Source organism: Vibrio sp. SCSIO 43137, from assembly GCF_028201475.1.
Lineage (GTDB): Bacteria > Pseudomonadota > Gammaproteobacteria > Enterobacterales > Vibrionaceae > Vibrio.
Genome location: NZ_CP116383.1, coordinates 2,652,887 through 3,114,259, shown reverse-complemented (window position 1 = coordinate 3,114,259; position 461,373 = coordinate 2,652,887). Strand labels below are relative to the sequence as shown.

Genomic DNA, 461,373 nt, shown 5'->3' with positions numbered 1-461,373 from the left:
GGTGAGTTAATAGCCGTTAAAAAATATCAGCAGGAAAGAAAAAGGGCTCAGATTTAAATCTGAGCCCTTTCTGTATATAGCTGTTTAGCTAGTTAGGATTAATGGTCGTGAGCTGCGCCCGCACCCTTAGGGTAACGGATAGATTCAACCATCTCCTGTACATCTTTTGGTACTTCAGCAGTAAACTTGTTGACTACGATAGAGACAATGAAGTTCACACACATACCCAGAGTACCGATACCCTCAGGGCTGATACCGAACCACCAGTTATCAGGTGTATTAGCTGCCGGGTTTACAAACTTGAAGTAGATGATGTAAGCCGCAGTAAACGCGATACCTGAAAGCATACCTGCAATTGCACCTTCTTTATTCATCTTCTTATAGAAGATACCCAGAATAATGGCAGGGAAGAAGGATGACGCTGCCAGACCGAAGGCGAATGCCACCACCTGTGCCACGAATCCTGGCGGGTTAATACCCAGATAGCCCGCACAAACTATGGCAAAGAAGGCTGCGAAACGGGCGGCGAGCAGCTCCTGTTTATCCGTCATATCCGGTTTAAAGCCTTTCTTCAGCAAGTCGTGGGATATGGAGGTAGAGATTACCAGTAGCAGACCTGCTGCTGTGGATAACGCTGCCGCCAGACCACCGGCTGCCAGTAGGGCTACAACCCAGTTAGGTAGTTTAGCAAGCTCAGGTGAAGCCAGTACGATGATATCGCGGTTGATCTTCATCTCGTTACGCTCATCGCCGGAGTAGAACATCTTGCCGTCGCCGTTCTTATCTTCCCAGGCTACCAGACCAGTGCTTTCCCAGTTCTTATACCAGCTAGGTGCTTCAGTTGCCGCAACACCTTTCATGTCCGGACCATTGATAGTATCGATCATGTTTACACGAGCGAACGCTGCTACTGCAGGAGCAGTTGTGTACAGGAATGCGATAAATACCAAAGCCCAACCAGCAGAGATACGTGCATCAGATACTTTAGGTACAGTGAAGAAACGGATGATTACGTGAGGCAGACCCGCAGTACCAACCATCAGTGCGGCACAGATAAAGAATACGTCAACCATACTCTTAGAGCCGTCTGTATAGGCGGTAAAGCCGAGCTCCTGTGTCAGGCCATCCAGTTTATCCAGCAGGTAAACATCACTACCGGCCATGGTTGAACCGAAGCCGATTTGTGGAACTGGCGTGCCAGTCATCATCAGTGAGGTAAAGATTGCAGGAACCATAAAGGCAAAAATCAGAACACAGTACTGTGCAACCTGCGTATAGGTGATACCTTTCATGCCGCCAAGTACGGCGTAGAAGAACACAACACCCATACCGATAACGATACCCATGTTAATGTCTACTTCCAGGAAGCGGGCAAATACCACACCTACACCACGCATCTGACCCGCTACATAAGTAAACGAGACGAAGATGGCACAGAATACCGCAACCATACGTGCTGTTTTGGAGTAGTAACGGTCACCGATAAAGTCTGGCACAGTAAACTTACCAAACTTACGCAGGTAAGGTGCAAGACAAAGTGCCAGAAGTACATAACCGCCGGTCCAGCCCATCAGGTAAACACCACCATCGTAACCGATGAAAGAGATGATACCCGCCATTGAGATAAACGATGCTGCAGACATCCAGTCCGCTGCGGTCGCCATACCATTTGCCACAGGGTGAACACCACCACCGGCAACATAGAATTCACTTGTCGAGCCTGCGCGAGCCCAAATTGCGATGCCGATATATAGCGCAAATGTAATACCGACTAAAATAAAGGTCCAAGTTTGAATATCCATTTCCAAAGCCTCTTAGTCTTCCTGTACGTTGTATTTTTTATCGAGCGAGTTCATTCGCGCAACATAAACAAAAATCAGCGCCACAAAGGTATATATTGAACCTTGTTGAGCAAACCAGAAACCTAGTTTAAAGCCGCCAAATTGAATTGCGTTCAGGGCATCCACAAACAAGATTCCTGCTCCGTAAGAGACTAAGAACCAGATTGCAAGTAGCGACCCCATGATGGTCAAGTTTTCCTTCCAGTAGGCTTGAGCGTGATCCGATGATTCGAATGCCATGGCCTTCTCCTTCCATTTCGTTATTGGGTGTTAACAAACTGTTACGGAATTTAGATTAGCAGCCTTATATAAAGATCTCAGTGCAACTTTAGTCGGGGGAAAAAATAGCAAAACGCCCGTGAAACGGGCGTTTTTGATATCTGGGTTGAAAAATGGAGATGTTAATTAATTGTTAACTTAGCCTAAAGTCTAACTTTCTGGCTCAAGTTGCTGAAGAAGAATCACAGCCTGAGTACGGTTTTGTACGCCCAGTTTGCGGAATATGGCGGTCATATGTGCTTTGATGGTGGCTTCTGACACATTCAGTTCGTAAGCAATCTGCTTATTTAGCAGGCCGTCAGACAACATTCCGAGAACCCGGTATTGTTGCGGGGTAAGAGAGGCGATTTTATCTGCCAGATCAGTATTTACCTGACTATTTTTCAGTAAGGCTTCAGGGAAGAAGGGGTCGCCGTTCAGTACTTGGTTAAGTGCACTAACCAGTGCCCGCATATCACTGGATTTAGGAATAAAGCCGAACGCGCCGTGAGTTTTAACCTGTGCGACAACACTTGGTTCTTCACTTGCTGATATGACGACAATAGGTAGATCCGGATACTCAGCCCTTAGCTGAATCAGGCCTGACATACCATTGGCGCCCGGCATTTTCAGATCTAACAGCAATAAATCCGGTTCTGCTTCTTTCTGCAATAACTGCAGCAGGGCATCAAGGGAATCAGCTTCCAGTAAATTTGCACCACTAATCGCCATATGGACGGACTGAAACAGAGCATTTCTGAACAGAGGGTGATCATCAGCGATAATAATTGTGTAGGTCGAATCCATGACGTTATACACTCTTTGCAATTTAGTTAATATTTTACCGACTCAAGTATTGTACGCTTTGCGTCATTGAACAATGTTCATACGCTAAATTTCTGAACAGTATCGACTTTTAAGTGAATTTAGTTGCGCATTCAGTATGAATTACAGTTGAAATGTAATTCATACTGGAAATAAAAACGCACTAATTGTTGATGATACCCTGAGCCTGAAGGTGAGAGATAAAGGGCTCAGATTCCAGAAAGCCGGTTAAGCGGGCATTGGATTGATAGTTGCCTTGTGCATCCCAGAAGTCGATGGTCGGTAACCCCATTATTTTCAGTCGTTTAAATAGTTCAATATCCTGAGGGCTGTTTTTGGTGACATCAGCCTGAAGTAACACAAAATCTTTTAGCTTCTGTTCAACTTCTGGTGTGTGGAAAGTAAATTTCTCAAACTCTTTACAGGCAACACACCAGTCAGCATAGAAGTCCAGCATCACAGGCTTATTGGCCTGATTGGCCAGTACCAGTTGTTGCTCCAGTTCATCAACGGAGCTGATGCGGGTAAAGCTTAGTTTTGGCTGATAGGCTGAAGTTCCGGTTTCTCCCATCCAGTGGTTATAGACAGGTAACGCAGAACCGAGAATCCCCAACATAGCAAGGATGCCGATCAGGCTCTGCTTCCATCCGCCAAATTCTAACTGGTTTTTCAGGTGATAGAGCCAGCTAAAGGCAGACACACCCAGAACACCCCATAAGGTGACTGCCCACGTTTCAGGGATAATTCTTTCAATCAGGTAAACCGGTGCGGCAAGCAGAATAAAGCCAAACAGAATTTTGACTCTGTCCATCCATGCTCCGGCTTTAGGCAGTAGCTTGTTACCAAATACGGCTACAATCATCAGCGGAATACCCATACCCAGCCCCAGAGCGTAAAGGGCGACACCACCGGTTAGCAGATCACCACTCTGAGCCACATAGAGCAGGGCACCGGAAAGTGGTGCAGTAGTGCAAGGGGAGCAGACCAGACCTGAAATTGCCCCCATCAGGAACACGCCCCAGACTTTACCGCCCTGCTGTTTGTTACTTTGGTCGTTCAGCCATGTCTGCACAGAAGAAGGCAACTGAATGGTATACAGGCCAAACATAGAGAGCGCCAGCAATACAAACATAATGCTGAGGCCGATCAATACGTACGGGTGTTGCAGGGCAGCCTGAAACTGCAGGCCGGCAGAAGCGACAACCAGACCCAGCAGAGTATAAGTGAGTGCCATTCCCTGAACATAGATAAATGACAAGCCCAGCGCGCGCGAATGAGAAAGCTTGCCGCTACCCAGCACAATGCCTGTCAGTATCGGGTACATAGGGAATACACAAGGAGTAAAGGCCAGACCTACCCCCAGAGCCAGAAACAGAAACGGTGTCCACCAATTATCACTAAGGTTGCCGGCCAATTGAGATTCACGGCTGGCAGGAGCAGAAGGTTCAGCCGGTGACGGTGCAGAGGCGGCCGGGATTGCAGTTGAGTTATTAGCGGAAGATATCGGTGTCAGGTTAATAACAAGGGTTTCCGGCGGATAGCAGAAGCCCGCTTCGGCACAGCCCTGATACTTCACGATAAGTCTGGCGTTGTCGGCGACAGAGAACAGCGGCACTTTGATGGTCAGGGGTTGCTTGTAGATCTGAACCGCGCCAAAGAACTGATCTTTATAAGGCTTACCATCTCTCTGTTCAACTGGGCCTATTTCACCGTTTTCTATACTGACGGAAAACTGATGCTGATAAAGGTAATAGCCGGGAGTGACATCCCATTCAAGGTAGACAGTATTGTTAATCTGGTTTCCGCTGAAAGGGAAAGCCTTATCGACAGTGACGAAACGGGAGTTGCTGTTATCAAATGATGAAGTTGAGCTCTGTTGCTCGTTATTACCGAACAGAGCAGAGGCGGAAAATGAGACCGACAGCAGCCCGATCATCAGGCTATATAAAAAAGCGCGCATAGAATGTTGTAAACCCTAGATACATGTAGGAGATAAGACCCACCATTCAAACAATTAGTTTCATCTTATCCTTATTTAGCTAGATGCAAAACCGATTAAGCCGGAAAAGAAGGCTTTCACAAGTGTTTTACTTCAGGGGAATGTGTATCAGCTACAGGCTCACTTCTTATAAGTCAGTTAATAATGAGTGGCAAAACCTCTGTTATCTCCTGCTGATGCTAGATAATTAACCTGCACATTGGTAGGGTATAGCAACGCTTAGGCAATACTCTGGTATTTGCTACAAATTATAAATGTTTCCCGTACCGGGAAACCTGAACTGACGGGTGCGAGTGTGTTTCCGATACTACTGTTGCTGTTTATTTGTGTTCCTATTATCGAGATAGGTCTGTTTATTCAGGTTGGAGGTTTTCTTGGCCTCTGGCCTACTATTGCTCTGGTGCTGGTGACCGCTTTTGTTGGTGCTTCACTGGTAAGAAGTCAGGGTTTACAGACACTGATGTCTGTACAAGGTCGCCTTCAGCAGGGGGAAATTCCTGCCCAGCAGATTCTGGAAGGGGTAATGCTGGCTGTGGCTGGTGTGCTTCTGTTAACACCCGGGTTTATGACCGATGCTTTAGGCATGTTGGTGTTACTTCCTGCCCCGAGAGCCCGGATTGCAAAAGAGCTGATGAAAAGAGTAAAGGTTAACTCTATGTCTGCCGGAGGCTTTCATGCTCATGGTGGCTTTGGTCAGTCGCCGTTTGGACAAGATCCTTTCCAGCAGCGTGGCGATGAGAATAATACTTTTGAAGGTGAGTTTGAGCGTAAGGATGAGAATAAACCAAACGATGATAATAACCGCTTAAACTAGGTTAACCTGAATAGAAGAAAGGGAGCTATGAAGTAGCTCCCTTTCGTTTTTCTTAACCGGTATTATTCTCAAGTGTGGTTTAGATAGCACCGTTAAAATCAAACTGACGCCAGGCTTCAAAAGCGATAATAGCAACAGCGTTGGACAAGTTCAGGCTACGGCTGTCCGGCATCATAGGAATGCGGATGCGTTGCTCCATCGGCAGGCTTTCAATCAGCTCAGCCGGTAGTCCACGGGTTTCCGGACCAAACAGCAAAACGTCACCCTGACGGAATTTTGCATCAACATGATGGCCTGTTGTTTTGGTGGTACAGGCAAACAGGCGATAGCTTCCTTCTCTTTCCTTTTCCAGATATTGAACAAAAGCATCCAGATTTTTATGCCGCTTTACCCTTGCCAGATCATGATAGTCCAGTCCGGCTCTGCGAACCTTTTTCTCATCAAGATCAAATCCCAGCGGTTCAATAAGGTGAAGATTAGCGCCGCAGTTTGCGCAGAGACGAATAATATTACCTGTATTTGGTGCGATCTCAGGTTCGTATAGAGCGATATCCAGCATAGTTCTGTTGTGATTGTGAAAGTGATGGGCGAGAGTATAACCAAAGTCGTGATACAAACCAGTATCACGACCTGTTTTTTAAGCTTGTACCGGTAGGGTTATGGTGACCTTCAGGCCTCCTTTATCACTCTTTTCAGCAACAATGGTTCCGTTGTGCTGCCTTACGGCACTCTCAGTAATCGCCAGTCCGAGGCCAGCTCCGCCGGAGTTTCTGTCTCTTGCTGTGGAAACGCGGTAGAAGGGACGGAAGATATCTTTCAGCTCTGATTCCGGAACACCGTTACCATCGTCTGAAACCGTAATACTCAGTTTCTGATTATTGAGTGTAAAGCTGACACTGATTTCGCTTTCTGAGTAGTGAATAGCGTTACGGACAATATTCTCAACAGCACTCATCAGCAGGCTTGGGTTACCTGTGACGGTACACTGCGGTATCTTGCTGTAGGTGAGTGATTTACTTACCTGCTCTGCTTCAAACTGTGCATCGTCCACTAAATCTGACCATAGTGTCTCAGCGCTATGCTGTTCCCGCTGCTGGTGGCTGTTCATCTGCATACGCGAGAGTTCCAGCAGCTCACCGATCATTTTTTCCAGCCGTTCTGCTTCTGTATCTATACGTTTTAGCTCGTCACTCTCTCCCTGTTTTCTGGTTGCAAGGGCGTTCGCCATACGAAGGCGGGTTAACGGGGAGCGGAGCTCATGGGAAATATCAGACAGCAGCCTTTGGTGGCCGGACATCATCTGATTAATGGCTTCAACCATCTGGTTAAACGCAGCACCGGCTTCCCTGAATTCAGAGCTGCCTTTTTCAAGATCAGGGTCTGCAACAAACTCGCCGTTGGCAACACGAAGGGCGGCTTGTTGTAACCTTCTGGCTGGTTTACTCAGGGCATAGGCCAGCCACATCAGCAGGGGCGTACTGATCAGCATAACAACAATAAGTAGCTGAAACGGCTTATCAAACAGTTGTAAAAGGAATGGCGGCGTTCTGTCCCAGCGCTCTCCCAGATAGAGGTACATAGGTGTACGGGCAATGACAACCGGAACCGGCCCTACCACCATAAAGCTGCCATACAGCCTTTGTTGAGGACGTTCAAAACTGTCCAGGCCGGTAATAAAGTTCTGAATCGCTTTACGCTGCATAGGCGGGTGTTGACTGATTAAGGCACCGTTGGTATCCGTCAGGTAGATTGTGGGCTTTCTGTCATCCCGGTCTCTTTTTCTATGCTGACTGTGGCGTTCCAGCTCCCTTAACGAACCGACCAATGAAAAAGCATCGCCGTACTCGTCTGTAATATATTCGGCAATACGTTCAAGTTTATTAATATTGGCTTTAGGTGCCATATGAGTCTGTCTCGGGTCATATTGCTGGGCAATCAAAACACCGATAAGAACCAGAAACATTGTGAACCAGAATATGGCGAAAATCCTGCCATACAGGTTGGAAATTTTGGGAATCCGCATCAGCCCTCCTCAACCAGAAGATAACCTCTGCCTCTGAGGGTTTTTATACGTGGCTTACCGTCGCTGCGTTCAGGCAGTTTTTTGCGCAGATTAGAAACATGCATATCTATGGCTCTGTCAAAAGGCGCCAGACGTTTTCCCAGTACATCCAGACTTAGTGACTCCTTGGTGATGCCTTCTCCCGGATGCTGAACAAAGTAACTTAACAGGGCAAACTCAGTCGTGGTCAGATCCAGAGGTTCTGAGTTGCAAAAGGCTTCCTGTTTGCCGGGATAGACCTTGATGCCCTGATACTGGATACAATCGCCGGCCTTTGCCGGTGATGAAGAGTGGGTGCGGCGCAATATGGCCTTAATACGGGCAAGTAGCTCTCTGTCACTGAAGGGTTTCGGAAGGTAGTCATCAGCCCCTAGTTCCAGCCCGATGACCCTGTCTATCTCCTCACCTTTGGCGGTAAGCATTAATACCGGAACTTCCCAGTGCTCGCGGAGTTTTTTTAACATATCCATACCATTCATCTTTGGCATCATAACGTCGAGCAGAATCAGATCCGTTGTTTCGTTAACAGCAGCCAGCCCGGCTTCTCCGTCGTTTGCCTCGGTAACATTGAATCCCTCATAGGTCAGAACTTCTTTTAATAGCGATGTCAGTTCAGTGTCGTCATCGACTAATAGTATGTTGGCCATCTCTGTTACCTCTGCGTTCGGCTATCTATTGTTTCTATTGTTGATCTTACAAAGAAAAATAACCACTGCTTCTCTATTTACGATTCTTTACGTTGCCTATACGTTGCTTTACTTTGGCCGGATTATTCTATACTCAACCGCTGTGAAGACAGCAGATAAACGAAAGTTAAGTAAGGAATAAGATTATGAACAAAACTAAAAAACTAGTCATCGCCGCTGCTGTTCTTCCTATGATGTTTGCTACTGCAAGTGCTTATGCATTTGGTGGTAAAGGTGGCCATGGCGGTCACGGTATGGACAGAGGCGACTTTGGCGGCAAGTGTGGCGGAATGGATCGCGGAATGTTTCGTGACCTTGACTTGACCGATGAGCAGAAAGATCAGTTCCGCGATCTGAAAGACGCTAAGCGTGACCAGATGCGCTCAAAGTTTTCTGAAAATGCAGCAGACTGGCAGGCAGAAATGCAGGCCTATCAGACTCAGGTTCAGGATCTGGTTCTGGCAGCAGATTTTGATCAGCAAAAAGCAGAGCTGCTTGCTAAAACTATGGTAGAGAAGCAGACCGAGCGTAAAGTTCAGATGCTTCAGGCTCGTCACGAAATGCTGAGCATTCTGACCGATGAGCAGAAAGCAAAACTGAAAACGCTTCAGCAAGAGAGAATGGGTGAATGTTCAGAAAGAATGCAGCGTAAAATGGATAAGTTTAGTGGAGCAAACTCTAACTAATCCGCACCGACTTCCCTTTTCTGAATGAAGCAGCCTTAAGGCTGCTTCTTTTTTATCCTGTTGAAAATGCCAGAGAGTTATATTCAAGTAGGATTATGCTGGCTATAATCAAGGCCAAATGCGTTTGATCTGACTGAGTATGAAAAAGGATTATAACCGACTGGTTACTATGGCGGCCTGGGCCGCTACGATAATCGCAACACTGCTTTTGATTGTTAAGATCATTGTCTGGTGGGTCACTGGTTCTGTCAGCCTGCTGGCATCTCTTATCGATTCTGTTCTCGATATTGCTGCATCCGGCATCAATCTGGTGGTTATCCGTTATGCCCTGCAACCGGCAGATAAAGAACACACCTTTGGTCATGGTAAGGCCGAATCCCTTGCTGCCCTTGCGCAATCCATGTTTATTTCCGGCTCCGCTTGCTTTCTTATCCTGAACGGGGTTGATCGCTTCTTCCGTCCTGAGGCATTGGAGTCACCACAACTTGGTGTCTATGTCAGCCTGTTTGCCTTCGTACTGACTCTGGGTCTGGTCACTTTTCAGAAGTACGTGGTGAGAAAAACCGGCAGTCAGGCCATTGCAGCTGACTCTCTGCACTATCAAACTGACTTGTATATGAACTTAGCCATCGCTCTGGCGCTCGGACTGAGTTATTTCGGATTCGGTCAGGCTGATGCTGTATTTGCCATTGGTATCGGCCTGTTTATTCTGTTCAGTGCTTTCAAAATGGTTAGCCAGGCAGTTCAGTCCCTGCTAGATCGTCAGTTGCCGGAAGAGGAGCTGAATGAGATTCGTAAAATAGCCATTGACGTTGATGGTGTACTTGGCGTACACCAGCTCAGAACGCGCATGTCCGGGCCGGTTCGCTTTATTCAGTTACATCTGGAACTAAATGACGAAATAACCCTGATTGAAGCCCACCGGATTTCAGATCAGGTGGAAGCGGATCTGATGGAACGTTTCCCCGAATCGGATGTTCTTATTCATCAGGACCCATATTCTGTGGTTTATGGTAGCGAAAAAGGACAGAAAGAGCTGGGTTGGTAATGTTTGCAGTTACAGAATTCAGCGACAAAACAGCGACTATTGACTATCTTTTGAACAAAAGAATGAAAGTCCGTTCGATTCTGATATGAATCAACTCAATTTTTTAGCAAAATTGTAATACTCTTTCATAAGTAAAAAAATTTCAGTGTTGTACTATAGAAGAGATACTTGAAAAAAATATAACAAGTACAGCACTTTTCTGTTTTTGGCCTTAAATGGCGTTTAGATTTTTATTATTTTTGATTTGATATCGAGGGTGAGCATGATTAAAAAAATCGGTGTTTTGACAAGCGGGGGTGATGCACCCGGAATGAACGCTGCAGTGCGTGGCGTTGTCCGTACAGCGTTGTCGTCGGGCGTTGAAGTGTATGGTGTCTATGATGGTTATCTGGGCCTGTACGAAGACCGCATTGAAAAACTTGACCGTTCCAGTGTTTCGGACGTAATCAACCGTGGTGGTACTTTCCTTGGTTCTGCGCGTTTTCCTGAATTTAAAGATGAAAAAATTCGTGAAAAAGCCATTGAGAACCTGAATAAACACGGCATTGAAGCTCTGGTTGTTATCGGCGGGGACGGCTCTTATATGGGGGCTAAGAAGCTGACTGAGATGGGTTATCCGTGTATCGGTCTTCCGGGTACTATCGATAACGATATTGCCGGTACTGACTACACAATCGGTTATCTGACAGCGTTAAACACGGTTATTGATGCTATTGACCGTCTGCGTGATACTTCTTCTTCTCACCAGCGTATCTCTATTGTTGAGATTATGGGCCGTCACTGTGGCGATCTGACTCTTATGTCTTCCATTGCCGGCGGTTGTGAGTACATCATTACTCCAGAGCGTCCGTGGAGCAAAGAGGAGCTGATTGAAAGCCTGCAGAACGGTATCGCCAAAGGTAAAAAGCACGCCATTATTACCCTTACTGAGCTGATGATGGATGCCAATGAACTGGCGAAAGACATTGAAAAAGCAACGGGTCGTGAAACTCGTGCAACGGTTCTTGGTCATATTCAGCGTGGTGGTCGTCCGACAGCGTTTGACCGCGTACTGGCTTCCCGCATGGGTAACTATGCGGTTCACCTTCTGCTGGAAGGTCACGGTGGCCGTTGTGTTGGTATCCAGAAAGAGACTCTGGTTCACCACGACATTATTGATGCGATTGAGAACATGAAGCGTCCTGTTCGTACTGATCTTTATCAGGTTGCAGACGAACTGTTCTAAGCTTTAATACAAAGCGAAATTGTGAAAAGACCACCCGAGCGGTGGTCTTTTTTTGTTGCTTTAAAACAAAAAAGCCAGCCGCAGCTGACTTTTTATTCTGAATAATCAGTAGTTAAGCTTTTGCTTCAGCGGCTGCTTTAGCAATGGCTGCAAAACCTTCTGCATCAAGAGCTGCACCACCAACTAGCGCACCGTCAATATCAGGCATAGCAAATAGCTCTGCTGCGTTACCCGCTTTAACAGAACCGCCGTACTGGATAACAACGTTCTTAGCTACTTCTTCACTAGACTCAGCAATGTGAGCACGGATAGCAGCGTGGATTTCTTGTGCTTGTTCAGCAGTAGCAGCTTTACCAGTACCGATAGCCCAGATTGGTTCGTAAGCGATGATAGCGCCGTTTAGTGCTTCAACACCCTGAGTTTTGATTACAGCATCAAGCTGACGTGCACAAACTGCAACAGTTTCACCAGCTTCGTTTTGTGCTTCTGATTCACCAATACATAGTACAGGAGTCAGGCCGTTCTCTTTAAGGAAAGCAAACTTCTGAGCAACAAACTCATCAGACTCAGCGTGGTATTCACGACGCTCAGAGTGACCGATGATGATGTGTGAAGCATCAAAATCTTTCAGCATTTCAGGAGAAAGGTCACCTGTGAATGCACCGCTGTTGTTTACGTCAGTGTTTTGTGCACCAAGAATGATTTTGCTGCCGCCTTTCTTGATTAGGTGCTCTGCCAGATCGATGTAAAGTGCCGGTGGAGCAACAGCAACGTCAACACCAGTTACGCCTTCAAGTGCAGTGTTAAGTCCGTTTAGCAGCTCAGTAACCATTGTTTTGCTGCCGTTTAGTTTCCAGTTACCCATAACTACAGGATGACGCATAGGATATCTCCAAAATAATTAATGTAAAAAATAAACAAGATTGCGAAAGAATATAACAGATCTCTGTTGCCAGATCATGACGGGAATCATGTCTTTTGCCCTTCTTTCGCGATTAGTTAAACGTTTGGTGTCAGGCAGAAGTGATCCGGTATGCAAAATAATAGCTAATTTTCCTGATACTGCATGGATTAATGTATGTTAAATGTTGCTGAAATATGAATTAATTGAAAACTGCCGATGGCAGAGACAGATCGCGGGTCTGAAAAAGGAGATTTATGCCTAACTTGGTATTGGAGTATACAAACTCAGTTGATGAAAGGGTGAATATTCAGGGGTTGCTGGAGGATCTGCATCAGGTGACTCTGGAGTGTAGACTGTTTCAGGTCAATGATGTCAAATCGCGGGCATTGCGCTGTCATCACTGGCTCATTGGCGAGCTGGAAGATAGTGAGGACTTTATTCATATCACCTTTGAGCTGCTGGAAGGAAGAAGTACAGAACAGAAGCAGCAGTTGAGTGATGCGCTTATGGCGGTGTTACAGCAGCAGGCTTCTGAAGTAAAGAGCCTGACGGTGAACGTGCGGGATATGGATCGCGACAGCTTTCGTAAGGTAATTAACTAAGCGTGTTTTATATAGCCAGCCCTGACTGGCTAATGATTGGTTCTGGGGGAGAAAGGGATAATCTCTGCACTGTTTTCCGCTTCAATGTCACCCTCCAGAACATCTTTAAATTTCCAGACCTGAGCACTGAGCTCCTGAGCCAGAACAACATTTGTCTGATAGGGGTTTTTGCATCTTTTAATCACTCTGTCTATGTGGCTCTGCTGGGCTCTCAGCCTCGGCTGCATTTCAACGGATGCGAAAGTGATTACCTTTTCACACATCTCCTGTTTAAATTCGTCGAATGCAGCAGGATTGCTTTCTGCCAGTTCAACCAACTCATCAAAAGAGGGAAGTTCAGGGTCATAAATGGCCTCGTTTTCCATGGATTTTTCCTCATTTGTAACCGGGGAAACTACTATTAGTTTAGTCAATAATGAGGAATTGCCTTAGTTTTTGCTCAAGGTTGGCTATTTGATACCTTTCCGGCCTTTTTAAAATTGACGGCAGATAGTCAGATTTGACGGAAAAGGTAGACGCAACGGCGTTCGTCGTTGACGATATGTTCTGTGCGGGTGATTTCAATGTTCTCTTCAAATAAGGCTCTGAAAACATTGAGTTCTGACTGGCAGAGAGCCGGACAACTGTTTGCGGCTTTGCAGATAGGGCAATGGTTTTCAATCAGCAGGTAGCCTTGTTCTGTCTGACCGGTTTCCGCCATATATCCGTCTTGCTCCCTGAGCTGAGCCAGTTTGGAAAGTTTGGATTCAAAAGTGCGGCTTGTCGCAAGAGCCTTTTTGTAGCGTTGTAGTGTCGCTTTTTCCCGCTCAAGGGTTACCTGCTGAACGCCTTCTTCTCCGTAAATGGCGTGTACAGCTTCAATAACCTGAACAGAGAGATCACTGTGGCGATCTGAAAACTGTTGGTGCCCCTCGGTGGTCAGTTTCCAGTTTCTGGTGGGGCGGCCCACCTTGACCTTTACATCAAAAAACTCAACCAGCCCGGAATCCTGAAGTGCCTGAAGGTGTTGACGGGCGCCCATACTGGTCATGCTGAGATCTTCAGACAGCTTTTTCGCTGTAATAGCCCCTTCACGTTTAAGTTTTTCCAGAATGATGTCAGCCGTTTTCACTTGGTTACCCTGAGAGTTTTATTCGTTTTCTTTATATCGAAAACAGACATTATGACCAATGTAATTAATAAAGTAAATTCTTGATTTATCGGGTCGAGAGAGAAGCTGAAGGCAAGCTTAGATTTAAGTTAGCAGTTTTGCGTTGAAGAGGGGAAAAATGCACGGCCGGAGCCGTGCACACTGTTTACAGGATAAGCTCTCGCACTTCTTTATCTTTGCGTTGCAGATAGTGGATAGACTTAATGCGGCGGATGGTACGACAGCGACCGCGAATCAACAGCGTTTCTGTGGTGGCAATATCGCCTTTGCGGCTGATGCCTTCCAGCAAATCACCTTTGGTGATACCAGTTGCGGAGAAGACCACATTGTCGCTGCAGGCCATATCATTCATTTCCAGCACTTTCCCTGCTTCTACGCCCATTTCTGCGCAGCGTTCCAGTTCAAGCTGGCCATGTTTGCGGTTCTCTTCTGTATCGCCTTTTACCTCATGGCGTGCCAGCAGGCGGCCGTTCATATCACCATCCAGAGCACGAATGACCGCGGCAGAAACAACACCTTCAGGAGCGCCGCCAATGCAGTACATTACGTCTACTTCGCTGTCCGGCATACAGGTAAGGATAGAGGCTGCCACATCACCGTCAGGCACAGCAAATACACGAACACCCATTTCTTGCATCTTAATGATGGTTTCATCATGACGCGGTTTCGCCAGAGTGATCACCACCAGCGTATCCAGTGTTTTACCTAATGCCCTAGCGATGTTTTTCAGGTTTTCAGTAAGAGGCTTGTTCAGATCAATACAGCCTTTTGCCTGTGGGCCTACAACGAGTTTCTCCATATACATGTCAGGAGCTTTCAGGAAGCTGCCCTTTTCACCGGCTGCAAGCACAGCAAGGGCATTGGCTTGTCCCATGGCGGTCATTCTTGTGCCTTCAATGGGATCAACTGCGATATCAACCATATCGCCGCCTAGTCCGACTTCCTCACCAATATAAAGCATAGGAGCGTCGTCAATCTCACCTTCACCGATCACTATCTCGCCACTGATGTCTGTTTTGTTTAACAGGCTGCGCATTACTTCCACAGCTGCTCCGTCAGCAGCGTTTTTATCGCCTCGTCCAAGCCATTTGTAGCCGGCAAGTGCAGCACCTTCAGTTACCCGGGAAAAAGCCATCGCCAGATCGCGTTTCATATCAACTCCAATTGATTAAGAATAGGTTAGGAAAAATTTGCCGCGATTCTATCATATAAAATTGTAATCGTTTGCATTTTTGAACTTTGAAACCATGGCTAAGCAGCGAAAGGGATTGGTGGCAGAGAAATGTCATTTGCCTGTCAGAAAGCGTACTAAATTTGAGCATACGATAAGTTTTTTACCAGATAGCCCGTGCCCATCTTGTGCTGGGTAAGTAAAATACGTCATTATTGTTTTTGTCGAACAGAACCCATGAAGGTAGGTAAAATGTCATTGGACGTATTAGAACAACTAGAAAGTAAAATTCAGACCGCAGTAGATACTATTACGTTACTGCAAATGGAAGTTGAAGAGCTTAAACAGAGCAACCAGCAACTGAGTGAGCAGGCTGAGTTGGCGAAAGAGGAAAAAGAGGCTTTAGTTCAGCAGAATCAGCAAATGCAGGAAGAGCAGGCAGCGTGGCAGCAGCGCATCAGAACTCTGCTTGGCAAAATGGAAGATGTAGAATAAAGACCCACAGAGCGTTTTATTGCTCAATGGGTCTCAACAGATTAACTGATTAATCTTCTTGTTCCGGAATAGGCTCGTATTCGTCTTCATCCTGCGAGTCTATTTCTGTATCCAGAGGTTCCTGAGAAAGAATGATGCCGGTATTGTCGGCATATAAGTAATCTTCAGGGAGGAAGGTTACACCGCCAAAATTAACCGGAACATCGATCTCACCAATCTCTTGTTTCGCCGCACCAACCGGAATGGATGCCAGAGCCTGAATACCGATACTCATATCTTCCAGTTCATCAACTTCGCGGATACAGCCGTAGACGACGATACCTTCCCATTCATTCTCTTCAGCAAGTACAGCTAGCTCAGCATCAATAAGGGCTTTTCTTAATGAGCCGCCGCCATCAATAAGAAGTACCCGGCCGTTACCATCCTCTTCAAGAACAGAGCGGATCAGCCCGTTATCTTCAAAACATTTAACGGTAGTGATTTGACCTGCGAAAGATGCACAACCCCCGAAATTACTGAACATGGGCTCAACGACATCAACCTGATCAAGGTAAATATCACAAAGGGCAGAAGTGTTATATTCCATACGCATCATCTTCTATCGGCAAATTAATATTTTAAAAGTATATCTTCTGATAGTGCCATTGCAATGATACGGCTCAATTATCTGGTCAGAGTTTGAGCCACAACTACCAGTGAAAACAAAATGTTAGTAATAGATGCACACTTCACAATGGTTGGCATCATAGGCGCAATCAGAACCGGAGAGCTTGATTCCAGCACTTCACGGCCGTGTTTGAACAGGGTGATTGCCGACAAGAAAAACGGCACCATAATCCAGACGGTTGTGGAATGCGTGTAGAGATAAAACACGAAAGAACAAAATGCCAGACCGATAAGTAGTATGTGGTAATACTTGGCTGATTGCTGTCCGAGACGCACGGCAACAGTCCGCTTGCCACAGGCTTCATCATTCTCTATATCGCGCATATTGTTGATGTTTAGCACGGCAACGGCCAGTAGACCGCAACCAACGGCCGGAACCAGTATATCGGTATCAAGTAAGCCGGTATGGAGGAAGTAGGTTCCGCCAACGCCGAGCAGGCCAAAAAAGATAAATACCGAAAGATCACCTAGCCCGACATAGCCATAGGGTTTGCTGCCCATGGTATAGGCGATTGAGCTGAGAATAGCCAGCAGCCCCAAACCGATAAAGGCTAAAATGTTCGACAAACTGTCCAGCGAATAGAAAATAAGTGCCAGGCCGGAAAACATGGTCAGCACAATATTGATGATTATGGCTTTCTTCATCTCTGAAGCTGAAACGGCGCCCGATTGCAGTGCACGGGTTGGCCCCAGACGATCGTCATTATCTGTGCCTTTTTCCGCATCGCCATAGTCATTGGCAAGATTGGATAATATTTGCAGGAAGATGGCAGTCACTAAAGCCAGAATGGTAATGGCAAAGGAAAAGCGGCCGCTTGCGTACGCCAGACTGCTGCCTGTGGTGATTGAGACAAGCGCCAGTGGCAGAGTTTTCGGTCTTACGGCATCTAGCCAGATTGCTATGGACTGCTTCATGAAATTGTTTACCTCGGTTTGACCAAGGAAGTATATCAATTGTGCAGATAATAAAAAGCCCACCTACTTTGTGTGGGTGGACTTTATGATTTGTCTATACGAAAAATGCCACTGTTAAATGACAATTCTCTCTTTTTACAGAATAAAGCGGCTTAGATCTTCATCTTCTACGAAGTCACCCAGACGCTCTTTCACGTAGGCCTGGTCGATTACCAGCTTACTACCCGGTTTATCAGTAGCTTCGAAAGAGATCTCATCCATCAGACGTTCCATCACTGTATGCAGACGACGTGCACCAATATTTTCAGTGGTTTCGTTTACCTGCCACGCAGCGTCGGCAATCTGGTTAATGCCATCTTCTGAAAACTCAATGTCTACTTCTTCTGTCTTCATCAGGGCGATGTATTGCTCTGTCAGAGAGGCTTTCGGCTCAGTCAGGATACGTTTGAAGTCGTCACTGGTCAGTGCTTCTAGCTCTACACGAATAGGCAGACGACCCTGAAGTTCCGGGATCAGATCAGAAGGTTTAGCAACCTGAAACGCACCAGAGGTGATAAACAAGATATGGTCTGTTTTTACCATACCGTGTTTGGTTGAAATTGTGCTGCCTTCGATCAGTGGCAGAAGGTCTCTCTGTACCCCTTCACGTGATACATCCGGGCCAGAGCTTTCGCCGCGCTTACAGATTTTGTCTATCTCATCGATAAACACAATGCCGTTGTTCTCTACATTGTAGATAGCCTGCTCTTTCAGCTCTTCCTGATTAACCAGTTTGGCCGCTTCTTCTTCCGTCAATGCTTTGAAAGCATCTTTGATTTTCATCTTACGGTTCTTTTTGGTGTTTCCGGCAAGGTTCTGGAACATACCCTGAAGCTGATTGGTCATCTCTTCCATGCCCGGAGGCGCCATAATTTCAACACCCATTTGCGGAGCTGCGACATCGACTTCGATCTCTTTGTCGTCCAGCTTTCCTTCACGCAGTTTTTTACGGAAGATCTGACGGGTATTAGAGTTGTCTTCAGCAGGTTGTTCATTCTGACCCCATGCATCACGTGCCGGAGGTAGAAGGGCATCAAGAACACGTTCTTCAGCTTGTTCTTCCGCGCGGAACTTCACTTTCTCCATCGCCTGCTGATGAGTCATTTTGACTGCCACATCGGTCAGGTCACGGATAATGGTTTCAACTTCTTTACCTACATAACCCACTTCGGTGAACTTAGTCGCTTCTACCTTGATAAAAGGCGCATTTGCCAGTTTAGCCAGTCTGCGGGCGATTTCTGTTTTACCCACACCAGTCGGGCCGATCATAAGGATGTTTTTAGGTGATACTTCAACCCGCAGGCTCTCTTCAAGCTGCATACGACGCCAGCGGTTTCTCAGGGCGATAGCAACAGAACGCTTTGCCTGATCCTGGCCAATAATATGTCGGTTAAGTTCGTGAACGATTTCACGTGGAGTCATTTCAGACATGGTTATTCCTTAATTCTTATTCTGCTGCGATGTCGAGTTCTTCAATCGTGTGATGGTGATTGGTAAACACACAGATGTCACCGGCGATTTTCAGAGACTTTTCTGCAATTTCGCGCGCGTCTAATTCAGTATTTTCAAGCAGGGCGGTTGCTGCTGCCTGGGCAAAATTACCGCCGGAGCCGATTGCGATAAGGTCATGTTCCGGCTGCACTACATCACCGTTACCGGTAATGATAAGAGAGGCTGTTTCATCGGCTACGGCCAGCAGAGCTTCTAGTTTGCGAAGTGCCCGGTCGCTACGCCAGTCTTTTGCCAGCTCTACAGCCGCTTTGGTCAGATGGCCCTGATGCATTTGCAGCTTACTTTCAAAGCGTTCAAAGAGGGTAAAGGCATCGGCAGTACCACCGGCAAAGCCTGCCAGTACTTTATTGTTGTACAGGCGGCGCACTTTTTTTGCATTGCCTTTCATTACGGTATTGCCCAGAGAGACTTGCCCGTCACCAGCGATAACCACTTTATTATCACGGCGTACAGATACTATGGTAGTCACGAATCAGACCTCTTCATTTTATTCATATGATTTGAGGAATATATAAGGCTGGAACAGGAAGAATTCAAGGACAAGATAGGATCTTTATTGGAACTTATCTTGTCCTTAAAGGGCTTACAGACTAGTGCTGTGGAAAAATCAGTGCTTAATTTGCTACTCAGCAGAGGAGGAGAGGGTTTATTGCTGTTCTTTCCAGATAGCACAAGGTTCGATTTTAGCTTTTTGTAGCTTATGTCGATCCCGCTCAGCCTCACGTTTAAGAGCATAAGGACCAAGAACGACTCGGTACCAGTTGCTGCCTTCTTTTTTACGGATCTTACTGCTGATGCCCTGAAAAGCGATATTGACCTTACGCTCTTCCGCTTGCTGCAGGTTTTTAAAGGCTCCGCACTGCATAATATACGGAATGTCTGAAACTACCTGTTGCTTGGCTTCGACCTTTACTTCCTTGTTTGGAAGGGTCTTTACATATTCCCACTTCTCTTCAGGCGGAGGCGGCAAGGCCTTTTTCTCAGCAGGCTTAGTTGGTTTTGTGTTTTTCTTTACCGTTGTCTTCGGCGGCTCAGGGTCTTGATTAAGTATATAGAGCCCATAGCCAAATCCGCTTACAAGAAGTAAAGCAAGTACACCCGCTTTCCATGGGAAACCGGAGGATCTTTTGCGGGCAGGTTTTTTACGCGACCCTTGCCCTCTTTTTACATAATCTCTATTTGCCACACTTACAATTCACTGAAACGGAAACTGGCAACATGGTAATGCAGAAAGCGCCTTTAACACAATCCATCACGACCTTATGTGCCAGTTTAGTTTAAAGCAAAGAACCTAAATTCTCGGCGGAGCTGCACTGTTACGAACTACCAGCTTAGTTTCAAGCAGGCGTGAACCCGCTCTGACATCGCGCCCTTTTAGTAACTCAAGCATCATCAACATCGCCTGACGACCAATTTCATACCTTGGCTGAGATATAGTCGTTAACGGCGGATCACAATACTGAGAGAACTGAATATCATCAAAGCCGACAATAGAGAGATCTTGCGGAATACGCAGGCCAAGCTTTTTTGCCTGCTGAATGGCGCCAATGGCCATCATGTCGTTGTGACAGAAGATGGCAGTAGGAGGCTCCGGCAGAGAAAGTAGTTTTTTCAGCGCTTTAGCACCGCCTTCAAAAGAGAAGTCACTATTGATGCAGTAGGCGGCATTCATTGTCTGCCCTGCCCGACGAAGAGCCTGTTGATAGCCCTGAAAACGGAACTGACAGAGCGCAGCCTCTTCCGGGCCGGAGATCTGGGCGATTCGTTTGTGGCCCATCTGGGTCAGATAGTTAACCGCTTCAAAAGCAGAAGTCAGGTTATCAATATGCACAGTCGGAAGCTCAAGTTCAGGCGCGTATTCACAGGCCATCACCAACGGAGGCAGGTTTTTCTGCTCTGGTTTACTGACATCAAAAGGAAGGTCAGTACCCAGCAGTAGCATGCCGTCGGCTTGCTTAGTAAATACCAGGTTGATAAATGAGCTTTCACGTTTGCGCTGTTGGCCACTGTCGCCAAGCAGAACCAGATAGCCATTTTCCAATGCTGCGTCTTCAATTCCGCGGATGATCTCTGTGAAGTAGGGGTCACAGATATCGGGAACAATCGTAACAATGGTCTTAGATTCATTTCTTCGCAGATTTCTTGCGAGGGAGTTAGGGGAATAACCAGCTTCCAAAACAGCGTCTTCAACTCGTTTACGGGTAGACGCAGATACTTTCTCAGGGTTCATTAACGCTCTGGATACAGTGGCGGTCGACACCCCTGCAAGCTGGGCAACATCCTTCATTGTCGCCATAAATTTAACCTCTTCCAGACAATTGGATTTAATTTAATAGTAATTATTCTTGTAGTGTATTCATTAAAGCCGGAATAAATTACGGGTAATGTAACAAAACTTGCATAGTATATGTGATTTCGGTCACAGTGATGAATATATTTGTGTTAAGGACAACGTTTTCGTCTGCAACTAACTGAGATCTTGTGGCTCAACATCTAGAGACCAGCGTACTTTTTTAGCCAGTGGCAGTAGTTGTATAGCTGCCCGTGCGCTGTGCAGAAGTTTCTGCATTGTGCTTCTGTTTGAGGTTTGCAGCAGCAGTTGCCAACGGGATTTACCGGCTCTTTTTGCCATAGGGGCAGGGGTTGGCCCAAGAACCATGGTATGAGGGTCAAACAGTGGATTGGCCTCAATGGTCTGACGAACCTGACGAAGAAAATCTTCCACCAGTTTTGAGTTACTCGCCTCTGCCCGGAACAGGGTCAGGTAAGTATAAGGCGGCAGATAGGCCTGCTTTCGTTCCGTTAGTGCCGTCAGGGCAAAATGGTGATAATCCTTATTGAGCAGAGCTTGCAGCAGGGGATGCTCAGGGTGATGGGTTTGTAATATCACTTCCCCGGGCTTACTTGCCCTTCCTGCCCGGCCGGCAACCTGTATAAAGAGCTGAGCTAGCCGCTCTGAAGCGCGGAAATCACTGCTGTAGAGAGAGCCGTCGACATCCAGTAACCCAACCAAAGTAACATCGGGAAAATGGTGCCCTTTAGCCAGCATCTGGGTACCAATCAGAATTTGGTACTCTTTGTTCTTAATGGCGTTAAGAGCGTTCTCCAGACTTCCTTTTCTTCGCGTACTGTCTCTGTCTATACGTATGGTTTTGTATTCGGGGAACAGGTGCTCCAGTTGGGTTTCCAACTGCTCGGTACCAACGCCCATAGTGACCAGATGGTTTGAGTTACAGTTGTGACAGTGGTGAATTACCGGCTTTTGCGAACCACAATGATGACAGCGAATCTCCTGACTATTGTGGTGATAGGTATAGTAGGCATCGCATCGCTGACAATCGGCAATCCAGCCGCAGTCGTGACACATAAGTGCCGGAGAGTATCCTCTGCGGTTAAGAAAAAGCATCACCTGATTACCCGCATCTAAATGCTGACGCATTTCAGCAATCAGAGGGGCTGATAGGCCACTTTCCAGATAGAGGCCTTTAACGTCCAGCACTTTATAAGTGGCCGGTACGGCATTACCTGCTCTTTGTGTCAGGGTCAGGTGATGATATTTACCGCTAAGGGCATTTTGCAGAGATTCTAATGCCGGAGTGGCAGAGCCGAGAACAATAGGGATATTCTCTTTATGAGCGCGCATAATGGCGACATCTCTGGCGTGATAGCGCAGAGAGTCCTGCTGCTTGTATGAGGAGTCGTGCTCTTCATCAACAATAATAATCCCCAGAGATTTAAAAGGGGTAAACAGGGCGGATCGGGTACCTATAATGATGCCGGCTTCTGCTTCTCTGGCTGAGAGCCATGCATTAAGTTTTTCCGTTTCATTCAGGCCGGAGTGAATCACTTCTACTGGAACATCAAAGCGCCGTTTAAAACGGTTTATCGTCTGAGGGGTTAAACCGATTTCAGGAACCAGCACCAGTGCCTGCTGCCCTTTTTCCAGTACAGGCTTAATCAGGTTCAGATAAACCTCGGTTTTGCCCGAACCCGTCACACCTTCCAGCAGGTTACAGCTAAACTCGCTCTGGCTATTAATAGTGGCGATTGCAACGGCCTGCTCTTCGTTGAGCCTGGGGGTATCCATTTCGCTCTGTACGGCTGCCGGCCAGCTTTTTCTGCTGAATTTTTTCTCAGAAGAGATTACCCAGCCTTTCTCTTCCAGTTTTTTCAAAAGAGTGCCGTCTATATCTTCATCCAGCAGTTGTTGGTGAGATCTTGTCCCATCAGCAAGAGCTCGTATCGCTTTTTCCTGTTTTACAGCCCTGCCAAAGCCGAGCATTAACTGGTTTTTTCCTGCTTCCGTTAGCTGCCACTCCACAACAGAGGCAAAACTGGCCTGTTTGCCTTTCCTTAATGCACCGGGAAGGGCATTAGAGAACACTTCCCCTAACGGATGTTGATAGAACTGACTGCACCACACCAGCAACTGGTGCAGTTTGTCCGGCCATACCGGCTCAAAATCAAGAACAGATTTAATGGGTTTAAGTTTATCGAGGGGAAAGTCAGAGCTGTTAACCATGGCTGTGACAATACCCACCAGAGTCTGTCGTCCGAAAGGAACAGAAACCCTGCCTCCGATAACCGGAAACTGGTTCGCCTGAATTTTATAATCAAACGTTTTATCCAGTGGTACGGGCAGTGATACCTGTGCAATAGTCGGGCGCATAAACTTTAATCGGGAGCATGAGATAAAGAGGCGGTTAGTTTAGTTGAAGCGGGCTGAAAATACGAGATATGCTGATGTATCTGCCAAATAACGGTGTGCGGAGTACCATGCATGGCTTTATGCGTGTTTCTGTCCGCTGTCTGCCAAAGTGGCGTATATGGCACATGTGTTATTTAGTTGGTGAAAAAAAACTCAAATAGGTTGATCCCGACGCCGGTATTCTTTAATATACGCCGCCTTAATGGTGTGGTAAAAACCGCACTGATTTTTGAACACACGTGTGGTGTCCGGCTTAGAATCGGATAGCGACACGGCCTATATATGAGGTTTTCCCATGAAAGCAGGTATCCATCCTGAGTACAAAGCAGTTAAAGCAACTTGTTCTTGCGGCAACTCTTTCGAATTTAACTCTACTCTAGGTAAAGATTCTATCCACCTGGACGTATGTGACAAGTGCCACCCATTCTACACTGGTAAGCAGCGTATCGTTGATACTGGTGGTCGTGTTGATCGCTTCAACAAGCGTTTCGGTGCACTTTCAAGCAAAAAATAATAGCAATATTATTACCGAATGCAGAAAAGGACGCTCAGGCGTCCTTTTTTCGTTTCTGCCGTAAGAAAATTTTTCATCTATTTACTTTATTTCTATGAAGATTTAACAACTTCTACTAGAATTTGATCTCCCTACAATCTGTTTACACTCTCTGGAAATACACATTATGCCCGAAGACAATCCTCAAGAAGCATTTCGTCAAAAAGCACTTCAATATCACGCTCATCCGGTAGCGGGAAAGATCTCTGTAGAACTTACTAAGCCAGCTGATTCAGTCGAGGACTTAGCATTGGCCTATAGCCCGGGAGTGGCAGAGCCGGTGCGCGAAATTGCTCAGGATGTAAATAACGTTTATAAGTACACAGCTAAGGGAAATATGGTGGCTGTTATCTCTAACGGTACCGCTATTCTGGGATTGGGTAACCTGGGACCGATGGCATCCAAGCCGGTAATGGAAGGTAAGGCGCTGCTGTTCAAACGTTTTGCCGGGCTGGATTCAATTGATATTCAGGTAAAACACAGAACCATCGACGAGTTTGTTGATACGGTAGCAAATATTGCCGATACCTTTGGCGGTATTAATCTGGAAGATATTAAAGCGCCGGATTGCTTTGAGATTGAACGTCGTCTGATCGAGCGTTGTGATGTACCTGTGTTCCATGATGACCAACACGGTACTGCCATTGTGACTGCGGCGGGTATGCTCAATGCCATTGAACTACAAGGAAAGACACTTTGCGAGTCAACCATCGTCTGTCTGGGTGCCGGTGCAGCGGCAACTGCGTGTATGGAACTGCTGATTAAGTGTGGTGCACAGCGTGAAAAAATCTATATGCTGGATCGCAAAGGGGTGATTCATACCCGTCGTGAAGATCTGACTGAGCACAAGAAGCACTTTGCCAACAATACCGATAAGAGAACCCTTGAAGAGGTGATTTCCGGAGCTGACCTTTTCTTGGGTGTATCGGGACCAGACCTGCTGCCGGAAGAGGCGCTGGCACTGATGGCGGATAAGCCAGTTGTATTTGCCTGTTCAAACCCGGATCCAGAGATTAAACCTGAATTGGCGCATAAGGTGCGTGATGATCTTATTATGGGCACCGGTCGTTCAGACTATCCGAATCAGGTGAACAATGTTATCTGCTTCCCGTTCCTGTTCCGTGGTGCACTGGATGTCAGGGCGAGTGAAATTAATATTGAAATGAAACTGGCAGCCGTTGAAGCGATTCGCCAACTGGCCAAAGAGCCGGTGCCACAAGAAGTTAAACAAGCTGCCGGTGTAAAAGAGCTGGAGTTTGGTAAAGAGTATATTATTCCTAAGCCAATGGATCCGCGTCTGTTGCCTCGCGTGGCTAAAGCCGTTGCCATTGCCGCGGTTGAGTCCGGAGTCGCGCGGATTGATCTGCCGGAAAACTACATGGAATAAAGCCGTTCTGCTTTACAAAAAAAGGTCAGCCTGTGAGCTGACCTTTTTGCATTTTGTGGCTTAGACTTTACTCTTCGTCAAAGGCTTCGAACTCGATGCCCATCTCTGTCATCATAGTCTTAGCTTCAGTCGGTATATCGTCCGGGCGATCTTTTCTTAGATCTTCGTCAGTCGGAAGCGGCTGACCTGTATAGGCGTGCAGAAAGGCCTCGCACAGCAGTTCACTGTTTGTGGCATGGCGAAGGTTATTGATCTGGCGACGGGTACGTTCATCGGTTAATACCTTAAGAACCTTTAAAGGGATAGAGACAGTGATTTTTTTCACCTGCTCACTCTTTTTTCCATGTTCAGCATAAGGACTAATATAGTCGCCGTTCCAGTCTGCCATTGCGCACCTTTCATCAAAGAAATTAGTAATAAATAGTTATAGGTGGGGATTCTAGCGGGATTTACCGCCATAAGCAAAGATATATGGACGTCTAGAAGTATTGACGTCTGCTTTTCTTGTTAGTAAAGTGCTGTCTGTCAAATAAACTATAGTTATCTGGTAGCAGTAGCAAAGAGAAAGGAAGTTCATCTTATGACAAAACGGAAACCAGCGACGATTGCTGTTCGCACAGGCATTGAATCAGACACCCAGCACCACGCTGTCGTTCCGCCCATTTATCTGTCAACCAATTATAGTTTCCCCAGTTTCGGTGATGTTCCTAAATATGATTATACCCGTTCAGGAAATCCTAACCGCGGTTTGCTGGAACAAGCCCTTTATGAACTGGAATCCGGTAAGGGTGCGGTGGTCACCAACTGCGGTACCTCTGCATTGAACCTTTTGGTCTCTGCCTTTTTAGGGCCGGATGATCTGATAGTTGCTCCTCACGACTGCTATGGCGGTACTTATCGCCTGTTTAATACCAGAGCTCAGAAAGGTGATTTTCAGGTCGCCTTTGTCGACCAGTCTGATTCTGCCGCTTTATCTGAAGCACTAAGCAGAAAGCCGAAGCTGGTATTACTGGAAACCCCTTCTAATCCTCTTGTACGGGTAGTGGATATTGAAGCCATTTGTCAGCAAGCCCATCAGCTTGGTGCTCTTGTTGCGGTCGACAATACCTTTTTGACACCCATATACCAAAAGCCTCTTGAACTGGGCGCAGACTTTGTTATTCACTCTACCACTAAGTACATTAACGGTCATTCCGACGTTATCGGTGGTGTGGTGATAACGAAATCAGAGCAGCATGCCGAAGAGCTGGCGTGGTGGGGCAACTGCATTGGTGCAACGGGAACACCATTCGACAGCTATATGACTTTAAGGGGAGTCAGGACACTTGGCGCAAGAATGCGCATACATGAAGAGAGTTCACTGGCGATTCTTAGTTACCTTCATCAGCAGAAGCATGTAGCAACAATTTATCACCCCAGCCTGCCTGATCATCCGGGACACGCTATTGCCAAAAAGCAGCAAACGGGATTTGGTTCCATGCTCAGCTTTGAGTTCAATGGCTCATTTGAACAACTGAAAACCTTTGTCGGTGCCCTGAAACTTTTCTCTCTGGCGGAGTCTCTTGGTGGGGTTGAAAGCCTGATTTGCCACCCGGCATCAATGACCCATAGAGCGATGGGAGAGGCTGCACTGGAAGAAGCCGGTATTTCTCAGAATCTGCTTAGATTGTCCGTTGGTCTGGAAGACAGTGACGACTTAATTGATGACCTGAAACAGGCATTTGCTTCATTAGAGGGAGGTGAGTAATGAGCCACCTTCGTCAGTTACACAAGTTTGGTGGTAGCAGTCTGGCAGACCCGGAATGCTACCGCAGGGTAGTTACCATTCTGTCTGAGTATTCTGAACAAGACGACCTTATCGTAGTTTCAGCCGCAGGCGATACCACCAACCGGCTATATGAGTGGCTGGATGCCCTGAAAAAAGATGGCCGGATAGCCCATGAACTACTTACAGAACTGCGTCAGTTCCAGAGCGGGCTGATTGAGGCGCTGGTTACAGAGCCGCAAGCCTTGTTGCAACAGCTTAACAGTGAGATGGCAGCACTCGGTGAACTGATGGCGCCATTAACGGAGGCTCAGTCTGCCGATGTTCTTGGTCATGGTGAAGTGTGGTCGGCACGTCTTTTAACGGCTCTGTTAAATCAGAGTAGTCTCGATGCCGCCATGCTTGATTCAAGAAACTTACTGCGTGCAGAGCGGTGTACACAGCCGGAAGTCGATTTTTCCCGTTCACGTTCTCTTATCAGGCAGGAGTTGGTTCAGCACCAGCACAGAAGGCTGGTCATCACCGGTTTTATGGCGCGAAACTCACAAGAGGAGACCGTGCTACTGGGAAGAAACGGCTCAGATTACTCAGCTACGGTTATCGGAGCCTTGTCGGATGCGGCAAGAGTGACAATCTGGAGTGATGTTGACGGAGTTTATAGTGCTGACCCGCGTAAGGTGAACGACGCCTGTCTGTTGCCGCTGTTGCGTCTTGATGAAGCCAGTGAACTGGCAAGACTGGCAGCACCTGTACTGCATAGCAGAACACTTCAGCCCGTTGCCCAGAGTTCAATGAACCTTGACCTGAGATGCAGTTATCAGCCTGAGTCTGGTTCAACCCGCATTGAACGGGTTCTGGCATCAGGGAGAGGGGCGAAGATCATCACTTCTCTGGATGAAGTACTTATTATCGAGCTGGATCTTGGTCATGCTCATGATTTTGCAAGGGCGCAGGAGCATATATTGAATAGCCTTGCCCGGGCACAGCTTCAGCCTCTTGCCTTTAATACTCAGCCGGATCAGGGGGAAATTCAGCTTGCCTATACTGCAGAAGTGGCTGGCGGGGCGTTGGAATTTTTGCAGGATGCCGCTATTGACGGTGATATTCGCCTTAAAGAGGGCTACTCCCTTGTTGCAGCAGTGGGAGCCGGTGTCAGTAATAACCCGATCCATACCCACGGTTTCTATCAGCAACTGAAGAATGCACCTGTAGAGTTTATCTGTGAGGCGGAGTCCGGACTGAGCCTTGCCGCTGTATTAAGAAAAACCGATACCTGTCAACTGGTTCAGGGAATTCATACACAGCTGTTTCAGGCGCAAAAACGTGTGGGGCTGGTATTGTGCGGTAAAGGCAATATCGGTGCCAGCTGGCTGGAACTGTTTGCAGAGCAGAAAGCCGGACTGGAAAAACGTCGCGGAATGAGTTTTGACCTGATAGGGGTTGTTACCAGCCGCTCTTACTGCCTCAACTACGACGGTTTAGATCTCGCTACAATTACAGACCGGTATCATGATGAGGCGATTGAACACGGTGGCCATGAGTGGATAGAGAAGCTCTCCCATCAGCAGGAATACGATGAAATTATTGTATTGGATGTCACGGCCAGTAAAGAGATTTCACTGAAATATCCCGAGATAGCAGAAAAAGGTTTTCACCTTATCTCTGCCAATAAGGTTGCCGGCTCAGCCTCCGGTGAGTTTTATGACAGAGTTCAGAACGCCTTTAGCAAAACCGGCAGGCACTGGTTCTACAACGCAACTGTAGGAGCAGGGTTACCGGTAAACCATACCGTAAGAGATCTACATGAGAGTGGTGATGAGGTTCTGGCTTTATCGGGTATATTCTCCGGCACTCTTTCATGGCTGTTCCAGCAGTTTGACGGCAGTGTGCCTTTCAGTGAACTAATGGAACTGGCTTGGCAGCAGGGGCTGACAGAGCCGGATCCCCGCTCTGATCTTGATGGCTCTGATGTGATGAGAAAGCTGGTAATTCTGGCGCGTGAGTCAGGCCTTAAGATTGAGCCGGAGAACGTAAAAGTTGAATCACTGGTGCCTGAGGAGCTCAAAGAGCTCTCTCTGGATGAGTTCTTTGATCAGGGAGCTTTACTGAGCTCGATTCTGGCTGAACGTCTGGCGAAAGCACAGAAAGAGGAGAAGGTACTGCGTTACGTTGCCCGGCTGGAGAAGAATGGAGAGGCGACGGTAGGAATTGAAGCGCTGAACAGTGACCATGCATTGGCGAATCTGCTGCCGTGTGACAACATTTTCGCTATTGAAAGTGTCTGGTATAAGGACAATCCTCTGGTTATTCGCGGACCGGGCGCCGGAAGGGCAGTGACTGCCGGAGCGATTCAGTCAGACATCAACAGGCTTTCTGCCCTGTTCTGATGGTGTCACCTGCCGGCTTAAGCCGTTTTGAGCCGGCATTTCTATCGATAAGTTAACGCTTTTATCCTCTAATCTCTTCTACACTCTATTGTTGAACTAACCTTATATTCAACATGAACAAATCTCATGATCAATAGGTTGACAATGATCACAATTCAATTCATTCTACAGACATATGGACGTCTAAACGTCAATTGTCAGCCACTTAGAGTTTTAACTATCCGGTAAGGGAGTACGCCATGAGTTACACACATGCCAGCTATCTGGATGCACTGAATCAGAACATTGCAGAGCTAGGAAACATCAACGTCTCTTTTGAGTTTTTCCCTCCGAGCAGTGAGAAGATGGAAGAGACTCTGTGGAACTCAGTTCACCGCCTTAAAACCCTTCAGCCTAAGTTTGTCTCGGTAACCTATGGTGCTAACTCTGGCGAACGTGACCGGACCCATTCCATTATCAAAGAGATAAAAGATCAAACCGGGCTGGTGGCTGCCCCACATCTGACTTGCATTGATGCCAGCAGAGAAGAGCTTATCGATATTGCCGATGACTACTGGCAGAACGGAATTAAGAATATTGTTGCCCTGAGAGGGGATATTCCTCCGGGCGGTGGTAAACCTGAAATGTACGCTTCGGATCTGGTGATGCTGCTTAAAAAACAACATGACTTTGATATCTCTGTAGCGGCTTTTCCTGAAGTACATCCTGAAGCGAAAAGCGCACAGGCAGATCTGCTTAACCTGAAACGAAAAGTGGATGCCGGAGCTAACCGGGCAATCACCCAGTTCTTCTTTGATGTAGAAAGCTATCTGAGATTCAGGGATCGCTGTGTGTCTGCCGGAATTGATGTAGAGATTGTTCCGGGAATACTGCCAGTATCTAACTTTAAACAGGCGTCCCGCTTTGCCCAGACTAATCAGGTAAAAATTCCCGGCTGGATGGCACAGCAGTTTGAGGGTTTAGATGATGATCCTATGACGCGTCAGCTTCTGGGTGCCAGTCAGGCCATTGATATGGTGAGAATACTGAGTAGGGAAGGCGTAAAGGATTTTCACTTCTATACATTGAATCGTGCTGAGATGACTTACGCACTTTGCCATACACTAGGTGTAAGGCCTAGCTAATATACCCAAGTCACTTCAAGATGCTTTTTCAGCGAGAGTTTATTGGCTTCTGATCAAGGCACTGATTTGAAGCCATAGTCATTCTACAGAGAGAAATAACTGTTACGGAATAAAGCCTTTATACAACAGGCTCTATTCCGTAACCTTTAGAGGCTGGCGATTAGCCCATACTTACCAGTTCAGACTGAACTTCTTCTGCCCAGCTAACCCACGCTTCGCGTAAAACCATGTTACGACGAAGTGTTAGTCGCTCAAGACGGGCAGACTTATCCAACTGAGCCGGATTAGCATATTGGTTCGCCTCGATCTCTTTGTAGTGTTTGATGAGTTGCTTAGACTCTTCGATCAGTGCCGCAACCTGCTCTTTAAAAGAAGCCGTTGGTTCAATAGCACAAGCCATCAGCTTGGCACTGAACTCATCGCGGACTGTAGGTTGGGTTGTTGGCTGTTCAAACCACTCACCAAGCGCTTTTCTGCCACTTTCAGTAATGGAATAAACCTTACGATCCGGTTTACCTTCCTGAGGCTGCAGTACGCATGTGACCAGCTCATTTTGAGCCATTTTGTTTAGCTCTCTGTATACTTGCTGGTGGCTCGCCTTCCAGAAGTATCCGATGCTGTAAGAAAACTCTTTAGTTATGTCGTATCCGGTAGCATCACGAGTGCTAAGAACGGTTAGGATTACGTGTGGTAATGACATGTCTTAAATCCAATAAAAGTAAATTGTAAAACTTATTGTTTATCTGCATGTGTGCTTCTATGTCACTGATACGTTTGCAGTATAAACAGAACCAATCCAAATCTTTTCAGATGGTCATATCACCTTCACGTTAGCCGTTTATCACCTAGGGAGTGAAAGAGGTTTCCTCTTTCTGTTTCCGTGCTTTTATAAGTGTAGTCGAAATTATCAGCACGAAGGGGCATAAGCATATCATTAAATATGAGCATGAAAATGGCAGCTCGTGGCATTTTGTCTCAAAAAAGATAATAGCCTCACATAAGTGAGGCTATTTTGGTGTTTTATTCCTAATATAATGGATATATGTCCATTATGCAGAATAATTATCTAGCCGGTGTTGCGCATACCAGCTGCAATTCCGGCAATAGTTACCATAAGTGCTTCTTCCAGTTCCGCAGAAGCGGTCTCTGACTGACGGGTTCTGTACAACAGTTCAGCCTGAAGAATATTCATTGGCAGAACATAGACATTTCGCAGCTTGATGGACTCAAGTCCCCACGGGTTACTCTGCATCAGGTTCTCGTTGTTCTCCACATTCAGAACGGTCTTGATATCGCTCTGTAGCTGTTCTCTCAGCTTGTCGCCAAGGCGCCACAGAGATTTATCAGTCAGTCGCTGATCATAGTAACGGGAGATCTCAATGTTGGCTTTTGAGTAAACCATTTCAAGCATACCAAGACGGGTTGAGAAGAAAGGCCATTCACGGCACATCTCTTCCAGCAGGCTTTGGTGGCCTTTATCAATCGAGTACTGAATGGATTCACCCGCACCCAGCCAGGCAGGAAGTACCAGTCTGTTCTGGCTCCATGAGAAAATCCACGGGATTGCTCTCAGGCTCTCAACGCCACCCTTAGGGTTTCGTTTTGACGGACGGGAACCAAGAGGAAGTTTACCCAGCTCTTGTTCCGGCGTTGCTGCCCTGAAGTAAGGCACAAAATCCGGCTCTCCGCGTACCACATTCCTGTATGACTCACAGGAAACCTCAGAAAGCACTTCCATCAGATCACGCCACTCTTGTTTTGGCTCCGGTGGCGGCAGCAGGTTAGCTTCCAGAATAGCACTGGCGTAAAGGTTAAAGCTGTTTACCGCCACGTCTGGAAGGCCAAGCTTAAAGCGGATCATTTCACCCTGTTCAGTTACACGCAGGCCGCCTTTCAGGCTCTTCGGTGGCTGAGACAGTAGTGCGGCGTGAGCAGGAGCACCACCACGGCCAACAGTACCTCCACGGCCGTGGAACAGAGTCAGTTCGATACCGGCCTGTTCACACACTTCAACCAGAGATTCCATGGCACTGTACTGAGCCCAGCCTGCCGACATAACACCGGCATCTTTTGCTGAATCAGAGTAGCCAATCATCACCATCTGATGCCCCTGAATAAAGCCGCGGTACCAGTCTATAGCCAGTAGCTGCTTAATAACCGCTTCAGAGTTATTCAAATCATCAAGGGTTTCAAACAGCGGACATACATCCATACGGAAACGACATCCGGACTCTTGCAGTATCAGGTGTACTGCCAGAACATCGGACGCTGTCTTAGCCATAGAGATAACATAAGAACCAAAGGCCTCACGGGATTGACCGGCAATTGTCCTACAGGTGTCTAAAACCTCCTGAACCTGTTCAGAAGGTTGCCAGTCACGCGGAAGAAGCGGACGTTTTGAACCTAGTTCTTTCACTAAGAAGGCAATTTTGTCCTGTTCGCTCCAGTGGTTGTAGTCACCGATACCCAGATAGCGGGTAAGCTCTGAGAGTACGTCAGCATGACGGGGACTCTCCTGACGGATATCCAGACGCACTAAGTGAACACCGAAGGCTTTAACGCGACGAAGAGTATCCAGCAATGAGCCGTCAGCGATGACACCCATACCACATTCATGCAGAGACTTATAACAAGCGTGCAGAGGAAGCCACAACTGATCGATATCGGTCAGGATTGCTTTGTTTGGTACTTCCCTGCCATTGATCTTGGCATCCAGTACGTCCAGCGTATCGATAAGCAGGGTACGGATCTCTTTCAGGATGGCACGGTAAGGTTCGTGCGCCTCTCCGGCCAGTTCGCGTAGCTCAGGGGTACAGTTGATCATTGAGAGTTCGCTGACCAACTCCTGAATATCCTGAAGATAGAGGTCGGCAGCCTTCCAGCGGGAAAGGTGCAGAACTTCATGAGTAATCTCGTGGGTTACAAACGGGTTGCCGTCTCTGTCGCCACCCATCCACGAGGAGAAGTGAACCGGGCGGGCATCAATTGGCAGGCCTTCACCCAGATAGTCTGTTACTCTGTCATTAAACTCCCTGAGAAAATCAGGTACTGCTTTCCATAAAGAGTTTTCTACAACGGCAAAACCCCACTTAGCTTCGTCCAGCGGAGAAGGGCGCTCTTTACGCATATCATCTGAGTGCCATGACTGAGCAATAAGCTGCTCCAGACGGCGCTCGTTTTTCGCTCTCTCTTTGGCGGACAGATCCGTCAGTTCCAGCTGTGATAAGCAGCGGTTAATTTTAACCAGTTTATTGATCATGGTCCGGCGGGCAATTTCTGTCGGGTGCGCCGTCAGAACCAGTTCGATATTAAGATCCCTTACCGCTTGTGCTGTGTCCAGCTTGCTTATTTCATTGCCGGTAAGTTTTGAGAATAGTGTATTGATGGCGTCTGGTTCACAGACATGTGCATCGCAATGGCGTGAGATGGTGTGGTATTGCTCAGCGATATTAGTCAGATTAAGAAACTGGTTAAATGCCCGCGCAACCGGGTTCAGCTCTTCATCAGATAAGGTTGAGATCTCTTTAATTAAAGCTTCTCTGGCCTGAGTATCGTTCTCTCTTTCCGCTGATTTGGAAAGCTGACGTATTACCTCAACCTTTTGCAGAATTTCTTCACCATGTGCGTGTTTAATGGTGTTGCCAAGCAGTTGGCCCAGCATGCGCACATTTCCCTTTAAAGCAGAGTATTGCTCATTCATTCTTGTCCTGCCTCGTAATTAAATTACATTGTCATTTCCTTGATAAGAGGACAATCTAGCGAATTTTTCTATGCTGAGTCAAATAAAGACAAGGAGAGACGACAATTTATCCACTTTATTTGACTTTGCTCATTTGCTAATCGTTTTCCTCTCGATTTTTGAAATTAAATTTCAAAATGCACTGTTTTTTGACCAGTCTGTTTAAATGAAATGGCAAAAATCAGGCTCTGCCAGAGCCTGAAATCTGTTGCAACACCAGTTAGAAACAGTAGTTGTTAATTGCCTTTTTGACTATCTCTGTGGTGGGTTTTATATAGTCGAATGAGAGGTACTCATCTGGCTGATGAGCCTGTTCAATAGAGCCGGGGCCTAACACCAGTGTCGGGCAAAGCTGCTGTAGAAACGGCGCTTCAGTACAGTAATTCACGGTTTCTGATTTGCTTTCACATAGGGTTTCCATTCCGGTAATAAACGGATGTTCCTTCTGGCATTCATAACCAGGAATAGGTTCATGCAGAGGCGTGATGGATATTCTGTCCGGCCATTTGGCTTCCAGCTCTTTTAAGGCATTTCTCAGCATGTTGTTCAGGCTGTCGAGGCTGATCCCCGGCAGCGGCCTGACATCATAATGAAGCTCGCAGCAACCACAAATACGGTTGGCGCTGTCACCGCCATGAATATGGCCAAGGTTGAGTGTTGGTGAAGGTATGGCAAACCCGGGATGATGGTACTCTTTAATCAACTTGTCCCTTAACTGCATAAGGGCAAACAGCACTTCGTGCATAATTTCAATGGCATTGACACCAAGTGAGGGATCAGAAGAGTGGCCAGATTTCCCTGTAACACGGACAGCGTTCGCTACATGCCCTTTATGGCCACGGACGGGAACAAGGCTGGTGGGTTCGCCGATAATACAGTAGTCAGGCTTTATCTCAGTATTGTCGGTAAAGTGTCTGGCACCCAGCATGGTTGTCTCTTCATCACAGGTGGCCAGTATATAGAGAGGTTTTGACTGATTATTCCAATCTATCTGTTTCACAGCCTCAATAATAAAAGCAAAAAAGCCTTTCATATCGGCTGTGCCTAAACCGTAAAAACGGTTATTTGCTTCTGTGAGCGAGTGAGGATTGAAATTCCAGCGTCCTTCATCAAAGGGAACCGTATCCGTATGACCCGCCAGTAGCAGGCCTCCTTCGCCGCTGCCCTTCTTTGCCAGCAGATTGCATTTTCCCTGAGCCACCTGTTCAACATCGACGCTAAAACCTAAGTCCTTAAGCCAGTTAGCTAAAAGGTGAATGACTTCGCTATTTCCTTCGTCCCAGCTTGCATCTGTTGAGCTGATGGAAGAGGTGGAAATCAGCTCTTTATACACATCGACAAAATTAGGTATTTTCATATTATCTTCACTTCCCCTATTGACAGATAAACCATAAGACGATAAAAAGCATATTAAATCATTATTTGTGAATAAAAAACCGAATAATGACGATTTTAAGGTATTAATAGTCACTTTAGTTTTTGCTTAATTTGTCTTTTGACTGGATGTAATGAGATGTTGAAAACCACGATTATCGGCGCTAGCGGTTATACAGGAGCAGAACTGGCTCTTTTAGTAACAAAACACCCTGATCTCAAGCTAGCAGGTTTGTACGTTTCTGCCAACAGCGCAGATGCAGGCAAACCAATGGCTGAGCTTCACGGCCAGCTGTCTGGTGTCGTGAACATGTCCGTAGAGCCTTTAACTGACCCGCAAGCCGTTGCAAAGAACACTGATATTGTATTTCTGGCTACCGCTCATGAAGTAAGCCATGACTTAGCAGCCACCTTTATTGATCAAGGCTGTCAGGTGTTCGATTTATCTGGTGCGTTCCGGGTACAAAAAGCAGGTTTTTATCCGCAATATTATGGTTTCGAGCATAAGTATTCAAAACTGCTGGATAAGGCGGTTTATGGATTAGCTGAGTGGAATGACCAGCAAATCGCTCAATCGGATCTGATTGCTGTGGCAGGTTGTTATCCGACAGCTTCACAACTGGCTATCAAGCCATTGTTAGAGATGAACTTTATCAACACACAGCAATGGCCTGTGATTAATGCGGTAAGCGGCGTGTCCGGAGCAGGGCGTAAAGCGAGCATGGTAAACAGTTTCTGCGAAGTGAGCCATCAGCCATACGGTCTGTTTAATCACCGTCATCAACCTGAGATCGCGACTCATCTTGGTTGCGATGTGATTTTTACTCCTCATCTGGGCAATTTTAAGCGTGGCATTCTGGCCACCATTACTATGAAGCTGGAAGACGGCATCACTCTCAGTGATGTGAATAGTGCTTTTGAAAAGGCTTATCAAAATCAGCCGGCTGTACGGCTTAAGTATCAGCAAATACCAAAAATTCAGGATGTGGAGCGTAGCCCCTTCTGTGATATCGGCTGGAAGGTAGAAAACCAGCATATCATAGTTGTGTCTGCTATCGACAACCTACTAAAAGGTGCATCGAGTCACGCGATGCAGTGTTTAAACATTCGTAACGGCTTTGAGCCGCTTACATCACTATTGTGAGAATGAATAATGACCGAGCAACTAAAACCATTAGTGATTAAGTTAGGCGGCGCAGCACTCTCCAGTACCGACACGCTGTGCAAACTTTTTCACGCAATTAAAGAGTATCAGCGACGAGCCAAGCGAGATTTGGTGATCGTACACGGTGGCGGCTATCTGGTGGATGATCTGATGAAGAAGCTGCAACTGGAAACCGTAAAGAAAAACGGCCTGAGGGTAACGCCTTATGAGCAAATTCCTGAAATCGCAGGTGCTCTGGCGGGAACGGCGAATAAGTTGCTTCAGGGAGAGGCAATTAAGAGTGGTATCAACGCTGTCGGCCTTTGCCTTGGTGATGGTGCTATGTGTTCAGTAACTGAGCTGGATGCTGAACTGGGTGCAGTAGGTAAAGCAGCTCCCGGTGACGCTAAAGTACTTCAGGCGATTCTGAATACCGGTGCTCTGCCAATTATCAGTTCAATCGGTCTGACCCATGAAGGCCAGCTTATGAACGTAAACGCCGATCAGGCGGCTGTAGCGGTAGCCGGAACTCTGGATGCTGAGTTGGTACTGCTATCTGACGTCAGCGGTGTTCTGGACGGAAAAGGCCATCTTCTGGTAAACCTGAATCAGCAACAAGCTGATGCCTTAATAGAGGGGAAAGTGATAACCGACGGGATGATCGTTAAGGTGCAGGCTGCTTTAGAAGCTGCCAATGACCTTGGCCGTCCTATCGAAGTCGCAACATGGCGATACCCTGAAAAATTAGCCGAACTCTTTTCAGGTAAAAGCATAGGTACACAGTTTTTACCTCAGTAAACGAATTTTAAACAGTAAATTGGATAACCAATAAACGGATTTTTACCCCGAGTAACTGACCGCCAGTGCAGTCCGGGATAGTAGGAGAAACACAATGAGTAAAGTACAAGTTAAAAAAGTAGTCGTAGCATATTCCGGCGGTCTGGATACATCAGTGATCATTCCATGGCTTAAAGAGAACTATGACTGTGAAGTGGTCGCTTTTGTTGCTGATGTCGGTCAGGGTGCAGAAGAGCTGGACGGTGTTGAAGAGAAGGCAATTGCTTCTGGTGCATCAGAAGTTTATGTTGCCGACCTGAAAGAGGAGATGGTTGCTGAGTATATTTATCCGTCACTGAAAACAGGTGCCGTTTATGAAGGTAAATATCTGCTGGGTACCTCAATGGCTCGTCCGATTATCGCCAAGGCTCAGGTAGAGTGCGCACGTAAAGTAGGCGCTGATGCCCTTGCTCACGGTTGTACCGGTAAAGGTAACGATCAGGTTCGTTTTGAGAGTGCTTTCGCAGCTCTTGCACCGGATCTACACGTAATTGCTCCTTGGCGTGAGTGGGATTTGGTCAGCCGTGAAGAGTGTCTGGATTACCTTGCAGAACGTAACATTCCTTGCTCAGCTTCGCTTACTAAGATTTACTCTCGTGATGCTAATGCATGGCATATCTCCACAGAAGGTGGCGTTCTGGAAGAGACATGGAACGCACCAAACGACGATTGCTGGGCATGGACAAACAGCCCGGAGCAGGCTCCAAATGAAGCGGAATATGTATCACTGAAAGTGGAAAAAGGTGAAATCACCGAAGTCGATGGTGAGAAAATGACACCATACAATGCGCTTATGTATCTGAACGATAAGGGTGCCAAGCACGGTATCGGCCGTATCGATATCGTAGAAAACCGTCTGGTAGGTATGAAGTCACGTGGCTGTTATGAAACTCCGGGTGGCACCATCATGATGGAAGCTCTACGTTCTGTTGAGCAACTGGTGCTGGATAAGAGCTCATATGAGTTCCGTGAAGAGTTAGGCATTAAAGCTGCGCACCTGATTTATGACGGTCGTTGGTTTACCCCTCTGTGTAAGTCAATTCTTGCAGCCACTGAAGAACTGGCGCAAGATGTCAACGGTGAAGTCGTTATCAAACTGTATAAAGGCCATGCGACAGCAACTCAGAAGCGTTCTGAAAACAGCCTTTACTGTGAACGTTTTGCTACCTTCGGTGAAGATGATGTTTATGACCAGAGCCATGCGGCCGGCTTTATTCGTCTTTACTCACTGGCCAGCAGAATTCGTACACTAAACTCACAAAAATAATATCAAGCTGCGTGGCACAGGCTGCGCAGCTCAATAAAAATTACCAGAAGCATCAGCAATACTAAGCGAGCAGGAGAGACATAATGGCATTATGGGGCGGAAGATTTACCCAGGCAGCAGACACTCGGTTTAAAGAATTCAACGATTCACTTCGATTCGATTACCGACTGGCTGAGCAGGACATTGTCGGCTCAATCGCTTGGTCGAAAGCTCTGCTTTCTGTTGGTGTACTGACTGAACAGGAGCAACAGAAACTGGAGTTGGCGCTGAATGAGCTTAAGCTGGAAGTGATGGAAGATCCTAAGCAGATCTTAGCGTCTGACGCAGAAGACATTCATAGCTGGGTTGAGCAACACCTTATCAGCAAGGTTGGTGATCTTGGCAAGAAGCTGCATACCGGTCGTTCCCGTAATGATCAGGTCGCAACTGACCTTAAGCTCTGGTGTCGTCAGCAGGGACAGCAACTGCTGATTGCCCTTGATCGTCTGCAAAACCATATGGTTGAAGTCGCTGCCATGCATCAGGATACGGTTCTGCCGGGTTATACCCACCTGCAAAGGGCACAACCGGTCACTTTTGCTCACTGGTGTCTTGCCTATGTAGAGATGTTTGAGCGTGACTATTCGCGCCTGAGTGATGCTATCCACCGGTTAGATACCTGCCCGTTAGGCTCTGGTGCCCTTGCAGGTACAGCTTATCCAATGGATCGTGAAGAGCTGGCTCATAACCTTGGCTTCCATTCTGCCACCCGTAACAGCCTTGATTCTGTTTCAGACAGAGACCATGTTATGGAACTGATGTCCGTTGCGTCTATCTCTATGCTGCACCTTTCCCGTATGGCAGAAGATATGATCTTCTATAACTCTGGTGAGTCTAACTTTATTGAGTTGGCTGATACGGTGACTTCAGGCTCTTCACTGATGCCACAGAAGAAGAACCCTGATGCGCTGGAGCTTATCCGTGGTAAGTGCGGAAGAGTTTACGGAGCCATGGCAGGCATGATGATGACGGTTAAAGCTCTGCCTCTTGCCTACAATAAGGATATGCAGGAAGACAAAGAAGGCCTGTTCGATGCACTGGATACATGGAATGAGTGCATGGAGATGGCGACACTCTGCTTTGAAGGCCTGAATGTAAATAAAGAGCGTACACTGGAAGCGGCAAAACAGGGCTATGCTAACGCCACTGAACTGGCAGACTATCTGGTTGCCAAAGGTATTCCGTTCCGTGAAGCTCACCATATTGTTGGTGTAGCAGTAGTGGGAGCCATTGAGAAAGGCTGTGCACTGGAAGAGCTTTCATTAGAAGAACTGCAGGCTTTCTCTTCAACCATTGAAGCGGATGTATACGATATTCTTACCATTGAATCTTGTCTTGAGAAGCGTTCAGCTCTGGGAGGTGTATCGCCTAAACAGGTTGAGTATGCGGTGAAACAAGCACAGCAACGTTTGAGCAAACGCGATACCTCCGGTGTGAAAGTACGTGGTGCCAGACTGACGGATATTGATACCCTTGAAAGCATGGTGACTTACGGAGCCAGTATTGGTGAGGTTCTGCCTATCTCCCGTAGTGAGATTAACCGTAGCATAGGTTCTTTTGCTGTAGTTGAGCATCAGGGAACAGTAACTGGTTGTGCTTCACTTTATGTTTATGACTCTGGTCTTGCTGAAATACGCTCACTAAGTGTTGAAGCTGGCTGGCATGATCAAAGTAGCGCCATCGTGCAGCACTTGATTGAGAAAGCCAAACAGATGGCGATTCAGAAAGTGTTTGTGCTGACCCGTACACCTGAGTTCTTTATGCGACAGGGCTTTATTCCGACCTCTAAGAGTCTGCTGCCGGAGAAAGTACTGAAAGACTGCGAACAGTGTCCGAGGATCCACGCTTGTGACGAAGTTGCTCTGGAGATCGAGCTTGGGGATCTTGCTATTGTTCGTGCGGGTGCGGCGTAAAGCTATGATATTTAGGAAATAAATAGTTAACCTTAAATATATTTAAAAAATTAAAGATCCTTTGGGAACATTATCGGGAAAAGGCGGTCTTATTAAGTACCACTGCTTTTTCTTAGATGAATCTAAGAAAGCCCCTGACCAAGATTGGTTTAGGGGCTTTTTTCTTTTTGCTCTGTTTTCACTTCCTTTACAAGCGGTTATCTCCTGAATCAAATTAAGTTTGTTTAACTATATTTATAGTTCATCTACTTTTTGTTTCTCTTTCGCATTGGAAAAACCACAAAGCGAAACCAGAGATGAAGGAATAGCAGAGTATTAAAGGCGAAACCGGCAAAGATCAAAGCAATGGATTCTACGCTCTTAGGATCTTCCCTGAACACAAACCACCATACCACCCAGCACAGCACAGAAAGTGTGGTCAGTTGATCCATACACCGCTTACAACGACCTATCTTTTGCCAGAACCAGTGATTGCCGTTACAGAACTTACAAGCCATTCTAAATCCGAAAAATTTGTTATCTGCCGATATTCTGAACCAGAGTGAAATTAAGCGCAATTCGCACAAGTCACTCAGCTCTGTGTCTGCAAAGTAAAAAAAGAGATTTCATTCACAAAAAAAACCTTACTCCCCCCTTGGGATCTTCTATTGCGCCCCCACATCACTCTCACAAGCTGATAAATCAGCACAATCTATTAATTAAATCTAAATCAGGAGAGACGACCGATGAATATTCGTCCTTTACATGACCGTGTTATCGTTGAACGCCAGGAAGTTGAATCTAAATCTGCAGGCGGCATCGTTCTGACTGGTTCTGCTGCTGAGAAATCTACTCGCGGTACTGTGTTAGCTGTTGGCAAAGGCCGTATTCTGGAAAACGGTACTGTTATGCCACTTGACGTAAAAGTAGGCGACACAGTGATCTTTGCTGAAGGCTACGGTACTAAGACTGAGAAGATCGACGGTAAAGAAGTACTGGTAATGTCTGAAAATGACATCATGGCAATTGTTGAATAATAGTAAGCGTTAAGACATTCACTCTTAAACGACAAACTAAAGTAGAAAAATAGATTTTAGGAAAGGAAATCAAAATGGCTGCTAAAGACGTAAAATTTGGTAACGACGCACGAGTAAAAATGCTGGAAGGTGTAAACGTTCTGGCTGATGCAGTAAAAGTAACGCTGGGTCCAAAAGGACGTAACGTTGTTCTTGATAAATCATTCGGCGCACCGACTATCACTAAAGATGGTGTTTCTGTTGCACGTGAAATTGAGCTGGAAGACAAGTTCCAGAACATGGGTGCTCAGATGGTTAAAGAAGTTGCTTCACAAGCTAACGATGCGGCAGGTGACGGTACAACAACTGCAACAGTTCTGGCTCAGTCAATCATTGCTGAAGGCCTGAAAGCGGTTGCTGCTGGTATGAACCCAATGGATCTTAAGCGTGGCATCGACAAAGCGGTTGCTGCTGCTGTTGAAGAGCTGAAATCACTTTCTGTTCCTTGTGCTGATACAAAAGCGATTGCTCAGGTTGGTACTATCTCTGCAAACTCTGATGAAACTGTTGGTAACATCATTGCTGAAGCGATGGAAAAAGTAGGCCGTGACGGTGTTATCACTGTTGAAGAAGGTCAGGCTCTGCATGATGAGCTGGACGTAGTAGAAGGTATGCAGTTTGACCGCGGTTACCTTTCTCCTTACTTCATCACTAATCAGGAAGCGGGCGCTGTAGAGCTGGAAAACCCATTTATCCTGCTTATCGATAAGAAAGTATCTAATATCCGTGAACTGCTGCCTACACTGGAAGCGGTTGCTAAAGCGTCTCGTCCTCTGCTGATTGTTGCTGAAGATGTTGAAGGTGAAGCACTGGCTACTCTTGTTGTAAACAACATGCGTGGCATCGTTAAAGCGGCTGCTGTTAAAGCACCTGGTTTCGGTGACCGTCGTAAGGCAATGCTTCAGGATATCGCTATTCTGACTGCTGGTACTGTTATCTCTGAAGAGGTTGGTCTTGAGCTTGAGAAAGTGACTCTGGAAGATCTTGGTCAGGCTAAGCGCGTAACCATCACTAAAGAGAACACAACTATCATCGATGGTCTAGGTGAAGAAGCGATGATCAACGGCCGTGTTGCTCAGATTCGTCAGCAGATTGAAGAAGCAACTTCAGACTACGACAAAGAGAAGCTACAAGAGCGTGTTGCTAAGCTGGCTGGTGGTGTTGCAGTAATTAAAGTTGGTGCAGCGACTGAAGTTGAGATGAAAGAGAAGAAAGACCGTGTTGAAGATGCACTTCACGCAACTCGCGCAGCAGTTGAAGAAGGTGTGGTTGCCGGTGGTGGTGTTGCCCTGATTCGTGCGGCTTCTAAAGTTGCTGGTCTTGAAGGTGCTAACGAAGAGCAGAACGTTGGTGTTCGCGTTGCTCTGCGTGCAATGGAAGCGCCTCTTCGTCAAATCGTTGCTAACGCAGGTGATGAAGAGTCTGTTGTGGCTAACAATGTTAAAGCAGCAGAAGGTAGCGAAGGCTACAACGCAGCGACTGGCGAGTACGGCGATATGATCGCAATGGGTATCCTTGACCCGACTAAAGTAACTCGTAGCGCACTTCAGTTTGCAGCCTCTGTTGCCGGTCTGATGATCACAACAGAAGCTATGGTTTCTGATATGCCTGCGAAAGACGCTCCTGCAATGCCTGATATGGGCGGAATGGGTGGCATGGGCGGTATGCCTGGCATGATGTAATATCATCCTGAACTGAGAAAACCGAAGCGTTATGCTTCGGTTTTTTTATGCCTGAAATAAGCCGTTTATCAGCCCGTTATTTACCATCAGTTTCTCGGTTTAATTGGGTGAATTTTGTATTGGTTTGGTTAATCAAATAGTTACTGTAGTCAAAATATTTGATAATCTAATTAGGCGAAAAAATTTAGTATTTTCAGTTAGTAATAATTTCATATCAGAAAGCTAAGGGGTATTTTTACTAAATCGCCTATAATTATGAGTATTGTTTTCAGTTGAGAAGTAGATGGAGTTTTGATGGGACTGAACACTGCATTTTTAGCTGTGCGTGGCAGGCGGTTGTTGGTTGCTTTGGCGACTCTTATTAGCTCGGCGGTACTGTATGCCGGAGCATCAGAACAAACTAATCTGGCTCATTTACCTGACAAGCTCAGCGAGACCGAGCGCTATCAACTGCTTTACCGGACAACTTTCGGGCCGACTAAATCCAGCTATAACCAGTTACAAAAACTGGGTTATAAAGAGTGGCTGCAAAGGCAGTTCTCACTGCCAGCCTCTTCCCATGAAAAACTATTTCTTACCTTTGATGAGCCTGAATCGCATAAAGCAAGAGGCAATGTCTGGTGGCAGATTGCGATTTACAGCGAAGATCAACTAAGGCAGAGAATGGCCTTTGCCCTGAGTGAGCTTTTCGTGGTCTCCCGCCTTGGAGGAGGGTTAGGTAAGAAAGCTCACGCCCTGTCGAATTATTACGATCTGTTAGCTGAAAATGCTTTTTCAAACTACCGGCAATTACTGGAGAAAGTGACCTTTCATCCGGCAATGGGGCGATACCTCTCTATGATGGGCAGTCGCAAAGCCGACGCAGATAAAGGAACCTTTCCTGACGAAAACTACGCACGGGAAGTGATGCAGCTATTTACCATTGGCCTCTATCAACTAAACAATGATGGTAGCTATAAAACCAGCGCCAATGGAAATCTTATTCCCAGTTACACTCAGCAGGATGTTGAAGAAATCGCTCGGGCGTTTAGTGGCTGGGTGAGGGAGAAGAGTGATAAAGCACTACTAAAACCTATGCGTGCTGTCTCCTCCCGCCATGACTTCACTGAAAAGACGGTATTGGGGCATACCCTTAAATCGGGGCTGACCCCTTATCAGGATGTAAGCCAGGTACTGGATATACTGTTCTATCACCCTAATACGGCTGCGTTTGTTTCAAAGCAGTTGATTAAGAGGTTTGTTACATCCAACCCCTCAGATGAATATGTGCAAAGAGTGTCGTCGGTGTTCGCTGATAACGGTAAAGGTGAACGAGGGGATTTAAAGTCTGTACTGCTGGCGATTCTGCTAGATCAGGAAGCACTCGGTTATTCGCAACTTAAGCCGGTAAAAGTGAAAGAGCCCCTGCTGGCATTAACCAATATCTACCGGGCATTTTCTGTCGGAGGAGCTGAAAGTGGTGCTAAAGCGACGCTTTTCTATCGAGCAGCGCAACAAGGGCCTCTTTCATCGCCGTCGGTGTTTAATTTCTTTGAGCCTGACTATCAACCTGCCAGCTTTATGCAACAGGGGGAGATGGTAGCTCCTGAGCTGGAGTTAATGAACTGGACCAGTTACACCGCCTACAGCAATGCTGCCCGAGCTATTTTGTACTCTGTAAAGAAAGTTGATTCCCCCCTTTCTGTGGATGAATTTACCGCTCTGAAGGAGCAACCTGAACAATTGACGGAGCTGATAAACAAGCGCTTATTTGCCAATAAAATGAGTGCAGAGCTTAAAAGTATTATCAAAGATAACTTGTCAGAAGAGAGCAAGAGAAAACAAAACCGGGTGTTACAGAGTTTGTATCTGGCGCTGATTAGCGATGAATTTCTGATTCAGGAGTAGGGCAATAACAATCAAGCGAAGAGAATTTCTGTCACTATCGGCGGGCTGCGGGTTTATGTCGTTGGGCTTGCTTCCCGGCAGGCTGAACGCAAAACAGAAAGATTATAGAGCCTTAGTTTGTATTGACCTGAAGGGGGGCAACGACGCCTATAATATGTTGGTTCCGGCAGACTCGCTGCACTATCAAGAGTACAACAAGAGCCGAGCTCTGCTTGCGATAGAACAGAGTGACTTGCTGAAGATTCCACAGAGCAGCTTTGACGGCAATAACAAAACCGTGCAGTTTGGCTTGCATCCCACTATGCAGGCATTACAGGCGCTTTATAAGGCAGGGAAAGCGAATGTGATACTAAATAGCGGTGTGTTGCAGCAACCTCTGACCAAGCATGAGATAGAGTCAGGAGCGAAACCCAAGCCGCCTCAGCTTTTCTCTCATAATTCTCAGCGTTCAGAGTGGCACCGTGGCGCGGTAAACCACAGGATAAAGCTGGGTTGGGCCGGCCGGATGATGGATGTGATATCAGAGCAACAGGGCTTCTCTGCTCTTTATAGTCTGTCCGGTAATGCCTTGATACTCAGGGCGATGAACAGTGAGCAAAATATCCTCAGGGGAGATAAGGTGGCTAAAGTGGCCGGTATTCAAAACCGGGCCATACTGCGTAGCTACAAAAAGCTGCTGGCAAAAGATCCAAGTTCACCGTTTCATGCCGAGATCAACAAAGCGATGCAGGCTTCCCTGAGCAGTAGCAGTCTGCTGTCTGAAACCTTAAACAGAGAGAGCAGCTTTAAAGGCTTTTCCGGTTCATCACTGGATAAGCAGTTGGCGGTGGTGTTTAAACTGATCAGCCAGCAACAGCAACTGGGTCAGGAGAGGCAGGTGTTTTACGTTACTCTGTCCGGTTTTGATACCCATGATGACCAGCTAGAAAGACATCCGTTGCTGCTTAAAGAGTTAAGTGACAGTCTGGCTACCTTTAACCGTGCGCTGGAGTCGATAGGCTATCAGGATAAGGTGGTTACCTTTACCCAGTCAGAGTTCGGACGCAGAATCGCTCCTAATGATACAGGAACGGATCACGGCTGGGGTGGCCACCAGTTGATTATGGGGGGCGGACTGCGGGCAGAAAAGGCGATTGGAGTCTGGCCAAGTTTAAAAATTTCTGGTGAGGATGATATCTCTAAGGGAAGGATGATTCCGTCTATCGGTTCTGATCAGGTTGCTGCCGCACTGGCTGAGTGGATGGGCGTAAAATCGGCCAAAGCGATGAGAGTGGTATTGCCGAATATTGATAACTTTCAACGGCTCGAGTTAGGGCTAAAATAAAAAACGCAGCTTTCGCTGCGTTTTAAAAGGGATAAGCCAGAGGTTTTATCGTGTTCCGTAAACCACAATGGTTTTACCGTGAGCAGAGATAAGGTTCTGCTCTTCCAGCATCTTAAGGATACGGCCTACGGTTTCACGTGAACAACCTACGATTTGACCAATTTCCTGACGGGTAATCTTAATCTGCATACCGTCCGGGTGTGTCATTGCATCAGGTTGTTTGGCTAGGTTAAGTAGCGTCTGAGCGATGCGACCAGTTACATCTAGGAATGCCAGGTCACCTACTTTCTGGCTGGTAACCTGTAGACGGTTAGCCATCTGTGCAGAAAGGCGCATCAGGATATCAGGGTTAACCTGAATCAGCTGACGGAATTTCTTAAATGAAATTTCGGCTACTTCACATGGGGATTTAGCACGTACCCAAGCAGTACGGTCTTGTTCTTCTGCAAATAGACTGAGTTCACCGATGAAGTCACCTTGATTCAGGTAGGAAAGAATCATCTCTTTTCCTTCTTCATCCTTGATAAGCACAGCTACAGAGCCTTTCACAATGTAATACAAAGTTTCCGCTTTCTCACCAGCGTGAATCAGCGTGCTCTTTGAAGGGTATTTATGGATATGACAGTGTGAAAGAAACCATTCTAATGTTGGATCGGTTTGAGGTTTACCTAGAACCATAATTATCTCACTATTTTATGCAGGGTCTATTCAGCAGCGTCCTTTGCTGCCTCGCCAAATTGGTGAAGTTAGCATAGGTTTTCTTATGCAAAGCTGCAAGCTACTTCTATATCGGTTAAGAATAGTATCCTTTTTTGCAGACGATTTCTTGATTTTGATCGCCCTCAAATTGCGATTTGTTAAGCAAAACCGTGCACATGATCACGGTATTAGAAGGAAAATGCATTATCGGCTGTTTTTTAGCCGATTTTGCCCGTTTCGATTAACTGTTGCAGTACCGGCCGGATTATCAGTTCCATGGCAAAGCTCATTTTACCGCCCGGTACCACCAGCGTATTATGCCGTGACATAAATGAGCCATCGATCATTGCCAGAAGGTAAGGAAAGTCGACATTTTTCATTCCCCGCAGCCTGATCACCACAAAGCTTTCATCTAAACTAGGAATACCTTTGGCATTGAGCGGGTTAGAAGTATCTACAGTCGGAACCCGCTGAAAATTAATATGAGTGCGCGAAAACTGAGGGGTAATATAGTTCAGGTAATCATCCATTGAACGCACGATAGAGTCAGTTACGGCTTCGCGGGAGTGGCCTCTGTCGCGGGTATCGCGGACAAATTTTTGTATCCACTCAAGGTTTACAATAGGAACCATGCCGATAAGCAGGTCGACATGCTGAGAGACATTCACATCACCGTCTTTTACCCCGCCGTGCAGCCCTTCATAAAACAGTACATCGCTCTCTTCCGGCAACTCTTGCCAAGGGGTGAAGGTTCCCGGCATCTGATTATAGGGAACTGCTTCATCAAATGAGTGCAGATAGCGCCGGACTTGTCCTGTTCCCTCGTCGCCAAACTTACGGAAGAATTTTTCCAGTGCAGGAAAATCATTCGCCTCAGGGCCAAAGTAACTAATGTGCTTTCCCTGTTCCTTGGCTTTACGGATCTCGATATCCATTTCCGGGCGGGTAAAACGGTGGAAGCTATCTCCCTCAACCCAGGCAGGCTTAATGTCCATCATGCTGAACATTTTTCTGAATGCTTCTGAGGTGGTGGTTGTGCCTGCACCGGAAGAACCGGTTACCGCGATGATTGGATGTTTTGCTGACATGACATTCCTTGTCGGTTTACTAACTCACTGACGTTAGTGTATGAAAATAGGGCTAATTAATAAACAATCAAAGTTCACGCTTTAACTTAATGTCTACAGTTTCGTGCAGTTCTGAAAAGAGAATAACCGCTTCTCCTGACTGCAGAAGTGTTTTTACTTGTTCAATTTTGTCTTCCAGCATGGCCTCTTCAGCACCATAGTCGGTGCCTTCACGCAGCACATACTCTTTAATTAAGTTTGTCAGGGTTTCCGGGTCAATTTGTTGCCATGGAACAATCATACATCCTCACTGATTGATGAGATAAAGTGTTGGTAGTAATCCGGCAGATGTTCCTCTAACCAGAATCTGGGACGGGACAGGGTACCGGAAATAAAACCGACATGACCGCCCTGTTTTAACAGCCTGTAGTGAATATTGTCGTTTAAACGGAACTGCGGGATAACGGCCGCCGTCATAAACGGATCGTCACCGGAGTGAATTACCTGCAGCGGAACAGTAACCTGGTTCAGTACCTTTATCCCTGAGCAGCGCTGGTAATAGTCGTCAGCGTTATCAAAGCCGTGTAGCGGTGCGGTAATCAAATCATCAAAACCGTATAGGGTCTGAATGGACTTAATATGTGGCGCCTCGATTCCAATGGCAGATTTCAGCTTGTGCTCTTTAAGCAGCGCATTCTTCTTCAGGGAAGTTAAAAGATAGTTACGGTAAACCTTTGAAAAGCCCTGTTCAATGCGACTGGAACAGGCGGCTAAATCCAAAGGAGCTGAGACAACGGTTGCTGCACCCAGCAGTGGTTCATCCTTATATGTGGCCAGATAGTTCACCAGCATATTGCCACCAAGAGAGATACCTACCGCTACTTTGGGTTGATCTGGAAACAGGGTGTTCAGATGCTTCAGAAAGTGGCGGGCGTCTTTCACTTCACCTGAATGGTAAGCACGCGCATGACGGTTTGGCCTTCCGCTGCAAACACGAAAGTGCATCATTACTGACAGCCAGCCTCTCTTGGAGAAAGCGTGCATCAGGCCATTTGCGTAGGGGCTGTCAAAGCTGCCTTCCAGCCCATGAAATAGCACAAAAATAGGTTTTTTAGCGGCTTGTTCAGTCTGCCAATCTTCGCTCCATGCAAGATCAACAAAATCGCCGTCTTCCAGCTCAAGTGTCTGCCAGCAAGGTTTAAAAAGAGGTTTCCTGCGAATTAATCGAGGCAGTATGGTTTGAAAGTGCGGATTAGTCAGTCCGGCAACGGGGGAGAAATTTGTCATGGTTTTTTCACTTACAGGGCTGCTGTCAGGCAGCGATTTTTATCCGTCTTGTCCCTATTAAGCTCCAGCTTGATTTAATGATGAAGCTAATGCAAGCACTCACTTAAGTCTGAACAAGATAAATCAAAAGGCTACTGGCTGTCTCTGGCGGTAAACTCTTCAGCGAGACTATCGGCACCTAACTGCTGACAATAGAGCTGAGTCATTGGTAGCCCTTTATTCTCAGTTAAGGCTATGGAATTGATACAGTCGACCAGATCGGATTGCTGCTGCTTTTCCAGCATTAGCTCAAACTCAAGAGATTTTCTGTAAAGGGTGTCAGGCAGGTGAGTTTTATACTGTTTTCTTAATTCACGATAGTGCAGCAGTAGGGATTCACTTCTGCTAAGGGCGTGTTGTATTTTATGCCAGCTCTCTCCTGCAAAACTGAGCTGCTGTTCATCCAGCCACTTGAGTAACAGCAGCAGGTTTACATTGCCGTGATATTTGTTCTGTAGGGATAAACACGCTTCTTTAATCCCGCGCACACTATAATACTGCAGGCTAAACTGCCAGAGACGTTCCAGTGTCAGAGATATAGAAGCGTTTTTTGTCATTCACTCTCCAGATCGAGTTGCATCTGTTCCAGTTGTTCCTGAATGTCCATCCATTCCATTTCGACCTCTTCAAGTTCTGATTTAGAAGAAGCCTGAAGTGCCAGTACCTGATTAAGTTTAGCCTTATTTTCGTCCTGGTACAGACTGGTGTCAGATAATTGCTGCTCTGCTTCAGCTAATGTTTCAGAGAGCTTATCGATCTGATTTTCCAGTTTTTGCAGTGACTTACGCAGCGGGGCAGTCTGTTTACGGAATTCGGCTTCTTTCCTTTTCTGCTCTTTTTTCGCTGCTGCGCTGTTTATGCCGGATTTAGCCGAAGTATCTGGTTGTGCCTCTTTCTTTTCTGCTTTGCTTAGATCTGTCAGCCATTTGTAGTAGTCATTAAGATCACCATCAAACGGGGCAACTTGCCTGTCATGCACCAGGTAGAGATCATCAGTGGTGGCACGAAGCAGATAGCGGTCGTGGCTGACAATCACCATGGCGCCTTCAAAGGTTTGTAGTGCCAGCGTAAGGGCTTGTCGCATATCCAGATCAAGGTGGTTGGTCGGTTCATCGAGCAGCAACAGGTTAGGTTTTTGCCACACAATCAGGGCCAGTACCAGTCGCGCTTTTTCACCACCGGAAAAAGGGGCGACTTTATCCAGTGCTTTATCACCGTTAAAACCGAAACTGCCTAAGTAGTTTCTTAGCTCCTGCTCGGTTTTATCCGGCGCTATCTGCATCATATGCTGCAGAGGCGTCTCTTCCGGATGAAGAGTCTCAAGCTGATGCTGGGCGAAATAGCCGATCTTAACGCCCTGAGAATAGGTGAGATCGCCCCCCTGAGCTTTTAGCTCTGATGAGAGTAGCTTAATCAGGGTAGATTTACCGGCACCGTTTCGTCCCAGCAGGCCGATGCGGCTGCCCGGTACGAGGTTAAGGCGGATTTTTTCCAGAATCAGTGTGTCGTCGTAACCGGCCGATACATCGTCCATCATGATAATCGGATTTGGCAGGGCTGATGGTTCACGGAACTCAAAACTGAACGGATTATCGAATTGGGCAGGCAGTACTTTTTCCATCTTCTCCAGAGCTTTAATACGACTCTGTGCCTGACGGGCTTTAGAGGCTTTATATCTGAAGCGATCGATATAGCTCTGCATATGTGCCATCTGCTTCTGCTGCTTCTGATACATGGCTTGTTGCAGGATCAGTTTTTGCGCCCGCTGATTTTCAAATGATGAGTAGTTACCTGTGTATTCATTCAGCAACTGATTTTCTATATGGATAATACGGCCGACAATAGGATCGAGAAAATCCCTGTCGTGGGAGATCAATACCAGAGTGCCGGGGTAATTCTGTAGCCAACGCTCCAGCCACATAACCGCATCCAGATCCAAGTGGTTGGTTGGTTCATCGAGCAGCAGCAGATCTGAACGACATAACAGGGCTTGCGCGAGGTTAAGGCGCATACGCCAGCCACCAGAGAATTGAGTCAGGTTCCAGCTCATCTGATCCTGACTAAAACCAAGCCCGTCCAGCAATTCTGCGGCACGGGCACGGATACTGTATCCGCCGATGGTCTCTATCTTCCCATGAATCTCAGCGACTTTTGTACCGTTATCTTCTGCTTCGGCCTTAGCCAGTTCTGACTCGAGATTACGGAACTCTCTATCACCATCAATAACATATTCGAGGGCGGAACGTTCCAGTGCCGGTGTTTCCTGTGCTACCCATGCCAGTTCCCAGTAGGCCGGCTGCTTAAAGGTTCCCGCATCGATAGACAGTTCATCTTTCATCAGTGCGAACAGGGTAGATTTTCCGCAGCCGTTTTTACCCACCAGACCGACTTTATCGCCCGGATGAATGGTTGCTGATGCCTGGTCTAAAAGCGGTTTACCGCCTCGGAGTAACTGAATGTCGCTGAACGTAATCATAGAAGTCTTATAGATTGGGAATGTTTAACGCGAGGAATAGTAGGCGTTATACGATTAAAAGTCGATCATTATAGAAAATAGGATATGATGAGGGTTACATAATTCTGTCAGGCGTTAGCAAATGGAGCTTTTGCCGATGCTTTATCAGTAAGAGTTAAAGGAATAGTTCAGGGAATGAGTCAGAAACAAAACCCCTCACCGAAAATTCTATTAATCTTTGTTCATCCGGAGCCGGAAACCTCTGTGGCTAACAGCATAATGCTGAAAAAAGTTGAGGATCTTGAGCATGTTACTGTTCATGATCTTTATGCCCGCTATCCGGACTTTTTTATTGATGTCCAGTATGAGCATCAGCTTCTGCTTGAGCACGATATTATTGTCTTCCAGCATCCTCTATTTATGTACTCTTGTCCGGCGCTGCTGAAAGAGTGGATGGACAGGGTACTGGGTAAAGGTTTTGCTTTTGGTGATAATAGCGCACTGGAAGGTAAGTACTGGCGTAGTGTGATTACCACTGGCGGTGCTGAAAAAGCATTTGCCGCCTCGGGTTATAACAAGTATCCGATGCAGGAGATACTTCAGCCATTTGAACTAACGGCTTCTCTGTGTCGTATGCACTGGATTGAGCCTTTAGTCTTGCACTGGGCAAGGCATGTTTCCGATGTTGACCGTTATCAACATGCAGAGCAGTTCCGCAGCTGGCTACAACATCCGCTAAATAATGAGCAAGAGGTGCTGAATGGCGTTAACGGATAGTTTTTTGCAAAGCAGCGTTGTCTTTCTCTCTGTTGCGGTAGTTGCAGTACCACTGGCGCAGCGAATGGGGTTAGGCTCAGTATTGGGCTATCTGCTGGGTGGTGTTGCCATTGGTCCATGGGGCTTTGGTTTAATCAGTGATGTAGATGCGATATTACACTTTGCCGAGTTTGGTGTGGTGCTACTGCTGTTCCTTATCGGACTGGAACTGAATCCGAAAAAGCTCTGGCAGATGCGAAGTCCTATATTAGGACTTGGCGGAGGGCAGGTTGCGGTGACCACCTTGATTATTACCGCTATTGGTATGATGTTTTCCCTCTCGTGGCAAAGTAGTCTGGTGGTCGGTATGGGGCTGGCGCTCTCGTCCACTGCCATAGCATTGAGAGTTATCGAAGAGCAGGGGCTGGCAGGTTCAGAAACCGGTCAATCGGGCTTTGCTGTTCTGCTGTTTCAGGATATCGCCGTGATTCCTATGCTGGCAATTTTGCCGGTTCTGGCTGGTGCCGGCGGAGACGGAAACTGGTTCGACTCCCTGAGAACATTCGGTTCAATTGCCGTTCTGCTAATAGGTGGTCATTTTCTGCTAAGGCCGCTATTCCGCTATGTGGTGATGAGCGGTGTGCGTGAGCTATTTACCGTTGCTGCACTTTTACTGGTTATCGGTACCGCGGTATTTATGCAGCAGCTTGGTCTCTCTATGGCGTTAGGTACTTTTCTGGCTGGTGTTTTACTGGCTGAAAGTGAGTACCGCCATGAGCTAGAGATCTCCATAGAACCATTTAAAGGGCTACTGCTTGGTCTATTCTTTATTGCGGTAGGCATGTCGGTCAATCTCGGCTTGCTGGCTCTGCATCCCATTGAGGTTTTAACGGCAGTTGTTGCTTTAATCTCAGTAAAAGCCATTGTGCTTTATCTTCTGGCGCGGTTATTTGGTACCAGAGCTAAGGCGCGTAGCCGGATGGCCGCTATTTTAAGTCAGGGTGGCGAGTTTGCTTTTGTTATCTTTACCGCTGCGCAGGCAGAAAACCTTATTGATGCCGAGTTAAGCGCTTTCTTGCTGGTGGTAGTTAGTTTATCTATGGTGACAACACCAATTCTGCTGATTTTGCAGGATAGATGGTTTGCAGCATCTATCAACAGCCAGCAGAGTGGTGAAGATAGTAGTGATGTAATAAACCGTAACCCAAGGGTTATTATTGCGGGCTTCGGCCGTTTTGGTCAGGTGGTAGGCCGTCTGATGTATGCTAACAAAGTGCGCATCACCGTTCTGGAAAGCGACCCTAGTCAGATCCAGTTACTGAGAAAATATGGCTATAAAGTGTTCTACGGAGACGCCACTAAACTGGATTTGCTTCGTGCAGCCGGCGCTGATAAAGCAGAAGCGATTGTTGCCTGTACCGATAACCCGGATGAAATTCTGGAGATGATCCATCTTTGCCAGCAACATTTTCCAAAGCTTAAGATACTGGCAAGGGCTCGTAGCCGGACAGAGGCGTATCAGTTTTCCAATCACGGAGTAAAAAACTACTCAAGGGAGACGTTTTTAGGCGCACTGGATTTAGGCGGACAATTGCTGGTTGAACTGGGAATGCACCCCTATCAGGCTAAAAGGGCAGAAGCGCATTTCAGAAAACTGGATACCACCATGCTGGAAGAGTTACTGCCTATGCATATGGATGATAAAGAGCTGGCTCAGCGCTCCAAAGAAGCAAGAAAAGAGCTGGAAGAAGTATTTGCCCGCGACATGGAAAGTGACAATCAGTCCAATAATCACTGGAAATAAAAATAAAGCGGTATAGTGAAGGAAGTCGTAAGTGAAAATAAAAAAAAGATTTATTGCCGGGGCAGCGTGCCCTAAATGCTCCGCTGCTGATGCCCTGCGCTGGTGGGTTGAGAACAATATTGAGATGGTCGAGTGCGTTGAATGCGGTCATACAGATCAGAGAACACCTAGCACGGTTCAAAATTCTGAACATTCTGAACAGGATTTGATCGGTATTTTTAAGCCGGAATAATTGAGTTTCGTTAAATCATCCCCATAATAGTGGCAACTCGGTTTTCGGGAGAGTACCAATGCGGATAGCGAATGGCTGACGGCATTGGACTTATTGTACTTCTTGGTTGACGCAAACTCAGGCCAAGCTCAGATTGCTTTGGAGCAGACATGAATATTGAAAAGAACGTAGTAGTAAGCCTTGCATATCAGGTAAAGCTTGAAGATGGTGTAGTCGTTGATCAGGCAACCAATGAAGCTCCGCTGGATTATCTTCACGGTCATAACAACCTGATTACAGGTCTGGAAAATGAGCTGGAAGGCAAAACAGTAGGTGATAAGTTCTCTGCGACAATTGCACCTGAAGATGCTTATGGCGAACACAGTGACGCACTGGTACAGCGTGTTCCTGCTGATGTGTTTCAGGGTGTAGACCGAATTGAAGTTGGTATGCGCTTTTTAGCGGATACTGATCAGGGTCCAATCCCTGTAGAAGTTACTGAAGTAGACGGTGATGAAGTGGTTGTTGATGGTAACCATATGCTTGCCGGTCAGACTCTGACATTTGATGTTGAAGTAATGGCAACCCGTGCTGCGACAGAAGAAGAAATTGAACACGGCCATATTCATAAAGAAGGTGGTTGTGGTGGTCACGGCCATGATCACGAAGGTGGCTGCTGTGGTGGCGAAGGCCATGAGCACGGTAAAGGAAAAGAAGACGGCTGCTGTGGCGGTGGTGGTAACGGTGGTTGCGGCTGCTCTCACTAATTAAGTAAAAAAGCCTTCCAGCCGGAAGGCTTTTTTATACTAAAACATTTCTGCGGCTCAGCCCGCTCAGCAAAGGAGCCTTCTAAGCTTTATGAACAGTAATCCTTTTTCTATCGCTATTCATGGCGGTGCCGGCACCATTCTGAAACAGAAATTGACCGCAGAACTCAACCATGAAATCCGTTCCACTCTGCAAGCGTCAGTTACAGCTGGTCACAAACTGCTGAGTGAAGGAAAGGATGCTGCGGAGGCTGTTGTCGCTGCCGTTAAAGTTCTGGAGGACTCACCCCTGTTTAATGCAGGAAGAGGTTCTGTCTTAACTCATAACGAGATGGTTGAGATGGACGCTTCTGTTATGCACGGCAGAGAAATGAATGCCGGAGCGGTAACGGCTATCCGTCATATAAAAAATCCCGTAGCCCTTGCTCTGGATGTGATGAATAAAAGTGAACATGTTTTTCTTAACGGAGAGGGCGCGGAGCAGTTCGCTTTCGAGCTGGGTTATGAGTATACGGAGCAAGATTACTTTTTTACCGATCGCCGCTATGAGCAGCTTCAGTCTATGAAAGAGAAAGGTATGTATGCCCTTTCTGAAGCCAGTTATCAGCAAGCTTCCGATTCGCAGTACCCTGATGACAGAAAATTCGGCACGGTAGGTGCAGTTGCTCTTGATCAACAAGGGAATCTGGCGGCAGCAACCAGTACCGGCGGTATTACTAATAAGAAGTATGGCCGGATAGGTGATTCACCACTAATAGGTTGCGGTACTTTTGCGGAGAACAACAATGTTGCCGTGTCGACAACGGGGATGGGCGAGTATTTTATCCGTAAAGCGGTGGCCGGAGATGTTGCAGCCAGAATGCGTTACCTGAAAGAAGATGTTTATACTGCCAGTGAAGTCGTGATTCAGGGAGACCTGAAAGCCATGGGCGGAGAGGGTGGACTGATTGCCATCGATAGCCGGGGAAATATTCATAATGCCATGAACAGCCTTGGCATGTATCGCGCCAGTATCGATGTTAACGGTGAACTGGAAGTGAAAATATTTGTTGATGAGTAATCCGGGCAAAGCTGCCCGGAACTGACTAATATGCCAAGCTGATCATTAATAGTGAGGGGGAGGTGTCTCTTCTGATGGATCAGCCATATTTGAGGTGTCCATATTTTTCACCTTGTTGGCGACATATTTCATCTGATCCTGCATCTTAGAGATCAATATTTGCTGCTGGCTCAGAGCGTCATTTAACTCTTCAATGCTCTGTTCCTGAAAAGCCAGTTTGCACTCTAAATCTTCTATTTTATTCAGCAGCTGTTGTTCTGTTGCTTCGCTCATCAATCTACTTCCCACGCTTGTGCGATTCCTGCTGAAGTCGCAGAAATAACTCTGTTTTGATCGTCAAAGGCTGCATCATACACGACTGCACGGGGAGGGCGAGTCTCTTTTAACGGCTCCACTTCCCAGCCTTCGATACTTTCACCGCTTGAGGTATCCCACAACATAACCCGGCCAGCAGGAGAGCCGGTAACCAGGTATTTCCCGTCATCGGAAAAGCGAGCCGTGGAGAAAACAAGTTGCCGCGAGAAGGATTTGAGTTCTGTGATTTTCTGTCCGGTTTTTAAATCCCAGATAAAACTATCGTTTGCTCCGTCAGAAGTAAACGCTAACTTACCATCCCGGTGAAGGGCAACCCGGTTAATACGGGCGTCGTGTTCAAATACATACAGTGCCTGACCGGTTTTCGTATTCCAGAAATAAGCTTTGTAGTCATTGCCGCCGGTAAGGGCGAAGCGGCCGTTGGAAGAAACGGCTACTGTGTTAACTTTTTCACGGTGGGCAAGGAACTCTAAACGGCGGCCGGTGACTAAGTTCACGTAGATAGCCTTGCCGTTTGACAGACCAAGTAACACTTGTTCGCCGTTACTGGTGATGTCAATGTCTCTGATAAGTCCGTCAGAAATTGACCAGAGACCATTGGCTTGCGTCCATGAGAGATCCCATACGGCAAAGTTAAGCTGTGTGGCCGTTACGGCATAGCGGTTATTATCCGATATGCGGATATGAGAAACGGTATTTCCGTCCGGATCTTGCTTGCCAAGGGCTGCCAGCTCTTTATCTTGTTTCAGGTCCCATAGCAGTAGCTGCTTAGAATTGGAATAGAGCAGAGCAAACCGGGCATCTCTGCTGAGTGCAAAGCTGGTTGCCCCTTTAGGTGCAATATCCCAGCGTTGATCATCCTGACTGGAATAAAAACAGCCAGTTAACAGAGAAATGACAAAGCTGATTATCGCAATGTGAGAGAATCGTCTCATTAGAAAATAACATTCCGGTTTGTGTCGAAAGACATATACCTTAGTATACAACAACGTATTTGCACATAGAGCAGTAATAATTACGGCTTATCCGTGCAGGAAAAAATAGATGGCAAAGCCATTCAACTGGAGAACTTAATGAAATCTTTGTTTAAAGTGTCCCTATTAGCAGCAACTGTTGCATTGGCTGTAGGCTGTGGAAAAGAAGAAGCCCCGAAAGAAGAAGTAGCGAAAGCTGAACAGGTTCAGCCAGAAACGAGTGCAGCAATCACCTTTAAGTCTGATGACGAGAAGGCGGCTTATGCCATTGGTGTCTCTTTTGCTAACTATTTTGAGACCAGTCTGGAGAAGCCATCTGAGTTGGGTGTCAATCTGGATAAAGAGCTAGTACTGAAAGGTATTGAAGACTCGTTTGCAGGAAAACCAGGCCTGACTGAGGAAGAAATTCAGGCAACACTTGCCTCTCTTGATCAGCGTGTTGCCGCTAAAGTAGAAGAGATGGCGAAAGAAAAAGCCGCCGCTACTGTGAAAGCTGGTGAAGAGTTCCGCGCTGAGTTTGAAAAGCAAGAAGGCGTGAAGAAAACTGAATCGGGTCTTCTTTATCAGGTACTGACCCCGGCAGAAGGTGAAAAGCCGGCTGCTTCCGATACCGTTGAAGTACACTATGTTGGTACCCTGACAGACGGAACTAAATTTGATAGCTCTTATGACAGAAACCAGACTGCCAGCTTCCCGCTGGATCGCGTTATTCCGGGCTGGACAGAAGGTGTTCAGTTAATGCCGGTTGGCTCTAAGTTTAAATTTGTTATCCCGCCACAGCTGGCTTATGGCGAGCAAGATACGCCGACCATTCCGGCTAACTCTACATTGGTGTTTGAGGTAGAGCTGGTAAGCGTAAATAAAGAGCAGGCAGCAGAGCAGTAATAAATTATATCAGAGACAGGCCCGGTTGCTACCGGGCCTTTTTGATCGCGCTTAATTGATCTAATTTCGTACTATTACGGTGCTTGTGTCAAAATATCTGATAAACTTGCACGAATTAATTGATTTTTAATCTGAGGTTAGTAGTTGTGACAACATCAGAAGTGATGCACGCAGATGCGTTGATGGAGATAGAATCCGTTGTTGTGGAGCCCTTCAGTGAACATGATTTAATTATCTTACGTTCCTATGAGGCGGTAGTGGATGGTATTGCCGGGTTGATTGGTCCTTTCTGTGAGATTGTACTTCATTCGCTTGAGAACTTAGATACGTCTGCAATCAAAATTGCCAATGGTGAGAATACCGGCCGTAAGGTTGGTTCGCCAATTACCGATCTGGCATTGAAGATGCTGAAGGATATTGAAGGCTCTGAACGAAACTTTTCCCGCGCCTATTTTACCAGAGCTAAAGGTGGAGTATTGATGAAGTCGATTACCATCGCTATTCGCAATGGCAGTAATCGCGTTATCGGTCTTCTCTGTATCAACATCAATCTGGATGCGCCTTTCTCTCAGGTTCTGCAATCTTTTATGCCAACCGAAGAAGCAAAAGAAGCGGCATCATCAGTGAACTTTGCCAGTGATGTAGTTGAACTGGTTGATCAGACGGTTGAGCATACCATTGAAGATATCAATGCTGACAAGTCTGTTTCTAACAATACTAAGAACCGTCAGATTGTTATGGAGCTGTACGATAAAGGTATTTTTGACATTAAAGATGCCATTAACCGTGTTGCTGAACGTTTGAATATCTCCAAGCATACGGTTTACCTGTATATCCGTCAGCGTAAAACCGAGGACGGCGAGAAGTGAGTCTGAGCTACACCCTTCTTGTTAACGGCAGTGTATATGGTGATCAGTCAGCAAGAAGTGCTTATGGCTTTGCCTGTGCCTTGCTGGAAAAAGGTCACCGTCTTACTTCGGTATTCTTTTATCAGGATGGGGTGAGCAACGGCTCCTCTTTAGTTGTGCCAGCCAATGATGAGTTTGATATCACGTCAGCGTGGCAGCAACTGGCCATCAAACACGATGTCCGGCTGGAAACTTGTGTTGCAGCTGCTCTCAGAAGAGGGGTTATCGGCCATGATGAAGCGGTACAGCATAGAAAAGATCAGCATAATCTGGCTAACGGTTTTGAGCAGACCGGTTTAGGTAGTCTGGCGGAAGCTCTGTTAACTCAGGACAGGGTGGTTCAGTTTTGAGTCAGATTGGTTTTGTATTCCGTAGTCATCCCCATAGCAGTTCCAAGGGAAGAGAAGGACTGGACGCACTGCTGGCAGCCTCGGCTTACAGTGAAGAGATCGCAGTATTCTTTATCGGCGAAGGGGTAACTCAGCTTATTGCCGGTCAGCAGGCTGAACAGATTTATAGCCGCAATTACTCACCAGCGTTTAAGCTGATGGAATTGTACGACATCGAGCAGGTTTATATTTGCCGTTCTTCCCTTGAGAAGCAAGGCGTCGCTAAGCTGCCACTGTTACTTGATACCGAGCCGTTATCTCAGCAGCAACTGGCCGAAAAACTGCGTAGCTGCCAGAAAGTTCTTATGTTTTAGAGTTAGCCGAAAATGTTGCATATCGTTAATCATGCCCGTCATCTGCACGATCTACTTAGTCTGGTTGCTGAAGGAGATGCCGTTCTTCTTGTTCAGGATGCTGTTTATGCCGTTATGCAACAGCACCCGGAACATCATCTGCTAAATAGTGAATGCTTTACCTGTTATGCCCTGACAGAAGATATAAAAGCCAGAGGTCTGAATGTAGAAAACCCTGAATATATTCAGTTGGTCGGCTTCGATGGTTTTGTTGATCTTACCGCCGCACATCAACTGTCTCTGAGCTGGGGTTAAAGCCCGTTACTGAATGCTTTTGCACTTTTAATAACTAACTGTGAATAATTGCCCGATTTCACTGATCTCACCTGTACATTTTTGATCCGAAATACCTTGACACACCTCTCATCCGTGAATAGAATTTTGCGTCCCTCATAGTAGGGATAGATTTTTCACAAAGCTTAATTTCAGCAAAATCAGGAGCTAGTTAATGGCAACTATTAACCAGTTGGTACGTAAGCCACGTGCAAAGCAAGTTGTTAAAAGCAACGTGCCTGCACTAGAAGCGTGCCCACAAAAACGTGGTGTATGTACTCGTGTATATACTACTACACCTAAAAAACCTAACTCAGCACTTCGTAAAGTTTGTCGTGTACGTCTGACAAATGGTTTCGAAGTAACTTCGTACATCGGCGGTGAAGGTCACAACCTTCAGGAGCACTCAGTTGTTCTAATCCGTGGTGGTCGTGTTAAAGACCTTCCGGGTGTACGTTACCACACTGTTCGTGGTGCACTTGACTGTGCAGGCGTTAATGACCGTAAACAAGGTCGTTCTAAGTACGGTGTGAAGCGTCCTAAGTCTTAATTCTCTGTTTAGTACAGCGTTAAGTAAGGCCAAACATCAATTATTTGTATTTTTTGAAGAAACTGAAAAGTTTTGGATAACCTGAAGAAGACAACGGAGAAATTCCTATGCCACGTCGTCGCGTAATTGGTCAGCGTAAGATCCTTCCAGATCCTAAGTTCAAATCTGAGCTGCTGGCAAAATTTGTAAACATCGTTATGGTTGACGGTAAAAAATCAACTGCCGAAAAAATCGTATACGGTGCCCTAGATACTATGGCTGAGAAATCTGGTAAAGATCACTTAGCAGTATTTGAAGAAGCTCTTGAAAATGTTCGTCCAGCGGTAGAAGTTAAATCTCGCCGTGTGGGTGGTTCAACTTACCAAGTACCTGTAGAAGTTCGTCCGGTTCGCCGTAACGCTCTTGCTATGCGTTGGTTGGTTGAAGCTGCGCGTAAGCGTGGTGAAAAATCTATGGCTCAACGCCTAGCTGCTGAAATGCTAGACGCGTCTGAGAACAAAGGTACTGCGGTTAAGAAACGTGAAGACGTTCACCGCATGGCTGACGCTAACAAAGCGTTCGCACATTACCGCTGGTAATACCTTTATAGTGCTGCGGGGTTCCCCGCAGCATTTCTTTAGTTCCTATGCATATGCTAGGAACTATTGCTATATCTAGGGAATTGATTTTTTAATCATAACTTAGAGATAGCAATAGTCCCTAAGTCTCTAAGTAAAGAGGATTCAATCGTGGCTCGTAAAACTCCTATTGAGCGCTACCGTAATATCGGTATCGTTGCTCACGTAGATGCAGGTAAGACAACTACAAGTGAGCGTATTCTGTTCTACACTGGTCTGTCTCATAAGATCGGCGAAGTACACGATGGCGCTGCTACCATGGACTGGATGGAGCAGGAGCAAGAGCGTGGTATTACAATCACATCTGCTGCTACTACAACTTTCTGGCGTGGTATGGAAGCGCAGTTCGATGAACATCGCATAAACATTATCGACACCCCGGGACACGTTGACTTTACTATCGAAGTAGAGCGTTCATTGCGTGTGCTTGATGGTGCGGTTGTTGTTTTCTGTGGTTCATCAGGTGTTGAGCCTCAATCTGAAACGGTTTGGCGTCAGGCTGATAAATACAGCGTTCCACGCATGGTATTTGTTAACAAGATGGACCGTGCAGGTGCAGATTTCTTACGTGTTGTTGAACAAATTAAAGATCGTCTTGGTGCGAACCCGGTTCCTATCCAGCTAAACATTGGTGCGGAAGATGAGTTCAAAGGTGTTGTTGACCTTATCAAGATGAAAGCTATCAACTGGAATGAAGCCGACCAGGGCATGACCTTCACTTATGAAGACATTCCGGCAGATATGCAAGAATTAGCCGAAAAGTGGCGTAACAACTTAGTTGAAACCGCAGCTGAAGCAACCGAAGAGCTGATGGAAAAATACCTTGAGGAAGGCGACCTGACCGAAGCTGAACTTAAGGAAGCATTGAGAATTCGTACCCTGAACAATGAAATTGTTCTTGCTACCTGTGGTAGTGCATTTAAGAACAAAGGCGTACAAGCGGTACTTGATGCGGTTATTGAATTCCTTCCGGCTCCGGTAGATGTACCGGCAATTAAAGGTGTTGATGAAGATGAGAAGGAAGTTGAGCGTCATGCAGACGACAACGAACCATTCTCAGCTCTGGCATTTAAGATTGCTACAGACCCGTTTGTAGGTACTCTGACCTTTATGCGCGTTTACTCTGGTGTTGTTAACTCCGGTGATACGGTATTTAACTCGGTAAAAGGCAAGCGTGAACGTTTCGGACGTATTGTTCAGATGCACTCGAACAAGCGTGAAGAGATCAAAGAAGTTCGCGCAGGTGATATTGCAGCAGCAATTGGCCTTAAAGAAGTCACTACAGGTGATACTCTTTGTGACCAGAACTCTAAAGTTGTTCTGGAGCGAATGGAGTTCCCTGAGCCGGTAATTCAGATCGCTGTAGAGCCTCGCTCTAAAGCAGATCAGGAAAAGATGGGTATTGCGCTAGGCAAACTGGCAGCAGAAGATCCGTCATTCCGTGTTGAAACAGATGATGAAACCGGACAAACATTGATTTCAGGTATGGGTGAACTGCACCTTGATATCATTGTTGATCGTATGAAGCGCGAATTCAGCGTTGACTGTAACGTGGGTAAACCTCAGGTGGCTTACCGTGAAACTATCCGTGGTAAAACGGAAGTGGAAGGCAAGTTTGTTCGTCAGTCTGGCGGACGCGGTCAATATGGTCATGTCTGGCTTAAACTGGAACCTTCTGAGCAAGGTGAAGGTTTTGTATTTGTAGACGAGATCGTGGGTGGTGCTGTTCCTAAGGAATACATCAGTTCGGTAGCGAAAGGTATCGAAGAACAGATGAACAACGGTGTGTTAGCTGGTTATCCTGTACTGGATGTTAAGGCAACACTATTCGATGGTTCATACCACGATGTTGACTCAAGTGAGATGGCGTTTAAAATCGCCGGCTCAATGGCGTTCAGGAAGGGTGCGCTGGATGCACAGCCTGTTCTTCTTGAACCAATGATGAAGGTTGAAGTAACAACACCTGAAGATTGGATGGGTGATGTGGTTGGTGATCTAAACCGTCGCCGCGGCATTATCGAGGGTATGGATGAAGGCCATGGCGGTCTGAAAATCATTCGTGCGCAAGTGCCACTTTCAGTGATGTTTGGCTACGCAACTGATCTGCGCTCCGCAACTCAGGGACGTGCATCGTATTCCATGGAGTTCTATGAATACGCTGAAGTACCTAAGAATGTGGCTGAAGCCATCATTGCAGAACGTGGTTAATAACTCGTTATTTTATAATGACTAGTTGTTTAATAATGAATCTATTGCGTTAACTGCTGTTGGCGCATAAAATAGCAAATTCTGGCGCGCCTCAACACTAATGCTTGGGGTGAATCATAACTAGGTAAGGAACACGATCGTGTCTAAAGAAAAATTTGAACGTACGAAACCGCACGTAAACGTTGGTACTATCGGCCACGTTGACCACGGTAAAACAACTCTAACTGCTGCAATCTGTACAACTCTTGCTAAAGTGTACGGCGGTGAAGCGAAAGACTTCGCATCAATCGATAACGCTCCAGAAGAGCGTGAGCGCGGTATCACAATCGCAACTTCTCACGTTGAGTACGACACTCCAACTCGTCACTACGCACACGTAGACTGCCCAGGACACGCTGACTATGTTAAAAACATGATCACCGGTGCTGCTCAGATGGACGGTGGTATCCTTGTAGTAGCTGCGACTGACGGCCCAATGCCTCAGACTCGTGAGCACATCCTACTAGGCCGTCAGGTTGGTATCCCTTACATCATCGTATTCATGAACAAATGTGACATGGTTGATGATGAAGAACTACTAGAACTAGTAGAAATGGAAGTTCGTGAACTTCTTTCTGAGTACGAATTCCCAGGTGATGACCTGCCAGTAATTCAAGGTTCAGCTCTTGGTGCCCTAAACGGCGAGAAAGAGTGGGAAGACAAGATTGTAGAACTAGCAGAGGCGCTAGATTCTTACATCCCAGAGCCAGAGCGTGCAGTAGACCAGCCGTTCCTACTACCAATCGAAGACGTATTCTCAATCCAGGGTCGTGGTACAGTAGTAACTGGCCGTATCGAGCGTGGTATCCTACGTGTAGGTGACGAAGTAGAAATCGTTGGTATTAAAGAAACAACTTCAACAACTTGTACAGGTGTTGAGATGTTCCGTAAGCTTCTAGACGAAGGTCGTGCGGGTGAGAACGTTGGTGCACTTCTACGTGGTACTAAGCGTGAAGAAGTAGAGCGTGGTCAAGTACTTGCAGCTCCTGGTTCAATCACTCCACACACTAAGTTCGAGTCAGAAGTATACGTTCTGTCTAAAGATGAAGGTGGTCGTCACACTCCATTCTTCAAAGGCTACCGTCCACAGTTCTACTTCCGTACAACTGACGTAACTGGTGACATCACTCTACCTGAAGGCGTAGAAATGGTAATGCCAGGTGACAACGTTCAGATGACTGTTGAACTGATCGCTCCAATCGCGATGGACGAAGGTCTACGCTTCGCTATCCGTGAAGGTGGCCGTACAGTTGGTGCTGGTGTTGTTGCTAAAATCTTCGCTTAATAGCTAAAGATTTTGCGATAAATCGCATTGATAAAAAAGGAAGCTTCGGCTTCCTTTTTTATTGCCATAATCACTCAATTTAACGTTTCTGTTCTGCCGGTTTTGCCTGAAAACCTTTAAATACCTTCCTCTGTGATTATTTTATATCCATCCCTTGCATCCTGTTTTGTGATCTGTATAATACCGCGCACTGGCTTAGCCAGTTGTGAACCAATGAGCACTGAGGAGTGGACGTTTTCTTGTTCAAGTTAATGCCCAGTAACGTATACTCAGCTTATGTTCGCGGTTAATAAAATACTAGCCTAAGAGCTAGTTCAAATTTAGCTGACAACGCTTCCTAATTTTGGAGGCTACGGTTTCACATGAATCAATCGGCATTCCCCTATCTTTTTAGGAGTGAGTGGCGATATTGTTTGTGTAATTTATTTATTATTGGAGCTCTGTCTCATGCAGAACCAACGTATTCGTATCCGCCTAAAAGCATTCGATTATAAACTAATCGATCAGTCTACAGCGGAAATCGTAGAAACAGCAAAGCGTACCGGCGCGCAGGTTCGTGGTCCTATCCCACTACCTACTCGTAAAGAGCGTTTCACTGTTCTTATCTCTCCACACGTTAACAAAGATGCGCGTGACCAGTACGAAATCCGTACTCACAAGCGTCTGATCGACATCGTAGAACCAACTGACAAGACTGTAGATGCTCTTATGCGTCTAGACCTTGCTGCTGGTGTTGATGTTCAAATCAGCCTAGGTTAAGGGAGATTAGAATAATGATTGGTCTAGTCGGACGTAAAGTGGGTATGACCCGCGTATTTACCGAAGAAGGCGTTTCTATCCCAGTAACAGTTGTTGAAGTAGAAGCTAACCGCGTTGCTCAAGTTAAAACTCTTGAAAACGACGGCTACGCAGCTATCCAGGTAACTGCTGGTGCTAAGAAAGCTAACCGTGTAACTAAGTCAGAAGCTGGTCACTTTGCGAAAGCAGGTGTAGAAGCTGGCCGCGGTCTTTGGGAATTCCGTTTAGAAAACGGTGAAGAGTTTGAAATTGGCGCTGAGCTAAACGTAGAACTTTTCAATGAAATTAAAAAAGTAGACGTTACTGGTACTTCTAAAGGTAAAGGCTTCCAAGGCGCTGTTAAGCGTTGGAACTTCTCTACTCAAGATATGACTCACGGTAACTCCTTGTCTCACCGTGCACCGGGTTCAATTGGTCAATGCCAAACTCCAGGTCGCGTATTTAAAGGCAAGAAAATGGCAGGTCACATGGGTTCTGAGCGTGTAACGACTCAAAACCTAGAGATCGTACGTGTTGACGCTGAACGCAATCTGCTTCTTATTAAAGGTGCAGTACCGGGTTCAACAGGCGGCAACGTGATCGTAAAACCAGCTGTTAAAGCATAACGTCTAGGAGTAAGTAATGGAATTGATGGTTAAAGGTGCTGATGCACTAACTGTTTCCGAAACTACCTTCGGACGTGAGTTTAACGAAGCTCTTGTACATCAAGTAGTTGTTGCTTTTGCAGCAGGTGCTCGTCAAGGTACTCGTGCTCAAAAGACTCGTTCTGAAGTATCTGGCGGCGGTGCTAAGCCTTGGCGTCAAAAAGGTACTGGCCGTGCACGTGCTGGTACAATTCGTAGCCCAATCTGGCGTACAGGTGGTGTTACTTTTGCTGCGAAACCACAGGATCACAGCCAAAAAGTAAACAAGAAAATGTACCGTGGTGCTATGAAGAGCATTCTTTCTGAGCTAGTTCGTCAAGAGCGTCTAATCGTTGTTGATAACTTCTCTGTAGAAGCACCAAAAACTAAAGAGCTAGTAGCTAAGCTTAAAGAACTTGAGCTTAATGATGTTCTAATCGTGACTGGCGAAGTAGATGAAAATCTATTCTTAGCTGCTCGTAACCTTTACAAAGTTGATGCTCGTGACGTTGCTGCGATTGATCCAGTAAGTCTGATTGCATTCGACAAGGTTCTAATGACTGCAGAAGCAGTTAAGCAAGTTGAGGAGATGCTGGCATGATCACTGAAGAGCGTCTACTAAAAGTTCTACGTGCTCCACATATCTCTGAGAAAGCAACTATGGCTGCAGAGAAAGCGAACACTATCGTTTTCAAAGTAGCAAAAGATGCAACTAAGAAAGAGATCAAAGCAGCTGTAGAAAAGCTATTTGAAGTTGAAGTTAAGTCTGTAAATACTCTTGTTCTTAAGGGTAAGACCAAACGTCAAGGTATGCGTGAAGGCCGTCGTTCAGACGTGAAAAAAGCTTACGTTACTTTGAAAGAAGGTCAGGATCTTGACTTCGTTGGCGGTGCGGAATAACAGGAGTAGTTCATAATGGCTATTGTTAAATGTAAGCCGACTTCCCCTGGTCGTCGTCACGTAGTTAAAGTTGTTAACGCTGACCTTCATAAGGGTAAGCCATACGCGCCACTTCTAGAGAAAAACTCTAAGAATGGTGGTCGTAACAACAACGGTCGTATCACAGTACGTCACATCGGCGGTGGTCACAAACACCACTACCGTGTAATTGACTTTAAGCGTACTAAAGACGGTATCCCAGCGAAAGTTGAGCGTATCGAATACGATCCAAACCGTAGCGCAAACATTGCTCTAGTTCTGTACGCAGACGGTGAGCGTCGCTACATCATTGCACCAAAGGGTATCCAAGCGGGTGCTCAGATCCAATCTGGTGTTGATGCGCCTATTAAAGCAGGTAACACTCTGCCAATGCGCAACATCCCAGTAGGTTCTACTGTTCACTGTGTTGAACTAAAACCTGGTAAAGGTGCACAAATTGCTCGTTCTGCAGGTGCATACGCACAGATCGTCGCTCGCGACGGTGCTTATGTAACTCTACGCCTACGTTCTGGCGAAATGCGCAAAGTACTATCTGAAGGCCGTGCAACAATCGGTGAAGTAGGTAATGCTGAGCACATGCTTCGCGAACTAGGTAAAGCTGGTGCTAACCGCTGGCGCGGTGTTCGTCCAACCGTTCGTGGTGTTGTGATGAACCCAGTAGACCACCCACACGGTGGTGGTGAAGGCCGTACATCTGGTGGTCGTCACCCAGTATCTCCTTGGGGTCAGCCAACTAAAGGCTTTAAGACTCGTAAGAACAAGCGCACTGACAAGTACATTGTACGTCGTCGTAACAAATAATCTATAAAGAGGAATCGCCATGCCACGTTCTCTCAAGAAAGGTCCTTTTATTGACCTACACTTGCTGAAGAAGGTAGAGAAAGCGGTGGAAAGCGGAGACAAAAAGCCTATTAAGACTTGGTCCCGTCGTTCAATGATCATTCCAACAATGATCGGTTTGACCATCGCTGTCCATAATGGTCGTCAGCACGTACCAGTATTCGTAACCGACGAAATGATCGGTCACAAACTGGGTGAATTTGCACCAACTCGTACTTATCGCGGCCACGCTGCTGATAAGAAAGCGAAGAAGAAATAAGGAGTAGATAATGGAAGCTATCGCTAAACATAACTTTGCTCGTATTTCGCCTCAGAAGGCTCGCTTAGTTGCAGACCAAATTCGCGGCAAATCTGTTGACCAAGCTCTAGAAATTCTTACTTTCAGCAACAAAAAAGCTGCTGTACTGATTAAGAAAGTTCTTGAGTCAGCAATCGCGAACGCAGAGCACAACGAAGGTGCAGATATCGACGATCTAAGTGTCGCTAAAATCTTCGTAGATGAAGGCCCTATCATGAAGCGTATTATGCCTCGTGCTAAAGGTCGTGCGGATCGTATCTTGAAGCGTTCATGTCACATCAACATCGTTGTAGCTGACGCTTAAGACTAGGAGAGTAAGCAATGGGTCAGAAAGTACATCCTAATGGTATTCGTCTTGGCATCGTTAAGCCTTGGAATGCTACATGGTTTGCTAACACCAAAGATTTCGCTGACAACCTAGACGGCGACTTCAAGGTACGTCAGTTCCTAACTAAGGAACTTTCAAAAGCGTCTCTTTCACGTATCGTTATCGAGCGTCCTGCTAAGAGCATCCGTGTGACTATTCACACAGCTCGTCCAGGCGTTGTTATCGGTAAGAAAGGTGAAGACGTTGAGAAGCTACGCGCAGCTGTAGCTAAAATTGCAGGTGTACCAGCGCAAATTAACATCGCTGAAGTACGTAAGCCTGAGCTAGACGGTCAATTAGTGGCTGATAGCATCGCGTCTCAGCTAGAGCGTCGTGTTATGTTCCGTCGTGCTATGAAGCGCGCAGTACAAAACGCAATGCGCCTAGGTGCGAAGGGTATCAAGGTTGAAGTAAGCGGTCGTCTAGGCGGCGCTGAAATCGCGCGTACTGAATGGTACCGTGAAGGCCGTGTGCCACTACACACACTACGTGCTGATATCGATTACGCAACTTCTTCGGCTCACACTCAATACGGTGTGATCGGCATTAAAGTTTGGATCTTCAAAGGTGAGATTCTAGGCGGAATGCCAGCTGCTAACGCAGTTGAGCCAAAGGCTGACAAGCCTAAGAAGCAGCGTAAAGGCCGTAAATAAGGAGACGACTGATGTTACAACCTAAACGTACTAAGTTCCGTAAGGTTCAGACTGGTCGCAACCGTGGTCTGGCTAAAGGTACTGATGTAAGCTTCGGTACTTTTGGTCTTAAAGCAGTTGGCCGTGGCCGTATTACTGCTCGTCAGATCGAAGCGGCTCGTCGTGCAATGACGCGTCACGTTAAGCGTCAAGGTCAAATCTGGATTCGTATTTTCCCAGATAAGCCTATCACTGAGAAACCACTAGAAGTTCGTCAGGGTAAGGGTAAAGGTAACGTTGAGTACTGGGTAGCCCAAATCCAACCTGGTAAGGTTATGTACGAAATGGACGGTGTACCTGAAGAGTTGGCACGTGAAGCGTTCCGCCTAGCGGCTCGTAAACTGCCAATCAAAACAACATTTGTAACTAAGCAGGTGATGTGATGAAAGCACAAGATCTACGCGACAAAAACGTTGAAGAGCTTAATGCCGAGCTATTGGAATTGCTTCGCGAACAGTTCAACTTGCGCATGCAAGCTGCAACTGGTCAGCTACAGCAAACTCATACTCTGAAAGCTGTACGCCGTGATATCGCACGTGTGAAAACTGTTTTGACTGAGAAGGCAGGCGCATAATGAGCGACAAAATCCGTACTATGCAAGGCCGTGTAGTTAGCGACAAGATGGACAAGTCTATCGTTGTAGCTATCGAGCGTATGGTTAAACACCCAATTTACGGCAAGTTCGTAAAACGCACGACTAAACTACACGCACATGACGAAACTAACGAGTGTGGCCTAGGCGATACTGTTGAGATTCGTGAATGTCGTCCACTGTCTAAGACTAAGTCTTGGACACTGGTGAAAGTTATAGAAAAAGCGAAAATCTAAGTTAGATTTTAACTTGATTCTATAGCGAAAATGGCGGCTCCAAATTTTTTTTGGGGCCGCCTGTTTTTTGTCTACCCAATCACAAAAAAGGGTGGTACAATTCGCAGCCCTTATTAAAAGGCAGCCCGACCCGAGAGGGTCTAGTTTTAAATAATTAGCGGAGCACTAACATGATCCAAATGCAAAGTACACTTGACGCCGCGGATAACTCTGGCGCGCGCAAGGTAATGTGTATTAAGGTTCTGGGTGGCTCTCACCGCCGTTATGCACATATTGGCGACATCATCAAAGTTACTGTGAAAGAAGCAATTCCTCGCGGTAAAGTTAAGAAAGGTGATGTTCTCAAAGCGGTAGTGGTGCGCACCCGTAAAGGCGTACGTCGCCCTGACGGTTCTGTCATTCGCTTCGACCGTAATGCTTGTGTATTGTTAAACGACACTACTGAGCAACCAGTCGGTACACGTATCTTTGGTCCAGTGACTCGTGAACTTCGTAATGCGAAATTCATGAAGATTGTTTCACTGGCACCAGAAGTTCTGTAAGGAGCGTCACAATGGCAGCTAAAATCCGTCGTAATGACGAAGTAATCGTTCTTGCCGGTAAAGACAAAGGCAAGAAAGGTAAAGTAACTAAGGTTCTGACTACTGGTAAAGTAATCGTTGAAGGAATCAACCTTGTTAAGAAACACCAAAAGCCGGTTCCGGCTCTAGGTCAACAAGGTGGCATCGTTGAACAAGAAGCAGCTATTGATGCTTCTAACGTTGCAATCTTTAACGCAGCAACTGGTAAAGCAGACCGCATCGGTTTCCGCATCGAAGATGGTAAGAAAGTTCGTTTCTTTAAGTCTAACGGCGAAACCGTTTCTAACTAATAGAAGTAATTTGGAGTTCTACTATGGCGAAACTGCATGATTACTACAAGTCGTCTGTAGTCGCTGAATTGACCAAACAATTCAGCTACACAAGCGTCATGCAAGTCCCTAGGATTGAAAAAATCACCCTAAACATGGGCGTTGGTGAAGCAATCAACGATAAGAAACTGCTAGAGAACGCAGCCTCTGATATGGCGATCATTTCTGGTCAAAAGCCACTTATCACTAAAGCGCGTAAATCTGTTGCTGGTTTCAAAATTCGTGAAGGCTACCCAATTGGTTGTAAAGTAACCTTGCGTGGCGAACGTATGTGGGATTTTCTTGAGCGTTTGATTTCTATCGCTCTTCCACGTGTACGTGATTTCCGTGGTGTTAGCGCTAAGTCTTTTGACGGACGCGGTAACTTTAGCATGGGCGTTCGCGAGCAAATCATCTTTCCGGAAATCGACTACGATAAAGTCGATCGTGTGCGCGGTCTTGATATTACTATCACGACGTCTGCTGCAAACGATGAGGAAGGCCGAGCTCTGCTGGCTGCCTTTAACTTCCCATTCCGCAAATAAGGTGAAGGGTTACTGTTATGGCTAAACAATCAATGAAAGCACGTGAAGTAAAACGTGCAAAGCTAGTTGCTAAGTTCGCTGAAAAGCGCTCAGCACTAAAAGCTATCATCAGCGATGTAAACGCATCTGAAGAAGATCGTTGGAATGCAGTTCTTAAATTGCAGTCTCTTCCACGTGACTCAAGTGCATCTCGTCAGCGCAACCGTTGCAACCAAACTGGTCGCCCACACGGTTACCTGCGTAAGTTCGGTCTAAGTCGTATTAAGGTTCGTGAAGCTTGCATGAAAGGCGAGATTCCGGGTCTTCGTAAGGCTAGCTGGTAATTGCCACTTAATCATTTGGAGTAAATATTATGAGCATGCAAGATCCGATTTCGGATATGCTGACCCGCATTCGTAACGGTCAATCAGCAAACAAAGTTGCTGTGAAAATGCCTTCTTCAAAGCTTAAAGTTGCAATTGCTACTTTGCTAAAAGCTGAAGGTTATATCGCTGACTTCGCTGTTGAAGGCGAAGCAAAACCAGAGCTAGAAGTTACTCTTAAGTACTTCCAAGCTAAACCAGTAATCGAGCAAATCCAACGTGTTTCACGTCCAGGTCTGCGCGTCTATAAAAACAAAGACTCGCTACCTTCTGTGATGGGCGGTCTGGGTATTGCTGTAGTGTCCACTTCCAAGGGTCTTATGACAGACCGTGCTGCTCGTAAAGCAGGTCTTGGTGGTGAGATCATCTGCTACGTAGCTTAAGGAGTAGAATATGTCTCGTGTTGCTAAAGCACCTGTCGCTATTCCAGCTGGCGTAGAGGTGAAGCTTAACGGCCAAGAAATCACTGTTAAAGGTGGTAAAGGTGAACTATCTCGCGTAATCAACGACGCAGTAGTAGTTGCCCAGGAAGAAAACAACCTGACTTTCACTCCTCTTGAAGGTGTTGCAAAGGCAAATGCTCAAGCAGGTACTGCTCGTGCACTTGTTAACAACATGGTTGTTGGTGTTACACAAGGCTTTACGAAGAAGCTTATGCTTAAAGGTGTTGGTTACCGTGCTGCTGTTAAAGGCAAATCTGTAAGTCTAACACTGGGCTTCTCTCACCCGGTAGACCATGAGCTACCTGAAGGTGTTAAAGCAGAGTGTCCTAGCCAAACTGAAATCGTACTAACTGGTTGCGACAAGCAGCTTGTTGGTCAGGTTGCGGCTGACATTCGTTCTTACCGTGAGCCTGAGCCTTATAAAGGTAAAGGTGTTCGTTACGCAGATGAATATGTGCGTACTAAAGAAGCTAAGAAGAAGTAAGGTAACACTATGGATAAGAAAGCATCTCGCATCCGTCGTGCTACACGTGCACGTCGTAAGATTGCAGAACTTCGCGTCAATCGCCTAGTTGTACACCGTACTCCACGTCACGTGTATGCACAGGTTATTGCACCGAATGGCTCTGAGGTTATCGCAGCAGCTTCTACTGTAGAAAAAGCGATCCGTGAGCAAGTGAAGAATACTGGTAACGTTGACGCAGCTAAAGCAGTAGGTAAAGCTATTGCTGAGCGCGCTATCGAAAAAGGCATTTCAAATGTTGCTTTCGATCGTTCTGGTTTCCAATACCACGGCCGAGTAGCGGCGCTGGCAGATTCTGCTCGCGAAGCTGGTCTTAAATTCTAAGGTAGGGTTTGGAAGATGGCTAAAGAACAACAAGCTCAAGCTACAGATTTACACGAAAAGCTAATTGCTGTTAACCGTGTTTCTAAGACGGTTAAAGGTGGTCGAATCTTTAGCTTTACTGCACTAACTGTAGTTGGTGACGGTAATGGTCGCGTTGGTTTCGGTTACGGCAAAGCTCGTGAAGTACCAGCAGCGATTCAAAAAGCAATGGAAAAAGCGCGTCGTAACATGGTTACTGTTGCGCTTAACGACGGTACTCTTCACCACGCGGTGAAAGGTCGTCACACTGGCTCTAAAGTTTACATGCAGCCAGCAGCAGAAGGTACAGGTATCATCGCCGGTGGTGCGATGCGTGCAGTACTTGAAGTTGTAGGTGTTCATAACGTACTTGCGAAAGCGTACGGTTCTACGAACCCAATCAATATCGTTCGTGCGACGATTGATGGTTTGAGCGGCATGAAGTCACCAGAAATGGTTGCTGCTAAACGTGGTCTAACTGTTGAATCTATTTCGGAGTAAGGGATCATGGCAACTATTAAAGTAACTCAAACTAAAAGCTCAATCGGTCGTTTACCTAAGCACAAACTGTGCTTGAAAGGTTTAGGCCTTCGTCGCATCAACCACACAGTTGAACTTGAAGACACTCCGTGCGTGCGCGGAATGATCAACAAAGTTTACTACATGGTTAAAGTTGAGGAGTAATCAGAATGCGTTTGAATACTCTATCACCGGCTGCGGGTTCTAAGCCTTCTAAGAAGCGCGTAGGTCGCGGTATCGGTTCAGGCCTTGGTAAAACAGGTGGCCGTGGTCACAAAGGTCAAAAGTCACGTTCTGGCGGCAGTGTTCGTCCAGGTTTCGAAGGCGGTCAGATGCCTCTGAAACAACGTCTACCTAAGTTCGGTTTCACTTCTCGTAAGAGCCTAGTGTCTGCTGAAGTTCGTCTAGCTGAGCTAGCGAAAGTTACAGGTGACGTAGTTGACTTAAACAGCCTTAAAGCTGCTAACGTTATCACTAAGAACATCGAGTTTGTTAAAGTTGTTCTTTCTGGTGAACTAAGCAAAGCTGTGACTGTTAAAGGTCTTCGCGTAACTAAGGGCGCTAAAGCTGCAATCGAAGCTGCAGGCGGTAAAATCGAGGAATAATCTCGAGAAACGAGGTACAGATGGCTAAGAAACCAGGACAAGATTTTCGTAGTACACAAAGCGGCTTGGCTGAACTAAAGTCGCGTTTACTCTACGTAGTAATAGCACTATTAGTATTCAGAGCAGGTTCTTTTGTACCGCTACCTGGTATTGACGCAGCTGTACTTGCCAATATGTTCGAACAGCAAAAAGGTACCATCATTGAAATGTTTAACATGTTCTCTGGTGGTGCTCTAGAGCGTGCATCTATATTAGCGCTGGGTATCATGCCGTATATTTCGGCTTCGATTGTTATCCAGCTGCTAACTGTAGTTCATCCAGCGTTAGCTGAACTCAAGAAAGAGGGTGAAGCTGGGCGTCGTAAGATTAGCCAATATACACGCTACGGCACGCTTGTATTAGCTACATTCCAAGCGATTGGTATTTCAACAGGCTTACCAAACATGGTCGACAATCTGGTCGTTATCGACCAAACCATGTTTACCCTGATTGCTACCGTTAGTTTAGTAACCGGCACCATGTTCCTGATGTGGTTAGGTGAACAAATTACAGAGCGCGGAATTGGTAACGGTATCTCGATTATTATCTTCTCGGGTATCGTAGCTGGATTGCCTTCGGCAATCGGACAAACAATTGAGCAAGCGCGTCAAGGTGAATTGCACGTACTTCTTCTTCTGTTAATTGCAGTACTTTCTTTTGCTGTAATTTACTTCGTTGTTTTCATGGAGCGTGGTCAGCGTCGAATCGTCGTTAACTATGCGAAGCGTCAACAAGGTCGTAAAGTGTTTGCAGCACAAAGTACTCACCTGCCGTTGAAAATCAACATGGCTGGTGTAATTCCTGCAATTTTCGCATCGAGCATTATTTTGTTCCCTGGAACAATCGCTCAGTGGTTCGGCCAGAACGGTGAGAGCAGCACATTTGGTTGGTTAACTGATGTGTCTTTGGCTCTTAGCCCGGGTCAGCCGCTGTACGTTATGCTTTATGCAGCAGCGATTATCTTCTTCTGTTTCTTCTACACGGCGTTAGTATTTAACCCGCGTGAAACGGCTGATAATCTGAAGAAATCTGGTGCATTCGTACCCGGCATCCGCCCAGGTGAGCAGACAGCGAAATATATCGATAAAGTAATGACTAGACTAACCCTTGCAGGTGCTCTATATATTACCTTTATCTGTCTGATCCCCGAGTTCATGATGATCGCCTGGAACGTAAGGTTCTATTTCGGCGGCACATCACTACTTATCGTAGTGGTTGTAATCATGGATTTCATGGCACAGGTACAGACTCATCTGATGTCACAACAGTATGATTCTGTGTTGAAAAAAGCGAATCTTAAAGGCTATGGTCGCTAATAGCGACTATAGTTAGATTCTCATTTACGGAGTTTAGCAATGAAAGTTCGTGCTTCCGTTAAAAAAATCTGCCGTAACTGTAAAGTTATCAAGCGCAACGGTGTTGTTCGCGTGATTTGCAGTGAGCCAAAGCATAAGCAACGCCAAGGCTAATTTAGCAGAAATTTTTACTTGAAATGTAAGGGTTGGTCGAGTATATTGCTCGGCCTACCTTTTGCGTGCAAAAGAAGTAGTAAACCGCAGCGTATCCTCTACGGGCTTTGCTGCGGATAATTCTTTATATAAGTACTAGGAGTGAATAGTGGCCCGTATAGCAGGCATTAACATTCCTGATCATAAGCATTCTGTAATCGCACTTACTGCGATTTACGGCATCGGTAAAACTCGCGCTCAAGCTATTCTAGCTGAAGTGGGTATTGCTGAAAGTGCTAAGATCAGTGAACTAACTGAAGAGCAGATTGATCAACTGCGTGATGGTGTTGCCAAGTACACCGTGGAAGGCGATCTACGTCGTGAAGTGTCAATGAACATCAAGCGTCTTATGGACCTTGGTTGTTACCGTGGCCTTCGTCACCGTCGCAGTCTACCACTACGTGGACAGCGTACTAAAACCAACGCTCGCACCCGTAAGGGTCCGCGCAAGCCGATCAAGAAATAATCGGATAAGGTAGAGAGTACAATGGCAAAACAACCAACTCGCGCTCGTAAGCGCGTACGCAAGCAAGTTGCAGATGGCGTAGCGCACATCCATGCTTCTTTCAATAATACAATCGTTACGATTACAGACCGTCAAGGTAACGCACTAGCTTGGGCTACTGCAGGCGGTTCAGGTTTCCGTGGTTCTCGTAAGTCTACTCCGTTCGCTGCACAGGTTGCTGCAGAACGCGCAGGCGAAATGGCTAAAGAATATGGCCTAAAGAACTTGGAAGTTATGGTTAAGGGCCCAGGTCCTGGTCGTGAGTCAACTATCCGTGCACTTAATGCTGCTGGATACCGCATCACAAACATTGTTGATGCAACTCCGATCCCTCATAACGGTTGTCGTCCACCTAAGAAACGTCGCGTGTAACGTTTCGTTTCTAGGAATATTGGAGAAGAATCATGGCAAGATATTTGGGTCCTAAGCTGAAGCTTAGTCGCCGCGAAGGTACTGACTTATTCCTTAAGTCTGGTGTTCGCGCGATCGATACCAAGTGTAAAATCGATAACGCACCAGGTGTGCACGGCGCTCGTAAAGGCCGTCTATCTGAATATGGCGTTCAGCTTCGTGAGAAGCAAAAAGTCCGTCGTACTTACGGCGTTCTAGAAAAACAATTCCGTAACTACTACAAAGAAGCTGCACGCCTTAAAGGCAACACAGGTGAAAACCTGCTTCAGCTTCTTGAAGGTCGTCTTGATAACGTAGTTTACCGCATGGGCTTTGGCGCAACTCGCGCAGAAGCACGTCAGCTAGTTAGCCACAAAGCTATCCTAGTTAACGGTAAAGTTGTAAACGTTCCTTCATTCAAAGTTGCGGTAAACGATGTTGTTTCTATTCGTGAGAAAGCGAAAGCTCAATCTCGCATTAAAGCAGCTCTAGAAGTTGCTGAACAACGCGAAAAACCAACTTGGATTGAAGTAGATGGTGGCAAGATGGAAGGTACATTCAAGCGTATGCCTGAACGTTCAGATCTATCAGCTGACATCAACGAACACCTGATCGTCGAACTTTACTCTAAGTAAGGTTTAAACTAAAGAGAGGACACAATGCAGGGTTCTGTAACAGAATTTCTTAAGCCACGTCTTGTTGACATCGAACAGATCAACACGACACATGCGAAAGTAACTCTTGAGCCATTAGAGCGTGGCTTTGGTCATACTCTAGGTAACGCGCTTCGTCGTATTTTACTTTCTTCAATGCCAGGTTGCGCAGTGACGGAAGTAGAAATTGAAGGCGTATTGCACGAATACAGCACTAAAGAAGGTGTTCAGGAAGATATTCTTGAAATTCTTCTTAACCTGAAAGGGTTGGCTGTTCGTGTAGCTGAAGGCAAAGATGAAGTGTTTATTACACTGAATAAATCAGGCTCAGGCCCTGTTGTTGCAGGTGACATCACCCATGATGGTGATGTAGAGATCGCTAACCCTGAACACGTTATCTGTCACCTAACGGATGACAGCGCTGAGATCGCTATGCGTATCAAAGTAGAGCGTGGTCGTGGTTATGTTCCGTCTTCTGCTCGTATCCATACTGAAGAAGATGAGCGTCCAATCGGTCGTTTGCTTGTCGATGCAACTTACAGCCCAGTAGACAAAATTGCCTACTCTGTTGAAGCTGCACGTGTTGAGCAACGTACTGACCTGGACAAGCTTGTTATCGATATGGAAACGAATGGTACTCTGGAACCTGAGGAAGCTATCCGTCGCGCAGCTACTATCCTAGCTGAGCAACTGGATGCGTTCGTAGATCTTCGTGATGTACGTGTACCTGAGGAGAAGGAAGAGAAGCCAGAATTCGATCCGATCCTACTGCGTCCTGTAGACGATCTTGAACTAACAGTTCGCTCTGCAAACTGTTTGAAAGCAGAAGCGATTCACTACATCGGTGATCTTGTACAGCGTACTGAGGTTGAGCTACTTAAAACGCCAAACCTTGGTAAAAAATCTCTTACTGAGATTAAAGACGTACTTGCTTCACGTGGTCTTTCCCTTGGCATGCGCCTAGAGAACTGGCCACCAGCGTCTATCGCTGAAGATTAATCGATACTAGTTAGAAGGATTAGGTCATGCGCCATCGTAAGAGTGGTCGTCAACTCAACCGCAACAGCAGTCATCGTAAAGCGATGTTCAGCAACATGGCTAGCTCTCTTGTTCGTCACGAAGTTATTAAAACTACCGTGCCAAAAGCAAAAGAACTACGTCGCGTAATTGAGCCTTTGATTACACTAGCTAAGACAGACAGTGTTGCTAACCGTCGTCTAGCATTTGCCCGCACTCGTGATAACGAAGTTGTGGCAAAACTATTTAACGAACTAGGTCCACGTTTTGCGAGCCGTCAAGGCGGTTATACTCGCATTCTTAAGTGTGGTTTCCGTGCAGGTGACAAAGCTCCAATGGCTTACATTGAGCTTGTAGATCGCCCAGAAGTTGCTGAAGAAGCAGCTGCTGAATAAGCATAAGTTCTACTAAAATAAAAGCCGGGCATTGCCCGGCTTTTTTGTCTCTGAAATTTATATCAGGAGCTATTTTAGCCCCCGATAATTCACTAATCAGGCGTTTAGAGCTTGATCCAGGTCTTGTAAGATATCATCAATATGTTCAATACCTACTGACAGACGGATCATTTCTGGTGAAACTCCGGCTTGTTTCTGCTCATCAATGTCCAGCTGTCTGTGAGTTGTGGAGGCTGGGTGGCAGGCAAGAGACTTGGCGTCACCGATATTTACCAGACGTTTAAATATCTGCAGAGCATCGTAAAAACGAACACCCGCCTCATAGCCGTCTTTCAGACCAAATGAAAGGATACCTGATGGTTTGCCTTTCATATATTTTTCAGCCAACGGGAAGTACTCAGAATCAGCAAGGCCGGCATAACTTACCCAGCTTACTTTCTTGTGAGACTGTAAGAATTGGGCAACCTTGAGTGCATTGTCGCAATGGCGCTCCATTCTAAGGGAGAGGGTTTCCAGTCCCTGTAGCAGCATAAATGCGTTCATTGGCGAGAGGGCAGAGCCCGTATTACGCAGAGGCACGGTTCTGGCTCTTCCGATAAAGGCTGCCGGGCCGAAAGCATCAGAGTAAACGACACCGTGGTAGGAAGCTTCTGGCTGACTGAACTCAGGAAAACGCTCTTTATGCTCTTCCCAAGGGAATTTACCTGAATCGATAATCATACCACCCAGAGTAGTACCATGACCGCCTACGTACTTGGTCAGAGAGTGAACGACGATATCAGCACCGAACTCTATCGGTTTGCAAACCGCCGGAGTTGCAACGGTATTATCGACAATGACAGGAACGCCCTGCTGATGGGAAAGTTCAGCGACTCTTTCCAGATCGATAATATTCCCAGCCGGGTTACCGATAGATTCGCAGTAAACCGCCTTGGTTTTATCGTCAATTAGCTCTGCAAGGCTCTCTGGTTTGTCATCCTTGGCAAAACGGACTTCGATGCCTAATCCCGGCAACATATGAGCAAACAGGGTATAGGTTCCGCCATAAAGCTGAGGTGTCGATATAATATTGTCTCCGGCTTTTGCCAGAGTAAGAATAGCGTAATGAATCGCTGAGCTACCGGCACTGACCGCTAAGCCGGCGATACCACCCTCAAGGGCAGCCATTCGTTTTTCCAGCACATCATTCGTCGGGTTCATTATCCGGGTGTAAATATTTCCCGGAACCTCTAAATTAAATAGATCGGCGCCATGCTGAGCATTATCAAACTCATAAGCTACTGTCTGGTAGATAGGGGTTGCAACGGATTTTGTGGTTGGGTCTGTTTCGTAGCCGAAATGTATCGAAAGGGTCTCGTCCTTCATTGTCTCTCTCTCATCCATGTAGAAAACACCAGAATGTCATATTTTATACAATTGAGACAAGCCCTTATTTAATAGCCATTAGTCATGGTTTATACGATTTACAGGTTTAGCTTCCCCATAAGCTGCCTAGTGAGCTGAGTAGACCGGAAGAGGCTCCCTGAGAAGTCAGGTATTGAAGAATCAGTGGAGCAAACTGTGAGACCATAGCAGGATCAAGCCCCAGACTAGAAAAGACGTTATTTACTGCGCTTAAATTGGTTGCCATTCCCATCAGGCCAGGTGCGGAGTTTTGTAAAGCACTCATACCGGGAATCAGACTGGAGAGCTCAGAACTGTCGCTCTCTGACAGTGAGTTTGAGGCAAGGGCAAGAAGAGCGCCTGCGCCGCCTGTGGCTTGCTGAGTAGATACACCTAACTGACCTGAGAGCATATCGACTATGGGGGAACTATTTTGCGTATCAGCCTCTCCTGTTAGTGTTCCCGCCAGAGAGGTGAGTGCGGAACTATCCAGTTTCTTATCTGAATTAGAGTCTGAACCTAGGCCAAACAGAGCATAGCTTGGGTAAGACAGACATAGTGTAGTGATGGCAAGTAGTGCACTGACATTTTTCATACGAATCTCCTTATTCTCCTGATATCAGTTTACGACAGGTAAAAAAAAGCGGTGACTATCACCGCTTAATTTTTGAGATTGAGTTAAAGATAATCTTAAAGAATATCCAGTAGCTCAACTTCAAATACTAGTGCTGCGTATGGAGGGATAGCGGCACCTGCACCACGCTCACCATAGGCAAGATCTTGTGGGATATATAGCTTCCACTTAGAGCCAACAGGCATTAGCTGAAGTGCTTCAACCCAGCCTTTGATTACGCCGGTTACAGGGAATTCAGCAGGCTGACCGCGGGATACTGAGCTGTCGAATACAGTACCGTCAGTTAGTTCACCGTGGTAGTGAACACGTACTTGCTTGTCAGAAGTCGGGATCTCACCAGTACCTTCTGTAAGAACTTCATACTGAAGGCCAGACTCAAGAACCGTTACTTCAGGACGAAGTGCGTTGTCTTTAAGGAATGCTTCACCGTCTGCAGATGCCGCTTTAGCCGCTTCCTGACGAGCTTCTTCAGCGCGAGTGTGGATTTCTTGCAGAGCTTTGTTAATTTCGTCTACTTCGATTTCAGGCATGTCACCAGTCAGGGCAGTAGCAATACCTTTTGCAATCGCATCTACGCTTAGGCCTTCAAGGCCGCTTCCAGCCAGTTGCTGGCCCATTTGCAGACCAATACCATAGCTAGCTTTCTGCTCTACGGTTTCTAATTTGATATCAGACATTATGTCACTCTTTACTTTAGTTAAAGAAAGGCCAAAGCATAGCAGTTATAGGACGATGAAGAAACCGCCATTAGCAAGAATGCGATAAGTGAGAATAAAGGTAAACTTTAGCTCAATGAAATTAATTGCTATATACCTGTAGTAAGAATTTATATACCCTAATATCTATTGCTGAGTTATCGGGAAATATGCGTATCTTCAGATAGCTACCGGCAAACAGTGGTTTATGGAGTTAAGAAAAGGGTCGCGGATATGAGTCGTCGGAACAGAAATAAAAAACAGAGCAATTTTTTAACTGATCTGGTTTCTTCTGTTAAGCAGGGAAGATCCTATAGCACGCCTGAGGTGTGGAGTCAGCTGCCCAAATTTCATCGTAGAGCCTTGTTAGTACTGGTGCCGCTATTTCTGATTTTGCTGGTTCTCCCTACCAGTAAAGAGCAGGCTGAAGTTCCGCAGGGAGAAACTCCGCAACCAGAAAGGAAAGAAGTTTCTGTCGATACCACGGACCTCAGTCAGGTAGCCAGCAATAAACCCGTCACTGTTACCGAACAGTGGAAGGAGTATCAGGTGAAGTCGGGGGATACCCTCTCCAAAGTATTCAGAAACAATAACCTGCCTATTACTGACCTGAATGCCCTGATAAAAGTTGAAGGTCTGGATAAGCCATTAAGTAAGATTAAGCAGGGGCAGTTGGTTCGCTTTAAAACCACTCCTGAAGGGAATGTAGATATCCTTCAGTTAGAAAAGTCAGGTGCAGCTGTTATGTTCTTCCGTTTGTCGGACGGAAGTTACGGAAGAAGTAAGTAATCACCTCCAGGCCTGAGGTGATATTCGTCTGCCCAGCTTTTTGTAATGCTCTGCGGGGATAAGGGGAGCAATAATTAGTATGATACCCGCGAGAGTAATCAGATCAGGAATTTCGTCAAACCACATTACTCCGAACAGGGTGACAAAAACTAATCCGGTATATTCAGACAGTGCGATCTGGCTAGCCGGCGCTTTCTTATAAGCGAATACTGACAAACCGTTATAGGCCAGAACGCAGACTGAGCTCAGCACTGTCCAGCCTAGCTGTGCAGTGCTCATCTCCTGCCACTCCATCAATGCCAACAAACCAGAAACAGGAAGTGAGAACAGGCTGGTCCAGAACAAAGTATGTACGACCCCGTGTTGTGAAGGAAGCTTTCTTACCAGAACACTAAATAGTGCCAAAGTTACCGCAGTACCAAGGGCAAAGCATGCCGCCCAGTGAAACTGTGAGGGTCGGAGAACGATCAGTACACCGATAAAGCCAATTGCAGAGGCGACAACTTTACTGGCTGCAGGACGCTCTGCCAGCAACATAAATGAGACTGGCAGCATTAGTAGCGGTGCGGCGTAGAAAACAGCATTTGCCGTTGCCAGCGGCAGATAGGTGACGGCCACTACCATACAGGCAGCACCTATAACAATCAGGTTGGCGCGTAACAGTGTGATTTTCCAGCTGAGAGACTGGCCTTTAAAACTGCCATAGTGGCGGAAATAGATTGGAGCCAGTATCAGGGTCGCCATAAGTTGCCGGACAAAAACATACTCAAAGGTAAAAACTTCACCTTCAAGAAGCTTAACGGCTACATCTGAAAGGGAGGCCAGAAAATTGCCGGCCACCAGACTGATAATGGCAATAGTTACAGCAGAAGGCTTTTGCACTACTTCTCTATTCTCATATCGATATGTGGAATACCATCTTCAAGATACTGTTCTGAAATAGCGCTAAAGCCGTGGCCACGATAGAAATCGCAAAGGTACTCCTGTGCACCAATATCAATAGTTTGATCTGGCCAGAGTATCTGGCACTGCTTTAAGGCTTGCTTTACTAACTGATGACCTAGCCCCTGTCCTCTGGCCGACGATTTCGTAGCTACTCTGCCAATACTGACATTGGCGTAGTTTACCCCCGGCGCCATTAGCCTTGCGCAGGCGACCACTTCACCACCTATTTCTCCTATCAGATGATAAACATCGTCACGCAGATCTTTTTCATCCAGATCCGGATAAGGGCAGGTTTGCTCAACAACGAATACATCCACCCTGAGTTTTAGCATGTTGAATAGTTGCCGGGGTGAAAAATTGTCTAATTGGTACAGGTGCCAGGTAAGCATGTCAGGTTCCATTGATTATTGATAAGACAAGTACTGTATCAGCATTTAAAAATCAAATCGTTAACTGATGTTAACTTCTTCTTTTGACTCTATTGCTTAGGCTTTAAATCTTGTTTCCCTATAGCTTAAAGGGATTTATAAAACCGTATACCATGAAATTTTTTCTTTTCCCTGTGGTTCTCTTATTTTAATACCCTGAGTGAAGGAGATAGATATGAAAGGGAAGATAAACAGTACCAGCCTGTTGATAGCGGGCGTGCTGGCGGGAGGCGTGTCGGCATCATTCTCTGCTGCTGCCGAGGTTGATTATCAAGATTACGGTTTCGTTGGCGGCGGTGTGTCGTTTGGAAAGTCAGTGTTTTCTGATGAAAGCAGTGCAAAGGCGTCCGCTGAACCCAATTTTTTCTACAACGGAAAATATGGTTTTGTCGATGGTGCTCTGGTGAATGTCTCTCTGACCCCTTGGGTGGGCATTAGTGGTCAGTGGCGTTTTGCCGAAGTTTCTGATGATGTGACATCACTTCCTTCTGGAATCGAAGAACGGGATGGTAATGGTGAGCTGGGCATAACATTTGGTACTGTAGGCGCAAGGCTGACTTATCTGCAGGATGTAACCGACGAACATAAGGGTTATGAAGTACAGTTGCATCTGGCCCGTAGCTTTGAAACGCCGATAGACTCATTTGCATTGACTCCTTATGTCGAGGTGGATTACCGGGATAAGAAGCTGTCACAACACCTTTATAATGTCTCAGCCAAGGAAGCTGCTGCTTCCTCTCTGAAAGCATACAGTGCTGACAGCACTTTGCTGTATCAGGCTGGCTTGATCGGTATTTACGATTTTACCGATAAGTGGATTGGTCTGGTTAAACTAGAACTTCAGCACCATGACAGTAACAGCCCTCTTGTTCAGCATGATCTTGGCTGGGCAGTAAGCCTTGGTGTGGCATATAATTTTTCAGACTGGTTGTAGAAGTAAATACCCTATTTCGTTACTTTGATTTTAACCGCGACTTAATTCGGCTCAGGCTGACATGACTGATGCCCAGATAGGCAGCTATCTGATAGTCATTCAGCCGTGTTTCGAGATCTGGATAGTTCTGGCAGAAGAGGTCATATTTCTCTTCTGCTGAGTACAACAGCATAAAGCGCTCTTTGGCCTCTTTGTAAACCAGCTGGGTCTCCAGCAGTTTTATATAAAGCGGATTAGCACGCTCGCGCCACTCAACAACCGTTTCCAGCGGAATGCTGATCATTCTTACCGGTGTCAGGGATTCAAGAAGGTAAGGAGAAGGCTGATCATTTATCAGGCTTTCAAAGCCGATGATCCAGTCATGCTCCCAGTAAAATTCTTTACTAAACTGCTTGCCGTCTTCTGTCAGGTAGCAGGCATGGCACAAGCCTTCCAGAAGAAAGTAGACAGCATCCGGTTTCGCACCCTGATTAACCAGAATATGCCGGGTGGGCAGCTCGATTGGTGTGACCGACTGACTTAACTCGCTAATCTGGCTGTCAGTAAATCCGTAGTTTTTAAGTTCAGTCAGAAATTGCTTATCCATTAATATGCTCCGGCAGTAAAAGTGTCTCTGGAAAGAGGGGAGATTTTGTGTTGCTAAGGTTAGACTAAACCGAAGTAATAAAAAAGCCGCTCATAAAGAGCGGCTTAGCTTTAACAGATACTAATTACTTTTGCAGACCGATTTGATAAACAGCGAAACCAACTTCGTCAGTCGCTACTTTCTTCATCGGATACTGACCTTTGTCTTTAATAAACTGTACCGCTTTGTCACTTGGTGATGTTTCAAAACGGATATCCAGTTTCTTATCGCTGTTCAGCGGTGCGAAAGACCAGTTGTTATCAGCACTTGGCTTCACTTCACCCTTCTCTTTACTTACTTCAGTAATGTAAGCGGCAAGGATGCTGCGGTTTTCATCTGGTGAGTCAAACGCAACAAACTCAGAGCCTGTACCTGCGAACTTAGCGCCATATGCACGGTAGTTGTTTGAAGCAATAATAAAGTCCTGCTTCATATCAACTGGTTTGCCCTGATAAGTCAGGTTAACAATACGCTGTGAGTCTGGGTTGATTACTTTACAGTTGCCGTCGTACTTCGCTGGCTGAGTGATATCGATCTGGTAGTTAACACCATCAATAACATCGAAGTTATAGGTACGGAAGTTCTCCCAGTCAATTAGTGTCTGAGGTGCTTCACTGTTCGTATCAATCTGCTTAAACTGACCTGCAGAACACTCAAGCCACTCCTGAACCTCTTTACCTGTTACCTTAAGAGCAACAAGTGTGTTCGGGTACAGGTACAAGTCAGCCGCGTTACGGAAGGTCAACTGACCTGACTCTACTTCTGTATAGCCAGATGGATCGTTTTTACGGCCGCCCGCTTTAAACGGAGCTGCAGCAGATAGTACCGGAATACCGTCTAGTTCAGGGTCACCCTGAATAAACTTCTCAACATAATCTTTCTGCGCTGCGTTTACGATCTGAACCGTTGGATCATCCTGAACCAGAGCCAGATAGCTGTACATTACATCATCAGCTTTACCGATAGGCTGGTTTACAAAGTCACGGGTCTCTTTGTGTGCTTCTGCCAGAGCTTTTTCGATGCCGGCATCAACATCAGCATAAGATGTCTTGGTCTTTCTGTCATAGATAGGACGAGCTTCTGATTTGCCGCTTTCTACTTCCCAGCGGCCAGCTTTACTGTCAAAGTCCAGCTCAAGATCGATAACACCAACGTGGCTACCCCAGCGACCCGGCATAACGGATGCTACGCCGTTGATAGTGCCTTTTTCGTTATCGACACCCTGAATGTTTTTAAATCTCTTACCCGGGAATACCGCGTGAGAGTGACCAAAGGCAATAGCGTCGATGCCATCAACTTCTGACAGATAGATAACGGAATCTGCAGCACCTTTTGTGTATGGTTCTGTTGAAATACCTGAGTGAGGGATGGCAACAATAACGTCAGCACCTTCAGCTTTCATCTGAGGAACAAACTTTTCAGCGGTCGCTTTGATATCTTCCGCATACACTTTGCCTTCAAGGTTTTTCTTATCCCAAACCATGATTTGCGGCGGAGTGAAGCCGATATACCCTACACGTACTGTGTGAGGGAAGCCTTCAGTATCTTTAAATACATGTTGCTTGATCACATAAGGAGTGAAGTAGTTTTCACCGGTCTTCTGGTCATAAACGTTAGCGTTGATATAAGGGAACTCTGCGTCATTGATAGATTCGCGCAGGAACTCAATGCCGTAGTTAAATTCGTGGTTACCCAGGTTACCCACTTCATAGTTCAACGTGTTCATTGCTTTGAAAATAGGGTGAACTTCACCAGACTTAATGCCTTTTGAAGCCATATAGTCGCCCATTGGACTACCCTGGATAAGGTCACCATTGTCTACCAGAACGGAGTTGGTAACTTCTGCTTCCGCTGCTTTAACCAGTGATGCCGCACGGGACAAACCAATCTTCTTAGAAGGCTTATCTTTGTAGTAGTCGTAAGACATAACGTTAGCGTGAAGGTCAGTTGTTTCGATGATTCTCAGCTTTATGGTCTCTGCCATAGCTGAACCAGACATAGCTAACATGCCTGATAGCACTGCGATAGAAAGTGGCTTAATGGTCATCTGTTTTCTCCGAGTCCATTATTTTTTGAGGGGGGAAATTACGCGACGTCTAATGTAGCAACTTACAATGAAAAAAATGTTTACCCGCTAGAAAAAATGAGACATTTGTAAGGTTAATTTCGATTTTTTCTACCTGTGTCTAAACTTTTCCATCCGGCAACTGCATACAAATCAACCCGTCATTACTCGCTTATCAGCTTTTAGAATAAAAAATGAAATTTTAGAATTTCCAGTAATAAAAAGTGCTGTACATAATGCATTCAGACCTGAGTAATAACAACGGAAGCAATTCAGACATGGACAGACTAGCCACATATCCGACAGATAAGCCGAGACTGGCCAATATCAATACGACGCCTCTGCTTAATCGAAGCTCACTGAAGAGTGGTGAAGTGGCGCTGGTTGGCGCTGGCCCCGGTGACCCTGAGTTGCTGACAATTAAAGCTCTGAACTTATTGCAGCAGTCTAATGTTGTGCTGTACGACTATCTGGTGTCAGAGGAAATTATGGCGCTGGTTCCGGAAAAAACAGAGAGAGTCTGTGTCGGTAAAAGAGCAGGGCACCACTCAGTCCCTCAGGGCGAAACTAATCAGCTATTGGTTGAATTTGCTCTGCAGGGTAAGCGGGTAGTCAGAATTAAAGGCGGCGATCCCTTTGTGTTCGGCAGAGGTGGTGAAGAGCTGGAAGTGCTGGCTGATGCCGGTATCTCTTTTCAGGTTGTCCCCGGTATTACCGCGGCAGCAGGCGCAACAGCTTATGCCGGTATTCCGCTGACTCACCGGGATTATGCCCAGTCGGCGCTGTTTATTACCGGACACCTGAAAGCGGAAAGTGATCAACAGGACTGGTCGACTCTGGCTAAGGGAAGCCAGACTCTGGTGATCTATATGGGGCTGATGAAGTCTCAGTATATTCAGGAGCAGCTTATCTATCATGGCCGCAGCACTGAAACACCTATAGCCATTATTGAGCGTGGTACACAGGCTACTCAAAAGGTGCTGCATGGAAAGTTGTCTCAGCTTTCTCAACTGGCTGCGCAGGCAGAGTCTCCGGCTCTGATCGTGATTGGTGAAGTAGTACGGCTGTCAGAAAAATTGAACTGGTTTCAGAAAGTTGAGCAACCAGAGCGTTTTGTCAGTAACGCCTGAGTGAATTAAAGAATGCCTGAGAGCATAAAGTTTAAGTAAAAGTCAGGCTCAGATGAGCCAAAAGGAAGTTTACCCATGGATAAAGAAAGATTTACTCACCTGAAACAGCTGGAAGCTGAGAGTATTCATATCATTCGTGAAGTAGCGGCAGAGTTTGATAACCCGGTAATGATGTACTCCATCGGTAAAGACTCAGCAGTGATGCTTCATCTGGCCAGAAAAGCCTTCTATCCGGGCAAGATCCCTTTCCCGTTACTTCATGTCGATACCGACTGGAAGTTTAAGGAGATGATCGAGTTCCGTGACAGAACCGCGGAGAAGTATGGTTTTGATCTTCTGGTGCATAAGAATCAGCAAGGGCTAGATATGGGAATCAACCCATTTGTTCATGGTTCCTCAAAGCATACGGATATTATGAAAACTCAGGCCCTTAAGCAGGCTCTGGATAAGTATGGCTTTGATGCTGCGTTTGGTGGTGCCCGCCGGGATGAAGAGAAGTCCCGTGCCAAAGAGCGGGTTTACTCGTTCCGCGACAAAAACCATACATGGGATCCGAAAAATCAGCGCCCTGAGTTGTGGCGCACCTATAACGGTCAGGTAAATAAAGGGGAAAGCATTCGTGTATTCCCTTTATCAAACTGGACTGAGCTAGATATCTGGCAATACATCTATCTGGAGAACATCGAGATTGTACCTCTTTATCTGGCAGAAAAACGCCCTGTTGTAGAGCGGGACGGAATGCTGATTATGGTAGACGATGATCGTATGCCTATCGCTGACGACGAAACCGTTGAATATAAACATGTCCGCTTCAGAACATTGGGTTGTTATCCCCTTACCGGTGCCATTGAATCAGAGGCAAATACTCTGCCTGAGATTATTGAAGAGATGCTGGTGGCAACATCCAGTGAGCGTCAGGGGCGGGCTATTGACCATGACCAGTCAGGTTCTATGGAACTTAAGAAACGCCAGGGATACTTTTAGTTCAAGGAAGGTTAAGGAAAGATTATGAATAGTGCAGTAGAAGCCCAGCTACAGGAATTGGGAATAGAGGGCTACCTCAATCAGCATCAGCACAAATCGCTGCTACGTTTTTTAACCTGCGGTTCTGTGGATGACGGAAAAAGTACCCTGATTGGTCGTCTGTTACATGACTCTAAGCAGATTTATGAAGATCAACTTGCCGCCGTTCATTCCGACAGTCAACGTGTCGGAACCACTGGTGAAAAGCCGGATTTGGCTTTGCTGGTGGACGGGCTTCAGGCAGAGAGGGAGCAGGGGATCACCATTGATGTGGCATACCGTTATTTCTCGACGCAAAAGCGCAAGTTTATTATTGCCGATACACCGGGACATGAGCAGTACACCCGCAATATGGCGACGGGCGCATCAACCTGTGATGTAGCCGTTATCCTGATTGATGCCCGTAAGGGAGTTCTGGATCAAACCAGACGTCACTCCTTTATTGCCAGCCTGTTGGGTATTCGTCACTTTATTGTGGCGGTAAATAAAATGGATCTGGTTGAGTACTCCCAGCAGAGATATGAAGAGATTAAGCAGGAGTATCTGGCCTTCTCTGAGAAGCTGAAAGGCGAAATCGATATTCAGTTGATCCCGATTTCTGCCCTTGAAGGCGATAACGTAGTTGATAGCAGCAAAGCAATGGACTGGTATCAGGGAGAGCCAATGTTGTCCTTGCTGGAAAATGTTGATGTACAGAGTGGGGCACAAGGCAATGATTTCCGCTTCCCTGTTCAGTATGTAAACCGGCCAAATCTTGATTTCAGGGGCTTTGCCGGAACACTGGCATCAGGTTCTGTTTCTGTCGGTGATGAGATTAAAGCGTTGCCTTCCGGTAAGACATCTAAGGTTTCCCGTATTGTTACCTTTGATGGCGATCTGGATACCGCGTATGCGGGGCAGGCGGTAACACTGACACTGGAAGATGAAATTGATATCAGCCGTGGTGATCTGCTGGTGTCAGAAGGTGCGGCCATTGAGGCAAGTAATCATGTTCTGGCGGATGTGGTCTGGATGACGGAAGAGCCGTTACAGTTGAATCGTCAATACGATATCAAAATTGCCGGAAAGAAAACCCTTGGTCAGGTGGATGTTATCCGTCACCAGTATGATATCAATAATCTCTCCAGATTTGATACCGATAGCCTGCCATTGAATGGTATTGGCCAGTGTGAGTGGTCACTTACTGAATCTATTGCCATAGATAAATACAGCGATTCAGTTGATACCGGCGGCTTTATCATCATTGACAGGTTAACCAATGTAACCGTTGGTGCAGGTTTGGTGAGAGAGCGTCTGGATCATAAGCAGAACGACTCCCATCTCGGTGATATCACTGCTTTTGAGCAAGAGCTGAAAGCCTTGATACATAAATACTTCCCATCATGGGATGCAAAGATTTAATTAGGCGAAATAGCCATTGAGGGCAGGATATGTGGGAACAAGGATTAGTTTTAGCACTACTGATTAGTGTTATTGCATGCCTGCTTTTAACGAAAATCAAGCCTAGCTTTATCTTTGCCGGCGCTGCTTTTATCGCTTTTATGAGTGGCGCTATTGAGTTGCAAAGCGTAGCGAAAAACTTTACCAACTCTTCATTGTTAACTCTGGTGCTGTTGATCCTTAGTTCAGCGGCGCTTGAGAAGACCCGTCTTGTTAGTTGGGTTAGTCATTATATATCAGAAGGAAAGCTGGCCACTGTGGTTGCCAAGCTGGGGTTGTCTACAGCGGTACTTTCTTCTTTTACTAATAATACTGCCGTAGTGGTCTCCCTGATTGGCGCCATTAAGAGAAATCAGCAGCATTCGCCTTCCCGTTTGCTGCTGCCTCTCTCTTATGCCGCCATATTGGGGGGTACCTTAACCCTGATTGGTACCTCAACCAACTTGATCATTAATAGCTTTGTTGAAGATGTCGGCCTGCCGGGACTGAGCTTTTTCGCCCCGACCTCTATTGGTCTTGCGGTACTGGCCGGAGGCTTGATTGTTCTTATTCCCTTAAGTTATTTACTGCCGAAAAATGATGAGATAGCAGACGAAGAACTCTCCTACTTTCTGGAAGCTAAGGTTGAGCCCGGTTCTCCTCTGGTCGGCTATAGCATCAGTGAAAACGGGCTAAGATCACTGAGAAAGTTGTTTCTGGCTGAAGTCGTCAGAGACGGCGAGCGTATTGCTTCGGTAACACCGGATTTTGTATTACAGGCCAGAGATCGGCTGCTGTTTTGTGGCGATATTGAAAGTGTTGCCACACTACAGGAGATCAAAGGGCTGACACTGTTTGGACAGCATCACCTGAATGGTCAGAACTTCAGGGAAGTGATTATCAGCTCGTCAGCCTCTTTATGTAATAAAACCCTTATTTCCAGCCGCTTCCGGGATAAGTTTGATGCGGTGGTGGTTGCCATTCGCAGGGGGCATGAGCGTCTTGAAGGCGGGCTTGGCGATATTACTCTGGTAGCAGGAGACACCTTAGTTCTTGCGCCCGGAAAGCGCTTTGAAGCTGAACTGAACCGTCATAATCGCGAGTTTTTGCTGATGAATGATCTCGACTCTAGTGCCAAGCTGGACAGTTCACGTTCTAATCTAGTGTTGTTCGGCTTTGTCTCTGCCATTGCTTTGTCGTTGTTGGAGATTTTGCCGGTGATTAAGGGGCTGGCAGGCTATCTGCTTATTATGTTGCTGTGCGGAATCGTCAATATTACTGAGCTGAGAAGGCGCTTTCCGATAGATATTGTGATTATTGTCGGTTCAGCACTGACCGTCGCCCAGCTAATGCTCTCTTCGGGGCTGTCTGTACGCATTGGTGAATTCTTTATTCATACCCTTAACGGTTGGGGCGTCTTCGGGGCCTTGGTGGCAACTTATGTTCTGACCCTTGTGCTGACGGAGTTGATTACCAATAACGCTGCGGCAGCACTGGCATTCCCTCTCGGATACAGTATGGCGGTTGGTTATGGTGTCGATCCTATGCCGTTTATAATGGCGGTTTTGTTCGGGGCCAGCGCCAGTTTTATTTCCCCGTACGGTTATCAGACCAATCTGCTGGTCTACAGTGTTGGTAATTACCGCCTGTTTGACTATCTGAGAATAGGTATTCCACTTTCTTTGATCTATTCCGTACTGGTTTTAACTTTAATTCCCTATTTTTTCCCATTTTAGTGCAGGAGCCGATTTATCATGTCTCAACCAGGCCATAAGGCTGAAAATAATATTGTCTGGCATCAGCATGTCGTAGACAGATACAGCAGAGCGAAACAGAAACAGCAGAAACCCGTGGTGCTCTGGTTTACCGGTCTGTCCGGTTCAGGAAAATCGACCATAGCCGGAGCCCTTGAGCAGGCATTAGCGGAGCTGGGTTATCACACTTATCTGCTGGATGGCGACAATGTGCGTTACGGGCTATGTAGCGATCTTGGTTTTAGTGAGCAGGACAGAAAAGAGAATATCCGTCGTGTCGGTGAGCTATGTAATCTGATGGCGGATGCCGGCCTGATAGTGTTGTCGGCGTTTATCTCTCCCCACAAAGAGGAGCGACAATTTGTCCGTCGGTTACTGCCAGAGGGAGAGTTTATGGAAGTGTACGTAAATTCTCCGCTGGAAGTTTGTGAGCAGAGAGACCCTAAGGGCTTGTATAAAAAAGCCAGAGCCGGAGAGATAAAGAACTTTACCGGTATTGATTCTGACTATCAGGCACCGGAAAGCCCTGAGATAGAACTGATAAACCGTGATGTGGAAGTTGCCACGCTGGTAGATCAATGTCTGGATAAGCTACGACAAAACGGAATCATTCAGGCGTAGCTATAGTGACAGGCTAAATCAGACCATTTGATCCACGGAGCCCTTAACGTCTGACTGAACGGTAAACTTCTGGCTTAATAGATCCACCAACTGGTCCATATATTTTGTATTCGGTTTATTACCCAGCAGTTTACACAGCTCGTTACCTACCGGGCTAAAACGATAATAGAGCAGGCGGGAACCTTTACTCATAGGTTTTAGTGAGAAGGGTTCTCCCTGATAGTCGACCACCAGTGCAGGATCAAACTCTATTTCACCGGATTCCAGCTCGGTGCTGAGTACCAGCCCCAGCTCAAACAGAACCAGTAAGCTGGAGAAAGGAAGCTGGTGGTTGCCGAGGTTGACGGTACTTTCGTTATCTCGTCTGTTGAGGCTGAAAATGCCGGCTGGCGTTCTGAAGCCAATCAAGAGCTTTTTGCTATTGTCACTACCGAAACTACAGGCCAGCGAAGCGGCTTTTTGCAAGTACTGCGCCTCTTTCGGCGTCATATCTTTAAGTACCTGAAGTGCCTTCATCGAAGTCGAGCCTGGGTTAGTCACTTCCAGTTTCAGCACTTGTGCCCACAACCGCTGCATGGAGCTGTTATTAATGTCCTGTGCCATATCAAAGAAGCGGTAGAGCCAGTCTTGGTCAGGATCTCCGGCCGTTTCATCTTTGCAGAAGCCAAAAGCGTACTTCATCACCTGCTCAAGGTTTCGCTGGCGCTGCTCCCGTCGCTGTTTATCTCTGCTTAAGGCTCTTTCCAGAACGCTTTTTTTCGGCTTTTCCGACTGAAGCTTGGCGTCGATGCCATAGGTTTGAGCAATACTTTTTACTCTGCTGCCACTGTCTTTAATGTAATGGGATTTATTACTTTTATAGCTTGAGTGGTTGCCGGATGCGCCTTGCTCAATCGTTACCGGTGCTCTGTTTCCTGCCATTTAGTCGCCCTGCTTCAATGGGAAAGGTGTGAATGACTAGAATAGATCCAACTGATTTTGAGTTCAATCTTGCGATTGTTTCTATGAGTATTATGTATAAAAAGGTTAAAAGAATGATTCTGAATGTTAATAAAGGTAAACTTGTTATTAATCAATTACTCTACAAATAAAACGGTTAAAATCTGCGCTTCATATTCGTCTTGCTGCGAAAATCTGATATAGTTGATAAGGAAATGTTAAAAATGTTAAGGGATTTGAGGGGCGTCATGGCGCAGCCGGAAGAAAACAGATTGAAAAAGCAGCTGTCGATAACTCTATTATTAGTTGTCTATATTGGAGTGCTGGCTTACCTGTCAAACTTTCTGGTTTAACAGATAAGCCTGAGTCGATTTACTCTTCGTAAGGAGCCAGAGCCGTTCCTTCAATCACATAACCCACTTCAGCCAGTTCGTGGCTGACAGTTTCAGTTTTCAGTGTACCAATGATATTGACCACATCCCATAGTTCCTGAATCGGAGCGCCATCTTTAAAACGTACATAGACAATTTGATTTGGTGGCGGTGGCGGAACATGAATACATGCTCCCATATATGGTACTAACAGAAACTCAGTAACCATATTTTCATCTCCTTCCAGCGGAATAACGAAGCCCGGAATTTTAACCGTACTGCCGTTTAGTTCTTGTCTTACCCCGCCAAGTTTTGATTGCGGAGCGGCGGCTTGATCATGGCTGAGTGGCATGCCTACACTATCAACCAGATTTCTTTCATTTTTCGGGATCAGATCCAGCCATTCCAGTTGAAGAATATCCTGATCCTGTGTCTGTTCGTCTGCTGCAGCTCCGGTAAAGGAGGTCATAATGGCAAGACAACTAAATAGTATAAGTGATAGTTTTTTCATTGCTTATCCGTTTGTTAGATTCGAATCGTCATTCCGTCAGCCAGTGATTGCCGGTAGGCGCTTACTGCTGGAATAACACCGATAATAATTCCGGCCAGTTGTATCAGACCGAGTAGAGCCCATTCATAAGGGCTAATCATTGAAAGTTGTATACTGATCCCGTACCACTGCTGTATCAGAGGTTGCGCGATCGCTAATAGTGAGTAGAGCCCTGCTACCCCGAGCAAAATTCCGGCAAATGTCAGGCAGCCTGCTTCACTGACCAGAAGAACAAAAATATGTCTTGGCCTTGCCCCCATTGCTCTCAATATGGCCATTTCCCTCCGCCGCTCCTGCAAGCTGGTCAACAGACTGCTAAGCATACCGAGTAATCCTGCAATAACGACAAAAACTGATACTGCCATGAGTGCCTGTTCAGCAACAGACATCATGCCCCACAATTCATGTAGCGCGATACCCGGCAGAATGGCACTAAGAGGCTCTTGCTTATAGGTATTGATCTGCCTTTGTAGGGCAAAGGTGCGGATCTTAGATTTCAGTCCCAGCATAAATGCAGTGATCTGCTGAGGATGAAACTCTTGTTGCTCCAGTGCTGCTTTGTCTTGCTTCGAACCCAGATTAGCGCCTGATTCCCAGCCTACATGGATGGCTTCAATCGCCTGAAGGGAAACATGGACGGTTTTATCTACCGGAGTACCTGTGGGCTTAAAAATACCGACCACTTTAAATGGGAGGTTATCGTGGCGGCTAAAGCCGACATCACTGATGCCGTGGGCAATTATGATTTCGCTGCCTACTTTATAGTTGAGCTCTTTAGCGACGTCGGCGCCGATTGCTGTTTCAAATAGGGTATTAAAAGGCCGTCCCTGCTGAAGTTCAAGGGGTTGTTTTTTGCCATACTTGAAGTGCTCAAAGTAGCTTTGATTGGTTCCCATTACCCGGAAACCCTGATGGGAGTCGCCAAGGGAGATAGGAATCGCCCATTTAACGGACGGGTTCTGGCTAAACTCCTCATAGCTTTTCCAGTCGATATTTGCCGTAGCATTGCCGATTCTGAAAACAGAGTAAAGCAGCAGGTTTACTGAGCCTGATCGGGCCCCGACGATAAGATCAGTACCGGATATGGTATTGGCAAAGCTGGTTTTCGCCTGAGTACGGATTCTCTCAACACCAAGTAACAGAATGACTGAAATCGCCACAGTAAGAATGGTAAGAATCGCAGTTGCTTTACGGTTGAGAAGGCTTTTGCGGGCCAGAAGGGTTATTGCTGGCATTGTGTGGCCTCCGTACTATGTTGGGTAGCGCGTTGGTTTAACTCTTGCAACTGAATATTCCGGTCAAACATGGCTTCCAGCGTTGGATCATGGCTGACAAAAATAAGGGTTGAGCCTGCTTTTTCCGCCTCTTCCATTAGCAGTTCTATAAATGCTGTGCGGTTTTCAAAGTCTAAAGCTGAGGTCGGTTCATCCGCGATAATCAGCTCTGGCTGGCCGATTAATGCTCTGGCAGCAGCAACCCGCTGCTGCTGACCAATACTTAGCTCAATAACGGGTTTGTTGAGCAGAGATTGATCAAGACGAAGCCTTTGCAGCAGATGAATTGCATTTTCAGTGAGATCGCCTGTTACTTTGTCCCGGCGCCGTTTAGAAAAATTACATGGCAGGGTGACATTTTCGATGACAGACAGGTAAGGGAGAAGGTTAAATTGCTGAAAGATATAACCGATATGATCTGCCCTGAACCGATCCCGCCCGCTCTGGCTGAGATCGTTGAGCTGTTGATCCAGAATTTGTACACTTCCTGACTGGGGAGAAATAATACCCGTCAGCAGCCCGAGCAGAGTGGATTTTCCGCTGCCGCTTGGACCCTTTATAAAGATATGCTCACCCTTGCGGATATCCAGAGAATCGAACTCTAATGTAGCAGGCTGTTTTTCATTCCAGCAGAAGCGGATCTGAGAGAGTGAAACAACGCGATCTAAATCCTTCATAGCTACCTTATTAACCAAATTAAGCCACAAATCTGAGTGTCAGCCAGATAGTATATAACACTCAGCAAAACGTATAGGCTGATAGCGGTGATTATCCGCCATCAGCCTAATAAGATTAAAACTTAATAACCGTTTTATTTTTGTTTAGTTCAAAGGCATTTTGAGCAGTATCGGTTAATAGATTCACTTCCACTTCTTCTGAGTTCGGGAATAGCTTAAACCAATTGGTTTTGATACGGTTCAGCTTTGCAATATCGCTACACTCAAAGTGATATTCGATAGTAAATTCACCATGTCCTTCTCCCTCACCTTCGTGCTCATGACTCTCGTGATCGTGGTCTTTATGATCATCGTGTTTATCATGATTGTGCTCGTCATGTTTGTCATGATCATCGTGTTTTTCATGATCGTGTTCATCGTGATGCTCATCTTCTTCCAGCGTATTCTTAACAGAAACATGTTCAGTAGAGCAGCCAGCCGCAGAGGAGAGAAGCAGTACTTTGTCTGCTTGCATTAAGCTTTTTTCGGCTTTCTCGATGAGTTCGTGTTGAGCTTCGTTTTCCGGAGCGTGTTCAAAGCCGACAATATCAGCTCCCGGAGCAGCAATCTCAACCAGTAGCTCATTGCCATCCTGAGCGATATTGAACTCTACGTGTCCGTGCACATGGGCATCGTGCTGGCGAAACCCTTCTTCGGCCATAGCTGATGTAGAAAGGATAAGTCCCGCGATTAAAGAGAGTTTAAAAGTGTGTTGCATAGTAACCTCAAAAATTAAGTTGTCGTTGATAAAGATTTTTTAAGAGACAACCAGTTCAGGAGGTGAGCGGGCTTTCTGCTTAGGCGCAATAAACACCAGCAGCCGGCTATTAAAAGGCTGATAACGGACAGCCTGTTGCGGCACTTCCGGAAGCACGATAACAGCAGGGCTAAGGCCGTTTCCGGCAGCGGCATAAAGTTCACATTGGTGCTGCTGGTGATGGGAGTGGTCAAAATCTACCTGATGTTCGGCATAAGCAAAAGTGGCCCATAGTATGCTAACTATAGCCAGTATTGTTGCTGCCGTTACCCGTGAACGGGAGAAGTAGTGTTCGGTTCTCATCAGTTTATAGAGCTCGCAGTGACACACGGTTCTGCTGCTAATGCAGTCAGGTTTGAGACAATGTAATAATATAACATTTACCCTGCAAGCTTTATTTATTGAACCAAACGGTTTCGTACATAAAATTTACATTTAAGAAATGGTGCCGGAGCCGGCACCATTTTGATGAGAGGAGGAACTATTAGATATTGCTCTTTATTAGCGCCAGTACCTGATTGATTTCGTCGCCGCTAAGGGCTCCTTCTTTTACAAACAGGATTTTTCCTTCTTTATTCAGCACAATAATGGCTGAACTCTCTTCTGCCAGTTGCCAGCTTTTGGCCACTACGCCGTCTTCATCAAGAACCATTGAAGACCATGGAAACTCTTTTTTACTGTCCTGAGCTGAAGATTTCACAAATGAGCCGGTACCCCAGATGGCGTCATCCTGATTAATTATTGAGGTTGTCTGATAGCTGTCCTGAGAAAATTGAGAGGCGGTAATGGACTTCATCAGTTCGGCATTCATCTCTTTGGCGCTGCTGCGTCCGGCTATGGCCTGAATAACCCTGACTTTGCCAATTAATTGACTCTCATCCCATGCTTTATAAACAACTTCGTCATTTTCCAGATGCAGTTCACCGTAGCTGGATACGGTAACAGCCGGTAAAGATTCTCCGGTATTCAGGTTGTGAGCCTGCCCGATAACAGGGAGAGTGCCCAATAACAGGGAGAGAGTGAGAGACTTTATGTTCATTGTTTTTATTCCTTTTGATGGTCTTGTTGTAGAGCAGAAACAAGACTAGACGAAATTCCAACAAAATAGTAAGAATTTGAGTTTTCTGGCGCTGATTTTGCATTCTTGTTCACACGGATTTTACAATCAGAGATTGGGATTATTATGCTTAGAGAGTTTAAATCTTATCGCCCGCTACAAATCGCCCGTTTCGTAAAAGCGCTGTTTAAAGGAGAGTTTTCCATTGCAGGTATCGGAAAGTTCTATTTTGATCAAGGAAGGGTTCTGCTGCCGGATTTGAGTAATAAAAAGATGCTGGCAGTGATGAAAGAGATTAACAATATTATCTGTAAGCAGCTTCAACTTAACTGAAGGTGCAAGGAAAGAGCCCTGCCATGGTGGCAGAGCCCTTAAAGTAAGTTTCAATCAGGAAGGGAAGCAGACCCCTGTACCGCCGAGGCCGCAATAACCTTCAGGATTCTTAGCCAGATATTGCTGGTGGTACTCTTCAGCGAAGTAGTAAGGACCCGCAAACTCAACTTCAGTGGTGATTTCAGTGCGTTGATTGTCACTAAGGGCAGACTGATAGCTCTGCTTACTTTCTAATACCGTTTGCTTCTGCTGCTCAGAATAGACATAGATAGCTGAACGGTACTGCGTGCCTAAATCGTTGCCCTGACGCATTCCCTGAGTCGGGTCATGACGCTCCCAGAACTGGTTTAACAGTTCTGAAAGGGAGATAACAGACGGATCAAAAATAACCCTGACAACCTCAGTATGTCCGGTTTCTCCTGTGCACACGTCCTGATAAGTCGGGTTTTCGGTGAAGCCGCCACTATAACCAACGGAAGTGGAGACAACCCCTTTCAGGTTCCAGAACAGGCGTTCAGCGCCCCAGAAACAGCCCATTCCAAACAGGATTTGTTGTTGTCCTTCGGCAGGTTCAAGGGTTAAGTCAGTATTGTTTACAAAATGTGGTTGAGTGACAGGGATTGCTTGTTCCCGGCCTTTAATGGCGGTTTCCCTGGTAACCATAACTTGTTTGTTGAGCATAGATGTTTCCTTTTTTGGGAGTCATTATAAAATTGACCTGCCGAATTTCGTAATACTAAATTGCACTAACTATGATACTTTTCGTATATAGGCTGAAACTTAACCACTATTAAACTACTGTACATCGTTTGTTCCTGCTCAGTAGCCATCATTTTAAAGGAAACCAGTTTACCCTTATGGTGAAAAAATGCGCACTTATCTTTGTCACTTTACTTTTCTCTTCTAAGCTGTGGGCGGATGTTTCTGTTGAAATTAAAGGTCTGGACGGCGCACTTGAAGAGAATGTTGAAGCCTATCTGACGGCTATTCCCAAGGAAGATTACTCGGTTTCATTACGTTTTCAGTCTCAGCTGAGAAAGAGCTTTACTAAGGCTCTGCAGGCTCTGGGGCATTACCAGCCGGAATTCGTATTTGTTACTTCAGAAGATGATAAAACACTTACGGTTAACATAGCCGCGGGGGAACCTGTACGGATAAGCATTTCAGATATCCGCATTGATGGTGCTGCAGGCAGCGATAAGGATTTTCTCACTCTGGTTGAAAAATCCGGGCTGGAAAAAGGGGAGATCCTCAATCATGCAAAATACGATGCGCTTAAATCGGCCATCAGGAATCTCGCTTTATCCAAGGGATATTTTGACGGTACTTTTACCAAAACAGTATTGGAAGTTGCACCGGAACGAAATCAGGCTTTTATCTATCTTTATTATCAGAGCGGTATCCGCTACCAGTTTGGTGAGACTAAGTTTAGCGGCAATCAAATTCAGCAGAGCAAGCTCCGCTCTCTGATCCCATACCAAAAGGGTGACCCCTATCTTTCTTCAAAAATCGGTGTGTTTAACCAGAACTTGTCCAATACCGAGTGGTTTTCTTCGGTACTGGTTCAGCCGGATATAAGTGTTACCGGTAAGCAGGAACAACTACCCATGCTGGTGACGCTTTCCCCGCAGACAAAAAACCAGTTGGAGACCGGTATTGGTTATTCCACGGACTTAGGTGTGAAAGGTACGCTTAAATGGAAGAAACCGTGGGTAAACAGCTTAGGGCACAGTTTTGATTCTGCCCTGTCTCTGTCTGCACCGGAACAGGCTGTGACACTTGGTTACAATATTCCGCTGGAAGATGTGCAGAATGAATACTATCGCCTGCAGTACGGGATGAAGTACGAAGATAAGAATGATACAGAAAGTTTTGAAGCCTCTGCTCTGGTTGAACGGCACTGGCAGCTTGATAGTGGCTGGCACAGAGTCCTTTATGGCCGCTATCTGCATGAAGACTTTAAGCAAGGTACTCAGGATGATGAGTTTACCATGATACTGCCGGGTATCTCTTTTTCAAAGGTTCAGACCTCCGGGGGAGCGATGCCCCTTAGTGGTGATAAACAGTCCATCGCTTTTGAATATTCTGATAAGAGCCTGACAGCAAAAGCGAGAGTTTACCGCGTTCTGGCTAAGACAGCCTGGATTCGCAGTATAGGGCAGAACCACAGAGGAATTGCCCGTCTGGATGCCTCGGCTAACTTTGTTGATGAGATAAGTAATATTCCGCCTTCTATCCGCTTCTTTGCTGGCGGTGATAATAGTCTGCGTGGTTACGACTATGAATCTATTTCACCGAGAGACAGTAAAGGTGCGTTAACAGGTGCGAAGTATCTGGCGACCAGTAGCCTTGAATACCAGTATCGCCTGACGGGTAACTGGTGGCTGGCCGGATTTGTTGATTATGGTGACGCATGGAACAACACCATTAAGTTTAAAACCGGTACAGGATTTGGTGTCCGCTGGGCATCGCCCGTTGGTCCGGTTCGCATTGATTTTGCATGGGGGCTTGATGAGAAGCCGGGTGAAGAGTTTAAGTTACACTTTACGCTGGGGCCGGAACTATGAAAAAGCGGTTATTAAAGTGGAGTAAGCGCGCTGCACTGACACTCGTCAGTTTAGTTCTGACCATAGTGTTACTTATCTCCTTTGCCCTGTTTACTAACAGCGGGCTTAAAACGCTGATTTGGGCTGCAGAAAAAGCCATACCACAGCTGCAGATTGCTGACGCTGAAGGTGCGCTCTTTCCGGAATTTACCCTGAAAAACAGCTTATTTTCAGATGACACTCTTGGTATTGATACTAAAGTAAAGCAACTGACACTGGCGGTTAACTTTGAGTGTTTATTTGCCCCTTCAGTCTGTGTAGACAAGCTGGAGGTGAGTGGTGTCGTTCTTGATGTGGCTCCGGGGAGCAAGCCAGAGACAACAGAGCAGGAGCCCGCTACCTCCGGTCAAAATACCATCTCTTCTCCGCTACCGGTCACGGTGCAGCAACTTGCCCTGAATGATATTCAGCTTAATCTGCTTGGGCATAAAGTTAGCTGGCAAAGTTTCTCTTCTGCCATTCGCTTTAGTGGTTCTGAACTGGCTATTAAACCCACCTTTCTGAATAAGTTAAATCTGCAACTGGCGGAGACAAAAAACAGCAGTGACGAAGCTGCTGCTTCAGCAGAAACGCCTGCGTCAGATATCGCTTTACCAAAGGTATATATTCCGCTGGCAGTTGATGTTGAAGCGTTTGAGCTAAACCATTTTATGCTGCAAGGTACTAATCCCATTAACGTGGAGCAGTTGCAGCTATCAGTGCTGCTAAATGAGTATCTGGCTGAGGTAAGAAAGCTGAATGTTAAGGCCCCTCAGGGAGATATTGCCCTTAAGGGGCAGGCGACACTTAAAGATTCTTATCCGCTGAATCTGGAAGTTGAAGCCAACCTGAAACTACAGCCTGTAGATGGTCAGCGTGTTCTGCTGTCAGCATCGGGCGATCTTGCTGATCTGCAGTTAAGTTCAGTTTTATCCGGCCTTATTGAGGCAGAGATTGAGAGTAAAATAAAACCCGTTAAAGCGAATTTTCCTTTTGATATCACCATAAGCAAAGGCAAGTTACAGTGGCCGTTAAAAGGCGATGCTGACTACCATGTAGATATTTCAGAGTTCAAAACGGACGGTCAGCTTAACGGCTATAACCTGAGTGCTGCCGCTGCTGTCAGTGGTAAAGCGATACCGGCAACTGAGTTTACTTTGGCAGGTAAAGGTGATTTAAAACAGATTGAACTGTCGCGGATTGACCTTGCTACCCTTGGCGGCACGATTTCCGGTGAAGTGATGGCTAACTGGCAGCCACCGCTCAACTGGCAGAGCCGGCTTGAACTGGACAATATTCAGCCCGGTTTACAATGGCCTGAAGCGGAAGGCAGCGTCTCAGGCGTATTTGAAAACTCTGGTGAGCTGCTGGCTTCCGGCGGATGGAAAGTGTCTGTTCCGGCTCTGGATATTAACGGTTTGATCCGCGGCTATCCGCTTCAGCTACAGGGAGCTTTGCAGGCAGAAGATAAGTCGGGCAAAGGTGAGCTGTCTGTTGTTACACAGGGAGTATCGTTAAAACATGGACCGAATGAAGTGCGCCTATCAGGTAGCCTTGATAAAGAGTGGCGTTTAGATACGGAGATCGACTTTCCGCAACTGGGCAAAACCGTACCGGACGCGCAGGGAAATATTCAGGGTAAGCTGAAAGTCACCGGGCTGCTTGCTGAGCCTCAACTGGAGAGCAAACTGACAGCAAGCAAACTGGCCTATAGCAATCTGCTGAAAATTGAATCCGTTGGCTTAATTGCCAATGTTAACCCTCTGCCCGATATCAATGGCTCTGTTGAGCTGAGTGCCAGTGATATCCGTTATCAGGACAACACATTTGATTCGGTAAGCTTAAACTTTTCTGGTACGCAACAGCAGCATCAGCTTAGCTTTGCCGCCGTATCTGAACTGATTAACGCTGCATTAGATATAAAGGGCGGCTTACCGCAACAGCCGGATCTTCTCTGGAACGGAGAGTTAACTAAAGCGCAGTTTTCCACTAAGCAGGGGCTATGGAAGCTGGATAAACCCGCTTCAGTGGCTTATGACTTTGCTCAGCAGCAAGTTAAGCTTCAGTCACACTGCTGGATTCAGGATAGTTCTGAAGCCTGTCTGACAAAGGATCTACTGGCCGGTAAATCGGGCGAAGCGCATATCGCGGTTAAGCATTTCAACTTTAATCAGATTGCTATGTTTTTACCTGAGGATACCGATCTAACCGGAGAGATGAATCTCGATGCGGCTGCCCGCTGGAGTGAAGAGAGTAAGCCACAGGCTGATATCTCACTCAGGCTTCCGAAAGGGGAGGCGAGCCGGATTATGGGTAAGCCGGTTATTGTCGGCTGGGATAGCACCAGTCTGAACGCCAAACTGAAAGACAACAGGCTGATGGCGGATTGGTTAATCGATCTAACCAATAACGGAGAGGTTAATGGCCGGTTTGATATTGGTAGTGTGACGGCTGAGCCTCAGATTCTGGATGGTTTGCTGCAACTGAAACAGATACATCTGGATATGTTGAAACCAGTCGCCGGAGAATATGGCGATATTGGTGCTCTGATTGACTCCAGCCTGACCATTTCCGGCCCGGTGGTTCACCCTAAAATTATGGGTAATCTGCTGATTGATAAGATTATTGCTTTAGGTGATATCTCTCCCCTTGATGTAGAAAAAGGCCGGATAGATATCCAGTTCTCAGGATATCAGGCTGTTCTGGATGCGGATATCAACACCAGTGACGGTATTCTGAAAGTTGACGGTGATGCAGGCTGGGAAGAGCTGTCTGACTGGCACACTAACCTGAATATCGATTCTGACGAGCTTCAGGTGAAGGTGCCGTCTATGGTCAGGGTGCGGGTTGAACCGGATCTGCAGCTCTCAGTGACGCCACAACTGGCAAAAGTAAGTGGTAAGATTAACCTGCCATGGGGAAAGGTCGAGGTGGAAGAGTTGCCTGCCAGTGCGGTGACGGTATCATCGGATCAGGTGATTCTTAATAACAACCTTAAGCCTGAAGAGAAGGGACGTAAAATGCCGATGGCATTTGAAAGCGATGTCGTTATTAATATTGGTGATGAATTTGCGATATCTGCCTTTGGCCTGACAGGTAAGCTTAACGGCCAGTTAAATGTCACTCAGAAAGATAAAGGCCCTTATGTGGTAGGCGAGGTAGTGATTAAACAGGGGCAGTACCGCTCCTTTGGTCAGGACTTGATTATCAGTGAAGGGAAAATTCTGATGAATGGCCCGGTTGACCGCCCTTACCTGGCCATCAAGGCGATAAGAAATCCGGCCAATACACAAGATAATGTTGTTGCCGGTGTTCAGGTCTCCGGACCGGCCAATGAGCCGGTAACCACTATTTTTTCTCAGCCGGCTATGCCACAGGCCAATGCTTTGTCCTATCTTTTAAGAGGGCAGAATATTGACGGAAAATCTGACGGCAATGCCATGACAACAGCGTTAATAGGCCTGAGTCTGGCTAAGAGCGGTAAATTAGTCGGTAAGATTGGTGAAGCGTTTGGCGTTTCTGACCTTCATCTGGATACCGCAGGCTCTGGTGATTCCTCTCAGGTAACTGTAAGTGGATATATTACTCCTGAACTGCAGGTAAAGTATGGGGTAGGTATCTTTAACTCCCTTGGAGAGTTTACCGTCCGTTATCAGCTAATGACGGATCTCTATCTGGAAGCGGTTTCTGGTGTCAGTAGTGCCGTTGATCTGCTATACCAGTTTGAGTTTGATTAAAGAGGCTAGGATGCAACAACTAATTTTTGTTTACGGAACCCTGAAAAAAGGTGAATGCAATCACCATGTACTGGAACAGAGTGAGTGTTTAGGTCTGTTTGAAACAGAGCCCAATTATCAGCTCTATGATCATGATGACTATCCGGGGTTAGCCCATGGTAGCAATAGCATTAACGGAGAGATCTACCGTATTGACGACGAAACGCTTTCTCAGCTGGATGTCCTTGAAGATGTGTCTGTCGACTTTCACCGGGAACAGATTGAGACGCCGTACGGCAATGCGTGGGTTTATATGAAGATTAATGTGACCTGATCTGGTCTGTTTGTCTGAAAAGATAAGAAAAGCACCCCGGAAAGGGGAAATCCGGGGCGCTAAAAGAGTTATTCCGGATTCTCTGCCAGAAACTCTTCAACTTTACGAACCATCTCTTTTGAGCCGACAAAGAAAGGTACACGTTCGTGTAGCTCAGTCGGTTTCAGAGTCATAATTCTGTTTTTACCGTCAGAAGCCAGGCCGCCGGCCTGTTCGATAAGGAAGGCCATCGGGTTGCACTCATACAACAGGCGAAGCTTTCCTCTCGGGTGGCTTTCAGTGCTCGGGTAAAGGTAGATACCACCTTTCAGCAGGTTACGGTGAAAATCTGCAACCAGTGAGCCGATATAGCGGGAAGTATACGGACGGTTATCTTCCGGCATACTTTCCTGACAGTACTTAATGTACTTTTTCACGCCCATAGGGAAACGGATATAGTTTCCTTCGTTGATGGAGTAGATCTTACCCTTCTCAGGAATCATCATATTTTCATGAGAGAGGCAGAACGAGCCAATGGACGGGTCATAGGTAAATCCATGTACGCCGTTACCGGTTGTGTAGACCAGCATGGTAGACGAACCATAGATAACATAACCTGCGGCAACCTGCTTTTCGCCCGGCTGAAGAAAATCTTCTTCAATAGCCGGTGTTCCGACAGGCGATACTCTGCGATAGATGGAAAAGATGGTTCCTACAGAGACGTTTACATCAATGTTTGATGAGCCGTCCAACGGGTCCATTAGTACAACGTATTTAGCGTTCTGATTTAGCTCCTTGTTAAAGGCGACAGCTTCATCTTCTTCTTCACTGGCAACACCACAAACCTGATCCCGGGCTTCAAGTGCCGCTTTAAACTTATCATTGGCATAAACATCAAGCTTCTGTTGCTCTTCACCTTGAATGTTTTCAGCACCTACAGCACCGGTAATATCAACAAGACCTGCCTTGTTGATTTCACGGTTAACAATCTTGGCTGCTAACCGGATCGATGCTAGCAGAGATGATAGTTCACCGCTGGCATGGGGAAAGTCATGTTGCTTCTCTACAATATATTCGCCTAGAGTGCGAAATTCAGACATGTTATATCCTTAACGTTGCTGATTATTTGGGGGGAATTTGGTTACAATGCTTAAAATTGTTATCAGGTTGCAAGGTAACTACACAAATTGTATGCCAAGAAACTTATTACGAGTAATAAAGTAAATATCTGATATTCAATTTGTTTTGATGGCTTATCACAATTAGGTTGTAATGAGATTAGTGTGTTGCGCAATGATAGTGCGCAGATCACACTTTTCAAAAATCAGTTAGGAACAGATAGATGCACATTCATATTTTGGGTATTTGCGGAACCTTTATGGGCGGAGCCGCAGTACTTGCACGGCAACTGGGACACAAGGTTACCGGCTGTGATGCCAATGTATACCCGCCAATGAGTACTCTGCTTGAATCTGAAGGCATTGAGATTATTGAAGGATTTGATCCTCAGCAACTGGATCCGGCGCCGGATCTTGTGGTGATAGGCAATGCAATGAGCCGCGGCAACCCTTGTGTCGAGTATGTGTTGAATCATAACCTCAGGTATACCTCCGGGCCTCAGTGGCTGCAGGAGTTTTTGCTGCATGATAAATGGGTGCTGGCGGTTTCAGGAACTCATGGAAAAACAACCACATCCAGTATGCTGGCATGGATACTGGAAGATTGTGGTTACCAGCCTGGTTTTCTGGTGGGAGGCGTGCTGGGTAACTTTGGTCAGTCTGCCCGTCTGGGCGAGAGTCCCTTCTTTGTGGTAGAAGCCGATGAGTACGACAGTGCTTTTTTCGACAAGCGATCTAAGTTTGTCCATTACCACCCTAAGACACTGATATTGAATAATCTGGAATTTGATCATGCGGATATTTTTGACGATTTAGAAGCGATAAAGAAGCAGTTCCATCACCTTGTAAGAACCGTGCCGGGAATAGGCAGAATTATTTCACCACTGAAAGAGCCAGCCTTAGCCGATGTACTTGAAAGAGGTTGCTGGAGTGAGCAGGAGTTCATTGGCGACAGTGATAATAACAGCGGCGACTGGTGTACAGAAAAGCTTAAAATAGATGGCAGTCATTTTTCGGTGCTGTTTCAGGGAAGCAAAGTGGGTGAAGTCCGCTGGGATATTATCGGCGACCACAATGTTAATAATGCCCTGATGGCTATTGCTGCCGCCAGACACGTAGGGGTAACACCTGAGCTTGCCTGCCAGTCGTTGGCTAAGTTTGTTAACACCAAACGCAGACTTGAGCTAAAAGGTATTGTCGGAGATATCTCTGTTTACGATGACTTTGCCCACCACCCGACGGCTATAGAGCTGACCTTAGGCGGGTTAAGAAACAAAGTTGGTGAGAATAAGATCATTGCAGTACTGGAGCCAAGGTCTGCAACAATGAAAATGGGTGTTCATAAGCAGACTCTGGTGGCTTCCCTTGAGCAGGCGGACTCTGTTTATCTTTATCAGCCAGACAATATTTCATGGTCAGTAAGTGAAGTCACGGAGCATTGTCGTCAGCCGGCTTACACTCATAATGAAATTGAACAACTGGTTGCCGCTATTGTTGCTGAAGCTAAAACGGGCGACCAGATTCTGGTCATGAGTAATGGTGGCTTTGAAGGTATTCATGGCAAGCTGATAGCGGCACTGGAACAGAAACAGAAGGTAGTAAATTAATGGAGCAGAAAAAATCCATCACTCTGGCATTTACCGGTGCTTCTGGAGCGCCATACGGCTTGCGACTGTTAGAGTGCCTGCTGGCAGCCGATTACCGGGTCTATCTTCTGATCTCTTCTGCTGCCCGGGTTGTCCTCGCTACTGAAGAGGGGTTAAAGTTGCCTGCTAACCCTGAAGCGGCCAGAGATGTGCTGGTTAAGAAACTGAACTGCTGTGAAGAAAACCTGATTGTCTGTGGCAAAGAAGACTGGTTTTCACCGGTGGCATCCGGCAGTGCTGCACCTAAGCAGATGGTGATCTGCCCTTGTTCTGCCGGCAGTGTTGCCTCTGTTGCCCACGGAATATCAGATAACCTGATTGAACGAGCCGCAGATGTAGTATTGAAGGAGCGTGGACAACTGCTAATGGTGGTGCGTGAAACACCATTCTCGACTCTTCACCTGGAGAATATGCATAAACTGTCTCAGTTGGGCGCTACCATTATGCCGGCAGCCCCCGGTTTTTATCATCAACCTGAGTCCATAGAAGATTTGGTCGACTTTATGGTAGCGAGAATACTGGACCACCTTGGTATTGAGCAGGGACTGGTTCCGCGCTGGGGCTATGATCAGCGTTAACGGATTTCTGGCTGTTTTTCGTAGCCGAAACCACTAATTCAGATTACAATCATCCGGACTCATCGGGGTGCTGCATTTTTGCGGCTGAGATTAAGCAATTAGAACCCGTACACCTGAACCAGATAATACTGGCGTAGGAATTGAGCTGGGATATATCATCCTTCCTCATACCTGTGCCGCTCAAACCAAGGAGAGCGTCCAGTGAAATACACTATTTCTGCATTAACATTAGCCCTTTCATTTTCATCCTTCGCATCGGATAAGCTGACAGTTTACACCTATGATTCATTTGCTTCTGACTGGGGACCGGGTCCTGCGGTAGAGAAAGCCTTTGAAGCTCAGTGCGGCTGCGATCTGGAATTTGTTGCCCTTGACGATGGTGTTTCCATTCTTAACCGTCTTCGTCTGGAAGGCAGTAAAAGCAAAGCGGATATTGTGTTAGGTCTGGACACCAACCTGATGGCAGAAGCAAAAAAATCCGGATTATTGGCAGAGCACAAGGCAGATACGTCGGCAGTAAATCTGCCTAACGGCTGGAGTGATACTACTTTTATTCCTTATGATTACGGTTACTTCGCTTTTGTTTACGATAAAACTAAGCTGGCTAATCCGCCGAAAAGCCTGAAAGAGCTGGTAGAAAGTCGTCAGGATATTAAGGTGATCTATCAGGATCCCCGCACCTCAACACCGGGACAGGGCTTGATGCTGTGGATGAAGTCCGTTTATGGCGATGACACGGCCGCTGCATGGAGCCAATTGGCTAAGAAAACCGTTACGGTAACCAAAGGCTGGTCTGAAGCCTATTCTATGTTCCTGAAAGGAGAGTCAGATATGGTGCTCTCCTATACCACCTCTCCGGCTTATCATCTGATTGCTGAGAAGGATGACAACTACCGTGCAGCGGATTTCAGTGAAGGGCACTACATGCAGGTTGAAGTGGCTGCCAAGACAAAAAATGCCGCTAACCCGCAACTGGCTGACAAGTTTATGCAGTTTATTCTGTCTGGTGACTTCCAGAATGCTATGCCGACCGGAAACTGGATGTATCCTGTCACCGCTGTCGACTTGCCAGAGGGCTTTGAGTCTCTGACCAAACCAAAACAGTCCCTGAGCTTCACTCCCGAACAGGTTGCCGGAGAGAGAAAATCATGGATTCGTGAGTGGCAGAGTGCATTAACTAAATAATCTCTATAACCCTGTGCTGCAGATGCCTATTTGCAGCACATTAAATTATTCAGGGCAGGAAAGTCTCAAGTTCAGGTAGAGAAACAGATGCAGAGAATCCCTAAATCAGGTTTCGTCGTAGCAGCAGCGATTTTGCTGTTTGTTATCTCTGCCCTGAGTGCCTTACTGCTCTATACCCCTGAAGTCCGCTTTAGCCAGTACTGGAACGACGGCTACTACCGGCATGTTACCTATTTCAGCTTCTATCAGGCATCTTTGTCTATGCTGATAAGCGTCTCTCTGGCGATTCCCGTTGCCCATGCGTTAAGCCGCAGACAGTTTTTCGCCAAGGCTTTTTTGCTTAAGGTATTTTCTATAACGCTGGTTTTGCCGGTTCTGGTGGGGGTTTTCGGCTTGCTGGCGATATATGGCAACAGTGGTCTTGTGGCTGAACTGTTTCAATGGCTGGAGAGGGAACTGCCTTTTTCAATTTATGGCCTGAACGGCATTCTGCTGGCCCATGTGTTTTTTAATCTGCCCTATGCCAGCCGCCTGTTGTATCAATCTCTTGAAACGATTCCTGAGCAACAGCATAAGCTGTGTGCTCATCTGGGCATGAGTCACTGGGATAAGTTCCGGCTGGTGGAGTGGCCAAGGCTGCGTCAGCAACTACCTCATGTATGCGGGCTGGTTTTTATGCTCTGCTTTACCAGTTTTGCCACCGTAATGGCGCTGGGTGGAGGGCCTAAATCGACCACTATTGAACTGGCAATCTATCAGGCGATTAAGTTCGATTTTGATTTGCAGGCAGGGGCAGTATTGGCACTGTGGCAAATGTTACTTTGTGCCTTGTTATCATTTTCCATACAGAGAATGGCAAAACATACTCCGCTGATTTCGCAGCGGTGTGACAATCCCCTTGCTGTGACAAAAGACAGCAGAAGGGCAAGGTTATGGGACGGCTTCTGGATTGTTTCTGCGGTTATTCTGGTTATTCCCCCCCTTATTATGGTGGTGATAAGCGGACTAAACAGCAGTTTATTTGCTGTTCTGTCTGACCGTGAATTCTGGCTGTCGGTCAGGGCTTCATTCGCTATCGCCTTAATGGCAGCTGTACTGGCCCTGATGGCTGGAGTTGCTATCATCAATAGCAGCCGCAGTCTGAGAATGGCCGAAAAGGGCAGAATGGCGGACAGTATTGAGTTATCTGGTGCCATTATTCTTGTTACTCCCGGCTTGGTCATCAGTGTCGGACTGTTTCTGTTACTGCGGGATATGGGCGATGTATTTCAGCTAGCCGGGGTTATTGTCGTTTTGGTCAATGCTCTTATGGCTCTGCCCTATGTGATTAAAACCTTGTCCCAGCCAATGCTGCATATCGCTCAGCAGTACCAGTTATTGAGTGCCAGTCTGGGTATGAAAGGATTTTCACGTTTCCGCCTGATTGACTGGCGGGCACTGCATAAGCCGATGGCACACGCTTTTGCCATCAGCTTTATGTTATCCATTGGCGATATCAGCGCCATTGCCTTGTTTGGCAGTCAGGATTTTAAAACCCTGCCGCTGTATCTTTTTCAGCTTCTGGGCAGCTATCAGATGGATGCCGCTGCGGTAGTATCACTAACCTTGTTACTGCTCAGTCTGAGCTGTTTTGCCCTGATTGAACGATTTTTTAGGAGAAGTTAGTGCTGCAAGTCCGCCAGATCAACTATCGCTACCACAAAGAAAATTTCCTGTTCGATTTGCAGGTTAAACAGGGCAGCATTACTGCTTTAATGGGCCCCAGCGGTGCCGGTAAGTCAACCTTGCTGGCACTGATTGCCGGATTTATTCAGCCGGAATCGGGTGATATCAGCGTGAATAGCCGCTCTATTTTGGGTAAAGAGCCTCACCAGCGACCTTTTGCCATGTTATTTCAGGAGCACAATCTATTTATGCACCTGACGGTCAGGGAGAATATTGGCTTAGGTTTGCATCCCGGCCTTAAGCTGACGCCTCAGCAGAAGAGAGAGGTAGAAATAGCCGCAGAGCAGGTCGGTGTTGAAGCTTTTCTTGACCGTACTCCGGATCAACTGTCCGGTGGCCAGAAGCAGAGAGTTGCCCTTGCCCGCTGTTTTGTTCAGCAACATGATATCTGGTTGCTGGATGAACCATTCTCTGCCCTCGATCCTATTCTCAGGGAGGAGATGCTCAATCTGGTGAAACAGCTTGCCGCTCAGAGGGGGATAACCATTGTGATGGTAACGCATCATTTAACGGATGCCAGAGCAATCGCGACGGACTTTGCTTTTCTTGCAGAGGGAACCGTTCAGGTTACGGGCAAAATAGAAGCGCTGCAAACGGAGCAAAACTCACCCCTGTTAACCGCCTTTATCAACGCGGGCGAATAACAGGCTGTTGTGCTGCTGTTACTCCGGTGTTGTGCTGATTTGACCGGATAAAAAAACCTCAATTTGCCCGGTTTTCTCCGTGACCTGTGTCACTGCTTCAAGTACTATTAGCGCCCGCTGCCCGGTATGAAATTACTATGCCCGGCAAGCCGGTTTCAATAAATTAAAATCAACAAATTAATTTAATACTAGAATTGAATAGGCTGTTATCTGAATCCGGTATCTTTTCGTTCAGGAGAACCATCTGTCCGGAAAAAGATATTGTGATTCATTGACGGCTTTTATTAATTTCATCCCTGATAAAGAGGTAATCTATCTTATGGCATTTGCTTTGGGGCAACGCTGGATAAGCGACACAGAAAGCGATTTGGGTTTAGGTACTGTTGTAGAAATGAACGCACGGACAGTAACGGTTATGTTCGCGGCTAGTGAAGAAAACAGAGTCTATGCACAAAAAGATGCCCCGGTTACCCGGGTGGTATTTCACGCAGGTGACACAGTAGAGAGTCAGGAAGGCTGGTCTCTTAAGATAGATGAAGTAAAAGAACAAAACGGCCTGCTCACCTATATTGGTACCCGTCTGGACAGCGAAGAACAGGGTGTCGCACTAAGAGAGATTTTCCTTAGTAATCAGATTCGCTTTAATAAGCCTCAGGATAAACTGTTTGCCGGTCAGATTGACCGTATGGATAACTTTGTACTCAGATACAGAGCGCTGTCCAATCAGTATCAGCAACATAAAAGCCCGATGCGTGGCTTATGCGGTATGCGTGCAGGGCTGATTCCGCATCAGTTGTATATCGCCCATGAAGTAGGCCGTCGTTATGCGCCGCGTGTTTTACTGGCCGATGAAGTTGGTCTGGGTAAAACCATTGAGGCGGGCATGATCATTCATCAGCAGGTACTGTCTGGCGCTGCTGAACGGGTATTGATTGTGGTACCGGAAACACTGCAACATCAGTGGCTGGTTGAGATGATGCGCCGCTTTAACCTGCATTTTTCCATCTTTGATGAAGAGCGCTGTATTGAAGCACTGGCTGATGCAGCCAATCCGTTTGATACCGCTCAGTATGTACTCTGCTCCCTTGATTTTCTGACCAAAAACGAGCGTCGTTTTGAGCAGATGGTCGATGGTAACTGGGATCTTATGGTGGTTGATGAAGCGCATCACCTTGAGTGGAGTCCGGAGCAGCCGAGCAGAGAGTATAAGGTAGTAGAAAGCCTTGCTAATAACACACCTGCGGTACTGCTTTTGACAGCAACACCAGAGCAACTCGGCCATGAGAGCCACTTTGCCCGTCTGCGTCTGCTGGATCCGGATCGTTTTTATGACTATCAGGCCTTTGTTCAGGAAGAACAGCAGTACCAGCCGGTAGCTGATGCAGTTAGTACTTTGTTTAGCGGTAAGCTATTGGAAGATTCAGCAAAAAATCAGATCACTGAGTTGTTGTCTGAACAGGATGTTGAGCCCCTGTTCCGTATTATCGAAGGGGATGTGGCTGAAGATGAGAAAGCTAAAGCCCGTCAGGAACTGATTGATAACCTGATGGATCGTCACGGTACCGGCCGGGTGCTGTTCCGTAACACCCGTTCGGCAATCAAGGGCTTCCCGAAAAGAAATGTAAACCTGCTGCCGATGGAGATGCCTGAGCAATATGGCCGGGCACTGCGTGTCTCTGCCATGCTGGATGCTGAGCTACCGGTAGAAGCGCGGGCAATGAAACGCCTCTACCCTGAAGAGATCTTTCAGGAGCTGGAAGGTGGTTCATCAAGCTGGTGGCAGTTTGATTCACGTGTCGACTGGCTGATTGAAAAGGTTAAGGTTAAGCGTTCTGAAAAAATTCTGGTGATAGCTTCAAGAGCGGAAACCGCTTTGCAACTGGAGCAGGCACTGCGTGAACGTGAAGGTATACGTGCCACAGTTTTCCATGAAGGCATGTCTATCCTTGAGCGCGATAAAGCTGCCGCCTATTTCGCACAGGAAGAGGGTGGTGCACAACTGCTTATCTGCTCTGAGATCGGTTCTGAAGGGCGTAACTTCCAGTTTGCTAACCAACTGGTAATGTTTGATCTGCCGTTTAATCCGGATCTGCTGGAGCAGCGTATTGGTCGTCTGGATCGAATTGGTCAGCAGCGGGATATCGATATTTTTGTTCCTTATCTGCAAGGTTCATCTCAGGGTATTCTGGCCCGCTGGTTTGAAGAGGGGCTTCAGGCATTTTCTGAAACCTGTCCGACAGGCCGGGCCGTTTACGATCAGTTTTCTGATGCGCTAATTGAGATGCTGGCTAGCGGTGAATCTCCTCAGTTAGATGAGGTTATCGAGGAGTCTAATAAGCTAAACAAACAGTTGAAGTCTCAGCTTGAGCAGGGGCGTGATCGCTTGCTTGAAATGCACTCTAACGGTGGTGAAGCAGCAGAGAAGATTGTTGAGCAGATCTCGGCAACGGACGGTGATACTAATCTGGTTACCTTCGCCCTTAGCCTGTTTGATACCATTGGCCTGAATCAGGATGATAAAGGTGAAAATGCACTGGTGGTTACCCCATCTGAGCATATGATGGTGCCAAGCTATCCGGGCCTGCCTTATGACGGAGCAACCATCACTTTTGACCGTGATACCGCTCTTTCCCGTGAAGATATGAACTTTATCAGTTGGGAGCACCCTATGATTCAGGGCGGTATTGACCTTCTGCTAAGTGAAGGAGTGGGAACCTCAGCGGTATCTCTGCTAAAGAACAAGGCTTTGCCGGTAGGAACACTACTGCTGGAACTGATTTATAAGGTCGATGCACAGGCTCCGAAAAGAAGTGGAATTAACCGCTTCCTGCCTCAGACTCCGATTCGTCTGATGATTGATGGTCGCGGAAATGATCTTTCTGATCAGGTCGAGTTTGAGAGCTTTAACCGCCAGCTAAGCCCGGTAAACCGCCATATGGCCAGTAAGCTGGTCTCTTCTGTGCAGAACGAAGTTCATAAGCTTATTGAGGCTGGTGAGAAGCAGGTTGTGTCTAAGCTTGAGCAGGTTAGGGAACAGGCGAAGCAAGAGATGATGAGTGTACTGAATGGCGATCTTGAGCGTCTTCAGGCACTGAAAGCGGTAAACCCGAATATTCGTGATGAAGAGCTGCAGGCCATTGAGCGTCAGATAGACGAGTTAACTGGCTATATTGGTCAGGCTCAGATTCAGCTGGATTCCCTGAGAATGATTGTGGTGAGTCACAACTAATTTACTATGCCCTCTGCTAAAGAGGGCAACAGACAGAGCTGTAGAATTGTGGCGTTAATCGAGTATCGACCAAGTAAAGATCCTATTGAGATAACTTATCAGGATCAGCATATTTTAGTGGCAAACAAACCTGCCGGTCTACTGTCCGTCCCCGGGAGGCTGGAAGAGCATTACGATAGCTTATGGAGTCGTTTAGTGGTGGATTTTCCTGATATTCAGGTGGTTCATCGTCTGGATATGGCCACTTCAGGCCTGATGTTGCTTGCGTTGACAAAGGATGCCGAAAGGCACCTGAAAAAGCAATTCCAATACCGTCTGACACATAAGATCTATTACGCCAGAGTCTGGGGACAAGTTGCTGAAGACGAAGGCATTATCGATCTTCCTTTGATTTGTGACTGGCCTAACCGTCCCAGACAGAAAGTCTGTTATGAATATGGTAAACCTTCCCAGACTCGTTATCAGGTAGTGCAGAGAGAAGATAAAACCACGCTGGTCAGGCTGCTGCCGATAACCGGCCGCTCCCATCAGCTAAGGGTACATATGATGGAGCTTGGCCATGCTATTGTTGGTGATGAGTTCTATGCTGGCAGTGAGGCTCGTGCTTTATCGTCAAGACTTCAGCTACACTCTTCTGAATTGAGCTTTTATCATCCGCAAAACGATCAACTGGCTACTCAGTTTGTTGCTTGTGACTTTTTCCCTGAAGCAAAAGCAGAGATTCTCGAGCACTTTTCGGCTGAGCCTCAGCTACCGGATTACAAACTTTTACCTAAGATGTAGTCGCTCTGAAGCACAGCGACAGAAAAGAAAACAGCACCCAAGGGTGCTGTTTTTAGATACGGAAAGGGATTGATCAGTTTAACCCTGAGGCTTAACAACCAACACGTTGATTGGTGAGTTCTGTACTACTTTACTGGCAACGGAACCTAATACTACTTTATCGACCTTAGAGCGTTTATGGCTTGGCATAACAATCAGGTCAGCGCCCAGTTTCTCTGCTGACTCCAGAATAGCAGCGTAAGGCTTACCTTCAACCACGTGAGTCTTATAGATTACATCCTCTGTAATATGTTGCTCAGCAAACCTCTGAAGCTGGCTTTTCACATCATTTTTCATCTTTCTGGCCGCATCTTTTGGAAAATAAGTCGCGACCATAGACATATGAATACCGGGAAGAACATTCAGTAGATGCAGCTCTGCATTTGAGTGTTTGGCATGCCACACTGCAAGTTCAACTGCTTTATCTGAAAAGCCTTTATCATTTAGATCAACGGGAATCAGGATCTGTTTATACATTCTATTTATCTCGTAATGACGGGCGAAGCCCTTGATTATCCCTTAGAGTGTCGGGGCTGGCCTTATGGTTAACCCCGACCTGTATTACGCGCTTATTGCATCCTTAGCAGCACGACGTCTCTGATTAAAGCCTAGTCCAACAAGTATCAAAATTGCAGGTACAAATACCCACTCTTTCATCGGACGGTCCGCTTTGATAATTACCCACTTGATCTCCCAGTCGAAATCAATACCAGCCGATTCTGCCGGGCTACCAAATTCAACCATATCAACAATCATCTTTCCTTCGGACTCGTTGAGCATTAAGCCCATAGAAGAGATGCGTTCTTCAGCACCTTGTGCATCATCATCAAATGGTAGTAATACGGTTTTTTCCAGATACTTGCCTTCAAGGTTTTCACCAGCGACTCTTAATTCAAGTGATTGTCCCACATCAAGATTTTCAGTAATTTGAGCTATCTCAACTCCTGAATGAAGTTCTTTTGCAGGATAGATCATATCCCACCAGAAACCCGGTCTGAAGAAGGAGAATGTCAGTACCAGCAACAGTACGGTTTCCCACCATTTGTTCTTGGTAAACCACCAACCCTGAGTCGCGGCAGAGAAGATTAGCATGGCCAACGTTGCAGACAGAATAGTCAGCAGCAGGTGCCACCAGGTATCAATTCCCATCATCAGAAGCTGGGTATTAAATACAAACATAAACGGCAGTATGGCGGTACGGATATCGTAAGTGAAACCCTGAATACCGGTTCTGATTGGATCTGACTTGGCAATCGCCGCTGCCGCAAAGGCTGCCAGACCAACCGGTGGTGTATCATCGGCCAGAATACCGAAATAGAACACAAACAGGTGAACGGCAATAAGCGGAATGATCAATCCGTGAGCAGCACCAAGGGTGACAATAACCGGAGCCATCAGGGTAGATACAACAATATAGTTTGCCGTTGTCGGCAGACCCATGCCCAGTACCAGACTGATTACCGCGGTAAACAGCAGCATCAGGATAATGCTACCACCTGAGATAAACTCAACGAAGTCAGTCATCACCAGACCGATACCTGTCAGGGTTACAACCCCTACAACGGTACCGGCTGCAGCTGTGGCAACACCGATACCAATCATGTTACGGGCACCGGATACCAGACTTTCAGAAAGGTCTACCAAGCCAGCCAGAGCCTGCTCTTTGATATGACCTTCTTTGGCAAAAAATGCCAGAAGCGGACGCTGTGTGATCAGAATAAAGATCATAAACACGGTAGCCCAAAATGCGGAAAGACCCGGAGAGAAACGTTCAACCGTCAGACACCAGACCAGAACCACAATCGGAAGCAGGAAGTGCAGGCCGGATTTAATGGTTGGTCCTGCATCAGGCACTTCCATCAGATCCTCATCAATAGCCATATGAGCGTGTTCAGCATAGGCTGCAGAGACACGAACCAGAGCAACATAGGCTAGCAGCAGGGCAACAGTTACAATCGGAGTTGCTGCAGCGCCAAACACATCTTTGGTCCAGCCAACACCATAGTAGACCGCAGCACTCAACACGCACAGGCCTAAAATAGTACCGGTGAAAGAGAGCATGCTATGGATAAACTTAGGTGTATGACGGCGCGGAAGACCAGTCATACCAGCTTTACACGCTTCTAAGTGAACAATATACAGAAGCGCGATATAAGAGATCAGCGCAGGCAGAAGTGCAGCTTTAATTACTTCTACATAGGAGATACCTACGTACTCAACCATCAGGAATGCAGCGGCACCCATGATTGGCGGTGTTAACTGACCGTTAGTAGAAGCGGCAACCTCAACAGCACCCGCTTTAGTTCCCGGGAAACCAACCCGTTTCATTAACGGAATAGTGAAGGTACCTGTGGTTACTACGTTTGCGATAGAAGAACCTGAAACCAGACCTGAAAGGCCGGAAGCGACAACCGCCGCTTTTGCCGGACCACCACGCATATGGCCAAGTAGGGAGAAGGCTACTTTAATAAAGTAAGCACCCGCTCCGGCTCTCTCCAGCATGGCACCGAACAGAACGAACAGGAATACAAATGAGGTAGATACGCCAAGAGCAACACCGAATACGCCTTCTGTCGTCAGCCAGAGGTGTGACATCGCCTTGTTCAGACTGGCACCTTTATGGGCGATAACGTCCGGCATATAAGGGCCGGCGAAAGTGTAAGTCAGAAAGACAGCGGCAACCACCATTAGCGGCGGACCTAATGCTCTGCGTGTTGCTTCCAGCAGCAGAACCATACCAATAACCGCAGCAACAATATCAGGTGTTGTTGGTGCACCGGAGCGATCCGCCAGTTCAGCATAGAAAATGTAGATGTAGGCAGCAGAGAAACTACCTAATAGTGCTAATACCCAGTCAACAACCGGCACTCTGTCGCGTGGAGAGTGTGCCAGAGCCGGATAAGCAGTAAATGCTAAGAAGATGGCAAAGGTTAAGTGAATAGAACGGGCTTGTGTGTCATTAAGTACGCCGAAATCAAAAATGAATGGTAATGGAGATGCGTACCAAAGTTGGAATAATGACCAGCAAAGTGGAACAAACCATAGAATACGTCCAGGAATCCCCGATGGGTTTCTTGCGCCAGTGTCAGCTTGTGCCACCATTTCTTGCACATCTGGAGACGGTTTGGTTGTCTGCGTCATGTACTTTATCCTTATTCTTGATGGTCGTTTGTCGAAAAACCAAAATGATTGTAGATACAATTCTGTGTAATTTTAGGATAGACCTGTCAGTATCGCTTAAATTACCGCCGTGATTTTGGTTGTGGAATTAGTTTATTTTTATCGTTATTTGCTTGTTGTAAAACGTTGTCTGAGAGCGATGTAAATACGCTTTATAAAACTGATAAGGAGGCCAAAGCCTCCTTAAACTAAGTAATTTTGCTGTAAATCAATTACTTAAGAAGTCCTGCTTCTTTGTAGTATTTTTCTGCACCTGGATGTAGAGGGATAGAAAGACCAGCTTTAACCATGTCTTCTTTCTTCAGGTTTGCAAATGCAGGGTGAAGACGTTTGAATGTATCAAAGTTTTCAAATACTGCTTTAGCAACGTTGTAAGCAACTTCGTCAGAAACATCTGTTGTCGTTACCATTGTTGCTGCTACACCAAAGCTGTTCACATCAGCGTCTGTGCCACGGTATGTACCTGCTGGCAGAGAGGTGTATGCGTAGTATGGGTTTTCAGCTACGATCTTATCGATCTCAGCACCTGTTGCAGAAACTAGCTTAGCATCACAAGAGGTTGTTGCTTCTTTGATTGAGCCGTTTGGATGACCAACCATGTAGATAAACGCATCAATTTTGTTATCACATAGTGCTTGTGAACGCTCAGAACCTTTCAGCTCAGATGCAAGTTTAAAGCTGTCGTTAGTCCAGCCAAACGCATCCATTACCACGCCCATGGTTGCACGGTCACCAGAACCCGGGTTACCGATGTTTACACGCTTACCTTTAAGGTCAGCAACATTGTTGATGCCTGAGTCAGCGCGGGCAATGATGTTAAATGGTTCGGTATGAAGAGAGAACATTGCGCGTAGTTTCTTGTACGGGCCTTGTGCTTCAAATTTGCTGGAACCGTTATATCCGTGGAACTGCCAGTCAGACTGAACAACACCAAAATCCAGCTCACCGGCGCGGATTGTGTTGATGTTGTAGATAGAACCACCAGTAGATTCTACTGAGCAGCGGATATTGTGCTCTTTACGACCTTTGTTAACCAGCTTACAGATAGCACCGCCTGTTGGGTAATATACACCCGTTACAGAACCAGTACCGATAGTAATGAAATCTTGAGCTGAAGCAGCACCAGCACCCATTACTGCAGCGGCAATTGCGCCTACTTGGACAAATTTTTTAAATGCCATGAATTTTCCTTCCTTTATTCATTGTGAACCCCGCAGTTACTAAGCATAGTTAACGCAGGAGTTTCCTGTTTGGAAACGGCATCTTTTTCAATCCGTATCTTGAAAAAGTGGCAGCATGATAGCAAAAAAATGGCACAAAATTATAAGAATGCTCAATGAGATAGGGGGAAATGCTGGGCTACAAAGAGCAATTATGTAAACTGTAGTGTTAAAAATGTTAAAAAAATCAGTCACTTATTAAAATGACTGATTTATGTAAGTTGATTTTTGAAACTGTGAGTCAGTTCACGGAATAAAAACGAAAATCTGGGTGGGCAAAAAAACTGCTTTTTTCGCCTTATCCAGCATATTCGAATAGCGTGCAGACTGAGTCGTAAAGCTGCTTGGTAGTGACGTTTAGTGTAGGAGTAATAAAGATGGTGTCATCACCAGCTACTACTCCAAGAATCCCTTCCGATTTACCCAGAGAATCGAGCAAACGGGCAATAAGTTGTGCTGCACCAGGGCCGGTGTGAATGACAACAATTGCGTTGTTATGATCGATATCCAGAACCAGTTCACGCAGCGGACTTGATGTTGTCGGAACACCGAGCTCTGCGGGAAGACAGTAAACCATTTCCATTTTCGCATTGCGGGTACGTACAGCACCAAACTTAGTCAGCATACGGGAAACTTTCGACTGATTGATGTTCTCAAAACCTTCCTGTTTAAGAGCATCTACAATCTCACCCTGAGAACCAAAACGTTCTTCTTTCAGCAACGCTTTGAAGGCTCTAACCAAATTGTCTTGTTTATCTGTATTGCGCATGATCGATTTTTCAATGGTAGTAATGAGTTTTCATATATTCTCACACTCAATCTTGTTGCAGCAAATATTCACTATAAATTTGCTGTATCTGTCACTGATTCCACTGTTCTTAAGACCTGTTTTGTAACATAATGGTTACAGAATCATTTCAGCCTAAGATTCAGATTTCCATACTACTTTTGTAGCACGTTGGGCGCGAGGTGCGCGGAGTCGCAAAGCTGACGTTAATTAATTGTAATCAAACAATGATTCATTTAATTTCTTTTCTATACGCAGTAAACAAAAGAATTAAAACCCTACATAATTTTTAATCTTAAAATCTCAAGGAGAACTACTATGAAAGTAGCCGTTATCGGAGCCGCCGGAGGCATAGGCCAAGCCCTTGCACTACTACTGAAAAACCGCCTTCCAGCGGGTTCTGATTTAGCCCTTTATGATATTGCACCTGTTACTCCGGGTGTCGCTGCTGATTTAAGCCATATCCCTACACCTGTGTCTATCAAAGGTTATGCCGGAGAAGACCCAACGCCAGCACTGGAAGGTGCTGATGTGGTTCTGATCTCTGCCGGTGTTGCCCGTAAGCCGGGAATGGATCGTGCAGACCTGTTCAACGTGAATGCCGGAATTGTTAAGTCACTGGCAGAGAAGATTGCTGTAGTTTGTCCTAAAGCATTGGTGGGTATTATTACTAACCCTGTCAATACCACTGTGCCAATCGCAGCAGAAGTTCTAAAAAAAGCAGGAGTGTATGACAAGCGTCGTCTGTTTGGTGTAACAACACTGGATGTTATCCGCTCTGAGACTTTTGTTGCAGAACTAAAAGATAAAGATCCAGGTGACGTTCGTGTGCCGGTTATCGGTGGCCACTCTGGTGTAACTATTCTTCCTCTTCTTTCTCAGGTTAAAGACGTTGAGTTTACTGATGAAGAGATTGCAGCGCTGACTGTTCGTATTCAGAATGCTGGTACAGAAGTTGTTGAGGCGAAAGCTGGCGGCGGCTCTGCAACCCTTTCTATGGGGCAGGCAGCATGCCGTTTCGGTATCTCTCTGGTGAAAGCTCTTAACGGCGAAGAGAATGTTGTTGAGTGCGCTTATGTAGAAGGCCCGGGTGATCATACTCGTTTCTTTGCACAGCCGGTTAAGCTGGGTAAAGAGGGCGTAGAAGCAGTACTAAGCTATGGTGAGCTGAGCGCATTCGAAAAAGACGCTCTGGACGGTATGATGGATACTCTTAACGGCGATATCGTTAAAGGTGAAGAGTTCGCTAAATAATAGCCTCTATATATAAGAGAAAAGGTCAGACTATGTCTGACCTTTTTTGTGTTCGTCTTATATAGCAGCTTGTCTATATTATTTGTTTCGCTTTACAGCCAGATGGGCAAGGGCGATTAACGCCTCTTTATAGTCAGACTCAGGAACGACTGACAGTTCGGCAATGGCTTTGTCTGCTTCTTTATAGGCAAGTTCTGTGGTGTACTCAAGAGAGCCTGTCTGCTTCATGGCATCAAGGATCTGATCAAGCTTCTCCATACCATTGGCTTTTTCTATCGCCTCACGAATCATTGCCTTCTGTTCTGCATTGCCGTGCTGCATCGCATAGAGTAAAGGAAGGGTTGGTTTGCCTTCCGCCAGATCGTCTCCGACATTCTTACCCATCTCTTTGCCGTCAGCGGTGTAGTCAAGTACATCATCGATCAACTGAAAAGCGGTACCCAGATACTTACCATAGTTCTGCATAGCGACTTCTACTTCCTCGGGAGCATCAGACAAGATAGCTCCTATCTGAGTTGCTGCCTCAAACAGTCGGGCTGTTTTTGAGTAGATAACCTGCATATAGCTCTTTTCTGTGGTATCAGGATCGTTACAGTTAATAAGTTGCTGAACTTCTCCTTCAGCGATAACGTTCACTGCTTCACTCATAAGAGCGAGGATCTTTAATGATCCTAAGCTGGTCATCATCTGAAATGAGCGTGTGTATATATAGTCACCAACAAGGACGCTGGCAGCATTTCCGAACGCTTCATTGGCAGTGGCTTTACCACGGCGCATATCTGACTCATCAACCACATCATCGTGCAGCAGGGTAGCGGTATGAATAAATTCCACGAAGGCAGCTGCCATAATGTGGTCTTTTCCTTCATAACCCAGCGCCTTTGCTGAAAGAAGGGCTAGAAGAGGTCTGAGACGTTTTCCGCCGCCACTGACAATATAGAATCCTAATTGGTTAATTAAGGTAACTTCTGAGTTGAGTTGGGCTTGAATTGTCTCATTAACTTTTGCCATATCATCGGCAGTAAGCGCTTGGATAGCTTTAAAATCCATGTTAGTTCCGGCTGAGGTTAACCTGTGTAAGGCTTTTGTGATTTCTATTTTTGGCAGATTTTACACTAAAAAACATTGATAAATACACAATTCATAGGCATGATCCTTCCACTTTTCTTTGGCGATTAGCTTTTCGCCAATTATTTTAAAATTTGGCTTGTCATAGGACGTTCATTCACGTAGAATCTGCGCCCTATTGATGATTAGTTTAGCGCACACCCGAAATGCTTGATTTGATAGCAAAAGGCTGTGCGGAAAAAGCGGAGTAAAAAATGTACGCTGTTTTCCAATCTGGTGGTAAACAACACCGTGTAAGCGAAGGTCAAACCCTTCGTTTAGAAAAATTAGACGTTGAAACTGGCGCAACAGTTGAGTTCGATACTGTTCTTATGGTTGCTAATGGCGAAGAAATCGCTGTTGGTGCACCTCTTGTTGAGGGCGGTAAAGTAACTGCGGAAGTGGTTAAGCACGGTCGTGGCGATAAAGTTAAAATCGTTAAGTTCCGTCGTCGTAAGCACTCTCGTAAGCAACAAGGCCACCGTCAGTGGTTCACTGAAGTGAAAATCACTGGCATCAGCGCTTAATACGGTTAGGAGAGATATACAATGGCACACAAAAAAGCTGGCGGTTCTACTCGTAACGGTCGTGATTCAGAAAGTAAACGTCTTGGTGTTAAGCGTTTCGGTGGTGAATCAGTTCTAGCGGGTAACATCATCGTTCGTCAACGTGGTACTAAGTTCCACGCTGGCACTAACGTTGGTATCGGTAAAGACCATACTCTTTTCGCTCTATCTGAAGGTAAAGTGAAGTTTGAAGTTAAAGGTCCTAAGAACCGTAAATTCGTAAGCATCGAAACTGAATAATTTAGTTTCAAGCTGAATTCAAAAGCCCTGCCAATTCGGCGGGGTTTTTTATTTATAACAGAGAACAAAGAAAGTCATTCATATGTGTTCCCACGCAGAGCATGGGAACAAGTGTGGTTGCTAGTAACTCGTTTCCACGCAGAGTATGAGAGCGGGTACGGTTGCTAGTTACTCTCGTTCCCACGGTCCTCCGTGGGAATGCATATAGGAATTGGCTAAAAGTATGGTGACTTTCTTTGTGTTCTAATGAGCAGATAGCATTGGATCTTGGGTGATCGATCTGATTGAAACTTGGATCTGCTAAAATTGATATTGTCAGACAGATGATATTTGCACCCAGAGCGGAGTAAAAAATGAAATTCGTAGATGAAGCGGTAGTTAAAGTAGAAGCCGGTGATGGCGGTAATGGTGTTGTCAGCTTTTGGCGGGAAAAATTTGTCGCTAAAGGTGGCCCGGATGGTGGTGATGGCGGCGATGGCGGTGATGTATACCTGCAGGCCGATGAGAACCTGAACACCCTGATTGATTACCGTTTTCAACGCTTTTATGCCGCAGAGCGTGGTAAAAACGGCAGTGGTGGTAACTGTACCGGTAAACGTGGTCAGGATACTGTGCTTAAAGTACCTGTAGGAACTCGTGCTGTAGATATTCACACTAACGAAGTTGTTGGTGAAGTGGCTGAACATGGCAAGAAAATCATGGTTGCCAAAGGTGGCTGGCACGGGCTGGGTAATACCCGCTTTAAATCCTCGGTAAACAGAGCGCCACGCCAGAAAACCATGGGCACCAAGGGTGAAGTCCGCGAACTGCGTCTGGAGCTTCTGCTTCTGGCTGATGTTGGTATGCTGGGTCTTCCGAATGCCGGTAAATCAACCTTTATCCGATCGGTTTCTGCGGCTAAACCTAAAGTGGCTGACTATCCGTTTACTACCCTTATTCCTAGCCTTGGTGTGGTAAGTGTGGTTCCGGAAAAGAGCTTTGTTGTTGCTGATATTCCGGGGCTGATTGAAGGCGCTGCAGACGGTGCCGGTCTTGGTATCCGTTTCCTGAAACATCTGGAACGCTGCCGTGTTCTGCTACATATGATTGATATTCTGCCTATTGATGAGAGTGATCCGGTGCAGAATGCCCTGACCATCATTGATGAGCTGGAGCAGTACAGCGAAAAAGTGGCCCAGAAACCACGCTGGCTGGTATTCAATAAAACTGACCTGCTTCCTGAAGAAGAAGCGGATGAGAAGATCCAACAGATCCTTGATGCCCTAGGCTGGGAAGATAGATTCTTTAAGATCTCTGCTGTAAACAAGCAGGGTACTAAGGAGCTTTGCTACCAGTTGGCTGACTTTATGGAATCACTACCTAAAGAAGAAGCTGAGCAGTCAGAAGAAGAGAAAGTCGACTTTATGTGGGACGACTACCACAAAGAAGCCATGTCAGGTAAAGATGTGGTTACTGAAGATGACTGGGATGACTGGGATGATGAAGAAGATGACGGCCACGTTATCTATGTACGTGACTAGTTAAGTTATATTTGAAAACCGCAATGTGATGTTGCGGTTTTTTTGTATATAGAAAACCCCCAGTTAGGCTGGGGGTTCCGTTAAGCTTACAGCTATAAGTCAGTTATAAATCCCCTTTCAATTTGTTAAAAACACCTTGTGGTCTGGCAACTACAAGAGTTAAACAAAAATTGAAAGGGGGTCCCAATGGGGGACGAAAAGAGCTTAGCGCACACGCGCTGGAATTGTAAGTATCATGTAGTCTTCGCACCGAAGTATAGAAGACGAGTGTTCTATGGAGAAAAGCGAAGGGTTATAGGAGAGATATTAAGAAAGCTATGTGAATGGAAAAATGTGAACATTATTGAAGCAGAGTGTTGTGCAGATCATATCCATATGCTTTTAGAAATACCGCCCAAAATGAGTGTTTCATCGTTTATGGGATACTTAAAAGGAAAAAGCAGTTTGATGCTATATGAACGGTTTGGAAACATGAAGTTCCAGTACAGAAACCGAGAATTTTGGTGTCGAGGGTACTATATAGATACAGCTGGCAAAAACACCCGCAAGATACAAGATTACATAAAGCATCAACTAGAGCAGGATAAAATGGGATAACAATTGTCGATCCCGTATTCAGGTAGCCCGTTTACGGGTCGCAAGTAACAGTAATATGCAAATGTCAGATCATTATGCGCCTGTTAGGGCGCTGCCAGTAGGAGAGCCTTATAGGCGCATATGAAAAACCACCGGCTATGCCGGTGGATGTTTTTTGTTTTGTAAGTTTGAGTTTATGTCGTTAGAGGGAATTAAGGGAGGAGCAATGGAACCGCAGTTGACGGTAGAGAGCCAGCAGAGAGCACTTTCACGTCTGGTGGCGCAGGCTGGGCAGATGCTACTGGCTCATGGTGCTGAAAGCACGCTTGTAAATGATATTATGAGGCGCATGGGGCTGGCGGCGGGAGCCAACGAGGTGGAAGTCTCTTTGTCCGCCAGTTCGTTAGTCGTGACTACTTTTATTGATGACAGGTGCATGACGACAACCCGTCGCTGTGCTGATCGCGGCATTAATATGAGAGTTATTACCCAGATTCAGCGTATCTGCATCATGATGGAGAAAGGGGTTGTTAATGCTTCTCTGGCGCAGAAGCGCCTTGATGATATCAGCCCGGAACGTTATAACCGCTGGCTGGTAGTGTTTATGATCGGCTTGTCGTGTGCCTGTTTTAGCCATTTAGCCGGTGGAGATAGGCTTGTATTTATGATGACTTTTCTCTCATCGGCAGTAGGTATGATAGTGCGGCAGGAGATAGGTCACCGTCACTTTAATCCGCTACTCAACTTTGCAGTAACGGCCTTTGTTACTACTTTAGTTTCTGCTCAGGCAGTTATCTATGAGATCGGTAATATGCCTTTTATAGTAATGGCTTCTTCGGTACTTATGTTAGTTCCCGGTTTTCCCTTGATTAACTCTGTTTCTGATATGGTTAAAGGCTATATCAATATGGGCATCGCAAGGTTTGTGATGGCCAGCATGCTGACTCTGGCTACAGCGTTAGGGATTATTGGTGCCATGACACTGGCTGGCGTATGGGGGTGGGTAGGCTAATGGATCTGTTGTTCGCTTTACTAAATGATATGTTCTTTGCAGCCATACCCGCTGTAGGTTTTGCCATGGTATTTAATGTTCCCCAGAAGGCTTTGCTATATTGTGCTATTGGTGGTGCTGTCGGGCATGGTTCGCGCTTTTTAATGTTGCAGTTTGGTATTCCTATTGAGTGGGCCACCTTTTTTGCCGCTACCTTGGTTGGTATTATCGGCGTTCACTGGTCACATAAATTTCTGGCTCACCCTAAGGTATTTACCGTTGCCGCTTTAATCCCCATGGTTCCCGGTGTGTTTGCCTTTAAAGCTATGATTGCCTTAGTTGAGATAAACAGCCTTGGTTATACTACGGAACTGGTGGCTATTTTGCTGGAAAACTTCCTTAAATCTATGTTTATAATCATAGGATTAGCCGTCGGGCTGGCAATGCCGGGGCTGCTATTTTATCGCAGAAGGCCTGTGGTATAGGGACAGCAGTTTTTTTCAGGGAAACTTTATCAGGACAATAACACAAGATGAAAATTAGTATGATTGCCGCAATGGCAAACAACAGAGTTATCGGAAAAGATAACCAGATGCCGTGGCACCTTCCGGCCGATTTTGCCTGGTTTAAGCGCTGTACCATGGGTAAACCTGTGGTTATGGGGAGAAAAACCTATCAGTCTATAGGCCGTCCACTACCCGGACGCCACAATATAGTGATTAGCAGGGATCCTTCAGTCTCTTTTCAGGGCACAACCGTAGTGTCGTCGATTGATGAGGCTTTTAAGTTGGTTGCCGGTGAGGCTGAGGTGATGATCATTGGCGGTGGTTCTATATACGCCAGTTGCCTTGAAATAGCCGACAGACTCTATCTTACCCATATAGATCTTGAGGTTGATGGAGATACTCAGTTTCCGGATTGGGGAGAAGGCTGGCAGGAGTGCTTTTCAGAAAACTATTCTGCTGACGAGAAAAACCGTTTCGATATGAGATTTTCGATACTGGACAGAGCCTGATTAGCCCATCAGGGGACTTTAGACCGGGGCAGAACTCGCCCCGGAAAAGCTTATCCGGTTAAACTCTTTTGACGGAAAAACTTCTTATCTTCCCAGCGAAACATGGTTAGCTCGCCACCCCATACACAACCAGTGTCCAGCCCGATAACATCCTTTCTCTGACAGCCCATAAGAGCGGCCCAGTGACCAAACAGAATGGTTTTCTTGACCTTCTTTCTGCTTTTAAGCTTAAACCATGGCAGCAGATCATCCTGATTAAGCTCCTGAGGTGGTTGCTTGCAGAGCATATCCAGCCGGCCGTCAGGATAACAGAATCGCATTCTGGTAAAGGCGTTAATAATATAACGGTATCTCTCTATCCCTTTAAGTTTAGGGCTCCAGAGGTCGGGAGTGTTGGAATACATTTGCTCGATGAGTGATGCCCAGTTGTCACTGCAAAGAATCTCTTCTACTTCTCTGGCACAGGCTCTGGCGGTTTTCAGGTTCCATTGCGGGGAGATACCGGCATGACAGACGACAAAGTCATCGTGCTCTGCCAGAAGAGGCTGTCTTCTTAACCAGTCGAAAAGCTCCTGCTTATCATCGGCAGAAAAAATGGCCGCTGTTTTATCTTTTTTCTTTAAAGGGTGAACACCAAGAGAAACTGCCAGCAGATGCAGATCATGATTGCCGACAACGGGTCGGGCTGCATCACCGAGTGATTTGATAAAACGTAATGTTTCCAGAGACTTTGGTCCTCTGGCGACCAGATCACCTGCAACCCATAAAATATCTTCTGCAGGATTAAACTTTGCTTTATTTAGTAGTAATTCCAGTTCGTCGAAACAGCCCTGAATATCTCCGACTATATAGTTTGCCACGGCTTATCTCTAGTTAAGTATGTTGGGAATAGCTAACCGAAACGGGTCGATTATACAGTGAAACTCATCACCATGCTGATCATGCATAACGTACAAACCCTGCATAACACCTAGTGGTGTTTCCAGCGCTGTTGCACTGGTATAGGTGTACTCATCGTTAGCAGCGATAACGGGCTGCTGACCCACTACGCCTTCACCTTCAACAGAGATCTGTTTGCCATTGGAATCCGTGATTAACCAGCGACGTTCCATTAACTGAACTGGCTGGTTACTCAGGTTTTTGATGGTAATAATATAAGCAAATATATAGCGATTTTTATCCGGCTGAGATTGCTCAGCTATATATTTGCTTTGTACCTGACACTTAACACAAGGCTGGATTCCGTCCATATAAACCTCACTATAGTTATTCCTTTATATATACCCAAGTATCTTGGGTATATAGCACTATAGCATTAACCTTGCGGACTGATGATCAGTTTTTATGGTTCGCATCCAGCCAGTTTGCCATATCGACAAACTGAACCAGAGTCAGGTTCTCCGGGCGCATACTAGGGTTGATGCCCAGGCTTTCCAGAGTCTCAGCATCCATCAGGCTTTTATAACAGTTACGTACGGTTTTACGTCTCTGGTTAAACCCGTCGCGGCACACTCTGTCCAGCCATTTCAGGCTGGTTGTCGGATGTGGGATATCTTCATAAGGTGTTAAGCGCACTACAGCAGAATCTACTTTCGGCGGCGGAACAAATGCAGTCGGCGGAACTTCAAGAACCGGAGTCACTTTACAGTAGTACTGCGCCATAACGGTTAAGCGGCCATAGGCTTTACTTCCCGGCCCTGCTGCTAAGCGGTTAACCACCTCTTTCTGCAGCATAAAGTGCATATCCTGAACATCTTTATGAAATTCGAACAGATGGAACATCAACGGCGTTGAAATGTTGTATGGCAGGTTGCCGAAAATACGCAGCTTATTGTTCGGTCTCACAAGCTGGTTAAAATCGAACTGCATCGCATCACCTTCATGTATGGTGAGCTTAGATGCCAGATCAGGGTGGTTACGCAGTCTTTCTGCCAGATCTCTGTCTAGTTCAATAACAGTAAACTTATCGACTTCTTTTCCTACCGGCTCGGTGATAGCACCAAGTCCCGGACCGATCTCCACCAGATTTTGTCCCGGTCTTGGGTTAATGGCAGAGACGATACCGTCAATAATATAAGGATCATTCAGGAAGTTCTGACCAAAACGTTTCCGCGCTTTGTGTCCTAAGTGGACATCATTTCTCATCTTTGTTCTCAACTAATTCAATGGCGTATTTTAGAGCAGTCTGAAAACTTCCTGTGTCTGCCTGCCCGCTACCCGCTAGATCCAGTGCTGTACCATGATCTACCGAGGTTCTGATAAATGGCAGACCGAGAGTGATGTTTACGGAGCGGCCAAAGCCTTTATATTTTAATACCGGCAGTACTTGATCATGATACATGCCAAGTACTGCATCAGCTTGCTGAAGATACTTTTCATTAAAAATGGTATCAGCAGGCAGAGGGCCGATCAGATGGTAACCTAACTCTTCTCTCAGTCTTTCAAGGGTCGGAGTGATTGTGTTAATTTCTTCATCCCCCAGACACCCGTCTTCACCTGCGTGTGGGTTTAGTCCGCACACATAGATCTTAGGCTGCTTAATCGCAAATTTAGTGACCAGATCCTGATGAAGGATGCGGATTATACTCTCTAGCCGCTGCTTTGTAACGGCTTTTGAAACATCAGCCAGAGGCAGGTGGGTAGTTGTCAGAGCAACACGCAGCCCTTCCGTAGCCAGCATCATAACAACCAAAGGCGTATCTGATTGTTCTGCAAAGAATTCGGTGTGGCCACTGAAAGGAACACCAGCCCGGTTGATAATGCCCTTATGGACAGGGCCGGTAACCACGGCATCGAACTCACCACTGATACAGCCCTGAGCAGCCCGTTGTAATGTGTTCAATACATAGTGGCCATTGTCTTCATTTAGTACACCAGCCTGAACCGGAGCGGCTATAGGAATGTGATCAATAACCAGTGTTCCGGCAACTTGTGCCTGAGGATCTTGGTTTTGCTGATAATCCAGAAGAGTCACATCGATACCGAGCTGTTCCGCTCGCTGACTCAGCAGCTGTTTATCCGCTGATACAACAATCTGGTGAGACCAGTTGTGCTGTGACAGAGCCAGAACCAGATCCGGGCCTATACCGGAAGGTTCTCCGGCTGTAACAACAATTCTTCTGATGTTATCCGCCATTAGTTTTCTCCGTTTTCGTCCTGAATATATTCAATAAAGGCACCTGCTTTCATTTCCTGAATCCAGGCTGAGGCCTCTTCATTGAACTTGCGGTTAAACAGAATCCGGTAAGCTTTATTCTTTTGCGCTGTATCCGTCTTGTCTACCTCACGTTTATCCAGCACTTCTACGATATGCCAGCCGTGAACCGTCTTAAATGGTTCACTGATTTCGCCGACAGTCAGGGTTTCGATCTGGTGTTTAAACTCCGGTACATAGATATCAGCTGTCTGGTAACCCAATTCACCATTTTGGGCTGCTGAACCGGGATCCTGACTGTACTGAGTGGCTAACTGGGCAAAGCTTGCCTCACCGTTTTTAATACGTTCGGTGATCTCGATAAGCTGCTGCTTAGCGCCGTCATCACTAAGAATAACCGATGGCTTAATCAGGATATGTCTTGAGTTGATCTCTGTAACCGCTACCGTTTCAAGGCCTTTTACATTATCAATTTTCAGAATATGGAAGCCGACACCACTACGGAAAGGGCCGATCACTGCGCCTTTGGTCTGGGTCGTGATTTGATCGGCAAATATAGTTGGCATCTCTTCTTTACGCATCCAGCCCCAGTTACCACCTTCCAGAGCTTTAGGGCCTTTAGAGTAAGTAATGGCCATCTTGCTGAAATCTTCACCCTGGTTTAGCTTTTCGATAATCTGCTCTGCTTCCTTTTCAACGGCAGCACTGTTCTCGCTGTCATCTAGCTTAAGCTGGATATGCTGAATTTTGTACTCGACAGAGGTATTGGAGTTGTCCGAAAGCTGTTTGGTTAAGGTTTCAACTTCTGCCGGCAGAATGTTAATTCTGCGGCGGACAAGGGCGTTTCTTGCCTCAGAGATGGCTATTTCTTTGCGGATCTGCTCACGGAAGGTTGCGTAATCAATACCGTCAGGTGCAAGGGTAAGCTGAAGCTCATCCAGTGTTTTATTGTTATCCTTGGCGATTCCCTGAATAGCCTGATCCAGACGGTTATCATCAATACGTACACCAAGGCGCTCAGCTTCCTGCAACTGAATAGTATCCAGAATCAGCTTGTCTACTACCTGTTTTCTCAACACTTTTGCATCCGGTAAGGATTGCCCTTTGTTTTTCGCATTGCTGCGCAAGGTCTTTACTGCGCTGTTTATATCACTTTGCAAGATAACGCCGTCATTGACGATTACCGCTACACGATCCAGCTCAACCGGTGCTGCAATTGTGATAGCCGATGTCATACATGTCAGCCCGAGAAGGGCGTGTTTCAACAATTTCATTGATGTTTCCAAGTGTTAATTAAATATCGGGGCCTACTGCCCCGACACAGATGTTGTTTATTTGTTTAGTGAGAAAGGACGGCCGTAACCAAGGGAGGACCCTGCTCCGGATTGGCCTGCAAGGCCAGAGCCTGCGCCTACTGATGTACCAAAACCAATAATACCGAAGTTTATACTGTACTTCTGGTCATATTCTGGAGTGCCGACCCCCACAGTAGAGGTAGGCCAGCGATAGAGCTGATTACTGTATGAAAAGCCGATATACCAGCAGTCACTGGTATAGGTCATTCCTGCCAGCCACTCCAGATTGATATCTTCCGTCAGGTCATAAAAATATTGTCCGTTAAAGCGAACCTTTCTGTCGAAGGTATAACCGGTAATAAAGCCGAGTTGGTTGATGCCTTTTTTGGTAAAGGTATTCAGGTTGCTATTGTTGATAAAGTCTACATTGTTAGTAATGTAGTCTAATGAAACATAGCGATAGTTTAGCTGACTAAAGCCGTTGGTATACTTGTATTCAAGGGTACTGTCTGCCTGCTGTACATCAGAAGAGGCTGTATCATACTGAAAGCCTCCTCTATAGAAGAAGGTATCGTCATAGTTAAACTCAGCTTCCATAGCCCATGCTGAGTAGGAGGAACGGTTACTTCCCGATACGGCATCATTATAGGAACTATCCAGATAGAGGATTTGACCGAATGAAAGGTTAAGTCGTTCGCGGTAATCTTTGTCGTAGAAGCGGGTGGAAGCACCATAGCTAATCTGGTTTGCCGGAGCGATTCTGTCTACACCACTGTATCTCTGGCTGCGGAACAGGCCGTGATAATCCAGCTGCATTTTAGTTGTATCATAGCCGGCAAAGATATCTGATTGGTCAACATCCTGAATAAACAGGTACTGTACCTGCGGCTCAAGAGTTTGCGTATAACCGCTGATCAGGCTGTTATTTCTCTCCAGCACAATATCACTGTTGACCTTAAACTGAGGAACTGTACGGTGAACTGTCTTTTCCAGATTCGCATTGCTTCCCGTCAGGGCAACACCTTGCAAGTCCTGCTGATAATAGGTTTGGTAAAGTCTGGCCTCGGTAGTAAATGAGCCCCATGTAGTCGCCAGAGGTAAAGTTAGTGTTGGTTCCATATGTACCCGTGTAGCTGAAGGGCTATCCGGATCATCGGTATCAAACTGGCTTACGCTGTTTTTCATTGTAAAATCGAATTTGGAATAAAAGCGCGGCGCATAATAGTTAAAATCCAGCTGAGGCATCAGCCTGTATGCATAGGTATTCGGCGACAGTACTTGAAAGTCTCTTACCCTAAGGGTACTGTCCCAGCTATCAGAACGGTAAGAGACTTCACCTGACTGCAGAAGCTGACCATCTTCCCGTTTACCTATGCTGGAACTTAGGTCAGAGAAATAAGAGATATCGCTGACTTTTGAATAATCAATATTAAACTTCCATGCTTCCTGATAGATACCAGAGTGTCCCCAGTTAAAGCCCCAGCGCTTGCCTTTCTCTTTATTTGCCTTATCGTCAGGAAGATATTCTAAGTTTAAATCACCGCTACCAAATGTAGTTAGGTAACGGAATTTGGAGTTTAGCTGTGTACCACGTTTGGCCATATAGTTAATAGTGGTACGGAGATCGTATTCTGGTGCAAGGTTCCAGTAGATAGGGACCTGAACACTTGTACCGTCTCTTGTATCTAGCGAGAAACCCGGATAAAGGAAACCTGTTTTTCGGGTATCACCGATAGGTACCGTCAGATAGGGCAGATAGAAGACAGGAACAGGACCGATTTCAACCCGCGGGTTATAGAAGGTGGCTTCTTCCGCTTCCTGATCAATATCAATGGAGCTGGCTCTTAACTTCCATGAGTTATCACCTTCCGGACAAGAAGTCAGTGTGCCGTCTTCCAGTTCATAAAACTTCTTACCTGCCCGGTAGATAACTTCGGCTTCTCCCCGCCCTGCTTCACAGAGAAACTGATACTTGGCTGATTCCAGTGTGGCCTGATCTGTCTTTAGGTTAGTAGTGGCTTTGTCAGATGTCGTTTTTACCTGACCATCAGAGAAAAGCACATTTCCTTCAGCGACAACAATATCATCTTGCTGGTGGAGAGTAATGGTATCAGCTTCAATTCGTTTGTTGCCCTGTGTAATAACGACATCACCTTTGTATGTCGCTTTATCACCGTTTACACCTTCAAGGGTATTGGCTTCAACGTGAATAGGGGCATCATTACCGTTATTTGCAGATGAGTCAGGAATCAAGCATTGATCTGGAGAGGGCATTTCCTGCACACTATTAGATTGTTGGGATTCTGCTTGAGTAACTGGCACAAATAGAGCGGCACTGACGGACGCGGCTAAAAAAGTGCGAGGAAAACGTGGCATCGAGTTTGACTATCCTGTGTAACTTGATTCATTCAGAATTTGTAGACTGAATCTGGAAAAAAACGTTCCTTATCATAAAGGAATTTGTGGTAACAGACACTATCTGACACCCATAGACAATAAAAATTCATAGTTGAGAGCACAATAATGCACATTTTTGGCAAGATTTTAGGCTTCTTTTTTGGTTTTCTGTTTGGAGGACCATTCGGAGCACTGTTTGGCCTGTTTCTTGGGCATCAGTTTGATAAAGCACGTCGTTTAGCCCAGGCCGGTTTCCGGGCATCGAGCGCTTTTTCCGGCGGACCAAATCAGGCGGAACGTCAGGCGGAGTTTTTTAAAGCTGGCTTTGCAGTTATGGGCCATGTGGCCAAAGCGAAAGGTCAGGTAACCAAAGAAGAGATCCAGCTTGCTTCAACCATGATGGATCGAATGAACCTGCATGGTGAACAGCGCAAAGCGGCGCAAAACGCCTTCAGGGAAGGTAAATCTGCCGAGTTCCCGCTAAAAGAGACTCTGGAGCGTGTACGCATATCTGCGGCAGGGCGACATGATCTACTACAGTTCTTTCTGGAGCTACAGATTTCATCAGCATTTGCTGACGGAGAGCTGCACCCTACTGAAAGAAATGTGCTGCATGCCATCGCCAAAGGGCTTGGATTCTCGGCTCAGCAATTGGATCAACGTTTGCAGATGCAAGAGGCGGCTTTCCGTTTTCGTCGTGAAGGGGGAAGCTGGCAGGGGCAGCAGGGCGGAGCATGGCAGCAGGCGCCGTCGGCTAATCAGTTGGAAGACGCTTATAAAGTTCTCGGTATCAGTAGTAACGCTGAATCCAAAGAGGTGAAGCGGGCTTACCGTAAGCTAATGAATGAGCACCATCCGGATAAGCTGGTAGCAAAAGGTCTGCCGCCTGAGATGATGGAAGTTGCTAAGCAGAAAGCGCAAGAGATCCAGTCTGCTTATGATCTTATTAAGAAAGAGAAGAGCATCAAGTAGCTGATTGCCCCGACCTGCCTGAATAAACTGTTGGAGGAGAGTGATGGAACATTCGGTACTAAAGTTTTGGTTTGAAGAGCTAAGCGCAAAAGATTGGTTTAGTCGCAGTGATAAGTTGGATGAAGAAATTCGTCAGCGTTTTGCTGGTCTTCATCAGCAGGCTATTCAGGGAGAGCTCTATACGTGGCGTTCAAGTGCTAAGGGGCGCTTGGCTGAAGTCATCGTGTTGGATCAGTTCTCACGTAACCTGTTTCGTGATTCCCCTAAGGCATTCGCTGCCGATTCCATGGCCATTGCCCTCGCTCAGGAGGCAGTTCGTATCGGCAGTGATAAAGAACTGACTCAGCTAGAGAGAAGTTTTTTATATATGCCCTATATGCATAGTGAATCTGCGCTGATTCATAAGGTTGCTGTTGAACTGTTTGAAGCTAACGGGCAGGCAGGCAATACGGAATATGAGTACAAACATAAAGCAATTATTGACCGCTTTGGCCGTTACCCTCACCGTAATCAGGTACTAGACAGGCAATCAACGGCTGAAGAAATTGAGTTTCTTAAACAGCCGGGCTCCAGCTTTTAGTTTTCTAACCTTTCAGTTATCTAAGAAACACCACCGCCTTGGGCGGCTGTCTCTTGATCACAAGTCCTGCTCAAGAGACAGAGCGAGTTCGTAGCCTTCAAGGATGGCTTGTAGTTTGAGCCATCCTTCCCAGAGCGTCTTAACTGACGCTCTTCCATTTCTTTTGCTGTCTTTCCAACCGCCAAGTCTTGCGAGGTGTTCATAAGCCCATTTTGCTGTTGGAACCTCCTTTGGAAGTGGTGTCTTTACTCTTTTCAGCCAAAGCAACTTCCATGCTCTTGAGGACAAGATTTTCTCACAACTAACGTCTTCGATTTGCTCATTGGCAAATTTCAATTGGAAAATTCTTACTGCTAAAAACGCATAAATTGTTGCTAACCTATCTAAGTTATCTTTACTTTGTAACCGAAGCTCTTCAACTCCTGTCCCTTCAGTTTTCCAGACCTTGTGATACTCCTCAATCAACCAGCGTTTTTCGTAGTAACCAATAATTTTTAATGCATCTTCTGCACTATTAACTGGCTCATTAGTTAAAATATGCCAATTGAGCCTCTTTTCTCCATCACCGATTTCGGAGCAGCCAACATAGTTGAGAGAAATAGGAGCTCCTTTTTTGTTTGAGGGTGTTTTTAAAGTCACTGCTGCATATTTTACATCCAGAGTGACTTCACGAGCTTTCCGGCCACCCCTTTGAGCTATTTGGATTTGACGTTGCTTCACACTTTGAAGTTCTGATGCAAAGTGATAAAGCTTGTCTGAGCCTTCTTCTATATGACGGCTCATCATCGACCGCACAACAAAACGTTGCTGATTCGCCATTTTATAAATGAGGTAATCGTAGATATCGGCCTCGCGATCGCAAACTGATATTACGTTAACCATCGAGGTACCTAAACGGGCTGCCATATTGCGTGATGCTCTTTCCCATTTATAACCTTCTTTTTCTTCATAAGGTCGTTTCAACCCCTTACGACGGATACCTCGAGTCTTGATATCTCTCGTCCATCGTTGTTGTTCAACTAACCCAATAACGTCGAGAGTTTCAGGAGCAAACAGCAAAATACTATGGGCAAACAACCCCCTATAACGATTACCTTGGTTTACATGTCCTAAGTCCGCTCTAATAGAGCGATGTTTGTAGCTTAAGGTAGTTGTATCTTCTAACGCGAGAAGGAGAGGGTAACGATGAACTTGATCTGCAGTTGCTTTAAAGCCTGCTTCGGCAATATCGTCTGATGAGACATTGTCGTTCCGAATAAATCGGTAAGCGCCCTCCATACTTGCTGGAGAATGAGATGATTTCACTACCGATTTACCTGGATGCTGAGCTAAGTCTGATGCCATTTTTACAAGTCTAGCCGTTCTTCTTGGGTCTCCAAGTTTAGCATGACCAAATTGCTCTTCAGCCCAATCACTATTGCTTTTAATCATCTCAAAACCCTCAACTAAGTCCGTTAAAGATCTGATCGTAAACCAAGAATTAAGTTCAAAAAAAATCCCTCACATTATGCGAGGGACTTCTGTATAAAAGACAGCCGCCTTGGGCGGTGGTGTTGTATTACAACTACTTAGTTTCATTCAGTGACCAGTCGTAATCAAAAGATACTTTGCCAAGGGAAGCAGGCAGATCATCACGGTACTTTTTAAGGTGGTTGATTACCTCTGTTTCACCACCAAAGTCTACTGCAAACCAGTCATATATGGACGACAACTGAGTTTTACCACCATTTACCGATACGCCTTTTTGCGCATTGATAAACTCAGAAGCGGCCTTATCCAGCAGTTGATTATAGTTTTTAGCAGTAAAGGCCGATGACTGAAGGTTCGGGCAACCTAAACTGGCACAGTTAACGGCATAGTGTGTTCTCGGGTCATTCCAGATCGGGCGTAAAATTCTGTGTTCAATATCGTTCAGGGTAAGAGTTTTGCCTTCAATATCGATAATTTCCTGTCCCCATGGGCCAAAGCTGAAAAATCCACCTAGCTTAGTGATGGAAGAAACAGGGTAGTTATCCAGAATAAGATCGACAGTTAATGCGTTATACAGATTAACCCAGTAAGCATATTGCTCAGCCTTGTTAAGTGATTTTGGATTTAATGCTGCCAGATCAGAGATATAGCTTTCCAGGCTCTGCTTATCTTGAGTGGTTACTGACTTATAGTTCACCAGAGTATTTTCATTCTGCTGAACCAGATAAGTGTCGAGAAAGCTTTGCCATTTCTGATGAGATACGGTCTGGCTGTTTTGCTCATTACTCTTGTTCCAGAATGGCCAGAGGTCAGATTCCGGTGCTGAATAGGCCAATCCTGAAATCAGTGACAGAAGGAGTACAAATAGACGAGTCATAATCAATTCTCTATTGCTAAAAAGGGTATGCAATAAAGAGACAGGTTATCTATCCGATAACTTTCATTTGATCGAAAGAAAAATAGGCAGAAATAGAAAAGCCGGAAACGAAGGGGTATCGTTTCCGGCCTATTAGTTAAGTTAAAAAACTGTTCTTAATTGTGCTACAGATATTTGCCAAAGTGGCTCATATTTAGGAGCAGCAATTTAGTGGTGTGCTTACTTCATAAAGCTAGGAATGTTATCTTCGTAAGCGGCAATTTTATCTTCATGCTGAAGAGTCAGACCTATGTTATCCAGACCATTCAGCAGGCAGTGGCGGCGAAACTCATCAATCTCAAATGAGTAGGTTTTGTTGTTCGCCGTTACCGTCATACTCTCAAGATCAACGGTCACCTGTGCACCTTCATTCGCTTCAACAAAAGTAAAAATTTCATCCACTTCCTGCTCAGTTAAGCGAACAGGCACCATCTGGTTATTGATGGAGTTACCATAGAAAATATCAGCAAAGCTAGGGGCTATCATCACTTTAATGCCGTAATCAGCCAGTGCCCACGGAGCGTGTTCACGGGATGATCCGCAACCAAAATTTTCTCTGGCAAGCAGAATGGAAGCGCCCTGATAACGTGCTTCATTCATGACGAATTCCGGATTTGGTTTCTGCCCTTCATCATCCAGAAAACGCCAGTCATGGAAAAGGTGCTGACCAAAGCCAAGACGGGTAACCTTTTGCAGAAACTGCTTAGGAATAATGGCATCGGTATCTATATTGGCCAGATCCAGAGGAACCACCAGACCGGTATGATTTTTAAATCCTGACATCTTGTGCTCCTTATGCATCCAGTGAACGAATATCGACAAAGTGACCGGCAATGGCTGCCGCAGCGGCCATGGCTGGGCTAACCAGGTGCGTTCTGCCATCACGGCCTTGTCGCCCTTCGAAGTTACGGTTACTTGTTGAGGCGCAGCGTTCGTGAGGGCCCAGCCTGTCATTGTTCATGGCAAGACACATTGAACAGCCCGGCAAGCGCCATTCGAATCCGGCTGCCAGAAATATCTTATCCAGCCCCTCTTGTTCTGCTTGTGCTTTTACCTGCTCAGAGCCGGGAACAATCAGTGCCTGCACATGCTCGGCGACCTTACGTCCTTTAGCTACTGCAGCTGCTGCACGCATATCTTCAATACGTGAGTTAGTACAGGAGCCGACAAATACTTTATCGACTTTGTAATCAGACAAGGATTTACCTGCTTCCAGCCCCATATAAGCCAGCGCTTTTTCAGCAGAGGCTTTTTCAACCGGATCAGCAAAGCTATCCGGTGACGGGATTGGTGTATCGACGGCAATAACCTGACCCGGGTTGGTTCCCCATGTTACCTGAGGACGGATATCCGCAGCATCCAGAGTGACAACATGATCAAACTCCGCATCATCATCGGTTTTCAGTGATGACCAGTACTCAACAGCGGCATCCCACTCAGCCCCTTTAGGAGCAAAATGACGGTCTTTAATATAATCAAAGGTGGTTTGGTCCGGTGCGATCAGGCCTGCTTTAGCACCTAGTTCGATAGCCATATTACATACAGTCATACGGCCTTCCATAGAAAGGTCGGTAATGGCCTCTCCGCAGAACTCAACCACATAACCGGTACCGCCGGCTGCTGTGGTTTTACCAATAATGGCCAAAACAATATCTTTGGCGGTAATGCCTTCAGCTACCTTGCCTTTAACCTCTATTTTCATGGTTTTAGCACGGGCCTGTTTCAGGGTCTGAGTTGCCAGAACGTGTTCTACCTCAGAAGTACCGATACCGAACGCCAGTGAGCCGAAAGCACCATGGGTCGCAGTATGGGAATCACCACAAACAATGGTCATACCCGGAAGGGTGATACCCAGTTCAGGTCCCATTACATGTACAATACCCTGATATTTGTGGTTGATATCGTAAAGGGTGACACCGAACTCTTCGCAGTTTTTCGCCAGTGTTTCCATCTGAATTCGCGCCATCTCACCAGAGGCGTTAATGTCCTTGGTGGTGGTCGATACGTTGTGATCCATAGTGGCAAAGGTTTTGCCTAACTGGCGTACCGGACGGCCTTTCTCTCTCAGGCCATCAAAAGCCTGAGGTGACGTCACCTCATGTACAAGGTGCCGGTCAATATACAGAATGGGGTTTTCCCCTTCGGCTTCTACAGCAATATGAGCGTCATAGACTTTCTCATAAAGTGTGGTTGATTTTTTATTTGTCGACATTGTTTCTTCCGTGATGATAGAGATGCCGGACTGCTCCGGCATCTGATTATAATTAAGAGTTCAAAATGTATTCGGCGATCTTATCGCCCATTTCTGAGGTGGTTAATGCTGGTTTATTACCCGCCAGATCAGCAGTAAGTTCTCCGGCTGAAAGGGCTTGTGAAACGGCAGCTTCGATATCCTGAGCGGCCTGTTCTTCACCCAGACTGTAGCGCAACATCAGTGCAGCAGACAGAATTTGAGCGACCGGGTTTGCAATATTTTTGCCTGCAATATCCGGAGCGCTACCACCTGCCGGTTCATAAAGACCGAACTTACTTTCATTCAGGCTGGCAGAGGGCAACATTCCCATGGAACCGGTAATCATGGCGCATTCGTCAGAAATGATATCGCCGAAAATGTTTGAGCACAGCATGACATCAAACTGAGCCGGATCTTTGATCAACTGCATAGTGGCGTTATCGATATAGATGTGTGACAGTTCTACATCCGGGTAATCTTTAGCAATTTCTTCTACTACTTCACGCCACAAAATGGAGCTTTGCAGTACATTGGCTTTGTCCACAGAGCAGACCTTTTTATCGCGAAGACGGGCTGATTCAAAAGCGATTTTAGCAATACGCTCAATCTCATAACGATGATAGATCTCAGTGTCGTATGCTTTTTCTTCTGCGCCTTCACCTTCACGCCCTTTTGGCTGACCGAAGTAGATACCGCCGGTAAGTTCACGTACTACGACAATATCAAAACCTCGCTCTGAGATATCAGCTCGCAACGGAGAAAAATCATTTAAACCCTGATGAATCTGGGCAGGACGTAGGTTACAGAAAAGCTGAAAATGTTTGCGAAGTGGCAGAAGTGCACCGCGCTCAGGCTGATCGTTTGGCGGAAGGTGTTCCCACTTAGGGCCGCCGACAGAGCCAAACAGTACTGCGTCAGCTTCTTCACAGCCTGTTACAGTCGTTTCCGGTAGCGGACAACCATGGTTATCAATGGCGATTCCGCCCACATCAAACTCTGAACGGCTGAATTGAATAGCGTGTTTTTTTTCAATAGCATCAAGCACTTTATTTGCCTGCTGCATTACTTCCGGGCCAATCCCGTCTCCGGGTAAAACTGCAATATTATAGGTTTTTCCTGCCATGGTTTTTATCTTTCCTGTATGAGTTAAATTGTGTTTGAACCTATAGCAGACTTCCCCGAACGACAGGAGAAATCTGCTTTAATCTTATACTGCCTGAATCTGTTTTGATTGTTTAATTTCGGCTATCTTATCTGCGCGGTGAATACTGTTGATTACATGCAGCAGGGCTTGTCCCGATGCTTCAACAATATCTGTCGCCAGGCCGGTACCGTGATACTTGCAACCTTTGTAGTTAGCGATAATATCCGCTTGTCCCAGACCATCTTCACCCTCACCTTTGGCGGTCAGATCAAACTTATCCAGAACAATTTCATATCCGGTCAGGCGGTAGATACACTGATAAAGCGCATCAACCGGGCCGTTACCTACAGCAGCTTCGCATTTCTCTTCGTCACCACACTGTAGCTTGATACTGGTGGTAGCCATAACACTTCCGGACTGCACACTCAGATAGTTAAGCTTGTAGAAGTCATCTTCATCACGAAGGTTGGCAAAATGCATCAAGGCTTCCAGATCATAGTCGAAAACCTGTCCTTTACGGTCCGCCAGCTTCAGGAAGTCGGCATATAGGGTATCCAGATCGTATTCACCCTCTTTGTAGCCCATGGTATCCATATGGCTTTTCACTGCTGCCCTGCCGCTACGGCTGGTCAGATTTAGCGCCTGATTTTTCAGGCCGATGGACTCAGGAGTCATAATCTCGTAGGTATTTTTATTCTTTAACATACCGTCCTGATGAATACCTGATGAGTGGCTAAAGGCGTTAGCACCTACAATGGCTTTGTTGTCCTGAATAGGCATGTTACATAGCTGGCTGACCAATTTACTTGTACGGTGTATTTCCTGATGTTTCAGGTTGGTGTGTACGCCAAGTAGCTCGGAGCGGGTTTTAATAATCATGGCGATCTCTTCCAGTGAACAGTTACCTGCCCGCTCACCAATGCCATTGATTGTGCCTTCTATCTGTCTTGCGCCCGCCTGAACTGCGGCAATAGAGTTGGCCACAGACATTCCTAAGTCGTCATGGCAATGTACCGAGATAACCGCTTTATCGATATTAGGAACACGGTTAAACAGAGTTTCAATAATGCCGCCAAACTCGTTTGGAACCGTATAGCCGACTGTATCAGGAATATTTACTGTCGTTGCTCCGGCATCAATGGCGGCTTCAACCATGCGGCATAAGTTATCAATTGGTGTTCTGCCGGCATCTTCACAGGAAAATTCAACATCATCAGTGTAGTTTCTTGCTCGTTTTACCGCCTGAACACCCATTTCAACTACATCATCATAGCTACGGCGCAGTTTATCCTGCACATGAATGGTAGAAGTCGAGATAAAGGTATGAATACGGAAAGCTTCAGCGACTTTCAGAGACTCAGCCGCCACATCGATATCTTTGGCTACCGCACGGGAAAGGCCACAAATGCGGCTATCTTTAATATGTTTCGCAATGGTCTGAACCGACTCAAAATCACCGGGAGAGGAGACAGGAAAACCCGCTTCGATAACATCAACGCCCAGACGTTCAAGGGCATAAGCGATCTGCAGTTTCTCTTTTACTGTCAAGCTTGCTGAAAGTGCTTGTTCGCCATCACGTAGTGTGGTGTCGAATATAATGACCTGATCGTTCATAGTTGCTTCCTTTTCCTGTCTGAGAGGCTTTCACTGCCTGCGTATCAATATTTTATCTGATTAAATTTAGTTATAAAAAAACCCGCATGTTATGCGGGTTTTAAGAAATCTATGTGGTCTGTCTTTCTTCCACTAGCAACCCGCGCGATGATTCACGATAAGGAGGAGGCTGAGGAGAATTGAAACAGTTTTCATCATTGTATAGTTTGTCCACAAAATTCAGGCTTTAATTAGTACCGCACTTGGCTATACAGCGTCAAGCAGAATGTTGCTTTTTTACCCATTATTTATTTTCAAATCCTTAACAATCAGTTAGGGATTTAATTAATCAGTTGATTAGGTCTTGATTAATTAATTGTTTAGCAGTGAACTAGGCTATGGCGTATATAATTAATCAATTGATTAATTGAGGTTTGAGTCATGGTGCAAAAAGCAGGTCGTCCGAAAGAGAACAAAGAGGCCAGAAAAAAACTACTTTTGTATGCCAGTGAGTGTTTTACTACCATGCCCTATGAAAAGGTTTCTACCCGTCTTCTTGCTGAGAAAGCAGGGGTGAATGTCGCTATGATTCGCTACTACTTCGGCAGTAAAGAGGGGCTTTTTGAGGAGATGGTAAGAGAGACCATTGAGCCAGTACTTAAGAAAGCTTTACAACTGGTTAATCACAAAACTCAGCATGATAGTCAGGAAGGTCTGATAGATGTGATGAGAACCTACTATCATACTATGTTGAGTGCGCCGAATTTTCCCAAATTGTTGGTGCAGATAATGAATATGGGACCTAATGACAGCAGAAGAAAACGGGTTGAGGCTCTGTTCCTTCGTTCTGCTATGCCTGCTATGCCTGCTATGGATACTATCTTTAAACGAATGATGCAGGCAGATGTTATCAGGCCGGGGCTGGACGGTTCTCTCTGCCGGATGACATTTATGAGTCTGATGATTTTTCCGTTTATAGCTCCTCCGGCCATGCTTAACCTGCATGGTATAGAGTTAAATGAACAGTTTTTGCAACAACTGCTGTCACACAATGTTCAGATTTTAAAATATGGTCTGTTCCAGCCCGGGTTGGCTGCGAATATGGAGTAGAATAATGAGAATTAACCGAAAGCTGCTTTTCTTCCCTGCACTTGCTGTTGGCGTTCTAATCTTGTTTGCAGCGATTAAAATGAAACCGGAATTGCCGGTAAAGCCAGCCGAAGAAAGAGTAAGACTGGTTAAAACACTCCCCCTTGAACTAAAGGCAATGGCTCCTGTTGCTATAGGCTTTGGCAAAGTGTCACCTAAATTCGAATGGAAGGCCATTGCTGAGGTAAGCGGTAAGGTGGTTTATCGCAACCCCGCACTAGAAAAGGGACGCATACTTGCGGCAGGCACTGAACTGCTGAAAATCGATCCTCTTGATTATGAGCTAAAGCTGGCACAAACACAGGCAGACCTTAGCTCCAGCAGAACCCAATTGGCGAAAATTGATCAGGAAGAGAAAAACCTGCTGGAGACTCTGAGTATTGAGAAAAACCGCCTGACTATTAGCAAGAAAGAGCTGGAGCGTAAGCTGAATTTAAAGAAACGCGGCCTGACCTCACAATCCGATGTTGATCAGCAGAGACAATCCTACCTGTCACAGCAGAAACTGGTTCAGGATATGGAAAATCAGCTATTACTCTATCCTGATGAGCGCAAGGTTGCTCATGCACAGGTTAAGGTGAATGAATCTAAAGTTGCAGAAGCAGAGCGATCTCTGCAGAAAACCCGTATTGTTCTGCCACAAACCATGCGTATTGCTCAGGTAGATGTGGAGCAAAATCAGGTGGTTAATCAACAACAGGTGATGATTACTGCTCATGCAACGGAAGTGATGGAGGTGGAAGCTCAACTCTCAATCCATGATATGCAGATGCTTGCTTCAAGCCTTGCTGAGTTTGGCCGTGACAGTGCCGGAATACCTCTGCCGGAATTGAGCAACATCACTGCAAATATAGAGCTCTCCAGCGGAAACTTTATTGCCCGCTGGCCGGCAAAAGTAGCCCGCATCAGTGAGAGTGTCGATGCGGCACAGGCGACAGTGGGGGTGATTCTTGAAATTGAGCAGAGCTTTGTCGATCTTGAGCCGGACAATGCCCCGCCACTGGTGAAAGGTATGTTTGTCAGGGCTGAGATTGAAGGACAGGCCAACCCTAGCTGGGTTATTCCTGAAAAAGCGCTGCATGGCGATAAAGTTTATATAAAAGATCAAAACAGTAAGCTGGCTATCCGCACAGTCGAAGTACTCTATCGCCGCAATAATCAGGTAGTAATATCCGGCCAGTTTGAGCAGGGAGAGCGCCTGATCACTAACGATCTTCTTCCGGCTATTGAAGGCATGCTTCTGAGAGAGGAGAACGCGGTATGATCCGTTTTTTCTCTAAACACCCGACAGCATCCAATCTGATGATGCTGACCTTGCTTATTCTTGGTTTGACTTCTCTCTCTACTGTTAAGCGGGAGACCTTTCCTGAGTTTGATCCACCATACATCATGGCGGGTGTGGTTTACCCCGGTGCTTCTCCGCAGGAGGTGGAAGAGAGCATCTGTGTGCGGATGGAAGATGCCGTTGACGGTCTGGCCAATATTGAAGAGACGAAGTGTGAAGCAGTAGAGGGCTCTGCCCGCCTGATTCTGAAGCTGAATGAAAAAGCCGATATCGGCCGTATGCTGGTGGACGTTCAGACCCAGATCAACTCTATTAATGACTTCCCTTCCGAGATTGAATCTCCTGTTGTGCGTGAGCTTGACTGGAACGAACCGGTTGTTGATGTCGCTATTACTGCAGATACCAGCTGGCCGGAGCTGAAAGCCTATGCGGAGCAACTTAAACGAACCATAAAGCTGGACTATGGTGTTTCCCTGGTTGAGGTAAGTGGCTTTTCTGATCATATCTATCGGGTAGAGCTGAATACGCTGGCCATTCGCCAGCTAGGCCTGAGTGTCGGAGATATTGCCACTCAGATCGGCCGTCAGAATATCAAGCTGCCAAGCGGCAATATAGAAACGCCGGATAAGAACTTTCTGATCCGTTTTGATGAACGAAGGGTTACGCCGTCAGAGCTGGCGAACATTGTTGTCGGCTCAGGGCCGAATGGCTCTGTTGTCAGGTTAAGGGATATTGCTGTTATTACTGACAGGTTTGAGCTGGATGAACAGAAAGTGCTGTTTGACGGCAAACCGTCCGCTTTGCTTAAGATTAGTAAGAACAAACAAGATGATGCGTTAAGAATTAAAGATGATGTACTGCGTTTTGTGCAAGATCAGCAAAAAATTGCTCCCGAAGGCGTTGTATTGCAACTGACCAATGATCTCTCCTCAGTGCTGTGGGATCGTCTTACCATGATGGTGAGAAACGGCTGGCAGGGTATTGTGCTGGTATTTGCTACCATGTGGCTGTTCTTTAGCTTCCGTTACTCATTCTGGGTAGCGGCAGGCCTGCCCGTTGCCTTCTTAGGCGGACTGTTTCTGATGGCTAATCTCGGACTATCCATCAATATTATGTCGCTGGTTGGTTTGCTGATGGCGATAGGTATCATGATGGATGATGCCATAGTGATAGCAGAATCCATCGCCTCTCACCTCGACAGGGGACAGAAGATCGATGACGCCGTTGTTAATGGTGTGCAGAAAGTACTGCCGGGTGTCACTTCATCTTTTCTGACCACAGTCTGCATTTTTGGCAGTCTGCTGTTCCTTGAAGGGGAAATGGGCGCTGTTTTAAAAGCCGTTCCTCAGGTGTTGATTCTGGTTCTGTCTCTAAGCCTGATTGAGGCATTTTTAATCTTGCCAAACCACCTTTCTCACTCTCTGCACAAAGCTAAGAAAGAGCGCGAACCGATGAAGTTTAAGCGGGTTCTGCTGGAAAAATTTGAGCAGTTCCGCAATGAAAAACTAACGGTGGCAGTAGGGAAAGTGGTTGAGTATCGTTACGCTTTTCTCGGTGCAGTATTTACTTTGTTGTTGTCATCCTTTGCCTTGATTGCCGGTGGTGTTGTTAAGTTTGTTCCTTTCCCTGAACTGGATGGTGATATAGCAGAAGCGAGGATTATTTTACCTCCGGGGGCCTCCCTTAGTCAGACAGAAGAGATAGTTGATCATATTGTTGCTTCGGCTGAAAGGCTAAATAAAAAGTGGAGTGCTGAAGTTGAGAATGGCGCTACCCTTGTTGAGCATATTACCAGTCAGTTTAATGCTAACCGGGATGCCAGTGAGTCAGGCCCGCATCTGGCGACGGTACGGCTGGATCTGCTGGGAGCTGAAATCCGTAATACAGTGATCGATGATTTTATTGATGCATGGCGGGCAGATATCGGCGAACTGGCAGAGCCTGTTTCGTTGGTATTTAAGCAACCGACACTTGGGCCTGGTGGCAGGGATATAGAAATCAGAGCCAGCCATGACAGCTTGACTGAGTTAAAGGCCGCTTCCATCGATATCCAGAACTATCTGAATGAGTTTGATGGCGTTTATGGTGTTCTGGATGATATGCGTTTGGGTAAGGAAGAGATCCTGATTAAGCTTCGCCCCGGAGCAGAAACCTATGGCGTTAACGGCCAGATGATAGCTAATCAGCTTCGGTCGGCCTTTTTTGGCCAGACCGCTGATGAAATTCAGCTTGGGGTGGAAAATATCTCGGTAGAGGTTCGTCTGGATAAAGAGCAAGCTGGTGATATTCAGCAACTGGCTAACTTTCCTATCGTGCTGAGTAACGGCAATCAGATACCGTTAGGGACAGTAGCAACGCTGGACTTTCAGCGTAACTTTGTCCGCGTACAGCGTATTGACGGCCTGAGAACAATAAGTGTTTATGGTGATACGGACAACGCCAAAGTAAGCTCTACTGCTATTATCAGCCAGTTCCGGCAGGAAGAGGCAGCCAAACTTAAGCAAAAATACCCGGGATTGCGTTTTGACTTTGAAGGACAGGCAGAGGACTCGGCTAAAACCGCCTCTTCCATGAGCAAAGGCTTTATGCTGGGGCTATTCGGCGTTTTCGTTATTCTCAGTTATCAGTTCCGCAGTTATCTTGAGCCTTTTGTGGTTATGTTGGCCATTCCCCTCGCCTTTATTGGCGTTGTCTGGGGGCATCTGCTACTGGGACACTCCCTGAGTATGCCAAGTATGATGGGTTTTGTTTCACTGGCCGGTGTGGTGGTAAATGACTCCATTCTTCTGGTTCAGTATATCCGCCATCATGTGGACGACGGAGATAGTGTTTACGACTCAGTTGTTAAAGCAAGTCGGGAGCGCTTTAGGGCGGTCTTCCTTACTTCTATGACAACGGCCGCTGGTCTGTTGCCGCTGCTGACAGAGACCAGCTTACAAGCTCAGGTTATTCAGCCGCTGGTGATCTCCATTGTGTTTGGTATTTTCGCTTCTACTTTACTGGTGCTATTTATGATCCCTGCCGCATACTCAATTCTGGCTGACTGGGGATTGGTTCATAAACATAAACAACTTTAGTTTAGATATTAAGCCACATCGGCAAACACAGAACATAAACACATATAAACCCTCAGCATCATCTCTGGCGCGGAGGGTTTGTTTATCGGCATTTTCCTTATGGCAAAGTGACCTGAAAAATAAAGCTGTAGACCTTGATATAAACGCAAGGCTAGCTCCGTCTCCCTTCTATTGTTTCATTTATAAAACAGTCTTTCTCTAAATATGAAATTTTAAAAAGCCATTTCCATCGCTATTCTGAAAACAGAACAGGGAGGAAATCGCGTGCTAAAACAGTTAACCGCTGAACAGGCGGCAGAATGGATACAAGATGGTGATGCCGTTATGTTGGGCGGCTTTATTGGCTCGGTGGTACCGGAATCCATTGAGCGGGCAATAGGTGAGCGCTATAGAGAGAGCGCATCACCTAAAGATCTGACCTTAGTTTTTGCAGCCGGTCAGGGAGACGGCAACAGCAAAGCCATTAATCACCTTGCACAGAAAGGTTTGGTAAAAAGAGCCATAGGCGGACACTGGGGGTTAGTTCCTAAGTTACAGAAGCTGGCTGTTGCCGGAGAGATTGAAGGTTACAACCTGCCACAGGGCATTATTTCACATCTGTTAAGGGATACCGCTGCCGGAAAACCCGGAACCCTGAGTAAGGTAGGTTTAGGTACCTTTGTTGACCCCAGTATCGAAGGGGGAAAGATCAATCAAATCACCCGGGAAGATTGGGTAAAAAGAGTGGAGCTGGAAGGCGATACTTTTCTGTTCTATAAAAAATTGCCCATTGATGTCGCTATCCTGCGGGGCACAACGGCGGACGAATCAGGCAACATTACTATGGAAGATGAATGTCTGATTGTAGAGAGCCTTGCTGCAGCACAAGCGGCTAAAAACAGCGGCGGAAAAGTGATTGTTCAGGTGAAAAGGGTGATTAAGGATCAGCGGTTAGATCCCCATGCAGTCAAAATTCCCGGCCTGTTTGTTGATGCTGTGGTGGTGTGTGAGCGGCAAGAGGAACATATGCAGACCTTTGCCAGCCAAATGAACCCTGCCTTTGTAGGCAGAGGCTCTCAGGTACCCCAAGAAATAGACAACTTACCTGCCAAGTTAGATGCCAAAACTATCATTGCCCGTCGCGCAGCAGAGGAACTAAAAAAAGGTGCTGTTCTGAACCTAGGTATTGGTGCTCCTGAATATATTGCAAAAGTGGCTAAGCAGGCAGGAATTATTGACCAGTTTACCTTGACCGTAGAGCCGGGAGCTGTTGGTGGTTCGCCAGCCAGTGGTTTAGATTTCGGAGCCTCTTCTTTTCCCGATGCCATTATTAGTCAGGATCAGATGTTTGATTTTTACGATGGCGGGGGTATTGATCAGGCTTTCCTCGGGCTGGCTCAGTGTGATCAACTGGGAGACATCAATGTGTCTCGCTTTGGTAAGCGTATTGCCGGTTGTGGCGGTTTTATCAATATTTCGCAAAACGCCAAACAGGTCTATTTCTGCGGCACCTTCACCGCAAAAGGATTAACCGTCAGCGTTCAGGATCAAAAGCTGAAAATTGATCAGGAAGGGAAGCAAATTAAATTTATTAATAAGGTTGAGCAGATAACCTTTTCAGCCGCTCAGGCGGAGCTTTCACACACACCAGTACTCTATATTACTGAAAGAGCGGTATTTGCATTAAAGAATGGAAAGTTATGGCTGGAGGAAGTTGCCCCGGGAGTTGATCCTGAACGGGATATCTTTCCTTTTATGGAGTTTAAGCCCGAGATCAGCAGTCAGCTTATACAGATGAGTAGTGATATTTTTCAGACGGATTTTAATCTAAGGAGAGACGATGAGTAATAACAAGGTTGCACTGGTCACCGGCGCTGCACGAGGCATAGGTAAAGGGATTAGTCAGCAGTTATTGGCGGATGGATTTACCGTTGTCGCTGTCGATATAGCGACTGTTGAGTGGAGTAGCGACAAGCTTATCTCTTATCAGCTCGACCTTTGTGACAAAGCCGCCATCGAAGCTTTGGTTAATAAGCTGAACTCGGACAATCTCTCTGTCAGCGTATTGGTAAATAATGCCGGCATCACCAGAGATGCATTGCTAAATGATATGACGGAATCTGACTGGGACTGCGTACTGGATGTCAACTTAAAGGCGGTGTTCCTGCTCACCCAACAGCTCCTGCCTATGATGCTGCAGGCAGGTGAGGGTAGCATTATCAATATCTCTTCCATTGTCGGAACCGACGGCAATATAGGCCAGAGTAACTATGCCGCCAGTAAAGGAGGCGTGATTGCCATGAGCAAAGGCTGGGCAAAAGAGTTTCCACGCAAAGGAGCTAAAATCAGGGTGAACTGAATCGCTCCCGGTTTTATCGAGACAGAAATGACCAGAGAGTTGCCTGAAAAAGTGATTGAACTGATGAAGAATAAAACGCCACTGGCAAGAATGGGGCAGGCTCAGGACATTGCAGATGGTGTCTCCTTTCTTGCTTCAGAGAAAAGCCGTTTTATCACCGGACAGGTACTGAAAATTGATGGCGGACTGGTTATCTAAAACTGGTTAAGTTAAAACTCAGAAAAGAGTCAGGGCAGTGATTCTATTTGTGCGGGGACACTTTGCAGCAGGTTGTCTTCCATAACAATCCTGAACTTAGAACACTGCCCTGAGATTCAATAGTTAGCCATAAGCAACACTAGGGAACCAGAGAACTAACTGCGGCCATGCAACCAGACATACCAGTGCGATTAGCTGGATGATAATAAACGGCATCACACCCTTGTATATATCCCTGAGGGCAACACCTTCCGGACAAACCCCTTTCAGGTAGAAGAGTGCAAATCCTACCGGCGGCGTCAGGAAACTGGTTTGCAGTGCCATTGCAACCAACATAACGAACCAGACCAGACTCGGGTTATCAACAACACCATGGCCGTCCATTTCAATACCTAACCCTGCAATTACCGGCGCCAGTAGTGGTAAGGCAATCAGGGTAATCTCAATCCAGTCAAGGAAGAAACCCAGCAGGAACACGATAAGCAGAATAAAGGCAATAATTCCGTATGGTCCGAATGGCAGTCCGCTCAGGAATGACTCAATTAACTCGTCACCACCCAGTTCACGGAGAACCAGAGCAAAACAGGAGGCACCAAGGAAAATCATAAAGATATAAGCTGTTGTTCCGTACGACGACAGCAGAACCTCTTTGATCACCTTAAAGTTGAGTTTGCGGTTATAGGCTGCCAGAAGTGTGGCACCAAATGCACCAATACCTGAGGCTTCCGTCGGGGTAGCAATACCGGCAAAGATAGAGCCCAGTACCACCATAATCAGTAGCACGGTCGGGGTGATATCCTTAAACACCTGAAAGATGATGCTCCAGTCTACAGGTTCAACATCGTCAGGCACCGGCGCTTTATTAGGGTTTAGCTTACCGACAATCAGAATATAGAGAATATACAGTGAGCCAAGTAGCAGACCGGGGATAATGGCTCCCATAAACAGGTCACCAACAGAGAGACCTAATTGGTCGGCCATAATCACCAGCATAATAGAAGGTGGCAGAAGGATCCCCAGAGTACCGGCTGAAGCAACAGTACCAAGTGCTAGAGGCAGGTGGTAACCCTGACGCATCATAGTCGGAAGGGACATTACCGTCAGCAACACTACTGATGCCCCGATAATTCCCGTAGAAGCGGCCAGAATAATACCGATAGCCATAACCGTTATTGCTAAGCCGCCATGAACTTTACCAAACAGCTTCTGCATTGAGCCCATCAGCTTTTCGGCGATACCGGACTTATCCAGCATATTACCCATAAAGATAAACATGGGCAGGGCAACCAGAATCCAGTTATCCATGATCTTGTAAATACGGTTAACCACAAGGCCTAAGCTGGTGTAATCAAGGCCGGTAAAAGTATCCAGATAGATATCGGCAAAATAACCGACTGCAGCAAAAATAACACCAATACCACCCAGAACATAAGCAACAGGAATACCGGTAAACAGCAGCAGGATAAACGAGCCGAACATGGCGATGACGATCCACTCATTAGTTTCCATGTCGACCTCCTTTAACAAGTACATCAATAGAGCGCAGAACCCGCGCTATCAGTGAAACAAAAAGCAGGCTGAAACTGATAGGAATCACGCTCTTAATTATCCAGCGGAAAGGCAGCCCTGATGGTGAAGAAGAGCTTTCATTTACCCGCCAAGATTCATAGGCAAAATCGTAAGAGTGCAGAATAACGATAATGACAAAAGGCATAGCCAGAAACAGGATGCCGAGTAAGTCGATAAGGGCTTTTTTACGCTCGCTAAAGTTGTGATAAAAAAGGTCAACACGAACATGAAGATTGGTTACCTGAGCGTAGGCAGTACCAAACATTACTGCGGTTGCGTAGAGGTGCCATTGCAGTTCTTCAAGGCTGATCTGGCCGTTAGAGAACACTTTGCGCAACACGACCTGAATAATAATGACCGCAACCAGAGCCAGATTGGTCCAGGCAAGGTATCTGCTGATAGCAGTAATACCATTTTCAATATGGAGATATACCGGCAATGAGGGTGGGGATTGAACCTGACTCATATGGCCTCCTAAATAAAGCAGCCAGCCATAAAGGCTGGCTATATAGGGTTATTTTTGTGTCGGACGAGGAAGGAAGGCGTTAGCTTCCCAAAGGGCATAGCCTTTGCGGAACTCGCTCAGGTCTTTCCAGACTTTATCGAAGAATGGGTCAGATTTTTTCTTCTCATCAACCACTTCCAGCCAGGTGTTTTCGAACAGAGTCAGCATCTCTTCGTTCCAGTAGCGGATCTCAACACCATTCTCTTTCGCTTTCTGCATTGCTCCGAACTGCATTGCTTCACCTTCTGCGATTGAGTAAGTCATGGTCGCCATACAGGTGGTTTCAATAGCAGACTGCTGAGCGTCATCCATCTTCTTCCAGGTATCTTTATTGATCAGAAGTTCAAATACCGTTGACTGCTGGTGCCAGCCCGGGAAGTAGTTGTACTTAACAATCTTGTGGAAGCCCAGACGCTGGTCGATAGCCGGCTGGGAGAATTCAGAGGCGTCAATAGCGCCTTTTTCAAGGGCTCCGAAGATCTCACCGCCCGGTAGCTGAACAGTACCGACGCCGAGTTTTTCCATTACAGACGCGCCTAAACCAAAGAAGCGCATATTAAGACCTTTAAGATCTTCCGGCTTTTCGATTGGCTTTTTAAACCAGCCGGAAGTTTCAGGAGAGATGATGGCACAAGGAAGTACTTTTACGTTGTAACCGCCCTGATCGTACATCTCCTGATAGAGTTTCAGACCATTACCGAAGTAGAGCCAAGCCATGTACTCACCAGCTTCAGGACCAAAAGGAACCGCAGAGAAAAGAGCTGAAGCAGGAAGTTTACCTTGCCAGTAACCGGCAGTGGCATAACCAGAGTTAACTTTACCTGAAGATACTGCATCGAGGATCTCTGCAGGATTTACCAGTTTACCCGGTTCATAGATTTTCATCTTAATAGTACCACCGGAAGTGGCAGTAATGTGGTCGGCATACCATTTAATAGGCGTACCCAGTGCCGGCAGGTGAGTACCAAAGGCAACAGGTGTTTTCAGTAAAACTTTGCCGGCTGCGTTCGCACTTACGGTAAAACCAGATGTTGCAGCGGCAATCGCTGTTGCTAGAATAACTTTTTTGAAGCTCATTTCGATCTCCTTGTAGGGAAGAGGTCCTTGTCTCATTAGTAACAAATGTAAACGTGCGGTAGTAATAATTGTTAAGATTGTTAATGCGATGTTACATTTGGGCTAAGTTTAAAATGGAAATCGCGACATAACTATTGGGGGAATTGCGCAAATTTTATACGTATTTTTGCGTTTGCTATTGAAGTTCATTCAGTAAAACTACGTATATTTAATAAGCGGGATTGATTAAAAAAGTGGCATTTATTAATTATAGAAAGTTATCAATTAATATCATTTTACTCTCTATTGTTCCGCTGGTTTTGGTGGTGACGATTGTTGCTACGCTTCTGTTCAGTCAGGCTAAGAACCTGGTTGAAGATGAGGTTACCCTGACCCGGAATAATATAATGAGCTCAAAAAAACAAGAGCTAAAACAGTATGTTGAACTGGCAGTAAAAAGTATTGAACCTTATTACCTTAGCGATACTCTACCTGAGGAAGAAGCAAAGAAAATCGTTATGGAGAAGCTTAGCCAGTTAACATACGGCAGTGACGGCTACTTTTTTGCTTATACCTGGGAAGGCATCTCATTGGTACTTCCTTACCAAAAAGACCGCATTGGCAAAAATTGGTGGCAGGTGGAAGATGTTCAGGGCAAAAAACTTCTTCAGGAATTGATCTATGTTGCAAAACAAGGCGGAGGTTTTGTTGACTACCTATGGCATAAGCCATCAAAACAGGAACCATTACCTAAGTTAAGTTACGCTGTTTCACTGGATAAATGGCAGTGGATGGTAGGAACCGGTGTCTATCTGGATGATGTAGAGAGTCAGGTTGCCCATATGCAACATGGCTTTGATATGAATATAGGCAAGAGTACCGCAGTACTATTTGTGGTGGTGTTTATTGCCGTTACCCTGATAGCAGCCTTAGGGGCTTCCCTTAACCTGAATGTGCGTAAACTGGCCAATGAGCAGTTAAGCTTACTTAATCAGCAGATTATTGATTCTCAGGAAAATGAAAGAAAACGAGTATCCAGAGAACTGCATGACGGTGTTAACCAGTTACTGGTAGCGGCCAAGTATCGGTTAGATAACGTTAACCGGGAGAAAAATCCGGATAAAAAAGACAATGAACTTCAGGCCAGCCGTCAGGCGATGAAGCTGGCGATTGTTGAGTTGAGGCGGATCTCCCGCGATCTCCGTCCTCCTCAACTGGATGATCTCGGTCTAGTTGCCGGTATTGAAGCTTATGTAAATGAACTGAGAAACCGCACCGATCTTGAACTGATATTTGAACATGATATTGATGATCTAAAGATGCGTCCCGAAGTGGAAACAACATTATATCGTGTGGTTCAGGAGTCTCTGCATAATGTAGAGAAGCATGCGGATGCTCAGGGCGTGGATGTTATTCTTCAGAAAGAGGGTAAGCAGTTACTTCTTACGGTTAGTGATGACGGTAAAGGCTTCTCAGAAAGAAAGCTGACACAGACAATAAATAAAACCAGTACGTTGGAACATATGGGCGTGGAAAATATGCGGGAAAGAATTCAGGCATTAGGCGGAGAGTTTTTAGTGACAAGTGAAGCAGGGCAGGGCACTGAAGTGCGGGTCAGCTTAAGAATGGAGTTTTTATGATTAAGTTAGTGTTAGCTGACGACCACAGAATGATGCAGGATGGCCTGAAATCAAGGCTTGAGAGCGAGGAAAACCTGACCATTCTGGCTTGTGTCGGTAGCGGGAATGATGCATTAAAAGCCACAAGAGAGCTGAATCCGGATGTGTTGTTACTGGATATCAATATGCCGGATATGAACGGTATAGAGGTACTTGAAACACTACAGAAAGAGCGAACGGAAACGTCAGTGATTATGCTCTCTATGCATGACACTAAAGAGTATGTCGTCCGGTCGATAAAATCCGGTGCAAAAGGTTATGTGCTTAAAGATGTTGGTTCTGATGATCTGGTTGTCGCCATCAATCAGGTGGCTCAGGGGCACTCCTATTTAAGCCCGCAGGCATCAGACAAATTGCTGGAGCAGATCAATGAAAAGCCGGAAGCTAAAGATGACACCCTGACAAAAAGAGAGCTGGATGTGTTGCAGGCTATTGTCAGCGGAGCCGGCAATAAAGAGATAGCTGATAACTTGTGTATCAGTGTCAGAACCGTTGAAACTCATCGTCTCAGAATAAAAAAGAAGCTGGGAGCAAGCTCAACGGCTGCACTGGTGATGATAGCGCTGGAAAAAGGCTTGGTTAGCAGCCGATGAGTAAAGGCGGCCTGAACAGCAGACAACCAGTAGTGGATAAAATGGTTTTTTTCTGCGCTGTGGTTGATTGCGGTTCCTTCCGGCAGGCGGCAAGTCAGCAGGGAATATCTCCGGCGGCTGGCAGCCGCTGGGTAAAGGAGCTTGAAGAGCTGCTGAATGTCGAGTTAATCAAAAGAAGCACCCGGCAGTTTGCGGTAACTCAGGCCGGCCAGTTACTCTATCAGCGCTTCTCTTCCATGATCCCTCAGATCGATACCCTGATAGAAGATGTAAAAAACATGGCTGAGGAGCTGCAGGGTGAGATCCGTATCTCTTCAACTCCGCTGTTTGCCCGCCAATACCTGACCTCTATAATTTCTGCTTATATGGGCTCTCATCCGAAAGTAGATTTTAAGCTTTTTATAGAGGCCGGTGAGTTCGACCCCCTGAAGACAGATTTTGCCTTCCGGGCGCAGGCAAGTTATGTCGGGGAGAAAGCACAGGACTCATTGCTCATCCGTAAAAAACTCCTTAGCGAACCGCTGTTTCTCTGCGCTTCACCCAGTTATCTGAAAAGAGTTGCTTCGCCTGAATCACCTGAAGAATTGAAAAATCACCGCTGCCTGTATGCCAGAACCTTGCTGGGAGGGAATCGCTGGTATTTCCGGCAAGGCGAGCGCTCTGTCGTGGTGGATATAAAAGATGCCCTTGAATGTGATAACAGTGAAATGCTGAGAGACTTAGCGATTCAGGGAGCCGGAATTGCCTATCTGCCGCAGTCCGTTGTGGAAGAGAGCATTGAGTCTGGTGAACTAATCAATGTGATGACTGACTATCAGTGTGCCAGCTTTGATATCTATATTTATTACCGTCCCCGTAACCCTATGCCTGAAAGATGCATACAGTTTAAAAACTATCTGTTTGAAGAACTGGGTTGTTTACTCTAATAATCCTTCCGCATGTAAATATACGAATATCCTGATGTAATTAGTTCGGCTTAGAATTTATAAATATGATTAATAATATGAACTTTTTATAATTGATTTGTCGAATATAAAAATAATGCCTTTAGGCTTGGTGACATTGTTACTATATTTTTCTTTCTAATTATATTGTCAAAATATATTTACAATAGTTATAAATATGGTGTAAAGAAGCTCTTCTCTGGATTGAGTGTAAAGCTAATCTTTAGGTTAGAATGCAGTTAACTAGTTGAAAGGTGACACTTATGGTGTCATCTTTGGTTGGCTCTGATAATTATATCTAAAGCTTATTGATTTATGTTTGTCTAATGATAGATAGTCTTTATGTTCAATGGTGATCAGAGAGTTATGAAAAAGTGATATTACCGCAGTAGCTTATTGTTTTTCATACACCTGATTTGTGATAACAAATGTCATTATAACTAAACAGAATTAATTGAGACGATACGAGGCATATCGATGATTAATAAAAATGAAGTCAGTGCTATGGCTGGTAGCTATCGAATGGAGTCAACACTGCGTGGAGTAGATTTAAACCTGTTGACGGTTTTTGATGCTGTAATGCAGGAGCAGAATATTACCCGTGCAGCTCATAATCTTGGTATGTCACAGCCGGCGGTCAGTAATGCCGTTGCAAGACTCAAAGTGATGTTTAACGATGAACTATTTATCCGTCAGGGGCGGGGGATTCAACCTACTCAGCGCGCCAGACAACTGTTCAACCCGATACGTCAGGCTCTGCAACTGGTTCGTAATGAGCTTCCTTGTTCAGTCTTTTCCCCTGAGAGCTCAACCCGGACTTACCGACTGACAGTCTGTAGCCCATGTGATGTGCGTTTTGCACCTAAGATCTTGTCCGGTATCGCTGATATTGCACCAAGCGTTCAATTACATATGGATGCAGAATGTGATAGCCGTCTTTCAGATAAGCTACGTTATCAGGAAGTGGATTTCGTTATTGATTACGACCGGTTTGATGAACCCGGATTTTCAAGTACCGAACTTTTTAGTGATGAACTTGCGGTTGTGGCATCGAAATCTCATCCAAGAATTGGCAATACTATTTCAGAAGGTGAGTTGCTCAGTGAGAAACATGCCAAATTGTCCAAGAAAAACGGCTTAAGCCACTATGCTGAGCAAGCCTATAAAGACGTCGACTGTGTCGCTGCTTATAAAGGCACCAGCCTGAGTAATGTTCTTTATGTGGTCAGCCAGTCTGAGTTGATTACTATTGCTCCCCGCTGGCTGGTAGAAAGTATGGCTGATCGCAATCAGATTAAAGTACTTGAGTTACCGGTGAAACAGAAAGCGATAAAAGGGTATCTGAGCTGGCATGATTCAAGTGAAAAAGACAAAGGTCATGTCTGGATGAGGGACCAGCTTATGGTTATCTGTGGTGAAATTGTGGCAGCCTGCTAACCACTAAATTAACGCACTTAGAGTCAATGATTTAAACAGTTTAAGCACTGAACAACGCTGTTAGTTCAGTGCTTTTTTCTTTCAGGAGGTGACAGACAGAAGCCCAAAAAACGGACTTCTTTTTGCTGTTTTGCAAAGGTTCTTAAATCAGCTATTACTAATCAAAAAAACACTTCTATTTATCAAACTGTAAATTACGTGATCAAGCTGAGAACTTGAGCCATCTGAGTTGCCTTTTATTTCCTGAAATGTATATTGAGCGCACAAAAATAGCTTACATGTGTAAGCCTAGGAAAAAAGAATGGCCAAGTTAGATTTTCACATTGTAAAAAAAATTAGAGAACAGGTTGCCAGACGGGGTGAGAACACGGCTCTTCGTCATAAAGTCGCTGGTGTATGGAAGAACATCAGCTGGACGCAATTTGGTAAAAAGCTGGACGAATTGTCTCTGGCTTTATTGGCGCAAGGAATCGAAGCACAAGATAAAATCGGTATCTATTCGGACAATATGCCGCGGTGGTCTATTGCTGATATCGCTGCTCTGCAGATAAGAGCAATAACGGTGCCGATTTATGCGACAAATACAGCGGACCAATCAGCTTATATTTTGCAAAATGCTGACGTTAAGGTGCTGTTTGTCGGTGAGCAGACTCAATATGATGCCGCCGTCAGCATATTTGACCAATGTGATGATCTGCAAGTTATCGTTGCTATGTCTGATGATATCGATCTGAAAGGCTTTGAAGCTGGTATTTTATGGAAAGATTTTGTCGCGAAAGGGACTCAGGATCATCAGGCCAAGCTTGAACAGCGTCTTGAACAAGCCAACTATGAAGATCTGTTTACCCTGATCTATACATCGGGAACCACCGGGCAGCCTAAAGGGGTAATGCTGGATTACCGCAATATGGCAGCACAATTAGAAGGCCATGATGAAAGACTTGGTTTAAGTGAAGAAGATGTCTCTCTCTGCTTCCTGCCTCTGTCGCATGTGTTTGAGCGTGCCTGGTCATTTTACGTAATCTATAGAGGCGCAACTAACTGTTATCTGCAGGATACTATGCAGGTCAGAGAAGCACTGGCTGACATTAAGCCCACGGTTATGTGTGCCGTTCCCCGTTTTTACGAGAAGATCTTTGCCGCTATTCATGAAAAAGTGTCCCGTGCACCGTTCCACCGTAAGCTGGTGTTTACCTGGTCAGTTAACATGGGGGCGAAACTTGCTGCCTGTAAGCAAGAGGGGCGTAAGCCTTCTATGATGCTTCAAAAGAGCTATAAGCTGGCGGACAAACTGGTACTGGCTAAACTACGTGAGTTACTGGGTGGAAACATTAATTTTATGCCGTGTGGTGGTGCAAAGCTTGACCCGACCATAGGGCGCTTTTTCCATGCTATCGGTATTAATGTCAAACTTGGTTACGGTATGACGGAGACGACTGCTACGGTCTCTTGCTGGGATGACAGTGTCTTTGCCCCTGACTCTATCGGTATGACTATGCCGGGCGCACAAGTGAAAATTGGTAATAACAATGAGATCCTTGTTCGTGGTCCTATGGTTATGCGTGGCTATTACAAAATGCCGGAAGAGACAGCCAAGACCTTTGATGAGCATGGCTTCCTGAAAACTGGTGATGCCGGCGAGTTTGATAACGACGGTAATCTGTATATTACTGACCGTATCAAAGAGCTGATGAAAACTTCTGGTGGTAAATATATTGCACCTCAGCATATAGAAGGCACCATTGGTAAAGACCACTTTATAGAGCAGATTGCCGTTATTGCCGATACGCGCAAATTTGTGTCTGCCCTGATTGTTCCTAGTTTCGAATCTCTGGAAGAGTATGCTAAAGAGCTGAACATCAAGTATCACGACCGTCTCGAGCTGATTAAACATAGCCATATCGTTGAAATGCTAGAGAAAAGAGTTGCTGAGTTGCAGAAAGATCTGGCTAAGTTTGAGCAGGTGAAAAAGATCACCATTCTTCCTAAAGCCTTCTCTATGGATAAAGGCGAACTGACGCCGACTCAGAAACTACGCCGCAAGGTGATCCATGAACGCTATGTGGATGAGATTGAAGAGATGTACGCAGATAAGCCTGCTGGCAAAAAATAATTAGGTCTGAATCTTACAAAGCTCACCGCTATAAAAGGCTGGTGGGCTTTTTTAATGTCTGCAGTCCGGCGTTTGTATATAAAATGTTCTCTTAATGTTGCTAAATTCAGAGGATATGACTGCAACATATTGAACCTATAGCACATGGTCGTTTTTTTAATCACCCTCTTGATTTCAAATCCAATAAGTCTGACATTAGAGCTCATACGTAAAGGTATGCTTTGCGTTATTCATGGATATATTAAAAGTAATAATCGCCTGTCTCTGCTTCCTGCATGAACGATTTTACCTTTGGTATTTTTAGGCTACGAATAAGCCCTAACTATGTGATACGACAATTTGGAGAAACCAGAGTGCAGGTTATCGGGTTTCAGCCGTTCTTAATTTGTCGTATTAAGGAGAAAAAACGATGGAAATGTTATCCGGCGCGGATATGGTTGTTCGCTCTTTGATCGACGAAGGCGTTGAACACATCTTTGGCTACCCAGGTGGCTCAGTTCTTGATATTTACGATGCACTGCATCAGAAAAGCGATATTGAACATGTTTTGGTTCGCCATGAGCAGGCCGCTGTTCATATGGCTGACGGTTATGCCAGAGCGACAGGTAAAACGGGTGTTGTACTGGTAACGTCAGGTCCGGGTGCAACCAATGCAATTACCGGCATTGCTACCGCTTATATGGACTCGGCTCCGATGGTTGTCCTGTCGGGACAGGTACCGGGAACCCTTATCGGTAATGATGCATTTCAGGAATGCGATATGGTCGGTATCTCCCGTCCTGTGGTTAAACACAGCTTTCTTGTTACCGACCCTCAGACTATCCCGGAAATTCTGAAAAAAGCCTTCTATCTGGCATCGACCGGACGTCCCGGCCCGGTAGTAGTGGATCTTCCTAAAGATATGCTTAACCCACTGCTTAAGTTCCCATATCAGTATCCCGAGTCGATTAAGATGCGCTCTTACAATCCGACTACCACCGGACATAAGGGACAGATCAAAAAAGGCCTGAAGACCCTTCTGGAAGCAAAAAAACCGGTACTTTATATCGGTGGCGGTGCAGTAATATCAGAATCTCATGACAGAATTTTGCAATTGGCAGAAAAGCTGAACCTGCCGGTTGTCAGTACCCTGATGGGCTTAGGCGCATTTCCGGGTACACATAAAAACTCACTAGGTATGTTGGGTATGCATGGCTCTTATGAAGCCAATATGGCGATGCACAATGCCGATTTGATATTTGGCATCGGTGTTCGCTTTGATGACAGGACAACCAACAACGTAGAGAAATACTGTCCTAATGCCAAGATCATGCATATTGATATTGACCCATCGTCAATCTCGAAAACCATTCGTGCAGACCTGCCGATTGTAGGCTCTGCCGATGTTGTGCTTGATGCCATGCTGAAGATCCTTAACGAGCAGGAGAACAGCAACGATGGAGAGGCAGTGGATCGCTGGTGGAGTGAAATCTCTGAGTGGCGTGCACGCAAATGCCTGAGCTACGACACGTCCGGAGAGCGGATTAAACCACAACAAGTTATTGAAACTTTGTATAAGCTGACCAATGGTGATGCTTATGTGGCTTCTGATGTTGGTCAGCACCAGATGTTTGCTGCACTTTACTATCCGTTTGATAAACCGCGTCGCTGGATCAACTCCGGCGGACTGGGAACCATGGGCTTCGGCCTTCCTGCCGGTATGGGTATCAAATTTGCCATGCCAGATGAAGAAGTGGTAGTGGTAACCGGTGACGGCAGTATTCAGATGAACATTCAGGAGCTTTCTACGGCGCTTCAGTATGATATTCCGGTGAAGATTATCAACCTGAATAACCGTTTCCTCGGTATGGTAAAACAGTGGCAGGATATGATTTATCAGGGACGCCACTCCCACTCATATATGGACTCTGTTCCTGACTTTGCCGCCATCGCAGAGGCGTACGGCCATGTTGGTATCCGGATTTCATCTCCCGATGAACTTGAATCTGAGCTGAAACGGGCTCTGGATATGAAGGATAAACTGGTGTTTATCGATATCAGTGTGGATGAAACGGAACACGTCTATCCGATGCAGATAAAAGGCGAGGGTATGGACAAAATGTGGCTTAGCAAAACGGAGAGAACATAATGAGACGTCATATTATTTCGCTATTACTGGAAAACCAGCCGGGCTCTCTGTCGCGTGTAGTAGGGCTGTTTTCTCAGCGGGGCTATAACATTGAATCACTAACGGTATCCCCAACAGATGATGAAACTTTGTCACGTCTGAACATCACTACAGAAAGTGATGTAATGGTACTTGAACAGATCGAAAAACAGCTGCATAAGCTGGTGGATGTGCTCAAAGTTCAGGAAGTGACGGAGCACGATCATATTGAGCGTGAGCTTATGATGGTGAAGGTGAAAGCCAGTGGTTTCTCCCGTGCAGAAGTGAAGCGTACTTCGGATATCTTCCGCGGACAGATAGTGGATGTGACCGCTTCTCAGTACACCATACAGCTAGCCGGAACCAGTGATAAACTCGATGCCTTTATTACCGCTGTATCTGATGTAACAGAGGTTATTGAAGTGGCCCGCAGTGGTGTAGTTGGTATTGTTCGTGGCGAAAGAGCACTTAAAGCATAACCGCTGATTTAAACTTCGAAACAAAAATAGTGTTAAGCCCTCGTTTTTTAAGCGGGGGCTTTTGCGTATTTATTGATAGGTTTATGAATGTTCAGTTGACGCTGTCTCAAAAATAGCACTATTAGACTAAAGTCGAACAATAGAAAAAGCTTGAGCTAAACTGATAAATGAGTAAACTGTACGTTTTATGAACAATCCCAGTGGACTCATATAGGAAGAAACGCGGTATTCCGTGCTCTATTAAGGAAATCATACAGTCTGGGTTTATGAGGCAAAGTATGTTTACGCAATCTCTAGTGAGGCTTACCATAGGTAGCTTAGTGATACTTGGTATCAAGCTTAGCGCCATCTACTTTTTACCTATGGTGCTATTATTAAATACCCATCATAAAGAGTTTTTTGGATGGTAAAAAATCGGGGAATTCCCCGATTTTTTACTTATAAAACTGGTACTTTAAGACTAAGACCTTAGTCTAAATTTAGTTGGTTCAGATAAAAAAAGAGAGCTCATTGAGCTCTCTTTTCTGTCTGTATTAACTGTAAATTACAGTACGTGTACAGAAGCTGTGTTTGTAGTGCCAGAAGCAACAAGAGCACCAGAAACCATGATTACGATATCGCCTTTCTTACCAAGACCAGTTTCCAGAGCAAGTTTCTTACCGTTTACATAGAACTCGTCAGAGTTAGTGAACTCGTCAACAAGAACAGGGCGAACACCTTTAGTCAGAACAAGCTGAGCAGCAGTTTTCTTGTTAGTTGTCATAGCAAGGATGTTTGCAGTCGGGAAGTACTTACGTACAGAACGTGCAGACTTACCACCTTCAGTAGCAACAACGATAAGTGGAGCAGCCAGTTTCTCAGCTGTGTCTACAGCGCCTTTACATACTGCTTCAGTGATGCGAAGACGTGGGCTGTCCAGACGACCACCTAGCTCAGCTTTCAGAGCTTTATCTGTACGGTTACAGATTTGAGCCATGATAGTTACTGCTTCTACAGGGTATTTACCTTTTGCAGTTTCACCAGAAAGCATTACTGCATCAGTTCCGTCCATTACCGCGTTCGCAACGTCACCCGCTTCAGCACGAGTTGGACGTGGGTTCTTGATCATAGAGTCAAGCATCTGAGTTGCAGTGATAACCATCTTACGTGCACGGTTACACTTCTCGATCATCATTTTCTGAGCGAAGATTACTTCTTCAGCCGGGATTTCAACACCAAGGTCACCACGAGCAACCATGATACCGTCAGAAAGCTCAAGAATTTCGTCGAAGTTATCAACACCTTCCTGGTTTTCAATCTTAGAGATGATGTGGATGTTTTCGCCGCCGTTAGCGTTCAGAAGCTCACGGATCTCTTTAACGTCTTCTGCTTTACGGATGAAAGAAGCAGCAACGAAGTCAACGCCTTGCTCACAACCAAACTTAAGGTCAGCTTTGTCTTTCTCAGAAAGAGCTGGAAGCTGAACAGAAACGCCAGGAAGGTTAACACCTTTGTTTTCGCCTAGTGCGCCGTTGTTAAGAACTTTACATTTAACTTCAGTGTCAGTCAGAGCTGTCACTTCCATTTCAATCAGACCATCATCAACAAGGATAGTGTTACCAACAGTCAGGTCTTTAGCAAAGCCAGCGTAAGTTACAGCAACAACTTCTTTGTTGCCCACTACTGATGTATCAGTAGTGAAAGTGAATTCCTGACCAGCAACCAGATCAACGTCGTCGCCGTTTTCTAGTTTAATTGTACGGATTTCAGGACCCTTAGTATCAAGAAGAATAGCTAGTTGTTTGCCTTTCTCTTCCATTACTTTACGGAAGTTAGCAATACGAGTGCCATGCTCTTCAAAGTCACCGTGAGAGAAGTTAAGACGCATTACATTCATACCAGCGTCAACTAGTTCACTCAGCTTCTCTACAGATTCAGTTTTAGGGCCAATCGTACATACGATTTTGGTCTTTTTCATGGAAGATACTCTCCGGTAAGTATATTTACATTTTAAGTTCTGTTTGTTGTTCAGTCAGGGAACATAAGAAAGAAAATGACAACATTTCTGTAATCGGCATCATTTTCTTACAAACTGTTCCAGTAAAGCCTGAACAGACAAGAAATCGTTTACTTCGTTTCGCTACTTATGGCTTGTCAGCTCGGCGAATACTGTTATTTGTTTGCCTTTTCGGTCAATCTATCAGCAAAAAGTTGCAAAAAAATAACAGTAATTTATGTAATAAAATTTCTTTAGGGCGCGAATTCTAACAAATAATCTGATCAAGATCACTGTGCTTAATTGTTCTAGGACAAATTTTCATCTCATATTTTTTAATTTTTGCTTCGAATTAAATAGACAATTAAGTTTCAATTAAAATATAATTCTTTCGTTTTGAAATTTATAAGTTTCAGTTTATGTCAAAAAGAAATACTCAGTTAAGAAGACACACCATTAACAAGTTGGTTAATGAGCTAGGAGAAGTAAGCGTTGAAGAGCTCTCTCAGCAGTTTGATACTTCTGAAGTTACCATTCGAAAAGATCTTGCTTCTTTAGAGGCTAACGGCTTGTTATTAAGGCGTTATGGTGGCGCTATTGCCCTGCCGAAAGAGGTCGTAAGTGAAGAAACTTCTGAAAAAGTTTCACAACGAAAGATAAATATTGCGAATGCAGCAGCTATACTTATCCGGGATCACAACCGAATCGTGATTGATAGTGGTAGTACAACCGGTGCCCTGATTCCGAAACTGAATCAGAAACAGGGGCTGGTTGTAATGACTAATTCATTACATGTGGCTAACGCGTTAAGTGAACTTGAAAACGAACCAACCCTTTTGATGACAGGTGGAACATGGGATATCCGCTCTGAATCGTTTCAGGGACAGGTTGCAGAGTCTGTATTGAGAGCGTATGACTTTGACCAGCTATTTATCGGTGCTGATGGTGTTGATCTAAGCCGGGGAACCACTACCTTTAATGAGATGTTAGGTCTTAGCAAGGTAATGGCAGAAGTGTCACGTGAAGTGATCGTGATGATTGAGTCAGACAAGATTGGCCGAAAAATCCCTAATATGGAGTTGTCATGGCAGCAGATAGATATCGTCGTTACCGATGAACTGCTAAGCGACAGCCAGAAAGAGCAAATTGAATCTAAGGGTGTACGGGTGATTCGTGCAACCGCAAAAAATATGTAGAGCGTAACAAGCTTACGCTGGCAGCAAAATTATTAAACGGAGAAAAACTATGTGTGGAATTGTTGGTGCAGTGGCACAACGTGATGTAGCAGAAATTCTGGTAGAGGGGCTGCGTCGCCTTGAGTATCGCGGATATGATTCAGCTGGTGTCGCTGTTGTGGACAGTGAAAGTAATCTGACCAGAGTAAGACGCTTAGGTAAGGTGCAGGAGCTGGCAGATGCAGTAGATGCTCAGGATGTTATTGGTGGTACTGGTATTGCGCATACCCGCTGGGCAACACACGGTGAACCTTCAGAAACCAATGCTCACCCGCATATGTCGGGTGATATTGCAGTTGTTCATAACGGCATTATCGAAAACCACGAAGAGCTGAGAGCTGTGCTTCAGGAGCGTGGTTATCTGTTTGAATCTCAGACCGATACCGAAGTAATCGCCCACCTTGTAGAGTGGGAACGCCGCACTTCAGAGACTTTGGTTGAAGCTCTGCACAAAGCTGCAGCTCAACTGGATGGTGCTTACGGTACCGTGATTATGGACCGAAAAGATCCGCAACGAGTGGTTGTGGCCCGTTCAGGCAGCCCGATTGTTATTGGCTTTGGTGTTGGTGAAAACTTCCTTGCTTCTGACCAACTGGCGCTACTGAACGTTACCCGCCGCTTTATGTATCTGGAAGAAGGTGATGTAGCTGAAGTGACCCGCCGTTTGGTTACCGTACTGGATAGTGACGGTAATAAAGTTGAGCGTGAAATTATTGAATCGAACGCTGAGCATGATGCCGGTGATAAAGGTAAATACCGTCACTTTATGCAGAAAGAGATTTTTGAGCAGCCTACCGCCCTGATTAACACTATGGAAGGTCGTATTACGGCTGATTCTGTAGTTACAGAAGCAATTGGTGTAAACGCGACTGAAATTCTGAGTAAAGTAGAGCACGTTCAGATAGTAGCTTGTGGTACTTCTTACAATGCTGGTATGACTGCCCGCTATTGGTTTGAAGATATTGCAGGGGTTAGCTGTGACGTCGAGATCGCTTCTGAGTTCCGTTACCGTAAGTTTGTAACGCGCCCGAACAGCTTGCTGATCACTTTGTCTCAGTCTGGTGAAACGGCGGATACCCTTGCTGCTCTTCGTCTGGCTAAAGAGAAAGGCTATATGGCGGCAATGACTATTTGTAACGTGGCTGGTTCGTCACTGGTTCGTGAATCGGATTTTGCCTTTATGACTCGTGCCGGTGTTGAAATTGGTGTGGCATCTACCAAAGCTTTTACTACTCAGCTTTCTGCCCTGTTAATGCTGGTGACGGCATTGGGTAAACAACACGGCCGCGTTAGCAAAGAGAAAGAGAAAGAGATTGTAGAAGCTCTGCACTTACTTCCTAAACAGCTTGAAGCGGCATTCGCTATTGAAAAAGATATCGAGGAGCTGGCGACAGACTTTGCAGACAAGCATCACACCCTGTTCCTTGGGCGTGGTGAGTATTACCCAATTGCTATGGAAGCCTCTCTTAAACTAAAAGAGATCTCTTACATCCATGCAGAGGCTTATGCTGCTGGTGAACTTAAGCACGGCCCGCTGGCGCTTATTGATGCTGATATGCCTGTGGTTGTGGTTGCACCAAGTAACGATCTTCTGGAGAAGCTGAAGTCGAACGTAGAAGAAGTACGTGCCCGTGGTGGCCTGCTTTATGTATTCGCTGATGCTGAAGCTGGTTTTGAGGCTGATGAAACAATGAAGATCATCACAATGCCTCATGTAAGTGAAATAACCGCACCTATCTATTACACCATCCCGATGCAGTTACTCTCTTACTACGTTGCCCTAATCAAGGGTACCGATGTAGACCAGCCACGTAACCTGGCTAAAGCGGTAACGGTAGAGTAAGCCGATAACGGATTGATAGTTAAAAATTTAAAAAGGCGACAATGATTTGATATTGTCGCCTTTGTTTATTTTTCTAAGAATATCCGTTACGAAAAAATAGATTGAAAGAAGTTTTCCTTCTCACCTGATGGTTGCGGTATAGGTTGGCCGAAAGATATAAAGCATTGATTTTTAATGCTATCCTTAGTCTTGGCTTTACACTCTTCAAAGAACTCCAGAGCCAGTTTTTCTTTGCCCATTTTTTTATACAGGGCTATGTAACCCGGATAAAACGGCGATCTGGTTCCGATAGTTTGTTCGCCTTGCTTAAGTACAGACTCAGCAGATTTGTATTTCTCGTTTATACTGAATGCCTGTGCGGCTACTGAAAAAGACTGAATTGAGGCGTAGTCCCAGTTCTTTATCAGCTCTAGGTTTTTAATCGCTTTTGAAGTGTTGTTTTGTGCCATTCTGACTTTGTAGAAAGCCAGCCTTGTATAGGCATCCTTCGACGTCGCGCCACTGACAGACTTGCGGGCCAGTTTCTCTGCTTGTTTGATATCTCCAAACTCAAGCGCTTTCAATGCTTCAGTGGCAGCCCAGTAGTTTTCTATAACCTGACGCCCCTTGCCTTTTTTAAGCTCCTTTTCAAATTGTGTTGTTTGTAGTTTACGTCTGCGTTCCTTTCTGTACTCTCGTTTTACATAGTGCATTAGATCTTCACTACGCTCCTCAGGAGACTGATGTCTTTCAGAAAGGTGATTAATGAGCCGGGTAGCGGCTTCATTCGCTGCTAGGTAACCCAGAGAGCCTAAATCCATATCTTTCAGGTGTTCCTGACCGTCACTCATCAAAGTCACAAAGCCTTGCAGTTCTTTTTTCTTTTCAGCAAGCTGTTCTTTGGTAAAAGTTTCGCTGCTTTGCATTCTCTCCATGACAGTTTGGTATACTCTGGCACTGTATCCCGCTTTAACCAGCAAATCTAAACCCAGCAAATCAGCTTCGTCTTCCAGAGTTCTGTTCATGGTTGAGCTGATAACATCACGACTAAGCCGGTTAATTGTCGCACCAGTTTTATAAGCCTCAGCAATTTTATCGCGTGTTCCTGCGGTGCTCTCATATCTTACAATGACCTTGTTGCCTACTTTATTGCTTTGAAAGTCTCTAAGAGAAGCGCTAAACATTGCGATGTTTGCGGCCTTATCGACTAGAACACTTTGTTTGGCAAAGTATTCATTAGTCGAGTTATGTTCAAGTAAGATATGTGAGAGTTCGTGAGCTAATATAAACGCAATCTCATCTTCTGACTCTGCGTCAGTTAAGACTCCCTGAGAGAGAACGACGGTGTTGTTCGTTGCATGTGCGCCGTAGTTCCATTTCGAAGAGACAACAACATTAATCTCCTTATTGACTTCTTTTGGCCAGTGAACAATTAACTTATCTTTAAGTCTGTTTAAATACTTTTCCACATATGGGTTACGAACCAGCTCCTGATCCGCAGCAGCACGTAATGAGACAAGAGAGCTAAATTCCGGCTGAACTACCTCACCATTTGTTACCTGAGCATCATCTGATTTAGATTTATCCAGTTGGGAGTCAATAAATTTACCGTCGAAGGTTTTGTAGGTACTTTGAACCAATGAAGTGAGTGACTGGATTCCACATCCAGACAGGCTAAGGGCAATAAGCCCGACAACAACCTTTTTCATTATTTGCACTCCCCTAGTCCCATAGAGGCATAGACATCGCTGTCACTTTTTCTGGAGTGGTTTTGTGCTGTGCATGTTACAGAGGCAATTGCTTTTACATTGAGTTCAACTTCTGTCTGATGAACCCATTTTTGAATGCCGTTCTGAGTGAACATCAGAAAGCCGCTTTCAGCATTTACAGCTTCAACCAGAAGTGGCTCTGTTTTTGTGTCAGGCAAAGTTTTTCTGGCCACATCGTCACAGTTTTCTTCTTTGTCGCAGATCTCCACTTCATCAAGTTTGAACTTCAATATTTGTACCGGGTTATCTGCTGAGATGGCAGGGAATGAGAAAGTAGCAAGCATCAACCCTGTAATGAACATAGTATTGTTATTAAACATTATTACCTCGTTATTATTAGCCAACGTATCTAAATTTTTCTTTTGAGTCCCGATGTCAGTTTTCCTTTTGCATTGTCCAGAATGCGGTTTCTGGTGATGGCAAACTTTTGCTTTAGCCATTCGAGCAAGTAGTAAAGAAAAATCGGAATATCGAGAATCAGAATTAGTGGAAGGGCATACCAGTTTGCGATACCCATTTTAAATGAGAGTTGAGAAACCAGTATTGAAGCGAAAACAAAGAGTATGACCAACAGTAGTGGCTTTACTCCTGATAATATTTGACTGTTGTCCGGAGTCTTACTGCGTCCAGTAGAAGATTCAATATGGGTATAGCGATACCAGACAACAAAAAAGAGCACTATGGTCTGAACGGTTATTTCCAGAATATCAGCAATACTGAGGTTAAAAATGCCGGTTGCCGGTGGAACATGCCAGTAATCGTCGCCATAGCGAATGATATTATCCAGAGCGACTGCGTGCATAAAAACACCAGCAATTTTGCCGTGCACCGGAGAAGTAACTAAATCTGAACCACCAGTCAGATCATAGCCAACCAGAATAGTTCTGTTGCTGATAAGCTTTCTGAGCAAGTCGGAATCTACGGCACCGCTGTCAATAAGCGCTGTTGCCGAAACCGCGGTTACTGGTGGGCAGCGAACGCGTAGAAGCTTATCGATTTCATCTTGGTCACTAATTCCTTGTCCAGTCAGCCCGACAAAAATATTGATGACTTGTTGCAACGGGCTGTCATCTGATACTTCACATTTCTCATTCATATAGAGAAGGCTGGCTTGATCAGGATTAAACTGATTTCCCCATTGTACAATCATAGGATCGGAAAACTTCTCTGAAAATTCGCTGGAGTTATCAGGATTGTAAGCACATCGTTCAGGGTGATTTTCGCACCAGATCTTATACAGAGAAGAAGCTACGGTATCGTGAGATTTACCATGGGCCGTGACGGAGAAAGGGTAATAATGTTGATAGTCACTCCACATAACGGCTGAAAACTGAGAGACCTGAGATAATTTATGCCTTATGGAGTTTGGATCACTCAGGCGTTGAGGTGAGTCATAATTCGGAGCGCTGGCGAGTAAAACTGGAAAGTCTGATTTCTTTAATCTTTTTATCCACTTAGATAACTTATCAGAGTGTTCTTGGTGCTGAAGAATATCAAAGAAGACAGCGTCAGGCTTATAAATTCCGATTACCTTCAGCAATCTGGCCAGGTTACTATAGTTGACTGGGTACTGCTTGGTTCTTTCCAGAAAGGCGTCATCAATCAAAAAAACGGTGATCTCTTCTGATACCGAATCAGCGAAGTAAGGCGAAAGAATTCGAATGATATGATCTTCATTATGCTTTTCTGCTGATGTGCGAATACCCATAGGGTTTAGGGTAAAAACAAGAAACAGAAGAAATGTAGTTATTGATGCTTTGGTAACTACTGACGAGTGAAGCTTTATCATTATTATATAGAGTTAAAATACTAATTTTGTATGATAGTAACTCGTTGAATATGCGCTCTCAATATATGTGATGGCTAAATTATATGCACACCTCTCATATATAGAAAAAATACGTCATTACTATTCAATAGGTTAAGTGAATGTAAACATGAGTTTTTTATGTTGGTTGCAATAGTGACCTACTGATATAAATAGCTTGTACAGTTTCGTATTGTGTTGCCAACGATCTTACTTAAAGGTGGAAGAAAAGCAGTTAGTCTATCTGCTTTATAACTTTACCGGAGTATGTTTAATGCGTTTAAAATTGAGTAAAGGTAACTATGATCAGACATATTTTATTGATTAAGTTTAAAACAGATGCATCAGAAAATGAGATAAGTAATTTGTTTCATTTGTTCAAAGCCATGCCAGATAAAGTAGAAGGTGTAGAGAGTGTGGAATGGGGCATAAATGATAGTCCGGAAGGGAAGAACAAGGGTTACACTCACTCTGTTGTGATGACTTTTGCCGATGAAGCGGGACGGCAGAACTATCTTCCCCATAAAGAACATGCGGCGCTAAAAGAGGTGTTCCGCCCCTTGCTGGAAGATATTATTGTGTTGGATTACTCCCTGAGCTAATTCTGTTTATATAGAGTGTTTAATGTTGCCAACTGTTGAAAAACAAAGTTACCAACTCCATTTTGAAATAAATTTAGTGTTGAACCTGTCTGATTAATCACAGGTATGTTTTACCTGCGCCTGTCTGTTGTCATTATTAACCATCTCAGCAGAAAGCGGTTATGGCCGGGCTTTACTTGAAGGTTAGGAAATGAGTTCAACGTCAATTAAATGGAGGCATTTATGTGCTTCGACAGGGATAATCAAAACAGTGTGTTAACCATGGAAACTCAAGGTGCCACCGTGGCTTTAGATAAAACGACAACCGCTTCTGATGAGATAGCGTTACAGCAGTTAATAGAGCAGGGCGGGCTTCTCTCCTATTTTCAATCGATACAGGATATTCAGAATCAAGGTGTAGCCGGTTATGAGGCTTTAGTTAGAGGGCCGTTGGATACCAGTTTGCATCGTGCCGATCAGCTTTTTGCTACTGCGGATAAATATAAACTCACGCATAAGCTGGAAATCGCAAGCCTGAGTAGCCATCTTGATACCATTGCCGGTATAGATAGTCCGGCTTTCTTTACCGTTAATATCTCGCCGAAAATGCTGTTTGATACCAGAGTGTGGCAAGTTCTGAATGATTTCAGTTCTCCGTCCCGTGTAAAGCTTGAGTTAACGGAGCACTTGCCTGTTAATGATTGGCAGCCGGTAAAAGAGAAGATGAACCAGTTGAGGGTGCTTGGCTATCAGATTTGGCTGGATGATGTCGGTTGTGGTTTTTTTGATCTGGAGTTGATTGATACGGTTCAGCCGGAAGTGGTGAAACTCTGCATTAAAATCGTCAGCCGCCTTACGGTGGATTCCCGTCTGGTGCAGGATATTAAGAGTGTTATTCAGGCCGTTCACCAATATGGCGGAAAGGTACTGGCAGAAGGCATTGAAGAGCAGCAGCAACTGGATATGGCTAAACAACTGGGCGTGGATTATGCGCAGGGCTTTCTGTTTGATAAACCAGCCCCGCTTTGTTGATGATTGATAAACTGCTGTTTAGAGAGGCGGTTTTCGCTATCCTCTTAAGAATTCGCTACTTTTTTAGACATTTAGCGGGATAAAATCAGCGTCAGATCACGTTTCCTATGATTTCATATTTATCTGACAGGCAACAAAGAGGATTATAACCGCCTACGCAGATGTGGTGGAATTGGTAGACACGCTAGCTTCAGGTGCTAGTGGCTTAACGGCCGTGGGAGTTCAAGTCTCCCCATCTGCACCAAACACCTAAAGCCCGCTTTTTTAAGCGGGCTTTTTGCATTTCTGCCATAGCATATCTCCCCATACACTGGGCAGTGAATTACAAAATACTCAGTTGCATTTCTCTGTGATCTCTACTAACGGAAAAGAGATTTTTAGCCGATTTCTTGAACAAATTTCGATCTCTAACTAGCCTTTATTAACATTAATGCAACATCTTGCAGCAGTAGTAAGCCGGCATTGATGGTTACCTGCGGGAGTAATCAGTCCGGTTAAGGGATTACAGGCTAAAGCCAGGGAGAGATTGCGTGCATCGAATACCCTCTATCCGACTTATTGTTATCAGCATTATCTGTTTTCTTAATACACCTTATGTCAGTGCTGAGACAGCATTAAACCTGACCAAAGGGGTAACTGAGATTAGCGGCAAGGTTTATGAGCTGCACATGCTTATATTCTATATCTGCTGCGCCATTGCTCTGGTGGTGTTTGGTGTTATGTTTTATGCCATTTTTCAGCACCGTAAATCCAAAGGTGCAGTCGCTGCCGATTTCCATGAAAGCACCAAGGTCGAAATTATCTGGACCGTGATACCGGTATTAATTCTTATCGGTATGGCTATTCCGGCTACCAGTACGCTTCTGGCTATGGAAGACACCAGTGAATCCGATATCACGATCAAAGTGACCGGTTCTCAATGGAAGTGGCATTACAGTTACTTTGAGCAGGATATTGAATTTTTCAGCCTGATGTCGACCTCATCTAAACAGATCGACGGTCTGGAGGAAAAAGGCGCCCATTATTTGCTTGAGGTGGATAACCCTCTGGTGGTGCCAATCAATAAAAAGATCCGTTTTCTGCTTACCTCTGACGATGTTATTCACTCTTGGTGGGTTCCTGACTTCGCCGTCAAAAAAGACACCATTCCTGGTTTTATTAATGAAGCCTGGACAAAAATAGATAAACCGGGGGTCTACCGTGGTCAGTGTGCCGAGTTGTGTGGCCGTGCACACGGATTTATGCCGATAGTGGTTCACGCAATGGAAGAGAAGGATTACAGCAAGTGGCTGCAGGACAAGAAACAGCAACTGGAACTGGCAAAAGCCGAAGCGGCTAAAGCTCTGGAGAGCTCCCTTTCCCTTGAAGAGTTGATGGCTATTGGTGAGAGCATTTATCAGGAACGCTGTGCAGTTTGTCATCAGGCCAATGGTTTAGGAGTTCCGAGTGTTTTCCCGGCTATTAAGGGAAGCCCTGTTGCAACGGGTGAGCCTTCACAGCATATGGATATCGTGGTTAATGGTCGTTCAGGAACGGCTATGCAGGCATTCGCCAATCAATTAACGGACAAAGAGCTGGCTGCGGTAGTGACCTTCCAGCGTAATGCCTGGGGAAATGATACCGGTGATGCGATTCAGGCCTCAGATATCAATGCATTTAAGAACGCATCGAGTGAGAGCACAAAAAATGAGAGCAAAAGTGCGGAGGAAGTGAAATGAAGCCTTCCATAGAGAACCGAGAGAAACGATCCAGCGCTGATGCTGAATCCGTCGCGGCAGCCGGTGTTGCCCATGCAGGCCATGAACCGGCGAAAGGCTGGGCGCGCTGGGTATACTCTACCAACCACAAAGATATAGGTACTCTCTATCTGCTGTTCAGCCTTGCCATGTTCTTTACCGGCGGTGCCATGGCCTTGATCATCAGGGCTGAACTGTTTCAGCCGGGATTACAGCTGGTTGATCCTGAGTTCTTTAATCAGATGACGACAGTTCACGGGCTGGTGATGGTATTTGGTGCCGTGATGCCTGCCTTTACCGGTCTGGCAAACTGGATGATCCCTATGATGATTGGTGCGCCGGATATGGCGCTGCCGAGAATGAATAACCTTAGCTTCTGGATCCTGCCATTTGCCTTTCTTATTCTGCTGGCTTCACTTTTCACTGAAGGTGGCGGGCCAAACTTTGGCTGGACTTTCTATGCTCCGCTATCCACCACTTATGGCCCTGACAGTACGGCACTGTTTGTTTTCTCGGTGCATATTATGGGTATCAGCTCCATTATGGGCGCGATCAACGTTATTGTAACCATCTTTAATATGCGTGCTCCCGGCATGACACTGATGAAAATGCCTATGTTTGTCTGGACATGGCTAATCACGGCGTTCTTACTTATCGCGGTGATGCCTGTTCTGGCCGGAGCGGTAACCATGGTTCTGACGGATAAGTACTTCGGCACCAGCTTTTTTGATGCTGCCGGTGGCGGTGATCCTGTGCTGTTCCAGCATATTTTCTGGTTCTTTGGTCACCCGGAAGTGTACATCATGATTTTACCGTCCTTCGGTATTATTTCAGCGATTGTTCCTGCTTTTTCCGGTAAAAAACTGTTTGGTTACCACTCTATGGTTTATGCCACAGTAAGTATCGCTCTGTTGTCATTTCTGGTCTGGGCACACCATATGTTCACAACGGGCATGCCGGTGTTTGCCGAGCTGTTCTTTATGTACTGCACCATGTTGATCTCGGTGCCGACAGGCGTGAAGGTGTTTAACTGGGTAGCGACCATGTGGCGTGGTGCACTGACTTTTGAAACCCCGATGTTGTTTGCCATTGCCTTTATTGTGCTGTTCACTATCGGCGGCTTTTCCGGGCTGATGCTGGCGATTGTGCCGGCTGACTTCCAGTATCATGATACCTACTTTGTTGTGGCGCATTTCCATTATGTACTGGTCTCCGGTGCCGTGTTCTCCATTATGGCGGCGGCTTATTACTGGCTGCCGAAGTGGACCGGGCATATGTACGATCAGCGCTTAAGTCTGTGGCACTTCTGGACCTCGGTTATCTCGGTCAATATTCTATTCTTCCCCATGCACTTTTTAGGACTGGCAGGCATGCCAAGGCGAATCCCTGATTACGCCATTCAATTTGCTGATGTAAATCAGATCGTCTCTATAGGTGGTTTTGCCTTTGGTATTTCTCAACTGTTGTTCCTCTGGGTGGTGGTGAAGTGCATACGTGGTGGTGAAAAAGCACAGGCTAAGCCTTGGCCGCGAGCTGAAGGCCTTGAGTGGACGGTACCAAGTCCCGCACCTCATCATACTTTTGAGCAGCCACCTAAAGTTGAGTAATGGCTATGGATACTCAGCAGCAGGCCAACAGAAAACTGACCCTGAAATTACTGGCAGCTACCCTTGCCATGTTTGGCTTCGGTTTTGCCTTAGTTCCCCTTTATGACGTGATGTGTGATGTTCTGGGGATTAACGGCAAAACCAATACCGTTGCTGCGATTCAGCCTGCCACCATGATTCCTGACAGCTCCCGCAGCATAAAGGTGGAGCTGATGTCTCATATTCCGCCGGGAATGAGCTGGCAACTGGAACCCGAAAAAAGTGTTATGCAGGTTCACCCCGGTCAGGTGGTACAGACGTCCTATAAGGCGACTAACTTGTCACAAAGAGAGCTGGTGGGGCAGGCCGTACCCTCTGTGTCACCGGGGCTGGGGGCTGGCTACTTTAATAAGATGGAGTGTTTCTGTTTCAATCAGCAGACACTTAAAGCGGGAGAGAGTGCTGAGTTGGGGCTGGTTTTCTATATAGAGCCGGATATACCAGATTCCATCCACACCCTTACTTTGTCATACACCCTGTTTGATATTACTGAAACGGCCAAGACCAGCTCCGGAAATATGGCCGTGCTAATTACCGATGGTAAAACATCAAGGAGAGCAGAATGAGCAGCAAATCCTCACATTCAAAACATGCATCCTATTATGTTCCTGCCCAGAGTAGTTGGCCTATTGTCGGTGCTGTAGCGCTGTTTCTGATTGCCCTTGGCGCAGGTGTAACGGTGCAGAACCTTGAAGCAGGAGGTGCCGGCAGTGTACTGGGTAAATGGATTCTGGCCATCGGATTTCTGGTTCTTCTGTATATGTTTGCCGGCTGGTTTCGCAGCGTGGTGATGGAGTCTCTTTCCGGACTCTATTCTGATCAGATTGATCGTTCGTTTAAGCAGGGGATGAGCTGGTTTATTTTCTCTGAGGTGATGTTCTTCGGCGCCTTTTTCGGAGCTCTGTTTTATGCCCGTATGATCTCAGTGCCCTGGCTGGGTGGGGCAGATAATAACGCCATGACGCACCAAGTGCTCTGGCCTGCCTTTGAGGCCATCTGGCCGCTGACCACCACTCCGGCCGGTGAGTCGGTGACGGCGATGCCGTGGCAGGGTATTCCGCTGATAAACACCATTATTCTGCTGACTTCTTCTATTACCCTGCATTTTGCCCACACCAGTCTTGAGAAAGACAGGCGCATGGCGCTTATTGTCTGGCTAGAGATTACCATTGTTCTGGCGGCGCTGTTTCTGTTTTATCAGGCGGAAGAGTATATCCACGCTTATCAGGAGCTGAATCTCACCCTGCAATCAGGAATCTACGGCAACACCTTTTTTATGCTTACCGGCTTTCACGGAATGCATGTTTTGCTGGGAACCATCTTCCTGATTGTGTTGCTGGCCAGAATTGCCCATGACCATTTCACTCCGGCTAATCACTTCGCTTTTCAGGCGGGAAGTTGGTATTGGCACTTTGTTGATGTGGTCTGGCTCTGTCTGTTTGTGTTTGTCTATGTTCTTTAACGAATGTGCTTTAACAAATGTGTTTTAAGCCGGACTAAATAATGGTTGTTAATTGTGCTTCAGATTTTGCCAAAGTGACGCATATTCAGAAACAGTTATTTAGTAAGGCGTGGGGTTAGGTTCTATCCAGCCGGTGAGCAGAGCAATAATTAGCAGGATTATGACAAGTGCAGAGAACATCACCCGGCGGCCGAGAAAGTGACTCATTGAGGGGCGGTCTTTTGCATCAGAGGGTGGCTCTTTTACCATGAAAATTAAGGCCTTAATCAGGTTGAAAATGATAAAGACAATAAGCAGTATCAGTGCAAGTTTAAAGGCGAATACCATATCCTCTCCTCTGATTGCGATGTGGGGTATCACTTCTTATCGCGTTATTGCTCTGATAACTGTGGTTGTATTTACCCTGTTGGTCAACCTTGGCTTCTGGCAGCTTGGCAGAGGTGAAGAGAAACTGTTGATGGAAAAACAGTTACAGGGGCGGGAAAACCTTCCTTATCTCTCTATTGAGCGCATCCCGGAAAACAGGGCTGACATTACCGGACTAAAAGTGAAGGCTCGTCTGGCTGATACAGAGTTGCCGCTGCTTTATCTGGATAACCAGACCCTTTCAGGAGCTGTGGGTTATCTGGTTTATCAGCCGATGCAGATATCCGGCGGAAACCTTAGCGGGCCAACCCGTTATTTATTAGCCGAACTGGGTTTTGTTGCAGCCGGAACTTCAAGGGAAGAGTTGCCCGATGTAGCTGTCCGTCTGCCAGCCGGTTTAATTGAAGGGCGAGTCTATTCCCGCTCAGCTAATCCGTTAAGTTCTGATTTGATGGCGGAAGTGGTGAAAGAACCATCATCCGAAACACAAGGGAGTGTGCGGATACAAAATCTTAATTTCTCTCAACTTAACACCCTGCTTGATGTTCCGTTTGCCCCCTTCGCTATCCAGCCGGACAAGCTAGAAAACTGGCCTCTTCCTCAGCCGTGGAAGCCGTTGCCAATGCCTTCTTCCAAGCATTTCGGTTACGCCCTGCAGTGGTTTGTAATGGCAATGGTCTGGGCAATGATCATGCTCAAGGTTGCTATAAGTGGTTATCAGAAAATAAAAAAGGAGATGCTATGAGTCATGATATATCTTCACGTCAGCTATCCGATCAAAGCCGTGGCAGATTATTGCTTATTTCTCTGGTGCTGCTTTTTGCTATTCCGGCTATTGCAGCCAAGCTGATTCTGACTCAGAACTGGTATCAGCCGGGAGTCACTAACAGAGGAGAGCTTATTGAGCCTAAGCTGACCTACAGTATGTTAGGTATTGAGCCGCAAGGGGAGAAGAGCTGGCATTTGGGCTATCTGGTTCCGCAGCAGTGTGACTCCCTCTGTCGTGAACAACTGCATCTGCTGATGCAGAGCTATCTGGCTTTAGGTAAGTATCAACCAAGGGTTACGCCTGTATTGTATGTCGCAGAGGGCAGCCTTCCACAGAATATAACCAAAGGCTTTATCGCTATTGAGGTTAATCCGGACTTTGCCAACTATTTTAAGCTGGCGGATATTGTGCTGGTAGATCCTCTGGGACAAATGGTGATGCGCTTTCCGGCCGTTTCTCAACAAGAGTTGATAAAACAGAGTAAGGATATTCTGTTTGATTTTCGCAAACTGCTTAAGCTCTCAAGGGTAGGTTAAGGGGAAGAATATGGTAACGGACGCCATACTTGTCAGACTAACCAAAACCGCCATAGTGCTGACCTTATGTGTCATTGTATTGGGTGTTTACACCCGTTTGTCCGATGCAGGCCTTGGTTGCCCTGACTGGCCGGGTTGTTATGGACAGCTAACGGTACCTGATAGTCAGGAAGAGAAGTTAAAAGCGGGAGAGCTTTTTCCGGGACAGGTAATAGAGCAGGATAAAGCGTGGATAGAGATGATCCACCGTTACTTTGCCGGAACCCTTGGCCTGCTGGTGTTTGCCATTACATTCTTCGCCGTCAGATCCGGCTCTCAGCCGAAAGGCTTGCCGCTGGCGCTTTCTATTCTGGTTATCGGGCAGGCGTTGCTGGGTATGTGGACGGTGACCATGAAGTTGATGCCGCTGGTGGTTTTAGCGCACCTGTTTGGTGGTTTTGCCCTGCTTTCACTTTTAGTACTGATGTACAGCAGACTAGAGTCTGCTTCGTTACAGCAAATGGCAGAACCAGTCTCTTCCATGATCAGAAAGTTGACGGTTTTGGCATTCTTGGTACTTGTAGCGCAGATCTTTCTTGGCGGCTGGACCTCAACCAACTACGCCGCCCTTATGTGTACCAGCCTGCCAATCTGTCAGGGCAACTGGACAGAGTATCTGGATTTTAGAACCGCCTTTACCCTCTATCAGCCGGGGTTTGATAACTATGAGTATGGTGTGTTGGATTACGCCGGTCGTATGACCATACATGTCAGCCACAGGTTTGGTGCCATTGTTTCTGCCTGCGTTTTACTGCTGTTTAGCTGGCAGTTGTACCGGGAGGGCTTAGTTTCTCAGTCACGGCAGTTAGCTGTTTTATTGCTTGTGCAGTTTTGCCTTGGTTTGAGTAATGTGGTTTTCCATCTGCCGTTACCTGTCGCTGTACTACACAACCTTGGCGCAGCACTGTTACTGGCCTTGCTGGTCAGGATCAGTTACCAGCTCTATTTGTTGCCGGTAAAACGGCAGATACCTTTGAGGGCTGAAAAGGAAATGAAGCCTGAACATGAACTGAAAGGAGGTTCCCATGAGTAAAAGCCTGTCCGCGCTGCAAAGCCGAGAACTGGAACAGTCCAGATGGAGCCTTTATCTGACACTGACCAAACCTAAGGTAGTCGCTCTTATGCTTCTGACTGCTGTGGTGGGAATGTGTCTGGCGGTGCCGGGAAGTCTGCCTGTTCAACAGAGTTTGTTAGGGCTGATAGGAATAGGCGCAATGGCTGGTTCCGCAGCGGCTTATAATCACCTTATTGATCGCAGGATCGACGCCATTATGGTCAGAACCCATAAGCGTCCCCTGCCGTCGGGTGACTTAGGCTCCGGCGAAGTGTTTCTGTTCTCCACCCTGCTTGGTGCCTGCGGCTTTGTTGTTCTTTACTGGGGCGTTAATGCGCTCACTGCGTGGTTAACCCTTGTCAGTTTATTGGGTTATGCCGTCGTCTATACCCTTTATCTGAAGAGAGCCACACCGCAAAACATAGTTATTGCCGGGCTGGCTGGAGCCATGCCGCCATTGCTGGGCTGGACAGCGGTTACAGGTGAACTGCACGGCAATGCATGGCTGCTGGTGATGATTATCTTTATCTGGACACCTCCACACTTCTGGGCGCTGGCGATTCATCGCAGAGAGGATTATGCCAAAGCGGATATTCCTATGTTGCCTGTTACCCACGGAGTGGAGTTTACCAAGACCAGTATTCTGCTCTACACCATCTTATTGTCACTGGTTTGCCTGCTCCCTGTGCTGGTGGGGATGAGTGGGGTAATCTATCTGAGCCTCTCTTGTGTGTTGAGTGGCGGATTTATCTATCACGCGTGGAAGCTAAAGTATCGCAGTGAAGATAAGTCAGCAATAGAGACTTTTAAGTTCTCAATTTACCATCTGATGATGTTGTTTGTGGCTCTGCTGCTGGATCATTATCTGGCATAACTTAACGATAAGTTTAACGATGGCTTAACGGTGGTTTAGTATCGGCTGTACCGATTGCTAAGCCCTCAGAAAGTCAGGCCGAACTTGCACCTGCGGGGGATAAGGGGTTAGGATTAGATTAATTGTATAGTCAAATCCGGCAAAACTATGTCAAACAGCCCTCTTTATGTACAGATTAAACAGTACATTAACCAGAATATTGAGTCCGGTCTCTGGCCGGTTGGCCACAGAATCAATACCGAACTGGAGCTGACCAGCCAGTTTAATGTCAGCCGGATGACGGTAAACAAAGCAATCCGTGATCTGGTTTCAGAAGGGAAACTGGTTCGTAAACCCCGTAGCGGCACCTTTGTTTGTCAGCCTGAAAAGAAAGCAGAATCTCCTCTGCTGGATATCCGCAATATCGCTGATGAGGTCGAAGCCAGAGGCAAGAGTTACCAGAACAAGGTGATTAAACAGCAACAGGTAACCGCAGATGAGTCTATTGCTATGCGTTTGGGTGTGATGGTCAATACGCAGGTCTATTACAGTGAAATTATCCATTTTGCTGACTCTGTGCCTATGCAACTGGAAGTGCGTTGGGTTAACCCTAACTACGTACCAGACTATATAAATCAAGACTTCAGCTCCATTACTCCTAACCAATATTTGTCAGAGAACTGTCCGCTAAGTGCTATTGAGCATACGGTAGAGGCGATTGTGCCTGAAGCCGATATCAGAACTGCATTGCAAATGAGTGACAGCGAACCCTGTCTGTTGCTGAATCGCCGTACATGGAGCAGTGAAAAGCTTGTCAGCACGGCTTTACTCTATCACCCCGGCAGTAAATATCAGCTGAGTTCTAAGGTGCTTATCAGCTAAATAACTGTTCTTTAATATGCGTCACTTTGGCAAATATCGAACACAAACACGCGTCAACCCGTCCATGGGGCTCCGCCGCGCCATCCTTGGCGCGGAGGGTTTGTTTTTCGATATCTGCCTGATGCCAAAATCTTTAGCACAATATTTAGCTGATTGCGGTTTCTACTGTGTCAGCTTTGTCTGATTCTCTACTTTTGATCACATTTTCATAACACTATTCTTGCCTGTGAACTATACTTGCTTTAATTGTATATACAATAAAGTCGTTCACGGAAGAGTGTATGAATCTTGTACTGGAAAATGCCCGTCTGGTGACCATGCAGCCAGGTGCAAAAGGGTATCAGGTGACAGAGCCGATGCAGGTTCTGATTTCAGAAGGACGAATCGAAACCATAGATCCAGAGTCATCTGAAGATAAACCGGCACTGTATACCTTTTTCGCGGATCAGCCCTATGTACATCTGGATTGCAGCGACAAGCTGATTACTCCCGGTCTTATTGATTGTCATACCCACCTTATCTACGCCGGTAACCGTGCTGAAGAGTTTGAACAGCGTCTGAAGGGGCACTCTTATCAGGAAATTGCCCGTCGCGGTGGTGGCATTTTATCTACGGTTAATGCAACCCGGAATGCAACGATAGAACAGCTGGTGGATCTGACTCAGCCAAGGCTTGACGCTTTGATGGCCGGAGGAGTGACGACTGTTGAGATTAAATCCGGTTATGGCCTGAGTGTGCCGGAAGAGCTGAAGATGCTTAGGGCTGCTAAGCGGCTGGAAGCCAACAACGATATCAAGATAAGCACCACACTGCTTGGCGCCCATGCTTTGCCGCCTGAGTATCAGGGAAGGGCCGATGAATACATTGAGTATGTCTGTGACAAGATGATTCCACTTGCAGCTGGTGAAGGCTTGGTTGATAGCGTGGATGTGTTCTGCGAAGGCATCGGCTTTAATTTGCAACAGACAGAGCAGGTGTTTATTGCGGCAGAAAACCACGGTCTTGCCATCAAAGGTCATACTGAACAGCTCAGTGATCTGGGTGGCAGTGCACTGGCGGCTCAGTATGGAGCACTCTCCGTTGATCATATTGAATATCTCGATGAAGCAGGAGTTCAGGCTCTGGCTGAATCCGGTACCGTTGCAACCCTGTTACCGGGCGCCTTTTACTTTCTTAATGAAGTGCAAAAACCGCCTATTGAACTGCTAAGACAGTACAGCGTGCCTATGGCACTGGCGACGGATCATAACCCCGGAACTTCACCTTTTACGGATTTAGGCCTGATGATGAATATGGCCTGTACTCTGTTCAGGCTGACTCCGGAAGAGGCCTTGCGCGGAGTGACTGCTCATGCCGCTCAGGCGTTGGGAGTTCAGGAAACCAGAGGACAGATTAAACAAGGCTTCGAAGCTGATCTGGCGATCTGGAATATCGAACATCCTGCGGATCTCAGTTATCAGGTCGGTATGTCTAAGCTGGCATGCAGGGTGATTAACGGTGAGGTGTGTGATGCGTGATCGTAAGGCTCCGTTTGTATGGAGCGGACGTGACGATAAAGAGGATGGTGAGTTAGGTAAGCGGGTTCACCATATTGTCCGTCACTGTCATATTGACGAACTTAAACAGACTTCTGCTGATGTCTGCCTGCTGGGATTTGAATGCGATGCCGGAGTTAAAAGAAACAAAGGCAGAACAGGCGCACGTCAGGCACCGGATCTTATTCGTACCGCACTGGCTAATATGGCCTGGCACACTAATAGCCAGATAGTTGACCTTGGCAATAGTCTTTGTGATAACGAAGAACTGGAGCAGAGCCAGCAGGCTTGCGCCGGAATAATAACTAAGGCGCTAAAACAGGCTCCTGTAATCACTCTGGGAGGCGGCCATGAAGTGGCGTGGGCCTCTTTTCAGGGGCTAGCTGGCGCGATAGATAAAGAGCAACCACCAGTTATCGGCATTATTAATTTTGATGCCCATTTTGACTTGCGTAGCTTTAACAGCGATGAGCACCCTATTGCTCCAAGTTCCGGAACGCCTTTCTATCAGGTTGCTGAGTACTGCCGGAACAATAACTGGCCGTTTCATTACGCTTGTCTGGGAGTAAGCCGGCCTTCTAATACGGCCAGTCTGTTTAACCGGGCAGATAAGCTTAATGTCTGGTACGTGGAAGATAACGATCTCACCTTTCAAAAGACAGAACAACATAGCCTCAGTCTGAGCCGCTTTATGCAGCAGTGCGACCTGATTTATCTCACCATTGATCTGGATGTGTTCCCGGCAGCGACAGCTCCCGGAGTGAGTGCTCCGGCAGCCAGAGGAGTCAGCTATGAGGCGATAGCGCCTCTGCTGCAACAAATTCTTGAGCAAAACCAGAAGTTGGTTCTGGCGGATATAGCCGAATATAACCCCGAATTTGATATCGATAATCAGACTGCAAGGCTGGCAGCCCGTTTGTGCTGGGATATTGCCAATAGCCTGTCTGATTCAACGGCAATTAACAAGTTGTCAGGTGAATAGTCTGGCAAAAAACACGGGCCGGTCAGAACAGAGCCCGGAAATAACCAATAAAGGAACATAGAAATGACGGAAACAAACCCTCGTCTTGATGAGAATCGTACTGTACGGGCTGCCAAAGGCAGCGAGCTAACCGCGAAATCATGGCTGACTGAAGCGCCACTACGTATGCTGATGAACAACCTTGACCCTGATGTGGCTGAGCACCCTCATGCGCTGGTGGTATACGGTGGAATTGGTCGTGCAGCAAGAAACTGGCAGTGTTACGACAAAATTGTCGAGGTGCTGGAAAGGTTGGAAGAGGATGAGACACTGCTGGTTCAGTCCGGTAAACCTGTCGGGGTGTTTCCGACCCACAAAAATGCACCAAGAGTACTGATTGCTAACTCAAACCTTGTTCCTCACTGGGCAAACTGGGAGCACTTTAACGAGCTGGATAAGCAGGGACTGATGATGTATGGCCAGATGACGGCCGGTTCATGGATCTATATCGGCTCTCAGGGCATTGTTCAGGGCACTTACGAAACCTTTGTTTCTGTGGCTAAAAAGCACTTTAACGGAGAGAGTAAAGGGCGCTGGATCCTTACCGGCGGACTGGGCGGCATGGGTGGTGCGCAGCCACTGGCAGCGACCATGGCGGGTTTCTCAATGCTGGCGGTAGAGTGTGATGAATCCCGTATCGATTACCGCCTGAGAACAGGTTATGTCGATAAGAAAGCAACATCACTGGATGAAGCTCTAGCTATTATTGAGAACTCAGAGACTCCTGTTTCGGTTGGTTTGCTTGGCAATGCGGCTGATATTTTCCCTGAACTGGTTGAACGTGGCGTTACTCCGGACGTTGTTACCGATCAGACATCAGCACATGATCCACTAAACGGCTACCTGCCAAAAGGCTGGAGCATGGAAAAAGCGGCTGAGCTGCGTTTAACGGATGAAGCGGGTGTAGTGAAAGCGGCTAAACAGTCGATGGCCATACAGGTTAAGGCGATGCTGGCACTTCAGGAGAGTGGCGCAGCAACGCTGGATTACGGCAACAATATCCGTCAGATGGCGCTGGAAGAAGGCGTCGAAAATGCCTTTGATTTCCCGGGCTTTGTTCCCGCTTATATCCGTCCTCTGTTCTGTGAAGGTATTGGTCCTTTCCGCTGGGCAGCCTTGTCCGGTGATCCTGAGGATATTTATAAAACCGATCAGAAAGTAAAAGAGCTGATCCCTGATAATCCGCACCTGCATAACTGGTTGGATATGGCGCGTGAGCGTATTCAGTTTCAGGGCGTACCGGCGCGAATCTGCTGGGTGGGTCTGAAAGATCGTGCCCGTTTAGGTCTGGCGTTTAACGAGATGGTGAAGAATGGCGAACTGAAAGCGCCGGTGGTAATCGGGCGTGACCATCTGGATTCAGGTTCTGTTGCCAGCCCGAACCGTGAAACGGAAGGTATGATGGATGGTTCAGATGCCGTATCTGACTGGCCGCTGCTGAATGCCATGCTTAACACGGCTGGCGGGGCAACCTGGGTTTCTCTGCACCACGGTGGTGGTGTGGGAATGGGCTTCTCTCAACACTCTGGCATGGTTATTTGCTGTGATGGCAGCGATGATGCGGCAGAACGTATCGGACGCGTGCTGCATAACGATCCGGCAACAGGCGTAATGCGTCATGCTGATGCCGGTTACGATATCGCTAAACAGTGTGCCAAAGAGCAGGGGCTGGATTTGCCAATGCTTAATGATGAATTAAAAGCCTAAGTCAGTATCAGGAAATGAATAATATGATTAATCTACAACTTAACCCCGGCCAATTGTCTTTGTCTGAGCTACGCAGTATCAGCCGCGCTCCGGTCAATCTGTCACTTAACCCTGATGCTATTGCCGATATAGAAGCCAGTACTCAGGTGGTTGAACAGGTGATCGCTGAAGAACGTACCGTATATGGTATTAATACCGGCTTTGGCTTGCTGGCAAACACCAAGATAGCCCCCGACGATCTGGAAACGCTGCAGAAAAGTATTGTTCTTTCTCATGCGGCCGGCATCGGCAAATATATGGCCGATGAAACCGTTCGCCTGATGATGGTGCTAAAGATCAATAGCCTGTCCCGCGGCTTTTCCGGTATCCGTCTGGAGGTGATTCAGGCGTTGATGGATCTGGTTAACTCACAGGTCTACCCATGTGTTCCGCAAAAGGGATCCGTGGGTGCCTCCGGCGATCTGGCTCCTCTTGCTCATATGAGTACAGTGCTGCTGGGCGAAGGGCATGCACGCCACAACGGTAAGATTATTTCCGGTCTGGAAGCACTTAAAATTGCCGGTCTTGAGCCAATTACACTGGCACCGAAAGAAGGGCTTGCTCTGCTAAATGGAACGCAGGCGTCAACGGCATTTGCCCTTGAAGGTCTGTTTGAAGCGGAGGATCTGTTTGCTTCCGCAGTGGTTTGCGGTGCTATGTCAGTAGAGGCGGCACTGGGAAGCCGCAGACCATTTGACCCACGTATTCACCGCGTTCGTGGTCACCGCAGTCAGGTTGATGCTGCGACGGTCTACCGTCACCTACTTGATCATAGCAGTGAGATTTGCGAATCCCATGTTAACTGTGAAAAGGTACAAGATCCTTATTCACTGCGTTGTCAGCCACAGGTGATGGGTGCCTGTCTGCAACAGATCCGAAACGCTGCCGAAATCTTACGGGTTGAAGCGAACTCGGTGTCCGATAACCCGCTGGTATTTGCTGAAGATGGTGACATTATTTCTGGTGGTAACTTCCACGCAGAACCGGTTGCCATGGCAGCGGATAATCTGGCTCTTGCCATTGCAGAAATCGGCAGTTTGTCTGAAAGACGAATGGCCTTACTGATTGACAGTGCACTGAGTAAGTTACCGCCATTCCTTGTTGATAATGGCGGTGTGAACTCTGGTTATATGATTGCTCAGGTAACCTCGGCAGCATTGGCCAGTGAGAACAAAACGCTGGCTCACCCTGCGTCTGTTGATAGTTTGCCGACATCGGCCAATCAGGAAGACCATGTCTCTATGGCGACTTTCGCGGCACGCAGGCTGAGGGATATGTCGGAAAACACCCGTGGAATTCTGGCGGTGGAATACCTCTCAGCGGCACAAGGGCTGGATTTCCGTTCGCCAAACAAATCTTCAGAAAGAATTGAGAAAGCTAAGGCAATTCTGAGGGAAGAAGTACCTTTCTACGATAAAGACAGATATTTTGCACCGGATATTGAGAAAGCCAATCAGCTTCTTAAGCAGGCGGTTCACAATGTTCTGATGCCTGAGCATATTTTGTGTAGTTACTAACGTCTGCCATTGAGCAATCGGTTAAAAAAGAAGCCCCGTAATCATTTTGGTTCGGGGCTTAATCTTTTTGTATTTTGCCTCTGACATTAGGCTGATATCGATAAACAAACCCTCCGCGTCAGGGATGACGCGGCGGAGCCCCATGGACGGGTTTACGCGTGTTTGTGTTCGATGTCTGCCTAAGTGAGCTCCTATTCAGAACAAGAGCCTTAACTTTCTACTCCATGGCTTTGCAGGTATTCAGTTGCTTGTTCTGCACCCATATAGCGCCCCAGAGTTTTTCGCGGTACCTTTTTCAGGTTAACCACAATTAGCCCGTCCAGAGCATCGTTAAAAGCAGGGTCGACATTAAAACAGACCAGTTTCCCGTTTAGTCCCAGATACTGTCTGAGCAAAACCGGAACACCCTTACCTTTATCCAGTCTGGCAATAACACGGGAGAGTAACTGAAGATCACCGAGTGCTGTCAGCAGGCTGGTATTCCATGATGTATTTCTGCTTGGCAGTGGGTTGGAAGCCTTCACACAGTCAGCGGTTTCTGCGTCGTAGTGGTGAAGGGTCATGGTTTCTGCCAGAAGCTGTCTTGCTTCGTGGCTATAGTCATTACTGATACTGACCGGACCAAATAGGTGACTATAGTGCGGATTATGGTGAACATAGGTGGCAATACCTTTCCAGAGCAGTAGCAGGGCACTCATGCTGCGCTGATACTCTTCTGCAATAACAGAGCGTCCCATTTCAATAGCTTTGCCACCGTTCATCTTATCAATAAAGCGTTTGTCGTAGTGGAACAGGGTTGTGGAATAGAGACCGTTAAGGCCCTGAGTTTCGGTTATGTTATCTACCAAGCCAAGCCTGTACGCACCGACAAGACGCTGATTTTTACGATCCCAGATAAATAATTGCAGATAGGTTTTATCAAAGTCATCCAGATCAAGCGCTTCACCGGTGCCTTCTCCCACTTTTCTGAAGTTGCTTTCCCTCAGCCGGCCGATTTCATGCATAACCGCAGGGATCTTTTCAGAGCGGGTGCAGTAAACCTCAAATTCATTGCTCACCAGCAACTGATCTTCTGCAGCCAGTTGATCGATCTCATCCAGCACCTGCTGTAACGGCAGTGCGTCAGCAACGGCGGTTTCGCCTGAACCATCTGATATCTGACTAAGCTGCTCTTCTGCTGTTGAGTTAAGCAGATAAGTATTTAACCTGAGGTAGTTAACCAGCTTTTTGTCATCCAGCTTATTAACTTCTTTAAATTTAATCTGGTCACCAATAGCAATAGAAATTGGCTGATCATGCTTATTCAGAAGCTCCCGCCCAAGCATCAGGGTGCGCAACATAGGATGGATTTTTTCTGCCAGATAGAAACGTTTAGAGTTCTGACCATTAATAAACATAGGCACAGTAACGGCCTTGTTTTTTCTGATCAGGGAACTAACAGAACGGCTCCACTCTTTGTCTTCCAACTTACCCTGCTTTCTGTCAACCAGTTGCGAGACTTCACCGGCAGGAAACATCAGCAGCAGCCCGCCGTCAGCCAGATGTTTGTTTGCTGCCCTGAGTGCCTTCATATTGGCACGCACGGCTCCGGCTCCTTCAAAAACATCAACACCGATAAACAGCTCATCCAGTTCCGGCAGGGTTTTAAGGTAATGGTTGGCAAGTATCTGAACGTCACTGCGTACAGTCAGCAGCATTTCCGCCAGAATAACACCTTCTACTCCGCCAAGGGGGTGGTTAGCGACGATAACAGTAGGACCTTCCTGCGGAACCTGATTAAGCGATCCGCGCATTACTTGATAGTCAATGCCCAGCACTTCTAAAGTGAAGCGGAGAAATGCTTGGGTATCACATCCTGCCGGACGCTGGGCATAAAGCTTATCTAGCGTGCTTAATCCGGTTGCCCACTCTGCAATAGACTCCCCTAAGCCGAATGGTGTTTTTCTTGGTAGTCGAAAAGGGCTAACATTTTGCTGCATATTTACCTCGGAATATTGTCCATAAACCCCAAAAGTTGCTGTCAGCTTGGTCATTCAATATGAGATTGAGATGAACAAATGGTGATATTTATATGACACTGATTTAAAGGATTTGTTTTATTATACCCAAGTAACCTCAAGATACTTATTCAGCGAGAATATATTGGCTTCTGATCAAGGCACTGATTTGAAGCCATAGTCATTCTACGGTAAGAATCAGTAACACAAAGCAGGAGCCAATATAACTCGCCCTTCGGGAGCGCATCAAGATGCCCATTTCTGTGTCAGATAACTTTGAAAGGGAGTGGCCATTCCTACAGTTATCTTCCTTGAACTGAACATCTTGATGCAGCTCTGAATCCTGCATCTTGAAGTCACTTGGGTATATTTAGAAGTGACCTTAGAAAGGGGATTTATATTGCGCAGGTCAGAAGAAAAATTGTCTGGTCGGGACAGTTATTACAATTCAGTAGAAACAAAACAGCCTTCTGAATAGGTCAGAAGGCTGTGTATATGGAGTCAATCAGGATTCTTTAGCGAGCGCCATCTCTTTTTGCTTATTGAAAAAAACCGGGATATTTTTTTCGGATATAGAGCTGCTCTTTAGTCATGCGTTTCAGATCCGGGCCTTTAATCAGTTGGGCCACCAGTTCAGAATCATCCTCCAGACGAAGTACCTTACCTTTTATCTCGATCTCTTCACCATCGTGAAAACGAATGGTACCCGAAATAGTCACACCTCTGGAAACCGGATGTGAGTTGGTAAACAGGATCCGGGTACCTTGCTCTGATATTTCACAGACCCAGTAATCATGACCCAGAACCTTAGCTCTTGGTCGTTCATTTTTTGGATACCTCAGCCTGAAAAATTGCCTTCTCTGGATGGGATCGTCATGTTCCATAATCTGATTAATTATTTTCATAGAATTTACGCCGATGCTATCACATTTGTACTGTTAGTCGCCAAAGGATTCATACAAACTCGTCTAACACGCTAATCTTTTTGACTTAGTTATTTAAAGCAAAATCCAGACCAGAAATAACAAAGAGTGCGATTTGTTAAGCTATCTAGTTGCCGGAGTTAGCTTTCTGCCTAAGCAACATATTCAATATCAGGATTTTGTTTAGCTTTTCTTTTTTTGTCTCGGGCTTTGAATTGGCTGGCTTCTCAATTTTATTCTTATTTTGCGAACCGGGAGTAGCCTGTATTTTATCTGAGTTGTCCGTTTCAGCAGAGATTGAAACTCCACAAATTAACAGCAGTGAAAGTAATGGTATTAGCAGTTTCATATCTGTCCCGAATCAATAGCAGCGTGATTCTATGCTGACAGATAAGTAGTTAAGTTTTGGTTTCCGGGAGAAACTTGTGCCGGCGTATGACTGCCGGCACAGGGGAGAGTATGGTTAAGTTTTTAGCCCTTTCATAAGCTCTTCCAGAGCGGCCGTTTGCTTATTCAGTTGCTCAATTTCGCTGGCGGACTGAGTCACCATATCGGCAACCTGAACAGACTGAACACGAACCTGTTCAACATCACTGGCGATACAGTCAGAAACCACACCTTGCTCTTCGGCAGCCGCTGCGATTTCAGTACTGCGGTCAGAGATAAACTGGTTCTTATCAGAGATCATACCGATATCCTGACTGACGGAGTTCATCATCTGTTCACTTACCCGGGCATTTTCTACTGTCTGCTGAGTCATTTTAAGCAGGCACTGGCTGTTTGATTGTAGTGACTCAATCAACTGCTGGATCTCTACTGTTGCCTGTTGAGTTCTGCCCGCCAGAGTACGGACTTCATCAGCAACGACAGCAAAGCCACGCCCTTGCTCGCCAGCACGGGCTGCTTCAATAGCGGCATTCAGGGCGAGCAGGTTAGTTTGTTCAGAAATGGCATTAATGGTTGAAACCATTTCGTTGATCTGAATAGCGTTCTGATCCAACTCGCTTACCGCACTCGCTGCAGAGTTAATTTCGCTGCTTAGCTGGTTGATGGTTGTAAGGGTAGAGGTTACCTGCTCAAGACCAGTTGATGATATTTCAGTCGCTTCCTGAGTCTGGGAAGAGGTGTCATGGGCATGGGTTGCGACTTCGCGAATAGAGTGAACCATCTGTTGAGTCGCGCTGACCAGAGAGTCGATACGTTCTTGTTGCTGCCCTGCCAGTAGTTCATTTTCCTGACTGCGTTGCTGCAGTCCTGAACTGATCTGCTGAACCAGAGCAACCGCTTGCTGGGTTGCCTTCACCAGATTATGTTCACGTTCGCACACCCTGTCTATGGTCTGGGCAATCAGGTTAAAGTCGTTACGGGCTGGTGCATAGCCAATTCTTGCCGTTAAATCACCATCTTCCAGCCTTTTAAGAGCCATATACATCTCGTATAGCGCACCGCCCATAAAGGTCATGATGTAATAGAGACAAAGGCCGATAAACACCAGAGCTCCGGCAATCAGTGATAGTTGAGTAACAGATAAAGCGCTAAACAGACCGGGCTGAGGCTTAATGGTCAGGTTGTTAGTTACAGAACTCTCTGGTGCTAGTTCATAGTTACTTGTACTCAGGATCTGAGAAAGTCTGTTTTCTGGTAAATCAGCTGCCTTGATAAGAGCAGAAATGGTCTGTTGTTCCTGCTCAAGCAGTGTCATTTTCTGCTGATCAGCAGCACTGTTTAGTGCCATCGAGACAATAACCATCGCCAGTAGCGGGGCAAAAAACAGGATCATAAAATTTTCCTGAATTTTTACATTAACGAGATACTTATCTATCCAGCGAAAGGCAACTTTCTTCATTCTCACAGCCCTCTGAGTGAAATTTTTCAAACCAGTCATTTTAAGGGCAGAGAATAACGAGAGCTAATAATAAGAATATTTATCCGGTCAATGTGGGAAGGCCATCAATGCTTCAAACAAATAGGTTAACAAGATAAAGGCATAAAAAATAATTTTTCAAAATTACTGGCCAGATCAAAGTATTTAAATTATTTGCATAATAATACCTGTTTCTCATTCTGTGAGCTTATAGGAAAGGTGTTTATTGCGGTTATTTATCTGCCTCTAATGATTGTTTGAAGTGGATAAGCTATAAAATAAAAAATCCGCAAAATAAACTAAGTTATCTGCGGACTTTTCTGTCTGATATGGAGTGATTAAAAACTACTCCTCAGATTCACTCTTTTCTTGTTCCTGCTCTTTTTTCTTATCTTCTGGCTCACTTCCGCCACATTGGCCACAACAGCTCATAATAATCTCCGGTTTAATGGTTATGTAAAACAACTTAAGGTGTGTTTGTTACCTATATACCCAAGTCATCTCAATATGCAGCGCTAAATTGTGTATGTTGAGGTTACTTGAGTATGTCAGTCAATTCACTCTGGACTTGATTAGTATCGGCAAATAAATGACGACAAAGCAGCCGTAGGCTAGCGTCCAGAAAACGACCGCCAGTAGTAGCACTAAGCTGTAGTCATCCATAAAGTAAAGGTCGAAAACCCGCACAAGAAATGAAATCAGAATGGCAGCGAAGGCAGCCGTCATTACTTTGCCCACCACGATAACACGGCCTGTATGCCCCAGTGATACGCGGGAAATCATTGATAAAATCATGGTTGCCATGGCACCTACAGTCAGAGTATGAATAGCCTGACTATGGCTGACCAAAGTAGTGACTTCTGAGAGAGCGTACATTAGCAATCCAGCCACTATGCTCCAGTAACTCAGATGAAGAGACCAGACTAAAGGTGTCTTAAAGGTTACCCATATTTTCCAGCGAAATGCTCTGACAGCATGAACAATAGCGGCAAAGGCGAACAGAGAGGCGATAATAGGTTTTGCTAACGGAACGACTCCTGAGCCAGCAACAACCGCAGCTAAAATGGCGATAAATGACAATTTTTCCAGTAACGGGATGGAATCAACTCGTGTTGTTCTTGTTCCGTTGGCGGTAAACATAGGAAACACCCTGCCGCCCATAATACACATAACAAGAGTGACCAAAAGTACCATAAAGCTGCTGGCACTGTTCATTATCAGATAGTTATTTTCCACGACACTGTAATGAGTAGCGGTATTGCTGAGAGCCATAACCAGAAGAATGGGTATAAACAGCAGGTTGCGCCATAGCTTTGCTTTGATAATCGGGTAGGCCAGAGCCGTTGCTGCCAATGGCAAAAATGCCAGATCGATTGCTGCAATTAGCGGTGCTGGCAGAGTTTCCGGGAAGAAAAAAGCGATCCTTGCCGATAACCAGACAAGCACCAGCCCTAATAACCACCGGCCGTTAAGCCCACGAATACCACTCCAGTTTTGTACGGCAGTTAACAAGAACCCGACAATAATAGCGGCGGCAAATCCAAACAGCATTTCATGCATATGCCACCAGAGAATTCCGCCATACAAGTTTACAACGAGTTTACCTGATAGCGCGCCGTTCCAGACCCACAAACTTAAGATACTGAATATTGCGCCCAACAGAAAAAAAGGCCGGAAAGCAAACTGCAGAAATGGCAGTGAGTTATCAGTTGAAACTTTTTTCTTGGCATCCGAAATTTTAATCATATCGCTGTCCGGTTCTCATTGTGCCGCGTGGTAAGGGGTTATTGGCTAATTGCCAACAGGTCAGTCAGCGGCTGTTTATTTTGTCCGCCAGTTAAATCACTGAGGGTGTATTGATCCAGTGCCTGAAAAAAGCACTCTTGAGCTTGTGCGAATATCTGCTTGAGTTGGCAGTTTGGCGTGATGACACATTGATTGTCCTGACCAAAGCACTCAACAAGCTTGTTTTTATTTTCCAGCTGGCGGACTAGCTGGCCGATATTGATGTCACTTGCCGGACGTTCCAGCTTTAAGCCACCGTTCTTTCCTCTGATAGCGAGTAGATATCCTTGCTGATTTAGTTGCTGAACAATTTTCATCAGGTGGTTTTTAGATATTTCATAACTCTGAGCAATTTCATTAATGGTGCTCAGCCTGTTGTTATTGATTGCTAAAAAGATCAGCACCCGTAATGAGTAGTCTGTGTATCGGGTGATATGCATACGGAAGCCTCTGCCTTAAAGATGCATTTATTTTGCATCTTTAAGGTTTCTTGTAAACACTATTGTCAATAAAGAGAATTGTTCTTTTATTAAGCTATTGTTTAATTTGATCTTATTGTTTGGACAAAGTGGACTAATTATGAGATCTAAATCATATGAATAGCGTACGGTTTACGGGTTTACTCGTTAAAAATCTATCCGGAGAAGATATACTATGCGTATCTTTTAACGTAACAGGAGTCAGGGTTTGGCTGGTATTATTTTTAGTCTCTTACAGGCCTTCCTGAATGTGTTTTTCCGGACAGAGAATAAAGTGCGTCTGTTGTCCGGTTTCTGCCTTATGCTTTGTCTGTTTTTTGTTTCCGGTGGAGTGTCGAATAAGGCATATGCGCAAGAGCAGCAGCTTAATCAACTAAACTATTACGCCAATATCTATCCGCCATATAGCTTTATTGAAAATGGCGAATATAAGGGAGTATCGATAGATCTCTTGTTAAGGGCGGTAGCACTATCTGGAGAAAAAATAGCGGGCGAAAATATCCATTTTCAACCTTGGGCAAGGGCGCTATACACCGTGGAAAATCATAACAATAGTGTATTGATGACTATAGCCCGCACAGCTGAAAGAGAAGACCGGTTTCAGTGGGTTGGCCCTGTGGTAGATACCCGGTTTGTATTAATTGCTAAGAAGTCTTCAGGGATAAAGTTAACTAACGAAAGTGATCTGAAGAAATACACCATTGGTGCAATTATCAATGATATTAGTGAAAAGCTGTTAATGGAAAAAGGTGTTACCAGCGACAAGATTTATCACGGTAACTCAGGCGAAGCGCTGGCAAAAATGTTGCAGTTTGACCGGGTTCAGCTGTGGGCATTTGAAGAAAAAGTTGCCCTTTGGTCGATGCATAAATTGGCGATGCATATCAGTGATTATGAAGTTGTAATGGAGCTGGGCTCTCTTGCTTTTTACTACGCATTTAATAAAAACTCTGATGTTGAAAGCGTACAGAAGCTTCAATCTGCAATTGATCAACTAAAGCAGAAAAGTGACGGCGAAACCCTCAGCGAGTTTGATAAAATTTTATTAAATTATCCGCACTGGAAAGAAAAATGGCAGTAAGCGCCGGTATTAGCTGCTCACTCCTAGTCTGAAAGGTTTTTGTCCAGATTAAACCTGACAAAGGCTTCATCATCGTAAAGAGGCTGATAATTAAAGGTATTGAACTTATAGACCGCAGTAGCCAGTGAAGAACGTTCAAACAGAGAAACTTTTGCCAGAAAGGTAATGGGTTTGAGCATCTTACCCTGTGATGAAAAGTGACTGTTAAGGTCATGGCTTAACACGCAAATAAAGCTTTTGCCATCACGATAGTTCAGATCCACCTCTTCAGGGGTGGATATCATCACCGTGGTACCCAGGCTGGTCTCAATAGAACGGATCAGCAGAAGGTACTCTTCCAGATCAGTAGATTTAATTTCGTCATGATAGTTAATCAGTTCAAGCAACATACTTTCCAGATCAACGTTTGTTCCCTGTGTGTGTTGCAGTAAGGTTTTCAGTTTTTTCTTTAAAAGCTTGTACTGATTGGAACGGGACTGTTTTTTAATCCAGTCCTGAATTATCTGATTGCATTCGGAAAGGGAAAGAGCAGTTTTCTTATTCAGTTTTTGAAATTCAAGGTGCAGAAGTCCGCTCAGGGCAAGTTGCCTGAGAAGAATATGACGCTTTTCTTCCTGAGATAAGAGTGATTTCAAACTTTTAAGTAATGTTATGGTGCCGAGAGAGGGACTTGAACCCTCACACCCTAAGGCACTAGCACCTCATGCTAGCGTGTCTACCAATTTCACCATCTCGGCATACTTGTTGATTACAGAAGAGTTACCCTTTCAGCTTGCCTGAATCCGTTTGCAAATGGTAAGCCGCTGACTGTGAGCCAGCCTATGCCTGCAATAACTCTGTGTTGCTGCGCAGGGATGATAACGACATCCTGAAGCGTTGTACAGTATAACAACCGACAAGCGGCGCTTTTTGTTTCATTTATGTAAGCTTAAGATTTTATTACTGTTTGTATTTTGTTCTGATCGAACAAAGAGTGCACAGCTTTTGCAAATAGTTGTTTCAATCCCTCTTGTTATGAAATAACCTATGCGACTAATTTTATTGATAAAAAAGGCGTTAAAGCGAGTATGCTTGATATCTTGTTGGAAGTGGTAGGGGCAATCCTAACAACATTTATCTTTTATACCATTTTTTCAGGAACCCGGTACGCGTATATCCGTGAGCAACCGGGGGTAAATTACGTAGTGATAGGGTTTGGATTACTTCTGTTTAGTTCTATTCTGGACATAACAGACAATTTTCCTGCATTAAATGATTATCTGATTATTGGTGATACAGAGCTTCAGGCCTTTCTTGAAAAAGCGGTAGGCAGAACGTTAGGGCTGCTATTTTTGTTTCGTGGCGTCAGTTTATGGATTCCGAGTCTCCAGGAGTTGGTGAATGCCCGCCAGTCTCTTAATACTCTGGCGCTGGAGCTGGATGCCCGTGTACAGAGTCGTTCACTGGAGCTGGAGCACAGTAACCAGAACCTGAAGCATGAAATTATCGAGCGCAAACGTATTGAGCAGCAACTTAAGCATCAGTTGATGCATGACAACCTAACCGGAATACCTAACCGGTTTGCTTTAATTGAGTTTCTTGAACAAGAGCTAAAGGAGCTGGAGAAGCACAGACATGTCAGCGCAATTTTGTTTCTCGATTTAGATAATTTTAAGCAGATCAATGATCTGTACGGACACGGGGTAGGTGACTCTGTGCTGAAAATTGTTGCGAATCGCCTTAATCAACTGTGTCAGTCTGAACTGCAGTTTATCGGACGCCTTGCCGGTGATGAGTTTGTTATTGTCATGAGTCAGCTTGACCCTGACTCAGTAACAGCGACAAATGTAGCCAATCAGAAAGCCCATCAAATATTAACTGTGCTTAGTGAACCTATGTCGGTTTTAGATCAGCAGCTAAAAATATCAGCTTCTATTGGGATAAAACTGTTTTGCCATAGCAAAAAAGAGACGGTGTACGATCTGCTCAGGCAGGCTGATACGGCCATGTACCATATTAAGGAAAAAGAGAAGAAGAAGGGCGGTTTCAGTATCTTCCATGAAGAGATGCAGAATGTGGTCAGAGACCGCGCCATTATGGTCAGAGAACTTAATCAGGCTCTGGAGCATAAGCAGCTTTACTTACAATATCAGCCTCAGGTTACCAGCGACGGAGAAGTGTCCGGCGTTGAAGCGCTGTTGCGCTGGGAGCACCCCGGCGGCAAAGTTATTCGCCCTGATATTTTTATTCCTGTAGCGGAAGAGTCTGGTTTAATCGATAAAATCGGCCGCTATGTTTTGCATCTCGCCCTTGATGAATGTAGCCGTCTGATGGCAGATTCGAATAGAGAAAACCGCTTAAAAATAGCGGTAAACATCAGCCCGAGTCATTTTCTTCAATCAGATTTTGTTAATCAGGTAGAAGAGATCATGCAGATGTATGCTCTGGACAACTGCCAGTTGGTTCTGGAGATTACAGAAAGTGTGGTTATTCAGGATATAGATGATATTTCTGAAAAAATGGATCAGTTACATAAGTTAGGTGTGGCTATTTCTCTGGATGACTTCGGAACAGGCTACTCTTCTCTTAGTTATATCAATAAATTGCCGTTTGATACCTTAAAAATAGACCGCTCTTTTATTAAAGACGTCAATATTAATGCCAACGATGCGGCTATTGTAGAGGCTATTCTTGCTATGACATCATCACTGGGAGTGGGTGTCATTGCAGAAGGTGTTGAGACGGATGAACAGATACAGTTTCTGCAGCAGCGTGGCTGCAAACGGTATCAGGGATTTAAGTTTGCCCGCCCGTCGGCTCTTGATGAGATAAAGGCGTTTGTTTTAAACCATTCAGATGAAAGCATATTAACTGTCTGATTAAGCTTGCGCTTCCGCCCGGGGAAACGGTATCTGTAAAGTGAAACGTGTGCCTTCTCCGGGTGTACTATCTAAAGAGATGGACCCTTTCAGCTTTTGAGTAATAAGGTTATAGGTGATATGCATTCCCAGCCCGATACCTCCCTGACCCCGGCGAGTAGTGAAAAAGGGTTCAAATACCCTGGCTGCGGTCTCTTTGTCCATTCCTTTACCGTTATCAGCATAGGTTATGCGGATAATATTATTACTCTCCTCTTTAATAGAGATGATGATCAACCGCTGTTGCTCGCCTGAGAATGCGTGGTTAATTGAGTTCATTATCAGGTTATTCATTATCTGGGAAAGAATTCCGGGATAGCTGTCAACTAAGATATTTTTGGCAGAGGATATTTCCACATTAACGGCTGCCTGCTCTAAATTGAGTTTCAGTGAATGTGTTATCAGGCTCATATAGTCAGACAGGTTAAATACCCGGGGTTGCTCAACGGACTGATCGGCTGAGACTTGTTTAAAGCTTTCAATCAGTTCTTTGGTCCGGTTCAGATTAAATTCCATGATCTCCGCAACATCATCCACGCTTTGCAGAAAATCGTCCATGGCCTCTTTCGTCAGCGTACTGGCATCCAGCTGTTTCTTAATATTCAGATACTGCTCACTAAGCACAGACGTGGCAGTGACGCATACGCCAACCGGTGTATTGATCTCGTGCGCAATGCCGGTGACCAACTGCCCCAGAGCAGCGTTTTTTTCCATCTCGATTAATTGGTTCTGCGTCTCCTGCAACTCTTCCAGAACCTGAGTGATCTTGTTATTTTTTTGCTTTAACTCGTAGGTCCGTTCGCTGACTTTTTGTTCCAGGTAGTTGTTGAGTTCGTTGATCTCTTTTTGTTGTTCCAGCAGTACGCTGTTATTTTTCTCTATCTGAACCGTGTAGTCATTAATGTTGTCATAGACGCTGTTCAGCATTTTTATCACTGGAGATAACTCTCTGACGGTTTTTTCATTAATGCGTTTTACCCTGATGTGGTTTGAATCACCTTCGAACGAGACTGATGCGCTGATCTCATCAATTAACTCACTAAGCGGAGAGAACAACCTGTTGAGGGTATAGGCCAGACCAAAAAGAAAAACCACCAACAAGACACCGCTTAGCAACAGGTTTACTCTGGTGTATTCATTAATTGGTCCCATATAGTCGCTGTCAGGAAGGAACACGCCTAACACCAAATTTTGTTTGGTTAAGCGGAAATAGACCACACCAGACTGACCGTTAAACTCGATCTGCTCCAGCTTATCGACCTGATTGTCCGCGACGGCATTTAGTACTTTGCTGCCCCAGTGATTTTCTGTCACTGGCTGAAGGTGTAATTGCGGAGCGTCAGGAAAAGAGAGATAGAGTCTGCTTACGCTATTAATGAGAAATGAAGAGGCGTTTTCAGTGAACTCAATACTCTCCACCACATCGGCAAGGTGATGTATCGCCCAATCGACAGTAGCAACGCCAATCTTATCTCCGTCATTATCAAGCACCGGGCTGGTAACGGTCACCATTAGGGCTTCGGTACCGGCATCGTCGTAATATGGCTTGCTCCAGTAGACTGTTTTGTCATTCTTTTTATTGTTCTGAAACGCAATTTTGTACCAATTATGGTTGTGGTAATCGTACTCTGCATTACTGAGATCCCAGGTAAAAACAATATCGTCCCCTTGCTTATGGACATAAGGGCCAAACCAGCGTAAGTCAGGTTTAAAAAGGTAGGGTTCAAACCAGATGCCGCCGCCAATACTGTTTTCATTTCTCCGGAATACGCTGGTGAGATGACTTTTCATCATCTGTTCGGTGGCATCAATACTGTATTGATCCTGCTTGATTTGATACATCTCAGAAGCAAACAGAGCCAGATCGAGAGAGGCTTGTTCCATCTCATGAATTAATTGGTTTATTTTGTACTGTCCCAGTTCTACAGAAGTGCGGACCTGTTTTTCCTGAAGAGAGATCAGAGAGCTTTTCAGCATCAGTTGATTGAGTACTATCGCCACTGCTCCGGCGCCTATGCCAAATAAGGTTACAAACAGAAGAATTCGTTTTTTTATCCCCATACTCAGGCTGCCCGCAGTTTTGTTTCCTGATTAGACAAACTATCTACCAAATAAAAGTGTAGCAGGTATCTGGTACAGGGCTTTGAACAGGCGGGTATTTTTACATTCGGCTAAAGAGAGGTGTTAGTGTGGCAGGTACACTGGCAGAAGTGATTTTTATCCCTTAATGAAAACAGAATGCAGGCCTATTATCAGCCTGCACTCTGAGTGTCATTGGTCAGGCAAAAAAGACCAGTAACATTAATAACGGACAGACAAGGCGTACATAGTAAGGCCATATCTTCCAGAACAGGCTCTGCTCAATGTCAGGATAGCCCTGACGAAGTTCATTCAGCAGACTATTGCGGTTCCATACCCAGCCAACCAATAAAGCAAAACAGAGGCCCAGCAAAGGCTGAGCGTAAACCGTAGTTAGCTGGATAACTAAGCCAAACAGCTGTTCAAAGTTAACAATAATAACCGCTGAGCAGATAGTGATAATACCTGCAATCCAGAGTACCGCAGTACTTCGTTTCTGGTTCAGCTGCTCTATGGCGCAAGAGACAGGCACCTCAAGCATAGAAATGGATGAAGTAAGTGCCGCAATGATCATCAGTAAAAAGAAAATCAGGCTGGCAAAGGTACCAAGGGTTCCCATTGTCTCAAACATGCTTGGCAGAACGGTAAACACCAGAGTATCAGAGCTCAGCAGTTCACCGCTGGCAGAGAAGATCTCCACCCCATTATGTCGGGCGACATACATAGCCGGAAGTATCAGCAGTCCGGCACAAACTGCCACTCCTGTATCTATCAGGGCAACCTGAGCCGCTGTTTTAGGGATATTAACCTCTTTGCTCAGGTAAGAGCCATAAACCATAATGGCACATACGCCGAGAGAGAGGGAGAAGAACGACTGACCCAGAGCATTAACCAGTAGTTCCGGGGTCATAGCAGAGAAATCAGGGATCAGGTACATCTTCAGCCCTTCCATTGCGCCTTGCTGAGTAAAGATGTAGCAGATCAGCAGGCCAAACAGAACAAAAAGCATTGGCATCAAACGGGTAGACCACTTTTCTATACCGTTATGCACACCACTTCGTACAACATAAACCGTCATGGATATAAAGATAACCATAAGCAGAAGGTTACGGACTTCTCCAAAGCTGTTTACCCACTGAGCTGCATTATGCATACCAATAAGTTCAAAGCCACTTCCGGCAAATGCACCTACCAGCCAACCCGCTACAATGGCGTAGAAAGAGAGAATTAAAGAAACCACCGTCATACCCAATAGTCCCAGCAGAACCGAGATACTTTTAGGTCTCTTGAGTACAGACTGAACTGAACGAATTGGATTGGATTGACCGTAACGGCCAATGGTGAGTTCCGCCACCAGCATTGGATAAGCGAGCAGGCAGATCATTGCCAGATAAACGAACAGAAATACTGCACCACCATTACTTGCTGCCTGAGTGGGGAATCCCCAGATATTTCCGAGACCAACGGCTGAGCCTGCCGCTGCCATAATAAAACCAAATTTAGAAGAGAACTGAGCTCTTGAGCTACTCGCCATAAAAATACCGGATTGAATCTTTGTTGTCTGAACCCGCTTTAGATGGTGTGTAAATATTTAATTACACTTTGATCTTAGGTGGGTTGTTGTTTGAGGCTGCAAAGTAAATCATAACTTAAGTATAATTTGAAGAGGAATGATCTGTTTTAAATTTGCGATGTGGTGAAAGATTCTGCTGTTTGATGCTTGTGTGTTGATTAAATGCTAATTTGGTGTTTGGTTTTGGTTGTTAAATCTGCTGTCTTATCTGCGTTATTCCCCTCTCTTAACTTAGTACAGCCCAGACTAAATGCCTCTCTCCTTTTTTGATTTTATCCTTCTGATAATTAAAGAATTGTTATGTGTTGTCTCGTTGAAAGTTAATATTTTCCTATATCTCTTCGGTGGTTGTGATGGGCTAAGGGTGTGAATAAACTGTTATCAGGGTTGGGCGGGGAGCAGAAGCAATACCTTTAATGGATTAACAAAAAAAGTTGTGAAAAATTGAGTTGCAAGGGTTTCAAAGTTCCCTTTTGCCATGAATTAGCCATATACCAGCGTCAGACAGGGGAAAAAAACATCACAATTGCAGTTCTTTATGGAAAAGCATGGGCAAACTTCTAAGATTTAAGATAGGTCATTAGAAATGTCTGAGGGGAACGACTCCCTGTTTTTCCTACTTAACCTGTTTATCGCAAAATGGGGTTCAGCGGAGGAAGTATGAGTAAAGATGAACGAGATAGCGCTCGGTTAAGCGAGGAGAACCATCGCTTACGCTTTACTCTGGAGCACGTTGGTGCTTATGTATTTACTAAGGATACAAAGGGGCGCTATACCTATGCCAACGATATGGTTTGCGAGCTTTTCGGCCAGCGTCTTGAACGGGTAATCGGCTGTACTGATGAAAAGTTCTTTGATCTCACCTTATCTGATGAATTGCGACAAAACGATCTACGTGTTCTCAATCATGGAGAGAAAATAGAGAACGAAGAGAGAAATATTATTGCCGAAACCGGCGAAGAACGTTTTTACTGGTCAGTTAAGGTACCCATTAGGGATGAGCAGGGAAAGGTGACAGGATTGTGCGGTATCTCTACGGATATTACTGAGCGCCGTGCTCTTGAGCGTGAGCTTGAAGAGCAGAAAAACCTGTTCAGTCTGGTTCTGGAAAACATGGATGCCTTTGTTTATATGAAAGACAGACAGCGCCGTTATCTGTATGTCAATGAGAAGGTTGCAAATTTATACCAGTTACCCGTTGATGCCATTGTAGGTCAGTTAGAAGAGGAGTTGTTTCCCCGGGAGGCTGCGGAGTTTGCAGAGCTGGATCAGGCGGTCATCAATAAGGGGGAGAAGGTAGCTGGTGAAGAGGTCGTTTACGGGCCGGACGGAAAAGCCAGTTATTTCTGGTCCATTAAGATGCCCCTGATAAAACGGGGAAGAGTCGAAGGACTAATAGGCTTTTCTACTGATATCACTGAAGTTATCGAATTAAAAAATAAGTTCCATAAACTGGCACGCATAGACAACCTGACGGGCGTTCTTACCCGTGGTTTTATGATCGATTATGCCGAGCAGGAGTTAAAAAGGTCTCAGCGCAGGGATAGCCGTCTGGCGGTTATTTTGATCGATATTGATAACCTTAAACAGATTAACGACACATACGGGCATACGTTTGGTGATAAGTATATCGTGACCATTGTCGATGCCTGCAAGCAGACATTGCGTGAAAGTGACATTATGGGAAGGCTGGGCGGAGATGAGTTTACTGTGGTGGTAGGTGATGTTGACGGAGCCGGTATGGCCGCCGCCGCTGAGCGATTTCAGAGTGCCGTGAACGCCACTACTATACAGGCGCCGGATGGTAGTAAGTTGTCCCCTTCTATCAGTATCGGCGCGACAATTTCTGTGGAGTCGAGCACCATCGACAGTTTGATTGCAGAAGCAGATATTGCTCTTTATAAGGCAAAAGAAAAAGGGCGCGGCTGCTGGTGTACAACATCCGCGTCTAAAGAGAAGTAGACCCTAATGAGTTTAACTTTTAATTAAACCCAACGGAGCATCTGTGCGGGTTTGGTAATCGTAAAAGTTGGCCAGATTTGGCAATACCGATCCTAACTGACCTCTGGCTAGCCCGAACCACATCAGAAGCTCAGCATAAAGCTCGTCAGTTGAAGTTGTTGGTATCAGTACCCCGTTGCCAATATCCAGTGGATTGGCGTTACCTAGCTCAAGGGAAGGATATTGCCCAAAAATCCGTCCGCCATTGACTTCAGAGCCCATAACGATGGCGTGGCCACCCCAGCCGTGGTCTGAACCATTGCCGTTTGAGGTTAGGGTCCGGCCAAAGTCTGAACCTACAAGAGTGACAACTTCGTCAGCTACTCCCTGTTCTTCAAGGGCTTTTTGAAATGAACCCAGTGCATCGTCGAGTACCGTCAGCATGTTTGCGTGGGTCTTTAGTAGTTCGCTGTGGTGATCCCAGCCAATGTAACGAACAAAGAAGGTCTGCTGTTCTGTCCCCAGTCTGGATTTTGCTGAGATAGTTTTGGCGACCATCTCCAGCTGTTTACTGAGCGGAGTATTGTCGAACGCTGTTGTCAGGTTAGTTCCGGCCAGTGCAGAAGAGAATTTTTCATGCTGTTTCTGAGCGTACTTTACACTGCCGGTATAGGTATCGAGGAAGTCATTATTGTGTACCTTCTCCAACAGAGACTCAAAACCACGCAACAGTTCCTGATTGAGTGCCCGCGTAGCAGGATTATTGCTCTCTTTGGCTTTAAGACCGACACTACCTTTCTCCGTAATGGCGTATTGCGTGCTTTTCACCCCACTTTGCAAAATATTACTGCCAGCCAGAGAGATGTTCATTGAAATACCCTCAGCAGCTTTTTCAGGCTGAAGAATATCAGCCACTTTACCGAACAGGCCAGTATTGGTTCTGACTCCCGGATTGGCGGTCTGCCAGTGTTTAAACTGATCGGAATGAGACATAAGGCCAAGGGGAACCGGCTTGCTGCCCGCTCTGAACTCATTTCTGTCGATTGGGGTAACCATAGGCGCCACGTTGGCGACAAAAGCGAGATCTTTCTGGTTAAACAGACGCTGTACATTTGGCAGGCTTGGATGTAATCCGTACTCAAGGTTTGAGAGGGGAAGAAGGCTATTTTTCGCCAACGCCAGATTATTGCGGGAGTTGCTGTAGTGCTGATAAGCGGAAGATGCCGTGGGAATAAGAGTGTTAAAGGCATCGTTACCGCCATCCAGCATAATATAGACTAAGGCTTTACTTTTACTGCGGGAAACCGGGGAGGGCTTAGCAGAACTGCCGGCTCCTTTGCAGCCAGCCAGAAGAAAACTGCTTCCCAGCATCGCTATACCTGACGTTATTACAAACTCACGGCGGGTTAAGTGATGGTTTTTCATCTGATTAGCTCCATTTTCCGAGAACTGTAAACTGAGGTGAAGCGGCGATCATAAAGATGACCGTCTGAACGATCCAGTTGCGCTGAACCGGGCTGGTGACATCATAGTTTTGTGTTGCATCCAGAATGGCTTGTTCATTGCTGCTATTGATTTGACCGGTCAGGATAAGAGAAATGCGTTCAATCAATTTACTGTGATCGGCTCTGTTAGCAGCCAGCGCCAGTTCAGCCGTAAGATCCAGCTTTAACTTATCATCGGTATTTCTTAATAGTTCATCTGCATTGAGTTCCGGAACGGTCGAACTGCTACCAAGTTCTGTTGTCACCAGTGGCATGGCATTACCAAATAGCCAGTCATACAGCATATTGGCGTAGCTGATAGAGGTGTGAGCATCAACCAGTTCAAATTCAGGTGCCACTTTATTGCTCTGTTCAATATCGCCGTGTGGCGCAAAGTCAGGTTTATAGAAGTTAAATACCGTTGGTGACGAAAGAGGGTGATGGTGCAGAGCCTGTTTTAAATCACTTCCAATTAACCATAACCGACCGGAATCATTTCTGACTTTAAAGGCTTTTAACAACTGAGTTACCCTAAGTGTAGGTGACTTAAGTTTCTCAATATTGCCATTAATATGAGCACCGCTACTGACAGTGACTGGATTCGTCAGCGGATACTCCAATAAGGTGCGAATCGCCTCTTTCAGATTGCCCTGACTGCCAAATGCAGTGGCAACAGCCTGAACATAAGCGGGGGTAGGATTTGATGTCACCATTTGCTGTATCAGCTTGGTCGCGATAAAAGGGGCAGTACTTGAGTGGGCAACCAGTTTGGTGACTGCGTCCTCTATTTCAGCCGTAGCGCTCTGACCGGCGGCTAACGTTATCGCTAGATTTGGTAGCGTTTTGCTTCCTTGGTCGTGGAAGCTATCTTCGGTGATCATCTGGGAAACCATGTCTACATACGGCACCATCTTATAGATCCTAGGAACGCTATCATCCAGTGCAATAGCCCGGCCGTTTTCTACCGAGAAATCAAACCTGTCGGTACCACTCCCCAGCTCGACAGGCCATTCGTAAAGATAACTTCTGGCTTTAATACCGGTAAAGACCCGCGCCAGTTGCTGTATATCTTGGTTATTGTAAGTCGGGATATCTTTACCATTGCTGTCTTTCTTACGGCTGCCGTCCTGATTAAGCTGATAAAGACCAATAGTGAACAGTTGCAATATCTCACGCGCATAGTTCTCGTCTGGGTGAATATTCTGTGCGGTGACCTCTTTGCGGTTATTTATATGAGTCAGATAAACACCCATGCATGGATGCAGAGAAACCTCAGTCAGCAGATCTTTGTAACTGCCGAGAGCGTGTTTGTAGAGCAGATCGTAGTAGCTTGCCATCCCTTCGGCATTGTTTTCCAGAATGGAGTTGTCAGAGATAACCAGAATTTCACTAAGTGCCTGAGCAACCCGGTGACGAACCATGCTATCTGCATCTCTCTCAATCGCGGAGACCTTTTCGGTTTCAGTAATAGCATCGGTGCCGCTGACGGTAATTGATGAGTTATGACAAAGTGTCCGGTGCCACCAAGCCATGCGGAAGTAGTAGTTATACGGCAGCGCAGGATTGTTGCCTTTTCCGTTTATATTGGCTTCAGAAAATTTATCAATAAATAACTGGCGAAACCCCTTGTTCCCGCTGGCACCGCGCCAGATATCTCTGGTCTTTTTCAGAAAAGAGTCGTCACTGGCGACGGTATGATTGAGCTGAGCTGTCAGCCAGACAGAGATTCCGTCCGTGGATACTTTTTTTATGGTATCGAAGTCCGCCCCTAGGGTCGCCTGCATCAGAAAGCGGGCACTTTTCTCATCATCAGTAGTTAGCATAGTTACACCTTAAACCGGGCAGTAGTGACTTCTGTTGAGGGAACACTAGCTGCTTAAAATATCCATGCAGAGCTTACTGAGCAGTTGGTTATTTTTTCGTTAGCATTTTTGTGCAAGCCAAGACGATAAGATAAAGCTTTGAATTATTTCCCTTTCACATTGCTATCAGACAGAAAGCAGCGCATATTAATAAAACAAAACTGAAATGGATGTGGAGTAACAGATGTCGAAAACAAGCAAAATCCTTAATGAAGATAAGCTGTTGAAGAAAGCACTAGCCGTTGGTGGCCAGATGGCCAAGATGCAGGGGTTTGAACTGTTTGATAAAAATACAGCCATGCCAGTGAAAGCAAAAGCTCTCTACCTGTTTTTGGTGGAAGTCAATCAGATAACCCCTCTGCCAGCCGATAAGCTGGATGGTGCCAATATCAAGAAACGACTGGCATTATGGATTCATAACGCCCTGCCGGATGATGACCCGCTGAAGTAGATTCGTTACTGGCGTTGGATAAGGGGCGTCAATTTTTTGCTTAGCGCTGCTCACGTATCATGGTTTTTATCTGGTAGCCGGCATCCCGGTATTTTTCACATCGCTGTTGAAGAAATGCCGGGTATTCGCAACCAGCAATCTCTCTAAAGCCAATCTGTTTATAAAATTCTGCCGCTTCTGTCAAAGGCATACAGTAGGCGGTTTTTTCATTTAATACCGGCTCAATAAGTTTGAGCAGGCGGGAGCCGATTCCCTGACGCTGAAAGGAGCTGTCAACGTACATACCACGCAGAATGGTGACACTGTGGATCAACTCCACTTTGACCGAGCCTATGACTTTTCCCCTGTTCAGACAAACAAATGCACGTTCAGTCTCAGACCAGTTGCTGTGATATCCCTGTTGCTGGTAGAAATTATCAATTTCTGTCTTTAGTGAAAGCTCTGCTTCAGTGAGTTCAACGTCCACTTTTCCACCTTGTTATAAATGATTTTGTAAACGTTGGAACTCTGCTAATGCGACCTTATCGGCTTCAATCGCCAGCGGAGCATTCTGAATAGGGTACCAGTTTACCTCTTCGGCCTCCTGTGCCCGAATGTTTCCCTGCCATTCGCTAACCAGATAATAGTGGATTAGCTGTAACTCGCTGGTGGGATGATAAAGCGAGCAAAGGTATGTGTAGCTGACAGGTTTAATGGTCAGCTCCTCTTCCAGCTCACGGAAAAGCGTTTCCTGCTGAGACTCACCTTTCTCCATATGGCCACCGGGAATATTGATCGCACCGGGATCCGATACTTTATCAGCTGAACGGGTTTCCAGAAGAATGCGATCTTGATCGATAACCAGAAAAGAGACACAGGGATAAACATCCATTTTTGCTGCCTTGGTCTTAATTGGTGAAGTTCTATATTTGCTAAAACTACTATCAGAATCAGTCAAATACCAGCACTATTAAATGCCTACCTTGTTGGAATTACCCCTTTCACTGCTAATAACAAATTTTGTTGATTTATGGTTTGCGTCCCTAATATTCATTACAGAGTTAAAAACTTAACCACAAATCCTGCTCTTATGTGAAGCGGATCAGGTTTATAGGTTAGATCTAAGCCGCTAATTATTGTATCTTTCGAAATGTTATAACATAACATTTTAGTAATGAGGGTTCAGAACAAGTATCTTGATTGTTCTGTTATCCACTAAAACCAGGTTTGCAAAAACTAAACGAAGGTACAGATATGAAGTTAAAAGCGATAGCAGCACTATGTGCACTCTCTTTTGCAGGTAACGCACTTGCTGATGTAGTGGTAGAAGAAACCAATAAGTTTGCAGATGTTGCAAGTAAGGTCAGCGAACTGACTGCGAAAGGTGAAAAGCCTCTGATTGTTATCGATATCGACAACACGCTTCTGACTTCTACTTCAGACCTTGGTGGTGATATCTGGTATCAGTGGCAACGCGGCAAGCTGGATGTTAAGCCGTCTGCTGAAGATAAAGTGGACTGCCTGTTCCAGGACTCAATCGGCCTTCTATATGAACTGGTTCCTCAAAAGCTGATTGAAGAGAAAACCCCGGCAACGGTTAAATCATGGCAGGACAAAGGTCTGACGGTTTTCGCACTAACGTCCCGTTCGCCTAACTACCGTGCCGCTACTGAGCGTGAAATGGTGCGTAACGGTTTCGATATGACGACAACCGCGCTTAAAGAAAAAGGATCTGAAGAGCTTCCTGTTTATAAGGCTAAGCCAAAGAGAGATCTGACTTACATTAACGGCATTATGATGACTACCGGTATGAACAAAGGCACAATGCTTGATTTTGTGCTGGATAAAACGGGTCAGAAGTTCGACAGCATTGTATTTATCGATGACAGTAAGAAAAACGTAGTGAACATGGAAAAAGCATACAAAGACGACAAATCTGTTGATATGACTATCTTCCACTACACTAAAGTTGAGCATGACCGTATTGCTGCTAACGGCGCGGTACTGACTCAGGCTCAGGCTGACAAAATGGCAAGCGACTGGAAAGAACTGAACGTTACTCTGGACAAGATTGCTCCTGCACGTATCGGTGATACTTGCCTTGGTCAATAATTACCAGTGAATAAATTATAAAGTTTGTTGCGTGGTTCTGTTTCATCTTGATCCGACTATGGTGCTGAGGGGCTCCACTGCTTGAGAAAAAATTGCGCCAGAACCATGCAACTTCTACCTGAAGCGACACCAGAAATGGCGTCGCTTTTTTTCTGCCTGCAGAATCATGAATTGGCTTTGTTACATAATTTGGCCCTAAATTTTTCTATAGTGTAAATACCTATTAATTCTTTTGTTGCTGGATGTAGTTACTATTTATCGTTTGTATGGTGGTTAAAACAACTAAAAGTAAGTTTATTGATAGTTTGATGTTCTTCAGGTTTTTGCTGAAATGAATCTAGTAGAGTATTGCGGAATTTAATTTTGAGATACTTAATACTGGTGATTTATGTTGGAACTATTGATCGGGTTAGTGGTGACCGTTGCGGTTGGCTACTTTATTGTTAAAGGCTATCGCGCAGCGGGTGTGTTACTGACTGCAGGGCTTATATTGCTGATTGTAACGGGGCTCATCGGGCATACGGTTCTTCCGGGTAAAGTTGCTCCTACGGGAAGCATCCTTACTGATGCCCTTGAGTTTGTAAAATATATGCTTAAGTATCGCGGCGGCGGTCTGGGCATGCAAATTATGCTGTTGTGTGGCTTTGCGGCTTATATGACACATATCGGTGCTAATAACGTGGTGGTTAAGCAGTTTTCACGTCCACTCTCTTTTGTGAAATCACCTTATATTCTTCTGGTTGCTGCCTATATTGTTGCCTGTCTGATGTCACTGGCTGTGAGCTCTGCAACCGGGTTGGGTGTGCTTCTGATGGCAACACTGTTCCCGATGATGGTTGCTATGGGTATTTCCCGTCCTGCGGCTGTTGCTGTCTGTGCGTCACCGGCAGCGATCATTCTTTCTCCGACTTCCGGTGACGTGGTTATTGCCGCAGAGAAGTCTGGTATCGCACTGGATGTGTTTGCTATTCAGACCGTATTGCCTGTTTCTATCTGCGCCATTATCGTTATGGCGGCGGCGGCTTATTTCTGGAACAAGTATCTGGATCGTAAACACAACACGCCAATGGAAAAAGTGGATATCTCTGAAATCGAAGCCAATGCACCAGCTTTCTATGCTGTGCTGCCGTTTCTGCCGATCTTCGGTGTATTTCTGTTTAATGGCCGCACTATTCCCGGACTAAAACTGGATATCTACACCATTGTGGTTGGCTCTATCTTTATCGGTGCTTTGGTGAACTACGCTGTCCTTAAGTTCGATGGTAAGAAAGCGCTGGAAGATCTGGACTCATGCTATCAGGGGATGGCTGATGCCTTTAAAGGTGTAGTGATGCTGTTGGTGGCTGCGGGTGTGTTTGCACAGGGCCTGATGTCTATTGGTGCTATTGATAACCTGATTGGTCTTGCTGAAATAGCTGGCGCTGGTGGTATGGCATTGATGCTGCTTCTTACGCTGCTAACCGTAGCCGCGGCTATCGCAACGGGTTCAGGTAATGCGCCTTTCTATGCATTTGTAGAGCTGGCTCCTTCGCTGGCGGCTAAGATGGGTCTGAACCCAGCCTTCCTGATCATCCCTATGCTGCAGGCTTCTAACCTTGGCCGTACCGTATCGCCTGTATCCGGCGTGGTTGTGGCTACATCGGGCATGGGTAAAATCAGCCCGTTTGAAGTGGTAAAACGTACTTCTGTACCAGTATTGTGCGGACTTATCACTGTGATTATCGGAACGGTAGTACTGGTTCCTATGTACTCTTAACTTAAACTGAGTCAGGAGAAGTCCGCATGACGACAATTAACCAAGAAAGGCTGCTGGAACACTTTTTTCAACTGGTGCGTACAGACAGCGAGTCAGGCAATGAAAAACAAGTAGCTGAGTTGCTGGCTGAACAGTTGGGAACGTTGGGATTTAGTGTTACTAAGTTATCTGTTCCGGCAGAAGTTTCAGACGGCTTTAATATCTACGCCCGCTTAGAAGGGAAATCTGACGAAAGTGTCCTTCTTAGCTGCCATATGGATACAGTAAAACCAGGCATTGGCATCGAACCCTGGAATGATGATGGTGTGATTCGTTCTAAAGGAGAGACAGTGCTTGGTGGCGATGATAAGTCTGGCATTGCTATTATCTTTGAAGCGCTACGCCAGTTTCAGAGTGCCAATGCAGACCATAAGACCATAGAGATTGCTTTCACCGTTCATGAAGAGGGTGGTTTGTTTGGCTCAAAGCATTTTGATGCCAGCAAAATACAGTCTACGCAAGCTGTGGTTATGGATACCGGTGGTCCGGTGGGAACCATAGTGACGGGCGCTCCCGGTCAGCAGAAGATTACCGCTCATATTAAAGGGCGTGCTGCCCATGCCGGACTGGCACCGGAAGAGGGAGTAAGCGCTATTCAGGTAGCCGCGGATGCCATCTCTAAAATGAAGTTGCTGCGCATCGATCATGAAACCACAGCCAATATCGGTATGGTAAATGGTGGTATGGCAACTAATATTGTAATGCCTGAAGTTACTGTTGTGGCGGAGGCTCGTTCACTTAATAACGATAAGCTGAATGAGCAGGTTGAGCATATGTTGGAGACATTTAATCAGTCGGCTGCTCAGTTTGGAGCTGAAGTAGAATTAGTCTCAACACGTGCCTACGATGCCTTTGTATTGTCTGAACAACACCCTCATGTTGATGCGGTAAAACAGGCCTTTAATAAGGTGGGTATTACGCCGAAAACGAAACAGACGGGTGGTGGCAGCGATGCCAATAACTTTAATCAGATGGGCATTACTACGGTAAATATCTCTACCGGGATGGCGAAAGTGCACACCACAGAGGAGTTTATTGCGGTAAACGATATGGTCAGGGCTACTGAGTTTCTGGTGGAGTTTCTCTCTGCGTAAACATCTTCTATAGAGACAAGGAAAAAGGCTGACTCTGTTCAGCCTTTTCTATTTGTTACGCTTACTTAATAATGCCTGAAGAGCGTTGGTAAAACGGAATAGGTTGCTTCTTCCAGAGTACCATTTCGAATAGCTATTCTTCTGCTCTTTGGCAAATTTCTTGTAGGCCTGCTCGGCGCTATCTGCTTCTATATATCCGCTAATCCGTTCAAAGCCCTGAGCAAGTAACTGCTCTTTTTCCGCTTCGTAGGATGCGCTGTTTAGATCCAGATGAACGGTTGCCTCTTCTTTCTGGAAAAAGTGAAAGCTAGCCATAACCGATTTGTTCCGTTAATAAGAAAGTAATTTAATATAATACCGTTAACGGGAAAGAGTTTGCTATATAAATTTGGTGAACTCGTGCAGCTTAATTAGCATTTGGATCATGATGATCTAAATAGTGATTAAACTGCACAATAATCCCTAAAGTCGCTATTTTTTAATGGATTTGGCCGGATTTCCAGCTACACGATCATAAGGTTTAACATCTTTTGTGACGACTGAGCCAGCACCAACAATCGCCCCTTCAGCAACAGTAATGCCGGGCAGGATAATGGCTCCGCCGCCGATCCAGACTTTATCCTCAATTGTTACAGGCTTAGCAACTTCGTCACCGGCAATACGTTCACCGGCATCCAGTGAGTGGGCGGCAGTATAGATTTGCACTCTTGGGCCAATCATCACATGGTTGCCGATAGTCACTTTTCCGTTATCCAGTATTAGTGCACCGCTATTGATATAGCTGTTTTCACCCAGCGAAAGGTGGCATGCATAACTCATTTCAAGCGGAGGCGCTATATAGCTGCTGTCGGGAACCTGAGCGCCTGTTTGTTTTAGCAGTTCAGCTCTTTTTTTGCTGTCGGCTTCATGGTTAAACTTAAACAGTAGGGTAAAAGCTTGATCTCTGATTTCTGCTAACTCCTGATCAAGGCAGTTGTATGTCTGTCCGTTTCTCATTTTCTTAAGTTCTGACATGGTGGGTTCCCAGTAATTTTAGTGCCGCGATTATAGCGAAAACAGCAAGGCATCGCTTTGTTACGACGCGATATCTGTCGAGGGAGTTGCAGACTTTTCGGGGGTATTTAGCAGAGCCGCTATACTGAACTATAGGCTCCGGTTTCACAAAGCGAGAAAGCATGTTCCGGCATATAGTCTGCTTACTAGCGATATTTTCTTTTAGCTTACCGGCAGCACCAGAAAACTCAAAACAGCAAGCTATAGTGGTTGTTGAACATTGGCCGCCGTGGGAGACAGTGGTTGTTGAAGAGCAAGGTATCGTCACTGACGGTTTAGCCATCGAAATAATAGAAGAACTATTTAGCCGGCTGGGTATGAGGGTTCGCTATCTCGATGCGCCATTTGGACGGGCAATGTATATGATTAGGACCGGGCAGGCCGATCTAATTCCTATGGTGGTAAAAGATGCTGAAAGAGAAGTTCAGATGCTATTTACTGAACCTATTTATAAAGACCGGCTGATGTTTATTTATTCTACCGACAGATTTGACGCTTTTGAGTGGCAAAACTGGCAGGATCTCAAGCCTTTTAAAATAGGACTTACCAGAGGTTACTCCTATGGGGAGCTTGGTAAACGTATTGCAGCCTATGAGATTTCTACTGAAGTGGTTGCCACAGATAAGCAGAATCTTCGTAAGCTAGTCGCCGGACGAATTGATATCTCACCTATCTTCTACGTTAATGCAGTTTCAACCTTTAAAGAAATTGAAGGTTATGAAAAACTAAAGTTTTCCTCCACTCCCATTGAAACCAAAGTGTTTCATTTCGCTATTTCCAGAAAATCTCCTCTTGCCGGAATGTTGAATGAGATTAACCAGCATATTCTCGATATGAAAGCCGACGGTACGTTTAAAAGGATCTTAGGTGATTTGTATGTTGAGTGAGCTATTGAGCTACATCTGAAGGAGTAGGTGTGCAGCAATATAAGCTTTTGGATCGTGATGATCTAATACCTGATATCGCTGTACCTGAGTATTAAGTTTTGCAGTTTGACACGCCAACTACTCGAATTTTCTTTTCTTATCGTGTCGATATGATTTGTTACTGTAAGTTGAAGACATAACCTTTGATATCGATTGCTTGATTGATTCTTTCAGCCCGCTAAAAAGAGTGACTTCTTCAGAGCTATCAAGATAGTTACTGATATCTTCAGCCATCTTATCAATAATCTCGCCAGCATCTCTTATTCTGAAAGTTCTTGACTCTGCAAGCTTGATTAGGTGGTTTTTATCCGGAAATATTTTACTGTTTGCTAACTTCAGAGCCATTTTGTTATCTATGGTGTCGTAGATGATTGTATGGGTGACATCAAAGGGGGGGGAAACGAAAATATTTTGCATGTCAGAGGTATACTGAAGAGCAAAGTTTTTTAGGTGAGCATCTCCATTTCCAATTAAGCAATTGAACACTATGTATTGATACATTTTCCGGACTTCAGTCTGGCTGTTAGTATAAATATGTGTTGCTCTAAGCAGGCTCTCATAGCTGCCATTATATTTTGCATCGGGGTGGTTCGGTTTTTTTAGCAGCGTATTAAAATCTTCATAGCCTAACTTTGTGCTACTAGATTTTTCCTTCTCCACTTTATCAAAACGTTCTACGACAAAGGTTTCTAGGTTTTCAGACAGATAGGTTTTTGGCGGCTTCAGCCCGCAGTGCCTTGCTGCTTCCATGCACACATACTCGTTAACGGTTAGCAATGGAAACTCATCATCAAATGATTTAACGATCAGATCTTTTTGTTCCACTGTGCGTTCAGTTCTTGGAATACTGACCTTTGGCTGAACGCCGGCCAGAGCATTTCGTAGATAGTATTTTTCCAGTAGTTGAGGAAAGAGTGGCTCAGTGCTTTGGTAGGTGAGGATTTCTTCAAGAGAAACTGAGTCGGTTTCGGGCAGGTTCAGAGCACTTTGATATGAGAGCATGCCAATGCTGTGATCTCCCTGAAGTGCCAGAAGATACATATCATTTACCCGTGCATATCGAGCCAGCTTTTCAGAGATAAACCGGCGGTTAAAACCTTCAGGAAGGTTTTGCACAAATATGGGATGCAGCGAACCAGAAGAGTAACCATCAAGGTTATTCTTTGTCATTGTCAGGGATACATGGCGTTCAGTTTGAGTTGGCTGATAGTGGTGTACAGAACCGTGAGTTAAAACGCCCTGCTCCTGCTTATCCGAGTAAACGAAAATTTTATCTATTTTCGAAGGTAGCTGCTCTAATGCCATTACTCATCCTCTCTGAATAGCTCTTCAATTTCATCCCAGTCGGGAAGCTTATGTTTTTTGGTTGAGACCTCAAGTTGCAGGCCAACGGCATCCAAATAGCGTTCAAAGATATCCAAAGAACCAGTAAAGCGGCCATTCTCGATCTCAGAAAGTGTAGTTTTATTTATACCAGTTTGATCCGCCATTTGTTTTTGCGTAAACCCTTGCCCCTTCCGTTGCTTGGCGATCTCTTTTCCTATGGATTCCCGATTTGCCATAACATTCCCAAGTTAGTTATATGGCTAATATTGTAGCTTTATAAACGCAAGTTAGCTATATAGCGAACTAAATGCTCCGTAGCAAATTTGAGGTTTGTGAGGTTAAGCTAAATAAGTGAAGATGCAAACTGATTTAGTAAAGCCTGAAGAGATTGTTACCGGTAAAACTGTTTTATAATTTGCCCTTAGATAGTCGATAAATATGGATAAAGTATGGATCTGGCAACAAGGCTGGAAATGTTATTAGAGGTAGCAGAGCATGGATCGTTTGCTAAAGCAGCTGATGCAAGAGGTATAGATCGATCCGTCCTCTCTAAACAGATCAAGAAGCTTGAGGAGTCACTGGGGCTTAGGTTATTGAATCGTTCTACCCGTTCCCTCTCCCTTACCAATGCTGGCGGAGAGATTGTAAAGCAGGCAGAAAAAGTCCGGATGTTGTTAGATGAGACACGCCAATTGGCGGATACTTTTCACACTGAACCTAAAGGTCATATCCGTGTCTCTGCCTCTACTCAGTTTGGCCGAAATTACCTGCAGAAAGCAGCGGAAATATTTTTAGAAAAGTATCCGAAAGTGACTATTGAACTTTTTCTGGATGACAGAAAAGTGGATATCATTGGTGAGCGTTTTGATCTGGTATTTAGACTGGGACAGCCTGCAGATTCCAACCTGATTGCCAGAAAGTTAGCTGATCACGGCTTGGTACTGCTGGCTTCAGATACATTTATCGCCAAGTATGGATACCCTGCGACACCAGAGCAACTGGCAGAGCTGCCGGCGGTAGTTTATTCAAACGGGGTTTTTACAGCCAATAAAATACAGTTGATACCCAATAGCGATGATGGACGCCCTTATAACCTGACCAAAAAAGAGCGCTATATTTCAAACGAAGCAGAGATACTGCTAAAAGGTGTACGGGCAGGACTGGGGTATGCCGTTGTCAGTCAGTTAATGTTGGACCGAAGTATTGAAGAGTTGGGCTTGGTTAATCTGTTACCCGACTATCATATTGCGTATGAGGGCGGACTTTATGCGTTATACCCGCACCGCAACCAGCCTCCTCTTGTAAAAAACTTTATCGATACAGTGCAAGAAGTCATTGGTACTCCGCCAGTCTGGGAACAGTTCTGAGCAATGTAAATTAATTCTAACCTTTAAAGCCAAAAAATAGGTCGCCTTAGTCTGGCTGCTTACCTTTATTATCTCTTTTCTCCGGGGACGCTTTCCCTTGCCACATTTTCATGACCACCACTCTTTAATGCATTTTTCAATGTAACCGGCTAAGAAATTAAGTCTCTTTCAAACGTTCAGTAAAATTAATTTAGTTTTTTCTTACTTAACATTGGTGATTTTGTGGAATTAAGTGATGGTTGTCACTTTTTTGTATGTGGTTGATTATTGGTTATTTATTTGTTTTCTTCCCGGTACTCTGTGACTTTCACTAAGTTATTGGTGCTGTTTTGGCACTAATGAATGGGTAAAAACACTATTTATTATACGGATGTGCAATATAATAATACATTCCACAGAGCGACGGAGACTTCCGGAAAAACGCTCAAATAAGCCAATAAATTTATGAGAAGGTAAATGATTATGAAAAAACTAATGACTGTTGCTGCCGGCCTGCTACTGACTACTTCTGCTTTCGCGTCTGACGTGACATTACACCGCGATGCAAAAGTGTTCTCGGCTGAATATCAGACAAAAGCTGACGCATTGAATGCTGGTTTCGATATCTCTGATAACTTTGCTTCAATGAATCAGAGCGACCTTAGTAAGGCGCTGCCTCTATTCTCTAATGACTCAGTGAGCGACATTGTTGTTGATCAGACTGAAGTCAAAATTGAAGAGTTTGCCCGCGTACGTGGTGAAGTTAAATATCGTGCCGTTGTAGATGTTGATTACCACTTCAATACAGTTGAAAACGACTAATTATCCTCGGTCTTACAAATTATCTTAAATTAATCAAGAAGGTATATGATATGAAAACGCTAATGACTATTGCTGCTGGTTTACTTGTTTCTACATCTGTTTTTGCGTCTACAGTGGATATTGACAAAAATGAGAAAATTGTAGCGGGTACATACCAAACTAAAGCTATGGCTTATGATGCAGGCTTTGACTTAACGGAATCTTTGCTGGCTATGAATGAGCGTCAGCTAAGCAAGACACTTTCTACATGGTCTTACTCAATGGTAGATGACATTGAGATTAATGACTCAAAAGTTGTTGTAGAAGAATTTGCGGACTCACGTGGTGATATTCAGTATCGCGCCATTGTTGATGTTCACTACCATTTTAGTGCTCACGAAAGCAACTAATCAAAACTGAACAAGCTAAACAAATAAAAAAACTAAGCAAACAAAAACCAAGGGGAAATGGATCTTCCTATGGTTTTTGCTGCTCATTAATATTGGTTCTGCAAAATGCGTTGATACTGGGGTGTCTGAGCTATTTTTTCCAGAGCTTGCTTAAGGTGTTTCACAATGTCGGGTGAGGTGTTTTTATTGGCGACCAGATAAGCCTCGCTGAAAAAATTATCTATAACCTTAACCTGCTGTAAATCTTTGTAATCATAAGCTTTAAGGTCTGGCTCATTGTTGAGTTGGTAGTTCAGGATATGCTCATTAGCAGGAATAATATCGACTCTTTTTCTGAATATTTTATGGATAAGGTTAATAGGGCTATAGCTAGCTTCAAGATTTTCTTCCAACCTAAGCGAACGAAAATAATCCTGTTCTATGTTCTTATTAATAACACCAACTCGGTATTGCTTTAAATCGTCTAGATGGTTGATATTAATGTGGGTGTTTTCCTTTAATGCCCATAAGTGGATCTCAAAGGGAAATAAGGGGGCTACCCAGATATATTTTTTTTCCCGCTCTTTGGTGCGGACCATGGAAAACAGAAATGAATCCGGTGTCTGTTCAAGCTGGTTAACGGCTCTGGCCCAGGGTAAGAGTTTGATTTTTGCTGTATAGGGCGTTTCTTTCAATGCGAGCTTTAAGATTTCAACTGAAATACCACTAACGCAATGGCCGTTATCATTACGACTAAATACCTGAAAAGGGGGACTTTCTTCGGTAAAAAAAGTCAGCTCCTTGGCAAAAAGAAGGGAAGAACTTAGAGCCAGCAATGTCGCTAAAATAATCTTTTTCATAACCTTCATTTAAGGAAGTCTACCTGTGCTATCAATATCCGGCTTGTAGGTAACTAAGAAAAGTTGTATTCAATAAATGCGATATAAACTTGATAAACTAATTAATTTCAAATAGTTAATACAATTAATTTAGAAGCTATTGAGGCTGATGTCTATAAAAATGTGTTTTTAGTGACACACTTTACCTTCCGGCTTATACCGGTTGTTTTGTTATAAGATTAGCGAATGAATCAGTAAATGAATTAAAACGGTAAGCAGGTGATCGTGTTTTTGCCTTCTTCCTTTGATGTGTATAAGGCTTTGTCGGCCCGGACAAAAATATCGTCCGTTTTATCTTGTTCTTTAACTTCGGCAATGCCAATACTGATGGTGCACTTTTCAATAGCAGGAAATGTGTGTTCAGCATGTAGTGGTCAATAAAACCCGGACACTGTTTTAGCTAATTCTTCAGCTTTGGCAGGTGGTAGCCCGTTATTAAATTGATGCGGCCGCTCCCAGTTATAGTAATTCATTAGGAAGTAACCAACATCGCGTTTTGCCTCACTTGGTGAGCGATAACCTGTCGAAGGTATCTACTCTGATTTCAGGCTTCTGAACACTCTCTCCATTGGACTATTGACGCTCCTATGTCAAGCCAATCTCGCTAGATCTTTCAGAATTATAGGAAATAGCTCTCTCGCTATATAACGCTTTAAGTTACGAGTTATTTCTTTGGTTGATAATCCTTCAGCCGTTCTTCGTGAAACATAGTCTTTCGTTCTCGGATCACTTCGCATTCTTACCATGGCTACAGTCCAGAGTGCGTTATTAGCACTTCGACAGCCTCCGCGATTTAGTCTATGACGAGTAGTTTTACCTGATGAAGCAGGAATTGGATTTACACCACATAATGCAGCAAATGACGATTCCTTCTTTAGTCGGTTAGCATTATCTCCAGCAGCAACCAGAAGTGTGGCTGCCACATTTGCGCCGACACCAAATCTTGATACAAGACTCTGGGCCGTGTTCAAAGTTAACTTTTTTAATGCCTTATCAAGTGTTTTTACTTGGTCATTTAGAAAATTCCAGCGTTGGGCCAACAGTGCAAGTGAAATCATCAATGGTTCACTACTATTTGAACATCGGGCCAAGCACGCAATTACGCACGCTCCTGGCTTTGGTAGATAAAGGGACTGCTTTAGCTCGTCAGGGCCTGATACAAGAAGTGCTCGAATTTGATTCATTGCCTGAGTCCTTGCTTTAACAGCACTATTACGAGTCATCAATAGACTTCGCAGTGATTCAACGGGCCCTGAATGGCTTTTAGGAATCACTTTTGCTTCACCAGATAACACGCTTCTGGCGGCATTCTCTGAGTCTATACCATCTGTTTTCCCTTTCAGCCGCCTTTCCATTCGATTTGGCCGCATAACCTCATATACATCAATATCGTTCTTGAGTAGAAATTTTGTCAGTTCAGCGCCATAGCTTCCTGTACCTTCGATACCTGCTTTTTGGAGGAACCCATAAGATTTACACCATGCGAAGAGTTCGCGATAACCTGAAAGATTGGCACTGAATGCTTTACTCTTAACAACTTGCCCAAGCTCATTGATAAGTGTTGCGACATGAAGCTCTAGGTGGGTATCTACACCCAGATACAAACTATAGCGGGGATCATTACTGTTCATTTGAGCCACTCTCCTGTGTGAATCGCTCAGTAGGACTGGACACTGGAGGTGCAATACAAAGCTCCTATTAGGTCACAACTGAGTCGATAGAATTAAACAGACTCTTTGTACGACAGGTCAACACAAAGACATTTCAGTCAATCCCAGCACGGGTCAGTACAAACAGTCTGTATTTAAATTCTAATCCCAGTATCCCAACAGTTTCCGCGACGACTCATGCTCTGATTCATTTGATAACGCCAGAGGCGCTGTCTGAACTTTCGGGCCCCATATTGAGAACCTTGGTCGCTGTGGAACATGACACCCTTAGGTTCACCACGTACTTCGTATGCCATTGTTAAAGCTCTGACAGCCAGTTCTGCATCTGGCCTTGGTGACATAGCCCATCCAATTACTCGACGCTTGTACAAGTCAACCACAACAGCGGCATAGTGCCACGCTGAGCCTGTCCAGATGTAAGTAATATCGCCACACCAGACTTTATTTCGAGCCTTCACATCAAACTGACGGTCGAGAAGGTTCGGGATATCAGGACGCTCTACATTGGCAGTTTTATAAGAGTGCTTACCCGGTTGCCTGCTAATTAACCCTTGTTCTTTCATTAAGTTAGCTACTTTAAAGCGGCCAATCTTAATATCTTCATCCCGAAGCATGGAAACAATGATACGAGTACCAGCAGAACCTCGGCTTTTATCAAATAAGCGTTTTACTCTTGCCCGGAGAATGCGACGTTTAGTTGTTATGGCATGGCGTCGCCTTTTCCGTTCGTAAAAGCTGCTAACACCAACTCCTAACGCTGAACAAACCAATTCTGTAGACTCATGCTCCCTTAACCGGTCTATCAGCGAGTGGATTTCAGGTCGTCGGACATTAAGAGAGCTGTTGTAGCCTTTTTTAGAATCGCCTTTTCTCTTTCAAGACGATTCACTCTGGCTTCAAGCTCTTGGATTCGTTGTTGCTCTGGGGTCATTGCTTTCGAACTCGGAGTGTTTCCTCCTCGTTCAGATTCTAACTGCTGCACCCATTTACGAATGGTGTTTTCGTGCACATCAACAGCTCTTCCTGCTTCTGAACAGCTATACCCTTGGTCAACTACTAAGCTAGCAGCATCATGTTTGAATTCCCGGCTGAAAGACCGACGTTTCTTCGTTGTCATTAAACACCTCATTGTTAAGTGTAATGCTACCACTTAAAACGGTGTTCGGGTTTATTCTGCCACTACATTCAGTATCACTTGTAGTTTTTCGAGAGCGACCTTTTCTGCCTCTGATAGAGGAATAGACTCACATCGTGGATCAGTTTTTTGTAAAGCAACTATCATCTCATCATTAAGCCGGATTGGGTCACAACCATGATCTTTTTCGCAGATCATGTCAAATTGAGGTTTTGCTCTTACATGGCAAGCGAAGCAGTTCCCACCAAATCTGTTTACAACTTCGGCAAACCCGCGAGCTCTAATCTCCGAACCCTCTTTTGATACATCGAGTTCAATGAACTCCCAATCTTTTGTTGCGGGACTAAAACCTTTCTCCCTTTTTACCATGACTTCTGTAGGAACTAATTGAACAACAGAGCCTTCCGGATATACGCCCCCACTTTCTGATAATGCAACTTTACGTGTGGCTTCAATATCACCGTGTAAATTGTCTATAAAAAAGTGTTTCACAGGGGTCATTTCTTGAATACATCGAAAGGTATCACCAGAAATGTTTAGGTTCTCTGCCATAACCGATGTGCTCATCAAAATGCTAAACAAGATCAACAATGCTCTTTTTTTCATAATATTTCTCATTTGTAGTTAGCTTCGCTCTATGACATCACACTCTTTCAGACTAGGAATTAACCAAGATCAAATACACATGTTCGAAACTTGAATAAGTTTTATAAATGCGTGTTACCTATCATTATTTTCCAGTTGGATAATTTAAAGTTTTGTTAAGTAGGAAATTTAAGGAGAAATGATGAGATACAAATACTTTTTTGCAGCATTTTTAGCCTCCACAAGCTGTCTGGCTAGTGATTCAGTAGAAGAACCTAACTTGTTTTGGAATACACAAGATGTGGAGTTTGTTCAACACAATGGGCACGAACTCCTTGTATCTAGTGACAATAATCTCGCCCTTTATACATTCAAAATTGACGATTCCAGTCACAAGTCATCTCCACAATGTACCTCTAAAAAAGATGAATTACCTTTAGGATCATGCCTAGCTCGATGGCCTGCCGCTATTACCACAATCGAACAACTCTCAGAGCTTCATTCTAAAAATTCTCTTTTTGGTGGGGTATACAACTCAGACCTTAAAGCACTTCAACTTACTTACGATTCTTTGCCGCTGTATTATTGGTTTAAAGATAGCGAAAACAACAACTTTACAGGCAATGGAGTCGTCGGCCTTTGGTCTGTAGTAGATAAAAATAACGGGCCGCGACTATTTAATGGATATTAACACTTTACGATTAAGCCTAATTAAAAGGATAAAATAATGAAATTAACTAAATATGCTTTCTTGATGATAGGTGAAGGCTATAAACCGGCTCAACTTTCAACATTAGATTCAGGAGCGTTTTCAACAACGATAATCTGTGTAGAAAACATTGATATGGCATGCGAAGAAGCTAAAAAGCTGATAGAGCAAGGTATTGAACTTATTGAACTATGTGGAGCTTTTAAAGGCGAGATGATTGACGATGTGATAAATGCTGTTGAAGGAAAAATTCCAGTAGGCAATATGGGAATGAGAGAGGTAGAGCGTGATAAGTTTATGAAGTTCATCAGGAGCTAACCTAACGAACCCACCAACCCAACTTAAAATCCTAGATCGCTGGGTCAGTCGCACTAGATTGACCTAGCAATATCCCATCAAGTATCACCCTACCTAGCACTAGAGATACAATCATCACCGCAATTTCGCTGTCGGCGTCGTCGTTCCTGTCCTAGTCCGGTCTTTGGCTGTGATTTTAGGTCTATTGCCGTCGTCGTCGTCGAGGAGTACACGGAGAGATTCTAGCTAGCCAACTCAGTGCTACGGTTCATACTAGACTCGTCCTGAGAACGCCTGTCGCAGTGGTATCTACGATTCCAGTATGAATATCTTCCCCTGATGTTTCCGAAGGTTCTGACGGGTGATACGGCTACCACTAGAGAACCCTATTACTTTGCTTTTGATGGAAGCGACCAGTTACCGTCCTTGGCAACTGGTCTTAATCTAATGCTATCTGTTCCTATCCTGCTAGTTCGATTAGCTTTGGGATCATGGGTGGTCAATATCTCACTGAGCTAGGTATCCATATCTAATTAATATTAATAACTGGACCTAATGGAACGGAATGTTGGTTATATTTTTGTTGGTTCCTGCGGGAAGTTTTTCTGAGGTTTGGTACTGATGTTGAGTGGCATGTTCTGAGCACGATTACGGTTCTGTAGACCAGAGAAGGTTCTGATGGGGTATATCGATGCGTATTGGTGTTTCCTGTCCCGTGGTTACTATCTCAGGAACTTCGGCGGTGCTAATGGATTAGGGCTTACCGGACGTCACTACGGACCGGATATGGACAGGCCAATACGAAAAAAGCCTGACGAGTTTCCTCATCAGGCTTTCTAATTCTTTACCACAAGAAAGTGGTGGCCCCTCGCAGACTTGAACTGCGGACCAATCGATTATGAGTCGACTGCTCTAACCACTGAGCTAAGGGGCCAATGGGGGAGAATTATAGGGGATGTACTCTGTGCTGTCTAGGGACTTAGCAGGGTATTTGCGCTTAGTTTTTATTCACTTAAACCAATTGATACAAAAAAGGTGAGCATTTGCTCACCTTTTAATCATGTCGGCTTTTTTAAAGCTTTTGCTTACTCGTCAAGGAAGCTACGCAGGGTCTCTGAGCGGCTTGGGTGACGTAGTTTACGCAGTGCTTTTGCTTCGATCTGACGGATACGTTCACGGGTTACGTCGAACTGCTTACCAACCTCTTCCAGAGTGTGGTCAGTGTTCATATCGATACCGAAACGCATACGCAGTACTTTTGCTTCACGAGGTGTTAAGCCGGCAAGAACATCTTTAGTTGCTACTTTCAGGCTGCCTGAAGTGGCAGAGTCCAGTGGTAGTTCCAGCGTGGTATCCTCGATAAAGTCACCCAGATGCGAATCTTCGTCGTCACCAATTGGTGTCTCCATAGAGATTGGCTCTTTGGCGATCTTCAGTACTTTACGGATCTTATCTTCTGGCATCTGCATACGCTCTGCCAGCTCTTCCGGTAGTGGTTCACGACCCATCTCCTGAAGCATCTGACGTGAGATACGGTTCAGTTTGTTGATGGTTTCGATCATGTGTACCGGAATACGGATAGTACGTGCTTGGTCAGCAATTGAGCGAGTAATAGCCTGACGGATCCACCATGTCGCATAAGTTGAGAACTTATAACCACGGCGATATTCAAACTTATCTACCGCTTTCATCAGGCCGATATTACCTTCCTGAATCAGGTCAAGGAACTGCAGGCCACGGTTGGTGTATTTCTTAGCGATCGAAATAACCAGACGTAAGTTTGCTTCAACCATCTCTTTCTTGGCGCGGCGTGCTTTCGCTTCACCAATAGACATGCGACGGCTGATGTCTTTAATGCTCTGTACCGGAAGTGATGTCTCTTTCTCGATAGCAGCCAGTTTTTGAATGCTACGGCGGATATCATCTTCGTTACGTTTGATCTTCTCTGCATAAGGTTTGTCAGAGGCCAGTGCTTCATCAAGCCAGGCTTCAGACGATTCGTTACCGGTAAAGGTTTGAACGAAGGTCTTCTTAGGCATTTTGCCGTACTCAACACACTGGCGCATAATCAGACGCTCTTGTGTACGTACGCGATCCATAGAAGTACGCAGCTCATTTACCAGGTAATCAAACTGTTTAGGGATCAGACGGAACTCACGGAACACTTCCAGAAGAGTCTCTTTGGCTTCTGAGGTAGCGGCGCTTTCACGGCCGTGCTCATTGATTGCCAGTTGCATGTTCTGGTAAGAGTTACGAAGCTCGGTAAATTTCTCCAGAGCCAGCTCCGGATCAATACCTGCATCTTCCTCTTCTTCGTCCTCGTCGTCAGCATCTTCATCGTCTTCATCTTCCAGATCCTGCTCGGCAAGTTCTGAACCGATGTGTGTTGCTGTTGGCGCTGCTGAACCGTCGTCATTTGGGTCAACGAAACCGGAAATAAGGTCGGTCAGTCTGAGCTCTTCTGCCTGAACTTTGTCAAACTGCTCAAGAATATAAGAGATTGTGCCCGGGTATTCAGCAACAGAGCATTGAACCTGGTTAATACCGTCTTCAATGCGTTTAGCGATATCGATCTCGCCTTCACGAGTAAGTAGCTCTACGGTACCCATTTCGCGCATATACATACGCACCGGGTCGGTAGTACGACCTATCTCATTTTCTACACTTGATAGTGCAGCAGCGGCAGCTTCAGCTGCGTCTTCATCTGTGATGACATTGTCATCATTTAGTGACATCTCGTCTGCATCTGGTGCAGTTTCAACGACTTTGATGCCCATGTCGTTGATCATTTGAATGATGTCTTCTACCTGCTCGGAATCTACGATTTCTGCTGGCAGGTGGTCATTTACTTCGGCGTAGGTCAGATAGCCTTGTTCCTTGCCTTTTATTACAAGTAACTTTAGCTGTGACTGCGGATTTTGATCCATAGACGATACCCAACTTCAGGTCTGAGTGATGGTGTAAGTATGCGAAACGCAAACCGCCAATTATAACAAATTTTAAACTAACTGACTAATCAATATGGGTTACGCTTTCAAATCAAGCATTAACGCTTGCAGCTCCCGTTTCTCCTCGGTTGATAAACCGATACTTCTTGCTTTAGCCTGCAGGTTTTCTATTTGCTTTTCTACGCACTGGGCAAGAATATTGTCCAGTGAGTCTAAAAATATATCTTCTTGATTGTCATCTTCGAGCGGTATTTCCCAGCTCGCAAGGCGAGATAACAGCGCCTCATTTTGTGTGTCTCGCCAATGCTCGATTAATTGGCCTGTGTTGATATGGGGATAAGTTAGACATTTATCAAGCACATCATGTAATAAACTTAGACCCGGAATTTCAATTTCGCGAACATCTGTTAAATCAGGAACAAATTTACTGTATTCAGGGTTCTGCATTAGCAAGGCTATTACCACCCGCATCGGCGTTTTAGCGATTTTCTTTGGTGCTGATGCATTCTGTTTAACGGCTCTTTTTGCGCTGACTTTATGTTCCAGAAAATTACCCGTGCGCTGCCCCAGCATTTTAAACAGCTGAGCCTGCAAGTGTCCGTCAGGAATCTTTCTGATCAGAGGATCAGCAAGGGCTTCAAGGGCCGCTTTGCCCTCATTACTGCCAACCTGCACTTGTTCCGTCAGGTTACTGAACAGATATTCTGACAGTGGTTTGGCATCTCTGACTTGCTGTTCGAACGCTTCTTTGCCGTGTTTACGGATATAGCTGTCCGGATCTTCGCCGTCCGGAAGGAACAGGAATTTAAGTATGTTGCCGCTTTTCAGGTAACCCAGTGCATTTTCCAAAGCACGCCACGCCGCTTCGCGTCCTGCGCGGTCACCGTCGTAACAGCACACTACGGTACTGGTCTGGCGGAATAGCATCTGCAGATGGTCACCCGTGGTAGAGGTACCCAATGAAGCAACTGAGTAATCAACGCCGTATTGCGCCAGCGCTACCACATCCATATAGCCTTCAACCACCAGTACCTGTTCCGGCTCGCGGTGCGCCTGTAGAACCTCATATAAACCGTAAAGCTCTTTACCTTTATGGAAGATAGGGGTTTCTGGTGAGTTGAGGTATTTAGGGGTACCGTCGCCGATTATACGGCCGCCAAAGCCGATAACGCGTCCGCGACGGTCACGAATAGGGAACATTACCCGGCCGCGGAAACGGTCGTAGCGGTTGCCCTGATCGTTTTCAATCAGCATGCCGGCAGTCACCAGCATCTCCTGCGCCTGATTTTTCTGGCCGAAGTTTTTACGAATGGAGTCCCACTCGTCTGCCACGTAACCTATGCCGAATTTCTTTACTATCTCGCCGGAAAGGCCGCGCTGTTTCAGGTAATCAATCGCGGGTGTACTGGCAGAAACTTTTAACTGTGATGCGTAGAACTGAGAAATGCTGCCCATTAAATCGTACAGGCTGCGTTTTTCTTCGCTGTTGGCTCTCGGTGCGCTGCTGACTTCTCCGCTGCGCTGCTCTCTTGGTACATCCAGCCCTAAGCCGTTGGCCAGCTCTTCAATAGATTCAACAAAATCCAGATTGTCGAACTCCATAACAAAGTCGATGGCGTTACCATGCACACCACATCCAAAGCAGTGATAAAACTGTTTTTCCTGACTGACAGAAAAGGAGGGGGTTTTCTCGTTATGGAACGGGCAACAGGCACTGTAGTTTTTGCCTGCTTTTTTCAGTTTTACTCTGGCATCCACAATATCGACGATATCTACTCTGGCAAGTAGGTCGTCTATAAAATTTCGTGGAATAAGTCCTGCCATAAATCCTGAACTCTGTAATTAAAAAGCGAGTGGAGCGAATACAAACAAGCCGCGCATTCCAAAGGATAGCACGGCTTGCTGAAATTTTTTGAGCTAAGTTTATGCGAGTTTAGCGCGAACTAAACCGCTCACTTTACCCATATCTGCACGCCCTTGAATCTGTGGTTTAAGAACGCCCATTACCTTACCCATGTCTTGCATGCCCGCTGCACCTGAATCAGCAATAGCAGCTTCAATCAGTGCTGTTACTTCTCCGTCGGTCAGTGGTTGAGGCATAAAGTCCTCAAGTACGGCAATTTCAGCTTTCTCAACATCTGCCAGATCTTGGCGATCTGCTTTTTCAAATTGAGCGACAGAATCGCGACGTTGTTTAACCATTTTAGTCAGCACAGCAATAATGTCGTCATCGCTCAGAGTGATCTGCTCGTCAACTTCACGTTGCTTAATGGCTGAAAGGGCTAAACGAATAGTGCCAAGGCGCGGTTTGTCCTTGGCTTTCATCGCTACTTTTTGCTCTTCTTTGAGTTGGTCAATAAGAGCCATAACTAGCTTCCTTAACGGAGTTAGTTATTAGTACAGGCGAACGCGACGTGCGTTTTCGCGAGCAAGCTTCTTAGCGTGACGCTTTTGAGCTGCTGCTTTAGCGCGTTTGCGAACTGTAGTTGGTTTTTCATAGTGCTCGCGACGACGTACTTCAGATAGGATACCTGCTTTTTCGCAAGAGCGCTTGAAACGACGTAGTGCAACGTCGAACGGTTCGTTTTCACGTACTTTAACTACTGGCATATGCCTTTCACCTCAGGGGTTATTCGTTAACGCTGGTTCTGCTGTGTCTAAATCGTAATGACCGACAATTAACCAGCTTGATCAAAAATGGTGCGGAATTTTAATCCGAGATGTGCACCTTTGTAAAGCTTTATCGTGGTCAAATTTTGTTTGATTAGGTAATATTGCGGCAAATTTTATTTCCAACATAGAAGATGCCGGGAAAAGTATGCGCATTTTAGGTATAGAAACGTCCTGCGACGAGACAGGCGTAGCGATTTATGATGATGAAAAAGGCCTTCTTTCTCATCAACTTTACAGTCAGGTAAAACTGCATGCTGATTACGGCGGCGTTGTGCCTGAGCTGGCTTCACGGGATCACGTTAAGAAAACCATCCCTCTTATTAAAGAGGCTCTGAAAGATAGCGGGCTGACAGAAAAAGATATTGATGGTATCGCCTATACGGCCGGTCCCGGCCTTGTCGGTGCATTGTTAGTGGGGGCTACTATCGGCCGCAGCCTTGCTTATGCGTGGAACGTACCTGCGGTGCCTGTTCACCATATGGAAGGTCACCTGCTGGCACCTATGCTGGAAGATAACCCGCCGCCGTTTCCTTTTGTGGCGCTGCTGGTTTCCGGTGGCCACAGTATGATTGTTGAAGTAAAAGGCATTGGTGAATATCAGATCCTTGGTGAGTCTATCGATGATGCTGCCGGTGAGGCCTTTGATAAAACGGCGAAGCTGATGGGGCTGGATTATCCGGGCGGACCGCTACTTTCCCGTTTAGCGGAGAAAGGTACACCGGGTCGCTTTAAATTCCCGAGACCAATGACAGACAGACCGGGGCTGGATATGAGCTTTTCCGGCCTGAAGACTTTTGCTGCTAATACTATTGCTGCTAATGATAATAGTGACCAGACCCGCGCAGATATCGCTTATGCCTTTCAGGAAGCAGTTTGTGCCACACTGGCTATTAAATGTAAGCGTGCCCTTGAGCAGACAGGAATGAAGCGTATTGTGATTGCCGGTGGTGTCAGTGCTAATAAACAGCTAAGAGCGGATCTTGAAGCGCTGGCGAAGAAGGTCGGCGGTGAAGTTTATTATCCGAGAACGGAGTTCTGTACCGATAATGGCGCCATGATCGCCTATGCAGGTATGCAGCGCCTTAAGAATGGTGAAGTCTCGGATCTGTCGGTAAAAGCTCAGCCAAGATGGCCGATTGATCAGCTTTCTCCAATAGAGAGTGAGTAAAAGAGCTTAGCTGCTCTCTGGAACTATCCTTTAATATCTCTTGTTCCCATGATTCTCGTGGGAACACATATCGAGGCTAAACCTTTCACCGAAAATAATCAGTTTGATGCTTTTTGTTAAGGTCTGGTATGCATTACCACGCGGGAGCGTGGTAACGAGAAGAAACAGTTTTTATTGCCGACTTGTGCCGATTTTAGGTTCTGTTCCGTCCAGAAGGCGGCGGATGTTTTCATGATGGCGGAACAGAATCAGGCAGCAGAGCATAGCGACCGGCAAGGTATATAAGGGTTTAAATATCCAGGCATAAAACGGCGCAATCAGTGCCGTGATAATCGCGGCCAGTGAAGAGTAACGGGTAAAGATTGCGGCAACAATCCAGGTAACGGCCAGTAACCCGGTTAAACCCCAGCCGATGGGGGCAATAGCGCCGATGGCGGTTGCTACGCCTTTACCGCCCCTGAAGTGGAAAAAGATAGGGTATATATGGCCGAGACAGGCCGCGATACCGATAAAGCCAAGCATTAACAGTTCAATATTCAGGTAATAGCTTCCCCAGACAGGGATAGTGCCTTTTAACATATCGCAAAGAAGTACCGCTAAGGCTGACCATTTTCCGCCGATTCGGTGTACATTAGTGGCGCCGGGATTGTTGGAGCCGGACTCTCTTGGATCCGGAAGGCCTAGTAAGCGGCAGATCAAGATGGCACTGGAGATCGAACCCAGAAGGTAGGCAAAGATGATCATGCTCAGTGCTAAAGGTGTCATAAAAATTCCGGGTAAGTTTTTGCGTTATGTTCGTTTTGATTAAAAAGGATACGTCTTTTTTGTCGTTTTTGGTATCCGACCTGTTGACCTTTTGCATGTTACCCCAGAGTAGCGGCCGGTAAGGTGACTTTGCTCTACTATTTTGCTTCGTTCGAACATTTTATTTGTATATACTCGTGGCACTCCGAACATTGTGTGTCTTAACAATAAATTCTAACTATTCATTAGAATAAATCAGAGAAAAATCATGGCGTTAGATATTGTATTTATTGAACAACTGGAAGTGATCACCACTATCGGTGTTTACGACTGGGAACAGGAAATCAAGCAGAAGCTGGTATTAGATATCGAGATGGCACACGACAATGCTCCGGCCGGAAACAGTGACGATGTTGAACTTGCCTTAGACTACGCCAAGGTAAGTCAGGCGGTGCTGGATCATATCGAAAATGGCCGTTTTCTGTTGGTAGAAAGAGTCGCAGAAGAGATCGCCAGCCTGATTATGCAGCGTTTTTCTGTGCCATGGATTAAGGTTCGTTTAACTAAGCCGGGTGCGGTTCCTCAGGCACGTGGTGTTGGTGTTGTGATTGAAAGAGGCGAGCGATGACCGTCGCTTTTGTCGGAGTCGGCAGTAATGTTGAGCGGGAGTATCATGCCCGCAAGGCGGTAACTGAGCTTGCTAAGCTGGGAGAGGAGTTACGCGTCTCCGCAGTGTATGATTGCGCTTCAGTAGACTTTGACAGTGCTCCCTTCTTTAATTTTGTCGTGCAGTTGTCTACCTCAATGACTTTGCAACAGTTTTCATCTGCCCTTCGTCAGATTGAGTTTGCTTACGGCCGGGAAGAGGATGCAAAAAAATATCAGGATCGCACTCTGGATCTGGATATAATCCTGTTTGGTGAACAAGTTTCGGCTGCTTCACCTCAGGTACCTCGGGACGATATTTATAAGTACCCGTTTGTGATTCAGCCCCTGTATGAACTCTGTCCTGACCTGACTGTTCCCGCTGACGGGCGCACAGTAAAAGAGTTATGGCTGAAGATGGACTGTGATCACTCCCTGACTAAAGTAGATTTTCCGTTTGATGGATTTTAAATGACATATTTTGAAGCCTTTATGCTGGCCCTTATTCAGGGGCTGACAGAGTTTTTACCTATTTCCAGCTCTGCTCATCTTATTTTGCCTTCAGTGATCCTTGGCTGGGAAGATCAGGGGCTTGCCTTTGATGTTGCTGTGCATGTCGGTACCCTGACGGCGGTAATTATCTATTTCCGTAGCGAAGTGATTACCCTGCTCTCATCCTGGCTGGGCTCTATGTTTAAAGGTGAGCGCAGTAAAGAAGCCAAGCTGGCGTGGATGATCATTCTTGCTACCATTCCTGCCGGTTTGTGCGGGCTGTTTATGAAGGACTTTATTGAGCTCTATCTGAGAAGTGCATGGGTGATAGCCACTACCACTGTGGTGTTCGCCTTGTTGCTTTGGTGGGTGGATAAGCATGGCCGCTTTACCGATGATGAGTACAGTGCTGACTGGAAAAAGTCGCTGTTTATCGGTATCGCTCAGGCGCTGGCAATGATTCCGGGAACCTCCCGCTCAGGTGCCACCATTACTGCCGCCCTTTACCTCGGCTTTAGCCGTGAAGCAGCAGCGCGTTTCTCATTCCTGATGTCTATTCCAGTGATTACCCTCGCCGGTAGTTATCTGGGGTTAAAACTGGTAACCAGTGGTGAGCCGGTTCATGTGGGTATGCTGGCAACGGGTATAGTGACCTCCTTTATCAGTGCTTATATCTGTATCCACTTCTTCCTTAAGCTGATCTCAAGAATGGGTATGACCCCCTTTGTTATTTACCGGTTGATATTGGGTTTTGGCTTATTTGCTTTACTGGCACTGGGTTAACTCTGCGGTTTAGTTTTATTACGAAAGGGAGCGAAATGCTCCCTTTATTGTATTTTGTACTGTTCGACCGTTATATTTAATAAGTCCGAGATGGAGTAACAAGGTGGCCGGTTTATGATGCGAATATTGAGTTTAGCTCTTCTCTCTCTGTTGCTAATGGCTTGTAGTGAAACCCAGCAGCAGTGGCGGGGAGATTTAAATACCTTTTATAGCTATCAGCTTTATCAGGATGGCCAGCGTTTATCTGTTTATCACCTGAGTCAGAAGCTTTCTGACGCAGATGTCATTTTGGTTGGTGAGTGGCATAGCCATGCTGGCGTGCATAAGTTTCAGACCGATCTTTTACACCAACTCCATAGTCGGGGTTATCCGTTGATTCTGGCGATGGAGCAGTTCTCAAGAGATATCCAGCCGGTAATGGACGATTATCTTAACGACAAAATAGGCGAGCAAACTTTAGTTAAAAAAGGTAAAGCATGGTCGAGTTATGAGAGCGATTACCGCCCGCTGGTGGAGTATGCCAAGAGCGCCGGTATTGATGTGATTGCCGCTAATGCGCCTGCCGATATTGTCCGCTGTATCAGTAAAGAGGGAATTGGTTTTCTGGAGCGCCTTAAGCCTGAGCAGCGTAGCCATGTGGCCGCAAAAGTAGATACCGGAAAAAGCGCTTATAAAGATAAGTTTACCAAGGCCATGCAGCACGGTTCTGATGAAATGGTTGAAAGACTGTTTGCAGCTCAAATTTCGCGGGATGCCACTATGGCGGAAAGTATTGTTAAGGCGTTAAAACAATCACCAGACGCCAAAGTAATGTTTGTCGGCGGTAAGTTTCATACTGAAGGCGGTCTGGCGATGGGTGCTGAAATTCAAAGGCTCGATCCAAGTTTAAAGGTAGTAGTGATTGATCCGGTAAACTCCGCCAGTGACGAGAGCAGCGACCCGTACCAGCTAATGGTGATGCCTCTTCCCGCCCGTTATCTTGAGGGAGAGAAGCCGGAGTTTGCTCATAAGTCTGCTGGCAAAAAGGGAAGCTTGCTCTGTAGCCCGGAAAAGAAATAGAAAAAATAGCCTGCTTATCTGCATGTTTTTATACCTGTATAGTTGCAGGCTATTTTCTGGCAAAAGCCTTAATTTAACGCACTTTGAATAGCCGCTGTTTTACGGCGATCCAGCTCCTCTTTAATCGCTTTTCCCTGAAAACCATCGGCAATTACATCTTGTACCTGAACGGAAAGTGCCGCGTTATAGGCGGTCAGAAAGCGTTCTTTTTGCGGATAACTTTTCTCTTCATGACCTTTTCTGCCTCTGTGGTCAGCCTCACAGCAGAGCAATACATGCTTTAGCTTTTCCGGTTTGCGCCACACATCGAGTTGATTAAAGATCTTAAGGAATGTCCCCGGTCTGAGTTCGCCAGCTCGGTGGATATTGGAGTGCTGGGCACAAACGGCCAGAGCGAGCTCTTTGTAGTCATTAGGTATTCTGACTCTTTCACACAGGGCTTTAATCAGCCCTAAGCCGGTATGACCGTGCATTTTATGACTTGGCCACTCCTGCTGCGGTGTGACACCTTTGCCCAGATCGTGAACCTGAGAGGCAAACCGTACATGGGGAGAGGTACTAAGGCGGGCAGCCTGCTCTGCCACCATCAGGGTATGGATTCCGGTATCAATCTCAGGATGCCATTTTTCTGTCTGTGGCACTCCGAACAGGGAGTCCAGCTCAGGCAGAACGACTTTTAACGCGCCGCACTGCCGTAATACGGAGAGGAACACTTGTGGGCTGGCGGTTTGCAGCGACTTATGCCACTCCTGCCAGACTCTCTCCTGAGTCAGGTGACCCAGTTCGCCTGACTGGCTGATCTTTTTCATCAGTTCAATGGTTTCATCGGCCACGGTAAAACCGAGATGCGCCAGTTTAGCTGCAAATCTTGCTACCCTGAGAACCCTTAAAGGATCTTCCTCAAAAGCAGGAGAAACATGGCGAAGGATCTGTTTTTCAATATCCTGCCGGCCACCGTACGGGTCGATAATATTTCCTTTATCATCCATCGCCATGGCATTGATGGTCAGATCGCGCCTCAGCAGATCTTCTTCAAGTGTCACCGCTTCTGAGAAAAAGCACTCAAAGCCTTTGTAGCCTGTACCGGTTTTACGCTCAGTTCTGGCCAGCGCATGCTCTTCTTTGGTTTTCGGATGGAGGAATACGGGAAACTCTTTGCCTACCGGCAGATATCCTTCTGACAGCATTTTTTCAGCGTTGCTACCTACAACGACCCAGTCATTATCGTAAACGGGCAGGTGAAGCAGCCGGTCTCTGACTGCTCCGCCAACAAGATAAATCTGCAAAGGTGAACTCCGAATGTATTTTGGTGACCTAATACTTTATATTCTATCAGGCAATGATACTTTTCCTGAACTAATTCAGGTCTGCAGACCTAAGTAAGAGATAAAAAATGTATAAGGATTACTTTGGCTTTATCGAGCTGCCGTTTTCAATTGTTCCCAGCGCACGGTATCTCTACCTGAGTTCCCGTCACCGGGAGGCAATGGGGCATCTTCAGGCTGGCTTGGGGGATGGCGGCGGCTTCGCCATGCTGACAGGCGAGGTAGGGACAGGTAAAACTACCGTATCTAAAGCCATGCTTTCATCTCTTAATGACAATGTAAAAGCCGGCCTGATCCTGAATCCGACCTTTTCTGAATCTGATCTTCTGGAAGCCATTTGTGATGAGTTTGAAATAGAGTACCCGCAGCAGGCTTCCCTTAAGCAACTCACCAAAGCCATCTACCAGTATCTGATGGACAACCACAGTAAGGGCGTTCAGACACTGCTGCTGATTGATGAGGCGCAGCATCTGTCTGCTCAGGTTCTTGAGCAGCTCAGATTGCTGACTAATCTGGAAACGGACAGCCAGAAGCTGCTAAAGGTTCTGTTGGTCGGACAGCCAGAACTGCAGATAAAGCTTCAGACACCGGAACTGAGGCAGCTTGCTCAGCGGATGACCGGTCGTTATCACCTGCTGCCCCTGACAGAAAATGAAGTAAAGGAGTATATCGGTTTTCGTCTGCAAATAGCCGGCAGTCCGGCGGCTTACTTCTCCGCCAAAGCGGTAAAAGTGATTTCCCGCTATACCCAAGGGGTACCAAGGTTAATCAATCTGGTTTGTGATAAGGCACTGTTGTACGCCTATTACAGCGGAGAAAAAGAGGTAAGCAGCATTCAGGCAGAAAAAGCGTGTCAGGATGTAATGAGTTTTCAGGCTCCGGCAACACAAGCTGCGGTAAAACCAAACCGGTCAAAAGCAAAACCTTATGTCGTTACTTTGCTGGTATCACTCGCAGTGAGTGGAGTTATCTATCTGCGCAGTGAGACTATTTCTCAGTTTAGCCGCAGCTTTATGCCGCCGATGCCAAAAGCCGTTGCTGTCAGCGGGACACAGAACGTAGAAAACGATCTTGTGTTGACGGAGTTTTTGCAGCAGAGCAGTAGTCGTCTGGATGCTATGCAGGCTTTGTATAGCCTGTGGGGAGTAAAAGCATCAGTAGTGAATGCAGACTGTCTGAGCGACAGCCATCCATTTCAGTGTGAACAAGAGGTTAGCGACTACAATAGCGTTCTGAAAGAGGCAAGGCCCGTTGTGCTTGAACTGGCTGGTGAAGATAAACCGGCTTATGCGGTTCTCTATTCGGGTAATGAGAATCATGCGGAGCTTATCAACAAGCAGAGCAGGATTCGCGTTCCTGCTGAGTGGCTGAAAAAAGTCTGGAACGGACGCTATCAGACTCTCTGGTACAGTGAAATTAACTCGACGCTAAAGAGCAACAGTCGCGGGCATCAGGTCAAAGTGCTGGATGAACTTTTGGCAAAAGCCCTGAGTGAAGAACCCACTTTAACCACTCTGTTTGATGAAACGCTGGAAAAACGAGTAAAGGCGTTTCAGACATGGCAGGGGCTGGATGCTGACGGTGTGGTGGGAAGGAAAACCCTTCAGGTTCTGGACAGGTTAACTAATGATTCTGCTCCTAAGTTATTGATGGCTAAAACGGAAGAGGTGAAATAATGTCACAGATTATGAAGGCATTAGAGCAGTCTGAGCAGAGCCATCAGGCCAGTTTTAACCGGATAAGTTCAACTGGTACTGTTACCGGAGCAGAGTCACAACAGCGGAGTTGGCTGGTTTACCTGCTGGCAGGGGGCATTTTGCCGTTAATAGTTCTGCTGTATGTGATATTAGATACCAGCCGGCAATGGCAGACAGAAAAAGCATTGATTGTGGCTCAGCAGGAAGAAATGACGGCACAATCTGAAACAGAAGTTGCAAAGCTTGCGTATCCGGAACTTGCAGAGCTTCGGTCCCTGAGCGAAATACGCAAAGATCTAAGCTTAACTCAGCCGGTTGTTGAAATCGCAGTCAGCCAGACAAGCAATCCTGAACCGCAGCCGGTAAAAAATGAAAAGCCCGGTGAAATTACTGAACAACCGCTGGATCTTAACTCCCTTGATTTGAGTGGCTTATCACCTGAACTTGCTCAGCGGGTTCAAAGTGCATTCGGCGAGCAGGATGACGGCCGTGCTGTTGAGAAAGAGCCGACAATTGAAACGGTTAAGCTGACAGACGATACCTCCCGTTATCGTGGTGTATTACCGGCAATGAATCTTCAGACTCATATGTATGCCAGCAGTAAAGATCGGCGCTGGGTTAAAATTAATGGTGAAGAGCTGTATGAAGGTGACTGGCTTAATAACCAGATTCAGCTGATTGCCGTGGAGCCGAGAACCATTGTGATTGAATATAACCGTGAGAGGATAGAGATCCCGGCTCTGTATGAGTGGAACGGATAAGACAGAACATTCTTGTTATGGACACTAAAAAGGCTTCAGTTATTCACTGAAGCCTTTCTTTTTTAATCCGTTTTGGTCAGCCCCTTAAGGCTATATTAATCCATTTAATTAGTGAGTATCTGCAGGTGATTCTGCACCAAAGGAGATGTCTTTATAGACATCGGAAAAACGTCTTTTCTTAGTGGATTTGCTTTTGGATTTAGGGTTGCTGGTTTGAGATTCAGACTGAATAGCAAGCTCATGGGCTTTTGCTGACTCAATAAATTCAGCATCGGCCATAGCCTGCTTGCGAAGTTTATTCACTCTGTCGAGCTTTTCAGATAACGAAAACATATCTAACCTCCCATAAAGCTGTATTTATATACAGTAGTATAGTACTGGTGTTGTTTAAGTCAATAAAATACTGTTGGTATATACAGTATGTTTAAATCGTATCTATGTTTATCTGTTTCGCTATTAATAAGTATAGACGTTAATCGGGCAGGATAAAGAAATCTGCATTATCTATCTGTTTGATATGGCAGGAATTGATCGGTTTTGAGAGCTGGATAAAGGTATATAGGGCATCCTGGAAATGAGTTGGGATGCCCGTAAGGATTACAGAATGTCTACTGTAATGTCGTCAAACTTGTAGACTTCACCACCATAGTTTTTGCTAAAGGCTTTGGCATGTTTTTCTTCGCTGAAACTGGCCAGTGTTTTGCCCATCGCGCCTTTCTGGTTCGAGCCGATCACATACCAGGCGGTTCTGGCATCGATAAAGTACTCATCTTCCGGCTTCTGCCATGGCGTCTTACTCATATCGTGCACATACACTTCTTTTATCTGGCGTTTATTTTCCGGCTGAAGGATAAAACTAAACAGGTCACGGGTAGAGCAGAACTTATGAACCGTGTCGCCTTCTGACTGGAAAGCTTCCCCTTTCGGGCCGGGGAAGTTAGTAATGATCATACCGCATAGGTGGCACTCTTCGCCGCTTTCAATGGCAACAGCCTGACGTGCAACTTTCTCTTCGGGTGCTTCACCACAGCTAAGTAACAGGCCGGGTAACAGCAACAACATACACCACTTAACGAATTTCTTTATCTGCATAAAAGCCTCTATAAGGTTTTTTTCTAAATATAATCTGGGCTGCACCCAGAGGAACAATAATCCAGCCAAACATAGCGACAATAAGCGTGCTTGTCGGCAGGCTGCTGTTAATGGCGACGGCCAGCGCACCGTTAACATCGCTGCTGCTGAGTGAGGAGAGATTAATTAAACGGAACAAGTCGGCAGGGTTGAGCATCATCATCTGCACCAACCCTTGTTGGGTAACCATATCTTCCGTGCCTACCAGCAACGCCAGCAGCGCCAGATCAAAAGCCAGAACAAAGAACAGCCAGAGCATTAGGGCAATACCGGCCGCCTTGGATTTCTCTGAAACCAGCAGGCTGATCACGTAGGCGAGAGCAATAAAGCAGAGCCCAAGTAGTATTGAAGTGAGAATAAACAGGCTGAATGTACCGGCGACGCCTTCTGTATCTGTTGTAAAGCTAAGTAGCAGAGCAGCACTGCCAAAGCCGAGGATAGTGGCCAGTGCAATAACGCTCCCCTGCCCGATAAATTTACCCAGCAACAGCTGGCCGTGGCTGATAGGGTAGGTCATCAGCAATAACAGGGTTCCCGATTCCTGCTCTCCGACAAAGCTGTCATAACAAAGTAGCAAGGCGATCAACGGGATGATAAACACCGATAAGCTGGACAGGCTGGCTATGGTTGATGAGAGCGAAGGCGTACCTATATGACCGGACGCCACGCTACCATAGTAGCTAAGCCCGATGGAAAGCAGGGCAAAAATAACGGTAATAGAAACAAACCAGCGGTTTCTCAGACTATCCTGAAACTCCTTCAGTGAGACGGCTAATATCGGGTTCATTTTGCCTCCTTATCTGATGCAGAGTCTGGCTGGGCAGAGTCGAGAAAATGCTGATAAAGGAATTCGAGACTGGCGTGCTCAACCTGAATATCACTGAGTGAGTCATACTCAAGCAGCTGTTTAAGCACGTTGACTTTCATCTCCTCCGGCACATGCAACTGATCGGCTTTCACCATAAAGCGGCTAAGCATCTCATTACTGCTTAGTGCGCCATTCAGGCCGTTAGTTTTAATAACCACCGGCAGTTTTGCCTCTTCACGTAGCTGAGAAAGAGTGCCCATAGCGACGGCTTTACCGCTGGAAAGAATCATTGCCCGGTCGATATGCTGCTCAACACCGGAAAGGGCGTGAGAGCAGAGAATAATACTGGCACCATCCAGTTTTAACTGGTCGACACTGGCGTAAAACTCTTGGGTGGCGATAGGGTCAAGGCCGACGGTCGGTTCATCCAGCAGCAGTAGCTTTGGCTTGCCAAGAAAAGCCTGAGCCAGCCCGAGACGCTGACGCATACCTTTCGAATAGGTTTTAACCTGACGGTTCATAGCATGTACCAGCCCGACTTTTTCCATCAATTCTGATATTTGCGTTACGGGAGCAGACTTCAGGCGTGCAAAGTAAGTCAGTACTTCCAGTCCGGTAAGTTGATCGTAGAAACTGACATTCTCCGGCAGGTAGCCGATATTTCTACGACTGTGCCACGCCTGCTTACTTTTCGGGTTGGTGCCACAGACTTCAATCTCCCCTTCTGTCGGGGCGATAATGCCTAGTATCAACTTCATCATGGTGGTTTTTCCGGCGCCATTGTGGCCGAAAAGCCCAAGTACTTCACCGCTGTTGAGTGTCAGATCAATACTGTTTAGTGCTCGTAACTTTTTATACTGTTTGGTTATCTTTTCCAGCTTTACAACGGGATGAGTCATGAATGATTTCCTTTTCCATCAGCTGAGTGAGTACTGTTATTGTTATCCGGGGTTGATGGTGACATTAACGGGAAGGAGTCTTTTACTCCGGCTGGCTTCAGTACCGGAAACTGTTTCTGTATCCAGCGCAGCATCAAAACGGAAGGGCTATCCAGCAGAACTTTGGCTTCAGGATACTGCCAGACCATCTTGTCGATACCGTCATTGGGTTCGAACGGCGTATCGCCGACCTGATTATTATCCAGATCCCAGCCAAGGTAGTTACTCCAGAAATTGCCAGTACCTTCCTGACTCCACTCCTGTTCACGGCTTGAGACGTATTTCACCTGAACCGGATTGTTTATAAAGCTGTTGCCGAAAACCTTCACGTTTTCTGAGCCCGCAGTAAGGTGAATACCGATCTCTGCCGTATCGATGCGGTTATAGCTGATTGTGTTATAGGCTGAGTTGTAGATAAACAGCCCTTTACCGTCACGGCCGACTACCTTGTTTTCAGGTTTGGTCCAGACGTTTTTAATATCATTGTGGTTGATGGTGGAGTAGGTAATAAAGTTCATCAGCATGCCGTAATCTTCACTGTCACGGCTTCGGTTTCCTTCTACAACAAGCTGACGGGAGCTCATCAGGGCATAGCCTGCCCTTGTGTTGTAGGCAAGGTTACCAACCACTTTGTTGGTGTGTGAGTACATGTAGTGAACGCCATAACGTAGGTCGTGCATGGTGTTATTGCGCAGTTCACTTTGCTGGCTGGAGAGAATATAGAGGCCGTCACGGGTCTGGCTCACTTCATTGCCCACTACTATGGCATTCTTAACTGATGAGAGCTGAATACCGTTGCCTCTGTCGGCAGAGCGCAGCTTGTTATTACCTATTACCCGGTTGTTTTCTACCAGCAGGCCGGAGGTTTTTTGCAACCACATACCAAAGCCGTCGCCTTGCAGATAGTTATTTCGGATAACAAGGTTTTCTGCTTTTTTGTCTATATAGATACCGGCGTTTTGTTTGGTCAGGTTCCGCCCCCAGTTGACGATCCTGAGATTTTCTATTGTGGTGTCAGAGGAGAGAAGGGTCAGGGCGTTGCCGGAGCCGTTTGCATTAATGGTGGCCTGATCTTTTCCGGTTAAAGTTATACCTTTTGCGACAACAAAGTTGCCGTTATAGGTTCCTGAACTGATCAGTACGGTATCTCCGCTTTCTGCCGTATCCAGCTTGGCTTGCAGGTCATCACCGGAACTGACGGTAATCACAGCGGCAAACAGACTGCTATGGAGCAGCCAGAGAATAAGTGCGGTTAGGATGGGTATTTTTTTCAATCAGGCTTCCCTGTAGTGGTTAAAACTATGTGATTAAAGCAGACACCTTAATGGTGTCTGCTTAGTTTCACGCAGCGTTACGATGCTTCTACAAACATACGTCCACGCATCTCCATATGAAGGGCGTGACAGAACCAGTTACAGTAGTACCAGTGAACCCCAGGCTTATCTGCAGTAAAGGTAATAGAAGAGGTCGCCTGAGGGCTGATCTCCATCTGCACACCATAGTTAGTCATACAGAAACCGTGGCTCACATCCTCAACCATATCAAGGTTGGTAACCACAACAGTCACTTCATCGCCCTGCTTGACGTTAAACTCCGTCAGGCCGAAAATCGGCGCCACAGAAGTCATATAAACACGAACCTTGTTGCCGTCACGGATGACCTTGTTATCCGTCATCACGTTAACACCATCTTTCTTCGCTATGGCGACGGTTTCAGCAAAGATGGAGTCATCACGGCTCCATAGCTTGTTCGGTTTCACTTTACTGCGGTGAACAATGATACAGTCGTGCGGTTCGGCATAGGTCGGTCCGTCGTGAACCAGCTTCATTTCGTCACCGGAGATATCGATTAACTGATCATTCTCAGGGTGTAACGGTCCGACATTAAGGAAGCGGTCTTTACCAAACTTACACAGGGAGACCAGCCATTTACCATCGGCATCACGGGTTTCACCCATAGAGGTGTGGTTGTGACCCGGCTGATAATGTACATCCAGTTTCTGACGCACATAGTTCACTTTTTCACCGTTGTGTGCCTTGATAGCATCTTCTACATTCCATTTAGCAATCTGGCTGTCGAGGAACAGAGTCGTATAGGCGTTACCGCGGTTATCAAAGGCAGTATGCAGCGGACCTAAGCCTAGTTCAGGCTCGGCTACAATAGCGTCACGTGGCTGAATCTTACCGGCGAACAGGTCATCAAGCTTATCGATAGCGATAACAGATACAGTCGGGGATAGCTTACCGTTGGCAACAAAGTATTTACCGTCAGATGAAGTGTTCATACCGTGTGGGGATTTTGGTACCGGAATATAACGGGTAACCTCAGAACCACTGCGGCCGTCAATTACAGGCACATTGTTTCCGTTGTAGGTTTTAAACTTACCGGCAGCAACGGCAGCTTCACAGGCAGCCAGATCGAAGATAACAACATGATCGCGCTCGGCAGAGATCATATCACCCAGATTCATGCCCATTTCGGAGTTATAACAGGTTGAAGCAAAATATTTTCCGTCGAAATCAGCATCGGTATTATCAAGGTTACCGTCGACCATTACCTGAAATGCCACTTCCATTTTTTCTGCATCGATGACATTGAACAGAGAGCGGTAAGTACTGACATCTTCCATTGACGCTTTACCGTCGTTGTTCATCGGAATTTCAAATTCAGCATTACAGATAACGTACTTGGTATAAGGTACTTTCTGCACACGCAGACCGTGGATCGCCTGTACGTTCGGAATGGTGATCATCTTGTCACACTTCATCACGTCACAGCGGATACGGGCAACACGTGAGTTAGCCTTGTCGTTGATAAAGACATATTTACCGTTATAACGGCCGTCAGTCATACTCATATGCGGGTGGTGGGAGTCACCAACCAGAATGTCAGCACTGTCGCCTTTAATACGCTTACTTTCGTCAGTCAGACCCCAGCCGGTGGCACTGTCGGTATTGAAGACCGGAATTCGCATCAGCTCACGCATGGAAGGGATACCCAGAATACGAACTTCACCGGAGTGACCGCCACTCCAGAAGCCATAATATTCATCGAGCTCTCCAGGGTGAACAACCGTCTTGTTTGACACTTCCTCCGCCTGAGCTTTAGCCATTGAAGCAAACATAGCTGCACTCATAGGAGCCGCGGCAACGCCTAGTCCGATGGCGGCACTTTTACCGAAAAACTTCCGGCGTTCGCTGTTTACGGGGTTATTATCTTTTTCCAGATTGTTTTTATCATCACTCATTTTGAGTCTCCATATTATGGGTGTAGGGTGCTGACGTACTAAATTCAGTTACTTATAACTGGGTTACTGGAATATCAGCTTTTCTTGCTTTTTGTTCCTTGTATGCCGTTTTTTTCAATGGCGGGCACTTACCATGATTTGAATAGGTCATCTGGCAATCCAGACAGTAGTGGCACTCACGCATATTGATCACGCCGTCAGGTTGTATGGCCTGAATCTCACACTCTTTGGCACAAATCTTACAAGGGCTGCCACATTCAGGGCGGCGCTTGAGCCAGTCAAACAGGCGTATGTTATTAGAGACAGAGAGCGCTGCCCCTAACGGACAGAGATAACGGCAGAATGTCTTACGGTTAAACAGGCTGATAAAGATCAGGAACAGAGCCCAGATAATAAACGGCCACTCACGATCGAACTTCAATAAGAAGGTGGTCTTAAATGGCTCTATTTCAGCAAACTGTTCCGCCAGCGCCAGTGAATCCAGTGACAGGGCAAACAGGCCGAGAAGGATCAGATATTTAATCGCCCATAATCTTTCATGAACTGCCCACGGAAGTTCGAACTGAGGGATTTTCACATAGCGGGCGAACTGATTAACCAGCTCCTGAAGGGCTCCGAACGGGCATAGCCAGCCACAGTAGACAGCACGCCCCCACAGCAGCATGGTAACTGCTGCGGCACACCAGAGAATAAATATCACAGGATCCAGCAGGAACAGATCCCATGAGAAATCTTTCATCAGTGCGTGCAGGAAGGTGAATACGTTGACGACAGAAAGCTGTCCTCCCCACTCCCAGCCGATAAAGACAACGGTAACGGCGAGAAAACCGTGACGTAACCTATGCATAAAGGTCGGATGCTGTACCAGAATATCCTGAAAGAACAGGATAAGAATCAGGATGATAATCAGCACTGAAAGGGTAATTACCTTTAGCTGATGCTCCTGCCAGACCTGTTGAGTTAACGTCATCTCAGGCGGTATTTCTATGGCTGGTGGCGTATCTACGTATTTTTCCAGTACATCGTACTGGCCTTTAAAGCTGGTAAAGACGCTATCAATCGGCCCGGTCTGGCGGCGAACCAAGAGTTCAAGTTGCCAACTGGCACCGGGATCGAAATCGTGATGAGCCTGAACCTTGAATACAGACATCTCTTTAAAAGAGGGCACTCCGGCAATATAGAGGTCGAGTACCCGGTTATGGTCGAGATCGCGGAAGGCGATCTCATTTTCATTCTGGTGTAGCTGAACCCGGTCAAAGATGCCGCCCCGAACATAACCCGAGCCTTTAAATGAGTAGCCATTACCAAAAACGGCAATCAGGTGTTCACCCGGTTTTAGCTTCTCGGTCAGCCAGTTATATTCCGATTCGCCAAACAGGTTTTTGCCGATAGTCGGAATATCTGCCAGTGCGTAATAGAGCTCCGCAAACATTTCATCCTGCTGAGACTCGGGAACAGTATCAACATTTTCACCTTCAGTTCCGTCAAATGCCTTTTGTACGGCTTTATTGTCTAGATAGAGCTTGCGGATGGAGCCATCACCAGTAAGTTCAAACCTTCAAATAACTCTTTTTTAATGGTGGATTTAGGCTGAATGATATTGCTGGTTGGTTTAATGATCCCCAGTGATTCAGCAGCCTTGGTAGCCGCTTTAGTAATGGCAACATTCATTACCATCACGGTAACTGTGGCTCCGGATAAGCCGTCAATAGGGGTGTAATCCTGGTTCGGTTTTCCGCCAACCTTTATTCTGTCCCGCACTGACAGACCGACATACTGATCGCTGAACTCCCACAACTTACTTTCGGGAATACCGGCCAGAATTATGGGCTCGTGATGTTCAAGAACCTTGGAAGCCAGATACTCACCTTTTGTATCTATGATAACCAGCATATTGACAGGTTCGCCTGAGTAGGCGGGTATTTTGGCGATATCATTGGTCTCAAAGGCATACCCCAGAACCGTATCGTCCTGCTTTATGGTTCGTAACAGAGGAAGGCCCTGCTTTTCCGAAATAGAGGTATGGGAAGGAAATGTCTGTTCTATTAGCGGTATAGGGTCTTTTGGCGGACTGACAAATAGGGCAAGGGCTGAATGTGAAAACACAATACAGAGGAAAACAGAGATTAGAGAAATCAAGGATCGCAGTTTTATTAACATGTCCCCCATTTGCCAGCTCCAGAGATGAAAAGGACGTTCAGGATAATTAAAAATATAAACAGCATGTGTTGATTTGAGTCAATTTAATATTATGACTGTGTTGCGAATATGTAAAACATCAATATTGGTCACATTTAATAACTGCGAGAAATGATGCCCTCTAACCATATAGGGGTAGGTAATAAAAAGTTAAAATAATTCAACCACTTTTAGTAGGGTTATATGGTTAAATAACTACTTAAAAACCATGGTTTTTAAATGTAAAAAACCGGCAAATAATTTCGCCGGTTTTCGTTGTTTTTGTAACAATTTATTAATGGTTGATGTTATGCCCAGCCGTTACGGGATTTCTTTCTTCTCGGCATAATGCCCGGAAGGATTAAACCAAGCAGCAGACCAGCGCCGGCAACACCACCACCGTACATAAAGTACTTAAGCAGCAGATCTTCTTTTTGTGTATCCAGTTTGGCACGCAGCTCGCGGATTTCTGTCTGTGACGAAGTCAGCTTATGACTGATATCAGCATAGTTCTCTTCCAGCTCTTTAATTTGAGCATTGCGGTTATCCAGTGATTGCAGCAGGCCTGCCTGCTCTTCGTCTGAACTCTTACGTGCGTTAGAAAGCTGCTCTTTCACGTTTGCCAGCTCTTCTTCAAGCTTAGGTAAGCGTTCCGCCATACTTGCCTGACGGGTAACAAAGCGGCTTTCTACCCATCCTTTGCGGCCTTTACCATCAACTACCTGACTGTAGCCAGTATCCTTGTTGCTATCAACGAGGTTTACCTTATCACCGGCATTTACGCTGCCAATGATTCTGAACTGGTTGCTTGGACCTGCGTGCATATAGGTGAAGAGGTTGTCAGCAATGTAACGTTGGGCAGCGAAAGCGTTGGGAGCTGCCAGAGAAAGAAATAAAACAATTGAAAACAGTTTTTTCACAGTGTGTCCCTTTGTGAGTCCTATAGCATGACTATAGTTTATAGATCTTGAGGCTTTGAGTTATAGGGGGAATAGTAAGAACTTTCTTGAAGCCACGCAACAAAAGAGGGACGTAAAACGTCCCTTTATGTGCGTTTGAGTCAATAATGACATTGCTCTTACATTGTCTGACTGAATGCTTTAGCTGAATGCTGCTTTAATGACATAGTAGAAGATAACAGCAAGGATAGCGCCGGCAGGCAGAGTTACCACCCAGGAGACAACAATGTTTCTTACTACGCCAAGGTTAAGAGCGGCAATACCACGGGCAAAACCAACACCCAATACAGCACCAACAAGGGTCTGAGTGGTAGAGATAGGCAGACCTGTACCTGATGCGATAACTACAGTAGAGGCTGTTGCGAGCTGAGCTGCAAATCCGCGGCTAGGCGTCAGTTCAGTAATGCCGGTACCAACGGTAGCCATTACTTTATGCCCCATGGTCGCCAGACCAACAACGATACCAAAGCCGCCCAAAGGAAGAATCCACCACGCGATAGTACTCTTAGTTGCGATTTCACCCATATGTTCAACGGTTGAAACAATGGCTGATAGCGGACCAATGGCGTTCGCTACGTCGTTAGATCCGTGAGCAAAAGCCATAGCACAGGCGGTAATAACCATCAGAGTACTGAAGATTTTTTCTACGCCGGCAAAACTGTGGTCTTCGGCTCTCTGGGAGAACTTCTTACCGATATAGATATAGCCGCCAACCATAACTAAAGCAGAAACAACGATTGCCCAGCCCCATGCTTCAAAGCCGGTAAGGTGCAGACCTACGTGTTTCAGACCTTTCTTGATGGTTACCAGTGCAATTACCATGGTGGTAATAAACATATAGACAGGAACAAAACGTTTTGCGTTTTGTAGCGGAGATTCAGTATTAAAGATTAACCGCTGTGCACTGATAAAGATGTAGTAGGCGATAATACCGGATATCAGAGGTGTAACAATCCAACTACCCACGATGCCCTGAACTGAGCCCCAGTCAATGGCTTCAGAGCCGACAGAAACCAGTGCAAAACCGATGATGGCACCGATGATTGAGTGAGTGGTAGAAACCGGCCAGCCCATAAATGAAGCCAGTAACAGCCAGGTACCGGCTGCCAGCAGGGCTGACATCATACCAATAACCAGAACGTCGGGTTTGTCTGCAAAAAGAGAAGTTTCAATGACGCCTTTTCTTATGGTGTCAGTAACTTCACCGCCGGCAAGGTATGCACCGGCAAATTCGAAGATCATTGCAATAATAATTGCCTGCTTAACGGTAATGGCTTTTGAGCCTACTGAGGTGCCCATTGCGTTCGCAACGTCATTGGCACCAATACCTATGGCCATTAGAAAGCCAAACAGGGCTGCAATTAAAATCAGGACAGTGCCATAGTTAGCGAGGATATCCATGTTAATACCTAGTTGTTAAGTGATTCAGATTTTTCCGCAGGGGCAGAGCCCCTCTACGCTTTTTTTTCAGCGCATAATTCTCTGAAGTACAAAGTGACTTTAAATTTTAAGAATCAGAAAGCATTATTTCTAAGCGGGCACCAACGCGCTGCGCCTGGTCGGCAATTTCACCAACCCATTCTAAAATCTTGTATAAAAACATAACGTCAATCGGGTTGTATTCAGATTCGATTGCCATAAGGCTCTGGCGTAGCTGAATCTGCATTGAATCCGTATCGTCTTCAATGACATCCAATTGATGGATCATGTCGGCCACAAGTTCGACTTCACGGCCTTTGAATCCGGTTTCGATAAGTTCATCAAACTCATTCACGACTTTGTGCGCCAGTGCGGCAGCATCAAGACAACGCTTCAGATATTCGATAAAGCTTTCGTAGATAGGTGTAGGGACCTGCAGTTTGCGCCCGAGAGCACGGCCTGCGATATCTTTTGACAGGTTGGCTAGTTTGTCCTGTTGTCTGAGCAGATCTAACATATCTGTACGACTGACAGGCATAAACAAACCGTTAGGAAGTTTAAGGCGGATTTCTCGCTTCAGGATATCAGCCTCTTTCTCCAGTTCGGAGATGGTTGCATGCAGATTCTTTGCTTCTTCCCAGTCACCCTTATTACAGGCGTCGAAAAAATCGACCAGACGGAAACAGCAGCGATTTACCACAGCAACATGTTTTTGCAGAGGCTTAATAGGGGATTTAGCGAACAATCCCATAATCGTATTTACTGGCATAGTATCAGTACTCAAAAAAAATATAACCTTCTTTAAACATACACCATCTGTTGAAGATGAAGTATGGGGGGCTATAAAGTGGCGCATGTTAACCTAATAAATTGCTCATTAAAACTGATTTAGATCATCTGTTGGGTGAAATTTGCCGCTTGCCGAAGGGGAAATTAGGCAATATCCTGTCTGTATCATCTTTTTAAGGTAAATATATGGAAACCGAAATAGAGCTGAAGTTTTTTGTTTCTGCCGATTTTTCCGACACGTTAAAGCGAAAATTAGCGGATATGAAAATCCTTCAGAATAGTTGCAGGGAGCTGGGCAATACCTATTTTGATACTCAGGATAACTGGTTGCGTAAGCATGATATCGGCTTACGAATTCGTCGCTTTGATGATGTGTTTATTCAGACTGTCAAAACCTCCGGCCGGGTTGTTGCCGGGCTGCACCAAAGGCCTGAATATAACGCCGAACATACCTGTAACTCTCCTGTTCTTGAACTGCACCCTGAAGATATCTGGCCAGCCGGAAAGGCAGTAAGCCAACTTCAGTCAGAACTTATTGCTATTTTCTCTACTAACTTTACCCGCGAGCAGTGGCTGATCGGTATGGCCGATGGCAGCCAGATAGAAGTTGCTTTTGATCAGGGTGAAGTGGTTGCCGGAGAGGAGCAGGAGCCTATTTGTGAAGTTGAGTTAGAGCTGAAGTCCGGTCAGGCCGATGCACTGTTTACTCTGGCGAGAAGCCTGAGCGAAGAGGGCGGAATGAGGTTGGGCAACCTGAGTAAGGCTGCCCGTGGCCATCGCCTTGCTATGGGCTATCAGACTGATGAGGTAAAACCGCTGCCGCTGGTGGCGACCAGAAAAGATGACACTGTGGAAGAGTGCTTTGTCCGTTCCATTGAACACGCCTTGTCGCACTGGCACCGTCATGAGCAGATCTATTTTGAACAACCTTCCATCGCGGCACTGCATGAAATTGGTTACTCCATCTCCTTTATCCGTCAGATTCTGACTGTGTTTGGTGGTATTGTTCCGAGACGGGCAAGCGCCATATTACGTCAGGAACTGAAGTGGCTGGATGAAGAGCTTAGCTGGCTGAAAGCGGCCGACTATATCGATGACCTGTGTGATGATAAAGGCCATGTGCTGAGAAAGCTGGATGCCCGCAAGCAGTTACTTAAACGCCTGCAAGAGAAGCGGGAGCAGTTCCCTGACCCTCAGCAAACCAAAGAATTACTGCGGTCTGCTCGTTATACCGGCCTGTTACTTGATCTAAGCCGCTGGTTGATGGCAAGGGGATGGCAGCCTTTCCTTGATGATAAAGCCAGAGAGAAAATGAGCCGGAACATTGGGCGTTTTTCTCAGAGACAACTAGACAGAACATGGGCTGAACTGGTGGAAGCATTCCCGCCGGAGAGAAAGCTTTCCCGTCAGGAGTATATTGATCAGCGCTACCGGCTGATGCGCAACCTTTATACCGGCGTCTGTTTTGCCTCTATCTATGATATCGATCAGCGAAATACCTTCCGTATGCCGTGGGCCGATCTGTTTAGCGGTATCGATGACTTGCTGACCCTTGAACCTCTGCACTCTTTGGTGGAAGAGTTAGAGGGTGAAGAGAGAGAGCAACTGGAAAGATGGCTGGCGAGGCAGGAATCTTCACTGCTGCATGCTATGGAACAGACGCGGTTAATGAGCATTGAAGCAGAACCATACTGGAGTGCCTGATTCCTCGTGCAGGTAAATCATTTGAACTAGCCGGTATATTACCGGCTATTTTTTTAATTGTTCGATCTGTTTCTCTAGGCGATCGACCTTATCCAGTAGTAGTTTTTGCTGGTTAACCATCTCTTCTAACACTTTGCTTGTTTGCTGAGCCCGCTTCTTCTCCCTGCTTTGATCTGGTGTGGTGATAATGGAAGTCATCAGGCCGGAAATCATACCGAATATGCCGACACCACACATGATAACGACAATGGCAACCAGCTTTCCTGCGGTAGTAACCGGATAGTAGTCGCCATAGCCGACAGTACTGACGGTAACAAAGGCCCACCAAAGAGCATCGCCAGTTGTTTTAATATTGGCGTCAGGTGAGGTAGTTTCGGCGGCGATGATCAAGCCTGAACCCACAGTAAGCAACATCACCAATAAAAACAGTATTGAAGCAAAGGTGGCCTCTTTACGGTTTTTCATTAACTGACGCCAGATCTGTTTGCCCGAGCGGATCAGTCTTATCACTCTCAGTATCTGGATGACGCGCCCGTACCTTAAAGGCTCTATCAGTGGGATGCTCGCGACAAAATCGATCCAATGTGATTGCAAGTATTTTTTACGATTGTTAGAACGTATTAGGTCAATAGTGAGCTGAAAAATAAAGAGAGCGCAGATCACCGTGTCTAAAGTGAGCAGAATTTTGTAAGTGTCAGGTTGTGGCGCAAAGAATAGTAATCCTGAGATCACAAATAACGATAAAAACGACAGTAACAGTGATAATAAGTTCATCGGTTTTAATTCGTTTTTGTTATCATTGTGTTTCATTCGCAGCTCGAAATAAATGGGATGGATTTTCGGGTTTAGTGAATAAACAGGCGAGAGCCTGAAATTGAATTAGCGTCAGTACTAGTAGAATACGTGGAGAAATTGTAATGGCAAGTATAAAAATAAAATCATGGGAAAGGGTGATTACCGATATTCGGTTGGTACCGAAGTTGGTGATACTGATGCTTTTAAGTACCTTTCTTATCATTGCCAAACAGCTCTGGGATGCCAACACCTTTTATAACTCTGTTGTCTCCGTATTAGAAAGCCAGACTCAGCATATGGCGGTTTCTGAAGCCGGAACAATTGATAACTTATTGAAAAACAATGCAACAGATAAAGATATACAGAAAACCTATAACCTAATCGCAGATAAAACAAAACAAGAGGGACAGTTTACTTATCTGATCGATCTGAGTAGCGGAAAAGTTCTTGGTAATCCGGACTTTTCATCGGTTAACGCTTTAACTGAAACAACGGATCAGGGGCTTTCTCTGTCTCAAGTGCTTTCCGGAAAAACTCAGGGAGTTGCTTTCAGCCTGAACGAGGGCGAGTCATTACAGTATGCTGTCAAGACTAAAAATGCAGACTGGCTGGTGGTGGTTTCGCAAAGCTCAGAAGTGGCACAAGCCTATTATGACAGCTACATCTGGCAGGTAGTCTGGCAGACGCTTGGATTGATCGTCATTTTTATTAGTGTTCTGCTTGGCGCGGCACACGTTATGTTACGTCAGACAAATTACATCGCTGACAGTATAAAAATGATGGCAAGCAAGAATCTATCGGAACAGATTGAGCTTGATTGCAAAGACGAATATGGCGATTTGGCACGTGAGCTGGAGAAGACTCGTGTTCAGCTTCAGGACGTCATTAAGGCACAGGTGGATTCATCACAAGAGCTCTCTTCCATGACAGAGATGATGACTCTTAGCATGTCGGAAACCAAAGAGGCATCTCAGGAAGAGTTTAATGAGATTGACCAGCTTGCTACAGCTATGAACGAAATGAGCGGAACGGTTCAGACAGTAGCTGAGCATGCCAGAAATGCTTCAGCGGTAACAGAAAGTGCTGCTGAACAGGCCAAAACTGGTCAGGAGTTTGTTCTTGGTAGTGTAAACAAAATCCGTGAACTTTCCGCCGATATTACTAACTCCGCCAGTGCGGTAAATCAGGTTGAGGAGCGGGTTGAATCTATCAGCAGTGTGGTCGGAACCATTCAGGGGATCTCTGAGCAGACTAATCTGCTGGCACTGAATGCGGCCATTGAAGCAGCACGTGCCGGAGAAGCAGGACGAGGCTTTGCTGTGGTGGCCGATGAAGTCAGAAACCTTGCCCAGAGTACTCAGACGGCAACGATTGAGATTCAGGAGATGATCTCCCAGCTTCAGGCAAGTGCTAACAGTGCCGTAGAGCTGATGGAGAAGAGTGTGGTGGAAGCGGCTGACGGAGCAGAGCTGGTCACTAATGCCGGAGATGAATTAAGCGGTATTGTTGAGCAGGTAAATAATATTAACGATATGAATTTCCAGATAGCTACTGCAGCCGATCAGCAGAGCACCGTTGCGGAAGAGATGAGTCAGAACCTGAGTAATGTTCGTGAGTTAGTTGAAGCTTCAGTAGTCGTTGTTACTGAACTATTAGAAACATCAGAAGAGATGCAGAATAACGCAGAAGAGCTGGACGGAAAAATCCGTTCATTTCAGGTCTAAATAACTGTTCCTAAACACGCGTCACTTCGGCAAATATCGAACACAAACACGCGTAAACCCATCTATGGGGCTCCGCCGCGCCATCCTTGGCGCGGAGGGTTTGTTTTTCGATATCTGCCTGATGACAAAATCTGAAGCACAATTAAGAACAGTTATTTAGTACTGAGTAACTAACCCTGAGTTATCAGGGACTCTGAGTTATATCACTTTACGGCGCCCGCTTTATATAAGCGGGCGCTTTTTATTGATAAAGTAACTTTTCTCAGCAAAGTCGTTGTTGCCACATAGTCAAAACAGGGATGTCAGATGCAGCTACCGGAAAATCTCACTATTGAATACCAGAAAGCTTACGATCAATTGAATGATATCAGCCGCCAGATTATTGAGAGCTGGCCGGATGATTATCAGCAGCAACTTAAAAAAGTACTGGCGGTCAGTAAGTTCGTTGCTGATGCCATCGGACAAGATGAAGAGCTCTGCCGTTTGTTGCCTCAGATGCTGGCGTCCGGCAGCAGGGAAGAAGAGTACAGAAGCTCACTTCGCACCCTGCTAGCGGAGTGCAATGACGAAGCGTGTGGCTTGAGAATCCTGCGCCAGTTCCGCCGGCGTGAAATGGTGCTGATTGCCTGGCGCGATTTCTCGGCTAACTGGACACTGGATGAAAGCCTGAGCCATCTCTCTATGCTGGCGGAAGCGATGATTTTTGAAACGTACCAGTGGCAATACCGGGTTTGCTGCAATGAGTGGGGTACGCCCTGTAATGCCGACGGTGAACAGCAGCCTATGTTAATTATCGGTATGGGTAAGCTGGGTGGTGGTGAACTGAACTTCTCTTCCGATATCGACCTGATTTTTACCTATCCGGAAAACGGTGAGACAACGGGTGCCAGACGCAGCATTGCTAACGCACAATTTTTTACCCGCCTCGGGCAGAGGATTATTAAAGCGTTAGACCAACAGACCTTCGATGGTTTCTGCTACCGGGTGGATATGCGTTTGAGACCTTTTGGTGAGAGTGGTCCGCTGGTGATGAGCTATGCGGCTCTGGAAGATTATTATCAGGAGCAGGGACGAGACTGGGAACGTTATGCCATGATCAAAGGCCGGGTAATGGGCAGTGAAATGTATCCCCAGTATCAGGAGCTGAGAAAAATGCTGCGGCCGTTTGTATTCCGCAGATACATTGATTTTAGTGCCATACAGTCGCTGCGCCGGATGAAGTCGATGATCTCCAGTGAAGTAAGGCGCAGAAAACTGAGCAACAACATTAAGCTGGGTGCCGGTGGTATCCGGGAGATAGAGTTTATTGCTCAGGTATTTCAGTTAATCCGTGGCGGGCGGGAGCCTTCTCTCAGGGGACGGGGGCTGCTGGAAACACTGGCGGCGATTAAAGAACTGAAATTGCTGAAAGCAGAAGAAGTGGGGCAGTTGCAGCAGAGCTACCGTTTTCTGAGAAAGCTGGAGAACTTGCTACAGGCAATGGCGGATAAGCAGACACAGACCCTGCCTGATAATCCGGACGAGCAGTTTAAGCTGGCCTTCGCCATGGGATTTGCAGACTGGCAGGCAATGAGAGAAGCGACAGCAGAGTGTATGTCGGCTGTTCATACTATTTTTGAAGCTTTGATCGGAGATGAAGAAGAAGAGGTAAAGCCGGTCAATAAACATTTCTCCGAGCTGTGGGATATGGCCCACTCTCAGGAAGTGATTCAACACGTTTTGACAGAAGATATCCAAAGTGGCCAGCCGGAAGATGATGCGGCGACCATTATTCAGTTTAAGGCCGACTTGGCTAAGAAGACCCTTGGCCCGAGAGGGAGAGAAGTACTTAATCGTCTGATGCCTAAGGTATTTGAGGCGATATTTGCCAATAAAGATGCCAAATATGGCCTTCCGAGAGTATTGCAGCTACTACATAGGATCTCGACCCGTACAACTTATCTGGAATTGCTAGATGAACACACTGCCGCCCTGAGCCAGCTAGTCCGTCTCTGTACAGCCAGCCCTATGATATCTGAACAGCTCAGCCGTTATCCTATTCTTCTGGATGAGCTGCTGGATCCGCAGCAACTTTATAACCCTATCGCTTTAGATGCTTACCGTGTGGAGCTGAGAGATTTCTTAGCCAGAATTCCTGAAGATGATATGGAGCAGCAGATGGAAGCGCTGCGGCAGTTTAAGCAGATCTGTATCTTGAAAATCGCGGCGGCTGATATTGCCGGTGCCCTGCCTGTAATGAAAGTAAGTGATCACTTAACTTATCTGGCCGAAGCCATTGTTGAAGCGGTTATTAATCAGGCATGGTTGCAGGTAACAGAAAAATTCGGAGAGCCTGATCATCTTAAGGACAGGGAAGGAAAAGGCTTTGCCGTGGTCGGTTACGGTAAAGTGGGTGGCTGGGAGCTGGGTTATAATTCAGACCTTGATATTGTCTTTATGCACGACTGTCCGGTTCATAGCTATACCACGGGTAAGAAAGAGATTGATAGCCGGCAGTTTTACCTGCGTCTGGCGCAGCGCATTATCCATATTTTCTCGACCAGAACTGCCTCCGGTATTTTGTATGAAGTGGATACACGACTTCGTCCGTCAGGTGCTTCCGGCTTGCTGGTTAGTCCGGTGGAAGCCTTTGAAGAGTACCAGTTAAATGATGCGTGGACATGGGAGCATCAGGCATTGGTGCGTACCCGGATTATCTACGGTGATTCCTCATTCTTTGATGCGTTCAATGCCATTCGTGAAAAAGTGCTTTGCCTGCCAAGGGAAGACGAGAGCCTGAAAAAACAGGTGACAGAGATGCGTGAGAAGATGCGTGATCACCTTGGTGGAAAGAAAGCCGGGCGTTTTATGCTTAAGCAGGATCAGGGCGGTATTACCGATATCGAATTTTTGGCTCAGTATTTGGTTTTACGCTTTAGCCAGGGGAACCCTGCCTTAACACGCTGGTCGGATAATGTGCGTATTTTTGAGTCGCTTATGCAGCAGGCGATTGTGACAGAGCAAGAGAAAGAGCAACTCAACCACGCTTATACAAGGCTGCGTGATGAGATTCACCATCGGAATCTGCTTAATCAGGATGCAGATGTTGATGAGGCGCGTTTTAAGGAAGAGCGGGAATACGTGACGGAACAATGGAATAAATGGTTGGCTTAGTTTTCTCAGATAAAAACTAAGCAGGAAATCTTTAGCTGTCGATAGTGATTGCGAGAAGCAACTGTTAGAATTAGCACAGTTTTATTTTTGGAGATAGTTATGAAACCGATACTGCCGGATTACAGCCAGTCGGGTGTACTTATTGTTGGCGATGTGATGCTGGATCGTTACTGGTATGGTCCTACCGGGCGGATATCACCAGAAGCGCCGGTCCCTGTTGTTAAAGTAGAAGACAACGAAGAGCGTCCGGGTGGTGCGGCAAACGTAGCGATGAATATTGCTGCCCTGGGGGGCGGTGTGACGGTAGTTGGTTTGGTTGGTGAAGATGAACCTGCACAGGTGTTGACTGACACCCTGAGTTCACTGAAGGTGAACTGCGATTTTGTCGCCCTGAAAGATTATCCGACTATTACCAAACTCAGAGTAATGAGTCGCGGACAGCAGCTGATTCGTCTTGATTTTGAAGATAAGTTTGAAGGTACCAACCCAGAGTTGATCCTTAATAAGATGGAAGCCGCTCTGCCTCAGGTTAAATCTGTTGTTCTTTCTGACTATGCCAAAGGTGCCCTTGAGCATGTTCAGCAATTGATCCAAAAAGCCAGAAAAGCAGGTGTTCCGGTATTTATCGATCCTAAAGGAGCTGACTTCGAACGTTACCGTGGTGCAACACTACTTACACCGAATATGGCTGAATTTGAGTTGGTTGTCGGCAAAGTAAAAGATGAGCAGGAGTTGGTGGAGAAAGGTCTGGAGCTGATTGAACGCTATGACTTTGATGCCCTGCTGGTCACCCGCAGTGAACACGGTATGACCCTGCTGCGTAAGGGAGAAGAACCTTTCCATCTGCCGACTCTGGCAAAAGAGGTGTTTGATGTAACCGGTGCCGGTGATACGGTGATCTCGGTACTGGCTGCTTCTGTAGCGGCCGGTAAGCCTCTCGATGAAGCGTGTGCTCTGGCGAATGCCGCTGCTGGTGTCGTGGTCGGAAAACTGGGTACGTCGACCCTGTCAACTATCGAACTGGCAGAAGCGATTCATGGCAGTCAGGATACCGACTACGGCGTTATCTCCGAAAGTGCCCTGATCGAGGCGGTTAAGAAGGCCCGCTCTAAGGGAGAGAAGGTGGTGATGACCAATGGATGCTTTGATATCCTGCACGCCGGTCATGTCTCTTATCTTAACCACGCGGCAGAGCTGGGTGACCGACTGATTGTTGCAGTTAATACAGATGAGTCTGTAAAGCGTCTGAAAGGGCCGGGGCGTCCGGTGAACCCTACTGACAGACGTATGGCGGTACTGGCCGGATTAGGTGCTGTCGACTGGGTGGTTCCTTTTGGTGAAGATACACCACAGAGACTGATCTCTGAAGTGCTTCCAAGCTTGTTAGTAAAAGGTGGCGATTATAAACCGGAAGAGATTGCCGGCGGTAAAGAGGTGATTGCTGCAGGTGGAGAAGTTAAAGTGCTTAACTTTGAAGAAGGTGTCTCTACCACTGAAATCATTAAAGCAATTCAGGGCGGTAAAGGTTAATTAACTGTCGCTATAAAGGTTTTAATAGAAAAACGGGCAGTAGTGATACTGCCCGTTTTATTTAGAGTCTTGTACCAGCGCCGATGGCGCTGGTGACTGTTTTTCAGTTTGTCCCGGATTAGTTAACCGCTTTAAGTCCTGCGTTAATATCCAGAATATCCTGCTCACTCAGAGTACCAACAGCCTGACGCAGCTCTAATACGTTAGTAACGTAGTTGTAGCGCGCGTTAGACAGGTTACGGTTAGCGTCATACAGACGACGGGTAGAGTCCAGCACATCAACAATAGTACGCGTACCTACATCAAAACCAGCTTCTGTTGCTTCAAGGGCAGATTTTGCCGAAATAACAGACTGCTCATAAGCGCGGATAGTACCAATGGTGGCATTGATGTTATTGTTTGAGCTGCGAACCGTTGTCACCACTTTACGGTAGCTGGCTTCTAACGTCTCACTGGCAGCAACATAGTTGTATTCAGCCTGTTTGACCTGCGAGGTAATATTTCCGCCGGTATACAGAGGAACAGCCAGGTTCAAGCCGATGTTAAAATCATTAGCGTCATAATCCTGGGCGCTTTGAGTCTGATCAGTAAAGCCATAGCGACCATCAAGTGTCAGCGTAGGCAGGTGACCGGAATCCGCCTGAGAAATAGCGTCTTTAGCAATATCTTTGGCAATTCGTGCAGTCAGCAGAGACAGGTTTTCGTTCTGAGCCTGCTCCAGCAGTTGCTGAGGTGTCTCTTTAGTTTTAGAGGTAGAGAAACGTTCAGTATCCAGAATGCTCAGATCCGTGTGTTCCTGACCGGTGATCTCTCTTAGGGCTTCATAGCTGTTGGTCAGGTTGTTTTCACTACCCACTTCGCTGGCCAACACTGAGTCATACTGTGCCTGAGCATCATGTACGTCCGTGATAGCAGAAAGACCAACCTCAAAACGTTGCTTTGTCTGCTCTAACTGACGGGCAACCGCGGCTTTTTCTGCACGGACAAACTCAAGATTATCCTGAGCACGAAGCACTTCAAAATACGCTTTTGATACACGGAGAATCAGGCTTTGTTGCTCGGCGGCATAGTTTGCATCGGATTGACGCGCTTTTTTCTCTGCTGTTTCCAGTGAAATCCAGCTTGAGCGCTTATACAGCTCCTGAGTAAAGCTAACACCAGCAGCAAACTGGTTGCTCTCACGGCTATCTGTGTCACTACGATTGATATCATAGTTGGCCGTCAGATTGATTTGCGGCAGTAAAGTACTGCGGCTGGAATTCACAGCTTCAAAGGCGGCATCGCGTTCAGCAGCTGTGCGTAACAGTGTCGGATCGTTTTCTTTTGCTAAATTATAGATACTTGCAAGATCATCGGCATAAGAATATGTTGCCACACTGCTTAGTGACATGCTGATGATTAAAGGTAGCAGCTTTTTCATCTGATTTTTCCTGCCTTATTAGGAACATTAGTCGAGAGTTTAACCCAGATATTGATAGTTTTACTCTAATCTTTGCGCTTTTTTACACTTTATTGTCCGTCTGTGCAATATTTATTTTGTGTACCTAAAGAATTATTTAAACTTTATTGAAAAAGTTGAGCCTTATCATTGGTACAAAACATACTCTATGATTAAATAACTCAACAAGCCTACTCTAGGATCGCTAACAGAACATGAAAGCTCAATATACACCTAAAGATGTCGAAATTATCTCAAAGGAGAGGTTATTCCGAGGTTTCTTTCAGATGGTTAAATATACATTTAAGCACAGATTGTTCGCCGGCGGCTGGAGTGAGCCGATAGAAAGAGAATTATTTGAGCGAGGTCATGCTGCAGCGCTGCTTCCTTACGATCCGGTAAAGGATCAGGTTGTTTTAGTTGAACAAATTCGCGTCGGCGCTTTAGAACATCAGAACCCTTGGCAATTGGAAATTGTTGCCGGGATAATGGATGCCGATGAGTCTGTAGAACAGCTTGTAAAAAGGGAGGCGATGGAAGAAGCCGGAGTTGAGGTTAGTCATATTGTTCCCGTGACCAGCTACTACCCTTCTGCCGGAGGCTGTTCTGAGCGGCTGGATGTATTTGTCGGACAGGTCGATTCATCCGCTGCCGGTGGTGTTCACGGACTCGAATATGAAAATGAAGATATTCGCGTACATGTTTTCAGCCGCAAAGAAGCGTATCAGATGGTGAAAAACGGAAAAATTGAGAATGGTGCCTCAATTATTGCTTTACAATGGCTGGAGTTAAACCGAGAAGAATTACTATCCCAATGGCAAAAATAGCAACGAGTAAGCCGTATCATGTCGACCTGGCTGGTCTGATGCGTATATATGAAACTAACTATGCAAAACTAAATGCACTTCTGCCTAGTCAGCCTCAGGTGGGCGATGTACGTTCGTATCAGGTTGCAGCCATGGCGTATCAGCTGGAAGTAAGTGAGATCACCAAGTACACCACACTTATCGATGTTAGCCAGTGTGATGAAGTTCCTGTTTTTCCCCTGCCGAAGATGACGGTAAGGCTCTATCATGATGCCCGGGTTGCGGAAGTGTGTGCCAGCGAGCAGATCTCAAGGGTACAAGCTCGTTATGATTACCCAAATAAAAAAATGATGCAGAAAGATGAAAAATTTCAGTTGAATCAGTTCTTAAGTGACTGGTTATCTTTCTGTCTGAGACATGGGATTAGCCGAGCTCCCATTTTTTAACTAAAGAGATAGCACTTTAGGATTTTCGCGCTAAAGCTTATTAAAAATAAAAAACTAATTTAAATTTATTCAGGTCTACTATTTTGAAATTTTCAGCAGCCTCAGACAATAGCAGCATTCAGTTATTGCAGATCACAGACACTCATCTGTTTTCTGATACTGACGGGTGTCTGCTGAGTGTTAATACTTTAGAGAGCTTTCATGCTGTTGTTGACGAGATCATTCAGAGTGATATCTGTTTTGATGCCATTCTTGCAACTGGTGATATCTCACAAGATCATACTGCTGAGTCCTATCAGAGGTTTGAGCAGGTTATTGCTCCGTTGACAAAACCTTGCTTCTGGTTGCCGGGAAATCACGATTTTAAACCGAGTATGCAGAGCATACTCCCTTCTGCGCAGGTGCAGGCAGACACACATGTATTAGCCGGTGAACACTGGCAGATTATTCTGTTGGACAGTCAGGTAAAAGGCGTTCCTCACGGTAAGTTAAGTGAACAACAACTGGCTTTCTTAGATGAAAAATTGTCAGAAAACCCATCTTTGCACTCGCTGGTACTATTACACCATCACCCGGTATTAGTCGGCAGTGCATGGCTGGATCAACACACCCTTAGCGAAGCAGAAAACCTTTGGGCCGTTGTGGCGAAACATCAGAACGTTAAAGGGTTACTCTGCGGACATGTTCATCAGGATTATGATCAGGTTCATCACGGAGTCAGGGTTATCACCACTCCTTCTACCTGTGTTCAGTTTAAACCTGACTCTCAGGATTTTGCTCTGGACGGGCTTTCTCCCGGCTGGAGAACTCTTGAACTGTTTAATGACGGCAGTATAAAGACTAAGGTTTATCGTCTGCCCAATGGTCGTTTTCTTCCTGATTTTGCATCAAGTGGCTACTGATGAAAGGCTCTCTTCTTCTCTATATACATGGTTTCAATAGCTCACCGAAGTCATTAAAAGCCAATATAATGAAAGAGTTCTGTCAGCAAAATCGTGATGATATCAAGGTTATCATTCCGCAAATGCCCTGCTTTCCTGAAGATGCAAAAGCACTACTGGCTCAGATTGTTGAGCAGTATGGCGGCGATTACAATATCGGTCTTGTGGGCAGCTCGCTGGGGGGGTATTACAGTACATGGCTAAACCATGTTTACGGGCTGAAAGCCGTTGTAGTCAACCCGGCAGTAAGACCCTATGAGCTGCTGCTTGATTACCTTGGTGAGCAGACCAACCCTTACACCGGTGAGAAATATATCTTAACGGAACAGCATATTGATGATCTGAAGGGGATGGGTGTGCCAGTAATCGAGCAACCTGAAGATTTTTGGTTACTTCAGCAAAAAGGCGATGAGCTGCTGGATTACCGGCAGGCGGTAAGTAAGTACCAGGACGGCAGGCAGACCGTTGAAGAAGGGGGCGATCATAGCTTTATTGATTTTGAGCGCTTCCCGGCTGAAATAATCCGTTTTTTAGGGCTTTAATGCTCAAACCATTGGGATGGGTCATAAAAATATTCATCCCGTGAGCAACGCGCTTGACATCAGGTGCCTTGTTCCAGACTATGTTCTCCTTGTTTTCCGCGAATAGCGCCTTTTCTGAAAGATTCGTTATTGCTTTATATGACGCAAACAGGCTTCAGAATGCCCTGTTTTCGCGGCAAAGTAACCCTAATTGAAGAAGTATAATTCCGTATTATGACTGAACAATATAATGCTGGAGCCATTGAGGTTCTTAATGGCTTAGAGCCGGTACGTCGCCGCCCGGGGATGTATACGGATACCGCACGCCCTAACCACCTCGGACAGGAAGTCATCGATAATAGTGTCGATGAAGCACTGGCAGGCTATGCCTCAAAAGTACAAGTTATTCTCCATGCCGATCAATCACTGGAAGTGATCGATGACGGCCGTGGTATGCCTGTTGATATTCACCCGGAAGAGAAAGTCTCCGGTGTTGAGCTTATTCTGTGTAAGCTGCATGCCGGTGGTAAGTTCTCCAATAAAAACTATCAGTTTTCAGGTGGTCTGCACGGGGTAGGAATCTCTGTAGTAAACGCCCTGTCCAAACGTGTTGAAGTGAAAGTAAAACGGGATGGTCAGGTTTACGATATTGCCTTTGAACACGGTGAGAAAGTCTCTGATTTGCAAGTGGTTGGTACCTGCGGCCGTCGTAATAAAGGCACCAGTGTACACTTCTGGCCTGATGCCCAGTATTTTGATTCCGCTAACTTTTCTGTTTCCCGTTTAGTTAACAATCTGCGGGCAAAAGCGGTGCTGTGCCCGGGGCTGGAGATTACCTTTACCGATAAAGTAAACGGTAACGAACATAAATGGCACTATGAAGATGGCCTGAAAGATTATCTGGCGGAAGGTGTTAAGGGTTACACCGTTCTGCCTGAAGAACCCTTTACCGGTGAGTTTAAAGCAGAAACCGAAGCGGCAAGCTGGGCGATTATCTGGCAGCCTGAAGGCGGCGATCAGATAACCGAGAGTTACGTTAACCTTATTCCGACCGCGCTGGGCGGAACCCATGTGAACGGGTTACGACAAGGGCTTCTGGATGCCATGCGTGAGTTTTGTGAATTCCGTAATCTGTTGCCTCGCGGAGTTAAGCTGACGGGTGACGATGTGTTTGACCGTTGCTCTTATGTTCTCTCTATCAAAATGCAGGATCCTCAGTTTGCCGGTCAGACTAAAGAGCGCCTCTCTTCCCGTCAGTGTGCTGCCTTTGTATCTGGTGTGGTTAAAGATGCCTTTAGCCTGTGGCTGAATGAGAAGCCGCAGATAGCCGAGTTGATGGCGGAAATGTGTATCGCTAACGCGCATCGCAGAATGAGGGCCAGCAAGAAAGTAGTACGTAAGAAGATCGCTTCAGGTCCTGCATTACCGGGCAAGTTAACAGACTGTTCTGTACAAGACCTTAACCGTACAGAACTGTTTCTGGTGGAAGGGGACTCGGCGGGTGGTTCTGCCAAGCAGGCCCGTGATCGTGAGTTTCAGGCCATAATGCCGCTACGGGGTAAGATTCTGAATACCTGGGAAGTGTCTGCCGATCAGGTGCTTGCTTCTCAGGAAGTACATAATATTTCCGTCGCTCTTGGTATTGACCCCGATAGCGATAACCTTGAAAGCCTTCGTTACGGTAAGGTTTGTATCCTTGCCGATGCGGACTCCGATGGTCTGCATATCGCCACCCTTCTCTGCGCACTGTTTACCCGTCACTTCAGGGCTCTGGTTGAAGCCGGCCATGTGTATGTGGCTATGCCTCCCCTTTATCGTATTGACTGCGGAAAAGAGGTTTTCTACGCACTGGATGATGAGGAGAAAGAGGGGATTCTCGAGCGGCTGAGTAAGAAGAAAGCCAAGATTAATGTGCAGCGATTTAAAGGTCTGGGTGAGATGAACCCGCTACAGTTGCGCGAAACCACTATGGATCCTAATACCCGCCGTCTGGTTCAGCTAACCATTGATGATGATGAGCTGACCAATGAAGTGATGGATATGTTACTGGGTAAGAAGCGTGCTGATGACAGACGTACCTGGTTACAAACAAACGGTGATTTAGCAGAGGTTTAATTGATGTCTACAGAAATGTCATTCGACGGTGTTGAACAGCTTCCGCTGAGAAAATTTACCGAAGATGCTTATCTTAACTATTCCATGTACGTCATTATGGACAGGGCACTGCCTTATATTGGTGACGGACTAAAGCCGGTTCAGCGCCGGATTATTTATGCCATGTCCGAGCTGGGATTGTCGGCGGCTGCCAAGTATAAAAAGTCAGCCCGTACTGTGGGTGACGTACTGGGTAAGTACCATCCACACGGAGATTCAGCCTGTTACGAAGCCATGGTGTTAATGGCTCAGCCGTTCTCTTACCGTTATCCGCTGGTTGACGGACAAGGTAACTGGGGTGCTCCGGACGATCCTAAGTCTTTTGCCGCAATGCGTTATACAGAAGCTAAGCTGTCTAAGTTTGCTGAAGTATTGCTTGGTGAGCTGGGACAGGGAACCGTTGAGTGGCAGCCTAACTTTGACGGCACTATGAAAGAGCCGCAGATGCTGCCGGCCCGTCTGCCACATATTCTGTTAAACGGCGTAACTGGTATTGCTGTCGGTATGGCGACAGATATCCCGCCGCATAACGTGCGTGAAGTCGCCGATGCGACTATTCATCTGATCGACAACCCGAAATCAGAGTTGTCCGATATTATGCAGTATGTTCAGGGGCCGGATTATCCGACAGAAGCCGAGATAATTTCGCCTAAATCTGAGCTGGAAAAAATTTACCGTACCGGACGGGGAAGCATTAAAGCCAGGGCTGTCTGGCATAAAGAAGGTAATGATATCGTCATTACTGCACTGCCACATCAGGTTTCCGGCGCTAAATTGCTTGAGCAGATTGCCTCGCAGATGAGAGCCAAAAAACTGCCTATGGTGGATGATCTGCGTGATGAATCGGATCATGAAAATCCGACCCGTATCGTGATTGTTGCCCGCTCTAACCGTGTAGATTGTGACCAGTTGATGAATCACTTGTTCGCTTCTACGGATCTGGAAAAGAGCTTCCGCGTTAATATCAATATGATCGGTCTGGATAACCGCCCGCAGGTGAAAGGGCTGGTTAAGATTCTCTCTGAATGGATAGAGTTCAGAAGAGCGACCGTTCGTCGTCGTCTGCAGTTCAGACTGGATAAGATTCTGGCACGCTTGCATATTCTGGAAGGTTTGTTAGTTGCTTATCTGAATCTGGACGAGGTGATTGAGATCATCCGTACTGAGGACGACCCGAAAGCTGTATTGATGGAACGTTTCGGCATCACTGAGATTCAGGCGGATGCTATTCTGGATACTAAACTTCGTCACCTGGCCAAGCTGGAAGAGATGAAGATTCGTGGCGAGCAGTCAGAGCTGGAAAAAGAGCGCGATAAGCTGCAACTGCTACTTGGTTCTGAGCGCCGTATGAATACCTTGCTGAAGAAAGAGATCAAAGCCGATGCTGAGAAGTATGGCGATGATCGTCGTTCTCCTCTGGTAGAGCGTAGTGAAGCTAAGGCATTGACTGAGCGTGACCTGATCCCGAGTGAAGCCATTACGGTTGTCTTGTCTGAAAAAGGCTGGATTCGTCATGCTAAAGGCCATGATGTTGATGCTTCAGGACTAAGTTACAAGTCCGGTGACGGCTATCTTGCCCACGCCTGTGGTAAGAGTAATCAGCAGGCTGTCTTCTTAGGCTCAGACGGGCGCAGTTACTCACTGGAGTCTCATTCACTACCGTCAGCAAGAAGTCAGGGCGAGCCGATTACTGGCCGCTTGAATATTGCTGAAGGAACCTCTGTTTGTCAGGTGATTATGGGCGAAGAGAACCAGCTCTGGCTAGTAGGTTCTGATGCCGGTTATGGTTTTGTCTGTAAAGGTGCCGATCTGTTGTCGAAAAACAGAAGTGGCAAAGCTCTGGTAAACCTGCCTGAAAATTCACAGGTGATTTCGCCGAAGGCGATACAGGATATCGATCAGGATGAGATTCTGGCCATTACCAATCAGGGTCGAATGTTACTGTTCCCAATCAAAGATCTGCCTCAGCTAGGTAAAGGTAAAGGGAACAAGATCATCAATATTCCTGCGGCGAAATCGAAGAGCAGAGAAGAGATGGTTTCTCACCTGCTATCCCTGCCGAAAGGCGCTTCTGTTACTCTGTTTGCCGGTAAACGTAAGTTGGGTCTGAAAGCTAAGGATCTGGAAAACTTCCGTGGTGAGAGAGGAAGACGTGGAGCCCTGCTGCCGAGAGGTTTACAGCGTGTTACCCGTATCGAGATAGAAGAAGTAACTGAATCAGCGGTTGAAGATTCAGCGGAATAAGCAAGATTAGCGAAATAAAAAATGCCCCAGACAGAGGGGCATTTTTCTATCTGTTACAGCGCTTAGTTAACCTGAACTCAGGTTAATTCGGCAGTTCACCAACAATAACAGGCACTGCCATCTCTTTTCCGTCCCTGAGAATGCCGACATCAATCGTTGTACCGGGACGCAGGTCGGTGACAATATCCAGCACACTCTGTCTGCCGTTTATCTTCTGATCGCCTATGGTCAAAATCACATCATTTTTCATAAAGCCAGCCTGTCCGGCCGGGCCACTTGGGTCAACACCAAGAACGATAATGGCTCCGACATAATCTCCTCCTAGCAGACGTGATGTCATGGCATTAACATCCTGACCATCAATGCCGATATAACCACGGATTACCCGTCCGTCAGCAATGATTTTATTCATTATTTTATTCGCGAGAGGGTAAGGAATGGCAAAGGAAATTCCGTAGGTTTCAAGATCGGTTGCCTGCTGAAAAGAGGCGGTATTAATACCAACTAACTCTCCTTGAGTATTCACCAAAGCGCCACCGGAATTACCCTGATTGATGGCTGCATCGGTCTGAATAAAGGCTTGTCGCCCGTCAGCACTGATAGAGGAACGGCCGGTTGCGGAGATAATGCCGAAAGTAGTGGTTTGTCCTAAGTTATATGGATTGCCGATTGCCAGTACAACATCACCCACTTTAGCCTGATACTCGGAATCCAGCGGAATAGTGGGAAGGTTAGCCATTTCAATTTTAAGGATGGCGATATCGGTTCTCTGATCTTTACCTACCAATTGTGTATTGGTGGCGATACGGCCGTCCTGAAGAGCAACAACAATTTGATCTGCCTGAGCAACAACATGGAAGTTGGTAATAATGTAGCCTTTTTCACTAACAATCACTCCGGAGCCGAGCCCCTGAGTTTTCAGTGTTTTCTTACCATCTGCGGTATATTGCCGGCTGTATATATTGACCACTGCCGGTGCGGCGCGGCGTACTGCATCATTGAAGGAGACTTGCAGCTCACTGATATTGCTTTGAGTGTTATGAATATTGGCAGGAATAATATTGCTGCGAAGTGACGGGACAGCAAGAAGAACCACAACAGCAGTGGCTAAGCCTAGTGCAATGGAGCGTAATAAATAATTGAGCATGTATTCCTCAGTGCCGGGAATCTGATTAAAACTTCTGCATATTTGTCGACTAAACAACCGGATAAGAATAGCACTTTGCCGATCCCAATACTATTGGCAATAAAAAAGAGCACGCCGTAGCGTGCTCTTGTACCAATAAATGACAAATCAGTTAATTAGCGAACGACCAGATAGATGGTTCTGCCATCACGCTGAACATTCAGGGCGAGAACATTAGGTTTCTTCTCCAGAATGGTTCGCAGTGCACCAAGGTTTTTCACTCTCTGACGGTTAACGCCGAGAATAATATCCCCACTTTGCAGTTGATACGCTTCGGCATTCGAGCCCTTCTCAACGGAAGTCACTTTTACCCCCTGAACAGGGTCACCGGCCGTGGTGTTAGCAAGTTCTGCACCCTGAAGACCATCATGTAGCTTTTCGGCTTTTGTTTTGGTCTCACTGGCTTCGCCCAGTACTGCGCTAAAGCTCATCTTCTTACCATCGCGTATAACACCCAGATCGACCTTTTTACCGGCACCTAGTGTGGCTATTTTAGCTCTTAGCTCACCGAAAGTAGCGATCTCTTTACCGTTAACCGAGATAATAATATCGCCTGCTTCCAGACCCGCTTTGTCTGCGGCGCTGTCGGGAACAACCATACTGACAAAGGCACCTTTACTGGCTTCATAACCCAGTGCTTCTGCAAGTTCTGAGGTGACTTCACCACCTTGTACCCCAAGCATGCCGCGTTTAACTTCACCAAATTCTAGGATCTGCTCTGTCAGGTTTTTCATCATATTAGAAGGAATAGCAAAGCCGATACCGATGTTACCGCCATTTGGTCCCAGAATGGCCGTGTTGATACCGATTAGTTCACCTCTCAGGTTAACCAGTGCGCCGCCCGAGTTACCGCTGTTGATAGCAGCATCGGTCTGAATAAAGTTTTCAAAGTTCTCCAGGTTCAGGCCACTACGCCCTAGTGCTGAAACAATACCGGATGTTACTGTCTGACCAAGTCCGAATGGGTTGCCGATGGCGACACTGAAATCACCCACTCTGAGTTTGTCGGAGTCTGCCAGCTTAATCTCGGTGAGATTTTTGGCGACTTCCAGTTTTAGTAACGCGATATCTGACATCTGATCGCCACCGACCAGCTCGGCATCATATTCGCGTCCATCGTAAAGTTTTACTCTGATCTTATCGGCGCCGTTGATGACGTGATAGTTGGTGACAATATGGCCCTTGCCCGCATCAATTATGACACCAGAACCCAGACCTCTGAATGGTCTCTCCTGCATCTGTTCTGCTGGGAAATCCGGGCCAAAGAAGTAGCGGAAAGATTCAGGAAGGCGACGTGTAGATACTTGCTTGCCTTCTACGGCAATGCTGACAACCGCTGGTGTAACCTGCTCAAGCATAGGCGCAAGGCTTGGAAGCTGTTCATTATTGACACTTAATGGAAGGGCGGCCGTTGCCGTCACAGGTGTAATGACAGCGCTCAGGCTAAGTGCTAGTGCTGAGAAAGCTAGCATAGGTTTTTTCATCATGTACTCCTCGTTCTTGTTATGAAGGGTATGACTCAAAAACCTAGATCTAGTTCAAATTTATTTTCAGGAAGTGGTTTTCACCACATCAGGTGCTTCGATGATCTCTTTCTTTTCAGGAGTAAGAAGACCTGTTGCGCCTTTTGCATAATCTTTAGGCTGCAGGTTCAGCTCTTCTTTGTCTGCTTCATCCTGTTGAGTGATGACTTTGGAAAATGGCCTGTCCTGCTCCGGAAGATTCGGTAATAGTTCTGAGGAGGTTTTGGCCAGATGCTGGTAAAGTTTAGTGTAATCTTTACCCAACACATCGAGCATTTCAGCAGTTTGTGAAAAATGGTCGGTTAACTCTTGTCTCTGCTGCTCCAGTTCGAACTTGGCTGTGTCCAGCTCTTTTTTCATCTGTTGGTGCTTCTTGTACTGGGGTGTCTTTATACGGGCAATGATGATGCCAAGTATGGCTCCCACCAATAAACCTGATAACCCAAAAATCCAAGGCATAAAAGCTCCTTAATACTTTAAAATGCTAACATGTTGTTTACATAAGAATTACACATGTATGGGTCTCATGTTACTATGACTAGCCGAAGGGATAAAGAAGTTACGTAACAGATTCGACCAATGTTTGGCCTTGATAATTCAGGTATTCAGGAATGACCCCATTAAATAAGTATCAGAGAGATATTAAAGAGTTTAACTTTCAAGTTGACACTGCCCAGAGAAACGCCATAGAGCATCTTGATAAGCTTTATCATGCGTATGAAGAGTACCTGAATACTCCGGTTGTTAAATTGTCCCGTCTGCAGAAGCTGCTGGGTAAAAAAGAGCAGCAGCCGCAACTGCCGCGAGGTATCTATATGTGGGGTGGGGTAGGCAGGGGTAAAACCTATCTTATGGATACTTTCTGCGAATCTCTTCCTGCTGAGCGGGTGATGCGGGTTCACTTTCACCGTTTTATGCTAAGGGTTCATGATGAACTCAGCGGGCTGAATGAGATAAACGATCCTCTTGAGCTTGTTGCTGAGACTTTTAAACAAGAAGCGGATGTTATCTGTTTTGATGAGTTTTTTGTCTCGGACATTACTGATGCCATGATCTTGGGTACTCTGTTTCAGGCTCTGTTTAAACGCGGAATTGTTCTGGTCGCTACTTCTAATATCCCGCCACAAGACTTGTATCGTAACGGTTTACAGAGAGCAAGGTTCCTTCCGGCTATTGAACTGATTGAAACCCATTGTCAGGTAATCAATGTTGATAGTGGCGTAGATTACCGGTTACGCACACTGGAGCAGGCTGAGATTTACCACTATCCGCTGGATCAAGCAGCGGATGAGAATCTGCAGAGATACTACAAACAGCTGACCACGGAGTGCAAGGTGGTTGCTGACTCTATTGAGATAAACCATAGAGATATCGCTATTAAAAAAGCCTGTGATGGTGTGTTATTCGCTTCCTTTGAACAGTTGTGCCAAACCTCACGAAGCCAGAATGATTACATTGAACTCTCCCGCATCTATCATACTGTGCTGCTAAGTGACGTTATAAAAATGGACGCTTCTAACGATGATGCTGCCCGCCGCTTTATTGCTCTAGTAGATGAGTTTTATGAGAGAAACGTTAAGCTGATTATCTCCGCTGAAGTCGCTTCAGAGAGTTTATATCAGGGCGGTCAGCTGGAATTTGAATTTAAGCGTTGTCTTTCACGCCTGATTGAGATGCAGAGTCACGATTATCTGGCCAGAGAGCACCTTGCCTGACAGGCTGAAAAGCGATAATGGAGTATGGTTTTCCGGGCAAACGGTCGCGGAAAAGTTTCATCTGTTTTACAAGTAGAAACGAAGCCTTGTTTTTTCGCGTTATTAAGCAAAAAAGTAGATGCTTTTTTCTTCATACTTCTCTATAATCCTGCGACCCACCGTTACTGCAGGTTCTTTTTGAACCGAGAGTGCCAACACTCGAAGGGGTGATGATATGGGCTCTTAGACAGTGGGAGCGAAAGCTCCTTAGTGTAAAATTTAAATTTAACGGGTTATTGTTAGCATGAAAACTTTCGTTGCTAAACCAGAAACTGTAAAACGTGACTGGTACGTTGTAGACGCTGAAGGTAAAACTCTTGGTCGTCTTGCAAGTGAAATTGCATCTCGCCTACGTGGCAAACACAAAGCTGAATACACTCCTCACGTTGATACTGGTGATTACATCATCGTTGTTAACGCGGAGAAAGTTACTGTAACTGGTAACAAAGCTGCGGCTAAAACTTACTACCGTCACTCTGAGTTCCCAGGTGGCCTTAAGTCAATCACTTTTGACAAGCTGATTGATAAGAAGCCAGAGATGGTAATCGAGTTAGCTGTTAAAGGTATGCTACCACGTGGTCCTCTTGGCCGTGCTATGTACCGTAAGCTAAAAGTTTACGCTGGCGCTGAGCATAACCACACTGCTCAACAACCAAAAGTACTAGACATCTAATTGGGGATTATGGAAATGGCAGAGAATCAATACTACGGCACTGGCCGTCGCAAAAGCTCAGCTGCTCGTGTTTTCATCAAACCAGGCAGCGGTAACATCGTAATCAACAAGCGTAGCCTTGATGTTTACTTCGGTCGTGAAACTTCTCGCATGGTTGTTCGTCAGCCACTTGAGCTAGTTGAAATGACAGAGAAACTGGATCTATACATCACTGTTAAAGGTGGTGGTATTTCTGGTCAGGCAGGTGCTATCCGTCACGGTATCACTCGCGCTCTTATGGAGTACGATGAATCACTACGTCCTGCACTACGTGCAGCTGGATACGTTACTCGTGACGCTCGTCGCGTTGAACGTAAGAAAGTTGGTCTACGTAAAGCACGTCGTCGTCCACAGTTCTCTAAGCGTTAATCTTTTACCAAAGATTGCGTTTCGGCAGAAATGCCGGATTGTGGTTACAAAAGCTCGGTTTATACCGGGCTTTTTTGTATCTGGCTAATAGATAATTTTATAAATATACAACATTTCCTGTTTCCCTCCCTTGTTCTGCTCCACGTTGAAATTTAAAAGAATAACCGCTTTTTTCACTGCAATTTCCAATTGAATAAGTGTTTTTGTGAAGCGATGAGCGATTCTTTGTTATAAATGTTAACAAAAGGTATCTTTTTGCTTATCATTCGCTGTTAAAAGTAGAATAAAGTTTAGTTTTGTTAGCCGTGCTCTGTCGAATAGTAAAAATATAAGCGGAGCAAATGGGAGATATGTTGGATGAGCAATGCGCCTTTAAACAGTGGACGTAGGCGCTTCTTAACTGCCACAACTGCGGTTGTTGGGGGTTTAGGGGCTGCCGCTGTCGCTGTTCCTTTTATAAAATCTTGGAACCCAAGTGAGAAAGCAAAAGCAGCGGGTGCGCCCGTTGAAGTCGATATCAGCAAGTTGGAAGAAGGACAGATGGTTCGCGTCGAATGGCGTGGTAAACCTGTCTGGGTTGTCCGGCGTGCTGAATCAGTCGTTAGTGCCTTAAAGAATGTTGACGGAGAGCTGAGAGATCCCTCTTCAGCAGAAGAGCAACAGCCGGTATACGCTCAAAATGAGTACCGCTCAATTAAACCGGAGTATTTTGTTGCTGTCGGCATCTGTACCCACCTAGGTTGTTCGCCAACCTATTTACCAGACAGTTTCAGCGAACAAGTTCAGGGACAAAAGTCAGGATTCTTCTGCCCTTGTCACGGTTCTAAGTTTGATATGGCCGGCCGGGTATTTCAGGGGGTTCCTGCTCCACTAAACCTGGTGGTGCCAAAGCACATGTATCTGAGTGACACAAGGATTGTCATTGGTGTAGATGAAGAGGGAGAAGCCTAATGCAAGAGTTAGCTGAATGGTTTGAAAAACGTCTGCCCATGATGAATGCCTTTAAAAAGCATTTATCAGAATATCCGATGCCGAAGACGTTTAACTTTTGGTATTTCTTTGGCTCATTAGCCATGCTGGTGCTGGTTAACCAGCTGCTGACGGGTATCTGGCTGACAATGAGCTATGAGCCGTCTGGTGATGGCGCATTTGCATCAGTTGAATACATCATGCGTGATGTAGAGTATGGCTGGTTGCTTCGTTATATGCACTCAACCGGCGCCTCTGCCTTCTTCGTTGTTGTTTACCTGCATATGTTCCGTGGCCTTATCTACGGTTCTTATCAGAAGCCTCGTGAGCTGGTTTGGCTGTTTGGTATGCTGATCTTCCTTGTGTTGATGGCTGAAGCCTTTATGGGTTACCTGCTTCCTTGGGGACAGATGTCATACTGGGGCGCACAGGTAATTATATCCTTGTTTGGTGCCATTCCTGTTATTGGTGATGACCTGACACTCTGGATTCGTGGTGACTATGTAATTTCAGGAGCGACACTCAACCGTTTCTTCGCCTTGCATGTTATTGCTCTACCGATTGTTCTGCTGCTGCTGGTGGTTCTGCACATTCTGGCACTGCATGAAGTGGGCTCAAACAACCCAGACGGTATCGAAACCAAGCTGCCTAAAGGTAAGATGGGTGATGGTTATGAACCTCAGTTCAAGTTCCATGAGTACTACACTAAGAAGTATGACATCATCGACTCAATTCCTTTCCATCCGTACGGTACAGTAAAAGACTTGGTTGGTATTGCCGGCTTCCTGTTCCTGTTCTGTTACGTGTTGTTCTTTAACCCTGAAATGGGTGGTTACTTCCTTGAAGGACCAAACTTTGAAGCGGCTAACCCGCTGAAGACACCGGAGCATATCGCACCTGTCTGGTACTTTACGCCGTTCTATGCAATCTTGCGTGCGGTTCCTGACAAGCTGTTGGGTGTAGTAGCAATGGGCGGAGCGATTGTGGTTCTGTTCCTGCTGCCATGGCTGGATCGCTGTAAGGTTCGTTCATACCGTTACCGTAGCAAGTTTCATTTACTTAATATTGTTCAATTCACTGTGAGCTTTATTGCACTGGGTATTCTTGGTGCTCTGCCAGCGACTGATTTGTATACGCTGTTGGCTCGTATCTTTAGTTTGGGTTACTTCATGTTCTTCGTGCTGCTGTTCTTCTACAGTAAAAATGAAGCGACTAAGCCGTTACCAGAGAGGGTGAATTTCAAATGAAAAAATGGATTGTAATGTTATTTGCTACGTTGCCTTCGCTGGTTTTTGCAGCCGGAGGTAGCAGTGTACCACTAGATCAGCCAAACAATGATTTGACGGATAAAGCGTCGTTACAGAATGGCGCCAAGCTATTTATGAACTACTGCTTTGCCTGTCACTCAACTCAGTACCAGAGATATCAAAGGGTTGCTGAGGATATCGGTATTCCTCTGGACTTGATGAAGGAGAATCTGGTATTTGATCCAAATGCTAAGATCGGTGATCTGATGGAAAATGCCATTCCTGAAGAGTCAGCCAGTAAGTGGTTTGGTGCTCCGCCACCGGATCTGACTCTGGTGGCTCGTGTGAGAGGTACAGACTGGTTATACACTTATCTGAGAACCTTCTATGCCGATCCGTCGAAGACATTTGGCGTAAACAATATTGTGTTCCCGAGTGTTGGTATGCCACACGTTCTTGAAGAACTTCAGGGTATTCCTATGCCAGTGTATGAAACACATATGGTTGACGGTGTTGAAGTTAAGACTGTAGTTGGTGTTGAAGCGGACGGTACAGGTGAGTTAAGCCCGAAAGAGTACGATATGGCAGTTCGCGATTTAGTTAACTTCCTTGAGTACTCAGGTGACCCGGTTAAGCTGGAGCGTGAAGCTATGGGTTGGTGGGTAATGGCCTTCCTGGTAATCCTGACTATCGTATTTGTTCTGCTTAAGAAAGAGTATTGGCGTGATGTGCATTAAATATGCTATCATTCGGTGCTAATTTATCTGCAATGGAGGCAATTTAGCCTCCATTGTTTTTTTCTTTGTAAGTGTACTGGAGGGCTCAATGGCTGTAGCTGCCAATAAACGTTCTGTGATGACTCTTTTTTCAAGTGCCTCTGATTTATATAGTCATCAGGTTCGCATTGTTCTAGCGGAAAAAGGTGTAAGTGTTGAAGTTGAGTTAGTTGATGATGCTAATTTGCCAAATGAACTGATTGAGTTGAACCCATACAAATCAGTACCGACACTGATTGATCGCGAGCTGGCTCTGTATGACTCTAAGATCATTATGGAGTATCTGGACGAGCGTTTCCCTCACCCGCCGCTAATGCCTGTTTATCCTGTTGCCCGTGGTAACAGCCGTTTGATGATTTACCGCATTGAACGTAACTGGTATTCCCTGGCGAAGAAGATCGTTGAAGGAAATGCTGAAGAGTCTGAGTCTGCACGCCAGAAGCTGCGTAATGACCTTCTGACTCTTGCTCCGGTTTTTGCTGAGTATGAGTACTTTATGAGTGAAGAGTTTAGCCTGATCGACTGTTATCTGGCTCCGCTTCTATGGCGTCTTCCTGTATATGGTATTGATCTGGTAGGCCCGGGTTCGAAAGAACTTAAAGTTTATATGAACCGCGTATTTGAGCGTGATTCGTTCCTTGCTTCTCTGACAGAAGCTGAACGTGAGATGCGTCTGGTTAGATAAGCGATGGAAATGAGCGATATGACACCGCGTCGTCCATATATGTTGCGGGCATTTTATGAGTGGTTAGTGGATAATGAACTGACCCCTCATCTTGTTGTTGATGCCGACCTGCCGGGAGTTCGGGTGCCGGAACAGTTTGTTCAGGATGGACAGATTATTCTTAATGTGGCACCACGGGCGGTAGGTAACCTGGAAATGGGTAACGAGGCAGTGACATTCAGTGCTCGTTTTGGTGGTAAACCTCATTCGGTCATTGTTCCCCTTTATGCTGTTCAGGCCATCTATGCGCGTGAAAATGGCGCAGGAACCATGTTTGAGCCGGAAGAGGCGTATATGGTGGATTATGAAGAACAAGATCAAGAGAATGAAAGTCCGACTACCTTTGGTCTGACTGTGGCTGATGATTCTCATGAAGCACCGGATGACGTTCCGCCTAAACCAAAAGGGCGCCCAAGCCTGAAAGTGGTTAAATAAAAAAAGCAGCGTTAGCTGCTTTTTTAACATCTGTACACTCTTATAAGGCGTCAACTTCCACAGGTTCTATATAAGGAATCACTTCCGTTTCAGCTTCGTTGTTAGACTTGTTTGCCGGACGGCTTGCTGGCTGGTTGCTTATATCTTCAATTGGCGCCGGTTTTTGTGTCTGTGGTTTTGTTGTTTCTGCTTGCTTAGCTTTGCCATGATAAAAGGCCTTAATCACCTTCTTTACCCCGGAAACATTTCGCGCCACATCAACAGCTTTCTCTGCCTGCTGCTGTGAAATGGCCCCGACCAGAAATACTTCACCATCCTCTGTGTAGACACTTATTTTTATATCCCTGAGATCAGGTTCGGCAATAAAGGCTGACTTAATCTTAGTGGTAATCCAGGTATCGTGACTGACTTCGCCAAGTGTCAGTAATGGTTTAACCCGCATCTGATTATAGACAAGGTTTACCCCTTTCATCTTACGTACTTCTGCTTCCAGAGAGTCGCGATACGATGCGTTTACCGCCTGTCCCATCAGCAGTACATTTCCGCGGAAAGTACTGGCTGTCACCCTCACGTTGGATTTAAACGGGGCTTTATTGCCCAGAGCATTGATGTCGAGAGAGGTGTTTTGATCTTGCAGTATTTCACCACTGCTGCGCGGGTCAGTAACAACATAAACAGCAGTTGCTGCGCCGGCAACAAATACGCCGACACAACCTGTAGTGGTCAGGCTTAACAGAGCAACAAGTAATAATGTCAGATGTTTTTTCATTCAGTTACTCCTCATGGGAGGGGAAAAGAACTTGGTCGATCAGGTCGCACAGACAATGGAGTGTTACCATATGGACTTCATGAATCCGTGCCGTTCGCTGCGAAGGAATACGGATTTCCACATCATGCTCGCCTAAAAGTCCCGCCATTTCACCACCATCTTTACCCGTTAGGGCAATAATCGTCATATCCCGGGTTACGGCGGCTTCCATCGCCTTTACAATATTTTTGCTGTTACCACTGGTAGAGATAGCCAGAAGGACATCACCTTCTTGTCCCAGAGCCCGGACTTGCTTAGAGAATATCTGCTGATAGTCATAGTCATTGGCAACTGCCGTCAGAGTGGTGTTGTCAGCGGTTAATGCCATGGCCGGCAGGCTTGGCCTCTCAGTTTCGAAGTGGTTAAGCAAGCAAGAGACAAACTGCTGGGCATTGGCAGCAGAACCGCCGTTACCGCAACAAAGAATCTTGTTGCCATTGAGAAGAGTGGTAACCATAGCTTGTGCTGCATGAGTAATATTGTCCGGAAGCGCTTCTGCAGCGGCAATCTGAATCTGAATACTTTCAGTAAAGCTCGCTTTGATGATGTCTTGCATGATTATCCTTCAGTAATTGCATTTTGTATCCAGTTGATGTCAGAGCCCCTGTTTTCAATGGCAATGACATCGAACCGATATTCTGTTGAGTTAACTGACAGCTTATTTTTCTGTAACCAGATATAAGCTGTTTTTATCAATTTTTTTGCTTTGCTTGAGGTGACAAACTCTGCCGCGTGACCGTAATGAGAAGAGCTACGGTATTTAACTTCTATAAATACGTAGCTCTGGTTATGTTTCATTATCAGGTCTAACTCTCCGAATTTAGTGGAGAAGTTCGACTCAAGCAGTTTAAGCCCCTGACCAACTAAGTAATCTCTGGCCAGAAGCTCATATTGGTTACCGACGGCTCTCCGGTTAGGGAGCCTCATGTTCCGCCCAGCTTATTTCTCTCTGAACGATACATTGGTTGTTCAGGCTGAGTGTGCCGGTTTGCCCTTCAACTTTGTGCTCCGGCACCACTTTCATTTGTGGCAGTTCATTTTTCAGATGATAAGCGTCCATTCCAAGAGCCTGAAGACGTTTTTCTCCGTTGCCGTGATCAGGCCAGAGTGCCTTTATCTGAGAGTCCAAACGGCTGTTAGGCTGGTTTAGCAGAGGAATATCACTGAAAATAACGCTTGAGAGATCTTCGAACTGTCGTTTGGTACCTGTATTGCTTCTTGAGTTAGCAAACAGTTTAGGTGGCTTAGCTTCCGGGTTGATGGCAACTTCAATAAACGGCTTAATAAGCGTTAACTCGGAGCTTTTCGCTACTATATAAACCGCATCGATATCTCTGCGGCTTCTAGGCTGATTTTCCAGCTCCATACCGAGCAGCTGATCCATCTGGGCATTTCTGGTCTGGCTATCGTTGATACCAAATACCGTATTTACATTCTGCTGTAGCTGAGACTTGCTGCCGAAATAGCTAACAGCTGCCATATTACGGCTGTATTTCTTCCACTCGTTCTGGAAGGCGATGGCAACACGCTCACCAAGCACCCCTTTTGGCGCCATAATTAGCGGATACTGATAGCCTTCTGCAAACAGGTGTTTTGCTGCCTGTTCAACTTCCTGCTCCGGTGAAAGAGTCAGGTAGCAGGTGTTCATACTGGAGTCGATTTGATCCGGGAAGTTAAGAGCCAGCATAGGAATGTTCAGTTGCTGTTCTGTCTGAATTTCCTGTACCAGCTCAATCTTATCTTTAACCAAAGGACCAACGATAAAATCGATATTGCTGTTTTGCAGCTCAGCAATCAGCTGCTCTTTTCCGGCATCACTGGTATCAATGATAGTGAGAGTAGCGTCCTCTTCCCGGTTTGAGTCATCCATAAGCGCCAGCAGGAAGCCGTCGCGGATCAGCTTAGCTTGCTTTTCATATTTACCGGAAAGGGGCAGAAGCAGAGCGGTGCTTTTCGGTTCAACGATTTCCAGATCTAATATTTCCTGAATTTCTGAAGGAACATAGATGGCAGCCGGATGGTAAGGGTACTCCTGTAACCAGCCTTCCAGTGCGCTTTTTAACTGAGGTACATTGCCGTCCAGCGTTTTCATGTATACCGCCAACTGCAACCAGGCCGCTAGCTCATTTTCACCGTCTTCCGCTGCCAGTTCAGGAATTTCAAAACGTGAATATTTTGACAGTTTAGCCCAGATATCGGCCGTGATAGCTTCACGCTGCGACTCAGGAACATACTGAGAGAGCTGAATTAGTTCGCGGCTGGCATTGAAACTGTCAGCAAGGTTAGTGTAAAGCTCGGATTTCAACTGATGGTAATCTTTCCATTGCTCATCAGGAATTTGCCACCACTGAGGGAAGTAAAGCTCTTTTAACGCTTCATCAGGGCGCTCAATCATATTGAGGTATTCTGCTCTCTGCAGTTGCCATTCGGCCTGTTGAACTTCCGACAGGGGTAAGTTGCCGATTCTCTGAATAAGGAGCGAAGCCTGACTGGTATTGTTTTCGTCGATAGCCGCTTTTAGCGCCATGATTAACCAGTCGTTCTGAATATTGCCCTGAATAGAGTCCGCTTTCATCAAATAGGATTGCGCGGTTTGAGTCGGCTCAGAGGTGATATCAATACTTTCGGGGGCTTGTGGCTTTGAAGTACATGCCGCAAGAGTAATTGCTATTGCAATCGGAGTAAGAATGCGTGGTACACTGATTCGCTTGTGGTTTATTCTAGCCATAAACTTGTATTCAACTATGTGTAAAATTATCTCTATATTAATCGCTGAAGTGATGGTAAACAAATGACAGATAACAAAAGATCCCCGTCAGAGATCCCAACTCTCTATATTGTACCGACTCCAATTGGAAATCTGGCCGATATCACCCAGCGAGCGATAGACGTCTTGTCCGGCGTTGACTTGATTGCGGCTGAAGATACCCGCCATACGGGCAAGCTATTATCACACTTCAACATTCAAACAAGAACCTTTGCTCTGCATGATCACAATGAACAGCAAAAAGCGCAAGTACTTGTGGAAAGAATACTTGAAGGTAATTCTGTTGCACTAGTTTCTGACGCCGGAACGCCACTGATCAGCGATCCCGGTTACCATCTGGTGAACCGCTGTCGTCAGGCAGGAATTAAGGTTGTTCCGCTACCCGGTGCTTGTGCGGTTATTACTGCGTTAAGTGCATCGGGTTTACCTTCTGATCGTTTTAGTTTTGAAGGTTTTCTGCCGCCGAAAAGTAAGGGGCGACAAGATAAATTCCGTGAGATAGAGAAAGCAGAGAGAACCTGCATTTTTTATGAGTCTCCTCACCGGATAATGGACTCACTGCAAGATATGCTTGCTGTACTTGGGGCTGATAGAGAAGTCGTGCTGGCCAGAGAACTGACCAAAACCTTTGAAACCATTCAGGGTATGCCTTTAGGGGAGCTGATTCCGTGGATAGAAGAGGATGATAACCGTAAAAAAGGCGAAATGGTGCTGCTGATCCACGGTTACCGCGAAAACGCTGAAGAAGAGTTCCCGGCAGAGGCGATACGCCTGCTTTCGCTGCTGGTTAAGGAGCTTCCCCTTAAAAAAGCAGCGGCTGTTGTGGCAGAGCTTCACGGACTGAAGAAAAACGCCCTGTACAAATGGGGTCTGGAAAACTTTGAATAACAAGATTGGGTGTGGAAGTCAGATTACCGGTAGACATCCCATACCAGCTTAGTTACAATCCGCGCCGGAGTTGACTGGGTAGTCGCTGCTTCGTTGATGTCCTACGGTTTATCCTGTGGAGACTGACGGAGGGGAGGAAAGTCCGGGCTCCATAGAGCAGGGTGCCAGGTAACGCCTGGGGGGCGAAAGCCCACGACAAGTGCAGCAGAGAGAAAACCGCCGATGGCACTTTTAGTGCACAGGTAAGGGTGAAAGGGTGCGGTAAGAGCGCACCGTGCGGCTGGCAACAGTCCGTAGCAAGGTAAACTCCACCCGGAGCAAGACCAAATAGGCTTCCATATAGCGTTGCTCGCGTTAGGGAGCGGGTAGGTTGCTTGAGCCAGTGAGCGATTGCTGGCCTAGACGAATGGCTACCGCCGCGCAAGCGGAACAGAACCCGGCTTACATGTTAACTCCCCACATTAAGACCCACTGCGAAAGCGGTGGGTTTTTTACTTTTTGACCGGATTACGTATTGATTAAGTGACTTTTGTTTAGAAATCGCCACAATCACCCGATTGAGACTAGCGAGACGACGGCTTTTAGGTACACTAGTAATCCTTATTTAAATACCCTCAGGAAAATGAGCCCCAATCATGACTGAATCTTTCCAGCACATCTCTGTTTTACTTAACGAATCAATTGATGGATTGGCCATCAAACCAGATGGTATTTATATCGATGGCACTTTTGGTCGTGGCGGGCACAGCAGAACCATACTGTCCAAGCTGGGAGAAAACGGTCGCCTGTATAGTATCGACAGGGATCCAACTGCAATTGCAGAAGCGAATAAGATTGATGATCCACGTTTTACCATTATTCATGGCCCTTTCTCCGGTATGGCTGACTATGCAAAAGAGCATGGTATTGACGGCAAAGTTGACGGGGTACTGCTGGATCTTGGCGTGTCATCTCCGCAACTGGATGATGCTGAGCGTGGTTTTAGCTTTATGAAAGATGGCCCGCTGGATATGCGAATGGATCCAACATCGGGTATGCCTGTCTCTCAATGGCTATTGGAAGCGGATTTAGATGATATTACCTGGGTTATCCGGGAGTTTGGTGAAGACAAACATGCCCGCAGAATTGCTAAAGCGATAATCGCTCACCGGGATGATGAAGAGAAAGAGCCACTTACCCGTACAAGCCAGTTGGCTAAATTGATCTCTGACGCTGCGCCTAAAAGTTTTAAAGAGAAAAAACACCCTGCTACCCGGAGCTTCCAGGCCTTTCGCATTTATATTAACAGTGAGCTGGAAGAGATTGATGTGGCGCTAAAAGGTGCATTGAGCATATTAGCACCAGAAGGGCGTCTGTCTGTTATCAGCTTCCACTCTCTGGAAGATCGAATGGTAAAACGCTTTATGAGAAAAGAGAGTAAAGGCCCTCAGGTTCCTCATGGCATTCCTATGACAGAAGATCAGATAAAAGCACTGGGCAGTGCTGCGATGAAAACCGTTGGCAAGGCGATTAAACCTTCTGCTCAGGAGGTAGAGCTAAACAACCGTTCCCGCAGTTCTGTATTACGTATTGCCGAGAAGCTATGACGGATAAACAGCCCAATCTGACCAAGCTGATAGTTACCGACCTGTTTAAGGTCGGTTTCGTTCCTTTAATTCTGCTGATAGCCATTTTTATTGCTGCTATGGGTATTGTGTTTAGCACCCATAACACCCGTAGTGCCATCACAGAAAAAGATCAGACACTGGTTGAGAGAGAGAGGCTGGACAGTGAATGGCGCAACCTGATCCTTGAAGAGAAGGCATTAGCAGAACACAGCCGGGTGCAGAAGATGGCCATTGATGAGTTAAAGATGAAGCGCCCAGACGGAGATAAAGAGGTTGTGATCGCATCCCAATGACAGACAAGAAACCGCTACGCGCTTCAAAAGCGATTAAGAACAAAAAGACAGCCAATAAAAGGGTGGACAAATCTACTCCGTCACTGCTGATCCCGTGGCGTTTTTATGTACTCGTCTCTTTTGTTTTTGTGGTTATGGCGGTTTTGATTGGCAGAGTAGCTTACATTCAGGTTGTTGAGCCGGATAACCTTATTCGTCAAGGCGATCTGCGTTCTGTAAGGGTTAAGTCTATTCCCACTGCCAGAGGAATCATTTCAGACCGTAATGATGAGCAACTGGCTGTCAGTGTTCCTGTTCAGGCTATCTGGGCTGATCCCGTGGCTATTTTCAAAGCCGGCGGATTTTCTGAAATAGAGCGTTGGCATGCCCTTGCCGATGTTCTGGGAATTAAAAGAGAACAACTACTCAGCAAAATAGAAAACAACAAAAGTCGTCGTTTTATCTACTTGCAGCGTCAGGTTGGTCCGGCAATGGCCAACTATGTAAAAGAGCTCAAGTTGAAAGGGATTGGTCTCAATAATGAGTCTCGTCGTTATTACCCTTCAGGAGAGGTAAGTGCTCACTTGATTGGTGTGACTGGTATTGATGATCACGGGCTGGAAGGGGTTGAACGCAGTTACGATTCATGGCTGACGGGTGAAGCCGGTAAGAAAACCATTCGTAAGGACAGATACGGAAGAGTGGTTGAGAACATTGCGCTGGATGACAGTAAGCAGGGTAAACCTCTGCAACTGACCATTGACCAACGTCTTCAGGCCATCGCCTATCGTGCCATCAAACAGGCGGTAGCGGATTATCGTGCGACTTCTGGTTCAGTAGTGATTCTGGATGTAGACAGCGGTGAAGTGCTGGCGATGGTCAACGCTCCTTCTTACAACCCGAATAACCGTCAGCAACTGCAAAGCTATAAAATGCGAAACCGCACCATTACCGATGCAATGGAACCGGGCTCGACCATGAAACCTTTTGTGGTTTTGGCTGCTCTGGAAAACGGAACTGCTGACAACAATACTATTATCGATACTGGTAACGGTATAATGCAGGTTGGTGGAAGCCGGGTGCGGGATACCTCCAAGGTAGGCAAAGCAGACCTTGGCACAATTCTGAAAAAATCCAGCAATATCGGTGTTGCTAAGCTGGCTCTGGATATGCCGCTGGACGCTCTGCTGGGGATGTACAGCTCCGTAGGTTTCGGAGTAACCACTGGGGTTAATCTGGTCGGTGAAACGGAAGGAATCTTCCCCAACCGAAGGCGCTGGTCTAAATTTGAGATTGCGACATTGTCTTATGGTTACGGTATTTCCGTCACTCCGGTTCAGCTTGCTCATGCCTACGCAACATTAGGCAGCTACGGACTTTACCGGCCACTACATATTATAAAAGATAACCAGAATGAGCGTTCACGGCAGGTTGTTGATAAGAAAAACGCCAGAAATGTTTTGGAAATGCTGGAAAAAGTTACCCAGAAAGGCGGAACCGCAACCCGTGCAGCCGTGGCCGGATACCGGATTGCGGCGAAAACAGGTACATCAAGAAAAGCAACCGCTGGTGGTTATAGTGATGAATATGTTGCCATTGTTGCCGGAGTTGCGCCGGTAAGTAAACCAAAAGTCGCTATGGTTGTTGTGGTCAATGAACCTCAGGGTGATCAATATTATGGCGGCTCAGTCGCTGCCCCTATATTTTCAGATGTTATGAAGTCAACACTACAGATTTTAAATATTGCGCCAGACGCAAATTAATCAATTTTATTAGAAGGATAGAACTAAATGGTACCTCAAAGTTTAGTCTCACTACTATCTCCGTGGCTTGAGCTGAATGATGCACAAATAAGTGATATTCAGGTGCGGACCCTTGAGCTGGATAGCCGCAAGCTACAGCCGGGTGATACCTTTGTTGCCATTATTGGTCATGCCCTTGATGGCAGACAGTATATAGACAATGCCATTAAGGCAGGAGCGAATGCTGTGCTGGCGCAGGCGTGCATTAATCAGCCTCACGGTACCATTGAGGTGAAGCAAAACTGTCCTGTTATCTATCTGGAAGATCTGAATATTAATCTCTCTGAGCTGGCCGGAAGAATTTATCCTTCAACAACCAAGCTGATTGGTGTTACCGGCACCAATGGTAAGACAACCATAACTCAGCTTATTGCTCAGTGGGCCGATCTTCTGAACAACAAGACTGCGGTTATGGGAACCACAGGTAACGGTTTTCTTGATGATCTGAAAACGACGGAGAACACCACAGGTAGTGCCATTGATATTCAGAAAAACCTTAATCAGCTTTCTCAGCTAGGCGCCAAATATGCAGCTCTGGAAGTCTCTTCTCATGGTCTGGTGCAGGGAAGGGTTCGTGCATTAGATTTTCAGGCCGGTGTCTTTACCAACCTTAGCCGTGATCACCTTGATTACCATGGTTCAATGGAAGCTTATGAAGAAGCTAAGCTGACTCTGTTTACTCAGCATAAGTGCGCCAATGCGATAATTAATGCTGATGACCATGTCGGTGCAAGATGGTTAACTGAGTTGGAAGATGCTGTGGCAGTATCCATAGAGGGAGCTGTCAGCCACGATAAAGCGCTATGGGCAGAACACGTTCTCTATTCTGAAGATGGTATCACTATTTCTCTGAATGGTTATTGGGGAGAGGGAGTACTGAAAGCTCCCCTGATTGGTGCATTTAATGCTTCTAACCTGATGCTGGCATTTGCTACCTTACTTTCGTTAGGCTTTGATAAAAAGCAGCTGCTGGATAGCGCCTCTCGTCTGAAGCCAGTTATCGGTCGTATGGAGCTATTCCATACACAGGGTAAGGCTAAGGTGGTGGTTGATTACGCTCATACTCCTGATGCGCTGGAGAAAGTGCTAATGGCACTGCGGGTGCATTGCAAAGGCAAGCTATGGGCTATATTTGGCTGTGGCGGTGACAGAGATATGGGCAAGCGGCCTATGATGGCCTCCATTGCAGAAAAGCTGGCCGATAAAGTGATTCTGACTGATGATAATCCACGCAGTGAAGATGCACAGCAGATCTTTGCTGATATGCTGGAAGGGATGAAGCATCCTGAACTGGCTGATAAACAGCACGACAGATTTACCGCCCTTCAGCAGGCCGTCAATATGGCTGATGAGCATGATATCGTTTTACTGGCTGGTAAAGGTCATGAAGATTATCAGGTGCTGAAAGATAAGACTATTCATTACTCTGACCGTGAGTCAGCAGAAACCATTTTAGGGTTATCCGCATGATTTCAGTAACGCTACAGCAGATTACGGCTGTATTGAATGCCAGACTGGTTGGTGACGATTGTGTTATTGATGCCGTATCGACAGATACCCGCACTTTAAATAACGGCTCGCTATTTGTTGCCCTGATTGGTGACAGGTTTGATGCTCATGATTTTGTCCAGCAGGCCAAAGAGAGTGGTGCATCTGCGCTGTTGGTAAGCAGAGAGCTGGAAGTCGACCTGCCACAAGTGATTGTCGAAGATACGCGACTTGCTCTCGGGCAGCTTGCCGGATGGGTTCATCATCAATGCCAGAGCAAAACCATGGCGATTACCGGCAGCTGCGGTAAAACCACGGTTAAAGAGATGACTTCGGCTATTCTGAGCCAGAAAGGCGAGGTGCTGTTTACTGCCGGTAACTTTAACAATGATATTGGTGTGCCTCTTACCCTGCTTCGCAGCGAGAAGCAGCATGACTTTGCTGTTATTGAGCTGGGGGCAAACCACGTCGGCGAGATAGCCTACACCACAGAACTGGTCAAACCGAGCGTTGCTCTGGTAAACAACGTTGATGCAGCCCACCTTGAAGGTTTTGGCTCTCTTGACGGTGTGAAGCAGGCCAAAGGCGAGATCTATCAGGGATTGTCTGCCGGAGATACCGCTATAGTGAATATGGATAGTAATGGTGGTGAGCTATGGAGTGAGGTGTTGGCGGATAAGAAGCAACTGACGTTTTCTATGACTGACAGTTTAGCTGACTTCTATCCGACAAATATTGACCTTGATTCGCAAGGCAACGCTTCATTTATATTGCACACGCCGCAGGGTGAGCAGCCGGTTAGCCTTTCAGTGGCAGGAAAGCATAATGTTTCCAATGCATTGGCTGCCGCAGCACTGGCCAGCCAGTTCGGTTGTAGCCTTGCCGAAATAGCTAACGGGCTTTTAAATGTGGTGAACGTAAAAGGCCGGGTCGAAGTATTACAACTGTCGGATGACATACGTCTGATTGATGATAGTTATAACGCCAGCGTTCCGGCGATGAAAGCGGCGGTTGATCTGCTTTCAACATATAAAGGAATTCGCTGGCTAATTCTGGGTTATATGGCCGAATTAGGAGCTGAGTCTCTTGAACTTCACCGTCAACTCGGGGATTATGCTGCCCCATTTCAGTTTGACTATGTACTTACCTATGGTGAAGACACTAAAGTAATAAGCGATGTGTGTTCAGGCATGCACTTTGACAGCCATGCAGAGCTGATTTGTTATATGGAGCAAGAGCTATTAAAATCACCGGCTCAAAGTCAAACTTTGTTAGTAAAAGGGGCCAACAGTGCCCGAATGAGTCTCGTGGCTGAAGCTTTAAAGGAGCAGTTTAAATGATTATCTGGCTAGCCGAACTACTACAGCCCTATTTCTCATTTTTCAGATTATTTGAATATCTGTCTTTCAGAGCCATTGTCAGTGTTATTACTGCTCTCGGTTTTTCGTTATGGATTGGGCCAAAGGTAATTGAACGCCTGCAACGCCTTCAGATTGGTCAGGTGGTGCGTAATGACGGCCCCGAATCACATTTCAGCAAACGTGGTACCCCTACCATGGGCGGTGTGATGATCTTAGCTTCTATTGCTGTGACGGTTTTCCTCTGGGCAGATCTAACCAATATTTATGTCTGGGCGGTGCTGGCTGTGTTAGCTGGTTATGGTGCCGTCGGCTTTGTTGATGATTACCGTAAGGTGGTCAGAAAAGATCCGGCCGGTTTGATTGCCCGCTGGAAGTACTTTTGGCAGTCACTGATCGCTCTGGTTGTGGCTTTTGCCCTGTATGCACATGGTAAAGACACCGCTGCAACACAGTTAGTCGTACCTTTCTTTAAAGACATTATGCCTCAGCTTGGTCTTTTCTATATCGTACTGACCTACTTTGTGATTGTCGGCACCAGTAATGCTGTTAACCTTACTGACGGTCTGGATGGTCTGGCGATTCTGCCTACTGTTCTGGTTGCGGCCGGTTTTGCCGCCATTGCGTGGGCAACGGGTAACGTTAACTTTGCTCAGTACCTGCATATTCCTCATATCCCCCTGACCAGTGAGCTGGTTATTGTCTGTACCGCTATGGTTGGTGCAGGTCTTGGTTTCTTATGGTTTAACACCTACCCGGCTCAGGTATTTATGGGCGATGTAGGTTCACTTGCCCTTGGTGGTGCTTTAGGCACAATTGCCGTACTTGTCCGTCAGGAGTTTGTGTTGGTTATTATGGGCGGCGTGTTCGTAATGGAAACTCTGTCGGTTATTCTGCAGGTTGGATCTTATAAACTGCGTGGACAGCGGGTGTTCAGAATGGCACCTATTCATCATCACTATGAGTTAAAAGGCTGGCCTGAACCAAGAGTTATTGTCCGCTTCTGGATTATCTCCATCGTACTGGTACTGATTGGTCTCGCTACACTTAAGGTGCGTTAACAGATGGATCGCTGGCAAGGTGTTAACCATGTAGTGGTTGCAGGGCTCGGTGTTACCGGGCTCTCTGTCGTTAAGCACCTTATAAATTTAAGGCAGGAATTTGACATTAAAGTGATTGATACACGTGCGAATCCGCCGGGTAGCGATGCTTTACCAGAATCAATTTCACTGCATAAGGGATACTGGAACAGAGAGTGGCTGCAACAGGCTGATCTTATTGTCCTGAGCCCGGGTATTGCTCTTGCGACTCCTGAAATTCAGGCCGCTATACAGAATGGCGCACAAGTCGTTGGTGACATTGAGCTGTTTGCATGGGCCGTTAAGGCGCCTGTGTTGGCGATTACCGGCTCAAACGGTAAAAGTACTGTCACTGACCTGACGGGTGAGATGGCAAAAGCGGCCGGTATAAATGTCGGGGTAGGCGGAAATATCGGCGTTCCGGCGCTTGATTTGCTGGATGACTCAACCGAGCTTTATGTACTGGAGCTTTCAAGTTTTCAGCTAGAGACAACCCACTCACTGCAGCTGAAAGCGGCTGCGTTTCTTAACCTGTCTGAAGATCATATGGACAGGTACGATGGTATGCCATCCTACAGGGACGCTAAGCTGAGAATATTTGATCACGCTGAGTTTATTGTGGTTAACCGTCAGGACAGGGAGACCTATCCCGATAAGGAGCACCGGAACATGGTCTCCTTTGGTCTGGATTCTGAGCAGTTCGGCCTGACCACCTTAGACGGTGTAGATTATCTTTCACGGGATCAGCAACGGATTCTTGCTACTTCGGAGCTGAATCTGGTGGGTAAACACAATATTGCTAATGTGCTTACGGTACTGGCTCTGCTTGAGTGTGCTGGTGTCGACTACAAGCCAGCACTGGAAAGGCTGAAGCAATATAACGGCCTGACTCACCGGAGTCAGGTGGTTGCTGACAAACGAGGCGTTAAGTGGGTTAATGACTCCAAAGCAACCAATGTAGCCAGTACGATTGCTGCACTTAGCGGCCTTGAGATCGAAGGGAAACTTCACCTGCTGGTGGGTGGAGACGGCAAGGGAGCCGATTTTTCACTGTTAGAAAAAGTACTCTCTGATCTTAATCTTACTCTGCACTGCTACGGGCAGGATGGTGATGCCTTTATGTCTCTTCATCCGTCAGCGGTTCGCTGGCAGACTATGGAGCAGGCGATTCAGGCTATCGCAACTGAGCTAAAACCCGGTGACATGGTGATGCTGTCTCCGGCCTGTGCCAGCTTTGATCAATATAAAAACTTTATGGCGAGGGGTGATGCATTTACCGCTCTGGCGAACAAGTACGCTTAGGTAGCCCATTTTGAACAGACTCAGACGGTTAACAGATAGCATTGTAAACTGGGGAAGCAAACCTTCTTCTCCGGTGATGTTTGACCGCCAGTTAGTTTGGATCTCCCTCGGCTTGATGTTGATTGGTCTGGTCATGGTGACTTCAGCTTCATTTCCCATCAGTACCCGCTTAACGGGACAGCCGTTTCACTTTATGTTCCGCCACGCAATATTTATCGGCCTTGCCCTTACAACGGCTGCTGTTGTGTTGCAGATACCTCTGGAAAAGTGGCTACGTTACAGCAGTGTATTACTTGCCCTTTCCTTTGTGCTGCTGGTGGTGGTGCTGGTGGCCGGTAAATCCGTTAATGGTGCCTCGCGCTGGATCCCCCTTGGTTTATTTAACCTTCAGCCCGCTGAAGTGGCAAAGTTGTCCCTGTTTATCTTTATGGCGGGCTATCTGGTACGTAAAGCCGATGAAGTGAGAGAAACTTTCTTTGGCGGCTTTATGAAGCCAATCATTGTGTTTGCCATTTTAGCTATGTTGCTGCTTGGTCAGCCGGATTTGGGCACGGTTATCGTTATGCTGGTAACCATGTTTGCCATGCTATTTATCGCCGGAGCCAAGCTGTGGCAGTTTATCGCGTTAATGATGGTGGGTATTGCCGGTGTTGCGGTACTGATACTGATTGAGCCTTACCGGATGAGAAGGGTAACCTCGTTTTTAGACCCATGGGAAGATCCCTTTGGCAGTGGCTATCAGCTCACTCAGTCTCTGATGGCATTTGGCCGCGGAAACTGGATGGGACAGGGGCTGGGAAATTCGGTTCAGAAACTCGAATACCTGCCGGAAGCCCATACAGACTTTGTGTTCGCTGTAATTGCTGAAGAGCTGGGCTTTATCGGTGTTACCCTTATTTTGCTGCTGATTTTCTCTCTGGTTCTTAAGGCTGTTTATATTGGCAAAAAAGCCCTTGAATCCGGAGACCAGTTTGGCGGATATCTGGCGTTTGGTATCGGTATCTGGTTTGCCTTCCAGTCTCTGGTTAATGTGGGGGCTTCGGCGGGAATAGTACCGACAAAAGGGCTGACATTACCCCTTATCAGTTATGGTGGATCCAGCCTGATTATAATGACGACCGCCGTCTCAATCCTGTTACGGATCGACCATGAATGCAGGTTGCGGGCAGTCAGTCAGCCCGAGCGGCAAATAAGCGAACAAGAATTAGACAACCAACAGATTACAGAAAATGAATAACAAAAAACGACTATTAGTGATGGCTGGTGGTACCGGAGGACATGTCTTTCCGGGGCTTGCTGTGGCTAAGCAGTTACAGCAACAAGGCTGGGAAATACGCTGGCTTGGTACCGCAGACCGGATGGAAGCTGAACTGGTCCCTAAACACGGAATTGAGATCGATTTTATTAAGGTAAAAGGGCTTAGAGGTCAGGGGATTGTCCGGCTTCTTAAAGCGCCTTTACAGATTGCCAATGCGATTTTGCAGGCCAGAAAACATATCAAACAGTGGCAACCAGATGTTGTCCTTGGTATGGGCGGTTATGTTAGTGGCCCCGGTGGTATTGCTGCATGGTTTTCAGATATTCCTGTCGTACTACACGAGCAAAATGCCGTAGCCGGTATGACAAACCAGTGGTTGTCCCGTATTGCCAAAAAAGTGTTTCAGGCGTTTCCGGGCGCATTCCCTTCTGCTGAAGTGGTCGGTAATCCGGTACGCGAAGATGTTGTTGCCCTAGCTGAACCATCAGAACGTTTGGCTGAACGAAACGGCCCGGTGAGAATTCTGGTGATGGGTGGCAGTCAGGGAGCACGGATATTGAATGAAACTCTTCCTGAAGTGATGGCTAAGCTGGGAACTGGTTTTGAGATTCGTCATCAGGCAGGAAAAAACAATGCCACTGAAGTTGCAGAGCACTATAAGAGAGTCGCGGTTGAAAACGCACAGGTAACAGAATTTATAGATGATGTTGCAAGTGCATATGAGTGGGCTGACTTGCTGGTCTGCCGTTCAGGTGCTTTAACGGTCTCAGAGGTCTCTGCTGCTGGTGTTGGTGCGATCTTCGTTCCATTTATGCACAAAGATCGCCAGCAGGCGCTGAATGCTGATCATCTTGTAGAGTGTGGTGCAGCACGAATGATTGAGCAACCGCAATTAACGGCAGACAAACTAGCTGATATGATTGCTGGTTTGTCCCGAGAAGAATTATTGTACATGGCCGGACAAGCAAGGTCGGCGGCGAAACTGGACGCCGATAAAACCGTTGCTGACGCCATTGCTGCATTAGCTGAGAAGTGAGAAATACTGAATGACTATAGAGCATACGCAAAACCTGTCCCAAATCAGAGCCATTGTGCCGGAGATGCGCCGTGTTAAATGCATCCATTTCGTCGGGATAGGTGGTGCCGGAATGAGTGGCATTGCTGAGGTACTTCTTAACGAAGGTTATCAGATCTCAGGTTCTGACCTGTCTGAAAACCCGGTCACTCAGCGTTTAAGCAGCAAAGGTGCAGAGATCTATTTCGGCCATGATGCTTCAAACATAGACAAAGCCAGCGTGGTGGTCGTTTCAACGGCGATTCAGCAGGATAACCCTGAGCTGGTTGCCGCCAAACAGAAGAGAATTCCGGTAGTAAGAAGGGCTGAAATGCTGGCTGAGCTGATGCGCTTCAGGCATGGTATCGCCGTTGCCGGAACTCACGGTAAAACAACCACAACGGCTCTGGTTACTCAGATCTACTCAGAAGCAGGTCTGGATCCAACATTCGTTAACGGCGGGCTGGTGAAGAGCGCCGGAACTAACGCACGCCTTGGTTCAAGCCGGATTCTGATAGCAGAAGCGGACGAAAGTGATGCCTCCTTCCTGCACCTGCAGCCTATGGTTAGCATAGTGACCAACATCGAAGCGGATCATATGGATACCTATGGTGGTGACTTCGAAACCCTGAAGCAGACGTTTATTGATTTCCTGCATAACCTGCCATTTTACGGGCAGGCTATTATGTGTATTGATGATCCTGTTGTGCGTGAACTGATCCCAAGAGTAAGTCGTCAGGTTATTACTTATGGTTTCTCTGACGATGCGGATGTCAGAATCGAAAATTACCGTCAGGAAGGTCAGCAGGGCAAGTTTACCGTTATCAGGGAAGGAAGAGCTGCCCTTGATATCACGCTGAACATTCCGGGAAGACATAACGCCCTGAACGCTTCCGCAGCGATTGCGGTAGCGACGGAAGATGATATTGATGATGAGTCAATACTAAAAGCGATGGCAGGTACTCAGGGTACCGGACGTCGCTTTGAACATCTGGGTGAATTTGATATTGGTGAAGGTGATCAGGTTATGCTGGTTGATGACTATGGCCATCACCCAAGTGAAGTTGACGTTACCATTCAGGCGGCAAGAGCGGGCTGGGAAGATAAGCGTCTGGTCATGATCTTCCAGCCTCACCGTTACAGCCGTACCCGTGATCTGTTTGATGACTTTGCCAATGTGCTTGAAAAAGTTGATCTACTGATTATGCTGGATGTTTACTCTGCCGGTGAAAAACCGATTCAGGGTGCTGACGCGCGTGCTCTATGTCGTACCATAAGGGCCCGCGGGAAAATTGACCCAGTGTTTGTTCCTGACGCAAATGCCCTGCCTTCCGTTCTGGCTAATCTGATGAAGGATAATGATTTAGTTCTTACTCAGGGAGCCGGGGATATTGGTAAGGTTGCCCGCCAGTTAGCGGCGCTAAAATTGCGTAAAAATGATATGCAAAATAGTTGATAATTTAATCTTGAGTCGAAAAGCGTTATTTTTCGACTTTTCAGATCGAATATTCAACTAGTGGGACTAGATACTTTGTTCCGGCTAAGTATAATCCCTTAGTTAAACTGAATGCTTTATATAATCATAAAGCGATAGAACTGAGTATATGAATAATACGCTAAGTAAAAACAGACCTGATTTATTGCTGCGAATAACTAAGCAGTATATTTTGGGGGCGATTTTCTTATCGGTTGTTATTCTGCTAATCGGCTACCTATTATATTCGACCACAACCTGGATGCTGGATGAGCAGAGATTGCCTTTGTCTAAGGTTATTATTCAGGGGGAGCGGGAATATACTTCCGACAGCGATGTTCAGCAGGCGTTGAGCCAACTCAGTTATATCGGAACTTTTATGACTCAGGATGTCGATGAACTGCAACAATCAGTTATCGGGCTTCCCTGGGTAGCGCAGGCATCCGTCAGAAAACAGTGGCCGGATCTTATTAAGATCTATTTAGTTGAGCATAAGCCAACGGCTATCTGGAACGGAAATGAACTGCTTAATCAGTCTGGTGATGTATTTCAGGGTGATGTCGCAGAGCTTAATACAGAGAAAATAAAACTTTATGGACCTGCTGGTAGCAGCCGGACAGTACTATCGACCTGGCAACAGGCTGAACCTTATTTTTCTCCCCTTGGCTTGTCCATTGATTCGTTAGTGCTGAATGAGCGAAGAGCGTGGCAAATTATTCTGGATAACGGAATCCGGCTGGAGTTAGGTAAGGATTCACTGACTGAACGTATTGAACGTTTTGTTTCTCTCTATTATCGTCTGGGTAATCAGAGAGAAAAAGTTAGCTATATAGATTTAAGATATGATACCGGAGCCGCAGTGGGTTGGTTTCCGGAGCAAGAATTAGAACAAGAGAGCACAGATGACTAAAATAGCAGACGACAACATCATTGTCGGTCTTGATATCGGTACTGCAAGCGTGTCTGCTTTAGTCGGAGAAGTCCTACCCGATGGCCAGATTAATATTATCGGTGCGGGAAGTAGTCCTTCCCGCGGAATGGATAAAGGTGGTGTAAACGACCTTGAGTCAGTAGTGAAGTCGGTTCAGCGTGCCGTTGATCAAGCTGAACTAATGGCCGAATGTAAAATCAATAATGTCTATATCTCTCTGTCGGGCAGGCATATCGCCAGCCGGATTGAGAAAGGAATGGGGACCATTTCTGATGAAGAAGTGTCTCAGGACGATATGGACAGGGCGATCCATACCGCGAAATCGATAAAAATTGGTGACGAACAGCGGATTTTGCATGTTATCCCGCAGGAATTCACCATAGATTATCAGGAAGGGATAAAAAATCCGCTAGGATTATCAGGGGTGCGCATGGAAGTGAGTGTGCACCTTATCTCCTGTCACAGCGACATGGCGAGAAATATAATAAAGGCAGTTGAAAGATGTGGCCTGAAAGTTGAGCAACTGGTCTTTTCAGGTTTAGCATCAAGTAACGCCGTTATCACTGAAGATGAGCGCGAACTGGGTGTCTGTGTAGTGGATATTGGCGCCGGTACTATGGATGTCTCCATCTGGACCGGAGGAGCACTGCGCCACACTGAAGTTTTCTCTTATGCAGGGAATGCGGTCACCAGTGATATTGCTTTTGCTTTTGGTACTCCGGTAGGGGATGCTGAAGAGATAAAAGTGAAATATGGCTGTGCATTGAGTGAGTTGGTGAGTAAAGATGATACCGTTAATGTTCCGAGTGTCGGTGGACGACCTTCAAGAACGCTTAAGCGTCAGGAACTATCGGGAGTGATCGAAGCGCGTTATGCAGAACTTATGGGCTTTATCAACCAGTCAGTCAACTCTGTACAGACTAAATTACGTGATGATGGTATTAAACATCACCTGGCTGCCGGGGTGGTATTAACCGGCGGCGCAGCACAAATTGAAGGTTTAGTTGAATGCGCAGAGCGCGTATTTGGCGCGAATCGAGTTAGGGTCGGTAAACCTCTGGAGGTCAGCGGGCTTACCGATTATGTAAAAGAGCCGTATCATTCTACGGCAGTTGGATTACTTCATTACGCAAAAGAGAGTCAGATTAATGACGATGGTGAATATAATGAACCAAAACGTTCCTCTCTGGGCTCTGTTTTTAGTAGAATGCGTAATTGGATACAAAAAGAGTTTTAACCTGAGAGCAGGAAAAACGGAGAAAACACATGTTTGAACCGATGATGGAAATGTCTGACGATGCCGTAATTAAAGTCGTTGGAGTTGGTGGTGGTGGCGGTAACGCTGTAGAACATATGGTTCGTGAATCCATCGAAGGTGTGGAGTTCATTAGTGTAAACACTGATGCACAAGCACTGCGTAAAACCAGCGTAAGTAGTGTTATCCAGATTGGTGGTGATATTACTAAAGGGCTTGGTGCTGGTGCTAACCCTCAGGTTGGTCGTGATTCAGCTCTCGAAGACAGAGAAAAAATTAAAGAAAGCATTACTGGTGCCGATATGGTATTTATCGCGGCCGGTATGGGCGGCGGTACAGGCACAGGTGCTGCTCCTGTTATTGCAGAAGTGGCAAAGGAACTAAACATCCTGACTGTTGCCGTAGTAACTAAGCCATTTGGTTTTGAAGGTAAAAAGCGACTGGCATTTGCAGAGCAGGGTATTGAAGAACTGTCTAAGCATGTAGATTCTTTAATTACTATTCCGAACGAAAAACTGCTTAAAGTTTACGGCCGGAGTGTCACTCTTCTGGAAGCCTTTGGTTATGCCAACGACGTACTAAAGAATGCCGTTCAGGGTATTGCTGAACTGATTACTCGTCCGGGCATGATTAACGTCGACTTTGCAGACGTTAGAACCGTAATGTCAGAAATGGGTCATGCCATGATGGGCAGCGGCGTTGCAAAAGGCGAAGAGAGAGCAGAAGAAGCAGCAGAAGCGGCGATCTCCTCTCCGCTACTGGAAGATATCGATCTGGCAGGTGCACGAGGCGTGCTGGTGAATATTACCGCTGGTTTGGATATGCGCCTGGATGAGTTTGAAACTGTCGGTAATACGGTTAAGGCATTTGCATCTGATAATGCGACAGTGGTAATTGGTACTTCACTGGATCCGGATATGTCTGATGAGTTCCGCGTAACAGTAGTTGCAACGGGCATCGGAAGTGAGAAGAAACCAGAAATTACTTTAGTTGCCGGCTCTGCGGCTAAGCCAAAACCGGCAGCAGCGCCTCAGACTGTACAGCAGCCTGTAGCAGCTAAAACAGAACCTAAAGCGGCACAGCCTTTGCATAAAACTGAAGAGGCAAAACCGCAACCTGTAGCACCGTCAAATTCTGGTCACACAGCGGCAACATCTGGCCAAAGTGCGGCACCGAAGGCGGACAAGGAAAGTGGCTATTTAGATATACCGGCATTTCTACGACGTCAGGCTGACTGATAGAAAAGCCAATAAATTTGACAGACATCAAATTTATGATAGTATCCGCGGTCAGTTTTAATACTGGCCGTGATTTGTAGCAATAGACTTGAGGCAAGGTAGATGATCAGACAACGTACTCTGAAAGAAATCGTAAAAACGACGGGAGTTGGTTTACACTCCGGCCGTAAAGTTACGCTTACCTTGCGTCCGGCAGCTGCCAATACAGGTATTATCTACCGCAGAACTGATTTACAACCAGCCGTTGATTTTCCCGCTGATCCAGAGTCCGTTCGCGATACCATGTTATGTACCGCACTGGTTAATGATGAAGGTGTGCGAATCTCAACAGTTGAGCACCTGAATGCTGCATTAGCAGGAATGGGTATCGACAATGTTATTGTTGAAGTAGACGCTCCGGAAATTCCGATTATGGATGGCAGCGCTAGCCCGTTTGTCTATCTTCTTCAGTCTGCGGGCATTCAGACACTGAATGCACCTAAGCGCTTTATCCGCATTAAAAAGCCAGTTCGTTTTGAAGATGGTGATAAGTGGGCAGAACTTGTGCCTTATAACGGATTCCGTATGGATTTCGCTATCGAGTTTAACCACCCGGCCATTGAAGCAGACGAGCAACACCTTCTATTCGACTTTTCCTCGAATGCTTTTGTAAAAGATATCTCCCGTGCAAGAACCTTTGGTTTTATGCGTGATATCGAGTACCTTCAGTCTCAGAACCTTTGTCTGGGAGGGAGCTTTGATTGTGCTATCGTTCTGGATGAATACCGTATTCTGAACGAAGAAGGTCTGCGATTCGACAATGAGTTTGTCAGCCACAAAGTACTGGATGCCATTGGTGATTTGTACATGTGCGGCCATAGTATTGTTGGTGAACTGCGTGCCTATAAATCCGGCCATGCCCTGAATAACCAACTACTAAGAGCAGTATTGGCTGATCAGGAAGCGTGGGAATGGGCAACATTCGAAGAAGAAGTAGGTTCTCCGGTCGCCTTTGCTGAACCAAATATGGTTCTGGCTTAAAAACCAGGTAACAGAGAAAACCAGACATTACTGTCTGGTTTTTTTATGTCTGAAATTCGTCAGATTGTGCCACCATCCTATCGCCCGCCCTAAGCAGACGGCTCCATTGAATCACCTTATCAAGCCAACTAAGCCCTGCATTGGTGCTTTATTGCTCTGATAGTGTTCGATCTGGCAAAAAAATCCCATCCGGCTCAAACAAATTTTGATCTTAATGGAGCTCGGGGAAATTATCGCTTAATATACTGAGATCCTTTATAAACCAAGACTTGAATTTGTAGAAAGTAACCACAATATCTTTATCAGATCGTTTCGGGTTAGACAGAGACAAAGAATTCAAATACTAGCTAGGCAGAATGCCTGACAACATGAGATCCACAGAAAATGATAACTAAGCTACTGACAAAGGTTGTTGGCAGTCGCAATGATCGAACTTTGCGTCGGTTAAAAAAGATTGTAAAACAGATTAATAATTACGAGCCTGAATTTGAGGCTCTTTCGGATGACGAGCTTAAAGCGAAAACTGTTGAGTTTCGTGAGCGTCTGGAAAAAGGTGAAAACCTGGATCAACTGTTGCCTGAAGCATTTGCGACAGTGCGTGAAGCATCAAAACGTGTGTTTGGTATGCGTCATTTCGATGTGCAGCTTATTGGTGGTATGGTTCTGAACTCTGGCCAGATTGCGGAAATGCGTACTGGTGAAGGTAAAACCCTGACGGCAACGCTGTCGGCATACCTGAATGCCCTGCCGGGCAAAGGGGTTCACATTGTAACAGTGAACGACTATCTGGCACGACGCGATGCCGAAACTAACCGCCCTCTATTTGAATTCTTAGGTATGTCTGTTGGTGTAAACGTGCCAAATATGGCACCACCTGAGAAACAACAAGCTTACCAGTGTGACATCCTGTACGGAACAAACAACGAGTTTGGCTTCGATTATCTTCGTGACAATATGGCGTTTCGTAATGAAGACCGCGTACAGCGCGAGCGCTTCTTCGCCGTAGTGGATGAGGTGGACTCAATTCTTATCGATGAAGCACGTACTCCGTTAATCATCTCTGGTCCTGCTGAAGATAGTTCAGAGCTATACACCCGTATTAACACTCTTATCCCGAATCTGGAAAGACAGGAAGAGGAAGATACAGAAGAGTATCGCGGTGATGGTCACTACACTCTGGACGAAAAATCTAAGCAGGTGCACCTGACAGAAACTGGTCAGGAGTTTGTAGAAGAGCTTCTTACTAAGAATGGCTTGATGGAAGAGGGAGATACACTTTACTCTCCGGCTAATATCAGCCTGCTGCACCATGTTAATGCTGCTCTGCGTGCTCATGTACTATTTGAAAAAGACGTTGACTATATCGTGAAAGACGGTGAAGTGATTATCGTTGATGAGCATACCGGTCGTACTATGCCTGGGCGTCGCTGGTCAGAGGGTCTGCATCAGGCGGTTGAAGCGAAAGAAGGCGTTAAAATTCAGAATGAAAACCAGACACTGGCTTCCATTACCTTCCAGAACTACTTCCGTCTGTATGAAAAACTGTCAGGTATGACAGGTACAGCTGATACTGAAGCGTTCGAATTCCAGTCAATCTATGGACTTGAAACCGTTGTTATTCCGACCAATAAACCAATGGTTCGTGATGACATGGCTGACGTGGTTTACCGTACTGAGTCAGAGAAATTTGATGCGATTATTGAAGATATCAAAGAGCGCGTAGCTAAAGGTCAGCCAATTCTTGTTGGTACCGTCTCTATTGAAAAATCAGAGCTACTTTCAAACGCGCTTAAGAAAGCTAAAATCAAACACAACGTTCTGAATGCTAAGTTCCACGAACAGGAAGCGGACATTGTTGCTTACGCCGGTGCGCCTTCTGCAGTAACCATTGCCACTAACATGGCCGGCCGTGGTACCGATATTGTTCTTGGTGGTAGCTGGCAGGCCGATATTGCTAAGCTGGATAACCCAAGTGAAGAGCAGATCGAAAAGATCAAACAAGAGTGGCAGGTTCTGCACGATAAAGTGCTGGAGTCAGGCGGCTTACACATTATAGGTACAGAGCGTCACGAATCCCGTCGTATCGATAACCAGCTACGTGGTCGTTCAGGCCGTCAGGGTGATGCCGGTTCTTCCCGCTTCTATCTTTCTATGGAAGATTCCCTGTTACGTATCTTTACCTCAGATCGTATGGCTGGTCTGATCCAGAGCGGTATGGAAGAGGGTGAAGCGATTGAAAGCCGTATGCTGTCGCGTTCTATTGAGAAAGCTCAGCGCAAGGTAGAAGGCCGTAACTTCGATATCCGTAAACAGCTTCTTGACTACGATGACGTAGCGAATGATCAGCGTAAAGTGGTTTATGAACTGCGTGACGAGCTGATGAGCGTTGATGATATCAGCGAGATGATTGAGCATAACCGTCAGGATGTATTCAGTTCAGTGATTGACGAATATATTCCGCCACAATCTCTGGAAGATATGTGGGATATCGCCGGCTTGCAGGATCGTCTGAAGAATGACTTCGATCTTGAGCTTGATATTCAGGCGTGGCTGGATGCTGACGATAAGCTTTACGAAGAGACACTGCGTGAGCGCATCGTAGATTCTGCGGTAGAGGTTTATAAGTCTAAAGAAGCAACGGTTGGTGAGCAGGTTCTGCGTAACTTCGAAAAATCCGTTATGCTTCAGACCCTTGATAACTTATGGAAAGAGCATCTGGCGGCGATGGATCACCTTCGTCAGGGTATCCACCTGCGTGGTTATGCGCAGAAGAACCCTAAGCAGGAATATAAGCGTGAATCTTTCGAACTGTTCGAAAATCTGCTTGAAACCCTTAAGTTTGATGTTGTGATGATCCTGAGTAAGGTACGTGTTCAGCAGCAGGAAGAAGTTGAGCGTATGGAAGAGCAGCGCAGGGCACAAGCTGAAGAAGCAGCCCGTCGTCAGCAGTTCCAGCATCAGACGGCAGAAAATCAGTTAGCTGATGGTGAAGAACAGGGTGACTCGCAACAGCCAATGGTACGTGAGACCCGCAAAGTCGGACGTAATGAGCCGTGTCCTTGTGGTTCAGGTAAGAAGTATAAACAGTGTCACGGTAAGATTGCTTAAACTGACTTGCTGAGATAATTTTTGAAAAGAGCTGCTTTCGCAGCTCTTTTTTTAACTGAGGTAAACGATGAAGCGAATTCATATTGTTGCCGGAGTCATTTTTAATCCGGCAAAAGACAAAATCTATATAACAAAACGTCCGGATCATCTGCATAAGGGAGGTTTCTGGGAGTTTCCGGGAGGAAAAGTAGAGCAGGGTGAGACTACGGAGCAGGCAATATGCAGGGAGCTTTTTGAAGAGATAGATATCAGGGTTACTGAATTATCTCACTTTTCTCACCTTGATTATGATTATCCGGATAAATCTCTGACGTTTGATTTCTACCGGATCGATGATTTTGAAAATCAGCCATACGGAAAAGAGGGACAGCAAGGGGAGTGGGTGGCCATTGCTGATTTAGCTGATTATGAGTTTCCTGAGGCAAACCTGCCTGTTCTGCAGCAGATATTGAACCCTTAGCTATGTTCTGCTTCAGTTACTGAAAGTCGTTGAAGCACTAAACTGTTTCAGTTACATTAAATTTTCCCTCAATAAATGGAGTACACGCAATGATTCGAATTGCGATTGCAGGAGCAGCAGGTCGTATGGGCCGCAATCTGGTTAAGGCGACCCACCATAATTCTCAGGCTGCTGTCGGTGCCGCATCAGAAAGACCGGAATCTTCTTTAGTCGGCGTTGATGTCGGTGAACTTTGCGGAGAAGGTCAGTTTAAAGTTTTTCTGGTCGATAGTCTGGAAAAAAGTATTCAGGATTTTGACGTTATTATCGACTTTACTGCCCCGGTGAGCACGCTGGCAAATATTGAGCTGTGTAAAAACCACCATAAGAGCATAGTTATCGGCACAACCGGTTTTAGCGAAGAAGAGAAACTGATCATTGATAAAGCGGCACAGGTTATTCCTGTGGTTATGGCTCCCAACTACAGTGTCGGAGTAAATCTGGTATTTAAACTACTGGAAAAGGCTGCCAAAGTGATGGGTGATTACTGTGATGTAGAGATTGTTGAAGCTCATCATCGCCATAAAGTCGATGCTCCGTCCGGAACTGCAATTGGCATGGGTGAAGCTATAGCCGGTGCTATGGGTAATGAGCTTAAAGATGTTGCTGTCTACGCAAGGGAAGGGATTACCGGAGAACGAACCAAAGACGAAATTGGTTTTGCCACTATCCGTGCCGGTGATATTGTCGGTGAGCATACTGCTATGTTTGCTGATATTGGCGAGCGGGTTGAAATAACCCATAAGGCGACAGACCGTATGACCTTTGCCAATGGTGCCGTTAAAGCAGCTGTCTGGTTAGGTGATAAGCCTGCCGGTTTCTATACTATGACCGATGTATTGGGACTTAACGACATCTAAAATACATAGTTATGCACCAGTAGTTCTCTGGTGCATAACCTTTCATTTCCTTCCTCGACTACTTTTCCTAAGCTAATTTTGTTATTTTTCTTATCTTTTATGCGATAAATGCCGCTTTTGTTGTGGTATTTGTCTCTAGCTGCTTTTATTTTAGATAAAGTTACAAATATAAACGTTTGCGTAAATTTTTACTGTTTCTGCATTAAATTAATGCACCTGTTTTTGTCTGTTTAAGTTAAGTTGGTTAAAAGCATGGTTTTTTAATGAGTTAAGGTTGGTTTTTGTGTCTATTTTTAGGTTTTTTATCTTAGTTGTTAGAAATTAATGGTTAAATATTGGCGTTTATATTGACATGGCTCACACAGATCTCTAGAATGCCGCCAATTTGTCTAAATTCCATGAAGCTGTTGTAATTGGCGGAAAGGAAGGTAGAATTGCAAATTAATACATTAATAATGCATTTTTATTCTGGAGGTTGTCTTGAAAAAGTCAGCAATGCTTGTCCTCGAAGATGGGACAGTTTTCCAAGGAGTGTCTATTGGGTCGGATGGCTGCTCTGTCGGAGAAGTCGTTTTTAATACCTCAATGACGGGGTACCAAGAAATCCTCACTGATCCTTCCTATTCTCAACAAATCGTTACTCTCACCTATCCTCATATCGGAAACACTGGAACTAATTCAGAAGATGAAGAATCTGCTCAAATCCATGCTCAGGGTTTGATTATCCGCGATCTTCCGCTTCTGGCGTCTAACTTCCGCAGTGAACAATCGCTGTCTGATTACCTTAAAGGGCAGAATGTTGTCGGAATCGCTGATATAGATACCCGTAAGTTAACCAGGATTCTGCGGGAAAAAGGTGCACAGAACGGCTGCATTATTGCCGGCAGTAGTCTTGATGAAAAGCTGGCTCTTGAAAAAGCGAAAGAGTTTCCCGGCCTGAAAGGAATGGATCTGGCAAAAGAAGTGACCACGCAGGAAGCTTATAGCTGGAAGCAGGGATCATGGACTTTACAGGGTGGGCTGCCTGAGGCTAAAAGTGACAGCGAGTTGCCTTACCATGTAGTGGCTTACGATTTTGGTGCAAAGCGAAATATTCTTAGAATGCTGGTAGACAGGGGCTGTCGCTTAACGGTTGTTCCGGCTGAAACAAGTGCTGAAGAAGTATTGGCAATGCAGCCTAATGGTGTCTTCCTCTCGAACGGTCCCGGAGACCCGGAGCCATGTACTTACGCTATTGAAGCAACTAAAGTCTTTTTAGAGAAAGGGTTACCTATCTTTGGTATCTGTCTGGGACATCAGATTCTGGCTCTGGCTTCCGGTGCAAAAACAGTAAAAATGAAATTTGGTCACCATGGTGCTAACCACCCGGTAAAAGATCTGGACAGAGATGTGGTGATGATTACTTCACAGAACCACGGTTTTGCCGCTGATGAAGCGAGCCTGCCAGACAATCTTCGCGCAACGCATAAGTCACTGTTCGACGGCTCTCTTCAGGGTATTCATCGTACAGATAAACCGGCATTCAGTTTTCAGGGGCATCCGGAAGCAAGCCCGGGGCCACATGATGCCGCGCCACTTTTTGACCACTTTATCGATCTAATTAAGCAGCACACTGCATAGCGGGAGTAGAGAAGAATGCCAAAACGTAATGACATAAAAAGTGTTCTGATTCTTGGTGCCGGCCCGATTGTTATCGGTCAGGCGTGTGAGTTTGATTACTCCGGTGCTCAGGCTTGTAAAGCGCTACGTGAAGAGGGCTACAGGGTTATTCTGGTTAACTCCAACCCTGCTACCATAATGACAGATCCGGAAATGGCGGATGCGACCTATATTGAGCCTATCCACTGGGAAGTTGTAGCTAAAATCATCGAAAAAGAGCGTCCGGACGCAGTTCTTCCAACTATGGGCGGACAGACGGCGCTTAACTGTGCACTAGAGTTAGAAAAGTACGGTGTACTGGAAAAGTATAACGTAGAGATGATAGGTGCTACGGCAGATGCCATAGATAAAGCAGAAGATCGCTCACGTTTTGATGCAGCTATGAAGTCTATCGGGCTGGAATGTCCGCGCGCAGATACAGCGAAAAGCATGGAAGAGGCGTACAAAGTCCTCGATATGGTCGGCTTCCCTTGTATTATCCGCCCCTCTTTTACTATGGGTGGTACTGGTGGTGGCATCGCCTATAACAAGGAAGAGTTTGAAGAGATCTGCCATCGCGGATTGGATCTTTCCCCGACCAACGAGCTGTTGATTGATGAATCTCTTATCGGCTGGAAAGAGTACGAGATGGAGGTGGTCAGGGATAAGAATGACAACTGCATTATTGTCTGCTCTATTGAAAACTTCGACCCTATGGGCATCCATACCGGAGATTCCATCACAGTAGCACCGGCTCAGACTCTGACAGATAAAGAGTATCAGCTAATGAGAAACGCCTCTCTTGCAGTATTGCGAGAGATTGGGGTAGAAACGGGCGGTTCTAACGTTCAGTTCGGTATCAACCCTAAAGACGGCAGAATGGTGATTATTGAGATGAACCCGCGGGTATCCCGTTCATCTGCCCTTGCCTCGAAAGCAACCGGCTTCCCTATTGCAAAAGTCGCCGCCAAGCTGGCCATTGGGTATACCTTGGATGAGTTGATGAACGACATCACCGGCGGAGCAACGCCGGCATCCTTTGAACCAACCATAGATTATGTCGTTACCAAGATCCCACGCTTTAACTTTGAAAAATTTGCCGGCGCGAATGACCGTCTGACCACTCAGATGAAGTCAGTTGGTGAAGTGATGGCTATCGGCCGTAACCAACAGGAATCTCTGCAAAAAGCCCTGCGTGGTCTTGAAGTTGGTGTTTCCGGCTTTGATGAGATGGTGGATCTGGATGCGCCGGATGCGTTGACTCAGATCCGTCATGAGCTGAAAGAAGCCGGAGCTGACCGTATCTGGTATATCGCTGATGCATTCCGTGCAGGTCTTTCAGTAGATGGCGTATTTAACCTTACCGCAATTGACCGTTGGTTCCTTGTTCAGATTGAAGATCTGGTTAAGCAGGAAGAGCGCGTGAAAGCGGGTGGTTTTGCCGGACTAAACAAAGAACTGCTGAGCGACCTTAAGCGTAAAGGCTTCTCAGATACCCGACTGTCAACTCTGCTTGGTGTGGCGGAAACTGAGATTCGTCGTCTGCGTGATCAGTACGATATCCACCCTGTTTACAAGCGGGTAGATACTTGTGCAGCAGAATTCTCTTCAGATACCGCTTATATGTACTCTTCTTATGATGAAGAGTGTGAAGCTAACCCGACTGATAAAGACAAGATTATGGTTCTGGGCGGAGGTCCTAACCGTATCGGTCAGGGCATAGAGTTTGACTACTGCTGTGTACACGCCTCGCTGGCACTTCGTGAAGATGGTTATGAGACCATTATGGTCAACTGTAACCCGGAAACGGTTTCTACTGACTATGATACTTCTGACCGCCTCTATTTTGAGCCGGTAACACTGGAAGATGTCCTCTCTATCGTCAGAATCGAGAAGCCGAAAGGGGTGATTGTTCAGTATGGCGGACAGACGCCACTGAAACTTGCCCGCGAGCTTGAAGCGGCCGGAGTACCTATTATCGGAACCAGCCCGGATGCCATTGACAGGGCAGAAGACCGTGAACGTTTTCAGGCTGCTGTTGAGCGCCTGAACCTGAAGCAACCGGAAAATGCCACGGTAACCACAATGGAGCAGGCGGTGGAAAAATCGAAAGAGATTGGTTTCCCGCTGGTGGTTCGTCCTTCCTATGTACTTGGCGGAAGGGCAATGGAAATTGTTTATGACGAGTCAGACCTGAGACGCTACTTTAATGAAGCAGTTAGTGTTTCCAATGAGTCTCCGGTTCTTCTGGATCGCTTCCTTGATGATGCTGTAGAAGTGGATATCGATGCTATCTGCGACGGTGAGCGTGTCGTTATCGGTGGCATTATGGAGCATATTGAGCAGGCGGGCGTTCACTCCGGTGACTCTGCATGTTCACTGCCGGCTTATACCCTGAGTCAGGAAATACAGGACGTAATGCGCGAACAGGTTGAAAAGCTGGCCTTTGAACTGGGTGTGCGTGGTCTGATGAACACTCAGTTTGCCGTTAAAGACAATGAGGTCTACCTGATTGAAGTTAACCCTCGGGCAGCCCGTACTGTGCCGTTTGTTTCTAAGGCAACTGGTGCACCTCTGGCTAAGATAGCTGCACGTGTTATGGCTGGGCAAAGTCTGCAATCTCAGGGCTTTACTAAGGAAATTATTCCTCCTTACTATGCGGTTAAAGAGGTGGTTCTGCCGTTTAACAAGTTCCCGGGCGTGGATCCTCTGTTAGGGCCTGAAATGCGCTCAACCGGTGAAGTGATGGGTGTTGGTGCTTCCTTCGCAGAAGCCTTTGCTAAAGCAGAACTGGGTTGTGGTAAAGAGTATCCGGAAGGTGGTCGTGCACTGTTATCCGTAAGAAATGATGATAAACAGAGAGTGGTTGATTTAGCGTCTAAACTGACCAAACTGGGTTACCAACTGGATGCTACTCACGGTACTGCCATTATTCTTGGCGAGGCTGGTATTAACCCTAGGTTGGTCAACAAAGTACATGAAGGGCGTCCGCATATTCTCGACCGTATCAAGAATAATGAGTACACCTACATCATCAACACTGCGGCTGGTCGTCAGGCAATTGAAGACTCAAAAGTGCTTCGCAGAGGTGCATTGCAGGAGAAGGTGAACTACACCACCACGCTGAATGCTGCATTTGCCACCTGCATGTCGCACACTGCAGATGACAGAAATACAGTAACTTCTGTCCAGGAGTTACACGAGAAGGTTCGCCAGAGCATGGCTTAACTTTTCTCCTTTAAAGTAAAAACCCGCTAACGTTATAGCGGGTTTTTTAATGCTTTAAAATAGAGTTTGAGTCAGCTAAGCGGACTGTTCTGAACGAATTTCTACCTGATACTCCTGATTGTCGCTCTGCGCAATAAAATCAACGTAATTGTGGATACTACTAAGACTATCTTCTTCATAGTGGGATACATAAAGTAGCTGACTCAGATTTTCACGGGCAATAATATCTAGCGTGCTCATTACAAGTCGCCGGCCAAAATAGTCCAGCCCCTGATAGGGCTCATCAAGAATCAATAGAGCTGGCTGTTTAACCAGAGCCCTTGCTATCAATAACAGACGTTGCTGACTGTAATCAAGCTGCCTGAAGGAGACTTTCTCCAGATGACTCATATGCAAAATAGCCAGCCACTCTTTGGCTATTTCTATTTCTTTTTTAGTCGGCTGAGAATAGAGACCAATGGAGTCATAAAAACCGGACAACACTACGTCTAATGCAGCGCAGTTCACCCTGTATTGCAGATGCAGGGAGGAAGAGACCATTCCGATATGCTGCTTTATCTGCCAGATGGTTTCCCCTGAGCCTCTTTGCCGGCCAAATATCTTTATATCATTGCTGTAACATTGCGGGTGATCGCCGAAAATAAGCCCAAGAAGAGTACTTTTGCCACAGCCGTTCGGGCCGCGTATCTGCCAGTGTTCGCCATTGTTTATCCGCCAGTTGATGCCGGATAAAATAGTTTTTTCTGTATAAGTTACTTTGCCGTCAGTAAGCTGGAATAGCGGATCATTAAACGGAGAGTTATGCTGATACTTATGCATCAGTTCCATTATCTCTGCTGATGCGCTCTCAGACTGAGCTTTGATCTGGCTGATTACCGGATGATTAATCCAGCTCTGGCGGTTCATTTTCTCTACCAGCGTGCCTTTATCAAACAGAGCGATATGATCGACCCATTCAGGTATTTCCTGTTCTCGTGAAACGGTGAGTAGCAGCGTTATTCTCTGCGAAAGTTTCTGCAAATAGCCCTGTAGAGTTTGCCTGTGTTTGATATCCAGCCCGGCATAAGGTTCGTCCAGTACCAGAAAGTCAGGCTCAACAGCCAGCGCTCTTGCTAACATCACCCTGCGGGTTTCTCCGGTAGAAAGTTCACGAAAACCGCTCTGTTTCAGATGGACTAAATCCAGCTCGTTAATGAGTGTCTCTGTAAGTTGTCCTGACGTAGAGATCTGTTCAATTAGTGACTGTACCGAGCTTCCGGTATCGACACGGTCGAGAAAATCGGTATCGTCATTGGCCAGTTCGGCTTCCAGCAATCTCTGCTGCTGAGAGAGGGAGACCTGAGAAATAAGCAGGTTATTAGTGGTTATGCTTCCTTGGGAGTATTCCAGCTCTCCACAGAGTAAATCTCCGATCAGAGCGCCGACATCGCCATCGGTACTGAAGATAGCCCATGACTGCCCCTTATCTACTTGCCATTGCTCTATGTGTAAGTCACTAGCCGCCGTTTGCACCTGCAGCTGTTCAAAACGTATATCCATATACTTTCCACTCCTTTTTCGCCATTACACCATAAGAGAAGGTGTCAGGTCTCTAGTTAAAATCGCTACGTCATGGTGAAGTGAGCCGGAAGAATAAAAAAATCCTTATACAGGTGTAGACACTGTATGAATCAACAGTATATACTCAAGCCACTTTGAGAAAGGAACAGCTGAATTATGTTCCGGTGGCATTTGGCCATTTCCTCTTTACAGAATAACCAGACAGTTAAAATAGTCGGAGAAAGTAATGAACGAGAATAAACAGAAGGCGCTGGCAGCGGCTCTTGGTCAGATAGAAAAGCAGTTTGGTAAAGGTTCTATCATGCGTCTTGGTGATAATCGCACCATGGATGTAGAAACTATCTCAACAGGTTCTCTTTCACTGGATATCGCACTGGGTGCCGGTGGCCTGCCAATGGGACGTATTGTTGAAGTGTACGGTCCGGAGAGCTCAGGTAAAACTACTCTGACACTTGAATTGATTGCAGCTGCTCAACGTGCGGGTAAAACTTGTGCCTTCGTTGATGCCGAGCACGCGCTGGATCCAATCTATGCTAAAAAACTGGGTGTTGATATTGATTCACTGCTGGTTTCTCAGCCTGATACCGGTGAGCAAGCTCTGGAAATCTGTGACGCACTAGCACGTTCAGGCGCTATTGACGTACTGGTTGTTGACTCCGTTGCTGCCCTGACACCAAAAGCTGAAATTGAAGGTGAGATGGGTGACAGCCATATGGGTCTGCAGGCTCGTATGCTTTCTCAGGCGATGCGTAAGCTGACAGGTAACCTTAAGCAGTCTAACTGTATGTGTATCTTCATTAACCAGATCCGTATGAAGATTGGTGTAATGTTTGGTAACCCTGAAACCACAACTGGTGGTAACGCGCTTAAGTTCTACGCTTCTGTTCGTCTGGATATTCGTCGTACCGGCTCTATCAAAGAAGGCGATGAGGTTGTTGGTAACGAAACTCGTATTAAGGTTGTTAAGAACAAGATTGCAGCGCCATTTAAGCAGGCTGAAACTCAGATTCTTTACGGTAAAGGCTTTAACCGCGAAGGTGAGCTGATCGATCTGGGTGTTAAGAACAAGCTGGTAGAAAAAGCGGGTGCATGGTACAGCTACAACGGTGACAAGATTGGTCAGGGTAAAGCGAATGCATGTAAGTTCTTACGTGAGAACCCGCAAGCTGCCCTGGAGATTGATACTAAACTGCGTGAAATGCTGCTTGCTCCTGTTCAGCTTGAAGAAGATGACAACTCAGAGCAAGACCTGCCACAAGAAGAGCTATAAACCTCTTCTCTCCTGTTAGAAAAGCCTCGAATTGCGGGGCTTTTTAGTCCTGATATCCGATTATGTATAAAACCAACCCACCCAAATACTCTGCTAAAGAGAGTGCGATTTATCTGCTAAGCCGCAGAGATCACGGTGTATATGAGTTAGCACAAAAGCTGGCTACAAAGGGGTATGAGGCAGAGGAGGTAGAAAGCGCCATTCAGTTTTGTCTGGACAGTAACTATCTGGATGATCTCCGATACGCAAGGAGTCAGATCCGGCAACACATCAGTAAAGGCAACGGCAAGTTGAGAGTCTTTCAGGATCTAAAATTAAAAAGAGTGGCAGAAACGGATATTAACCTCGCTTTTGATGAAGAAGAGCCAGACTGGTACCAGTTAGCAAAAAATGTCGCGCTTAAGAAGTTCAAGGGAGTGAAAGCAAAAGATCAAAAAGAGTATGCAAAACAAGTACGTTTTCTGCAGTATCGCGGATTTGATTTTGAGCAGATAAATTACGCCCTGTCAGAGCAAGAGTAAGCTAACTTTTAATTCACCGCCCTTTCTATGAAGAAAATTAGGCTATTTTCTTCCCTTGATTTACAATACCCGCCAAATAACTAGTTATGGGCAATTTTTGCCCGAAACCCATCTCAAGATTTTCAGGAAGAGTCGCATGTACATGAGCACCGACGAGATACGCCGTGCGTTTCTTAAGTTCTTTGAAGACAAAGGACATCAGATTGTAGAAAGTTCTTCGTTAGTTCCGGCCAATGATCCAACATTGCTGTTTACTAACGCAGGTATGAACCAGTTTAAAGACTGCTTTTTAGGTTCAGAAAAGCGCGCCTATACGCGTGCAACCAGTGCACAACGTTGTGTTCGTGCCGGTGGTAAACATAATGACCTTGAGAATGTAGGCTTTACCGCCCGCCACCACACCTTTTTTGAAATGTTGGGTAACTTTAGTTTTGGCGACTATTTCAAAGAAGATGCCATCGCATATGCGTGGGAATTTCTGACCGATGTACTTAAGCTGCCGCAAGAGCGTCTGCTGGTAACTGTATATCAGACTGATGATGAAGCTTTCGAACTGTGGAACAAAAAGATGGGCATTCCTGCCGATCGTATTGTCCGCATTGGTGATAAAAAAGGTGGTAAACCTTACGAGTCTGACAACTTCTGGCAGATGGGTGATACCGGCCCTTGTGGTCCATGTACTGAGATCTTCTATGATCATGGCGAACATATCTGGGGCGGCCGTCCGGGTACTCCTGAAGAAGATGGCGATCGCTTTATTGAGATCTGGAATAACGTATTTATGCAGTTCAACCGTCAATCAGACGGTACCATGGAACCTCTGCCTAAGCCGGCAGTAGATACAGGTATGGGTATTGAGCGTATTGCTGCCATTATGCAGGGCGTTCACTCAAACTATGAGATTGATGTATTCCAGACTCTGATCAAAGCTGCTGCTGAAGTAACGGGTTACCAAGATCTTTCTAACCAGTCTCTGCGCGTTGTTGCTGACCATATCCGTTCTTGTGCCTTCCTGATTGTTGATGGTGTGATGCCGTCTAACGAAGGCCGTGGTTACGTTCTTCGCCGTATTATCCGTCGCGCGGTTCGTCACGGTAATAAGCTTGGTGCGCAAGGTGCATTCTTCCATAAACTGGTTGGTGTTCTTGCTGACGTTATGGGTAGTGCAGGTAGCGAGCTGAAGAAGCAGCAGGCTATGGTTGAGAAAGTACTGCGAATCGAAGAAGAGAACTTCGGCCGTACTCTTGAACGTGGCATGGTGATTCTCAACGAAGCGCTGGATAACCTTGACGGCAAAGTTCTGGACGGTGAAACAGTATTTAAACTGTACGATACCTACGGCTTCCCTGCGGATCTGACTAACGATGTAGCTCGTGAAAGAGAGTTTACTATCGATGAAGCTGGCTTCGAGAAAGCGATGGAAGCACAGCGTCAGCGTGCCCGCGAAGCAGGACAGTTTGCCACCGACTACAACGAAGTGATTAAGGTGGACTCTTCCAGTGAGTTTAGTGGTTACCAAGGAACAGAGGACAAATCTGCGGTTGTTGGTTTATTTGCTTCCGGCAACGAGGTGGACAGCCTGTCTGCCGGTGATAAAGCTATTTTGATCCTTGAGAAAACACCTTTCTATGCTGAGTCTGGTGGCCAGTGTGGTGACACAGGTGTTATCAAAACTGAATCAGGCCTATTTAAGGTCGATGATACTCATAAACTGGGTCACGCAATTGCACATCACGGTGAACTTGTAGAAGGTGTACTGGCGAAAGGTGATGCTGTCAGCGCTCATGTCGATGCAGAACGCCGTGCAGCCACTTCACTAAACCACTCAGCCACTCACTTGCTACATGAAGCCTTGCGCCGTGTACTTGGTGAGCATGTTATGCAGAAAGGCTCGCTGGTTAAGCCGGATCATCTAAGATTTGACTTCTCTCATTTAGAAGCGGTTAAGCCACAAGAGCTGAAAGAAGTTGAGCGTCTTGTAAACGCCGAAGTGCGTCGCAACCATGTTATTGCTACCGACATCATGGATATCGAGTCAGCTAAAGCGAAAGGCGCAATGGCTCTGTTTGGTGAGAAGTATGACGATGAAGTTCGTGTACTTTCAATGGGCGATTTCTCTACCGAGCTTTGTGGTGGTATTCACGCTAATAATACCGGTGATATCGGTCTGTTTAAGATCACTTCTGAAGGTGGTATTGCTGCGGGTATTCGTCGTATTGAAGCGGTTACCGGTGAAGCTGCGCTGGATACCCTAGATGCACAGCATGAGCAGTATGAAAGCAAAGTTGCAGATATGGTGTCTAAGGCCAAGGCTCTTGAAAAAGAGATTCAGCAACTGAAAGATAAGCTGGCTTCTCAGGAGAGTGCAAATCTGGCCAGCAAAGTTGTCGAGATTTCTGGTGTTAAAGTACTGGTTAGCCAGCTTAATGGCGCTGATAATAAAGCACTTCGCGGTATGGTTGATGAGCTTAAGAACCAGATCGGCAGCGGCATTATCATGTTGGGTAATGTTTCCGGTGATAAAGTTGGCCTGATTGCTGGTGTAACGAAAGACCTGACTTCTAAAGTTAAAGCGGGTGAGCTGGTGAATATGGTTGCCCAGCAGGTAGGTGGTAAAGGTGGCGGCAGACCTGATATGGCTCAGGCTGGTGGTACAGATGCTTCAGCACTACCGGCAGCACTGGAATCTGTCAGCGACTGGTTAACAGAACGCCTGTAAACTAATTTATACTAATAAAAGCCAACTAATCTTATGTTAGTTGGTTTTTTTATTGACCAATATTAAGTATTGCCATTCTGATATAAGGATACAATCCGACTCTGTATCAGGATGATTAAGAAAGCTAAAGGTAACGTCCGGTGAAAAAACCGTTACTTGTACTAAAATTTGGTGGCACATCAGTGGGTTCTGTAGAAAGGATCAGAGCTGTAGCCCAACGCTTAGTCAATTTAAGAGATCAAGGCAATCAGTTGGTTGTGGTTGTATCTGCCATGTCTGGCGAAACCAACAGATTGATGTCTCTGGCGCAAGAGATCGACTCGGTACCAACGGCGCGGGAACTCGATGTTCTTTTAACGGCTGGTGAGCAGGTATCAATGGCACTGCTGGCGATGGAGCTTAACCGGTTAGGTCGCTCTGCAATATCGCTGACGGGCGGTCAGGCTAAAATCAAAACTGACAGTGTTCACAACGATGCCAGTATTACTGAAATCGAGACGGATTATATCCGCACCCTGTTGCAAGATGATCAAATTGTCATCGTGGCCGGGTTTCAGGGCGTTGATAAACATGGCCATATTACTACCCTTGGTCGTGGTGGTTCTGATACCACGGCGGTGGCACTGGCGGGTGCTCTGAATGCTACAGAGTGTCAGATCTTCACTGACGTGGAAGGTATCTATAGCTGCGATCCCCGTGTTGTAAAACAGGCGGTTCAACTGGAGAGTATCGACTTTCCGAATATGGAAGAGATGGCCCGAAAAGGGGCAAGGGTACTTCATTTGCCTTGTGTGCAGGAGGCGTGGCGAAACAGGGTTCCTTTAAGAGTTCGTTCTTCTTTTTCAGAAAAAGAGGGCACTCTGGTAAAAGGAGAAACCTGCCATCACGGGATCTGTGGCATTGCCATCCAGAGAAATCTGATTTTTGTTCAGGTTGAAAAAAGTGACTTTGATGCTTTAGTTAAACAGTGTCAGGTACTGGGGATCCCCCTCTGGACTGTGATCGAGGAAACAGAACGAAACGGTGTTGTAATTGATTGTAATGCTTATGCCAAGTTAGGGCTGGTGTTTAGTCATAAAATCCGTAATAGTGAACAAGTGAGTTCGCTGACCTGTGTAGGCAGCAAAGCTAAAGGGATTGTACAACACTCATATAATTTACTTGTCAGCAATGAAATAGCCGTATTTGCTACTTCAGTTGGCGAGCAATACTCAACCTTGCTGCTTAACCCAGCTAGTATTGATAGAGCAGCAAATATTATTCATGACAAATACATTGTTTCTAAGGAAGCGCTTACAGAACAACAAAAATATGCGGTTTCTTAACCCGGTTAAGTTTACCTTATCTATGATTTTGTTGGATAATAGCCTTATAAAGAGATAGTTAAGAGATTACTCAAGGAGCAGACGAATGCTGATTTTGACTCGCCGCGTAGGCGAAACCCTGATGATTGGAGATGAAGTGACAGTAACTGTACTAGGTGTAAAAGGTAACCAGGTACGTATCGGTGTTAATGCACCTAAAGAAGTATCAGTTCATCGTGAAGAGATCTACATGAGAATTCAGGCCGAAAAGGGCACAGGTAATTCCACATCAGGCAATTACTAATATAGACATTAAGGTCAGCATAAGCTGGCCTTTTTTGTGCCCGTTGTTTGCTGTTATTTCAGTTATCTGCTTAGTCTGCTTTGCCATTATATGAGTGTCGGGTGAACAGTTAACTTCCCTGAACTGAACAGCTTACTGCAGCTCTGAATCCTGCATGTCTGGGTCAGCCGGGTATAAAAAAGTGCAAAAATAGTTCTTGTTGGTTGAATACTGTTCTATCACACATTTTTTATAAGTTTTATCCCAGAAAGTAATTGACTTATTTTCGGTAAATCGTAATATGTGCCTCCGCAAGACGGTGAGGTGGCCGAGAGGCTGAAGGCGCTCCCCTGCTAAGGGAGTATACGGTTTGTAGCCGTATCGAGGGTTCGAATCCCTCCCTCACCGCCATTCTTGCAAACGTTAGAAATACGCGCTCGTAGCTCAGCTGGATAGAGTACCTGGCTACGAACCAGGCGGTCGAAGGTTCGAATCCTTCCGAGCGCGCCATTTCTGAACAGTGGTGAGGTGGCCGAGAGGCTGAAGGCGCTCCCCTGCTAAGGGAGTATACGGTTTGTAGCCGTATCGAGGGTTCGAATCCCTCCCTCACCGCCATTTATTAGCTGTAAGCAGCTAATATTTATGGTCATTAAGACCATTTTTTTCGTTTCTTAGAAATGAAAATGTGATATAGTTCACAACCTGCGCGCTCGTAGCTCAGCTGGATAGAGTACCTGGCTACGAACCAGGCGGTCGAAGGTTCGAATCCTTCCGAGCGCGCCATAATTTGTACGGTCTTCGGTTATCCGAAGTTCGCATTAGATTAAGTCTCTGGCTTAATTTGATAAAACATCGCGCGCTCGTAGCTCAGCTGGATAGAGTACCTGGCTACGAACCAGGCGGTCGAAGGTTCGAATCCTTCCGAGCGCGCCATAATTTGTACGGTCTTCGGTTATCTGAAGTTCGCATTAGATTAAGTCTCTGGCTTAATTTGATAAAACATCGCGCGCTCGTAGCTCAGCTGGATAGAGTACCTGGCTACGAACCAGGCGGTCGAAGGTTCGAATCCTTCCGAGCGCGCCATAATTTGTACGGTCTTCGGTTATCTGAAGTTCGCATTAGATTAAGTCTCTGGCTTAATTTGATAAAACATCGCGCGCTCGTAGCTCAGCTGGATAGAGTACCTGGCTACGAACCAGGCGGTCGAAGGTTCGAATCCTTCCGAGCGCGCCATAATTTATACGGTCTTCAGTTATCTGAGGTTCTCATTACGTTAAGTCTCTGACTTAGTTGTAATAAAACATCGCGCGCTCGTAGCTCAGCTGGATAGAGTACCTGGCTACGAACCAGGCGGTCGAAGGTTCGAATCCTTCCGAGCGCGCCATTCTTCAAAGCCCTGCAATCGCAGGGCTTTTTTAGTTTGCTTCACAAAACAAACAATTTCTTTCCGGTTTTTCATCGGTTTTTCCTGACAAGTATTGCTTTTTTTACATATATCTCAGTAATTTGCCCCATTTTTGCTTAAGTTATTCCCTATGGTTCTGGTGAATTGCTGGATAGACCATTATTATCTTGGTGGGTTATTTCGTCTAACTATCAGTCGGTTGCAACTACTTTGCCGCTATTAGGCTGCTGTTTAAATGCAACCGATACAATTGACAATCGATTGCCAATCGAGATAATCCTAAGCCACATCTGTTTCGTTTAATGGATCTCGAAACAGACAGCTTGTCTCAATGACAAAGAAAGGAATCATAATGACAGATATTGGAAGTTTATTAGGAGAAGCCGCTACTCTCATGTTTACTGGCATGGCAGTAGTATTTGTTTTCCTCACCATTCTTATTTACATAGTCAGGCTAATGTCGAATCTGGTACCAGAAGAGGCACCACAGCCCGTTGCTATGCCCAACACAAAATTAAATAGTCAACAAACATCGTCTGCTGTTAGTCCGCAAGTTGTTGCAGCAATTTCTGCTGCGGTACATCAGTACCGAACTTCTGCTTCTAAATAGTAGTTAAAATTCGATTAAAAGGAGTTATAGAGCATGTCTAAACCACTTGCTATTACTGATGTAGTGTTACGCGACGCCCACCAGTCCCTGTTCGCTACCCGTATGCGAATTGAAGATATGCTGCCGATCGCAGCAGAACTGGACAAAGTAGGCTACTGGTCTCTGGAAACATGGGGAGGGGCGACCTTCGATTCATGTATTCGTTTTCTCGGCGAAGATCCGTGGGAAAGACTACGTGAGCTGAAAAAAGCGATGCCGAATACCCCAATGCAGATGCTGTTACGCGGACAGAACCTGCTGGGCTACCGTCACTATGCGGATGATGTTGTAGAGAAGTTTGTTGAACGCGCACACAAAAACGGAATGGATGTATTCCGCATCTTTGATGCCATGAATGACGTACGTAACTTCCAGAAGGCCGTTAAGGCGACTGTGGATGTTGGCGCTCACGCTCAGGGTACGCTCTCTTATACGACCAGCCCGGTACACAACTCAGATACATGGGTAGATCTTGCTAAGCGTCTTGAAGACTTAGGCTGTCACTCTATCTGTATCAAAGATATGTCCGGCCTGCTAAAACCTTATGAAGCGGAAGAGCTGGTTACCCGCATTAAAGAGTCGTGTGATGTGCCCCTTGCCCTTCACTGTCATGCTACTACCGGTCTTTCTACTGCGACAGCGGTAAAGGCGGTTGAAGCTGGTCTGGATATTCTGGATACCGCTATCTCCTCAATGAGCCAGACCTATGGTCATACTCCGACAGAAACTGTTGTTGCCATGCTGGAAGGTACAGAGCGCGATACCGGCCTGAAACTTGACCAGATTGAGCCTATTGCGGCTTATTTCCGTGAAGTACGTAAAAAGTATGCCAAGTGGGAAGGCGCCCTTAAAGGTGTCGATTCCCGTATACTTATTGCTCAGGTTCCGGGCGGAATGCTGACTAATATGGAAGGCCAGCTAAAAGAGCAGGGTGCTGCAGACCGGATTGACGAGGTACTGGAAGAGATCCCAAGAGTACGTAAAGATCTTGGATACATTCCTCTGGTAACACCGACTTCCCAAATCGTAGGTACACAAGCCGTTATCAACGTTCTGACTGGTGAACGCTATAAGAGCATCACTAAAGAGACAGCAGGTGTTCTGAAAGGCGAGTACGGTGCGGCACCGGCTGACGTTGATGCTGCTCTGCAAGCCAAAGTACTGGATGGCGGAGAAGCGATTACCTGTCGTCCGGCTGACCTTATTGACGATGAGTTAGAGGCCCTGACTGCTGAACTGGCGGAAAAAGCCAAGGCAGAAGGCATCAAGCTGGCTGATGAGACAGTGGATGATGTACTGACATACGCTCTGTTCCCGCAAGTTGGCCTTAAGTTCCTTAAGAACAGAGGCAACCCTGACGCGTTTGAACCAGCTCCGGGTACAGAACCTGAAGTGAAAGCAGCCCCTGTTGCTGCGGCTGCTCCGGGCGCAGTGGAAACTTACAGTGTTAAAGTTGATGGTCAGGTATATGACGTTGAAGTAGGCCCTCAGGGACAACTGTCTTCAGTTACACCTGCTGCTAAAACAGAAGCAGCGCCTGCACCTGCTCCGGCAACGGGTGCCGCAGAAGATGTAGCTGCACCTCTGGCTGGTACTATTTTCAAAGTAAACGTTCAGCCGGGCTCTCAGGTTGCAGAAGGCGATGTTCTTTTGATTCTGGAAGCGATGAAGATGGAAACAGAAGTACAGGCAGCGAAGAGTGGTACGGTTGCCGCAGTCCATGTTAAAGAGGGTGACTCTGTGACTGTTGGTGCTCCGCTTCTGAGTCTGGCATAAGGGAGAGTCATGGAAGGATTACAGATTCTTTGGTCTGAAACAGGGATAGCTAATTTCGACTTTGGTCAGCTCGCGATGATCTTAGTTGGTTGTATCTTACTGTTCTTAGCCATACGTAAGGGCTTTGAGCCCTTACTTCTGCTGCCAATAGGTTTTGGTGCCATTCTGGCCAACATCCCTAATGCCGGTTTTACCGAGGAAGGCGGACTGCTCTACTATGTCTACTATGTTGGTATCGAAACAGGCGTGTTCCCGCTGCTGATCTTTATGGGCGTGGGGGCTATGACGGATTTCGGTGCGTTAATCGCTAACCCGAAAACCCTCTGGCTGGGGGCTGCGGCTCAGTTTGGTATTTTTGCCACTCTGTTTGGCGCAATCCTGCTTAACTATGTTCCCGGAATGGAATTCTCCCTTGCGGACGCTTCGTCTATCGCCATTATTGGTGGTGCGGACGGCCCGACGGCGATTTTCCTCTCCAGTCAGCTCTCTCCAGATCTTCTCGGGGCGATTGCTGTAGCGGCTTATAGTTATATGGCTCTGGTACCGATTATTCAGCCACCGATTATGAAGGCGCTAACCACTCCGGAAGAGCGTACTATTAAGATGGCTCAGCTACGTCATGTCAGTAAGACAGAGAAAGTGCTGTTCCCGCTGGCGGTATTAGTGATGACCATTTTGTTCTTGCCTCCGGCAACGCCGCTGGTGGGCATGTTCTGTCTGGGTAACCTGATGCGGGAAGCGGGCGTGGTAGAGCGTCTGTCTAAAACTGCGCAGAATGAGCTTATCAACATTGTGACCATCTTCCTTGGTCTTGGTGTCGGTTCTAAGCTTCAGGCGGAACAGTTCCTCAATGTTGAGACTCTGGGTATTCTGGCTCTGGGTGCTGTGGCATTTAGTATTGGTACAGCTGCCGGTGTTCTGATGGCTAAACTGCTCAACAAGTACTCCAAAGAGGATATTAACCCGCTTATCGGCGCAGCCGGTGTTTCTGCAGTACCTATGGCAGCACGGGTTGTAAATAAGGTCGGCTTACAGGCTAACCCGCAAAACTTCCTGTTGATGCACGCAATGGGGCCGAATGTGGCGGGGGTACTGGGCTCTGCGGTAGCCGCAGGTATACTGCTGGCTCTGGTTGGATAAGCCAGAGTTAAGTTAGCGGATAGCTTGGTCTGATTATGGTGAATTAGAGTTCACTTATTCTGACAAAATAGTTTATAGTCAAAGGGATGCTAAGGCATCCCTTTGTTTTTTCCAGCTATAGGGACATACGTATGACAGAAAACTTGAAAGTGGTTATTCCGCAGTTTGGGGAGCCTGAAGTGTTGAGAGTTGACTCTTTTCCAATACCTGAACCTGCAAAGGGAGAGGTGTTAGTAAAGGTTCATTTCTCCGGTGTAAACCCTATTGATGTTAAGACCCGTGCCGGATTGGGCTGGGCAGCCGAGAGCAACCGTGACAACCTGCCGTGGACGCCCGGGTACGATATCTGCGGCAAGGTAGTTTCTATAGGGGAAGGTGTTGAGCATCTGGTTGTGGGAGACAATGTTGCCGGTCTGGTTGGTTTTCCGTTATCAGGCGGAGGCTACAGCCAGTATTTATCCGTAGAGGAAACACAGCTGAGTCTGGTTCCTGATGCAGTGATGTTTGAAGCCGCAGCGGCATTGCCGGTCGCAGGTCAAACCGCAGCTCAGGCTGTCAATAAAGCTCAGATTCAGGCAGGTGAAAGGGTGCTGATTTTGGCCGGAGCTGGTGGTGTTGGTCATATCGCAGTGCAACTCGCAGTTGCTGCGCAGGCGGAAGTGTACACAACCTGCAGTGAAGCTAATCTGGATTATCTGGCAACCTTAGGTGCCCATGCCGTTAACTATCAGTTTGCTCCGGTTTCCGAGCGGGTGAATGAGGTGGATGTACTTATCGACCTTGTCGGCGGAGATGCGGCACTGGATGCATTGAAATGTCTGCGTGATAACGCCAGAGTGATCACCATTCCGACCATTACTAAAGATATGATCTGTGAGAAAGCAACCACACTCGGTTTTACTGCCAGTGGCATGTTGGTTGAGCCTAATCCGGAACAGATGGATGCCCTGCTGTATATGGTGAGCGTCGGCCTGCTTAAAGTCGATTTTCAGCCAGCGGTTCCTTTCCGCGATGTTGCAGAGGTTCATAAACAGATTGAAACCGGCCATACCAGAGGTAAGTTGTTGCTGGATATGCAGTGCTAGAACCTCTTTATCAGTTGTTTGCTGAGTCTGCGCTATGGGTGCTTTTTTTTACCGGTTTTCTTAGCGCAACTCTTTTGCCTGGCGGATCTGAAGCATCACTTTTGGCGACATTGGCAACTAACAACTATCTTCCAAGCTTGATTATTTTAGTCGCAACCGCCGGAAACACCCTCGGCGGTTTAACTAATTATTGGCTGGGATTGTTAATTCCAAACCGAACTCGTGATGAAAAACATGGTCATAGAGCTATAGCCTGGATTAGCCGCTATGGTTATGGAGCGCTATTTTTTAGCTGGTTACCCGTTATTGGTGACCCCATCTGTTTAGCCGCAGGTTGGTTGAGAATGAAATTCTTACCTACAGTTATCATTATCACAATTGGAAAAGCTGTCCGGTATTCTGTACTAACTGCGCTGTTTTTTGGTTTTTTTTAAGGAATTTCTAATGAGAAAAGTATGGCTTGGCGTTGTATCTTTCGTGGCCCTATACGGCTGTTCTCAGACAACTCTAGTCAATTTCACAGGTTCACTGCCGCAAGGTGTGACTCTGATTGAAACCTCTCAGACAGAGCAGGGAAAGGTTTCTATTCCTTACTCTAAGTACCAGTTAGATAATGGTCTGACGGTTATTTTGTCTCAGGATAAATCTGATCCCCTTGTTCACGTTGATGTCACTTATCATGTCGGTTCTGCAAGAGAGGAGGCGGGTAAGTCAGGTTTCGCTCACTTCTTTGAGCATATGATGTTTCAGGGGTCAGAGAATGTTGGTGATCAGGAACATTTCAAAATTGTCACTGAAGCGGGCGGAACATTAAACGGTACCACTAACCGTGACAGAACCAACTACTTTGAAACCCTGCCGTCCAATCAACTGGAAAAAGCACTCTGGCTTGAATCTGACCGTATGGGCTTTTTAATTGATGCTGTGTCACAGAGGAAATTTGAGATACAGAGAGATACAGTTAAAAACGAACGGGCACAAAATTACGACAACCGCCCTTACGGCCTGATGTGGGAAAGAATGAGTGAAGCCCTTTATCCTGAAGGCCACCCTTATTCATGGCAGACCATAGGCTATGTCGAGGATCTGGACAGAGTAGACGTTAACGATCTGAAAGCCTTTTTCCTACGTTGGTATGGCCCGAACAACGCTACCCTGACTATCGGCGGTGATTTTGATACTCAGCAGACTCTGGAGTGGGTGAACAAGTACTTCGGCTCTATCCCAACAGGTCCGGAAGTTAAAAATGCTGAAAAGCAGCCAGCCAAACTCACACAAGATAAGTTCATTACCCTGCAGGACAGAATTCAGCAGCCAATGGTCATGATTGGCTGGCCGACCACCTATCGTGGTGAAGAGAACCAAGAGGCGCTGGACGCGTTAGCGTCGATATTAGGTGATGGTAAAACCAGCCTGCTATATCAGAAACTGGTGAAAACCGAAGTCGCAATCGATGCTGGTGCCTTTCAGGATTGTGCAGAACTGGCCTGTAATTTTTATGTTTACGCTATGGGCAACTCAGGTAGCAAAGGCGATCTGACGCCTATCTATGAGGCGTTAATGTCAGCGCTATCTGATTTTAAAACCGAAGGGGTAGAGCAGGAGAAACTGGATCAAATTATCGGCAGCGCTGAAGCGAGTGCGGTTTATGCTCTGGAGAGTGTGCGCGGTAAGGTGACTCAGCTCGCTTCCAATCAGACTTACTATAATCAGCCCGATCGTATTCAGTATAAATTAGAGAAAATCAAAGCTGTAACGCCTGATGCGGTATTGCAGGTTTATCAGCAGTTTATCGAGGATAAGAACAAGGTTGTTCTCAGCGTTATCCCTAAAGGAAAAACGGATCTGGCTGTCAGGGAAGCCACCTTTGAGACGCCGGCAAGAACGCTGCCGGAGTATAACAAGATAAAGGCAGAAGAGCTTAATTATGTTAAGGCGGTAGATGATTTTGACCGTTCAGTTCAGCCACCGGTATCCGGTGCCGTAAAAGCGACCATGCCGGAGCTTTACCGTATTCATCTGGAAAACGGTATTGAAGTGTTAGCGACAGAGTCAAATGAGACACCGACAGTACTGATTGAGATACAGCTGCCTGCTGGTACACGTTATGTTCCTGAAGGAAAAGAGGGGCTGGCAGATCTTACTTCTGCAATGATGCAGGAAGGTACAACAGAGAGAAGTATAGAGCAGATACAGGCGGAACTGGATAAGCTGGGTAGCAGTATCAGTTTTGGTTCTGGTAATTACACCACTACGATTACCGTCTCTTCTCTGGAAAAGAACCTGACGGCGACATTAGCCATTGTTCAGGAGATGCTATTTAAGCCAGCTCTGCGTACGGACGATTTTGAGCGACTTAAAAAGCAGGCGCTGGAAGGTTTGGTTTACGAACATCAAAAACCATCATGGCTGGCTTCTCAGGCGACCAGACAAGTGTTGTTTGCTGACAGTGCATTTGGCCGCTCAAAAGACGGCACTGTAAAGTCAGTATCGGGTTTGACCCTGGATGATGTGAAGTCTTTCTATCAGACAAACTATACGCCACTCGGAACCCATGTTATCGCCGTTGGGGATATCACTAAATCAGACCTGACCAAAGAGCTTGGCTTCCTCAGTCGCTGGCAGGGTAAAGATGCTCCTCTGCTGCAGCCTCAGGTTATTCAGCCTCTGAACTCTCAGTCTGTTTATCTGGTGGATAAGCCGGGTGCTCCTCAGAGTGTGGTGAGAATTATCAGGCAAGGTCTGCCTTATGACATGGTGGGAGAGCAGTACCTGAGTAAGCTGGCGAACTATAACCTTGCCGGTAACTTTAATAGCCGCATCAATCAGAACCTGAGGGAAGATAAAGGCTACACTTATGGGGCTAATGGTTACCATGCCGGAAACAAAGAAGTAGGCCTGATTGTGTTTGACGCACAAGTGCGTGCTGATTCTACCCTTGCCTCCATTAAAGAGTTCTTTAAGGAGATGGATAAATACAGCAAAGAAGGCGTAACCGAGAGTGAGCTCGATTTTATGCGCCTCGCTGTAGGGCAAGGCGACGCACTGAAGTTCGAAACACCGGCTAAGAAGGCACAACTGCTGTCTAATATAATTAATTATTCACTGGATGATGACTATATTGAACAGAGAAATCAGCTGCTGGAAAAAGTGCGGAAGTCAACGCTTGATGAGTTGTCGTCACGTTGGTTTAAGCCGCAAGATTATCAGGTAATAGTGGTGGGAGACGCTAAAAAGCTTAAACCACAGTTAGAAGAATTAGATATTCCTGTTAAAGAGCTTGAAATATCCCGCTGACAGACAAATATAGGAAGGGGAGGCAGAGCCTCTCCTTTTTCGGTTATACCCAAACAGCTTTTTGAGTAATGGTTCTGAGGTTGTTTGGGTATAACTAATACAATCTAAAAAGTGGCCTTAATAGTGACAAATTTTTCATCCAGACTTAATAAAGTAGCGAAAAATCCGCACAGTTTTACCCAGTTCAGTCGCGGGGTAGAGAGAGAAACCCTACGTTATACGCCGGGAGGAAAGCTCGCATCTACGCCTCACCCAGAGGGGCTGGGGGCTGCACTGACAAACAAATGGATTACCACGGATTTTTCCGAATCTTTACTTGAGTTTATCACTCCTGTCTCTTCCAGCGTTGATGAGCTATTGGGGCAGCTTTCTGATATTCATCACTTTACTCAGAAGCAGTCCGGAGAAGAGAAATTCTGGCCACTGTCGATGCCGTGTTACGTGGAAAATGAAGACGATATTGAATTTGCCCAATATGGCTCTTCAAACGTAGGTAAGATGAAAACCCTTTACAGGAAAGGACTGAAGAACCGTTATGGCAGCCTGATGCAAATTATCTCAGGCGTTCACTTTAACTTCTCTTTTCCTGAGTCAGTCTGGGATGCTCTGTTTGGTGAACAGAGTGAAGAAGAGAGAGCAGAGGCTAAGTCAGACGCATACTTTGGGTTGATCCGTAATTACTACCACTACGGCTGGCTGATACCTTATCTGTTTGGGGCATCGCCGGCAATCTGCCCTTCATTTCTGCAGGGAAGGAAGACAGACTTACCTTTTGAAAATATTGGTCAGACTAAGTACCTGCCGTATGCCACCTCATTGCGCCTTAGTGATTTGGGGTATACCAATAGTGCCCAGAGTGCATTAAATATTGGCTACAATAATTTAGATGAGTACCTTGATGGCTTAAATGCCGCAATTCATACGCCTTCCGAAGAGTTTGCCAAAATTGGTATTAAGGTCGATGGTGAGTATCAGCAGCTTAATGCTAATGTGCTGCAGATTGAGAATGAGCTCTATGCGCCGATTCGTGCTAAGCGAGTGAGCCTGCCGGGCGAGAAACCGTCAGAAGCTCTTAAACGTGCTGGTGTTGAGTATATCGAGGTTCGCTCACTGGATGTCAATCCGTTTAGCCCTGTAGGAATTACCCAGCAGCAGATTCGCTTCCTTGATCTGTTCCTCACCTGGTGCCTTATTAAAGATTGCGGAGCGGTAGACAACCAGCAACTGTGCTGCTGGAAAGATAACTGGAATAAAGTGATTCTGGAAGGGCGCAAGCCGGGGCTAATGCTAAAAGAGCTGAGTAATGGCTGTGATGGTAAGATGCTTTCCCTGCATGATTACACCAAGCAGATTTTCAGCGATCTTAAGCTGATTGCTAAAGAGATGGATCAAGCTCTGGGTGGCACTGATTATCAGGATACCTGTGAAGAGCTGGTTAGCTGGATTGATAATCCGGAGCTGACTATATCCGGTCGTCTGCTGGAAAAAACCAAGCAGTTGGGCGGAATCGGTGACGTTGGCTGTACTCTGGGTATGGAGTATAGAGAACATCACCTGAACAATGATTACCGTATATATTCGGAACAAGAGATGCGCGATGAGGCCGAGAAGTCTGTACGTGCTCAAAAAGAGATTGAACAGGCTGACACGGTAAGCTTTGAGCAGTTCCTGTCAGACTACTTTTCTTATATTAAATAACCGCAAGAGAGTATCTTGCGGATTACAACGGAGACAAGGTAATGCCACTATTAGATAGTTTTACAGTTGACCATACGCGAATGACTGCGCCGGCTGTACGTATCGCTAAAACCATGACCACACCAAAAGGCGACACCATTACGGTATTCGACTTGCGCTTCTGTGCACCAAACAAAGACATTCTTTCTGAGCAGGGTATCCATACTCTGGAGCACCTGTATGCCGGCTTTATGCGTGCGCACCTGAACGGAGAGAATGTTGAAATTATCGATATTTCTCCAATGGGCTGTCGTACCGGTTTCTATATGAGCCTGATTGGTACTCCTGCAGAAACAACAGTAGCAGAAGCATGGCTTGCAGCGATGAAAGATGTGCTGAAAGTAGAAAATCAGAATCAGATCCCTGAGCTGAATGAGTATCAGTGTGGCACTTACTCTATGCACTCTCTGGATGACGCTAAAGCCATTTCTCAGGCTATTATCGATGCAGGTATCACCGTTAACAAAAACGATGAGCTGGCACTACCTGAGTCTATGCTGCAAGAGCTGAAGATTAAGTAATTAATTGTAATTACTCAGAATGTAAAAAAGCAGACGTTGTAGTGACGTCTGCTTTTTTTGTGCCTGAGGGAGTGAATAGCTAGCTGGCTTTTTTGTTAATAGGATAAACCTTAACCAAGCTGATTTTGTTCTCGGTAAACTCAACAATTTCCATCTGATGCTGTTCAACCTCAATACTGAGTTTGCTTTCAGGAATGTCTTCCAGATGCTCAAGTATCAGACCATTCAGGGTTCTCGGGCCGTCGGTTGGTAACTCCCACTGCAGACCTTTGTTGATATCACGGATATTGGCACTGCCTTCAATCAGGAAACTTCCGTCATTTTGCGGAGTAATTTCATCTGACAGGCTTGGTGCAATGGAGGTAGTGAATTCACCAACAATCTCTTCAAGAATATCTTCAAGGGTTACCAGACCGATAATATCGCCATACTCATCCACAATCAGGCCGATACGCTCTTTATTGCGCTGAAACTTAAGTAACTGAACGTTCAGCGGAGTAGCTTCCGGAATGAAATAGACTTCATCGGCGGCTCTAAGCAACGTCTCTTTAGTAAACTCGTTCTTTTCCAGCATCAGGCGGTAAGACTCTCTCAGTCTTAACATACCAACCACTTCATCGATTTGATCACGGTACAGCACTATCTTGCCGTGAGGAGAGTGAGTTAACTGACGGACAATGGATTTCCAGTCGTCATTAATATCGATGCCGGTGATCTCGTTTCTCGGGATCATAATGTCATTTACCGTGACATTCTCTAAATCCAGAATGGAGATCAGCATATCCTGATGTCGGCGTGGGATCAGTCCGCCGGCTTCGTTTACCACAGTACGAAGTTCATCAGAGCTCAACGGATCTTCAGTACCGTGGGTCGCTTTCACTCCGAATATCTTCAGCACGCTATTGGTAATCAGGTTAACCAGCAGTACCAGCGGAGCTAACAGCTTCATCAGAATATTCAGAACAATACTGCTGAGAAACGACACCCGCTCCGGATAAAGTGCAGCGAGTGTTTTTGGTGTAACTTCAGCGAATACCAGTACAACTAGCGTGAGTAAGCCGGTGGCGATAGCAACACCAAGATCGCCATACAAACGCATACCCAATATGGTGGCAATGGCTGAGGCGAGTATATTAACAAGGTTGTTGCCAATCAGAATAAGGCCGATAAGCCTGTCCGGGCGGTTGAGTAGTTTTTCTACCCGCTTAGCTCCTTTATGGCCCTGACCGGCCAGATGCTTTAAGCGGTATCGGTTCAGTGACATCATTCCTGTCTCTGAGCCGGAGAAGTATCCTGAAATGACGATTAAACAGGCAAGAAGGGAAAACAGTATTCCCGTTGATATGTCGTCCAATGTTTGGCATTCCTTTTTTATGACTTGCTCAATTAATGACCTAAAAAATTTGAGCTGTCAATAATCTTATGGGTTAAGTGGTGAAGACAAATTTGAGAACCTGAGCCTGTCAGGTCAAAATAATTTCCCGCACAAAGCGGCTGCCAAAATAGGCTAGCGTGAGTAGTGACGCACCGGCAACGGCATACCAGGTGACCTTACGTCCGCGCCAGCCTTTCTGATAGTGTCCCCAAAGCAGCACACTGTATACCAGCCAGGCAATAAAAGAGAGTATTGACTTGTGAGCAGATCCTTTAGCAAACATATCTTCTAAAAAGATAGAGCCGGTGATCAGAGTCAGGGTTAGTAGTCCGGTGCCGATCAAAATGATATTGAACAGCTGACGCTCTACCATTAAAAGAGGCGGTAAGTTCGGGTTAATGGCCATCGCTTTTTTGGCTTTTAGCTTGTAATCGAGCCAGGCCAGCTGAAGTGCGTAGAGTGCACCGATGGTCAGGGTCGAATATGAGAACAGTGCTAAAGTGATATGGGTAAGCAGGCCGGGTCTGCCTTCAAGATGCGTAACAAATGCACCGGGCAGGAAGTTAGAGGCCAGCAGATTTAGTGCCGCAAAACTGTAAACCACCGGAAGAAGAAACCAGAGGCGGGTTTTGAGCATGGCAATACTCATCACCAGAGAGATAATAAAGCTAATGACAGACGCGACATTAAGAATACTCAGGTTCTGCCCTGTGGTGCCGTCGTGAATAAGGTCATGTAGCAGTGCTGCGTGGAAAATTAACGCAAGAATAGCGCTGGCGAACACCATTTTAGTTTTGATACCTGTTTGTTGTACCAGTCCGGGTACCACCATAGCGATAGCCATGAAGTATAAAAATGCGGCAACGATAGCGATTAAATTGTCCATGCGTTTACGAAATTATCTCTGATGAATTAGTGGATTATAACTTGGTTAGCGCTTCTGAGCTATCCATCCTTGTACTATTTATTGCTTTCTATATGCGCAACTTTGGAAGTTCCAGCGGCGTAATGTATACTGCGCATAATTATCGCCCCTACCCAGCGAAGAGAATAACATGTTTGAGAATTTAACGGATAGACTATCCAGAACGCTGAAGAATATCAGCGGCAAAGGTCGATTGACCGAAGATAATATTAAAGAGACCTTACGCGAAGTTCGTATGGCGTTACTCGAAGCTGATGTTGCGCTTCCTGTTGTACGTGATTTTGTAAAGCGCGTTAAAGAGAGTGCTGTTGGTGTAGAAGTCTCTAAATCTCTGACTCCGGGTCAGGAGTTCATCAAGATAGTTCAGAAAGAGCTAGAAGCCGTAATGGGTGAGTCGAACGAGGCTCTGAATCTGGCAACCCAGCCTCCTGCCGTTATTCTTATGGCCGGTCTGCAGGGTGCCGGTAAAACAACCAGTGTTGGTAAGCTTTCTAAACATCTGAAAGAAGTTGATAAGAAAAAAGTGCTGGTGGTTTCTGCTGACGTATATCGCCCTGCGGCGATTAAACAGCTGGAAACACTAGCGGCAGACGTTGGTGTGGATTTCTTTGCTTCATCAGCAGACCAGAAGCCGATTGATATTGCTAACGCCGCTATCGATCATGCGAAAAAGAAATTTTACGATGTGCTGCTGGTGGATACCGCAGGTCGTCTGGCTATCGATGAAGAGATGATGGCGGAGATTCAGTCTCTGCATTCAGCGATTAACCCTGTTGAGACTCTGTTTGTTGTCGACGCAATGACAGGTCAGGATGCCGCTAATACCGCTAAAGCTTTCGGTGATGCACTGCCGCTGACGGGTGTGATTCTGACTAAAGTGGATGGTGATGCCCGTGGTGGTGCGGCACTGTCTGTTCGCCATATCACAGGTAAGCCAATTAAATTTCTTGGTGTTGGTGAAAAAACCGATGCGCTGGAACCATTCTATCCTGACCGAGTTGCTTCCCGTATTCTTGGTATGGGTGACGTACTCTCTTTAATCGAAGATTTAGAGCGTAACGTTGATAAAGATAAAGCCGCTAAGCTGGCGAAGAAGTTTAAAGAGAAGAAAGGTTTTGATCTGGAAGACTTCCGCGAGCAATTAGGTCAGATGCAGAATATGGGCGGTATGATGGGCATGATGGATAAGTTGCCGGGAATGAGCAATTTACCAGCCCATGTTAAAGATAAAGTTGACGACTCTATGTTTAAACAACAAGAAGCGATTATCTCGTCTATGACGATGAAAGAGCGCCATCGTCCTGAAATCATCAAAGGTTCACGTAAAAAACGTATTGCTGCCGGTTCTGGTGTTCAGGTACAAGATGTAAACCGCCTGCTTAAGCAGTTTACCCAGATGCAGAAGATGATGAAGAAAATGCAGAAGGGTGGCATGAAAGGCATGATGCGTAACATGCAAGGCATGATGGGTGGCATGGGCGGTATGGGAGGAATGGGCGGACCATTCGGACGTTAAGTAACGCCATAACCAGCCAGATAAATTAAATAAGCTAAGGGTAGTAACCGGTTACGGTTATCCTTAGCTTTTTTATGTTTGCGGGGAGCAATAATTCCCTTGCAAAACCCCAGAATAAGAGTAAAATTCCGGGGCTTTAAATTGGCACGAGGCCCCAGGAAGTACCTTCTTTGGGGTTTATTTTATTATTGAGAAAGCAAAGAGGACGATATGGTAACCATTCGTTTGGCACGTCACGGCGCTAAGAAGCGTCCATTTTATCAAATCGTAGTAGCAGATAGCCGCTATGCAGCTACTGGTCGCTACATCGAGAAAGTAGGTTTCTTTAACCCTACTGCTCGTGGTCAGGAAGAAGGTCTGCGTCTAGACCTGGACCGCGTTAACCACTGGGTTGGCGAAGGTGCTTCACTATCTGATCGTGTTGCTAAACTAGTTAAAGATGCTCAAAAAGCAGCTTAATTGGTAAGTAATACAAAATTAAGTCGTTGTAAGGAAGAAGTTAATGAGTAACCAGAACGAAAAAATAGTTGTTGGCAAATTTGGTGCTACCTATGGTATTCGTGGCTGGCTGAAAGTTATCTCCTTTACAGACGATTCTGAAAGTATTTTTGACTATAGTCCCTGGTTTATTAACCAGAAGGGCTCCTGGGTTGAGTATAAAGTAGAGAGTTGGAAGCGCCATAACAAAGGTATGGTAGCTAAACTGGAAGGTTTAGAGGTCCGCGAGGAAGCTCATCTTCTGACTAACTTCGAAATTGCTGTTAATCCGGAATCATTACCTGAACTGTCAGAAGATGAATTCTACTGGCGTGAATTGTTTGGCATGCAGGTGGTTACTACTAAAGGTTACGACCTTGGTGAAGTCACCGATATGTTAGAAACAGGCTCAAACGATGTTTTGGTAGTGAAGGCAAATATCAAAGACGCTTTCGGACAAAAGGAACGATTAATCCCGTTTCTTGAAGAGCAAGTGATCAAGAAAGTTGATCGCCAAGCTCAACGGATCGAAGTTGACTGGGATCCTGGATTTTAACTCCACAGCAGAGCGAGAGAACAGATGTGGGTTGGCGTAATTAGCCTTTTTCCTGAAATGTTCCGCAGCATTACTGATTTTGGAGTAACAGGTCAGGCGGTTAAAAAAGGTCTTTTGTCAGTTGAGACATGGAATCCGCGAGATTTCACTCACGACAAACATCGGACAGTCGATGACAGACCATACGGTGGTGGTCCTGGAATGTTAATGATGGTTCAGCCTTTGCGCGATGCCATTCAGACAGCCAGACAATCAGCACCGGGAAAGACGAAAGTCATTTATCTTTCACCTCAGGGTCGCAAGCTCGACCAGAAAGGGGTTGAAGAGCTGGCAACAAACGACAATTTATTGTTGATTTGCGGCCGCTACGAAGGGATAGATGAGCGTGTTATCCAGTCTGAGATTGATGAAGAATGGTCAATCGGGGATTTTGTGATGACGGGTGGCGAGATACCAGCCATGACGTTAATTGACTCAGTATCGCGGTTTATACCGGGTGTATTGGGGGATTTTGCGTCAGCAGAGGAAGACTCTTTTGCAAATGGCTTGCTGGATTGTCCACATTATACGCGTCCGGAAGTGTTAGACGGAAAAGAGGTACCACAGGTGCTGAAATCCGGAAACCACAAGGACATTCGTCGCTGGCGATTGAAACAATCGCTGGGCCGTACCTGGCTAAGAAGACCAGAGCTCCTGGAAAACCTAGCTCTGACTGACGAACAGGAACAATTACTGGCAGAATTCATTAAAGACCACAGGTCGGAGAGTTCAAAAGCTAAGTAACCTATTTATATTAGTATCAGTTTATTCTAGGAATTTACAAAATGAGTAACATCATCAAAGCTCTTGAGCAAGAGCAAATGAAATCAGACCTTCCTAAATTCGGCGCAGGTGACACTGTTGTTGTTCAGGTTAAGGTAAAAGAAGGTGACCGTGAGCGTCTACAGGCTTTTGAAGGCGTTGTAATCGCTGTACGTAACCGTGGTCTACATTCAGCTTTCACAGTTCGTAAAATCTCGAACGGTGAAGGTGTTGAGCGTACGTTCCAAACACACTCTCCAATGGTTGATAGCATCGAAGTTAAACGCCGTGGTGCAGTACGTCGTGCCAAGTTGTACTACCTACGTGAACGTTCTGGTAAGTCTGCTCGTATTAAAGAGAAACTTGCTAAGAAGTAATGCTATAACCAGCATTCTCATAAGAAAAAAGGGTTCCGTATGGAACCCTTTTTTTATCCGCGTAACCTTATCGGAACTATATGGACGGTCGCTTAGTTTCCTTCTGACCAGCCATCGGAGTCAGACATATCCGGCGCACCCGGAATAGATTTCTCTTCATCAGCCCATTCACCAAAATCAATCATCTGGCACTGTTTGCTGCAAAAAGGACGATACTGACTCTCTTCACTCCAGATCACCTCTTTCTGACAGGTAGGGCATTTTACGGTAGTTGGTTTTGACATGGGGGATAACTTCCTAAAAGGGTTTTATTAAGATCGAATGAAAGCCGGCTGGTTAGCTTAGCAGCAGATGGCCAGCTCAAACTCTACGTCCTGACTGTATGCCTGCCCTGATTCGAACGACATAAACTTAATGGCAAAACGATTTTTGTGGCCGGAGATCATTGGGAATACGCCATCTTCCAGCGGGATATTAAGACGTAAAATATTCGCCTCTTCAGCATCACTCTGATAAAAGCCATTACGGGCAATTTGCTCGGTAAAGTAACCTGTCTCGCGGCATAATTTCAGCCACAGGTTAAGAGACTCGGACAGAGGTTGCAGAGTAGACATCCACTGCTGGGCATTGCGGGTCCGCTGCTCAATAGGCAGGTGATTCCAGTAATGGAGTGCAGGTAAATCGAAGCAGCACGTTCCGCCGGGAAGGTTAAATCGCTGTCTGATAGAGCTTAAGAAGCGCTCCTCTTTCAGGCTTTTACCAAACCTTTCTGCAGCCATTAGCTTTTTATGTACCAAATCTATATCTTCCAGTACGGCAAGAAGTTTTTCCTGATCAACACCATCAACATTAAGCCAGTTTTTGTAGTTGAGCCTCTGTTTTTCCAGATCCTTTGCCAGTTCAGCTTTTAACTGGATTTGTTCGAAGATCTCCAGCAGATCAAAAATAGAACGGAAAAATTGTTGATACTGAAGGTTGTCGGAAAAGCTGGCAGAATGGTGCATTTGTCTCAGCAGAGATTCCACTCTGAGATAGATGCGGGTCTTTTCATTTAAAGGGTGTTCAAATTTATGAATTGTCATTCTGCGACCTTTTCTGGCTCCTGATTTAGTTTTTAGAGTCTGTTGCTAACTCTGAATAGAGTTGATGTAAATCAGCTATCTCAGATAACAACTGCTGATGTTCACCGTCATTTACAATTACGTCGTCGGCGAATCTGAGCCGCTCTTCTCTTGCTGCCTGCGATGCCAGTATGGATTTCACCTGATGTTCCGGAACATTATCACGTGACATTGTACGTCTGATTTGCTCTTCGGGGCTGACATCAACCAGCAAAATTCTGTCCGCCATTGATTGTAGTTGATTTTCAACCAATAAGGGAACCACCAAAAGTGCATAAGGTGCAGTAATCTTGCTTAGATCATGCTGCATTTTCTGGCGTATCATAGGGTGAAGCAGGTTATTAAGCCAACTCTTCTGCTGTTCTGAAGAGAAGACCCGCTCTCTCAGGGCTGGCCGATTAAGGGAGCCGTCAGGGTGCAACACCTCAGCACCAAAGTGTTTACTGATTTCAGACAGCCCTTTGCTGCCTACTTCTACCACTTCTCTCGCTACGACATCGGCATCGACGATGTCGACAGAAAACTGCTCATGGAATAGGTTGGCTACGGTTGTTTTACCTGAGGCTATTCCGCCGGTTATTGCTACCACATAAGTCATATCAGAGCCCTAACACAGAGGTGAAGTACCAATTCGTTATCCGTTCTCCCCAGATAAGGGTTATCCAGCCTGCAATGGCAAGATAGGGGCCGAAAGGAAATGATTTATCTATTCCTTTTTTTTGCAGCCTTAACTGAATCAGGCCAAACACCAGACCGACCACGGAGGAGAGCAGTACGACAATAGGCAGTTGTTGCCAGCCCAGCCATGCACCTATGGCGGCCAGTAGTTTAAAATCACCATAGCCCATTCCCTCTTTACCCGTGACCAGTTTAAACAACCAGTAGACAGACCAGAGACTGAGATAGCCCGCCATTGCACCGATAACGGCATCTTGCAGGCTAACCGGACTCCAGCCAAGTAGTGCGAGTAATATTCCTGCCCAGGTAAGGGGAAGGGTGAGTTGATCCGGAAGTAACATGGTGTCCAGATCGATAAAGGTCATGGCGATCAGGGCAAAAGTAAAAAATAACAGCGCAACAGAGAAAGCACTAAAACCGAAGTGTTGGGCAATGGCAACACACAACAGAGAGCTCAGTAGCTCGACCATAGGGTAACGCGCGCTTATGGCGGCATTGCAATGACGGCACTTTCCCCTGAGAAGCAGCCAGCTAATCAGCGGAATATTATCCTTAAGCTGAACGGGTGATTTACACTCAGGACAACGTGAGTTTGGCTTACTCAGGTTAAATGGGGTGGGGTCTGTTTTGATCTCCAGCTCAGGAAAAGAGTCTGCGCAATCTTGTTTCCATTCACGTTCCATCATAATCGGAAGACGGTGAATAACAACGTTTAAAAAGCTGCCGATAATCAGGCCGAAAACAGCTGAAAACAGCGGAAATAGCCAGGGATAAATATAAAACGCTTCCATTGCGGATCTCATGAAACACTCAGTTAAGGCATTCTATCCCATTAACGACATTAAGTTAAAGATTGGCAGGTACATAGAAATTATGATGCCGCCGACCAGAACACCAAGAATGAGCATAATAAAAGGTTCTAGCAGATTGCTGAGGTTATCAGCCAGATTATCGACACTGAGTTCATAGTGCTCAGAGATACGCTCTAACATCTCGTCCAGAGTGCCTGACTGCTCGCCGATCATAATCATTTGAATGAAGTAGTCCGGGAAGCAGCTCTTCTGTTCTAATGCGTGATGCAAAGCGGTACCAGCGGATACATCCGCTACCGCGGAGTGAAACAGAGCCTGATAGTGGCGGTTATAGCTGCTGCGGGAAGCATTCTCAACAGCTCTGAGGATGGGAACACCGGAGCTTAGGTTTAAAGAGAGGGAGTGACTGAAAGCCGCCAGTGAGGCTTCAGAGCTGGCTCTGCCATAAACAGGAACAGAGAGTGAGTATTTGCTGAGGGTGTAGCGGAAAACTTCTGAATAGCGATGTATCACCATAAAGCTTATAAAAAGCAATGCTGCGCAGAGGCAGAGAACGACTGCCTGAGCCTGAATCCAGTCGGACAATACGATGATTTGTTGAGTAAACAGAGGAAGGTCAGCATTAAAGCTGTGGAACAGGCTGGCAAACTGCGGAACAACCTGAGTTAGAAGCAGTACTGATACTGCTATGGCAGTTATCAGAACAACAGTAGGATAGAGCAGGGATTTTAATAGTTTTTGACTTAGTCTTTCGCTCTTCTCTCTCTGCTGGGCCAGTTTTGCCAGAACTTTGTCCAGTTGACCTGTCGATTCGCCAGTTTCAGTCAGGCTGATAAAATAAGTGCCGAACAGAGCGCTATGTTCAGACAGAGCGTAAGAGAGGGAGTAGCCGGATTCGATTTTTAGTTGTAGTTGTGAGAGAAGGCGTTTTATAGGTTGGTTGTTACTGTTTTTGACAATAATCTCTAACGACTGAGCGAGAGGTATTCCGCTGCTTAAGGTAGTAGCCAGTTGTTTAGTCACCTGAGTGATATCAGTCGGTTTAATCTTATTTGATAGGCGAGAAGATAGTGGCTTGCGTTGCTGTTTAATAGCCTGCACACGAATATGACGCTTGTTTAGTTTAATAATTGCGTCTGTGCGGTTTTGTGCTAATACAGTGCCGGATTCGGGGGAGCCCGTTGAACCTGTACCTTTCCAGACAAAGTTGTAAGAGTGAGTTTCCGTCGGGGGCATCTAACACTCCTCAATATCAATAACACGTTGTATTTCATCCAGACTAGTAAGGCCATCTGCAATTAAGTAGAAAGCACTCTCTTTTAATGTCTGCATTCCTTGTTGTTGTGCAATAGCACAAAGCTGTGAAGGAGGGATATTTTGCCGGATGGCGCTTTTTAACTCTTGATCCAGCCAGAGCATTTCAAACAGACCAATACGTCCTTTATAGCCTGCTTTACACTGCTCGCAGCCGGAAGCGTTGGCGCGAAAAATTGCTTTATCACTTTTGAAACCTAATGCTTGTGACTGCTGCTCTGACAGGGAGCTGGTCGTTTTGCAACTGGGACATAAGCGCCGTACCAGTCTCTGAGCTATGACAAGAATCAGTGACTCAAGCAGATTAAATGATGAAATGCCCATATTGCTAAGGCGCCCTAGCGCTTCTACGGTTGAGTTGCTGTGTAGGGTGGTTAATAGCAGATGTCCGGTTTGAGCTGATTTTATTGCTATAGCCGCCGTTTCATTATCGCGGATTTCGCCCAGCATAATGATGTCAGGATCTTGTCTGAGAAAGCTCTTCAGAGCTAAAGAGAAACTCAGGCCTGTTTTTTCATTTACCTCTACCTGATTAATGCCGCTGATATCTATCTCTACAGGGTTCTCTGCGGTGCAGATATTCAGCTCCTCCCGGTTAAGAATATCCAGAGCGGTATAGAGGGTGGCGGTTTTTCCGCTTCCGGTAGGGCCGGTAATAATGACCATACCCTGAGAGTGTTTTATTGCCTTCAGAAATAATTTCTGTTGTTGCCGGTTAAACCCCAGTTCATTGACGGAAAAAGCAGAGGCCTTTTTATCCTGCAGTCTGAGTACCAGTTTTTCTCCCCACTGGCAGGGTAGTGTCGATACCCGCATATCCAGAGTGCTGTCGTGACTCAACTGCAATTGAACGTGGCCATCCTGCGGCAGGCGGCTCTCTGAGATATCCATTTTAGCCAGTACCTTAATAAGAGAGGCAAATCGTCTGGTGAAGTGAGTGGGCGGAGTTTCTCTGTTAATCAGGATCCCGTCACAGCGTACTCTTATGCGATAGCAATGCTGGTAGGGCTCGAAGTGGATATCGGAAGCTCCGTCAGATACAGCATCCATTACTATCTTAAGCAGATATTGGCTGACAGGATCACTGTTAAGCATGTTGGCTGATAATACTAAGTCTGGCGTTTTCTCTGTCATAGCGGCTACTTCTGTTCAGGACAGCCTTTTAGCTTAGTCTCTATTTTGTGGCGGGTGCATTGCCAGCCTGTTGCTGTTCGCTGATAAGTGAGTTTGCTCTGTTTGGAAAACTGATTGCTTTTATCGAAGGTGAAGGTAAGGCTGTTTCCCTTTGATATAGCGATGGTGCCGAGTGGATTGGCGTTGGCGGAGCTGCCAAGATCATTCAGTGTGTTCTTTCCTGATAGGTTGCCGTGTTCCAGATACAATATCTCTGCAGGCGTAATCAGAGCCCTGAGGGTTGCCATGGCAGAGGTTATTTCGCCTTTTTTCAGGTAGCTCTGATAGGCAGGTATAGCAAAGGTAGATAGTAAACCGATAATAGTAATAACTATCATCAGTTCAATAAGGGTGAATCCTTGCCGCTTCTTGTTACACATAGTCGCTCCTGAGCAGATAAACAGAAGTCAGAGCATAGAAAGAGCGTTAAAGAAGGAAAATAGAGATCAGCGTGAATTCCGACTGGTAAGAGATATTTAGCCGCAGGGAGTTAAACAGTTTGTAGCAGAATACGAGCAGGTTAAAACAGTGTAAGGATCGTGAGCCGGAAATAAGCTCAGGGAGAGGGGCTCCCTGAGCCGGAGAATTACTTAAATCTCATGGAGAGATCCATCGCTTTCAGGTGCTTGGTTAGCGCACCTACAGAGATGTAATCAACGCCGGTTTCTGCGTATTCACGAATGGTTTCAAGGGTAATATTACCAGAGTTTTCCAGTGCTGCGCGGCCGCCATTAATCTTCACCGCTTCACGCATCATATCCTTAGTAAAGTTATCCAGCATAATAATGTCGGCACCGGCATCAATGGCTTGTTTTAGCTCTTCAAGCGATTCGGTCTCGATCTCTACCGGTTTGCCCGGGTTGAGCTGTTTAGCTGTCTGTACCGCTTTTTCAATGCCGCCACAGGCGATAATGTGGTTCTCTTTTATCAGATAAGCATCAAAAACACCGATACGATGGTTAAAGCCGCCGCCACAGGCTACAGCGTATTTTAATGCACTGCGCAGGCCGGGAATGGTTTTACGTGTATCCAGAAGACGACAATCTGTTCCCTCTAGTTGCGCTGCATAGACGGATGTTGTTGTCGCGCAGCCGGATAGGGTCTGAATAAAGTTCATTGCATTGCGCTCTCCGGTCAGAAGAGTACGGGAAGGGCCGGACAGGGTACAAAGGGTCTGGTTTGGCTCTACTGCATCGCCATCCTGTACATGCCACTCGATAGAGACAGTACCGCCTAACTGCTTAAACACTTCGTCAGCCCAGGCTTGTCCGCAGAAAACCCCTTTTTCACGGGTGATAATGGTGGCAACATTCTGTGCGTCTGCCGGAATCAGGCTGGCAGTGATATCTGCATCAGCATCTAGTGAACCACCGAGATCTTCTCGTAATGTATCAGCGACTGAGCGGGATATCTCCAGAGGCAGCTGCTGTTTCAGATAATCAAGGCGTTCCTGACTGTTGTGTGTATTTTTCATCATCGAATATGCATCAAGAAGTTAGGGAGTGAGAATGATACTCCTGCTGATAAAGAAATTCAGCACTAAATCTCTCATTATTTTTACCGGTTGGTTTTTGCTGCTGTTGGATATTAATTTAGAAATGGGTAAAGTGAGCCCTGACTCAATCTTAACTTAAGGCAGAGATAATGAAAATTGACGGTAACGGATGGTTAACAGAGGTTAAAAAGGTACCATCGCCTTTCTATGACCAACGTCCGCAATCAGCAGAAATCTCTCTGCTGGTGGTTCATAATATCTCTCTTCCTCCCGGTCAGTATGGCGGAAACGCTATCGAAGCGTTTTTTACCGGTAAGCTTTCTGCTGATGGACACCCATTTTTTAAGGTGATAGAAAAAATGCGTGTTTCCGCCCATTGTCTGATAAAGAGAACAGGTGAAATCGTACAGTTTGTTTCGTTTCAGGACAGGGCCTGGCATGCAGGAAAATCTGCATTTGCCGGTGTTGAACGTTGTAATGATTACTCAATCGGTATCGAACTTGAAGGAACCGATTATGATGCTTATACCGAACAACAATATCAGTCACTGGCGGGAGTCACCTCTCTGCTACAACAGCAGTACCCTATAATTACCTCTCACCGAGTAACCGGCCATCAATATATCGCTCCCCTGAGAAAAACCGATCCGGGTTTGACCTTCGACTGGCGTTATTTTCGCAGCCTGATCGACTGATTTCGCTTCCTGATAGAAGACGTTTTAAACAACCAATCCCAACACAAAAATTACATCTGCGTTTGCAGTAATGTAATGCCTGCTATGTCTGTTTGTACAAATATGCTTTGCAAATGTTGCTAAGTAGTTAAATTGAAAGGTTTTAATGACCTAAATCAATTTTCGTCTGGACATAAAGGTTAGTGCTATGTTAAATTCTGTCACACTTTGAAATTGGTAATACCAATTTACAGAAACCAATTGAATAAATAATAAGAGTAAAAAAATACCGAAATGGCTTATCAAAGGATTCGTCAGCCTAAGCTCTCAGATGTGATTGAGAAAGAGCTGGAAAGGTTGATTATCGAAGGAACATTCTCCCCGGGACAGCAGTTGCCGCCGGAAAGAGAACTTGCCCAGCAGTTTGAAGTATCAAGGCCTTCTATCAGAGAAGCGATTCAAAAACTGGAAGCAAGACGCCTTCTGACCCGCCGTCAGGGCGGAGGTACCTTTGTAAGTGAATCTCTGTGGCAGGGATTTTCAGACCCGTTACTCGATTTATTGTCGACTCATCAGGAAGCTCAACTAGACTTACTTGAGTCCCGTCACGCGTTAGAAGGTGTATCAGCCTATTTTGCAGCCTTGCGTGGCACAGAAGAAGATTTTCAGAGAATTCGCCAATGTCAGGAACGAATTCTTAAAGCTGAAGAAGAGAAGAACATCGAAGATGAAACCGCAGCGGTTATGGACTCCCTGATCGCTATTACGGAAGCCGCCCACAATGTTGTGTTGTTACACATTGTCCGGAGCCTGGCGCCTCTTCTTGAGCAGAATGTATTACAGAATTTAAAACTATTACACCGCCGCAATGATGTGGTGGAAAAGGTAAGTAGACACAGAGCTAATATCGTGGATGCGATACTGTCGGGTGAACCTAAGCTCGCCCGTGAAATGTCCCATTCGCACTTAGCTTATATCGAAGAAACATTGCTGGACTTAACTCGTGAAGAGAGCCGAAGAAAGCGCTCGTTACGCAGAATTCAGCAAAGTAATGAGTCGTGAAACCCATTACATGTTCATTAGATCCAACAAAACAAAAGGATAGATCGCCATGTCTGAAGTCATGAAGAATGACGTTGATGCACTGGAAACACAAGAGTGGCTACAAGCTCTTGAATCAGTCGTACGTGAAGAAGGTGTCGAGCGTGCCCAGTTCTTACTTGAGCAAGTTTTAGATAAAGCACGCCTTGATGGTGTAGATATGCCAACAGGCATCACTACAAACTATATCAATACCATTCCTGCCGACCAAGAACCAGCCTACCCGGGTGACACAACATTAGAACGCCGTATCCGCTCAATCATTCGCTGGAATGCGATTATGATTGTTCTTCGTGCGTCTAAGAAAGATTTAGAGCTTGGCGGCCACATGGCGTCTTTCCAGTCATCAGTTTCTTTTTATGAAACTGGCTTTAACCACTTTTTCCGCGCCCCTAACGAAAAAGATGGCGGTGATCTGGTTTACTATCAGGGTCATATCTCTCCGGGTATCTACTCCCGTGCATTTGTTGAAGGCCGCCTGAGCGAAGAGCAACTGGATAACTTCCGTCAGGAAGTAGACGGTAAAGGTATTCCTTCCTACCCACACCCTAAACTGATGCCTGAGTTCTGGCAGTTCCCGACAGTTTCTATGGGTCTTGGTCCTATCTCTGCTATCTATCAGGCTCGCTTCCTTAAGTACCTTGAAGGTCGTGAGATGAAAGACACCAGCGAGCAGCGCGTATATGCCTTCCTTGGTGATGGTGAGATGGATGAGCCGGAATCAAGAGGCGCAATCTCATTTGCTGCCCGTGAAAAACTGGACAACCTATGTTTTGTTATCAACTGTAACCTGCAGCGTCTTGACGGCCCTGTTATGGGTAACGGTAAGATCATTCAGGAACTTGAAGGTCTGTTTAAAGGCGCAGGCTGGAACGTAGTGAAAGTTATCTGGGGTAGCAGCTGGGATGCACTTCTGGCAAAAGACACTTCAGGCAAACTACTTCAGCTAATGAACGAAGTTGTTGATGGTGACTACCAGACATTTAAGTCAAAAGACGGCGCTTATGTACGTGAGCACTTCTTCGGTCGTTACCCTGAAACGGCTGCACTAGTCGCTGATATGACAGACGATGAGATCTTTGCCCTGAAACGTGGTGGTCATGATTCATCTAAACTGTATGCTGCTTATAAGAATGCAGAAATGACTAAAGACCGTCCGACGGTAATTCTTGCTAAGACGGTTAAAGGTTACGGTATGGGTGCTGCTGCGGAAGGTATGAACATTGCCCATCAGGTTAAGAAGATGGACATGAGCCATGTTAGCCACATGCGTGACCGTTTAGGTCTGCAGGATCTGGTTTCTGATGAAGATCTAAAAACACTGCCGTATCTGAAGCTGGAAGAAGGTTCGAAAGAGTATGAATATCTGCATGCCCGTCGTTCTTCCCTACACGGTTATACGCCAGTACGTCTGCCTAAGTTTACTCAGGAATTTATTACTCCTGAGCTAGAAGAGTTTAAGCCTCTGCTTGAAGAGCAGAAGCGTGATATCTCATCAACAATGGCCTTTGTTCGTGCCCTGAACGTTCTGCTGAAGAACAAAAACATTGGTAAGAACATTGTTCCTATTATTGCTGATGAAGCCCGTACCTTTGGTATGGAAGGCCTGTTCCGTCAGGTAGGTATTTATAACCCTCGTGGTCAGAAATACACCCCACAGGATCGTGATATCGTTTCTTACTATAAAGAAGCTAAATCTGGTCAGGTTCTGCAGGAAGGTATCAACGAACTGGGTGCTATGTCTTCATGGGTAGCAGCTGCTACGTCATACAGCACCAACGATCTGCCAATGATCCCGTTCTATATCTACTACTCAATGTTTGGTTTCCAACGTGTTGGTGATATGGCATGGATGGCGGGTGACCAGCAGGCGCGTGGCTTCCTGTTAGGTGCAACAGCCGGTCGTACTACCCTGAACGGTGAAGGTCTGCAACACGAAGATGGTCACAGCCATATTATGGCTGGCACAGTTCCTAACTGTATCTCTTATGACCCGACGTTTGCTTACGAAGTAGCGGTAATCATGCAAGACGGTATCCGTCGTATGTATGGTGAGCAGGAGAACGTGTTCTACTACCTGACTCTGATGAACGAAAACTACGCAATGCCTGCAATGCCTGAAGGCGCTGAAGAAGGTATCCGTAAAGGTATCTATAAGCTGGAAAGCCACACCGCTAAAGGTAAGGCTAAAGTTCAGCTGATGAGCTCCGGTACTATCATGAATGAAGTACGTAAAGCTGCAGCAATCCTGAGCGAAGAGTACGGCGTTTCTTCTGATGTCTTCTCTGTTACTTCATTCAACGAAGTGACCCGTGATGGTCAGGAAGCTGAGCGTTACAACATGCTTCACCCTGAAGCAGAAGCGAAAGTTCCTTACATTGCTGAGGTAATGGGTAGTGAGCCTGCAATCGCTGCGACTGACTACATGAAGAACTATGCAGAGCAGGTTCGTGCATTTATGCCTTCTGAATCTTATAAGGTTCTGGGGACTGATGGCTTTGGCCGCTCTGACAGCCGTGACAACCTGCGTCGCCACTTTGAAGTAAATGCAGGATACGTAGTAGTTGCTGCACTGAATGAACTGGCGAAACGTGGTGATATCGAGAAATCTGTGGTTGCAGAAGCCATCAAGAAGTTTGATATCGACACAGAAAAAACAAACCCGCTATACGCTTAAGAGGTAGGAAAGAATAATGGCAATCGAAATTAATGTACCTGATATTGGTGCCGATGAGGTTGAAGTTACCGAGATCCTTGTAAGCGTTGGCGACAAGGTTGAAGAAGAGCAATCGCTGATTACTGTTGAAGGTGATAAGGCTTCAATGGAAGTTCCTGCCTCACAGGCGGGTGTAGTAAAAGAGATCAAAGTTGCAGAAGGCGACAAGGTAACCACCGGCTCTCTGATTATGATCTTTGAAGCTGAAGAGGGTGCCGTTGCGGCACCTGCTCCGGCCGAAGCGCCTGCTGCAGCTCCGGCTGCCGCGGTTGCTGAGCTGAAAGAAGTGAATGTTCCTGATATCGGCGGTGACGAAGTAGAAGTAACAGAGATCATGGTTTCTGTTGGTGATGCTATCGAAGAAGAGCAGTCTCTGATCACTGTTGAAGGTGACAAGGCTTCAATGGAAGTTCCTGCTCCTTTTGCCGGTGTACTGAAAGAGATCAAAGTAGCAGAAGGCGACAAGGTTTCTACCGGTTCTCTTATTATGGTATTTGAAACTGTGGGTTCTGCTCCGGCGGCTGCACCGTCAGTGCCTCAGGCTGAAGTGCCTAAAGCAGACGCACCTGCTGCTGCGAAAGAAGCGCCGAAAGCCGCTGCTCCTGTTCCGGCAGAGAAAGGTGATTTCCAGGAAAACCACGAGTATGCTCATGCCTCTCCTGTGGTACGCCGTATCGCCCGTGAGTTTGGCGTAAACCTTTCTAAAGTTAAAGGTACCGGCCGTAAGAGCCGCATCCTGAAAGAAGATGTACAGAGCTACGTTAAAGAAGCGCTGAAACGTCTTGAGTCAGGTGCTGCGTCTGGTAAAGGTGACGGCAGTGCGCTTGGTCTGCTGCCTTGGCCAAACATCGATTTCTCCAAATTTGGTGATATCGAGACTCAGCCGCTATCCAGAATTAAGAAGATTTCTGGTGCTAACCTGCACCGTAACTGGGTAATGATCCCTCACGTTACACAGTGGGATAACGCTGATATCACAGAACTGGAAAAGTTCCGTAAAGAACAGAATGCAATTGAGGCGAAAAAGGATTCTGGTGTTAAAATTACGCCGCTGGTATTCATTATGAAAGCCGCAGCAAAAGCACTGGAAGCATTCCCTACATTTAACTCGTCACTTTCTGAAGATGGTGAAAGCCTGATACTGAAGAAATACGTCAACATCGGTATTGCAGTAGATACTCCGAATGGCTTGGTTGTTCCTGTCTTTAAAGACGTGAATAAGAAAGGCATTTATGAGTTGTCTGAAGAGCTGATGGCCGTATCTAAGAAGGCTCGCGCAGGTAAACTGACCGCTGCTGATATGCAGGGTGGTTGTTTTACAATTTCTAGTCTTGGTGGCATTGGCGGTACAGCCTTTACTCCGATTGTGAATGCACCTGAAGTAGCCATTCTGGGTGTGTCTAAATCTGAGATGAAGCCTGTCTGGAATGGTCAGGATTTCATTCCACGTCTACAGCTTCCACTTTCGCTTTCCTACGATCACCGTGTGGTTGACGGAGCGGAAGGTGCACGCTTTATTACTTACTTAAACGGATGCCTATCTGACATTCGTCGCTTAGTACTGTAATTCATAACAGAACAAGGTGGCTTACGGGCCACCTTGCTTTAAAAAACAGAGCAACCGATTCCGCCACAGGAAAACTGTAAAGGAATTGTTGTGTAGCTCACAGGCTTCAGTGATTTTCTTTTCACCTTGTTAACATCTTTGTAAACTGTCGTGGTCTGAAAAGAAACTCAAAATCAGCCTGTTAGGGATAATGACTACAAGAGGTCACAATGAGCAAAGAAATTAAAGCCCAGGTAGTAGTGCTTGGTGCGGGACCAGCGGGTTACTCTGCCGCTTTCCGCTGTGCAGACCTAGGATTGGAAACTGTATTAGTAGAGCGTTATAGCTCATTAGGTGGTGTTTGTCTTAATGTTGGGTGTATCCCTTCAAAAGCACTGCTTCACGTAGCAAAAGTGATTGAAGAAGCGAAAGCTCTGGCCGATCACGGCATTGTATTTGGCGAGCCTCAGACAGATATTAATAAAATCCGTCTCTGGAAAGAGAAGGTAATCCAGCAGTTGACTGGTGGTCTTGGCGGTATGGCTAAGATGCGTAAAGTAACTGTTGTAAATGGCTACGGTAAATTTACCGGTGCAAACAGCATCGAAGTGGATGGCGAAGAAGGTAAAACCACCATTAACTTTGATAACGCTATTGTTGCTGCCGGCTCACGTCCGATTAAACTTCCGTTTATTCCTCATGAAGATCCACGTATCTGGGATTCAACAGACGCTCTGGAACTGAAAGAAGTACCGAAGAAACTTCTTATCATGGGTGGTGGCATTATCGGTCTAGAAATGGGTACCGTGTATCACTCACTGGGTTCTCAGATCGATGTTGTTGAAATGTTCGATCAGGTGATTCCGGCAGCTGACAAAGATATTGTCAGAGTGTACACCAAGCGTATTAAGAACAAGTTCAACCTGATGCTTCAGACTAAGGTGACTGCTGTTGAAGCCAAAGAAGACGGTATCTACGTCTCTATGGAAGGCAAGAAAGCACCGGCAGAAGCTGAGCGTTATGATGCGGTTCTGGTTGCTATTGGCCGTGTACCAAACGGTAAGTTGATCGACGCTGAAAAAGCAGGTGTTGAAGTTGATGAGCGTGGCTTTATCAATGTTGATAAGCAGATGCGTACTAACGTACCTCATATCCACGCTATCGGTGACATTGTTGGTCAGCCAATGCTGGCGCACAAAGGTGTGCATGAAGGCCATGTAGCCGCAGAAGTTATCTCTGGTAAGAAGCACTACTTCGATCCTAAAGTAATTCCTTCTATCGCTTATACTGAGCCGGAAGTAGCATGGGTTGGTAAGACAGAGAAAGAAGCGAAAGAAGAAGGCATTAAGTACGAAGTAGCGACCTTCCCTTGGGCTGCATCTGGTCGTGCTATCGCATCTGACTGCTCTGACGGCCTGACTAAGCTAATCTTCGATAAAGAGACTCATCGTGTTATCGGTGGTGCCATTGTCGGTACTAACGGTGGTGAGCTTCTGGGTGAAATTGGTCTGGCTATCGAAATGGGTTGTGATGCAGAGGATATCGCTCTGACTATTCACGCTCACCCGACACTACATGAATCAGTAGGTCTGGCTGCAGAAGTGTTTGAAGGTACGGTTACGGATCTTCCAAACCCTAAAGCGAAGAAGAAAAAGTAATTAATACTTTGACTGAATGATAAAAACCGCCTTTACCGGCGGTTTTTTTATATAAAAAAACGACCGATAAAACGGTCGCTTTTTACAATGCAGCCTAGTGCTTATTGATCATCTTTATAGATGCACAGCATATTCAGGAAGCTGTCGGCAAACATCTCAAGATGCTCTCTGTCTGTTCCTCTGTGCGCTTCCAGATAGATAGCGTAGCAGATAGCCTGGAACATCTTCGTCAGGTTCTCTGTGTCTTGCTTATCGCAGATTTCGCCGCGGCTGATAGACTGCTCAAACATGCTCTGTACTAACAGGCGGCTGTTCTTGTTCAGTGACATATAAAGAGGCCACACTTCGTCACGGGTGGAAGCACTCCACTCAAACCAGACTTTTAGCCAGTGGCTGTCTTCTTCAACCAGATCAATCATACAGTGACAGATGTTTTTCAGGTTCTCTTTTGCATGCAGTGAAGTGTCGATATTTTCGTTAAGGAAGCCGGAGAAATTACGTACTACATGATGCAATACTTCATCAACCAGATCTTCACGAGTCGGGAAGTAGTTAAATACCGTTGCAACTGATACTTGTGCAACTTCAGCGATATCAGCGTGGCCACCGCGACCGATACCTCTGCGGGCGAAAACTTCTAATGCGATATCCATCAATTGAAGTTTTCTTTTTTGTGGGGAAAGCCTAGTCCGTGGACGTTTCGTTACCATATCCATAATAGTGTTTACCTTGCCAAGATGTTGTTTAAATTATATTTCTTTAACTTATATCTTATATATATAAGCTCTATGAGTGTACAGGTGCATATATTTTAGGTCAATTACTCTTGTTTATATTTATGTCACTAATTTGAGACTTAGCAAAAAAATTACTGATTTTATTTGTTGGCTTGGATCAAAGTAACATTTTCAACAATAAGGGTTAGTTAACTTGTTAAGTAATATTTCTGCCGCAATTTCTGATAGCAAGCGTATAATACGCACTGGTGTTAACGAAACGAGTAGAGCATGAAACATACAGTTGAAGTGATGATCTCTGAGCAAGAGGTACAGAAACGAGTTCAGGAATTAGGGAAACAAATTACTGAGTATTATGGAGAGTCAGAAGATCTTGTTTTAGTTGGCTTACTGAGAGGCTCGTTTGTCTTTATGGCTGATCTGGCACGTGCAATTGAAAAAGGACATTCTGTCGACTTTATGACTGCATCCAGCTATGGCGATTCGATGGAGAGCTCGCGGGATGTCAGAATCCTTAAAGATCTTGATGATGATATCAAAGGCAAAGATGTTCTTCTGGTCGAAGATATTATTGATACCGGCAATACTCTGAGCAAGGTGTGTGAGATCCTTTCTATCAGGGAGCCAAATTCTATTCAGATCTGTACCTTACTGGATAAGCCTTCACGTCGTGAAGTTGAGGTGGATGTTAAGTGGGTAGGATTTGAGATTCCGGATGAGTTTGTTGTCGGCGTCGGTATTGACTACGCTCAGAAATATCGTCATTTACCATACATAGGTAAGGTAGTACCTCAGGAGTAACTGAGACGGAAACTTTTTTTAAATTCAAGGGAGGCAATCGTTTGGCCTCCCTTTTTCTGTTGTTTAACGTGAAAGTTTGTTTTGGGTTATTTTATCCAGCGCCTGCTGATAAACATTGTCCAGTGACTCCTGACTATCGCAGCGCATACCAAGGTCGACCAGTTTTCCGTCTCCGATACCGTAGATAACACCGTGAACATCTACTTTCTGGCCTCGCTCCCATGCATTTTGCATTATGGTTGAGTTACCAAGGTTATAAACCTGCTCTGCAACGTTAATCTCGCACAGCTTGTCTCCAACCTGTTCCTCCGGCAGCTCACTCAGCCAGCTTTTATGCTTGATGTAGAGATCGCGGATATGCAGAATCCAGTTGTTGATTAAGCCAAGCTTAGGGTTTTCGATAGATGCATTTACACCACCGCAGCCATAGTGACCACATACGATTACGTGCTTGACTTTCAGGACATCAATGGCGTACTGAACTACGGACAGGCAGTTTAGATCAGTATGAATCACCTGATTGGCCACGTTTCTGTGCACGAATAGCTCGCCAGAATCCAGTCCGGTTAATAACTCTGCTGGTACACGGCTATCTGAACATCCAATCCATAGATACTCAGGTCTTTGTCGGTTAACTAATTTAGTGAAATACTCCGGGCTTTCAGCGGTCATTTTGTCTGACCAGGCCGCGTTTTTATCAAATAAATTCTTAATATCTGGCATGTATATTTCCTCTGTAATCGCATTACTATACACAAGCTTATGAAAAGGTACTTGCAAATATTGACTAATATTTACATTTTATTAACTGGTAAGAGTAGTCAATAGAAATCGGAAAATCACCTCTTTGTCAGCAACAGTAATTTTAGATTTATCTAATAAAACCGTTGTTTTTTGCTATTTCATCCCCATCTTTGTTTGCAGTTGTCGGAACAAGAATAAGATTATGTACGCACTGGAAATTAGTGATTTAAGAAAAACCTACGCCGGTGGCTTTGAAGCCCTGAAAGGCGTAAGCCTTAAGGTAAAAAAAGGCGACTTTTATGCGCTGCTTGGCCCTAACGGAGCCGGTAAATCGACTACTATCGGGATAATCTCCTCTCTGGTAAACAAAACCAGCGGAGAGGTATCGGTATTCGGTCATAGCATAGATAAAGAGCTGGAGCTGGCGAAGCAGCATTTGGGGCTGGTCCCTCAGGAGTTTAACTTTAACCAGTTTGAGACCGTTGAGCAGATCGTTATACAGCAGGCGGGTTATTACGGCGTTTCTACAGAGTTAGCAAAACAGAGAGCGAAAAAGTATCTTAGCCAGCTGGATCTATGGGAGAAGCGGACAGAACGCGCCCGGAACCTCTCCGGCGGTATGAAGCGCAGGCTGATGATTGCCCGGGCTTTGATGCATGAGCCCCAGATCCTGATTCTGGACGAACCTACTGCCGGTGTTGATATCGAGCTGCGGCGCTCCATGTGGGAGTTCCTTAAGAAGATTAATGAGCAGGGGATTACCATTATCCTCACCACTCATTACCTCGAAGAGGCAGAGATGCTGTGCCGCAATATCGGTATTATCAATCGTGGTGAACTGATTGAAAATACCAGTATGAAAGCCTTGCTGAATAAGCTGCATGTTGAAACCTTTATTCTCGATCTTGAGCCGGGCAGTGAACAGCCAGATCTTGAAGGTGTCAATTCATCCCGGCTGGAGAATGATTCTCTTGAAATTGAGATCGATAAATCTCAGGGGCTGAACCAGATTTTCTCCCAGCTATCGGCTCAGGGAGTTAAGGTTTTATCCATGAGGAATAAGGCCAACCGACTGGAAGAGTTGTTTGTGGGAATTGTCAGAGAACAGAGTGGAAATTAAATGTATCAGTTGTACTGGACTGCTTTTAAAAGCTTATTAACCAAAGAGATCAACCGCTTTACCCGTATCTGGGTACAGACACTGGTTCCGCCGGCCATCACCATGACGCTTTATTTTATTATTTTCGGTAACCTTATCGGTTCGAGAATTGGTGAGATGAATGGCTTTAGCTATATGGAGTATATTGTGCCGGGTCTGATTATGATGTCGGTGATTACTAACTCCTACTCTAACGTGGCGTCTTCATTCTTTAGTTCAAAGTTTCAGCGAAATATTGAAGAGTTACTGGTCGCTCCGGTACCCAACTATGTGATTATCTTCGGCTTTGTTATGGGCGGTGTCGCCAGAGGTTTAGCGGTAGGTTTTATCGTTACTCTGGTATCTCTGCTGTTTGTCGATCTTCAGGTGGATCACTGGGGCATTATTATTGCCACGGTATTTATGACTTCGGTTGTATTTTCCCTTGGCGGGTTAATAAACGCGGTATTTGCCAAGACCTTTGATGATATCTCCATTATACCGACCTTTGTACTGACGCCGCTTACTTACCTTGGCGGGGTGTTCTATTCCATTAGTCTGTTACCGGAGTTTTGGCAGGGTGTCTCGAAGATAAACCCGATTGTTTATATGGTGAACGCCTTCCGTTATGGATTTTTGGGCGTATCGGATGTAGGCATTGTTACCTCTTTTGGCGTGCTGTCTGCCTTTGTACTGGCACTCTATCTGGTGGCTCATTATCTGGTCAGCCGCGGTATTGGTCTTAGAAGTTAGCGCAATGTAAAAAGGGAGCCGATAATACTATCTGCTCCCTTTTCTATTCTTCACTATAGCGATCTGTTGCTGTTAACGAGACAGAGTCACTACCTTGTTATCAATCAGCCTTGCTTTGCCTAAGAAGGCGGACATCAGAATAACCGCCTGCTCAGACGCTTGCGTCAGTGGCTGCATAGTTCTGGCATCACGGATAAAGATCTCATCAGGCTTAAAACCTGCCTGAATAAGCTGTGCGTTGGCTTTTTCAATAAGTCCGTCGATATCACACTCACCTTGCTCTAACTGCTGCCCTATCTGATTCATGGCACGGGCAACGGCAGGTGCTGACTGACGCTCTTCTGCTGTAAGCAGGCCGTTCCGCGAGCTCATGGCAAGGCCATCCTCTTCACGTACGGTTGCCACACCGATGATCTCTATATCCATACAGAGATCAGTGACCATCTGACGGATAACAGCAAGTTGCTGGAAGTCTTTCTCACCAAAGCAGGCCACATTGGGCTGAACGATATTAAACAGTTTAGTGACAATGGTGGCTACGCCGCGAAAATGGCCCGGACGGGAAGCGCCTTCCAGAATATGGGAGATTTCCGGCACTTCAACAAAGGTCTGTTTATCCAGCCCGTGGGGATACATCAGAGCCGGAGTCGGAGTAAACACATAGTTCACCCCGTCAGCTTCTAGCTTGGATAGGTCCTGTTGCAGGGTACGTGGGTAGTTATTCAGATCGTCAGCACGCTCAAACTGCATTGGGTTGACAAAGATACTGACAACAACGATATCTGCACGTTTCTGAGCCTCTCTGACCAGAGTCAGATGGCCGTTATGCAGGTTACCCATAGTCGGAACGAAGGCGATTTTCTGGCCCTTCTGACGGCAGAGGGTTAACTGCTCCCTGAGAAGCCGTGTTTCTGAGAATGTTTGCATTGCTCTGCCTTACGCTATTGTGTGATCCGGGCTTGGGAAATCACCGGATTTCACATCTTCGATATACTGAGTTACGGCTGTTCTGATATCTCCGGTCTGAGCCAGAAAGTTTTTGGAGAATTTAGGCATATAGTTGGCTGAGATACCAAACATATCGTGCATAACCAAAATCTGACCGTCAGTGACATTACCTGCACCAATACCGATAACCGGAACCTTAACCGCTTTAGTGATGCGCTCTGCCAGAGAGGCAGGTACGCATTCAAGCAGAACGATTTGTGCACCGGCGGCTTCCAGAGCCAGAGCTTCCTCAACCATTTTATCGGCTTTTTCCTGATCTCTGCCTTGCACCTTATAGCCGCCAAAAATGTTGACAGACTGAGGTGTCAGGCCAAGGTGAGCACACACTGGAACAGCACGCTCTGTCAGCATTTTAACCGTATCGACTAACCATGCACCGCCTTCCAGCTTGACCATGTTCGCGCCTGCTCTCATCAGGGTGGCTGCACTGTCACACGCTTGTTCTGGCGTGGCGTAACTCATAAAGGGCATATCCGCCATTAGCAGACAGTTTGGGCTGCCTGCACGCACACAACGGGTGTGATAAGCAACATCCTCTACCGTTACCGGCAGAGTGTCATTTTTTCCCTGCAGAACCATGCCAAGAGAGTCACCAACAAGAAGAACCGGCATCTGCTGCTGCTCAAACAGCTGGGCAAAACTGGCGTCATAGGCGGTTGAAGATGCAAACTTTTCACCTTCCTGCTTCCACTTGATCAGGTCGTTAATGGTTATTTTTTTCATAGTTTTTCCTTATCAGCTACCGGCTAAGCCTGCCAGATACTGAGTCCGTTTCTCGCGACTGACTGTAGCAGAACTTGCAGCTCGCTGCCGTCAGGGAGAATCAGGTTGGGTGTAATCTCTGCAAGAGGGTAGAGAACAAACTCTCTTGTCTTCATTCCGTAATGGGGAATGGTCAGCCGTTCTGTCTCAATAATCTGCTCACCATATAACAGGATATCCAGATCCAGTGTTCTTGGTCCCCAGCGTTCATCTTTTCTGACGCGGCCATGTTCCAGTTCTATGCGCTGGGTCTGGTCAAGTAGGTCAGTTGGTGAGAGTTGCGTCTCTATCTGGACCACGGCGTTAATGTAATCCGGCTGGTCTTCAGGCCCCATTGGCTTGCTACTATATAGCGAAGAGGCCTGAATAAACTGTGAGTCGGGAAGCTTTTTCAGCGCATCAATGGCTTGTTTAGCCTGCTGAACCGGATCCGACAGGTTGCTGCCTACGGCAATGTATACCCGGTTCATGATTTGGCTTTGCTCTTTTTGTTGCGGTAGTTACGGCGACGGCGATAACCGGACTTATCCTGACCCAGTCCGTTAACCATGGTTTGACGGGTAGCCTTATCAGCATTCTGGTAAGTGTGCCACCAGGCTGCCAGCTCTGCTGTTTCTCCGCCTTCGATTTTGCCGCGCATTTCAAGGAAATCAAAACCTGCCCGGAACTTATTCAATTCCATCAGGCGCTGGGCACGCTTACCGTTTCGTCTTGGCAGCCTGAGCTGAAGTTGCCAGATTTCACGTATGGTAGCCGTATGACGTCTCGGGATAGCCAGACTTTTCACCTGAATATCCAGAACGGTATTGCTCGCTTCCATAATGGCGTCGTAGTAACTGAAGCCTTTCTCATCCATCAGGGATTGAGCTTCTTTTTTCAGCGGATACCAGAGCATAGCGGCAAACATAAAGGCCGGGTTGATACGCTTACCTTCATTGATGCGCCTGTCGGTTGACTCTAAAACAAGTTCAAGCATCTGTTCTGCTTCGGTTTCACCGTGATCAGTAAAATCTTTAGCGATAATAGGGAACAGCGGTTTAAACAGATCGTAGTCTCTTAGCAGATAGTAGGTTTCCAGACCTTGTCCGGACTGCAGCAGTTTGAGTGACTCTTCAAACAGTCTGGCGGCAGGAATATCTTCCAGAAGATAGGCCAGATCCAGAATCGGATCGGCTGTGGTATCGCAGATATCCATATCCAGTTTGGCAGCAAAACGGATTGCCCTCAGCATACGCACCGGATCTTCACGGTAACGGGTTTCAGGATCGCCAATCAGGCGGATCAGGCTGTCATCCAGATCTTCCATCCCTTCGGTGTAGTCGTGAATACTGTAGTCGGCAATGTTGTAGTAGAGGGCATTGATGGTAAAGTCACGGCGCTCGGCATCTTCTTCGATGCTGCCATAGACATTGTCCCTTAGCAGCATGCCTTCATCAGATTGGGCAGAAATATTTTTTGTCGGTTGCTGATGGTGCCCGCGGAAGGTGGCGACTTCAATGATTTCGCGGCCAAACATAATATGAGCCAGTCTGAATCTGCGGCCGATCAGGCGGCAATTTCTGAAAAGCTGACGAATCTGTTCAGGGGTTGCATTGGTGGCAATATCAAAATCTTTTGGCTGTTTACCTAAAAGAAGATCTCGTACACCGCCGCCGACCAGAAATGCGTCGTAGCCGGCTTTGTTCAGACGGTAGAGTACTTTTAGGGCATTGGGACTGATGTCCTGCCTTGAAATGGAGTGTTCATCACGGGTGATAATGTTCAGAGTGGTATCTCCTATGCCGGTCACTTATCTAAATTGCACTCACTTTTACGCAGTGCATAAACAAGCCCGGTTATAAATGCTGTTACTTATATAAGCCCTGTTATAAATACTTTTATCTATAAAAATGGTCGCTTATATTTTGCGGCTAATCATATCCTAGTGTTCACCGTTTGAGAATGCTGATGTGATTTTGAACTCAGCCGATAGTACAGAAAGTGACCAGTTTTTACATCCCCAGTGCAGAATCTCATCTACGCTACTCTGCTGAACTTGTTGAGGAAGGCTTAAGCCTAGAAATTGCATCGCCTGAATAAGAGTCGGGCGCGGGTTAGTGATATCTATTGCCTGTGCATGATTCTGTTTAGAGAGCTTGCTTCCACTGCTGTCAGTGGCCAGAGGCAGGTGCAGATAATTGATAGGCTTTTGGCCCAGTATTTTATACAGGCTAAGTTGGCGGCCTGTCGGTTCAATAAGATCCGCGCCGCGAACCACTTCTGTCACGCCTTGTTCGATATCATCAATAACAACGGCCAGATTATAGGCATAAAGCCCGTCACGTCGCTTGATAATAAAGTCTTCTTCCGCAAGCGCGTCTGGAATCGCTATCTCACCATGTTTTTCGTCGGTAAAACGGTAGACAGGAGAGGTCATCTTTAACCGCACGGCACTTTCCTGCGGAGCCCAGTTCAGCTCACGGCAGGTACCTTGGTAGTATCCGCCCGATGCTTTTATCTGCTTACGGGTACAACGGCAGTAGTAGGCCTGACCTGAGTTCAGCCAACGGTCGATTTGCTGTTGATAAATGTGGTGACGTTGACTCTGGTAGATAACTTCACCATCCCAGTGCAGGCCGTAACTCTCCAGCGCCTGCAGGATTAACTGAGTTGCGCCGGGCATCTCCCGTGGTGGATCCAGATCTTCAATGCGTACCAGCCAGCGGCCGCGGTTGGACTTTGCCTGAAAGTAGCTGCCTAAAGCGGCTACCAGCGAACCAAAATGGAGGGGACCGGACGGAGAGGGGGCAAATCGGCCAATGTATGTCATAGTTTGTTACTTTAGTGGCTGAAACAAAAAAGGGAGCATTCGCTCCCTTTTAAGAATAATTCAGGATTATCCCTGCATCTGTCTCTCTTTCATCTCTGCAAGAGTTTTACAGTCGATGCAAAGGTCTGCTGTCGGACGCGCTTCCAGACGACGAACGCCAATTTCAACACCGCATGATTCACAGAAGCCAAAGTCATCTTCTTCAATCTTAAGCAGTGTTTTCTCAATCTTCTTAATCAGGCGACGTTCACGGTCACGGTTGCGAAGTTCAAGGCTGAACTCCTCTTCCTGAGACGCACGGTCAACAGGATCCGGGAAGTTTGCTGCTTCGTCCTGCATATGGTGCACAGTACGCTCAACTTCGTCCATAAGTTGATTACGCCAAGCTTCTAAAATCTTAGTAAAATGAGCCATTTGCTCTGGTGACATATACTCTTCACCAGCCTTCTCTTGGTATGGCTCCACTCCTGCAATGGCTAGGATGCCTAGCGCTTTTTTCTTTTCTGGCATACCTCATCTCCTACATACACCAATAATCAGCTGATAAGCAGCTAATTTTAAGGCGGGTATTTTTAGCAGAAAGAAAAGCTGGAAGCAAATACAGAAATTTTCTATTTGCTTTCAGTGTGAAGATCCCATCATTTTTCACAGTTAGTCAATAAACTCAACTGCTTCAACAAGACGAATCTCACTTTCTGATAACTCGGCTTTATAGCAGAGTATCTCAACACCAACTTCTTTTGCTTGTTTTAGTAATTGTGAATAAGTTGCATCTATATGGTGTGCAACGGATACTTTTTCAATCCCTGAATGTAAAACCGTAAACAAAAGTACAGCCCTGCTCCCAGAATTGACCATTTCTGTGAGTTCACGCAGATGCTTCTGGCCTCTGGTGGTGACGGCATCGGGAAAATAACCCAGCCCGGGACGCTCTTGATTTTCTTCGAGCAAAGTCACGCTTTTCACTTCAATATAGCACGGAGTTCTGTTTTCGGAATCAAGATAGATATCAATTCGACTATTTTCACTGCCATATTTGACCTCTGTCCGCAGATTATCGTATCCGGCCAGTTCAACGATGGTTCCGTTATTGATCCCTTCAACGGCTAACTGGTTTGCTCTCTGGGTGTTAACACAGATTTTGTCGCCATTTTGGGTCTGGCTTAATTCCCAGCTATGGGGGTATTTTCGTTTCGGGTTATCTGATGTTGAGTACCAGACAGTATTCCCTGCATCGGCACAACCTGTCATTGCCCCGGTATTGGCGCAATGTATGGTGGTTTGTTCTCCGTCTGTTAGTTCTATATCGGCAAGAAATCGTTTATAGCGCTTAATCAGAGTGGCGCTTTTTAGCTCTGGGTCAAATCTCATCTTTACTGTTTATCCAGTCTCTTTACAATCTGCTTATTTTCTTTAAATTGAAGGCTCTGCTCCATTCTACAGGCTAAGGTTTCCCATTGTCACAACTTCCCATTGAATCTGTTATCACCCCGCTACTGGAAAAGCTGCAGAACAATCAGCAATTAATCCTGAAAGCCCCACCCGGAGCCGGTAAGTCTACTTTATTGCCCCTGACGCTTTTAGGTCAGAACTGGATAAAGGGAAAAATAGTGATGCTGGAGCCGAGAAGGCTGGCAGCGAAAAACATTGCCGCTTATCTGGCCGGGCAGTTAGGTGAGAAAGTGGGCGGACAGGTGGGGTATCGTATCCGGGGCGAAAGCAGGGTGAGTGCCGATACCAAGTTAGAGATTGTTACGGAAGGTATTCTGACACGGATGATTCAGTCGCAACCGGAACTGGACGGTATTGACCTGCTGATCTTCGATGAGTTTCATGAGCGTAGTCTGCATGCCGATTGTGCTCTGGCATTTAGTCTGGAAGTGCAGGAGGCCTTGAGAGATGACCTTAAACTTCTGGTGATGTCAGCGACACTGGATCAGCAAGCCCTTCAGACACTGCTTCCTCAGGCGGCTTATATTGAGTCCCACGGAAGAAGTTATCCCGTTGAGCATAGATACGCACCGTTAAGAACCAATGAAAGAGTTGCTGACGCAATATACCGTAAAGTGTCTTCTGTTGTTGAAAACGAACAAGGCTCAATACTGGTGTTTCTACCGGGAGTAGCTCTGATTAAGCAGTTATCTCAGCGTTTAGAGGGCATTGCCGCAGATGTTGATATCTGCCCCCTATACGGGCAACTGGACTTTGCTGAGCAACAAAAGGCGATCGCACCTACTGTTAACGGCAAACGTAAAATTGTATTGGCGACCAATATTGCTGAAACCTCTCTGACTATTGAGGGGATCCGGGTTGTTATTGATTCAGGACTGGAACGTGTTGCCAGATTTGATTTAAACAGTGGCGTCACCCGTTTAGAAGAGGTGCGTATAGCGCAGTCATCGGCAGAGCAGAGAGCCGGACGGGCAGGACGCCTTGAAGAGGGGATCTGTGTCAGAATGTACAGTCAGGAGCAACTCAAGCAGCAGGCTAAGGTGCCTCAGGCTGAGATTTTACGCTCCGATCTCTCTTCTCTCTGTCTGGAGTTGTCGCAGTGGGGATCGACCGATGTACAAGCTCTGGCGTGGCTGGACACCCCTCCTTCAGCGGCTGTTGAACAAGGCTATCAACTGCTGAGCAGACTAGGTATTACGACGGCTGAGAAAACACTAACCGCAGCCGGAAAAGAGATGTCCGCTTCCGGTCTGGAACCGAGAATGGCGGCCATGCTGCATCACGCGGCGGCGACTAAGCAAAAAATGCTTATCAGCTGTGCATTGGCGCTGGTAGCTCTTATTGAAGAAACCGGCCATCAATATCTGGATATTGCTCAGGGAATCTATCTTGTTAAATCGGCAAGGCATAACAAGCAGAGAGTTCTGGAGAAACGCATCAAGACACTAGCAGCCCGTTTCAGGTTTAGCTTTGATAAGACCGATATTGCTGAACAGGCTATCGGAGTCTGCCTTGCCATGGCATACCCGGACAGAGTTGCCCAGAACCGTGGCAAACATTCCGGCCAATTTGTTCTGGCTAACGGACACGGTGCCTTTATTTCAACCGAAGAGCCTTTGTCCGCTTCTGCCTATATTGTGGCTGTGGAGCTAATGCGCTCTCAGCAACAGGCGAGCCGGATTTTTCTGGCTGCAGAATTGGATATCCAACAGCTTCAGCAGCAACTTCCGCAACTCTTTACTCAGGTTGAGAAGGTAGACTGGAATGAAGAAAAAGGGCGCTTGGTTGCAGAGTCACAATCTTGTCTCGGTAAACTGATTGTAAGCAGAGAAGCTCTGCCTGAACCGGATAAGAGCAAGCTGAATCAGGCTTTACTCACTTATATCCGCAGAAAAGGACTGAAGTCCCTTAACTGGAGTAGTGCAAGTGACGCCTTACTTAATAGATATCGTTGCGCTGCTGAATGGTTCCCGGAAAAACAGTGGCCGCCTCTGGACAAAGAAGGATTACTGGACAATCTGGAACAGTGGCTTGAGCCCTTTATGACGGGGGTAACTAGTGTTAAGTCGATGCAAAAAATTGATCTGCAGACGGCATTGAGTGCTTATATCGGCTGGCAGTTAGGGCAGGAGATCGATGCTCTGTTACCGACTCATTATCAGCTGCCGACTGGCAGCCGGAAAAGAATTGATTATCAGCCGGGAAAAGAGCCGAAACTTTCGGTGAAGATGCAGGAAGTGTTTGGAGAGCAGGCATCACCACTTATTGCCAACGGAACTAAGAAGATTGTTCTTGAACTACTCTCTCCGGCTCAAAGGCCATTGCAGATAACCTCAGATTTGGCTGCTTTCTGGCAGGGAGCTTATAAAGAGGTTCAGAAAGAGATGAAAGGGCGCTACCCTAAGCATGTCTGGCCCGATGACCCGGCTAATCATATTGCGACAACTAAAACAAAACGACAGTTAAAAAATGACAAATAAAAAACCTTCAGCCCCTAAAAAAAACAGCCGGAAAGCGGCAACCACGCCTAAAAGAAAGACGGCAAAAGGGGCGGGTAAGAAAAAAGCGACCAGAGGCCGCAAGGGCAAACCGGGCCTGTTGCGTCGCTTATGGGGTTTTAGCTGGAAGTTGTCACTGGCGGTAGTTGCGTTACTGATTTTTATCGGTATTTATCTGGACTCCGTTGTAAGAGCCCGGTTTAATGGTCAGATTTTCGATCTGCCGACGGTCGTTTATGCCCGTGTTTTGGATCTTTATCCGGGCAAAGAGATCAGTATTCACGAAATGTGTCAGGAGCTGGACGTACTCAACTATCGTAAGGTGAGTAAGCCGCGTCACCCTGGCGAGTACTCCTCTTCATCTACTAAAATCGAATTAATCCGTCGCCCGTTTGAGTTTGAAGACGGGCCGCAGCCCGATCGTCATGTGATGCTCTACTTCGATAATCTTGGTCTGAACCGCATCTCCTCACTGGAGAAGAAAAGCGATATGGGTTACCTGCGCATCGAACCTAAGATGCTGGGAATGCTTGAGAAAGAGGTCGATCAGACCCGTCTGTTCCTCAAGCGGGAGCAGTTCCCAGAGTTTCTAGTCGATGCTTTGCTGACAACGGAAGACAGAGATTTTTATCAGCATGACGGGGTTTCCCCCACTTCTATCCTCAGGGCGCTGGTGGCCAATATCAAAGCAGGCCGTACGGTTCAGGGAGGAAGTACTCTGACACAACAGCTGGCAAAGAATCTGTTTTTATCACGGGAAAAAACCTTATGGCGCAAGATCCGTGAGGCTTATATTGCCCTTATTGTGGACTACCGCTACGACAAAGACCGTATTCTGGAAGCTTACCTGAATGAAGTTTATCTGGGGCAGGCGAAAGGTCTGGCCGTTCACGGCTTTGGTCTGGCTGCCCGTTTTTATTTTGGCGTTCCACTGCAGGAGCTGAGATTCGATCAACTGGCTCTGTTAGTAGGTATGGTTAAAGGCCCCTCTTATTACAACCCAATCCGATACCCTGAAAGGGCGAAAGAGAGACGGGATCTGGTTCTCAGGCTGATGATGCAGCAGGAGATATTGTCAGGCACTCAATATGATCAGGCGGTTAGTCGCGACCTTGATATTCAGAAAGAACCTAAAATTGCCAGCCGTCAGCCAGCCTATTTTCAGCAACTGAAAAATGAGCTGAGAAACCGGGTAGGTGAGAATTTTGACAACTTTAAAGGATTGCGCCTGTTTACTACTTTGGATCCTGTTTCTCAGCAGTTGATGGAAAAAGCCGTTTCCAGAAAAGTTGCTCAGCTAGAAAAAACAAACGGAAAAGGGCTTGAGGCAGCAGCAGTAGCCGTTGACCGGCAGACAGGTGAGATCCGCGCTATGGTGGGCGGCAAACAGGTAGGCTATGACGGCTTTAACCGGGCGTTACATGCCAGCCGGCCGATAGGCTCTTTAGTAAAACCTGCTGTTTATCTGACGGCGCTTTCTGATCCTGCCCGGTATAATCTGGCGACTACTCTGAACGATCAACCGATAAAGCTGAAGGGAAGTAAAGGAAGTGTCTGGCAGCCACAGAATTTTGATAAAAAGTTCCGTGGTGAGGTGCCTCTGTACAAAGCCCTTGCTTACTCTCTGAATATTCCAACGGTACGTCTTGGCATGCAATTGGGCATTCCAAGGGTATCAAATACCCTGGATGCCCTCGGGGTGGACAGAAATGAGATTCGCCCTGTACCGGCGATGTTTCTGGGGGCGTTTTCTCTGTCACCGTTTCAGGTCTCCCAGATGTTCCAGACCCTGACTAACTCAGGTAAGAAAGCGCAACTGTCGGCTCTTCGGGTGGTAAAAGATCTGGACGATAACACCCTATATCAGTTTATCCCTAAGATGAGTGCGACAGTCGATGAACAGGCAGCCTGGCTGACAACTTATGCGATGAAGAGAGCCGTTGCTGAGGGAACCGGACGTTATCTTCAGGGAAAATATGGCTGGGCGGCACTGGCCGGAAAAACAGGCACCAGTAATGACAGCCGGGATAGCTGGTTTGTCGGTGTCGATGGTCGGGAAGTGGTGACTATCTGGGTTGGCAGGGACGATAACAAACCGACTAAATTAACCGGTTCAAGTGGAGCATTAAGGGTCTATGCTGACTATCTGAATGAGCGGGTTCCTCAGCGACTATCTTTGCCGTGGCCGAAAGGTGTCAGTACTTTTGGCTTTAAAAAGAGCAGCAGTGGTGCATTTGAACTGGACTGCACTAACAAATTTACGTTACCCGTATGGGACAAAAACGGCAAGATGCGTAAAACGTGTGATTCGTCAGGGACTAACTGGTTAAAAAAACTATTTAATTAAGTAAGATAAATGCAAAGTCCCTAAAGAATAAGGATATTGAATGAAAGTCATTCGTTCCGCCATTAAGCTGCTGGTAATGAGTTGCCTGCTTTTTCCTGCTGTAGTGTCAGCAGAGAGTCTGGCATCAGCAAAAGAGAGCAATGAGGCAGAAGCGGTCAAACCGTCTCGGCCTGTTATCGCGGTAGTGCTAGCTGGTGGTGGTGCGAAAGGAGCAGCTCATATTGGTGTGCTGAAAGCCCTTGAAGAGATGCATATACCAGTAGATATAGTTACTGGTACCAGCATGGGAGCGTATGTCGGCGGGCTCTATGCGACCGGCATGAGTGCGGACGAAATTGAATCCTTAATTTACACCACTAACTGGAATGACGGTTATAAAGACAGAGTTAACCGAAGTGAAAGAAGGGTGAGAGATAAGGCTTATGAAGATTACTATCAGATAAACACGGATCTGGGTCTGAATTGGAGTGAAATTCGCTCCCCTAAAGGGATAGTGCAGGGGCAGGGTATGATGCAGATCCTTAGGGAGACGTCCGGAAACCACCCCTCTTTCAAATCTTTTGATGAGCTTCCCTTAAGGTATCGGGCTGTGGCAACGGACATTGTTCATCTGGAAGAAGTGATTATTGATAAAGGGCTGCTGACCGATGCCATGATGGCAAGTATGTCAGTACCCGGAGCGCTTCCTCCTTATCCTCTGGACGGTAAACTGCTGGTCGATGGTGGTGTCACCAACAATATGCCGGTGGATCTAGCCAAACAGATGGGCGCTGACTTTGTCATTGCCGTTGATATCAGTACCGATTATTTAGATGAAGACGATGTTACCGATATGATGACGGTAGCGGGACAGATCTCTAACTATCTGGTTCGACGTACAACCAACGAGCAGACGGATCAGCTGTCAGAGCAGGATACCTTGCTGCTGCCTGCCGTCGGTGATATGGAAACCACTGAGTTTGATAAAATGCCACAGGCCTTCCAGTGGGGATATCAGGAAGCAATTAAACAGAAAGAAAAGCTTAAGCGTTATTCTGTTTCTTCTGCTCAGTATCAGAACTATATCGATCAGAAACAAGATGCACGCCGTACGCTGAAACACGGCGATGAGCTGGTGGTTGATAATATCGTGCTAAACAACCACTCCCACTATAGAAGCGATTTAGTACTCAAGCGTTTAGGGGTTGAGTCAGGCAGCCGTGTTTCTACAGAGCAACTGGAAGCAAGTGTCCGTAACCTGTATGCGTTAGATCGTTTTGAAACTGTCTCCTACCATTTTGAAAATGTAGATGATGAGACCCACCTTATTTTTAATGTCAAAGAGAAAGAGTGGGGTCCCAACTATGTTAATTTCCGCTTCTTTCTTGAAGAGGACTTTGAGTCTGACAGTCAGTATGCCATTGGTGTGTCAACCAACTTTACCGGTCTGAATAGTCTTGGTGCCGAACTAAAACTTAATGTCGAACTGGGTACAGACCGGCAGATATCTGCTAACTGGTCTTCACCATTTTTTAGTAACCAGTATCTGCTCAATATTGTTGATATCAGCTACAGCAAGGATAAGAAAAACAGTCCGGTAGACGGGCTGGGATCAGAAACCAGTCTGGAGATGGCAGACAATTCATTATCTACTACTTATACCGAGTTTAGCGGCGAAGCTGCTTTGGGGTTTCAGCCTCACTTATGGCAGGAGTTTCGCGCTGGTGTCCGCTATGTAGACGGAAGTGTTGGTCTGACAACCGCTCCTGCGTTCGGAAAAGCGAGTTATATAAGAAAGGGGGCCTTTGCCCGCTACCGTCTTGATACCCTTGATGATTTTAGCCTGCCGACTAAAGGGGTGATGTTTAACGCTGAATACTTTATTTCTGATGACTCAGTGCAGGGCTCTGCAATCATTGATGGTCAAGTCACTCAGGTACAGCAATTTAAAGATGATCTGGTTCATGAGATCTCCCTGTCAGCCCGGGGGGCATACAGTATGGAAAGTCATACTCTGGTCGGCCATATGGAGTATGGGGCTGTGGAAGATAAAACCTCCAATAACCCGGCTATCGACCCTAAGGAACTTGGTGGTTTTCTCAGGTTGTCAGGCATTCCGCGAAACAGTCTGGTCGGGCAGAACCTGTTCTTTAGCAGTCTGGTGTACCGGTATCGCTGGTTTGAAAACGACTTTGGTCTGTTTACTGCACCGGTTTATCTTGGTGCTTCGTACGAATATGGCGGGGTCTGGAACGATACTAAAGTGAAAATTAAGGATGCTCCCTTGTACCATGCCGGCTCTCTGTTTGCAGGAATCGCCTCACCAATCGGGCCGATTGTGTTTGCATTGGGTAAAACGGAAGGAAACAGGAATTCTGCCTATTTAATTCTTGGCCATACATTTTAGTCTAATTTAGATTCACAAAACTTATAAAATTCATAGTGATATATATTCCATACATTACAACTTTAGTCGTAAGTTGATATGTTGGTCAAATTGGATGGATTTTAATTTTTAGTTAAATTTGCTATTCTCTTGGCACAGTTTGGCCCCTAGCCGCTGTCGTTTTATTAATTCTTTTCTAAATAATAATCTGCGGCAGGAAGCCAAGTTTTCCAAGGATGTTCACTCTCAGCCAGAGAGTGGACCGCAATGAGAGGAATAAGTCGTGCTTGAAGCCTATCGAAAACACGTCGAAGAACGTGCAGTGGAAGGAGTTGTCGCAAAACCACTGGATGCAGAACAAGTAGCTGCATTAATAGAGCTTGTAAAAAATCCACCTAAAGGTGAAGAAGAGTTTATTCTTGACCTGTTAGAAAACCGAATCCCGCCAGGCGTTGATGAAGCAGCTTATGTTAAAGCTGGCTTTCTGACAGCTGTTGCAAAAGGTGAAGCGACTTCACCGCTTGTAAGTAAAGAGAAAGCGGTAAAGCTTCTCGGTACTATGCAGGGCGGATATAATATCGAGCCACTCATCTCACTGCTCGATGATGAAGAACTTGCACCTATCTCTGCAGAAGCATTGTCTCATACCCTACTAATGTTTGATGCCTTCTATGATGTGGAAGAGAAAGCTAAAGCTGGTAATCAGTACGCTAAGCAAGTACTTAACTCATGGGCTGAAGCAGAATGGTTCTTATCTAAACCTGAACTTAAAGAGAAGATCACTTTAACCGTATTTAAGGTTACCGGTGAAACCAACACCGATGATCTTTCTCCGGCACCGGATGCATGGTCTCGCCCTGATATTCCGCTGCACGCACTTGCTATGCTGAAGAACGAGCGTGACGGTATTGCACCTGATCAGGCCGGCACTATCGGCCCTGTTAAGCAGATTGAGCAGTTGAAAGAGAAAGGCCATCAACTGGTTTATGTTGGTGATGTTGTCGGTACTGGTTCTTCACGTAAATCAGCGACCAACTCAGTGCTTTGGTTTATGGGTGATGATATCCCGAATGTGCCAAACAAACGCGCTGGTGGTTATGTACTTGGCGGTAAGATTGCCCCTATCTTCTTTAACACCATGGAAGATGCCGGTGCACTGCCTATCGAAGTTGATGTTTCTAAACTGAACATGGGTGACGTGATTGATGTTTACCCTTACGAAGGTAAGGTAAAAAATCATGAGACTGATGAAGTTCTTGCCGAGTTTGGTCTGAAGACAGACGTACTGATTGATGAAGTTCGCGCTGGTGGCCGTATTCCGTTGATCATCGGCCGTGGTCTGACAGACCGTGCCCGTGAAGCATTAGGACTGGAGCCGTCTGACGTGTTCCGTCGTCCTGTTGCCGTTGAAGATACGGGTGCAGGCTATACTCTTGCTCAGAAGATGGTTGGTAAAGCTTGTGGTGTAGAAGGTATCCGTCCGGGAACCTACTGTGAGCCTAAGATGACTACCGTTGGTTCTCAGGACACAACAGGGCCGATGACCCGTGATGAACTGAAAGATCTGGCGTGTCTGGGCTTCTCAGCTGATCTGGTGATGCAGTCGTTCTGTCACACCTCCGCATACCCTAAACCTGTAGATGTAAACACACACCATACCCTGCCTGATTTTATTATGAATCGCGCCGGTGTTTCCCTTCGTCCGGGAGATGGTGTTATTCACTCCTGGCTAAACAGAATGCTGCTGCCTGATACCGTTGGTACCGGTGGTGACTCACATACCCGCTTCCCGCTGGGTATCTCCTTCCCGGCAGGTTCCGGTCTGGTTGCCTTTGCGGCGGCAACGGGTGTGATGCCTCTGGATATGCCTGAATCTATTCTGGTTCGCTTTAAAGGTGAGATGCAGCCGGGTATCACTCTGCGTGATCTTGTTCATGCCATCCCTTATTACGGTATTAAGCAAGGTCTGCTTACGGTTGAAAAAGCAGGTAAGATCAATGAGTTCTCAGGTCGTGTACTTGAGATTGAAGGTGTTGAGCACCTGACGGTTGAGCAGGCATTTGAGCTTTCAGATGCATCAGCTGAGCGTTCTGCTGCGGGCTGTACTGTGAAACTGTCTCAGGAGTCTATCGAAGAGTACCTGAACTCCAACATTGTGATGCTGAAGTGGATGATCTCAGAAGGCTACGGTGATGTACGTACACTTGAGCGTCGTATTAAGTCGATGCAGGAGTGGCTGGCAAATCCTGAACTGATGGAAGCAGACAGCGATGCAGAGTACGCTCACGTAATCGAAATCGATCTTGCTGATGTTAAAGAGCCGATTCTTTGTGCACCGAATGATCCTGATGATGCCCGTCTTCTGTCTGATGTTCAGGGTACGGAAATTCAGGAAGTGTTTATCGGTTCTTGTATGACTAACATTGGTCACTTCCGTGCGGCAGGTAAACTGCTGGAGAACTACGCTGGTCAGTTAGATACGCGCCTGTGGATTGCTCCTCCGACTAAGATGGATAAGGATCAGCTCACTGAAGAAGGCTACTACGGTATCTTTGGCCGTGCCGGTGTACGTATTGAAACTCCGGGATGTTCACTATGTATGGGTAACCAGGCCCGTGTGGCGGATAAGTCTACGGTTATCTCTACATCAACCCGTAACTTCCCGAACCGTTTAGGTACTGGCGCTAATGTTTACCTTGCTTCAGCAGAGCTTGCCTCTGTAGGTGCTATTTTGGGTAAGATTCCGACTAAGGAAGAGTATCTGGAGTACGCTAAGCAGATTGATGCAACCGCTTCTGACACCTATCGCTATCTGAACTTCCATAAAATGGGTCAGTATACAGAGAAAGCTGATACGGTAATCTTTCAGGAACCGGCATAAGCTTCTGACATAAAGTGATAAACTTGTTAAACCCACTCGAAATGAGTGGGTTTTTTTATCTGCTGCCGGTGCAAAATAGGGCGTTATTCCTTGACGGGATGTTAACTTGTGCTAAGTCTTAATATTGAGACAGAAAAAAAACTAACTGACTCGATAATGTAGGGTTTGGATTGTACATCTTGTGATACTAATATTAATAAGAGATGACTTGCTTATAAGACTCTTCATGTACAAATGTAAATAATAAATAAAAGGATCTTTCATGGGTACTCAATTCCGAATGGATTCTGTTCCGGGTTCTCTTGTGGTGGTCGGTGGCGCGCATGAGCCTTGGTTATCTGTTTTAGAACAAGCTGGCTGGAAGTGCCAGAAGTGTGGAGATTTACGTAAGGCTGATGCACTACTCAATGAAATTGGCCCTTGTATTGGTATTGTCGATTTAAGTCAGGATGAGTTTAGCCTGAACGGTATTGCTAATCTGGTAAGTCGTTATAAGCATGTCCGCTGGCTGGCGTTTATCCGCGAGTCTCAACTCGGGTCAGATACCATCTGCCAGTTTATCGTTAATTTCTGTATCGACTTTTTTACGGCTCCGATCCCTGATGCTCAGCTAAAGAGCACCATAGGTCACCAGTTGGGCATGCTTAAACTGGAGAGAAAGGTGTGGCCAAACTATGGTTGCACCAAAGATATGGGCTTGGCTGGTGAGTCTGTTTCCATGAAGCGGCTCAGGGAGCAGGTAAAACGCATTGGTTCAACGGATGTCAGTATTCTGATCTACGGCGAAAACGGCGCAGGTAAAGAGAGTGTCGCTAAAGCGATTCATAATATGTCAGCCCGTTCTAAAGAAGCTTTTGTTACGGTCAATTGCGGAGCTTTATCTGAGTTTCGCATGGAGCAGGAGCTGTTTGGTATCGGTGATGAACTGGATAGCCCTTGTTTTCTTGAGAAGGCAAACGGTGGAACCCTTTATCTGAACGATATTCTGACTATGCCCCGTTCACAGCAGAGAAATCTGCTGAGGTTTATGCAGGAAGGAAAAATAGAAACGGATAACGGCAGCCTTGATCTGGATGTGCGCATACTGGCTGCATACAGTTCTGATATAGAAAAAGCGTTGGCAGACAAAGATTTTAATGAAGAGCTGTACCACTATATTAATGTGCTCAGAATCAATGTTCCCAGCCTGAAAGAGAGAGCAGGCGATATTGCTATACTGGCACGTCGCTTTTTGCAGGAGTACTCCAAAGAGTACAACGCTCAGGCAAAGGATTTTTCCGATAAGGCCCTGAAAGCGCTAACTCAATACCATTGGCCGGGTAATGTAAGAGAGCTGATGAATCAGGTTAAGCGAGCGGTGCTTATGTCTGACGATGCGATTATTGAGCTTGCCCAGCTTGATCTGCCTCAGGTGATTAATGGACGAAGAAGTCTTAAAAGCATCAGAGAGAATTCGGAAAAAGATGCCCTTATTCTGGTTCTGGAGTCTCACGACGGTCAGGTTTCACCTGCTGCAAAAGAGTTAGGCGTATCCAGAGCGACTATGTATCGTCTGTTGAATAAACATAACCTTATTACTGACTCTGTATAACCAGACTATATTTACACGGGCAGACATATTCTGCCCGTATTGTCTTTCTCACATATAGCAACCAATTGTTTTTAAAACTATTTAATTCTTAGTTTATTCTTTTCAATTTCAGGTTGGTTAGTGTTTAACCATAGCTTTTTTCGCTGAATTTCATATTTGTCTGAATAAACGGTTGCATAATAAAACCATCTGACTACAATTTAACCGTGAATCAAATTTCACACATTTCTTTAATAGGATTAATTAGTTAGACAGGAGGCACAAGATGAAAAATTTCACCTTTAATCATGTGATCTGTGCGCCTGTATCTGCTGTAACCCAGACTAGATCTGCTTTGAATATGGCTGGTCTGCGTACAGAGAGTTCTGATATCTAATTAGTCCGTATCCTGAAAGGCTGCGGAAAATGGCAGCTGAATAGGGAAGTTTCATCCCCATAATATTATCCTCAGATGTCATTTTTCCGGCTAAATTAACTCAAACCGGAGAACCAACATGAGTCACTCTATTTATCTAAAACTTGCAGTAATTTTTGTAAAAGCCGATCTACGCAGAGAAGAAAAACTTTGGAAGCAAAGTGTCCGAAGAGCGGTATACGATATTCCATGGCAAAACAAGCACCTGTTAAAAGATATCGGTCTGGAAAGCGATGGTCAGACTATCGGCTTCTCTCAGCCGGATCATATTGTTGCTGAGCGCCGTGTTCGTCACCTTCGCCGTGTATTCCGCTCTAGACTGGTTACTTAGCTTAAGGGGGAAGTGAGTACTTCCCCCGCAGAAAATTTTCATATTAAAGGGCTGCAGTTTTGACTGCAGCCTTGTTGATTTAGATTTCGGATTAGGGGCAAGGATTTGAGTACTGCTGACCGATCTTCTCTATCTCCTGCAACAGCTCATTGCTTAACTCAATCTCGATACTGTCAATATTCGCCTGAAGCTGTTTCATGCTTGTAGCCCCAATAATATTGGAAGCAACAAATGGCCTTTGGTTAACAAAAGCGAGCGCCATCTGAGCCGGTTCAATGGAAAACTGGTTAGCAAGGTCTACATAAGCTTGCGTCGCTTTTATCCCTTGTGGAGTAAAGTAACGGGCAAAACGCTGCCATTTGGTACAGCGGGCCCCTTCCGGCCATTGGTTATTCAGATATTTACCGGACAAGCAGCCAAATGCCATGGGGGAATAAGCCAGAAGCTGTACGCCTTCATAGTGGGCAACTTCGGACAGACCAACTTCAAAGCTTCTGTTTAGCAAGTTATAAGGGTTCTGAATGGAAACCATTCTTGGCAGATCATGTTTTTCTGCCAGTTGCAGAAACTTCATTACTCCCCATGGAGTTTCATTAGACAGTCCTATGTAACGAACTTTTCCCTGCCTTACCAGTTCTGCCAGCGCTTCCAATGTTTCAATAAGGGTGACCTCCTCCTGTTTGTCAGGATAGGGGTAGTTGAGTTGACCAAAGTAGTTGGTTTCCCGCTGTGGCCAGTGGAGCTGATAAAGGTCAACATAGTCTGTTTTTAGCCGGTTAAGGCTGTCATCAATGGCGGTATGAATATGTCTACGGTTCAGGCTCATATCCGGGCGGATATGGGGAACATTCCTCGGGCCTGCGACTTTAGTCGCAATTATCACTTTTTCCCGTTTGGCGCTTTTTGCCAGCCAGTTGCCGATAAACTGTTCCGTTTTGCCCTGAGTTTTTGCTACCGGCGGAACCGGGTACATCTCTGCTGTATCAATAAAATTAACGCCTCTTTCCAGAGAATAGTCAATTTGATCAAAGGCTTCCGCCTGGCTATTCTGTTCGCCAAAAGTCATGGTGCCCAGACAGATCTTACTAATCTCAAGGCTGGAGTTAGGCAGGGTTTGATACTTCATTACACATCCTTGTTTCACTGTTTTTTATTTAATATACATAAGAAATCGACCTTAGTGGAATTATAAAAAGCCAAACTCTGGACTAAGCTTAGAGTGAAAGGAGGAGTGCCTATGCAAAAAATCCAACTTGATCACTGGCTAAATGCCGGTTACCACGAAAAACAGGTTCAGCCGAAACTGTATGTTATCAGCTGTGAAGACCTTTCAGATTATTTATTGGCAGTGGAGTACAAACATAAGCTGGAGCCCATCTATAAGAATGATGAACTGATCCACTACGCTTCCCTTGAGCAGATTAAAGATGAACTGAGCCGGTTAGGTGTCGAATCTGTTTATTTACGTTTACATAATACCGATGATGAGTTCGGAGCACCTGACGGAACCATCCCTTATCACGATATTGAGCTCTCTTTAAAGACTCACTAACAGGTGTTTTGCCAGAATCTCAGCGGTAAACTGAGTCCTGAGATAGAAGCCACGGGGTAAGGTTTTAATTGGTTTGCCTGATGCTCCATAAGCTTCTGTAACGGCTTTGCTGTTTGCCGCTTTTGGCCGAAGCTGCATAACCTCACCGTGTCGGGCGGTGATCTTCTCTACCTGACCCAAAACAATCAGCTCCATTAACTCTTCCCAGTCATTTTTCAGGGCAAGCTCTTCCTGTTCGGACGGTGACCATAAAATAGGCGTACCCACCCGCCGATCCGCTAATGGGATCTCTCTTTCACCTTCTACCGGAATCCACAGAACTCTGGACAGTTTTTGTCTGACATGGCTCTGTTGCCAGGTAAGTCCCTGTACACCGGTAAGGGGAGCGACACAGACAAAGGTGGTTTCCAGCGGTTTGCCGCTATGGCTGACCGGAATACTTTTTAGCTCAATGCCAAGATCAACGAAATCTTGCTGAGGTTTACTGCCTGCGGTGGCGCCCAAGTGCCATTCAAGAAGCTGACCAACCCAGCCTTTATCCCGCTTAAGGTTTTCAGGAACAGAGATCCCGGCTTCATCGGCCAGTTCCTGAAAAGAGAACCCGGCAATGGCCATCGCTCTCTGAAATAGTTCGGTTTCGGTTTTCGGCTGAGGTTTCATCACTGTTTTCATTATGTTTGCTGTCGTCCGGGCTGGGGATTATAACAAATATGCTGATCGGTTTGCTTTAGCTTGTTGTAGATGCAGATCATTCTGTTGATTTAATGATCACGCGTCAACTTATCCACAGGAGAAAATTGAGAACAACAAATTAAGTGAGTGCTGGATCAATTAACAGTATTTTTAAACCGATAAAACAGTTGAAAAAAAAGCAAAAAAATGAAACTAAGAACAGATAGTGTGGATAACAAGGTGGCTGATGGATCTTTAACCGATCTAAAGCTAGTTAAAGATCATACTAATTTTTCAGTTTGTGCATTGTGAGTGATCTTTTTTATTTTGTTGTTATATAAGGGTATTTTGTGCTTTTGACAATTGGGAAAGAAAAAGTGCTGACTAGTAATTGGTCATTTTTTTCTGATGTTATTAGATTCTTCACACAGTTATTCACAGAAAAGGTGAATAAATTTGTGAGCTAGATTCGGTTTGTGTTGATAAGTCGTAAATAGCGCAAAAGTTATCCAAACAGTACCTTTCAGCAAATAAATATCTCGTAAATTAGACATGTTCATTTGCGACAACTGGGGATATGTGGAAAAATCATGCCAAGAAAAATTTATTAGAGGTCGACCAGTGATCGACGGCGATGGTTACCGCTTAAATGTGGGAATTGTAATATGTAACAACCATGGTCAGGTTTTCTGGGCTAAACGATACGGTCAACATTCATGGCAGTTTCCTCAGGGAGGAATTGATGAAGGCGAAACCGCAGAGCAAGCGATGTTTCGTGAACTGTATGAAGAAGTTGGTCTTACTAAGCAGGATGTGACAATAGTTGCAACGAGCAGGCATTGGCTAAGGTATCGCCTGCCAAAACGGTTGGTTCGTTGGGACTCAAAACCTGTATGTATCGGGCAAAAACAGAAATGGTTTTTATTGCGTCTGGATAGTGACGAATCGAAAGTTAATATGCAGCGTGGTAAAACCCCTGAATTTGATGGTTGGCGTTGGGTGAGCTATTGGTACCCAGTCAGACAGGTTGTCTCTTTTAAAAGAGACGTTTATCGAAGAGCGATGAAAGAGTTTGCATCTTTAGCTATGCCATTTAAGGAGCGGAAGATAAAAGGTAAACGAAAAAACCGTAGAGGATAGCCATGCTCACTCAACTAAGGGACATAGTTGAAAAAGTCTCAAGGCTTGATGATGTTCATCAGGCCTTGAAGCTTTTAGTTGAAGAAACCTGCAAGGCTGTGCAGACTGACTGTTGCACCGTTTATCTGGCAAATGATGAGAAAAAGCGTCTTGAGCTTATGGCAACTCAAGGGTTGCAGCTTAAGAAAAAACACTTCTTTATAAAATATCAGGATGGCTTAGTCGGACTTGTACGCCGTAATGCTGAACCTCTCAACTTAGCAGAAGCCTCCAAACACCCAAGCTTTAAGTTATTCCCTCAGTTAGGCGAAGCAGTCTATAACTCCTTCTTAGGCACTCCGATTATTCATCGTAAACAAGTCTTGGGCGTATTGGTGATTCAGCAGAAAACCCCGCGCTTGTTTAATGAGATGGAAGAGTCATTTCTTGTTACGCTGGCCGCTCAGATCGCGGTTATTATTGCCCATGCTCAGGCTCAGGGGCAGTGGCTTCTGAATAAGAAGAGGACGGAGGTCTTTTCAGGCATTGCTGCCTCTCCGGGCGTGGCTGTGGGTAAGTTCTGGTGGGATAACACCCAGCCTGAGTTATCCGATGTCTATCCTGCTTCTACCCTTGATATTGACAGGGAACAAGAGTGGCTGATGCTGGCGATAGAGAGTGCGATTGCCGATTTCAGGCGAATGCGCAAAAAGCTGGATAGCGAGCTGAACAAGGATGCTCTGGCAATATTTGATCTCTTTACTCACCTGCTAAACGATCCTATGTTGCGTGCCGATCTGAAAGAGCAGATTAATCAGGGGGACAGAGCAGACTGGGCACTGCGTCAGGTAGTGGAGAGTTACTCTAACCGTTTTGCTCAAATGTCAGATGTCTATATGCGGGAACGGGCTCAGGATATTAGGGAACTTGGTCAGAGGCTGCTTTACTTTCTGCATAATTCAGAAGTAGGTGTGGTTGAGCTGGATCAGCCAGTCATTCTGGTGGTCAGGGAATTGACGGCTTCTATCCTTGCCGGTGTAGATAAAGAGAAATTGCTGGCGGTGATCTCCCTTGAAGGGGCGGCTAACTCCCATGCTGCAATTCTCTCCAGAGCACTTGGTATTCCGGCTATTATGGGAGCGACTTTTACCCCGGAGTCCATTCATAACCGAAAGGGAATAGTGAATGGCTATAGTGGTGAGATTTTAGTTGAGCCGGGTAAGCAGCTACTGAAGGAGTATATAAGCCTTCAGAAAGAAGAGTTTCAGTTATCTCAATTAGTTGAGGGTGAACTTACTCAGGAAGCAAGAACAAAAGATGACTGTCAGATCGAGATTCTGCTTAATGCCGGCCTGAGTGCCGATTCCAATATCGCCATTAACAAAGGTGTAGACGGAGTAGGTCTGTACCGGACTGAAATCGCTTTTTTGCTGCAACACAGATTTCCTTCCGAAGAGGAACAGGTGGCTCGTTACCGAAGTATTCTGTCCAGTTACCCCGATAAGAAGGTTGTGATGCGGACTCTGGATATTGGCGGAGATAAACCGCTTCCGTATCTGCCGATAGAAGAGGATAATCCGTTTCTGGGCTGGCGGGGGATCCGCTTTACCCTTGATCACCCTGATATTTTTCTGATTCAGTTAAGGGCAATGCTCAAGGCCAGCATTGGCAAAGATAATTTGCGTATACTGCTGCCTATGGTTGCCAGTTGTCAGGAGCTGGATGATGCCCTTACTTTGGTTGAGCAGGCCTATCAGGAAGTAAAAGGGTTTGAAGAGAAGGTGATAAAACCAGAAGTCGGGGTTATGGTGGAAGTGCCGTCAATGCTCTATCTGCTTCCTTTGATAGCGGATAAGGTGGACTTCGTCTCAGTTGGTAGTAATGACTTAACCCAGTATCTTCTGGCGGTTGATCGTAATAATGCCCGTGTTGCTGATATCTATGAATCTATTCACCCTGCGGTTATTATGGCGCTGAAACAGATTCAGCAGACGTGTCAGCAATACAAGCTCCCCGTTAGCGTGTGTGGTGAGCTGGCCGGCGACCCTATCGGAGCTTTGCTACTGGTCGGGTTGGGGTATCGCTCCTTAAGTATGAACACATCAAACGTTGCCAGAGTGAAATACCTGTTGAGAAAAGTGGACTCACGACAGCTGGAAGCGTTATCTTCTTCGGCTCTTACACAACCCTACAGCCGTGAAACATACAATACGATGCTGGAATATCTGGAAAGCAATCAGCTTGCCGGTTTTGTCCGGGCAGGAAATAAATAGAGGCTATTTTGAATTACGAACTTTTGTTGTCATTACTTTTCCTTGGTGGTTTTGTCGGGGTAATGGCAGGTTTATTGGGTATTGGCGGAGGCTTAATCGTGGTTCCGGCATTGCTGTTTTTATTGCCGAAAGCGGGCATCACTGCTGATATCGTTATGCACCTTGCATTGGCTACCTCCCTTGCCTCAATTATTATCACCTCAGGTTCGTCGGCATTAAACCATCTGAAACTGGGTAATGTCAGTGTTTATGTGATTAAGTGGTTGTTACCCGGGGTGGTGATCGGAGGGCTTTTAGGTTCTTATGTTACCGAGCTGATACCGGTAGATTTATTGCCTAAAGTATTTGGCTTTATAGTGCTTTTTCTGGCGTTGCAGATGTTGTTATCAGTCAAATCCCAGAAAATCAGAAGCATGCCTTCTCCTTCAGTGACCGCCTGTTCAGGGTGCGTTATTGGCGTTATCTCTACTCTGGCCGGAATTGGCGGAGGTTCTCTTACGGTTCCTTATCTGAGCCGTTATGGCGTAGAGATGCGCAGAGCTATAGGTTCATCTTCTGTATGTGGTTGTGTTATTGCTATTTCGGGAATGGCTGGCTTTATCTGGCACGGAACCGGAGCAGAGAATCTGCCTGAGTACAGTATCGGTTATGTCTATGTACCTGCGCTGCTGGCGATTGTATCAACTTCCATGTTTACCACTAAAATCGGTGCGCGCTTAGCGACAAACCTGCCGACGGCTCAACTGAAGAAAGTGTTTGCCGTTTTCCTGCTGTTTATCGCCGGAAGAATGCTGCTTTCTTAGCTTGGTTGGGGAATTTATACTGATTTTTCAGGTCTGTACTAATTCTGAGTTTAATTTTTTCTTCCACCTGCAGAACAGAGATATAGCAGGTGTTGACCCCTGATTAGAGAGTTTTATATGTCTCAAGGCTTTATTGAGTTTCCGCAGATTGATCCGATTCTGGTATCAATTGGTCCCTTGTCTGTGCGTTGGTACGGTTTAATGTATCTGTTCGGTTTTCTGTTTGCTATCTGGTTAGCGAACAAACGGGCAGATAAGGCAAACAGCGGGTGGACCAGAGAACAGGTTTCTGATTTGCTGTTTCTTGGATTTTTAGGCGTTGTTGTTGGTGGCCGGGTCGGCTATGTACTGTTTTATCAGTTTGGACTGTTTCTGGATGACCCTCTGTATCTGTTTAAGGTCTGGACCGGCGGCATGTCCTTCCATGGTGGTCTGCTTGGCGTAATCTCGGCCATGGCTTGGTATGCCTATAAAAACGGTCGTACCTTCTTTAATGTTGCTGACTTTATTGCTCCGCTGGTGCCTTTTGGTCTGGGATTAGGAAGACTTGGCAACTTTATGAATGATGAGTTATGGGGGCGGGTAACCGATGTGTCATGGGCGGTGCTGTTCCCTAGTGGTGGTTATCTGCCGCGTCACCCTTCGCAGCTGTACGAATTTGCCCTGGAAGGGGTACTACTGTTTATTATCCTGAATATCTATATCAAAAAACCAAGGCCGGCAGGTGCTGTATCAGGGTTATTCCTGCTTGGGTATGGTACTTTCCGTTTTATCGTAGAGTATTTCAGAGAGCCGGATGAGCATCTGGGCTTGTTTGGTGACTTTATTTCTATGGGACAGATCTTGTCATCTCCTATGATTATTCTGGGTATTCTGATGATGGTATGGGCATATAAGACAAATAAATCAGGGGTGAAACAGTGAAACAGTATTTAGATTTATGTCAGCGGATTGTTGATCAGGGAGTCTGGGTGGAGAATGAACGCACCGGAAAACGCTGCTTAACTGTAATCAATGCCGATCTTTGCTATGACGTGGCAAGTAATCAGTTTCCTCTGGTGACAACCCGGAAAAGCTTCTGGAAAGCCGCCGTCGCTGAACTGTTAGGTTATATACGCGGTTATGACAATGCGGAAGATTTCAGAAAACTGGGCACTAAAACCTGGGATGCGAATGCGAACCTGAATCAGGCATGGCTGAATAATCCTCATCGTAAGGGTGAAGATGATATGGGGCGTGTATACGGTGTTCAGGGGCGCGCTTGGAGCAAGCCTGATGGTGGCTCAGTTGACCAGCTTAGACAAATCGTCGATGACCTGACAGTAGGAATTGATAACCGTGGTGAGATCCTTAACTTCTATAACCCAGGTGAATTTCACATGGGCTGTCTGCGCCCCTGTATGTACAGTCACCACTTTTCTCTGTTAGGTGATACTCTCTATCTGAATAGCACTCAACGCTCTTGTGACGTCCCTCTGGGGCTGAATTTTAATATGGTTCAGGTTTATGTCTTTCTGGCACTGATGGCGCAGATCACAGGTAAGAAAGCGGGAGTGGCCTACCACAAGATTGTAAATGCCCATATTTATGAAGATCAGCTTGAGTTAATGCGGGATGTTCAGTTAAAGCGTGAGCCGTTGGCTCCTGCTCAGTTTAAAATTAACCCGGATATAAAGAGTCTCGAAGATCTGGAAACATGGGTGACTCTGGATGACTTTGAAGTAACGGGTTATGAATGTCACGATGCTATCAAATACCCATTCTCTGTATAAAAACTTTCTTTGTATAAAAATTAGTAACGCTTAAAACTGAAAAAGCCCTCAATACTTGGTATTGAGGGCTTTTTTAATCCGTTACGAATTTATACCGTAAACGCCAGAATCGTACCGGGCATAATAATAAATACGCTAATCAGGTAAGCAACTACTACAGCTTTGTTCTTCATTGCCAGCTCAGAGATGATATCAGCACCTTTCAGAGGCAGATCTCTCAGGAATGGAATACCAAAGATAAACACTGTCGCCAGAATATTAAAGGTGAGGTGCACAAGGGCAATCTGCAGGGCAAACACTGCGTACTCACCCGTTACCGCTGTTGCTGCAAGCAGAGCGGTAATACAGGTACCGATATTAGCACCAAGAGTAAACGGATAAACGTCACGTACTTTCAATACACCTGTACCCACCAGTGGAACCATCAGGCTTGTGGTTGTAGATGAAGACTGTACAAGTACAGTAACTACAGAACCAGAAACGATACCGTGAAGAGGGCCTTTACCGATAGCGCTCTGAAGAATATCTTTTGCACGACCAACCATAAGCTTCTTCATTAGCTTACCCATAACCGTGATAGCGAGGAATACGGTAGCAATACCAATAATAATCAGTGCGATACCACCGAATACGTCACCCATTGAAGATAGAGGCTCTTTCAGGGCAGAGACAACAGGCTTAGTAATTGGCTTAATAAAGTTGAAGCCTTTAATGCTCATATCACCGGTAGCCAGCATTGGAGATACTAACCAGTGAGAGATCTTATCCAGAATGCCGAACATCATCTCCAGTGGCAGGAAGATAATCACAGCCAGCAGGTTAAAGAAGTCATGAATAGTGGCACTGGCAAAGGCGCGCTTAAACTCATGTTTACAACGCAGGTGGCCTAAGCTCACCAGAGTGTTGGTGACAGTAGTACCAATATTGGCACCCATGATCATAGGTATTGCAGTAGCAACAGGAAGTCCGCCGGCAACCAGACCAACGATAATAGAGGTTACTGTACTGGAAGATTGAATCAGGGCGGTGGCAACCAGACCTATCATCAGGCCGGCAACAGGGTGTGAAGCGAACTCAAACAGAGTTTTAGCTTGTTCACCAGTTGCAAGTTTAAAACCACTACCAACCATAGAAACTGCCAGTAGCAGTAAATAAAGCATGAATACCAAGTTTGCCCAGCGAATCCAGTTTTTAGATTTCTGATGCGTTGCAGACGATGCTGCTGTTGTCGCTTGGTTCATAATTGTTCTCCGAGACCCAGATTATTGGTCATTTAACTAATCTGACCGCGATACTAGTGGCTGAATATTTCACTAATATTACAGTTTTATAAAATGGGAAAAGCGCCTGTGAGAAGTATAGATAGTGTTTTGAAACTTTCCGAAAACTTCTATTTGATTGTAATTTAAGAGTATTTTAGGTTTTTGCCCGCTGTGTACTCTGTGTTGTTCAGAATTATTTACGCCTGAGAGGCTTAAATGGGCGAAATAAAGTGTCAAATTGTGACTGCTACTATCGGAAAAAATATAACTTTTATTATTAGTTTTCGGTTTTACCGAGTTGTTGATATATTGTTATCTTTCAACTTGTCTGCGGATTGAAAAGGAATCATCGCTGATGTCACATTTGAACTATAACCACCTCTACTATTTCTGGATGGTTTGTAAGCAGGGCTCTGTTACCCGTGCAGCAGACGCCCTTTTTTTGACACCACAAACGGTGACTGGTCAGATCAAGGCCCTTGAAGATAGGGTTAATGGCAAGCTGACTAAGAGAAACGGACGCAGCATAGAGCCAACGGAACTTGGCCAGCTTATTTATAAGTATGCGGACAGAATGTTTGATCTTAGTTATGAGATGTTGGATATCGTCAACTACAGTCAACGATCAAACCTGCTTTTTGATGTTGGTGTAGCAGATGCCTTATCAAAGCGTCTGATAAGTAAAGTATTAATGACCACGATTTCAGAAGAAAGCAATATTCATTTGCGCTGTTTTGAATCTACCCACGAGCTGTTGCTGGAACAACTTTCACAACATAAGCTGGATATGATTCTTTCTGACTGCCCTATAGACTCAAGCCAGTTACCCGGTTTGTATAGCAAAAAGTTAGGTGAGTGTTCATTAAGCTTCTTTTATTCGGGGCATCTGGAGAAGTTTAGTTTTCCGGAAATTCTTGAACAGAAGAAACTGTTGATCCCTGGCGGGCGGACTTCAATGGGAAGAAAAGTGTCAGCATGGTTCGATCAGCAGGGATTACAACCCAGTATTCTGGGTGAGTTTGATGATGTTGCCTTAATGAAGGCTTTTGCCCGCTATCACTCAGATGTTATATATCTGGCACCAGACTTATATTTGGCGGAACTTAATGATGAAGCGGCTTTCCAACAGATTGGAAAAGTGAAAGAGTTAAAAGAAGAGTATTACGTTATTTTTGCGGAAAGAATGATTCAGCATCCGGCAGTGAAAAGTGTTTGTGACTCAGATTTCGACTCCCTGTTTAATCCATCTTTATAGTTTGGCTCAAATTTACATATAAAGGTCTTTCTATAATTAAGTAATTTGTTAATCAATACGCTTTGCTCTTCAATCTGGAGAGCGATTGTATTACCATTCGTGGGTTAAATATTAATCATTTTGTTAGTAAGCGCAAAAACTAACATTGCAATGGTTTTCATGTTAGCTCAAGTAAAACTCTAGTTCATATAAAAACAGCTTGTTGGAGGCGAATAAATGAACCTACAGGAAATGGAGAGAAACTCCGCTAAGGCTGTGGCCTTATTGAAAGCGATGGCGAATGAAAGAAGGCTTCAGATTTTGTGCATTCTTCATGAACAAGAGCTTTCTGTAGGTGAACTTTGTACTATGCTGGAACTTAGCCAGTCTGCTTTATCGCAACATCTGGCATGGCTTCGACGGGATGGACTTGTTGCCACAAGAAAAGAAGCACAGACAGTTTATTACTCTCTGAGTAGCCACGAGGTGAAAGAGATGATTAAACTACTGCACTCTCTTTACTGCCCTGCATAACAGAGTCACTTTGTATCAATACCAATAATAATCTTTAACACTAAAAATGGATGATTAGAAATTAAGTGATTGTTATTGGTAGTGATATTCAGATATAAAAAAACCGGCTGAAGCCGGTTTTTTTGTTTCAATCGCTAAAAGAGTACTTTAAATTAAAGTGCTTTGATAGCGGCGTTGAAACGAGACTTATGACGTGCTGCTTTATTCTTATGAATAAGGCCTTTAGTCGCCATACGGTCTAGGATAGGTGTAACTGCAGCGAATGCAGCAGTTGCAGCTTCTTTATCGCCCGCTTCGATAGCAGCGATAGTTTTTTTCATGTAAGTGCGCATCATAGAACGACGGCTAGCATTGTGCTGACGACGTTTTTCAGCTTGGATAGCGCGCTTCTTAGCAGATTTACTGTTTGCCAAGGGTCTAACTCCCAAAAACTTAGTTCGGTGACAATTTAAGGCGGAGGAATATGCCTCTTTCTCGCCGTGATGTCAAATGATTTGTGCAAAAACCCGTCTAATCCACACAAATTTGGAATAGTTGGGTTAACGCGGTTAAGATGGCGTGGATTCTAACAGCATTTTAGTGCCAATGCCATCAATTCTGTATATCGCATTAGCAAACTATTCTAAGAGGTATTTGTGAGTAAGCGACTCCTGAAATCAGGCATGATTGTCAGCCTGATGACTCTGGTTTCACGTGTATTGGGTTTAGTACGTGATGTGGTAGTGGCCAACTTAATGGGAGCCGGTGCAAGCGCTGACGTTTTCTTTTTTGCCAATAAAATTCCTAATTTCCTGAGAAGACTGTTTGCTGAAGGGGCTTTTTCTCAGGCTTTTGTTCCTGTTCTGACAGAGTATCAGGCTCAGGGAGATAAAGAGAAGACCAGACAGCTGATTGCCCGTGTATCCGGTACTCTTGGTGTGCTGGTGACTATTGTTACTCTTGTCGGCGTATTAGGCTCTGGTGTGGTTACGGCACTGTTTGGTGCCGGCTGGTTTATTGACTGGCTGAATGGCGGGCCATCTGCACACAAATATGAACTGGCCAGCTTTATGCTGAAAATTACTTTTCCCTATTTGTGGTTTATCACTTTTGTGGCTCTGTCCGGCTCAATACTGAATACACTGGGCAAGTTTGCTGTCTCCTCATTTACACCTGTTTTCCTGAACGTGATGATTATTGCGTCGGCTCTGTTTATTTCACCTAATCTGCAGCAGCCGGAAGTCGGGCTGGCTATTGGGGTATTTCTTGGGGGTTTAGTGCAGTTTTTATTTCAGATCCCGTTTCTTATTAAAGAGGGAGCACTGGTGAAACCACAATGGGGCTGGCGTGATCCCGGAGTAGTAAAGATCCGCACCCTGATGATACCTGCACTTTTTGGTGTTTCTGTCAGTCAGATAAACCTTTTGTTTGATACCTTTATTGCCAGCTTTCTTGCTACCGGCTCTATAAGCTGGCTCTATTATTCAGATCGTCTGCTGGAGTTTCCCCTTGGCCTGTTTGGTATCGCCATTGCCACAGTGATTCTTCCTGCTCTGTCCAGAAAGCATGTCGATTCTCATAATCAGGGCTTCCGCAGCACCATGGACTGGGGAGTCAGAATGGTGCTACTGCTGGGCTTCCCGGCAATGCTCGGACTAATGGTTCTGTCTAAACCTATGTTAATGGTGCTGTTTATGCGCGGGGAGTTTACTCCTCATGATGTTAATCAGGCCTCCATGTCTCTTATTGCTTATGCTTCCGGCTTGCTGAACTTTATGTTGATAAAGGTGCTGGCTCCGGGGTACTACTCCCGTCAGGATACTAAGACTCCAGTGAAGTACGGCATTATCGCTATGGTGTCTAATATGGTGTTTAACGCTATCTTCGCCTATTTTTACGGTTATGTTGGTCTGGCAATGGCTACCGCCTTATCGGCCTTTGTTAATATGGCTCTGCTGTACCGTGGCCTGCATATGGCGGGTGTATATAGTGTCACTAAGCAGACCCTCTCTTTTTCTCTGAGATTATTGCTGGCCGGATCTGCTATGGTGGCAGGGTTACACTGGTTAACTCCGGAAATGTCACAGTGGCTTGACTGGGGGATTACTGAGAGAGTAATGATGCTGGCTTTTTACATTGGCGTTGGCGGGTTAAGCTATGTAATTACCGCGCTGATATTAGGGATACGTTTAAATCACCTAAAAGCGGTTACGGACTAATACAGATTGGTATATAATCCGTCAGTTTCACATAAATCAATTAGTCAACATTGGGTTTGTAGTAAGTTCAAATGGAATTGATCCGGGGTATACATAACATTAAAACACAACATAAAGGCTGTGTTTTAACCATAGGGAATTTTGATGGTGTCCATTTAGGGCATATGAGAGTTCTGGCTCAGTTGTGCGCTAAGGCGAAACAACTGGAACTGCCTTCGGTGGTGATGACCTTTGAACCGCAGCCCATGGAACTGTTTGCAGGAGATAGAGCTCCGGCAAGACTGACCCGGCTGAGAGATAAGTATGTTCAACTGAGTAAGCTCAAGATTGATCGGCTGCTTTGTGTTAACTTCAATAAACGCTTTGCTGACTGGCCGGCGGAATCCTTTATCCGTGATTTACTGGTTGATAAGCTCGGGGTGAAATATCTGGTTGTCGGTGATGATTTCTGCTTTGGCAGAGAGAGAGCCGGTAACTTTGATATGCTGAAAAAAGCCGGAGAAAAATACGGCTTCGAAGTGGTGAACACGGAAAGTTTTTGTGTTCAGGAACACAGAGTAAGTAGTACTTCGATACGTAAGGCCTTGGCAGATAATGAGATTGCTCAGGCAGAGAGATATCTGGGAAGAGCATATAGCATCAGCGGACGCGTCTCTCACGGGCAGAAGCTGGGTAGAACCATAGGGTTTCCTACCGCGAATATCCCGCTGAAACGATGCGTCTCTCCGGTGTCCGGGGTTTATGTGGTACAGGTGCATGGGGTGGATGAGTCATCTTATGGTGGCGTTGCCAATATCGGCCAACGTCCGACAGTAAATGGCGTTCGTCAGCAACTTGAAGTGCACCTGTTTGAATTTAATAAAAACCTTTATGGTAAACAGCTTGAGGTTTCTTTGCTGAAGAAACTGAGAGAAGAGAAACGTTTTGAGTCGTTTGAAGCGTTAAAACAACAAATTGAATTGGATGCTGAGGCAGCAAGGGTGTGGCTGCATCAGCTAGAGAATTAGCGGGTTAACCGAACCGGCTAAATAATGTCTAACTTCGCCCAACACAACGGAACTAAGAATCAATGACTGACTATAAAGATACCCTGAATTTACCAGAAACAGGGTTTCCAATGCGCGGTAATCTGGCGAATCGTGAGCCGGAAATGCTTAAGCGTTGGTATAAAGAAGATCTTTACGGTGAAATCCGTAAAGCTAAGAAAGGCAAAAAATCGTTCGTATTACATGATGGCCCTCCGTATGCCAACGGTGATATTCATATTGGTCATGCATTAAACAAGATTCTTAAAGACATTATTATTAAATCCAAAACCTTGTCTGACTTCGATGCCCCATACGTTCCGGGCTGGGACTGTCACGGTCTGCCAATCGAACTTATGGTAGAGAAGAAAGTCGGTAAACCGGGCCAGAAAGTGACCGCGGCAGAATTCCGCGAGAAGTGCCGTGCTTATGCGGCTGGTCAGGTCGAAGGACAAAAAGAGAGCTTTAAGCGTCTAGGAATTATGGGTGAGTGGGATAAGCCTTACCGCACTATGGATTTTGCAACAGAAGCTAATATTATCCGCGCTCTGGGCAAGATCGCTGACGAAGGCCACCTGCTGAAAGGCTTCAAACCTGTACACTGGTGTACAGACTGTGGCTCTGCTCTGGCAGAAGCTGAAGTTGAGTATAAAGATAAAGTTTCCCCTTCTATCGACGTTAAGTTTAAAGCGGTAGATGAGGCGGCGCTGGTTGAGAAATTCTCAGTCTCTGACGGCCATGCGGGAGAAGGCGATATCTCTATTGTTATCTGGACAACAACGCCTTGGACACTTCCTGCCAACCGCGCTGTTGCCGTGCGTGCTGATCTTGAGTATGTACTGATTCAGGTAGAAGGCGAGCAGCCTCAGCGACTGCTGGTTGCTTCTGAGCTGGCTAAAGATGTGATGGATCGTGCCGGTATCGAGCATTTCCACAATCTGGGCTTCTGTAAAGGTGCCGATCTTGAACTGATGCGCTTCCAGCACCCGTTCTATGATTTTGATGTTCCAGCCATCCTTGGCGATCACGTTACGACTGAGTCTGGTACTGGTGTCGTTCATACTGCCCCGGGTCATGGTCAGGAAGACTTTGCTGTTGGTCAGCAATACGATCTTGAAGTAGCAAACCCGGTTGGTTCTAACGGTGTATTCCTGCCGGATACAGAGCTTTTTGCCGGTCAGCATGTATTTAAAGCCAATGATGCAGTTCTTGACGTTCTGAAAGAGCGCGGAGCATTGCTGCATCATCACGCTTATGAGCACAGCTACCCACATTGCTGGCGTCATAAGACCCCGATTATTTTCCGTGCAACGCCGCAGTGGTTTGTTTCTATGGATCAGGCCGGATTGCGTTCTAAAGCGCTTGATGCCATCAAAGGCGTTCAGTGGATCCCTGACTGGGGTCAGAGCCGCATTGAAGGTATGATTGAAGGCCGTCCTGAGTGGTGTATCTCGCGTCAGCGTACCTGGGGTGTGCCAATTGCTCTGTTTGTTCATAAAGAGACATCAGAACTGCACCCTGATAGTGCTGAGCTGATTGAAAAAGTGACGAAACTGGTTGAGCAGAAAGGTATTCAGGCATGGTGGGATGTAGATCCTGCTGAGCTAATGGGTGCTGAAGATGCCGATAAGTATGAGAAGGTTCTTGATACTCTGGACGTCTGGTTTGACTCTGGTGTTACTCACTATGCTGTAGTAGACAACCGTGATGAGTTTAACGGCAACAGTGCCGATATGTACCTTGAAGGTTCGGATCAGCATCGTGGCTGGTTCCAGTCTTCACTGATCTCTTCCATTGCTATGAAGGGTGTAGCGCCTTATAAGCAAGTGCTGACACACGGTTTCGTCGTTGATGGTCACGGCCGTAAGATGTCTAAGTCTATCGGTAACGTTGTTGCGCCTAAAGATGTCACTAACAAACTGGGTGCGGATATTCTGCGCTTATGGGTTGCGTCTACTGACTATACCGGTGAAGTTGCCGTTTCTGATGAGATCCTGAAGCGTAGCGCCGATGCTTATCGCCGTATCCGTAATACTGCGCGTTTCTTCCTTGCTAACCTGAGTGGCTTTAACCCAGAAACAGATATCGTTCCTGTGGAAGAGATGGTTGCTCTGGATCGCTGGGCAGTAGGTCGTGCTCAGGCTGCTCAGGCTGAAATTGTTAAAGCCTACGATGAGTATAATACTCACGCGGTAACGCAGCGTCTGATGCAGTTCTGCTCTATTGAAATGGGTTCTTTCTACTTAGATGTTATCAAAGACCGTCAGTACACAGCTAAGCAGGGCGGACACGCTCAGCGCAGTTGTCAGACGGCTCTTTACTACATCGTAGAAGCCCTGGTTCGCTGGATGGCGCCGATCCTCTCTTTCACAGCCGATGAAATCTGGAACCAGATGCCGGGTGAAAGAAGCAAGTTTGTCTTTACTGAAGCATGGTATGACGGTCTGTTTGGTCTTGCTGAAGGCGAAGAGCTGAACGACGAGTTCTGGAGCTCAATTCAGGAAGTGCGCAGTGCAGTAAACAAACTGCTTGAGTCAGCCCGTAATGAGAAGACCATTGGTGGTTCGCTTCAGGCGGAAGTAACACTGTTTGCTGATGACGCTCTGGCTGACACTATCCGTAAGCTGGATGATGAGTTGCGCTTTGTGCTGCTGACATCGAAAGCGGAAGTTAAGCCGCTTAGCGAGAAGTCAGAAGCGGCTCATGCCACAGAGATTGAAGGTCTGTTTGTTGAGGTCAACGCCTCTGAAGCTGAGAAGTGCGATCGCTGCTGGCACCATGTTGCTGATGTTGGTCAGATTGAAGGTCATGAGAAAATCTGTGGCCGCTGTGTGTCTAATGTTGATGGTGACGGCGAAGCGCGTCAGTTTGCTTAACTGCAGGTGACTATGAGCCGACTATCTTCATCAGTTAAAAATACAGGAGTTCGCTGGCTTTGGCTGGCGGCTCTGGTGTTTATTGCTGATATTGCCATCAAATATGTGGTAATGAACAATATGGGGTTTGGCTGGCAGAACCGGATAGAAGTTCTGCCGTTTTTCAATTTCCTCTATGTTCATAACTATGGCGCCGCTTTTAGCTTTTTAAGTGATCAAGGTGGCTGGCAGCGCTGGTTTTTTACTGCTATTGCTTTTGCGGTTTGCACCATGCTTATTTACTGGATGGCAAAATTACCGGCTAAAGAGCGCTGGAATAATAGTGCTTATGCCATGATTATTGGCGGTGCTATTGGCAATGTTTATGACCGTTTGGTACATGGTTTCGTTGTGGATTATCTGGATTTCTTTTGGGGTAATTATCACTGGCCGGCTTTTAACCTTGCTGATACGGCAATTTGTATCGGAGCGGCTATGATAATTCTGGATGGTTTCCGTAAAAAAAATAATTAAATTGCCAGTAAATATAAAGCTTAAAAACACCAGAGTTTAACCTCTGGTGTTTTTGTATTTGGCGATCGGTTTAGCAGAAATCCATTAGTTATATATGTAATGAAAACAGAAAATATTCTACTAAAACTCATGCCATCAGAGGAACTGATATTGGTTCCATAGTGACATTACTTGCTTAAAAAATAGATTCTCTGTTATGAGAAAGCAGTGATTTTTTGAGATGTTAACCGCATAACTTTGCCAGTAAGCTCAAATTTTCAGGGATTTTTGTAAATAATCTTTTGGCCGTTATTAATATTGCCTATACTATTTTACTGATTAGCTTATCTGGCTAATATTGCTATACTGGTTGATGATTGATTAATAATATTTACCGCAATAGTGAAAGCAGTGGGTCAGATAAAAATATCGTCTGATAAAAATAACCGGCACAGGCGGAGGTGCAGAATGTCATCGGATGTAAAGCTATATCCAGTAGATCAGCAGACCAAGCTGGCATTTGCCAAGGTGTGTAAAGAGGCAGGTCTTAGCCCGAAAGAAGTACTTACCCTTTTTACTCATGCAGTGGTTAATCAGGGAGCTGTTCCGACTTATATCAGGTCAGAACAGGCAGAGACATACCATTTTGACAATAAGCCGGTATTTCAGGGTGAAAGTGCTAATCAGGATGATTTAGATAACTTTGAATCTCAGTGCCGTTTTATTAATGAGTTAATGGGTAGCTGATTCAGTTTCAGACAAGAGCAGAATTTTATAAAGCAGCATCTATTAAAGGTGCTGCTTTTTTCTTGTCACATTTCTTTCTTCCGGAGAAAAGTTGTGGTTTTTAATCGTTACTCATAATGTTTAAATAGAGCAGAAAATATTCTAACAGCCAGATAAAATATCTGGCGATAAAAGCAAGGATGAAGTTGTGAGTTCTATTAAGCCTGATAGTGTTGTTACCCTCCATTTTACCATCAAATTAACCGATGACTCTGTTGCTGACAGTACCCGAATGTCTGGCAAGCCGGCAAAGTTTGTAATGGGAGACGGCAGTTTGAGTGAAAACTTTGAAAAGCATCTTCTGGGGTTAAAACAGGGAGATGAACGCAGTGTCGCCCTGAAAGCAGAAGACGCATTTGGTCTGCCTAATCCGGATAATATTCATTATATGGGTCGCGCTAAATTTGCCGGTGAAACCAGTGCAGAAGTCGGCACTATTATGGCCTTTACCGGGCCAGATGGTATGGAAATACCCGGAATTATTACCGAAATAGCCGGCGAGTCGGTTACCGTTGACTTCAATCATCCTCTAGCAGGAAAAGATGTAACCTTTGAAGTTGAGATTTTATCTGTAGAATAGGCGCCATTAAAGAAACTGCTATGAGCGATGAAATGAAAATACTACTTGCCAACCCGCGTGGTTTTTGTGCCGGAGTTGATCGGGCGATCAGTATTGTTGAGCGTGCACTGGATATGTACCAGCCTCCTATTTATGTACGACACGAAGTGGTACATAACCGTTTTGTGGTCGAAGGGCTGAAACAGCGCGGAGCGATATTTGTTGAGGAACTGAGCGAAGTACCTGACGATAATATTGTTATTTTCTCTGCTCACGGTGTTTCTCAGGCAGTACGAGAAGAGGCCAAGGCCAGAACCCTGACGGTGTTTGATGCCACCTGTCCGCTGGTAACCAAGGTCCATATGGAAGTGGCAAGAGCCAGTAAAAAACATATGGAAGTAGTGCTTATTGGTCATGCTGGTCATCCGGAAGTAGAAGGCACTATGGGGCAGTATGCCAGTGCAGAGGGCGGTATGTATCTGGTTGAGAAACCTGAGGACGTATTGAAACTTGAAGTGAAAGATCCTTCTCACCTGCACTATGTAAGCCAGACGACTCTGTCGGTAGATGAAACCTCAGCGGTTATTGAGAAGCTTCGTCAGGTTTACCCACAAATTCAGGGACCGAGAAAAGATGATATCTGCTATGCAACCCAGAACCGGCAGGATGCGGTGCGCAGTCTGGCTGAGTCTGTAGATGTAATGGTGGTTGTCGGCTCTAAGAACTCATCAAACTCTACCCGCCTGAAAGAGTTGTCAGAAAAACTGGGTACCAAAGGGTATCTGACAGACAGCCCTGAAGAGATTAAAGCTGACTGGTTCGATGGTGTGTTGAAAATCGGTGTTACTGCCGGCGCATCTGCGCCTGAAGAACTGGTTGATAATATTCTTAAGCGTATTCAGTCGCTGGGTGCTGAGACAATAGAAGAAGTTCAGGGGCGGGAAGAGAATATGTTCTTTGAAGTCCCGAAAGAGCTGCAGATTAAAAATGTCGGCTAACAAAATTAATTAGCTGATTAAGAATAGAAAAGGGTTCCTGTTGGAACCCTTTTTTGAATTTCAAATCCTATACCAACACCACTGGTGCTGGTGATAGTTTTTCACTTTATTAAATTAAGCGGTTTTAGTTTCTACCTGAGGCTTCTCTTCGTCAGCCAGTTCAGTTTCGCCTTTACCTTTTGAGGTTTTGATGACGTAAACGGTAATAGCTAGTGCAGATGCAACACCGATTACTGTTGACAGGCTGATTGGCAGACCGAAGCCAAGTTTAGCACTGCTCATAATAAAGCTGACACAAACCGTAGTCATAAACATGGCTGGTACAGTAGCAATCCAGTGCAGTTTGTTGTGGCGTAGCAGGTAAGCCGCCGCAGTCCAGAGCATCATGGTTGCAGTTGACTGGTTAGCAAAGCCGAAGTAGCGCCAGATAATACCGAAGTCAACCTGAGTCAGGATACCGCCGATAATGAACAGAGGTACTGCCATCAGAAGACGCTTAGGCAGAGTTTTCTGTTCTACATTAAAGTACTCCGCAAGGATCAGACGGCTTGAACGGAACGCGGTATCACCAGAAGTGATTGGCAGGATAACCACACCAAGGAAAGCCAGAATACCACCAAACACACCCAGCAGACCAAATGATGCAGAGTAAACTACGTTACCCGGACCACCAGCTTTCACCGCTTCCTGCAGACCATCGATTGAGCCGAAGAAAGTCAGGGCAAGCGTACACCAGATGATCGCGATAACACCTTCACCAATCATTGCTCCGTAGAATACAAAACGACCATTTTTCTCGTTCTCCATGCAACGGGCCATCAGAGGAGACTGAGTTGCGTGGAAGCCAGAGATAGCACCACATGCGATAGTGATAAACAGTGCAGGCCATAATGGCAGGTTGTTCGGGTTCATGTTGGTGAACATGTCGCTGATGGCGAAACCGCCAAGGATAGTGTGTTCACTTGAGAAACCAACCGCAGCGATAAGACCTACAGACATAAATACCAGCAGGGCACCAAAGAATGGATAGAAGCGGCCAATGATCTTATCAACAGGAACAATAGTTGCGATGATGTAGTAAGCAAAGATCAGAACTACCATGGTGATTTTAGACATCTCCATGCCAGCTTGCTCATTTACCAGGTTAGTCAGCATTCCCGCCGGTGCAGATACAAAGACAACCCCTACCAGAAGCAGAAGGATGATTGCGAACACGTTCATAAAGTGACGGGCACCATTACCAAGGTAACGACCAGTCAGGGTAGGAATGGATGCACCATTGTTGCGTACTGACAGCATGCCAGAGAAATAGTCATGAACCGCACCGGCAAAAATACAGCCAAGTACAATCCAGAGTAGTGCTGCCGGGCCGTAAAGGGCACCCATAATCGGGCCGAAAATTGGACCAACACCGGCAATGTTTAATAGTTGAACCAGATACACTTTCTTGGTTGACATAGGTACATAGTCAACACCGTCGTTAAGTGCATGTGCTGGTGTCTGGCGTTTTTCGTTAATACCAAAAACTTTTTCAACAAAAGCGCCGTAAATAAAGTATCCGCCTATCAGGGCTGCAATACAGAAGAGAAACCACATCATAATAATTGTCCCACGTTTGATTATTTAATTGCTTCATCGTCAATCATAAAGAGAGTCGCTGAAAGACTCATTCGCTTCTGAGGTCAGTGGCTGAATAAAGAGTTAACTGGTCGATATGGCAATTGAGTGGTTTGTAAATAGTCGCTACTGAGTTTGTCCCCTGTTCTGTCAAACGAAAAGATAATGGACATGACCGTATTCAGGTGCTTTTATAGTAAGAGTAAAATATAAATAAAACAGGAAATTACTATGAAGAGAGCACTGCTTAGCGGATTGCTGATTGCTGTGATATCAGGATGTGCTGCAAGTGTCGATGAGCTGGCTAAAAGTGGTGACTGGTTTGAGATAGGTTACAGGGACGGGATAAAAGGCCGCCATTCAAGACCGTTTGCAGACCTCCAACAGCTGGGTCAGGTTAATCAGGGTGAGTATGATCAAGGCTACCTTAAGGGCGTAGATGAGTATTGTAATCCGGATTTCGCTTATCAGATAGGGCTTTCCGGCCAGTACTATGAAGGTGTTTGTGAAGGAACGGAGAACGCACAAAAGTTTCGTATGGAGTGGCAGAGAGGCTGGAAAGAGTCTCAATAAACTTCTGTCCGCACCTGTATAGAAAGTAAGGAGAATCAGAAGCCCCCTTACTTTCTATAGTCTTTGTCTGCTGCATATTTCCGAAGTATGGTTTTAGTGCTTTTCCACCACCTTTCGCAGAAAACCGTTCTGCTTATCCAGTTGCAGTCTGGCTTGTTCTTTTTCCATACCGGTAAGAATCATAAGAATAGAGAGCTTCACATCAAAGTCAGATTCGTTCAGGCTGTTTCTTGCTTCTGCAGCGCTACAGTCAGTCGCCTGCATAACAATCCTCACCGCACGGGCAGTGAGCTTTTCGTTACTGGCTTTTACGTCCACCATCAGGTTTTGATAGCTCTTGCCCAGCCGTATCATGCTGGCGGTGGTGAGCATATTCAGAACAAACTTCTGTGCGGTTCCTGATTTCAGTCTTGTTGATCCGGTAAGGGCTTCCGGCCCGACGACCGGGCTGATAGCAATAGCCGCTAATTCGGCGATAGGAGAATCAGGGTTGCAGGATAGAGCAACTGTGGTTGCGCCAAGTTTATTGGCGTACTCAAGCGCTGCGATTACATAGGGTGTTCTGCCACTGGCGGCAATACCGACCAATACATCATCAGCACAAAACTTAATAGCTTTCAGGTCATCTATTCCCATAGTTTCAGAATCTTCTGCTCCTTCAACGGCAGAGAACATAGCCTGTTTTCCACCTGCTATCAGACCGACTACCATGGAGCTTGGCACTCCGAATGTAGGAGGGCACTCTGACGCATCCAGTACGCCCAGCCGGCCGCTGGTTCCGGCACCGATATAGACAAGGCGGGCGCCTTTCTTAAATGCGGCGGTGATTTTATCTACTGCTGCAGCGACTTCAGGAAGTACTTTTTCTACCGCTTCAGGCACTTGTTTATCCTGTTGGTTAAGGCGCTGGACAAGTTTATGGCTCGGCAGCAGATCAATATCCATGGTATCCGGGTTTCTACCTTCGGAGACCAGGGTAGAAAGCGCTGAAATTAATGCATCATTTGTCATTTAAAATTCCTCAGATTCTGCCGGATAAATTACACCCAGCGAAGTTGCTTTGCTTGCTCCGGTGACTTCCGGCAGATTGCTGGGTTGGTTATAAATACGTTGTCTGGCCAGCCAGGCAAAAGCCATCGCTTCCATAGAGTCACTGCTGACTCCTTTATCATCCGTCCGGCAGACATGCCACTGCGGCAGTAGTTGAGATAGGCGTAACATAATGGCTGGGTTATTTGCTCCGCCGCCACACACCAGTAGCTCAGGGCTGGAGCCGTTCTGAAACTTTTTTACCTGTTCTGCGATAGAGACAGCCGTAAGTTCAACCAGAGTTGCTTGTACGTCCTCACCACTAAAATCAAGTTTTAGCTTTGATAGCTTTTGTTCCAGCCAACCGAGGTTAAATAGCTCTCTACCGGTACTTTTAGGTGCCGTCAGGCTGAAATAATTTTCTTGCAGGCAAAGGGAAAGTAATTCTGGGATTATCTTACCTGAGTTAGCGTATTCCGCATTGTGATCATAGGCTTTACCGAGCTGTCTGCTTATCCAGCTATCCAGCAGCATATTGCCGGGACCGGTATCGTAACCTATGGTCGGCTTATCAGGCTGTAAAACAGAGATATTGGCGATGCCACCGATATTAAGCACAACCACAGAAGCGTCTTTTGCAGCAAAGACAGATTGATGAAAAGCGGGAACTAAAGGTGCCCCCTGTCCGCCAAGGGCCATATCCTTGCGACGAAAATCGGCAATTGTCGTTATGCCTGTTTTACAGGCAATGATATTGGCATCGCCCAGTTGCATGCTAAATGAAGAGTTACCCTGCGGCTGGTGGAAGACTGTCTGGCCGTGGTTACCGATAGCGGTAATATCTTTTGCCTGATAGGCAGATTTTTCCAGCAGTTGGTTTACTGCTTCGGCATATAAATATCCGAGCTTATTATCTAACTGGCCTATGGCCTGAATATTGGTCTGTTCTCCGCTGGCAATTGAGAGTATTGCTTGTTTTACGGGGGCGGGAATGGCAGTAGTGTGCTGGTCAATTAAGCTGATACTAGCGGAAGTAATCTCAACCAGAGCAGTATCAATGGCATCTATGCTGGTACCTGACATTACGCCAATGTATAAAGAGCCCCTTTCCATTACCATTTCCCGTCTTTAGAATAACTGTCCGTTCAGGTTAGCAGTAAAGCCTGAATAAATCAGCTTTGATTGTAAAACAGAATTTGCTTTGTTTATACTGTAAGTTCTTGTAATTATTTTACTTATCCACATCGGGTCACACTAGTGTGGAGAGTCAGCGTATAAGGATAAAGTATGGGACCTCTCTGGATCGATATTGCCGGATATGAGCTGGATGCAGAGGATAGAGACATCCTTGATCATCCGACCGTTGGTGGTGTGATATTGTTCAGCCGCAACTATCACGACAATCAGCAGTTGCTGGCGCTAAATAAGTCACTGCGCAGTGCATCCCGTAACAAGATCTTGATTGGTGTCGATCAGGAAGGGGGAAGGGTGCAGCGATTCCGTGAGCATTTTACTCTCATTCCGGCAGCAAAAAACTTTGCAGGGCAGAATGATGGTTTAAATCTGGCCAGACAAGCTGGCTGGATGATGGCATCAGAAGTGATTGCTCATGATATTGACCTTAGTTTTGCTCCGGTTCTGGATACCGGACACGAATGTAAAGCCATAGGTGACCGTGCTTTTGCTGATGATACTCAGAGGGTTACCGACTATAGCTCGGCCTTTATCGGTGGAATGCGGCAAGCGGGAATGGCGACTACAGGTAAGCATTTTCCCGGCCACGGCGGTGTTGTGGCTGACTCTCACCTTGAAACTCCGGTTGATGAGCGTAGCGATATCTTTGAACGTGATATGGCGGTATTTAAAGCACAGATTGATGGCGGCTTGCTGGATGCAATGATGCCGGCACATGTTATCTTCCCTCACTATGATTCGAAACCAGCCAGTGGTGCAGAGTATTGGTTGAAACAGATACTAAGAGAGCAACTTGGCTTTAAAGGCGTGGTTTTTTCTGATGATCTGAATATGGAAGGCGCTGCGATCATGGGCTCTCCGGCAGAGCGGGCACAACAGGCGCTGGATGCAGGCTGTGATATGCTTCTGCTCTGTAACAATCGCGCCTCTCAGATTGAGGTGCTGGACAACCTGCAAGCAGGCAAGGTAAACGGGGCAGAGGCACTGTACAAAAAGCAGAGTTACTCTCTTGACGATCTGAAGCGCAGCTCAGAGTGGAAGCAGGCCAGAGAAGCAATGCAGAGAGTGATAGATTCCGCTAATAAGTAATAGTGTATTTTGTTATCAGAAAATGGCAGGGCAGCTTAGACAATACCCAGTTTCTCTTTCAGCACTTTCAGGTGTCTTCTGCTTACCGGTACCTGATGTCCGGATAGAGTTGAGATCTCTGCAAGCCCGTTTTCTAACAGTTTTATCTCTTTAATCTGATTGGTATTGACCAGATACTGTCGGTGGCAACGTAATAGTGACGTCTTCTCCTCAAGAGTTTTCAGGGTGAGCTGACTTGAAGCGGACTGTTGGGAAGACTGAACATGAACGCCACTGATATCACTATATACCACTTCGACATCTTTAACGGGAATGATCATTATTCGGTTATGGCCTATACAAGGTACCTGCTCAAGCTGAGTTGGAGCCAGTACAGAATAGTCAGCCTGATTTGAGGTCATTTGCTGCTGTTTGACCAAACGACAGATGGTTTTGTCCAGACGATTTGTATCAATGGGTTTTAGCAGGTAGTCAAAAGCGTTGTCTTCAAACGCCTGAATAGCGTACTGATCGAAGGCGGTGACAAACACAACATAAGGCATGGTGTCCGGATCCAGCATGGCCAGCAGTTCAATACCGGTGACCTGAGGCATCTGAATATCGAGAAACACTACATCGGGCTTAACGGCATTTATCTTTTTCAACCCTTCGATGGCGTTACTGGCTTTTTCAATGACCTGAACCTGCCCTGTTTCATGCAGTAGCTCGGTCAGCTCCTCCTGAGCAAGGATTTCATCGTCTATGACTAAAGCCGTTAACATTGTTTCGCCCCATTGTTTGAAGTTGAAGTGATTTCATTGGGTATAATAAAGCTCATCCGGGTAAGGTGACCTTTTTCTACCTGAGTTTTTAGCGCTCCATCAATACCAAAATAGTGGGTTAAGCGCTTGCTCACAATTTGCATACCTAATCCCTGATGATTTTCATCCGGTTGCTGATAACTGCCGGCATTATCTTCGACAATAATTTCACAACCTTCAGGGTTACACTGGCTGTAGATACGGATCTTACCGCCTTCCAGCATATGGGAAGTACCGTGCTTAATGGCATTCTCCACTAGTGGCTGTAGTGTAAAGCTGGGTAGCTCACTATTTAGAAGGTGCTCATCAATGGCGATATCCACCTCAAGCCGGTCACTGAAACGTGCCTTCTCTATAGTCAGATAAGCATTGACGTGATCCAGTTCTTCACTCAAAGGAACCGTATCGACATTCTGCTTCAGGTTACTGCGGAAGAAATGAGACAGATGTTGGATTAACGCCCGCGCCTTAGTGGGATCTTTACGCACAACTGCACTGATGGTATTCAGGGCATTAAACAGAAAGTGGGGGTTTATCTGTGCATGCAACAGTTTGATTTCTGCCTGAGAGAGCAGAATTCGTTGCTCCTGATAGTCGCCATAAAGAATCTGACTGGAGAGTAACTGGGCTATCCCTTCTGCCATAGACATATTTACGGTAGAAAACAGCTTTCGCTTAGGCTCGTAGAGCTTAATCGTCCCTACAACCTGATCACCGGCTCTTAACGGGATAACCAGAGCGGAGGCCAGTTTACAGTCAGACGAAAGAGAACACTGGTAAGGGTTCTCTGTTCCGTCCAGATAGATAATATCGTTCTGCTCTATAGCCTGAAGGGTACAGTGAGAAGAGATGGGTGTATTAGGCTTGTGGTGATCATCACCAATACCGACAAAGGCAAGAATTTTCTCTTTATCAGTAATAGAGACGGCACCTACATTGGTCTCTTCATAAATGATCCGCGCTATTTTTTCCGCATTTTTTGAGTTAAAGCCGTCGCTCAGTATACCAACTGAACGTTCAGCAATAGTCAGTGCCCGGCGGGAGAAGGTAGCAGAGTACTTCTCGAAAATGGTTTTTCTGTCCTGAAGTATGCTCATAAATAGCACTGCACCAACAGAGTTAGCGATAATCATTGGTGCGGCGATAGCGGAGACAAGCTGGTAGGCCTCTTCGAATGGCTTGGCAACAATCAGTATGACCAGCATCTGAACAATTTCAGCAAACAGGGTTACAGAGAAAACCACCGCAGGATTAAATAACTGCTCGGTTTTATTCCGTTTAACCAGATAGCTATGCAGCAGGCCACCAATCAAGCCTTCTGCCGTAGTGGAAATCGCGCAGGCGAGATCAGTAAACCCACCAAGCGTATAGCGGTGAATCCCTCCGGTAAAACCGACGGCAAAACCGACAACCGGCCCGCCAAACAGGCCGCCCATCACGGCACCTATGGCTCTGGTATTGGCGATAGCATCGTTAATCTGCAGGCCGAAGTAGGTGCCCATTATGCAAAACAGTGAGAAGATAACGTAGCCGGTTAGCTTGTGTTCTCTGCGATTTGAGATACTAAGTAGCGGAAGAAAGAGAGGTGTTTTACTTAGCATATAGGCCAAGACCAGATAAACACACATTTGTTGCAACAGAGAGAGTATCAATTCCATAATGGAGCAGTTAGCCAGCGAGAGGACATAGCTATAGTTTAAGCGAGAACGGTTTGTAAAAATAGCGAGACAGACGCAGTTAGCCCTGAAAGCTGATTTTTAATGCGTGTAAATAATAATTTACACTAAATGTTTTTTTATGTTTACACTTGAATAATTGTTTTTAGCTGTTATCTTGTGCCTTAATCAGTTTTCAACACGTTCTTTATAGAGTGTGTAAATAAAAATATACGGAAAGTAATAAGATGCAAAGAAGTGAACTAAGTAATGTCAATATCAGTGATGAGCAGGTGCTTATTACGCCAAATCAATTAAAAGATAAATTACCCCTAAGTGATAATGCCCGCCGCTTTATTCAGGAATCGCGTAAAACCATATCCGACATCATTCATAAAAAAGACCACCGCCTGTTGGTGGTATGTGGCCCTTGTTCTATTCATGATGTTGAAGCGGCTAAAGAGTATGCAAAGAAACTGAAAGCCCTGTCTGAACAGCTAAGTGATCAACTTTACATTGTTATGCGGGTTTACTTTGAGAAGCCAAGAACCACCGTTGGCTGGAAAGGGCTGATTAACGACCCTCAACTGGACGGTACTTTTGATATTGAGCACGGCTTACATGTTGGTCGTCAGTTGCTGGTGGATCTGGCAGAGATGGAAATCCCTCTTGCAACAGAAGCTCTTGACCCGATCAGTCCTCAGTACTTGGCGGATACTTTTAGTTGGGCTGCCATCGGCGCGCGAACTACTGAATCACAGACTCACAGGGAAATGGCAAGTGGTCTCTCTATGCCTATCGGTTTTAAAAATGGCACTGATGGTAATCTTGCAACGGCAATTAATGCTATGCAGGCAGCCGCATCGGGACACCGTTTTATGGGTATAAACCGTGAAGGTCAGGTGGCTTTGCTGACCACTCAGGGTAACCTCGACGGCCACGTTATTCTGCGTGGTGGTAAGCAGACCAACTACGATTCTGTATCGGTGACTGAGTGTGAAGAAGAGATGGCAAAACATGGTCTGGATGCATCACTAATGGTCGATTGCAGCCACGCAAACTCCCGTAAAGATTACCGTCGTCAGCCTCTGGTGGCTGAAGATGTGATCCATCAGATCCGTGAAGGCAATAAATCCATTATTGGTTTGATGATCGAGAGTCATTTGAATGAAGGAAATCAGTCATCTGATATACCGCTGGATCAACTTAAATACGGTGTTTCTATCACGGATGCCTGTATTAACTGGGATACAACAGAGACTCTGCTGCGTCATGCCCATCAAGAGCTGGTTCCATTTTTACAGGACAGAATAAAATAGAGCGGATATGATAGGTTTAAAACCGATCATTTAACCTGACATAAGGCAACCTGGATGGCTGTGGAATTAAATGAACTGCGGGATCAGATTGATGCTGTAGATAAACAGATGATAGACCTGCTGGCACAGCGTCTGTCATTAGTAGAAAAAGTGGGTGAAGTAAAAAGCGAGCATGGTCTGCCTATTTATGCTCCGGATCGTGAGGCTGCTATGCTGGCCTCGCGCAGAGATGAGGCTGAAAACCGCGGCGTGCCGCCTCAACTTATTGAGGATATTCTGCGCCGCACTATGAGGGAATCTTACGCCAGTGAAAATGATTCCGGATTTAAGTGCCTTAAGCCAGAGCTTCGCCCAATTGTTATTGTCGGCGGCCACGGTCAGCTAGGTGGTCTGTTTGCCAGAATGTTTCAACTGTCAGGCTATCAGGTACGCATTTTAGGAAGCAGAGACTGGGAACGGGCTGATGAGCTGCTAAACGATGCGGGTCTGGTGGTAGTAACAGTGCCTATTCACCTTACGGAAGGTGTGATTGATAAACTATCATCACTTCCGGAAGACTGTATTTTATGCGATCTCACCTCAGTTAAATCTAAGCCGCTGGAGCGTATGCTTCAGGTACATAGTGGCCCTGTGGTTGGTCTGCATCCTATGTTTGGTCCCGATGTTCCCAGCCTGGCTAAGCAGGTAATTGTTTACAGTGACGGTCGCGGAAGTGAAGCGTATCAGTGGTTGTTGGATCAGTTTGTTATCTGGGGTGCAAGCCTGAGTGCTATTGATGCAAAAGAGCATGATCACGGCATGACACTAATTCAGGCGCTGCGACACTTTACCTCATACGCTTATGGTCTTCACCTGAGCAGAGAGAATCCGGATATCGACAAGTTGCTACAACTGAGTTCACCAATTTACCGCCTTGAGCTGGCCATGGTAGGACGACTGTTTGCTCAGGATCCGAATCTCTATGGTGATATCATCCTGTCGTCAGAGCAGAATATTGCCATGATAAAGCGCTTCCACCACTGTTTCGGCGAAGCTATCAAGGTACTAGAAGGCCATGATAAACAAGCGTTTGTCGAGAGCTTTAATGTGGTCAGTGAATGGTTTGGCGATTACTCGCAGCAGTTTATGACTGAGAGTCAGAACCTATTAAAACAGGCTAATGACGCTATTCATCGTGGCTGATAGCTGGTGCGATATAAGTTGAAATAAACAGAAGGCTCCGCAATTGCGGGGCCTTTAAGTTTTCGCTATAGCTGATCTTGATGGTACGACAGCTTCTGTTATGGGGCAGATATCGATAAACAAACCCTCCGCGACAAGGATGTCGCGGCGGAGCCCCATGGACGGGTTTATGCATGTTTGTGTTCGATATCTGCCTAAGAGACTTATATTTAGCAGTAACAGTTTAATCGGAATATAGCAGCTTGCCGTACTTCTCTAACTTAGCCAGCCTTTTCTCAGCATTGGCCATAAAGGTCTGCTTATCTTTACCCTTAAGTGACTTCGATTGTGGAAGTTTTACCGTTCTCGGGTTCTTGTGAACACCATTGACCAGAAATTCATAGTGCAGGTGAGGGCCGGTAACACGTCCGGTACCACCTAATGTGCCCACTGTTTGCCCCTGCTTCACTCTCTGGCCGGTTTTTACCCGTCGCTTCTTCATATGCAGATACTTAGTGATGTAAGTATTGCTGTGGCGGATAAACACATAGTTACCGTTGTACTTATTGTAACTGGACTTCTCTACCACACCGTCACCAGCAGCCCAGATAGGTGTGCCTACCGGTGCAGCATAGTCAGTGCCTCGGTGAGCAACAACTTTACCGGTTACCGGGTGGCGTCTGCGCGGGTTAAAGTTTGAGGTAACCCGGCGGAAATCGATAGGGGAACGAAGAAATGCTTTCTTCATTGCCCGGCCGTTTTCATCGTAGTAATTACCGGTTTTATCATCCAGAATGGCTTTAAAGGTGTCACCCTGATTGGTAAAGATAGCGGCAATAATTTTACCTCTGCCGGTCACTTCACCTTCAACCACTTTCTCTTCATAAAGTACTTTGAAGTTGTCACCGGAGCGGATATCCAGGGCAAAGTCGATATCCCAGCCAAAGATGCCGGCCAGCTCCATAATCTGGTTCGGTGTTAGTCCGGCAGAAATAGCCGCATTCCAGAAGTTAGAAGTGATAGTGGCTTCGGTGTAGTCGTACTGAATATTGACTGTCTTTTTATCAAACTCTGCTTTATAGCTGTCATCGGATTTATAAATGCGCAGAGTCTCTACCGGGGAAATCTCTCTTTTAATCTGCAGTAACTGATGCTCGTCGTCGAAACCAAACATCAGCTCTTCCCCCACCTTCAGCCGGGTCAGTTGTTTATTGATTTCTTTGTCGCTGCTAATCAGGTTATGCAATAAGCGGGCACTGAGTCCGATACGGCTAAATAACAGCGCCGCACTCTCACCTTGTCCGACCGTGTATTTTTCCCAGCGAATCACAGCTTCAGGAAGGGCCGAGCGGCTGATATCAAGAGACTCAAAGTTGATGGCCAGCGGGTAGCTCTGGCCGACCGTTAATGTGGACTGATCTTTGGTCAGGTCTTCACTGTCCGGCAGAAACAGCACTATGGTAATAAATGCTGAAATCAGGACGATAAGTGCACGGTGAATAAGCGGAAGACGCAAAAAAGTCGAAAGCATGATCAATCTTAGCTAAATAATAGTGAAAAAATTCAATACGAGAGTCTAACTGGTTTCAAAATACATAGCTATTCAAGTAAGATGTGCGGATATATTTTTTTGCCAAATTCGTGGGAGTAAACAGAAATGGCGAGTATTGAAGCAGCACTGGCTGAAATTAAGCGCGGTGTGGAAGAGCTTATTCCTGAAGAAGAACTGATTGAAAAGCTGAAAGAGGGGCGTCCTCTTCGCATTAAACTGGGTGCCGATCCAACTGCACCGGATATCCACCTTGGCCATACTGTAATCCTGAACAAACTTCGTCAGTTTCAGGAACTGGGGCATGAGGTCACTTTCCTGATTGGTGATTTTACCGGCATGGTAGGTGACCCGACAGGTAAAAACACCACTCGTCCGCCGCTGACCCGTGAAGACGTTCTGGCTAATGCTGAAACCTATAAGCAGCAGGTATTTAAAATTCTTGATCCGGCAAAGACAAAAATTCAGTTTAACTCTGAGTGGCTGTCAGAGCTTGGTGCCGAAGGTATGATCCGTCTGGCTGCAAACCAGACTGTTGCCCGTATGCTTGAGCGTGACGACTTTAAAAAGCGCTATACAGGTGGCCAGCCAATCGCCATTCACGAATTTATGTATCCTCTGCTTCAGGGCTATGACTCAGTTGCTATGGAAACAGACGTAGAACTTGGCGGTACCGACCAGAAGTTTAACCTGCTGATGGGCCGTGAACTGCAGAAAGCCAACGGCCAGAAGCCACAGTGTGTGCTTATGATGCCTCTTCTGGTTGGTCTGGACGGTGAGAAGAAGATGTCCAAATCAGCTCACAACTACATTGGTGTAAGCGAAGCTCCGGGTGAGATGTTTGGTAAGATCATGTCTATCTCCGATGATTTGATGTGGAGCTACTACGAGCTGCTGTCATTCCGCCCGTTGGAAGAGATTGCTCAATTTAAGAGTGATGTGGCTGAAGGCAAAAACCCTCGCGATATTAAGATTCTGCTGGCGAAAGAAATTATTGCCCGTTTCCACAGTGAAGCTGACGCCGATGCTGCGGAGCAGGAGTTTATTAACCGCTTCCAGAAAGGTGCCATTCCGGATGAAATGCCTGAGTTTGATTTTGAAGCGGGTATTGCTATCGGGAATCTGCTGAAAGAAGCGGGTCTGGTTAACTCTACCTCTGATGCTATGCGTATGATTCGTCAGGGCGCAGCTAAGATAGACGGCGCTAAGATTGAAGATACCAAACTGGTTCCTGAAGCAGGAACGGCGGTATATCAGGTTGGTAAGCGTAAGTTTGCCCGTGTAACGGTAAAGTAAGCTGATTATTTTTAATAAAAAGAGCACCTTAGGGTGTAATGCCAGTCAGTTAAGCTGACTGGCATTTTTTGTAAGGGTACTTTTTAGGTTTTTTCCTCATCACTCGAGGATACTTTCTATCTGGTACCTTGTCTGGCAATTCAAACATTCTTAACGTTTCCAGAAGCGTAGCATAGTGCTTCGGAAGGTTACCCGGACTACTGATCGGTATAGTAGTTAGATAAACCATTACATGTCTCGCGCAGTGAGAGAAACTTAACCTATTTGGATTAACATCATCCATGCCTGAAGCAGCTTCGATCATCGCTATACGAACCAAATTGTAGGCAACAAGTACTCCCCATAGCTCTTGCCGAACCATGTCTGGCTTTCGACTTCTTAGTGTGTGGGCAGACAATAAAAGGGTTTGTTTTATTTCTCGATAGCCAAGCTCAATTTCCCAACGCTGTTGGTAAAGCTCTACCAGCTCGTTATATTGATATTTCAGCGGATCTGTCAGCGAGCTTAAAACACGATACTCCTGACCATCAATGGTATAACTTGTTAATCTTACGATTAATTCTTCATTTAAGTCAGAGAACTTTTTTCGTGCCTGAGGAGATGTTTTGATTGATACCAGCCTGTCTCTTTTTCCGAGTTTATGCACTTCAGTGTAAACAAGGTCCTTTTTAGCCGGTATCATCCAGTGCCTTTCTGTTCCCGCCTGAGACCAGCTATTTAACAGGCCAAGTGAATAGTAACCTCTGTCAAATAGGGTTAGTGAGTAATCAGGTGCGTGTTCAATCAGCCTTTCGGCAAGAGTCATTTCGCCAATCTTTCTGGCATCGAAGGCACTGTCCAAAAGCAGATGACTTGATAGCTCCATCAAGCAGCACATGCGCACCTGAGGGTAACTGTTTTCCCCTTGTTTATTGCTATCGGAGCCGAAGAAGTCCCGGTTTTCGGCATTGTCATGGGTACGAAAAACGACACCGTCCACTGCAAGCAGGTTAAGTCCACGCCACACTTCAAACTTTTGCTTATTAAAGTGATGAGCAGCCAGAGCCTGAAATGTTTCCTGCATGGCTTCCACACCTAGCCTCTGCCGGGCTTGAACTAATGCGCTTGGTGCAACTAAATGACGTTTTCCAGGCAAAGATACATCAAGTTTACTGGCTATATCCCAGACGGATTCTTGTCGGAATAAACCCATTCCTACAACTGACCAAACCACAGCCTCCAATGGCAAGCGACGTTTGCGTACAGTTGCAACCCCCGCTTTTTCAAATGCTTGTGCAAGCAACTCAGGAGAGAGTAGTGAGTTCAACTTGTCTAATGAAGTGAGCTCTTTTACAGAGGAAATAGTTGTATCAAGGAGGGACTGAATAGACATAAAAAATCCGGCATCAATTACTTGATACCGGATTTTGAAGCCTTTTAAGGATCGTTCAACTGATCTATTAAATTTCTTAACTGATCAGCATTACACCTTAGGGTGCTCTTTTTTTACGTGCAAATCTATCTGCAAGAGGCTAGAATAGCGCCGCTGCAAGTCGCAGTAATTTTGGAGATTTATATGAACAATACCGACCATCCTCCTAGTATAAAGGGAGAAAAATAGCCCGTCTGGTATTGGCGTACTCCGCTCCTGCCGCTTCGGGTAGGAGTTTTTATTATTAAATTCTTCTCTTTTTTCTCCACTCTTTAATACTACAGCTACGAAATAGATGCGTGGGTTAAGCCTGCTCAGCTTATTTTGTCTGATGGTCGTTACCAATTGCTAATCGGGAGATTTGCCATGACGGTAATGAGCAATACATTTATTCGACCAGCACGCCCTTACTCTGTTGATGAGATAGGCGCTGCAACCAATGCTTTTCTTCAATATGAAGAGGAGCAGCAAGTTCATCTGCTGACAGTGATGCCTGAAGATGAGGCAGTGGGAATACTGTCAAATTGTTCTGTCAGCTATGTTCAGTATCTGCTGGGGCAGATGAGTAAAAATGGCTTTGAACAACGGGCAAAGCAATTTACAAAGCTTCTCGGCTTTGTTCTGTCAGATGAGCTATCAAGCCGGCCTTTGGCAAGTGGTTCGTTTAGCTGGCAGCAACTGGGTTTGAGTGTGCTCTGCTCATTGTTGTTGTCAGCGCTGTTTGTTACTCAATATGAAACAGTTGCCGGGCTATTTTTTTAAGGGTTAGTTCTGGTGCTTCCTGCCCGGAGCCCAGTTTGATCAGGTCTTGATAGAAGGCCTGTTCAAACAAAAATATCGGCGGAGTAACCTTTATTTCGTCATCTCTTTCGGGTGGGTAATAATCAGTGACAAACTGGACAAAGCTGGCTTGCGGTTCACCCTTACTATTCAGGGTGTAACCCGCCATATTATAGCTGCCATAAAGTGAGCCGCTTTTAGCGATAACATGCCCTTTAACCGGCGCCTTTCGCATACTTCTTCTGTATTTCAGCGTACCGCTTTCCCCCGCAGTCGGCAGTAGTTTTAGCATCTGAAGTTCTGAGTCGTTTCGCCAGATATATCTTAAAATCTGGTTCATATCGGCTGCGGTCATACGGTTGTTACGCGATAAACCGGAACCGTCTGCTAACTGTGCATCATTAAGATCAATGCCGGTGCGGCTATAGATAATCTGTTTAATTGCCTCTGTACCGTTATTAAAACTGCCTGGCTGAACAAAAAATCGTTGCCCTAACGTTTTAGTCAGATTGTCGGCAATCAGGTTATCCGACTTCTGTAACATGGTTTCCAGTAATTGCGGAAGTGGCGCAGACTGATGCTTGCTTAAGAGAATACCTCTTGATTGAGTTGAGGCTTTAATCGTGCCGTTGAACTTGATGGCATGTTTTGCCAGTAGCCGCCTAATTACCTGAGCCGCATAGGCGTCCGTGTGCTGAACGGCAAACTTCAGTGGCAATGGTTTGTTACGTTTTTTCAGACAGCCTGAAAGTTGGTAACGGTTATTGTCTGAGGTGGTCAGCTCTAAATCACATTGTCTCTCTTTCTGCTCTGTTTCAGAGACAGTGATGGCCTTACTCTCCACTGATATAGGTTGATGGGCAGGAACATGTACCCGGGTAGAACCGTCGCTGTTTGTATAGATAGAGGCCTGAACACAGTTTTTATCCAGCGTAATGGCACTGGCTGGTGCACTATAGCAGACGCCTAAAATATCCCATGGCCAGCCAACACCTCTCTCATAACCGCTGAAAATCTGGTTGTTGAGAAGGATGTCTCCTTTCACTTCAGAAACCCCTTTCGCTTTCGCTGCCATAATCAGATCTTCAAGGTGATGGGTGGTCAGGGTAGGGTCGCCGGAAAACTGAATAATCAGGTCGTTGTGTTTCTGTTGTATTTCAGTGGTAAAGCGAAAGGTATCTCCCAGCTCAATCTTTGCTGCAAGGGCGGTGACCAATTTCAGGGTACTGGCCGGCGGAAATAGCTGCTCTGAGTTCAGGGCTAACGGCTGGCCTGAAACCGTAGCGATTTCTAAGCCGACTCTGCTTCCCTGAGGCAGGTAGTCCAAGGGGGTATAACTAAAGGCTGTGGCAGAAAAAATGGTCAGAAAAAGTGTCAGTGCATGTCGCATAGTAAGCCTGAGGAGATTAAGTTCTGATTGCTGAAATTAACCACCAGTATACTCAATCCAGAGTATGAAAGCGCCTGTTTTCATCGAATGTATAAATGCAATTCTGGTCTCATATTTCGATCAATAATCTTTGTAAGTACGACATTTTTACATGGCAAATTGTGATTAAGGGTGACCCGGGATGAATCTTTGTTTACACTAGCCGCTAATTATCCGTTAGCTATTTCCCCACTCAGGCATCAGTTTGAGCGGGTTTGTATTGTCCAAATGCCATTTGGATACAGAGGTTTGAAATCATGGAAAAAGTTCCAATGACTGTCCGCGGTGAGCAGAAGCTGCGTGACGATTTAGAAGTACTATTAAAACGACGCCCTCAGATTTCTGAAGCTATCGCTGAGGCTCGTGAGCTGGGCGACCTTAAAGAGAACGCTGAATATCATGCCGCCCGTGAAGAGCAGGGTATTTGCGAAGCGCAGATCAGAGATATTGAGTACAAGCTGTCCGTTGCTCAGGTTATTGATGTAACTAAGATGGAAAACACCGGCAAGATCATCTTTGGTACCACAGTAACCTTGATCGATATGGACGATGATGCTGAGTCAACCTATCAGATTGTTGGTGATGATGAAGCCGATATCAAAGCGGGACGTATTTCCGTTAGTTCACCAATTGCCCGTGGCCTGATCGGTAAAATGGAAGGCGATGAAGTGGTTATTACCACTCCGGGTGGCGATAAAGATTACGAAATTGATAAGGTTGAGTATATCTAATTCAGCTTTCTCATGGTTCCGGTTATATCAACCGGATTTCATAAGCAAAAAAAGACCACAAATTGTGGTCTTTTTTATTAGCTAAACCCTGCTATTTTCTAGGGATTTCAATCTTACGCTGCTCAGACTGACGATAAAGTACCAGTACTTTACCAATGGTCTGAACTTTCTCTGCCTCTGTTTCGCGCACGATAGCATCAATAATCAGCTGCTTAGTTTCTCTGTCTTCAGAGGCAACCTTGATTTTGATAAGTTCGTGGTGATCAAGAGCAATCTCAATTTCCGCTAATACAGCCTCTGTTAATCCGTTTGCGCCCATAAGTACAACAGGTTTTAAGCTGTGTGCCAGGCCTTTCAGGTGCTGTTTTTGTTTGGTGCTTAGTTTCATTACGCGGCCAGTTATATCTGTTAAGTTGGAGGGTATTATCTATCAACAGGATAATTTTTAAAAGATATACCGTCTTCAGGGTTGAAAAACGCTATTTTAACGCCATCTAATCACGAAGACTATATTTTCTACCGTACTTTATACGATGAATTATCATCATCTACTAGGATTAAAGTGAGTAAACAAAAATAGTCTGCAGGCCCGGGGCGCTGGTTAAATGAACACTTCGCTGATAAGCATGTCAACGAAGCTGAGAAAACAGGCTATCGTTCCCGTGCTATCTTTTAGATTGGAGAAATTCAATAAAAGATGAGTTTTTAAAGCCGGATTTATCAGTTGTTGATTTGGACGCTGAGCCGGTGACGGGTCTCAATAGGCAACTCAGGTTGCCGGAGATAAAGGACAGGAGCCTGTAAAGTTATTACCAATGGACTCCATTTCCGGCGTCAGTTTCCTTCAGGGAGACTTTCACCAAGATGCAGTTATAGATGCACTATCAGAGAAAAATCAGTCTGATATGGCAACTAATATGGCGGGAAACTTGTTTGTTGACCAACCAGGAGCTATCTATTTAGTAGAGCCTGCGTTGGATATGTATCGACAAGCTCTTGCTGCCAATGGTAGTTTTGAGGTTAAAATTTTCCCAAGGGAAGGTTTTGATCAATACGTGAAAGATGTACGCGACCTGTTAAAGTCGTAAGCATAACAAAGCCCGATTCATCCTGAGCATGATACAAAGAAATTTATATCGTTGTAACCGGAGATAAAGGCTACTATTACATTGTGGCTACAAAGAATAAACTGTAGTACTCTACCTTTTAATTACAATTAGTTATCGAGAGGCTGACACCTTGAGTGACATGGCAAAAAATTTAATTCTGTGGCTGGTAATCGCTGTTGTCTTGATGTCGGTATTCCAGAGTTTCGGACCTGGAGAAAGTAACGGCAGAACTGTTGATTACACCACATTTGTACAGGAAGTTGGCCAAGGCCAGATTCGGGAAGCGCAATTTAACGATAAGGAAATCGTGTTCTATCGTCGTGATAACACTCGTTATGTGACGTATATGCCGTTTTATGACGTTAAACTACTCGATGACCTGATCAATCAAAATGTGAAGGTTCAGGGTTCACCACCGGAAGAGCAGAGCCTGCTGGGTACCATCTTTATTTCATGGTTCCCTATGATTCTGTTGATTGGTGTGTGGATTTTCTTTATGCGCCAGATGCAGGGCGGTGGCGGCAAAGGAGCGATGTCCTTTGGTAAGAGCAAAGCCCGCATGATGAGCGAAGAGCAGATCAAAACCACTTTTGCAGACGTTGCAGGCTGTGACGAAGCAAAAGAAGATGTGAAAGAGCTGGTTGATTACCTGCGTGATCCAAGCCGTTTCCAGAAACTGGGTGGTAAAATTCCTACCGGTGTTCTGATGGTTGGTCCTCCGGGTACAGGTAAAACCCTTCTGGCTAAAGCAATAGCTGGTGAGGCGAAAGTACCATTCTTCACTATCTCAGGTTCTGACTTTGTTGAAATGTTTGTTGGTGTCGGTGCATCCCGTGTACGTGACATGTTCGAACAAGCTAAGAAAGCCGCTCCTTGTATTATCTTTATCGATGAAATTGATGCGGTAGGTCGTCAGCGTGGTGCTGGTGTAGGTGGCGGTCACGATGAACGTGAACAAACCCTAAACCAGATGCTGGTAGAGATGGATGGTTTCGAAGGTAACGAAGGTATTATCGTTATCGCCGCAACTAACCGTCCGGACGTTCTTGACCCGGCACTGCTTCGCCCGGGTCGTTTTGACCGTCAGGTTGTTGTCGGACTGCCGGATGTACGTGGTCGTGAACAGATTCTTAAAGTTCATATGCGTAAAGTACCTCTGGATGGTGATGTTGAACCATCACTGATTGCCCGTGGTACTCCTGGGTTCTCTGGTGCGGATCTGGCTAACCTGGTTAACGAAGCTGCCCTGTTTGCTGCCCGCGGTAACAAGCGCAATGTTTCAATGGTTGAGTTTGAGCTGGCAAAAGACAAGATCATGATGGGTGCAGAACGTCGCTCAATGGTGATGTCAGAAGATACCAAAGAGTCAACGGCATACCACGAAGCTGGTCACGCCATTGTTGGTCGCCTGGTACCTGAGCATGATCCTGTTTATAAGGTGTCTATTATTCCACGTGGCCGTGCCCTTGGTGTGACTATGTACCTGCCTGAACAAGACAGAATCAGTATGTCCCGTCAGCATCTGGAGTCAATGATTTCCAGCTTGTACGGTGGTCGTCTGGCGGAAGAGATCATTTATGGTGCTGATAAGGTTTCAACCGGTGCATCTAACGATATCGAGCGTGCAACAGATATCGCCCGTAAAATGGTTACTCAGTGGGGCTTCTCTGAGAAGCTGGGTCCTCTGCTTTATGCTGAAGAAGAGGGCGAAGTATTCTTAGGAAGAAGTGTAACTCAGACTAAGCACATGTCTGATGACACAGCGAAACTGATCGATGATGAGATCAGAAAGATTATCGACCGTAACTACGATCGTGCTAAGAAGATTCTTGAAGACAACATGGATATTATGCACTCCATGAAAGATGCGTTGATGAGATACGAAACCATTGATGCCGGTCAGATAGATGATCTGATGGATCGCAAAGAAGAGATTCGTGAGCCTCAGGGCTGGACTGCTGATGCAGAAGCGAAAGTCGAAAAGTCTCGTGCTGAAGCAAAAGCTGCCCTCCAGAGTGCTGCCCAGCAAAAGGATGCTGACAAAGCTGAAGCGAAAGCGGAACAAAAGCCAGAAGCAAAAGCTGAAGAGCAGACTGAAGCTGAATCTAAAGACAGCGATGCTAAATAATCATCCATAAAATAACTATCAGACCTCAGCTTGCTGGGGTCTTTTTATATCACTATGATTTTAAAATCTAAACAGAAAAGCCTGCCACTGGATCGTCCGCTGGTAATGGCAATCCTTAATGTGACTCCGGATTCTTTTTCTGATGGCGGGCGTTACAACTCTATTGAAGCAGCGCTGGTTCAGGCAGATAAAATGGTCAGTGCCGGTGTCAGCATTATTGATATTGGTGGTGAATCAACCCGCCCGGGTGCACCGGAAGTTTCCCTTGAAGAAGAGCTAAAGCGTACTATTCCCGTTATTAAGGCGATACGGGAAAAGCATGATATCTGGATTTCCATCGATACCAGCAAAGCTGAAGTGATGAAGCAGGCCATTGAAGCCGGAGCCGATATTGTCAACGATGTACGCGCTCTGTCGGAGCCGGGTGCGCTGGATATTGTTGCCCGATACCATGTTCCTGTCTGCATAATGCATATGCAGGGACAGCCGGACAATATGCAAAATGACCCTCAATATGATCACCTGTTGTCCGATGTGGAACAGTTCCTTCAGCAAAGAATTGATGCTTGTGTAGAAGCAGGTATTGAGCGGGAAAAGATTATTCTGGATCCCGGCTTTGGTTTCGGGAAAACATTAGCTGACAACTACCAGTTACTTGACCAGTTCGATTACTTTCATAAATTTCAGTTGCCTCTGCTCGCAGGTATGTCGAGAAAATCTATGATTTTTAATGTGCTGCACAAGAAGCCTGATCAATGTGTGGCGGGAAGCATTGCTTGTGCTACTATCGCTGCCATGAAAGGCGCTCATATCGTACGTGTTCATGATTTTGAGGAAACTCTTGATGCTATGAACATTGTCAGCTCATTGGGCAACAAAAAATAATAAGCAGGATTTATTTATGTCGGAAAGACGCTATTTTGGAACCGATGGTGTACGCGGAAAAGTCGGACAGTTTCCTATTACACCGGACTTTATTCTTAAACTGGGCTGGGCGGCTGGTCGCGTATTGGCAAAGCAGGGCACCAGGCATGTCATTATTGGTAAAGACCCACGTATTTCGGGTTATATGCTTGAATCAGCTCTGGAAGCGGGTTTAGCTGCCGCCGGATTAAATGCCACACTAACCGGACCAATGCCGACTCCGGCCATTGCCTATCTGACACAAACTTTCCGGGCAGAAGCCGGTATTGTTATCTCAGCTTCGCACAATCCGTATTACGACAACGGTATTAAGTTTTTCTCTTCTGAGGGAACCAAGCTACCTGATGAAGTCGAGCTGGCCATTGAGGCAGAACTGGAAAAAGAGCTTGTCTGTGTTGAATCAGCTGAGCTGGGTAAAGCGACTCGTCTGGATGATGCCGCAGGTCGCTATATTGAATTCTGTAAAAGTACCTTCCCTAAAGAGCTTAGCCTTGCCGGGCTAAAAATTGTTGTTGATTGTGCTAATGGTGCAACCTACCACATTGCTCCTTCAGTGTTTAAAGAGCTAGGCGCTGATATTGTGGCCATGGGCGTTGAGCCAAATGGTACCAATATTAATGCCGGTGTTGGCGCAACAGACGTTAAAGCACTGCAAGCCCGTGTGGTGCAGGAAGAAGCGGATCTGGGTCTGGCGTTTGATGGCGATGGTGACCGTATTATTATGGTTGACCATGAAGGAAACAAAGTCGATGGTGACCAGATTGCCTATATTATTGCCCGTGATGCCTTGCGTCGCGGAGAGCTGAAAGGTGGTGTTGTCGGTACTCTTATGACCAACCTGGGAATGGAAAACGGCCTTAAACAGCTTGGTATTCCCTTTGTTCGTGCTGCTGTTGGTGACCGTTATGTTATGGAACAGCTACTTGAAAGAGAGTGGCGTATCGGTGCTGAGAACTCAGGCCACGTTATCTTGCTGGATAAAGTAACTACTGGTGATGCCATTGTTGCAGCCCTTCAGGTGTTGGCTTCTGTTGTCGGCAGTGAAATGAGCCTGAAAGAGCTGGCGGAAGGGATGACCCTTTATCCACAGGTGCTGGAAAATGTCCGTTTTGCCGGTGATTCGAACCCGCTGGAAGCTGAAGCGGTAAAAGCTGCAGTAAAAGAAGTGGAGCAGAAGCTTGGCGAAAAGGGTCGTGTACTGCTGAGAAAATCAGGCACTGAACCTCTGTTACGGGTAATGGTTGAAGGGGAAGATGCACAGCTTGTACAGAGCTCAGCCCTTGATATTGCCGAAGCAGTTAAAGCAAGCTGCTAATGAGTGTGAAAGCAGAAACAGCCGCTGGTTCGTTTCTGCTTTAAACCATTTGTTTTTGAGGTTGTTGTATAAATAACCGATTAAACTGATTTTTATATAATTCGCGTTTTTTTGCTTGTCACTACCAAGGCATTCCTATAAGATTGCTCGGCCTTCGATACTGGAGGTCGTTGGTTTGTCTCTGACTTTCAGTGACAGCAACAAAATGAATTAGAACATAGGTGGAAAAATGACAACCATTCTACTTGTGATTTACCTGTTAGCAGCCGCCGGTTTAATTGGCTTAGTGTTGATTCAACAAGGTAAAGGCGCAGACATGGGAGCCTCATTCGGAGCTGGTGCTTCAAACACAGTGTTTGGTGCTAGTGGCTCAGGTAACTTTTTAACCCGAATGACTGCAATTTGTGCAACAGTATTTTTCGCTGTAGCTTTGATTTTCGGTAACCTTGCAACGCATAAAACCGAATCTGTATGGGTGGATCCAACTAATGGTGAAGCTGTCGTACAAGAACAAGTTACAGAAGTACCGAGCGAAGTTCCTGCTGAAGAAGGCAGCGAAATTCCTCAGTAAAGCGAAATAACGCTTTATATGCCGAGATGGTGAAATTGGTAGACACGCTAGCATGAGGTGCTAGTGCCTTAGGGTGTGAGGGTTCAAGTCCCTCTCTCGGCACCATTAATTTATATTAATAGAAATATGAACTATAGATTGATGGCAACTTGTAAATCAATCTGTTGAGCGTATAATGCTCGGCAGTCGGACGCGGGGTGGAGCAGCTTGGTAGCTCGTCGGGCTCATAACCCGAAGGTCGTCGGTTCAAATCCGGCCCCCGCAACCAATACTCGATGAGTCTGATTTGCAAGTTATCATAGCTAATGTTGATTTACAGAGTCGCATTAACTATGAGCTAAGTAACCGCCAGCGGTTATTTGGTATATCAGGGTCCAGCAATAAAAAACCCCGACTATCGGGGTTTTTTATTATCTGATTTTTGTTTTTACACAAATTTCAGGTAAATGCTTGGAATTTAGATTGGGCTCTGAGCCCTTTTTTTGTTTCTGGAGTGGTTAAATGACTGGTTTAGAAAGACAACTAACTGAAATGCTGGAGTCACCAGTTGAAGCAGCAGGATATGAACTAGTTGGATTAGAGTTTATTCGCGCAGGCGAACACTCAACTCTGCGTATATATATTGACAGTGAAAACGGTATTAACGTAGATGATTGTGCAGAAGTTAGCCATCAGGTGAGCGCTGTACTAGACGTAGAAGACCCGATTTCTGTTGCTTACAACTTGGAAGTTTCTTCACCAGGTCTGGAACGACCACTTTTTAAAACTGAGCACTATCAGCAGTTTATTGGTCACGAGGTGAGCATTGTTCTGAAAATGGCTATGGGTAACCGCCGTAAGTGGAAAGGCGTTATTCACTCGACAGAAGGCGAGAACATAGTTGTTACTGTAGATGGACAAAATGAAGAATTTGCATTGAGCAATATTTCAAAAGCTAACCTGATCCCTAAATTTTAAAGTCTTAAGAGGCTAGATTAATGAACAGAGAAATTTTGGCTGTGGTAGAGGCCGTTTCTAACGAGAAAGCTGTACCTCGTGAGCGAATTTTTGAAGCGTTAGAAATTGCACTGGCAACGGCGACTAAGAAAAAACACGAAATGGAAATTGAAGTTCGTGTTGAGATTGACCGTAAAACAGGTAACTTCGAAACTTTCCGTCGTTGGATGGCAGTAGAAGAAGTTGAAAACCCGACGAAAGAGATCTCTCTTGAAGCGGCACAATACGAAGATGAAACCATTGAAGTTGGTGGTTTTATTGAAGATGAAATCGAATCTGTTACTTTCGACCGTATTACTACTCAGACTGCTAAGCAGGTGATTGTACAGAAGGTTCGTGAAGCAGAGCGTGCTCAAATCGTTGAGCAATTTATCGACAACGAAGGTGAGCTGGTAACTGGTGCAGTTAAGAAAGTAAACCGTGAGTCGATTATTCTGGATCTGGGTAACAACGCAGAAGCGGTTATCATGCGTGATGACCAACTTCCTCGTGAAAACTTCCGTCCGGGTGACCGTGTACGTGGTCTGCTATATGCCGTTCGCCCTGAAGCGCGTGGTTTCCAGTTGTTTGTTACCCGCTCTAAGCCTGAAATGCTGACTGAACTGTTCCGCATTGAAGTGCCGGAAATTGCTGAAGAGCTGATTGAGCTGAAAGGTGCAGCACGTGATCCAGGTTCTCGCGCAAAAATTGCAGTGAAAACTAATGATCGTCGTATTGATCCTGTAGGTGCATGTGTAGGTATGCGCGGTGCCCGTGTTCAGGCTGTTTCTGGTGAGCTTGGTGGCGAGCGTATTGATATCGTTCTTTGGGACGATAACCCGGCACAATTCGTTATTAACGCAATGGCTCCTGCAGATGTGGCTTCAATCATTGTTGATGAAGATGCACACTCAATGGATATCGCAGTTGAAGCGGATAACCTGGCACAAGCAATCGGCCGTAGCGGTCAGAACGTACGCCTTGCTTCTCAGCTTACTGGCTGGGAACTGAACGTAATGACTGTTGAAGAGCTTGAGAAGAAGCATCAGGAAGAGTCTGTTGCCTCTATCGAGAACTTTATGAAGTACCTTGATATTGAGCAGGACTTTGCAGAGCTTCTGGTTGAAGAAGGTTTCTCAACACTGGAAGAAGTAGCTTACGTACCAGTGAGTGAACTGCTTGAAGTTGACGGCCTGAATGAAGAGATCGTTGAAGAGCTTCGCGGACGTGCTAAAGATGCACTTACTACGCTTGCTCTTGCTCAGGAAGAGTCATTTGAAGGCCTTGAGCCGGCTGAAGATCTGCTTGGTCTTGAAGGTCTTGAGCGTGAAATGGCGTTCAAACTGGCAGCGAAAGGTGTTGCAACACTAGAAGATTTAGCAGACCAGGGTATTGATGACTTAGAAGGCATCGATGGACTTACAGAAGAGCGTGCAGGTGAGCTGATCATGGCTGCTCGTAATATCTGTTGGTTTAGTGAAGAAGAATAATATCAGCAAGGAGGTAGCGGAATGACGCAACTTACAGTTAAAGCACTGAGTGAAGAGATCGGAACACCGGTTGAACGCTTGTTAGAACAACTTGCTGATGCTGGCATGAAGAAAACCAGCAAAGACAATGTTTCTGATGAAGAGAAGCAGCAGCTTCTCACTCACCTGAAAAAAGAACATGGTGATACTTCAGGCGAAGCGCAGCCAACCCGTCTGACTCTTCAGCGCAAGACCCGCAGCACATTAAGTGTTGCAGCGAGCGGCGGTAAGAGCAAAAATGTACAGGTTGAAGTGCGCAAAAAACGTACGTATGTAAAACGTAGCGCCATTGATGAAGAAGCGAAGCGTGAAGCTGAAGAAGCAGCGAAACGCGAAGCTGAAGAAGCAACGAAGCGTGAGGCTGAAGAGAAAGCAAAACGCGAAGCTGAAGAGAAAGCGAAACGTGAAGCTGAAGAGAAAGCCAAGCGTGAAGCCCAAGAAAAAGCCAAGCGTGAAGCTGAAGAAAAAGCAAAACGTGAAGCTCAATCAAAAGCAGAACAAATGACTGATCCAAAAGAAAAAGCTAAGCAAGAAGCTGCTAAGAATGAAGCGGAAGAGCTGAAGCGTCGCCAGGAAGAAGAGGCGAAACGCAAGGCAGAAGAAGAAGCCGCTAAACTAGTAGAAGAAGCGCGTAAGCTTGCTGAAGAGAACGAAGCTCGCTGGAGCGAAGAAGAGAAGAAGAAAAAGGAACGTGAAGAGTCTTCTGACTACCACGTAACGACCTCTTCTTATGCTCGTGAAGCTGAAGATGAAGCCGATGCGAAAGCCGATACAGGTCGTCGTAAGCGCAAGAAGAAAGCCGCTAACGATAAAAACGATGCTCCGGCTCGTGGCGGACGTAACCAACGTGGTAAAGGCCGCAACAAGGGTAAACTTGCTAAACCAACGTCAATGCAGCACGGCTTTGATAAGTCAGCAACGGTTGCAAAACAAGATGTTGTAATTGGCGAGACTATCGTTGTTTCTGAGCTTGCTAACAAGATGTCTGTAAAAGGCACTGAAGTGATCAAGACTATGATGAAGATGGGTGCAATGGCGACTATCAATCAGGTTATTGATCAGGAAACCGCACAGCTGGTTGCTGAAGAGATGGGCCACAAAGTTATTCTTCGTAAGGAGAACGAACTGGAAGAAGCGGTACTGTCTGATCGTGACAACACGACTGAAGCAGTGCCACGTGCACCAGTTGTTACCATCATGGGTCACGTTGACCACGGTAAAACATCGACTCTTGACTATATCCGTAAAGCACACGTTGCTTCAGGTGAAGCCGGTGGTATTACCCAGCACATCGGTGCTTACCACGTAGAAACTGAAAACGGCATGATCACCTTCCTTGATACTCCGGGACACGCAGCATTTACTGCAATGCGTGCTCGTGGTGCTCAGGCGACGGATATCGTTGTTCTTGTTGTTGCAGCTGATGATGGCGTGATGCCACAGACTATCGAAGCAATCCAGCACGCGAAAGCGGCTGAGGTGCCTCTGATTGTTGCTGTGAACAAGATCGATAAAGAGGGTGCTAACCCTGACAACGTTAAGAACGAGCTTGCTCAGTACGATGTCATCCCTGAAGAGTGGGGCGGTGAGAACATGTTTGTTCACATCTCTGCTAAGCAAGGTACTAACATTGAAGGCCTGCTTGAAACTATCCTGCTTCAGTCAGAAGTTCTTGAACTGACTGCTGTTGCTGATGGTATGGCGTCTGGTGTGGTTGTTGAATCCCGTCTTGATAAAGGTCGTGGTCCTGTTGCAACTGTACTGGTTCAGTCAGGCACTCTGAACAAGGGTGATATCCTTCTTTGTGGTCAGGAGTATGGCCGTGTTCGTGCAATGCGCGATGAGAATGGTAAAGAGATCACTGCTGCTGGTCCTTCTATCCCTGTTGAGATTATTGGTCTTTCAGGTGTTCCTGCTTCAGGTGATGAAGCAACGGTTGTTCGTGATGAGCGTAAAGCGCGTGAAGTTGCAAACTACCGTCAGGGTAAATTCCGTGAAGTTAAGCTGGCTCGTCAGCAGAAAGCGAAACTTGAAAACATGTTCTCTAACATGGAAGCAGGTGAAGTTGCTGAACTGAACGTAGTTCTTAAAGCAGACGTACAGGGTTCTGTTGAAGCGATTACAGATTCACTACACAAGCTATCAACTGATGAAGTTAAAGTAAGTGTTGTTGGTTCTGGTGTGGGTGGTATTACTGAAACAGATGCAGTACTTGCCGCTGCTTCTAACGCTATCATCCTTGGCTTTAACGTGCGTGCTGATGCTTCAGCACGTCGTACTATCGAAACCGAAAACCTTGACCTGCGTTACTACTCAATCATCTATCAGCTGATTGATGAAGTGAAACAAGCAATGGGCGGTATGCTGGCTCCTGAGTTCAGACAAGAAATCATCGGTCTTGCAGAAGTACGTGATGTCTTTAAGTCTCCGAAACTGGGTGCAATTGCCGGTTGTATGGTTACTGAAGGTTTGATCAAGCGTAGCAACCCAATCCGCGTACTGCGTGATAACGTTGTTATTTACGAAGGTGAGCTAGAGTCACTTCGTCGCTTTAAAGATGACGTTCAGGAAGTTAAGAACGGTTACGAATGTGGTATCGGTGTGAAGAACTACAACGATGTACGTGTTGGTGACCAGATTGAAGTATTTGAAACCGTTGAAGTTAAGCGCACACTTGACTAACGGGTATAGCTGACATTATCTGACTTTTTAGTCGGTAATAGGTTGTTAAATACACCATGGGGGACAGAACGTCCCCCATTCTTTCTATAGTGAGAAAAGAAATGTCAAAAGAATTTAGCCGCACACAACGTGTGTCACAGCAGTTACAGAAAGAGCTGGCGCTAATTTTACAACGTGAAGTGAGAGACTCACGAATCGGTATGGTAACCATCTCCGATGTTGAGGTTTCCCGCGATCTTGCCTATGCCAAAGTATTCGTGACTTTTTTATGTGTTGGTGAGCAGACTCCTGAGTCCAGCCTTGCTGCATTAAAAGAGCATGAAGCTCATATCCGCATGATTCTCGGCAAGCGTATCCGCCTGAGACTGACACCAGAAGTTCGTTTTACTTACGACAATACCCTTGTTGAAGGTATGCGTATGTCCAATCTGGTTAGTGAAGTGATCAGCGATGATAAGCGCAGAGCAAAAGAGTCCGGTCGTGAGGATGAAGAGTAATGGGTCGCAGAGGTCGTCGTAAGGGTCGTCCGGTAGACGGAGTGATCCTGCTGGATAAGCCAACGGGTATTACCTCTAATGATGCCCTGCAGAAGGTAAAGAGAATCTACTTTGCTGAGAAAGCAGGCCACACAGGTGCTTTAGACCCTCTGGCAACAGGTATGTTACCTCTCTGTTTTGGTGAGGCGACTAAGTTTTCCCAGTTCCTGCTTGATTCCGATAAGCGTTATCGAGTGATTGCAAAGCTGGGCGAGCGTACTAACACATCCGATTCTGACGGAGAAGTGGTAGAAACACGCCCGGTTAAGGTTGACCGTGGTCAGCTTGAGCGCTGTATTGCCAAGTTCCGTGGTGAAACGGATCAAATTCCGTCCATGTATTCTGCACTGAAATATCAGGGAAAACCTCTGTATGAGTATGCCCGTGAAGGTATCGAAGTGTCGAGAGAATCACGCAAGATCACCGTATATAGCATCGAGCTGCTGCGCTTTGAAGGCGTAGAAGTGGAGATGGAGGTTCACTGTTCAAAAGGAACCTATATCCGCACTATTGTAGATGATCTGGGTGAGATGCTGGGTTGTGGTGCTCATGTGACTTATCTGCGCCGTACCGGGGTATCTAACTACCCTTATGAGCAGATGGTAACGCTTGAGCAGCTGGAAGCACTACTGGAACAGGCAAGAGAACAGGATATTGCTCCCCGTGAACTGCTTGATCCTCTGCTGATGCCAATGGACTCCGCTGTACAGGATTTGCCAGAAGTGAACATGATTCCTGATCTGGCAGATATGATTCTGCACGGTCAGCCGGTACAGGTGTTTGGTGCTCCGGCAGAAGGTGTTGTCCGTATGACCTCCGGCGAAGAGAAGACCTTTATCGGTGTTGGTGAAATCGACGATGACGGAAAAGTGGCACCTAAACGTCTGGTGGTTTTCCGCGATTGATCCTGAGGGGTAAATAGCATGGCTATTTTCCTTGATTTTTAAGCGCGAACCTCGTAATATTCGCGCTCCTCGTGTCGGCTGAATCAGAGATTGGCTGGCACAGTGTTTAACTTACTCTTATTAGGAGAGAATTATGTCTCTGAATGCAGAAACAAAAGCAGCAATCGTTGCTGAATACGCACAAAGCGAAGGCGATACAGGTTCACCAGAAGTACAAGTAGCTCTACTGACTGCTTCTATCAACCACCTTCAAGGTCACTTTGCAAACCACAAACAAGACCACCACAGCCGTCGCGGTCTTCTACGTATGGTTTCACGTCGTCGTAAGCTTCTGGATTACCTGAAAGGTAAAAACCTTGAGCGTTACCAAGACCTAATCAAACGTCTGGGCCTACGTCGCTAAGATCAGTTTGTAGAAAAAGGGAGCTTAGGCTCCCTTTTTTAATGCCGGTAACAAAAGAGTGGCTTTCAACAGGCAAAATATGAGAATTTTCCGTTAAATAGCCGCCATCAGATAGCAAAGTCAGCGCTATCTGGTTTATACTACGCAACGATTATTTCTGCCTGTCTGGCAGATGGTCAAATAACTATCCAACTTTTAGTAATACTGTCACAGATGTCGGCCACTTGGTCGCGACTATTACAAGTTGCATTCTGGATGTTGGCATTAGCCAGTGTGAGTCAGTTTGTACTAGTCGCGATGAGTATTACTTTGAGTTATTCACTCAATGTCGAAGCTAAAGCTTTGAAATAAGGAAATATAATGTTCGCGAATCCAGTCGTAAAAACATTTAAATACGGTAACCATACCGTTACTCTAGAAACTGGTGTTATTGCACGTCAGGCTACTTCAGCAGTTATGGTAACTATGGACGATACTGCGGTATTCGTATCTGTAGTTGGTAAAAAAGAAGCGGTAGAAGGTCAGGATTTCTTCCCTCTGACAGTAAACTACCAAGAGCGTACTTACGCTGCAGGTAAAATCCCGGGTGGTTTCTTCAAGCGTGAAGGTCGTCCTTCTGAAGGTGAAACGCTAACGGCTCGTCTGATCGACCGTCCGATTCGTCCGCTATTCCCGGATTCATTCAAAAACGAAGTTCAGGTTATTGCGACAGTTATGTCTGTAAACCCTGACGTTCAGCCAGACATTGTAACAATGATCGGTACTTCTGCTGCTCTTGCTATCTCTGGTATCCCGTTCAATGGTCCTATCGGTGCTGCACGTGTTGGTCATATCGATGGTCAGCTGGTACTGAACCCAAGCAACACTGAGCTGGAAACTTCTAAGCTTGATCTTGTTGTTGCCGGTACTGAAGGCGCGGTTCTTATGGTTGAATCTGAAGCAGACAACCTGACTGAAGAAGAGATGCTTTCTGCAGTAGTATTCGGTCACGATCAGCAGCAAGTTGTTATCTCTGCAATCAATGAGTTTGCCGCTGAAGTTGCTACTCCTGCATGGGATTGGGTTGCTCCTGAAGAGAACACGGCTCTTGTTACTAAGATTGCTGAACTGGCAGAAGCTAAGCTGGTAGAAGCTTACCAAATTACTGAAAAAATGGCTCGTTACGACCGTATCCACGAGATTGCTGCGGAAGTAAATGAAGTGCTGCTTGCTGAAGATCCAGAAGCAAACACTAAAGAAATCCACACTATCTTCCACGATCTGGAGAAGACAGTTGTACGTCGCAGCATCATCGCTGGTAACCCGCGTATTGATGGTCGTGAGAAAGACATGGTTCGTGCGCTGGACGTACGTACTGGCGTTCTTCCGCGTACTCACGGTTCTGCTCTGTTCACCCGTGGTGAAACTCAGGCAATCGTAACGGCTACTCTGGGTACACAGCGTGACGCTCAAATCATTGATGAGCTGACTGGTGAGCGTAAAGATCACTTCCTGCTACACTACAACTTCCCTCCATACTGTGTAGGTGAAACTGGTTTTGTTGGTTCTCCTAAGCGTCGTGAAATCGGCCACGGTAAACTGGCTAAGCGTGGTATTGCAGCAGTAATGCCATCTGTAGATGAGTTCCCGTACACAGTACGTGTAGTATCAGAAATCACAGAATCTAACGGTTCTTCTTCAATGGCTTCTGTATGTGGTACTTCTCTGGCTCTTATGGACGCAGGTGTGCCAATCAAAGCTTCTGTTGCGGGTATCGCAATGGGCCTTGTTAAAGAAGGCGACGATTTCGTTGTTCTTTCTGACATCCTGGGTGATGAAGACCACCTTGGTGACATGGACTTTAAAGTAGCAGGTACTAATGACGGTATCACTGCACTTCAGATGGATATCAAGATTGAAGGTATCACTAAAGAGATCATGCAAATTGCCCTGAACCAGGCGCAAGGTGCACGTAAGCACATCCTTTCTGTAATGGATGAAGCTATCTCTGGTGCCCGTGAGGATATCTCTGAGTTTGCTCCACGCATTCACACTATGAAGATCAACGCTGAGAAGATCAAAGACGTTATCGGTAAAGGTGGCGCGGTAATCCGTTCTCTGACTGAAGAGACTGGTACTACAATCGAAATCGAAGATGACGGTACAATCAAGATTGCTGCAACATCTGGCGAGCAGGCTCAGGATGCTATTAACCGCATTAAAGAGCTTACTGCTGAAGTTGAAGTTGGCGCTATCTACACTGGTAAAGTTGCCCGTCTGGCTGACTTCGGTGCCTTCGTTACTATTCTTCCTGGTAAAGATGGTCTGGTACACATCTCTCAAATCGCTGACAAGCGTATTGAGAAAGTGGCTGATCACCTTGAAGTTGGTCAGGAAGTTAAAGTTAAGGTTCTTGAAATCGACCGTCAGGGTCGTGTACGCCTAAGCATGAAAGAAGCGGTAGAAAAACCGGCAGAAGACGCTCCGGCAGCTGAGTAATATTGGCTTCTGGTCGCTTTTCTGGCTAATTTGCCGTAAAGCATGTTATAAAGGGGAACAGTGATGTTCCCCTTTTTCGTAGGGACAGAGGAGAAAGTTTTCAGTGAGATGGTTGAAATTTGCAGCCCTGAGTATTCCGTTATTTTTATCTGGTTGTGTAATTAATAAGTATGAGCCTTATGCTCCTCCAATGGTCACGCCGCTACAAGCTAATGACCAGCAAGAGTTCCAAATTGCTCGTTTGAGTCAACTGCTGAGCAGACAGGATCTGACTGATGATGTAAGAGCTAAAATGTTCTATGAACGCGGGATTCACTACGATTCTTTGGGACTTAGGGATTTAGCAAGACTCGATTTCAACTATTCGTTGAGCCTTAACCCGGCACAACCAGAAATATTTAATATGCTTGGGGTCTATTTCACCGGGAAGCGAAACTATGATGCAGCATATGAAGCATTTAACTCAACTTTAGAACTTGACCCTGATAATCAGTACGCGGAGCGCAACCAGGCCATAGCTTTATATTATGGAGGAAGACTGGAGCTAGCGTTGGAAGAGATAACAAAGCACTATAGCGATAATCCTGAAGACCCTTTTCGTTCATTATGGCTATATATTATTGAATTTGAGGGTAATCAAGAGAAGGCTAGAGCTAAGCTGGAGAAGAACTATAAAGAGCGTAGCGATGAATGGGGTTGGGTATTAGTTGCTGCGATGTTGGAAGATATTTCTGAACCTGAGTTATTTAACAATATTTTTAAAAGTAGTCCTGACAGGCTTGTTATCGCTCAACGTCTGACGGAAGCTTATTTTTATTTAGCTAAACGTTATCAACTTGAAGGGAAACTCCGGGAAGCGGAATCATTTTATAATCTTGCTATCGCTTTTAATATTTATGATTATGTAGAACACCGTTATGCTTTTCTTGAGTTGAGCAAAGTTCAGTCAGAAATAAGACGTGAAAGAGAGAAGCGTAAGGCGAAGTAGTTTGCTTTAAGTGATTGATAAAAAACGCCGGATGAATTCTCCGGCGTTTTTTATTGATCTTATTTTGTAAAATACTAAAATGGTTAGCCATGCTAACTAAATGGTGTTTTTAATGTCACTGCAGGCAAGCTTAATTGAACTGGAACGCTTTATGGCGAAAGAGTGGCGGCAGTATGCCCAGAATGATGACCCTTTTTGCCAGCTCAGTTTTAATGAGTTCGATTACTTAAGAGTGGTTCAGCTCGCTGATGAACCGATCCGGATAACTGATCTAGCCAAACAGATGCTGGTGAGTAAGCCTTCTGCATCAAATATGGTTGTCCGGCTGGAGAAAAAGGGACTTGTGCAGAGAATTGCCTGTCCGGAAGATGCCCGGGCAAAGCGGGTAATACTGACTGAAAAGGCTCAGAATAATATGGCTACCGACGACAGAATCCATTCTGAGATCTCCCGAAAACTGGAACAGAAGGTGTCGGAGCAGGAGCTTAATCAGCTGGTTCGTGTGCTGGAAAAAATGCTGAAGTAGTCCGGCAGATTAAATAAGCCGTTAACGTTTAATTATATAGTTAGCCTTGCTAACAAAATGAGTCATAAAATGTCTGAATCAATCTATAAACAGTTCTGGAAATATACTTTACCGACCGTTGCAGCCATGTTAGTGAACGGCTTATATCAAGTGGTTGATGGTATTTTTATTGGTCAGTATGTCGGTGCTGACGGATTGGCCGGTATCAATGTCGCATGGCCGATTATTGGCGCTGTGCTCGGTTTGGGCATGATGGTTGGTGTCGGTACAGGTGCGGTTGTCTCCATTAATCAGGGGGCAGGAAATCCGGACAAGGCAGAGAAAGTTCTTAGTAGCGGGCTTATCTTTCTATTCCTATTGTTTCCAGTGGTTGCCTTGCTTCTCTGGCACTATTCTGATGCCCTCATACTGGCTCAGGGTGTTGAAGGCCGGGTATTTGAGCTGGGTAAGCAGTATATTGATGTACTTATCCTTAGCAGCCTGTTCTCGCTTGGGTCTATCGCGTTGCCATTTCTGCTGCGTAATGATAACAGCCCTAACTTTGCCACTGTTTTAATGGTGATTGGTGCTGTAGTTAACATTGCTCTGGATTATGTTTTTATCGCCCTGCTGGGCTGGGAGCTTCAGGGGGCGGCGATTGCGACGGCGATAGCTCAACTGGTAGTGACAGTTCTGGGTACTGGCTATTTCTTCTCCCGCTATGCCACCATGAGGCTGACTATATCTAAGCTGACGTTCCGCTTCACTGTTCTGCCTGAAGTGTGTGCTATAGGCTTATCCAGCATGTTTATGTATGTCTATGGCTCGGCTATGGTTGCGGTACATAACTGGATGTTTACCCAGTTCGGTAATGTACTGATTGTCGGTGCTTATGCCATATTAGGTTATATAGTGACCATCTACTATCTGACTGTTGAAGGTATAGCCAACGGTATGCAGCCGCTGGTTAGTTTTAATCACGGAGCAAAAAACAGAGAATCTGTTAAAAAGCTGTTTGATGTCGCTATGTGGAGTTCAGTAATACTGGGGGTGCTTTTTGTCGGGCTGCTGAACATTTATCCGCAGCCGATTATCTCGGTATTTAACTCAGAAGATCCAGAACTGATGACACAGACGGTACTTGGCATCAGGTTACATATGTTTGCTCTTTTCTTGGACGGGTTTATCGTGGTAGCGGGTGCTTACTATCAAGCAGTAGGGAAGAGCAAGAAAGCTATGTTTGTTACTGTAGGTAATATGTTGGTTCAGCTTCCCTTTTTGTTTACGCTGCCTTATTTACTTGGTTTGTCAGGAGTGTGGCTGGCTTATCCGTTATCGAATATTGCCCTGAGCATAGTGATTATCTGGATGATCAGAAGAGAGTTTACTGCTGCTGAAACACCAAAGCCAGAAGAGGCTGATGCAACAGCTTAAACGAAAACAGGCAGAGCTAAGCTCTGCCTGAAGTGATTAATCTTAATGACGATTAATTAACGTCAAGGCCGGCTAACTGATGCCAGTAACCGTTACATTGGTGGCTGGCCAGCTTCTCATTGTTATCGCCCTGTTCGTTGGCTCTGAACTGATCTACCCGGGAAAAGGTGTCAATGCCCAGTGGACTGAGGCGCACTACATCAACCAAGCCCTTCATACTTTGCAGATCATTGATCAGGTTATAGCAGTAACCTGACTGGGTCTGTATGCCGTTCAGATTGAATACTGCCTGTCCTTCCTGGCTAGAGACCTGAAGACCGGTCGGATAGTTAATACAGCAGGTTTCACACTCATCTTTCGGCCGGTTCTCCGCCCTTGCTGTAAAGCATCGTGCTGAATAGGCGAGGGGAAGATAGCCGTGACTGAATACTTCCACTTCAAACTGATGCCTGATATCCAGTTCATCACACTGTTGCAGAACATTACTCAACCATTCCCGTGAAAGCTCCACGGGCATACACCAGCGGGTCATCCCCTGCTTAAGGAACAGCCTCAGGGTTTGTGCATTGTAGGTGTTAACGGCAGGGCCAACTACAAAGGGGACTTTTTTCTCTGATGCTAACTGAATAGCAGAAACATCATTTGCTTCAATGGCAAAGTCACCGTTGTCGATGTACTTCTTCATTACGTTAACTTCGCTAGGTGCTTCAAGCAGCGCCATAGTCGAAAGAACCACCTGTTTGCCTGCGCCTGATAACTCACGGGCTATGCTCATCCAGTCGCCGTTTTTCATCAGCCTACGCTTGGAACAAACGGCCTCGCCAAGGTAGATAATATCGGCACTGGACTGTTTTGCCTGCTGATAGAAGTCCTCAACATCCTGCTTGGGCCAGAAGTAAAGAAGAGGCCCCAGGGCGTATTTCATTTCATTGGTCATGCTTAACTCCGTTACTGCCATTTACGGTGATAAGCACCGAGCGTTGTTTGCGTGCCTTCTGACACATTTGCCAGTGCACTGTTCCAGCAGGCATCTACCTGATAGCCTTCGGGGTTAGCCTGATAGCGGTCAATAGCCGCACGCCATGTTCTGGTTACTTGCTCCACATAAGCCGGGCTACGCTGGCGACCTTCAATTTTAACTGAAGCAACATTAGCAGCGAACAGTTCCGGAAGCAGAGAGAGGGTATTCAGGCTGGTAGGTTCTTCTAGGGCATGAATTCGTTTGCTTTCGCCATTCATCTCTACATCAAAGCGGCCTTTGCACAGAGTCGGGTACCCCGCATTTTCTCCGGCGGCATAGCGGTCAATCAGAATATCATTCAGGCGGGATTCGAGGCCGTCCTCTGTCTCCTGCCAGCGAACGTATTTTGCCGGGGAGCAGGCGCCCACAGTGTTAGGCGATTCACCTGTCATATAGGAAGAGAGGTAACAGCGGCCTTCAGCCATAATACATAAGCTACCAAAGGCAAATACTTCCAGATCCACATCCTGAGGAATATTGCGGGAGAGCTGCTTTACCTGATGAATCGAGAGTACCCTTGGCAGTACTACACGTTTGACATTGAAATTCTGCTTGTAGAAATCAATAGCCGCAACGTTTGTGGCAGAAGCCTGTACTGATAGGTGCAGTTCCAGATCAGGGTATTTGCTTGCGGCGTACTCAAGAATGGCAATATCGGCCACGATAAGCGCATCAACACCTATAGCAGCGGCGTTGTCTACTGCACGTGTCCAGCGTTCGAATCCATCGGGGTGGGCAAATGTATTGAGGGCAACGTGAAGCTTTCGGTTGTGGTCACGTATATATTGGACAGCCTTTTCAAGTTTTTTACCGGTAAAGTTTAATCCGGCGAAATGACGGGCATTAGTGTCATCCTTAAAGCCGATATAGACAGCATCGGCACCACAATCCACTGCTGTTTTGAGAGCAGGCAGGTTACCTGCCGGACATAGAAGCTCCATATTCTCAAACCATGTTATTCAAAGTCGTTCAGTGTTGGCATTTTATTGATAATTAGTAACAGAAAAGTTGATATAAGGCAGGTTTACCCGACTCTTTCCGGGAAAACTGAAGATATGCTGCAAAAATAGTCGATTAGTTTTTATGTCGGCGGTTCTGAGCCAGTAGCTCTTCTATTTCATGCTTAGGCTGAGGGCGGTGAAAGTGGAAGCCCTGAATGGAGTGACAGTTAAGGTTGGATAGCAGAGTTGCCTGTTGTCTTGTTTCAACGCCTTCAGCGACCACAGAGAGGTCCAGTGAGCGGCCAAGATTAATAATATTTTCAATTACCGTAACTTGCTTAGGTAATTTATCAATGTCTGTAATAAAGGCACGGTCAATTTTTAGCTCATCAATAGGGAAGCGGGCCAGATAAGAGAGAGAGGAGTATCCGGTGCCAAAGTCATCAATAGAGAGGGCAAAGCCTAATTTCTTAATGGCATTCAGCATTTGTAGTGTGTGCTCACTATCGCTCATTACCGCACTTTCTGTTAGTTCGAAAGTGATGCAGTTTGGGTCCAGTTCCGTTGTACGCAGCAGCTTCTCCATATAGTCGATAAGTTTGGGGTTACCGAACTGTTCCGGGGAGAGGTTAATTGCAACCCTGCCCGGCAGAATACCCTGAATTTTCCAGCGCTTAACGGTGGCAAACACCTCCCGCATTACCGAGCGGCCAAGATGTTCAATCAGACCAGCCTTTTCAGCTACAGGAATAAAGGCACCCGGGCTAATATACCCCTCGATAGGGTGCTTCCAGCGCACCAGTGCCTCGGCACCATTAATACTAAAGTCCCGTGCATTTACTTTAGGCTGATACCAGACCTCAAGGCCGTTTTGTTGTAGCGCTTTTTGCAGCTCGATCTCAAGCCAGAGTCGCATACGCGCTTCTTTGTTCATCTGATCGTAATATTTAATCAGGCGGTTACGGCCGCGATCTTTCGCTTCATACATGGCAGTATCTGCGTTCTGCAGCAATACTCTTGCATCGTTACCGTCTCCCGGGTAGGCAACAGAACCTATTGAGCAGGCAAGGCGCTTACTAAAGTGGTGCAGATCGAAAGGCTGATTGATCAGAGAGATAATTCTTTCTGCCAGTGACTCGGCTATTCTGTCATGTTCAGGCTCCGGCAGAATCAGACCAAACTCATCGCCGCCAAGATGCCCCAGAATGGCCTGAGCAGGAAGCAGCCTCTGCAGACGGGCGGAAACCTCTTTAATCACTTTATCGCCGATATGGTGGCCAAGGGAGTCGTTGATATTTTTGAAGTTATCAATATCCAGATAGAGCATCACCAGAGGGGTTTTATTGTCAATAAAGTGCTCTAAACGACGGGTAAAGCCTAAGCGGTTATATAACTTAGTCAGAGAGTCATAATGGGAGTCATGGCTGTCGCTAAAGGCGTCACCGGATTCTGTTTCCGCATCTTCAATAATGATAATTTGCGATTCGGTGCCTAACACCATGGCTTTATCGGCACTCAGTTTTACCTTACGCTCAACACCACAACGAGCTCCGGTCAGACAAGTTAACGGCCCACTTTCCAGTGTTTTACTCAGTGAGCCGTTAAACACGGTTTTTGAGTTCTCATCAATAAACAAGCGGCTAATCTGTTCGCCCAGAAGTTTATCCTGATCGCTAAAGCCCAATAAGCGTGCTGCCAACGGGTTCGCTGAAATAATATTGTCACTTTCAACCAAAATCAGCCCATCGGGAAGCATATCGCTGAGAATGGCGAACTTACTTTCTGACTCTTCCAGTGAGCGTGTCAGGATCTGTTTTTCAGAGGTGTCGATAGCATGGAAGGTAACATGCTCGATTTTGTCATCGATTAAAACAGGAGAGACGCTGAAGTGCAGGCTGGTTTCGTGTGCATCGTCATTAAGGGTGATTTCGGCTTCGACAGTTTCGCCGCCAAATGCGCGCTCATAATAGGGCTTGAGGGAGTCGTAAAACATATCGCCAAGCACCTGAGCATCGTTCATGCCCACAAGCTCGTCTTTGGTTAATCCGGCAATTTCACAGTACCTCTGGTTCACACTGCTGTAGTTGTGCTCCTTGTCCAGAATGGCAAAGAGAAACGGACTGGCGTCAGTCAGTTTTGAGAACCATTGTTGTAACTGCTTTGCTGGCATTAATTTTTTACCGATTAAATACGAAACAAACTGCACGTCGTCATTATTTTGCGCACAGTCTTGTTACTATAACCCTGATAACTTGGTTGTGAAAGCCATCCGGGTTATAGATGTTGTTTTTTGATACATAACAGGAATTATAATTCGATATCCACTATTATGGCTGAATGAAAAAACAAGGTAACGGAAAATCAGTGTGTTAAACAAGATTCGAATTCATCTAGTGCAAAATGCAGCACAAATTTTGAGATCTCCAGTCCAAATATTGCCTCAGTCTGTTCAAAATCGAGCCTTACTGGAAGGCCTTAAGCAGGTATTTCATGAAGCGCTGGAGGACGGTGATTTTGAGTTTTTGCAGGACAAGTGGCTGAGAGTCTCCATTGCCGATATGAACCTGAATTGGTACATCAGTTATCAGGATGAAAAGTTGCTGGTGTCAGACAAAGTAGAAAAAGAAGATGTCAGTTTTTCCGGTAATCTGAACGATTTGGTATTAATCGCAGGACGTAAAGAAGATCCCGATACTCTGTTCTTTCAACGCAGATTAAGCATTGAGGGAGATACTGAGCTGGGTCTGGAAGTAAAAAACCTGATGGACAGTGTCGATTTAGATGCTCTGCCTAAAGCTCTTAATGTTCTGCTGACTCAGTTGGCCGATTTTGTTTATAAAGGGGTTCACCCTGAGTCTGTAGAGAGCGGAGTCACTAATGCTTATCAGAACTGAAGCACCGGCAGATATTCTGCCTATTAATAGCCTGCTGGAGTCAGCCTTTGAGACTGACGCTGAAGCCAGACTGGTAATGTCACTAAGAGAAAACAGCCGTTTTACCTTATCACTGGTTGCCTGCACTGATGAAGGTGAGGTGATTGGTTACCTGCTTTTCACTCCCGTTACTATTGATGGTGAAGATTGTGGCTGGCAGGGACTTGCTCCTGTTGCTGTTAAGGAGTCGTTCCGAGGAAAAGGCATTGCAGGCAAATTGATAAAAGAGGGTTTTGATTCTCTGTTTGAACTTGGCTATCCGGTATCTGTCGTTTTGGGTGACCCTGACTTTTACGGCAGGTTTGGCTTTCAGGACGCAGAGCGATTCAATATGACCTGCCAATGGGATGTCCCGCAAGGCTGTTTTCAGGTGATTGAGTTGGCGCAAGGTGCCTGTTCTGATAAAAAGGGACTTATTGAGTACAGTAAGGAATTTTCACAGCTTTGAGTAATACACATTTGGCAGAATCCTATCTTAGTGAGATGGGAATTATCCGCTGGGAATTAAGCCATCCGGAGCGTCTGGAAGGCTATCATGCCCAATCAATAGTGCTGCCGGAAAAATGCAAACTATTACTGGTCTCGCCGGTGAAGCCGAAAGGTGAGCTGGCGGAGATGTTTGAAAAGGTCGTTAAGAGTATGGGGCTGGAGCTGGAACACGCTCTGCACCTGTTTCCGGCTCAGATGCCTTTTCTGGGCAAACATCATTTAAAATGGATCTGGTTTTGCGGATGTAGCGCATCACAAACCAGTGGTTTAAATGTCCTTCAATCTCCGTTGCTGACTGATATTCAGGGAAATAATCAGCTGCGGCGTCAACTTTGGCAACAGATCTGCTCTTATGACTCTGACAATTAGTCCTTTAGCTGAACAGCATCTTCAGGCTGTGTGGGAAATCGAAAAGTCGGTTCATTCTCATCCCTGGGCTCAGTCCATGATAAATGATATTGAAAGCCGGGGAGCCTGCCACCATGTACTGCTGCAAGGAGAGTCCGTAGCCGGCTATTTTTATGCGCAAAATATCGTCGGAGAAGTGACGCTGCTGAATATTGCCATTGCACCTGAGTGTCAGGGGAAAGGGTTCGGCCGAAAGTTACTCGATGAGTTTATTAATTTTTGCCAGCAGAAGCGTGCAGATAGTATCTGGCTGGAAGTCAGACAAAGTAATACCCGTGCGGTTAACCTGTATGAATCAGCCGGCTTCAATGAGGTAGACAGAAGAACAGGCTACTATCCGGCAGAGAACGGCAGAGAAGATGCAATTATAATGAGTTACTTGTTTTTTTGATAATATGGATGATAATTTGAATATCATGCTATGATAATTAAATTATCATAATTGGTAACCAGTTTAAGAAGCGGACGGTATGGAAAGCAAAAGCGCACGATTAACGATTCTTATTGACCCTAACAAAAAGCAGGCTCTGGAGCAGCTATGTGCATCTCAGGATGTGACACCTTCTCAGGTTGTTCGGCAGTTAATTCGTGATTACCTTGATAAGCACGGTATCGAATACGGAATGCCGAAACAGGTTAAAAACCCTAAAGTTAGTAATTAACTTAGTGGTTAATTTAGCAAGAGCGAACCGCTTCGCCAATATGGGCAAAGCGGTTTTCCTCTCTTATTAGATCATTCAGTCCGGCCCGGTTTAGCTTGCGGGCCACTCTGGCATTTTCCTCCGCCAGTTTTACCTCTACCCCTTGCTGTTGAAGGTTGTATATAACTTCTTCAAGTGACTGCAATCCGGTGATATCCATAAATGGAACCCTTTTAAGATCAATAATGAGTACTCTAGGTAGAGTTGCCGTGTTTTGTAACGCGTGTTCAAAGGCGTCGGCAGCGGCAAAGAAGAAAGGCCCTTCAAGAGAAAAAACCACCACATCGTCCGCTATCTCACACTCTTTTAGGCTGGGGTTCTGTTGCGGTATTGTCTGCCCAGCCGACTGATTTACTTCTACACTATCTGACATTCTTCTCAGAAAATGCAGCGTTGACAGTAGCACACCAATATTTACGGCTAAAACCAGATCGGTAAAGACAGTAAGGGAAAACGTGATCACAAGTATCACTACATCGGCAAAGGGAGCCCGCTTTATCATTTTTACAAAGTGTTTTGCTTCACTCATATTCCATGCAACCACGAATAAAATGGCTGACAAAGAGGCAAGGGGAATATGAATGGCCAGCGGTGCAAGCAGAATCAGAATCACCACCAATGTTATTGAGTGAACAATACCGGCAAGGGGGCTGTTACCTCCGTTACGGATATTGGTTGCGGTGCGCGCAATGGCTCCGGTAGCAGCAAAACCACCAAACAGGGGCGTTAGCAGATTGGCAATTCCCTGACCAATCAGCTCCTGATTAGAGTTATGGCGCTGACCCGACATACCGTCGGCCACAACGGCAGATAGCAAGGACTCTATTGACCCCAGCATAGCAATAGTAAATGCCGGCCCGATAAGGGGAATCAGTTTATCTGGCGTTATTTGTGGCAGAGAAAATTCAGGCAGCCCCTGAGGAATACCATCAAAGGCACTACCAATTGTTCTTATCTGTTCAAACTGAAAAAAGTATTGCAACAGAGTGGCCAGAAGCAGAGCAACAAGGGGACCGGGCACTTTTTTTAGCCCCGGAACTCTGGGGCTGTATAGCACGACAAGCAGCGATGTTATCGCCAGCCCTGTGGTGGCAGGATCAGCTTGGGGAAGTAACTGAACAAGCTGGATAAACTTCTGATGAAAATAGTCACCCGATACGGCAGGTAAACCAAAGAAGTCAGGCCATTGGCCAAACCAGATGGTGACTGCAATACCGGAGGTAAAGCCGACAATGACTGGTGCCGGAATAAACTTAATAACACCACCCATACGGGCCAGACCGAACAGAACTAAAATGCCGCCAGCCATCATAGTTGATAGCTGCAACCCTTCAATTCCGTACTTACTGGTGATGGCCGAGAGTACCACAATAAATGCACCTGTCGGCCCGGCAATTTGCACGCGGCTGCCACCGAAAACAGAGACACAGAGCCCGGCAACAATAGAGGTATAAATGCCTTGTTCAGGCTTTGCTCCTGAGGCGATAGCGAAGGCCATTCCTAAGGGAAGTGCAACGACTCCCACGATAACTCCGGCAATTAAGTTCTTTAACCAGTGGTGCTGTTTCAGCAGTCCCGCTTTTGCGGCTTCGTGCAGAGCTATCATGTTATACTTCTATGTGGTTTAAATTGTAATTGCATTATAATGATATTGTAATTTTGATCCAGAAAGATCTTTAACGCTATCTAGTGAGAATGAAAAACACCAAGGTATAAAAAAAGGGAGAAGCAAAAGCTTCTCCCTTACTGGTTAGAAATGGTATTTACTGACAGTGAAGCGCGTAGAGACAGGCAAGACCGCCATGGGTTGCTTTTATCTCAATACGCACTGATTCGATCACTTCATTGCGGTCGATATCAAGGATATTAGTGGACTGATGATTCTCTGTAACTTGCTTGTAGAGTTTGTTATTCAGATAAATGTCGTAGTCTTTAACACAGTTTGGTGAGACATTTTCACTATGACCCCACTGAGCCGTCTCCATAGCGTGGTCAAAGTCGTTATCAAACATCAGAGTTATACGTGACAGCTTCGATGGCGAATCCAGTGTCAGTGTCAGCTCCGGGTTAGCGTCATTGCTATCGGGAACCCAGCCGTGGCTATGATTGCTCGGGCGCAGGTGTCCATCAATAACATAGTCAGCCGAGTAAGCTTGTAAAGCTCTGTCCAGAGAAAATGCTGCAAGAAACTTATTTGGTCTGCGTTTAGGTAGCCAGAACTCAAACTCGTCCACCCCCCAGTCGCCATCAGCAATCTGGCGGGCATGTTTGGCCACTTTGGCGTTGACCGTATTGTAGACAGTGAGGATTGCCGGATACTCTGTATCCGTTGTGGCTACAGCCAGATCCATGTTTTGCTCTAGTTTTACAAATACATATTGATCCTTGGTTGCGGTGTAATCCAGACATAGCGTGCACTCTGAAATACCTTGCTCTATAGTGCAATCCTGTCCGGCATTAACCAGCTCTGGCGTGTGGTTGTGAGTTTTTGTGGCAGTCAGCAAGCGCGCCTTTAGAGTTGTCTGAGTTCCCGCTTTAACGCTCAGGCGGATCTCAGGCAGGCTTTCACCAGCTTTTAGCGGTAGCATAAGCGCCTGACTTTCAGATAACTGACGATACCCGACATTCTGTTCTACCTGTTTAAGTGCTAGTGTGGAAGAGGCGCTGACCTTGCCAGACAGGTGCTCTGTAGAAACGAGTCGCGGAATAAAGTTCCCTTTTGCCATTAGCTGCTGCTGTAGCTGGTGGATATTCCCTTTTTCAGCCAGAGCGGCCGGAGCGACGCCGTTTTGAATTGCCAGAGAGGCTGCTTCACCAATCACCTGACCGTTTAGTCCGCAGGTACACATGACCCGGGTTGAGCCAAAAGCGACATGGGTGGCTGAAAGAGTCCGGCCGCCAAGGAACAGGTTACGAATATCTTTTGAGTACATGGTGCGGTAAGGAATGGTATAGATACCCTTACTATGGAACTGGCGGCAACCATCATGTTTACTGTAGACACCATCTGCCGGATGAAGATCGATTGACCAGCCACCGAAGCTAATGGCGTCGTAGTGGTCATACTGATTGATAATATCTTTTTGCGTCAGCATATAGTCACCGATAAAGCGGCGGCTCTCTCTTTTACCGGGAATCAGACCAACCCATTCCAGTGTCATATTGGCGGCGTCAGGGAACTCACCACTATTTTTGATATAGTCCCAGACACCCCAGACGATCTTCCACAGTTCCCATTTAATGGTTTCACTGTCGCGGATAGTATCCAGCCTTCCGCCCCATTCCAGCCACCAGAGATCACAGCCATTCAGGTTCGATGACAGGCGCTTGTATCTCGGGATCTGTTTAATGTCTTTCAGGGCAAATTCCGGCGGGATAAAGTTGACCGGCTCACCGACATGTTTGGTATAGAAGTAGATGGAGTGGCCCAACTTCTGGCCGAAATTTTCGTCGGGCGCCATACGTTCATCAAACTCTTCAGAGTTTTCGGCACCGATACGGTGGCTGGCGCCGGCGAGAAAACCAATAATACCGTCACCAGTACAGTCACAGAACATATTTCCGATAAGCTGGTACTGAGTTTCATTGATGGCATTGAAAGCGGAAACCGAATGTATTGAGCGACCAGAAGTTTCATCTTCACAGTTCACTTCAAATACCGCGGTATTGAGGAAAATATGGATGTTTTTCTCTTTTTTCACCATGTCCAGCAGGATCATATCGAAGATTACCGGATTACCCTCTTTGTTTCTGAACAGGTTTTCTTCTAAAATCTCACCCATTAAGCCGCCTTCGCGGGCAAAGCGGTTATTGTTGCCCATATGGGAAGTTGCTCCCAGAGCCCATAACCTCACTTCGCTTGAGGCGTTACCGCCAAGAACAGGGCGATCCTGAATCAGGGCGACAGACTGCCCGTTTCTTGCAGCACTGATGGCGGCACACACGCCAGCCAGACCGCCGCCGGCAACGATAACATCGAAGGCGTGCTCTTTGCGGTTTAGTTGGCGCTGAGAATCGTAAGAGTAAATATCCATGTTGCTTTCTTAAGCCTCTAGTTTTATTTTGTAAAAAGCCAATCAACTTTCAGGAAAACATATGTCTTCACAGCCAAATCAAAGCCTTATTGATGGAATACGTTGTTTACAATATCTCGCATCAAGTGATGAGCCATTAGGGTGCAGGGAGTTGGCAAGGCAACTTGATATGAACCCAAGTAAAGTCAACCGACTTTTAATGACTATGGCTTCAATCGGACTTACGACTCAGGACAATAAGCGACGCTATCTTCCCGGCTCAGGTATTCATGCTTTAGGTGCTCAAGCCATGCGTAGCTCGAATTTATTTCGCAAGTCGATCACAGTGCTGGAGAACATTGCACCTCATGATCATATTGTTGCGCTCGGTGTCCTCTGGGAGGATAAAGTGGTTTATCTTTACCACTCCAAACCCGGTCAGGACAGGTACGAAGCACTTCTTGACTATAAAATCCAGCCGGCAACGAATTCTGTAATCGGTATCTGTTTACTGGCTGAGCACAGCGATGAAAAACTGATCCAGCTACTTGGCGAAGATCGCTTATCATCAATACGTCCATTGATTGAAAAAATGCGCACTGAGCATCATGTCTTTCTGAATCATTCAGATGGAGAACTCTCTATGGCGGTTCCCATTGAATCTGTCGATAAAGCCGCACTGGCTTTTGCCGGTTTCTATGGCATCAGTGATGAACAGAAACAGAAAAAACTTCAGAGACTGGAAGTACTTGCCAGCATGTTGTCCAATTAGTCAGACCTCAAAATAACGCACGTTTCTATAATAGAAACAAAATAATCTTATTGCAACTTCAGGGTGATCGCAATGTCTATACTGGATATTGTGATCGGAAACCCAATCCAACCTTTATTGCCCTAGTGGTTTCGGGCTGCGCACCTTTATATATCGTCACCTTAATAAGAGATTGATTGAGTCTGCCGGTGTCACACCCCTTGTTGATAATCACTCCGATCTTGTGCGCCTTATCAAACTTTTCCTAATAATTCGTTGATGAGTTCAATTAAAGATATTGGTATCTCTAATATAGAGACACCAATAGGTTTGTCTGCTACTCTACATTTCAGCTGAATTTGTAAAGTCTCTAGTTTGGAACAACACTTACACTCTACATTGAGGTAACTATGAATAAGTTAAAAATATGTGTATCAGCAGGACTGCTGGCTGCATCTTCAGGGGCATTTGCGTCAGAAGTAACATTCCTTAACTGGGTAACTGCAGAGCCTAGTAATAAACCCATCGTTGACGCGTTAATTGCTGAATCGAATCAGGATGTTAAGGTTCTTGCCAGCTCCTGGGGTGACATGCAGAAGAATGTCTATCTGCGTGTACGGACTAAGCAGCCTCTTGATGTATTCCAAAGCTCGGCGAAATGGCTGCCGACCTTTGCGCAGCTTCCTAACCTTGTTGATTTTAATGAGGTGTACGGTAAAGAGTTTCTTGAAAAGAATATTCCGGCTTCAGTACTGGCCGCGGGTCAATATAAAGGCAAGCAGTATGGTATGCCTTGGAATATAGGCTCAATCAGTCTGGTTTCAAACAAGAAGATGCTGCAAGAGAAAAGCATCGATACTAACCCGGAAACTATCGACGAGTTTGTTGCCACTCTAAAACAGGTGAAACAAGCTTATCCGGATAGCACTCCTTACGCCATGATGACCAAAGGCGGCAACTTGATCTCCAGTGATTTCCAGTTATGGCTTTGGGCGCACAACGGTTCAATTTTTGATGAGAGTGGCAATATTACCGTCGATTCAGACGCAACGGTAAAAACCCTTAACTTTATGAAGATGCTGGTGGACGAAAAACTGGCGTCACTGGATGTCGACCGTGGTGCTGCTCGTCGTATGTTTGGTCAGGAAAATGCCGCTTATTACTTTGATGCAACTGTGGCTCGTGGCTTTGCCAGAGACTTCTCTGGTATGGGCGCTGAATATGACCAGTATGTTTACCCGATTGAAACACCGACTCTGACTAAAGATATGCAGTCTCACTCAATGGAGTGGGGGCATCTTTTAATTATGCTCAATAGCGATGCCGCTAAAGTTAACGGCAAAATCAGTACTGACAGTGCTGCTTCAGAGCTGATCAAAACCCTCTCTATGAACAAGCAGGTTCAGATCGATTATTTCCAGAAAGCGGGTGCGATTCCTGTGACTTTTGAAGCGCGTAACGCTGATGCGGTTACCAAAGACAGTTATATCGTTAACTGGAATGCGTCTATGGGTATTCCTAAGCGTAACGAACTGTCACCACTGAAAAACAGCGCTAACTATGTTGCTGTTGTCAGTGAAGAAGTTCAGTCAGTAATACTTGGTCAGAAAGATGCTAAAGAAGCCGCGGCTTCAATGGCTTCCCGTATCAAGCGAATCATGAAGTAAGAGGCGAGTAGAATGGATATGGCATCTAGTCACCCTGAAACTAAGCCGGGTAAAGCGGCAAAAAGTTTAAAACATGGTGATCGTAAGTTTGCTTATTTGATTTTGGTTCCCGCATTGACGGCATTTATGGTGATGGTGTTTTACCCATTTGTTGATGCCATGTCTATGTCTCTCTACCAATACACAATTTTTGATACTGAACCGATTTTTATCGGTCTGGACAACTTTGCAACCATACTCACTGACCCGTATGTACTTGGGTCGTGGGTAACCACCGCGATTTTTGTGGTGCTGACAACGGCCTTAACTATGGTGCTTGGCCTCTGTTGGGCACTGCTTATGTATCAGGATTTTCGTGGCAGGGCTGTGTTCCGGACAATGACACTACTGCCGTGGATACTGCCAAGTACAGTGAGTGCTTTTATCTGGGCGTGGATGCTGAACGGTAAATACGGTGTTGCCAACGTCCTGCTGGCCAGTGTCGGCATTATTGATGAGAACATTCAGTTTCTGTCAAACGATGCCGGTGCTATGGCGGCCATCGTTATGACCCGGGCATGGATCTCTATACCACTATTTATGTCCTTTTTCCTTGCCGGGCTTCAGGGGATGGATTACCAGCAGATTGAAGCGGCCCGTATCGATGGCGCCGGTAACTTCCTTGTGGTGAGAAAACTTATTCTGCCTCATCTGCGTCCGGTATTTCTGGTAACCGGTGCACTGGGCATGATTGGTAATCTTCAGCAGTTCGATATTATCTTTGCCCTGACAGGTGGCGGACCTGTGAGAGCAACCTCAGTGTTGTCCATTGAAGTATTTCGTCAGGCATTCCAGAACTGGGATCTGGGAATGGCTTCTGCCATTGGTGTTCTTTGGGTCTTTACCCTGATGCCGCTGGTTGTTTTCTATCTTCGTAGCCTGTTTAAAGAGGACTAATTGATGTTTGAATTACGTTCATGGAAAGCGAAGATAGGGTTTATCTCGCTGTTAATGCTGATTGCTTTCTTCCTGTTCTTCCCGGTTTACTGGGCATTGAGCAGTGCATTTAAAGCCAACTCAGAGCTTTATCTTGCTGACCCGACCATGTTTCCGGCTCAGTTTTACTTTGGTCACTTTATTGATGCCCTGACAGGCGGAGGCATTCTGCTTCAGTTGAAAAACAGTCTGCTGACGTCGACTGCTTCAGCAACACTAAATGCCGTACTGGCGGCACTGGCGGGATACAGCTTTGCTAAGTTTGATTATCCGGCTAAAAAGCCACTGATGCTGCTGATACTGTCAGCGCAGATGTTCCCGTTTGGTGTTCTGCTTATCAGTATCTATCCCATGCTACAGGGTGTAGGTTTGCTGGATACTAAGACCGGTCTGACTATCTCCTATATTGTCTTTGCTCTGCCGGTTAGTACCTACATGATGTACAGCTACTTTAAGCAGTTACCTAATGAGCTTATTGAAGCTGCCAAGGTAGATGGCGCCAGTAACATGCGCATCTTTATTAAGATAGTGATGGTAATTTCATTCCCGGCGTTTATCACCGTTATGCTGTATGCATTTATGTGGTCGTGGAATGACCTGCTCTACTCGATGACCCTGATCACCTCAGAAGAGAACCGTACTATCGGACCGGGTCTGCTGCTTAGATACATTAATGAAAATAATGCTGACTGGGGAGGAGCCATGGCTGCTTCATTCCTCGCCGCCGCCCCTGTTGTTGCTGTGTTTGCCATGTTGCAGAAACAGTTTATTGGTGGCGTAACAAGTGGCGCAGTGAAGTAATACAAGATTTATAGAGGAATACAATAATGGCCGATTTGCAGTTAAACAAAGTTTTTAAGCGCTATGGGGATGTTGAAACGATCCACGGCGTGGATCTGGATATTAAAAATGGTGAGTTTGTCGTTTTTGTCGGGCCGTCAGGTTGTGGTAAATCCACCTTACTAAGGATGATTGCCGGGCTGGAAGAGATCTCCGATGGTGAAGTCTCTATCGATGGTCAGGTGGTGAACAATAAGCAGCCGAGTGAACGTGGCATTGCTATGGTGTTTCAGTCCTACGCACTTTATCCCCATATGACAGTTCGGGAGAATATGAGCTTTGGCCTTGAAGTGGCGAAATCCCCTAAAGAGTATATCGATCAGAGAGTGAACGAAGCTGCCAAGATTCTGAAACTGGAAGAGCTTCTGGATCGAAAACCTAAGCAGTTATCGGGTGGGCAGCGTCAGCGTGTTGCTATCGGGCGAACCATCGTTCGTGAGCCGAAAGTATTTCTGTTCGACGAGCCTCTGTCTAACCTTGATGCTGAGCTTAGGGTTCAGATGCGTATTGAGATCTCTAAGTTACATGAAGATCTTGGCAACACCATGATTTATGTAACTCACGATCAGGTTGAAGCCATGACTATGGCCGACAAGATTGTGGTTCTCCGTGACGGTAATGTTGAGCAGGTGGGTTCACCGCTGGAGCTGTATAACCATCCGGATAATATCTTTGTCGCCGGCTTTATTGGTTCTCCAAAGATGAACTTCCTGCCGGTTAAAGTACAGGAAGCAGCAGGTGAGCACACATCTGTTGAACTTGAGGACGGCCAGTTAGTGACCCTGCCTCTGACCGGTGATGTTAAAGGGGGAGACAGCTTATCTCTTGGTATCCGTCCTGAGCACTTTATGGATAAAGGTGTAGGGGACAAAAATATCAGCGTGGATATCGATGTGATTGAGTGCCTTGGCGGAACCTCGTATGTTTATGGTAACTGTGGTTCGCAGCCGGTCATTATTCAGTGTGGCGAGCAGTTTGCCCATAAACGTGGTGAAAAAGTGACCTTTAGTTTTGAACTAAACCGTTGCCATCTGTTTGATAAGAAAGGCATCGCACTGAAGTAATCCTGAATATTGGGGGACATGAGGCAGCAGGGAGGCCGCCTCTTGTTTTTACTTTAATAATTTCCCGTCATGAATCTGTTCTGTTCTCTGTAAAACCCGCCAATAACTGATATAATCCCGCCAATTTTTTAAACAGATAATTGAGTGTCTGCCAGCGGCAGATTACCCAGACCTCATTGAAGATTGTAGATAATGTCAAATAGCCCATTTACACGTGAAGTTTCTAAACGCAGAACCTTCGCGATAATTTCCCACCCGGATGCGGGTAAAACAACCATTACTGAAAAGGTTCTTCTTTTCGGACGCGCGATTCAGTCCGCTGGTACGGTGAAAGGTCGCGGATCGAGTCAGCATGCAAAATCTGACTGGATGGAAATGGAAAAAGAGCGTGGTATCTCGGTAACGACATCCGTGATGCAGTTCCCTTATAACGACTGTCTGGTAAACCTGCTGGATACTCCGGGACACGAAGATTTCTCGGAAGATACCTACCGTACCCTTACCGCGGTTGACTCCTGCCTGATGGTAATCGACGCAGCGAAAGGTGTAGAGGACAGAACGCGTAAACTGATGGAAGTGACTCGTCTTCGTGATACACCTATCGTTACCTTTATGAACAAACTTGACCGTGATATCCGTGATCCTATGGAGTTGCTGGATGAAGTGGAGAGCGAGCTGAATATGGCTTGTGCTCCGGTTTCATGGCCAATCGGTTGTGGTAAAGAGTTCAAAGGTGTTTATCACATCCATCGTGATGAGACCATTCTTTACTCAACAGGTCAGGGCCACACCATTCAGGAAGAGAGAATCGTTAAAGGTCTGGATAACCCTGAACTGGATGAAGCTGTAGGTGAAGAGCTGGCTGAGCAACTGCGTGAAGAGCTGGAATTGGTTATTGGTGCTTCCCATGAATTTGATCGCGAGCTATTTCTTGCCGGTGAACTGACTCCGGTATTCTTCGGTACTGCACTTGGTAACTTTGGTGTTGACCATATGCTGTCTGGTCTGACTGAGTGGGCTCCTGCACCACTGCCACGTCAGGCCAATGAGCGTGAAGTAGAAGCAACGGAAGAGAAGTTCTCCGGCTTTGTATTTAAGATTCAGGCCAATATGGATCCGAAACACCGTGACCGTATCGCCTTTATGCGTATCGTATCCGGTACCTACAAGCAGGGTATGAAGATGAACCATGTTCGTTTAGGTAAGCAGGTCGCTATCTCTGATGCGGTGACCTTTATGGCCGGTGATCGTTCAAGAGCGGAAAACGCTTATGCGGGCGATATTATTGGTTTGCACAACCACGGTACGATTCAGATTGGTGATACCTTTACTCAGGGTGAGCAACTTAAGTTTGCCGGTATCCCTAACTTTGCTCCTGAACTGTTCCGTCGTATCCGTCTAAGAGATCCACTGAAGCAGAAGCAGTTGCTGAAAGGTCTGGTACAGCTTTCTGAAGAGGGGGCTGTTCAGGTATTCCGTCCGTTACAGAACAATGACTTAATTGTTGGCGCCGTTGGTGTGCTGCAGTTTGATGTGGTCGTTGCCCGTCTTAAGTCTGAGTATAACGTTGAAGCTATCTACGAGAGCGTAAACGTAGCGACGGCACGCTGGGTTGAATGCGATGATGAGAAGAAGCTGGAAGAGTTTAAGCGTAAGAACCAGACTAACCTTGCTCTGGATGGTGGTGATAACCTCTCTTATGTTGCTCCGACCATGGTGAACCTGAATCTTGCTCAGGAACGCTTCCCGGATATTCAGTTCAGGGCGACAAGAGAGCACTAACGAAACTGTTTAATGAATTAGCCCGCTTAAATGCGGGCTTTTTTGTCCCTGGAGAAAACCTGTCAGGCAAAACTTATCAGCAGCAGACAAATAAAAAGGCCGAAGTATCAAACTCCGGCCCTTAGAAATATAAGCTCAATTAAGCTTATTCACGTTCCTTGGTATATGGAACACCAATCGCTTTCGGTGCGATAGCTTTACCGATAAATCCTGCCAGCAGGAATACGGTCAGAACGTATGGGATTGCTTCGATAGCCTGAACCGGAATCGGGAAGTCACCGATGCTAACGCCCTGAAGACGGATAGCCAGTGCATCAAGGAAACCGAACAGCAGACAAGCACCCATAGCAGTAAACGGACGCCATTTACCGAAGATCAATGCCGCCAGAGCCATATAGCCCTTACCGGCACTCATATTAGGAATAAACTGAGCCGTCTGTGCCACCGAGAGGTAAACGCCACCAATACCGACTAAGATTCCGCAGATAACCATAGCGCCGTAACGCATACCGGCTACCGAGATACCAGCCGTATCTACCGCAGATGGTGATTCACCTACCGCACGCAGACGCAGACCAAAGCGGGTTTTAAACAGTACATACCATGCCAGAGGAACGATCAGCACTACTAAATATTCCAGTGCGGAGTGACCACTTAACAGCTCAGAATAGAGCAGCCCGATAACCGGGGTATCGGCTAAGTCTTCAGCAAACGGAAAGTTAATTGGCGCAAAACGGGCATCACCGGAAAGTGCCGGAGTCTGTCCGCCCTGATGGAACCAGTGACGACCCAGAGTAACGGTCAGGCCGGCAGCCAGAATATTGATTGCCATACCACTTACTACCTGATCACCTCTGTGGGTAATCGAGGCGAAGCCGTGAAGCAGAGCCAGCAGCACAGAAACAGTCACACCGGCACCAAGTCCGAGCCAGGCCGAACCTGTCATATGTGCAGTCGCGGCCCCGGCAAATGCAGCGGCCAGTAGTTTACCTTCCAGCGCAATGTTAACCACACCGGAACGTTCACTGAACATACCTGCCAGAGAGGCCAGAATCAGAGGTGTTGCAACCCGGATGGTTGCATCAAGCATCAGAATAATTGTCTCAAACATAATTAAGCCGCTCCTTTTTCTGATTTAGTGAACAACTTAATGTAAGTGCGCTCAAGTGATGGGCGGAACATATGCTCCAGTGCTCCCGAGAAGAGGATAACCAGCCCCTGAAGTACCACCACGATATTACGGTCTACGCCGTACTCAAAGCTTAACTCTGCACCACCCTGATAAAGGAAACCGAACAGTAAACTGGCCAGCAGAACACCGATTGGGTGGTTACGTCCCATAAGAGCAACCGCAATACCAGTAAAACCGAAGCCTTCTACAAAGTTAAGTTTGATTTGGTGTAGCTCACCCTGAAGTACGTTAAGGGCAAAGAAGCCTGCCAACATACCGGAAATCAGCATGGTCAGGATAACGATCTTAACGTAGTTGATACCAGCGTAGCCTGCCGCTGAAGGGTTAGAACCAACAGAGCGGATCTCATAGCCCCAGCGCGAGTGCCAGATAAACAGCCAGACAAACACACAGCAAAGCAGGGCGAAGATAAAGCTCAGGTTCAGAGGGCTTGCGGCTACATCAATACCAATAGCGCCCGCCATTTCGTGCATCTTTGGCAGCCAGCTACTGGCAGCAAACACCCGGCTCTCTGTCGCCATGGTGTTTTCTGGTTTCAGGATATCAACCAGAAGATAGGCCATCAGAGAAGCGGCGATAAAGTTAAACATAATCGTGGTGATTACGATATGAGAACCGCGCTTCGCCTGCAGGTAGGCAGGAATAAATGCCCACGCAGCACCAAACAGGCCACCGGCCAGAATGGCAAACGGGAACACGATATACCAAGGGGCATACTCGCCCAGCGTCAGACAGATCAATCCGACCCCGAGGCCACCAATATACGCCTGACCTTCACCACCAATGTTGAACAGCCCGGCATGGAATGCCACGGCAACAGCAAGGCCGGTAAAGACAAAGCCCGTTGCATAGTAAAGGGTATAGCCGAAGCCTTCGGCGTAACCGAATGCACCAGTCCACATCACTTTAGCAGCGTCGACAGGGTTGATATCAATATAGATAAATAGAAGGGCTGAGACTAAAAATGCCACTAATACATTAATGGCTGGTAATAGTGCTACGGTTACCCAGGCAGGAATTTTTACCTGACTCATTATGCTTCCTCCCCGGACTGACTGCCCTGCTTAATGTGGTCCGGCACAATATTCGCCATCATCAGACCTAAGGTTTTCTCATCAGCTTGTTCAGCACTTACTTCACCTACAATCGCACCGTCAAACATCACGATAATACGGTCTGCAAGGGAAAGGATCTCATCCAGCTCTACTGATACCAGAAGTACCGCCTTTCCTTTATCACGACTGGCAATAATCTGTTGGTGAATATACTCAATAGCACCGATATCAACACCACGGGTAGGCTGTCCAACCAGAAGTACATTCGGGTTTTCTTCCATTTCGCGGGCAATAACCAGTTTCTGCTGGTTACCACCAGAGAAGTTAGCTGTCTTCAGGGTGACATCGTTCGGCCGCACATCCCATTTATCCATGCTGGTCTGGCAGTATTCAGTAATGGCTGCTTTGTCTTGCAGTAACCCAAGCTTACCTTTGTTGTATTTAGGCAGATTGTGATAGCCAAGAATATAAGCTTCCTGAGCTTCAAACTTGTTGACCAGTCCCTGTTTATGCCTGTCTTCCGGAATATGACCGACACCCATAGCTCGTACGGCTTCAGGATCTCTTGGGTCTTCCTTACTGAAAGGGTGGCCGTTAAGCACTATGTTGCCGGAGTGCGGAGTTAGAATACCAGATAGCAGCCCCAGAATTTTGGACTGACCGTTGCCGGATACACCGGCTATGCCGACGATCTCGCCTTCACGTACTGAGAAACTGATCTCTTTAACACGCTGAACACCGGCGTCATCAAAGAAACTCAGCTTCTCTACCTGAATCAGCTCTTTCTTAGGTGCCGCTGGTTTCTTCTCAACTTTCAGGCGAACTTTACGCCCTACCATCAGTTCGGCCAGTTGCTCCTGATCTGTTTCTGCAGTAACAACGTGCTCAACCATAGCGCCCTGACGCATAACAGAGATATTATCTGTGATTGCCAACACTTCCCTGAGCTTATGGGTAATGATCATTACCGTTGTACCCTGTTCGCGCAGTTTGTTAAGAATGCTGAAAAGGTGATCGGCCTCCTGAGGAGTCAGTACCCCTGTCGGCTCATCAAGAATAAGAATTTTTGCGTCGCGATACAGCGCCTTAAGAATCTCTACACGTTGCTGCAGGCCCACGGGAAGCTCACCGACAATGGCACCCAGAGGGACTTCGAGTCCGTAATCTTTTTCGATTTGCAGTAGTTTTTTGCGGGCTGAACTCAAACTTTCCTGTAGTTTCCAGCCGTTTTCTGCCCCGAGAACGATATTCTCAAGAACAGTGAAGTTTTCTACCAACATAAAGTGTTGGTGAACCATACCAATTCCCGCAGCAATCGCTTCCTGAGAATTAGAAGGTTTGTATGATTGATTGTTGACCAGCATGGAACCACCGTCGGCGTGGTAGAAACCATAAATGATGCTCATCAGTGTGGACTTGCCAGCGCCATTTTCACCGATAATTCCGTGAATTGTGCCAGCCGGAACCCGCAAATCGATGGACTTATTGGCGTGTACTGCGCCAAAGCGTTTATCGATTTGTTTGAGTTCAATGGCGTAGTTTGGAGTTTGAGTCACGAGAGATACCTGAACTTCAAAGTTACAAAATAGTACGCCGCTGATGCATACCAGCGGCGTAAAGATCAATAAACTACAAGTAACACCTGTTAGTAGTTACAAGTGTTGTCTGACATGTAGTCATGAACTTTGATCTTTCCTGAAATGATATCCGCTTCGATGCCTTCAACATAAGACTTCATCTCCGGAGTGATCAGGCTGGCATTGTTGTCATCAAGAGCCCATGCAACACCGCCTTCTTTCAGACCAAGAACCTTGATGCCAGGTTTCCAGCTGCCATCCATGCTTTCAGTCCATGTGTTTTTAGCTGCAACACCAACACGCTTAACCATTGAAGTCAGCATAGTGCCCGGCTGTAGGTGGTTTTGGTTTGCGTCAACACCAATAGCCAGTTTACCTGCATCTTTAGCCGCCTGATAAACACCAAGGCCTGTACCACCTGCTGCTGCGTAAATTACATCCGCACCTTTGGAGAACTGAGATTTAGCCAGCTCAGAACCTTTCGCCGGATCAGCAAATGCTGCCGGAGTAGAACCTGTCATGTTCTGCAGAACCGTTGCATCAGCATTAGCAAATTTAGCACCTTGCTCATAACCACACTGGAACTTACGGATCAGTGGAATATCCATACCACCTACAAAACCAACAGTGCCTGTTTTAGAAGCTTTAGCTGCAAGAGCACCAACAAGGAACGAACCTTCATGCTCTTTAAATACCACAGATTGTACGTTTGGCTTGTCAACAACCATATCGATGATAGTGAATTGAATATCAGGGAATTCTGTAGCCACTTTTTCTACTGCAGAAGCCATGTTGAAACCAACAGCAACGATAGGGCTGAAACCACGGCTGGCCAGACGACGAAGACCTTGTTCACGCTGAGCTTCGTTTTGAGGTTCAAACTCACGTACTTTAACGCCTTTTTCTGCCTCAAGAACTTTTACACCATTCTGGAAAACGGCTTCGTTAAATGATTTATCGAATTTACCTGCTGTATCGTAAATAACAGCTGGTTTAGGCGCAGCAAATACGCTGAATGAAGAAACGGCAAGCGCTAGTGCTGATAGCTTTAGAGTTGTCTTTTTCACTGTTGAATCCCTATTTTGTAATCCAATTAAATAACGGGTGATGAAATATTCACCACAATTGTTAATAAGATGATTTTTTTATTGCTTTAATATAATTAGGTAAAGGCCTTGCGGCTTTATCGTTTGCGTAAGAAAGAACGCGTAAACAGCTAACAAGTTTATCGTTTGCACCGGAAAAAAAATAGCGATCAGCTCACAGCAAATAGGGCTAAATCAGTGAAAAAACTTAATGTGGGTCACGAAGTGTTAAACAAAAGTAATGCATTTGGTCTGGATTTGTTGATCTGCATCTTGTTTTTATACAAATAAGCACTCGGGGAGTAAATACGGAACTGTGTTACTGTTTTTGTGCTCAAGCTAGAATAGGCCTGCTTTACACTTTCTTCTCTACAGTAAGAGATATGTTTATAACCCAAGTGAGACAGAAATGATAAATAGACTAAAAGAACTGATAAAACGCTATGACCTTTGGTGTGAAAGTATGGGATTGGCTCCGGATCAGAAGCGAAGTTGTGTGCCGGTAAAAAGAGAGCCGAGTGCAGTTTCTGCGCAGAAAAAAGAGATAGCTAATATAGAGGGTTTAAAGAAGCAAGATGACAAAACTGTTTGATACTCATTGTCATCTGGATTTTGAGCCGTTTTCTGCCGATCTTGATGATGTGATTAGCCGGGCAAGGAATAAAGGTGTCGATAAGTTTCTGATCCCGGCCTGTAGCAAAAGTAACTGGCGCAATGTTGCCGAGATAAGTCAGCGTTATAGTGGCGTTTATTACGCTTTAGGACTTCACCCTTATTTTACTGATAAACACTCAGATAGTGATTTGGACCTTTTAGAACAGGCAATCAGGAATCGAGATAATAAGTGTGTAGCGGTAGGAGAGTGTGGGCTGGATTTTGTAAAAGGTAATGACAGGGAAAGGCAAATACTGTTGTTAGATGCTCAACTGGATTTAACTATCCAATACGAGCTACCTGTGATTCTTCATTGCCGGGGAGCTCATCAGCAGATGATTAAGCTGCTGAAACAGAAAAAACTGCCATGTGCCGGGGTGATTCATGGCTTCTCCGGTAGCTATGAGCAGGCAATGGACTATATCAGGCTTGGCTATTACATAGGAGTTGGGAGCACGATCACATATTTGCGGGCAAGAAAAACCAGAAATACCATTTCAAAACTTCCTTTAGCAAATTTAGTACTGGAAACAGACGCTCCAGATATGCCATTAAGTGGTTATCAAGGTGAAAAAAATGTGCCAGAAAGAGTGTTAAATGTGTTAAATGAGCTAAACGTGTTGCGAAATGAACCTGAGCAAACGGTTGCCGATACGCTTTATAAGAACAGCCTTTCAGTGTTTACAATTTGTAAATAAAAACAACACAATTTGTGCCTTTGGTGAACGCTTTGTGGTGTAAATGAGATTGCGATCACAATATGAAATGAATCAATAGATACGGCCATACAAAAGTGTGATTTGCATATTACTTTCTATTGGTGGGTCTGAGTATAATCGCTCTCGCTTTTTAGCTCCATTTTTTGTTACACGCCATTTAACTTATAAGGAAGTCATAAACTATGAGCCTGTTTATGAGCCTAGTCGGTATGGCAGTACTGATTGCAATCGCAGTACTACTATCTGACAACCGCAAAGCAATTAATTTAAGAACCGTGGGTGGTGCATTCGCTATCCAATTCGCTCTTGGTGCATTTGTACTTTATGTACCTTGGGGTAAAGATCTACTGGGTGGTTTCTCTGCTGGTGTAGCTAGCGTGATCGACTTCGGTAAAAACGGTACTAGCTTCCTATTCGGTAGCCTAGTTAACTTCTCTGTAGAAGGTATTGGTTTCATCTTCGCATTCCAAGTACTGCCTACACTGATCTTCTTCTCTGCACTTATCTCTGTACTTTACTACATCGGTGCAATGCAGTGGGTTATCAAGATCCTTGGTGGTGCACTTGAGAAAGCTCTGGGTACTTCTCAGGCTGAATCAATGTCTGCAGCAGCTAACATTTTCGTAGGTCAGACTGAGGCACCTCTGGTTGTTCGTCCGTTTGTTCCTAAAATGACTCAATCTGAGCTGTTTGCTGTAATGTGTGGTGGCCTGGCATCTGTTGCTGGTGGTGTACTAGCTGGTTATGCATCTATGGGTGTTCCACTAGAGTACCTTGTAGCTGCATCATTCATGGCTGCACCTGGTGGTCTACTGTTCGCTAAAATCATCAAGCCAGAGACTGAAGACTTCTCTGACAAGATTGACGCTGACCTAGACGGCGACGACAAACCTGCTAACGTATTTGACGCAGCTGCTGGTGGTGCTTCTGCTGGTATGCAACTTGCGCTAAACGTTGGTGCAATGCTAATCGCATTCATCGGTCTTATCGCTCTTGTGAACGGTATGCTTGGTGGCATCGGTGGTTGGTTCGGTATGCCTGAACTAAGCCTGGAGCTTATCCTTGGTTATGTATTCTCTCCACTGGCATTCCTAATCGGTGTTCCATGGGAAGAAGCAACTCTGGCGGGTACTTTCATTGGTCAGAAACTGATCGTGAACGAATTCGTTGCATACCTGAACTTCGTACCTTACGTTGGTGAGAGTGCACAAGTTGTTGAAGCAACTGGTCAGGTTATGTCTACTAAGACGACAGCAATCATCTCATTCGCTCTATGTGGTTTCGCGAACCTTTCTTCTATCGCGATTCTGCTAGGTGGTCTGGGTGGTATCGCTCCAAACCGTCGTCACGATATTGCTCGCATGGGTATGAAAGCTGTTGCCGCTGGTACTCTTTCTAACCTGATGGCTGCAACTATCGCTGGTTTCTGTATTAGCCTGGCTATGTAATAACCAACATTGAATGACAAACACCGTAGCAAGAGATTGCTACGGTGTTTTTTGTTTTTAAAGAACTAGGTCAACAGACCTGAAAAAACAGGAACGAAGCTTGGTTGCATAAGGGTTTTTACCCCATGGCTTGAACTTTTTGAGATACAAACCGTTTGCTTGAAAAGTCGATGGTGTCACATTTTTAGCTTTATACCTATAATGTATACATCTGGAAAGGTTGGAGTCATAACTATGAATGAAGTTATTCTCGCAACAGTTGCTGGTTTTGCTGTAGGCATGTTGTTCTCGGCAATTAAGTTACCTATCCCAGCTCCCCCGGTATTAACGGGCGTGATGGGAATCGTCGGAGTTTATTTAGGCGGTGTAGCTTACCACTGGATTATTGAACGATTTTTCAGTTAGCAACCTTTACCGGAACCGATGCATGAAGCATCTGAATTTTAGACACCGCAATCATTGATTGTAGTGCCAGATACTCAGAGAAATGAGTATTGACCTAATTGGTACTGTGCGGTGACAGGGATAGCAATTGGTATTTTTAATACTGAGTCTTCAAGGAACCAAGTCCGTTCATTTCGTAACCCGGAATAGCAAGATGACAGTCTGCCAAATGATATTGGCGGTGAGCTTTTTTCGGTAAACAAATTGAATATATTGATCGGAGATAGAAATGAGCGATTTAAAAGCAGCAGCTCTACGTGCACTTAAACTAATGGATTTAACTACGCTGAATGATGATGACACTGATGCAAAAGTGATCTCTCTTTGTCATGACGCAAAAACTGCGGTAGGTAACACTGCTGCTATCTGTATTTACCCTCGCTTTATTCCTATTGCGAAGAAAACACTACGTGAGCAAGGTACTCCTGAAGTACGTATCGCTACAGTAACTAACTTCCCGCACGGTAACGACGATATCGATATCGCAGTAGCTGAAACTAAAGCGGCTATCGCATACGGTGCAGACGAAGTAGACGTAGTATTCCCATACCGTACTCTTATCGCTGGCGATGAAAAAACGGGTTTCGAACTGGTTAAGCAAGTGAAAGAAGCGTGTGGCGATATCCTTCTTAAAGTGATCATCGAAACCGGTGAACTAAAAGAAGAAGCACTTATCAAGCGTGCATCTGAGCTATCTATCGAAGCTGGTGCAGACTTTATTAAAACTTCTACAGGTAAAGTGCCTGTAAACGCAACTCCTGAAGCTGCTGAAATCATGCTGAAAGTGATTCGTGACATGGGCGTAGCTGAGAAAGTTGGTTTCAAACCTGCTGGTGGTGTTCGTACTGCTGAAGATGCAGCACAGTTCCTTGCAATGGCTGATGACATTCTTGGCGCTGACTGGGCTGACAACATGCACTACCGTTTCGGTGCATCTAGCCTGCTGACTAACCTGCTAAACACGCTGGAAGTAACAGACGAAACAGCGGATCCAAACGCATACTAATTCGTACTAACAGAGGTGGAGCTACATGCTCCACCTTCTCGTTTGCCCTACACAATATTTAATTCAGACTCGGGAGAGACTTTAATGTTTTTACCTCAAGAAATTATTCGCAGAAAACGTGACGGTGAAGTACTGACTTCAGAAGAGATTAACTTCTTTATTCAGGGCGTTGCTAAAAACACAGTTTCCGAAGGCCAGATTGCCGCATTTGCTATGGCTATCTTCTTCAATGAAATGACAATGCCTGAGCGTATTGCTCTGACTTGTGCGATGCGTGATTCTGGTATGGTTCTGGACTGGAGCCACATGAACTTTGACGGCCCAATCGTTGATAAGCACTCAACGGGTGGTGTTGGTGACGTAACTTCTCTAATGCTTGGCCCTATGGTGGCGGCATGTGGTGGTTTTGTTCCAATGATTTCCGGCCGTGGCCTTGGTCATACAGGTGGTACTCTGGATAAGCTGGAGTCAATCCCGGGTTATAACATTACTCCTACTAATGATGTGTTTGGTCAGGTAACAAAAGAAGCTGGTGTGGCTATTATTGGTCAGACTGGTGACCTTGCTCCTGCCGATAAGCGTGTTTATGCAACTCGTGATATCACTGCAACTGTAGACAACATCTCACTGATCACTGCTTCTATTCTTTCTAAGAAACTGGCAGCAGGCCTTGAGTCTCTGGTTATGGATGTAAAAGTAGGTTCTGGTGCCTTTATGCCGACTTACGAAGCGTCTGAAGAGTTGGCGAAATCTATCGTAGCAGTAGCGAACGGTGCCGGTACTAAGACCACTGCACTGCTTACTGATATGAATCAGGTACTGGCATCATCTGCTGGTAATGCGCTGGAAGTAAAAGAAGCCGTTCAGTTCCTGACTGGCGAATATCAGAACCCACGTCTGAAAGAAGTGACTATGGCTTCTTGTGCAGAGATGCTGGTGCTGGGTAACCTTGCTAAAGATACTGCTGATGCACGTGCTAAACTTCAGGGTGTTCTGGACAATGGTCTGGCAGCTGAGAAGTTCGGCAGAATGGTTAAAGGTCTTGGTGGCCCTGGTGATTTTGTTGAGAACTACAGCAACTATCTGGACACAGCAGAAGTTATCAAGCCAGTCTACGCTAAAGAGAGCGGTATTGTATCTGCTATGGATACCCGTGAAATTGGTATGGCTGTTGTGGGTATGGGCGGTGGTCGCCGCGTAGCCACAGATACTATTGACTATGCAGTAGGTTTCGAAAGCTTTATCCGTCTTGGCGAAACTGCAGACAGCGAGAAGCCGCTTGCAGTGATTCATGCCCGTAATGAAGCACAGTGGCAAGATGCCGCTGACGCACTACAGAAAGCGATTAAAGTTGGTAGTGAAGAATATGTAGCAACCCCGGATGTTTACCGTGAAATTCGCGCGGAAGATGTTGAATAACATCCGATGGAGAGAACGATGAAAAGATCAATTATTTTAGTTTTAGACTCATTTGGTATCGGCGCATCTGCTGATGCTGATAAGTTTGGTGATGTTGGCTCTGATACGCTGGGCCATATCGCAGAGCAGTGTGCTAAAGGCCTTGCTGACAATGAAAACCGTAAAGGCCCGCTATCTCTGCCTAACCTGACTAAATTGGGTCTGGCAATGGCAGCAAAAGAGTCTACAGGTTCAGTTCCTCAGGGAATGGACGAGTCTGCAGAGATCATTGGTGCTTACGGCCACGCAGCAGAAATCTCATCTGGTAAGGATACTCCTTCCGGTCACTGGGAAATTGCCGGTGTTCCTGTTCTGTTTGAATGGGGCTACTTTACAGAGAAGACCAACAGCTTCCCTAAAGAGCTGCTGGATCGCATCGTAGAGCGCGCGAACCTGCCGGGTTATCTGGGTGACTGCCACGCTTCTGGTACTCAGGTACTGGATGACCTTGGTGAAGAGCATATGGCAACTGGTAAGCCTATCTTCTACACCTCTGCTGACTCTGTATTCCAGATCGCTTGTCACGAAGAGACATACGGTTTAGATAACCTGCTTGAGCTTTGTCAGATTGCCCGTGAAGAGCTTGAAGATTACAACATTGGCCGTGTTATTGCGCGTCCGTTTATTGGCCCTAAAGCCGGTGAGTTTGCCCGTACGGGTAACCGTCGTGATCTTTCTGTTGAGCCACCAGCAGCAACCGTTCTGCAGAAGCTGGTTGACGAGAAAGGCGGTGATGTTGTTTCTATCGGTAAGATTGCTGATATTTACGCTAACTGCGGTATCACTAAGAAAGTGAAGAAGACAGGTATCGAAGATCTGTTTAACGCCACACTTGAGCAAGTTAAAGAAGCGGGTGATAACACTATCGTATTCACCAACTTTGTCGACTTTGACTCTGCATACGGTCACCGTCGTGATGTAGCAGGTTATGCTGCTGCACTTGAGTATTTCGATAGCCGCCTGCCTGAGCTTCTGGCTATTCTGAAAGAAGACGACGTACTGATTATGACTGCGGACCACGGCTGTGATCCAACATGGCCGGGCACAGACCATACCCGTGAGCACATCCCTGTACTTGTGTACGGTGAGAAGGTTAAAGCGGGTTCACTTGGCCGTCGTGAAACTTTTGCTGATATTGGTCAAAGCTTAGCTGAATACTTTGGCACTTCCGATATGGATTATGGTAAAAGCTTTCTGTAATAGCATTACATGACAGACAACCTGTGACAGGTGGCATAACGCCTGTCACAGCTTAAACACTAATTAAATTTGAAAGGACAAATTAATGGCAACTCCACATATCAACGCTGAAATGGGCGCTTTTGCTGATGTTGTTTTAATGCCGGGCGATCCGCTACGTGCAAAATATATCGCTGAAACATTTCTTGACGATGTAGTGCAGGTTTGTGACGTTCGTAACATGTACGGCTACACTGGCACATATAAAGGTCGTAAGATCTCTGTAATGGGTCACGGCATGGGTATCCCTTCATGCTCTATCTATGTTACTGAGCTAATCAAAGACTTCGGTGTTAAGAAGATCATCCGCGTAGGTAGCTGTGGCGCTGTAAGCGAAGACATCAAAGTACGTGATGTTGTTATTGGTATGGGTGCTTCTACTGACTCTAAAGTTAACCGTATCCGCTTTAAAGGCCATGACTTTGCTGCAATCGCAGACTATAAAATGGTTAAAGCTGCTGAAGAAGCGGCTAAAGCACGCGGTATCGACGTTAAAGTTGGTAACCTGTTCTCTGCTGAGCTGTTCTACACTCCAGATCCAGAAATGTTCGACGTAATGGACAAGTACGGCATCGTTGGTGTTGAAATGGAAGCTGCCGGTATCTACGGTGTTGCAGCTGAGTACGGTGCAAAAGCTCTGGCTATCTGTACTGTATCTGACCACATTAAGACAGGTGAGCAAACTACATCTGAAGAGCGTGCAACTACGTTCAACGAGATGATGGAAATCGCTCTTGA

At 46.0% G+C, this 461,373-nt stretch carries 424 protein-coding genes, 13 tRNA genes, 1 other RNA gene, 4 pseudogenes and 1 riboswitch (2 of these 443 only partly in view); of the genes and pseudogenes, 278 read left to right on the top strand and 164 right to left on the bottom strand.

Features of this window, described 5'->3' with window-relative positions; genetic code table 11:
• Positions 1–10: the end of a hybrid sensor histidine kinase/response regulator gene (locus tag PK654_RS14620; protein ID WP_271696683.1), read on the top strand. 3,425 nt of this gene lie to the left of the window's left edge; only the last 10 of its 3,435 coding nucleotides appear in the window; the start codon falls outside the window, past its left edge; it ends in the stop codon at positions 8–10.
• Between the two features lie 88 nt (positions 11–98).
• Here the strand turns inward: PK654_RS14620 and PK654_RS14615 are convergent, their stop codons facing one another.
• The 4 genes from PK654_RS14615 to PK654_RS14600 all read right to left on the bottom strand — a co-directional run bounded on the left by PK654_RS14615 (position 99) and on the right by PK654_RS14600 (position 4,884).
• A complete protein-coding gene (locus tag PK654_RS14615) occupies positions 99–1,802 on the bottom strand; it encodes a sodium:solute symporter family protein (protein WP_271696682.1) in 1,704 nt (567 codons plus the stop codon).
• 12 nt (positions 1,803–1,814) lie between these two features.
• Positions 1,815–2,081, bottom strand: coding sequence for a DUF4212 domain-containing protein (locus PK654_RS14610; protein WP_271696681.1), 267 nt, complete (start codon positions 2,079–2,081; stop codon positions 1,815–1,817).
• 189 nt (positions 2,082–2,270) lie between these two features.
• Complete coding sequence (locus PK654_RS14605; protein WP_271696680.1) at positions 2,271–2,906, bottom strand: response regulator transcription factor; 636 nt, start codon at positions 2,904–2,906, stop codon at positions 2,271–2,273.
• 181 nt (positions 2,907–3,087) lie between these two features.
• Positions 3,088–4,884, bottom strand: coding sequence for a protein-disulfide reductase DsbD (locus tag PK654_RS14600; RefSeq protein ID WP_271696679.1), 1,797 nt, complete (start codon positions 4,882–4,884; stop codon positions 3,088–3,090).
• Between the two features lie 334 nt (positions 4,885–5,218).
• Here PK654_RS14600 and PK654_RS14595 point away from each other — a divergent pair, with 334 nt between their 5' ends.
• Positions 5,219–5,737 carry an FxsA family protein gene (locus PK654_RS14595; RefSeq protein WP_271696678.1) on the top strand — a complete coding sequence of 173 codons (519 nt, stop codon included), beginning with the start codon at positions 5,219–5,221 and terminating at the stop codon, positions 5,735–5,737.
• A gap of 79 nt (positions 5,738–5,816) precedes the next feature.
• Here the strand turns inward: PK654_RS14595 and trmL are convergent, their stop codons facing one another.
• The 3 genes from trmL to PK654_RS14580 form a co-directional block, all read right to left on the bottom strand.
• Positions 5,817–6,296, bottom strand: a complete 480-nt coding sequence (trmL, locus tag PK654_RS14590) for a tRNA (uridine(34)/cytosine(34)/5-carboxymethylaminomethyluridine(34)-2'-O)-methyltransferase TrmL (RefSeq protein WP_271696677.1) — start codon at positions 6,294–6,296, stop codon at positions 5,817–5,819.
• A 78-nt stretch (positions 6,297–6,374) separates the two neighbouring features.
• Positions 6,375–7,760, bottom strand: coding sequence for an envelope stress sensor histidine kinase CpxA (gene cpxA / locus PK654_RS14585; RefSeq protein ID WP_271696676.1), 1,386 nt, complete (start codon positions 7,758–7,760; stop codon positions 6,375–6,377).
• Positions 7,760–8,446: a response regulator gene (locus PK654_RS14580; RefSeq protein WP_271696675.1), complete on the bottom strand. Its 687-nt coding sequence runs from the start codon at positions 8,444–8,446 to the stop codon at positions 7,760–7,762. The genes cpxA and PK654_RS14580 overlap by 1 nt, the downstream gene beginning before the upstream one ends.
• A 185-nt stretch (positions 8,447–8,631) precedes the next feature.
• On the opposite strand from PK654_RS14580, the gene PK654_RS14575 reads away from it, so the two are divergent.
• The 3 genes from PK654_RS14575 (at position 8,632) to pfkA (ending at position 11,444) form a co-directional block, all read left to right on the top strand.
• Entirely contained in the window at positions 8,632–9,171 is a 540-nt protein-coding gene (locus PK654_RS14575; RefSeq protein WP_271696674.1) for a CpxP family protein, read from the top strand.
• Positions 9,172–9,310: 139 nt separating this feature from the next.
• The gene (gene fieF / locus PK654_RS14570; RefSeq protein ID WP_271696673.1) at positions 9,311–10,219 is read left to right on the top strand and encodes a CDF family cation-efflux transporter FieF; all 909 of its coding nucleotides are present in this window, start codon (positions 9,311–9,313) and stop codon (positions 10,217–10,219) included.
• 262 nt (positions 10,220–10,481) lie between these two features.
• Positions 10,482–11,444, top strand: a complete 963-nt coding sequence (gene pfkA / locus PK654_RS14565) for a 6-phosphofructokinase (protein WP_271696672.1) — start codon at positions 10,482–10,484, stop codon at positions 11,442–11,444.
• A 112-nt stretch (positions 11,445–11,556) separates the two neighbouring features.
• Here pfkA and tpiA read toward each other — a convergent pair whose 3' ends face one another.
• Positions 11,557–12,327, bottom strand: a complete 771-nt coding sequence (tpiA, locus tag PK654_RS14560; protein WP_271696671.1) for a triose-phosphate isomerase — start codon at positions 12,325–12,327, stop codon at positions 11,557–11,559.
• A 275-nt stretch (positions 12,328–12,602) separates the two neighbouring features.
• Between tpiA and PK654_RS14555 the strand changes: the two genes are divergently transcribed.
• Positions 12,603–12,950 (top strand): 5-carboxymethyl-2-hydroxymuconate Delta-isomerase, encoded by a 348-nt coding sequence (locus PK654_RS14555; RefSeq protein ID WP_271696670.1) that lies wholly within the window; start codon positions 12,603–12,605, stop codon positions 12,948–12,950.
• Positions 12,951–12,979: 29 nt separating this feature from the next.
• Here PK654_RS14555 and PK654_RS14550 read toward each other — a convergent pair whose 3' ends face one another.
• From PK654_RS14550 to glpX, 3 genes are all read right to left on the bottom strand, one after another.
• The gene (locus tag PK654_RS14550; protein WP_271696669.1) at positions 12,980–13,315 is read right to left on the bottom strand and encodes a DUF3135 domain-containing protein; all 336 of its coding nucleotides are present in this window, start codon (positions 13,313–13,315) and stop codon (positions 12,980–12,982) included.
• Positions 13,316–13,443: 128 nt separating this feature from the next.
• Positions 13,444–14,061 (bottom strand): helix-turn-helix transcriptional regulator, encoded by a 618-nt coding sequence (locus PK654_RS14545; protein ID WP_271696668.1) that lies wholly within the window; start codon positions 14,059–14,061, stop codon positions 13,444–13,446.
• A 184-nt stretch (positions 14,062–14,245) separates the two neighbouring features.
• On the bottom strand, positions 14,246–15,253 hold the full coding sequence (gene glpX / locus PK654_RS14540) for a class II fructose-bisphosphatase (protein WP_271696667.1): 1,008 nt from the start codon (positions 15,251–15,253) through the stop codon (positions 14,246–14,248).
• A 270-nt stretch (positions 15,254–15,523) separates the two neighbouring features.
• Here glpX and zapB point away from each other — a divergent pair, with 270 nt between their 5' ends.
• A complete protein-coding gene (gene zapB / locus PK654_RS14535) occupies positions 15,524–15,766 on the top strand; it encodes a cell division protein ZapB (protein ID WP_271696666.1) in 243 nt (80 codons plus the stop codon).
• 49 nt (positions 15,767–15,815) lie between these two features.
• Here the strand turns inward: zapB and rraA are convergent, their stop codons facing one another.
• From rraA to priA, 7 genes are all read right to left on the bottom strand, one after another.
• Positions 15,816–16,352 (bottom strand): ribonuclease E activity regulator RraA, encoded by a 537-nt coding sequence (rraA, locus tag PK654_RS14530; protein WP_271696665.1) that lies wholly within the window; start codon positions 16,350–16,352, stop codon positions 15,816–15,818.
• Between the two features lie 77 nt (positions 16,353–16,429).
• Positions 16,430–17,347 (bottom strand): 1,4-dihydroxy-2-naphthoate polyprenyltransferase, encoded by a 918-nt coding sequence (locus PK654_RS14525; RefSeq protein ID WP_271696664.1) that lies wholly within the window; start codon positions 17,345–17,347, stop codon positions 16,430–16,432.
• 135 nt (positions 17,348–17,482) lie between these two features.
• The gene (gene hslU / locus PK654_RS14520; protein ID WP_271696663.1) at positions 17,483–18,817 is read right to left on the bottom strand and encodes an HslU--HslV peptidase ATPase subunit; all 1,335 of its coding nucleotides are present in this window, start codon (positions 18,815–18,817) and stop codon (positions 17,483–17,485) included.
• Positions 18,818–18,833: 16 nt separating this feature from the next.
• The gene (gene hslV / locus PK654_RS14515) at positions 18,834–19,367 is read right to left on the bottom strand and encodes an ATP-dependent protease subunit HslV (protein WP_271696662.1); all 534 of its coding nucleotides are present in this window, start codon (positions 19,365–19,367) and stop codon (positions 18,834–18,836) included.
• Positions 19,368–19,544: 177 nt separating this feature from the next.
• A complete protein-coding gene (locus PK654_RS14510) occupies positions 19,545–20,084 on the bottom strand; it encodes an SPOR domain-containing protein (RefSeq protein WP_271696661.1) in 540 nt (179 codons plus the stop codon).
• 105 nt (positions 20,085–20,189) lie between these two features.
• A complete protein-coding gene (cytR, locus tag PK654_RS14505; protein ID WP_271696660.1) occupies positions 20,190–21,194 on the bottom strand; it encodes a DNA-binding transcriptional regulator CytR in 1,005 nt (334 codons plus the stop codon).
• Between the two features lie 171 nt (positions 21,195–21,365).
• Positions 21,366–23,567 carry a primosomal protein N' gene (priA, locus tag PK654_RS14500; protein ID WP_271696659.1) on the bottom strand — a complete coding sequence of 734 codons (2,202 nt, stop codon included), beginning with the start codon at positions 23,565–23,567 and terminating at the stop codon, positions 21,366–21,368.
• Positions 23,568–23,901: 334 nt separating this feature from the next.
• Here priA and rpmE point away from each other — a divergent pair, with 334 nt between their 5' ends.
• Both rpmE and PK654_RS14490 read left to right on the top strand, forming a co-directional pair.
• Positions 23,902–24,120: a 50S ribosomal protein L31 gene (gene rpmE / locus PK654_RS14495; RefSeq protein WP_271696658.1), complete on the top strand. Its 219-nt coding sequence runs from the start codon at positions 23,902–23,904 to the stop codon at positions 24,118–24,120.
• Positions 24,121–24,286: 166 nt separating this feature from the next.
• Entirely contained in the window at positions 24,287–25,546 is a 1,260-nt protein-coding gene (locus tag PK654_RS14490) for a malic enzyme-like NAD(P)-binding protein (RefSeq protein WP_271696657.1), read from the top strand.
• A 67-nt stretch (positions 25,547–25,613) separates the two neighbouring features.
• Here the strand turns inward: PK654_RS14490 and metJ are convergent, their stop codons facing one another.
• Positions 25,614–25,934, bottom strand: a complete 321-nt coding sequence (metJ, locus tag PK654_RS14485; protein ID WP_271696656.1) for a met regulon transcriptional regulator MetJ — start codon at positions 25,932–25,934, stop codon at positions 25,614–25,616.
• Positions 25,935–26,126: 192 nt separating this feature from the next.
• Between metJ and PK654_RS14480 the strand changes: the two genes are divergently transcribed.
• The 3 genes from PK654_RS14480 (at position 26,127) to metF (ending at position 30,822) form a co-directional block, all read left to right on the top strand.
• On the top strand, positions 26,127–27,293 hold the full coding sequence (locus tag PK654_RS14480; protein ID WP_271696655.1) for an O-succinylhomoserine (thiol)-lyase: 1,167 nt from the start codon (positions 26,127–26,129) through the stop codon (positions 27,291–27,293).
• Complete coding sequence (locus PK654_RS14475) at positions 27,293–29,698, top strand: bifunctional aspartate kinase/homoserine dehydrogenase II (RefSeq protein WP_271696654.1); 2,406 nt, start codon at positions 27,293–27,295, stop codon at positions 29,696–29,698. Before PK654_RS14480 ends, PK654_RS14475 begins: the two co-directional genes overlap by 1 nt.
• A 239-nt stretch (positions 29,699–29,937) precedes the next feature.
• Positions 29,938–30,822, top strand: coding sequence for a methylenetetrahydrofolate reductase (gene metF / locus PK654_RS14470; protein WP_271696653.1), 885 nt, complete (start codon positions 29,938–29,940; stop codon positions 30,820–30,822).
• 160 nt (positions 30,823–30,982) lie between these two features.
• Here metF and PK654_RS14465 read toward each other — a convergent pair whose 3' ends face one another.
• The 3 genes from PK654_RS14465 to argE form a co-directional block, all read right to left on the bottom strand.
• On the bottom strand, positions 30,983–31,522 hold the full coding sequence (locus tag PK654_RS14465; RefSeq protein WP_271696652.1) for a PadR family transcriptional regulator: 540 nt from the start codon (positions 31,520–31,522) through the stop codon (positions 30,983–30,985).
• Between the two features lie 366 nt (positions 31,523–31,888).
• Positions 31,889–34,522 carry a phosphoenolpyruvate carboxylase gene (gene ppc, locus PK654_RS14460; RefSeq protein ID WP_271696651.1) on the bottom strand — a complete coding sequence of 878 codons (2,634 nt, stop codon included), beginning with the start codon at positions 34,520–34,522 and terminating at the stop codon, positions 31,889–31,891.
• Between the two features lie 259 nt (positions 34,523–34,781).
• The gene (argE, locus tag PK654_RS14455) at positions 34,782–35,918 is read right to left on the bottom strand and encodes an acetylornithine deacetylase (protein ID WP_271696650.1); all 1,137 of its coding nucleotides are present in this window, start codon (positions 35,916–35,918) and stop codon (positions 34,782–34,784) included.
• 156 nt (positions 35,919–36,074) lie between these two features.
• Here argE and argC point away from each other — a divergent pair, with 156 nt between their 5' ends.
• From argC to argH, 4 genes are all read left to right on the top strand, one after another.
• Entirely contained in the window at positions 36,075–37,079 is a 1,005-nt protein-coding gene (gene argC / locus PK654_RS14450; RefSeq protein WP_271696649.1) for an N-acetyl-gamma-glutamyl-phosphate reductase, read from the top strand.
• A 9-nt stretch (positions 37,080–37,088) separates the two neighbouring features.
• Positions 37,089–37,877, top strand: a complete 789-nt coding sequence (gene argB / locus PK654_RS14445) for an acetylglutamate kinase (protein WP_271696648.1) — start codon at positions 37,089–37,091, stop codon at positions 37,875–37,877.
• A gap of 94 nt (positions 37,878–37,971) precedes the next feature.
• A complete protein-coding gene (locus PK654_RS14440; RefSeq protein WP_271696647.1) occupies positions 37,972–39,183 on the top strand; it encodes an argininosuccinate synthase in 1,212 nt (403 codons plus the stop codon).
• An 83-nt stretch (positions 39,184–39,266) separates the two neighbouring features.
• Complete coding sequence (gene argH, locus PK654_RS14435; RefSeq protein WP_271696646.1) at positions 39,267–41,135, top strand: argininosuccinate lyase; 1,869 nt, start codon at positions 39,267–39,269, stop codon at positions 41,133–41,135.
• A gap of 245 nt (positions 41,136–41,380) precedes the next feature.
• Here argH and PK654_RS14430 read toward each other — a convergent pair whose 3' ends face one another.
• A complete protein-coding gene (locus PK654_RS14430; RefSeq protein WP_271696645.1) occupies positions 41,381–41,632 on the bottom strand; it encodes a DUF3624 domain-containing protein in 252 nt (83 codons plus the stop codon).
• 228 nt (positions 41,633–41,860) lie between these two features.
• Here PK654_RS14430 and PK654_RS14425 point away from each other — a divergent pair, with 228 nt between their 5' ends.
• From PK654_RS14425 to PK654_RS14410, 4 genes are all read left to right on the top strand, one after another.
• Positions 41,861–42,151 carry a co-chaperone GroES gene (locus tag PK654_RS14425; RefSeq protein ID WP_271696644.1) on the top strand — a complete coding sequence of 97 codons (291 nt, stop codon included), beginning with the start codon at positions 41,861–41,863 and terminating at the stop codon, positions 42,149–42,151.
• 74 nt (positions 42,152–42,225) lie between these two features.
• Positions 42,226–43,872: a chaperonin GroEL gene (gene groL / locus PK654_RS14420; RefSeq protein WP_271696643.1), complete on the top strand. Its 1,647-nt coding sequence runs from the start codon at positions 42,226–42,228 to the stop codon at positions 43,870–43,872.
• 294 nt (positions 43,873–44,166) lie between these two features.
• On the top strand, positions 44,167–45,759 hold the full coding sequence (locus PK654_RS14415) for a DUF1800 domain-containing protein (protein WP_271696642.1): 1,593 nt from the start codon (positions 44,167–44,169) through the stop codon (positions 45,757–45,759).
• A gap of 55 nt (positions 45,760–45,814) precedes the next feature.
• Positions 45,815–47,083, top strand: coding sequence for a DUF1501 domain-containing protein (locus PK654_RS14410; protein ID WP_271696641.1), 1,269 nt, complete (start codon positions 45,815–45,817; stop codon positions 47,081–47,083).
• Between the two features lie 45 nt (positions 47,084–47,128).
• Here the strand turns inward: PK654_RS14410 and crp are convergent, their stop codons facing one another.
• From crp to PK654_RS14380, 6 genes are all read right to left on the bottom strand, one after another.
• Positions 47,129–47,761: a cAMP-activated global transcriptional regulator CRP gene (gene crp / locus PK654_RS14405; RefSeq protein ID WP_171752739.1), complete on the bottom strand. Its 633-nt coding sequence runs from the start codon at positions 47,759–47,761 to the stop codon at positions 47,129–47,131.
• A gap of 239 nt (positions 47,762–48,000) precedes the next feature.
• Complete coding sequence (locus tag PK654_RS14400; RefSeq protein ID WP_271696640.1) at positions 48,001–48,870, bottom strand: phosphoribulokinase; 870 nt, start codon at positions 48,868–48,870, stop codon at positions 48,001–48,003.
• Positions 48,871–48,937: 67 nt separating this feature from the next.
• Positions 48,938–49,150, bottom strand: a complete 213-nt coding sequence (locus PK654_RS14395; protein ID WP_271696639.1) for a YheU family protein — start codon at positions 49,148–49,150, stop codon at positions 48,938–48,940.
• Positions 49,147–50,136 carry a hydrolase gene (locus PK654_RS14390; RefSeq protein ID WP_271696638.1) on the bottom strand — a complete coding sequence of 330 codons (990 nt, stop codon included), beginning with the start codon at positions 50,134–50,136 and terminating at the stop codon, positions 49,147–49,149. The genes PK654_RS14395 and PK654_RS14390 overlap by 4 nt, the downstream gene beginning before the upstream one ends.
• Positions 50,137–50,267: 131 nt before the next feature.
• On the bottom strand, positions 50,268–50,732 hold the full coding sequence (locus PK654_RS14385; RefSeq protein ID WP_271696637.1) for a TIGR02444 family protein: 465 nt from the start codon (positions 50,730–50,732) through the stop codon (positions 50,268–50,270).
• Complete coding sequence (locus PK654_RS14380) at positions 50,729–52,651, bottom strand: ABC transporter ATP-binding protein (protein WP_271696636.1); 1,923 nt, start codon at positions 52,649–52,651, stop codon at positions 50,729–50,731. Before PK654_RS14380 ends, PK654_RS14385 begins: the two co-directional genes overlap by 4 nt.
• A 174-nt stretch (positions 52,652–52,825) precedes the next feature.
• Here PK654_RS14380 and kefG point away from each other — a divergent pair, with 174 nt between their 5' ends.
• The 5 genes from kefG (at position 52,826) to PK654_RS14355 (ending at position 57,228) form a co-directional block, all read left to right on the top strand.
• Positions 52,826–53,407 (top strand): glutathione-regulated potassium-efflux system ancillary protein KefG, encoded by a 582-nt coding sequence (gene kefG / locus PK654_RS14375; RefSeq protein WP_271696634.1) that lies wholly within the window; start codon positions 52,826–52,828, stop codon positions 53,405–53,407.
• On the top strand, positions 53,391–55,190 hold the full coding sequence (gene kefB / locus PK654_RS14370; protein ID WP_271696633.1) for a glutathione-regulated potassium-efflux system protein KefB: 1,800 nt from the start codon (positions 53,391–53,393) through the stop codon (positions 55,188–55,190). The genes kefG and kefB overlap by 17 nt, the downstream gene beginning before the upstream one ends.
• A 31-nt stretch (positions 55,191–55,221) precedes the next feature.
• On the top strand, positions 55,222–55,422 hold the full coding sequence (locus tag PK654_RS14365) for a YheV family putative zinc ribbon protein (protein WP_271696632.1): 201 nt from the start codon (positions 55,222–55,224) through the stop codon (positions 55,420–55,422).
• A gap of 149 nt (positions 55,423–55,571) precedes the next feature.
• A complete protein-coding gene (slyD, locus tag PK654_RS14360; protein ID WP_271696631.1) occupies positions 55,572–56,168 on the top strand; it encodes a peptidylprolyl isomerase in 597 nt (198 codons plus the stop codon).
• A gap of 91 nt (positions 56,169–56,259) precedes the next feature.
• Positions 56,260–57,228 (top strand): isoaspartyl peptidase/L-asparaginase family protein, encoded by a 969-nt coding sequence (locus PK654_RS14355; protein ID WP_271696630.1) that lies wholly within the window; start codon positions 56,260–56,262, stop codon positions 57,226–57,228.
• A 45-nt stretch (positions 57,229–57,273) separates the two neighbouring features.
• Here PK654_RS14355 and PK654_RS14350 read toward each other — a convergent pair whose 3' ends face one another.
• Positions 57,274–57,501, bottom strand: coding sequence for a SlyX family protein (locus PK654_RS14350; RefSeq protein WP_271696629.1), 228 nt, complete (start codon positions 57,499–57,501; stop codon positions 57,274–57,276).
• Entirely contained in the window at positions 57,501–58,478 is a 978-nt protein-coding gene (locus PK654_RS14345) for a WD40 repeat domain-containing protein (protein ID WP_271696628.1), read from the bottom strand. Before PK654_RS14345 ends, PK654_RS14350 begins: the two co-directional genes overlap by 1 nt.
• Before the next feature lie 138 nt (positions 58,479–58,616).
• Between PK654_RS14345 and fkpA the strand changes: the two genes are divergently transcribed.
• The 37 genes from fkpA (at position 58,617) to rplQ (ending at position 80,144) form a co-directional block, all read left to right on the top strand.
• A complete protein-coding gene (gene fkpA, locus PK654_RS14340; RefSeq protein WP_271696627.1) occupies positions 58,617–59,402 on the top strand; it encodes an FKBP-type peptidyl-prolyl cis-trans isomerase in 786 nt (261 codons plus the stop codon).
• Between the two features lie 146 nt (positions 59,403–59,548).
• A complete protein-coding gene (locus tag PK654_RS14335; RefSeq protein WP_271696626.1) occupies positions 59,549–60,271 on the top strand; it encodes a helix-turn-helix transcriptional regulator in 723 nt (240 codons plus the stop codon).
• Positions 60,268–60,660, top strand: coding sequence for a sulfurtransferase complex subunit TusD (gene tusD / locus PK654_RS14330; RefSeq protein WP_271696625.1), 393 nt, complete (start codon positions 60,268–60,270; stop codon positions 60,658–60,660). Before PK654_RS14335 ends, tusD begins: the two co-directional genes overlap by 4 nt.
• Positions 60,657–61,013, top strand: coding sequence for a sulfurtransferase complex subunit TusC (tusC, locus tag PK654_RS14325; protein ID WP_271696624.1), 357 nt, complete (start codon positions 60,657–60,659; stop codon positions 61,011–61,013). The genes tusD and tusC overlap by 4 nt, the downstream gene beginning before the upstream one ends.
• Before the next feature lie 12 nt (positions 61,014–61,025).
• The gene (tusB, locus tag PK654_RS14320; RefSeq protein WP_271696623.1) at positions 61,026–61,307 is read left to right on the top strand and encodes a sulfurtransferase complex subunit TusB; all 282 of its coding nucleotides are present in this window, start codon (positions 61,026–61,028) and stop codon (positions 61,305–61,307) included.
• 193 nt (positions 61,308–61,500) lie between these two features.
• The gene (gene rpsL / locus PK654_RS14315) at positions 61,501–61,875 is read left to right on the top strand and encodes a 30S ribosomal protein S12 (RefSeq protein ID WP_004399892.1); all 375 of its coding nucleotides are present in this window, start codon (positions 61,501–61,503) and stop codon (positions 61,873–61,875) included.
• A gap of 107 nt (positions 61,876–61,982) precedes the next feature.
• A complete protein-coding gene (gene rpsG / locus PK654_RS14310; RefSeq protein WP_252021286.1) occupies positions 61,983–62,453 on the top strand; it encodes a 30S ribosomal protein S7 in 471 nt (156 codons plus the stop codon).
• Positions 62,454–62,603: 150 nt separating this feature from the next.
• Positions 62,604–64,700, top strand: coding sequence for an elongation factor G (fusA, locus tag PK654_RS14305; protein ID WP_271696591.1), 2,097 nt, complete (start codon positions 62,604–62,606; stop codon positions 64,698–64,700).
• A 139-nt stretch (positions 64,701–64,839) separates the two neighbouring features.
• Complete coding sequence (gene tuf, locus PK654_RS14300; protein WP_271696590.1) at positions 64,840–66,024, top strand: elongation factor Tu; 1,185 nt, start codon at positions 64,840–64,842, stop codon at positions 66,022–66,024.
• A gap of 447 nt (positions 66,025–66,471) precedes the next feature.
• A complete protein-coding gene (gene rpsJ, locus PK654_RS14295) occupies positions 66,472–66,783 on the top strand; it encodes a 30S ribosomal protein S10 (RefSeq protein WP_031495630.1) in 312 nt (103 codons plus the stop codon).
• Between the two features lie 14 nt (positions 66,784–66,797).
• On the top strand, positions 66,798–67,427 hold the full coding sequence (gene rplC, locus PK654_RS14290) for a 50S ribosomal protein L3 (RefSeq protein WP_271696589.1): 630 nt from the start codon (positions 66,798–66,800) through the stop codon (positions 67,425–67,427).
• A 16-nt stretch (positions 67,428–67,443) separates the two neighbouring features.
• On the top strand, positions 67,444–68,046 hold the full coding sequence (gene rplD, locus PK654_RS14285) for a 50S ribosomal protein L4 (protein WP_271696588.1): 603 nt from the start codon (positions 67,444–67,446) through the stop codon (positions 68,044–68,046).
• A complete protein-coding gene (gene rplW / locus PK654_RS14280) occupies positions 68,043–68,345 on the top strand; it encodes a 50S ribosomal protein L23 (RefSeq protein WP_017029101.1) in 303 nt (100 codons plus the stop codon). The genes rplD and rplW overlap by 4 nt, the downstream gene beginning before the upstream one ends.
• 15 nt (positions 68,346–68,360) lie before the next feature.
• Positions 68,361–69,185, top strand: coding sequence for a 50S ribosomal protein L2 (rplB, locus tag PK654_RS14275; protein ID WP_271696587.1), 825 nt, complete (start codon positions 68,361–68,363; stop codon positions 69,183–69,185).
• 19 nt (positions 69,186–69,204) lie between these two features.
• Positions 69,205–69,483 (top strand): 30S ribosomal protein S19, encoded by a 279-nt coding sequence (gene rpsS, locus PK654_RS14270; RefSeq protein WP_001138114.1) that lies wholly within the window; start codon positions 69,205–69,207, stop codon positions 69,481–69,483.
• A 10-nt stretch (positions 69,484–69,493) separates the two neighbouring features.
• Positions 69,494–69,826, top strand: coding sequence for a 50S ribosomal protein L22 (gene rplV / locus PK654_RS14265; RefSeq protein ID WP_271696586.1), 333 nt, complete (start codon positions 69,494–69,496; stop codon positions 69,824–69,826).
• Between the two features lie 17 nt (positions 69,827–69,843).
• The gene (gene rpsC / locus PK654_RS14260) at positions 69,844–70,542 is read left to right on the top strand and encodes a 30S ribosomal protein S3 (protein WP_017029097.1); all 699 of its coding nucleotides are present in this window, start codon (positions 69,844–69,846) and stop codon (positions 70,540–70,542) included.
• Positions 70,543–70,553: 11 nt separating this feature from the next.
• A complete protein-coding gene (gene rplP / locus PK654_RS14255) occupies positions 70,554–70,964 on the top strand; it encodes a 50S ribosomal protein L16 (RefSeq protein WP_084888990.1) in 411 nt (136 codons plus the stop codon).
• Positions 70,964–71,155 carry a 50S ribosomal protein L29 gene (rpmC, locus tag PK654_RS14250; protein ID WP_271698897.1) on the top strand — a complete coding sequence of 64 codons (192 nt, stop codon included), beginning with the start codon at positions 70,964–70,966 and terminating at the stop codon, positions 71,153–71,155. The genes rplP and rpmC overlap by 1 nt, the downstream gene beginning before the upstream one ends.
• Complete coding sequence (gene rpsQ, locus PK654_RS14245) at positions 71,155–71,409, top strand: 30S ribosomal protein S17 (protein WP_271696585.1); 255 nt, start codon at positions 71,155–71,157, stop codon at positions 71,407–71,409. The genes rpmC and rpsQ overlap by 1 nt, the downstream gene beginning before the upstream one ends.
• A 170-nt stretch (positions 71,410–71,579) precedes the next feature.
• Positions 71,580–71,951 carry a 50S ribosomal protein L14 gene (gene rplN / locus PK654_RS14240; protein ID WP_006075569.1) on the top strand — a complete coding sequence of 124 codons (372 nt, stop codon included), beginning with the start codon at positions 71,580–71,582 and terminating at the stop codon, positions 71,949–71,951.
• Between the two features lie 11 nt (positions 71,952–71,962).
• Positions 71,963–72,280: a 50S ribosomal protein L24 gene (gene rplX / locus PK654_RS14235; protein WP_271696584.1), complete on the top strand. Its 318-nt coding sequence runs from the start codon at positions 71,963–71,965 to the stop codon at positions 72,278–72,280.
• 23 nt (positions 72,281–72,303) lie between these two features.
• Positions 72,304–72,843 (top strand): 50S ribosomal protein L5, encoded by a 540-nt coding sequence (gene rplE, locus PK654_RS14230; protein ID WP_271696583.1) that lies wholly within the window; start codon positions 72,304–72,306, stop codon positions 72,841–72,843.
• A gap of 17 nt (positions 72,844–72,860) precedes the next feature.
• On the top strand, positions 72,861–73,166 hold the full coding sequence (gene rpsN, locus PK654_RS14225) for a 30S ribosomal protein S14 (protein WP_038228838.1): 306 nt from the start codon (positions 72,861–72,863) through the stop codon (positions 73,164–73,166).
• A 29-nt stretch (positions 73,167–73,195) separates the two neighbouring features.
• Entirely contained in the window at positions 73,196–73,588 is a 393-nt protein-coding gene (gene rpsH / locus PK654_RS14220) for a 30S ribosomal protein S8 (RefSeq protein WP_271696582.1), read from the top strand.
• A 10-nt stretch (positions 73,589–73,598) separates the two neighbouring features.
• The gene (gene rplF / locus PK654_RS14215) at positions 73,599–74,132 is read left to right on the top strand and encodes a 50S ribosomal protein L6 (RefSeq protein WP_271696581.1); all 534 of its coding nucleotides are present in this window, start codon (positions 73,599–73,601) and stop codon (positions 74,130–74,132) included.
• A gap of 9 nt (positions 74,133–74,141) precedes the next feature.
• Complete coding sequence (gene rplR / locus PK654_RS14210; RefSeq protein ID WP_021712512.1) at positions 74,142–74,495, top strand: 50S ribosomal protein L18; 354 nt, start codon at positions 74,142–74,144, stop codon at positions 74,493–74,495.
• A 15-nt stretch (positions 74,496–74,510) separates the two neighbouring features.
• Positions 74,511–75,014, top strand: coding sequence for a 30S ribosomal protein S5 (gene rpsE / locus PK654_RS14205; protein WP_271696580.1), 504 nt, complete (start codon positions 74,511–74,513; stop codon positions 75,012–75,014).
• Positions 75,015–75,017: 3 nt separating this feature from the next.
• A complete protein-coding gene (gene rpmD / locus PK654_RS14200) occupies positions 75,018–75,197 on the top strand; it encodes a 50S ribosomal protein L30 (protein WP_271698895.1) in 180 nt (59 codons plus the stop codon).
• A 5-nt stretch (positions 75,198–75,202) separates the two neighbouring features.
• Positions 75,203–75,637: a 50S ribosomal protein L15 gene (gene rplO, locus PK654_RS14195; protein WP_137358609.1), complete on the top strand. Its 435-nt coding sequence runs from the start codon at positions 75,203–75,205 to the stop codon at positions 75,635–75,637.
• A gap of 20 nt (positions 75,638–75,657) precedes the next feature.
• Positions 75,658–76,992: a preprotein translocase subunit SecY gene (secY, locus tag PK654_RS14190; RefSeq protein WP_271696579.1), complete on the top strand. Its 1,335-nt coding sequence runs from the start codon at positions 75,658–75,660 to the stop codon at positions 76,990–76,992.
• Positions 76,993–77,031: 39 nt separating this feature from the next.
• Positions 77,032–77,145, top strand: coding sequence for a 50S ribosomal protein L36 (gene rpmJ / locus PK654_RS14185; protein ID WP_000868186.1), 114 nt, complete (start codon positions 77,032–77,034; stop codon positions 77,143–77,145).
• A 148-nt stretch (positions 77,146–77,293) separates the two neighbouring features.
• Entirely contained in the window at positions 77,294–77,650 is a 357-nt protein-coding gene (gene rpsM / locus PK654_RS14180) for a 30S ribosomal protein S13 (protein ID WP_271696525.1), read from the top strand.
• Between the two features lie 21 nt (positions 77,651–77,671).
• Positions 77,672–78,061, top strand: a complete 390-nt coding sequence (gene rpsK / locus PK654_RS14175) for a 30S ribosomal protein S11 (protein WP_004398450.1) — start codon at positions 77,672–77,674, stop codon at positions 78,059–78,061.
• 32 nt (positions 78,062–78,093) lie between these two features.
• Positions 78,094–78,714 carry a 30S ribosomal protein S4 gene (rpsD, locus tag PK654_RS14170; protein ID WP_271696516.1) on the top strand — a complete coding sequence of 207 codons (621 nt, stop codon included), beginning with the start codon at positions 78,094–78,096 and terminating at the stop codon, positions 78,712–78,714.
• Positions 78,715–78,738: 24 nt separating this feature from the next.
• Positions 78,739–79,731, top strand: coding sequence for a DNA-directed RNA polymerase subunit alpha (locus tag PK654_RS14165; protein ID WP_171754183.1), 993 nt, complete (start codon positions 78,739–78,741; stop codon positions 79,729–79,731).
• A 26-nt stretch (positions 79,732–79,757) separates the two neighbouring features.
• On the top strand, positions 79,758–80,144 hold the full coding sequence (rplQ, locus tag PK654_RS14160; protein ID WP_271696514.1) for a 50S ribosomal protein L17: 387 nt from the start codon (positions 79,758–79,760) through the stop codon (positions 80,142–80,144).
• A 96-nt stretch (positions 80,145–80,240) separates the two neighbouring features.
• Here the strand turns inward: rplQ and PK654_RS14155 are convergent, their stop codons facing one another.
• From PK654_RS14155 to PK654_RS14145, 3 genes are all read right to left on the bottom strand, one after another.
• Positions 80,241–81,509, bottom strand: coding sequence for an O-acetylhomoserine aminocarboxypropyltransferase/cysteine synthase family protein (locus tag PK654_RS14155; protein WP_271696513.1), 1,269 nt, complete (start codon positions 81,507–81,509; stop codon positions 80,241–80,243).
• Between the two features lie 106 nt (positions 81,510–81,615).
• Entirely contained in the window at positions 81,616–82,122 is a 507-nt protein-coding gene (locus PK654_RS14150; protein ID WP_271696512.1) for a DUF2780 domain-containing protein, read from the bottom strand.
• Positions 82,123–82,217: 95 nt separating this feature from the next.
• A complete protein-coding gene (locus PK654_RS14145; protein WP_271696511.1) occupies positions 82,218–82,838 on the bottom strand; it encodes an FKBP-type peptidyl-prolyl cis-trans isomerase in 621 nt (206 codons plus the stop codon).
• Between the two features lie 252 nt (positions 82,839–83,090).
• Between PK654_RS14145 and PK654_RS14140 the strand changes: the two genes are divergently transcribed.
• Entirely contained in the window at positions 83,091–83,645 is a 555-nt protein-coding gene (locus PK654_RS14140; RefSeq protein WP_271696509.1) for a LysM-like peptidoglycan-binding domain-containing protein, read from the top strand.
• Here PK654_RS14140 and PK654_RS14135 read toward each other — a convergent pair whose 3' ends face one another.
• Together PK654_RS14135 and PK654_RS14130 are read right to left on the bottom strand one after the other, a co-directional pair.
• Positions 83,646–84,527 (bottom strand): DMT family transporter, encoded by an 882-nt coding sequence (locus PK654_RS14135; protein ID WP_271696508.1) that lies wholly within the window; start codon positions 84,525–84,527, stop codon positions 83,646–83,648.
• Positions 84,527–84,979: a GNAT family N-acetyltransferase gene (locus PK654_RS14130; RefSeq protein WP_271696507.1), complete on the bottom strand. Its 453-nt coding sequence runs from the start codon at positions 84,977–84,979 to the stop codon at positions 84,527–84,529. Before PK654_RS14130 ends, PK654_RS14135 begins: the two co-directional genes overlap by 1 nt.
• Before the next feature lie 214 nt (positions 84,980–85,193).
• On the opposite strand from PK654_RS14130, the gene PK654_RS14125 reads away from it, so the two are divergent.
• The gene (locus PK654_RS14125; protein ID WP_271696506.1) at positions 85,194–85,952 is read left to right on the top strand and encodes a MipA/OmpV family protein; all 759 of its coding nucleotides are present in this window, start codon (positions 85,194–85,196) and stop codon (positions 85,950–85,952) included.
• A gap of 19 nt (positions 85,953–85,971) precedes the next feature.
• Here PK654_RS14125 and PK654_RS14120 read toward each other — a convergent pair whose 3' ends face one another.
• Positions 85,972–86,538 carry a Crp/Fnr family transcriptional regulator gene (locus tag PK654_RS14120; protein WP_271696505.1) on the bottom strand — a complete coding sequence of 189 codons (567 nt, stop codon included), beginning with the start codon at positions 86,536–86,538 and terminating at the stop codon, positions 85,972–85,974.
• Positions 86,539–86,662: 124 nt separating this feature from the next.
• The gene (gene cpdB, locus PK654_RS14115; protein WP_271696504.1) at positions 86,663–88,624 is read right to left on the bottom strand and encodes a 2',3'-cyclic-nucleotide 2'-phosphodiesterase; all 1,962 of its coding nucleotides are present in this window, start codon (positions 88,622–88,624) and stop codon (positions 86,663–86,665) included.
• A gap of 296 nt (positions 88,625–88,920) precedes the next feature.
• On the opposite strand from cpdB, the gene cobA reads away from it, so the two are divergent.
• From cobA to cysC, 5 genes are all read left to right on the top strand, one after another.
• Positions 88,921–89,772 carry a uroporphyrinogen-III C-methyltransferase gene (gene cobA / locus PK654_RS14110; protein ID WP_271696503.1) on the top strand — a complete coding sequence of 284 codons (852 nt, stop codon included), beginning with the start codon at positions 88,921–88,923 and terminating at the stop codon, positions 89,770–89,772.
• A 75-nt stretch (positions 89,773–89,847) separates the two neighbouring features.
• Positions 89,848–90,756 carry a sulfate adenylyltransferase subunit CysD gene (gene cysD, locus PK654_RS14105; protein ID WP_271696502.1) on the top strand — a complete coding sequence of 303 codons (909 nt, stop codon included), beginning with the start codon at positions 89,848–89,850 and terminating at the stop codon, positions 90,754–90,756.
• Positions 90,757–90,780: 24 nt separating this feature from the next.
• The gene (cysN, locus tag PK654_RS14100; RefSeq protein ID WP_271696500.1) at positions 90,781–92,196 is read left to right on the top strand and encodes a sulfate adenylyltransferase subunit CysN; all 1,416 of its coding nucleotides are present in this window, start codon (positions 90,781–90,783) and stop codon (positions 92,194–92,196) included.
• A gap of 29 nt (positions 92,197–92,225) precedes the next feature.
• Positions 92,226–93,950, top strand: coding sequence for an SLC13 family permease (locus tag PK654_RS14095; RefSeq protein ID WP_271696499.1), 1,725 nt, complete (start codon positions 92,226–92,228; stop codon positions 93,948–93,950).
• An 18-nt stretch (positions 93,951–93,968) separates the two neighbouring features.
• Positions 93,969–94,589: an adenylyl-sulfate kinase gene (gene cysC / locus PK654_RS14090; protein WP_271696498.1), complete on the top strand. Its 621-nt coding sequence runs from the start codon at positions 93,969–93,971 to the stop codon at positions 94,587–94,589.
• An 18-nt stretch (positions 94,590–94,607) separates the two neighbouring features.
• On the opposite strand, the gene PK654_RS14085 is transcribed toward cysC, so the two are convergent.
• From PK654_RS14085 to PK654_RS14055, 7 genes are all read right to left on the bottom strand, one after another.
• The gene (locus tag PK654_RS14085; RefSeq protein ID WP_271696496.1) at positions 94,608–95,510 is read right to left on the bottom strand and encodes a TIGR03899 family protein; all 903 of its coding nucleotides are present in this window, start codon (positions 95,508–95,510) and stop codon (positions 94,608–94,610) included.
• A gap of 390 nt (positions 95,511–95,900) precedes the next feature.
• Positions 95,901–96,410 carry a DUF3299 domain-containing protein gene (locus tag PK654_RS14080; protein WP_271696495.1) on the bottom strand — a complete coding sequence of 170 codons (510 nt, stop codon included), beginning with the start codon at positions 96,408–96,410 and terminating at the stop codon, positions 95,901–95,903.
• Between the two features lie 14 nt (positions 96,411–96,424).
• Positions 96,425–97,684: an ABC transporter permease gene (locus PK654_RS14075; RefSeq protein ID WP_271696494.1), complete on the bottom strand. Its 1,260-nt coding sequence runs from the start codon at positions 97,682–97,684 to the stop codon at positions 96,425–96,427.
• Positions 97,672–98,400 (bottom strand): ABC transporter ATP-binding protein, encoded by a 729-nt coding sequence (locus PK654_RS14070; RefSeq protein ID WP_271696493.1) that lies wholly within the window; start codon positions 98,398–98,400, stop codon positions 97,672–97,674. Before PK654_RS14070 ends, PK654_RS14075 begins: the two co-directional genes overlap by 13 nt.
• A 115-nt stretch (positions 98,401–98,515) precedes the next feature.
• Positions 98,516–99,157: a zinc uptake protein ZrgA gene (zrgA, locus tag PK654_RS14065; protein WP_271696492.1), complete on the bottom strand. Its 642-nt coding sequence runs from the start codon at positions 99,155–99,157 to the stop codon at positions 98,516–98,518.
• Positions 99,158–99,196: 39 nt separating this feature from the next.
• The gene (locus tag PK654_RS14060; RefSeq protein WP_271696491.1) at positions 99,197–99,499 is read right to left on the bottom strand and encodes a DUF2607 family protein; all 303 of its coding nucleotides are present in this window, start codon (positions 99,497–99,499) and stop codon (positions 99,197–99,199) included.
• 181 nt (positions 99,500–99,680) lie between these two features.
• Positions 99,681–100,235, bottom strand: a complete 555-nt coding sequence (locus tag PK654_RS14055) for a YtfJ family protein (protein ID WP_271696490.1) — start codon at positions 100,233–100,235, stop codon at positions 99,681–99,683.
• Positions 100,236–100,379: 144 nt separating this feature from the next.
• On the opposite strand from PK654_RS14055, the gene PK654_RS14050 reads away from it, so the two are divergent.
• Positions 100,380–100,586: a DUF1107 family protein gene (locus PK654_RS14050; RefSeq protein ID WP_271696489.1), complete on the top strand. Its 207-nt coding sequence runs from the start codon at positions 100,380–100,382 to the stop codon at positions 100,584–100,586.
• A gap of 54 nt (positions 100,587–100,640) precedes the next feature.
• Here PK654_RS14050 and msrA read toward each other — a convergent pair whose 3' ends face one another.
• Complete coding sequence (gene msrA / locus PK654_RS14045; protein WP_271696488.1) at positions 100,641–101,267, bottom strand: peptide-methionine (S)-S-oxide reductase MsrA; 627 nt, start codon at positions 101,265–101,267, stop codon at positions 100,641–100,643.
• Between the two features lie 176 nt (positions 101,268–101,443).
• On the opposite strand from msrA, the gene tamA reads away from it, so the two are divergent.
• From tamA to PK654_RS14030, 3 genes are read left to right on the top strand one after another with little or no spacing between them, the layout of a single operon-like run.
• A complete protein-coding gene (gene tamA / locus PK654_RS14040; protein WP_271696487.1) occupies positions 101,444–103,153 on the top strand; it encodes an autotransporter assembly complex protein TamA in 1,710 nt (569 codons plus the stop codon).
• On the top strand, positions 103,150–106,908 hold the full coding sequence (tamB, locus tag PK654_RS14035) for an autotransporter assembly complex protein TamB (RefSeq protein ID WP_271696486.1): 3,759 nt from the start codon (positions 103,150–103,152) through the stop codon (positions 106,906–106,908). Before tamA ends, tamB begins: the two co-directional genes overlap by 4 nt.
• A 10-nt stretch (positions 106,909–106,918) precedes the next feature.
• Positions 106,919–107,221 (top strand): gamma-glutamylcyclotransferase family protein, encoded by a 303-nt coding sequence (locus PK654_RS14030; RefSeq protein WP_271696484.1) that lies wholly within the window; start codon positions 106,919–106,921, stop codon positions 107,219–107,221.
• 68 nt (positions 107,222–107,289) lie between these two features.
• Here the strand turns inward: PK654_RS14030 and fbp are convergent, their stop codons facing one another.
• Positions 107,290–108,300, bottom strand: coding sequence for a class 1 fructose-bisphosphatase (gene fbp / locus PK654_RS14025; protein WP_271696483.1), 1,011 nt, complete (start codon positions 108,298–108,300; stop codon positions 107,290–107,292).
• 242 nt (positions 108,301–108,542) lie between these two features.
• Here fbp and mpl point away from each other — a divergent pair, with 242 nt between their 5' ends.
• The 7 genes from mpl to rluA all read left to right on the top strand — a co-directional run bounded on the left by mpl (position 108,543) and on the right by rluA (position 118,108).
• Positions 108,543–109,925 carry a UDP-N-acetylmuramate:L-alanyl-gamma-D-glutamyl-meso-diaminopimelate ligase gene (gene mpl, locus PK654_RS14020; RefSeq protein ID WP_271696482.1) on the top strand — a complete coding sequence of 461 codons (1,383 nt, stop codon included), beginning with the start codon at positions 108,543–108,545 and terminating at the stop codon, positions 109,923–109,925.
• Positions 109,925–110,542 carry a flavin prenyltransferase UbiX gene (locus tag PK654_RS14015; protein ID WP_271696481.1) on the top strand — a complete coding sequence of 206 codons (618 nt, stop codon included), beginning with the start codon at positions 109,925–109,927 and terminating at the stop codon, positions 110,540–110,542. The genes mpl and PK654_RS14015 overlap by 1 nt, the downstream gene beginning before the upstream one ends.
• Positions 110,543–110,595: 53 nt before the next feature.
• Positions 110,596–110,699, top strand: a riboswitch (TPP riboswitch).
• Between the two features lie 44 nt (positions 110,700–110,743).
• On the top strand, positions 110,744–111,727 hold the full coding sequence (gene thiB / locus PK654_RS14010; protein ID WP_271696480.1) for a thiamine ABC transporter substrate binding subunit: 984 nt from the start codon (positions 110,744–110,746) through the stop codon (positions 111,725–111,727).
• Between the two features lie 87 nt (positions 111,728–111,814).
• Positions 111,815–113,392, top strand: a complete 1,578-nt coding sequence (thiP, locus tag PK654_RS14005) for a thiamine/thiamine pyrophosphate ABC transporter permease ThiP (protein WP_271698893.1) — start codon at positions 111,815–111,817, stop codon at positions 113,390–113,392.
• A complete protein-coding gene (gene thiQ, locus PK654_RS14000; RefSeq protein WP_271696479.1) occupies positions 113,392–114,096 on the top strand; it encodes a thiamine ABC transporter ATP-binding protein in 705 nt (234 codons plus the stop codon). The genes thiP and thiQ overlap by 1 nt, the downstream gene beginning before the upstream one ends.
• A 319-nt stretch (positions 114,097–114,415) precedes the next feature.
• Positions 114,416–117,325: an RNA polymerase-associated protein RapA gene (rapA, locus tag PK654_RS13995; RefSeq protein ID WP_271696478.1), complete on the top strand. Its 2,910-nt coding sequence runs from the start codon at positions 114,416–114,418 to the stop codon at positions 117,323–117,325.
• Positions 117,326–117,373: 48 nt separating this feature from the next.
• A complete protein-coding gene (rluA, locus tag PK654_RS13990) occupies positions 117,374–118,108 on the top strand; it encodes a bifunctional tRNA pseudouridine(32) synthase/23S rRNA pseudouridine(746) synthase RluA (protein ID WP_271696477.1) in 735 nt (244 codons plus the stop codon).
• A gap of 78 nt (positions 118,109–118,186) precedes the next feature.
• Here rluA and PK654_RS13985 read toward each other — a convergent pair whose 3' ends face one another.
• The 4 genes from PK654_RS13985 to argR all read right to left on the bottom strand — a co-directional run bounded on the left by PK654_RS13985 (position 118,187) and on the right by argR (position 123,316).
• A complete protein-coding gene (locus tag PK654_RS13985; protein ID WP_271696476.1) occupies positions 118,187–118,624 on the bottom strand; it encodes a universal stress protein in 438 nt (145 codons plus the stop codon).
• A gap of 84 nt (positions 118,625–118,708) precedes the next feature.
• Positions 118,709–121,288, bottom strand: a complete 2,580-nt coding sequence (locus PK654_RS13980; protein ID WP_271696475.1) for a TRAP transporter permease — start codon at positions 121,286–121,288, stop codon at positions 118,709–118,711.
• 251 nt (positions 121,289–121,539) lie between these two features.
• The gene (locus PK654_RS13975) at positions 121,540–122,508 is read right to left on the bottom strand and encodes a TAXI family TRAP transporter solute-binding subunit (protein ID WP_271696474.1); all 969 of its coding nucleotides are present in this window, start codon (positions 122,506–122,508) and stop codon (positions 121,540–121,542) included.
• Between the two features lie 337 nt (positions 122,509–122,845).
• Positions 122,846–123,316 (bottom strand): transcriptional regulator ArgR, encoded by a 471-nt coding sequence (gene argR / locus PK654_RS13970; protein WP_271696473.1) that lies wholly within the window; start codon positions 123,314–123,316, stop codon positions 122,846–122,848.
• A 336-nt stretch (positions 123,317–123,652) separates the two neighbouring features.
• Here argR and mdh point away from each other — a divergent pair, with 336 nt between their 5' ends.
• Positions 123,653–124,588 (top strand): malate dehydrogenase, encoded by a 936-nt coding sequence (mdh, locus tag PK654_RS13965; protein WP_271696472.1) that lies wholly within the window; start codon positions 123,653–123,655, stop codon positions 124,586–124,588.
• A 78-nt stretch (positions 124,589–124,666) separates the two neighbouring features.
• On the opposite strand, the gene ispB is transcribed toward mdh, so the two are convergent.
• Complete coding sequence (ispB, locus tag PK654_RS13960; protein ID WP_271696470.1) at positions 124,667–125,638, bottom strand: octaprenyl diphosphate synthase; 972 nt, start codon at positions 125,636–125,638, stop codon at positions 124,667–124,669.
• Between the two features lie 272 nt (positions 125,639–125,910).
• Between ispB and rplU the strand changes: the two genes are divergently transcribed.
• The 7 genes from rplU to folA all read left to right on the top strand — a co-directional run bounded on the left by rplU (position 125,911) and on the right by folA (position 130,603).
• On the top strand, positions 125,911–126,222 hold the full coding sequence (gene rplU / locus PK654_RS13955) for a 50S ribosomal protein L21 (RefSeq protein ID WP_171754226.1): 312 nt from the start codon (positions 125,911–125,913) through the stop codon (positions 126,220–126,222).
• A 21-nt stretch (positions 126,223–126,243) separates the two neighbouring features.
• Positions 126,244–126,501, top strand: a complete 258-nt coding sequence (gene rpmA / locus PK654_RS13950; protein ID WP_171754227.1) for a 50S ribosomal protein L27 — start codon at positions 126,244–126,246, stop codon at positions 126,499–126,501.
• 353 nt (positions 126,502–126,854) lie between these two features.
• The gene (gene cgtA / locus PK654_RS13945; RefSeq protein ID WP_271696469.1) at positions 126,855–128,021 is read left to right on the top strand and encodes an Obg family GTPase CgtA; all 1,167 of its coding nucleotides are present in this window, start codon (positions 126,855–126,857) and stop codon (positions 128,019–128,021) included.
• A gap of 186 nt (positions 128,022–128,207) precedes the next feature.
• Positions 128,208–128,618, top strand: coding sequence for an IS200/IS605 family transposase (tnpA, locus tag PK654_RS13940; protein WP_271696468.1), 411 nt, complete (start codon positions 128,208–128,210; stop codon positions 128,616–128,618).
• A gap of 205 nt (positions 128,619–128,823) precedes the next feature.
• On the top strand, positions 128,824–129,609 hold the full coding sequence (locus tag PK654_RS13935) for a threonine/serine exporter family protein (protein WP_271696466.1): 786 nt from the start codon (positions 128,824–128,826) through the stop codon (positions 129,607–129,609).
• Complete coding sequence (locus tag PK654_RS13930) at positions 129,591–130,073, top strand: threonine/serine exporter family protein (protein WP_271696465.1); 483 nt, start codon at positions 129,591–129,593, stop codon at positions 130,071–130,073. The genes PK654_RS13935 and PK654_RS13930 overlap by 19 nt, the downstream gene beginning before the upstream one ends.
• A gap of 47 nt (positions 130,074–130,120) precedes the next feature.
• Positions 130,121–130,603: a type 3 dihydrofolate reductase gene (folA, locus tag PK654_RS13925; RefSeq protein ID WP_271696464.1), complete on the top strand. Its 483-nt coding sequence runs from the start codon at positions 130,121–130,123 to the stop codon at positions 130,601–130,603.
• Positions 130,604–130,653: 50 nt separating this feature from the next.
• Here the strand turns inward: folA and apaH are convergent, their stop codons facing one another.
• The 6 genes from apaH to lptD all read right to left on the bottom strand — a co-directional run bounded on the left by apaH (position 130,654) and on the right by lptD (position 137,428).
• Positions 130,654–131,463: a bis(5'-nucleosyl)-tetraphosphatase (symmetrical) ApaH gene (gene apaH, locus PK654_RS13920; RefSeq protein ID WP_271696463.1), complete on the bottom strand. Its 810-nt coding sequence runs from the start codon at positions 131,461–131,463 to the stop codon at positions 130,654–130,656.
• A gap of 9 nt (positions 131,464–131,472) precedes the next feature.
• Positions 131,473–131,853, bottom strand: a complete 381-nt coding sequence (gene apaG / locus PK654_RS13915) for a Co2+/Mg2+ efflux protein ApaG (protein WP_271696462.1) — start codon at positions 131,851–131,853, stop codon at positions 131,473–131,475.
• 85 nt (positions 131,854–131,938) lie between these two features.
• Entirely contained in the window at positions 131,939–132,748 is an 810-nt protein-coding gene (gene rsmA / locus PK654_RS13910) for a 16S rRNA (adenine(1518)-N(6)/adenine(1519)-N(6))-dimethyltransferase RsmA (protein ID WP_271696461.1), read from the bottom strand.
• Positions 132,738–133,739, bottom strand: a complete 1,002-nt coding sequence (gene pdxA / locus PK654_RS13905; RefSeq protein ID WP_271696459.1) for a 4-hydroxythreonine-4-phosphate dehydrogenase PdxA — start codon at positions 133,737–133,739, stop codon at positions 132,738–132,740. The genes rsmA and pdxA overlap by 11 nt, the downstream gene beginning before the upstream one ends.
• Complete coding sequence (gene surA, locus PK654_RS13900) at positions 133,739–135,031, bottom strand: peptidylprolyl isomerase SurA (RefSeq protein WP_271696458.1); 1,293 nt, start codon at positions 135,029–135,031, stop codon at positions 133,739–133,741. The genes pdxA and surA overlap by 1 nt, the downstream gene beginning before the upstream one ends.
• Before the next feature lie 57 nt (positions 135,032–135,088).
• Complete coding sequence (lptD, locus tag PK654_RS13895; RefSeq protein WP_271696457.1) at positions 135,089–137,428, bottom strand: LPS assembly protein LptD; 2,340 nt, start codon at positions 137,426–137,428, stop codon at positions 135,089–135,091.
• 147 nt (positions 137,429–137,575) lie between these two features.
• On the opposite strand from lptD, the gene djlA reads away from it, so the two are divergent.
• Positions 137,576–138,421 carry a co-chaperone DjlA gene (gene djlA / locus PK654_RS13890; protein WP_271696456.1) on the top strand — a complete coding sequence of 282 codons (846 nt, stop codon included), beginning with the start codon at positions 137,576–137,578 and terminating at the stop codon, positions 138,419–138,421.
• Between the two features lie 43 nt (positions 138,422–138,464).
• Complete coding sequence (locus tag PK654_RS13885) at positions 138,465–139,001, top strand: DUF924 family protein (RefSeq protein ID WP_271696455.1); 537 nt, start codon at positions 138,465–138,467, stop codon at positions 138,999–139,001.
• A 57-nt stretch (positions 139,002–139,058) separates the two neighbouring features.
• On the opposite strand, the gene PK654_RS13880 is transcribed toward PK654_RS13885, so the two are convergent.
• From PK654_RS13880 to leuA, 6 genes are all read right to left on the bottom strand, one after another.
• On the bottom strand, positions 139,059–140,432 hold the full coding sequence (locus PK654_RS13880) for an IS4 family transposase (RefSeq protein WP_271695076.1): 1,374 nt from the start codon (positions 140,430–140,432) through the stop codon (positions 139,059–139,061).
• Positions 140,433–140,565: 133 nt separating this feature from the next.
• On the bottom strand, positions 140,566–141,348 hold the full coding sequence (locus PK654_RS13875) for a DUF547 domain-containing protein (protein ID WP_271696454.1): 783 nt from the start codon (positions 141,346–141,348) through the stop codon (positions 140,566–140,568).
• Between the two features lie 219 nt (positions 141,349–141,567).
• Positions 141,568–142,170, bottom strand: coding sequence for a 3-isopropylmalate dehydratase small subunit (leuD, locus tag PK654_RS13870; protein ID WP_271696453.1), 603 nt, complete (start codon positions 142,168–142,170; stop codon positions 141,568–141,570).
• Positions 142,171–142,180: 10 nt separating this feature from the next.
• Positions 142,181–143,599, bottom strand: a complete 1,419-nt coding sequence (leuC, locus tag PK654_RS13865) for a 3-isopropylmalate dehydratase large subunit (RefSeq protein ID WP_271696452.1) — start codon at positions 143,597–143,599, stop codon at positions 142,181–142,183.
• Between the two features lie 52 nt (positions 143,600–143,651).
• A complete protein-coding gene (gene leuB / locus PK654_RS13860) occupies positions 143,652–144,743 on the bottom strand; it encodes a 3-isopropylmalate dehydrogenase (RefSeq protein WP_271696451.1) in 1,092 nt (363 codons plus the stop codon).
• Positions 144,744–144,827: 84 nt separating this feature from the next.
• Positions 144,828–146,378 (bottom strand): 2-isopropylmalate synthase, encoded by a 1,551-nt coding sequence (leuA, locus tag PK654_RS13855; RefSeq protein WP_271696450.1) that lies wholly within the window; start codon positions 146,376–146,378, stop codon positions 144,828–144,830.
• A gap of 420 nt (positions 146,379–146,798) precedes the next feature.
• On the opposite strand from leuA, the gene PK654_RS13850 reads away from it, so the two are divergent.
• The 5 genes and pseudogenes from PK654_RS13850 to fabG all read left to right on the top strand — a co-directional run bounded on the left by PK654_RS13850 (position 146,799) and on the right by fabG (position 154,404).
• Complete coding sequence (locus tag PK654_RS13850) at positions 146,799–147,467, top strand: TetR/AcrR family transcriptional regulator (RefSeq protein WP_271696449.1); 669 nt, start codon at positions 146,799–146,801, stop codon at positions 147,465–147,467.
• A gap of 4 nt (positions 147,468–147,471) precedes the next feature.
• Positions 147,472–148,770, top strand: coding sequence for an efflux RND transporter periplasmic adaptor subunit (locus PK654_RS13845; protein WP_271696448.1), 1,299 nt, complete (start codon positions 147,472–147,474; stop codon positions 148,768–148,770).
• Positions 148,767–151,868: an efflux RND transporter permease subunit gene (locus PK654_RS13840; RefSeq protein WP_271696447.1), complete on the top strand. Its 3,102-nt coding sequence runs from the start codon at positions 148,767–148,769 to the stop codon at positions 151,866–151,868. Before PK654_RS13845 ends, PK654_RS13840 begins: the two co-directional genes overlap by 4 nt.
• A 264-nt stretch (positions 151,869–152,132) precedes the next feature.
• A complete protein-coding gene (locus PK654_RS13835; RefSeq protein WP_271696444.1) occupies positions 152,133–153,695 on the top strand; it encodes an acyl CoA:acetate/3-ketoacid CoA transferase in 1,563 nt (520 codons plus the stop codon).
• Positions 153,688–154,404, top strand: a pseudogene (gene fabG, locus PK654_RS13830) (3-oxoacyl-ACP reductase FabG). Before PK654_RS13835 ends, fabG begins: the two are co-directional and overlap by 8 nt.
• A gap of 123 nt (positions 154,405–154,527) precedes the next feature.
• Here the strand turns inward: fabG and PK654_RS13825 are convergent.
• The 3 genes from PK654_RS13825 to PK654_RS13815 are packed head-to-tail and all read right to left on the bottom strand — an operon-like array spanning position 154,528 to position 157,555.
• Entirely contained in the window at positions 154,528–155,913 is a 1,386-nt protein-coding gene (locus tag PK654_RS13825; protein WP_271696443.1) for a TRAP transporter large permease, read from the bottom strand.
• Complete coding sequence (locus PK654_RS13820; protein ID WP_271696442.1) at positions 155,903–156,439, bottom strand: TRAP transporter small permease subunit; 537 nt, start codon at positions 156,437–156,439, stop codon at positions 155,903–155,905. Before PK654_RS13820 ends, PK654_RS13825 begins: the two co-directional genes overlap by 11 nt.
• 48 nt (positions 156,440–156,487) lie before the next feature.
• The gene (locus PK654_RS13815) at positions 156,488–157,555 is read right to left on the bottom strand and encodes a TRAP transporter substrate-binding protein (RefSeq protein WP_271696441.1); all 1,068 of its coding nucleotides are present in this window, start codon (positions 157,553–157,555) and stop codon (positions 156,488–156,490) included.
• A gap of 233 nt (positions 157,556–157,788) precedes the next feature.
• Between PK654_RS13815 and PK654_RS13810 the strand changes: the two genes are divergently transcribed.
• From PK654_RS13810 to ilvN, 7 genes are all read left to right on the top strand, one after another.
• Positions 157,789–159,174, top strand: coding sequence for a cache domain-containing protein (locus tag PK654_RS13810; RefSeq protein ID WP_271696440.1), 1,386 nt, complete (start codon positions 157,789–157,791; stop codon positions 159,172–159,174).
• Positions 159,171–159,806, top strand: coding sequence for a response regulator (locus PK654_RS13805; protein WP_271696438.1), 636 nt, complete (start codon positions 159,171–159,173; stop codon positions 159,804–159,806). The genes PK654_RS13810 and PK654_RS13805 overlap by 4 nt, the downstream gene beginning before the upstream one ends.
• The gene (locus PK654_RS13800) at positions 159,803–160,732 is read left to right on the top strand and encodes a LysR family transcriptional regulator (protein ID WP_271696437.1); all 930 of its coding nucleotides are present in this window, start codon (positions 159,803–159,805) and stop codon (positions 160,730–160,732) included. The genes PK654_RS13805 and PK654_RS13800 overlap by 4 nt, the downstream gene beginning before the upstream one ends.
• 495 nt (positions 160,733–161,227) lie before the next feature.
• A complete protein-coding gene (gene leuO / locus PK654_RS13795; RefSeq protein ID WP_271696436.1) occupies positions 161,228–162,187 on the top strand; it encodes a transcriptional regulator LeuO in 960 nt (319 codons plus the stop codon).
• A 301-nt stretch (positions 162,188–162,488) separates the two neighbouring features.
• Positions 162,489–164,300 (top strand): AMP-dependent synthetase/ligase, encoded by a 1,812-nt coding sequence (locus PK654_RS13790; RefSeq protein WP_271696435.1) that lies wholly within the window; start codon positions 162,489–162,491, stop codon positions 164,298–164,300.
• Positions 164,301–164,709: 409 nt separating this feature from the next.
• Positions 164,710–166,428, top strand: a complete 1,719-nt coding sequence (locus PK654_RS13785; RefSeq protein WP_271696433.1) for an acetolactate synthase 3 large subunit — start codon at positions 164,710–164,712, stop codon at positions 166,426–166,428.
• Positions 166,428–166,925, top strand: a complete 498-nt coding sequence (ilvN, locus tag PK654_RS13780) for an acetolactate synthase small subunit (RefSeq protein WP_271696432.1) — start codon at positions 166,428–166,430, stop codon at positions 166,923–166,925. Before PK654_RS13785 ends, ilvN begins: the two co-directional genes overlap by 1 nt.
• Positions 166,926–167,469: 544 nt before the next feature.
• Here the strand turns inward: ilvN and pykF are convergent.
• Positions 167,470–168,882 (bottom strand): pyruvate kinase PykF, encoded by a 1,413-nt coding sequence (gene pykF, locus PK654_RS13775; RefSeq protein WP_271696431.1) that lies wholly within the window; start codon positions 168,880–168,882, stop codon positions 167,470–167,472.
• A gap of 437 nt (positions 168,883–169,319) precedes the next feature.
• Between pykF and PK654_RS13770 the strand changes: the two genes are divergently transcribed.
• Both PK654_RS13770 and glmS read left to right on the top strand, forming a co-directional pair.
• The gene (locus PK654_RS13770; protein ID WP_271696430.1) at positions 169,320–170,096 is read left to right on the top strand and encodes a DeoR/GlpR family DNA-binding transcription regulator; all 777 of its coding nucleotides are present in this window, start codon (positions 169,320–169,322) and stop codon (positions 170,094–170,096) included.
• Between the two features lie 49 nt (positions 170,097–170,145).
• Positions 170,146–171,978: a glutamine--fructose-6-phosphate transaminase (isomerizing) gene (gene glmS, locus PK654_RS13765; RefSeq protein ID WP_271696429.1), complete on the top strand. Its 1,833-nt coding sequence runs from the start codon at positions 170,146–170,148 to the stop codon at positions 171,976–171,978.
• A gap of 86 nt (positions 171,979–172,064) precedes the next feature.
• Here the strand turns inward: glmS and PK654_RS13760 are convergent, their stop codons facing one another.
• From PK654_RS13760 to PK654_RS13750, 3 genes are read right to left on the bottom strand one after another with little or no spacing between them, the layout of a single operon-like run.
• Positions 172,065–173,666 carry a M48 family metalloprotease gene (locus PK654_RS13760; RefSeq protein WP_271696428.1) on the bottom strand — a complete coding sequence of 534 codons (1,602 nt, stop codon included), beginning with the start codon at positions 173,664–173,666 and terminating at the stop codon, positions 172,065–172,067.
• Complete coding sequence (locus tag PK654_RS13755; RefSeq protein WP_271696427.1) at positions 173,666–174,046, bottom strand: hypothetical protein; 381 nt, start codon at positions 174,044–174,046, stop codon at positions 173,666–173,668. The genes PK654_RS13760 and PK654_RS13755 overlap by 1 nt, the downstream gene beginning before the upstream one ends.
• A 29-nt stretch (positions 174,047–174,075) precedes the next feature.
• Positions 174,076–175,515, bottom strand: a complete 1,440-nt coding sequence (locus PK654_RS13750; protein ID WP_271696425.1) for a CHASE2 domain-containing protein — start codon at positions 175,513–175,515, stop codon at positions 174,076–174,078.
• 320 nt (positions 175,516–175,835) lie between these two features.
• On the opposite strand from PK654_RS13750, the gene PK654_RS13745 reads away from it, so the two are divergent.
• The 7 genes from PK654_RS13745 to PK654_RS13715 all read left to right on the top strand — a co-directional run bounded on the left by PK654_RS13745 (position 175,836) and on the right by PK654_RS13715 (position 181,990).
• On the top strand, positions 175,836–176,135 hold the full coding sequence (locus tag PK654_RS13745; RefSeq protein WP_271696424.1) for a Dabb family protein: 300 nt from the start codon (positions 175,836–175,838) through the stop codon (positions 176,133–176,135).
• 222 nt (positions 176,136–176,357) lie between these two features.
• Complete coding sequence (locus PK654_RS13740) at positions 176,358–177,146, top strand: EAL domain-containing protein (RefSeq protein ID WP_271696423.1); 789 nt, start codon at positions 176,358–176,360, stop codon at positions 177,144–177,146.
• A gap of 157 nt (positions 177,147–177,303) precedes the next feature.
• Positions 177,304–177,390 (top strand) — tRNA-Leu (locus tag PK654_RS13735).
• A 313-nt stretch (positions 177,391–177,703) separates the two neighbouring features.
• Positions 177,704–178,864 carry a cytochrome c oxidase subunit II gene (gene coxB, locus PK654_RS13730; protein ID WP_271698891.1) on the top strand — a complete coding sequence of 387 codons (1,161 nt, stop codon included), beginning with the start codon at positions 177,704–177,706 and terminating at the stop codon, positions 178,862–178,864.
• Positions 178,861–180,489 (top strand): cytochrome c oxidase subunit I, encoded by a 1,629-nt coding sequence (gene ctaD / locus PK654_RS13725; protein ID WP_271696422.1) that lies wholly within the window; start codon positions 178,861–178,863, stop codon positions 180,487–180,489. The genes coxB and ctaD overlap by 4 nt, the downstream gene beginning before the upstream one ends.
• A 5-nt stretch (positions 180,490–180,494) precedes the next feature.
• Positions 180,495–181,094 (top strand): cytochrome c oxidase assembly protein, encoded by a 600-nt coding sequence (locus PK654_RS13720; RefSeq protein ID WP_271698889.1) that lies wholly within the window; start codon positions 180,495–180,497, stop codon positions 181,092–181,094.
• Positions 181,091–181,990, top strand: a complete 900-nt coding sequence (locus PK654_RS13715; RefSeq protein ID WP_271696421.1) for a cytochrome c oxidase subunit 3 — start codon at positions 181,091–181,093, stop codon at positions 181,988–181,990. Before PK654_RS13720 ends, PK654_RS13715 begins: the two co-directional genes overlap by 4 nt.
• Positions 181,991–182,089: 99 nt before the next feature.
• On the opposite strand, the gene PK654_RS13710 is transcribed toward PK654_RS13715, so the two are convergent.
• Positions 182,090–182,317, bottom strand: a complete 228-nt coding sequence (locus tag PK654_RS13710; protein WP_271696420.1) for a DUF2909 domain-containing protein — start codon at positions 182,315–182,317, stop codon at positions 182,090–182,092.
• Between PK654_RS13710 and PK654_RS13705 the strand changes: the two genes are divergently transcribed.
• From PK654_RS13705 to hutH, 9 genes are all read left to right on the top strand, one after another.
• Complete coding sequence (locus PK654_RS13705) at positions 182,268–183,101, top strand: SURF1 family protein (RefSeq protein ID WP_271696419.1); 834 nt, start codon at positions 182,268–182,270, stop codon at positions 183,099–183,101. The genes PK654_RS13710 and PK654_RS13705 overlap by 50 nt on opposite strands.
• Complete coding sequence (locus PK654_RS13700) at positions 183,098–183,661, top strand: hypothetical protein (RefSeq protein ID WP_271696418.1); 564 nt, start codon at positions 183,098–183,100, stop codon at positions 183,659–183,661. Before PK654_RS13705 ends, PK654_RS13700 begins: the two co-directional genes overlap by 4 nt.
• A gap of 10 nt (positions 183,662–183,671) precedes the next feature.
• Positions 183,672–184,733: a COX15/CtaA family protein gene (locus PK654_RS13695; protein WP_271696417.1), complete on the top strand. Its 1,062-nt coding sequence runs from the start codon at positions 183,672–183,674 to the stop codon at positions 184,731–184,733.
• Positions 184,726–185,628, top strand: coding sequence for a heme o synthase (gene cyoE / locus PK654_RS13690; RefSeq protein ID WP_271696416.1), 903 nt, complete (start codon positions 184,726–184,728; stop codon positions 185,626–185,628). Before PK654_RS13695 ends, cyoE begins: the two co-directional genes overlap by 8 nt.
• Positions 185,629–185,775: 147 nt before the next feature.
• The gene (hutC, locus tag PK654_RS13685) at positions 185,776–186,489 is read left to right on the top strand and encodes a histidine utilization repressor (RefSeq protein ID WP_271696415.1); all 714 of its coding nucleotides are present in this window, start codon (positions 185,776–185,778) and stop codon (positions 186,487–186,489) included.
• Between the two features lie 281 nt (positions 186,490–186,770).
• Positions 186,771–188,006 (top strand): imidazolonepropionase, encoded by a 1,236-nt coding sequence (gene hutI / locus PK654_RS13680; RefSeq protein WP_271696414.1) that lies wholly within the window; start codon positions 186,771–186,773, stop codon positions 188,004–188,006.
• Positions 187,999–189,006 (top strand): formimidoylglutamase, encoded by a 1,008-nt coding sequence (gene hutG, locus PK654_RS13675; protein ID WP_271696413.1) that lies wholly within the window; start codon positions 187,999–188,001, stop codon positions 189,004–189,006. The genes hutI and hutG overlap by 8 nt, the downstream gene beginning before the upstream one ends.
• A 63-nt stretch (positions 189,007–189,069) precedes the next feature.
• The gene (hutU, locus tag PK654_RS13670) at positions 189,070–190,752 is read left to right on the top strand and encodes a urocanate hydratase (RefSeq protein ID WP_271696412.1); all 1,683 of its coding nucleotides are present in this window, start codon (positions 189,070–189,072) and stop codon (positions 190,750–190,752) included.
• 14 nt (positions 190,753–190,766) lie between these two features.
• Complete coding sequence (hutH, locus tag PK654_RS13665) at positions 190,767–192,308, top strand: histidine ammonia-lyase (RefSeq protein ID WP_271696411.1); 1,542 nt, start codon at positions 190,767–190,769, stop codon at positions 192,306–192,308.
• Between the two features lie 209 nt (positions 192,309–192,517).
• On the opposite strand, the gene PK654_RS13660 is transcribed toward hutH, so the two are convergent.
• The 5 genes from PK654_RS13660 to PK654_RS13640 form a co-directional block, all read right to left on the bottom strand.
• Positions 192,518–194,287, bottom strand: a complete 1,770-nt coding sequence (locus tag PK654_RS13660) for a lysophospholipid acyltransferase family protein (protein ID WP_271696410.1) — start codon at positions 194,285–194,287, stop codon at positions 192,518–192,520.
• 557 nt (positions 194,288–194,844) lie between these two features.
• The gene (locus tag PK654_RS13655; RefSeq protein WP_271696409.1) at positions 194,845–195,210 is read right to left on the bottom strand and encodes a PilZ domain-containing protein; all 366 of its coding nucleotides are present in this window, start codon (positions 195,208–195,210) and stop codon (positions 194,845–194,847) included.
• A 481-nt stretch (positions 195,211–195,691) separates the two neighbouring features.
• Positions 195,692–197,074 (bottom strand): methyl-accepting chemotaxis protein, encoded by a 1,383-nt coding sequence (locus tag PK654_RS13650; protein ID WP_271696408.1) that lies wholly within the window; start codon positions 197,072–197,074, stop codon positions 195,692–195,694.
• 570 nt (positions 197,075–197,644) lie between these two features.
• The gene (locus tag PK654_RS13645) at positions 197,645–198,838 is read right to left on the bottom strand and encodes an NnrS family protein (protein ID WP_271696406.1); all 1,194 of its coding nucleotides are present in this window, start codon (positions 198,836–198,838) and stop codon (positions 197,645–197,647) included.
• Positions 198,839–198,876: 38 nt separating this feature from the next.
• Entirely contained in the window at positions 198,877–199,317 is a 441-nt protein-coding gene (locus PK654_RS13640) for an RrF2 family transcriptional regulator (protein ID WP_271696404.1), read from the bottom strand.
• Positions 199,318–199,564: 247 nt separating this feature from the next.
• Between PK654_RS13640 and PK654_RS13635 the strand changes: the two genes are divergently transcribed.
• Positions 199,565–200,437 (top strand): substrate-binding periplasmic protein, encoded by an 873-nt coding sequence (locus PK654_RS13635; protein WP_271696403.1) that lies wholly within the window; start codon positions 199,565–199,567, stop codon positions 200,435–200,437.
• Positions 200,438–200,460: 23 nt separating this feature from the next.
• Here PK654_RS13635 and PK654_RS13630 read toward each other — a convergent pair whose 3' ends face one another.
• Together PK654_RS13630 and PK654_RS13625 are read right to left on the bottom strand one after the other, a co-directional pair.
• The gene (locus PK654_RS13630; protein WP_271696402.1) at positions 200,461–201,072 is read right to left on the bottom strand and encodes a DUF2913 family protein; all 612 of its coding nucleotides are present in this window, start codon (positions 201,070–201,072) and stop codon (positions 200,461–200,463) included.
• Positions 201,073–201,089: 17 nt separating this feature from the next.
• Positions 201,090–201,174, bottom strand: a tRNA-Leu gene (locus PK654_RS13625).
• Positions 201,175–201,504: 330 nt separating this feature from the next.
• Here PK654_RS13625 and PK654_RS13620 point away from each other — a divergent pair.
• Positions 201,505–203,295 carry a putative bifunctional diguanylate cyclase/phosphodiesterase gene (locus PK654_RS13620; protein ID WP_271696401.1) on the top strand — a complete coding sequence of 597 codons (1,791 nt, stop codon included), beginning with the start codon at positions 201,505–201,507 and terminating at the stop codon, positions 203,293–203,295.
• Here the strand turns inward: PK654_RS13620 and PK654_RS13615 are convergent, their stop codons facing one another.
• A complete protein-coding gene (locus PK654_RS13615; protein ID WP_271696400.1) occupies positions 203,296–205,395 on the bottom strand; it encodes a sensor histidine kinase in 2,100 nt (699 codons plus the stop codon).
• 217 nt (positions 205,396–205,612) lie between these two features.
• Positions 205,613–206,899, bottom strand: coding sequence for a sodium-dependent transporter (locus PK654_RS13610; protein ID WP_443088752.1), 1,287 nt, complete (start codon positions 206,897–206,899; stop codon positions 205,613–205,615).
• A gap of 747 nt (positions 206,900–207,646) precedes the next feature.
• Between PK654_RS13610 and PK654_RS13605 the strand changes: the two genes are divergently transcribed.
• On the top strand, positions 207,647–208,948 hold the full coding sequence (locus PK654_RS13605) for a sensor domain-containing diguanylate cyclase (RefSeq protein WP_271696397.1): 1,302 nt from the start codon (positions 207,647–207,649) through the stop codon (positions 208,946–208,948).
• A 12-nt stretch (positions 208,949–208,960) separates the two neighbouring features.
• Here PK654_RS13605 and PK654_RS13600 read toward each other — a convergent pair whose 3' ends face one another.
• A complete protein-coding gene (locus PK654_RS13600; RefSeq protein WP_271696396.1) occupies positions 208,961–210,352 on the bottom strand; it encodes a DUF1501 domain-containing protein in 1,392 nt (463 codons plus the stop codon).
• A 4-nt stretch (positions 210,353–210,356) separates the two neighbouring features.
• The gene (locus PK654_RS13595; RefSeq protein ID WP_271696395.1) at positions 210,357–212,234 is read right to left on the bottom strand and encodes a DUF1800 family protein; all 1,878 of its coding nucleotides are present in this window, start codon (positions 212,232–212,234) and stop codon (positions 210,357–210,359) included.
• A 223-nt stretch (positions 212,235–212,457) separates the two neighbouring features.
• Between PK654_RS13595 and PK654_RS13590 the strand changes: the two genes are divergently transcribed.
• Entirely contained in the window at positions 212,458–212,724 is a 267-nt protein-coding gene (locus tag PK654_RS13590) for a DUF5062 family protein (RefSeq protein ID WP_271696394.1), read from the top strand.
• Positions 212,725–212,764: 40 nt separating this feature from the next.
• On the opposite strand, the gene PK654_RS13585 is transcribed toward PK654_RS13590, so the two are convergent.
• Positions 212,765–213,190 (bottom strand): GNAT family N-acetyltransferase, encoded by a 426-nt coding sequence (locus PK654_RS13585; protein WP_271696393.1) that lies wholly within the window; start codon positions 213,188–213,190, stop codon positions 212,765–212,767.
• Positions 213,191–213,202: 12 nt separating this feature from the next.
• Entirely contained in the window at positions 213,203–213,595 is a 393-nt protein-coding gene (locus tag PK654_RS13580; RefSeq protein WP_271696392.1) for an NUDIX hydrolase, read from the bottom strand.
• Positions 213,596–213,957: 362 nt separating this feature from the next.
• On the opposite strand from PK654_RS13580, the gene PK654_RS13575 reads away from it, so the two are divergent.
• The 3 genes from PK654_RS13575 (at position 213,958) to PK654_RS13565 (ending at position 217,704) form a co-directional block, all read left to right on the top strand.
• On the top strand, positions 213,958–214,815 hold the full coding sequence (locus tag PK654_RS13575; RefSeq protein ID WP_271696391.1) for a DUF2608 domain-containing protein: 858 nt from the start codon (positions 213,958–213,960) through the stop codon (positions 214,813–214,815).
• A gap of 388 nt (positions 214,816–215,203) precedes the next feature.
• Positions 215,204–216,571: an anaerobic C4-dicarboxylate transporter DcuC gene (gene dcuC, locus PK654_RS13570; protein WP_271696390.1), complete on the top strand. Its 1,368-nt coding sequence runs from the start codon at positions 215,204–215,206 to the stop codon at positions 216,569–216,571.
• Between the two features lie 26 nt (positions 216,572–216,597).
• On the top strand, positions 216,598–217,704 hold the full coding sequence (locus PK654_RS13565; RefSeq protein WP_271696389.1) for a M20/M25/M40 family metallo-hydrolase: 1,107 nt from the start codon (positions 216,598–216,600) through the stop codon (positions 217,702–217,704).
• 48 nt (positions 217,705–217,752) lie between these two features.
• Here PK654_RS13565 and PK654_RS13560 read toward each other — a convergent pair whose 3' ends face one another.
• Positions 217,753–218,019 (bottom strand): hypothetical protein, encoded by a 267-nt coding sequence (locus PK654_RS13560; RefSeq protein WP_271696388.1) that lies wholly within the window; start codon positions 218,017–218,019, stop codon positions 217,753–217,755.
• 156 nt (positions 218,020–218,175) lie between these two features.
• Positions 218,176–218,718, bottom strand: coding sequence for a sugar O-acetyltransferase (locus PK654_RS13555; RefSeq protein ID WP_271696387.1), 543 nt, complete (start codon positions 218,716–218,718; stop codon positions 218,176–218,178).
• Between the two features lie 161 nt (positions 218,719–218,879).
• On the opposite strand from PK654_RS13555, the gene PK654_RS13550 reads away from it, so the two are divergent.
• Positions 218,880–219,644 carry a substrate-binding periplasmic protein gene (locus PK654_RS13550; RefSeq protein ID WP_271696386.1) on the top strand — a complete coding sequence of 255 codons (765 nt, stop codon included), beginning with the start codon at positions 218,880–218,882 and terminating at the stop codon, positions 219,642–219,644.
• A gap of 117 nt (positions 219,645–219,761) precedes the next feature.
• On the opposite strand, the gene PK654_RS13545 is transcribed toward PK654_RS13550, so the two are convergent.
• Together PK654_RS13545 and PK654_RS13540 are read right to left on the bottom strand one after the other, a co-directional pair.
• Entirely contained in the window at positions 219,762–220,988 is a 1,227-nt protein-coding gene (locus PK654_RS13545) for a type II toxin-antitoxin system HipA family toxin (RefSeq protein WP_271696385.1), read from the bottom strand.
• A complete protein-coding gene (locus PK654_RS13540; protein ID WP_271696383.1) occupies positions 220,988–221,245 on the bottom strand; it encodes a helix-turn-helix domain-containing protein in 258 nt (85 codons plus the stop codon). Before PK654_RS13540 ends, PK654_RS13545 begins: the two co-directional genes overlap by 1 nt.
• Before the next feature lie 213 nt (positions 221,246–221,458).
• Here PK654_RS13540 and PK654_RS13535 point away from each other — a divergent pair, with 213 nt between their 5' ends.
• The 3 genes from PK654_RS13535 (at position 221,459) to PK654_RS13525 (ending at position 223,566) form a co-directional block, all read left to right on the top strand.
• Positions 221,459–222,376: a LysR family transcriptional regulator gene (locus PK654_RS13535; protein WP_271696382.1), complete on the top strand. Its 918-nt coding sequence runs from the start codon at positions 221,459–221,461 to the stop codon at positions 222,374–222,376.
• Positions 222,377–222,838: 462 nt separating this feature from the next.
• On the top strand, positions 222,839–223,177 hold the full coding sequence (locus PK654_RS13530) for a DUF3316 domain-containing protein (protein WP_271696381.1): 339 nt from the start codon (positions 222,839–222,841) through the stop codon (positions 223,175–223,177).
• Between the two features lie 50 nt (positions 223,178–223,227).
• The gene (locus PK654_RS13525) at positions 223,228–223,566 is read left to right on the top strand and encodes a DUF3316 domain-containing protein (RefSeq protein ID WP_271696380.1); all 339 of its coding nucleotides are present in this window, start codon (positions 223,228–223,230) and stop codon (positions 223,564–223,566) included.
• 86 nt (positions 223,567–223,652) lie between these two features.
• Here the strand turns inward: PK654_RS13525 and PK654_RS13520 are convergent, their stop codons facing one another.
• The 6 genes and pseudogenes from PK654_RS13520 to PK654_RS13500 all read right to left on the bottom strand — a co-directional run bounded on the left by PK654_RS13520 (position 223,653) and on the right by PK654_RS13500 (position 227,855).
• Positions 223,653–224,405 carry a substrate-binding periplasmic protein gene (locus PK654_RS13520; RefSeq protein WP_271696379.1) on the bottom strand — a complete coding sequence of 251 codons (753 nt, stop codon included), beginning with the start codon at positions 224,403–224,405 and terminating at the stop codon, positions 223,653–223,655.
• Between the two features lie 242 nt (positions 224,406–224,647).
• Entirely contained in the window at positions 224,648–224,773 is a 126-nt protein-coding gene (locus tag PK654_RS23035) for a diguanylate cyclase domain-containing protein (protein ID WP_443088751.1), read from the bottom strand.
• A 45-nt stretch (positions 224,774–224,818) separates the two neighbouring features.
• A pseudogene (locus PK654_RS13515) lies at positions 224,819–225,022 on the bottom strand (IS3 family transposase); the annotation flags it as partial.
• Positions 225,023–225,034: 12 nt separating this feature from the next.
• Complete coding sequence (locus tag PK654_RS13510) at positions 225,035–226,075, bottom strand: IS110 family transposase (RefSeq protein WP_271696378.1); 1,041 nt, start codon at positions 226,073–226,075, stop codon at positions 225,035–225,037.
• A gap of 191 nt (positions 226,076–226,266) precedes the next feature.
• A pseudogene (locus PK654_RS13505) lies at positions 226,267–227,231 on the bottom strand (IS3 family transposase); the annotation flags it as partial.
• Between the two features lie 51 nt (positions 227,232–227,282).
• Positions 227,283–227,855 (bottom strand): hypothetical protein, encoded by a 573-nt coding sequence (locus tag PK654_RS13500; protein WP_271696377.1) that lies wholly within the window; start codon positions 227,853–227,855, stop codon positions 227,283–227,285.
• 181 nt (positions 227,856–228,036) lie between these two features.
• On the opposite strand from PK654_RS13500, the gene PK654_RS13495 reads away from it, so the two are divergent.
• From PK654_RS13495 to PK654_RS13485, 3 genes are all read left to right on the top strand, one after another.
• Positions 228,037–228,525, top strand: coding sequence for a hypothetical protein (locus PK654_RS13495; RefSeq protein WP_271696376.1), 489 nt, complete (start codon positions 228,037–228,039; stop codon positions 228,523–228,525).
• A gap of 36 nt (positions 228,526–228,561) precedes the next feature.
• Complete coding sequence (locus PK654_RS13490) at positions 228,562–228,861, top strand: DUF6506 family protein (protein ID WP_271696375.1); 300 nt, start codon at positions 228,562–228,564, stop codon at positions 228,859–228,861.
• A gap of 657 nt (positions 228,862–229,518) precedes the next feature.
• Positions 229,519–229,680: a hypothetical protein gene (locus PK654_RS13485; protein WP_271696374.1), complete on the top strand. Its 162-nt coding sequence runs from the start codon at positions 229,519–229,521 to the stop codon at positions 229,678–229,680.
• A gap of 18 nt (positions 229,681–229,698) precedes the next feature.
• Here the strand turns inward: PK654_RS13485 and PK654_RS13480 are convergent.
• The 5 genes from PK654_RS13480 to rpsU all read right to left on the bottom strand — a co-directional run bounded on the left by PK654_RS13480 (position 229,699) and on the right by rpsU (position 234,398).
• Positions 229,699–229,774: transfer RNA gene (locus PK654_RS13480), tRNA-Ile, on the bottom strand.
• A 151-nt stretch (positions 229,775–229,925) separates the two neighbouring features.
• Positions 229,926–231,767 (bottom strand): RNA polymerase sigma factor RpoD, encoded by a 1,842-nt coding sequence (gene rpoD / locus PK654_RS13475; protein ID WP_271696373.1) that lies wholly within the window; start codon positions 231,765–231,767, stop codon positions 229,926–229,928.
• Between the two features lie 99 nt (positions 231,768–231,866).
• Positions 231,867–233,612 carry a DNA primase gene (gene dnaG, locus PK654_RS13470; protein WP_271696372.1) on the bottom strand — a complete coding sequence of 582 codons (1,746 nt, stop codon included), beginning with the start codon at positions 233,610–233,612 and terminating at the stop codon, positions 231,867–231,869.
• Between the two features lie 99 nt (positions 233,613–233,711).
• Entirely contained in the window at positions 233,712–234,155 is a 444-nt protein-coding gene (locus PK654_RS13465; protein WP_271696371.1) for a GatB/YqeY domain-containing protein, read from the bottom strand.
• Positions 234,156–234,182: 27 nt separating this feature from the next.
• Positions 234,183–234,398 (bottom strand): 30S ribosomal protein S21, encoded by a 216-nt coding sequence (rpsU, locus tag PK654_RS13460; RefSeq protein ID WP_001145625.1) that lies wholly within the window; start codon positions 234,396–234,398, stop codon positions 234,183–234,185.
• Between the two features lie 208 nt (positions 234,399–234,606).
• Here rpsU and tsaD point away from each other — a divergent pair, with 208 nt between their 5' ends.
• A complete protein-coding gene (tsaD, locus tag PK654_RS13455) occupies positions 234,607–235,629 on the top strand; it encodes a tRNA (adenosine(37)-N6)-threonylcarbamoyltransferase complex transferase subunit TsaD (protein WP_271696274.1) in 1,023 nt (340 codons plus the stop codon).
• A gap of 171 nt (positions 235,630–235,800) precedes the next feature.
• Here the strand turns inward: tsaD and plsY are convergent, their stop codons facing one another.
• A complete protein-coding gene (plsY, locus tag PK654_RS13450; protein ID WP_271696273.1) occupies positions 235,801–236,394 on the bottom strand; it encodes a glycerol-3-phosphate 1-O-acyltransferase PlsY in 594 nt (197 codons plus the stop codon).
• A gap of 247 nt (positions 236,395–236,641) precedes the next feature.
• Between plsY and folB the strand changes: the two genes are divergently transcribed.
• The 4 genes from folB (at position 236,642) to PK654_RS13430 (ending at position 239,352) form a co-directional block, all read left to right on the top strand.
• Positions 236,642–237,001, top strand: coding sequence for a dihydroneopterin aldolase (gene folB / locus PK654_RS13445; RefSeq protein ID WP_271696272.1), 360 nt, complete (start codon positions 236,642–236,644; stop codon positions 236,999–237,001).
• Positions 236,998–237,489: a 2-amino-4-hydroxy-6-hydroxymethyldihydropteridine diphosphokinase gene (gene folK / locus PK654_RS13440; RefSeq protein ID WP_271696270.1), complete on the top strand. Its 492-nt coding sequence runs from the start codon at positions 236,998–237,000 to the stop codon at positions 237,487–237,489. Before folB ends, folK (PK654_RS13440) begins: the two co-directional genes overlap by 4 nt.
• On the top strand, positions 237,490–238,293 hold the full coding sequence (locus PK654_RS13435) for an undecaprenyl-diphosphate phosphatase (protein WP_271696269.1): 804 nt from the start codon (positions 237,490–237,492) through the stop codon (positions 238,291–238,293).
• 117 nt (positions 238,294–238,410) lie between these two features.
• The gene (locus PK654_RS13430) at positions 238,411–239,352 is read left to right on the top strand and encodes a ChaN family lipoprotein (RefSeq protein WP_443088750.1); all 942 of its coding nucleotides are present in this window, start codon (positions 238,411–238,413) and stop codon (positions 239,350–239,352) included.
• Between the two features lie 68 nt (positions 239,353–239,420).
• Here the strand turns inward: PK654_RS13430 and PK654_RS13425 are convergent, their stop codons facing one another.
• Positions 239,421–240,638 (bottom strand): multifunctional CCA addition/repair protein, encoded by a 1,218-nt coding sequence (locus PK654_RS13425; RefSeq protein WP_271696267.1) that lies wholly within the window; start codon positions 240,636–240,638, stop codon positions 239,421–239,423.
• 107 nt (positions 240,639–240,745) lie between these two features.
• Between PK654_RS13425 and PK654_RS13420 the strand changes: the two genes are divergently transcribed.
• Positions 240,746–242,353: an ExeA family protein gene (locus PK654_RS13420; protein ID WP_271696266.1), complete on the top strand. Its 1,608-nt coding sequence runs from the start codon at positions 240,746–240,748 to the stop codon at positions 242,351–242,353.
• Positions 242,353–243,135, top strand: a complete 783-nt coding sequence (locus tag PK654_RS13415; RefSeq protein WP_271696265.1) for a general secretion pathway protein GspB — start codon at positions 242,353–242,355, stop codon at positions 243,133–243,135. The genes PK654_RS13420 and PK654_RS13415 overlap by 1 nt, the downstream gene beginning before the upstream one ends.
• 108 nt (positions 243,136–243,243) lie before the next feature.
• On the opposite strand, the gene PK654_RS13410 is transcribed toward PK654_RS13415, so the two are convergent.
• From PK654_RS13410 to PK654_RS13360, 11 genes are all read right to left on the bottom strand, one after another.
• A complete protein-coding gene (locus PK654_RS13410) occupies positions 243,244–243,468 on the bottom strand; it encodes a hypothetical protein (protein WP_271696264.1) in 225 nt (74 codons plus the stop codon).
• Between the two features lie 264 nt (positions 243,469–243,732).
• Positions 243,733–244,227 carry a nitrous oxide reductase accessory protein NosL gene (locus tag PK654_RS13405; protein ID WP_271696263.1) on the bottom strand — a complete coding sequence of 165 codons (495 nt, stop codon included), beginning with the start codon at positions 244,225–244,227 and terminating at the stop codon, positions 243,733–243,735.
• Positions 244,205–245,053 carry an ABC transporter permease gene (locus PK654_RS13400; RefSeq protein ID WP_271696262.1) on the bottom strand — a complete coding sequence of 283 codons (849 nt, stop codon included), beginning with the start codon at positions 245,051–245,053 and terminating at the stop codon, positions 244,205–244,207. Before PK654_RS13400 ends, PK654_RS13405 begins: the two co-directional genes overlap by 23 nt.
• The gene (locus PK654_RS13395; protein ID WP_271696261.1) at positions 245,050–245,973 is read right to left on the bottom strand and encodes an ABC transporter ATP-binding protein; all 924 of its coding nucleotides are present in this window, start codon (positions 245,971–245,973) and stop codon (positions 245,050–245,052) included. Before PK654_RS13395 ends, PK654_RS13400 begins: the two co-directional genes overlap by 4 nt.
• Positions 245,970–247,286: a nitrous oxide reductase family maturation protein NosD gene (locus PK654_RS13390; protein WP_271696260.1), complete on the bottom strand. Its 1,317-nt coding sequence runs from the start codon at positions 247,284–247,286 to the stop codon at positions 245,970–245,972. The genes PK654_RS13395 and PK654_RS13390 overlap by 4 nt, the downstream gene beginning before the upstream one ends.
• Before the next feature lie 77 nt (positions 247,287–247,363).
• A complete protein-coding gene (gene nosZ / locus PK654_RS13385; protein ID WP_271696259.1) occupies positions 247,364–249,259 on the bottom strand; it encodes a TAT-dependent nitrous-oxide reductase in 1,896 nt (631 codons plus the stop codon).
• Positions 249,260–249,311: 52 nt separating this feature from the next.
• Positions 249,312–250,691 (bottom strand): NosR/NirI family protein, encoded by a 1,380-nt coding sequence (locus PK654_RS13380; RefSeq protein WP_271696258.1) that lies wholly within the window; start codon positions 250,689–250,691, stop codon positions 249,312–249,314.
• Positions 250,692–250,771: 80 nt separating this feature from the next.
• Positions 250,772–251,428, bottom strand: a complete 657-nt coding sequence (locus PK654_RS13375; protein ID WP_271696257.1) for an FMN-binding protein — start codon at positions 251,426–251,428, stop codon at positions 250,772–250,774.
• Between the two features lie 317 nt (positions 251,429–251,745).
• A complete protein-coding gene (locus tag PK654_RS13370) occupies positions 251,746–252,357 on the bottom strand; it encodes a TIGR04211 family SH3 domain-containing protein (protein WP_271696256.1) in 612 nt (203 codons plus the stop codon).
• 180 nt (positions 252,358–252,537) lie between these two features.
• Positions 252,538–253,797, bottom strand: a complete 1,260-nt coding sequence (locus tag PK654_RS13365; protein WP_271696255.1) for an inorganic phosphate transporter — start codon at positions 253,795–253,797, stop codon at positions 252,538–252,540.
• Between the two features lie 106 nt (positions 253,798–253,903).
• Entirely contained in the window at positions 253,904–254,584 is a 681-nt protein-coding gene (locus PK654_RS13360; protein WP_271698888.1) for a TIGR00153 family protein, read from the bottom strand.
• A 206-nt stretch (positions 254,585–254,790) separates the two neighbouring features.
• On the opposite strand from PK654_RS13360, the gene PK654_RS13355 reads away from it, so the two are divergent.
• On the top strand, positions 254,791–256,308 hold the full coding sequence (locus PK654_RS13355; protein ID WP_271696254.1) for a CYTH and CHAD domain-containing protein: 1,518 nt from the start codon (positions 254,791–254,793) through the stop codon (positions 256,306–256,308).
• Between the two features lie 45 nt (positions 256,309–256,353).
• Here the strand turns inward: PK654_RS13355 and PK654_RS13350 are convergent, their stop codons facing one another.
• Positions 256,354–257,118 (bottom strand): ion transporter, encoded by a 765-nt coding sequence (locus PK654_RS13350; protein WP_271696253.1) that lies wholly within the window; start codon positions 257,116–257,118, stop codon positions 256,354–256,356.
• A 107-nt stretch (positions 257,119–257,225) separates the two neighbouring features.
• Here PK654_RS13350 and PK654_RS13345 point away from each other — a divergent pair, with 107 nt between their 5' ends.
• The 3 genes from PK654_RS13345 (at position 257,226) to hldE (ending at position 263,510) form a co-directional block, all read left to right on the top strand.
• Positions 257,226–258,827 (top strand): methyl-accepting chemotaxis protein, encoded by a 1,602-nt coding sequence (locus tag PK654_RS13345; RefSeq protein WP_271696252.1) that lies wholly within the window; start codon positions 257,226–257,228, stop codon positions 258,825–258,827.
• A 306-nt stretch (positions 258,828–259,133) separates the two neighbouring features.
• Positions 259,134–261,980 (top strand): bifunctional [glutamate--ammonia ligase]-adenylyl-L-tyrosine phosphorylase/[glutamate--ammonia-ligase] adenylyltransferase, encoded by a 2,847-nt coding sequence (glnE, locus tag PK654_RS13340; protein WP_271696251.1) that lies wholly within the window; start codon positions 259,134–259,136, stop codon positions 261,978–261,980.
• A gap of 99 nt (positions 261,981–262,079) precedes the next feature.
• Positions 262,080–263,510, top strand: coding sequence for a bifunctional D-glycero-beta-D-manno-heptose-7-phosphate kinase/D-glycero-beta-D-manno-heptose 1-phosphate adenylyltransferase HldE (gene hldE, locus PK654_RS13335; RefSeq protein WP_271696250.1), 1,431 nt, complete (start codon positions 262,080–262,082; stop codon positions 263,508–263,510).
• Between the two features lie 118 nt (positions 263,511–263,628).
• Here the strand turns inward: hldE and tolC are convergent, their stop codons facing one another.
• The gene (tolC, locus tag PK654_RS13330) at positions 263,629–264,930 is read right to left on the bottom strand and encodes an outer membrane channel protein TolC (protein WP_271696249.1); all 1,302 of its coding nucleotides are present in this window, start codon (positions 264,928–264,930) and stop codon (positions 263,629–263,631) included.
• A gap of 233 nt (positions 264,931–265,163) precedes the next feature.
• Here tolC and nudF point away from each other — a divergent pair, with 233 nt between their 5' ends.
• From nudF to parC, 6 genes are all read left to right on the top strand, one after another.
• Positions 265,164–265,775, top strand: coding sequence for an ADP-ribose diphosphatase (nudF, locus tag PK654_RS13325; RefSeq protein WP_271696248.1), 612 nt, complete (start codon positions 265,164–265,166; stop codon positions 265,773–265,775).
• Positions 265,763–266,200: a DUF1249 family protein gene (locus PK654_RS13320; protein ID WP_271696247.1), complete on the top strand. Its 438-nt coding sequence runs from the start codon at positions 265,763–265,765 to the stop codon at positions 266,198–266,200. Before nudF ends, PK654_RS13320 begins: the two co-directional genes overlap by 13 nt.
• Positions 266,201–266,283: 83 nt before the next feature.
• Positions 266,284–267,102: a 3',5'-cyclic-AMP phosphodiesterase gene (gene cpdA / locus PK654_RS13315; RefSeq protein ID WP_271696246.1), complete on the top strand. Its 819-nt coding sequence runs from the start codon at positions 266,284–266,286 to the stop codon at positions 267,100–267,102.
• Positions 267,099–267,683: an esterase YqiA gene (gene yqiA, locus PK654_RS13310; protein ID WP_271698887.1), complete on the top strand. Its 585-nt coding sequence runs from the start codon at positions 267,099–267,101 to the stop codon at positions 267,681–267,683. The genes cpdA and yqiA overlap by 4 nt, the downstream gene beginning before the upstream one ends.
• A gap of 213 nt (positions 267,684–267,896) precedes the next feature.
• The gene (gene parE / locus PK654_RS13305; protein ID WP_271696245.1) at positions 267,897–269,777 is read left to right on the top strand and encodes a DNA topoisomerase IV subunit B; all 1,881 of its coding nucleotides are present in this window, start codon (positions 267,897–267,899) and stop codon (positions 269,775–269,777) included.
• A 3-nt stretch (positions 269,778–269,780) separates the two neighbouring features.
• Positions 269,781–272,060 carry a DNA topoisomerase IV subunit A gene (gene parC, locus PK654_RS13300; protein ID WP_271696244.1) on the top strand — a complete coding sequence of 760 codons (2,280 nt, stop codon included), beginning with the start codon at positions 269,781–269,783 and terminating at the stop codon, positions 272,058–272,060.
• An 82-nt stretch (positions 272,061–272,142) separates the two neighbouring features.
• On the opposite strand, the gene degS is transcribed toward parC, so the two are convergent.
• The 3 genes from degS to zapG all read right to left on the bottom strand — a co-directional run bounded on the left by degS (position 272,143) and on the right by zapG (position 275,228).
• Positions 272,143–273,207: an outer membrane-stress sensor serine endopeptidase DegS gene (degS, locus tag PK654_RS13295; RefSeq protein ID WP_271696243.1), complete on the bottom strand. Its 1,065-nt coding sequence runs from the start codon at positions 273,205–273,207 to the stop codon at positions 272,143–272,145.
• A gap of 155 nt (positions 273,208–273,362) precedes the next feature.
• On the bottom strand, positions 273,363–274,730 hold the full coding sequence (locus PK654_RS13290; protein WP_271696242.1) for a Do family serine endopeptidase: 1,368 nt from the start codon (positions 274,728–274,730) through the stop codon (positions 273,363–273,365).
• A gap of 66 nt (positions 274,731–274,796) precedes the next feature.
• Positions 274,797–275,228, bottom strand: coding sequence for a Z-ring associated protein ZapG (gene zapG / locus PK654_RS13285; RefSeq protein WP_271696241.1), 432 nt, complete (start codon positions 275,226–275,228; stop codon positions 274,797–274,799).
• A 152-nt stretch (positions 275,229–275,380) separates the two neighbouring features.
• On the opposite strand from zapG, the gene zapE reads away from it, so the two are divergent.
• From zapE to sspB, 8 genes are all read left to right on the top strand, one after another.
• Positions 275,381–276,484 (top strand): cell division protein ZapE, encoded by a 1,104-nt coding sequence (gene zapE, locus PK654_RS13280; RefSeq protein WP_271696240.1) that lies wholly within the window; start codon positions 275,381–275,383, stop codon positions 276,482–276,484.
• A gap of 283 nt (positions 276,485–276,767) precedes the next feature.
• Positions 276,768–277,196: a 50S ribosomal protein L13 gene (gene rplM, locus PK654_RS13275; RefSeq protein ID WP_271696239.1), complete on the top strand. Its 429-nt coding sequence runs from the start codon at positions 276,768–276,770 to the stop codon at positions 277,194–277,196.
• A gap of 15 nt (positions 277,197–277,211) precedes the next feature.
• Positions 277,212–277,604, top strand: a complete 393-nt coding sequence (rpsI, locus tag PK654_RS13270; RefSeq protein WP_271696238.1) for a 30S ribosomal protein S9 — start codon at positions 277,212–277,214, stop codon at positions 277,602–277,604.
• Between the two features lie 357 nt (positions 277,605–277,961).
• Positions 277,962–278,555: a ubiquinol-cytochrome c reductase iron-sulfur subunit gene (petA, locus tag PK654_RS13265; RefSeq protein ID WP_271696237.1), complete on the top strand. Its 594-nt coding sequence runs from the start codon at positions 277,962–277,964 to the stop codon at positions 278,553–278,555.
• Positions 278,555–279,820 (top strand): cytochrome b, encoded by a 1,266-nt coding sequence (locus tag PK654_RS13260; protein WP_271696236.1) that lies wholly within the window; start codon positions 278,555–278,557, stop codon positions 279,818–279,820. Before petA ends, PK654_RS13260 begins: the two co-directional genes overlap by 1 nt.
• Positions 279,817–280,557, top strand: a complete 741-nt coding sequence (locus PK654_RS13255; RefSeq protein ID WP_271696235.1) for a cytochrome c1 — start codon at positions 279,817–279,819, stop codon at positions 280,555–280,557. Before PK654_RS13260 ends, PK654_RS13255 begins: the two co-directional genes overlap by 4 nt.
• Before the next feature lie 88 nt (positions 280,558–280,645).
• A complete protein-coding gene (gene sspA / locus PK654_RS13250) occupies positions 280,646–281,281 on the top strand; it encodes a stringent starvation protein SspA (protein ID WP_271696234.1) in 636 nt (211 codons plus the stop codon).
• Between the two features lie 3 nt (positions 281,282–281,284).
• Positions 281,285–281,755 (top strand): ClpXP protease specificity-enhancing factor, encoded by a 471-nt coding sequence (gene sspB / locus PK654_RS13245; protein ID WP_271696233.1) that lies wholly within the window; start codon positions 281,285–281,287, stop codon positions 281,753–281,755.
• 40 nt (positions 281,756–281,795) lie between these two features.
• Here sspB and PK654_RS13240 read toward each other — a convergent pair whose 3' ends face one another.
• The 4 genes from PK654_RS13240 to PK654_RS13225 are packed head-to-tail and all read right to left on the bottom strand — an operon-like array spanning position 281,796 to position 285,291.
• Positions 281,796–282,524: a BON domain-containing protein gene (locus PK654_RS13240; protein WP_333909648.1), complete on the bottom strand. Its 729-nt coding sequence runs from the start codon at positions 282,522–282,524 to the stop codon at positions 281,796–281,798.
• A gap of 4 nt (positions 282,525–282,528) precedes the next feature.
• Positions 282,529–283,119, bottom strand: a complete 591-nt coding sequence (locus PK654_RS13235; protein WP_271696232.1) for a phosphoheptose isomerase — start codon at positions 283,117–283,119, stop codon at positions 282,529–282,531.
• Positions 283,120–283,121: 2 nt separating this feature from the next.
• The gene (locus PK654_RS13230) at positions 283,122–283,490 is read right to left on the bottom strand and encodes a YraN family protein (protein WP_271696231.1); all 369 of its coding nucleotides are present in this window, start codon (positions 283,488–283,490) and stop codon (positions 283,122–283,124) included.
• Positions 283,477–285,291 carry a penicillin-binding protein activator gene (locus PK654_RS13225; RefSeq protein WP_271696230.1) on the bottom strand — a complete coding sequence of 605 codons (1,815 nt, stop codon included), beginning with the start codon at positions 285,289–285,291 and terminating at the stop codon, positions 283,477–283,479. The genes PK654_RS13230 and PK654_RS13225 overlap by 14 nt, the downstream gene beginning before the upstream one ends.
• A gap of 63 nt (positions 285,292–285,354) precedes the next feature.
• On the opposite strand from PK654_RS13225, the gene rsmI reads away from it, so the two are divergent.
• From rsmI to carB, 21 genes are all read left to right on the top strand, one after another.
• A complete protein-coding gene (gene rsmI, locus PK654_RS13220; protein WP_271696229.1) occupies positions 285,355–286,218 on the top strand; it encodes a 16S rRNA (cytidine(1402)-2'-O)-methyltransferase in 864 nt (287 codons plus the stop codon).
• Positions 286,219–286,284: 66 nt separating this feature from the next.
• Positions 286,285–286,678, top strand: an RNA gene (gene rnpB / locus PK654_RS13215) — RNase P RNA component class A.
• Between the two features lie 175 nt (positions 286,679–286,853).
• Entirely contained in the window at positions 286,854–287,804 is a 951-nt protein-coding gene (rsmH, locus tag PK654_RS13210; RefSeq protein ID WP_271696228.1) for a 16S rRNA (cytosine(1402)-N(4))-methyltransferase RsmH, read from the top strand.
• A complete protein-coding gene (gene ftsL, locus PK654_RS13205) occupies positions 287,801–288,118 on the top strand; it encodes a cell division protein FtsL (protein ID WP_271696227.1) in 318 nt (105 codons plus the stop codon). Before rsmH ends, ftsL begins: the two co-directional genes overlap by 4 nt.
• The gene (locus PK654_RS13200; RefSeq protein ID WP_271696226.1) at positions 288,115–289,860 is read left to right on the top strand and encodes a penicillin-binding transpeptidase domain-containing protein; all 1,746 of its coding nucleotides are present in this window, start codon (positions 288,115–288,117) and stop codon (positions 289,858–289,860) included. The genes ftsL and PK654_RS13200 overlap by 4 nt, the downstream gene beginning before the upstream one ends.
• A gap of 27 nt (positions 289,861–289,887) precedes the next feature.
• Entirely contained in the window at positions 289,888–291,369 is a 1,482-nt protein-coding gene (murE, locus tag PK654_RS13195; protein WP_271696225.1) for a UDP-N-acetylmuramoyl-L-alanyl-D-glutamate--2,6-diaminopimelate ligase, read from the top strand.
• Positions 291,366–292,727: a UDP-N-acetylmuramoyl-tripeptide--D-alanyl-D-alanine ligase gene (gene murF / locus PK654_RS13190; RefSeq protein WP_271696224.1), complete on the top strand. Its 1,362-nt coding sequence runs from the start codon at positions 291,366–291,368 to the stop codon at positions 292,725–292,727. Before murE ends, murF begins: the two co-directional genes overlap by 4 nt.
• Positions 292,724–293,806: a phospho-N-acetylmuramoyl-pentapeptide-transferase gene (gene mraY, locus PK654_RS13185; RefSeq protein WP_271696223.1), complete on the top strand. Its 1,083-nt coding sequence runs from the start codon at positions 292,724–292,726 to the stop codon at positions 293,804–293,806. The genes murF and mraY overlap by 4 nt, the downstream gene beginning before the upstream one ends.
• Before the next feature lie 3 nt (positions 293,807–293,809).
• On the top strand, positions 293,810–295,126 hold the full coding sequence (gene murD, locus PK654_RS13180) for a UDP-N-acetylmuramoyl-L-alanine--D-glutamate ligase (protein WP_271696222.1): 1,317 nt from the start codon (positions 293,810–293,812) through the stop codon (positions 295,124–295,126).
• Between the two features lie 76 nt (positions 295,127–295,202).
• Positions 295,203–296,363, top strand: coding sequence for a cell division protein FtsW (gene ftsW / locus PK654_RS13175; protein WP_443088749.1), 1,161 nt, complete (start codon positions 295,203–295,205; stop codon positions 296,361–296,363).
• Positions 296,356–297,420, top strand: a complete 1,065-nt coding sequence (gene murG / locus PK654_RS13170) for an undecaprenyldiphospho-muramoylpentapeptide beta-N-acetylglucosaminyltransferase (protein ID WP_271696221.1) — start codon at positions 296,356–296,358, stop codon at positions 297,418–297,420. Before ftsW ends, murG begins: the two co-directional genes overlap by 8 nt.
• Positions 297,421–297,430: 10 nt before the next feature.
• The gene (gene murC / locus PK654_RS13165; protein ID WP_271696220.1) at positions 297,431–298,894 is read left to right on the top strand and encodes a UDP-N-acetylmuramate--L-alanine ligase; all 1,464 of its coding nucleotides are present in this window, start codon (positions 297,431–297,433) and stop codon (positions 298,892–298,894) included.
• Between the two features lie 148 nt (positions 298,895–299,042).
• Positions 299,043–299,822 carry a cell division protein FtsQ/DivIB gene (locus tag PK654_RS13160; RefSeq protein WP_271696219.1) on the top strand — a complete coding sequence of 260 codons (780 nt, stop codon included), beginning with the start codon at positions 299,043–299,045 and terminating at the stop codon, positions 299,820–299,822.
• Complete coding sequence (gene ftsA / locus PK654_RS13155; protein WP_271696218.1) at positions 299,815–301,080, top strand: cell division protein FtsA; 1,266 nt, start codon at positions 299,815–299,817, stop codon at positions 301,078–301,080. Before PK654_RS13160 ends, ftsA begins: the two co-directional genes overlap by 8 nt.
• Before the next feature lie 29 nt (positions 301,081–301,109).
• Positions 301,110–302,336, top strand: coding sequence for a cell division protein FtsZ (gene ftsZ, locus PK654_RS13150; RefSeq protein WP_271696217.1), 1,227 nt, complete (start codon positions 301,110–301,112; stop codon positions 302,334–302,336).
• 102 nt (positions 302,337–302,438) lie between these two features.
• Positions 302,439–303,356: a UDP-3-O-acyl-N-acetylglucosamine deacetylase gene (lpxC, locus tag PK654_RS13145; protein WP_271696216.1), complete on the top strand. Its 918-nt coding sequence runs from the start codon at positions 302,439–302,441 to the stop codon at positions 303,354–303,356.
• Positions 303,357–303,740: 384 nt separating this feature from the next.
• Complete coding sequence (secA, locus tag PK654_RS13140) at positions 303,741–306,464, top strand: preprotein translocase subunit SecA (protein ID WP_271696215.1); 2,724 nt, start codon at positions 303,741–303,743, stop codon at positions 306,462–306,464.
• A 67-nt stretch (positions 306,465–306,531) separates the two neighbouring features.
• Complete coding sequence (gene mutT / locus PK654_RS13135; protein WP_271696214.1) at positions 306,532–306,924, top strand: 8-oxo-dGTP diphosphatase MutT; 393 nt, start codon at positions 306,532–306,534, stop codon at positions 306,922–306,924.
• A gap of 89 nt (positions 306,925–307,013) precedes the next feature.
• Positions 307,014–307,823 (top strand): 4-hydroxy-tetrahydrodipicolinate reductase, encoded by an 810-nt coding sequence (gene dapB, locus PK654_RS13130; protein WP_271696213.1) that lies wholly within the window; start codon positions 307,014–307,016, stop codon positions 307,821–307,823.
• Positions 307,824–308,303: 480 nt separating this feature from the next.
• Entirely contained in the window at positions 308,304–309,443 is a 1,140-nt protein-coding gene (gene carA / locus PK654_RS13125) for a glutamine-hydrolyzing carbamoyl-phosphate synthase small subunit (RefSeq protein ID WP_271696212.1), read from the top strand.
• A gap of 15 nt (positions 309,444–309,458) precedes the next feature.
• Positions 309,459–312,689 carry a carbamoyl-phosphate synthase large subunit gene (carB, locus tag PK654_RS13120; protein ID WP_271696211.1) on the top strand — a complete coding sequence of 1,077 codons (3,231 nt, stop codon included), beginning with the start codon at positions 309,459–309,461 and terminating at the stop codon, positions 312,687–312,689.
• A gap of 75 nt (positions 312,690–312,764) precedes the next feature.
• Here carB and modF read toward each other — a convergent pair whose 3' ends face one another.
• Complete coding sequence (gene modF / locus PK654_RS13115; RefSeq protein ID WP_271696210.1) at positions 312,765–314,228, bottom strand: molybdate ABC transporter ATP-binding protein ModF; 1,464 nt, start codon at positions 314,226–314,228, stop codon at positions 312,765–312,767.
• A 247-nt stretch (positions 314,229–314,475) separates the two neighbouring features.
• Here modF and recA point away from each other — a divergent pair, with 247 nt between their 5' ends.
• From recA to luxS, 21 genes are all read left to right on the top strand, one after another.
• The gene (gene recA / locus PK654_RS13110) at positions 314,476–315,519 is read left to right on the top strand and encodes a recombinase RecA (protein WP_271696209.1); all 1,044 of its coding nucleotides are present in this window, start codon (positions 314,476–314,478) and stop codon (positions 315,517–315,519) included.
• Positions 315,520–315,578: 59 nt separating this feature from the next.
• Positions 315,579–316,040 (top strand): recombination regulator RecX, encoded by a 462-nt coding sequence (recX, locus tag PK654_RS13105; RefSeq protein WP_271698883.1) that lies wholly within the window; start codon positions 315,579–315,581, stop codon positions 316,038–316,040.
• Between the two features lie 136 nt (positions 316,041–316,176).
• On the top strand, positions 316,177–318,759 hold the full coding sequence (alaS, locus tag PK654_RS13100) for an alanine--tRNA ligase (protein WP_271696208.1): 2,583 nt from the start codon (positions 316,177–316,179) through the stop codon (positions 318,757–318,759).
• Between the two features lie 140 nt (positions 318,760–318,899).
• A complete protein-coding gene (locus PK654_RS13095) occupies positions 318,900–320,084 on the top strand; it encodes an aspartate kinase (protein ID WP_271696207.1) in 1,185 nt (394 codons plus the stop codon).
• Positions 320,085–320,169: 85 nt separating this feature from the next.
• Entirely contained in the window at positions 320,170–320,367 is a 198-nt protein-coding gene (gene csrA, locus PK654_RS13090) for a carbon storage regulator CsrA (protein WP_271696206.1), read from the top strand.
• Between the two features lie 297 nt (positions 320,368–320,664).
• Positions 320,665–320,757, top strand: a tRNA-Ser gene (locus PK654_RS13085).
• A 22-nt stretch (positions 320,758–320,779) separates the two neighbouring features.
• Positions 320,780–320,856, top strand: a tRNA-Arg gene (locus tag PK654_RS13080).
• Positions 320,857–320,868: 12 nt separating this feature from the next.
• Positions 320,869–320,961 (top strand) — tRNA-Ser (locus PK654_RS13075).
• A 91-nt stretch (positions 320,962–321,052) separates the two neighbouring features.
• Positions 321,053–321,129 (top strand) — tRNA-Arg (locus PK654_RS13070).
• 73 nt (positions 321,130–321,202) lie between these two features.
• A tRNA-Arg gene (locus PK654_RS13065) sits at positions 321,203–321,279 on the top strand.
• Positions 321,280–321,352: 73 nt separating this feature from the next.
• Positions 321,353–321,429, top strand: a tRNA-Arg gene (locus tag PK654_RS13060).
• Positions 321,430–321,502: 73 nt separating this feature from the next.
• A tRNA-Arg gene (locus PK654_RS13055) sits at positions 321,503–321,579 on the top strand.
• A gap of 74 nt (positions 321,580–321,653) precedes the next feature.
• Positions 321,654–321,730: transfer RNA gene (locus tag PK654_RS13050), tRNA-Arg, on the top strand.
• A 373-nt stretch (positions 321,731–322,103) separates the two neighbouring features.
• On the top strand, positions 322,104–322,361 hold the full coding sequence (locus PK654_RS13045) for an oxaloacetate decarboxylase subunit gamma (RefSeq protein WP_271696205.1): 258 nt from the start codon (positions 322,104–322,106) through the stop codon (positions 322,359–322,361).
• 33 nt (positions 322,362–322,394) lie between these two features.
• Positions 322,395–324,176 carry a sodium-extruding oxaloacetate decarboxylase subunit alpha gene (gene oadA / locus PK654_RS13040; RefSeq protein ID WP_271696203.1) on the top strand — a complete coding sequence of 594 codons (1,782 nt, stop codon included), beginning with the start codon at positions 322,395–322,397 and terminating at the stop codon, positions 324,174–324,176.
• 9 nt (positions 324,177–324,185) lie between these two features.
• Positions 324,186–325,316 (top strand): sodium ion-translocating decarboxylase subunit beta, encoded by a 1,131-nt coding sequence (locus PK654_RS13035; protein WP_271696202.1) that lies wholly within the window; start codon positions 324,186–324,188, stop codon positions 325,314–325,316.
• A 131-nt stretch (positions 325,317–325,447) separates the two neighbouring features.
• A complete protein-coding gene (locus PK654_RS13030; RefSeq protein ID WP_271696201.1) occupies positions 325,448–326,401 on the top strand; it encodes an NADP-dependent oxidoreductase in 954 nt (317 codons plus the stop codon).
• The gene (locus PK654_RS13025; protein ID WP_271696200.1) at positions 326,395–326,835 is read left to right on the top strand and encodes a YqaA family protein; all 441 of its coding nucleotides are present in this window, start codon (positions 326,395–326,397) and stop codon (positions 326,833–326,835) included. Before PK654_RS13030 ends, PK654_RS13025 begins: the two co-directional genes overlap by 7 nt.
• 10 nt (positions 326,836–326,845) lie before the next feature.
• The gene (locus PK654_RS13020; protein ID WP_271696199.1) at positions 326,846–329,698 is read left to right on the top strand and encodes a M16 family metallopeptidase; all 2,853 of its coding nucleotides are present in this window, start codon (positions 326,846–326,848) and stop codon (positions 329,696–329,698) included.
• Between the two features lie 123 nt (positions 329,699–329,821).
• Positions 329,822–331,396, top strand: coding sequence for a glutamate--cysteine ligase (gshA, locus tag PK654_RS13015; protein WP_271696198.1), 1,575 nt, complete (start codon positions 329,822–329,824; stop codon positions 331,394–331,396).
• Between the two features lie 41 nt (positions 331,397–331,437).
• Positions 331,438–331,956 carry an S-ribosylhomocysteine lyase gene (gene luxS / locus PK654_RS13010; RefSeq protein ID WP_271696197.1) on the top strand — a complete coding sequence of 173 codons (519 nt, stop codon included), beginning with the start codon at positions 331,438–331,440 and terminating at the stop codon, positions 331,954–331,956.
• Between the two features lie 79 nt (positions 331,957–332,035).
• Here luxS and PK654_RS13005 read toward each other — a convergent pair whose 3' ends face one another.
• Positions 332,036–333,310, bottom strand: a complete 1,275-nt coding sequence (locus tag PK654_RS13005; RefSeq protein WP_271696196.1) for an HlyC/CorC family transporter — start codon at positions 333,308–333,310, stop codon at positions 332,036–332,038.
• Between the two features lie 109 nt (positions 333,311–333,419).
• Positions 333,420–334,217, bottom strand: coding sequence for a cytochrome C assembly family protein (locus PK654_RS13000; RefSeq protein WP_271696195.1), 798 nt, complete (start codon positions 334,215–334,217; stop codon positions 333,420–333,422).
• A 169-nt stretch (positions 334,218–334,386) separates the two neighbouring features.
• Here PK654_RS13000 and ffh point away from each other — a divergent pair, with 169 nt between their 5' ends.
• From ffh to rplS, 5 genes are all read left to right on the top strand, one after another.
• Positions 334,387–335,772: a signal recognition particle protein gene (gene ffh, locus PK654_RS12995; protein ID WP_271696194.1), complete on the top strand. Its 1,386-nt coding sequence runs from the start codon at positions 334,387–334,389 to the stop codon at positions 335,770–335,772.
• Positions 335,773–335,982: 210 nt separating this feature from the next.
• Positions 335,983–336,231: a 30S ribosomal protein S16 gene (gene rpsP / locus PK654_RS12990; protein ID WP_171752692.1), complete on the top strand. Its 249-nt coding sequence runs from the start codon at positions 335,983–335,985 to the stop codon at positions 336,229–336,231.
• Between the two features lie 43 nt (positions 336,232–336,274).
• Positions 336,275–336,805 (top strand): ribosome maturation factor RimM, encoded by a 531-nt coding sequence (rimM, locus tag PK654_RS12985; RefSeq protein WP_271696193.1) that lies wholly within the window; start codon positions 336,275–336,277, stop codon positions 336,803–336,805.
• Positions 336,806–336,829: 24 nt separating this feature from the next.
• Complete coding sequence (gene trmD / locus PK654_RS12980; protein WP_271696192.1) at positions 336,830–337,588, top strand: tRNA (guanosine(37)-N1)-methyltransferase TrmD; 759 nt, start codon at positions 336,830–336,832, stop codon at positions 337,586–337,588.
• A gap of 41 nt (positions 337,589–337,629) precedes the next feature.
• Positions 337,630–337,983, top strand: a complete 354-nt coding sequence (gene rplS, locus PK654_RS12975) for a 50S ribosomal protein L19 (RefSeq protein WP_271696191.1) — start codon at positions 337,630–337,632, stop codon at positions 337,981–337,983.
• A gap of 92 nt (positions 337,984–338,075) precedes the next feature.
• Here the strand turns inward: rplS and yacG are convergent, their stop codons facing one another.
• From yacG to nadC, 8 genes are all read right to left on the bottom strand, one after another.
• Positions 338,076–338,267, bottom strand: a complete 192-nt coding sequence (gene yacG / locus PK654_RS12970; RefSeq protein ID WP_271696190.1) for a DNA gyrase inhibitor YacG — start codon at positions 338,265–338,267, stop codon at positions 338,076–338,078.
• A 57-nt stretch (positions 338,268–338,324) separates the two neighbouring features.
• Positions 338,325–339,065, bottom strand: a complete 741-nt coding sequence (zapD, locus tag PK654_RS12965) for a cell division protein ZapD (RefSeq protein ID WP_271696189.1) — start codon at positions 339,063–339,065, stop codon at positions 338,325–338,327.
• A 25-nt stretch (positions 339,066–339,090) separates the two neighbouring features.
• Positions 339,091–339,702: a dephospho-CoA kinase gene (gene coaE, locus PK654_RS12960; RefSeq protein ID WP_271696188.1), complete on the bottom strand. Its 612-nt coding sequence runs from the start codon at positions 339,700–339,702 to the stop codon at positions 339,091–339,093.
• 1 nt (position 339,703) lies between these two features.
• Positions 339,704–340,573 carry a prepilin peptidase gene (locus PK654_RS12955; RefSeq protein ID WP_271696187.1) on the bottom strand — a complete coding sequence of 290 codons (870 nt, stop codon included), beginning with the start codon at positions 340,571–340,573 and terminating at the stop codon, positions 339,704–339,706.
• A 33-nt stretch (positions 340,574–340,606) separates the two neighbouring features.
• Positions 340,607–341,830, bottom strand: coding sequence for a type II secretion system F family protein (locus PK654_RS12950; RefSeq protein ID WP_271696186.1), 1,224 nt, complete (start codon positions 341,828–341,830; stop codon positions 340,607–340,609).
• Positions 341,831–343,042 carry a GspE/PulE family protein gene (locus PK654_RS12945; RefSeq protein ID WP_271696185.1) on the bottom strand — a complete coding sequence of 404 codons (1,212 nt, stop codon included), beginning with the start codon at positions 343,040–343,042 and terminating at the stop codon, positions 341,831–341,833.
• A 5-nt stretch (positions 343,043–343,047) separates the two neighbouring features.
• A complete protein-coding gene (locus PK654_RS12940) occupies positions 343,048–343,461 on the bottom strand; it encodes a pilin (RefSeq protein ID WP_271696184.1) in 414 nt (137 codons plus the stop codon).
• Positions 343,462–343,667: 206 nt separating this feature from the next.
• Positions 343,668–344,555 carry a carboxylating nicotinate-nucleotide diphosphorylase gene (gene nadC, locus PK654_RS12935; RefSeq protein ID WP_271698881.1) on the bottom strand — a complete coding sequence of 296 codons (888 nt, stop codon included), beginning with the start codon at positions 344,553–344,555 and terminating at the stop codon, positions 343,668–343,670.
• Between the two features lie 170 nt (positions 344,556–344,725).
• Here nadC and ampD point away from each other — a divergent pair, with 170 nt between their 5' ends.
• The 5 genes from ampD to lpdA all read left to right on the top strand — a co-directional run bounded on the left by ampD (position 344,726) and on the right by lpdA (position 352,271).
• The gene (gene ampD / locus PK654_RS12930; protein WP_271696183.1) at positions 344,726–345,271 is read left to right on the top strand and encodes a 1,6-anhydro-N-acetylmuramyl-L-alanine amidase AmpD; all 546 of its coding nucleotides are present in this window, start codon (positions 344,726–344,728) and stop codon (positions 345,269–345,271) included.
• A 273-nt stretch (positions 345,272–345,544) separates the two neighbouring features.
• Positions 345,545–346,312, top strand: coding sequence for a pyruvate dehydrogenase complex transcriptional repressor PdhR (gene pdhR / locus PK654_RS12925; protein ID WP_271696182.1), 768 nt, complete (start codon positions 345,545–345,547; stop codon positions 346,310–346,312).
• Between the two features lie 49 nt (positions 346,313–346,361).
• Positions 346,362–349,028 carry a pyruvate dehydrogenase (acetyl-transferring), homodimeric type gene (gene aceE / locus PK654_RS12920; protein ID WP_271696181.1) on the top strand — a complete coding sequence of 889 codons (2,667 nt, stop codon included), beginning with the start codon at positions 346,362–346,364 and terminating at the stop codon, positions 349,026–349,028.
• A gap of 16 nt (positions 349,029–349,044) precedes the next feature.
• Positions 349,045–350,634, top strand: a complete 1,590-nt coding sequence (gene aceF / locus PK654_RS12915) for a pyruvate dehydrogenase complex dihydrolipoyllysine-residue acetyltransferase (RefSeq protein WP_271696180.1) — start codon at positions 349,045–349,047, stop codon at positions 350,632–350,634.
• A gap of 209 nt (positions 350,635–350,843) precedes the next feature.
• Positions 350,844–352,271 carry a dihydrolipoyl dehydrogenase gene (gene lpdA / locus PK654_RS12910; protein WP_271696179.1) on the top strand — a complete coding sequence of 476 codons (1,428 nt, stop codon included), beginning with the start codon at positions 350,844–350,846 and terminating at the stop codon, positions 352,269–352,271.
• A gap of 101 nt (positions 352,272–352,372) precedes the next feature.
• Here lpdA and PK654_RS12905 read toward each other — a convergent pair whose 3' ends face one another.
• A complete protein-coding gene (locus PK654_RS12905; protein ID WP_271696178.1) occupies positions 352,373–352,987 on the bottom strand; it encodes a TetR/AcrR family transcriptional regulator in 615 nt (204 codons plus the stop codon).
• Positions 352,988–353,278: 291 nt separating this feature from the next.
• Between PK654_RS12905 and hpt the strand changes: the two genes are divergently transcribed.
• Positions 353,279–353,809, top strand: a complete 531-nt coding sequence (hpt, locus tag PK654_RS12900; protein WP_271696177.1) for a hypoxanthine phosphoribosyltransferase — start codon at positions 353,279–353,281, stop codon at positions 353,807–353,809.
• 63 nt (positions 353,810–353,872) lie between these two features.
• On the opposite strand, the gene can is transcribed toward hpt, so the two are convergent.
• Positions 353,873–354,532 (bottom strand): carbonate dehydratase, encoded by a 660-nt coding sequence (gene can / locus PK654_RS12895; protein WP_271696176.1) that lies wholly within the window; start codon positions 354,530–354,532, stop codon positions 353,873–353,875.
• A gap of 223 nt (positions 354,533–354,755) precedes the next feature.
• On the opposite strand from can, the gene PK654_RS12890 reads away from it, so the two are divergent.
• Positions 354,756–355,673, top strand: coding sequence for an ABC transporter ATP-binding protein (locus PK654_RS12890; RefSeq protein ID WP_271696175.1), 918 nt, complete (start codon positions 354,756–354,758; stop codon positions 355,671–355,673).
• On the top strand, positions 355,674–356,444 hold the full coding sequence (locus PK654_RS12885) for an ABC transporter permease (RefSeq protein WP_271696174.1): 771 nt from the start codon (positions 355,674–355,676) through the stop codon (positions 356,442–356,444).
• A 72-nt stretch (positions 356,445–356,516) separates the two neighbouring features.
• Here PK654_RS12885 and panC read toward each other — a convergent pair whose 3' ends face one another.
• The 7 genes from panC to sfsA form a co-directional block, all read right to left on the bottom strand.
• Complete coding sequence (gene panC / locus PK654_RS12880) at positions 356,517–357,371, bottom strand: pantoate--beta-alanine ligase (RefSeq protein WP_271696173.1); 855 nt, start codon at positions 357,369–357,371, stop codon at positions 356,517–356,519.
• Between the two features lie 9 nt (positions 357,372–357,380).
• Positions 357,381–358,175, bottom strand: a complete 795-nt coding sequence (panB, locus tag PK654_RS12875) for a 3-methyl-2-oxobutanoate hydroxymethyltransferase (RefSeq protein WP_271696172.1) — start codon at positions 358,173–358,175, stop codon at positions 357,381–357,383.
• A 23-nt stretch (positions 358,176–358,198) separates the two neighbouring features.
• Entirely contained in the window at positions 358,199–358,684 is a 486-nt protein-coding gene (gene folK / locus PK654_RS12870; protein ID WP_271696171.1) for a 2-amino-4-hydroxy-6-hydroxymethyldihydropteridine diphosphokinase, read from the bottom strand.
• Positions 358,681–360,003: a polynucleotide adenylyltransferase PcnB gene (gene pcnB / locus PK654_RS12865; protein ID WP_271696170.1), complete on the bottom strand. Its 1,323-nt coding sequence runs from the start codon at positions 360,001–360,003 to the stop codon at positions 358,681–358,683. Before pcnB ends, folK (PK654_RS12870) begins: the two co-directional genes overlap by 4 nt.
• 132 nt (positions 360,004–360,135) lie before the next feature.
• Positions 360,136–361,023, bottom strand: a complete 888-nt coding sequence (gluQRS, locus tag PK654_RS12860; RefSeq protein ID WP_271696169.1) for a tRNA glutamyl-Q(34) synthetase GluQRS — start codon at positions 361,021–361,023, stop codon at positions 360,136–360,138.
• A 66-nt stretch (positions 361,024–361,089) separates the two neighbouring features.
• Positions 361,090–361,533 carry an RNA polymerase-binding protein DksA gene (gene dksA, locus PK654_RS12855; protein ID WP_271696168.1) on the bottom strand — a complete coding sequence of 148 codons (444 nt, stop codon included), beginning with the start codon at positions 361,531–361,533 and terminating at the stop codon, positions 361,090–361,092.
• Between the two features lie 141 nt (positions 361,534–361,674).
• On the bottom strand, positions 361,675–362,394 hold the full coding sequence (sfsA, locus tag PK654_RS12850; RefSeq protein ID WP_271696167.1) for a DNA/RNA nuclease SfsA: 720 nt from the start codon (positions 362,392–362,394) through the stop codon (positions 361,675–361,677).
• A gap of 86 nt (positions 362,395–362,480) precedes the next feature.
• On the opposite strand from sfsA, the gene hrpB reads away from it, so the two are divergent.
• The 6 genes from hrpB to PK654_RS12820 all read left to right on the top strand — a co-directional run bounded on the left by hrpB (position 362,481) and on the right by PK654_RS12820 (position 374,903).
• Positions 362,481–364,955, top strand: coding sequence for an ATP-dependent helicase HrpB (hrpB, locus tag PK654_RS12845; RefSeq protein ID WP_271696166.1), 2,475 nt, complete (start codon positions 362,481–362,483; stop codon positions 364,953–364,955).
• Positions 364,945–367,320 carry a penicillin-binding protein 1B gene (gene mrcB, locus PK654_RS12840; protein ID WP_271696165.1) on the top strand — a complete coding sequence of 792 codons (2,376 nt, stop codon included), beginning with the start codon at positions 364,945–364,947 and terminating at the stop codon, positions 367,318–367,320. Before hrpB ends, mrcB begins: the two co-directional genes overlap by 11 nt.
• A 76-nt stretch (positions 367,321–367,396) precedes the next feature.
• A complete protein-coding gene (locus tag PK654_RS12835) occupies positions 367,397–369,706 on the top strand; it encodes a patatin-like phospholipase family protein (protein WP_271698879.1) in 2,310 nt (769 codons plus the stop codon).
• A gap of 262 nt (positions 369,707–369,968) precedes the next feature.
• Positions 369,969–372,566, top strand: coding sequence for a bifunctional aconitate hydratase 2/2-methylisocitrate dehydratase (gene acnB, locus PK654_RS12830; RefSeq protein WP_271696164.1), 2,598 nt, complete (start codon positions 369,969–369,971; stop codon positions 372,564–372,566).
• Positions 372,567–372,828: 262 nt separating this feature from the next.
• On the top strand, positions 372,829–374,157 hold the full coding sequence (gene vpsR / locus PK654_RS12825) for a cyclic-di-GMP-binding transcriptional regulator VpsR (RefSeq protein WP_271696163.1): 1,329 nt from the start codon (positions 372,829–372,831) through the stop codon (positions 374,155–374,157).
• 494 nt (positions 374,158–374,651) lie between these two features.
• Complete coding sequence (locus tag PK654_RS12820; protein ID WP_271696162.1) at positions 374,652–374,903, top strand: DUF1127 domain-containing protein; 252 nt, start codon at positions 374,652–374,654, stop codon at positions 374,901–374,903.
• 91 nt (positions 374,904–374,994) lie between these two features.
• Here the strand turns inward: PK654_RS12820 and PK654_RS12815 are convergent, their stop codons facing one another.
• On the bottom strand, positions 374,995–376,029 hold the full coding sequence (locus PK654_RS12815; protein ID WP_271696161.1) for an NADP(H)-dependent aldo-keto reductase: 1,035 nt from the start codon (positions 376,027–376,029) through the stop codon (positions 374,995–374,997).
• A gap of 111 nt (positions 376,030–376,140) precedes the next feature.
• Here PK654_RS12815 and PK654_RS12810 point away from each other — a divergent pair, with 111 nt between their 5' ends.
• A complete protein-coding gene (locus PK654_RS12810) occupies positions 376,141–376,455 on the top strand; it encodes a DUF6482 family protein (RefSeq protein WP_271696160.1) in 315 nt (104 codons plus the stop codon).
• On the opposite strand, the gene mutH is transcribed toward PK654_RS12810, so the two are convergent.
• Complete coding sequence (gene mutH / locus PK654_RS12805; RefSeq protein ID WP_271698877.1) at positions 376,441–377,115, bottom strand: DNA mismatch repair endonuclease MutH; 675 nt, start codon at positions 377,113–377,115, stop codon at positions 376,441–376,443. The two genes, PK654_RS12810 and mutH, sit on opposite strands and share 15 nt — an antisense overlap.
• A 633-nt stretch (positions 377,116–377,748) precedes the next feature.
• Here mutH and rppH point away from each other — a divergent pair.
• From rppH to PK654_RS12780, 5 genes are all read left to right on the top strand, one after another.
• On the top strand, positions 377,749–378,267 hold the full coding sequence (gene rppH / locus PK654_RS12800) for an RNA pyrophosphohydrolase (RefSeq protein WP_271696159.1): 519 nt from the start codon (positions 377,749–377,751) through the stop codon (positions 378,265–378,267).
• A 2-nt stretch (positions 378,268–378,269) separates the two neighbouring features.
• The gene (gene ptsP, locus PK654_RS12795; RefSeq protein ID WP_271696158.1) at positions 378,270–380,519 is read left to right on the top strand and encodes a phosphoenolpyruvate--protein phosphotransferase; all 2,250 of its coding nucleotides are present in this window, start codon (positions 378,270–378,272) and stop codon (positions 380,517–380,519) included.
• Between the two features lie 8 nt (positions 380,520–380,527).
• Entirely contained in the window at positions 380,528–381,322 is a 795-nt protein-coding gene (locus PK654_RS12790) for a sulfite exporter TauE/SafE family protein (protein ID WP_271696157.1), read from the top strand.
• A gap of 117 nt (positions 381,323–381,439) precedes the next feature.
• Positions 381,440–382,246 (top strand): prolipoprotein diacylglyceryl transferase, encoded by an 807-nt coding sequence (gene lgt / locus PK654_RS12785; protein WP_271696156.1) that lies wholly within the window; start codon positions 381,440–381,442, stop codon positions 382,244–382,246.
• Entirely contained in the window at positions 382,243–383,094 is an 852-nt protein-coding gene (locus PK654_RS12780; protein WP_271696155.1) for a thymidylate synthase, read from the top strand. The genes lgt and PK654_RS12780 overlap by 4 nt, the downstream gene beginning before the upstream one ends.
• 89 nt (positions 383,095–383,183) lie before the next feature.
• On the opposite strand, the gene PK654_RS12775 is transcribed toward PK654_RS12780, so the two are convergent.
• On the bottom strand, positions 383,184–384,335 hold the full coding sequence (locus PK654_RS12775) for a Na/Pi symporter (protein ID WP_271696154.1): 1,152 nt from the start codon (positions 384,333–384,335) through the stop codon (positions 383,184–383,186).
• Positions 384,336–384,711: 376 nt separating this feature from the next.
• On the opposite strand from PK654_RS12775, the gene nhaR reads away from it, so the two are divergent.
• Together nhaR and PK654_RS12765 are read left to right on the top strand one after the other, a co-directional pair.
• Positions 384,712–385,611, top strand: coding sequence for a transcriptional activator NhaR (nhaR, locus tag PK654_RS12770; protein ID WP_271696153.1), 900 nt, complete (start codon positions 384,712–384,714; stop codon positions 385,609–385,611).
• Positions 385,612–385,827: 216 nt separating this feature from the next.
• Positions 385,828–386,124: an ArsR/SmtB family transcription factor gene (locus tag PK654_RS12765; protein ID WP_271696152.1), complete on the top strand. Its 297-nt coding sequence runs from the start codon at positions 385,828–385,830 to the stop codon at positions 386,122–386,124.
• Positions 386,125–386,276: 152 nt separating this feature from the next.
• Here PK654_RS12765 and rpsT read toward each other — a convergent pair whose 3' ends face one another.
• On the bottom strand, positions 386,277–386,537 hold the full coding sequence (gene rpsT / locus PK654_RS12760; RefSeq protein ID WP_271696151.1) for a 30S ribosomal protein S20: 261 nt from the start codon (positions 386,535–386,537) through the stop codon (positions 386,277–386,279).
• A gap of 222 nt (positions 386,538–386,759) precedes the next feature.
• Here rpsT and murJ point away from each other — a divergent pair, with 222 nt between their 5' ends.
• From murJ to ispH, 7 genes are all read left to right on the top strand, one after another.
• Complete coding sequence (murJ, locus tag PK654_RS12755) at positions 386,760–388,322, top strand: murein biosynthesis integral membrane protein MurJ (RefSeq protein ID WP_271696150.1); 1,563 nt, start codon at positions 386,760–386,762, stop codon at positions 388,320–388,322.
• A gap of 71 nt (positions 388,323–388,393) precedes the next feature.
• Complete coding sequence (gene ribF, locus PK654_RS12750; protein WP_271696149.1) at positions 388,394–389,329, top strand: bifunctional riboflavin kinase/FAD synthetase; 936 nt, start codon at positions 388,394–388,396, stop codon at positions 389,327–389,329.
• Positions 389,330–389,391: 62 nt separating this feature from the next.
• A complete protein-coding gene (ileS, locus tag PK654_RS12745) occupies positions 389,392–392,223 on the top strand; it encodes an isoleucine--tRNA ligase (RefSeq protein WP_271696148.1) in 2,832 nt (943 codons plus the stop codon).
• A 12-nt stretch (positions 392,224–392,235) separates the two neighbouring features.
• Positions 392,236–392,736 carry a signal peptidase II gene (gene lspA / locus PK654_RS12740; protein WP_271696147.1) on the top strand — a complete coding sequence of 167 codons (501 nt, stop codon included), beginning with the start codon at positions 392,236–392,238 and terminating at the stop codon, positions 392,734–392,736.
• A gap of 447 nt (positions 392,737–393,183) precedes the next feature.
• Entirely contained in the window at positions 393,184–393,462 is a 279-nt protein-coding gene (locus PK654_RS12735) for a type II toxin-antitoxin system RelB/DinJ family antitoxin (protein ID WP_271696146.1), read from the top strand.
• A gap of 187 nt (positions 393,463–393,649) precedes the next feature.
• Complete coding sequence (gene fkpB, locus PK654_RS12730) at positions 393,650–394,081, top strand: FKBP-type peptidyl-prolyl cis-trans isomerase (protein ID WP_271696145.1); 432 nt, start codon at positions 393,650–393,652, stop codon at positions 394,079–394,081.
• A 32-nt stretch (positions 394,082–394,113) separates the two neighbouring features.
• A complete protein-coding gene (gene ispH / locus PK654_RS12725; RefSeq protein ID WP_271698875.1) occupies positions 394,114–395,058 on the top strand; it encodes a 4-hydroxy-3-methylbut-2-enyl diphosphate reductase in 945 nt (314 codons plus the stop codon).
• Positions 395,059–395,172: 114 nt separating this feature from the next.
• Here ispH and PK654_RS12720 read toward each other — a convergent pair whose 3' ends face one another.
• The gene (locus tag PK654_RS12720; protein ID WP_271696144.1) at positions 395,173–396,657 is read right to left on the bottom strand and encodes a carbon starvation CstA family protein; all 1,485 of its coding nucleotides are present in this window, start codon (positions 396,655–396,657) and stop codon (positions 395,173–395,175) included.
• Positions 396,658–396,906: 249 nt separating this feature from the next.
• Here PK654_RS12720 and PK654_RS12715 point away from each other — a divergent pair, with 249 nt between their 5' ends.
• Positions 396,907–397,248, top strand: coding sequence for a DUF2799 domain-containing protein (locus tag PK654_RS12715; protein WP_271696143.1), 342 nt, complete (start codon positions 396,907–396,909; stop codon positions 397,246–397,248).
• 93 nt (positions 397,249–397,341) lie between these two features.
• Here the strand turns inward: PK654_RS12715 and murQ are convergent, their stop codons facing one another.
• Positions 397,342–398,259 (bottom strand): N-acetylmuramic acid 6-phosphate etherase, encoded by a 918-nt coding sequence (gene murQ / locus PK654_RS12710; protein WP_271696142.1) that lies wholly within the window; start codon positions 398,257–398,259, stop codon positions 397,342–397,344.
• Positions 398,260–399,390 carry an anhydro-N-acetylmuramic acid kinase gene (locus tag PK654_RS12705; protein ID WP_271696141.1) on the bottom strand — a complete coding sequence of 377 codons (1,131 nt, stop codon included), beginning with the start codon at positions 399,388–399,390 and terminating at the stop codon, positions 398,260–398,262.
• 174 nt (positions 399,391–399,564) lie between these two features.
• On the opposite strand from PK654_RS12705, the gene nagZ reads away from it, so the two are divergent.
• Positions 399,565–400,560: a beta-N-acetylhexosaminidase gene (gene nagZ / locus PK654_RS12700; RefSeq protein ID WP_271696140.1), complete on the top strand. Its 996-nt coding sequence runs from the start codon at positions 399,565–399,567 to the stop codon at positions 400,558–400,560.
• A 35-nt stretch (positions 400,561–400,595) separates the two neighbouring features.
• On the opposite strand, the gene btsR is transcribed toward nagZ, so the two are convergent.
• Both btsR and PK654_RS12690 read right to left on the bottom strand, forming a co-directional pair.
• Positions 400,596–401,321 (bottom strand): two-component system response regulator BtsR, encoded by a 726-nt coding sequence (gene btsR, locus PK654_RS12695; protein WP_271696139.1) that lies wholly within the window; start codon positions 401,319–401,321, stop codon positions 400,596–400,598.
• On the bottom strand, positions 401,315–403,018 hold the full coding sequence (locus PK654_RS12690) for a sensor histidine kinase (protein WP_271696138.1): 1,704 nt from the start codon (positions 403,016–403,018) through the stop codon (positions 401,315–401,317). Before PK654_RS12690 ends, btsR begins: the two co-directional genes overlap by 7 nt.
• A 245-nt stretch (positions 403,019–403,263) precedes the next feature.
• Between PK654_RS12690 and PK654_RS12685 the strand changes: the two genes are divergently transcribed.
• A complete protein-coding gene (locus tag PK654_RS12685) occupies positions 403,264–404,334 on the top strand; it encodes a 3-deoxy-7-phosphoheptulonate synthase (protein WP_271696137.1) in 1,071 nt (356 codons plus the stop codon).
• 54 nt (positions 404,335–404,388) lie between these two features.
• Positions 404,389–405,516 (top strand): bifunctional chorismate mutase/prephenate dehydrogenase, encoded by a 1,128-nt coding sequence (tyrA, locus tag PK654_RS12680; RefSeq protein WP_271696136.1) that lies wholly within the window; start codon positions 404,389–404,391, stop codon positions 405,514–405,516.
• 223 nt (positions 405,517–405,739) lie between these two features.
• Here the strand turns inward: tyrA and PK654_RS12675 are convergent, their stop codons facing one another.
• A complete protein-coding gene (locus PK654_RS12675; RefSeq protein ID WP_271696135.1) occupies positions 405,740–407,026 on the bottom strand; it encodes a peptidoglycan DD-metalloendopeptidase family protein in 1,287 nt (428 codons plus the stop codon).
• 126 nt (positions 407,027–407,152) lie between these two features.
• Here PK654_RS12675 and tyrS point away from each other — a divergent pair, with 126 nt between their 5' ends.
• Complete coding sequence (gene tyrS / locus PK654_RS12670) at positions 407,153–408,340, top strand: tyrosine--tRNA ligase (protein ID WP_271696134.1); 1,188 nt, start codon at positions 407,153–407,155, stop codon at positions 408,338–408,340.
• 49 nt (positions 408,341–408,389) lie between these two features.
• Here the strand turns inward: tyrS and PK654_RS12665 are convergent, their stop codons facing one another.
• Complete coding sequence (locus PK654_RS12665; RefSeq protein ID WP_271696133.1) at positions 408,390–409,712, bottom strand: IS4 family transposase; 1,323 nt, start codon at positions 409,710–409,712, stop codon at positions 408,390–408,392.
• Between the two features lie 414 nt (positions 409,713–410,126).
• Here PK654_RS12665 and PK654_RS12660 point away from each other — a divergent pair, with 414 nt between their 5' ends.
• On the top strand, positions 410,127–410,513 hold the full coding sequence (locus PK654_RS12660) for a hypothetical protein (protein WP_271696132.1): 387 nt from the start codon (positions 410,127–410,129) through the stop codon (positions 410,511–410,513).
• Here PK654_RS12660 and dacB read toward each other — a convergent pair.
• Entirely contained in the window at positions 410,476–411,921 is a 1,446-nt protein-coding gene (gene dacB / locus PK654_RS12655) for a serine-type D-Ala-D-Ala carboxypeptidase (protein WP_271696131.1), read from the bottom strand. The two genes, PK654_RS12660 and dacB, sit on opposite strands and share 38 nt — an antisense overlap.
• Before the next feature lie 296 nt (positions 411,922–412,217).
• Here dacB and greA point away from each other — a divergent pair, with 296 nt between their 5' ends.
• Complete coding sequence (gene greA, locus PK654_RS12650; RefSeq protein ID WP_271696130.1) at positions 412,218–412,691, top strand: transcription elongation factor GreA; 474 nt, start codon at positions 412,218–412,220, stop codon at positions 412,689–412,691.
• 91 nt (positions 412,692–412,782) lie between these two features.
• Here the strand turns inward: greA and yhbY are convergent, their stop codons facing one another.
• Positions 412,783–413,079, bottom strand: a complete 297-nt coding sequence (yhbY, locus tag PK654_RS12645) for a ribosome assembly RNA-binding protein YhbY (protein ID WP_271696129.1) — start codon at positions 413,077–413,079, stop codon at positions 412,783–412,785.
• A 174-nt stretch (positions 413,080–413,253) separates the two neighbouring features.
• Between yhbY and PK654_RS12640 the strand changes: the two are divergent.
• The 17 genes and pseudogenes from PK654_RS12640 to PK654_RS12560 all read left to right on the top strand — a co-directional run bounded on the left by PK654_RS12640 (position 413,254) and on the right by PK654_RS12560 (position 431,173).
• Positions 413,254–413,805: pseudogene (locus PK654_RS12640) on the top strand (SAM-dependent methyltransferase).
• Positions 413,806–413,939: 134 nt separating this feature from the next.
• Positions 413,940–415,928, top strand: coding sequence for an ATP-dependent zinc metalloprotease FtsH (ftsH, locus tag PK654_RS12635; RefSeq protein ID WP_271696128.1), 1,989 nt, complete (start codon positions 413,940–413,942; stop codon positions 415,926–415,928).
• Positions 415,929–415,982: 54 nt separating this feature from the next.
• On the top strand, positions 415,983–416,813 hold the full coding sequence (gene folP, locus PK654_RS12630) for a dihydropteroate synthase (protein WP_271696127.1): 831 nt from the start codon (positions 415,983–415,985) through the stop codon (positions 416,811–416,813).
• A 16-nt stretch (positions 416,814–416,829) separates the two neighbouring features.
• Entirely contained in the window at positions 416,830–418,167 is a 1,338-nt protein-coding gene (gene glmM / locus PK654_RS12625; RefSeq protein ID WP_271696126.1) for a phosphoglucosamine mutase, read from the top strand.
• 229 nt (positions 418,168–418,396) lie between these two features.
• Entirely contained in the window at positions 418,397–418,738 is a 342-nt protein-coding gene (gene secG, locus PK654_RS12620) for a preprotein translocase subunit SecG (RefSeq protein ID WP_271696125.1), read from the top strand.
• 20 nt (positions 418,739–418,758) lie between these two features.
• Positions 418,759–418,843: transfer RNA gene (locus tag PK654_RS12615), tRNA-Leu, on the top strand.
• An 86-nt stretch (positions 418,844–418,929) separates the two neighbouring features.
• Positions 418,930–419,006, top strand: a tRNA-Met gene (locus PK654_RS12610).
• A 233-nt stretch (positions 419,007–419,239) separates the two neighbouring features.
• Positions 419,240–419,695, top strand: coding sequence for a ribosome maturation factor RimP (gene rimP, locus PK654_RS12605; protein WP_271696124.1), 456 nt, complete (start codon positions 419,240–419,242; stop codon positions 419,693–419,695).
• A 20-nt stretch (positions 419,696–419,715) separates the two neighbouring features.
• Positions 419,716–421,203, top strand: a complete 1,488-nt coding sequence (gene nusA / locus PK654_RS12600; RefSeq protein WP_271696123.1) for a transcription termination factor NusA — start codon at positions 419,716–419,718, stop codon at positions 421,201–421,203.
• Positions 421,204–421,224: 21 nt separating this feature from the next.
• Entirely contained in the window at positions 421,225–423,924 is a 2,700-nt protein-coding gene (infB, locus tag PK654_RS12595; RefSeq protein ID WP_271696122.1) for a translation initiation factor IF-2, read from the top strand.
• A 101-nt stretch (positions 423,925–424,025) separates the two neighbouring features.
• The gene (gene rbfA / locus PK654_RS12590) at positions 424,026–424,421 is read left to right on the top strand and encodes a 30S ribosome-binding factor RbfA (protein ID WP_271696121.1); all 396 of its coding nucleotides are present in this window, start codon (positions 424,026–424,028) and stop codon (positions 424,419–424,421) included.
• Positions 424,421–425,365, top strand: coding sequence for a tRNA pseudouridine(55) synthase TruB (truB, locus tag PK654_RS12585; RefSeq protein ID WP_271696120.1), 945 nt, complete (start codon positions 424,421–424,423; stop codon positions 425,363–425,365). The genes rbfA and truB overlap by 1 nt, the downstream gene beginning before the upstream one ends.
• A gap of 133 nt (positions 425,366–425,498) precedes the next feature.
• Positions 425,499–425,768: a 30S ribosomal protein S15 gene (gene rpsO, locus PK654_RS12580; RefSeq protein ID WP_271696119.1), complete on the top strand. Its 270-nt coding sequence runs from the start codon at positions 425,499–425,501 to the stop codon at positions 425,766–425,768.
• A 360-nt stretch (positions 425,769–426,128) separates the two neighbouring features.
• The gene (pnp, locus tag PK654_RS12575) at positions 426,129–428,246 is read left to right on the top strand and encodes a polyribonucleotide nucleotidyltransferase (RefSeq protein ID WP_271696118.1); all 2,118 of its coding nucleotides are present in this window, start codon (positions 426,129–426,131) and stop codon (positions 428,244–428,246) included.
• A 103-nt stretch (positions 428,247–428,349) separates the two neighbouring features.
• A complete protein-coding gene (nlpI, locus tag PK654_RS12570) occupies positions 428,350–429,234 on the top strand; it encodes a lipoprotein NlpI (protein ID WP_271696117.1) in 885 nt (294 codons plus the stop codon).
• A 112-nt stretch (positions 429,235–429,346) separates the two neighbouring features.
• Positions 429,347–429,760, top strand: a complete 414-nt coding sequence (locus PK654_RS12565) for a MarR family winged helix-turn-helix transcriptional regulator (RefSeq protein ID WP_271696116.1) — start codon at positions 429,347–429,349, stop codon at positions 429,758–429,760.
• A gap of 69 nt (positions 429,761–429,829) precedes the next feature.
• A complete protein-coding gene (locus tag PK654_RS12560) occupies positions 429,830–431,173 on the top strand; it encodes an MATE family efflux transporter (RefSeq protein ID WP_271696115.1) in 1,344 nt (447 codons plus the stop codon).
• Positions 431,174–431,225: 52 nt separating this feature from the next.
• On the opposite strand, the gene PK654_RS12555 is transcribed toward PK654_RS12560, so the two are convergent.
• From PK654_RS12555 to PK654_RS12545, 3 genes are all read right to left on the bottom strand, one after another.
• Positions 431,226–432,098 (bottom strand): U32 family peptidase, encoded by an 873-nt coding sequence (locus PK654_RS12555; RefSeq protein WP_443088748.1) that lies wholly within the window; start codon positions 432,096–432,098, stop codon positions 431,226–431,228.
• 23 nt (positions 432,099–432,121) lie between these two features.
• Positions 432,122–433,135 (bottom strand): ubiquinone anaerobic biosynthesis protein UbiU, encoded by a 1,014-nt coding sequence (gene ubiU / locus PK654_RS12550; protein WP_271696113.1) that lies wholly within the window; start codon positions 433,133–433,135, stop codon positions 432,122–432,124.
• A gap of 133 nt (positions 433,136–433,268) precedes the next feature.
• Positions 433,269–435,305, bottom strand: a complete 2,037-nt coding sequence (locus PK654_RS12545; RefSeq protein ID WP_271696112.1) for a sensor domain-containing protein — start codon at positions 435,303–435,305, stop codon at positions 433,269–433,271.
• 196 nt (positions 435,306–435,501) lie between these two features.
• Between PK654_RS12545 and ubiT the strand changes: the two genes are divergently transcribed.
• The 5 genes from ubiT (at position 435,502) to PK654_RS12520 (ending at position 437,627) form a co-directional block, all read left to right on the top strand.
• Complete coding sequence (gene ubiT, locus PK654_RS12540; RefSeq protein WP_271696111.1) at positions 435,502–436,029, top strand: ubiquinone anaerobic biosynthesis accessory factor UbiT; 528 nt, start codon at positions 435,502–435,504, stop codon at positions 436,027–436,029.
• Positions 436,013–436,516, top strand: coding sequence for a GNAT family N-acetyltransferase (locus PK654_RS12535; RefSeq protein ID WP_271696110.1), 504 nt, complete (start codon positions 436,013–436,015; stop codon positions 436,514–436,516). The genes ubiT and PK654_RS12535 overlap by 17 nt, the downstream gene beginning before the upstream one ends.
• A complete protein-coding gene (locus PK654_RS12530; RefSeq protein WP_271696109.1) occupies positions 436,513–436,926 on the top strand; it encodes a DNA polymerase III subunit psi in 414 nt (137 codons plus the stop codon). Before PK654_RS12535 ends, PK654_RS12530 begins: the two co-directional genes overlap by 4 nt.
• The gene (rimI, locus tag PK654_RS12525) at positions 436,910–437,356 is read left to right on the top strand and encodes a ribosomal protein S18-alanine N-acetyltransferase (RefSeq protein WP_271696108.1); all 447 of its coding nucleotides are present in this window, start codon (positions 436,910–436,912) and stop codon (positions 437,354–437,356) included. The genes PK654_RS12530 and rimI overlap by 17 nt, the downstream gene beginning before the upstream one ends.
• Before the next feature lie 79 nt (positions 437,357–437,435).
• Positions 437,436–437,627 (top strand): ribbon-helix-helix protein, CopG family, encoded by a 192-nt coding sequence (locus tag PK654_RS12520; protein ID WP_271696107.1) that lies wholly within the window; start codon positions 437,436–437,438, stop codon positions 437,625–437,627.
• A 13-nt stretch (positions 437,628–437,640) separates the two neighbouring features.
• On the opposite strand, the gene PK654_RS12515 is transcribed toward PK654_RS12520, so the two are convergent.
• Together PK654_RS12515 and PK654_RS12510 are read right to left on the bottom strand one after the other, a co-directional pair.
• A complete protein-coding gene (locus tag PK654_RS12515) occupies positions 437,641–439,272 on the bottom strand; it encodes a SulP family inorganic anion transporter (RefSeq protein WP_271696106.1) in 1,632 nt (543 codons plus the stop codon).
• Between the two features lie 157 nt (positions 439,273–439,429).
• Positions 439,430–441,700 (bottom strand): FAD-dependent oxidoreductase, encoded by a 2,271-nt coding sequence (locus PK654_RS12510; protein WP_271696105.1) that lies wholly within the window; start codon positions 441,698–441,700, stop codon positions 439,430–439,432.
• Between the two features lie 61 nt (positions 441,701–441,761).
• Here PK654_RS12510 and PK654_RS12505 point away from each other — a divergent pair, with 61 nt between their 5' ends.
• The 6 genes from PK654_RS12505 (at position 441,762) to prfC (ending at position 448,758) form a co-directional block, all read left to right on the top strand.
• Positions 441,762–442,451 (top strand): helix-turn-helix domain-containing protein, encoded by a 690-nt coding sequence (locus PK654_RS12505; RefSeq protein ID WP_271696104.1) that lies wholly within the window; start codon positions 441,762–441,764, stop codon positions 442,449–442,451.
• 389 nt (positions 442,452–442,840) lie between these two features.
• On the top strand, positions 442,841–444,097 hold the full coding sequence (locus PK654_RS12500; protein WP_271696103.1) for an ABC transporter substrate-binding protein: 1,257 nt from the start codon (positions 442,841–442,843) through the stop codon (positions 444,095–444,097).
• Between the two features lie 12 nt (positions 444,098–444,109).
• Positions 444,110–445,033: a carbohydrate ABC transporter permease gene (locus PK654_RS12495; RefSeq protein WP_271696102.1), complete on the top strand. Its 924-nt coding sequence runs from the start codon at positions 444,110–444,112 to the stop codon at positions 445,031–445,033.
• Positions 445,034–445,036: 3 nt separating this feature from the next.
• Positions 445,037–445,873, top strand: coding sequence for a carbohydrate ABC transporter permease (locus PK654_RS12490; RefSeq protein WP_271696101.1), 837 nt, complete (start codon positions 445,037–445,039; stop codon positions 445,871–445,873).
• 26 nt (positions 445,874–445,899) lie between these two features.
• The gene (locus PK654_RS12485) at positions 445,900–446,976 is read left to right on the top strand and encodes an ABC transporter ATP-binding protein (protein ID WP_271696100.1); all 1,077 of its coding nucleotides are present in this window, start codon (positions 445,900–445,902) and stop codon (positions 446,974–446,976) included.
• A gap of 192 nt (positions 446,977–447,168) precedes the next feature.
• Positions 447,169–448,758 carry a peptide chain release factor 3 gene (gene prfC, locus PK654_RS12480; protein WP_271696099.1) on the top strand — a complete coding sequence of 530 codons (1,590 nt, stop codon included), beginning with the start codon at positions 447,169–447,171 and terminating at the stop codon, positions 448,756–448,758.
• Between the two features lie 145 nt (positions 448,759–448,903).
• Here prfC and PK654_RS12475 read toward each other — a convergent pair whose 3' ends face one another.
• The 4 genes from PK654_RS12475 to PK654_RS12460 form a co-directional block, all read right to left on the bottom strand.
• Positions 448,904–449,869: an ABC transporter permease gene (locus tag PK654_RS12475; protein WP_271696098.1), complete on the bottom strand. Its 966-nt coding sequence runs from the start codon at positions 449,867–449,869 to the stop codon at positions 448,904–448,906.
• Between the two features lie 2 nt (positions 449,870–449,871).
• Positions 449,872–450,984 carry an ABC transporter permease gene (locus PK654_RS12470; RefSeq protein ID WP_271696097.1) on the bottom strand — a complete coding sequence of 371 codons (1,113 nt, stop codon included), beginning with the start codon at positions 450,982–450,984 and terminating at the stop codon, positions 449,872–449,874.
• A complete protein-coding gene (locus tag PK654_RS12465) occupies positions 450,984–452,561 on the bottom strand; it encodes an ABC transporter ATP-binding protein (protein WP_271696096.1) in 1,578 nt (525 codons plus the stop codon). The genes PK654_RS12470 and PK654_RS12465 overlap by 1 nt, the downstream gene beginning before the upstream one ends.
• 89 nt (positions 452,562–452,650) lie before the next feature.
• Positions 452,651–453,649: a BMP family lipoprotein gene (locus PK654_RS12460; protein ID WP_271696095.1), complete on the bottom strand. Its 999-nt coding sequence runs from the start codon at positions 453,647–453,649 to the stop codon at positions 452,651–452,653.
• Positions 453,650–454,079: 430 nt separating this feature from the next.
• On the opposite strand from PK654_RS12460, the gene PK654_RS12455 reads away from it, so the two are divergent.
• The 8 genes from PK654_RS12455 to deoD all read left to right on the top strand — a co-directional run.
• Positions 454,080–454,259, top strand: a complete 180-nt coding sequence (locus tag PK654_RS12455; RefSeq protein ID WP_271698874.1) for a hypothetical protein — start codon at positions 454,080–454,082, stop codon at positions 454,257–454,259.
• Positions 454,243–455,019 (top strand): TatD family hydrolase, encoded by a 777-nt coding sequence (locus PK654_RS12450; RefSeq protein ID WP_271696094.1) that lies wholly within the window; start codon positions 454,243–454,245, stop codon positions 455,017–455,019. The genes PK654_RS12455 and PK654_RS12450 overlap by 17 nt, the downstream gene beginning before the upstream one ends.
• Positions 455,020–455,222: 203 nt before the next feature.
• The gene (locus tag PK654_RS12445; RefSeq protein WP_271696093.1) at positions 455,223–456,488 is read left to right on the top strand and encodes a NupC/NupG family nucleoside CNT transporter; all 1,266 of its coding nucleotides are present in this window, start codon (positions 455,223–455,225) and stop codon (positions 456,486–456,488) included.
• A gap of 234 nt (positions 456,489–456,722) precedes the next feature.
• Complete coding sequence (locus PK654_RS12440) at positions 456,723–456,893, top strand: XapX domain-containing protein (protein ID WP_271696092.1); 171 nt, start codon at positions 456,723–456,725, stop codon at positions 456,891–456,893.
• Positions 456,894–457,161: 268 nt separating this feature from the next.
• Entirely contained in the window at positions 457,162–457,938 is a 777-nt protein-coding gene (deoC, locus tag PK654_RS12435) for a deoxyribose-phosphate aldolase (RefSeq protein WP_271696091.1), read from the top strand.
• 84 nt (positions 457,939–458,022) lie between these two features.
• Positions 458,023–459,357: a thymidine phosphorylase gene (gene deoA, locus PK654_RS12430; RefSeq protein WP_271696090.1), complete on the top strand. Its 1,335-nt coding sequence runs from the start codon at positions 458,023–458,025 to the stop codon at positions 459,355–459,357.
• Positions 459,358–459,375: 18 nt separating this feature from the next.
• Positions 459,376–460,596 (top strand): phosphopentomutase, encoded by a 1,221-nt coding sequence (gene deoB, locus PK654_RS12425; RefSeq protein ID WP_271696089.1) that lies wholly within the window; start codon positions 459,376–459,378, stop codon positions 460,594–460,596.
• A gap of 85 nt (positions 460,597–460,681) precedes the next feature.
• Positions 460,682–461,373, top strand: partial view of a purine-nucleoside phosphorylase gene (gene deoD / locus PK654_RS12420; RefSeq protein WP_271696088.1) — the 5' portion only. Its footprint extends 28 nt past the window's final position; the window shows 692 of its 720 coding nt (coding positions 1–692); it begins with the start codon at positions 460,682–460,684; the stop codon falls past the right edge of the window.

What these genes read in the sequence shown, in the direction of transcription:
- PK654_RS12890 (WP_271696175.1), top strand. Translation starts at nt 354,756, where the DNA reads ATGTACGCACTGGAAATTAGTGATTTAAGAAAAACCTACGCCGGTGGC.
- cysC (WP_271696498.1), top strand. Translation starts at nt 93,969, where the DNA reads ATGTCTCAACCAGGCCATAAGGCTGAAAATAATATTGTCTGGCATCAG.
- mdh (WP_271696472.1), top strand. Translation starts at nt 123,653, where the DNA reads ATGAAAGTAGCCGTTATCGGAGCCGCCGGAGGCATAGGCCAAGCCCTT.
- crp (WP_171752739.1), bottom strand. Translation starts at nt 47,761, where the DNA reads ATGGTTCTAGGTAAACCTCAAACCGATCCAACATTAGAATGGTTTCTT.
- PK654_RS14095 (WP_271696499.1), top strand. Translation starts at nt 92,226, where the DNA reads ATGTGGGAACAAGGATTAGTTTTAGCACTACTGATTAGTGTTATTGCA.
- PK654_RS12535 (WP_271696110.1), top strand. Translation starts at nt 436,013, where the DNA reads ATGCTTATCAGAACTGAAGCACCGGCAGATATTCTGCCTATTAATAGC.
- fieF (WP_271696673.1), top strand. Translation starts at nt 9,311, where the DNA reads ATGAAAAAGGATTATAACCGACTGGTTACTATGGCGGCCTGGGCCGCT.
- rplU (WP_171754226.1), top strand. Translation starts at nt 125,911, where the DNA reads ATGTACGCTGTTTTCCAATCTGGTGGTAAACAACACCGTGTAAGCGAA.
- PK654_RS13235 (WP_271696232.1), bottom strand. Translation starts at nt 283,119, where the DNA reads ATGCAAGACATCATCAAAGCGAGCTTTACTGAAAGTATTCAGATTCAG.
- PK654_RS12685 (WP_271696137.1), top strand. Translation starts at nt 403,264, where the DNA reads ATGCAAAGAAGTGAACTAAGTAATGTCAATATCAGTGATGAGCAGGTG.
- zapE (WP_271696240.1), top strand. Translation starts at nt 275,381, where the DNA reads ATGACCCCATTAAATAAGTATCAGAGAGATATTAAAGAGTTTAACTTT.
- rplF (WP_271696581.1), top strand. Translation starts at nt 73,599, where the DNA reads ATGTCTCGTGTTGCTAAAGCACCTGTCGCTATTCCAGCTGGCGTAGAG.
- PK654_RS12735 (WP_271696146.1), top strand. Translation starts at nt 393,184, where the DNA reads ATGTCATCGGATGTAAAGCTATATCCAGTAGATCAGCAGACCAAGCTG.
- PK654_RS14350 (WP_271696629.1), bottom strand. Translation starts at nt 57,501, where the DNA reads ATGAGCGAAGCAACAGAACAACAGCTGCTGAATAAAATAGAAGATTTA.
- rpmA (WP_171754227.1), top strand. Translation starts at nt 126,244, where the DNA reads ATGGCACACAAAAAAGCTGGCGGTTCTACTCGTAACGGTCGTGATTCA.
- PK654_RS13345 (WP_271696252.1), top strand. Translation starts at nt 257,226, where the DNA reads ATGGCAAGTATAAAAATAAAATCATGGGAAAGGGTGATTACCGATATT.
- PK654_RS12720 (WP_271696144.1), bottom strand. Translation starts at nt 396,657, where the DNA reads ATGATGTGGTTTCTCTTCTGTATTGCAGCCCTGATAGGCGGATACTTT.
- pykF (WP_271696431.1), bottom strand. Translation starts at nt 168,882, where the DNA reads ATGAAAAAGACCAAAATCGTATGTACGATTGGCCCTAAAACTGAATCT.
- PK654_RS13550 (WP_271696386.1), top strand. Translation starts at nt 218,880, where the DNA reads ATGTTCCGGCATATAGTCTGCTTACTAGCGATATTTTCTTTTAGCTTA.
- yacG (WP_271696190.1), bottom strand. Translation starts at nt 338,267, where the DNA reads ATGTCAAAACCAACTACCGTAAAATGCCCTACCTGTCAGAAAGAGGTG.
- PK654_RS13030 (WP_271696201.1), top strand. Translation starts at nt 325,448, where the DNA reads ATGACAGAAAACTTGAAAGTGGTTATTCCGCAGTTTGGGGAGCCTGAA.
- PK654_RS12515 (WP_271696106.1), bottom strand. Translation starts at nt 439,272, where the DNA reads ATGATAGCTCTGCACGAAGCCGCAAAAGCGGGACTGCTGAAACAGCAC.
- pnp (WP_271696118.1), top strand. Translation starts at nt 426,129, where the DNA reads ATGTTCGCGAATCCAGTCGTAAAAACATTTAAATACGGTAACCATACC.
- PK654_RS13375 (WP_271696257.1), bottom strand. Translation starts at nt 251,428, where the DNA reads ATGGGGGACATGTTAATAAAACTGCGATCCTTGATTTCTCTAATCTCT.
- PK654_RS14145 (WP_271696511.1), bottom strand. Translation starts at nt 82,838, where the DNA reads ATGTCTGATATCAAATTAGAAACCGTAGAGCAGAAAGCTAGCTATGGT.
- rimP (WP_271696124.1), top strand. Translation starts at nt 419,240, where the DNA reads ATGACTGGTTTAGAAAGACAACTAACTGAAATGCTGGAGTCACCAGTT.
- hutG (WP_271696413.1), top strand. Translation starts at nt 187,999, where the DNA reads ATGCGTGATCGTAAGGCTCCGTTTGTATGGAGCGGACGTGACGATAAA.
- rpsC (WP_017029097.1), top strand. Translation starts at nt 69,844, where the DNA reads ATGGGTCAGAAAGTACATCCTAATGGTATTCGTCTTGGCATCGTTAAG.
- cytR (WP_271696660.1), bottom strand. Translation starts at nt 21,194, where the DNA reads ATGGCGACAATGAAGGATGTTGCCCAGCTTGCAGGGGTGTCGACCGCC.
- PK654_RS13290 (WP_271696242.1), bottom strand. Translation starts at nt 274,730, where the DNA reads ATGAAAAAACCTATGCTAGCTTTCTCAGCACTAGCACTTAGCCTGAGC.
- PK654_RS13655 (WP_271696409.1), bottom strand. Translation starts at nt 195,210, where the DNA reads ATGAAAATAATTAATCAGATTATGGAACATGACGATCCCATCCAGAGA.
- secA (WP_271696215.1), top strand. Translation starts at nt 303,741, where the DNA reads ATGATAACTAAGCTACTGACAAAGGTTGTTGGCAGTCGCAATGATCGA.
- deoB (WP_271696089.1), top strand. Translation starts at nt 459,376, where the DNA reads ATGAAAAGATCAATTATTTTAGTTTTAGACTCATTTGGTATCGGCGCA.
- dnaG (WP_271696372.1), bottom strand. Translation starts at nt 233,612, where the DNA reads ATGGCAGGACTTATTCCACGAAATTTTATAGACGACCTACTTGCCAGA.
- metF (WP_271696653.1), top strand. Translation starts at nt 29,938, where the DNA reads ATGAGTTACACACATGCCAGCTATCTGGATGCACTGAATCAGAACATT.
- argB (WP_271696648.1), top strand. Translation starts at nt 37,089, where the DNA reads ATGACCGAGCAACTAAAACCATTAGTGATTAAGTTAGGCGGCGCAGCA.
- rplR (WP_021712512.1), top strand. Translation starts at nt 74,142, where the DNA reads ATGGATAAGAAAGCATCTCGCATCCGTCGTGCTACACGTGCACGTCGT.
- plsY (WP_271696273.1), bottom strand. Translation starts at nt 236,394, where the DNA reads ATGACACCTTTAGCACTGAGCATGATCATCTTTGCCTACCTTCTGGGT.
- folP (WP_271696127.1), top strand. Translation starts at nt 415,983, where the DNA reads ATGATTTTAAAATCTAAACAGAAAAGCCTGCCACTGGATCGTCCGCTG.
- PK654_RS14410 (WP_271696641.1), top strand. Translation starts at nt 45,815, where the DNA reads ATGTCGTTGGGCTTGCTTCCCGGCAGGCTGAACGCAAAACAGAAAGAT.
- ftsL (WP_271696227.1), top strand. Translation starts at nt 287,801, where the DNA reads ATGACGGATAAACAGCCCAATCTGACCAAGCTGATAGTTACCGACCTG.
- recA (WP_271696209.1), top strand. Translation starts at nt 314,476, where the DNA reads ATGAACGAGAATAAACAGAAGGCGCTGGCAGCGGCTCTTGGTCAGATA.
- PK654_RS13415 (WP_271696265.1), top strand. Translation starts at nt 242,353, where the DNA reads ATGTCACAGATTATGAAGGCATTAGAGCAGTCTGAGCAGAGCCATCAG.
- PK654_RS14060 (WP_271696491.1), bottom strand. Translation starts at nt 99,499, where the DNA reads ATGAGAACCGAACACTACTTCTCCCGTTCACGGGTAACGGCAGCAACA.
- luxS (WP_271696197.1), top strand. Translation starts at nt 331,438, where the DNA reads ATGCCACTATTAGATAGTTTTACAGTTGACCATACGCGAATGACTGCG.
- PK654_RS13230 (WP_271696231.1), bottom strand. Translation starts at nt 283,490, where the DNA reads ATGAGGCTCCCTAACCGGAGAGCCGTCGGTAACCAATATGAGCTTCTG.
- PK654_RS12560 (WP_271696115.1), top strand. Translation starts at nt 429,830, where the DNA reads ATGTCTGAATCAATCTATAAACAGTTCTGGAAATATACTTTACCGACC.
- zapG (WP_271696241.1), bottom strand. Translation starts at nt 275,228, where the DNA reads ATGCCTTGGATTTTTGGGTTATCAGGTTTATTGGTGGGAGCCATACTT.
- PK654_RS13160 (WP_271696219.1), top strand. Translation starts at nt 299,043, where the DNA reads ATGAATAATACGCTAAGTAAAAACAGACCTGATTTATTGCTGCGAATA.
- cpdB (WP_271696504.1), bottom strand. Translation starts at nt 88,624, where the DNA reads ATGACCATTAAGCCACTTTCTATCGCAGTGCTATCAGGCATGTTAGCT.
- tamB (WP_271696486.1), top strand. Translation starts at nt 103,150, where the DNA reads ATGAAAAAGCGGTTATTAAAGTGGAGTAAGCGCGCTGCACTGACACTC.
- modF (WP_271696210.1), bottom strand. Translation starts at nt 314,228, where the DNA reads ATGGATATACGTTTTGAACAGCTGCAGGTGCAAACGGCGGCTAGTGAC.
- PK654_RS14480 (WP_271696655.1), top strand. Translation starts at nt 26,127, where the DNA reads ATGACAAAACGGAAACCAGCGACGATTGCTGTTCGCACAGGCATTGAA.
- PK654_RS14600 (WP_271696679.1), bottom strand. Translation starts at nt 4,884, where the DNA reads ATGCGCGCTTTTTTATATAGCCTGATGATCGGGCTGCTGTCGGTCTCA.
- rplB (WP_271696587.1), top strand. Translation starts at nt 68,361, where the DNA reads ATGGCTATTGTTAAATGTAAGCCGACTTCCCCTGGTCGTCGTCACGTA.
- cysD (WP_271696502.1), top strand. Translation starts at nt 89,848, where the DNA reads ATGGATAAAGAAAGATTTACTCACCTGAAACAGCTGGAAGCTGAGAGT.
- PK654_RS12485 (WP_271696100.1), top strand. Translation starts at nt 445,900, where the DNA reads ATGGCCGATTTGCAGTTAAACAAAGTTTTTAAGCGCTATGGGGATGTT.
- PK654_RS12905 (WP_271696178.1), bottom strand. Translation starts at nt 352,987, where the DNA reads ATGGATATGGTAACGAAACGTCCACGGACTAGGCTTTCCCCACAAAAA.
- vpsR (WP_271696163.1), top strand. Translation starts at nt 372,829, where the DNA reads ATGGGTACTCAATTCCGAATGGATTCTGTTCCGGGTTCTCTTGTGGTG.
- PK654_RS13525 (WP_271696380.1), top strand. Translation starts at nt 223,228, where the DNA reads ATGAAAACGCTAATGACTATTGCTGCTGGTTTACTTGTTTCTACATCT.
- PK654_RS13495 (WP_271696376.1), top strand. Translation starts at nt 228,037, where the DNA reads ATGAGATACAAATACTTTTTTGCAGCATTTTTAGCCTCCACAAGCTGT.
- mpl (WP_271696482.1), top strand. Translation starts at nt 108,543, where the DNA reads ATGCACATTCATATTTTGGGTATTTGCGGAACCTTTATGGGCGGAGCC.
- rplE (WP_271696583.1), top strand. Translation starts at nt 72,304, where the DNA reads ATGGCGAAACTGCATGATTACTACAAGTCGTCTGTAGTCGCTGAATTG.
- PK654_RS13035 (WP_271696202.1), top strand. Translation starts at nt 324,186, where the DNA reads ATGGAAGGATTACAGATTCTTTGGTCTGAAACAGGGATAGCTAATTTC.
- prfC (WP_271696099.1), top strand. Translation starts at nt 447,169, where the DNA reads ATGTCAAATAGCCCATTTACACGTGAAGTTTCTAAACGCAGAACCTTC.
- tnpA (WP_271696468.1), top strand. Translation starts at nt 128,208, where the DNA reads ATGGGGGACGAAAAGAGCTTAGCGCACACGCGCTGGAATTGTAAGTAT.
- rplX (WP_271696584.1), top strand. Translation starts at nt 71,963, where the DNA reads ATGGCAGCTAAAATCCGTCGTAATGACGAAGTAATCGTTCTTGCCGGT.
- PK654_RS13605 (WP_271696397.1), top strand. Translation starts at nt 207,647, where the DNA reads ATGAGTAAAGATGAACGAGATAGCGCTCGGTTAAGCGAGGAGAACCAT.
- rpsI (WP_271696238.1), top strand. Translation starts at nt 277,212, where the DNA reads ATGGCAGAGAATCAATACTACGGCACTGGCCGTCGCAAAAGCTCAGCT.
- kefB (WP_271696633.1), top strand. Translation starts at nt 53,391, where the DNA reads ATGGCGTTAACGGATAGTTTTTTGCAAAGCAGCGTTGTCTTTCTCTCT.
- PK654_RS12835 (WP_271698879.1), top strand. Translation starts at nt 367,397, where the DNA reads ATGAGTTGCCTGCTTTTTCCTGCTGTAGTGTCAGCAGAGAGTCTGGCA.
- PK654_RS13710 (WP_271696420.1), bottom strand. Translation starts at nt 182,317, where the DNA reads ATGGTATTCGCCTTTAAACTTGCACTGATACTGCTTATTGTCTTTATC.
- PK654_RS14055 (WP_271696490.1), bottom strand. Translation starts at nt 100,235, where the DNA reads ATGAACATAAAGTCTCTCACTCTCTCCCTGTTATTGGGCACTCTCCCT.
- PK654_RS12445 (WP_271696093.1), top strand. Translation starts at nt 455,223, where the DNA reads ATGAGCCTGTTTATGAGCCTAGTCGGTATGGCAGTACTGATTGCAATC.
- PK654_RS12775 (WP_271696154.1), bottom strand. Translation starts at nt 384,335, where the DNA reads ATGAACCAAGCGACAACAGCAGCATCGTCTGCAACGCATCAGAAATCT.
- PK654_RS13975 (WP_271696474.1), bottom strand. Translation starts at nt 122,508, where the DNA reads ATGGCATTTAAAAAATTTGTCCAAGTAGGCGCAATTGCCGCTGCAGTA.
- folB (WP_271696272.1), top strand. Translation starts at nt 236,642, where the DNA reads ATGGCGTTAGATATTGTATTTATTGAACAACTGGAAGTGATCACCACT.
- PK654_RS12510 (WP_271696105.1), bottom strand. Translation starts at nt 441,700, where the DNA reads ATGGATATTTACTCTTACGATTCTCAGCGCCAACTAAACCGCAAAGAG.
- PK654_RS14385 (WP_271696637.1), bottom strand. Translation starts at nt 50,732, where the DNA reads ATGACAAAAAACGCTTCTATATCTCTGACACTGGAACGTCTCTGGCAG.
- tolC (WP_271696249.1), bottom strand. Translation starts at nt 264,930, where the DNA reads ATGAAAAAGCTGCTACCTTTAATCATCAGCATGTCACTAAGCAGTGTG.
- PK654_RS14085 (WP_271696496.1), bottom strand. Translation starts at nt 95,510, where the DNA reads ATGGCAGGAAACAGAGCACCGGTAACGATTGAGCAAGGCGCATCCGGC.
- PK654_RS14615 (WP_271696682.1), bottom strand. Translation starts at nt 1,802, where the DNA reads ATGGATATTCAAACTTGGACCTTTATTTTAGTCGGTATTACATTTGCG.
- PK654_RS12810 (WP_271696160.1), top strand. Translation starts at nt 376,141, where the DNA reads ATGCAAAAAATCCAACTTGATCACTGGCTAAATGCCGGTTACCACGAA.
- PK654_RS13420 (WP_271696266.1), top strand. Translation starts at nt 240,746, where the DNA reads ATGTATAAGGATTACTTTGGCTTTATCGAGCTGCCGTTTTCAATTGTT.
- PK654_RS13240 (WP_333909648.1), bottom strand. Translation starts at nt 282,524, where the DNA reads ATGAAAAAACATCTGACATTATTACTTGTTGCTCTGTTAAGCCTGACC.
- yhbY (WP_271696129.1), bottom strand. Translation starts at nt 413,079, where the DNA reads ATGAAACTAAGCACCAAACAAAAACAGCACCTGAAAGGCCTGGCACAC.
- rsmI (WP_271696229.1), top strand. Translation starts at nt 285,355, where the DNA reads ATGACAGATAACAAAAGATCCCCGTCAGAGATCCCAACTCTCTATATT.
- rpsP (WP_171752692.1), top strand. Translation starts at nt 335,983, where the DNA reads ATGGTAACCATTCGTTTGGCACGTCACGGCGCTAAGAAGCGTCCATTT.
- ffh (WP_271696194.1), top strand. Translation starts at nt 334,387, where the DNA reads ATGTTTGAGAATTTAACGGATAGACTATCCAGAACGCTGAAGAATATC.
- PK654_RS14550 (WP_271696669.1), bottom strand. Translation starts at nt 13,315, where the DNA reads ATGGAAAACGAGGCCATTTATGACCCTGAACTTCCCTCTTTTGATGAG.
- PK654_RS13000 (WP_271696195.1), bottom strand. Translation starts at nt 334,217, where the DNA reads ATGGACAATTTAATCGCTATCGTTGCCGCATTTTTATACTTCATGGCT.
- PK654_RS13880 (WP_271695076.1), bottom strand. Translation starts at nt 140,432, where the DNA reads ATGATTAAAAGCAATAGTGATTGGGCTGAAGAGCAATTTGGTCATGCT.
- rpsL (WP_004399892.1), top strand. Translation starts at nt 61,501, where the DNA reads ATGGCAACTATTAACCAGTTGGTACGTAAGCCACGTGCAAAGCAAGTT.
- lpdA (WP_271696179.1), top strand. Translation starts at nt 350,844, where the DNA reads ATGAGCAAAGAAATTAAAGCCCAGGTAGTAGTGCTTGGTGCGGGACCA.
- pdhR (WP_271696182.1), top strand. Translation starts at nt 345,545, where the DNA reads ATGGCTTATCAAAGGATTCGTCAGCCTAAGCTCTCAGATGTGATTGAG.
- kefG (WP_271696634.1), top strand. Translation starts at nt 52,826, where the DNA reads ATGAGTCAGAAACAAAACCCCTCACCGAAAATTCTATTAATCTTTGTT.
- PK654_RS12475 (WP_271696098.1), bottom strand. Translation starts at nt 449,869, where the DNA reads ATGTTTGAGACAATTATTCTGATGCTTGATGCAACCATCCGGGTTGCA.
- slyD (WP_271696631.1), top strand. Translation starts at nt 55,572, where the DNA reads ATGAATATTGAAAAGAACGTAGTAGTAAGCCTTGCATATCAGGTAAAG.
- csrA (WP_271696206.1), top strand. Translation starts at nt 320,170, where the DNA reads ATGCTGATTTTGACTCGCCGCGTAGGCGAAACCCTGATGATTGGAGAT.
- nadC (WP_271698881.1), bottom strand. Translation starts at nt 344,555, where the DNA reads ATGAAAAATACACACAACAGTCAGGAACGCCTTGATTATCTGAAACAG.
- aceF (WP_271696180.1), top strand. Translation starts at nt 349,045, where the DNA reads ATGGCAATCGAAATTAATGTACCTGATATTGGTGCCGATGAGGTTGAA.
- rpmJ (WP_000868186.1), top strand. Translation starts at nt 77,032, where the DNA reads ATGAAAGTTCGTGCTTCCGTTAAAAAAATCTGCCGTAACTGTAAAGTT.
- PK654_RS13560 (WP_271696388.1), bottom strand. Translation starts at nt 218,019, where the DNA reads ATGGCTAGCTTTCACTTTTTCCAGAAAGAAGAGGCAACCGTTCATCTG.
- mutT (WP_271696214.1), top strand. Translation starts at nt 306,532, where the DNA reads ATGAAGCGAATTCATATTGTTGCCGGAGTCATTTTTAATCCGGCAAAA.
- PK654_RS13410 (WP_271696264.1), bottom strand. Translation starts at nt 243,468, where the DNA reads ATGTTTTCGTTATCTGAAAAGCTCGACAGAGTGAATAAACTTCGCAAG.
- PK654_RS13510 (WP_271696378.1), bottom strand. Translation starts at nt 226,075, where the DNA reads ATGAACAGTAATGATCCCCGCTATAGTTTGTATCTGGGTGTAGATACC.
- argE (WP_271696650.1), bottom strand. Translation starts at nt 35,918, where the DNA reads ATGAAAATACCTAATTTTGTCGATGTGTATAAAGAGCTGATTTCCACC.
- rplN (WP_006075569.1), top strand. Translation starts at nt 71,580, where the DNA reads ATGATCCAAATGCAAAGTACACTTGACGCCGCGGATAACTCTGGCGCG.
- tusB (WP_271696623.1), top strand. Translation starts at nt 61,026, where the DNA reads ATGTTGCATATCGTTAATCATGCCCGTCATCTGCACGATCTACTTAGT.
- hslU (WP_271696663.1), bottom strand. Translation starts at nt 18,817, where the DNA reads ATGTCTGAAATGACTCCACGTGAAATCGTTCACGAACTTAACCGACAT.
- glmM (WP_271696126.1), top strand. Translation starts at nt 416,830, where the DNA reads ATGTCGGAAAGACGCTATTTTGGAACCGATGGTGTACGCGGAAAAGTC.
- zrgA (WP_271696492.1), bottom strand. Translation starts at nt 99,157, where the DNA reads ATGCAACACACTTTTAAACTCTCTTTAATCGCGGGACTTATCCTTTCT.
- ftsH (WP_271696128.1), top strand. Translation starts at nt 413,940, where the DNA reads ATGGCAAAAAATTTAATTCTGTGGCTGGTAATCGCTGTTGTCTTGATG.
- panC (WP_271696173.1), bottom strand. Translation starts at nt 357,371, where the DNA reads ATGCAAACATTCTCAGAAACACGGCTTCTCAGGGAGCAGTTAACCCTC.
- nosZ (WP_271696259.1), bottom strand. Translation starts at nt 249,259, where the DNA reads ATGAGTGATGATAAAAACAATCTGGAAAAAGATAATAACCCCGTAAAC.
- leuD (WP_271696453.1), bottom strand. Translation starts at nt 142,170, where the DNA reads ATGTCAGGATTTAAAAATCATACCGGTCTGGTGGTTCCTCTGGATCTG.
- rpsS (WP_001138114.1), top strand. Translation starts at nt 69,205, where the DNA reads ATGCCACGTTCTCTCAAGAAAGGTCCTTTTATTGACCTACACTTGCTG.
- tyrS (WP_271696134.1), top strand. Translation starts at nt 407,153, where the DNA reads ATGGCGAGTATTGAAGCAGCACTGGCTGAAATTAAGCGCGGTGTGGAA.
- PK654_RS12885 (WP_271696174.1), top strand. Translation starts at nt 355,674, where the DNA reads ATGTATCAGTTGTACTGGACTGCTTTTAAAAGCTTATTAACCAAAGAG.
- PK654_RS13600 (WP_271696396.1), bottom strand. Translation starts at nt 210,352, where the DNA reads ATGAAAAACCATCACTTAACCCGCCGTGAGTTTGTAATAACGTCAGGT.
- leuA (WP_271696450.1), bottom strand. Translation starts at nt 146,378, where the DNA reads ATGAACGATCAGGTCATTATATTCGACACCACACTACGTGATGGCGAA.
- PK654_RS13580 (WP_271696392.1), bottom strand. Translation starts at nt 213,595, where the DNA reads ATGGATGTTTATCCCTGTGTCTCTTTTCTGGTTATCGATCAAGATCGC.
- PK654_RS14400 (WP_271696640.1), bottom strand. Translation starts at nt 48,870, where the DNA reads ATGTCAGCAAAACATCCAATCATCGCGGTAACCGGTTCTTCCGGTGCA.
- PK654_RS14120 (WP_271696505.1), bottom strand. Translation starts at nt 86,538, where the DNA reads ATGGATAAGCAATTTCTGACTGAACTTAAAAACTACGGATTTACTGAC.
- PK654_RS13255 (WP_271696235.1), top strand. Translation starts at nt 279,817, where the DNA reads ATGAAAAAATGGATTGTAATGTTATTTGCTACGTTGCCTTCGCTGGTT.
- hutH (WP_271696411.1), top strand. Translation starts at nt 190,767, where the DNA reads ATGAATAATATGATTAATCTACAACTTAACCCCGGCCAATTGTCTTTG.
- PK654_RS14345 (WP_271696628.1), bottom strand. Translation starts at nt 58,478, where the DNA reads ATGAGACGATTCTCTCACATTGCGATAATCAGCTTTGTCATTTCTCTG.
- PK654_RS13395 (WP_271696261.1), bottom strand. Translation starts at nt 245,973, where the DNA reads ATGACTCATCCCGTTGTAAAGCTGGAAAAGATAACCAAACAGTATAAA.
- btsR (WP_271696139.1), bottom strand. Translation starts at nt 401,321, where the DNA reads ATGTTAACGGCTTTAGTCATAGACGATGAAATCCTTGCTCAGGAGGAG.
- PK654_RS13320 (WP_271696247.1), top strand. Translation starts at nt 265,763, where the DNA reads ATGGCAAAAATAGCAACGAGTAAGCCGTATCATGTCGACCTGGCTGGT.
- PK654_RS14580 (WP_271696675.1), bottom strand. Translation starts at nt 8,446, where the DNA reads ATGGCCAACATACTATTAGTCGATGACGACACTGAACTGACATCGCTA.
- rpsK (WP_004398450.1), top strand. Translation starts at nt 77,672, where the DNA reads ATGGCAAAACAACCAACTCGCGCTCGTAAGCGCGTACGCAAGCAAGTT.
- PK654_RS12675 (WP_271696135.1), bottom strand. Translation starts at nt 407,026, where the DNA reads ATGCTTTCGACTTTTTTGCGTCTTCCGCTTATTCACCGTGCACTTATC.
- PK654_RS14390 (WP_271696638.1), bottom strand. Translation starts at nt 50,136, where the DNA reads ATGACAAATTTCTCCCCCGTTGCCGGACTGACTAATCCGCACTTTCAA.
- PK654_RS14165 (WP_171754183.1), top strand. Translation starts at nt 78,739, where the DNA reads ATGCAGGGTTCTGTAACAGAATTTCTTAAGCCACGTCTTGTTGACATC.
- PK654_RS14425 (WP_271696644.1), top strand. Translation starts at nt 41,861, where the DNA reads ATGAATATTCGTCCTTTACATGACCGTGTTATCGTTGAACGCCAGGAA.
- PK654_RS12495 (WP_271696102.1), top strand. Translation starts at nt 444,110, where the DNA reads ATGGATATGGCATCTAGTCACCCTGAAACTAAGCCGGGTAAAGCGGCA.
- PK654_RS13695 (WP_271696417.1), top strand. Translation starts at nt 183,672, where the DNA reads ATGGTAACGGACGCCATACTTGTCAGACTAACCAAAACCGCCATAGTG.
- metJ (WP_271696656.1), bottom strand. Translation starts at nt 25,934, where the DNA reads ATGGCAGACTGGAACGGCGACTATATTAGTCCTTATGCTGAACATGGA.
- rpsG (WP_252021286.1), top strand. Translation starts at nt 61,983, where the DNA reads ATGCCACGTCGTCGCGTAATTGGTCAGCGTAAGATCCTTCCAGATCCT.
- PK654_RS13885 (WP_271696455.1), top strand. Translation starts at nt 138,465, where the DNA reads ATGGAACATTCGGTACTAAAGTTTTGGTTTGAAGAGCTAAGCGCAAAA.
- dacB (WP_271696131.1), bottom strand. Translation starts at nt 411,921, where the DNA reads ATGCGACATGCACTGACACTTTTTCTGACCATTTTTTCTGCCACAGCC.
- PK654_RS14150 (WP_271696512.1), bottom strand. Translation starts at nt 82,122, where the DNA reads ATGAAAAATGTCAGTGCACTACTTGCCATCACTACACTATGTCTGTCT.
- argC (WP_271696649.1), top strand. Translation starts at nt 36,075, where the DNA reads ATGTTGAAAACCACGATTATCGGCGCTAGCGGTTATACAGGAGCAGAA.
- hutI (WP_271696414.1), top strand. Translation starts at nt 186,771, where the DNA reads ATGAATCTTGTACTGGAAAATGCCCGTCTGGTGACCATGCAGCCAGGT.
- PK654_RS14555 (WP_271696670.1), top strand. Translation starts at nt 12,603, where the DNA reads ATGCCTAACTTGGTATTGGAGTATACAAACTCAGTTGATGAAAGGGTG.
- PK654_RS12470 (WP_271696097.1), bottom strand. Translation starts at nt 450,984, where the DNA reads ATGAGTCAGGTAAAAATTCCTGCCTGGGTAACCGTAGCACTATTACCA.
- oadA (WP_271696203.1), top strand. Translation starts at nt 322,395, where the DNA reads ATGTCTAAACCACTTGCTATTACTGATGTAGTGTTACGCGACGCCCAC.
- PK654_RS13595 (WP_271696395.1), bottom strand. Translation starts at nt 212,234, where the DNA reads ATGCTAACTACTGATGATGAGAAAAGTGCCCGCTTTCTGATGCAGGCG.
- PK654_RS12765 (WP_271696152.1), top strand. Translation starts at nt 385,828, where the DNA reads ATGAACCTACAGGAAATGGAGAGAAACTCCGCTAAGGCTGTGGCCTTA.
- fbp (WP_271696483.1), bottom strand. Translation starts at nt 108,300, where the DNA reads ATGTCTGAATTTCGCACTCTAGGCGAATATATTGTAGAGAAGCAACAT.
- tsaD (WP_271696274.1), top strand. Translation starts at nt 234,607, where the DNA reads ATGCGCATTTTAGGTATAGAAACGTCCTGCGACGAGACAGGCGTAGCG.
- folK (WP_271696270.1), top strand. Translation starts at nt 236,998, where the DNA reads ATGACCGTCGCTTTTGTCGGAGTCGGCAGTAATGTTGAGCGGGAGTAT.
- degS (WP_271696243.1), bottom strand. Translation starts at nt 273,207, where the DNA reads ATGCTCAATTATTTATTACGCTCCATTGCACTAGGCTTAGCCACTGCT.
- deoA (WP_271696090.1), top strand. Translation starts at nt 458,023, where the DNA reads ATGTTTTTACCTCAAGAAATTATTCGCAGAAAACGTGACGGTGAAGTA.
- PK654_RS13715 (WP_271696421.1), top strand. Translation starts at nt 181,091, where the DNA reads ATGAGCAGCAAATCCTCACATTCAAAACATGCATCCTATTATGTTCCT.
- petA (WP_271696237.1), top strand. Translation starts at nt 277,962, where the DNA reads ATGAGCAATGCGCCTTTAAACAGTGGACGTAGGCGCTTCTTAACTGCC.
- PK654_RS14430 (WP_271696645.1), bottom strand. Translation starts at nt 41,632, where the DNA reads ATGGCTTGTAAGTTCTGTAACGGCAATCACTGGTTCTGGCAAAAGATA.
- fkpA (WP_271696627.1), top strand. Translation starts at nt 58,617, where the DNA reads ATGAAATCTTTGTTTAAAGTGTCCCTATTAGCAGCAACTGTTGCATTG.
- ftsZ (WP_271696217.1), top strand. Translation starts at nt 301,110, where the DNA reads ATGTTTGAACCGATGATGGAAATGTCTGACGATGCCGTAATTAAAGTC.
- PK654_RS13355 (WP_271696254.1), top strand. Translation starts at nt 254,791, where the DNA reads ATGGAAACCGAAATAGAGCTGAAGTTTTTTGTTTCTGCCGATTTTTCC.
- trmL (WP_271696677.1), bottom strand. Translation starts at nt 6,296, where the DNA reads ATGCTGGATATCGCTCTATACGAACCTGAGATCGCACCAAATACAGGT.
- PK654_RS12715 (WP_271696143.1), top strand. Translation starts at nt 396,907, where the DNA reads ATGAAGAGAGCACTGCTTAGCGGATTGCTGATTGCTGTGATATCAGGA.
- rbfA (WP_271696121.1), top strand. Translation starts at nt 424,026, where the DNA reads ATGTCAAAAGAATTTAGCCGCACACAACGTGTGTCACAGCAGTTACAG.
- PK654_RS13535 (WP_271696382.1), top strand. Translation starts at nt 221,459, where the DNA reads ATGGATCTGGCAACAAGGCTGGAAATGTTATTAGAGGTAGCAGAGCAT.
- PK654_RS14125 (WP_271696506.1), top strand. Translation starts at nt 85,194, where the DNA reads ATGAAAGGGAAGATAAACAGTACCAGCCTGTTGATAGCGGGCGTGCTG.
- PK654_RS14140 (WP_271696509.1), top strand. Translation starts at nt 83,091, where the DNA reads ATGAGTCGTCGGAACAGAAATAAAAAACAGAGCAATTTTTTAACTGAT.
- PK654_RS13645 (WP_271696406.1), bottom strand. Translation starts at nt 198,838, where the DNA reads ATGATTAAAATTTCGGATGCCAAGAAAAAAGTTTCAACTGATAACTCA.
- PK654_RS13850 (WP_271696449.1), top strand. Translation starts at nt 146,799, where the DNA reads ATGGTGCAAAAAGCAGGTCGTCCGAAAGAGAACAAAGAGGCCAGAAAA.
- PK654_RS13530 (WP_271696381.1), top strand. Translation starts at nt 222,839, where the DNA reads ATGAAAAAACTAATGACTGTTGCTGCCGGCCTGCTACTGACTACTTCT.
- PK654_RS13615 (WP_271696400.1), bottom strand. Translation starts at nt 205,395, where the DNA reads ATGGGGATAAAAAAACGAATTCTTCTGTTTGTAACCTTATTTGGCATA.
- PK654_RS14015 (WP_271696481.1), top strand. Translation starts at nt 109,925, where the DNA reads ATGGAGCAGAAAAAATCCATCACTCTGGCATTTACCGGTGCTTCTGGA.
- PK654_RS13405 (WP_271696263.1), bottom strand. Translation starts at nt 244,227, where the DNA reads ATGCAGATAAAGAAATTCGTTAAGTGGTGTATGTTGTTGCTGTTACCC.
- PK654_RS13490 (WP_271696375.1), top strand. Translation starts at nt 228,562, where the DNA reads ATGAAATTAACTAAATATGCTTTCTTGATGATAGGTGAAGGCTATAAA.
- tyrA (WP_271696136.1), top strand. Translation starts at nt 404,389, where the DNA reads ATGGCTGTGGAATTAAATGAACTGCGGGATCAGATTGATGCTGTAGAT.
- hutC (WP_271696415.1), top strand. Translation starts at nt 185,776, where the DNA reads ATGTCAAACAGCCCTCTTTATGTACAGATTAAACAGTACATTAACCAG.
- parE (WP_271696245.1), top strand. Translation starts at nt 267,897, where the DNA reads ATGACTGAACAATATAATGCTGGAGCCATTGAGGTTCTTAATGGCTTA.
- groL (WP_271696643.1), top strand. Translation starts at nt 42,226, where the DNA reads ATGGCTGCTAAAGACGTAAAATTTGGTAACGACGCACGAGTAAAAATG.
- argR (WP_271696473.1), bottom strand. Translation starts at nt 123,316, where the DNA reads ATGCGCAATACAGATAAACAAGACAATTTGGTTAGAGCCTTCAAAGCG.
- PK654_RS13400 (WP_271696262.1), bottom strand. Translation starts at nt 245,053, where the DNA reads ATGAACCCGATATTAGCCGTCTCACTGAAGGAGTTTCAGGATAGTCTG.
- PK654_RS13785 (WP_271696433.1), top strand. Translation starts at nt 164,710, where the DNA reads ATGGAAATGTTATCCGGCGCGGATATGGTTGTTCGCTCTTTGATCGAC.
- rpsU (WP_001145625.1), bottom strand. Translation starts at nt 234,398, where the DNA reads ATGCCAGTAGTTAAAGTACGTGAAAACGAACCGTTCGACGTTGCACTA.
- PK654_RS12815 (WP_271696161.1), bottom strand. Translation starts at nt 376,029, where the DNA reads ATGAAGTATCAAACCCTGCCTAACTCCAGCCTTGAGATTAGTAAGATC.
- PK654_RS12545 (WP_271696112.1), bottom strand. Translation starts at nt 435,305, where the DNA reads ATGCCAGCAAAGCAGTTACAACAATGGTTCTCAAAACTGACTGACGCC.
- panB (WP_271696172.1), bottom strand. Translation starts at nt 358,175, where the DNA reads ATGAAAAAAATAACCATTAACGACCTGATCAAGTGGAAGCAGGAAGGT.
- rpsH (WP_271696582.1), top strand. Translation starts at nt 73,196, where the DNA reads ATGAGCATGCAAGATCCGATTTCGGATATGCTGACCCGCATTCGTAAC.
- aceE (WP_271696181.1), top strand. Translation starts at nt 346,362, where the DNA reads ATGTCTGAAGTCATGAAGAATGACGTTGATGCACTGGAAACACAAGAG.
- priA (WP_271696659.1), bottom strand. Translation starts at nt 23,567, where the DNA reads ATGCGCCCGACTATTGCACAGGTATCACTGCCCGTACCACTGGATAAA.
- PK654_RS14415 (WP_271696642.1), top strand. Translation starts at nt 44,167, where the DNA reads ATGGGACTGAACACTGCATTTTTAGCTGTGCGTGGCAGGCGGTTGTTG.
- PK654_RS13545 (WP_271696385.1), bottom strand. Translation starts at nt 220,988, where the DNA reads ATGGCATTAGAGCAGCTACCTTCGAAAATAGATAAAATTTTCGTTTAC.
- mutH (WP_271698877.1), bottom strand. Translation starts at nt 377,115, where the DNA reads ATGAAACCTCAGCCGAAAACCGAAACCGAACTATTTCAGAGAGCGATG.
- rplP (WP_084888990.1), top strand. Translation starts at nt 70,554, where the DNA reads ATGTTACAACCTAAACGTACTAAGTTCCGTAAGGTTCAGACTGGTCGC.
- murC (WP_271696220.1), top strand. Translation starts at nt 297,431, where the DNA reads ATGACTATAGAGCATACGCAAAACCTGTCCCAAATCAGAGCCATTGTG.
- PK654_RS13260 (WP_271696236.1), top strand. Translation starts at nt 278,555, where the DNA reads ATGCAAGAGTTAGCTGAATGGTTTGAAAAACGTCTGCCCATGATGAAT.
- PK654_RS13720 (WP_271698889.1), top strand. Translation starts at nt 180,495, where the DNA reads ATGGATACTCAGCAGCAGGCCAACAGAAAACTGACCCTGAAATTACTG.
- PK654_RS14440 (WP_271696647.1), top strand. Translation starts at nt 37,972, where the DNA reads ATGAGTAAAGTACAAGTTAAAAAAGTAGTCGTAGCATATTCCGGCGGT.
- PK654_RS13610 (WP_443088752.1), bottom strand. Translation starts at nt 206,899, where the DNA reads ATGGCAGCGGCAGGCTCAGCCGTTGGTCTCGGAAATATCTGGGGATTC.
- argH (WP_271696646.1), top strand. Translation starts at nt 39,267, where the DNA reads ATGGCATTATGGGGCGGAAGATTTACCCAGGCAGCAGACACTCGGTTT.
- rapA (WP_271696478.1), top strand. Translation starts at nt 114,416, where the DNA reads ATGGCATTTGCTTTGGGGCAACGCTGGATAAGCGACACAGAAAGCGAT.
- PK654_RS13360 (WP_271698888.1), bottom strand. Translation starts at nt 254,584, where the DNA reads ATGCCAGTAAATACGATTATGGGATTGTTCGCTAAATCCCCTATTAAG.
- rplO (WP_137358609.1), top strand. Translation starts at nt 75,203, where the DNA reads ATGCGTTTGAATACTCTATCACCGGCTGCGGGTTCTAAGCCTTCTAAG.
- carB (WP_271696211.1), top strand. Translation starts at nt 309,459, where the DNA reads ATGCCAAAACGTAATGACATAAAAAGTGTTCTGATTCTTGGTGCCGGC.
- PK654_RS13020 (WP_271696199.1), top strand. Translation starts at nt 326,846, where the DNA reads ATGAGAAAAGTATGGCTTGGCGTTGTATCTTTCGTGGCCCTATACGGC.
- surA (WP_271696458.1), bottom strand. Translation starts at nt 135,031, where the DNA reads ATGAAATTGTTGAAACACGCCCTTCTCGGGCTGACATGTATGACATCG.
- rplQ (WP_271696514.1), top strand. Translation starts at nt 79,758, where the DNA reads ATGCGCCATCGTAAGAGTGGTCGTCAACTCAACCGCAACAGCAGTCAT.
- PK654_RS13800 (WP_271696437.1), top strand. Translation starts at nt 159,803, where the DNA reads ATGAGTAAAGGCGGCCTGAACAGCAGACAACCAGTAGTGGATAAAATG.
- cobA (WP_271696503.1), top strand. Translation starts at nt 88,921, where the DNA reads ATGGACAGACTAGCCACATATCCGACAGATAAGCCGAGACTGGCCAAT.
- PK654_RS13225 (WP_271696230.1), bottom strand. Translation starts at nt 285,291, where the DNA reads ATGGCTAGAATAAACCACAAGCGAATCAGTGTACCACGCATTCTTACT.
- PK654_RS13350 (WP_271696253.1), bottom strand. Translation starts at nt 257,118, where the DNA reads ATGAAACACAATGATAACAAAAACGAATTAAAACCGATGAACTTATTA.
- PK654_RS12450 (WP_271696094.1), top strand. Translation starts at nt 454,243, where the DNA reads ATGACAAAACTGTTTGATACTCATTGTCATCTGGATTTTGAGCCGTTT.
- PK654_RS13930 (WP_271696465.1), top strand. Translation starts at nt 129,591, where the DNA reads ATGGGGGTGGGTAGGCTAATGGATCTGTTGTTCGCTTTACTAAATGAT.
- gluQRS (WP_271696169.1), bottom strand. Translation starts at nt 361,023, where the DNA reads ATGACATACATTGGCCGATTTGCCCCCTCTCCGTCCGGTCCCCTCCAT.
- rplD (WP_271696588.1), top strand. Translation starts at nt 67,444, where the DNA reads ATGGAATTGATGGTTAAAGGTGCTGATGCACTAACTGTTTCCGAAACT.
- rimI (WP_271696108.1), top strand. Translation starts at nt 436,910, where the DNA reads ATGACTCTGACAATTAGTCCTTTAGCTGAACAGCATCTTCAGGCTGTG.
- PK654_RS12520 (WP_271696107.1), top strand. Translation starts at nt 437,436, where the DNA reads ATGGAAAGCAAAAGCGCACGATTAACGATTCTTATTGACCCTAACAAA.
- PK654_RS12500 (WP_271696103.1), top strand. Translation starts at nt 442,841, where the DNA reads ATGAATAAGTTAAAAATATGTGTATCAGCAGGACTGCTGGCTGCATCT.
- parC (WP_271696244.1), top strand. Translation starts at nt 269,781, where the DNA reads ATGTCTACAGAAATGTCATTCGACGGTGTTGAACAGCTTCCGCTGAGA.
- PK654_RS13430 (WP_443088750.1), top strand. Translation starts at nt 238,411, where the DNA reads ATGCGAATATTGAGTTTAGCTCTTCTCTCTCTGTTGCTAATGGCTTGT.
- ctaD (WP_271696422.1), top strand. Translation starts at nt 178,861, where the DNA reads ATGAAGCCTTCCATAGAGAACCGAGAGAAACGATCCAGCGCTGATGCT.
- PK654_RS12490 (WP_271696101.1), top strand. Translation starts at nt 445,037, where the DNA reads ATGTTTGAATTACGTTCATGGAAAGCGAAGATAGGGTTTATCTCGCTG.
- ubiU (WP_271696113.1), bottom strand. Translation starts at nt 433,135, where the DNA reads ATGGAGCTTCTATGTCCGGCAGGTAACCTGCCTGCTCTCAAAACAGCA.
- dapB (WP_271696213.1), top strand. Translation starts at nt 307,014, where the DNA reads ATGATTCGAATTGCGATTGCAGGAGCAGCAGGTCGTATGGGCCGCAAT.
- PK654_RS13770 (WP_271696430.1), top strand. Translation starts at nt 169,320, where the DNA reads ATGTCAAAAAGAAATACTCAGTTAAGAAGACACACCATTAACAAGTTG.
- PK654_RS13935 (WP_271696466.1), top strand. Translation starts at nt 128,824, where the DNA reads ATGGAACCGCAGTTGACGGTAGAGAGCCAGCAGAGAGCACTTTCACGT.
- PK654_RS14605 (WP_271696680.1), bottom strand. Translation starts at nt 2,906, where the DNA reads ATGGATTCGACCTACACAATTATTATCGCTGATGATCACCCTCTGTTC.
- PK654_RS13200 (WP_271696226.1), top strand. Translation starts at nt 288,115, where the DNA reads ATGACAGACAAGAAACCGCTACGCGCTTCAAAAGCGATTAAGAACAAA.
- PK654_RS13745 (WP_271696424.1), top strand. Translation starts at nt 175,836, where the DNA reads ATGATCAGACATATTTTATTGATTAAGTTTAAAACAGATGCATCAGAA.
- PK654_RS13485 (WP_271696374.1), top strand. Translation starts at nt 229,519, where the DNA reads ATGGGGTATATCGATGCGTATTGGTGTTTCCTGTCCCGTGGTTACTAT.
- lgt (WP_271696156.1), top strand. Translation starts at nt 381,440, where the DNA reads ATGTCTCAAGGCTTTATTGAGTTTCCGCAGATTGATCCGATTCTGGTA.
- PK654_RS13845 (WP_271696448.1), top strand. Translation starts at nt 147,472, where the DNA reads ATGAGAATTAACCGAAAGCTGCTTTTCTTCCCTGCACTTGCTGTTGGC.
- PK654_RS13640 (WP_271696404.1), bottom strand. Translation starts at nt 199,317, where the DNA reads ATGCATATCACCCGATACACAGACTACTCATTACGGGTGCTGATCTTT.
- PK654_RS13520 (WP_271696379.1), bottom strand. Translation starts at nt 224,405, where the DNA reads ATGAAAAAGATTATTTTAGCGACATTGCTGGCTCTAAGTTCTTCCCTT.
- mrcB (WP_271696165.1), top strand. Translation starts at nt 364,945, where the DNA reads ATGACAAATAAAAAACCTTCAGCCCCTAAAAAAAACAGCCGGAAAGCG.
- pdxA (WP_271696459.1), bottom strand. Translation starts at nt 133,739, where the DNA reads ATGGCGGATAACATCAGAAGAATTGTTGTTACAGCCGGAGAACCTTCC.
- rplW (WP_017029101.1), top strand. Translation starts at nt 68,043, where the DNA reads ATGATCACTGAAGAGCGTCTACTAAAAGTTCTACGTGCTCCACATATC.
- ampD (WP_271696183.1), top strand. Translation starts at nt 344,726, where the DNA reads ATGAAAATTGACGGTAACGGATGGTTAACAGAGGTTAAAAAGGTACCA.
- PK654_RS13875 (WP_271696454.1), bottom strand. Translation starts at nt 141,348, where the DNA reads ATGACTCGTCTATTTGTACTCCTTCTGTCACTGATTTCAGGATTGGCC.
- PK654_RS13575 (WP_271696391.1), top strand. Translation starts at nt 213,958, where the DNA reads ATGAAGTTAAAAGCGATAGCAGCACTATGTGCACTCTCTTTTGCAGGT.
- nudF (WP_271696248.1), top strand. Translation starts at nt 265,164, where the DNA reads ATGAAAGCTCAATATACACCTAAAGATGTCGAAATTATCTCAAAGGAG.
- zapD (WP_271696189.1), bottom strand. Translation starts at nt 339,065, where the DNA reads ATGACAATTCATAAATTTGAACACCCTTTAAATGAAAAGACCCGCATC.
- hutU (WP_271696412.1), top strand. Translation starts at nt 189,070, where the DNA reads ATGACGGAAACAAACCCTCGTCTTGATGAGAATCGTACTGTACGGGCT.
- PK654_RS14075 (WP_271696494.1), bottom strand. Translation starts at nt 97,684, where the DNA reads ATGCCAGCAATAACCCTTCTGGCCCGCAAAAGCCTTCTCAACCGTAAA.
- zapB (WP_271696666.1), top strand. Translation starts at nt 15,524, where the DNA reads ATGTCATTGGACGTATTAGAACAACTAGAAAGTAAAATTCAGACCGCA.
- infB (WP_271696122.1), top strand. Translation starts at nt 421,225, where the DNA reads ATGACGCAACTTACAGTTAAAGCACTGAGTGAAGAGATCGGAACACCG.
- cyoE (WP_271696416.1), top strand. Translation starts at nt 184,726, where the DNA reads ATGAGTAAAAGCCTGTCCGCGCTGCAAAGCCGAGAACTGGAACAGTCC.
- secG (WP_271696125.1), top strand. Translation starts at nt 418,397, where the DNA reads ATGACAACCATTCTACTTGTGATTTACCTGTTAGCAGCCGCCGGTTTA.
- rpsD (WP_271696516.1), top strand. Translation starts at nt 78,094, where the DNA reads ATGGCAAGATATTTGGGTCCTAAGCTGAAGCTTAGTCGCCGCGAAGGT.
- thiP (WP_271698893.1), top strand. Translation starts at nt 111,815, where the DNA reads ATGCAGAGAATCCCTAAATCAGGTTTCGTCGTAGCAGCAGCGATTTTG.
- apaG (WP_271696462.1), bottom strand. Translation starts at nt 131,853, where the DNA reads ATGGACGGAATCCAGCCTTGTGTTAAGTGTCAGGTACAAAGCAAATAT.
- PK654_RS13650 (WP_271696408.1), bottom strand. Translation starts at nt 197,074, where the DNA reads ATGAAGAAAGTTGCCTTTCGCTGGATAGATAAGTATCTCGTTAATGTA.
- murD (WP_271696222.1), top strand. Translation starts at nt 293,810, where the DNA reads ATGGATCGCTGGCAAGGTGTTAACCATGTAGTGGTTGCAGGGCTCGGT.
- rraA (WP_271696665.1), bottom strand. Translation starts at nt 16,352, where the DNA reads ATGGAATATAACACTTCTGCCCTTTGTGATATTTACCTTGATCAGGTT.
- PK654_RS13500 (WP_271696377.1), bottom strand. Translation starts at nt 227,855, where the DNA reads ATGAAAAAAAGAGCATTGTTGATCTTGTTTAGCATTTTGATGAGCACA.
- PK654_RS14070 (WP_271696493.1), bottom strand. Translation starts at nt 98,400, where the DNA reads ATGAAGGATTTAGATCGCGTTGTTTCACTCTCTCAGATCCGCTTCTGC.
- PK654_RS12440 (WP_271696092.1), top strand. Translation starts at nt 456,723, where the DNA reads ATGAATGAAGTTATTCTCGCAACAGTTGCTGGTTTTGCTGTAGGCATG.
- PK654_RS14155 (WP_271696513.1), bottom strand. Translation starts at nt 81,509, where the DNA reads ATGAAGGACGAGACCCTTTCGATACATTTCGGCTACGAAACAGACCCA.
- PK654_RS14080 (WP_271696495.1), bottom strand. Translation starts at nt 96,410, where the DNA reads ATGAAAAAACTATCACTTATACTATTTAGTTGTCTTGCCATTATGACC.
- hldE (WP_271696250.1), top strand. Translation starts at nt 262,080, where the DNA reads ATGAAACCGATACTGCCGGATTACAGCCAGTCGGGTGTACTTATTGTT.
- rpsN (WP_038228838.1), top strand. Translation starts at nt 72,861, where the DNA reads ATGGCTAAACAATCAATGAAAGCACGTGAAGTAAAACGTGCAAAGCTA.
- PK654_RS13985 (WP_271696476.1), bottom strand. Translation starts at nt 118,624, where the DNA reads ATGTATAAACAGATCCTGATTCCCGTTGATCTAAATGATAAAGGCTTT.
- murF (WP_271696224.1), top strand. Translation starts at nt 291,366, where the DNA reads ATGATTTCAGTAACGCTACAGCAGATTACGGCTGTATTGAATGCCAGA.
- leuO (WP_271696436.1), top strand. Translation starts at nt 161,228, where the DNA reads ATGATTAATAAAAATGAAGTCAGTGCTATGGCTGGTAGCTATCGAATG.
- PK654_RS12705 (WP_271696141.1), bottom strand. Translation starts at nt 399,390, where the DNA reads ATGGAAAGGGGCTCTTTATACATTGGCGTAATGTCAGGTACCAGCATA.
- glnE (WP_271696251.1), top strand. Translation starts at nt 259,134, where the DNA reads ATGCAGCTACCGGAAAATCTCACTATTGAATACCAGAAAGCTTACGAT.
- PK654_RS14050 (WP_271696489.1), top strand. Translation starts at nt 100,380, where the DNA reads ATGCTTAGAGAGTTTAAATCTTATCGCCCGCTACAAATCGCCCGTTTC.
- nhaR (WP_271696153.1), top strand. Translation starts at nt 384,712, where the DNA reads ATGTCACATTTGAACTATAACCACCTCTACTATTTCTGGATGGTTTGT.
- leuB (WP_271696451.1), bottom strand. Translation starts at nt 144,743, where the DNA reads ATGGCAGGAAAAACCTATAATATTGCAGTTTTACCCGGAGACGGGATT.
- ispH (WP_271698875.1), top strand. Translation starts at nt 394,114, where the DNA reads ATGAAAATACTACTTGCCAACCCGCGTGGTTTTTGTGCCGGAGTTGAT.
- secY (WP_271696579.1), top strand. Translation starts at nt 75,658, where the DNA reads ATGGCTAAGAAACCAGGACAAGATTTTCGTAGTACACAAAGCGGCTTG.
- ptsP (WP_271696158.1), top strand. Translation starts at nt 378,270, where the DNA reads ATGCTCACTCAACTAAGGGACATAGTTGAAAAAGTCTCAAGGCTTGAT.
- PK654_RS12660 (WP_271696132.1), top strand. Translation starts at nt 410,127, where the DNA reads ATGAGCAATACATTTATTCGACCAGCACGCCCTTACTCTGTTGATGAG.
- PK654_RS13540 (WP_271696383.1), bottom strand. Translation starts at nt 221,245, where the DNA reads ATGGCAAATCGGGAATCCATAGGAAAAGAGATCGCCAAGCAACGGAAG.
- PK654_RS13740 (WP_271696423.1), top strand. Translation starts at nt 176,358, where the DNA reads ATGTGCTTCGACAGGGATAATCAAAACAGTGTGTTAACCATGGAAACT.
- rplS (WP_271696191.1), top strand. Translation starts at nt 337,630, where the DNA reads ATGAGTAACATCATCAAAGCTCTTGAGCAAGAGCAAATGAAATCAGAC.
- PK654_RS13750 (WP_271696425.1), bottom strand. Translation starts at nt 175,515, where the DNA reads ATGATAAAGCTTCACTCGTCAGTAGTTACCAAAGCATCAATAACTACA.
- murE (WP_271696225.1), top strand. Translation starts at nt 289,888, where the DNA reads ATGGTACCTCAAAGTTTAGTCTCACTACTATCTCCGTGGCTTGAGCTG.
- folK (WP_271696171.1), bottom strand. Translation starts at nt 358,684, where the DNA reads ATGAACCGGGTATACATTGCCGTAGGCAGCAACCTGTCGGATCCGGTT.
- deoC (WP_271696091.1), top strand. Translation starts at nt 457,162, where the DNA reads ATGAGCGATTTAAAAGCAGCAGCTCTACGTGCACTTAAACTAATGGAT.
- rplV (WP_271696586.1), top strand. Translation starts at nt 69,494, where the DNA reads ATGGAAGCTATCGCTAAACATAACTTTGCTCGTATTTCGCCTCAGAAG.
- nusA (WP_271696123.1), top strand. Translation starts at nt 419,716, where the DNA reads ATGAACAGAGAAATTTTGGCTGTGGTAGAGGCCGTTTCTAACGAGAAA.
- ilvN (WP_271696432.1), top strand. Translation starts at nt 166,428, where the DNA reads ATGAGACGTCATATTATTTCGCTATTACTGGAAAACCAGCCGGGCTCT.
- djlA (WP_271696456.1), top strand. Translation starts at nt 137,576, where the DNA reads ATGCACATTTTTGGCAAGATTTTAGGCTTCTTTTTTGGTTTTCTGTTT.
- glpX (WP_271696667.1), bottom strand. Translation starts at nt 15,253, where the DNA reads ATGAAACGCGATCTGGCGATGGCTTTTTCCCGGGTAACTGAAGGTGCT.
- PK654_RS14575 (WP_271696674.1), top strand. Translation starts at nt 8,632, where the DNA reads ATGAACAAAACTAAAAAACTAGTCATCGCCGCTGCTGTTCTTCCTATG.
- coaE (WP_271696188.1), bottom strand. Translation starts at nt 339,702, where the DNA reads ATGACTTATGTGGTAGCAATAACCGGCGGAATAGCCTCAGGTAAAACA.
- lspA (WP_271696147.1), top strand. Translation starts at nt 392,236, where the DNA reads ATGAGCCGACTATCTTCATCAGTTAAAAATACAGGAGTTCGCTGGCTT.
- ileS (WP_271696148.1), top strand. Translation starts at nt 389,392, where the DNA reads ATGACTGACTATAAAGATACCCTGAATTTACCAGAAACAGGGTTTCCA.
- PK654_RS14130 (WP_271696507.1), bottom strand. Translation starts at nt 84,979, where the DNA reads ATGCTTACCTGGCACCTGTACCAATTAGACAATTTTTCACCCCGGCAA.
- PK654_RS12950 (WP_271696186.1), bottom strand. Translation starts at nt 341,830, where the DNA reads ATGCCCCCGACGGAAACTCACTCTTACAACTTTGTCTGGAAAGGTACA.
- ribF (WP_271696149.1), top strand. Translation starts at nt 388,394, where the DNA reads ATGGAATTGATCCGGGGTATACATAACATTAAAACACAACATAAAGGC.
- PK654_RS14525 (WP_271696664.1), bottom strand. Translation starts at nt 17,347, where the DNA reads ATGAAGCAGTCCATAGCAATCTGGCTAGATGCCGTAAGACCGAAAACT.
- PK654_RS13840 (WP_271696447.1), top strand. Translation starts at nt 148,767, where the DNA reads ATGATCCGTTTTTTCTCTAAACACCCGACAGCATCCAATCTGATGATG.
- ftsW (WP_443088749.1), top strand. Translation starts at nt 295,203, where the DNA reads ATGTTTGACCGCCAGTTAGTTTGGATCTCCCTCGGCTTGATGTTGATT.
- PK654_RS13620 (WP_271696401.1), top strand. Translation starts at nt 201,505, where the DNA reads ATGCTTGATATCTTGTTGGAAGTGGTAGGGGCAATCCTAACAACATTT.
- PK654_RS14380 (WP_271696636.1), bottom strand. Translation starts at nt 52,651, where the DNA reads ATGATTACGTTCAGCGACATTCAGTTACTCCGAGGCGGTAAACCGCTT.
- msrA (WP_271696488.1), bottom strand. Translation starts at nt 101,267, where the DNA reads ATGCTCAACAAACAAGTTATGGTTACCAGGGAAACCGCCATTAAAGGC.
- ftsA (WP_271696218.1), top strand. Translation starts at nt 299,815, where the DNA reads ATGACTAAAATAGCAGACGACAACATCATTGTCGGTCTTGATATCGGT.
- rpsE (WP_271696580.1), top strand. Translation starts at nt 74,511, where the DNA reads ATGGCTAAAGAACAACAAGCTCAAGCTACAGATTTACACGAAAAGCTA.
- PK654_RS13465 (WP_271696371.1), bottom strand. Translation starts at nt 234,155, where the DNA reads ATGGCTCTTATTGACCAACTCAAAGAAGAGCAAAAAGTAGCGATGAAA.
- PK654_RS13815 (WP_271696441.1), bottom strand. Translation starts at nt 157,555, where the DNA reads ATGAGCTTCAAAAAAGTTATTCTAGCAACAGCGATTGCCGCTGCAACA.
- PK654_RS13590 (WP_271696394.1), top strand. Translation starts at nt 212,458, where the DNA reads ATGTCGAAAACAAGCAAAATCCTTAATGAAGATAAGCTGTTGAAGAAA.
- PK654_RS13790 (WP_271696435.1), top strand. Translation starts at nt 162,489, where the DNA reads ATGGCCAAGTTAGATTTTCACATTGTAAAAAAAATTAGAGAACAGGTT.
- leuC (WP_271696452.1), bottom strand. Translation starts at nt 143,599, where the DNA reads ATGTCGACAAATAAAAAATCAACCACACTTTATGAGAAAGTCTATGAC.
- PK654_RS12665 (WP_271696133.1), bottom strand. Translation starts at nt 409,712, where the DNA reads ATGTCTATTCAGTCCCTCCTTGATACAACTATTTCCTCTGTAAAAGAG.
- glmS (WP_271696429.1), top strand. Translation starts at nt 170,146, where the DNA reads ATGTGTGGAATTGTTGGTGCAGTGGCACAACGTGATGTAGCAGAAATT.
- rpsQ (WP_271696585.1), top strand. Translation starts at nt 71,155, where the DNA reads ATGAGCGACAAAATCCGTACTATGCAAGGCCGTGTAGTTAGCGACAAG.
- PK654_RS13660 (WP_271696410.1), bottom strand. Translation starts at nt 194,287, where the DNA reads ATGCAGCAAAATGTTAGCCCTTTTCGACTACCAAGAAAAACACCATTC.
- PK654_RS13045 (WP_271696205.1), top strand. Translation starts at nt 322,104, where the DNA reads ATGACAGATATTGGAAGTTTATTAGGAGAAGCCGCTACTCTCATGTTT.
- PK654_RS12565 (WP_271696116.1), top strand. Translation starts at nt 429,347, where the DNA reads ATGTCACTGCAGGCAAGCTTAATTGAACTGGAACGCTTTATGGCGAAA.
- PK654_RS14355 (WP_271696630.1), top strand. Translation starts at nt 56,260, where the DNA reads ATGAACAGTAATCCTTTTTCTATCGCTATTCATGGCGGTGCCGGCACC.
- rpmE (WP_271696658.1), top strand. Translation starts at nt 23,902, where the DNA reads ATGAAAGCAGGTATCCATCCTGAGTACAAAGCAGTTAAAGCAACTTGT.
- greA (WP_271696130.1), top strand. Translation starts at nt 412,218, where the DNA reads ATGGAAAAAGTTCCAATGACTGTCCGCGGTGAGCAGAAGCTGCGTGAC.
- rpoD (WP_271696373.1), bottom strand. Translation starts at nt 231,767, where the DNA reads ATGGATCAAAATCCGCAGTCACAGCTAAAGTTACTTGTAATAAAAGGC.
- dksA (WP_271696168.1), bottom strand. Translation starts at nt 361,533, where the DNA reads ATGCCAGAAAAGAAAAAAGCGCTAGGCATCCTAGCCATTGCAGGAGTG.
- PK654_RS13555 (WP_271696387.1), bottom strand. Translation starts at nt 218,718, where the DNA reads ATGTCAGAACTTAAGAAAATGAGAAACGGACAGACATACAACTGCCTT.
- PK654_RS13760 (WP_271696428.1), bottom strand. Translation starts at nt 173,666, where the DNA reads ATGAAAAAGGTTGTTGTCGGGCTTATTGCCCTTAGCCTGTCTGGATGT.
- pfkA (WP_271696672.1), top strand. Translation starts at nt 10,482, where the DNA reads ATGATTAAAAAAATCGGTGTTTTGACAAGCGGGGGTGATGCACCCGGA.
- murG (WP_271696221.1), top strand. Translation starts at nt 296,356, where the DNA reads ATGAATAACAAAAAACGACTATTAGTGATGGCTGGTGGTACCGGAGGA.
- PK654_RS13365 (WP_271696255.1), bottom strand. Translation starts at nt 253,797, where the DNA reads ATGGATATCCTCGCTAACTATGGCACTGTCCTGATTTTAATTGCAGCC.
- nagZ (WP_271696140.1), top strand. Translation starts at nt 399,565, where the DNA reads ATGGGACCTCTCTGGATCGATATTGCCGGATATGAGCTGGATGCAGAG.
- rplM (WP_271696239.1), top strand. Translation starts at nt 276,768, where the DNA reads ATGAAAACTTTCGTTGCTAAACCAGAAACTGTAAAACGTGACTGGTAC.
- sspB (WP_271696233.1), top strand. Translation starts at nt 281,285, where the DNA reads ATGGAAATGAGCGATATGACACCGCGTCGTCCATATATGTTGCGGGCA.
- PK654_RS12945 (WP_271696185.1), bottom strand. Translation starts at nt 343,042, where the DNA reads ATGACAGAGAAAACGCCAGACTTAGTATTATCAGCCAACATGCTTAAC.
- alaS (WP_271696208.1), top strand. Translation starts at nt 316,177, where the DNA reads ATGTACATGAGCACCGACGAGATACGCCGTGCGTTTCTTAAGTTCTTT.
- cgtA (WP_271696469.1), top strand. Translation starts at nt 126,855, where the DNA reads ATGAAATTCGTAGATGAAGCGGTAGTTAAAGTAGAAGCCGGTGATGGC.
- sfsA (WP_271696167.1), bottom strand. Translation starts at nt 362,394, where the DNA reads ATGAGATTTGACCCAGAGCTAAAAAGCGCCACTCTGATTAAGCGCTAT.
- rimM (WP_271696193.1), top strand. Translation starts at nt 336,275, where the DNA reads ATGAGTAACCAGAACGAAAAAATAGTTGTTGGCAAATTTGGTGCTACC.
- sspA (WP_271696234.1), top strand. Translation starts at nt 280,646, where the DNA reads ATGGCTGTAGCTGCCAATAAACGTTCTGTGATGACTCTTTTTTCAAGT.
- dcuC (WP_271696390.1), top strand. Translation starts at nt 215,204, where the DNA reads ATGTTGGAACTATTGATCGGGTTAGTGGTGACCGTTGCGGTTGGCTAC.
- PK654_RS13700 (WP_271696418.1), top strand. Translation starts at nt 183,098, where the DNA reads ATGAGTCATGATATATCTTCACGTCAGCTATCCGATCAAAGCCGTGGC.
- folA (WP_271696464.1), top strand. Translation starts at nt 130,121, where the DNA reads ATGAAAATTAGTATGATTGCCGCAATGGCAAACAACAGAGTTATCGGA.
- PK654_RS13705 (WP_271696419.1), top strand. Translation starts at nt 182,268, where the DNA reads ATGATAAAGACAATAAGCAGTATCAGTGCAAGTTTAAAGGCGAATACC.
- PK654_RS14395 (WP_271696639.1), bottom strand. Translation starts at nt 49,150, where the DNA reads ATGATTGTTCCATGGCAACAAATTGACCCGGAAACCCTGACAAACTTA.
- lpxC (WP_271696216.1), top strand. Translation starts at nt 302,439, where the DNA reads ATGATCAGACAACGTACTCTGAAAGAAATCGTAAAAACGACGGGAGTT.
- rsmA (WP_271696461.1), bottom strand. Translation starts at nt 132,748, where the DNA reads ATGAGAAATGATGTCCACTTAGGACACAAAGCGCGGAAACGTTTTGGT.
- PK654_RS14465 (WP_271696652.1), bottom strand. Translation starts at nt 31,522, where the DNA reads ATGTCATTACCACACGTAATCCTAACCGTTCTTAGCACTCGTGATGCT.
- truB (WP_271696120.1), top strand. Translation starts at nt 424,421, where the DNA reads ATGGGTCGCAGAGGTCGTCGTAAGGGTCGTCCGGTAGACGGAGTGATC.
- rpsO (WP_271696119.1), top strand. Translation starts at nt 425,499, where the DNA reads ATGTCTCTGAATGCAGAAACAAAAGCAGCAATCGTTGCTGAATACGCA.
- PK654_RS12690 (WP_271696138.1), bottom strand. Translation starts at nt 403,018, where the DNA reads ATGGAATTGATACTCTCTCTGTTGCAACAAATGTGTGTTTATCTGGTC.
- hpt (WP_271696177.1), top strand. Translation starts at nt 353,279, where the DNA reads ATGAAACATACAGTTGAAGTGATGATCTCTGAGCAAGAGGTACAGAAA.
- PK654_RS12940 (WP_271696184.1), bottom strand. Translation starts at nt 343,461, where the DNA reads ATGTGTAACAAGAAGCGGCAAGGATTCACCCTTATTGAACTGATGATA.
- PK654_RS13755 (WP_271696427.1), bottom strand. Translation starts at nt 174,046, where the DNA reads ATGTTTAATAACAATACTATGTTCATTACAGGGTTGATGCTTGCTACT.
- lptD (WP_271696457.1), bottom strand. Translation starts at nt 137,428, where the DNA reads ATGCCACGTTTTCCTCGCACTTTTTTAGCCGCGTCCGTCAGTGCCGCT.
- cpxA (WP_271696676.1), bottom strand. Translation starts at nt 7,760, where the DNA reads ATGCGGATTCCCAAAATTTCCAACCTGTATGGCAGGATTTTCGCCATA.
- trmD (WP_271696192.1), top strand. Translation starts at nt 336,830, where the DNA reads ATGTGGGTTGGCGTAATTAGCCTTTTTCCTGAAATGTTCCGCAGCATT.
- murQ (WP_271696142.1), bottom strand. Translation starts at nt 398,259, where the DNA reads ATGACAAATGATGCATTAATTTCAGCGCTTTCTACCCTGGTCTCCGAA.
- PK654_RS12555 (WP_443088748.1), bottom strand. Translation starts at nt 432,098, where the DNA reads ATGAAATACGCCCTGGGGCCTCTTCTTTACTTCTGGCCCAAGCAGGAT.
- PK654_RS14610 (WP_271696681.1), bottom strand. Translation starts at nt 2,081, where the DNA reads ATGGCATTCGAATCATCGGATCACGCTCAAGCCTACTGGAAGGAAAAC.
- PK654_RS13980 (WP_271696475.1), bottom strand. Translation starts at nt 121,288, where the DNA reads ATGACGCAGACAACCAAACCGTCTCCAGATGTGCAAGAAATGGTGGCA.
- PK654_RS13435 (WP_271696269.1), top strand. Translation starts at nt 237,490, where the DNA reads ATGACATATTTTGAAGCCTTTATGCTGGCCCTTATTCAGGGGCTGACA.
- tamA (WP_271696487.1), top strand. Translation starts at nt 101,444, where the DNA reads ATGGTGAAAAAATGCGCACTTATCTTTGTCACTTTACTTTTCTCTTCT.
- PK654_RS12955 (WP_271696187.1), bottom strand. Translation starts at nt 340,573, where the DNA reads ATGGAAGCGTTTTATATTTATCCCTGGCTATTTCCGCTGTTTTCAGCT.
- PK654_RS14030 (WP_271696484.1), top strand. Translation starts at nt 106,919, where the DNA reads ATGCAACAACTAATTTTTGTTTACGGAACCCTGAAAAAAGGTGAATGC.
- mraY (WP_271696223.1), top strand. Translation starts at nt 292,724, where the DNA reads ATGATTATCTGGCTAGCCGAACTACTACAGCCCTATTTCTCATTTTTC.
- ispB (WP_271696470.1), bottom strand. Translation starts at nt 125,638, where the DNA reads ATGGATTTTAAAGCTATCCAAGCGCTTACTGCCGATGATATGGCAAAA.
- PK654_RS14475 (WP_271696654.1), top strand. Translation starts at nt 27,293, where the DNA reads ATGAGCCACCTTCGTCAGTTACACAAGTTTGGTGGTAGCAGTCTGGCA.
- rpsJ (WP_031495630.1), top strand. Translation starts at nt 66,472, where the DNA reads ATGCAGAACCAACGTATTCGTATCCGCCTAAAAGCATTCGATTATAAA.
- rplC (WP_271696589.1), top strand. Translation starts at nt 66,798, where the DNA reads ATGATTGGTCTAGTCGGACGTAAAGTGGGTATGACCCGCGTATTTACC.
- rpmC (WP_271698897.1), top strand. Translation starts at nt 70,964, where the DNA reads ATGAAAGCACAAGATCTACGCGACAAAAACGTTGAAGAGCTTAATGCC.
- PK654_RS13825 (WP_271696443.1), bottom strand. Translation starts at nt 155,913, where the DNA reads ATGGAAACTAATGAGTGGATCGTCATCGCCATGTTCGGCTCGTTTATC.
- PK654_RS13805 (WP_271696438.1), top strand. Translation starts at nt 159,171, where the DNA reads ATGATTAAGTTAGTGTTAGCTGACGACCACAGAATGATGCAGGATGGC.
- ppc (WP_271696651.1), bottom strand. Translation starts at nt 34,522, where the DNA reads ATGAATGAGCAATACTCTGCTTTAAAGGGAAATGTGCGCATGCTGGGC.
- cysN (WP_271696500.1), top strand. Translation starts at nt 90,781, where the DNA reads ATGAATAGTGCAGTAGAAGCCCAGCTACAGGAATTGGGAATAGAGGGC.
- PK654_RS12505 (WP_271696104.1), top strand. Translation starts at nt 441,762, where the DNA reads ATGTCTTCACAGCCAAATCAAAGCCTTATTGATGGAATACGTTGTTTA.
- tpiA (WP_271696671.1), bottom strand. Translation starts at nt 12,327, where the DNA reads ATGCGTCATCCTGTAGTTATGGGTAACTGGAAACTAAACGGCAGCAAA.
- PK654_RS12820 (WP_271696162.1), top strand. Translation starts at nt 374,652, where the DNA reads ATGAGTCACTCTATTTATCTAAAACTTGCAGTAATTTTTGTAAAAGCC.
- rsmH (WP_271696228.1), top strand. Translation starts at nt 286,854, where the DNA reads ATGACTGAATCTTTCCAGCACATCTCTGTTTTACTTAACGAATCAATT.
- PK654_RS13820 (WP_271696442.1), bottom strand. Translation starts at nt 156,439, where the DNA reads ATGAGTCAGGTTCAATCCCCACCCTCATTGCCGGTATATCTCCATATT.
- PK654_RS13565 (WP_271696389.1), top strand. Translation starts at nt 216,598, where the DNA reads ATGACGACAATTAACCAAGAAAGGCTGCTGGAACACTTTTTTCAACTG.
- can (WP_271696176.1), bottom strand. Translation starts at nt 354,532, where the DNA reads ATGCCAGATATTAAGAATTTATTTGATAAAAACGCGGCCTGGTCAGAC.
- PK654_RS13380 (WP_271696258.1), bottom strand. Translation starts at nt 250,691, where the DNA reads ATGTTTGCGGAGCTCTATTACGCACTGGCAGATATTCCGACTATCGGC.
- PK654_RS14490 (WP_271696657.1), top strand. Translation starts at nt 24,287, where the DNA reads ATGCCCGAAGACAATCCTCAAGAAGCATTTCGTCAAAAAGCACTTCAA.